Here is a 451,789-nt window from a genome sequence, read left to right on the forward strand (position 1 = left end):
ATCTCGACGGCGTCGTTCGCTGGCGTCTGTGCGATCTGGCGCAATGGCTGTGGGAGGAGTTTCGCGTTTCGGTGAGCGAGCAGACGCTCAGCCGCGAAGTCCGGGCCATGGGCTATCGCAAGCTCGCTGTTCGGCCCAAACATCACGCGCAAGACCCTCAAGCCATTGAGGGTTTTAAAAAAGCTTCCCTGCCGCAGTGGCAGAGATTGCCGCTGGAGCGGCCCGAGGAAAACGCATAGAGATTTGGTTTCAGGATGAGGCCCGTATCGGGCAAAAGAACAAGATCACCCGCCGATGGGCCAGGCGAGGAACACGGCCTTCAGCACCGCACGATCAGCGCACAAGGTCGGCCTACATCTTCGGCGCAATCTGCCCCAAGCTCGGCAAGGCGGCGGCGCTGGTCATGCCATGGTGCGACACCTACGCCATGACCCAGCATCTGGCCGAAATCGCCCGACACGTCGATGCCGACGCGCACGCTATCCTCATCATGGATCAGGCAGGCTGGCACATGTCCAACAATCTCGTCGTGCCCGAAAACATCACCATTCTGCCACTCCCGCCGAAATCGCCGGAGCTGAACCCGGTCGAAAACCTCTGGCATTTCATGCGCGACAACTGGTTATCAAACCGCGTGTTCAAATCATACGACGACATCGTCGATCATTGCTGCGATGCCTGGCGGCGGCTCGAAAGCCAGCCATGGCGCGTCATGTCGATCGGACGCAGAGAATGGGCCAATGGGTTTTGATCAGTGAGGGGCCGTATTACATCATGCTCGGCGAGAGCGACGCGCTGCTGCGCGTCGTCGTCTCGGATCTGGAAGACTATCGCCGCTTCCAGTCGACCCATCTCACCCGCAGGAACGGCATCCAAACCGTCAAGACGGACGTGCCGAGCGAGACGATCAAACAGACTTTCGCGCTTCCCTTGTAGGGTTCAGCGCTTGCCCCAGAGAACCTTGAAGCGGGCGTTGCGGCAGACTTCACCGCTCTCCTTGAAGGCTTCCTTCAGCACGGGCTCGTAGGGCAGGCCGCGGTTGGCGACCATCAGCAGGCGTCCGCCGGCCTTCAGCGATTTTGCCGCCATGCGGATCATGCCGGCGCCGAGCGAGTGATCGGCGGCATGGCCTTCGTGGAAGGGCGGGTTCATGACGATGAGGTCGTAGTGGTCGCGCGGCGTCTCGGCCGTCAGGTCGAACCAGTAGTAGCGGGCGGGAATGTTCGGGCAGTTCTCCGCCATGTTTTCCTTGGCGGCTTCCAGCGCCTCGTAGTGCGCCTCGAAGAGGTCGATGCCCTTCACTTGCGGCGCGCGACCGCCGAACATGACGGAGAGATAGCCCCAGCCCGCACCGAAATCGGCGGCGTGGCCGTGGAAGTCTTCCGGGATACGGGTCGCGAGCAGTTCCGAACCCTCGTCGATCCGGTCATGCGAGAACATGCCCGGCGCCGCAGTGAAACGGCCGACGATGCGCACCGGCTTGGCGGCGAGCTTGGAAATGGCCTCGGACGGGTCTTCCGGACGGGCGAACCAGATGGCAAGGCCATGGTACTTCGGCATGTAGTCGCCGGAAAGGCCGAGCTGGTCGAGACGCTTGCGCATCGACTGCACGCCGTCTTCCTTGCTGCCGGCAACGACGATGAGGCCGCCTGTGCGCACCCGGCGCAGCGCCTCGGCGATGCGGTTCTCGTTCTCGCCCTTGTGCTTGTTGATCAGGATGAGCGCGCCGTCGAAGTCCTCGCCCTCGATGACCGGCTTGACCGGCACGCGCACAGCCTCCAGCCCGCGGTGGAGCGCCCGTTGCGGCTGCACGGCTTCCAGTGTCGCGGCAAAACCTTCCGGCGGGCGCTGACCGGCTTCAGCGCCGAGAAAGAGATAGCGTTCGCCCTCTTCCGGCATGGCAAGCGTGCCGGCGGCAAAGGGGTGAAACAGGGTCTTGAGGGCTTCGCGGGTCATGGCGGGCTTTCGGCGGTCGAGCAATTCCAGCAAGGCTCAAGGCGGTTTGCGTTCTGAATTGCGAAACTAATGGGTCTGTCAAAGGAAAGGGGCGCGGAACATTCCGCTCCGCGCCCCTTCTAAAGGTAGAAGGTCCGATTACTCGGCGGCTTCGCCGTCGCCCTTCTTGTCGGCAGCGACTTCCTTGCCGGTCGCCTGGTCGACAACCTTCATGGAGAGGCGAACCTTGCCGCGCTCGTCGAAGCCCATCAGCTTGACCCAGACCTTGTCGCCTTCCTTGACGACGTCGGAGGTCTTGGCAACGCGCTCCTGGGCGAGCTGCGAGATGTGCACGAGGCCGTCGCGCGGGCCGAAGAAGTTGACGAAGGCGCCGAAGTCGGCGGTCTTCACGACCGTGCCTTCGTAGATCATGCCGACTTCCGGTTCCGCGACAATCGAGTGGATCCACTTGCGGGCCGCTTCGATCTCCTTGCCGGAGGACGATGCGATCTTGATCGTGCCGTCGTCTTCGATGTTGATCTTGGCGCCGGTCTTCTCGACGATTTCGCGGATGACCTTGCCGCCCGTGCCGATGACTTCACGGATCTTGTCGACCGGGATGTTCATGACTTCGATGCGCGGTGCGAATTCGCCGAGCTGCGAGCGGCCTTCGGAGATGGCATTGGCCATTTCGCCGAGGATGTGCTTGCGGCCGCCCTGCGCCTGGCTGAGCGCGACCTTCATGATCTCTTCGGTGATGCCGGCGATCTTGATGTCCATCTGCAGCGAGGTGATGCCGTCGGCGGTGCCGGCGACCTTGAAGTCCATGTCGCCGAGGTGGTCTTCGTCACCGAGGATGTCGGAGAGAACGGCGAAACGATCGCCTTCGAGGATCAGGCCCATGGCGATGCCGGCAACCGGCTTTGCCAGCGGAACGCCGGCGTCCATCAGTGCGAGCGAGGTGCCGCAGACCGTTGCCATCGAGGACGAGCCGTTCGACTCGGTGATCTCGGAGACGACGCGTAGCGTGTAGGGGAACTGTTCCGCCGTCGGCAGCATCGGGCGGATGGCGCGCCAGGCGAGCTTGCCGTGGCCGATTTCGCGGCGGCCCGGGGAGCCCATGCGGCCCGTTTCACCGACCGAGTAGGGCGGGAAGTTGTAGTGCAGCAGGAAGCGTTCCTTGTACATGCCGGTCAGGCTGTCGACATACTGCTCGTCTTCGCCGGTGCCCAGCGTCGCAACGACGACGGCCTGGGTTTCACCGCGGGTGAAGAGCGCCGAACCGTGCGTGCGCGGCAGGATGCCGACTTCCGAGACGATGGCGCGAACGGTGTCGAGGTCGCGGCCGTCGATGCGGCTCTTGGTGTCGAGGATGTTCCAACGGACGATCTTGGCCTGGAGGTGCTTGAAGACGGCACCGATGACTTCGGCCGTATACTTCGGCTCGACGCCTTCCGGGAAGAAGTGGGCCTTCACCTTCGCCTTGACGGCGTCGACGGCGGCGTAGCGGTCGGCCTTCTGGGTGATCTTGTAGGCGGCGCGCAGTTCGGTTTCGGCGAGGCCCAGCATTTCGGCTTCGAGCGCGGAATGATCTTCCGGGGTGAAGTCGCGGGGTTCCTTGGCAGCCACTTCAGCGAGCTTGATGATCGCGTCGATGACCGGCTGGAAGCCCTTGTGGCCGAACATGACGGCGCCGAGCATGACGTCTTCGTTCAGTTCCTTGGCTTCGGATTCGACCATCAGGACGGCGTCCTGCGTGCCGGCGACGACGAGGTCGAGAACGGACTCGTCCATCTCGTCGAGATGCGGGTTCAGGACGTATTCGCCGTTGATGTAGCCGACGCGCGCGCCGCCGACCGGGCCCATGAAGGGAACGCCGGAGATCGTGAGCGCTGCGGAAGCGGCAACCATCGACAGGACGTCGGGATCGTTTTCGAGGTCATGCTGGACGACCGTCACGACGACCTGCGTGTCGTTCTTGTAGCCTTCCGGGAAGAGCGGGCGGATCGGACGGTCGATCAGGCGGGAAACCAGCGTTTCCTTTTCCGACGGACGGCCTTCGCGCTTGAAGTAGCCACCCGGGATCTTGCCGGCGGCGTAGGTCTTTTCCTGGTAGTTGACGGTCAGCGGGAAGAAATCCTGGCCCGGCTTCGGCGCCTTGGCGGAAACGACGGTGGCGAGAACGACGGTTTCGCCGTAGGTCGCGAGAACCGCGCCATCAGCCTGACGGGCGATCTTGCCGGTTTCCAGCTTGAGCGGACGGCCCGCCCATTCGATTTCAACCGTATGGGTATCGAACATGTCTTGTCCTTCTTGGCAGATACGCGCACCGCCGCCCGAAAAGGCGCAGGTGGTCTATCCGCTTTCATGACGCATCATGGGCAAGACAACGGGAGGCTTCCGGGTGGTGGCTCGCGAACTCTGCGGGCGAAGGCTCTTTGAGCCCGGCCGACGACAGGCGCGCGCCTGAAGCATCCTGCAATCCTGCCCCATGACAGGTCATCGGTTGGTTCCGCAGGACCGGCCCATCCGGCCTGCTGGAGAATTCCGTTTCACGAGGCGGTCGCAACCGGCACAGGGGGAACGGTCTGGCGAAGCGTCTGCTCCGCAAAAGAAAGCGGCGGGCGCTCACGAAGAACGCCCGCCGAAATTGCTTAGCGGCGAATACCGAGGGCAGCAATCAGCTTGCTGTAACGGGCATCGTCCTTCTTCTTGAGGTAGTCAAGAAGCGAGCGGCGGCTGGAAACCATGGTCAGAAGGCCACGACGGGAGTGGTTGTCCTTCTTATGGCCCTTGAAGTGTTCCGTCAGGTTGTTGATACGCTCGGTCAGGATCGCAACCTGGACTTCCGGAGAACCGGTATCGCCTTCGACGGTAGCGTATTCCTTGATCAGCGCAGCCTTGCGCTCAGCAGTGATCGACATCGTATGTCCTTTCATGAATGGGAACAAAGGTCGCCAAAAGCCGGGATGTCGTCCAGCGATGGCCGTGAAGGCAAGCGGGGAAGGCCCCGCATTGCTGGCGGTGCCTATAAACCATTCCCTCATGAAAGGAAAGAGCCGTCATCAACGCCTCTCAGCGCTGCTCGGCCGGTTGACTGGGTGCGGCCTCGCGTGCGTCGCCGGGCTGCTTGCATTCGATATAGGCGCCGAACACCCAGCCGAGCCGTTCGCCTTGCCGCGCGACGAAAAGCCAGTGCTTAGCACCGATCTTCATCTCGTCGACGATCTCGACCTGCGTACCGTTGACAAGCGTCGTCAGGATCGCACCGTTCGGAGCCGAGCGCACATTGAGCGGCGTGCCGGTCGGGTCGTCGACCGAGCACTGACCATAGGCGGCGAAGGCCGGAGAAGCCGAAAGGGCAAGGAACGCCGCGACGGCGCCTCCGTGCAGAAATGACGTCATGAAAAACACCTGTGGTCGATGTGTCTGAAAAGGACAGGGTTCCTCATTGCGCTGCACCCTGCTGCTGGTGAACGTCCTCGTCACGCAGCCGCGCAAGCGGGATCCTCACCCGCCATTCGATACCGTCGTCATGCACGGCGAAATCGAGCTTCGCATCGAGCGCCATGCCGAGCATGCGCTCCAGCACGACGCTGCCGAAACCCTTGCGGCTTGCGGCAATGGCGTCCTTGTCGATCGCCGCCTGGCTCTCGCGCCAGACGAGGTTCAGGTCCTCGCCGCTCGCTACCCAGCTCAGCGACACGATCCCCGTTTCGTTGGCGAGCGCACCATACTTCGTGGCATTGGTCGACAGTTCGTGCAGGGCCATGCCCAGCGTCTGCGAGGCCTGAGGATCGAGGAGCACGGCGGGGCCGGTGATGCACACACGCTCCGCATCCGCAGGCGTGAAAGGCTTCAGCTGATTTTTCGCCAGTTCCATCAGGTTCACGCCCTGTGTGGCATTGGCGATCATCAGGTCTGTCGAGCGGGCAAGACCGGCCACGCGCTTGCGGAACGTTTCGGCGAAATCGCTGGCATTTTCCGCGCTCGCCGCCGACTGGTTGAGCATCGCCTGGATAACGGTGAGCTGGTTCTTGGAGCGGTGCGCCACCTCCCGCATCAGGAAGCGCACCTCGTTTTCCGATTTCACCCGTGCATCCGCAGCCTCGGCAAGCGCGCGGGAGACGGTCTCCAACTCGGAAATGGCATAGGGGCGCGGAGCGACCCGCTCTCCCTGGCCGAGCCGGCGCGCGTCATGCGCGAGCAGCCGCACGTCGCGCGACAGTACGCGGGCGATGCCGACGGCGCTGATGGCGGCGAGTGCGGCAAAGACAGCCCCGCCGATCGTCAGCCAGAGGAAGGAAGAGACGGCGGGCGCCTGCACATCCGACGACTTCGCCCAGGCGATCATGCGCCAGCCGGCAAGCGAGGAGAATTCAGTGACGACCTGATAGTCCACACCGTCCCCCTTCATGGTGCTGACGCCGAGGCGCAGCGACGGCACGACACGCAGGAAGAAGGGTTGGCCGGTTTTCTGTTTCTCATCGGTCGATGCGATGACTGTGCCGGCGGAATCCAGCACCGCCGCATTCCAGCCGGGCGAAAGCACATCCGGATTGACAGCGCGCCGCAGCGCATCGGCATTCTTTGTCAGCGTCAGCAGGACCGGCTCACCATTGGCAAGCCGCACCGGCATATAGACGTTGAACACCCATTGCTGCGCGGTGCGGCCGAAGAACAGGTCGGAAACCATACGCTCGCCCCGCGACAGCGCCAGGCGTGCCGAAACCGGCTCCGAGGCGACATTGAGCGGCATGCCGTAGGGAACGCGCGTGTTGAGGCGCTGCTTCATCGCCTGATCGATGACGAGGAAATAGATGTCCGTACCCTGCAGCGTCTTGCTTGCCTGGGCATGCAGGGTGGCATAATCGCCCTTCGGCAGACTTTCCGACGTGGACAGGAAATTGAGCGTCGAGAACATGCCCGTGATTTCACGCTCGACGGCGCGATTGACGGCGCTTGTCGAAGTGCGCAGCAGCGATTCGAAGATGCGCTCCTGCGCCTCGGTGGTGCGCTTCAGCACGACGATGGAGAACAGGAAGGCGGGAATGACGACGACGAGGATGAGGCAGACGAGATAGAATGCGACGGGATGGTGCATACGCCGGCGGCTTTCGGCAGGGCCAGCGCCCTCCACCGTATCCTCGGCGGATACCGTTCTGTCAGTCGGCGCAATCGTCAACGGCCAGCCCTTTCACCCCTCGCCCGCAGGCAGCCGGAACGGCAAAGCACCGCCCGGCCCGCCCTCGAACGAACCTCGCCGGCCCATAAAGCCCATAGCTTGTGGTGAAATCAAGTCGGCGGCGATTGGTTCCGCCGACCTTGTTCAGCCGCCGAAGACGCGCTTCGGCCGGAACTCGCCGCCACCGATCTCGCCGATCGCGACCAGCTTGCCACGGGCCGTGGCATAGGCTTCATCAGCAGAAACCGGGGCATCCCGGCCGCGCAGGATGATCGGATTGCCCATACGCAGGCGGTGCGCCTGGTCGTCGTTGATGACGATCTGCGGCAGGCTGGAAAGCGCTTCGCCCGTGTCGATCAGGAAGGCATCAAGTGCCGCCAGCCGTTCGGCCTCGTCGGCGATCTCCTCGAGTGCCGTCAGGTCGGCGAGCGGCACCATGCTGTCCTCGCCGAAAGGCGCGACGAAGGTGCGGCGCAAGGCCGAGATATGACCGAAGCAGCCGAGCTGGCGGCCAAAATCACGGGCGAGCGCACGCACGTAGGTGCCCTTGCCGCATTCCACCTCGAATTCGGCCGTGTTCTCATCCGGGCAGCCGATCAGCGTCAGGCGGTGGATCTCCACCTCGCGCGAGGGGATTTCGACAATCTCGCCTTCGCGGGCAAGATCGTAGGCGCGTTCGCCTGCGATCTTGATGGCGGAGAACTGCGGCGGGATCTGCTGGATGACGCCGGTATACTCGCCGAGGATCGCCCGGATCGCCTCGGCGGCAGGCCGCTTTTCGGAACTCTGCGTTACCTCGCCCTCAAGGTCATCCGTCGTGCGTTCTTCGCCCCAGGTCACCGTGAATTCGTAGATCTTGCGGCCGTCCATCACATAGGGCACGGTCTTGGTCGCATCGCCGAGCGCGATCGGCAGCATGCCGGAGGCCAGCGGATCGAGCGTACCGGCATGGCCGGCCTTCTGGGCCTTGAGCAGCCATTTGATCTTGGCGACGGCTTCGGTGGAGCCGAAATCGAACGGCTTATCGAGGATGAGCCAGCCGGAAACCGGCCGGCCCTTGGGTTTGCGGGGTCTGGACATATTCTACCTGGATTACTTGTCGTCGTCGCCGTCTTCGGCCGAAAGATCGCGAGCGACTTCCGGCGAACGCAGGAGATCGTCGATCTTCTTGTAGTTGTCGAAGCTCGTATCGTCACGGAAACGAACGTCCGGCATGTACTTCATCTGGCGAAGCTGCGGGCCGAGGCGGCCGCGAATGAACTTCGAATTGCGGTTCAGCGCGTCGATCACCGCCTCATGGTCCTTCACGCCGAGCGGCGTGACATAGGCCGTCGCGTGTTTGAGATCGGGCGACATGCGCACTTCCGAAATCGAGATCACGGTCTTTTCGAGAAGCGGGTCGCGCACTTCACCGCGCTGGAGGACCTGGGTGATCGCCGCGCGCACCTGCTCGCCTACGCGCAGCATGCGTTGCGACGGCGCCGAGGATGTTGCTCTGGTCATGGTCGTCACCTTCAAAAAAATGCGAGCGCCGAAACGGTCCGGCGCTCGCACGATGGTCTATTCGCCGGACGCTTACAGCGTGCGGGTGATGTGCTCCACGCGGAAGCACTCGATCGTGTCGCCGGCGCGGATGTCTTCGTAGTTCTCGAAGGCCATGCCGCACTCCTGGCCCATCGGCACTTCGGCGACTTCGTCCTTGAAGCGCTTGAGCGTCTTGAGCTTGCCTTCGTGGATGACGACGTTGTCGCGCACCAGACGGACACCGGCGCCACGCTCGACCTTGCCTTCGATGACGCGGCAACCCGCGACCTTGCCGACCTTCGTGATGTTGAACACCTCGAGGATTTCGGCATTGCCGAGGAAGGTTTCGCGACGTTCCGGCGAAAGCAGGCCCGACATCGCTGCCTTCACGTCATCCACCAGATCGTAGATGATGTTGTAGTAGCGGATTTCGAGACCGGCCCGCTCGGCAGCCGTACGGGCCTGTGCATTGGCACGGACGTTGAAGCCGATGATGGCGGCGTTCGAAGCTTCGGCAAGCGAGATATCGGATTCCGTGATGCCACCGGCACCGGAATGAACGATACGGGCGCGGACTTCGTCCGTGCCGAGCTTTTCCAGCGCGCCGGCAATGGCTTCGATCGAGCCCTGCACGTCACCCTTGATGAGCAGCGGGAACTCCTTGAGGCCGGTGTTCTGCAGCTGGCTCATCATCTGCTCGAGCGAGCCACGCGAACCGGCCTGGCGTGCCACCTGCTTTTCGCGGGCGAGGCGCTGGCGGTATTCCGAGATCTCGCGGGCGCGGGCTTCGTTCTCGACCACGGCGAACTTGTCGCCGGCAGCCGGGGTACCCGAAAGGCCGAGCACTTCGACCGGCATGGACGGGCCGGCTTCCTTGACGTGTTCGCCCTTGTCGTTGACGAGGGCGCGTACGCGGCCCCACTGGTCGCCGGCAACGACGATCTGGCCCGGGCGCAGCGTGCCGGTCTGCACGAGAACGGTGGCAACGGCGCCGCGACCACGATCGAGCTGGGCTTCGACGACGACGCCCTCTGCCGTGCGGTTCGGGTTCGCCTTAAGGTCGAGAATTTCGGCCTGCAGCAGGACGGCCTCGAGCAGCTTGTCCAGGTTCAGCCGGTTCTTGGCCGAAACTTCCACATCGAGCGTTTCACCGCCCATGGATTCGACAAAGACCTCGTGCTGGAGGAGCTGGTTGCGCACCTTCTGCGGATCGGCTTCGTGCTTGTCGATCTTGTTGATCGCCACGATGATCGGAACACCCGCCGCCTTGGCGTGATTGATGGACTCGATCGTCTGCGGCATCACGCTGTCGTCGGCCGCGACCACGAGGATCGCAATGTCCGTCGCCTGCGCACCACGGGCACGCATGGCGGTGAACGCCGCGTGACCGGGGGTGTCGATGAAGGTGATCTTGTGGCCGTTGTGCTCGACCTGGTAGGCGCCGATATGCTGCGTGATGCCGCCGGCTTCGCCAGCAACCACGTTTGCATGCCGGATGGCGTCGAGCAGCGAGGTCTTGCCGTGGTCGACGTGGCCCATGATGGTCACGATCGGTGGGCGCGATTCCAGATCGCCAGCATCGTCGGAAACGTTGAAGATGCCTTCTTCGACGTCGGATTCCGAAACGCGCTTGACGGTGTGGCCGAATTCGCCGGCGATGATTTCAGCAAGGTCGGCGTCGATCAGATCGCCGGGCTTCATCATCTGCCCTTCCTTCATCAGGTACTTGATGACGTCGACGGCACGTTCGGACATGCGCTGCGACAGTTCCTGAATGGTGATCGTCTCCGGCAGGATGACTTCGCGCATGACCTTTTCGCGCGTCTCCTGCATCATGGAGCGCTTGAACTTCTCCTGGCGGCGGCGCATGGCCGAGAGCGAGCGACCGCGCTGTGCGCCATCCTCGTCGCTCGATGCCGTCGTCAGCGTCAGCTTGCCCTGGCGACGGCCGTCATCGGCCTTCGGGCGGGCCGGAGCCTTGGCCGGTTCCGGGCGCTTGACGGCGCCGCGGTTGACAGGCGCGCCACCGCGCGGGCGCTTGTCGCCTTCATCTTCGGCTTCATGGCGGCCACGACCGGCAACCGGCGTGGAAGCCGGAGCGGGCGTGCGGCCGGGCTGCGGGCGGGCTTCGGCAGCCGCCGGAGCGGGCCTTGCGACCGGCTGCGCGACGACCTCTTCCACGACGGGTGCGGGTGCGGCGGCCTCAGCGGCACGGCGCTCGGCTTCTTCCTTCTCGCGGACGAGGCGTGCTTCTTCCTCCGCAACGCGGCGAGCTTCGTCCTCAACCTTGCGACGGGCTTCGTCCTCGGCGCGCTGGCGGGCTTCGGCGGCGTCGCGGATCTGCGCTTCTGCAAGCGCGCGGCGACGGGCCTCGACTTCGTCAGGCGAAAGCTGGTTCAGCACAACGCCGCGCGGACGGTTCTGTTCGACCGGGCGGGAGGGCTGCTGGTGTACGGGGCGCGAAGGCTGCGGCGCGGGACGCGTCTGCTGCGGCTCCGGCTGGCGCTGCACGGGCGCGACGGGCGTCGATGCCTGGCGCTCTTCACCCGGGCGGCTGAAGTGGCGCTTCGTGCGGGTCTCGACCACGACGGCCTTGGTGCGGCCACGACCCATGTCCTGGCGCACGGTTCCCTGCTGAACCCCCGAGGGCTTCAGGCTAAGGGTCTTCTTGCCAGCCACATTGATCGTCTTGTCGTCTTCGTTGTCGGTCATTCCGTTCCGTTCCTAAGATCAGAGCCGGATGCGTATCACCTGGCCCTGTCGTTCAAATGTGTTCATCCAATGCGATTTCGGCCGGCCGAATGCCGGTAACCGCGTCATTGGTTTGTCTGGCGAGCGCCACCCTGTGCCATCATTTGGCTGTCGCCCCGGTATTTCTCGAGCATGATTGCGCGCTTCACTACACCCTCACCCGCCTGCCCTGCAAGCGCTGCGGCATGGATAAAAGCATTACTTCCCAAAAGGCCCTCCAATTCGCTCTCCGAAAAGAGCTTGAAGGAGGGTATTTCCGTTTCGTCGTCCGTCAGAAAGCTCGCAGCCTTCCGCGCCTGGTCTATTTTCCGCACACCATCGGCCGCCGCGTCCGTCGCATGGAAGACGGCAAGTGCAGCCGATGCGCGCACCGCCTGGTCGACCTTCGAGGAGCCGGTGATGAACTGGCCCGCCTTGCGCGCCATGTTCATCATGCCGCCGAGCTGGGCGGCGATAAGCCGGTCCACCTCGGCGCCGAGTTCCGGCCCGGCCTTGGCTTCCGTCTTCAGCGCACGCCCGAAAAGCTTCCTGGCGACCGCCTTGTCGACAATCGCCCGTTCCGCCTTCACCCAGCATCCGCGCCCGGGAAGTTGACGCTTCAGGTCCGGCACGACGCTGCCGTCGGGACCTGCAACGAAGCGGATCAGGTCGTCCGCCTCGCCCTTTTCGCGCGTCACGATGCACATGCGGTCGTTCACGCCATCCTCGTCCTTCTTGCCCATATAGGTTTCCGTTTCCGTCAACGCAAACCGCTGTGCAAGTCAGCGGGCGACATGTCCAACTCTGGAGGACGCCGATCAGGCGTCCTGTTCGCCGCCCTCGACGACCGGCTCTTCCTTGGCGAGATCCTCTTCCGTGATCCAGCCGGCCGCGAGGCGCGCCTGGACGATCATGGCTTCGGCTTCGGCGCGCGAGAGTTCGAACTTCGAGAACAGACCCTCGAACTTCTTCGTCTCGCCATCCTTGCGTTCCGACCAGCCGACGAGGTCGTCGGCAGCGCAGCCGGCGAAGTCTTCCATGGTCTTGATACCGTCCTCGCCGAGCGCGACGAGCATCTGGCCCGTCATGCCGTCGATCTGGCGCAGGTCATCGGAAACGCCGAGTTCCTTGCGCTTGGCGTCCATCTCGGCCTCGATGCGGTCGAGATATTCGCGGGCGCGGGTCTGGATTTCCTGGGCCGTGTCCTCGTCGAAACCGTCGATCGAAGCGATTTCGTCGAGATCGACGTAGGCCAGCTCCTCGACGGCGGCAAAGCCTTCGGAAGCCAGAACCTGGCCGACCATCTCGTCGACGTCGAGCGAATCCATGAACAGGTTGGTGCGTTCGTTGAATTCCTTCTGGCGGCGCTCGGACTCCTCGGCTTCCGTCAGGATGTCGATGTCCCAGCCGGTCAGCTGCGAGGCGAGGCGGACGTTCTGACCGCGACGGCCGATGGCGAGCGAGAGCTGCTCATCCGGCACAACCACTTCGATACGCTCGGCATCCTCGTCGAGAACCACCTTGGCGACTTCCGCCGGCTGCAGGGCGTTGACGATGAAGGAGGCCGGATCCTGCGACCACGGAATGATGTCGATCTTCTCGCCCTGCAGTTCGCCGACGACGGCCTGAACGCGCGAGCCGCGCATACCGACGCAGGCGCCGACCGGGTCGATCGACGAATCGTTCGAGATGACGGCGATCTTGGCGCGCGAGCCCGGGTCACGGGCGACGGACTTGATCTGGATGACACCGTCGTAGATCTCGGGCACTTCCATGGTGAAGAGCTTCACCATGAACTGCGGATGGGTGCGCGACAGGAAGATCTGCGGGCCGCGCTGCTCGCGGCGCACGTCGTAGACGAAGGCGCGGACACGGTCGCCGTAGCGCATGTTCTCGCGCGGGATCATCTCATCGCGGCGGATGATGCCTTCGCCGCGGCCGAGGTCGACGATGACGTTGCCGTATTCGACACGCTTGACCGTGCCGTTGACGATCTCGCCGATGCGGTCCTTGTATTCGTCGTACTGGCGGTCACGCTCGGCTTCGCGCACCTTCTGCACGATGACCTGCTTGGCCGACTGCGCGGCGATGCGGCCGAAATCCATCGGCGGCAGCGGATCGGCGATGAAATCGCCGAGCTTGGCGTCCGGGTTGCGGTCGCGCGCCAGCTCCAGCGGGATCTGGGTCGAATAGTCCTCGGCGTGCTCGACGACTTCCAGCAGGCGCTGGAGGCGGATTTCGCCGGTCTTGGAGTTGATGTCGGCGCGAATGTTCGATTCCGTGCCGTAACGCGAGCGGGCCGCCTTCTGGATGGCGTCGGCCATCGCGGCAAGCACGATCTCGCGGTCGATGACCTTTTCACGGGCCACGGCATCCGCGATCTGCAGAAGCTCAAGCCGGTTCGCACTGACTGCCATTGTCTCAGGTCTCCATGGTCAGGCCGGGGCCTTGGCCTCCGGCATCGTGGAGCGGCGCACCGCTCCGGTTCCGTCCTCTCCATCCCGCCCGCAAGGAGGGCAAACACCCCCGGGACGGAACGTACTCACAAACTCAATCGTCGCCGTCTTCGTCGTTCTGGTTCGCAGCCTGCGCGGCCTTGGCCTTCTTGTCGGCTGCCAGCGCATCACGAATCAGGTCGTCGGTCAGGATCAGCCGGCCCTCGGCAAGCGCCGTGAAGGGAATGACGACCGTCGGTTCGTCGCCGGCGGCGGGCTGGTCCCGCTCCAGGGTGAAGCCGTTCTCGTCAGCCGCGACGATCTTGCCGCGAAAGCGCTTGCGGCTGTCGACGAGGATCGACGTCTCGCATTTCAGCAGATGGCCGAGCCAACGCGAAAAATCCGACTTGCGGACCATCGGCCGGTCGATGCCGGGCGACGAGACCTCCAGATGATACGCCTTGTCGATCGGATCCTCAACGTCGAGCACGGGCGAGACGGCCATCGAGACCCTCTCGCAATCCTCTACCGTCATCGTGCCGTCCGGCCGCTCGCACATGATCTGCAGCGTCGCGCCGTTCTGCGCCGAGAGGCGTACGCGCACCAGCTGGTAACCGATCTGCTCGATGGTCGGCTCGATGATGTCGGCGACGCGCCGGTCGAGACCGGTCTCGACGATCAGCCGCGGCTCGATGACCGCATTTCCTGTTTCACTCGTGTCGGACATGACATGCCCTCCCGGGATAGTCGTTATCATGCACTCGATCGGGGCAATAAAAAAGAGCGGGTCCTCGCGGGCCCACTCTTCATCTGACGATCAAGAATTTGCGGCTGATATAGACCGTGTTTGTCACAATTGCAAGGTCGGCCGGCCTGCTTGCCTGTGGGTGGCCTGATCGCACAGCTTTTGCCGCCACCGGCTTGCCCCTTTTGTCCTATGGACTAGATTGTCGACAACGCTGCATCGAGAATGAGTGCCTGCCCGTGCCAGACCGGAGATCCTCCCTCGCCCCTTTCAGGAACGAAACCTTTCGGGTGATCTGGGCGGCGAGCCTGATCTCCAATTTCGGCGGGCTCATCCAGTCCGTGGGTGCAGCCTGGATGATGGCCTCGATCACCTCCTCGGCCAACATGGTGGCGCTGGTGCAGGCCTCGACCTCGCTGCCGATCATGCTGTTCTCCGTCGCCGCCGGCGCGCTTGCCGACAATTTCGACCGGCGCAAGCTGATGCTGACGGCCCAGTGTTTCATGCTCGCCGTCGCAATCGGCCTGACGCTCTGTACGTGGTACGGCGTCATCACGCCCTGGCTGCTCTTGACCTTCACTTTCCTGCTCGGCTGCGGCACGGCGCTCAACAATCCGGCCTGGCAGGCCTCCGTCGGCGACATGGTGCCGCGCGAGGACCTTCCCGCCGCCGTCTCGCTCAACAGCATGGGCTTCAACCTCACCCGCAGCGTCGGCCCGGCCATCGGCGGCGCGATTGTCGCTGCGGCGGGAGCGGCGGCGGCCTTCGCCGCCAATGCGCTCAGCTATTTCGCCCTTCTCTATGCCCTCTTCCGCTGGAAGCCGAACATCTCGCCGAGCGGCCTGCCGCGCGAGGATTTCGGCCGCGCCATCTCGGCGGGCCTGCGCTACGTATCCATGTCGCCGAACCTCGGCAAGGTGCTGCTGCGCGGCTTCGCTTTCGGCCTTGCGACGAGTTCCATCCTCTCGCTCCTGCCCTTGATCGCCCGCGACCTCGTTTCGGGCGGACCGCTGACCTACGGCATCCTGCTCGGCTGTTTCGGGCTGGGCGCGATCGGCGGCGCCCTGATGAACGCGCGAGTGCGCGAGCGCCTGACGACGGAAACCATCGCCCGCCTTGCCTTTACCGGCTTTGCCGTCAGCGCCAGCGTTTCGGCAGTCAGTTCCTCCGCGCTTTTGACAGGGGCCGTGCTGCTGATCGCCGGCGCCTCCTGGGTCATGGCGCTCTCGCTCTTCAACACGACGGTGCAGCTTTCGACGCCGCGTTGGGTCGTCGCCCGGGCACTCTCGCTCTATCAGACGACCACCTTCGGCGGCATAGCCGCCGGGAGCTGGATCTGGGGCACAACGGCCGACACCCACGGCGCCGAAGCCGCACTCCTCGCCTCGGCTGTGGTAATGATCGCCGGCGCGGCGCTCGGCCTTCGCTTCAAGCTCCCCGAATTGCAGAGTCTCAATGTCGACCCGCTCAACCGCTTCAGCGAGCCGGACCTGCCACTCGACCTGAAACCGCGCAGCGGCCCGATTGTCGTCCTGATCGACTACGAGATCGCGGAAGATGACATACCGGAATTCCTGGAGGCGATGACCGAGCGGCGGCGCATCCGCATCCGCGACGGCGCCGGCCAGTGGGCGCTGATGCGCGATCTCGAGAACCCGACGATCTGGACGGAGACCTACCATGTGCCGACCTGGGTGGAATATGTGCGCCACAATCAGCGCCGCACCCATGCCGATGCCGCCAACGGCGAGAAGCTGCGCCTGCTGCACAGCGGCGCCGAACCGCCCCGGGTCCACCGCATGATCGAGCGGCAGACGATCGTGCCGCATGAGTATGAGCGCTTCAAACGGCAGGCGGATATCCATTGACGCCAAGCGCCATCCCGTTCGAACGGAACGGGATCGGCCTCGGCCCTCCTCACGGATTTACCGCAGCTTCGTCTTGAGCGAGGCATCCGGATAGCAGGTGGCTGTCAGGCCGCTCTTGGCCTGCCAGTCGCCGAGCGAGCGGCGGGTCTTGTAGCCCGGCAGGCCGTCGACCTTGCCGACATCGTAGCCCTTGGCGACGAGCGCCTTCTGCATGGCGAGCACATCCGAGCGCAACATCTTGCCGACATCGCCCCACGCCCCCTTGAACGACCCGCTGCCATAGGCGATGCGGTCACCAAGATTGCCGATGAAAAGGGCGTAGAGGTCGGAGTTGTTGTATTCCTTGAGCACGTAGAAATTGGGCGTGACGATGAATTCCGGACCGTGCGTTCCGGCCGGAACCAGCATCATGCCGGACGCCTTGGCCTCACCGGAAGGAAAACCCTTGCCGGAAATGCGGGTGATGCCGCTCGATGCCCAGGCGGAGATGGGCTTTGCCAGATCCGGTCCCTCCTGCGCGCAGGAAACGCCCGCCGGGATCGAGACCTCGTAGCCCCAGCCGCGCCCCGCCTGCCAGCCCTTCTTGGCGAGGTAGTTGGCGATCGATGCAAGGCTGTCGGGCACCGAACCCCAGATGTCGCGCACGCCGTCACCGTCGAAATCGACGGCATATTGCAGGAAGCTGGTCGGCATGAACTGTGGCTGGCCGAGCGCGCCGGCCCAGGAGCCCTTGAGCTGATCGACGGTCCGGTCGCCGCCATCGACGATATGCAGCGCCGCGATCAGCTCCTTGCGGAACATGTCCTTGCGCGTCGACATGAAGGCCTTTGTGGCGAGCACCTCCACGGCAGAATAAGGGATCTTCGCGCTGCCGAAGCCGGATTCCCGGCCCCAGACGGCAACGACGATCTCGCCCGGCACGCCGAAGCGCTGCTCGATCCTGCGCAGGGTCGCCGCATGGGTCTTGGCAAGTCGGCTGCCCGTTCCCGCCAGCCCCTGCAGGCGCTTTTCGGAGAAATAGGCGCCGGGTGAAGAGAACTCCGCCTGGCTCTGCGCCTGATCCTTCTTCGGCTTGGAGCCGGGCGGCACGAGGTCGGGCAGATCCCAGTTGAGCGCCACGCCCTGCATCGCCGCGCGAAACGTCCTTTCGCTGACGCCGGTCTTTTGCGCCGCCGGCCAGAGGTCGTTGTCGATCCAGGCGCGGAACGTCTTCTCGACCTCCGCCTTGGAGGCGGCCTCGGCGGGTGCCAGAAGGCCAAGCGAGATCAGCGCAGCGCCGAGGACGCCCTTGATGGTTTTGCGGATGATCGGCATGAAGCCTCCTCAGATCGCCGTGCGGGCGCGCAAGGCGGCCGTCAAGGTTCCTTCGTCGAGATAATCGAGCTCGCCGCCGACCGGCACGCCATGGGCGAGCCGGGTGATCTTCACCTCAAGGCCGGAGAGCTGGTCGGTGATGTAATGCGCCGTCGTCTGCCCCTCGACGGTGGCGTTCACGGCGATGATCAGCTCGCGCACGCCGCCCTTCGCCACGCGATCGACGAGGCCGCGGATGTTGAGATCGTCAGGCCCCACGCCGTCGAGCGGCGAGAGCGTGCCGCCGAGCACATGGTACGCCGCGTTCATCGCGCCGGCACGCTCCAGCGCCCAGAGGTCGGACACGTCCTCGACGACGATGATGACCGCATGGTCGCGCCGTACATCCGTGCAGACGGTGCAGGGATCGCTCGTATCGACATTGCCGCAGCACGAGCAGATGCGCACCTTACGGTGCGCCTCGCCCATCGCGTCGGCAAGCGGGCCGAGCAGCTGGTCCTTCTTCTTGACGAGATGCAGCGCGGCGCGGCGCGCCGAGCGCGGCCCGAGGCCCGGCACCTTCGCCAGAAGCTGGATGAGTTTTTCGATTTCGGGGCCAGTGACTCGTTTTGCCATTGCCGGTATCTAGCTCATATCCGGGGGAAACGGAATCCACCTTGCTGGAGGCAGCGTTTGATCAGAATTCTCGCCGTTTGCACGGGTCTTGCCCGTCCGCTTCCGGGCAAAAGCTATAAGACGGGCATTTTCAAGACACCGACCGATGCGGCTGTCGTCGTCGACCGCGAGGGGTTGCTGGGCGACACGATCTGCGACCGGAAACACCATGGCGGGCCCGAACAGGCGGTCTACGGCCTCGGCGGGATCGACCTTGCCTGGTGGTCGAAGGAACTCGGCCGCACGCTGGAACCGGGAAGCTTCGGCGAGAACCTCGTCATCGAAGGCCTCGACAGCCGCAACGTCTCGGTCGGCGACCGGATCGAGACGGAGAGCGTGCTCCTCGAAGTGACATCCACCCGCATTCCCTGCAACACGCTGACTGCCCGCATGGGCGATCCGGCCTTCGCGAAACGCTTCATGCAGGCCGGTCGGCCGGGTTTTTACTGCCGCGTGCTGCAGGACGGCGTGATCCAGGCCGGCGACGCCACAACCTACACGCCCTTCGACGGCGAGCCTGTGACCATGCCGGAGCTGCTGCGCACCTACGGCAAGAACGTCTCCGAAGAAGACCGGCTGCGCTATCTCGCCGCGCCGATCAACGACAAGCTGCGCGCGGCCCTCACCGGGTGATCAGCGGGTGGCGATGGCCGCCGCGGCACCGGCCATGGTGCCAGCGCTGAGACGGTTGGCGATGCGCACGGCGCGCGGGCTCTTCAGGAACAGACGGGCGCGCGAGGCGAGGAAGACCCACGCAAGGTCGATCGCGACGAGCACGACGAACATGGTGACGACCAGCTCGGCCCAGCCGACGAGGGTGACGGCGCCGAGATCGATGATCGCCGGCAGGAGCGCGACGTAGAACATCATGATCTTCGGATTGCCGAGCGTCACGGTCAGGCCGGCGAAGAACAGTTTTACGCCGGAGCGCGCCTCCGGCAGGGCACTGTCGCCGGTTTCCGTCGGCGCGAACCACATCTTCCAGGCGAGATAGAGCAGGTAGGCGACGCCCAGCCACTTGATGGCGACGAAGGCGGCATGAAAGGTCTCGGCGATCGCGGCGAGCCCCAGCACGGCGCAGGTGAGCCAGATGCCCTCGCCGATCCACATGGCGGCGAGGAACGGCAGCACATCCCTTGCCCCGCGCGACAGCACGCGGGCGACCAGCGCCGCAATGCTCGGGCCGGGCGAACCGGCCGCCATCATCAGCGCGCCGGCAAAGACAAGCAGGGTCATCAGGCTCATCGGGTTCCTCCTCGAAAAACCCGAGCCTACAGGATCAGAACGGCAGTTTGAAGCCGGGCGGGATCGGCAGGCCGGCGGTCAGCGCCTTGGTCTTTTCGGCAGCCTGCGCCTCGGCCTTGTCCTTGGCGTCCTTGTGGGCCGCAACGATCAGGTCCTCGAGGATCTCCACGTCGTCTTCCTTGAAGAGCGAAGGATCGATTTTCAGACCCTTGAGATTGCCCTTGCCGTCGAGCGTGACAGAGACGAGGCCGCCGCCGGAGGTGCCGTTCACCTCGAGGGCGGCGATCTCCTCCTGCATCTTCTCCATCTTGGCCTGCATTTCCTTGACCTTGCCCATCATGCCCATGATGTCGCGCATCGGTCTCTCCTCTTTCTGAATGGATGTTGGAACGTTTGTTTTCGCGCAATTCCGCTCCGCATCTCGGCCGGAACTGCTAGTGTTCGATATCGTCGCCGGGCAGGATGTCGCCCTCGGCGGATTCCGCGACTGCCGCAGCCTCCACGGTCTCCGGCTCGTCTTCCGTTTCCTGAACCTTGATGCGCACGTCCATGATCTTGGCGCCCGGAAAGCGCTGCAGGATGGCGGCCACATCGGGGTCCTGGCGCGCATCGGCGACGCGGGCCTCCTGCGCCATCGTCTCGGCCTCGGCCAGGGTCGGCCCGCCCGGCTCGCGCGACAGGATCACCATCCAGCGGATGCCGGTCCATTCCTGCAGCCGGCTCGACAGGTCGTTGACGAGCGATTTCGGCGCATCGTTGGCAAGACCGATCTCCAGACGCCCGGCCTCGACGCTGACCGGCCGTACGAAGGCGCGCACGAGGGCACGCAGGCGGATGTCACGGTTCTTCGTGCAGAGCTCGGCAATATCGGCGACCGACTTCACCGGCACCTTCGGTTCGGCTGTCGGCTGCGCGGCCGGGGCAGTCTCGATACGGCCAACCGGCAGGGATGCGGACTCGGCCTGCGGCACGGGTCGCAGCATCGTCACCGTCCCGCCACCCGACTGGACGCGCTGGACCGGGGCTTCGGGTGTGCGCGCGACGGCGGAAAGCGCGGCTTGCGCCGTCGGCTGGCCGCCATTGCCGCCATATTGCGGCGCGCGGCTACCATTGCCACCACCCTCGCCGCCCGACAGCTCCGCGAGGCGGCGGGCCGCCTCTTCCGGCGAAGGCAGGTTGGCGGCGTGGGCGAGGCGGATGATGACCATCTCGGCGGCGCCCGCCGGACGACTGGAGGCTTCCGTCTCCGGAATGCCCTTCAGGAGCATCTGCCACATGCGCGACAGCGCGGTGACCGCGATGGAATTGGCGAACTCGACGCCGCGCACGCGCTCGACCTCGCTCAGCGACTGGTCGCCGGCAGCATCGGGCACATATTTCATGCGGGTGACGAGATGGGTGAAATCGGCCAGGTCCGTCAGCACCACGGGCGGGCTGGCACCGGCCTCGTATTGCGCGGAAAATTCGGCGAGCGCGGCTGCGGCATCGCCCTTCACGACATGTTCGAAGAGGTCGACGATGCGCGCGCGGTCGGCAAGACCGAGCATGCCGCGCACGGCATTCACCTCGACGCGACCGCCGCCATGGGCGATCGCCTGGTCGAGCAGCGACAGGCCGTCACGGGCCGAGCCTTCGGCGGCGCGGGCGATCATGGCGAGCGCATCCGGCTCGAATTCCACGCCTTCCTTGCCCAGGATGGTGGTGAAGAGGCCGACGAGATCGGAGGCGCCGATCCGGCGCAGGTCGAAACGCTGGCAGCGCGACAGGACGGTGATTGGGACCTTGCGGATCTCCGTCGTGGCGAAGATGAACTTGACGTGCTCCGGCGGCTCCTCGAGCGTCTTCAACAGGCCGTTGAAGGCCTGCGTCGAGAGCATGTGCACTTCGTCGATGATGTAGACTTTATAACGCGCCGAAACCGGGCGATAGCGCACCTGCTCGATGATCTCTCTGATATCGTCGATGCCGGTATGGGAGGCAGCGTCCATCTCGATGACGTCGACATGCCGGCCCTCCATGATGGCCTGGCAATGCTCGCCGGGCACGCGAAGGTCGATCGTCGGGCGGTCGATTTCGGCTGTCTTGTAATTCAGCGCGCGGGCGAGAATGCGGGCGGTCGTCGTCTTGCCGACGCCGCGAACGCCGGTCAGCATGTAGGCCTGCGCGATACGACCGGTCTCGAACGCGTTGGTCAGCGTGCGGACCATCGGTTCCTGGCCGACCATCAGGTCGGAGAAATCCTTCGGGCGGTATTTTCGCGCGAGAACCCGGTAGGCTGCGGGTTTTTCGCTGGACGGATTGGGGGTTACGTCGCTCATAGACCCTGCCGCTAATCGAACTCTCAGTCCCGACAGGACGGCCAGGATCAGGACGGTAAGGTGGGAGGCTGGCACGATGACCCGTGCCGGGGCTCGTTAGGGCTGCTTCCTTCCGGACCTGACCCGGTTGGCGAGTGGCTCGTCCACCACCAACCTCCCGACCCCCATATCGGCAATATTCCATCCGAATGCAAGCGCGGCTGATAAAAAACTGTTGGAGGGAATTTGGATGCCGTGGCATGACTCTAGGAAACAGGCATGCCGGGAGAATCCCTTGAGCGACTTTCAACTCGACGAACGGATCGTACGCGACAGCGATCTTCTCACCAAGATCGGCCTTTGCGAGCTGCGCCTGATGAAAGACAGCCGCTGGCCCTGGCTGATGCTGGTGCCGCAGCGGCCCGGCGCCTGCGAGATTTTCGACCTGACGCCCCTCGACCAGACCATGCTGACCTTCGAGACGACGCTTGTCGCCGAAGCGCTGAAGACGGTGACGGGAGCGACGAAGATCAATGTCGCCGCGCTCGGCAACATCGTCCGCCAGCTGCATGTTCATGTCATCGCACGCAGTGAGGGGGATGCGAACTGGCCCGGCCCCGTCTGGGGCTTCGGCACCGCCGAGCCACGCACGGCCGACGAAACCAAGGCCTTCTCGGCCAAAATCCTGGACGCGCTGACACCATGAAGCCATCGCTCTTCGATCTCTACCGCCCGCACCCCGAACCCAGCACCATGGTGGCGTTCGCAGAGAACAGCCTCGACCGCCAGTCGGAGCACCGCGCGCCGGACTGCCTGGAACAGGCCTTCAAGGCGGAGACTGTGCATGCCTTCGCGATCGCCGGGGGAAAACTCGTCGTCAAACACGACGAGAAGATCATCGACCCGCTGTTTGCGCCCTACGAGCTCGCCGAGCTCGGCCCCGTGCCGGAGGAAGCCATCCTGCTCGGCTACCTGAAGAACGGCGAGCCACGGCTGGCGATCCCCGTCGGAGCCGATCCCGAGACCCTGCAGGAGCCGCTGAAGGCGGCGGACGGGCGCACGCTCTACCGCCAGCAGATGCTCGACGACGACCTGCTCGGACAGTTCGCCCAGGCCTCCAGCCTGATGACCTGGAACGGCAACAACCGTTTCTGCGGCAAGTGCGGCGCGCCGACCCGCTCGGAGATCGGCGGCTACCGCCGCGTCTGCGAGGCCTGCAGCCACACGATCTTTCCGCGCACCGATCCGGTCGCCATCATGCTGGTCATCGACATCGAGCGGGATCTCTGCCTGCTCGGCCGCTCGCCGCATTTCCCCGAGGGCATGTATTCCTGCCTCGCGGGTTTCCTCGAGCCCGGCGAAACGATCGAGCATACGGTGCGCCGCGAGACGCTGGAGGAATCCGGTATCAAGGTGGGGCGCGTGCGCTACCATGCCTCGCAGCCCTGGCCTATGCCGCATTCACTGATGATCGGCTGCTACGGCGAGGCGATTTCCTTCGACATCCGCCGCGATGAGCAGGAGCTGGAGGATTGCCGCTGGTTCACCCGCGAGGAGACGGCGGCGATGATCGCGCGCAGTGCCACGTCCGGGGTTGCGCCCGGCACCACCACTCCGCCGCCCAAGGGTGCCATCGCGCACCGCCTGATGCGCGACTGGCTGGACTGGACGGTCTGAACCGTCAGCGCCAACCGGGATTCGGCCGGTCGCCGGGGTGTTCGCGCAGCCGGACGCGCGGTGCCAGAAGACGGGCGATGACAAGACCTACGCCAAAGGTGACGGCAATCCAGACCGGCAGCGGGTATTTGGCTTGCGCATCGAGTGACGGTATCGCCAGAATGGCAACGGCGCCAACGCCGAAGACGACGACATTCACCATCAACGAGACGAGGATCGTTATGTGGTGATCGTGCGCATGAGCATCTTCTTTCTCGGAAAGGGCCGCCGCCTGCGGCCCGTTCCCTTTGGAAATGCCCCTGCAACGGGCCGGTTCCGGCCCGCCTGACGATCGTCAAGTTTCAGAACGCACTGCGCATCGGATGGGCGCGATAGGTGCCGAGGATGCGGACCTTTTCAGAAAAGAAGCGAAGCTCCTCCAGCGCCCGGCGCACCGGCAGATCGTCCGGGTGGCCTTCGATATCGGCATAGAACTGCGTGGCGTAGAACTTGCCGCCGATCTGGTAGCTTTCCAGCTTCGTCATGTTGATGCCGTTCGTCGCGAAACCGCCGAGCGCCTTGTAGAGCGCAGCCGGAATGTTGCGCACATTGAAGACGAAAGTGGTGACGATGATCTCGTCTCCATCCCGCTCCACCGGCGCCGTCTCGCGCGACAGCACGACGAAGCGGGTGACGTTGCTTTCCGTATCCTCGACATTCTCCGCGACGATGGAGAGGCCGTAGAGATCGGCCGCAAGGCGCGGGGCGAGTGCAGCCATGGTGCGGTCGCCGGTTTCCGAGACTAGCTTGGCCGCGCCCGCCGTGTCACCCGCGATCACCGGCTTCCAGCCGTTGAGGCGGACGATCTTGCGGCACTGGCCGAGTGCGTGGATATGGCTGTGAACCGTGCGGATCTCGTCCTTCGCCACACCCGGCAACACCATGAGCTGGAAGCGGATCGGCATGAAATATTCGCCGATGATATGCAGCCGCGATTCCGGCAGCAGGTGATGGATGTCGGCGACGCGGCCGGCGATCGTGTTCTCGATCGGAATCATCCCGAGGTCGGCGTCACCGTTCTCGATGGCCAGGAACGCGTCCTCGAAGGTCTGGCAGGGCAGCGGCTCCATGTTCGGGAACATATCGCGGCTGGCCATGTCGGAATTGGCGCCAAACTCGCCCTGGAAGGCGATCCTGTTGGTCTTCATGATCATGGCGGGGTCCGGTCAGAGAGGGGTGGCCGCGAGCATGGCGCGGGCCTTTTCGAGGTCGGCCGGAGTATCGACACCCAGCGGAACGGTGTCAACGATCTCGGCATCGATGCGCATACCCGCTTCGAGGGCGCGCAACTGCTCCAGCGATTCCCGCTTTTCGAGCGTCGAGGGCTTCAGCGCGACGAAGGCTTCCAGCGCCTTGCGACGGTAGGCGTAGAGGCCGATATGGTGGTAGAGCGGACCCTTGCCGTGCGGCGCCGTCGCGCGCGTGAAGTAAAGAGCGCGCAGGCGACTGTCGCTGAGCGGCGAGCCGACGACCTTCACGACATTCGGATTGGTCTTTTCTTCTTCGTCGCGAATCTCGGTGGTCAGGGTGGCGATGTCGGTCGCGGCATTTTCCAGCGGGCGAAGGGCGGCGCGGATCGTCTCCGGATCGATCGTCGGCAGGTCGCCCTGCACGTTGATGATGATTTCGGCCCGCCCCTCGGGATCGCTCTTGGTCAGCGCCTCATGGATGCGGTCGGAACCGGACTGGTGGTCGACACGGGTCATCACCGCCTCGAAGCCGGCGGCCACCACCGCGTCAAAGATATCCTGGTGATCGACGGCAACGACGATCCGTCCGACATTGGCCTCGGCCGCGCGGCGCGCAACCTGCACGATCATTGGCAGGCCCGCAATGTCGGCGAGCGGCTTGCCCGGAAGCCGGGTCGAGGCCATGCGCGCGGGAATGAGAACGAGGGTCTTGTCAAAATTGGCGGAATTCATCTGCAGCCCTTCAAAACCCCCGGGAAAAGTGTCAAAAAGTCTCAGTGCGGGGGCTACAATCACTGTTGCAACGAAGCAGCAAAAGACATAGGTTCCGCGCGATTTCAAGACTGGCCGGCGTGTGTCCGCCGGTTCCTAGGGGAGCGTTTGGATGAACTCTTATGTGAACATGGGCGTAGGTGCCCTGCTCGGCACCGTTTTCGTACTGATGTCCGTGTCGATCGCTTCTGAAGGCATTTTCCATTCGGGCGCTCCCGAGAAGGAAGGCTTCGCGATCGTGGCAGAGGAAACCGGCGGCGAGGCAGCCGGCGGCGGCGAAGCCGCTGCAGTCGTCCCGATCGCCACGCTGCTCGCGACCGCCGACGCGGCAGCCGGCGAAACCGTCTTCAAGAAATGTGCGAGCTGTCACACCACGGAGAAGGGCGGACCGAACAAGGTCGGACCCGGTCTCTGGGACATCGTGAACCGCCCAGTCGCCTCGCATGAGGGCTTCAGCTACTCTGCCGGCATGACCACCTTCTCCGAAGGCCACAAGATCGTCTGGGACTACGACCACCTCAGCTTCTTCCTGGAAGCGCCGAAGAAGCACGTTCCGGGCACCGCCATGGGCTTTGCCGGCCTGAAGAAGAACGACGAACGCGCCAACCTGATCGCCTATCTGCGCACGCTCTCCGACAACCCGGCTCCGCTGCCGACCGCTTCCAGCGAAGGTGCGGATGCAGGCGCGGCGGCTCCGGCAGACGGTGCGACGGCAACCGAAGGCGCAGCTCCTGCTGATGGCGCTGCCACCACGACGGAAGGCGCAGCACCCGCAGAAGGCGGCGCAACGACGACCGAGGGCGCAGCCCCGGCCGAAGGCGGCACCGCAACGCAGGGCACCACCACGGAACAGCCGGCTCAGTAAGACGCCAGCGCATAAGACGAAAAACCCGGCCATCGCGCCGGGTTTTTTTATTGCCGCCACAAGGAAACAGCCTCACCCCAGGAGCCAGGCCCAGAAGGAAACCGTGAAGACGCCGAGCGCCGTCGTCATTGTTATCGTCGATGAGGCAAGCGCGTGGCCGACGCCGAAATGGTTGGCGAGCAGCCACGCATTGATGCCCGTCGGCACCGAGGAGCAAAGCACCATTGCCGCCGTCCATTCCGGGCTGAGGCCGAGCAGCCGGCAGGCGACATAGACCGAGCCCGGCAGCAGCACGAGCTTGAGGCTGGTCATCGCAAGCGCGATGCCGGCATTGCCGCCGACCTTGTACTTGTTGAGCGCCATGCCGATCGAGATCAGCGCTGCCGGCGCCGCCGCCCCAGCCAGCTGGTCGACCACCACCTTGACGGGCCCGGCCAGTGGCACGCCCCCGGTATGGAACAGCGCTCCGGCGACGAGGCCGATCACCAGCGGATTGCGCACCAAGCTCTTGCCGATACCGAGAAGGAGCGTGCCGATACTCTGCGGCTCGCGCGTGCCGTCCTTGCGCTCTGCCCGCTCCATCAGGATCGTGCCGGCGATCATCATGACCGGCAGGTGTACGGAAAGCAGAACCGAGATCGCCACCAGCCCCTCCTCGCCGACGATGCGCGAGACCAGCGGCAAGCCGATGAAGACCGTGTTGGCGAAGGCGGAGGAAACGCCGGCAAGCACGCCGATCCGGCGGTCGCGCCTGAAGCCGAGCGTGGCGACGAGATGCGCGACTGTCCAGGTGAAGGCAACACCGGCGAAATAGCCGATCCAGATGCGCAGGGGCGATTCGCCGGCGAAATCGGCCTCCGCGATGGTGCGGAACAAGAGGACAGGCACAGCGACCCGGAAGACGAACTCTCCCAGCCCCTCCCCCAGCGCCTCGCGCAGGTAACCGGTGCGCACGAGCAGCCAGCCGATGAAAATCAGCGCGAAGATGGGCAGAACATTGAGGGCGACGTCGGACATGAAACCGTCCCGGGAAGCAGGGAAAATTGGCAGGACGAGTACCCTGCAGGCCTCATGGGTATGGCAAAGCCCGGGGAGGGTCCAGCGCGAAAGGGCCGTGCGCAAATGAAAAAAGCGAGGGTTATCCCCCCGCTTCCTCATCCCGGCCTGGCCGGGGAAGTGTTTCACACGGGGTGCCAGTACATCCGTGGTCACCGCGCTTGCGAAACACGACTTTCGTGTCTGACGATGCTTCTATCGGCCCGCTGTTACAGCGATATGACAGAAACGGTTCGTCCGTGATTTGAAGTCTGCGCCGATATGGTTAACAAAAGGTTAACGCGGCGCCTTGCCAAAAAATTTCGCATTTCCGGCGATTGAACAGCGACGCTGAAACGTCTTCCCCCTGGTTCCATGCGCCACCCCCTTTTCCGGCCCCCCCGACGCGCTCCGTCTTTCGATTGACAAGCCGTATCCGGGTCTGGACAGTGGCGGCGGCAACGAGACGGGCAGCGTTAGGAGGACTTCATGTCTATGCGCGCATTCTTCGGTTTCTCGGCACTTCTTCTGGCTGCCGTCGCCTCCCCTCCCCTCCCTGCAGGCGCGCAGGAAACGCGCACCGTGGTCACGAGTGAGAACAGCGATTATTTCGGCTTCGACCTGCGCACCGTGCAGGATGTGACGCTCGACCAGTGCAAGACCGATTGCGTCGACGACCTGTCCTGCCGCGCCTTCACCTATAATCCCAAGGTGAAATGGTGCTTCCTGAAGAGCGACTTCAACCAGCTCAACCATTTCCAGGGCGCTGTCGCCGGCAAGATCGTGCGTGCGGACGCCGCCGCCGATATCGGCGCACCGCCGGCCATGGCCTTCATCAGCGACTACATGATGAGCGACGCCCGCTCCTTGCGCAATTCGCTGTCGCTCGCCGCCGAGCATACCGGCCAGGGTGCGGAAAGCCTTGCCTCGCTCGGCCGCATCGAGACCGCCTCTGGCCGCTTCGACCAGGCGCTGATCGCCTTCAAGGGTGCGCTTTCGCTGACCCCGGACGACTACTATCTCTGGACCGAGACCGCCGAATCCATGTCTCGCGCCTACAACAACAGCTATCTCGCCGGCCAGGGTGCGCTTGCGGCGATCAATGCCTATGACCTCTCCCGCACGACGGAAACCCGCGCCCGGGCGCTGGCCGTGCTTGCCGACACGCTCGACAAGTCGGGCAACTATCGCGCCGGTATCAATGCCTACAAGGCAAGTCTGGAGCTGAAGGAGGACGTCGCCGTGCGTTCGGCCTATCTCGGCCTTCGCGCCCGCCAGGGCTTCCGCGTCGTCAACCACACCATCGATTCCGACAGCGCGACACCACGAGCCTGCGTCGAGTTCTCCGAACCGCTCGTCAAGTCCGGCGCGGACTATGCATCGTTCGTGACGCTGGACGGCGCGGCACCGAAAGCCGTGGAGGCCAAGGACCGGCAGATCTGCGTCGAGGGACTGAACCACGGCCAGCGTTACAAGATCGCCTTCCGCCCCGGCCTGCCGTCCGCGGTCGACGAACCGCTGGAATCGGTCGTCGACCTCGACATCTATGTGCAGGACCGCGCCGCCATGGTGCGCTTCACCGGCGACGGCTTCGTGCTGCCGGGAAGCGTGCGCCGCGGCATCCCGATCGTTTCCGTCAACACCGACAGCGCCGACCTGAAGCTCTACCGCGTCGGTGACCGTGCCATCACCTCGCTGCTTTCCGAAAGCCGCTTCCTCACCCAGCTCGACGGTTACTCCGCCAGCCGCATCGAAAACGACAACGGCGAACTCGTCTGGCAGGGCAAGATCGATATCTCGCCCGAGCTCAACAAGGACGTCGTCACCAGCTTCCCGGTCGACGAGGCGCTGCCGGAGCGCAAGCCCGGCGTCTATGTCCTGACCGCCGCCGCCTCGAACGGCCGCTCCAACGAATGGGATGCCAAGGCGACACAGTGGTTCGTCGTCTCGGATGTCGGCCTCACCACCTATGCCGGCACGGATGGCCTCAACGTCTTCGCCCGCTCGCTCGACAGCGCTGGCCCGCTCGACGGCGTCGAGCTTCAGCTGATCGCCAAGAACAACGAGGTGCTCGGCACCGCGACGACCGATGCGGACGGCCGCGCGACCTTCACCGCCGGCCTGATGCGCGGCACCGCCGCCAACACGCCAGCCGTGATCCTCGCAAAGAAGGGCACGTCCGACTTCGTTTTCCTCGACATGACACGCGCCGGCTTCGACCTCTCGGACCGCGGCGTCACCGGCCGGCCGGCACCAGGTGCCATCGACGTGCTCGCCTGGACCGAGCGCGGCATCTACCGTGCCGGCGAGACCGTGCACGCGACGGCGCTCGCCCGCGACATCGAAGCCAATGCCGTCGAAAAACTGCCGCTCACCTTCGTCTTCAATCGCCCTGATGGCGTTGAGGATCGCCGCATCGTCAGCGACGGTGCCGCGCTCGGCGGCCATGCCGTCGACCTGCCGCTGCAGGAAAACAGCATGCGCGGCACCTGGACCATGCAGATCTTCACCGATCCCAAGGGGAGCGCGATCGGCGAAAAGCAGTTTCTCGTCGACGATTTCGTGCCCGACCGCATCGAATTCGACATGGCGAGCGAAACGAAGGCCATCGAGACCGGCGTTCCCGCGGAGGTCTCCGTCGAAGGCCGCTACCTCTACGGCGCGCCGGGCGCGGGCCTTGAGATCGAGGGCGATGTCGCCCTGAAACCGACCCGCCAGGACGCCGCCTTCCCCGGCTACGTCTTCGGTCTTGCCGACGAGGAGGCCCTTGAGGAAAGCACCACGCCGCTCGAAGGCCTCGACGTTCTCGACGACGACGGCAAGACGACCTTCGAGGTGAACATCGCCGACCTTCCCTCGACCACCCAGCGCCTCGAAGCGCTGGTCACGCTGCGCATGATGGAAGAGGGCGGCCGCGCCGTCGAGCGCAACCTGACCCTCCCGGTCAAGGCGGCCGGTGCGATGATCGGCGTAAAGCCGGAATTTTCCGATGGACTTGCGGAAAACAGCGTTGCCAACTTCACCGTCGTCGCTGTGGCGCCGGATGGCTCTCGGCAGGCGATGCAGGGCATGCCCTGGAAGCTGCTCGCCGTCGAGCGGAACTACCAATGGTATCGCGACGGCAGCTCGTGGCGTTACGAGCCGGTGCTTTCGACCAAGCAGATCGCCGACGGCACGGTCGATGCCGGTAAGGATGGCGGGCGCATATCGGTGCCTGTCACCTGGGGCCGCTATCGCCTGGAAGTGGAAAGCGCGGAGCCCGAAGGCCCGGCGACCAGCATCGAGTTCGACGCCGGCTGGTATGTCGCCGCAACCTCGACGGAAACGCCCGACGCGCTCGAAATCTCGCTCGACAAGGAAAACTATGCGGTCGGCGACACGGCCAAACTGAAGATCTCGTCGCGCCATGCCGGCCAGGTGCTGATCACCATCGGCGCCGAAAGCCTGATCGCCACCCAGACCGCCGCCATCGGCGCCGAGGGCGGCGAGGTGGAAATACCGATTACCAAGGAATGGGGTCCCGGTTCCTACGTCACTGCGACGCTCTTCCGTCCGGGGACGGACCAGGAAAGCCGCATGCCGATGCGCGCCATCGGCATCACCTGGCTGAAGGTCGATCCGGCCGACCGCAAGCTGAATGTCGCACTCGACGTTCCGGAAAAGACGCTGCCGCGCCAGCCGCTCGATATCGCGCTTACCCTTGCCGGCGCAGGCGCCAATGAGGAAGCCTATATCACGGTCGCCGCCGTCGATGTCGGCATCCTCAACCTCACCCGCTACGAAGCGCCCGATCCGGCCGGCTGGTATTTCGGCCAGCGCCGGCTCGGCATGGAGATCCGCGACCTCTACGGCCGGCTGATCGACGGCTCGCTCGGCGCCACCGGGCGGCTGCGCACCGGCGGCGACGGCGGCGAAGGGGCGCTTTCCGGCAATCCACCGACCGAAAAGCTCGTTGCCTTCTTCGCCGGCCCTGTGAAGCTCGATGCGGAAGGCAAGGCCAAGGTCAGCTTCGACATTCCGCAATTCAACGGAACGGCCCGCATCATGGCCGTCGGCTGGACGAAGACCGGCGTCGGCAGCGCGTCGAAGGACGTCGTCATCCGCGATCCGGTCGTGGTAACCGCGAGCCTGCCGAAATTCCTCGCTCCCGGGGATCGCGCCGACCTGAGGCTCGACATCACCAACACCGATGCCCCGGCCGGTGACTACATGGTCGAAGTCACCCACAACGCCTCCGTGATGGTCGAGCAGACCGGTGCGGGCCAGACGCTGCGGCTCGAGCCGGGCGGCAAGACGGCGCTCACCCTGCCGTTGATCGGCGGCGAGGCCGGCGACGGCGTCGTGACGGTCAAGCTCTCGAACGGTTCCGGCATGTCGCTGGAGCAGGCGCTCAACGTGCCGGTGCGCCCGGCCGCCATGCCGATCACCACGCGCCGGCCGATCGAGATCGCCGCCAATGGCAGCCTGACGATCGACGACCAGCTCCTGGCCGACAGCCAGCTTGCCGGCGCCTCCGTCAGCCTCAGCGTTTCGCGCGCCGCCGCCTTCGACATCCCAGCACTCTTGATGGCACTCGACCGCTATCCCTATGGTTGCACGGAGCAGACGACCAGCCGTGCATTGCCGCTGCTCTATCTCAGCGAGCTTTCCAAACAGTCCGGCCTTGCCGAGGACACGGAAACGCAGAAGCGCGTGCAGGACGCGATCTATCGCGTGCTGGCCAACCAGTCCTCCTCCGGCAGCTTCGGCCTCTGGGGGCCGAGCTACGGCGACCTGTGGCTCGACGCCTTCGTCACGGACTTCCTGACGCGGGCCCGCGAGCAGAAGTTCGACGTGCCGGAACAGGCCATGCTGCAGGCGCTTTCCAACCTGCAGAACGCCATCTCCTACGACGTCAACGTCTCCAGCCAGGGCAACGAGATCGCCTATGCGCTCTATGTGCTCGCCCGCAACCGCAAGGCCGCGATCAGCGACCTGCGCTACTATGCCGACACGAAGCTCTCGGAGTTCTCCTCGCCGCTCTCCCGCGCGCACCTTGCCGCCGCGCTCGGGCTCTACGGCGATGCGCAACGCTCGATGACGATCTTCTCCAATGCACTCGGCCTGTCGCGCGACAGCGTGCTGAATGCCAGCCTCTCGCGCACCGACTACGGTTCGTCGCTGCGTGACGGGGCTGCCATTCTGGCGCTTGCCGCCGAAGCCCGCCCGGTTCCCACCATCATTCCGGACCTGACGAAGCTCGTCGCCAAGCAGTGGGAAGACAAGCGCTGGACCAGCACGCAGGAACAGACCTGGATGCTGCTGGCCGCCCGTTCCGTGAAGGATGCCGACAAGGGCCTGGAGCTCGAGATCAACGGCGCCGCGCATTCCGGCGGCTACGCCGCGCAGATGACGGGCAAGGCGCTGATGGAGAACCCGCTGACGGTTGCCAACCGTACCGGCGAGCCGGTCTCGGCCATGCTGACGACAGTGGCAGCCCCGGCCGACCCGCTGCCGGCCGGCGGCGACGGCTTTGCCATCGAGCGCAGCTACTACACGCTGGACGGCGAGGAGGCGAACGTCTCCGAGGCGACGCAGAACGAGCGCTACGTCGTGGTGCTGAAAGTGACGGAGCACAATGACTGGCCGTCGCGCATCATCATAACCGACCTCCTGCCCGCCGGCTTCGAGATCGACAATCCGAGCCTCGTCGACAGCGCGAAGCTGGCGAATTTCGACTGGATCGGCGAGATCGAGCCTGCCCATACGGAGTTCCGCTACGACCGCTTCGTCGCGGCCTTCAACCGCAGTGCGGGCGACAATCGCGAGGTGACGCTTGCCTATGTCGTGCGCGCCGTGACACCGGGCACCTACGACCACCCGGCCGCACAGGTGGAGGACATGTACCGTCCGCAATACTCCGCCCGCACGGCGACCGGCCGCATGCAGGTCGTCAAGGCCGAGTAAGGGGCTGAGCGAGAGGACAGGCCAATGGCGCTCTGGCGCAAGCTCCTGATAGGCTCCCTCGGCGGGGCGGCGTTCATCGCCGCCCTCGCCGCCGGGCTCGACTATGCCGATCGCGCCTATCCGCCGCCGGTCACCATGGCGGACACCGTTTCAAAGGAAGTGCTCGACCGCGACGGCCGCCTGCTGCGGGCCTTCGCGACGCCGGACGGGCTCTGGCGGCTGAAGACCACGGCTGCCGATGTCGATCCGCAGTTTCTGCGCATGCTTGTGGCCTATGAGGACCGGCGTTTTCACGAGCATGCGGGTATCGACCCGCTGGCGCTGCTGCGTGCGGCCGGGCAGTTCGTCACGAATGGCCGCATCGTCTCCGGCGCCTCCACGCTTTCCATGCAGGTCGCCCGGCTGATCGAGCCGCGCGAGAACCGCTCGATGCTGGCCAAGCTGCGCCAGATGGCCCGCGCGGTCCAGCTCGAACGGCGCCTCTCCAAGGCCGAGATCCTCGATCTCTACCTGACGCTCGCTCCGTATGGAGGCAATCTGGAGGGTGTACGCGCGGCAAGCCTCGCCTGGTTCGGCAAGGAGCCGAAGCGTCTTTCCGTCGCCGAAGCCGCCCTTCTCGTCGCCCTGCCGCAGCTTCCCGAAAAGCGCCGGCCGGACCGGCACCGCGCCGTGGCGGAGAAGGCGCGCGAGCGCGTGCTCGCCCGCATGGCCGTTTCCGAGATCATCGGCGAGGGCGAGGCAGAGCGCGCCAGCGCGGAAGCGGTGCCCGACCGCCGCCGCCAGCTTCCCGCCTATGCCGCGCACCTTTCGGAGCTTGCGCTGCGCAAGGATGCCAAGGCCACCGAACACAGGACGACGCTCGACCGCACCGTGCAGGACGGGCTGGAGACGGTGGCGCGCGAGGCGGCCGAGCGGCTCGGCCCAAAGGTCTCGATCGCCATGGTGCTGGCCGATGCCCGCACCGGCGAGATCCTCGGCGAGGTCGGCTCGGCGGACTACTTCGACGGCAGCCGTGCCGGCTGGATCGACATGACGCGCATCCGCCGCTCGCCCGGCTCGGCGTTGAAACCCTTCATCTACGGCCTTGCCTTCGAGGAAGGCCTCGTCGCGCAGGAAACCATCGTCGAGGATCGGCCTGCCGACTTCTCCGGCTATCGTCCGCGCAATTTCGACATGACCTACCAGGGGGACGTCAGCGTGCGCAAGGCACTGCAGCTGTCGCTGAACGTGCCCGCCGTGCGCCTGCTGGAGGCGGTCGGCCCGACGCGGCTGATGGTGCGCTTCCGCCGCGCGGAGGTGCATCCCGAGCTGCCGCCGGGCGAAACGCCCGGCCTTGCCATCGGCCTTGGCGGCGTCGGCATCACGCTGCGCGACCTCACCCAGCTCTACGCGGCGCTTGCCAATCGCGGCCTGCCGGTGCGCCTTGGCGATGGCATCGTGCGCGACGCGGCGGTGATAACGGGCGATCCGCTGCTCGACCCCGTCGCCGTCTGGCATGTCTCGGATGCGCTTTCCGGCGTCACGCCGCCCACCGGCAGCCGCCGCCTCGGCATCGCCTACAAGACCGGCACGAGCTACGGCTATCGCGATGCCTGGTCCGTCGGGTATGACGGCCGCCATGTGCTGGGCGTCTGGGTTGGCCGGGCCGACAACGGCGCGGTGCCGGGCCTCACCGGCTACGGCGCCGCCGCGCCCATCCTGTTCGAAGCCTTCGCCCGGTCCGGCCTCGCCATCACCGCGCTGCCGCGCGCGCCAGCCGGTGCGGTGCGCATTGCGCAATCCGAGCTTCCGGCAAGCCTTCGCCGCTTCTCGACCACGGCAAGCGGCCTTGTGGCCACGACGGCACGCGAACCGGCACCGGAAATCGTCTATCCGCCGGAAGGCGCCCATGTGGAACTCGGCGCGACAACCGGCAAAGACATCTCACCGCTCGTGCTGAAACTCCAGGGCGGACGGGCGCCCTTCCGCTGGCTCGCCAACGGCAAGGTCCTGCCCGATGCCGCGCGCCGGCGCACGACGCAGTGGATGCCGGAGGGGGCTGGTTTCTCGACGCTGACCGTCATCGACGCCGCCGGGCGGGCAGCCAGCGTCAGGGTGTTCATCGAGTAGCGGGGGTTGCCCCTCATCCGCCTGCCGGCACCTTCTCCCCACAAGCGGGGCGAAGGAGATATACCGCACCGATTTCCCCAACCATTACCCATTGGCAGGGCGCGTCCCCCGCATGCGGGGAGAGGGCTAGCGTCAGGGGTAACGCCAGAGCCGCGACGTCACCGGGACGCTACCTTGCCGTATCCGTCAGCACCCATCCCGGCTTGCGCTTTTCCAGAAACGCCGTGACCCCCTCCGCCGCTTCCGGCGTCTCCCAGGTATCGGCCAGGCGCGTCAGGGTCATGTCGACGACCTTGTCGTCGATCGGCGGGGCAAGCGCGTGGGCAAGCGCCTTCGCCGCCGCGACCGCCTCCGGCGAGGTCGCGAAATAGGGGGCGATCTCGGCCTCGACCGCCGCGTCCAGTGCCTCGGCCGGAACGACGGCGCTGAGGAGGCCGATATCGCGTGCGGTCGGCGCATCGAACAGGCGAGCGGAGGTGGCGAAGCGCAGGAAGGCGGCGGGGCCGATACGGGCGGCGACATAGGGGCTGATCGTCGCCGGGATGAGGCCGAGGCGGGTTTCCGTCAGGCCGAAGCGCGCACCTTCCACGGCGATCGCCGCATCGCAGACGCTGACGAGCCCGACACCTCCGCCATAGGCCTGGCCGTTGACCCGGGCAACGAGCGGCTTGGGCAGGTCGCGCAGCGCCTTCAGCATCACCGCGAGCCGGCGTGCCTCCACGATGCGCACCTCGCGCGTGGCCGCGATCTGCTCCTTCATCCAGTTGAGATCGCCGCCGGCACAGAAGCTTTCGCCCTCGCCGGTGAGCACGACGAGGCGCACGGCCCTGTCCTCGCCGAGAAGGCCGGCGACCGCCGTCAGTTCGCGGATCATCGGGCCGGACAGCGCATTGTGCTGCGCATGGCGGCGCAGCGTGAGCATAGCCACGCCGCGCCGGTCGACGGATACGGAAATCGTCTCGAAATTCATGGCTTCACCTCCTCGCCCCTCAAGGGCGCAAAATGCTAGGCGCCCTTGCCGGAGATCCGGCGCGCGAAAGCGGCGGCCAGGGCCAGCTTCTCTCGGTCGAGGCCCGTTTCGAACCCCGCCGCCGCCAGCATGTCGGCGACGGCAAGCGTATCCACATTGCCGCGCGCACCCGGCGCATAGGGGCAGCCACCGAGCCCACCGACCGAAGCATCGAAGACGGCAAGTCCATGATCCAGCGCGACGCGGATATTGTTGAGCGCCATCCCGCCCGTATCGTGGAAATGGCCGGCGAGCCTTTCCGGCGCGGCAATCGTCAGCACGACATCCAGCATGGCCGCGACCTCTTCCGGCTGGGCGCGGCCGATCGTGTCGCCAAGGCTCACCTCGTGGCAACCGAGAGCCAGCAACTGCCCGACCACCCATGCCACGGCGGCGGGAGCCACCGGGCCGTCATAGGGGCATTGCACGACGCAGCTGACATAGCCGCGCAACGGAATGCCATCCGCTTTCGCCGCTTGCGCGACCGGCCGGGCCCGCTCGATGCTCTCGGCGATCGAGCAGTTGAGGTTGGCCTGCGAAAAGCCTTCGGAGGCGGAGAGGAAGACGGCGACCTCATCGACACCGGCGGCTTTCGCCGCCTCGTAACCCTTCATGTTGGGCACCAGCGCCGCATAGGAAACACCTGGCCGGCGCGCGATACCGGCCATCACCTCGGCTCCGTCGGCAAGCTGCGGCACCCATTTCGGGCTGACGAAGCTCGTCGCCTCGATGCGGCGGAATCCGCAATCCGAGAGGCGATCGATCAGTGCAATCTTGTCCGCGGCGGGGATGATCGCCTTCTCGTTCTGCAGGCCGTCGCGGGCGGCCATCTCGACGATTTCGATGCGACGACTCATGTTGCCTCCTCCGGCTCCAGCGCCAAAAGCAAGGCGCCTTCGGCCACCTGATCGCCAACGGCGACGGGCACCACGGCCACCACCCCGTCACGCGGGGCTGCCAGCACCAGCTCCATCTTCATCGCCTCCATGGTCACCAGCGCATCGCCGCGGGTGACGCGCGCGCCCGGCGCGACGGAAACGATGCGCACGAGCCCCGGCATGGGGGCAGAGAGCCGGTCACCACCCGCCGCTGCCTCGCCTTCGTGGCCGGCCTCCTCGGTAAGCGAAAAGGCATGGGCATGACCGCCGAGGAAGACGATGGTATCGGCACCGTCGCGATGAACGGTCGCAGAGAGGATGCAGCCATCGACATCCGCGCGCACGGACCGGCCGTCGCTCGCCAGCAGGCCGATCTCGGTAGCGAAGCCAGCGTGCTCGACGCGGAAACGGTTGACGCCGCGGAAGGTGATCCGCAGCGCATGCTCCGCACCGCCATGGTCGAGAAAGACGCTCCGGGTCGCCTCGCTCCACAGCCGGAAACCGCGGACCTGGCTCCATGGATCAGGGTCGACCGGTGCGTCAAGAAGGCCGAGCGCCGAGAGGGCGGCAAGTGCAAAAACCTCCTCGGCTGCTTTGGGATCGGCCAGCAACCCCTCGCCTGCCCGACCGATCAGGCCCGTATCGACATCGCCCGCAGCAAAGGCCGGCAGGCGGCAGAGACGGGCGAGAAAACCGGCATTGGTCGTCAGCCCGCCGACGCGGCAGGCTTCGAGCGCCGCTTCCAGCCGCGCCAGCGCCTCCCTGCGGTTGCGACCATGGGTGATCACCTTGGCGATCATCGGATCGTAGTATGGGGTGATGATATCCCCGACGCGCACGCCGGAATCGATGCGCGCTTCGCCCGGCAGGTCGAAGACCGTAAGGCGGCCGGTCGCCGGCAGAAAGTCGCGCGCCGGGTTTTCCGCGTAGAGCCGGGCCTCGAAGGCCCAGCCGTCGATGACAAGCTCGTCCTGCCGCCTCGGCAGGGGTTCGCCTGCGGCGACGCGAAGCTGCCATTCGACGAGATCGAGACCGGTGATCGCCTCCGTCACCGGGTGCTCGACCTGCAGGCGCGTGTTCATTTCCATGAAGTAGAAGCGATCCTGCCGCAGGCCTTCCGAAACGTCCGCGATGAACTCGACGGTGCCGGCGCCGCTATAGCCGATGGCCGCGGCCGCACGCACCGCCGCCTCCCCCATCACGGCCCGCATCTCCGCCGTCATACCGGGTGCCGGCGCTTCCTCGATGACCTTCTGGTGGCGGCGCTGGAGCGAGCAATCGCGCTCGAAGAGATGCACGACATTGCCGTGCCCGTCGCCGAAGACCTGCACCTCGATATGACGGGGTTTGGCCATGTATTTTTCGACCAGCACGCGTCCGTCGCCGAAGGCGCTTTCCGCCTCGCGCCGGGCGCTTTCGAGCGCGGCGGCAAAATCGGCGGGCCGCTCCACCCGCCGCATGCCCTTGCCTCCGCCGCCGGCGCGGGCCTTGATCAGCACCGGATAACCGATCGCCTCCGCCTCGCCGGCAAGGAAATCGGCCTCCTGCCGTTCACCATGATAGCCCGGCACAACCGGCACGCCGGCCTTTTCCATCAGCGCCTTTGCGGCGTCCTTCAACCCCATGGCGCGGATCGCGCTCGCCGAAGGGCCGATGAAGACGAGGCCCGCCGCCTCCACCGCCTCGACGAAATCGGGGTTCTCCGAGAGGAAGCCGTAGCCGGGATGCACCGCTTCGGCACCGCTCGCCTTGGCGGCCGCAATAATGGCCGCACTGTTCAGGTAGCTGCCGGCCGCCTCTGCCGGGCCGATGCGGATGGCCTCGTCGGCCATCGCAGCATGCAGGGTCTGGCGGTCCGCGTCGGAGTAGACAGCGACCGTCGCAACGCCCATGCGGCGGGCGGTGCGGATGACGCGGCAGGCGATTTCGCCGCGGTTGGCGATGAGGATCTTTCTGAACATCCTGCCTCCGGCAAACGGATAGGGAGACGCGGGACCGGGGTCCCGCGCGTTATCGTGCGGCAATGGCCTCGACCTCGAGCATCCACTTCTCGTCGAAGATGGCACAGACCACGACGCTCATCGCCGGGGCGATGGCGCCGAGATAGTCGCTGCGGATCTCGCGGTTGGCGGTCGCGTGGTGCCGGTCGGAGAGGAACGTCGTCACCTTGACGAGGTCGGCCTTGGACATGCCCGCCGCCTTCAGCTGCGCATCGATGTTGCGCCAGACGAGGCGGGCCTGTTCCTCGAAGGTTTCCGGCACCTTGTCGTCGTCCGACACGGGGATCTGGCCACTGATGAACAGCAGCGTCTTGAAATCCTCGATCTTCACGGCCTGCGAATAGCCGCCGCGCGGGGCGGGTGCGTTCTTGGCATTGATGGTTTCGCGGTTCATGGCATTGCCTCCTCTACATCCTGAAGACGCCGAAACGAGTGGGCTCGACCGGCGCATTGAGCGCCGCCGAGAGCGAGAGCGCCAGCACGTCGCGCGTCTTGCGCGGATCGACGATGCCGTCGTCCCAAAGCCGTGCTGAAGCATAGAGCGGATGGCTCTGCCGGGCGAACATGTCGATGGTCGGCTGCTTGAAGGCGGCCTCCTCCTCGGTGCTCCAGCTGCCGCCCATGCGCTCGATGCCCTCGCGCCGGACGGTTGCAAGCACTCCCGCCGCCTGCTCGCCGCCCATGACGGCGATGCGGCTGTTCGGCCAGGTCCAGAGGAACCGCGGCGAATAGGCCCGGCCGCACATGCCGTAATTGCCCGCGCCGTAAGAACCGCCGATCAGGACGGTGATCTTCGGCACCTTCGCCGTCGCCACGGCGGTGACAAGCTTGGCGCCATGTTTGGCGATGCCCTCGGCCTCGTATTTGCGGCCGACCATGAAACCGGTGATGTTCTGCAGGAAGAGCAGCGGAATGCCGCGCTGGGCGCAGAGTTCGATGAAATGCGCGCCCTTGAGGGCGGCCTCGGAGAAGAGCACGCCATTGTTGGCGATGATGCCGACCGGAAGACCATGCAGCGCGGCAAAGCCGCAGACGAGCGTGGTGCCGAAGCGTGCCTTGAACTCGTCGAAGCGGGAAGCGTCCACCACGCGGGCGATCACCTCGCGCACATCGTAAGGCGTGCGCGTGTCGGCCGGCACAATGCCGAGCAACTCTTCCGGGTCGTAAAGCGGTGCGTCGCCTTCGCCGGATTTCGCGAGCGGCGGCTTGTGCGTGTTGAGATTGGCAGCGATCTGGCGGGCGATGGCAAGCGCATGGCGGTCGTCACGCGCGAGGTGATCGGCGACGCCGGAAAGACGGGTGTGCACGTCGCCGCCGCCGAGATCCTCGGCCGTCACCACCTCCCCCGTCGCAGCCTTCACCAGGGGTGGGCCCGCAAGGAAGATCGTGCCCTGGTTCTCGACGATGACGGTCTCGTCACTCATGGCCGGCACATAGGCGCCGCCGGCCGTGCAGCTGCCCATGACGACGGCGACCTGCGGGATACCGGCGGCCGACATCTGCGCCTGATTGTAGAAGATACGGCCGAAATGATCGCGATCAGGGAAGACCTCGTCCTGGTTCGGCAGGTTGGCGCCCCCGCTGTCGACGAGATAGATGCAGGGCAGCCGGTTCTCCGCGGCGATCTCCTGCGCGCGCAGATGTTTTTTCACCGTGATGGGATAATAGGTGCCGCCCTTCACCGTCGCATCGTTGCAGACGATCATGCATTCACGGCCGGAGACGCGGCCGATGCCCGATATCATACCGCCGGATGGCGAGGCGCCGTCATAGAGGCCGTGACCGGCCGTGAGGCCGATTTCGAGGAAGGGAGAGCCGGGGTCGAGCAATTGCGCGACACGGTCCCGCGGCAGGAGCTTGCCGCGGGAAACATGGCGCTCGCGCGCCTTCGCCCCGCCGCCATCCATGGCAAGGCCGGCTGCCTCCTCCACCAGGGCGAGCGCCTCGAGCATGGCCTTGCGGTTCGCCGCAAAGGTTTCGCTGCGGGTGTTCACGGCCGAAGGGATGACCGGCATCACAGCGTCTCCTGGAAAATTTCGCGGCCAATGAGCATGCGGCGGATTTCCGAGGTGCCGGCGCCGATCTCGTAGAGTTTCGCATCGCGCAGCAGGCGGCCCGTCGGATAATCGTTGATGTAACCGTTGCCGCCAAGGGCCTGGATGGCTTCGAGGGCCAGCTTCGTGGCGTTCTCGGCGGAAAGCAGGATGCAGCCGGCGGCGTCCTTGCGCGTCGTCTCGCCCCGGTCGCAGGCGGCGGCGACGGCATAGACATAGGCGCGCGCGGCATTGAAGGCGACATACATGTCCGCCACCTTGCCCTGCATCAGCTGGAATTCGCCGATCGGCCGGTCGAACTGCTTGCGCTCGTGTAGATAGGGGATGACGACGTCGAGGCAGGCGGCCATGATGCCGAGCGGGCCGCCCGAGAGCACCACGCGCTCGTAGTCGAGACCGGACATCAGCACGTTGACGCCGCGCCCGACGGTGCCCATCACGTTCTCCTCCGGCACCTCGCAATCGGCAAAGACGAGTTCGCAGGTGTTGGAACCGCGCATGCCGAGCTTGTCGAGCTTCTGCGCCGTCGAGAAGCCCTTGAACCCCTTTTCCACGAGGAAGGCGGTGATACCGCGCGGGCCGGCTTCCGGGTCCGTCTTGGCATAGACGACAAGCACATCCGCATCCGGCCCGTTGGTGATCCACATCTTGTTGCCGTTCAGCACGTAGCGGTCACCGCGCTTCTCGGCACGCAGCTTCATCGAGACGACATCGGAGCCCGCACCCGGCTCCGACATGGCGAGCGCGCCGATATGTTCGCCGGAAATCAGCTTCGGCAGGTATTTTTCCCGCTGCGCGGCGCTGGCATTGCGCACGATCTGGTTGACGCAGAGGTTGGAGTGGGCGCCATAGCTGAGGCCCACCGAGGCCGAGGCGCGGCTGATCTCCTCCATCGCCACACAATGGGCAAGATAGCCCATGCCGGATCCGCCAAAACTTTCCGGCGCGGTGATGCCGAGCAGGCCAAGGTCACCCAGCTCACGCCAGAGCGGCATGGGAAAGGTGTTGCTGCGGTCGATTTCCGCCGCCTGCGGGGCGATACGGTCGCCCGCAAAACGCCGCACGCTCTCTCTCAGCGCGTCGATTTCCTCACCAAGCCCGAAGCTCATTGCAGCATCGTACATGTCCGTCCTCCCCGGCCGGATGCCCCGGCATCCGCCTGCTTCCTAAAATCGCGGAACCGAACGACCGGCTCCATCGCGGCCTCAGGCGGCCGCTCTGTCTTGTCCTGCCATGTCGAAGACCAGGCGCATCTCCGCCTCGCGCGCCCGCACCCGCTTCACCGCCGCCTCCTTCACCGGGCCGTAACCACGAATTTCGCCGTAAAGCGACATGAGCGCAACGGCGGCATCGAGATTCTCGCGGCGAAGATTGTGCAACACGTGCTCGACCAGTGCCACATAGTCGGCGATGAGCTGGCGCTCCATGCGCCGCTCCGCCGTGCGGCCGAACGGGTCGAAGGCGGTGCCGCGCAGGCCCTTCAGGCCGGCGAGCAGGCCGAAGGCCGGCAGCATCCAGCGGCCAAAGCGGCGTTTCCGCGGACGGCCGTTCGCATCCTCGCCTTTCAGGAAGGGCGGCGCGAGGTTGAAGGCGATGCTGTATTTGCCCTCGAACTGCTCCGCCAACCCGGCCTTGAAGGCGGGATCGGTGAAGAGTCGTGCCACCTCGTATTCGTCCTTGTAGGCGAGCAGCTGGGCATAGACATGCGCGACGGCGCGGACAAGACGGTCGTCCGGCCCGAGGGCCCCTTCCGCCTCGCGCACACGCTCGACCAGCGCCTTGTAACGATCGGCAAGAGCGGCGTTCTGGTAGGCCGTCAGGTGTTTCACGCGATGAGCGACCAGTTCGTCCGGCGCCATGGTCTCCAGCGTCGCGACCGGCTTGCCGGCATGCAGCAGGCGTTCGGCGCGGGCCGGGTCGGCGGCGATCAACCGGCCCCAGCCGAAGGCGGCGAGCGTGGCGTCGACGGCAACGCCGTTCAGCACGATCGCGTGCTCGATCGACTGGCGCGTCAGCGGGATGAGGCCTTTCTGCCAGGCGAAGCCGGTCATCAGGATGTTCGTCGCCATGGCATTCCCGGCCACCTTCTCGGCGATCGTCGTGAAATCGAGAAGATGGGAGGGATCGCGCAGTGCGGTGCGCACCGTGCCCTCGACATCGCGGCGGCGGAAATCGAAGTCGCGCTGGCGCACGAAATCGGCGACCGGCGTCAGCTTGGTGTTGACGACGCCGGTCGTGCGGTGCTGGTCGCACAGCGTCACGGCATCCTTCGAGGCGGCCACAACGTCGTCGGCAGCAAGGAGGAGATCCGCACCGCCCGTGACGATGCGCGGCGAGGAGACGTCCTCGTCGGCCAGACCGATGCGCAGGTGGCTCATCACGGCGCCGCCCTTCTGGGCAAGTCCGGCCATGTCGAGGATCATCGGCGACTTGCCGTCGAGATGGGCGGCCATGCCGAGGATGGCGCTGATCGTCAGGATGCCGGTACCGCCGATGCCGGCAATGGCGATGTTGTAGGAACGGTCGCCGATCGCAACGATGTCGGGCTCGACAACGCCCGACATGTCGGGATTGGCGCGCGCGGCCTTGCGCAGCCGGCCGCCTTCCACCGTCACGAAGGACGGGCAGAAGCCCTTGAGGCAGGAGTAATCCTTGTTGCAGGTCGACTGATTGATCCTGCGCTTACGGCCGAACGCTGTGTCGAGCGGTTCGACGGAGACGCAGTTCGACTGCGTGGAACAGTCACCGCAGCCTTCGCAGACGGCGGGATTGATCAGCAGGCGAACAGGCGGGTCTTCCATCAGGCCGCGGGAGCGGCGGCGACGCTTCTCCGCCGCGCAGGTCTGCACATAGACGATGGCGGAGCAGCCGGGCGCCTCGCGGATATCGCGCATCACCCGGTCCATCTCGTCGCGATGCCGCACGATGACGCCGGGCGCAAGCATCGCCGGCGAATAGGCGTCCGGATGATCGGAAACAAGGTAGATTGGCGCCACACCCTCGTCATGCAGCTGCCGTGTCATCACTTCGGGGCTGAGGGGTCCATCGACGGGCTGGCCACCGGTCATGGCCACCGCATCGTTGTAGAGCAGCTTGTAGGTGATGTTGACGCCGGCGGCGACGGACTGGCGGATCGCCAGGATGCCGGAATGATAATAGGTGCCGTCGCCGAGATTGACGAAAATGTGCTTCTCGTCGCTGAAGGGCGCAATGCCCGACCACGGCACGCCCTCGGCACCCATATGGGTGAAGGTCGTGGTGTCGCGGTCCATCCACTGCACCATGTAGTGGCAACCGATTCCGGCGGTCGCCCGGCTTCCCTCCGGCACCTTCGTCGAGGTGTTGTGCGGACAGCCGGAGCAGAAATAGGGCACGCGTTCGACCGGCGCCATGTGCGCCTTGCGGATCTTCTCGCGCTCCAGGAGATAGGCGAGTTCATTGGAAATGACCGTCTTCAGACCGGCGTCGAAGTCGAACTGCAGGAGGCGGGCGGCGATCGCCCGCGCCACCATGCCGACGGACAGTGCCTCCGAAAGCGGCAGGAACGGCTTGTCCTGATGATCGAACTTGCCGACGATGCGCGGCCGCTCGCCGTGGTGCCAGTTGAAGAGCTGCTGCTTGATCTGGTTCTCGATGATCTCGCGGCGCTCCTCGACGACCAGCACCTCCTCGAGGCCGTGCGAGAACTCGCGCACGCCCGCCGGCTCCAGCGGCCAGGGCATGCGGACCTTGTAGATGCGCATGCCGATCTCGGCCATCTCGGCCGGACCGAGCGAAAGCTCCTTCAGCGCCTGGAGCACATCCTCATAGGCCTTGCCCGACGCGATGATACCGAAGCGGGCGCGCGGCACGTCGTGCGTCACCTCGTCCACCCGGTTGGCGCGGGCAAAGGCAATGGCGGCATACCCCTTGTAGGTCTGGAGGCGCTCGTCCTGCGGCAGCGGCGGATCGGGCCAGCGCAGGCTGAGGCCATCCCGCGGCAACTCGAAATTGTCCGGGATGACGAACTGGCGGCGTTCGCCCGCAAGATCGACGGAAGCCGTCGTTTCGACCGTGTCGGCGATGAACTTCATGCCGACCCAACAGCCGGAATAGCGCGACATGGCGGTGCCGAGCAGGCCGTATTCGATGAATTCATGAATCGAAGACGGATAGAGCACCGGGATCAGCGCCGACATGAAGGCATGGTCCGACTGGTGCGGAATGGAGGACGACTTTGCCGAATGGTCGTCGCCGGCAAAACAGAGCACGCCGCCATGTTTCGCGGTGCCGGCGGCATTGGCGTGCTTCAGCACATCGCCACAGCGATCGACGCCCGGCCCCTTGCCATACCAGTAACCGGCGACGCCATCATAGCGTGCGCCCGGGGAAAGGTGGAGCTGCTGCGTGCCCCAGACGGCGGTGGCCGCCAGATCTTCGTTGACGCCCGGCCGGAACACGATGTCGTGCGCCGCCAGGTGCTTCTTCGCTTTTGCAAGCTGCTGGTCGTAGCCGCCGAGCGGCGATCCACGATAACCCGAGATGAATGCGGCGGTGTTCAGCCCCGCAGCACGGTCGCGCCGCATCTGAACGATGGGCAGGCGCACGAGGGCCTGCGTGCCGGAAAGGAAGATTCTTCCCTCCTCCGCCATATACTTGTCCTCGAGAGAAAAGCTCTGCTTGAGCATGACTTCCTCCTCGATGGCTCTCCTCCATGAAAGCCATCCTCCATATGTAGGAGCCTACCTATGGATTGGGAGGAGCGGGTCCTTATTTTCGCGGCGGAGAATCACGGTTTGAGGATGGCATCCGCAAAGAATGCCCTCCGGCGCAAAGCCATCCTCATTTTCCGTCAGATCGGAACGCGATGCGTGTTCTTCAGCTCATCGAGCGCGAAGCTGGAATTGACGAAGCCGACGCCGGGCAGCCGCAGAAGCGCCTTCTTCAGGATCTCTTCGTACTGGCGCACGCTGCTCGTCAGGACACGCAGCACATAGTCGTGGTCGCCGGTCATGGAGTAACACTGCACGACCTCGGGCATGTGCTTCACCGCCTTCTCGAATTCCAGCAGCGTCGCCTCGTCGTGCTGCTTCAGCCGCACGAAGCAGAACACCGACACCTCGAATCCGACACGCTTCGGATCGACGGCGACGATGCGGCCGCGGATGATGCCCTGCCGTTCCATCTCCTTGATGCGCCGCCAGCAGGGCGTGTGGCTGAGGCCGACGCGCTCGCCGATCTCGGCGACCGTGAGCTCCGGCTCGCTCTGCAGCAGCCGCAGGATCTTGCGGCTCGTCTCGTCCATGCCGCTTTCGCCCATCTCATAGGAGCCCACGGGTAGAGAGGTTGCGCATCAGCGCCGTGATGCCGAAGGTCCAAGGCGGGCATTCGGTGGAAAGGCGCACCGTGTTGGTGAGGGCGCCGAGCTCGACATTGGAGATCGTCACCCGGTCGCCGGTCTTATGGGTAAACCCCTGGCCAGGCGTGTCGCGGTCCTCGACGGGCGCGAAAAGCGTGCCCATGAACAGCAGGAAACCGTCGGGGTATTGATGGTGCTTGCCGATCGTCTGGGCGACGAGATCGAGCGGATCGCGGCTGATCTCGCGCATCGTGCTGCGCCCCTTCAGGACAAACCCGTCCTCGCCCTCGATCAGAAGGTCGAGATCGGCCTTGCGCACGTCGTCGATCGAATAGGTCGCGTCGAAGAGGCGGATGAACGGGCCGATGGCGGCGGAGGCATTGTTGTCCTTCGCCTTGCCGAGCAGCAGCGCCGAGCGCCCTTCGACGTCACGCAGGTTCACGTCGTTGCCGAGCGTCGCGCCCTTGACGCGACCCCGGCTGTCGACAGCAAGCACGATTTCCGGCTCCGGATTGTTCCACTTGGAGATCGGGTGCAGCCCGACCGAGGCGCCCCAGCCGACGGCGGCCAGAACCGGCGCCTTGGTGAAGACCTCGGCATCCGGCCCGATCCCGACTTCGAGATATTGCGACCAGACGCCTTCCTCGATCAGCGCCGCCTTGACCTTTGCCGCTGCCTCCGAGCCCGCCTTCAGGTCGCGCAGGCTGTCGCCGATGATGGCGATGACACGGCCGCGCACCTTCTCCGCCAGCGCCGGATTGCCCGCCGCCTTCTCCTCGATCACACGCTCGATCATCGAGCGGGCGAAGGTGACCCCGCAAGCCTTGACCGCCTGGAGGTCGCAGGGTGCGAGCAGATGGGGCCGGGAGAAATTGCCGGCACCCTCGATGGAGTTCTCCAGCACCGCGTCGAGCGCACCGAGGTTCTCACCGGGCGCGGCATGGGCAACAGCGGCCGGATCGTCTTTCTCCAGCAGGGCCTGCATGGTGGGAATCTCGGAAGACGTGATGTCGCGCAGCCTGCCGTCCTGCAGCACCACGATCGCCGGACCCTGCACATCCGGCCGCCAGATGCGCCCGACAAAAGTCCCTTGCGAAAAATCTCCTGCCGTCACCGTCACGCGCCGCTCCTCCTGAAAACCTCGACAGGAGTTCTAGACCGAAAAGCATGGCGGGGAACAGGGTAGAGACAGGCGTGCGCAAACGAAAATAAGGGGATGGCGGGCGAGACCGCCGCCATCCCGTCCTGTCAGGCCGGCCGGGTGCGCACAGCCGAGACGATAGTGAGTGCTGCCAGCAACAGAACAGCGCCGCTGGCCACGAAGACGCTCGTCACGCCGCTTGCATCGAACAAGGCTCCGCCTGCGGCGGCGCCGGTGGCGATGGCGAAGTTGATGGCGGCAACGAAGAGGCCGCCTGCGCTCTCGGCCTCATCCGGCACCGCGCGGGTGATCCACGTCGACCAGGCGACCGGCACGGCACCGAAGGCAAGGCCCCAGAGGGCGACCATGGCCGCATCGCCGGCAAGGCTGCCGCCGAAGGTGGAGAGCGAGAGAGCGAGCACCCCCATCACGACGGGCATGATCGTCAACGTGAAGCGCATGGAGCGCTCCAGCAGCACAGCGCCAAGATAGTTGCCGAAGAAGGTGGCAATGCCGAAGCCGAGGAGAACAGCCGAGAAACCCTCGACACCGAGACCGGTCACCGTTTCAAGGAACGGCCTGATATAGGTAAAGAAGGCAAAATGACCGGTGAAGACGAGCAGGATCGCGAACATTGCGAAGCCGACGCCCGGCCGTGCCAAGACCTCGACGAGCGTGCCGAAGCGCGAATGGCCGCGCGGCGGAAGCGAAGGCAGCGTCGCAAGCTGCACGACGAGCGCCAATGCGCCGAGTACGGCAGCGCCCAGAAAGACATTCCGCCAGCCGACGATATCACCGACATAGCTGCCAACGGGCGCCGCGAAGACCGTGGCCGCCGAAACGCCGAGGAACATGACCGACAAGGCCTTCGGTACGACGGCCTCCGGCACCAGCCGCATCATGGTGGCCGCCGAAAGCGTCCAGAAACCGCCGAGCGCCATGCCGAGCAGCACCCGCCCAGCCAGCAGCATGGCGAGGTTGGACGCCATCGCCACCAGGAGGTTCGAGAAGATCAGGAGGACAGAAAGGCCAAGCAGCACGAGCCGCCGGTCGATCCTGCGCGTCACCACCGTGATCAGCAGGCTCGTCACCAGCGCGACCGCCGCCGTCGCCGTCACCGCCTGGCCGGCCATGCCCTCAGAAATCCGGAGATCTGCCGCCATCGGCGTCAGCAGGCTTGCGGGGAGGAACTCCGCCCCCACCAGCCCGAACACGCCGAACGTCATTGATATCACGGCCCCCCAGGCCGGCCGCGCGTCCGCGTCGCTTTGCGGCGCTGCGATTGTTGCATCCGTCATCTGACATCCCTTTCCTGTTGCAGTGCGTGCTGCAAAAGGTGGGTTGAAACGCAAGACGCACAATGTCATTTTATCCGCAATGTTTGATCAATCGTCCGGCCTTCAAAAAAACAAGCATGATCCCGTCAGCGAACTCCTGATGGGCATGCGCCTGCGCGGTGCCAGCTACGGCCGGCTCCAGCTCAGCCCACCCTTCGGCATCCGCTTTCCGGCGGGGCCGGAAGCCCGCTTCCATTTCGTCGCCCGCGGCAAGGTCCTGCTGCGCGCGCCGGGCGAGGTCGGGCGCGAACTCGCCTGCGGTGATGCCGTGCTTCTGCCGCGCGGCGAAGTGCACGAGATCGTCACCGGATCGCACATCCAGATCCGTGACTACGAAAGTTACACGCGAAAGCCGCTCTGCGCCGATGTGGCAGCGGTGGAGGCCTGTATCAAGACCGCCGACCGGGAAAACGATACGCTGATCTTCACCGGCCGCATGGAGTTCGAACTCGACACGTTGCACCCGCTGGTCGGCCTCATGCCGCCGATCATGTCGGTCGGCGCGCTGATCGGCCGGCAGCCCGAACTGATGCCGCTGCTCGATGCCATGGAACGGGAAATGGGGGAGGAGCGTGTGGGCTCGGCCGGCATCCTCGCGCGCCTTGCCGACGTGATCGCCGCGTCCATCGTGCGTGGCTGGGTGGAGTGCGGCTGCGGCGATGCGACGGGCTGGATCGAGGCGCTGCGCGACCCGCGCCTCGGCCGCGTCATTGCGGCGTTGCACCGCGAGCCCGGCAGGAACTGGACGCTTGCCGACATGGCCGGGGAAATGGGCAGCTCCCGCTCGGTCTTCGCAAAACGCTTCGTCGAGGTGACGGGCGTCACGCCGCAGCGCTACGTCCTCGCCCTGCGCATGCGCCTTGCCGAGCAATGGTTCCGCCGCGACAAGCTCTCGATCGACACCGCCGCCCGCCGCCTCGGCTTCGGCTCGCAGGCCGCCTTCGCCCGCGCCTTCAAACGCGTCGTCGGCGAACCACCGGGACACACGCGCAAGAAGACGGCGGCGGCGAGCGCTTTGGAAAATGGGACGACGGGGAGGAGAAAGAATGGTGCTGCTAGAGAGATTTGAACTCTCGGCCTCTCCCTTACCAAGGGAGTGCTCTACCCCTGAGCTATAGCAGCATCCGGCGAAACGAAGGTCTGTTCCGCGTGAGCGAGGGCCTATTGCCATAGGTCATCCGGCAGTGCAAGCGGCGATTTCGCGATTGTTGCAACAAATCTGGTGATGGCGGTGCTTTTTTGCCGGGATGGATTTCGATAAGAGGACGGAGATGAACGGCAAAGACGAGACAAAAAGCGGGAAGATCAGGACCGAAGCGGAGATTCGCGCGGAGCGGCTGGCCAAGACGTTGCGCGACAATCTCCAGCGGCGAAAACAGCAGGCGCGCGCCCGCCGGGCCGGCGCGGCGGACGAAACGACCGGACTTCCCGGAGGCAATCCTGCCGCAAAAAAAGACGAATCGGACGGTTAGTCGGGCATGTCTTCAGCCGAAGACGACGGGGGTGGTTTTCCAACCGGCGCGCGCAAAAGGGCGGGCGGCCGGCATGGTCTTCATTTTTCGATCGCGATGCTCTAAAGAGGCCGCCATCTCCGAAAGCCGAAATTCTTTGAGAAAGGCGGGCCCGGCCCGTAATCGCACATGGATCGTATCCGAATTGTAGGCGGCAACGAACTTCGGGGCACCATCCCGATTTCCGGCGCCAAGAATGCCGCGCTGCCGCTGATGATCGCCTCGCTTCTCACCGACGACACGCTGACGCTGGAAAACGTGCCGCACCTTGCCGACGTCGAGCAGCTCATCCGCATCCTCGGCAACCACGGCGCCGACATTTCCGTCAATGGCCGCCGCGAGCGCCAGGGCGAAGGCTATTCCCGCACGATCCACTTCACCTCGCGCAACATCGTCGACACCACGGCGCCCTACGAGCTCGTCTCGAAGATGCGCGCCTCCTTCTGGGTCATCGGCCCGCTGCTTGCCCGCGAAGGCAAGGCCCGCGTCTCGCTGCCAGGCGGCTGCGCCATCGGCACGCGCCCGGTCGACCTCTTCATCGAGGCGCTTGCCGCGCTTGGCGCGAAGATCGAGATCGACGGCGGCTACATCGAGGCGACGGCGCCGGACGGCGGTCTTATCGGTGCGCGCTACACCTTCCCGAAGGTCTCCGTCGGTGCGACGCACGTCCTGATGATGGCGGCGACGCTCGCCAAGGGCACGACGGTCATCGGCAATGCCGCCCGCGAGCCGGAAGTGCAGGACCTCGCCAAGTGCCTCAACGCCATGGGCGCCAAGATATCCGGTGCAGGCACCGCGACGATCACCATCGAGGGCGTCACCCAGCTGTCCGGCGCGCGCCACCGCGTGCTGCCCGACCGCATCGAAACCGGCACCTATGCCATGGCGGTCGCCATGACGGGCGGTGACGTGACGCTCGAAGGCACCGATGCTGCGCTGCTCGATACCGCACTCGAAGCGATCCGCCGGTCCGGCGCCGAGATCACCTCGACGGAAAGCGGCATCCGCATCGTGCGCAATGGCGGTGGCATCAAGCCGGTCGACGTGGTCACCGATCCCTTCCCGGGCTTCCCGACCGATCTGCAGGCCCAGTTCATGGGCCTGATGACCAAGTCGAGCGGCATTTCGCACATCACCGAGACGATCTTCGAGAACCGCTTCATGCATGTGCAGGAGCTGGCCCGCCTCGGCGCGAAGATCTCGCTCTCCGGCCAGACGGCCAAGATCGAAGGCGTCGAGCGGCTGCGCGGCGCCCCGGTCATGGCAACGGACCTGCGCGCCTCGGTCTCGCTGGTCATCGCCGGCCTTGCCGCCGAAGGCGAGACCATGGTCTCGCGCGTCTACCACCTCGACCGCGGTTTCGAGCGGCTCGAGGAAAAGCTCACCCGTTGCGGCGCCGTCGTCGAACGCGTCAGCGACTGATCTTCCTTGCGCGGCAGGCGTTGCAGTCTGCCGCGCGCCGTCCTATCTCGTGGGAAAGACCGGGATGCTGCAAACCGCGGCGTTCCCAAGCATTTTCCGCAATGCCGCTTGCGAAGGCGCTTTCCCGCCCCTTCGCCGGATTGCCCCTGAAGGACGCACCATGGACAGCCTGAAACTGCTCGCTCTCGATACGGAAGACCTTTCCGTCGTTTCCACCCATCTGCAGGACGCCGTCTTCAAGACCGACGGCCTCTCCTATGACGCCCGCCACGGCATCTTTTCCGTCGTCGTCAACCGCTTCGTCTGGGAAAAGGCGGCCGGCCGCGGCAAGGCCTTCGAGCGCCGCCGTGCCGTCGTCGCCTTCAAGCGTGTCAACGCCGTGCGCTCGCTCGGTATAGACCGCAAGGACCAGGACGCCGTCTTCTCCCTGCTCGCCGTGAATTTCACCCAGAAGGGCGAAGGCCCGGACGGCACGCTGGAACTCGTACTCTCCGGCAGCGCCTCCATCGCGCTCGATGTGGAATGCGTCGAAGTTCAGCTTGCAGATACCGGCGGGGCATGGGAAACCAGCTTGAAGCCCCGCCATCCGGCGGTTTGAAGGATTTTTGCCGGCGCTTTGGCCGGAAGACGACAGGACGGACGACTTGGCGATCAGACTTGACTACCAGAGCAGTGATTTCGAAAGCCGGTTCGCTGCCTTCCTGACCACCAAGCGCGAGGTCTCCGAAGACGTCAATGCCGTCGTGCGCACGATCATCGAGGACGTGCGCGCCCGCGGCGACGCGGCGCTGGCCGACTATTCGAAGAAATTCGACGGCCTCGATTTTTCCGTCACCTCCATGCGCGTCTCGCTGGAGGAGATCGAGACGGCCTATGACGCGGTCGATCCGAAGATCATCGCCGCGCTCGAGCTTGCCGCCCAGCGTATCGAAAAACACCATGCCCGCCAGCGGCCGAAGGACGACATCTACGAGGATGACATCGGCGTCGGCCTCGGCTCGCGCTGGACGGCAATCGACGCCGTCGGCCTCTACGTGCCGGGCGGCACCGCGAGCTATCCGAGTTCCGTGCTGATGAATGCCGTACCGGCCAAGGTCGCCGGCGTGCCGCGCCTCGTCATGGTCGTGCCGGCGAAGGACGGCGAGATCAACCCGGCGGTGCTCGCCGCCGCGCGCATCGCCGGCATCGACGAGATCTATCGCATCGGCGGCGCGCAGGCTGTCGCGGCCCTTGCCTACGGCACGCAGACGATCGCCCCTGTCGCCAAGATCACCGGACCGGGCAACGCCTTCGTCGCCGCCGCCAAGCGCCAGGTCTTCGGCACGGTCGGCATCGACATGATCGCCGGTCCCTCCGAAGTGCTCGTCATTGCCGATGGCGACAACGATCCGGACTGGCTCGCCGCCGACCTTCTCGCCCAGGCCGAACACGATGTCGGCGCGCAATCGATCCTCGTCACCGACAGCGTGGTGCTTGCCGACGCGGTCGAGGCCGCCGTCGAGCGGCAGTTGAAGACGCTGAAGCGTGCCGAGACCGCCGCCGCGAGCTGGCGGGATTTCGGCGCCATCATCCTCGTGCCGGACCTTGCCAGGGCCGTGCCGCTCGCCAACCGCATCGCGGCCGAGCACCTGGAGATCGCCACCGCCGATCCCGACGCGCTAATGTCCAAAATCCGCAATGCCGGCGCCATCTTCGTCGGCCGCCACACGCCCGAGGTCATCGGCGACTATGTCGGCGGCTCGAACCATGTGCTGCCGACAGCCCGGTCCGCGCGCTTCTCCTCCGGCCTCTCGGTGCTCGACTACATGAAGCGGACCTCGATCCTCCGGCTTGGCGCCGACCAGCTGCGGGCCCTCGGCCCTGCCGCCGTCACGCTTGCCGAGGCCGAAGGGCTCGGCGCGCATGCCCGTTCCGTCGCCATCCGGCTCAACCTGGAGACATAGGGCATGGGCCAAAAGGGCAGCTTCCGCCTCTGCGACGTGGTGCTGGACGACACGATCGGCCGCGCCACGCCGGATGTGGAGCACGAGCGTGCCGTTGCCATCTTCGACCTTATCGAGGAGAATTCGTTCGAGCCGATCGGCCATGCGGGCGGCCCCTACCGCCTCAACATCTCGCTGCTCGATTCCAAGCTGGTCTTCGCCATCCGCACCGAAGCGGGCGAGGCCGTGGCCACCCATATCCTCTCGCTGACGCCCTTCCGGCGCATCGTGAAGGACTATTTCCTGATCTGCGAGAGCTACTACCAGGCGATCCGCTCGGCAACGCCCAGCCAGATCGAGGCGATCGACATGGGCCGGCGCGGTATCCACAACGAGGGCTCGCAGACGCTGATGGACCGGCTTTCGGGAAAGATCCGCTTCGACTTCGATACCGCGCGCCGGCTTTTCACGCTCGTCTGCGTTCTCTACTGGCGCGGGTGAGTGGATGGAGGGCGTCTTCCCGGCACCACAGGAAGCCCGGTCGCGAACGCCCCGTTCGATACTCTTCATGTGCCGCATGAATGCGGTGCGCTCGCCGATGGCCGAGACGATCGCCCGCAGCGTGCTGCCTGGCACCTATGTCGCCTCGGCCGGCGTGCGTCCCGGCGAACGCGATCCGTTCGTCGATGCCGTGCTCGGCGAAGTGGGCCTCTCGCTCGGCCGCCATGCGCCGCACTCGCTCGACGAACTTGAGGACGATTATTTCGACCTCATCGTGACGCTCGCCCCGGAAGCGCACCACGCCGCGCTCGAGCTCACCCGCTCCATGGCCGTCGACGTCATGTACTGGCCGACGCCCGATCCGACAGTGGCGACCGGCACCCGCGAGCAGATTCTCAGCTCCTACCGCGAGGTTCGCGAGTTCCTGAAGATGCTGATAGAGAAGCGTTTGAAGGCCCCTGGCTAGGCGCATAGCTGCCCTGTTTCCGGCAAATGCAGAAAGCCGGCGCTTCGGTGTTCACAAAGCACTGGGGATTGTGTAGTTTCCGGCAACTTTTTCGAGGCGGGCATCCGGCCTCCCCGAATCCACCCTACAGGAATATCGCTCAAAGATGGCAAAAGAAGAAGTCCTCGAATTTCCCGGCGTCGTGACGGAACTGCTCCCGAACGCCACCTTCCGCGTCAAGCTCGAAAACGAGCATGAGATCATCGCGCACACCGCAGGCCGCATGCGCAAGAACCGCATCCGCGTTCTCGCCGGCGACAAGGTACTGGTCGAGATGACGCCCTATGACCTCACCAAGGGCCGCATCACCTATCGTTTCAAGTAAGCTCCTCCCAACGGGATGTGCGGCCGCGCCTCTGCCCGGCCTGCAGCCCGAGAGCTGAAACCGGCGCACCCCGGAGATCCCATGGCGCAGACCGACACGCTCATCCTGGCATCCGGCTCGCCGCGCCGCGTCGAACTTCTCGCGCAGGCGGGCATTGAACCCGCACGCCTGATGCCCATGGACATCGACGAGACGCCGAAGCGCTCCGAGCATCCCCGCTCGCTGGCGCGCCGGCTCTCCACGGGCAAGGCACAGGCGGCGCTCGCTGCCATCAAGGGTGATCCCGCCTTTGTCGGCAGCTATATCCTGGCGGCCGATACGGTCGTCTCCGTCGGCCGGCGCATCCTGCCGAAGACGGAGATGATCGACGAGGCCTCCAGCGCCCTGCACCTGCTCTCCGGCCGCAGCCACCGTGTCTTCACCGGCGTGTGCCTCGTCACACCGGACCGGACCGTGCGCCAGAAGGTCATCGACACGAAGGTCCGCTTCAAGCGGCTCTCGACCACCGACATCGAGGCCTATCTCGCCTCCGGCCAATGGCGCGGCAAGGCAGGCGGCTACGCCATCCAAGGCATTGCCGGCAGCTTCGTCGTCAAGCTGGCTGGCTCCTACACCAACGTGGTCGGCCTGCCGCTGTACGAAACCCTCGCCCTGCTATCCGGCGAAGGCTTCGACGTGCATGCCGGCTGGACGGACGCCTGACGTGGTGAACGAGAGCGAAAAACCGACGGCCACCGTCGCCCCCTTGCGCAAGGCCGTACCCTGCCCGATCTGCAAGCGCCCTTCGGCGCGCGAGCACTATCCCTTCTGCTCGAACCGCTGCCGCGACGTCGATCTCAACCGCTGGCTCTCCGGCTCCTACGCCATTCCCGTCGCCGACGACGAAACGAAAGCCGACGAGGACGATATGTGACGCTCCTGTCACACGCTGAAAACACAATCTTTTCCACAGCTTGCAAAGCCAGCCATTTTTCCCGCAAAAAACACCCGAGAGGGCTGGACACATTTTTGCAAGATGCTATAACCCCGCTCGCTTCCGGGGCGAAACCAAGCGCCCCACGGATTTCCAAGTGAAATCCAACCAGATGCCCGGATAGCTCAGTTGGTAGAGCAGCGGATTGAAAATCCGCGTGTCGGTGGTTCAAATCCGCCTCCGGGCACCATTAAGCCCTTAAAATCATTGAATTTTTGAAAAGCTCTTTGAGCCAGCATGTGCTGGAAATACGCTAGCACACGTCTAGCACACCCCGCAAAATTGCTCTTTTCCTTCAAGGCCCGGCATGCCTGCCACGGTCATGCGTTCGCACAGTTTTAGCGCAGGCGTGCTAGCAGCGTATCCGTTCCACTTTTCGGACTGTGCCGGTTACTCGCATGTAAAGACGAAAGACGACGGCGTTGGAGCCGTCGACGAGAGCGACGAATTTGTGACCTACGTGTTTCGGTTAAAGGAGAGGATTAGCCGCAAATGGATCACGCCTTAGATGCGGCGACCCTGCCTCCGGGTGCCACATACATTCCCGAATTCCTTTCCCGAGAGGAGGAGGCAATCAAAGATCCGCTCGACGCCGGAGAATGGAGCAATGCGCTTAAGCGCCGCGTGCTGCATTTTGGCTATCTCTATGACTATAGAGCGCGTGCCGTTTTGGCAGACGCTTATCTAGGTAAGCTACCTCCATGGCTTGAAACGTTTGCAAAACGATTGGTCACGCGGGGCTATTTCGTTGATTTGCCAGATCAAGTGATCGCGAATGAGTATTTGCCGGGTCAAGGCATAAGCGCCCACGTCGATTGTGCGCCGTGTTTCGATGACACGATCATTTCGATAAGCCTTTTGTCCCAATGCGAGATGAATTTTCGGGAACGATCCAGTTCCAGATCACTTGCAGTTTTGCTCCATCCACACTCAGGCATATTGCTGAAGGGGGTGAGCCAATATGACTGGACGCATGAAATTCCAGCCCGAAAGTCAGATGTCGTGGACGATACGAAAGTGAATCGCGGCAGAAGGATATCTCTGACGTTTCGAAAGGTTATTCAGGCTACTGGAAAACCTCTTTAAAGCAGCCCTCAGCTCCTTGCGGGTCGAGGGATGCTGTCAGTTTAGCCAACCAGCCGCTTAGCCATACGGGGAAAGCATTTTGCTGGGGGCCGTAAAATGCTTAGTGAGAATTCGCGTTGCTCATCCCCGCGAATTTCGAGGCGTCCCCTGGGCGCCTTTACGCCTCGATTGATAGCTCCAAAATTCGGATATTTGCTGCGGTAGCCGCGGGTTTGAAAACATCTTTTCGTTCCGGCTTCCCCGTCGAAGTCGCGCATGGCCTAACCTATATCATAACAACGGCTTCGACTTTGATCGAGCGAGATAATGCCGGTGATCTTGTAAGGCTTTTTCTTTCGACGATAACCGTAATAGCGGGCAGCTGACTGGATTTTCCGCCAGTCCACCCCGGGGAAGACCTCGCAGATTTCCTCTTTTCTAGCCTCCGGATAGAGTTTCCGTAGTTGCTGTCTCGCTGACCAGTGCCAGGGAGGCACCAAACCTAATTTTTGGCAACGTGTTTGGAATGCCTTTTTTGATCGCGTACCCGACCTGCGTGAATCGCTTCAATCGCTGGTGGCGAGCGGGTCATTGGACACACATTCTGCAAGCTGTCTCAAAGGCTTACGACGGCGACATCCAGGTGATCGGCAGTTCTTCGATCCGGGCTCACCGGCATGGGCGAACGGCTCGAAAAGGGAGCGATCCCATTGCATGGGTCATTCACGCGGTGGGCTGACCACCAAGATGCATGTGCTCTTCAATGTCCCCGGTCGGTCCGATCCGGGTGAAGCTGACCGAAGGCCAGGCGCATGACGGGCGCTCGGCGGCTGACATGTAGGGGTCGATCGGTGCGGGCCAGACGCTGCTCGCTAATCGCGCCTACGACAGCGACGCATTGCGTGATACTTTCACCGCCTGCGGTGCGGTGGCCAACAGCCGCCCCATGCCGACGCAAAGGCGTTTTCCGGCCTTTGACGCTGTGCTCTATAGCAGACGCAACCGCGCCGGACGCTTCTTCAGCAAGATCAAACACTTCCGAGCCGTTGCAACCCGACACGACAAACGCGACGACACCTTCCTGGCATCCATCCAACTCGACGCACTACGAATATGGCTGCGGACTTATGAGCCAGTGGCCTAGCCGGCCGAGCGCGCCGCTTCTTCCATTTCCTCCCAGCTTTCGTCCATCGCGTAGGTCGGCGAGAGGAAGGGGATGCCGATGTGGCCGTAGCGGATGGAGAGCTGGCGTTCGGCGGTTTCCTCGTCGATCCGGGCGATGCGGGCGAGGTAGATGACGGAGGCAAGGCCCGTGCGGTCGGAGCCCGAACGGCAATGGATGAGGATCGGGCGGGGCGCGTCCTTTAGGAGCGTGGCGAGTTCGTCCGCCGCCTTGGGGTCGAGACGCCGGTCGGCCTGCATGGGGAAATCAATGAGGGTGAGGCCGAGACGCTTGGCTGCGGCGACCTCGTCCCTGTACCAGGCCGCCCGCTCGTTCCGCCCCCTCAAATTGACGATGGTTCGGATCTTGTAGCGCGCGGCATAGGCTGCGATCTCGGCCGGCGTGGGCTGGTTCGAGCGGTAGACCTCTCCGGGCACCACGGTGGCGAAATTGCCGGTGAGCTGGATCGCCACGAGATAGATGCCGAGCACGACGCCTGCCGCGCCATAGGTAAGCGCAACCCACTTCAAGAACCGCTTCATGCCTGCCTTCCCTGCCAATTGTGGCAGCAGGATCGGCCGTGCGCCTGACAGGAGCCTGAACGTCAGCCAGCGGCACAAAATCCGCACTCTTCCATCACCGATTTCGATGGGTATGTCAGCGAAACTGGCGTGAATGACGGGCAGAAACCGGCTAGGTCTTGGGCCCGTCATCGTCGTGAAACGTGTTCCAATCCTGCCGGAGTGATCTTCCATGTCCCTCATCGAAAGCCTCAGCCCGCGCTCGCTCCGCGCCCCGGAAAGCGGGATCGTCGAAGTGGTCAACTATGCGCGCGGGCGCGACGGGCTGATCCCGCTCTGGGTTGGCGAAGGGGACCTGCCGACGCCGGACTTCATTGCCCGGCCCGCGGCCGAGGCGCTGCTGCGCGGCGAGACCTTCTACACCTGGCAGCGCGGGATTCCGGAGCTGCGCGCCGCCCTTTCGCGCTACTATGCCCGGCGCTTCGGTGCGGCGTTGCCGGCCGAGCATTTCTATGTCGTCGGCTCGGGCATGCAGGCGATCAAGCTGGCGATCGAGGCGCTCGTCTCGCCGGGCGACGACATGGTCTACCTGACACCAGCCTGGCCGAATTTCGCCGCGGCAGCCGAGCTTTCGGGCGCCAATCCCATCGCCGTTCCGCTCGCCTTTGCCGGCGGGCGCTGGCAGATCGACCTTGAACGCGTGGAGGCGGCGATCACCCCGAAGACCCGCGTTCTGTTCGTCAACACACCCTCCAATCCGACCGGCTGGACGGCGACGCGCGATGACCTTGCCAGCCTGCTGGCCATCGCACGGCGCCATGGCCTCTGGATCATGGCCGACGAGATCTATGCGCTGTACCACTATGCCGGCGGTCGGGCGCCCTCCTTCCTCGACGTGATGGAGGACGGCGACAAGGTCGTCTTCGTCAATTCTTTCTCCAAGAACTGGTCGATGACCGGCTGGCGCGTCGGCTGGATCGTCGCCCCACCCGAAATCGGCCAGGTGCTGGAAAACCTCATCCAGTATTCCACCTCGGGTGTGCCGCAGTTCCTGCAGCAGGGCGCCATCGTGGCGCTCGACGAGGGCGATGCCTTCGTGCAGGCGAATATCGACAAGGCCACGAAGAACCGCGACGTCTTCTGTGACGCGCTGATCGCCACCAACCGCGTCGAGACGCTGAAGCCGGACGGGGCGCTCTATGCCTTCCTGAAGATCGATGGCGTGACGGATTCGCGCCATGCCGCGCTCGACATCGTCGACCGCACCAATGTCGGGCTTGCACCGGGCACGGCTTTCGGGCCGGGCGGCGAACTCTTCATGCGCGCCTGTTTCCTGCGCGATCCCGGGCAGGTCGCGGAGGCGGCCGACCGGCTTGCCCGCTACATCGCCGCGCGCTGACGGCGATCAAAGATGGCCGAGCACGAAATCAGCGCGCTCGGCCACCAGCATTTTCGGCACGACCGCAACCTCGTAGCCGAGCGCGGGATAGGCCTTTTCCAACCGCGCGTATTCGGCAAGCGCGGCCGCAAGATCATGCCGGCGCTCCGGATCGGCGGCGTAGATTTCCGGCCAGGGCGGCGTGAGGAAGACCTGCCTGTTGTAGCGATGCGCCGCGGCCAGCGCAGGCAGAGCCGGCTGCCCGCCCTCCGCATCGAGAGCGACGGCCGCGTCGATCAGACCACGATCGAAGAAGACAAAGCCGGAATGGTGCTGCATTGCCGCCCGATCGGCGAGCGCCATCGCAATGGCCTGCCTGGCAAAGGCGGCGAGATCCAGCCAGGGCAAGGCAGTACCACCAACTGCCAGCTCCGCCTGCACGATACGGCGGCCGGGCTCCTCGACAACGGCGTGGCCGCGCCGGCGAAGCTCTTCCAGAAGCGTGGACTTCCCTCCGCCGGAACAGCCGGAAAGTACGATGAAGCGATCGGACATGATGGTCTTCCTTGTGTTGGGCAGGAGCGACCCGCAAATGCGCCGCAATTGCGGTTGCGTCTTGCCGGCCGGCAGGGTGATATGCCGGCAATTCAGTCGATTCGGGGAATGACATGGCGGTTCTGGTTACGGGCGGTGCGGGTTACATCGGCAGCCACATGGTCTGGGCGCTCATCGATGCCGGCGAGGAGGTCGTTGTGCTCGACCGGCTCTCGACCGGCTTCCGCTGGGCCGTGGCGCCCGAGGCGCGCTTCTACGAGGGCGACCTCGCCGATGCCGCGCTGCTGGCGCAGATCTTCTCCGAAAACAGCATCGACGCGATCATCCATTTTGCCGGGTCGATCATCGTTCCGGAATCGGTTGCCGATCCCCTCTCCTACTACGACAACAACACGGCCAAGTCACGGGCGCTGATCGCCGCGGCCGTCACGGCGAAGATCCCGCATTTCGTCTTCTCCTCCACCGCCGCCGTCTACGGCACGCCCGACGGCACGGAACCGGTGCTGGAAAGCGCGGCGCTGCGACCGGAATCGCCCTATGGTTCGTCCAAGCTGATGACCGAGATCATGCTGCGCGACACGGCCGCCGCGCACGACTTCACCTATACGGCGCTGCGCTACTTCAACGTCGCCGGCGCAGATCCGCGTGGACGCTCCGGCCAGTCGACGGCAGGAGCCACACATCTCATCAAGGTGGCGAGCGAGGCGGCCCTCGGCAAGCGCGCCGGCATGGATGTCTTCGGCACCGACTATCCGACGCCTGACGGCACCTGCGTGCGCGACTATATCCACGTCAGCGACCTCGCCAATGCACATCTGAAGGCGCTGCAGCGCATGCGGGCAGGCGGTGGTTCGATCGTCGCCAATTGCGGCTATGGCCGCGGCTTCTCCGTGCTGGAAGTGCTGGAACAGGTGAAAACCGTTTCCGGCAGGGACTTTCCGGTGCGCTTCGCCCCCCGCCGGCCGGGCGATGCGGTGCTGATCGTCGCCAACCCCTCCGTCGCGATGCGGGAATTGGGCTGGACGCCGGAGCATGACAATCTCGGCTTCATCGTGCGCACAGCGCTCGACTGGGAAGAGCACCTCGGCAAGCGCAACCAGATCTGACGGCTATTTTTCGCCGAGCAGCGCCTTTTCGTGGGCGATGGCGCGGTCGATAAGCCGCGCCCAGATCTCTTCGTAGAAGGCACCGTCGAGGCCAAGGACCTCGGCATTACGGTGCGCGTTGTCGCGCACTTCCCGGACGCGCTCCGGCACGTCGGCAGGGATGTCGAGCCCGGCCTTGATCTCGGCCGCCCGGCCGATGAAGCTCCAGCGCTCGGCAAAGAGCGCCATCAGCGCCCGGTCGACCCGATCGATGTTTTCCCGGATGTCCGCCATCGTCGTGCAGTCTGCGGCCGTCTTCGCCATTGCGGTCTCCCTTGTCGGGACCCCGATAGCAGAGGAATGTTTGGGGGGGAAGCCGGCAGCGTCTCCTGAGACGCAAGGCCACATGCAGGCCCGGGGGTTAAGCGGAAGGAGGGTGCGGTCCTGTCTTCCACTTGCGGGCCTGCATGCTGGCCGAGGCGGAACCTAGGCAAGCAAGCTGGCGCGAGGCTGGACGCTTTTACGTAACGTGAGCCGTTGTTTTTCCTCGGCCATGCGGGGCGTTTTCGAGAGCCGGCTACGTGCCGATGGCAAGTTTGATGGCAAAGCCAAGGATCGTCACCGCCAGCACGCCGCCCGCCCAGAGGCCGACGAACCAGAGCAGTTTACGGCCGGTCGAACCCTCCGTCATCAGTGGTAACCCTCCTCGGGATCGACCTTGCCGCGGAAGACCCAATAGGCATAGGCGGTGTAGCCAAGGATCATGGGAATGAGCACCAGCGCGCCGACCAGCAGGAAGGCAAGGCTCTCCTCCGGTGCGGCGGCCTGCCAGATCGTCAGTGAGGTCGGCACGATGTAGGGATAAAAGCTGATGCCGATACCGGCGAAGCCGAGAACAAAAAGGCCGAGCGCGGCAATGAAGGGCCGCGAATCGTGCTCCGTCCTGAGGCCCTGGACCAGCAAAGCAAAGCAACCGAGCACGAGCAGCGGCACCAGCAGGCTGAAGAGAAGCGTCGGCCAGTGGAACCAGCGGTCGAAGTAGAGCGGCTCCAGGAAAGGCGTCCACAGGCTGAAGACCCCCATGGCCAAGAGCGTGCCGATACCGGCCTTCAGGGCGTAGCCGCGGGCACGCTCGGCAAGCGGACCACTCGTCTTCATCACCAGCCAAGTGGCGCCGAGCAACGCGTAGCCGACGAGGAGCGCAAACCCCGTGGCAACGGAGAAAGGCGTCAGCCAGTCCCACCAGCCGCCGACATAGGCACGGTTTTCCACCGGAATGCCCTGTACCAGGGCGCCGAGCGCCACCCCTTGCGTGAAGGCGGCAACCATGGAGCCGCCGGAAAAGGCGATATCCCAGAGGAATTCGCCGCGCTGGGTGCGCCAGCGATATTCGAAAGCGACGCCGCGGAAGATGAGGCCGAGCACCATGAGGAGCAGCGGCATGTAGAGCGCCGGCAGGATGGTGGCATAGGCAAGCGGGAAGACGGCCATCAGTCCGCCACCGCCCAGCACCAGCCAGGTCTCGTTGCCGTCCCAGACGGGCGCGACGGAATTCATCATCACGTCGCGATCGTGTTTCTCCTTGAAGAAGGGAAAGAGGATGCCGACGCCGAGATCGAAGCCGTCGAGGATGACATAGGCGAGCACCGCGAAGGCGATGATGGCTGCCCAGATGAAGGGAAGATCAATGGCCATGGTGATGGCTCCCGGACTTGGTGGCGACGGCGGCGGCGGGCGTGATACCGGCCGAACGGAGAGGACCTTCCGCAAGATCCGGCATGGGGTCGCGCGGCAGGCGGCCCATCAGGCGCAGGATGTAGAAGGTGCCGGCGCCGAAGACGAGGAAATAGACCACAATGAACGCGATCAACGAAGTGGCGACGGCCGGCGCATCGATGGGCGCGACGGAATTGGCGGTGAGGAGATGGCCGTAGACGGTATAGGGCTGGCGGCCGACCTCCGTCGTTACCCAGCCGGCCAGAACGGCGAGGAAGCCGGCGGGGCCCATCAGGACGGCGGCGCGGTGCAGCCAGCGGTTCTCGCCGAGCGTCCCGCGCCACCGACACCACAACGACCACAGCCCTATACCCAGCATGGCAAAGCCGATGGCGACCATGATGCGGAAGGACCAGAAGACGATAGCGACCGGCGGCTGCAGCTCCTTCGGTATCGTATCGAGCCCGGCAAGCGGTGCATTGAGGTCATGCTTCAGGATGAGGCTCGACAGTTTCGGGATCTCGATGGCGTAATCGACGCGCTGTTCGGCCGAATTCGGAATGCCGAACAGAATGAGCGGCGCACCGTCGGGATGGCTCTGGTAGTGCCCCTCCATCGCCATGACCTTGGCCGGCTGATGCTCCAGCGTGTTGAGGCCATGCATGTCGCCCGCGAAGATCTGGATCGGTGCGACGATGGCCGCCATCCACATCGCCATGGAGAACATCTTCCTCGCACGCTTCGGCGCATCGCCGCGCAGGAGATGGTACGCGCCGACACCACCGACCACGAAGGCCGTGGTGAGATAGGCAGCCAGCACCATGTGCACGAGGCGATAGGGGAAGGACGGGTTGAAGATCACGGCCCACCAGTCAATCGGCACGAACTGGCCGACATCGTTGATGGAAAAGCCAGCCGGCGTCTGCATCCAGGAATTGGCGGCAAGGATCCAGGTGGCCGAGATCAGCGTGCCGACGGCGACCATGAGCGTGGCGAAGAAGTGCAGTTTCGGGCCGACGCGGTTGAGGCCGAACAGCATGACGCCGAGGAAGCCAGCCTCCAGGAAGAAGGCGGTCAGCACCTCATAGCCCATCAGCGGGCCGATGACCGGCCCCGCCTTGTCGGAAAAGACACTCCAGTTCGTGCCGAACTGGTAGGACATGACGATGCCGGAGACGACGCCCATGCCGAAGGCGAGCGCGAAGATCGTCTTCCAGAAATTGAAGAGCGCGAAATAGACCTCGTCCCTCGTCCAGAGCCACAGCCCTTCCAGCACGGCGAGATAGCTCGCCAGACCGATCGAAAAGGCGGGGAAGATGATGTGGAACGACACCGTAAAGGCAAACTGGAATCGGGCGAGCAGTGTTGCGTCCAACGATTCGAACATTGGCCACGTCCTTTCGTAAGGCTGGCGCGGGCCTCGACAGGCCGCGGTCGCAGAAAAGAATGTGGTCCAAAACAGGCAAAGGTCAATTCTGCCCCTCCGCCCACGTTGCCGCACCGCGACAATCGCCCGCGTGCGGCATTTCGGCCGGCGCTGCCTTGGCCAAAAACGAACAAAGCTCCCGGGGGCGGAACCGGGAGCCTTGGCGGCGGTTGGGAGAACTCTCTTCGCTAGTTGGCGACCGCTGTACGGTCGAGGCCAGGATAGTAGTCGCCGTTGGCGGGACCGACCCGGCGGGTTGTGGTTTCCGTCCGGGGATAGACGTAGCCGTTTGCCATGCGGGCCTGGCGCTTGGCTTCGATCATCCGGTCTTGCTTGGCGCTGGGCCAGGTGCCTTCGTAGTAGCTGCCGCCGGCAAGGGCGGCCGAGCCGCCGAACAGCGAGGCTGCGAGCAACGAGACGGCGAAGGTTGTGGTGAGAGACTTGCTCATCGTTTCATTCCTTGATCAGTCTTGGGAGGTGGTCTGGTTGTCACACGATCGGCGTTCAGCGGTCGTCCCGGTCAAGGCCCTTGTAGTAGTCGCCCTTGGCCGGGCCGACGGCTACCTCGATCGACGCGGACGCTGCATCGCCGTTGCCGACGCTCTGCGTGGTGACGGGGTCGATGGTCTGGCTCTGCGCCTGGTCGCGGTCGACGCTACGATAGTAATCGCCGTCACCGCCTGCGAGCGCTGCGGTGCTGCCGTAAACGGATGCGGCGAGGAGGGCGGTTACAAAGGTCGTGCTCAAGGTTTTGGTCATTGTCTTGTTCCTTTCCATATAGGCATCGTGAAACTGCGGGTCAGTTTCACCGTGGCTGCGCAGATCGCCTGCCATCGGTGGCGACGGGGACGATCCGGCGGATTGCCGCAGGGCGCGCCCGGGTGGCGCTCGCCGGGTTCTTTCCTTCAATAGGGTTCGGCATCGTCATGTCCTTCCGTCTTCCAGAAGCAGCTCCGCCGCCTCCGTGAAATAAAGATGGTCCCTCAATTTGCGGGATGGAAGGGTCTTAAATTGGAAACAGCCGTCAACGTTTTTTGAACAATCAAAACGGCAGCGGCGACGCACAACCAAATAGGTAAAAAACGACAAAACCGTCCAATCGGACGGTTTTGTATCGAAAAATTCTTACGGCCTAAACATTTGATTGATATGGAAAATAATCGCGCACCTCCTCCTGGAAGGGCGTAGGCACACGCGAAGGCTGCGGCAGAAAAAGACTGCATTCACAATTGCGGCATGGAAAACCGCTGCGCTGATTTCAAGAGTTTCACGAATGTGTGAGGAGTAAAAAACCGCGCCGAAATCGCTTCCAGCGCGGTTTGAACTGTGTCGAGATTGTGTCGGACAGCCGGACCTTGCGGCCTCGTCACAAGCCGAAGCCGTCGATCGGACCTAGCCGGCGCGCAGATAATGTTCGACCAGTTCCGTCCAGAAGGCCGCGCCGACCGGCAGGAGGTCGTCGTTGAAATTGTAGCCGGGGTGATGCAGCGACTTGTCGTTTTCGCCCCCCTTGCCGCCAAGGAAGAAATAGGTACCCGGTCGTTCCTTCAACATATAGGCAAAGTCTTCGCTGCCCATGAAGGGGCGGGCGAGATCGATGACCTTGTCGGCACCGGCAAAGCGAATAGCGAGGTCGCGCACGAGATCTGTCTCGGCCTTGTGGTTGACCGTCGCATCGTAGAAGCGCTGGTAGTTCACCATGGCGCTCATGCCATAGCTCTCGGCCTGACGTCCGGCGATCAGGTGGATGCGGCGTTCCAGCTCGTCGCGCACATCAGGATCGAAGGAGCGGATGCCCACGACGATCTCGGCCCGGCTCGGGATGATGTTGCTCGCAGAGCCCGCATGGAACGAGCCGACCGTCACGACCGTCGGGTCGAGCGGATGGATGTTGCGCGAGACGATGGTCTGCAACGCCATGACGATCGACGCGCCGCAGACGATCGGGTCGAGCGTCTCCTGCGGCTCCGCGCCGTGGCCGCCGACACCGTTCACCGTGATGCGCGCCTCATCGACCGCCGCCATGATCGGGCCTTCGCGCAGCGCGAACTGGCCGAAAGGCAGACCCGGCTCGTTGTGCAGGGCAAAGACGGCATCGCAGGGAAACCTGTCGAACAGCCCCTCCTCCACCATGATCTTCGCACCGCCGAAATTCTCCTCCGCCGGCTGGAAGATCAGATGCACGGTGCCATCGAAATTGCGCCGCTCGGCAACCGCCTTGGCCGCCCCGAGCAGCATGGCCGTGTGCCCGTCATGGCCGCAGGCGTGCATTTTCCCCGGCGTCTTGCTGGCATAGGGAAGACCGGTTTCCTCGAAGATCGGCAGTGCATCGATATCGGCGCGGATGCCGATCGACTTTCGGCCGGTGCCGTTCACCAGCGTTGCGACCAGGCCGGTTTTCGCAAGACCGCGCGTAACCTTGTAGCCGTAGCCTTCGAGGCGGCGTGCGATGACATCGGAGGTGCGGACCTCTTCCAGGCCCAGTTCCGGATGTTCGTGCAGGTCGCGGCGGATCGCCACCATTTCCGGCATGGAATTCTTGAGGGTCGTATGGATCGTCATGTCAGGCACCACGCGAAGGGATTTTGCTTTCGAAGTAGCGGAAGGCCATCACCAGGATGGCGGTGAGGCAGAGATAGATGAGCGCCAGCAGCAAGAGCGGCTCATAGGTGAGATAGGTCGCCTGCCGCACCTTGGAGATGACGGCATAGGCGTCGATCACGGTGATCGTCGCGACGAGCGGCGTCGATTTCAGCTGCAAAACGGTTTCACCGTTCAGCGTCGGCAGCGCCCGGTAGACGGCGCGGGGCAGCCAGATGCGGCGGAACAGGGTGAAGCGGCTCATGCCAAAGGCGCGCGCAGCCTCGAGTTCGCCCGGCGGTACGCCAGCGAAGGCACCGCGCATCACCTCGCCCTCATAGGCAGCGAAGGAGAGGGTCAGCGCAGCGACGCCATAGGGCCAGGACTCGCGCAGATAGGGCCAGAGGAAGGAGTTGCGGATTTCCGGAAACTGCGGAAACAACGAGCCGAGGCCGTAATAGAGCAGCCAGAGCTGCAGCAGCAGCGGCGTGCCGCGGATGATGGTGCAAAAGCCCTTTGCCAGCATTTTCAGCGGCCATGGTCCCGTCACCTGCACAAGGCCGATCGGCACGGCGAGGAGGAAGCCGAGGATCGAGGTCGAGAACAGCATCAGCAACGTGACGCCGACGCCATAGGCGAGCGCCCTGGAATAGTTCGGCACCCATTCCCAGCGCATGAACCAGACGATGCAGAAAACGAAGATTGCGGCGATCGCCATCAACACGATGCGATGGGGCTTGAAGAAGCTCTGCTTGCTCGGCAGCGCAGTGAGAGCCATGGCGGAGACGGTCTCGTCGGCCATCACGCAGCCCTCACCATGCCGCGCCGATAGTGGCGCTCGATAAGGCCGATCAGCACGTTCGAGACCAGCGTGATGATGAGGTACAGCACACCGGCAGCGCAGAAGAAGAGCAGGTAGGACTTGGTGCTTCCCGCCGCCTGGCGCGTCACCAGCGTCAGCTCGGAGAAGCCGACGACGGCGAGCAAGGCGGTGTCCTTGGTGGCGATGAGCCAGAGGTTGGAGAGACCCGGAATGGCATGCGGCAGCATCGCCGGCAGCGTGATGCGGCGCATGATCTGCACCGGCGGCATGCCATAGGCACGCGCCGCCTCGATCTGTCCTGCCGGCACCGCCTTGATCGCGCCGCGGATGACCTCGGTGGAATAGGCACCCTGCACGACACCAATGACGAAAATGCCCGCCGCAAGGCCGCTGATATCCACCTGCCCCCAACCCAGAGCGGCGGAGATCTGGCTCAGCACGTCCGTACCGGCATAATAGAGGATAAGGATCAGCACGAGCTCGGGCACGGCGCGCACGAGCGTCGTGTAGACCTCGAGCAGATCCTTGGTAACCGGCCCGCCATAGAGTTTACCCATGGCGCCGCCCGTGCCGAGGACGAGGCCGAGCCCGTAGCCGCCGATAGCGATCTGGATGGAATTCCAGAGCCCCGCCAACATCACGCCGCCCCAGCCGGGCGGTTCGAGAGCGAGCAGGCTCCAGTTGATCAGCGATCCGGCATCGGCCATGAGACTACGTCCCTTCGAGAAAAACGCCGGCGGCTCGCGCCGCCGGCTCAGCAAGAGGACGATCAGCCGCCGTAGATGTCGAAGTCGAAATACTTCTTGGAGAAGGTGTCGTAGGTGCCGTTCTCGCGGATCGCCTTGATGGCGGCGTTGATCTTGTCCTTCAGCTCCGTCTCGCCCTTGCGCAGGCCGACGCCGACGCCGAGACCGAGAACTTCGGGATCATCCTTGACCATGCCCTTCATATCGCAGCAGGCAGCACCCTGCTCGGACTTGAGGAATTCCAGCATCGCGACGGAATCGGCCTGCACCGCATCGATACGGCCGGCGGCGAGGTCGTTGTTGGCCTCATCCTGCGTCTGGTACTCCTTGATCGTCGCGCCGGCGGGCGCGAAATACTTGTTGGCATAGACCTGGTGGATGGTTGCCACCTGCACGCCGAGCGTTTTGCCGGCAAGGCCCTCCGGCGTCGGCTCGAACTTGGCATCCTTCGGGCCGATGACGCCCGGCAACGAGTTGTAGTACTTGTCGGAGAAGTCGATGGTCTGCTGGCGCTCCGCGGTGACCGACATCGAGCCGATGATCATGTCGATCTTGTTGGTGGTCAGCGCCGGGATGATGCCGTCCCAGGCGACCGGCGTGACGACGCAGTCGAGCTTGGCCTCGGCACAGATCGCCTTCATGAAGTCCACTTCCCAGCCTTCCCAGTTGCCCGAGGCGTCGGGCGAGGTGAAGGGCGGATAAGGCTCGGCGGCAAAACCGACGCGGACCTGCTGGGCTGCAGCGCCCGAGATGGCGGCAAGCCCGATCGCGGCGGCAAGGGCGATTGTCTTTACGGCACTCTTCATGATCTTCCCTCTGTTGGTTTTTTGCTTCTCAGTGGATGGAGCTGATGAACTTCTTCAGCCGCTCCGATTTCGGCGATCCGAACAACTCGTCCGGCGGGCCCTGTTCCTCGATGACCCCGTTCGCCAGGAAGACGACGTGGCTCGCCACGTTCCGGGCGAACTTCATCTCGTGCGTGACGAGGATCATCGTACGCTTTTCCTTGGCGAGGTCGCCGATGACGGACAGCACCTCACCGACGAGTTCGGGATCGAGCGCGGAGGTGGGCTCGTCGAAGAGCATGACATGGGGCTGGATGGCGAGAGCGCGGGCGATGGCCGCACGCTGCTGCTGGCCGCCGGAAAGGAAGGCGGGATAGGCATCGCGCTTCTCATAGAGCCCGACGCGGCGCAGCAGCGTCTCGGCGCGGTCGATCGCCTCGTCCTTCCTCACGCCCAGCACATGGACCGGCGCCTCGATGACGTTTTCCAGGATGGTCATGTGCTGCCAGAGATTGAAGCTCTGGAACACCATGCCGAGACGCGAGCGCAGGCGCTGTACCTGCTTGCGATCAGCCGGCATCATGCCGCCGTGGCCGTCGTTCTTCATCGCGATCGTCTCGCCATGGATGGTGACCGAACCGGCGCTCGGCAGCTCCAGCATGTTGATGCAGCGAAGGAAGGTGGACTTGCCCGAACCCGAGCCGCCGATGATGGCGATGACGTCGCCCTCATGCGCGGCCAGTGAAACACCCTTGAGAACTTCAAGCGGCCCGAAGCGCTTGTGCAGGTCCCTGACCGCGATTGCCTCGGCGCGTTCCGTCATCGCGGAGCGGTCTCCGGCGCACGGAAAATCGATGCATGACCCATGCCAAATTCCCCTGTTTTTCAGCGTTCCCGCGGGCATCTTCGGCCCGTCGTGTCCTCTTGTGGAAAGCATCGTGGCACTTGTTAAGAAATTATTCAAGCGTATAATAGGCCGATCGCTGACTTTTCTGGCAGCGCCTGTCCACGATGATTTTCTCCCGGGAGTATTGAATGACCGCCTACGGTTCGCAGGAAATGTCGGCCCCCCTGATGCGTGTTCTGATGCGCCGCCCAGGCGCCAGCCTGAAGGGCGCCGATGCCGCCAAGTGGCATTACGGCCCGACCTTCGACGGCGCCCGTGCGGTCCACCAGTACAAGGCCTTCGCAGCGCTTGTGGAGAAATCCGGCACCGAGATCATCTGGCTGGAGGATGAAGGCGACGGGCTCGCCGACGCCATGTTCACCCATGATCCCTCGCTGATGTCGGACCACGGCGCGATCCTCCTGCGCATGGGCAAGCCGCTGCGCGTCGCCGAAACCGCACTGCACGAAAAGGCCTATGCCGAGCGCCAGATCCCGATCCTCGGCCGTATCGAAGGCGAAGGCACCGTGGAAGGCGGCGACTGCATCTGGCTCGATGCGAAGACCCTCGTCATCGGCCGCGGCGTGCGCACCAATCAGGAAGGCATCGACCAGATCACGAAGATCCTCGCCCCCCACGGCGTCACGGTTCTCGCCTACGACCTGCCGCTCTGGCAGGGCGAGGAAGCCTGCCTCCACCTGATGAGCGTGATGAGCCCGCTGGCGGACGACCTTGCCCTCGTCTTCGCCCCGCTGCTACCGGCCGCCTTCTACCAGCTCCTCAAGAAGCGCGGCATCCGCCTCATCGAGGCACCGGCCGACGAATTCCATGCCAGCAACGGCCTGTCGCTCAACGTGCTGCCGACCCGGCCCTACGAGGTCATCATGGTCGAAGGCTTTCCGGCCACCAAGGCGGCGATGGAAGCGGCAGGCTGCACGGTGGAGACCTTCGAGGCCGACGCGCTTTGCATTGCCTGCGAGGGCGGCCCGACCTGCCTGACGCGGCCGGTGCTGCGCCGCGCCGCATAACGAGGAAACCATGGCCCGCCGGACCTTCCATCGCGCCCCCGAGGCCGAACGCCGCCACGACCTGATCGAGGCGACGCTCGACTGCATCGCGGAGTATGGCCTTGAAGGCGCGACGGTCCGGCAGATCGCCATCAAGGCGGGCGTGACGGCGGGCCTCATCCGGCATTATTTCCAGTCGAAGGAGCATATCCTTCAGGAGGCCTACCGGATCGTCATAGGCCGGCTCACCGAAAAGGCCGAGCGGGTGACGGGTGATCCGGAAACGCGGCTGCGCGACTTCATCGTCATCAACCTGACAGAGCCGGTCGCCAACAGCCGCAGCCTCTCGCTCTGGGCTTCCTTCATCAGCCGCGTCAGCGTCGATCCGGAACTCGCCGCCATCCACCGCGAGGGCTACCTGAGTTTCCGCAACGCGCTGGAGGGCTTGCTCGGCGATTTCCTTGCGGCGCGCGGTGAGGATGCCTCGCCGGAGCGTTGCCGCAGGCTCGCCATCGCGATCAACGGCCTGCTCGACGGCCTGTGGCTCGAGGGCTGCCTGGCCGGCGAACTCTTCGGGGAAAGCGAACTCGTCGAGATCGCGCTGACCTCGATCGAAACCCTGCTCGGGCTGCGCCTGAGACCGGTCGACGCCAACCGCGCCGATCGATAAACGACACTCAATGGAAATGCGGAGGACGGCCATGCGCTATGCATCCATCACAGATCGGCTTGCCAATCTCGGTTCTGAAAAATGGGCCATCCATGCCGAAGCGCGGCGCATGAAGGCCGAAGGCCAGACGATCATCGAACTGACCATCGGCGAGCCGGACGTGCCGCCGGACCCGACGCTGCTGGCCGAAGCCGTGCGCACCATGCATGCGGGTCGCTACCGCTACTCCAACGGCCGCGGCGAGCCCTCCGTGGTCGACGCGCTGGTGCGCAAGTACCAGAAGCGCCGCAACGACGTGACCGCCGCCAACGTGCTCTGCTTCCCCGGCACGCAGACCGCCCTCTTCGCCGTCATGCTCGGCCTCGTGGAGACCGGCGACGCGGTGCTCGTCGGCGACCCGCTCTATGCGACCTACGAGGGCGTCATCCGCTCGACCGGTGCCGAGCGCATCGCCGTGCCGCTGCGCCCGGAAAACGGCTTCCACATGAAGGCGGCCGACCTCGAGGCCGCCATCACGCCAGCCTGCCGGGTGCTGCTGCTCAACACGCCGCACAACCCGACCGGCGCGGTGCTGAGCGCCGCGGAGATTGCCGAGATCGGCGCCGTCTGCCGCAAGCACGATCTCTGGATCGTCTGCGACGAGGTCTATGAACAGCTCGTCTTCGGCGCGACCTTCGCCTCGCCCTTCGACAATCCGGACCTTGCCGAGCGCACCATCGTCGTCTCCTCCATATCGAAATCCCATGCCGCGCCAGGCTTCCGCAGCGGCTGGGCGATCGGTCCGGCGGACTTCTGCACCCGGCTGCTCTCGGTCTCCGAAACGATGCTGTTCGGCGGCCAGCCCTTCATCGCCGACATGACGGCCTATGCTCTCGACAACCCGATCGCGACCGCCGCGACGATGCGCCAGAGCTACAAGGCACGTGCCGCCCGCTTCGCCGAAGCCCTGTCTCTGGCGCCCGGCCTCGTGCCGCTGCCGCCGGAAGCCGGTATGTTCATCGTCGTCGATGTCTCCGAAACCGGCATGAGCGGCGAGGATTTTGCCTGGGCGCTCCTGCGCGAGGAACTGGTCGCGGTCATGCCGGGCTCCTCCTTCGGCGACGAGGCGGAAGGCTTCATCCGCCTCAGTCTCACCGTGCCCGATGCCCATATCGACGAGGCCTGCCGGCGCATCACCGCACTCGCCACCCGTTCCACCATGCCGAAGGAGCGCCGCGCATGAGCACGAAAACCGTTGGGGAAGTTCTCGTCGACCTACTGGAGGCAAACGGCGTCGAGGTCGTATTCGGCATTCCGGGCGTGCACACGGTCGAGCTCTACCGGGGCCTTGCCGCCTCGAAGATTCGCCACATCACACCGCGCCACGAGCAGGGCGCCGGCTTCATGGCGGATGGGTATGCGCGCGTTTCCGGCAAGCCGGGCGTCGCGCTGGTCATCACCGGTCCGGGCCTCACCAACACCATCACGGCGATGGCGCAGGCGCGGCAGGATTCCGTACCCATGCTGGTCATCTCGGGCGTCAACCGGCGCGATTCGCTCGGCCACGGCCGCGGCCTGCTGCACGAGCTGCCGGATCAGCAGGGCATGATGAAGACGCTCGCCCTTTATTCGCACACGCTGCTCAATCCCGCCGACCTGCCGCTCGTCATGGAGCGCGCCTTTGCCGTCTTGCTTTCCGGCCGCCCCGGCCCGGTGCATATCGAAATTCCGACCGACGTGATGGCAAAACCCATCGAAACCGGCCGTTTTCCCGCCGCCGTTGCCACGCGTCCGCGCGCCGATGCGGAAACCCTGCAGCGCGCCGCCATCCTGTGCACCAATGCCTCCCGTCCCGTCATCCTCGCGGGCGGCGGTGCGATAACGGCGGAAGAGGAAATCCGTTCGCTCGCCGAGCGGATCGGCGCACCCGTCGTCACCACCATCAATGCCCGCGGCATGCTTGCCGGCCATCCCTTGCGCGTGCCGGCAAGCCCCAGCCTCAAGGCCGTGCGGCGTCTGCTTTCCGACGCCGACCTCGTCGTCGCCTTCGGTACCGAATTCGGCCCGACGGACTATGACATCAATGTCGACAACGGCTTCCCACGGCTGAAATCGCTGATCCGCATCGATATCGATGCCGCCCAGCTTGCCCGCACGCCGCAATCGGGGCTGTCGATCTTCTCCAGCGCCAAGACGGCGGCAGCCGGCATGCTCGGTTTCCTCGAAGGCCATAAGGCAATCGGCAACGGTGCGGCACGCGCCGAAACCGCCCGCAAGGGCGCGTGGAACGAGCTGACGGCGAAGATGCAGGCGGAAATCGGCGTCATCGACGCCATCTGGCGGACGCTGCCGAAAGCCATCGTCGTCGGGGATTCCACCCAGGCCGTCTATGCCGGCAACTACTATTGCGACGCACCGCGCCCGCGCAGCTGGTTCAACGCCGCAACCGGTTACGGCGCGCTCGGCTTCGCCCCGCCCGCCGCCATCGGTGCGGCCCTTGCCGAGCCGGCTGCGCCGATCATCTGCCTCGTCGGTGATGGCGGGCTGCAATTCTCGCTCTCGGAGATCGGCTCGGCGGCGGATGCCGACGCCCGCGTCGTCTTCCTCGTCTGGAACAATGACGGCTATCAGGAGATCGAGAACTACATGGTCGATGCCGGAATCACACCGGAAGGCGTGAAGCCGTCCGCACCCGACTTCGTCGCCATCGGCACCGCCTATGGCGTGCCCTCCGAGCGCCTCGCCGATGTGCGCGACCTGCCGGCCGCGCTGGAAAAGGCCGGCGGGCGCAAGGGCCCGAGCCTCATCGAAATCCACCAGACGAAGACGGCCGGCGCCACGGCCTGATTCGCAGCGGCACAAGAGCAGCACCGCCGCTGCGCGGACGCCTGCAACGGTTCGGCGGCATGAAAACCCGGAAATATCCGGGTTTTCATGCCGGTGGTGGCACTCCCGGGTCTCCCGGCTTTGCAAACCGTCGTTTATTTGTCATGGATGACGCCGCCGCCGGTCCCCTTTGTGCCGACGGTCATCGGGAACGGACTCGAGTACAGGTTGGCGGACCAGCAGACATTTCCACGACCGGTCTATGAACGGGGCCCACCCCGCGCGCGACCCCCAGCACCCTCGCTCCTCCAGAGGGCGCTCGACCTGGTGCCGATGCGCGACTTCGCGGCTGCGCATATCGGCTTCACCAGCCGGTTCAACCGCGCCGTCAAGCGTCTCGATCGCGAAGGAGGCCCCGCCATCCTCGCCGCCCAGGGGCACTTTCATTTCGGCGAACGGCTGGTCATCCCCATTGCGACCAGCCACCTGACCACGCGGCTGCGCGACAACATTTCCGATCGCGGGCGGCTACGCTGGATCGGCACGCACTTCCTCGACGGCAGCGACTGGAGCCGCATCGTCGAGCCGCTCGAAAAGTCCTCCTCCCATGTCGAGATCACCGAACTCTTCGAGACGCGGCAGGATTTTCGCGCAGGCGCGCGCTATCAGGCCTATGCCAAGCGCATCAAGGATGGCGCAACGGTCAAACGCAACCGCATTGCCATCGACACGATCGAAAAGCTCGACAATTTCTTCGAATATTACCTGGCACTCATCGCAGACATCGAGAAGAACGGCATCGTGCCGCATTCCGATCTCGGCCTGCTCGGCCAGACCGGCCGGCGCCATCGCTGGACACGCACGCTCTGGCAGGATCTCGCCGAGCGCGATATCGGCGTGGCGATCGACGCCGAGGGCCGCCTTGTCCGCCACACCAACGGCAAGCACCGCACGGCAGCAGCCGTTGCGCTCGGCATCGAGCGCATTCCCGTCGAAATCCGGCTGGTGCATGCCGGCTGGCTTTTGCGCCAGGGCAAACGGCTCGGCCTTTCACCGGCCGATGCGCTCCTCGCCACGCTCGAACAGGCCCGCGCTACGGGCTGGCCTCCAACGTAAAAGGCCCGGCGAACCGGGCCCTTCGTATCAATCGGCTCAGGATGCTTCAGGCGGCCGGACGGCTCTTCAGGAGATCGCGGATCTCGGTGAGAAGCAGCACGTCTTCCGGCGGCGGTGCGGGCTCGGCGGCACCGGCGGCCTTTTCCTTATCCAGCGACTCGCGCATGCGGTTCACGCCCTTGATCATCAGGAAGATGATCCAGGCGAGGATGAGGAAATTGATGAGCACGGTGATGAAATTGCCATAGGCAAAGACCGCGCCCTGCTCGCGGGCGGCGGCAAGCGACGTTGCCGTCACGTTGCTGGACAACGCGATGAAGTAGTTGGAAAAATCGAAACCACCCCCGGTCAATGCACCGACGATCGGCATGACCAGGTCGTTGACGACGGATTCGACGATCTTGTTGAAGGCCGCACCGATGATGACACCCACGGCGAGGTCCATGACATTGCCGCGGGCGATAAACGCCTTGAACTCATTGAGCATGAGGGTCTCCTGTTGCTGCGAAGCAAAGGCAACCTAGTTTAGTTTTTGCTGAGATGGAACTGCGTTCCATCAATATCTAGGGGTTTACACACCGGTCCTTTCCACACTCGACCTTCGACGCAATTTCCTTCCTCTCCGCTTTGGCCTATTCTCGCGTGAAAGGCCGAAGGACTGCGGGAGGAAGCATGCCGGGCTCGCTGATATTCGCCCTGGCGCTCGCCTATCTGCTGCTGCTCTTTGCGGTTGCAAGTTACGGCGACCGGAAGGCAAAGCGCACCGGCCGCACATCGAAGGGCCGGCCGCTGGTCTATGCGCTGAGCCTTGCGATCTACTGCACCTCCTGGACCTATTTCGGCGGCGTGGGCCTTGCCACGACCCATGGCCTCGAATTTGCGGGCATCTATATCGGCCCGATCCTGATGTTCACGCTCGGCATGCCGCTCATCCGCCGCATCGTGACGCTGGCCAAATCCGAACGCCTCACCTCGATCGCCGATTTCGTCGCCGCGCGCTACGGCAAGAATCCGGGCGTCGCCGCCGTCGTCGCCCTCATTTCGCTGATCGGCTACATCCCCTACATCGCGCTGCAATTGAAAGCCGTGTCCAGCTCGGTCTCGGCCATGGTCGATACGACCGGCTTCGGCATCGCCGCCTCCGGCGGCCTCATCGACCTGCCGCTGGTCGTCACGCTCTTTCTCGCGTGTTTTGCCATCGTCTTCGGCACGCGCCACACGGACGCAACCGAGCACCAGGACGGCCTCATCCTCGCCATCTCGATGGAATCGCTGGTCAAGCTCGTCGCCATCGCCTCGGTCGGCATCTACGTCATCTTCTTCATGTTCGACGGGCTCGGCGATCTCTGGCAGCGCGCGGCGGAGAACGAGCGCGTCATGCAGGCGCTGACCTACGAGACGCCGGTGGCACGGTGGATCCTGCTCATCGTGCTGTCCGCCTTCGCCATTGTGATGCTGCCACGCCAGTTCCATGTCACCGTGGTGGAGAACCGCACGGCAGGCGAGCTGCGCATGGCGGGCATCCTCTTCCCGCTCTATCTCGTCGCCATCAACCTCTTCGTGCTGCCGGTCGCCATCGGCGGCGTGCTCACCTTCAACGGCCAGGGCGATGCCGACCTCTATGTGCTGACCCTGCCCTTCGCACTCGACCAGCCGCTCCTGACGCTGGTTGCCTTCATCGGCGGCTTCTCCGCCGCCACCGCCATGGTCATCGTCGCCTCGGTGGCGCTCTCCATCATGGTGTCGAACGACATCGTCATCCCGGTCGTGCTCAGGCGCAGCCTCATCGGCGGTGTCGAGCAGCAGGACGACCTCTCGCGCATGCTGCTGCGCATCCGGCGCCTCGCGATCTTCTTCGTCTTGCTGCTGGGTTATGCCTATTACCGCGCCGCGACCGCCAATGCGGGCCTTGCCTCGATGGGCCTGCTCGCCTTCGCCGCAGCGGCGCAGGTCGCCCCGACGATGCTCGGCGGCCTCTTCTGGCGCAATGCCAATGCACGCGGTGCCATGGCCGGCATGATCTCCGGCCTCGTCGTCTGGGCCTACCTGCTGTTCCTGCCGAGCATCGGCGTCGCCGACAATGCCTATATCGCCGAAACGGTGCTCGGCTTCCTGTTTCCCGGCGCGACCATCTTCACCGGCGAAAACGCGGACCCGCTGGTCAACGCCACGCTGCTGGCCATGATGGTGAATATCGGCGCCTATGTCGTCGGCTCCCTCACCCGCAATCCGACCTCGCTTGAGCGGCTGCAGGCCGGCACCTTCATCCGCTCCAAGCCGCGCCTCGAGCGGGCCTTCCGCGGCCGACGCACCAAGGTGACGGTCAAGGACCTCAAGACGACCATCGCCAAGTATCTCGGCGAGGAGCGCATGCAGCGCTCCTTCCATACCTATGAGCGGCAGGTCGGCCGCTGGCTGGAAGACAACTCCCCCGCCGACGCCGCCATCGTGCATTTTTCCGAGCAGCTGCTCGGCAGCGCCATCGGCTCCTCCTCGGCCCGCCTCGTGCTGTCGCTCGTGCTCCAGCGCATCGACGATACGCCGACGGATACGGACTGGCTGCTCGACCAGGCCAGCGAGGCCCTGCAATACAACCAGGACATGCTGCAGACGGCACTCGGCCAGATGGACCAGGGCATCGCCGTCTTCGACAGCGCCGGGAACCTCACCGTCTGGAACCGCCGTTTCCGCCAGCTGCTCGACCTGCCGGAATATGTCGGCCAGGTCGGCTTCCCGCTTTCCGATATCGTGGAAATCCTCGTCGAGCGCGGCGACATCGCCGCGGAGGAGCAGGAGGCCGTGGTGACGCGCACCATGACCTTCGACGAACCCTTCGCGCTGGTGCTGTCCGGCGGCGAGCGCATCATCGAAGTGCGCACCAACGCCATGCCGGAAAAAGGCTTCGTTTCCACCTATACGGACATCACCGACCGGGTGGCGGCCGACCGGGCGCTGAAGCAGGTCAACGAGACGCTGGAACAGCGCGTCGCCCAGCGCACCATCGAGCTCACCCGCGTCAACACGGAACTCGCCGAAGCGCGCGCTGCCGCCGAGGAGGCGAACATCAGCAAGACGCGTTTCTTCGCCGCCGCCGGCCACGATATCCTGCAGCCGCTGAACGCCGCCCGGCTCTATTCGTCGTCCCTCGTCGAACGGCTCGGCGAGACGGAGAACCGCGAGATGATCCACAACATCGATTCCTCGCTGGAATCGGTGGAAGCGATCCTCGGCGCCGTGCTCGACATTTCCCGGCTCGACACCGGTGCGATGAAGGCGCGCGTGCAGACGGTACCGCTGAAGGACCTGCTGAAACGCATCGAGACCGATTTTGCGCCGATGGCGCGGGCGAAGAATCTGAAATTCACCGTGCTCCCCTCCTCGCTCGCCATCCGCACCGACCCGAACCTCCTGCGCCGCGTCGTGCAGAACCTCGTCTCGAACGCCATCAAGTACACCAATTCGGGCAAGGTCCTCGTCGGTGTCCGGCGCAAGGGTGGGCACGCCTATATCCAGGTGCTAGATTCCGGCATCGGCATTCCCGCCTCGAAATTCCGAACGGTCTTCAAGGAATTCGCCCGTCTAGACGAGGGCGCGCGTACGGCACCGGGCCTCGGGCTCGGCCTTTCCATCGTCGACCGCATCTCGCGCGTGCTGTCGCATCCGGTCGAACTGCAATCGACGCAGGGGCGCGGCACCAGCTTCAAGGTGCGCGTTCCGATCGATGCCGCCGCAAGCCGCCACGTCGCCGATAAACCCGCCGCTGTGCCCGTCAGTGACGAGCCGCTCAAGGGCCTTCGTGTCCTCTGCGTCGACAACGAGCCGAAGATCCTCGACGGCATGCGGCTGCTTCTCTCGGGCTGGGGCTGTACCGTCACGCTTGCCGAATCGGTGGCCGCGGTTGAAGCCTTGGCCGCAACCACCGTCGATGCCGTCATCGCCGACTACCACCTCGACGACGGCACAGGCATCGCCGCGATCGGAAAGCTTCGGGCAGCGCTTGGCCGCGAGGTTCCGGCCCTTCTCGTCACGGCCGACCGCACGCCGGACGTGCGCGCGGAAGCCGAACGCGACAATATCCTCGTGCAGAACAAGCCCGTGCGTCCCGCCTCCATGCGGGCCTGGCTGACGCAGCTTTCGACGACGCAGCGGGAGGCGGCGGAATAGGCCTCAGGCGGCGGCCTGAGCACTGCCGATCTTGCCGAGCTGGATGACCGCCTGGGTGCGGCTGTCGACATTCAACTTCAGGAGGATCGCCGAGACATGCGCCTTGATGGTCGCCTCGGAGACACTCAATTCATAGGCGATCTGCTTGTTGAGCAGGCCTTCGGCGAGCATGGCGAGCACGCGTGACTGCTGTGGCGTCAGCGTACGCAGCCGCGCGATGAGATCAGCAACCTCGCTGTCCTGCTCCGGCCCGCGCACATAGCCGCCGGGCGTATAGATGTTGCCTTCCAGCACCGAGCCAATGCCCTCGCGGATATCCTCGATGGAGGCGGATTTGGAGATGAAGCCGGAGGCGCCGAGATCGAGCGCTCGGCGGATGGTGGCCGGGTCGTCGCTCGCCGAGACGATGACGACCGGAAGGCTCTGGAATTCGGCCCGCAGCGAGATCAGGCCGGAAAGGCCGCTGACGCCGGGCATGGCAAGGTCGAGCAGCATGAGGTCGGCGTTCGGATTGCCGGCGGCGGCCTTGCGCGCCGCCTCGAAATCGCCGGCCTCGACGATGTCGGGATTGCCCGCCATTCCGGTCAGCGCCTGTTTCAGCGCACCGCGGAACAGCGGATGGTCGTCCGCGATGATGATCGTGAGTGCCGATGCCATGCGCTCCCTCCCAAGAGTAGACGGACCCGCGACGGACGCAACACGACCTCGGCCGGCGAAGGATGTCCGTTAGGTCTTTTGCGGGACCGCGTCTTTCCCGGGGGTGGTTTCCTCCTCACCCTCCTCCAGGTTTTTCACGATGCCCATGAACCTTTGCATCATCTTTTCCATGATGGTCATGGTCCGGTCAATCTCTTCATCCGTGGGTAGAGACGGTTTTGCGGTCGTCTCGCCCGTCACACCACCTTTTTCCAGCGCTTCGACACGCTTGGTGAGCAGGTCGAGCTCCTTTTCGAAGGCGGCGCGCTCATCTGCCGCCATGCGGCAGACGATCTGGCCCTCCTGCTCCCGGCACAGCGAAACCTCGCCCGTCGCCGTGTCGAGGCGGACAAAACCGCCGTCCGTCTTCTCCATGCGATAACGTCCCTCGCCCTCGGCCTGGGCCGAGCCCGCCACGAGGGCGACAACGAAGATGAAAGGCAGAGCGTGAATTCGCATGCAAAATCCTCCAAGAGCCGGTTTGCGGACCTGTCGCCGGTAGACATTCGCCGTTCTTTGCGGCAAGCGCTACCGTTGAAAAACAGCAGCCAGTGGAGGAACGGACGAGATGGCCAAAACAATCTACAAGATCGTTCCGGCAAGTCTGTGGCAGAAGGCGAAGGCGAACGGGATTTTCGAGGGCGCCGCCATCGACCTGTCCGACGGCTTCATCCACTTCTCCACCGCCACACAGGCAAAGGAGACGGCCGCCCGCCATTTCGCCGGCCAGGATGATCTCATTCTTGTCGCCGTCGATGGTGATACGCTCGGCGACACGCTCGTCTACGAACCCTCGCGTGGCGGCGATCTCTTCCCCCATCTTTATGCCGTCCTTCCGCTGTCCGCCGTGCTCTGGGAAAAGCCCCTGCCGCTCGGTTCGGACGGCGCCCACCAGTTTCCGGAGATGCCGCTCTGATGTCGCTCCTGTCCACGCTCGGCCGCAAGGGCCTCTTCCTCTTCGATCCGGAAACCGCCCATGGCCTCTCGATCGCCGCGCTGAAGGCCGGCGTCGTGCCAGCCTGCCCGGCCAAGGCCGATCCCCGCCTCGCGCAAACCGTCGCCGGCCTTGCCTTCCCCAATCCCGTCGGCATGGCCGCAGGTTATGACAAGAACGCCGAGGTGCCCGAAGCCCTCCTGCGCCTCGGCTTCGGTTTCACCGAGATCGGCACCGTGACCCCACGCGCCCAGGAGGGCAATCCGAAGCCCCGCATCTTCCGCCTGGTGCAGGACGATGCCGTGATCAACCGTCTCGGCTTCAACAATGCCGGCCATGCAGCGGCGCTCGAGCGCCTGAAGACCTGCCGTCGCGATGCGCTGATCGGCGTCAATATCGGCGCGAACAAGGACAGCGCCGACCGCATCGCCGACTATGTCGCCGGCATCCACACCTTTTACGACGTGGCGCGCTATTTCACCGCCAACATCTCCTCGCCCAACACGCCCGGCCTGCGCGACCTGCAGGCCAAGGAAAGCCTGCATGCCCTGCTGTCGGCCGTGCTCGCCGCACGCGCCGAGGAAGCGACGAGAAGTGGCCGCCAGGTGCCGGTCTTCCTGAAGATTGCGCCCGACCTTACCGAGGAGGGTCTCGACGACATCGCCGAGGTCGCCCTCGCCCATCCGCTCGACGGCCTCATCGTCTCCAACACGACGCTGTCGCGAGTTGGCCTCAGCGACACGCGCCAGGCCGGTGAAGCAGGCGGCCTTTCCGGCAAGCCGCTCTTCGAGAAATCTACCGTGGTGCTCGCCAAGATGCGTCGGCGCGTCGGCGAAAACCTGCCGATCATCGGCGTCGGCGGCGTCTCCAGCGCCGAGACGGCGGCGGAGAAGATCCGCGCCGGCGCGAACCTCGTGCAGCTCTATTCCTGCATGGTCTATGCCGGCCCGACCCTGCCCGGCGAAATCGTGACCGGTCTCTCGCGCATTTGTGATCGCGAGCAGATCGCCTCGATTTCCGCGCTTCGTGGCACGCGCACCGCCCACTGGGCCGAGCGCGCCCTCTGAGCGCCACACGGGAACCATAGTCGTCCTTGAGGGTTTCGTTCCTGCGGGTGGAGTGTTCGGCAAAAGCTGATTCGCATCGACGGTAGCCTGCACCGATCCCGCCTATAACGGCCAAAAAGGCCAGGAAGGGACGATACCATGGACGACCACGACGAACGGATCCGGCAAAGGGCCCACGAAATCTGGGAAGAAGAAGGCCGCCCGGAAGGCCGTGAATATTCCCACTGGCTGCGCGCCAGGGCCGAAATCCACGAAGAGGATGGCGGCGGCCCGGCCCGGCCCGAAAGGCCCTGGACGATAGCAGGTCTCGGCATCGGCCTCATACAGCCGGTCTGACGATCAACATCCGGGTCGGGGATCAGCTCCGGCCCGGCCTGGAAAACTGCCGTTCTGCAAGCCCCGGCAGGCGCAGAGCCAGGAAAATGCCCCGAAAGGCAAGAAACAGGTTGAGCGACAGCCAGAGCCCGTGATTGCCTAAAAGCGGCACGAAGACGGCAAGCGACAGCAGATACCCGACAAAGGCCAGCAGCATCATGTTGCGCATGGCCGTCGACCAGGTCGCACCGATATAGACCCCGTCCATCTGGAAGGCGAGAGCACCGACAACCGCCGTCAATGCGGCCCAGGGCAAATACTTCGCCGCCTCCACCTGCACGCTTTCTGTGGTCGTCAGCAGGCCGATCACATCCGTTCCAAAGGCGAGGAAGAGCAGCGTGGTGACGAAGCCGAGGCCGAAGGACCAGAACACGGTGAGCTTGACGGCCCGGTCGAAGGCCGGACGGAAATTCGCACCGAAGGCCCGGCCGACGAGCTGTTCGGCGGCGTTGGATAGACCGTCGAGATAATAGCCGGCGACGAGGAAGATGTTCATCAGCACCGCATTGGCCGCCAGCATCAGCGGACCGAACGAGGAACCGATGCGCGTCATGATGGCGAAGGAACCGATCAGCACGAAGGTCCGGATCATGATGTCGCGGTTGAGCGAGAACAGGGCCCGAAGCCTATCCCGGGCAAGGACCTCCGCACGGGAAGGCCGGTACGCCCGGTTGAAACGGGAGACGACGATGGAGAATCCGGCAAGCGCACCGATCGCCTCGCCGGCAAAGGTACCCCAGGCGATGCCGGCAATGCCCCAGCCGAACCAGAGGCCAAGCACGATCGACAACACGATATTGGTGCCGTTGATGATGGCCTGCAGCATCAGCCCCATCAGGCTCTGCCCGCGGCCGAGCACGAAGCCGAGCAGGGCATAGTTGGCGAGCGCCATGGGCGCGGCAAGCACGCGGATCATGAAATAGGTCGACGTCACCTCCGCGACGCCGGGCGACGGCGCCATCAGGAAGACACCGGCGGACAGCAGGAGCGGCGACAGCAGGGCTATGGCGAGCCCGCAACAGAGCGCGATGACGAGTGCGCGCCAATAGACCGCCTGCTCTTCCCTTGGATCGCCGCGGCCGAAGGCCTGGGCGACGAGGCCGGTGGTGGACGCGCGCAGGAAGTTGAAACTGCCGAGCAGAAGGTCGAAGAGCACGGCGCCGATGGCAAGGCCTGCCAGCGCATCCGCAGAACCGAGCCGTCCGGCGACAGCCGTATCGGTCAGCCCCATCAGCGGCGTCGTCAGGAAGCCGAGCGTCATCGGGATGGCGATCGACAGCACGAGCCGGTGCGTCACCTCGAAGGGGCCGGCTCCCTCATTGCCGTTTGCGGTCGCTGCACTCACGATCCTTCCCCCTTACGCCACCCCAACCTGCCACTCCCCCGAGCGACCGGCCGGCTCTTTCAGCTTGACAACACCATCGCCCAGTAGGGCCGGTTGCCGGACGCCGGATTGGAGACGACCGCGACGCCCAGCCCGCGGTAGTTCGCCCCCAGCATGTTTTCCAGATGTTTCGGCGAACGATACCAGGCCTCGAAGGCTTCGGCCGCGTTGTCCTGGCCGACGGCGATATTCTCCGCTGCCGGCAGCGGCACCTCCATACCCTTCATGCGCTTCAGGAAATTCGCGCCGAAGCCGATATTGTGTTCCATCTTGCCCGCACTCGCCATGCGGCTTGCCTGGTCCATGGCCGCACGCTGCGCCGCCGTGTCGAGCGATAGCGGCACAAGGCCGCGCTCGGCCCGGATCTTGTTGACGAAGGAGAGCGAAGCCGGCGTCTGGTCGCTACCGGTGCCGGCCGAAGGGCTCAGCACGCTGGTGGTGGAACAGCCCGCAGCCAACATGGCGACGGAGGCCGCGGAGGCGGCAAGAAAGGCGCGACGGGATACCATGATCAGCGACGATAGCTCAGAACACGGATGAGGATGAAGACAGGCACCACGATAACGGCGCCGAGCAACAGGTAGTCGCCCAGCCGGCCGAGCGTCTTGAAGCCGGTATTCCAGAGGTCGACGATGAAGTCGCGGACGGCAAAGAGGATATCGTCCGGATAGAGCCCGAAGATCGACATCAGGAAGCCCACGGCCACCGACAGGATCAAGAGCTTGATGATCACGCGGATCGGTGTATCGCCGAGGAACCCGTTCACGCCATTCGACATCAGTTGATTCTCCAAAAACTCGTGTCCACTCCAGATAAGCCGTCACCGGTTCCGCGGCAAGCAAGGCGTCCCCGCGAGAATTCGCTTGCCTTTTGCCGCGGCCCTGCCATGTAGCGCCGTCTGTTTTCCCGTTTCCGAGCCCCCATGACGAGCCCGCACTTCTCCTCCGGCGATCTCATCGCCGACCGCCGCGCCGATTATGCCCGCATGTTCGCGGAATCGGGCGAGTTCGCGGAGGCTGCGGAACTCATGGAACAGGCGCTCGAACAGGTGCCCGCCTGGGCTGCCGGCTGGTTCCGGCTCGCCGAATATGCGGAGAAATCGGGCCGGAAGGAGGCGGCGGCCGCCGCCCTCGCGAAGGTTGTCGCCCTCGACCCGGCCGACATCTTCGGCGCCGGCCTGAAACTTGCCGTGCTGGGCGTTGCCGAAACGCCCGCCGCGCCGTCCACCGCCTATGTCGAGCGGCTCTTCGACGACTATGCCGACCGCTTCGACACCGCTCTCGTGCAGCGGCTCGACTATACGGTGCCGCAGACACTCGCCCGGCTGGTGCGCCGGCATGCGGGCGAGGATGCGCATTTCGGCCTCGTCTCGGATATCGGCTGCGGCACCGGCCTCTTCGGCGTGGAACTGCGCGCCAGCGCCGGGCGGCTCGAAGGTTTCGACCTGTCCGCCGGGATGCTGGCCAAGGCGGCGGAGAAGGCGGTCTACGACCATCTCGCGCAGGCGGACCTGTCTTTGCCCGCCGAAAAGAGCGGGCTTTTCGCCGCTGCGCCGGAGGAGCGGGCCGACCTCGTCAGCGCGGCCGACGTGCTGATGTATCTCGGCGACCTCGCCGAGGTCTTCCCGAGCGCCGCACGCCTCTTGAAGGCCGACGGCCTCTTCGCCTTTTCCGTCGAGGATGGCGGGATGGACGACACGCCGCTGCTGCGCCCGTCGCTGCGCTATGCCCATCCGGAACGCTTCATCCGCAAAAGGGCCGAGGAGAACGGCCTTGCCATCCTCGCCATGGAGAAGAGCGTGATCCGGCAGGATGCCGGCCAGCCGGTGCATGGGTTGCTCTTCCTTGCGAAGCGCGAGGCTTAGCCGAAGGCAGCGCTTGCGCCGAACATGGCGCCCTATACAACAGAAGAAACCCTCGGAGATCTGGCATGGACGGCGACAAACGGCGTTTCGGCTTCTGGAACCCCACCCCCACCCGCCATACGCCGCTGGAAGACGCGCAGGGCCTGTTCGCCAGCAGCATGATTGCTGCGCTCGGCCTTGCCCTGATGGGCAGCGCCGGACTGGTGGCGAGCGGCACCGCCGGCGTCGCCTTCGTGCTGCATTACCTGACGGGCGTGAGCTTCGGCCTCTATTACACCGTCGTGAACATCCCCTTCTACGTCCTCGCGCTGAAGCGCCTCGGCTGGGCCTTCACGATCAAGACGGTGCTGGCGGTGACGATGACCTCGCTGATCACCGAGCTGCAACCGCATTTCGTGACCATCGAGAGCATTGACCCGATGTGGACGGCGGTGCTGGCGGGCATCCTGCTCGGCTTCGGCCTGCTCGGCCTCTATCGCCATCGCGCCAGCCTCGGCGGCATCGGCGTTCTCGCCGTCTACATGCAGGAGCGTTTCGGTATCCGTGCCGGTCTCGTGCAGCTCGCCTTCGACGTCGTCGTGCTCATCGCGGCTTTCTCGGTGGCCGCGCCCTTCATCGTGCTCTGCTCGGTGGTCGGCGCGCTGGTGCTCAACCTCTTCCTGACGGTCAATCACCGCGCCGACCGCTACATCGCCATGTGAGGCTATTTTTCCAGAGACCGCTTCACATTCGACCAGCGGTCACTAGCTTAGGCCGGTGAGCATCATCGATTCTGCCGCCGACCCCAGCCTCCTGCCCTCCACCTTCGCCGCCTGGTTCTCGGCCAAGGGATGGCAGCCGCGTGCGCATCAGATGGAGCTGCTCACGCGGGCGACGGCGGGCGAAAGCCTGCTGCTCATCGCCCCGACCGGCGCCGGCAAGACGCTCGCCGGCTTCCTGCCGGCCCTTACCGACCTCACACGCCGCGGCAGGATTCCGCCCGGCAGCGCCTTCACCGGCATCCACACGCTCTACATCTCGCCGCTGAAGGCGCTCGCGGTCGATATCGAGCGCAACCTGATGAAACCCGTCGAGGAGATGGGCCTGCCCATCACCATCGAGACGCGCACCGGCGACACACCGCAGGCCAAGCGCCAGCGCCAGCGCCTCAATCCGCCCGACATCCTGCTGACGACGCCCGAGCAGGTCGCCCTGCTCATCGCCAACGGCGAAGCGCCGCGCTTCTTCAAGGACCTGAAATACGTGATCTTCGACGAGCTGCATTCGCTCGTCACCTCCAAGCGCGGCCATCTCCTGTCACTGGGGCTCGCGCGGATGCGGCAGCTTGCGCCTGGCCTTCGCACCATCGGCCTGTCGGCCACCGTCGCCGAACCCATGGATCTCCGCCGCTGGCTGGTCGAGCAGCGGCCGGGCGAGGCGCGGCATGCCGGCCTCGTCACGGCGCCGGGCGGGGCGCGGCCGATCATCACCATCCTCAAGAGCAAGGAGCGCGTGCCGTGGTCCGGGCACTCCGCAAAATATGCGATGCCCGAGGTCTACGAGGCGATCCGCGACCACAAGACCTCGCTGCTCTTCGTCAACACGCGCAGCCAGGCGGAAATCCTCTTCCAGGAGCTCTGGAACATCAACGAGGACACGCTGCCGATCGCTCTGCACCACGGCTCGCTCGATGTCGGTCAGCGCCGCAAGGTTGAAGCCGCCATGGCGGAAAACCGCCTGCGCGCCGTTGTCGCCACATCGACGCTCGACCTCGGCATCGACTGGGGCGACGTCGATCTCGTCATCCATGTCGGCGCGCCGAAGGGCGCCTCGCGGCTTGCCCAGCGCATCGGCCGCGCCAACCACCGCATGGACGAGCCGAGCCGGGCGATCCTTGTACCCGCCAACCGCTTCGAGGTGATGGAGTGTCAGGCGGCACTCGACGCCAACTATCTCGGCGCGCAGGATACGCCGCCGGTGGGCGAAGGCGCACTCGACGTTCTCGCCCAGCACGTCCTCGGCATGGCCTGCGCCGCGCCCTTCGACGAGGATGTGCTTTTTGCCGAGATCACCGCCGCCGCACCCTATACCGATCTGCCCCGGGAAAAATTCAGCCGCATCGTCGCCTTCGTCGCCACCGGCGGCTATGCGCTGAAGACCTATGAGCGCTATGCCCGCATCCGCAAGACGCAGGACGGGCTGTGGCGCGTCTCCAATCCACAGGTCGCCCAGCAATACAGGCTTAATCTCGGCACGATCGTCGAAATGCCGATGCTGAACGTGCGCATGGTCAAGCGCGGCGCCAAGGGCGCGATCGGCCGTGGTGGCGCCTCGCTCGGCAAGGTGGAGGAATACTTCCTCGAAATGCTAGCGCCCGGCGATACTTTCCTCTTTTCCGGCAAGGTGCTGCGCTTCGAGGGCATCCGGGAGAACGAGTGTCTCGTTTCCCAAGCGTTTTCGCTCGACCCGAAAGTGCCGGCCTATGCCGGCGGCAAGTTCCCGCTCTCCACCTATCTCGCCGATCAGGTGCGCGGCATGCTGGACGATCCCGACCGCTGGGGCGGCCTGCCCGAGCAGGTGCGCGACTGGCTGGCCTTGCAGCGGGACGTCTCCGCCCTGCCGAAACGCGACGAGCTGCTCATCGAGACCTTTCCACGCGGCAGCCGGCACTACATGGTCGCCTATCCGTTCGAAGGGCGGCTGGCGCACCAGACACTCGGCATGCTGCTGACGCGCCGGCTGGAGCGGACCGGCCGCCGGCCGCTCGGCTTCGTCGCCACGGACTATTCGCTTGCCGTCTGGGCGCTCGACGACCTCGGCTACAGCTTTGCCGTGGAACGCCCATCGCTGGCAGAGCTCTTCGACGAGGACATGCTGGGCGACGACCTCGAAGCCTGGCTCGACGAAAGCTTCATGCTGAAGCGCACCTTCCGCAATTGCGCCGTGATCGCCGGACTTATCGAGCAGCGCCACCCGGGCAAGGAAAAGACCGGACGGCAGGTCACCGTTTCCGCCGACCTGATCTACGACGTGCTGAGAAGCCACGAGCCAGACCACATCCTGCTCGAAGCCACGCGCAACGATGCGGCGGCAGGGCTTTTGGATATTCAGCGATTGGGCGATATGCTGGCACGAATCAAGGGTCACATCACCCATCGTCGGCTCGACCGCATCTCACCGCTCGCCGTGCCGATCATGCTGGAAATCGGCAAGGAACCGGTGGCGGGCGAGGCACAGGATTCCCTGCTGGCGGAAGCGGCGGAGGACCTGATCGCCGAGGCGATGGGCGAGGCCGTTATCTGAAGGTCCATCTAGAGGGATTGAACGACAGGCATGCAGAGGCTCGCGCTGGCATCGGCGAAGATCGAGGATTTCGGCGCCGTTTCGGCCCGCACCGTTGTGGCGGGCGTCGAAGCGGTGTGTGATCCGCTGGGCGCGCTCTACCTGCCGGAAACCCGCCTTCTCGTCGTCTCGGACCTGCATCTGGAAAAGGGCGCCGCCTTCGCACGGCGCGGCATGATGCTGCCGCCCTACGACACGCTCGCCACGCTCAAGGTACTCGAAGCCGTCATCCTCAGACACGATCCGGCGATCGTCGTCAGCCTCGGCGACAATTTCCACGACCGCGTCGGTTCGGCCCACCTGCCGGACATGTTCCGCACGAAGATCGCCGATCTGGCACGCGGGCGTGACTGGATCTGGATCAACGGAAACCACGATCCCGACGGGACGGTGGACCTGCCCGGCCAGTCGGCCGACGAGCTGCACTATGCGGGTCTTGTCTTCCGGCACGAGCCATCACTGATTTCACCTGCCGGCGAGATTGCAGGGCACCTCCATCCGGCCGCCACCGTCATCCGCCGGGAGAAGGCCGTGCGCCGACCCTGTTTTGCGACCGACGGGCGACGCCTGCTGATGCCCGCCTTCGGCCTGATGACGGGCGGGCTCGACCTGCGCCACAAAGCGATGACCGGCCTTTTCGAGCGGCCAAACCTCGTCGCCCACATGCTCGGTCGCGATCGCATCTATTCCGTACGCTTCGCCAACCTTGTCGGCTGAGCGCCCCGGCGTGCCAACACCGCGCGCGTTTCGCACTGCGGCTTCACACCGGACATGATCTCAGCGGCTTGATGGGTGCCCGGACCGCTTGTAACATGCAAGCAGTTCCTGGAGAGCCCGATGAAAGACCCCCGCCGCTCCGGCTGCCCGATCAACCTGACGCTTGAAATCCTCGGCGACCGCTGGAGCCTGATCGTGCTGCGCGACATGATGTTCGGCAACCGTCGCCACTTCCGCGAGCTCCTGACGAAATCGGAGGAAGGCATCGCCTCCAACATCCTGGCGGACCGGCTGCGCCGCCTCGTCGAGGAAGGCATCGTCAGCAAGGCGGACGATCCGAGCCACAAGCAGAAGGCGCTCTACAGCCTCACCGAGATGGGCATCGCTCTTGTGCCGGTCTTCGCCATGATGGGTGCCTGGGGCCGGCGCTTCCTGCCGGTGACGGAGGACCTGTCGATCCGTGCGGAACTGCTGGAAGAGGGAGGCCCACCTCTGTGGGAGGCCTTCATGGAGGAGCTGCGCGCAATCCACCTCGGCGCGCCGCGCCCTGCCCGCTCGGTCTTCAACGAGCTGCAGACCGCCTATACGGCGACAGTTGCCCGCAACATGGCTGCAACCAGCGCTTGACGAAAGCGTTGCGGTTGATTTCCATCAAGGCAGCGCCGGACGCCGGTTCTAGTCTGGGCAAAAAAGGAGGCTGCACCATGTACAAGCATATCCTCGTTCCCACGGATGGGTCCGACATGTCTTCCGCCGCCATCGACCAGGCGCTCCAGCTCGCCAAGACGCTCGGCGCCAGGGTGACGGTTTTGACGGTAGCCGAACCGCTGCACTTCCTTCCCGTGACGCCCGGCGCGACCGTCAATCTCAGGACGGATTACGAAGCGCATGTGAAGGAGGATGGCATCCGCATCCTCGGTGCAGTCGAGGCAAAGGCGAACACCGCCGGCGTGGCAGTGGAGACACTGCAGGTGACGGCGGGCGATGCCTGGCAGGCGATCGTCGACACTGCCAAGGCAAAGGGCTGCGACCTCATCGCCATGGCCTCGCACGGCCGGCGCGGCGTCAGCGCCTTCCTGATGGGCAGCGTCACGACGAAGGTACTCAGCCACGCCAAGGTGCCTGTCCTCGTCTACCGCTCCTGACGCTCAGTCCTTGCGGAAGACGACGCTGGCGAGCCAGCCGGTCAGCAGCGCAAGGATGACGGAGAAGGCACCATAGGCCAGCGAGTTGTTGTAGGCGGCATTGGAGATCATCTGCTCGATGCCCGTCTTCATCACACGCAGCGGCAGCGCCTTCTCGGCGATGAAGACGCCGTCACGGAAGAGGTGCGCCCGCACGACATGGGTGCCGTTCGGCACGCTGGCCGGCAGCTTGACCGTTGCCTTGAACAGGCTCGCGCTGATGAACTGTACGCCGCCCGGGTCGCGCTGGTAGAAGCCGCCGCTTTCCTTGAGGCGCCGGAAGGCCTCGCGGAATTCCGTGATTTTGCTGCCGTCGCCGACATAGCCGATCGGCGACAGGCGGATATGCTGGATGCCGACGCCGACGCCGTTGAGCATGGCCGGTTCGGCAATCGTCTCCACGTCCCGGGTACTCGACAGCGAATAGGATTCCGGCACAAGCTCGAAGGTCATCGAGCGGCGGTTGACCCAGATGCCGAAGACCCGCTCCTTGACGCGCACCGTATTGTTGTCCTTCGGCCCTTCCAGCGCCACGACGATATCATATTTGCGCTGGGCGAGCAGAGACGGATCATAGCCTTCGATGGCGCCGAAGATCGTCAGATCCGCGCCGCGGAAATCCGAGGAGATCGCAATCTCGTCCGTGGAGATGCCGATCTCAAGCTTTTCCGGGAAATCGACCGGCTTGTCTTCCAGCACCTGGGCGGCGGCGGGAAGGACGAGGAACAGGCCGAGGAGCAGGGCAGCGACGGCTCTCATCGATAGACCCCCTCGCTCACCACGGAATAGATATCGGCCGGCGCAACGACGAGATCGACGGCAAGGCGGGCCCCGACGGCGAGGACGAGCAGCGCCAGCAGGGCGCGCAGCTGTTCGCCGCGCAGCTTCTGGCCGACGCGCACGCCGTACTGCGCGCCGATGACGCCCGCCACCATCAGGATGAAGGCGAGCACGATATCGACCGAGTAGTTCGTGGTCGCCTGCACGATCGTCGTATAGGCCGTGACGAAGATGATCTGGAACAGCGAGGTGCCGACGACGACATTGGTCGGGATGCGCAGGAGATAGATCATGGCCGGCACCATGATGAAGCCGCCGCCGACACCCATGATGGACGTGAGGATGCCGATGCCGAAGCCGAGGCCGACGACCGGGATGATGGACAGGTAGATCTTCGACTTCTTGAAGCGCATCTTCAAAGGCAGGCGATGCACCCAGCTGTGCTGGCCGGGCCGGCGCAGCGAGACCGGCTGGTTTTTCGCCGCGCGGCGCAGCGCCCGGATGCTTTCAAGCAGCATCAGGGTGCCGACGGTGCCGAGCAGCACGACATAGAGCAGCGAGATGACGAGATCGAGCTGGCCGATACTGCGCAAGAGCGAGAAGATCCAGATACCGACCGTGGCGCCTGCCAGGCCGCCGAAGAGCAGCACCGTGCCAAGCTTCACATCCAGCGTGCCGCGCCGGAAATGCGAGAGCGCGCCCGATATTGAGGAGGCGACGACCTGGTTGGCGCCCGTCGCAACGGCGACAATCGGCGGGATGTTGTAGAAGATGAGGAGTGGTGTGATGAGGAAGCCGCCGCCGACCCCGAACATGCCGGAGAGGAAGCCGACGGCCGCGCCCATGCCCAGAATGATGAAAATGTTCACCGAGAGCTCTGCAATGGGCAGATAGACAGTCACAACAATACCCCGATCGGCAAATTTCCGCTTGCGCGGGCTCATAACATCCGGCGGCCGCTGTCCGTTTCGCCTGCCGTCGCGGCTCCCCTCCGGCAGGCTGCGCATATACGGAAGCGCCCCGCCGCATGAAGGAGAGCCCCTCCGGCGGCCGGTTGCGCCTTGCATCACGCAAGGATCGGTCACGGGGCGCTGCCTTCGGGCGCACCCTGTTCATTTGTACAGTTCCGGACGCAAAACCGCGTTTTGCATGCCAGCTGGAACTGCGCTTGCCACCTTCTTCAATGATAACGTTTCTCGAGCGCGTATCATCTTGGGGCGGCATGAAAATTTCTACCGCATCATTCCTGAAATCGGGGCCGATTTAAGGATGAAATCCTGCGGCAAATACAAAATGCCACAGCGTCCGTAGCACATCGTGAACGGTGTGCCGCGCTGTGGTGAGCGTCATGCCCGCAGGGTAGGGACAAGTCAACCGGAGAAGCCGTTTTCGAGGCCCCTCCGGCAATCCGTCGATCAGCTCGGCTGCTTGTTGCGCTTCAGGAGTTCCGTCACCAGCGCATCGTCGATCTCGCCGGTTTCCTTCTGGCCGACGGACTTCTGGAAGGCCTTGATGGCGGCGACCGTCTTCTTGCCCATCGCGCCATCAGGCGTACCGGCGTTGAAGCCGTTGTTGTTGAGGATCGCCTGGATGTTGCGGATCGCCTTCTTCATGTCGACGCTGGCGGTCTTGGTCGGCTTGCCGACCCATTCGTCGGGCAGGTCCGCCGAGTTGGTCTTCTCGTCGAGAGGCTGCGCCTTCCACAGCTCCACCTTGGCCTTGGCGCTGGAAAGCTGCTCGGGAGCCATGGCATTGGCCACCTCGTCGCGCTTCAACCCCGCATCGCTGTCGCCGTCGCGGGCAGCGATGGCAAACCACTTGTAGGATTCTTCCAGGTCCTGCTTCACGCCGTTGCCGCGCGCATAGAGGATGGCGAGGTTGAATTGGCTGTCACGCACACCAAACTCGGAGGCTTTCTGGAACCACTTGGCGGCAGCGTCGAAGTCCGGCTGCTGGGTGCCGACACCCGTCGCCAGCAGGACGGCGAGATTGTGCATGGCGCTCGCATTGCCCTTGTTCGCCGCGATCTCATAGAGTTCCCGGGCACGCGGCAGGTCACGCTCGACGCCCTGGCCCTTCTCGTAGAGATTGGCAAGGCGGTACTCGGCGGGCGCAAAGCCACGGGCAGCGGACAGCTCGTACCAGCGGGCGGCTTCCGCAAGATCCGTCGCAACGCCACGGCCTTCCGTGTAACGCGCGCCAATCTCGAACAGCGCCAGCGCATCGCCCTCCGTCGCCGCCTTGGAGAGCGAGGCCGGGGTGATTGCTTCCGGAACCACGATTGCGGCTGTCTGCGTCTGGTCGACCGGCTGGGTCTCCTCGGCGACGGCGGTTTCCGGCGCCGTCACCGGCTCGAAGCCGGCAGTGGCCGCACCATCGGTCGTTTCAGCCGGAGCCGTCAGAGCTTGGCTGCCGGTGGCGGATGTCTGGGTCGGTGTCGGCTCGGCGCCGGCATTCGTCTGCGTATCACCAAGATTGCGCGCATCCCCGCTCTCAACATTGCCGCTTTCGACGGGAGCCGGATCCGTCACGACCTCCTCGCTGACGACGGGCGCTGCAGCGGTATTGGCGGTCACAGCCTCGCCGGTGCCCGTCGTGGTCTCAACCGGGGCCGTCTCGTTCGTGACGTTGGCGGTCTGCTCGACAATGACCGGAGCCTCGTCGCCGGCCAACAGCGTGTTGATCAGCGGATAGGACATGATCGCCAGCAGCACGGCGCCGACGGCGAGCAGGATCGGCCGGCGGTGGCGCGACAGCGCCGAAGCAGGCTTCTCGCCCTTTGCCAGCTTTTCCGTCTTCTTGGCGGGCGCGACGCGGGAGATTGTATCCGTCTCTTCGGCAGCAAGCCGGGCAGCACGGCGGGCAGCAGCGATCTGAATGGCCACACGATCGCCTTCGCCACCTGCCGTCGTTTGCGTGGCCGAAGCCTGGCCGGCACGAACGCGTTCAAGGATACGGCGGACGTCAGGCACGCCGGAGCCCGGCTCCAGCAGCTGGTTCGCCTCTTCCGGCGCGAGTTCGTCCGTGGGATCGATCGAGGGTGTCGGATCGATCTGCTGGCGTTCGACCGGCAGAGCGGTTTCCTTGCGGCCGGGCGCAAAGCGGCGCTTCAGGCCGGCGAGCAGGCCGGTCTTGGGCTGAGCTCCAGCCGGCTGGTCGGCGGAGAGAGCAACGGGCTCGTCCGTTAGTGCCTCTTCCGGGGCCGGACGCTCCGGAACGGGAATGTTCTCGACCTCGATCTCGGCGAAGCGGCTTTCCTCCTGCGTCGCCTCGGCTTCGGCCTTGCGGGTCTCGCGGGTGCCGAAGCCGTCGTCGTCAAAAGGGTAGTCGTTGCCGTAGATGCTGGAGGCGGGGGCGGCGTGGCGCTCCACATCCATCGCCGGCATTTCGGCGCGCGGCATGGTTGCCTCGCGGCGACCGAAGGTTTCGCGCGGGGCGTCGAGCTGCTCGAGGCGGCCGGCGATCTGCACCAGCGTGTCGTGCAGCGCATCGAAGGTGCGCGCAGTGCGCTCCTCGCTCGAGCGGGTCAGTTCCTCCAGTGCGCGCAGGTCATCGGCAAGGCCGGCGATCGCTTCCATGTCAGTGCTGGCCGCCGCCGTCGGGCCGGCGTGGCGGTAGGCCTCCATCACGGCTTCCGCCGCCTGGCGGGCGGCCTCGACGATGTATTCGTCGTTGGTCGCCATGTAGTCCTCGATCGTCGCGAGACGGCCCTCGAATTCGGAGGGGACTTGCGCGACGGCGGCGGACGGCGTGCTGATCAGCGTGGAAAGATGCGCGATCTGCGCCTCCAGGCCACGCAATGCCTCGTGATCGCCCACCGGCGCGACGCTGGTCGCATCGAGGCGGTCGGCAATCGCCGAGAGGCGATCCTCGATATGGGCGAACCGGTCTTCCTGGAACGGGCTGCCGGTCGGTGCGTCGAGATTGTCGATGCGCCGGGCAAGCGCGTCCAGCCGCTCGGCGAGCTGGTCGTTGACGCTGCCCTGGTCGAGCGCGTCGATCTTGCGGGAAATGTCGGAAAGGTAATAGGCAAGCTCATCGTTGCCCTGGGCGGGAGCGACCTGCTGGCTTTGCTCCAGCATCTGCGAGAGCTGCTCGATACGCTCTTCGAGACGAAGCGCCGTGCGTTCGTTCGACAGGTCCTCGATGCGGCTCGCGAGTGCTTCGATGCGCAAGGAGAGGCCCTGGTCCGGTGCGGGCGCCGGGCGCTGGGCAATGAAATCGAGCTGGTCGGCGAGATCGGCGATGCGGCCTTCGAGGCGCTGCATCATGCCGTTGTCGGCCATGGCCGACTGCTGCATGCGGCCGGCCGCGGCAATCGCCCGGCTGATCTCGTCGAGGCGGGCGTCCAGCCCTTCGAACTGCGAGGTGACGGCCGAGACGAAGCGGCCATCATCCGGCTGCGCCTGGCGTGCCAGCATGTCGATGGCGCGGGCGATGGTCTCGATCTTGCCTTCCAGCGCATGGATGGCCGGCGTGGCGCTGACCGCGCCGATCTGGCCCTTCAGCTCGTCCAGCCGATAGGCAAGAGCCACCAGTTCGTCGTCGCGCGTCTGGTCGAAGACGGAGAGCCTCTTCTCGACGCCGTTCCAGCGATCCTCCATGCGCCGTACGGAATCCTCGCGGGCAAGCCCGTCGAGCACGGAGCGCAGTTCGTCGAATTCGACGCGCAGGCCTTCTGCCTGACCGGCCGTCTGGCCGGACTGGTGGCCAAGCTGGTTGATGCCAGTGGAAAGCCGCAGCAGCTCCTCGCGCAGGTCGTCATTGTTGTTGCGGCCCTCGGCCATCTGGCGGATGCCTCGGATTTCCGAGCGCAGCGACTGCATCTCGCGTTCCAGCCCGTCGGCGATATCCTTCTTCAGGTCCTGACGCAGCGAGACGAGTGCCTTGGCGATGTCCTCGACGGAATTGTCCGCGCGGGCGGGTGCGGTCTGCTGATGACCATAGGCCGGATGCGCCTGCTGGCCGCCATAAGCGGCCGCCGTTTGCTGGCTGCCATAGGCGGCACCAGTCTGCGGGCCGCCATAGGCGGTATGGGCCTGCTGGGCAGCGGCATAGTGGTCGGCCGAGAGCGGGCGGCGCTCCAGGCGATGGGCAACGCGTTCGCGGCCGCCTTCGATGGCACGCTGGCGCTGCACGATTTCGGAAACCGGATCGTCGCGCAGCGGGATCGCGCGCGCCGGCTCCTGGCGGGGTTGCTCACCGCGCGGCGCGAAACGCTCCTCGCCGCGTCCGCGCGCCTCGCGCCCGCCCGCCATCAGGCCTTCGATACGGGCTTCCAGCCCCTCGATGGTGCGATTGAGCGCATCGAGCGAGGATCTTTCGCCGTGACGCTGCGGGTTTCGCGATCCGTTCATCTTCGCCTCGCTTTGGCAGCCGAGCGGCCTGCCGGGAGATACTTCTGAAGGCGCTGCCGCCCGGCTGCGCCCTTTCTTCCACTCCGGCGGATCTCCGCCGTCAAACACTGCATGTGCCATGGGAAACAGTATCGCCCCTGTCTGTACCGGACCATCCGTCCGGCCGTTACAAAGGGAAGTCCAAATGATTCCCGATCCCACGCCCTCAGGCGTCACAATTCATGAAACATGGTAAACAAGGGGTTAACTGCCCCGGAAATTTTTTAACGATTTGCTCATAGAATGATCTTCGGGAGGAAAGGCGGCCGTTTGCGGCACAACCACAGGCTCCGAAGGAACCGTCCGTCGCCGCACCGCCCGCCCGCAGCCCTCCCGACCGACGAAATTTCTTTGCGGCCCTGTTTTGACGTTTACGCAAACGTCAAAATTTTATAGTATCCGATCTCAAAGAGCGGACTCGCGTCCGCGGGACAGGTGAGGACTTCGAGCATGCCGATCTACAAAGCCCCCGTGAATGACACGCTTTTCATCCTGAACGACGTGCTGGCGCTCGAGCGCTACAACAACCTGCCCGGCTTTGCCGATGCAACGGGGGACATGCTGGAGGCGATCGCCGGCGAAGCGGCGAAGGTGGCTGAAGAGGTGCTCTTTCCGGTCAATCTTTCCGGCGACCAGGAAGGCTGCAAGCGTCACGACGATGCCACGGTAAAGACCCCGAAGGGCTTCAAGGAAGCCTTCGACCTCTACCGCCAGGGCGGTTGGATCGGCCTTGCGGTTCCCGAGGAATTCGGTGGCCAGGGCCTTCCCTACGTACTGCACACTGCCGTCGGTGAATATATGTCCTCGGCCAACATGGCGCTTACCATGTATCCCGGCCTGACGCAGGGCGCGATCGCCGCGATCCTCGTGCACGGCTCCGACGAGCAGAAGGCCGCCTATCTGCCGAAGATGGTGGAGGGCGCCTGGACCGGGACCATGAACCTGACGGAGCCCCATTGCGGCACCGACCTCGGCCTGCTGCGCACCAAGGCCGTGCCGCAGGCTGATGGTTCCTACAAGATTTCCGGCCAGAAGATCTTCATCTCGGCCGGCGAGCACGACATGTCCGACAATATCGTCCACCTCGTTCTCGCCCGCATCGAGGGCGCGCCGGAGGGCACCAAGGGCATCTCGCTTTTCATCGTGCCGAAATACATCCTGAAAGACGACGGCACACCGGGCGACCGCAACACGGTTTCCTGCGGTGCCATCGAGCACAAGATGGGCATTCACGGTAACGCCACCTGCGTCATGAACTACGACGAGGCGAAGGGTTTCCTCATTGGCGCGGAGAACAAGGGCCTCAACGCCATGTTCGTCATGATGAACGAGGCCCGTCTTGGTGTCGGCCTGCAGGGCCTGTCAATTGCCGAGATCGCCTATCAGAACGCCGCCAACTATGCCCGCGAGCGCCTGCAGGGCCGCTCGCTCTCCGGCGTCAAAAACCCGAATGGCAAGGCCGATCCCCTCATCGTGCACCCCGACATCCGCCGCACGCTGATGACCATCAAGGCCTGGACCGAGGGCGGCCGCGCCTTCACGCTCTGGACCGCGCTGAAATCCGATATCGCCCACCGCTCCGCCGACGAGAAGGAACGCCAGGCGGCCGACGACATCCTCGGACTGATGACCCCGATCCTCAAGGGCGTCCTGACCGACAAGGGTTTCGATCATGCCGTCATGGCCCAGCAGGTTTTCGGCGGCCACGGTTACATCGAAGAGCACGGCATGAGCCAGTATGTGCGCGACGCGCGCATCGCCATGATCTACGAGGGGGCCAACGGCATCCAGGCGCTCGACCTCGTCGGCCGCAAGCTCGGCATGAACGGCGGGCGCGCCGTCATGACACTCTTCAAGGAGATCGGCGATTTCTGCGAGGAGAACCGCAATGACGAGAGGCTTGCCTTCTTCACCAAGCACCTGAAGAAGGGCTTGAACGACCTTCAGGCCGGAACCATGTGGTTCATGCAGAACGCCATGGCCAAGCCCGACAATGCCGGCGCCGGCTCGACCGACTACATGCACCTCTTCGGCCTCGTCACCGTCGGCTACATGTGGGCGAAGATCGCGAAGGCCGCCGAGGAGAGCCTCGCGGCGGGCGCTGGCGAGCGCGAGAACTTTTTGAAGAACAAGCTGGTCACGGCCAAATTCTTCATGGAGCGCCTGATGCCGGAAACTGGCCTGCGCAAGACCCGCATCGAGGCCGGCGCCGACACAACGATGGAACTGGCAGCCGAAGCGTTCTAGCCTCAAGAATCAGACGACCCGTTGCGAGTTTGACGGCGTTTCAGCGCCGCTAGGGAGAAGAGACCAATGACCGACGTCTTCATCTACGATCATGTGCGCACCCCGCGCGGGCGCGGCAAGAAGGACGGCTCGCTGCACGAAGTGCCGTCCGTGCGCCTCGCCGCCAAGGTGCTGGAAGCGGTGCGCGATCGCAACGGGCTCGATACATCAAAGGTCGACGACATCGTCATGGGCTGCGTCGATCCGGTCATGGATGCCGGCTCCGTCATTCCGAAGGCCGCCGCCTTCGAGGCCGGCTACTCGACCCGCGCGCCGGGTATGCAGATCTCCCGCTTCTGCGCCTCCGGCCTCGATGCGGTGAATTTCGGCGCGGCGAAGATCGCGCAGGGCGCCGACGACATCGTCATTGCCGGCGGCGTGGAGTCGATGTCGCGCGTCGGTCTCGGCATGTCCGGCGGCTCCTGGTTCATGGACCCCTCGGTCAACTTCCCGGCCTATTTCATGCCGCAGGGCGTCTCCGCCGACCTCATCGCCACGAAATACGGCTTTTCCCGCGACGACGTCGACGCCTATGCCGTCGAAAGCCAGAAGCGCGCGGCGCACGCCTGGCAGAACGGCTATTTCAAGAATTCCGTCGTGCCGGTGAAGGACATCAACGGCCTCACTATCCTCGCCCATGACGAGCACATGCGCCCCGGCACGGACATGCAGGCGCTCGCCCAGCTCCAGCCGTCCTTCCAGATGCCCGGCGAGATGGGCGGCTTCGAGGCCGTCGCCATCCAGGCCCATCCGGAAATCGAGGGCATCACCTACGTGCACCATGCCGGCAATTCCTCCGGCATCGTCGATGGCGCTGCAGCCGTGCTGCTCGGTTCGAAGGAAGGCGGCAACATTCTCGGGAAGCAGGCGCGCGGCCGCATCAAGGCCTTCGCCAATATCGGCTCCGATCCGGCACTGATGCTGACCGGCCCGGTCGACGTGACGGAAAAGCTGCTCGCCCGCACCGGCATGCAGCTTTCCGACATCGATCTCTTCGAACTCAACGAAGCCTTCGCCGCCGTCGTGCTGCGCTATATGCAGGCCTTCGACATCCCGCACGACAGGATCAACGTCAACGGCGGCGCCATCGCCATGGGCCACCCGCTCGGCGCGACCGGCGCGATGATCCTCGGCACCGTGCTCGACGAACTGGAGCGCCGCGACCTCAACACCGCCCTCGTGACGCTCTGCATCGGCGCGGGCATGGGCACGGCAACGATCATCGAGCGGGCCTGAGGGCGCGCCGATGAAAGCCCCTCACCCCGCCTCCGCTTCGCTCGGCGCGCCCTCTCCCCGCAAGCGGGGCGAGGGGGAACGGCGACGTCGCGGCATGTCCCTTCTCCCCGTTCACGGGGAGAAGGTGCCGGCAGGCGGATGAGGGGCAAACGGCCGCTCCGTACAAGATTTCAGGGAAGAGGAATCCCACCATGAGCTACAAGAACTTCACCATCGAGACCGATGCCGACGGCATTGCGCTGGTCACCTGGGACATGCCGGAAAAATCGATGAACGTCTTCACCGTCGAGGTGATGGACGAACTCGACGGGATCATCGACCAGATAGTGGCGGACAGCGCGGTCAAGGGCGTCGTCATCACCTCCGGAAAATCCTCCTTCTCCGGCGGCGCCGATCTTTCGATGATCCAGGCGAGCTTCGATCTCCTCAAGGATGCACAGGCGAGGAATCCGGCGAGCGCCGTCGAAAAGCTCTTCGAGGCCACCGGGCGCATGACCTGGCTGTTCCGCAAGCTGGAAACTTGCGGCAAACCCTGGGTCGCCGCCATCAACGGCACCTGCATGGGCGGCGCCTTCGAAATGTCGCTCGCCTGCCACGGCCGCGTCGCCTCGAGTGCCAAGTCGGTCAAGATCGCGCTTCCCGAGGTCAAGGTCGGTATCTTCCCGGGCGCCGGCGGCACCCAGCGCGTGCCACGCCTTGCCAATGCGCAGGACGCCCTGCAGATGATGACGACCGGCTCATCGCTGACCGGCGCGCGCGCCAAGGCGATGAACCTCGTGCATCAGGTGGTGGAGCCCGACCAGCTCATCCCCGCCGCCAAGCAGATGATCAAGGACGGCTTGAAGCCCGTCCAGCCCTGGGACGAGAAGGGCTTCAAGGCGCCGGGCGGCGGCATCTGGACACCGGCCGCAGCCCAGCTCTGGCCTGCCGCGCCCGCCATCCTGCGCCGCGAGACGGCCGGCAACTATCCGGGCGCGCTCGCCATCCTCAAATGCGTCTATGAAGGCCTGCAGGTGCCCTTCGATACGGGGCTCAGGATCGAGCAGCGTTACTTCACCCATATCCTCCAGACGACCGAAGCCTTCTCGATGATCCGGTCGCTGTTCGTCTCCATGCAGGAGCTTGGCAAGGGTGCCCGCCGGCCGGCCGGCCAGCCGAAGGCAGAATTCAGGAAGGTCGCCGTCGTCGGCGCCGGCTTCATGGGCGCCTCCATCGCTTATGTGACGGCTGCCGCCGGCATCCCGGTCGTCCTTATCGACCGCGACCAGGAAGCGGCCGACAAGGGCAAGAGCGTTTCGCAGGGGCTCGTCACCGGCGCGATAAGCAAGGGCCGCATGACGAAGGAAGACGGCGAGAAGCTGCTTTCCCTCATCACCCCGACGCTCGACTACGCGAGCCTTGCCGATGCCGATCTCGTCATCGAGGCGGTCTTCGAGGACCGTAACGTCAAGAAGGAGGTCACGGAGAAGATCGAGGCCGTGCTGCGCGAAGACGCCATTTTCGCCTCCAACACCTCGACGCTGCCGATATCAGGGCTTGCTGGGAATTCGAAGCGCCCGGAGCAATTCATCGGCATCCACTTCTTCTCGCCGGTCGACAAGATGATGCTCGTGGAGGTGATCCTCGGCAAGGAGACGGGCGACCGGGCGATCGCCACCGCACTCGACTATGTCGCCGCCATCAAGAAGACGCCGATCGTCGTCAACGACACACGCGGCTTCTATGTCAACCGCTGCGTCTTCCGCTACATGGCCGAAGCCTATGACATGCTGATCGAAGGCGTGCCGGCGGCGATGATCGAGAATGCCGCCAAGATGGCCGGCATGCCGGTCGGCCCGCTGTCGCTCAACGACGAGGTCGCCGTCGACCTTTCCTACAAGATCTTCAAGGCCTCCATTGCCGACCTTGGCCCGCAATCGGTCGATCCACGGCATATGGAACTCGTCACCAAGCTGGTGGAGGGCGAAGGCCGCCTCGGCCGAAAGGCCGGCAAGGGCTTTTACGACTATCCGCCGAAGCCCGCCAAGAAGAAGCTGTGGCCGGGCCTGAAGGACCTCTACCCGCAGCAGAAGCCCGACGACGTCGACGTCAAGGTGCTGAAGGAGCGCCTGCTCGTTACCATCGCGCTGGAAGCCGCGCGCACCATGGAAGAGGGCATCGTCACCGATCCGCGCGAGGCCGATGTCGGCTCCATCCTCGGCTTCGGTTTTGCTCCCTATACCGGCGGCACGCTATCCTACATCGACGGCATGGGTGTGAAGGCTTTCATCGCCCTCTGCGAGACGCTCACTGCCAACTATGGCAGCCACTTCCAGCCGACACCGCTGCTGAAAGACATGGCTGCCAAGGACGAGACCTTCTACAGCCGCTTTGCGCCGGAGGCAAAGAAGGTAGCCTGACGAAGGCTGATCGAAATGAAAAGGATGGCGCACTGCCATCCTTTTTCGTTTCAGCCCCTCGATCACATGCGTAGCGGTGAAAATAAAACAATCGAAACCGTAAATTTAATTCTAAACGAAGTCAGCGATTCTTCTGCTTTTTCGATGCTTTCCGGGATCATTTTTCAAAAAATCCCGCCCAGCCATTGCATATTCGTGAATAGACCTTATATGAGTTCCGTCGAAAACTGCTTGCGACCTTTGTCTTCGAGCTTCCAAGCTCTGTCAGATTTCCTTTCAAGATCGATCAAAATGGACGAAACATCGTTCAATTACACTGGAGATGGAAAGGTTATCATCATGAATTCGGGCACCGTAAAGTGGTTCAACAGCACCAAGGGTTTCGGCTTCATTCAGCCTGATGACGGCACGACGGATGTGTTCGTTCACATTTCTGCCGTCGAGCGCTCGGGCCTTGGCTCGCTCGCCGAAGGCCAGAAGATCAGCTACGAGATCGTCCGTGACCGCAAGTCCGGCAAGAACTCGGCCGACAACCTTCGCGCCGCATAAGATTGTCATTCCGCCTGCCGACCACGGATGTACTGGCGGCGGAGCGTTGAATGACGGGAAGAGGTCGGGGTAACGCCCGGCCTTTTTGTTTCCATAGCTTCGGAGGAGAGTGCTATGGGTCAGAAAACCTATGCCATTGGCGACCGAGTGGTTCTGAAGGCCAGCCGGTCCCGCTCGGTGACGGGAGAGCAACGATGCCGGACCATCGGCATCCTGCCCGCCGACCATGGAGAAGCCCAGTATCGGGTGCAGATCGACAACGAGAATTTCGAGCGACGCATCGTAAACAGCGATATTGATAGCGATGAAAGTGGTAGCCCCGCGTCAAGCGGAATAACGACAACCGTCGCTGGCAAGAGCGGTCCGTGGCCAAATCCGTCGAGCATGCGCGTCGGTAAGTGACGCTATCGCTTGCGAAGCAAGCGGTGACGGCAGTTGAAGGAGAGTGGCGGTCGCCTAGGTGGCTTGAATCACTCCTTGCAGAGTGATGGTGCCACGGCGGCATATCTACACCCAGTGCGGCGCAAGCCGCGAGAGAAAGGACATATCGTGCAGGTTCTCGTCAGAGACAACAATGTCGACCAAGCGCTTCGTGTGCTGAAGAAGAAGATGCAGCGTGAAGGTCTGTTTCGCGAAGTGAAGGCGCGCAGCGCCTTTGAGAAACCATCCGAGAAACGGGCGCGCGAGAAGGCGGAAGCCATTCGCCGCCAACGCAAGCTCGCCCGCAAGAAAATGCAGCGCGAGGGGCTGCTGCCCGCACCCAAGCGTGCGGTGCGCCCTGCCCGCTAACCATTCCCCGTTATAGCGCCGGGTGGCGCATTCCGCCGCCCGGCTCGCCCTGTCGGACATCACTCCAGAAAGGAGAGATCATGACCGCGACCAAGGATAAATTCTTCAATCCCGCCAAGCTTTCCGCCCAGGAGAAGGCAGCCGCGACCGACCATACGGCGCGCACCATCATCGCTGCCGAAGCAACCGAGCGGGAAAAGAAGACCGCCCGGCTACGCGCCCTGCGCATGCAACAGGAACCGGTCGAGGCGCCGCCGAAGCCAACCCGCAAATCCAGCAAGCGCTCAGCCTCACCAACCATCTGAGCCGGCCGTCAACAAGGATGGCCCGTCGCGCAGGCACCGGCCGGGCGGCGCAGCGTTTCTCCTGTTTCCTGCGGAACAGCGGGCGGCCGGGCGATGTGCGACCTTCTGATCACCGGATGAGAGAGGCTCATCCATACCAGAGATCAGGAGAGACCCCATGCGCAAGATCATCGTTTCCGCCACCGTTGCCCTCGTCGCCGCCGTCTCCTTCGCGGCGCCCTCGCAGGCCGGCTACTACAGCTACGGCTACGAGCCCTATTGCTTCATCAAGAAGGTGAAGTCCTACGACTACTACGGCAACGTCATCATCAAGAAGATCAAGGTCTGCAAGTAAACATCGCCCAGACTGACCTCCCCAAAGACCCGGATGTCCCCTGCATCCGGGTCTTTTGCCGTCCGGTATCCCGCTCTACGCGGGACGTGCGGCGTCGGCCATGCGCACCAGCAGCTCGGCACGCGTGCCGACAGTGCGGCTGGCATAGGCGAGCTTGGCGCCGAGGCTTGACGCCATGGCACCGATGATCTTGGAGCCGAGACCGGTGCCGCGTACCGGCCCCTCCCCGCGCCAGCCGATGCCGTCGTCCTCGACGAAAAGCAACGCGGTTTCCGGGTCGAGGCGGGTGAAGCCGACGCGCACCTCGCCGCCGGTCTCGCCATAGGCATATTTGAAGGCATTCGTGACGAGTTCGGTTACGATGACGCCGAGCGATACGGCGCGGTCGGTCGGCACGTGCAGCGGCTCCAGCATCCGGTTGAGCCGCACGTTGCGGCCATGGCCCTTCATCGACGTGTCGAGCTCGGAGAGCAGCGTCGAGAGATAGGCCCCCATATCGACATGGCGCACGTCTTCCGACGTGTAGAGCCGCCGGTGAATGCCGGCAATCGCGGTGATGCGGGCCTGCGTTTCCGACAGCGCCTCCTTTACCGCCTCGTCGGATGCGCTCGACATCTGGAGGCGGATAAGCGCGGCGGCAAGCGCCAGCGAATTGCCGACGCGGTGGTTCACCTCCGCCAGCAACACCTCGGCCCGCTCCTTGGCAGCGCGGATCTCCTGTTCGGCACGAAGCTTCGCGCGCTTCAACTCGGCATTTTCCAATGCCTGGCCAAGTGCATTGGTCAGCAGCGGCATGAAATCGTCGCCGACCGACTTGATCACATAGTCGGCAGCGCCAGCCTTCAGCGCCTCGATGGCAACCTGGGCATCGTTCGACCCCGTCACATAGACGACAGGCACCGCCCCCGGCGCATCGGAAAGCTCCTTCAGGAAGGAAAGGCCCGTGCCCGATTTCAGGAAGTGGTCGAGCACGACAGCGGCGAAACCGCCGTCGGTGAAAAGCGCGCGGCCATGCTCCACATCCTCGGCATGCAGCACCTCATAACCAAGACGGCCGAGCGCACGCTGGGCGAGCCGCGCGAGGATCGGGTCGTCGTCGATATAGAGGATGCGGACCGAGGCTTCCTTCATTTACTGCGTCTCGGGGATCTGGATCACGGAGAAGAACAGGCCGAGCTGGCGGATCGCATGAGCGAAGCTTTCATATTCCACCGGCTTGGTGATGTAGACGTTCGCGCCGAGATCGTAGCAGCGCTGGATCTCCCGCTCATCGTCCGTCGTCGTCAGGATGACGACCGGCAGGCGCTTCGTGTGGGTATTGGTCTTGATGCGCTGCAGGATATCGATGCCGGACATGTCGGGCAGGTTGAGGTCGAGCAGGATCAACAGGAACCTGCCGGCGCTCGCAAGGCCAGAGCGGTCCTTGCCGAGCACGAAATCGAGCGCTTCCGTGCCGTTGGTGAAGGGCACGACCTCGTTGTGCACGCCGGCGCGGCGGATGTTCTTCTCGATGAGGCGCGCATGGCCCTCGTCGTCCTCGATCATGACGATGGTGACTTCCTTGCCCAGTCCGTTCATGCCTGCATACTCCTGACTACTTTGCTGAGGTCGGGCGGAAGACGGAGCACGAAGGTCGTCCCCTGCCCGAGTTCGGATCGGACGATGATATCACCACCAAGATTGCGCATCAGTGAACGCACATGCGCCAGGCCTATGCCTTCGCCGGGCTTGTCCTGGGCGCCCGAGCGGCGGAACAGTTCGAAGACCCGCTCGTGGTCCTCCGGCGAGATGCCACGGCCGTTGTCGGTGAACTCGATGACGGCACCAGCCCGGCCGCCGTTCTTCGCGGTCACGGAGATACGCAGCGGCCGGCCCGGCGACTGGTACTTGATCGCATTGTCGAACAGATTGCCGAAAACCTGCTCCAGTGACAGCCGATCGGAAATGACGGTCGGCAGCTTTTCGTCGATGGTGACCTTGCCATCGGATTCGCCGACCTGATGGCCCACCGCCGCCGCACCCGTTTCCACAAGCGCCTTGATGTCGACGCGCTCGATGCGCAGCTCCCGCCGCCCGTCGCGCGAAATCTTCAGGATGGCATTGATGAGGCCGTCCATCTTCTTGGTGGAGGAGCGGATGAAACCGATCGCCTCCGGCAACTCCTCCGAAGCCGCGCGGCGCGCTTCAAGAATGTCCCCTTCGCTCGGCGCCTTGCCGTCGGCCAGCACATAGCCCTGGATGGCTGCAAGCGAGGCCTGCAGCTCACTGGTGAAGCCCATGATGTTGACGAGCGGCGCGCGCAGGTCGTGCGTCACGATATAGGCGAAGCGCTGCACTTCCTGATTGGCGCGGATCAGCTCCTCCGTGCGCTCGTCGACCCGCTTTTCCAGTGTGGCGTTCAGCGTCTCAACCTCGCGGCGGGCGACGACGAGGTCGCGTGTATATTGCATGACGACGGTGGCTGCGCCGCCCAGTACGCCGATAATCGCGATCGCGCCGATGATCGTCGTCCATTGCAGCGCGCTGGCGGACGAGAGCGTATCGACGACGCTCTCCTCCAGATGCCGGTCCGCATCATCGAGGATGAAGCCGACCTCAGTGCGAAGCTCATCCATCAGGACGCGGCCCCGATCGGTCTTAACCTCTTCGACAGCCTCCGCCTGCCGGCCCTGCTCCATGAGGGCGACGGTTCCGGCCAGCTCCGCCAGCTTCTGCTCCACAAGTTTACTGACCCGTGCTGCCCGCTCGACATATTCAGGCAAGCGCTCCGTCTTTTCTAGGAAGACCTTTTCCCGCTCGGCGACGGCGCGCAGAGCGTCATCGTAAGGACCTCGGAAGGCGGTGTCGGCCGTTATGATGAAACCGCGCTGGCCCGTTTCCGCGTCCTTGACGATGGAGAGCAGGTCGGCAGCGGCGCTGCGCGCCTCGCGCACTTCGATAAAATCCGCGAAATAGTCCTGCACCTTGCTGACGAGCCAGAGCGACGTGCCGACAATGCCGAGCAACGCGAACATGCCAGCAATCAACAGAATAACCGTCGAGCGCACGAAGGCGGCGTTCGAAATCGGCATCTAACCCCCCGGTTCAAGCCGTCTACAGGACGGCGACAATATCGTTGTAATGTTCGCTTGCAACCAACCAACGTGACGAAAACGGAATTCTTTTGGTTGTTTCGTCACTTAAGGGGCTAGATCCTGACACGGAAGCGCCCGGCGAACCGTTCGCTGGCAATGATGACCATGCCCGCGGAAAAGATCAGCGTGGCACCGATGAAAACATTCGAGCCCGGCACGTCGCTCCAGATGAGATAACCAAGCGCGAAGGCCCAGACCAGCGAGGAATATTCGAAGGGAGCAAGCACGGAGACCGGCGCTCGGCGCATCCCCTCGAACATCGCGAACTGCCCGATGCCGGCAATGACCCCCGTTCCGGCCATCAGCGCCAGGTCGAGCAGCGCGACCGGCTGCCAGACGAAAGGCAGCGCGAAGGCCGTGAAGAGGAGGAAAAAGAAACTCGATATGGTCACCTGCACTTGCGTTCGTTCATGCAGCGCCGTCTTGCGCAGCAGCACCGTTGCAACCGCCCAGAAGATAGCCGCCTGCAGGGCGAGATAGACGGGCAGCGAAAGCTGCACTCCCTTGGCCGCAACCCCGCAGGCGATGACCACGCCGACGAAGCCGATCACCACCGCGAACCACCGGTATCCCGGCACCTTCTCGCCGAGGATCGGCACCGAGAGGATCGTCATGACGACCGGCGAGGCGTAGTACAGCGTGGTGAGTTCCGCCAGACCGAGATCACGCGCGGCGGTATAGTAGGACAGCCAGGCGGCAAGCAGCAGCAGATTGCGCAGGAAGAGCGGCTTCAGCACAGGCGAGCGGCGCGCGCTTTGCACGAGCGGGCGCCCGCCGAAGGCAAGACAGAGCGCGAAGATCGTCAGGCTGCGCACGAACAGGATCTGCCAGACCGGCAAGGCCGCGACGAGCCATTTGACCGTCGCATCCTGCAGGGAAAACATGAAATAGGCGAAGGACGTCAGCAGAATGCCGGAAGAGACGGTCTTTTGCACGGAATGGACCTCGAAGGCGCGGAAGCGCTGCGCTGTGCCTTGATAGCGCGGCGCCCGATGCAGCGAAAGAGGCTGAAAATCAGGGGGCAAGGAAATTTTTCCCACCACTTTGAACCGCGCCACGAAAAGTCCGTTTTGCCTGCAAGTTTCGACGTGCAAGCGGGGCCACACAGGTATATGCGCGAGCCATGGACTCCAAACGCACCGGCTATCTCTTCACCCTGCTTGCCATCCTGATCTTCAGCCTGCAGGACGCGATCTCGAAACATCTCGGCAGCCTCTACCCGCCGGTCTTCATCGCCATGCTGCGCTTCTGGGCCTTCGGCGCCTTTGCGATGGCGCTGGGCGCCCGCAGCCCGGGTGGCCTGAAGGTCGTGGCAGCGACGAAACGGCCGGCCCTGCAAATCCTGCGCGGCGTCCTCCTTGCCTTCCAGATCGTCGTTACCATCACCGCCTTCACCAAGGTCGGCCTAGCCCATTCCCAGGCGATCCTGGCATCGGGGCCGATCTTCGTTGCACTCCTGTCGATGCCGCTGCTCGGCGAGCGGGTCGGCTGGCGGCGCTGGACGGCGATCGGTATCGGGCTTTGCGGCGTGCTGATCATCCTCAATCCCGCCGGCAGCGCTTTCGACATGGGCGTGCTGCTGCCGCTCATCTCCGCGCTGATGTTCGCGGTCTATGTCATTGCCACCCGCCTCGTCAGCCGCGAGGACACGGCCTCGACGAGCTTCTTCTACACCGGCGTGGTCGGCGCCGTGGCGATCTCGCTTGTCGGTCCCTTCTTCTGGACGAACCTCACACCGGGCGACTGGCTGTGGATGGGCCTGCTCTGCATCACCGGCATGTCGAGCCATTATTTCCTGATCCGCGCCTATGACCTGCTCGATGCCGCCGCCGTGCAGCCGCTCACCTATCTGCAGGTCGTGCTGGCGGCGATCATCGGCGTCAGCGTCTTCGGTGAAACGTTGAACCTCAACATGGTGCTCGGCTCGGCCATCGTCGTCGGCGCCGGCATCTTCACCATCTGGCGCGAGAGCGTCGTGGCCCGGCGCCGGGCGGCCGAAAACCGGATCGGAAAGAACACAGGAAAATAATCCTTTTTCCTTTACTCATTCACCCTCCTTGGATATGCTTCCGATCAGTCGGACCGGCCCTTGCCGGTCCGTTGCCTTGGCAGGGTTTTTCAGCATGTTCTCCCACGACCGGATCTGGGCAGCGATAGACGCCCTTGCCGAGCGCAATCGGCTCTCTCCGTCCGGCCTTGCCCGCCGCGCCGGGCTCGACCCGACATCCTTCAACAAGTCGAAGCGGCAGGGTGCCGACGGCCGCCAGCGCTGGCCATCGACGGAATCGATCGCCAAGGTGCTCGACGCAACCGGCGCCTCGATCGACGAGTTCTTCACGCTGGCCGACCCGGCGCGCGACGCGGCTCTGCCGCATGGCGCTTTTCCGCCGCAGACCGGCACCATTCCCCTGCTCGGCTTCGCCCAGGCCGGCGCGGGCGGCTTCTTCGACGATGGCGGCTTTCCCGCCGGCCAGGGCTGGGACGTGGTGGAGTTTCCGGCTTCGCCAGATCGAAAGCCCGGCGTCTACGCGTTGGAGGTGCAGGGCGACAGCATGCTGCCGCTCTACCGCGACGGCGACGTCCTGATCGTCGAACCGGGCGCGCAGGTGCGCCGCGGCGACCGCGTCGTCGTCAAGACGCGCGAGGGTGAGGTCATGGCCAAGGTGCTGCACCGCCAGACGCCACGCACGATCGAGCTCGTCTCGCTCAATCCCGAACACCCGAACCGCAATTTCGACATCGACGACGTGGACTGGATCGCCCGCATCATCTGGGCCAGCCAGTAGGCCGCATCAGCCGCCGTAGAGATTGACCGGGAAGTAGCGCAGATAGATTTCCTGCAGGCGGCCGCTGCGCGAGAGCGCCAGCAGCGCATGGTCGATGGCGCCGGTTATCGTCGCGTCCTCCTTGCGAAACATGATGGTGAGGCCTTCGCCAAGGAAACGCTCCGACAGGTAAGGCCCATCGAACAGACGGCAGCAGCCGGCCGATTCCGAGCCGCTCGTCCAGAAGGCGAGCTGCATCCCGTCCCCGAAGACCGCCTCCACCTTGCCGCCCTTGAGGCTTGCCAGCAGGGCGGCCCGATCGGCAAAGGCTTCCGCCTGCACGCGCGGGAAAAAGGCCTTCAGCATCGCCTCGTGCGCACTCGCCGCGACGACACCGACACGCTTGCCATCAAGCGCAGCCGCGGTCGCGCCGGCGGGCGGGGTCTTCTTTGCCACGGCGAAACGGGCCGGCGGGCGCATGAAGGGGCGAGAGAAGACAAAACGCTTGCGCAGCTCCGCGGTGACGGCGACACCCGCGGCCACCGCCTCGCCATTGCCGTCGATGAGCGCTTTTTCCAACTCCGGGAACGTCACAGCCTGGATCTGACATTTTTCGGTGAGCGCCAGCTCCCGGCAGATCTCCCGCACCAGATCGACATGGAAACCGGCGAGCTTGCCGGTCTGGTCGATGAAGTTGAACGGCGGGAAATCCACGGTTGTCAGGAAGCGCAGCCGCACGATGCCGGACAGATCCGGCCGCGCGATGCGCTCACGCGTGTCGAATAGGATCGGCAGGTCGACCGAGGCAGGCTCCTGCGCCACGACATCCTGCGGCTGCACCGCCGCCAGCAGCAGGCCGAAGGCAAGGAGCCCGTAGATTTTCAGGGGTGCAATTTTGATATGCCGCATTACAATCAACCTGGGGTTTAAAGGGGGCGTAGCTGCCTGCGCGGCTGCGGGGCTGCATGCGACTGGCAGAATATCCCGACGACATCGGTTTCGCTACCGCAATCGGCATCCGGCCGGCACCGCTGGCGCCACCCCGCGACGATACCGTACCCTCCCGCCTGATGACGGAGGCCCACCTCTTCCGGCGCCTGGGTCTATCGAAGCCCCTCATCTCCACCATGCTGGTGCGTGCCAACCAGCACGGCACATCGCTGGAAACGGAGCTTTTGGCAAGCGGCTCGGTCTCGGAACATGTCTACTACGAGGCGCTGGCCGAGATCCTGGACATCCCGTTCCTCGACCGGCTGGATCCGGCAGAGGTCGAGGATCTTCCCGGGGCCGATAGCCAACTCATCGACCCGACCGTAGTACGGTTGCGCCATCCGTCGCGTCCGCCGACCACGGCAATCGTGCCGAGTGCCGAGCGGCTCGACTATCTCGGCGAACGGCTGGCACACGCCCCCGCGCTGCGCAGCATGATGGCGGCGACCACACCCTCGGCTCTCCGGGCCGCACTCTGGCAGGCCGGCCAGCAGAGGCGGCTGCGCGACACGGTGGAGGAGCTGCACGCCACCATGCCCGAGGCGAGCGCCCGTATTACGTTGCGCGGCCGGCAAGGTTTCTACACCGGCGCCACCGTCACTCTGCTCCTTACGCTGGCTGCGCTTGCCCCCAGGCTGGCCACGCTGGCGTTGCACATCGTGGTGACCCTGCTCTTTTTCTGCACCTTCCTGATCCGCCTTGTCGCGCTCGTTGCCAAGTGGCGGCAGGAGCGCCGGCCGATGCTGCCGCCTCCATCGGTCCGGCCGCGACCGACCTACTCCATCTTCGTGGCGCTCTATCGGGAAGCGGCCGTGGTGCCGCAGCTCATCGATACCCTGAACCGGATCGAATGGCCGGCTGCGCGTCTCGACATCAAGCTCATCTGCGAGGCGGACGACCAGGAAACGCTCGATGCGCTCGCTCTCACCCGCCTCGGCCGGCAGTACGAAATCGTCGAGGTGCCACCTGGCCGGCCGCGCACCAAGCCGAAGGCGCTCACCTATGCGCTCGGCGCGGCACGCGGCGAATATCTCGTCATCTACGACGCCGAGGACAGGGTCGATCCCCTACAGCTGGAGGAAGCCTGGCGGACCTTCGAGGCGGGTCCGCCGGACATTGTCTGCCTCCAGGCGCCGCTCGTCGTCACCAATGCGCGGGAAAGCTGGCTGAGCGCACTTTTCGCGCTCGAATATGCCGGACTCTTCCGCGTGCTGCTGCCGCACCTTGCCGCCGCGCGCCTGCCCGTGCCGCTCGGCGGCACGTCCAACCATTTCCGCACGCGCGTTCTCCAGCAGGTCGGCGGATGGGACCCCTACAATGTTACCGAGGATGCCGATCTCGGACTCCGCCTCTACAGGCTCGGCTACCGCTGCGGCACGCTCACCCGGCCGACCTACGAGGAGGCCCCCATCGGGCGAGACGCCTGGCTCGGCCAGCGCACGCGCTGGTTCAAGGGCTGGTTGCAGACCTGGCTGGTGCTGATGCGCCATCCCTCACGCCTCGTTTCGGAGATGGGCCTCTGGCCCAGCCTCGTCTTCCAGGTGCTGATCGGCGGGCTCATCCTCTCGTCGCTCGCCCATCCGCTGATCATCGCCTATCTCGGCCTCATCACCTGGTCGCTGTTCTTCCAGCCCGCGTTTACGGTCGGGCCGCTCGAGTTCACCCTCTTTACGCTCGATATGATCAACATCTTCGGCAGCTACGCCGTCTTCATCGCGCTCGGACGGGGTGGCATGGCGGAGAGCGAACAGGCCGCCGTGGGCAGGCACTGGATGATGACGCCGGTCTACTGGCTGCTGCTATCGGTCGCCGCCTGGCGCGCCGTCGGGGAGCTGCGCCACAATCCCTTCTTCTGGAACAAGACGGCTCATCGGCCGGTGCGGCCGCAGACAGGAAAGGAAGCCGGATAATCCTCTCGAGTGCGGCCGGCAGCCTGCAAAAGCCTACCCCTCACCCGATCCGTCTGCCCAGGGAGGAACGGAGGGACCGGATGAGGAGCCCCGGCTCGGCGGCCAGGAACGCTTTGACATTGTTCCGAACGAAAAATCGCTTCACGCGTTTTCTGGACCTGCTTTAGTTGCCGCCTTCCGTCCAGATTGCCACATCGACAGGCGCAAGCTGCCGGCCACCAACGAGGAAGGTCGCATCCGCACCAGCCGGCACGAAAGCGGAGCTGCTGCCGTAATTGAAGGCGAAGTGCAGCCGGCCGCGGCGGGCGAGCCTGAGATCACCGAGATCGGGCAGGCTTCCGACGCCAGCCCAGCCGAGTGTGTCGCCCATCAGCTTCGCGAGAAATTCGCCGCGCGGCAGCGTGCCGACATAGCGCGCGCGGTCATTGCCGATGACAGCAGGGGAGCCCGGGCGGTGCTCGCCTTCGAAGGTCGCCAGCACCGTCTCGTTCGTGCGGATGAGTTCCCGCCAGCCAGTCACCGGATGGCTCGCATTGCCGTAGAGCACGGGCTCGCTGTGATAGTCCGGCAAGGATTCGACGCGCGTCACCCGGAAATCGAGGAGATCTGCGAGCGGGCCGGGCGGCAGGTCGGCGGGAATGTGCATGTCCCGCGTCTTGCTGCCGCTGCGCGGACCAAACAAAGTCTTGGCCTTTGACGCCTTCAGCCGGGCAAGGAAGGCAGCATCCGGGATGACGAGGTCAGGCGCCAGCACCAGGCTGTAGCCAGAGAGATCGGAATGCTGGCCGATGAAATCGACATCCACACCGAGGCGCGCGACGGCGGAATACCAGTCGAGCGCGATGGCCGAAGCGGCATACCCGCGGCCCTGCGGAAGGGCGCGGGTTGCGAAACGCGATTCGTAGTCGAGCACGATCGCGACAGCGGCCTTTTCCCGAACCTCGCCCCTCGGCAACCGCGCCATCTCCTCGGCGACCTGCGCTACCTCGATATACCCCTGGTCCACCTCGCTGTTCGGCAGCAGCAGGCCGGCATGGAACTGCTCCTGCGCGAACGGCGCCTGGCGCCAGCGGAAATAGGAGACCATGTCGACGCCATGCGCATAGGCGAGCCAGGTCCACAGCCTTACCATGCCGTCGGCTGGCGACTGGTTGTGCGCCGCCCAGTTGACGGGACCCGGCTGCTGCTCCATCACCCACACCCGGCCGCGGCCGACGGCGCGGTAGAGGTCGTGGTTGAAGGCCGGCTGGTCCGGATCGCCGACGCGCAGGTAGCGCGCCTTCTCCTCGGCGCTGAGGCGACCGTTGATCAGCCCCCCCATCGGATAGACATCCCAGGAGGCAATATCGATATCCTCGCCCACCTTGTAATGGTCGAAGTCGGTGTTCTGCGACATGAAATTGTGCGTCACCGGGCGGCCCGGCGAATGCTGTCGGATGATATCCGCCTGCGCCTTGTTGAAGGTCTGCACCTGGTCGGAGGAGAAGCGGAAATAGTCGACGAGATGGCTCGGCGTCGGCTCTTCCACGAGGTTGTTCGGCAGATCCACCTCATCGAACGTGTTGTAGTGCATGCTCCAGAAGGTCGTGCCCCACGCCTGGTTCATCGCCTCGGCCGTGCCGTAGCGCGCGGCGAGCCATTGCCGGAAGGCCAGTTTCGCCTCATCGGAATAGCTGTGGATCGTATCGTGGTCACCGTATTCGTTGTCCGTCTGCCAGGCATGCACGAAGGAATTCTCACCGTAACGGCGCACCATGGCCTCGGTGATGCGGGCGGCCTCCAACCGGTAGCGGCGGCTGGAGAAACAATAGTGCCGGCGCGCGCCGAACTTGCGCACCACCCCACGCTCGTCGACGGGCAGAATATCCGGATACCGATCGACCAGCCATTTCGGCGGGGCGGCCGTCGGCGTGCCCAAGATGACCTTGAGGCCGGCGCAGCCGAGCACCTCGATCGCCTCGTCCAGCCACTCCCAATGGAAGACGCCGGCCTGCGGCTCGATGTGCGACCAGGAGAACTCGCCGATGCGCACCCAGGCCAGGCCCAGCGCCACCATCCGGCGGGCGTCCTCGTCCCATTTCTCCCGCGGCCATTGCTCCGGATAGTAGCAGACACCAAGCTCCAGCATGCCGGCCGGCGGCCGGGCAGCGTCGAAGCGGTTCTGTTGCGTGAGCGGCTTGTGCACCGGTATCGTCCTTCATTCTCCGCGGTGCCGGCTGGGCCGGGCCGCTTTCATCACGATCGCAATATAAACGTTTATATCGCCATTCAAAATCTTGCAGTGGGTGCTACCAGAGTACCGTCCTGCCGTCGTAGGCCCTGAAGCTTCCGGTCTCGGCCATCGTCGCGCCGTCGATCAGACCCTTCAGGCCAAGAGCGCTTTCCGCAACCTCGACCGCCGCTTCCGCGCCCCCCATGTTCGTCTTCACCCAGCCGGGATGCAGCGAAAGGACCGCGATGCCGTCGGACCGGAAATCCTGTGCCAGCTTGACCGTCGCCATGTTCAGCGCCGCCTTGGAGCAGCGATAGGCATAGTCGCCGTCCTCGTCGTCGATCGTGCCTTCCGCAAGCGAACCGGCGCGGCTGCCGATATTGACGAGCACCCGGCGCCGGCCGGCGAGAAGATTGGACCTGAGCGCCCGGGCGACCAGCAGCGGAGCGAGCGCATTGATGCGCACGACCTCCAGAAAGCCGTCCGTCTCCAGCGAGGCAAGGCCGCCCGTGTCACCGCGGATCGCGGCATTGTTGATGACGATATCGATCGGCACGCTTGCCAGATGGTCGCCGAGCGCGGCAATCGAGGTGGCATCCGCCACGTCCAGCGGCGGGGCATCATCAGTTCCCTGTCGCGTGCAGGCGATGACGCGGAAGCCGGTAGCCGTATAGAGGTCGGCCAGCGCGCGGCCGAGCCCCCGCCCGGCACCGGTGATCAGCACCGTTCCTGTGTCAGCGGTGTTTTGTGTCATACTTCTTCTCGATGAGGCTGATGAGGCTGGCAGCGGCCAACGTCAGCAGGATGTAGAGGATCGCCGCCGAGTTGTAGGGCGCAAACGGCAGGAAGCTCGCCGACTGGAACTCCCGCATGCGCTGGGTGATGTCGCGGATCGACAGGATCGAGAGAAGCGAAGTGTCCTTCAGAATGGCGATCAGCTCGTTGCCGAGCGGCGGAATGACGATGCGGAAGGCCTGCGGCAGGATGACGAGCCGCGCCGTCTGCCAGCGGTTGAGGCCAAGACTACCTGCCGCCTCGATCTGACCGGCCGGGATGGCGTTGATGCCCGAACGGAAGATTTCCGCAAGATAGGCGGAATAGGCAATCGCCATAGCAACGATACCGCGAACCAGATTCGGCGGATCGAAGACACCGGCCGTCGCATCCTTCAAGGCGCCGGAAAGCGGCAGGCCGACATAGAGCACAATGACGAGCATCGGAATGCCGCGGATCGTATCGACGATGAATTCCGAGCCGATGGACAGCGGATGGCGGCGATGCAGGAAGCCGCCGAAGGTCAAGAGGCCCGCCACGATGGCGATGACGGCAAAGGTGATGCCCGCGGCGCGGTCGCGATCGTTCAGCGCTTCGACCTGCCAGAGGCGCGGCCAATCGGCAGGCGCGGTGGCGGCGGGCAGCAGCGCGCCGCTGACGTCCTCCTTTTTACCGACGGCCTCGATCGCCTGCGCGGGCGTGACAAAGGTGCGCACCGGCGTCTCGGTAACCGGGCCACCCTCGTACTGCCCGAAGCGCACCGCGCCGATAAGGCCGGACGGGGTGCCGGTGATGATGCCGACCTTGCCCTCCAGCGTGCCGACCAGCACGTAGTTGTCGCGCGGCTGCATCAGGAACCAGGTGGAGAGCACGGCGAAAGCGAGAGTCATCGCCGCGAAGAAATAGAGGCTTTGGCGCGTATATCGCAGCTTCAGAAGCCCCACCCAGACGAGGCCGAGCATGGCCGCGAGGATATAGGCGGCGATGGCCGCGCGGATGGTCGTGGCGAGACCGGAAGCGAAAGCGAGATGCGCGAAGAGGAAGACAAAGACGAGGCCCGTGCCATTGACGAGGCCGAGCAGCCAGGCCCCTGCCCGGCGCAGGCGGCTTTCCGCTGGCACCCGCGCGCGACTGCCGGCAAAGGTAAGGCCGAGACCCGCGACGAGCAGCACGGCATAGGCCGGCCACAGCCAGGCCTCCACATCGCGCACCATCAAGTCGGCCGCCTCTGTCAGCTGGCGGGGCGTCGCGCCCTTGACGACGAGAGTGGACTTGAAGGGATCGACGCCGTTCGCGACGACCGAGGCGATGAAGGGATGGGCGAGATCGCCGGCAAGAATGGCCGCCGTCGCGAGAAGCCCGACAAGGCCGACAACCATCGTGAGACGCGGCCGCGCCATCGCACTGCGGGACAGGACGAGCACCGCAAAGCCGGCGGAAAAGGCAACGGTGAGCAGCAAGAAACCCGGCACGAACACGCCCGAGCCCAGCTCCACGCCCAGGATGGCACGCAGCGAACGCTGGTAGTCCGCGGAAGAGGCGAACAAATAGACGATGAAGGGCAGTGCAGCGAGGATGACCAGATTGCTGGGCCTCACGCTTCTGACGAACGACATTTTGGCCTCCGGCATCATGATCAAGAAGGATTGCCGAAAGCGCCCGCACCGCGCTTCCGGCAAAAGCCTCTTACTTGAGGCCCCAGTACTTGGCGATGAGCTGGTCGAGCGTGCCGTCGTCCTTGATCGCCTTCAAGCCCTCGTTGAAGGCGGCGACATTCTCGTCACCCTTGCGGAAGACCAGGCCGAGCGGGTCGGATTCGAGGTCCTTGATGGAGGCGACAAGGTCACCGGCAAATTCGCGCTCATAGGCGGCGGCATTGGCCCCGTTGATCACCACGCCGTCGACGTCCTTGTTCTTGAGCGCGATAATCGCCGCGCTAAAGCTGTCATAGGCGACGACATTCTCCTTGCCGACCACGCCTTCGGCAACCTGCGCATCCGTCGTGTTGGCCTGGGCGGAAAGCTTCTTGCCGTCAGCCTTGAATTTTTCCAGCGTGATGCCCTGATCCTCGGCCCGCGTCAGCACGGCCTGACTGTTGACGATATAGGGGTCGGAGAAATCCATCGCCTTCTTGCGCTCGTCGGTGATGGAGACACCCGAGGCCACGAGGTCGAAGCTGCCCTGGTCAAGCGCAGCGAAGATACCGTCCCAGCCGGTCGTCACGAATTCGGCCTGGCAGTTGATCTTGGCGCAGATGGCGTTGACCACATCCACATCGAAGCCGACGATCTGGCCGGAGGCCGGATCGACGCTTTCCATCGGCGGCGACGTGGTGTCGGAACCAACCTTCAGAAGCTTGCCGCCAAGATCGGCTGCATGCGCAGCACCCGCCGCGAAGACGGCAAGCGCGAGTGTTGCAACGAATTTTTTCATCTCTTCCTCCTCAACCGTCGGCGCCCGCCATGCGCGGAAGGTGCTCGACAAATCCCCTGAACGGACCACGCGCCCATCCGCAGCACCTCCTGCCACACATGGACCTCATCCTCGCTCCGTAAAATTGGTAACAAGGAATATAAACGTTTTCAAGATAAAATATAAACGTTTTTATTTCCGACCATGCATCGCGTGCGCCAAGATCGAAACAACGCTGGGCCTTGTCGCCATCATGGCTTCCGGCCAAGCGGATCATCCCAAAACCGGCAGGCCGAGACCACAACGGAAGCTGTAAAACCACACGAAAAAGAATCTGCTTGAATGTCGCGCAATGCCCTGAGAAACCGGGCTGGAGCGGGTAGCGGGAATCGAACCCGCGCGTTCAGCTTGGGAAGCTGACAGGCTACCATTACATCATACCCGCAAGGCAGCGCGACGGCGCAGTCATTCAACAGTTCGCCGGACGTGTCAAGCGAGGGGGCGGAGAAGCGTTGGCCGGCCGGCCGATTTCATGCTGCGCCGCGATGCCGGGCCGCTATCGCTCCGACCAGCCTGTGTTAGGGTGCCGCGGCGACACGCCCACCGCGACAAGACAGGACACGATGATCAAGTTCAAGACCTCCACCGGAACCGTCTCGGTCAACAACTGGGGCTACGAATTGCAGGGGCTGAACGGCAATGCCCTCGACCCCACCCTGCTCGCTTCGGCAACGCACGACCTCCTGGTAATCGATGCCTCGCGCGACGGAACCGATGCCGGACGGTTTTCCGCCGACGACCTCACCCGGATGAAGGACGGCATGGGCGGGCGCTCCGTCGTCGTCTCCTATACCTCGATCGGCGAAGCCTCCGATTTCCGCGACTACTGGCGTGACGGCTGGACGACCACGGGCATCGCAACGGGCAAACTGACCGACAAGGCACCCGACTGGCTGGGACCGGTCAATCCGGACTGGCCGGAAAGCCGCAAGGTCCGCTACTGGGATAGCGACTGGCAGAAGATCATCTTCAACGACAAGAAGACCGGCGAGGTGGACGCCATCGTCAAGGCCGGCTTCGACGCGGCCTATCTCGATATCGTCGACGGCTATTATTTCTGGGGTGCGGAAGTCTCGGCCAAGGACCGCGAAGCGGGCGATCCGAAGACCGTCAAGCAGGCGGCGCAAAGCATGGTGGATTTCATCGTCGCGCTGACAGACCACGCGCGCGAGACGAATCCCGATTTCTTCGTGATCCCGCAGAACGGCGCCTGGATCCTCAACGATCTCGGGTCCGACACTGCGCGCAAAAAAGCCTATCTCGACGCCATCGGCGGCATTGCGGTGGAGGACCTCTACTTTCGCGGCGACAAGGACGAGAACAATACGCTCCGTCCGGACGAGGAGACCATCGCGATCCTCAAACGCGATTTTCTCGACAAGGGCAAGCCGGTCTTCGTCGTCGATTACATCAACGGCGAAAAGCGGGTCGCCGACTTCAATAAACTGGCGCTGGAGGATGGCTTCATTCCCTTCGCCTCGCCCGATCGCGATCTCGACCGGCTGGTCGGCACCCATGACGGCGACCCGGCCTACATCAAGCCCTCGGCGAAGGCCGATGTGCTGCGCGGCTCCAAGCTCGCAGACACGATCCATGCGCTGGCGGGCGACGACAGGATCGACGGCCGGACCGGAAACGACTCGCTCTATGGCGGTGCAGGCAGGGACACGCTGACGGGTGGGGCTGGCGCGGACCGGCTCAAGGGTGGTGCCGGGGCCGATATTTTCGTCTTCAAGTCCATCAAGGAGACGACGGTCGCCGCCTCCGGGCGCGATACCGTCCTCGATTTTTCCCGGAAGGACGGCGACAGGATCGACCTGAAGGCTATCGATGCCAACACGAAATCCGGCAGCGACCAGGCGTTTGCCTTCATCGGCGCGCAGGCGCTCCACAAGAAGGCGGGCGAGTTGCGCTATGAGGCGAAGGGCGGCGACACCTTTCTCTCCGGTGATGTTGATGGAGACGGCAAGGCGGACTTTTCCATCCGGTTCAATGCCACCCTCGCCTTCGCGAAGGGCGATTTCATCCTCTAACCCTTTGCCAGCCGGTCGTCCGAACGCTCGATCAGTTTCGGCATGATGAGGGTCTGCAGCGCCTCGGGCGCTTCGCCCTCCATGCGGCGCAGGATGTAGTTGCCGAGCATTTCGCTCGGCTCGTGGATCGGCAGGAAATAGGTGGTGATCGGCGGCGCGAAGTACTGGCTGACATTGAGGTCGTCGGTCGCGTTGATGACGGCATCGCGGCCGTGCACGAGGCCGCGCGCGTGGAAACCGGAGAAGGCGCCGAGCGCCGAGGCCTCGTTGGCGCAGATGTAGGCGGTCGGCGGGTCTGCCAGCTCGGACATGTGCAGCACGTTTTCGCGGCCAAAGGCAGGGGTCAGGTGGCCGTGCGCGATGAGCGCGGGATCGAAGGCGAGGCCGGCGGTTTCCAGCGCCTGACGATAGGCTTGCAGGCGCGTCATCGCGTAGCTGAGCTCGGCCATCGGGTTGATCAGCGCGATGCGGCGATGGCCGCGTTCGGCAAGCCGCGCGACGGAGTGGCGGATCATCTGCTCGTTGTCGGCATCGACATAGGCATGCGGCGCGTTGCGGATCGTCGTGCCGTAGGTGACGAAGGGGAAATCCGCCTTCTGCATGATGCGCACGCGCGGATCGTCGGCCCTTGTGCCCGACACGATGATGCCGTCGGCCTTCTTCAGCGAGACGATTTGCTGGATGGTCGCAAGGCTTTCTTCGAAATTGCGCACGGCATAGAGCGAAACGCGGTAGGGGCTTTCCTCCAGCGCCCAGGAGATACCGCTGAGAAGCTGGGCGTATTCGACGCCTTCCCATTCGTTCTGCTTGGGGCCGGGCGCGGTCATGATCGCGGCGACCTGGTAGGTCTTTCCGGTGCGAAGCTGCACACCATGCATGTTGAGCTGGTAGCCGACGCGCTCGGCGGCGGCGACGACGATGGCGCGGGTTTCCGGCCGCACCTGCGGGCTGTCGTTCAGCGCCTTCGATACGGTGGCGATCGAAAGGCCCGTTTCCTGCGCGATGGTCTTGATCGTCGGTCTTTGCATCGCGTCTCGGCTCGCTACGGCTGGTCCTGGCTGAGGGAGGCGGCGAGGAGAATATAGGCGGCGGATGTCCAGGCGAACGCCCGGTCCCGCAAGCCCCTCCCCGACCGGGCATCGAAGTTCTCGGCCATACCGTTTTTGGAGGCAAGAGAACAGAACTTTTCCGCGATCGTCGTCGCAAGTTCCATTTCCCCTTGCCGGCGAAGGCCGTCCCAGAGCAGCAGCGTCGTCGGCGCCCAGATGGGGCCGCGCCAATAGCCGTCGTCCTCGTAGAGCGGGCTTTTAGGACTTTCCGTCGCCGGCCCCCATTCGGTGATGAAACCACCGTCCGTTAGCCGGGCAAGGAGTTTTTGCACGATCGCGCGCGGCAGGCGGTCGCCGAGGAGAAGCGGCATGAACTGAATGAGGTTCTGGTCGGGCAGCACGCACTGCGGATCGTCGGCGAGCCGGGCGCAAAACGTTTCGCCGGTCCAGAGGGTTTTGATCAGCAGGCTTTTCAAACCTTCCGCCTTCGCCCGCCAGGCGGCGGCGCGGACAGGCTCGTCTTCCAGAAGGGTGGAGAGCGTGTCGCAGGCGAGGATCAGAAAGGTCGGCAGATCGGGAGAGACGACGGGGCCGCCCTCGGCGAAGAAGGTGGCGTTGTCCCAGCCGCTATCGTTGCCGTGGAAATAGCCCGGCAGGTTTCCTTCGCCGGCGCGGGCGTGGGTGAGCCAGTAGTCGACCTGTTTTCCGATTTTGTCCCTGAGATAGGTTTTGCGTTCGGGCGTCAGGAAGCCGGGATGTTCGGCCTCGATCAGCGAGACGGCCCAGCCGTGCACCGGCGGCTTGGTGAAGGCGAAGAGCACGTCGCGGTCGTTGATGTAATCGGGCAGCAAGCCGGAGGCATCCTGATGGTCGAAGATGACGGCGAGCTGGTCAAAGGCGAGGCTTGCATCGGCTCCCGCGACGCCGAGCGCGGAAAAGGCGTTGTCCCAGCTCCAGATGTTGATCATGTGGTTCTTGGACATGTAGATCGCCGGCCGCGTCAGCACGCCGCCGGCCGGCACGCCATTCGCCCAGAGCAGGTAACTGGCGAGACGGTGCGCCTCCCCCTGCCCGGCGAGGGCTATTGGCATGCGCGTGCGCCAGCCGGCAAAATCCGCCGATGCGCCCGCCAGCGCATCCCCATAGCGTCCCGGATGCTCCGTGCACGGCACCGTGCGGAAGAAATCGACGCTGGCCTCGAAGGTTTTGCCGGAGAAGGAAAAGCTCACCTTTTCCGAATGGTCGCGCTGCCAGGCGCCGGTGACGTCGAGCGTACCCGTGACGGTGCGCGGGATGAATTTGACGTTTTCGACGGCCGCGACGAGGCACTGTTCGCCCTGCGGCGTGCGGTAGACGTAATCGTAACGCGAGCCTTCGAGGTGGAAGCGCACACCGGCCGCGACGCCGGCGACGTGTAGCCGCTCGCCCTCACCGATGACGAAGGCGACTTCGCCTTTGCCGATCCGCGCGACAAGCTTTTCAGGCGCGAGTTCGAAGATCGGCGTCGCCGGGTTGCCGGCCGCATCGAAAAACGCCACCCGGCAGAGGCGGCCGAGCGAGGGACGCTCGTCGCCGCCAGCGACAAAGCGGAGGTAGAGGGCACGTTCACCCTCGCCACCCGGTACCGCCATCATCGACAGGGTGAGGAAACGGCCCTTCCGGCTGAACGGGATATGGTCGATGTCGAAGAGCATCGTCACCCCTTGACCGAGGAGCCGACGGCGCCGTCCATGATGTAGCGCTGCGCCAGGAAGAACAGGGCGAGCGGCGGCAGGCAGAGCACGACGGTGATCGCCGCGATCGATGTCACGTCCACCTCATGCAGGCCCTTGAACATGGAGAGGCCGAGGGTGAGCGTGTACATGGACTGGTCGTTTAGGAAGATCAGCGGGCCGAGATAGTCGTTCCAGGCATTCATGAAGTGGAACGTGCCGACCAACACCAGCGCCGGCATCATCAGCGGCAGGTGAATGCGCCAATAGATATCGAAGGCATTGGCCCCGTCCATGCGCGCGGCCTCGTCGATCTCGACCGGCACCGTCATGATGTACTGGCGCAGCAGGAAGACGAAGAAGGCATCGGCGAAATAGGCGGGCACGATGAGCGGCTTCAACGTGTTGATCCAGCCGAGCAGGTTGAACTCCATGTAGAGCGGGATCATCTTCACATCCCACGGGATCATCATGGTGGCGAGCAGCAGGATGAACAGCGGATCACGGCCGGGGAACCGGAAGCGCGCGAAACCGTAGGCGACGAGCGACGACGAGATGAGCTGGCCGATGGTGGAGAAGGTGACGACGATCAGCGAGTTCGTGAGGTACGTGCCAAAGGGCTGCTTGTTCCAGGCGATGAAGAAGTTTTCAAAGTGCCATTCGGAGGGCCAGAAGACCGGAGGGAACTGGTAAAGGTCCGCCTGACTTTTGACGGCCGTCATGAAGGTCCAGTAGAAGGGCGCGATGAACAGCGCCGACAGCAGGATCAGCGCGGAGTAGAGCAGCGTCTTACGCATCGCGGTCGCCTCCCTTCACTTCGCCCTCGTAATAGACCCAGGCCGAGGACCAGCGCATGACGAGCAGGCTCAGCACCAGCACGATGAGGAACATCACCCAGGAGCCGGCGGCGGCATAGCCCATGTCGAAATACTTGAAGGCATTGTCGTAGATATACATGGCGAAGAAATAGGTGGAGCCGAGCGGGCCGCCCTTGGTCATCAAAAGCGCGATCGTCAGTTGCTGGAAGGCGGCGATGATCGAGGTGATGAAGGTGAAGAGCAGCATGGGACCGAGCATCGGCAAAGTGATGAACAGCATCTGTGCCCAGCCCGGCACGCCGGAGACGGTCGCCGCCTCGTAAAGCTCCTTGGGAATGGCCTTCAGGCCCGTCAGCAGGATCAGCATGGTGCCGCCGAACCCCCAGAGGCTGGCGATGATGATGGCGACGATGGCAAGGCCGGGTTCGCCGAGCCAGTTCGGCCCGTCCACGCCGACGAGCGACAGCATGAAGTTGAGGAGACCATATTCGCGACTGTAGATCCAGCTCCAGATCGTCACCAGCGCGACGCCGGAAATGACGCTCGGGAGATAAAAGGCCGTGCGGAAGAAGCCGCTGGCAAAGGTCGCGTGATGCAGCATCAGCGCGATGAGGAAGGACATGACGATGTTGAAGGGCACGTAGATCGCGGCAAACTTCACCGTGATCCAGAGGCTTTCCCAGAACTGCGGGTCGTCGAACAGCATCGTCCGGTAGTTGTCGAAGCCGATGAAGGTGCGCTCGCCGACGACCGGCCAGTCATGAAAACTCATGGTGAGCGAGAAGAGCAGCGGACCGAGGGTGAAAAACAAAAAACCCAGGATCCACGGGGAAATGAACAAATAGGCCGTCAGATGGCGCGAGAAGGCGGATCGCCGTTTCTGCACGACCTCGGGTACGGTTGTAGCAATGGTCACGTTTCACTCCCCCGGGACTTCGCTTTGGAACGAAAAGGGCGCCTTCTGCCCCTTCTCCCGGTAGAGAGAAGGGGACAGCAAGGAGGCGGGATTACTTCAGGAAACGTTGCGAGCGCTTCACGGCGTCGTCGAGATGCGCCTTGGCGTTGCCCTGGTCGATCATCGTCGCCTCGATGGCGCGGGCGAGGTTGTCCTGCACCTTGCCCCAGTTCCGGTTCTTCAGGAAGGCGTGTGTCTCGGTGTTGGAAGTCGCGAGGATATCGAAGAACGGCTTGTAGACCGGGTCCTTGGTCATGCCCTTCCCTTCCGCCACGCTGGTGCGGACCGGAAGGTCATTGGTGCGCATGGCGACCGCCTCCGGCGAGGAGAAGAACTTGACGAACTCCCAGGCAAGATCCGGCTGCTTGGCATCCTTCGCGATCGACATGGCCGAAACACCGAGCGCCGAATGGGCCGGCTTGTCGCCGAATTTTGGCAACGGCGCGACACCGTAGCTGAAGCCGGCGGAATCGATACCCGACTTCGACCACATGGCACTCTGGAACATGGCGATCTTGCCACCCTTGAAGAGCGTATCGCCGGACGTGTCGTCACCGACATGCAGCGTGGCAGCTTCTTCCTTCTTCGCCATGTCGCCGAACATGTCGAGCACCTGAACCGCCGCTTCGCTGTTCATGTTGCCATCGATCGTCTTGCCGTCGTCAGAGATGTACTTCGTGCCGTTCGACCAGAGGAATTGTTCGAAATCATAGGGATCCGGCTTCGCGTCGACCGCAAAGCCGTAGACCTTGTTCTCCTTGTTGCGGAACTTCGCCGCCTTGGCGCGCAGATCGTCCCAGGTCCAGCCGTCCTTCGGCTCTTCGACACCCGCCGCCTTGAACATGTCCTTGTTGTAGAACACGACCTGGGTCGTGAAACCCGCCGGCATGCCATAGGTCTTGCCCTCGACGCGGGTCGTGTTCATCAGACCTTGCGGAATGTCGTCCGGCTTGATCTCGGCGGCGTCCCTGGCGATCAGATCGTCGAGCGGCATCAGCGACGTGTAGTATTGCGGGAAGTTCCACATATACATGACGTCGGGCGGGCTGCCCGCACCGAAAGCGGCGACGAGCTTCTGGTCGTAGCCATCGGCATAGGGCTCAACTTGCACCTTTACGCCCGGATGCTTCTCCTCGAACTTCTTCGCGATGGCCTGCTGGATGGCAAGGCTCTCATCGGAATCCCAGGTCGCGAAGCGCAGCACGTCTTCAGCATGCACCGACACGCTGCCCGCCAGCAGGAAGGCAGCCAGCGAACCGGCGATGACTATCGTGTTCTTCCTCATTCCATTTCCTCCTTTACCGGGTCAGGCGACCCGCTTCCCCTTTTCGTTGACGATGAGCGCCTCGGTCTCCGCATCGAGGCGGCGGTGCACTGCCCGGCCTTCCGCGTCGAACAGGTAGCAATGCTGCGGCGGCAGGCAGAGATGGACCGTTTCGCCGTTGGCGACCGGATGCGTGCCGCGCACCACCGCCGTCATGTCGCGGCCGTCCTCGAGGCTCAGATGGACGTGGCTTTCCGTACCGAGCCGCTCGACGAGGCGCACAGTGCCGGCAAGCTCCCCTTCACTGGCCGGGACGATCTCGATCCTGTCCGGCCGGATGCCGAGCGTGACCTTGCCGGCAATCGCCGGGGTGGCGTCGGCTTCGAAGACGACCGGCTGCTTCAGGCCGCCGCCCGACAGCGTGATGTGCGTGCCTTCCTGCCCCGCGACCTCCGCCTCCACGAAATTCATGCGCGGCGAGCCGATGAAGCCGGCGACAAAGAGGTTGGCGGGCTGATAAAACAGCTCCAGAGGCGTGCCGAACTGGCTGACCTTGCCCTTGTCGAGCACGACGACACGATCGGAGAGCGTCATCGCCTCGACCTGGTCATGCGTCACATAGATCATCGTTGCGCCGAGACGGGCATGCAGCGCGGCAAGCTCGACGCGCATGGTGACGCGCAGGCCCGCATCGAGGTTCGACAGCGGCTCGTCGAGCAGGAAGAGTTTCGGCTCGCGCACGATGGCGCGACCGATGGCGACACGCTGGCGCTGACCGCCGGAGAGCTGGCGCGGCTTGCGGGCCAGCAGCTCCTTGATGCGAAGGATATCCGCGGCGCCTTCGACGCGGCGGTCGATCTCGTCACGCTTCATGCCGTTCAGCGCGAGACCGAAGGAGAGGTTTTTCCGCACGTTCATATGCGGGTAGAGCGCATAATTCTGGAAAACCATGGCGATGTCGCGCTTGGCGGAAGGCACATGGGTGATATCGCGCTCGCCGAGGCGGATGGCGCCGCCATCCAGCTCCTCGAGACCGGCAATGGAGCGCAGCAACGTGCTCTTGCCGCAGCCCGAGGGGCCGAGGAAACAGACGAATTCACCATCGGCGATTTCAAGGTCGATACCCTTCAGCACCTCCAGAGCGCCAAAACCTTTTCGGAGATTTTCGATGCGGATCGATGCCAACGGCGTCCTCCCTGTCGGCGAAACGTCCGGGCTCCCCAGCCCTTGTTAAACGTTTATATCATAATAAAAACGTTTAACTTAATTTGTAAAGCAGAAAATGAAATGCGAGAAACACCCTGCCGGACTGATGGTCACGGCAGGGGGCCGGCCACGATACGACCGGCGCAAGCTCTTGTGAAATTGGCGTTATCCGACGCGGAAATGCTTCGACAGCTTCAGGCCCTGCGCCTGATAGTTTGAGCCGAGGCCGGAACCGTAGAGGCCTTCGGGCGCACCCAGCATGTGCTCGTAGACGAGGCGGCCGACGATCTGACCGTGCTCCAGGATGAAGGGCACTTCATGGCTGCGCACTTCCAAGACGGCGCGGCTGCCGGAGCCGCCCGCCGGGGCATGACCGAAGCCGGGATCGAAGAAACCGGCATAATGGACGCGGAATTCGCCGACGAGCGGATCGAAGGGTGTCATTTCGGCGGCATAGAGCGGCGGGACGTGAACGGCCTCGCGGGAGACGAGGATATAGAACTCATCAGGATCGAGGATCAGTTCGTTGCGGCCGCGGCTGAACAGCGGCTCCCAGAAATCGAAGATGTCATGCTGGTTCTTGCGGTCGACATCGACGACGGACGTGTGGTGCTTGCCGCGATAGCCGATGAGCCCATCCGGGCCGGTGCCCTTGAGGTCGATGGAAAGCGCGATGCCGCCGCCGGAGACGTTCGGCGTCTCGCTGGCGACAAGCGTGTCCGTGCCGTGGAGGGCGAGCAGCTCGCTTTCACCGAGCAGGGCATTGCCCTTGCGAAAGCGAACCTGCGACAGACGCGAACCGCGACGCACGACGATGGGGAAGGTGCGTGGCGAGATCTCGAGATAGAGCGGGCCGGAATAGCCGGCTGGAATCTTGTCGAATTCCTGCGCGCGATCGGTGATGACGCGGGTGAAGATGTCGAGGCGGCCGGTGGAGCTCTTCGGATTGGCGGATGCCGCCAGTTCCGCCGGCAGGTCGAGGCTTTCCATCAGCGGCACGATATAGACGCAACCCGTCTCCAGAACCGCGCCGTCGGTGAGGTCGATGACGTGCAGCTTCAGCCGGTCGAGCTTGTCGGCAACGAGGTGGGACGGGCCCGGCAGGAAACTCGCCCGGACGCGAAAAGCCTTTGCGCCGAGCCGCAGGTCGAGACTTGCAGGCTGGATCTGGTCGTCATCCAGCGCAGCCTCGCTCTTCAGCCGGCCACTTTCGAACAAGCCGCGAATGGCGCTGTCCGCCAGAATGCCCGTGCTGCGCGTTGCAGAACCACTCATCGTCATACCGTCCCGTCACAGCAGCGGGCCAGATGCTCCGGCCGCCTGCTTTTCGTATCGTTTCTTCCGAAAGCCGATGCCCACGTTTCGGAACAATACCCGGAAGGCCCGCACAAAACCAAATGCCGCCAATTGACGCAAGCGCGGGGGCGCAGTATTAGCAGATTATCCCGTGGTGATTTGGCCGGCCGGCTTGCAGCCACGTAAAACAAGTAGCTAAAAAGGCCGGGTTCGAAACCGGCCTGCTTTTGCGGCCGGTTTTTTTGTTTGAAGGCGACGATCACATGAGCAAGTCCTGGCGCCCGGCCACCCAACTCGTTCACGGCGGAACCACCCGTTCCCAGCACGGTGAAACCGCAGAAGCAATCTTCCTCACGCAAGGCTTCGTCTACGACACCTCGGCGGCGGCCGAAGCCCGCTTTAAGGGCGAAACCGACGGTTTCATCTACGCCCGCTACGGCAGCCCGACCAACGACATGTTCGAAAAGCGCATGTGCATGCTGGAAGGCGCCGAAGATGCGCGCGCCACCGCGTCAGGCATGGCCGCCGTTACCGCCGCAATCCTCTGCCAGCTCAAGGCCGGTGACCATATCGTGGCCGCCCGTGCGCTCTTCGGTTCCTGCCGCTGGGTGGTCGAGACGCTCGCGCCGAAATACGGCATCGAATGCACGCTGGTCGACGGCCGCGACCTTTCCAACTGGGAAAAGGCCATCCAGAAGAACACCAAGGTGTTCTTCCTCGAAAGCCCGACCAACCCGACGCTTGAAGTGATCGACATTGCGGGCGTCGCCAAACTCGCCAACCAGATCGGCGCCAAGGTCGTGGTCGACAACGTCTTTGCGACACCGCTCTTCCAGAAGCCGCTGGAGCTCGGCGCACATGTCGTCGTCTATTCGGCCACCAAGCATATCGACGGCCAGGGCCGCTGCCTTGGCGGCGTGGTGCTTTCGGACAAGCAGTGGATCGACGAGAACCTGCACGACTACTTCCGCCACACCGGCCCGGCCATGTCGCCGTTCAATGCCTGGACGCTTCTGAAGGGCATCGAAACGCTGCCGCTTCGCGTCAAGCAGCAGACCGAGAATGCGAGCCGCATCGCGGACTTCCTCGCCGACCAGAGCCAGGTCGCCCGCGTGATCTATCCGGGCCGTAAGGACCATCCGCAGGCCGACATCATTGCCAAGCAGATGACGGGCGGCTCGACGCTCGTCTGCTTCGAGTTGAAGGGCGGCAAGGACGCGGCCTTCGCACTGCAGGACGCGCTGGAGGTCGTAAAGATCTCCAACAATCTTGGCGACGCCAAGAGCCTCATCACCCATCCGGCGACGACGACACACAAGAACCTCACCGACGAGGCGCGCGCCGAGCTCGGCATTTCGGCCGGCACGGTGCGCCTTTCGGCGGGTATCGAGGACAGCGAAGACCTGCTCGAGGATTTCGCGCGGGCACTTTCCAGGGTCAAGGCCTGAGCCCTTCGCCAGAGCGATGGACAAATACGGAAGCACCGGCCGAGGAGGCCGGTGCTTTCTCTGCTTATCCTTGACGAAACCACATTCGTGTAGAATAGCAGAAGCTAATCAGTTCAAGGCTTGCCTATGTATCGTGCGCTGACCCGCGACATCGAAGTGACCGTAGAGCCGTATTACCTGGCCGACCAGTCCGACCCCGACGACAGCCGCTATGTGTGGGGATACCGGGTGGTCATCGCAAACCATTCCGACGTCGCCGTCAGGCTGATGACACGCTACTGGCACATTACCGACCAGAACGGCCAGGTCGATGAAGTGAACGGCCCCGGCGTCATCGGCGAGCAGCCAGTGCTGCGCCCCGGCGATACTTACGAGTACTCTTCTGGCTGCCCGCTCGAAACACCCTCGGGCATCATGTTCGGCCGCTACCGTATGGAAGCGGAGAACGGCGAAGCCTTCGACGTCGCCATTCCCGCCTTTTCGCTGGATACGCCCGGGCAGGCGCGCACCCTCAACTGAGGGCGGAGAAAATCCCCCTACTGCGGCAGGACTTCCGCCGCCTCGAAGCGGTAGGTCGTCGAGCAGAACTCACAGGTAACCGCGATCTCGCCCTTGTCGTCGGCGGTATGCGCGATTTCCTCGGCACTGAGACCGGCCAGAACACCCTTCAGCTTCTCGCGCGAGCAAGAGCAGCGATCGAAGACCTGCTGCGGCTGGTAGACGCGCACGCCCCGCTCGTGGAAAAGGCGGAACAGCAGCCGTTCGGTGCCGACATTGGGATCTGTCAGCTCGTCTGCGTCGATCGTTTCGACCATGGCCTTGGCTTCGGCCCAGTTGTCGTCATCGGCGATCTTGTGCCCGGCCTCCTCGCCGTCGCCGCCCGGAAGATCGGCCTGGCGCATGCGCTCCGGCGCCTGAGGCAGGAACTGCGCGACCATGCCGCCCGCTCGCCAGCGATGGCGCGCCTTGCCAGCGGCATCGCGGTCGTAGAGTTCGGCAACGCCGAGGCGCACCTTGGTCGGAATCTGCTCCGACTGGCGGAAATAGACGCCGGCGATCTCCTCCAGCGTATGTCCGTCGAGCGGCACGATGCCCTGGTAGCGCTGGGTATGCGCGCCCTGGTCGATGGTGAAGGCGAGAATACCCTTGCCGAGAAGCTCGTGCGGCTCCGTTGCACCGGCGGCAATCGCAGCGTCAAGCGCCGCCTGGTCGAAGCGGGCGTAGGCGCGGACATTTTCCGGAGCAGAGAAATCGGCCACCAGCAGATCGACAGGGCCGTCGCCCTTCGTCTGGACGATCAGCTTGCCCTCGAATTTCAGCGAGGTGCCGAGCAGCACGGTGAGCGTGATCGCCTCGGCAAGCAGCCGGGCGACGGGCGCGGGATAGTCGTGCCGACCGAGAATGCCGTCGAGCATCGGGCCAAGCTGCACGGCGCGGCCGCGCACATCAAGGCCATCCACCTGGAACGGCAGGACATGGTCATCGCCGGTAAAACCGGGTTCACCGAGTTTCAGGGCATTTTCAGCCATCATCATTCTGCTCCTTGCACGCTTCGGCCCCGCCGAGGCCATGGGCCCGGCCTGCTGCCGACAGGCGTTCTACCGTGATATCGCACTCGCTCTTGCCCGATCATTCCACACCGGGCAGGCATGCGCCAGAGAAAGCGCCTCGCGACGCTCCGTGATGGCCCCTAGATCGTGCCGCTGGCGGCATTTTTCAAGATGAGCGTCAGACGACGCCGAAGCACCAGGCGAGGATCGACTTCTGCGCATGGAGGCGGTTTTCCGCCTCGTCGAAGACCACGGACTGCGGGCCGTCGATCACCTCGTCGGTCACCTCTTCGCCGCGGTGGGCGGGCAGGCAGTGCATGAAGAGCGCATCCTTGCCGGCGCGCTCCATCAGCTGCTTGTTGACCTGGTAGGGCTGGAAGATGTTGTGGCCACGGGCGCGATGCTCCTGGTTCATCGACACCCAGCAGTCGGTGACGACGAGGTCGACGCCGTCGACGATCGCCTCGGGATCATGGCCGAGCAGGATGTCGCCGCCATTGTCGCGCGCCCAGTTCAGGATCTTGTCGTCCGGCTCGGAGCCCATCGGCACGGCCATCTTCATCTTGTAGCCGAAGCGGGCGGAACCCTCGACAAAGGAATGCAGCACATTGTTGCCGTCGCCCGTCCAGGCGAAGGTCTTGCCCTTGGTGGAGCCGCGATGCTCCTCGAAGGTCATGATGTCGGCCATGATCTGGCAGGGATGCGTCATGTCCGTCAGCGCGTTGATGACGGGCACGGTGGCGTGTTCGGCAAGCTCCAGCATGCGTGCATGGTCCGTCGTGCGGATCATGATGGCATCGACATAGCGCGACAGGACCTTCGCCGTGTCGCCGATCGTCTCGGCGCGGCCAAGCTGCATTTCCGTACCCGACAAGAACAGCGTCTCGCCGCCGAGCTGACGCATGCCGACGTCGAAGGAGACGCGGGTTCGCGTGGAGGGCTTCTCGAAGATCATCGCAAGCATCTTGCCGGCAAGCGGCTTGGCTTCCGTGCCAGCCTTGCTGGCAGCCTTGCGCGTGTGCGCATCGTCCATGATGACGCGAAGATCGCTTTCCGAAACGGCGGAAAGATCGAGAAAATGCTTGGCCATGATATGTCCTGTCTGTCCCGGGATCCTTTTGTGGCTGCAGCGCCTCTGGCGCGCCATCACGACGCACGGCGCTGCAGGCCTATGCGGCCTTGGCAGCCGTGAGTTTTTCCGCAGCGCGCTCGATGCGGGCAAGCCCCTCGCGCGCTTCCTCCGCGGTCACGGTCAACGGCGGCAGCAGTCGCAGCACATTGTCGCCGGCCGGCACGGCAAGCAGGTTTTCCGCCCGCACGCCCTTCAGGAGATCGGCGACCGGGATTTTTGCCTTGATGCCGAGCATCAGGCCCTCGCCGCGGACATCCTCGATGACATCGGGGAAGCGATCCTTCAGCGCGGCCAGCCCCTGGCGGAAGACAAGCGCGACATCACGCACATGCTCGAGGAATCCGTCTTCCAGCACCACGTCCAACACGGCGTTGCCGACGGCCATGGCAAGCGGGTTGCCGCCATAGGTAGAGCCGTGCGTACCGGCAACCATGCCGGCCGCCGCCTCGTTCGTGGCAAGGCAGGCACCGAGCGGGAAACCGCCGCCGATACCCTTGGCAATCGCCATGATGTCAGGCGCGACCCCTGCCCATTCGTGAGCGAAGAGCCGCCCCGTGCGACCGACGCCGGTCTGCACCTCATCGAGGATGAGCAGCAGGCCGTATTCGTCACAGAGCTGGCGCAGCTCCTGCATGAACTCCTTCGACACCGGGCGCAGCCCGCCCTCGCCCTGCACCGGCTCGATCAGGATACCGGCCGTTTCCTCGGTGATCGCGTCCTTGACGGCCGTGATGTCGCCGAAGGGGACCTTGAGAAAGCCCGGCGCCTTGGGGCCGAAGCCCTCGATGTATTTTTCCTGACCGCCGGCGGCGATCGTCGCGATCGTGCGCCCGTGGAAGGCACCCTCGAAGGTGATGATGTGGTACTTGCCGGGATGGCCCTTGGCAAAATGGTAGCGCCGGGCGGTCTTGATCGCACATTCCAGCGCCTCTGCACCTGAATTGGTGAAGAACACCTTGTCGGCGAACGTGGCCTGCGTCAGCCGGCTGCCAAGGCTTTCCTGGCCCGGAACCTCATAGAGGTTCGACAGGTGCCAGACCTTGTCGGCCTGTTCCTTCAGCGCGGCGACGAGATGAGGATGCGCATGGCCGAGCGAGTTAACGGCAACACCGGCGGCAAAATCGAGATATCGCTCGCCATCTTCGGTGGTCAGCCACACGCCCTCCCCGCGCGTGAACCGGAGCGGCGCACGCATGTAGGTTTCATAGAGCGGCGCGACATCGGCCATGCGCGGATCCTCCGAAAAGAGATGCGGAAAAACAGAAATGCAACTTGACTTTTCCAAGCCTCAGAAAAACCAAAAGCCGCCTTTCGGCGGCATGCCGCACTATCAGCATTTCATGTTGGGATGTCAACAAAATCGCACCCGAAATGGCGCTGAACATCCCGCAAGGTGAGGATTCGCGACACGCATGGAAGGTGTCTCTATCGAGTCACACCCGACCAGCAAGTTGGGGAAAACTCCGAAATCGATTCGCCCGGATTCCGGCGACTCTTGTCACAGAGTCCACCGGTCTCTAGGTTAAAGACCAATTACTAGACTGCATGCGGCGGAACTAGTCAGCAAGAGAGTTAGGGCGTTCAGGTTCCGGACCCGTCCGGAGCACGACGAGGGATTCCCGCATCCTGAACGCCGAGCGGAGACAAAAACATGAACTGGACAGACGAGCGCGTCGAGAAACTCAAGAAGCTCTGGAGCGAGGGCCTGAGCGCGAGCCAGATCGCGGCGCAGCTCGGCGGCGTCAGCCGCAATGCCGTCATCGGCAAGGTGCACCGGCTGAATCTGCCCGGTCGCGCCAAGGCCGGCGGCACCCAGACCGCGACACGCGCCAAGCGTCCGGCTCCGGCGACGCCGCGTCCGTCGAACTTCGCTGCCCGTCCCGTCGCCGCCCGCCCGGTCGCCCGTCCGGCCGGCAACGCCATTGTCAAGGAAGAGATCGACGCCGATTTCGAAATGCAGGCAGAGACCCTTCCGGTTCCGGCCAACCGCAACAACGTGGTCGTACCGATGTCGCGTCGTCTCGAGCTGACCCAGCTCACCGAGCGCACCTGCAAGTGGCCGATCGGAGACCCGCTCAACGACGACTTCCACTTCTGCGGCAACGAGTCCCCCGACAATTCGCCCTACTGCACCTACCACCAGCGCCTCGCCTACCAGCCCTCGGCCGAGCGCCGCCGGATGCGATAACATCTACCACGGCAGAAAATGCGATGCGGGCCCGAAAGGGTCCGTTTTCGTTTGAGATGGCGCTGCCTCTACTATTCCCCCAAAACGCAAACAGGCCCCTGAGGGCCCATTTCCGTCCTTGGGAGGAATTCCGTTCGCTCAGGTTTCCAGCGAATAGCCGGCGCCGCGGACCGTACGGATGACGTCCTGCATGTTGGCGAAGTTGAGCGCCTTCCGCAGACGCCCGACATGCACGTCGACGGTGCGCTCGTCGACATAAATGTCATGGCCCCAGACCCCGTCGAGAAGTTGCGAGCGCGAGAAGACGCGGCCGGGCGAGGTCATCAGGAACTCCAGAAGGCGGAACTCCGTCGGGCCAAGGCGAACCTCGCGGGTGCGACGATGGACGCGGTGCGTCTCGCGGTCGAGCTCGATGTCGCCGCAGCGCAGCACCGTCGAGACAACCTCGGGCTTGGCACGGCGCAGCATCGCCCGCACGCGGGCAACCAGTTCCGGCGTCGAGAAGGGCTTGACGACATAGTCGTCCGCACCGGTGGCAAGCCCGCGCACGCGCTCGCTCTCCTCGCCGCGCGCCGTCAGCATGATGATCGGCAGGCGTTCGGTTTCCGGGCGCTGGCGCAGGCGTCGGCACAACTCGATGCCGGAAACGCCCGGAAGCATCCAATCGAGGATGAGGAGATCCGGCATGCGCTCCTGCAAGCGCATCTCGGCCTCGTCACCGTTCAGGATCGTATCGACCTCGAAACCTTCCGCTTCCAGATTGTAACGGAGGAGAACGCTCAGGGCCTCCTCGTCTTCCACGACGGCAATTCTGGGCACCATGGAGTTGAACCTTGCTCTTTACTCGGACGCGTCGGCGACATCGGCCGCGACGACGGAGGTCGAGGTATCGTCCTTCGGACGCTCACCCTCCGGCTGCGAGCCTGTTGCCATGTAGTAGATGGTTTCGGCGATGTTGGTCGCGTGGTCGCCGATGCGCTCGATATTCTTGGCGCAGAACAGGAGATGCGTGCAGGGCGTGATGTTGCGCGGGTCTTCCATCATGTAGGTCAGGAGTTCGCGGAACAGCGAGGTATAGATCGCATCGATCTCGTCGTCGCGCTCGCGGATCGCCTTGGCCTTCTCGATCGAGCGGGTGGCATAGACGTCGAGCACTTCCTTGAGCTGCATCAGCGCGAGCTCGGCGAGATGCTCCAGGCCGCGGGCGAGCTTGCGGGGCATGCCCGAACTTTGGACGGCGATGACGCGCTTGGCGGTGTTCTTTCCGAGATCGCCGACGCGCTCCAGTTCGGCCGCGATACGGATCGCGCCCATGATTTCGCGCAGGTCCGCCGCCATCGGCTGGCGCTTGGCGATGGTGACGATCGCCTTGTCGTTGATCTGGCGCTCTGCCGTATCGAGGATGACGTCCTCGGAGATCACCTTCTGGGCCAGCGCCGCGTCGGTCGTGACGAGGGCGCGGACGGAATCGGCGACCATCTGCTCGGCGGTGCCGCCCATTTCGGAGATGCGGCGGGAGAGGTATTTCAGTTCTTCGTCGTAGATGGAGACGATGTGGCTCGATGACATGGCTCAGTCCTTAATGCGCTCGGGTTCCAGGGATGCTCGGCGACGAAGGCGTCAGCCGAAGCGGCCCATGATGTAGTCCTGCGTGCGCTGGTCATCCGGGTTGGTGAACATCTTGTCGGTGTCGTTCTCCTCGACGAGGTTGCCGAGGTGGAACATGGCGGTGCGCTGCGAGACGCGGGCCGCCTGCTGCATCGAGTGCGTCACGATGACGATGGTGAAGTTCGCGCGCAGTTCATGGATCAGTTCCTCGACCTTGGCGGTCGCGATCGGGTCGAGCGCCGAGCAGGGCTCGTCCATGAGGATGACTTCCGGGCTGACGGCGACGGCGCGGGCGATGCACAGGCGCTGCTGCTGGCCGCCGGAAAGGCCCGTGCCGCCTTCATGCAGACGATCCTTCACCTCGTTCCACAGGCCGGCCTTCTGAAGGCTCTGCTCGACGATGGCGTCCATATCGGCCTTCCCCTTGGCAAGACCGTGGATACGCGGGCCATAAGCGACATTCTCGTAGATCGACTTCGGGAACGGGTTCGGCTTCTGGAAGACCATGCCGACGCGGGCACGCAGCTCCACGACGTCGATGTTCGGATCGTAGATATCGTCCGTATCGAGCGTGATGCGGCCGGTGACGCGGCAACCGTCGATCGTGTCGTTCATGCGGTTCAGCGTGCGCAGGAAGGTCGACTTGCCGCAGCCCGACGGGCCGATAAGGGCGGTCACCGTGTTTTCGCGAACATTGAGGTTCACATCGTAGAGGGCGCGCTTCTCGCCGTAATAGACCGAGACGTCCTTGCCGATCATCTTGTAGGAAATGTCGTTCATTTTCTTGTCCAGCGCTTTCTCGACTGCTGCTTCTGACATCATGTTCATATGACCGGTCCTTCTACCAGCGCCGTTCGAAACGGCGGCGCAACAGGATGGCGCCAACATTCATGAGGATGAGGAAGATGAGGAGCACGATGATGGCTCCGGAGGTGCGCTCGACGAAGGCGCGTTCCGCCTCGTTGGCCCACATGTAGATCTGCACCGGAAGCGCCGTCGCAGGGTCCATCGGCGTTGCCGGAACATCGGCGACGAAGGCGACCATGCCGATGAGAAGCAGAGGGGCAGTTTCACCGAGTGCGTGAGCAAGACCGATGATCGTGCCTGTCAGGATGCCGGGCATCGCGAGCGGCAGGACATGGTGGAACACGGTCTGCATCTTCGAGGCACCGAGGCCAAGCGCAGCCGAGCGGATCGATGGCGGCACGGCTTTCAGCGCGGCACGGGTCGCGATGATGATCGTCGGCAGCGTCATGAGGGTCAGCACCAGGCCGCCGACGAGGGCCGCCGAGCGCGGGAAGCCCGCGAAGTTGACGAAGACAGCAAGGCCGAGAAGACCGTAGACGATGGACGGCACGGCGGCGAGATTGTTGATGTTCACCTCGATAAGGTCCGTGAACCGGTTCTTCGGAGCGAACTCCTCCAGATAGATCGAGGCAGCGACACCGATCGGCAGGGAGAGCACGAGCACGATCAGCATCATGTAGAGCGAGCCGATCGCTGCGACACCAACGCCGGCAGCCTCCGGACGGCTCGATGCGCCATTGGTGAAGAGGCCGGTGTTGAAATGTTTGGCGAGCGCGCCGCTTTCGGCGAGCGTGTTCATCCAGCCGACCTGCTTGTCGGAGACCTTGCGGTTCGTTTCCGGCACGGCGAGGTCGATCTGGCCCTTGAAGGCGGAGTCGAGGTCACCATGGGCAAGGAACGTCACGGTCTTCGTCGTGCCGATGATCGCGGGATCGGCGGTGACGAGATCGCGCAACTGCACGCGGACGCTGTCCGAAATCATGCCGTTGACCGCCTTCAGGCCGGCCCGGTCCTTTTCGTCGACGCCCAGCACCTTGGCGAGCGCATTGCGGGCAACGATCGGGTAGTTCGCCGTAACCAGCTTCTGCGGGTTGGTGGCACGCTCGTTGTTCTTGTCGATGACCTGTTCGGAGAACTCGACCGGAATGGTGATCATCGTCTGCTGAAACGCGGTGTAGCCCTTGGAGACGACCGAAAACAGCAGGAGGAACAGGAAGAGCAGACCGAAGGCAATCGCAGCCATGCCGTAGAGGCGGAAGCGGCGTTCGGCGGCATAGCGGCGACCAAGGCCGATATCGCGGCGTTCGGGTTTGGCGGCAACGCCGAGGGCGGCCATCGAAGGGCTCGTGGAGACCTGGCTCATTCGTACTGCTCCCGGTATTTGCGCACGATGTAGAGGGCGTAGATGTTAAGGCAGAGCGTGATGACGAAGAGCGTAATGCCGAGCGCGAAGGCCACCAGCGTCTGAGGCGAGGTGAATTCGAGGTCGCCCGTCAGCTGGTTGACGATCTTGACCGTCACCGTCGTCATCGGTTCGAAGGGGTTGAGCTGCATGCGGGCGGCAACACCGGCGGCAAGCACCACGATCATGGTTTCGCCGACGGCACGCGAGGCGGTCATCAGCAGCGCGCCGACGATGCCCGGCAGGGCGGCCGGCAGGATGACGCGCTTGATGGTCTCCGACCGCGTCGCGCCGAGGCCGAGCGAACCATCACGCAGGGCGCGCGGAACGGCGGTGATGATATCGTCCGACAGCGAGGAGACATAGGGGATCAGCATGATGCCCATGACGATGCCGGCGGTCAGCACGCTCTGCGCCTGGATGAAGTTGGCATAGTTGCCGGTGACGAGGCCGTTCAGCTGGGCGGAGATGTCGCGCAGGAACGGGCCGACCGTGATGAGGGCAAAGAAGCCGTACACGATGGTCGGGATGCCGGCGAGCACTTCGAGCAGCGGCTTGGCGATCGAGCGGACCGTGCGCGAGGCGTATTCCGACATGTAGATGGCGGCGAAGAGACCGACCGGCACGGCGACGAGCATGGCGACGAAGCCGATGTAAAGCGTGCCGGCAAGCAGCGGGATCAGGCCAAACTGACCGGAGGAATCCGTGGCACCGGCAGCAGCGAAACGCGGATCCCAGGTCGTACCGAAGAAGAATTCCCAGGCCGGAACCATGTTGAAGAAGCTGATCGCCTCCGTCGCCATCGAGGCAACGATGCCGACTGTCGTCAGGATCGCGATCGACGAAGCAACGATGAGGCCGACCAGCATGACGCCTTCGACGCGGTTGCGGGCGCGGAACTTCGGCGCGATCGCGCGGTAGGCGAAAGCGCCGCCGGCAAGTGCGGCAACCACGACCAGGATCGACAGGAAGGTGCTGCTTGCCGTCGTCATGCGGTTGAGATCGTCGGCAGCCGTCAGCATGTAGGGCGCAGGATCCGCGGCGAGCGGCACGCCCTTGCTGCCGAGCACCTGGCGGGCGGCGGCACCGTCCTTGAACAGCGCATCGCGCTCCTCGGCGGAGAGCAACTTGAAGCCGCGGGCGATGGCGCCGATCATGTTGTAGTTGAGGTTCTGCGTCGCCTGCGGCTCGGCCTTCACCTCATCGGGAAAGCCGGCGCGAACCGTCGAGCCGATATAGATCGGGCTCGCGATGATCCAGACCAGCAGGAGGGCGATGGCCGGAAGCATGGACCAGATGGCGACGAAGGAGCCGTAGTAACCCGGCCGGGAATGAAGATTGGAAAGTTTGCCGCCGGCAAGCGCGTTGGCGCGCCAGCTGCCAATAAGATAGCCCACCACGCCGATCACGGCGACGACGAGCAGAAGAAGGGAAATACTCATTGAGGAAATTCTCCCGGCGAGACCACCCGCCCCGACCTTTCGACAGACGCGGGCAAAACCGCCCGAAAGAGAGCGGCCGGCGCGGCCTCTCCTGAGAGAAACCGCGCCGGCCGAAGCCAGTTACATGATCTTGCCGTCGACGAAGGCCTTGCGGATCTCTTCGCGCTCGGCATCCGGAGCGGCGACGAGGCCGTATTCAGCCAGCGGGGAGTCCGGGCCGATCATGTCGTCGCTCGTGAAGAACTCGACATATTCCTTCAGGCCCGGGATGACGCCGAGATGCGCCTTCTTGACGTAGAAGAACAGCGGACGGGAAACCGGGTATTCGCCGGAAGCGATCGTCTCGGTCGACGGAACGATGCCGCTGACGGTGGCAACCTTCAGCTTGTCGGCGTTGTTTTCGTAGAAGGACAGACCGAACACGCCGATACCGGACTTGTTGGCGGCGATACGGGCGAGCGTTTCCGTGTAGTCGCCGTCGATGTCGACAGCCAGACCGTCCTTGCGAACGGCGACGCACTTGGAATGCTGTTCCTTTTCATCGGCAACGGCAGCCTTGATGACGTCCTGGGCGCCCGAGTCCTTGCAGCCCTTGGCGAGGATCTTCTCTTCGAAGACTTCGCGGGTGCCGTGCTTTTCGCCCGGGATGTAGGCGGCGATTTCGGCGTCCGGCAGGTCCTTGTTGACTTCCGACCACTTCTTGTAGGGGTTGGCAACAAGCTTGCCGTCGACGACGACTTCGGCGGCGAGCGCCTGGTAGAGATCCTTCGGCTCGAGCTTCAGGTCGGCATTGCCGCTGTCGGTGGCGAAGACGATGCCGTCATAGCCGATCTTGACTTCCTGGATCTCGGTCACGCCGGCCGCCTTGCAGGCCTCAACTTCGCTGTCCTTGATCGGGCGCGAGGAGTTGGCGATGTCGATGGTGTTCGGGCCGACGCCCTTGCAGAATTCCTTCAGACCGCCCGAGGAGCCGCCGGATTCGACGATCGGGGTCTTGAAGTCGGGGAAGGTCTCGCCGAACGTCTCGGCGACAATCTTGGCATAGGGAAGAACGGTGGAGGAGCCGGCGATCTGGACCTGGTCGCGCGCAACGGCAACGCCTGCGAATGCGGCGGAGGCAACGAGCGCCGCAACAGTGAGCTTAAGAGATTTCATCTGGGTTCTCCCGAAGAGGACATGTGTGGTGCGCTGTTCTGCGCTCTCTGCCGTTGACCGGCGGCTCTTCTCTAGCCCCCGTTCGCCCTCTCTTTTATGTCAGTTTGACGAAACATTTGTGACACATCAAGCAATTGAAATTGCTTGTCTATTTTTATCGACACGACGAAAGCGTCGCCCTTTGTGTCAGAACTTGACGGTAAAGACCGTGCCCTTGCCCACCTCGGACTTCACCACGAGACGTGCCCGGTGGCGGGTGAGGATGTGCTTGACGATGGCCAGACCGAGGCCTGTGCCCTTCTTGGACCGGCTCGCTTCCACGTTAACCCGGTAGAAACGTTCGGTGATGCGCGGCACGTGTTCCGGGGGTATGCCGGGGCCGTAGTCGGTGACGGAGAGCTCGACCGGGACAACGCCGCCACCGGACAGAACCACGTCGACCCGCTTGCCTTCCTGGCCGTACTTGCAGGCATTCTCGATGAGGTTTTCAAAAACCTCGACCAGCTCGTCGCGCTCACCCGGCACAGTGACGGGATGTTTGGGCAGGTCCAGCACGACCTCCACGCCGAGGTCGGAGGCGAGCGGCTGCAGGCTGTCGCGCACATGGCCGAGCAGCGGCACGAGATCGACGGTCTGGTCCGGCGTCAGGTTCGAGCGCAGCTCAAGGCGGGAGAGCGACAGCAGATCGTCGACAAGGCGGCTCATGCGCGTCGCCTGTTCGTGCATGATGCCGAGGAAGCGTTCATGCGCCTTCACGTCGTTCTTGGCCGGCCCCTGCAGGGTCTCGATGAAGCCGCGCAGCGAGGCGAGCGGCGTGCGCAACTCGTGGCTGGCATTGGCGACGAAATCGGAACGCATGCGATCGATGCGACGCGCCTGCGAGACATCCCGAAAGGTCAGCAGCCAGAGGGGTTCGCTCATCCGTTCGGCAAGCGGCGCAATGCGCACGACATAGACGGTCTCCGACGGCAGGCGCTCGGCGTGCTCGGTCTCGCGTGGCTGGCCGCTGGCGATCGCGTCACGCACCATGTCGAGAATACCGGGGGCGCGGATGCGGCCGGCGAGGTCGCTACCCAGCGGAATGGCGCCGAAGATCGCCTCAGCCGCGCGGTTCTGCAGCTTGACTGTCTCCCGACCCGAAAGCAGCAGGGCGGGCGCATCGAGCGCGCCAAGGACCGCTGCGATGGCGGAAAGATCGTCCGCGGGCGGTACGACGACCTGAACCTCCGGCACCGGTACCGTGGAGGCCGCCATGGTCCGGCCACCGGTCTCCACCATGCGCCGCTCCGTGCGCAGCAGGCCAGCGATGACGAGCAGGAGGACGGCGAAGGACACCCAGCCGAGATGCAGGCCCGCAAGCCACATCATGAAGCCGACGAAGACGGCCGAGGCGATCAGCACCCGTTCGCCCCACAGTTGCGCCGCCAGCCAGCCGAGACCCGTCCGCTGATCCGTCACCGCCACCCATTCCCTCGCAAGCATCCTATCCTCCGCGGCCTCCATCGATTCTCCATGGATAGCGCGGCTTCATGACATGTTTTTCACGGTGCGCTTGAATTCGCAATCCGGTTGTGACCACCTTCTGCGACGCGGCATGCGCCGCACCTCGATTTGAAGGAGTGGACGATGGCGGAAAATGCCGAAAGCCGGGCCGTGGAACTGGATATCGACGGCAAGAAGCGGATCTTCGATATCGACGACCCGAACCTTCCCGACTGGATCGACAATAAGGCCTTCGGCTCCGACGACTACCCTTACGAAAAGAAGCTCGACGACGACGAATACGAGGAAACACTCGAACAGCTCCAGATCGAGCTGGTCAAGGTACAGTTCTGGCAGCAGAAGACCGGCAAACGCATCATGGCGGTCTTCGAGGGACGCGACGCGGCGGGCAAGGGCGGCGCGATCCATGCCACCATGTCCAACATGAACCCGCGTTCGGCCCGCATCGTCGCGCTGACCAAGCCGACCGAAACCGAGCGTGGCCAATGGTATTTCCAGCGCTATGTCGCGACCTTCCCGACGGCGGGCGAGTTCGTGCTGTTCGACCGCTCCTGGTACAACCGCGCCGGCGTCGAGCCGGTCATGGGCTTCTGCACGCCAGAGCAGTACGAAAAATTCCTCAAGGCGACACCGCGCTTCGAGAAGATGATCGTCTCCGACGATATCCAGCTCTTCAAGTTCTGGCTCAATATCGGCCGAGAAATGCAGCTGAAGCGCTTCCACGACCGCCGGCATGATCCGCTCAAGGTCTGGAAGCTCTCGCCGATGGACATCGCCGCGCTCAACAAGTGGGATGACTACACCGAAAAGCGCGACCGCATGCTGAAGGAAACCCATACGGACCAGGCACCCTGGACGGTGGTGCGCGGCAACGACAAGCGCCGGGCTCGCCTCAACCTCATCCGCCACATCCTCACAACGCTCGATTACGAGGGCAAGGACGAGAAGGCGATCGGCGAGATCGACAAGAAGATCGTCGGCGCGGGGCCAGGCTTCGTCAAATAGACAGCAGCCGGCTCATTCGCCCGGCAGGATGCGGACGGCATAGAGGTTCACGCTCGCATCCCCGCCGGTAATGTCGCTGTTGAGCAGCAGCTGGCCTGGCTCGCTCGGCGAGAGCGAGCCTTCGAACTCCACCTGAAACAGGACGTCGGTACGCTCCGACACCGTGAAACGGTGACGTCCGCAGCCCCCCATCGTGCCGAAGTCGCATTCGACGGTCACCTGGACCGGCTTGTCACCGACCGCCTGCAGCGTCATGGCGATCGTCGATGTCTTGCCGCCCATTTCACCGAGAACATCCGGTGATACCGCGATCTCGACCGCGCCGTCACGCTCGGGATTGGTGGACGTGACGCGCACCGCCGGACCTTCGCTCGTGCTCACCGCCTCGAAACGGCCGGCCGGCCCCGCCGAAAGCTTTTCCGTCTCGGCCGGCGCGAAGACCGCGCGCCAGTCGGCGGTAAAGCGGCTCTGCGTGTCGAGCGCCTTCTTGATCGGGTCCTCCCCCGCAAAATCCTCGCCCGAGACCGTCGCCGGCGGCGTGGAATTGTCCGCGCCGTTCTGCAACTCCTCGAGCAGACCGCTCGTCTGCACCCACCAGGCCAGGGCACCGAAGGCGGCAATCAGTGTAGCGACCACCAGCAGGAAGGAGAACAGCCGACCGCGGCGCTTGCGCGGCTTGGCGGCGCGTTCAGGCTTGAAATCCGTGGCTTCCGCCGCAGCCGCAACGTCGCCGGCGCTCGCCGCCTTGCCGCCCTTGCCAAAGCCATCCGCACGTTCCGGCCGGATGGCACCGATATCGCTGGTCGCGGGCCGTTCGGCCTCCACGCGCCGTTCCGTCTCGACACGCGGCCCGGTATCGAGCACCGGCTCAGGCCTTATCTCACGTTCGACGCGCATCACCGGCTCCGGCCGCGTCTCGACGACCGGATCCACGCGAACGTCATGATTGGGAATGGCGGCAAGCCCTGCGCGTTCTTCCGCCTCGATCTGGTGAATGGTCGCTTCCAGCCGGTGGCGCTGGGCGGTGATCGTCTCGGGATCACTGATCTCCTGCTTGCGCAGGCCCGCCTCAAGCGCATTGCGCGCCGACTGGTAGATGCGCGCCCGAACCTCGGCATTGGCGCGCTCGGAGCGCGCCAGCGCGTTTCTGATTGCCGTTTCCAGTCCGCTCACATCCGACCCTTCTGCGGGAACCGCCCAACACGCGGCGAAGATACACCTGTGGAAAGAGCCCTACTTTCCGGCTTTCGTTAGCTTTTGCGTAACGTTTGCCGGGAATTTGCGCAAGCCTTCCCGCGGAAACTGCCCGCCCTTCACCGGGGAAAAGCGATGGCGGGACGCCGCGCACTCCGCCGAGCCGGACCTTTACGCCGTCCCGGCCGCAGACCCCGCCCCCTTTTTCTTTCCGGGGGATTCCGGCATCCGTCCGCACATGTGTGTCGCCGCCGGCAGGGAGGCAGCCATCGCCCCTTTTCAGAACACCATCCCGCTGCTATGGTTTTGACGTTTCCGTAAACGTCAAAAATACAGGACATCCCTCATGGCCCTGCCCGCGATTCTCAAGGACAAGCTGCGCCTGCCCGTCGTCGGCGCACCGCTCTTCATCGTCTCACATCCCGCGCTGACCCTCGCACAATGCAAGGCCGGTGTCATCGGCGCCTTTCCGGCCTTGAATGCCCGCCCGGAATCCCAGCTCGACGAGTGGCTTGCACAGATCACGGAAGGCCTTGCCGCGCACGACGCGAAGAACCCCGATCGCCCCGCCGCCCCCTTTGCCGTCAACCAGATCGTCCATCGCTCCAACACGCGGCTCGAGCATGACCTTGCCATGTGCGTCAAATACAAGGTGCCTGTCGTCATTTCCTCGCTCGGCGCCGTGCCGGAGGTGAATGCAGCGATCCATTCCTATGGCGGCATCGTGCTGCACGACGTCATCAACAACCGCCATGCCCAATCGGCGATCCGAAAAGGTGCGGACGGGCTCATCGCGGTTGCCGCCGGCGCCGGCGGCCATGCCGGCACGCTCTCGCCCTTCGCCCTGATCCAGGAAATCCGCGAATGGTTCGACGGCCCTCTCCTGCTGTCCGGCGCGATCGCGACGGGTGGCGCGATCCTCGCGGCCGAAGCGATGGGCGCCGACATGGCCTATATCGGTTCGCCCTTCATCGCGACGAGCGAGGCCCGCGCCAGTGAAGCCTACAAGCAGATGATCGTCGACAGCGCCGCAGCCGACATCGTCTATTCCAACTATTTCACCGGCATCCACGGCAACTACCTGAAACCTTCGATCACCGCGGCAGGTCTCGACCCAGACAATCTGCCCGAAGCCGACCCCTCCAAGATGGATTTCGACAAGGCAACGACGGGCGCAAAGGCCTGGAAGGACATCTGGGGCTGCGGCCAGGGAATCAGCGCCGTCAAGGCGGTCGCCCCCGTCGAGGATCTCGTCACGCGGCTGGAACACGAGTACCGCACCGCCAAAAACCGCATCCTTGCGGCCTCAGCCCCCTGATTTTGCTATATTGCACGGGAAAAATGCGGAAGTTGAAACTCCCCGCTTGAAATCTCTTCCCATTGCGGTTATCAGCGCACCCATTCCGGTCCCGACACGCTTCGGGACCCGGCAAGGCCGCTTTAGCTCAGTTGGTAGAGCACGTCATTCGTAATGACGGGGTCACGTGTTCGAGTCACGTAAGCGGCACCACTTCCTTCTCCCCCCGATCTTTCCGTCATAACACGGGCACGCATTAATCGACGCTCTGCGGTCAGAAGACCGTTCATCTGCTTTGCACCGCAAACGGCCTCCACTTGGGGCATCACCCGGCATCTGCGTGCCATAGCCCGCTGCAAGTGAAGGGCCGATCCGCCCGCGCCAGACCAAAATGGACGGAGACGCCTTCAGCGTGCCCTCGTAACCTCTGCCGCCAGAACAGACGCATCAGGTCCGGGCGAGCCAAGAGGGACACGCTATGATCATTTCAAGCAGCGCGGAAACACAGGTCAACACCTACACTTTTAGAACGCAGGATTGCCAGCAGGCGGTCGCGCTGTCAGATGGCGGCTGGGTTGTCACCTGGAGGTCCGATAGGCAGGACGGTTCCCTTTCAGGCATCTACCAGCAGGCTTACAATGCCGATGGCACGACACGCGGCGCTGAAAGCCGCGTCAACACGGAAACCGTCGGCGACCAGAGCCACCCCGACATCACCGCGCTCGCAGACGGTGGATGGGGCGTCACATGGGTGGTCTCTCAGCAGAACACCAGCAGCGCCGAGATCCACCAGCGGGCGTTCTGGATCAATGAAGCGCCCATAGTGCAGACCATAGCCGCCCAAACGGCGACGGAAGCCCGGCCGTTCAAATTCACCTATGCGGCGAACACGTTTGTCGATCCCAATGCCATGGACAAGATCACCATCACCGCGACGCTCGCAAACGGCGACCCGCTGCCGTCCTGGCTGGTCTTCAATGCGGCGACCCGCACGTTTTCCGGCACGCCTGGCTACACCAATATCGGCGCGATCGGCATTCGCGTGACGGCAACGGATATGGAGGGCGAGACCGCTGTTTCCAGCTTCACCCTCACTGTCGAGAAGGAGACCCCGCCGGCCAAGACGATCAAGGGAACCTCCGACGATGACACGCTTGTCGGCGGCAGCCAGAAAGACGCGCTCTACGGTTACGGCGGCGACGATATTCTCGATGGGAAGGCCGGCGCCGACGATATGCGTGGCGGCATCGGCGACGATATCTACATCGCCGACAATGCCGATGACTATGTGGAGGAAAAGAGCGGGGAAGGCATGGATCTCGTCAAGGCCTCCGTCGATTCCACGCTCGGCGCCCATGTCGAGAACCTGAAGCTCACCGGCACGGCATCGATCGACGGAACCGGCAACGAGCTTGCCAACACGATCACCGGCAATGCCGCAAGCAATACGCTCTCCGGCGGCGCGGGCGACGACAAGCTCCTTGGCAACGATGGCGACGATGCGCTTTTCGGCGGCAGCGGCAACGACGTGCTGGCCGGTGGCAATGGGGGCGATGCGCTCTATGGCGGCACGGGCAAGGACGCGGTCTATGCCGGCGACGGCGGTGACAAGGCCCATGGCGGCAGCGGGGACGACCGCCTCTATGGCGGGGCCGGCAACGATGCGCTTTCCGGCGGAAGCGGCAGGGACGCACTGTACGGCGGCGCGGGCAGGGACAAGCTGAGCGGCGGGGCTGGGGCCGACAAGCTCCACGGCGGCGGTGGGGCCGACATGTTCATCTTCACGCCCCTCAAGGACAGCACCGTCGCCGCAGCCGGCCGTGACACGATCTTCGATTTCAGCCGCAAGGAAGGCGACAGGATCGACCTGAAGGGCATCGACGCCAGCACGACAGCCGGCGGCAACCAGGCCTTCAGCTTCATCGGCGCGGATACGTTCAGCAAGACGGCTGGAGAACTGCGCTACGAGAGGAAGGACGGCGGCACCTATGTCTATGGCGACGTGAACGGCGATGGAAAGGCGGATTTCTCGATCCGTATCGACAGCGCCATCGACTTCACCAAGGCCGATTTCCTCCTTTGATCGCGGCGGGGGCCGGCTGGCTCCAGGAAGGGGTTGCTGGCCTTTCCGGGGCCGGCCGGCGTTGCAGACGAAGTCGGCGGCGCTGCGCCGGCATCGTGCGCTCACATCTCGGCCTGCGTCAGCGTCGTGCCGCTTCCCTGCTTCTTCAGGCGGCTGGCGGCCATGGCATAACCGCCGGCCGCGCCGTCGATGAAATGCATATGGTCGCGCCGCATCGCCGTCGGCACGAAACAGGTCATCAGCGCGGAATCCTGGCGATGCAGGCCGAACCGGCAGATGCCGGCATCTGCGGCTTGCTCCAGCCGCGTTTCGATCTGGCGAAGCCGGTCCAGATCAACGTCAATGGTCATCTTGAGGCCGTCGTCGAACTTGCGGAAATCAGCGTTGCGGGCAATGTCCTGCTTGTAGATTTTCGGGTCGAAGCGGCCGAGCGTCAGGCCGAGGCGAAACAGACCGACCGTGAGAAAATATTGCCCGAGGATGAAAAGCCGGTGCCGGATGCGCCGATCCTTCGGCGCGGTTTTCGTCTCCACCGACAGGCCCACCGCCGACAGGCCGATCTCCGGGCCCTCCGGCGGCACGGGATGGCCCTCCCTTTCCTCACCGGATGCGAGCGCGACGATGTCGAGCACCATCGCCTGAAAGGCCGGCACGCTGGCCGAGCCGACGGGAACGGCGATGATCGAGACGATGGAACCGTGCCGGGAGCGGATCGGATTCCAGCGGCAGGAGAGCCCCGCGAGGTCCGGACGGGCGCCAGGCGAGGCCGGGGGAACGGCATAAAGGCCCTCCCTCATGCGGGCCTCGGCCCAGCTCGATCCGCCACCGGCAAACATCGCATAGGAGAGGTCGGGCGTGACCTGGAAACGGGCGACGCGGGCTTCGACACCCGCCGCCGCGATATCGGCAACGGGAACGAGCGCAGCACGCAGCGTCAGCTGCAGTTCTTCGCCGACCCAGCTCTGCACCGCCGAGAGGGCGCTGCGGGCCCTCTCCACGCCCGAAGGCGGAACGGCGACGACCGCGCCGTCTCCGCCGAAGACGAAGGGGAGGTCATTGCTGCCCACCGCATTGAGAATGGCCGAGATGACGCTGGCGCCGGCCATGTTGACCGCCTTGTAGCGCCCCGCCTCGATGGCACCGGTGGAATCGACGATATCGGCCGTCGCAAGCGCCCAGTCGGATGGCAACGCCCGATAGTTCCTGCCATCCGCCACGCCGGCGAAATCGACAAAGACGGGAAGCGTATTGAAGAACGTTTCGCTGGAAGGTTTGTTCATGTGGCGAGGCTAGCATATTCCCGCACGGCAGACGACGGCCCGGGCTTTGACCGCATCCGCAAACCCATCGGCACGATGGGTTTGCGGGCGGAAGAAAGGCGGAACTGCAGAACTGCACCCCGATGCAGACCTTCAGTCGCTCTCGTTGCATTCGGTGATTTCGCAGACGGATTCCTCCGTCGTGCGGTTCGCGCATTCGTTCAAGGCTCGTTCGCGCGCAGGACCCTCGTTGTCGTAGTCGTAGCTGTAGCCGTAGGTCCCCTCTTCGGATACGGCAATGCAGCCCCAGGCCAGTGCCGAGCTGTGGGATACGGCAAGAGCCGTCGCAAGGACCAGGGCCGCAAGCCCTGTCCGCTTCATGGATGTCATGTGGAAGTCCCCCAAGTTGCGCGATATGCGCGGAGGAAGACTATGGCTGCGGCGGGGAAACTTGCAAGCGAATACGCGGCAAGCTTCCCGTCATTTCAGGCCAGCTTTTTTAATCCCAAAACGAATCTGGCGGCGTTGGCGTGCAGGGCTGCTTGCCCGCATCAGCCGACATTTCGCTCCTGGTCGGACCGTGGCGGCACCTCCGCATGGGGGTCGAGGATGATCGCGGAGGGCGGCTCCGTCGCGTCGACCTCGCGAATCCACTCGCGCCAGATGGCGACGAGGAGAGCCATGAGGACCGGGCCGATGAAAAGGCCGAGGAAGCCCATGGTCTTCACCCCGCCGATGAGGCCGAAGAAGGTGGGCAGGAACGGCAGCTTGATCGGGCCGCCGACAAGGCGGGGGCGCAAGGTCTTGTCGACGATGAAGAGTTCGACCGACCCCCAGACGAAGAGCGCAAGGCCTGCGACGGGCGAGCCGCTGGAGACGAGATAGACCGAGACCAGCGTGAAGGAGAGCGGTGCGCCGCCGGGAAAGAGCGCCATGATGCCGGTGAGGACGCCGAGCGTGACGGCCGAAGGGACGCCGGCAACCCAATAGGCGATGCCGAGCACGATGCCCTCGCCGATGGCGATCAGCGTCATTCCTGTCACGGTAGAGCTGATCGTCGCCGGCACGATGCGGGAAATGCGCTCCCAGCGCATCGGCAGGATACGCTCGCCGAGGCGATCCACCTGGCCGGCGAAGGACTGGCCATCGCGATATATGAAGAAGAGTGCGATCAGCATGAAGAGCATGGCGAGCAGCAGGCCGAAGGCCTTGCCGCCGGCGGCAAGTGCCACCCGGTAGATATTGCCGATATTGGCGCCGCTGACGATCTGCGTCAGTTCGCCGATCGCGCCGGGATGATCGAGGAAACGCGTCCACTGCATGTCGAGCCAGCCGCCGACGACCGGCAGCGCGCGAATCCAGTCCGGCGTCGGCGCGCCGGTGCTGTTCGTCTCGACGGCCCAGCCGATCCACTCGCGAACCTCGTGGAAAGCGTAAGTCGCAGCGAACATGATCGGCCCGACGATAAAGGCGAGGATCAGGAGGATGGCGATGGAAGCGGCGAGCGTGCGGTTGCCGTTCACCTGGGCGAGCAGGCGTGAATAGAGCGGCCAGCTTGCAAAGGCGATGACGAGGGCTGCGAGCACCGGCACCACAAAGCCGTGGAAGAAATAGATGCCGGCGAAGACGATGAGCACGAGGAGCCAGCGCGCCGCCGAGATGGGCGATATGAGCGCGACGCTGCTCGGGCGCGCCGCGCCGAGAAACCGAGGCTCACTTCTGCGATGTTCCTGATGCAGCAAACGCGTCTACTCCCATGAGGCCCACGCTTGGGGCCGGGCAACCTAGATAATGTGTAGCCCAAGAATGTTAAACATATACGCGGTTTTTTCGGCGAAGGCGCGCTGAGACGCCGCAGGCACAGCAGAATCGTGGCGAGCACAGCGGGAAGCGCCCGCATTTATTGACGTTTACGTCAATGTAATATAGCTATGTCTCTTGATGGCGCCTTTCAAAAGCATCATCTTGTCCCTACGAATGGTTGGAGGACCGTTCGCGCCGACGGGACGGATGACGCCCCGCGCGCAACGAGGAGGAGCATGCATGACCGCCACGATCGAAGCCCCTTCCACTGAGCCCTCCGGCCGGTTCTGGCTGGCCTCCTATCCGGAGGGCATGGCAGGGCAGATCGCGCCGCTCGGCCACACCTCCATCGGCGCGCTTGTCGAAAGCTGCTGCGCGCAATACGCCGACCGCCCGGCCTTCACCAGCATGGGCAAGACACTGACCTTCCGGGACTTCGAACTGGCCTCGGCGAAGATCGCCGTCTGGCTGCAGGCACGAGGGCTGGAAAAAGGCGACCGGGTCGCGGTGATGATGCCCAACATCCTGCAAAATCCCGTCATCATCTTCGGCATTCTGCGCGCCGGCCTCGTGGTGGTGAACGTCAATCCGCTCTATACGCCACGCGAGCTCGAGCACCAGCTCAAGGATGCCGGCGCCAAAGCGCTGTTCGTGCTGGAGAATTTCGCAAGCACCGTCGCACAGGTCGTCGCGCGGACGGCCGTCAAACACGTCGTCGTCACCACGATGGGCGACATGCTCGGGCTGAAGGGACTGATCGTCAACCTCGTCGTGCGCCGGGTGAAGAAGCTGGTGCCGGCATGGTCGCTGCCGGGACATATCCCCTTTGCCCAGGTGATGGCGGAAGGCGCGCGTGGCCGCATCAAACCGGTCAGCATCGCGCCTGACGATACCGCCTTCCTGCAATATACCGGCGGCACGACTGGCGTCTCCAAGGGGGCGACGCTGACCCACTCCAACCTGCTCTCCAACATGGAGCAGATCAAAGTGTGGATCGAGCCGACCTTCCGCACCAAGAAGCGGCCGGACCAGCTCGTCTTCATCTGCGCGCTGCCGCTCTACCACATCTTCGCGCTGACGGTGAACGGGCTGATGGGCATCGCGCTCGGCGGCCACAACGTGCTGATCGCCAATCCACGCGACATCCCGGCCTTCATCAAGGAGCTGGCCAAGATCCGGGTGCACATTTTCCCGGGCCTCAATACGCTGTTCAACGCGCTGATGAACAATCCGGATTTTTCGAAGGCCGACTTTTCCGAACTGGTGCTGACGCTCGGCGGCGGCATGGCGGTGCAACGGCCGGTCGCCGAACGCTGGCAGGCGATGACGGGCTGCGCGATCACCGAGGGTTACGGCCTTTCGGAAACCTCGCCTGTCGCGACCGCCAACCGCTTCGACAAGCCGGAATTCACGGGAACGATCGGCCTGCCCCTCCCCTCCACCGACATCGAGATCCGCGACGACGATGGCAGGACACTCGGCCTCGGAGAGGTCGGTGAAATCTGCATTCGCGGCCCGCAGGTCATGGCCGGCTACTGGCAGCGGCCGGACGAGACGGCCAAGGTGATGACGCCGGATGGTTTCTTCCGTTCCGGCGATATCGGCTTCATGACGCCGGAAGGCTTCACCAAGATCGTCGACCGCAAGAAGGACATGATCCTCGTCTCCGGCTTCAACGTCTTCCCCAACGAGGTGGAGGAAGTCGCAATGTCGCTTCCGGGCATCCTCGAATGCGCAGCGATCGGTGTGCCGGACGAGCACTCTGGCGAAGCGGTGAAACTCTTCGTCGTGAAGAGGGACCCAGCACTGACGGTGGCAGACGTGAAAGCCCATTGCACGGCGAACCTCACCAATTACAAGCGACCAAAGTTCATCGAGTTCCGCACCGAACTGCCGAAATCCAATGTTGGCAAGATATTGCGCAAGGATTTGCGGGGCTGAACGAGCGAGAGTTAAACCGATTTAATTTTTTCGGGAGAGTGACCTTTGCGGTCTTGATTTGGATAGGACAAAGCGACTAGCTAGCGGCATCGTCAAAAGCCAAGGACCACGCCGATGAACGCGCTTGTCGAAAAGCTGAAATCCATCGTCCGCGACACCAACGCCACAGACATCCGCGCCGCCTTTGCGGCCGACCCGCAGCGCTTCTCGCGCTACAGCACCACACTCGGCGACTTCCTCTTCGACTATTCCAAATGCGCGGTGAACGACGCCGTGCTAGACGCGCTGGAGGCGCTGGCGAAGGATGCCGGCGTCGAAAAGAAGCGCGACGCCATGTTCTCCGGTGAGATCATTAACATCACGGAAGAGCGCGCCGTGCTGCACACCGCGCTGCGCAACCGTTCGAACACACCCGTCCTCGTCGACGGCACGGACGTCATGCCGGACATCAACGCCGTGCTCGACGCCATGGGCGCTTTCGCCGACGGCATCCGTTCCGGCACGCTGAAGGGTGCGACGGGCAAGACGATCACCGACGTCGTCAATATCGGCATCGGCGGCTCGGACCTCGGCCCCGTCATGGCGACGCTGGCGCTGGCGCCCTACCACGACGGCCCGCGGCTGCACTTCGTTTCCAACATCGACGGCGCGCATATCGCCGATACGCTGAAGCTTCTGGACGCGGAAACGACGCTGTTCATCGTCGCCTCCAAGACGTTCACGACGATCGAGACGATGACCAATGCCGCGACGGCCCGCAAATTCATCGCCGATGCGCTCGGCGACGCCGCTGTCGGCCACCATTTCTGCGCGGTCTCCACGGCGCTCGACAAGGTCTCGGCCTTCGGCATCGGCGCCGACCGCGTCTTTGGCTTCTGGGACTGGGTCGGCGGGCGCTATTCGATCTGGTCGGCCATCGGCCTGCCGCTGATGATCGCCATCGGCAAGGAGAACTTTGCCGAATTCCTCGCCGGTGCCCATGTCATCGACACGCATTTCCGCGAGGCGCCGATCCGCGAGAACATTCCGATGCTGCTCGGGCTCATCGGCTTCTACAACCGCAATGTTCTGAACTATCCCTCGCGCGCCATTCTGCCCTACGACCAGCGCCTGTCGCGCTTCCCGGCCTATCTCCAGCAGCTCGACATGGAATCGAACGGCAAGTCCGTGACCCTCGACAGCGAACCGGTCAAGTACAAGACCGGTCCGGTCGTCTGGGGCGAACCCGGCACCAATGGCCAGCACGCCTTCTACCAGCTCATCCATCAGGGCACCTCGATCATCCCGGCCGAATTCATGATCGCCGCCAACGGCCATGAAGAGAACCTGCGCCACCAGCACCAGCTCCTCATCGCCAATTGCCTGGCGCAGTCCGAAGCGCTGATGAAAGGCCGCACGCTCGAGGAAGCCAAGGCGCAGCTCACCTCCAAGGGCATGGAGGAGGCCAAGGCGGACAGGATCGCGCCGCACCGTGTCTTCGATGGCAACCGGCCGTCGATCACGATGGTCCATGACAGCCTGACGCCGTTCGCGCTCGGCCGCCTGATCGCGCTCTACGAGCACCGCGTCTTCGTCGAAGGCGCGCTCTTCAACATCAATTCCTTCGACCAGTGGGGCGTGGAGCTCGGCAAGGAACTGGCGACCGGGCTGCTGCCAGTCGTGGAGGGCAAGGAAAGTGCTGCCGGCCACGATTCGTCGACGGCTGGCCTCGTCGCCGCGCTCCTGAAAGCGGCGAACTAACGAAGGCTGAGACGGCGTGCCGCGAATGCATCGCGCGGCACGCGGATGAGATTGCTGAAAAATTCGCGGCCGCAGGCGCGCCAGCTGTAGGTCATGGCGCGGCCGCGCGCGGCGTCCTTCGGGACATCGAGGGCGGCGAGTGCGGCTTCGCGAAGATTTTCCGACAGGGCGCCGCCCTCGCCCAGAACGTCGCGCGGCGCCGTCACCGGGAAGGCGGCGACGGGAACGCCGCTTGCCAGCGCCTCCAGCATGACGTTGCCGAACGTATCGGTGCGGCTCGGGAAGACGAAGACGTCGGCCGAGGCATAGACCGACGCCAGGTCCTCGCCGGTCTTGCGGCCGAGGAAATGCACATCCGGATAGCGCTGGCGCAGCGTTGCGAGATCCGGCCCGTCGCCGACGACGACCTTGCTGCCCGGCAGGTCGAGACCGAGGAAGGCCGGCAGGTTCTTCTCCACCGCAACCCGCCCGACATTCAGGAAGATCGGCCGCGGCAGACCGAGGTCGCGGCGCTTGGCCGGATCGAACAGTTTCGTATCCACACCGCGCGACCAGCGCTTGATGCGCACGAAGCCGCGCGCGGCCATTTCCGCGGCGAGCGATTTGGTCGCCACCATCATGCCGTCACCGGCATTGTGGAAGCGGCGCAGCCACCAGTAGCTGACGCTTTCGGGAATGGGCAGGCGTGCACTGATGAACTCGGGAAAACGCGTGTGATAGGCCGTGGTGAAGGGTAGCTGGCGTTCGAGGCAGGCGGCACGCGCCGCCATGCCGAGCGGCCCCTCGGTGGCGATGTGGATATAGTCGGGCGCAACCTTCTCCATCTCGGCGAGCACGCGGCGCCTGGAGGTGATCGCCAGCCGGATCTCCGGATAGGACGGCAACGGCACCGTCGTGAATTCCTGCGGGGTCAGGAAGACGACATCGACGCCCTCTTCCGCCATCGAGCGGGCCAGCTCTTCGAGCGTGTGCACGACACCGTTCAATTGCGGGCGCCAGGCATCCGTAACGACGAGGATGGTCGGAGCCCGTCCATCGGAGCGGGCAAAAGGGAGAGAATCTGGAGCGGTATGGTCGAGCATGGCCCCTTTGACCATGCTGCGGTGACAGATGAATGAAGGCTCAGGCGAGCCCGATTTCCTTCGCCCAGGGCGGGTTCGCGCCGGCGCGAGAGACGGTGACGGCCGCCGCCTTGGCGCCGAGCGCCAGCACCTTGGCGATCTGCTCCTCGGAAAGCTTCGCCACCTGATCCTTGGTGAGGAGGTTCTGCATCTTCAGCGAGGCCAGCACGCCGGCATCGAACGTATCGCCCGCACCGACCGTATCGACCACCGTGACGCGCTCGCTCGGCACGGCGACCTTGTGGTCGGCGGTGTAGCCGACCGCGCCTTCCGCGCCACGCGTCACAACGACCAGCTTTGCACCGTGGTGCAGCCAATGGCGGGCCAGCGCATCCTCGTCCCCCTCAAGCCCGAACCAGGCAAGATCTTCGTCGGAGAACTTTACGATGTCGGCCATACCAGCCATGCGGCGGATACGCCCCATATGGGCGTCCTTGTCCTTGATGAAGCCGGGGCGGATGTTCGGATCGAGCGAGATAACGCGCTTTTCGTGCTCACGGGCAAGCAGTGCCTCGTAGGTCGAGCCGCAAGGTTCCGGGATCAGGCTGATCGCGCCGAAATGCAGGGCCTCGCAATCGTCGCCAAGCGCCGGTAGCTCGGCCTCGGTGATCATGCGACCGGCAGTGCCCTCGTCGTAGAAGGCATAGGAAGCGTGGCCATGCACGAGCTTGACGAAGGCGACCGTGGTCGGGCGCGACAGCGTTGCGCAATAGCTGTAGTCCACGCCGCTTTCCGCCAGCGTCTTGCGCAGGATGTCGCCCATCATGTCGTCGGAAAGGCCGGTGAAGAAGCCCGTCGGCACGCCGAGACGGCCGAGCGCGATCGCCGTGTTGAAGATCGCCCCGCCGGCATAGGGCGCATAGGCGTCCTCGCCCAGCGTCGTCGTCCGCGGCAGCATGTCGATCAGCGCTTCACCACAACACAGGATCATACCGGTCCTCCCAGGAGATTTTCAATCGATTTAAACGATCCCGGCGAAAAGCGCCAGAGGCTTTTACGACGTCGGCAGTTCCGCGACACCGCCATGGGCGGCGGACCAGGCGAGCGGCGCATCGAAAAATGCGGCGACGGAGGCGAGCGTTGCGTCGTCGAAGAGTTTTTCCGCGCGCGCCACGGCGAGTACATCCTGCCAGGTGGCGATGCGGTGCAGCTTGACGCCGCCATTGGCGTAGCGCGCTTCGGCTTCCTTGAAGATGCCGTAGTAGAACAGCGACATGCCGTGATCGACCACGCCGCCGGCGGCACGGATCGCATCGATGAAGGTGAACATGGAGCCGCCGACAGTCACCAGGTCCTCGATGACGAGCACGCGCGCGCCCTCCGGCATCACGCCTTCGATCTGTGCATTGCGGCCATGGCCCTTCGGCTTCTTGCGCACATAGACCATCGGCAGAGCGAGGCGATCGGCGAGCAGCGCGGCGAAGGGAATACCTGCCGTCTCACCGCCGGCAATCACGTCGATCCGCTCGAAGCCGACCTCGCGCGTGAGGGTGGCGGCGGCGAAATCCATGATCGCGGAGCGGATGCGCGGATAGGAGAGCAGTTTGCGGCAATCCATATAGACCGGCGAGGCCATGCCGGAAGCGAGCTTGTAGGGCTCCTCCGGGCGAAAATGCACCGCCTTGATCTCCCACAGCATGCGGGCCATCAGCTCCGCCATCACGCTCTTGTCCGGATAGGAATTGGAAAACATCGGCATCTCCCCACATGGCTGTTCGCCCGTGCGCATAGCAGCAAGAGCCTCCGCTTTCCAGCGGTTCGGGATTTTTCCCCGTAGCCCGGCAACAAAAAACCCTCCCCGGAAACCGGAGAGGGCTTTTGGAGGATCGGTGTATTCCGCTTAAGCAGCGACGGTCCTGGCAGCGCCGGAGCGGGCGTCGATCGAGTAGGCGCCCGGGCCGAAGGCGGCGAGCACGAGGAAGCCGCCGGCGATCGTGATGTTCTTCCACATCATCAGGCCGTTGAAGAGGGTCAGAAGACCGTTTGCGCCTTCCGGAAAGTCCGGAACGTTGATCGCGCCGCTGTGGAACACGAGTGCCGTGAACACGCTGAAGGCGGCGAGAAGATAGGCAGAGATCCGCGTCTGGAAGCCGACGAGAATGAAGAGGCCGGCGACAAGCTCGAAGAGGCCGGCGAGATAGGCGAGCGCGGTCGCGGCCGGCAGGCCGGCGCCGGCGATCATGCCCGCGGTGCCCGAGGGATCGATCAGCTTGGGATAGCCCGCCGTGATGAACATGAGGGCGAGAAGGATACGTCCGACGAGGACGACGACGTTCTGTTGCATGGTAAGCTCCTGAGGCTTGGCGTTTGCGTTGGCAAAGAGATATCAGCTTTCGGTCGTCAAACTAGTCAGGCGATCAGACTACAGATCGTTCTCTTTTTGTGAACGATGTGCCTGTTCCCGGCGAAACAGAGAGGCGGCGCCCGCCATGCGACAAGGGGGCGTCACATCCTGCCTCTCTCCTTCCGGAGCCTTCATGCGCCCCTATCTTGCCGCCCTCGCCATCGCCGCCGCCTCTTTCGTTTTCACCGCCCCCGGCCATGCCGGCACGTCCTATGGTGAGGGCTACTACGGGCACTATCAGCAGACCTGCATCACCAAGCGCATCCGCATGGAAAACCCATATGGCAAGACCATCACCAAACGCGTCCGTATCTGCCAGTAGGCGCTCTCCCAGCAATCCCAAGGACCTGCCCGGAACTCTCCGTTCTTTTCTGTTGCAAGCGTCCGGCGGCTGGGCGAAGATTTCGGCAAGGCGGCGCGTTTCGTTTTGCATCAGCGCGGTCGGGGGCATCAGGATATGAACGAGATCAACAAAAGCGCCGCGTTCTGGCGTTCCTTTGCGATTTTCGAAGGGTTCAGCAAGGAAACGCTCGGCGAGATCGCCGGCATCGCCACCTATCGCAAATGGTCGGCCGGCACGGTGATCTTCCAGCGGGGCGATGAAGGCACCTATCTCATCGTGCTCGTCACCGGCCGCATCAAGCTTTCGCTGATCACCCCGCAGGGCAAGGAACTGTCGCTGCGCCAGCTTGAACCGGGCTCGGTGCTCGGCGAAATGGCGATCCTCGACGGCCAGCCACGCTCGGCCGATGCCACCGCCGTCGTCGCGACGGAAGGCTACGTCATTTCCAAGCGGGATTTCCTGGAAATCCTGATGCGCAACCCGACGGCAGCGCAGGCGATCATCCACTATCTCTGCACCAAGCTGCGCGAGACGACGGAGCAGCTCGAGACCATTGCGCTCTACGATCTCGACGCCCGCGTCGCACGCTTCTTCCTGGCGACGCTGCGCAACATCCATGGCGAGGAGCTGCCGGAAAGCGCAAATCTCCAGATTTCGCTGAGCCAGACGGAGATCGCCAGCATCGTCGGCGCCAGCCGGCCGAAGATCAACCGTTCGATCCTCGCGCTCCAGGAGGCCGGCGCCATCCGCCGCAACGACGGCATCATCCATTGCCATATCGGCCGGCTGCAAAACATCGCCGAGCCGGATGACGATTAAGCAGCCGGGAACGGCCGATCATGATCGCCAAGCGATACCGCCCCCTTCTCGCCGGCCTCATCGCGAGCCTTGCCGGAGCGCTGGCGCTGTTTTCGCTCGGCGAGACGGCGCTGGAGCGGCAACGTGAATTCTATTTCGACGCGCTGACGCAAGGCGTACCCCCTGAGGGGAGCGACCGGATCGTCGTCGTCGACATCGACCGAAAGGCGTTTCAGTCCGCGCCGAACCGCGACTGGACGCGCACCGAGACGGCCGATCTCATCGACCGCCTCGCCGCCGCCAAACCCGCCGCCATCGCTTTCGACTTCATCTTCAGCACCGATTGCGCCCCGGAAGAACCGGCAAATGCCGCGCTCGCCAGCGCAATCGCCAAGGCGCCAACCATCCTCGGCTTCCTCATCGGCGAGACGCCCGACGGGGCGCCGCATCCCGTGCCGGCGCTTGCGCTGCAACGGCCTGTCGCGGTGCCCGACCTCTGGTTCATCGACGGCACGGAAAGCTCCTGCGCCTTCCTGCAGGACAAGTCGTCAGCGGCGGCAGCGGCCTTCCTCGTCGGCGACGAGGACGCCGTGGTGCGTCGCGTGCAGGCCTACGCGATCGTCGGCAATGCCGCCTATCCGGCACTCGGCGTGGAGGCAGCGCGGCTTGCGGCCGGTGCGCGCACGCCGGTTCTCGGCGGCAATCCCGTCTGGCTGCGGCACGATGCCCGTATCCTGCGGCTCGACGAGGACGGCAGCCTGCGTTTTGTGGCGAGCGATGCGGAGACGATCCGCGCGCGCACCTTTTCCGCCGGTGATGTCGTGGCCGGTGCGGTGCCGGCAGACAAGATCGCCGGCAGGGTCGTCCTGATTGGCAGCAGCCTGCCCAATCTCGGGGGGCTGAGGACCAGCGCCTCCATGCCGCTCGAGCCGTCCGTGCAGATCCATGCGGATGTGGCGAACGCCATCCTCACCGACCACATTCCGACGCGCGATCTCGGGCTCCTGCCGTTCGAGGCGGGCGTCGCCTTCCTCGCCGGTGCGGCGGCAGCCTTCGCGGCGGCACGGCTCCGCCCGCTCTTCGCCGCTCTTGCCGGTGTCGCGCTGGTCGGCCTCGTCTTCACGGCCTCGGTTCTGCTTTATGCCCGCACGGCGCTGCTCTCCGATGCGATCGGGGTTGCGCTTGTCGTCGCTACTGCGGCGCTGGTCACCGGCCTTCTGCAATTTGCCCATGTGCGCCGCGCCGAAGCAACGGCACGGCAGCGCTTTGCGCAATACCTGCCGCAATCCGTCGTGGCGCGCTACATCGACAATCCCGACCTCGGCCGCGTTGCCGGCGAGGAACGGCAGGTGACGGCACTCTTCACCGATATCGAAGGGTTTTCGACGCTGGCGCAAAAAATCGGCCCGCACGACCTCGTCAAACTGCTCGACATCTATTTTTCCGAGGTGAACGCGCTCGTCGCGCAGCATGGCGGCATGGTGGACAAGGTGGTGGGCGACGCGGTGCACGCGCTCTTCAACGCACCCGACGATCTTGACCGCCACGTCGACAAGGCGCTCGCCTGCGCCGACGAGATCCGCGCCCTGACCGAAGAGATGCGCCGCCGCCCCCTCTTTATCGAACGGGAGTTCGGGCGTACGCGCATCGGCGTCGAGACGGGCATGGCTGTGCTGGGCGAGGTCGGCGCCGGCGGCAAGCTCGACTATACCGCCCATGGCGATGCGGTGAACCTTGCCGCGCGACTTCAGGACGCCAACAAGTTCCTGGGAACGCAGATCTGCGTCGGCCCGCGCGCGGCCGGGGAAACCAGCCGCACGCTACGCGCCATCGGCGAACACGAGATCCGCGGCTTCGGCACGATGGCGCTGTTTACATTGGATTAGCGCAGAAGGGATGGCACGCCGTTGCCGCTTATCACCTTCTCCCCTCGGGGAGAAGGGAAGAACGGCAGCCCTCTCATTCCCCGATACCCGATCAACGGACGCCGGCGCTCGCATAGGCCTCGCGGATGCGGGCCTCGCCCCATTGCGTGACCTCGCCGGGAGCTGCGCCCGGCGCAGCGATCTCGACGCCTTGGCCGGGGCCGACCTCCTTGGAGACGCCGCCGCCGGAGACCTCGACGAGCCCGTGTTCGACGAACACGGCGAAGGGACCGCGGCTGGGACCGGCGAAAAACTTCGTGCCGCGCACGCCGATCATGCCGAAGGCGGTGCGCACGGTAAGGTCGATCTTGGCGAGGCCCTCCGGCCGGTCGAAAATCATCTGCCCCGTGCCGAGCTCGATCGTGCCGCCCTGCCCGGCGATAAAGGTGTCGATCAGGAGCTCCGTCTCGCTGCCGAGCAGAAGATTGGTATCCTCGCCGAGCTCCAGCGCGGCAAAGCTCTTCTTGCCGGTCGTCACGAAATCATGATCCATCAGGCTCGCGCCAGCCTTCAGACCCTCCAGCAGGTTTGCCTGCTTGCGGTTGACCTCGCCGGAGATCTCCACCGCCTTGCCGATCACGGCGTTCGCCTGGGTAGCGCGGATACCGATGCCCGTCAGCGCGAGCGCGCCCCCGGCCATGAAGAGCCGGCGGCTGAGACGGACCGGACGAAAAACCTTGAGCGCTTCCATTGACGTGCCTTTCACGCGCAGCCGAACCCGGCGGCATGGAATTGAACCTGAGCATCCGCTGCGCCTTCCGGCTGCGAAAATGCTCTCCCTCTTCTCTATACGCAGTTTCCAAGGCAAATCCGCAAGGTGTCCTACCGGAATTTTGCGGGCGCGGTGGATGTACCTCGCCTGCAATTCTTATGCTCCGCTCTCTTCCAGCTTTCTGTTCCCGCGGAAACAGCCTTGGTTTGCCAGACCTCTATGGTGCGGTCATCAACGAAGGGAGACGGATCATGTTCATGCGATCCAATGGAATGAAGACGGCTGGCCGCGCCCTTTTCTTCGCGGTCCTTCTGTCCGGCGTCGCCGGCGGCGCGTCGGCCAGCACGATCGAAGCCCAGTGCGACGCGGCGGCCGGCAGCCAGTACGATATGACGCGCAACACGGCCTTCGCGCCGGTTGCCCGTGAGGACATCCGGATCGGCACGGCGCTGTCGGCCTGCCGCGAAGCCTATAATGCCGGCGGCGGCGCTCGCATGGCCTTCCAGCTCGGCCGCGCGCTGGAGCGCGCCGGCCAGGATCTCGACGCCATGAAGCTCTATGCGGAGGCCGCCGCGCTCGGCCATACCGTGGCGATGGTCAATTACGGCGCGATGCTCGGCAAGCGCGGCGATCCCGTTGCCGAGTTCAATCATTACAAGAAGGCCGCCGAAATGGGCGACATGCTCGGCGCCTACAATCTCGGCGTCGCCTATCGCGACGGCATCGGCACCGACATCAACGGCGAGGAAGCCGCGCGCTGGTTCGACAAGGCGGCGGCAAATGGCGACGAGACCGCCGCCTTCAATCTCGGCGTGCTCTTCGACGACGGCAGCCTGATTGCCGAAGACAACGCACGCGCTGCAGCCTTCTATCGCCTCGCCGCCGAAAAAGGCGTCGTCGACGCCATGATCAATCTCGGCCTGATGCTGGAATCCGGCGAAGGCGTTTCGCAGGATCTTGCATCCGCCGCCGGCTATTTCAAGCAGGCCGCCGACCTTGGCGACAGCTACGGCAACTTGAAATTCGGCCTGATGCAGCAAAGCGGCAAGGGCATCGTCAAGAATGTCGAGCAGGCGGTGAACAGCCTCGTCGCGGCCTTCGAGATGCGCGACGTCGATCTGGAAATCATCCTGCGCGATACACCAGAACAGCTCAGCGCCGACGCCCGCCTCGCCATCAAGCAGGTGCTCGCCGAGCGCAAGCTGATCGCCGGCGCCGAGAATGCCGAGATCGACCCGATCACCCTCGGCGCCATCGAAAAACACTACGCCGCGAAGTAAACGGCGAGGTCAGACGATCTCGCCGGCCTGCGGACCCCAGGTGTCCGTCATGGCAAAACCGTTGGCGAGCGGATCGGTCGGATCGAGCGCGATCTGGTGCAGGCCGAAGGTCCAGCCGCGGCCGGTGATGGTGGGGATGATCGCCGTGCGGCCGGCAACGACGGTTTCTGCCGCCAGCCCCACCTCGAATTCGGAGCCGATGATCGAGCGCGAGCGGAACGTATCGCCGACCTTGGCGAGACCGCGGGCATGCAGGACCGCAAGATTGGCGGAATTGCCCGTGCCGCAGGGCGAGCGATCGACGCGGCCGGGCCACATGGTTGTCGCGGTGCGCACCAGTCCATCCGGATCACGATCGCGGAACATGACATAGGCGACGCCGTTGATCTCGGGGATCTCGGGATGCACGACCGTCATCGATTTGTTGATCAGATCCTTCAGCGCCATGCCGGCATCGACCAGTGCGCGGGCATTGCCCTTCTCGATCTTCGTGCCGATCTGGTCGACATCGACCAGCGCATAGAAAATTCCGCCATAGGAGATGTCGAAGCGCACGCGGCCCCAGTGCGGCGTGTCGATCTCCACGTCCAGCGCCTCCACGAAGGACGGCACCATGGTGAGCTTGACCTTCTCGCAGCGCCCGTCGCGGCAGGTCGCCGTGGCCTTGACGAGACCGGCGGCCGTATCGAGCACCACCACCGTCTCCGGCTCCTTCATCTCGACAATGCCGGATTCCAGAAGCGCCGTGGTGACACAGATCGAGTTGGAGCCCGAGGAGGCATGCGCCTGGTCGGCCTGGAGGATGATGAAGCCTGCATCTGCCTCCGGACGCTTGGCGGGAACCAGAAGGTTTACCGAGCCGGTCGCCGCCGCGCGCGGTTCCAGGCAGAGGAAACGACGCAGGCTGTCGTCAACCGTGTTGATGTGGTTCAGCTGCTCGGCGATCGTGTTGCCGGGGATTTTCGGCACGCCGCCGATCGCCACCTTGCCGATTTCGCCTTCGCAATGAACATCCAGCAACTGGATCGTGCGCTTCCATCTCATGTCGGTCTGCTCCGTCTCGGCCAGGCTCGGCCCTTTTTTACTCTCTGATATATCAGATTGCCGTGCATTCCAACAGCTTTTCACGCGACAGGTTCACACGCTACGAAAGGGCATCCGGCAATCGCCGGATATCATCCCTGCTGCGAGACCTCTTCATGACCAAGCTCATCGTCTTTACCGACCTGCATATGGTGCCCGAGGGGTCGACCATTATCGGCCTCGATCCCTACAAGCGCCTGCTCACCGGCATCGAACACGTCAACCGCTACCATGCCGATGCCGACCGGGTTATCTTTACCGGCGATTTGACGCACCGCGCGGACACGCAATCCTACGAGCGCCTGCGCGATCTCCTGTCACTGCTCGTGCCGCCGGCCGCCATCACCATCGGCAACCACGATTATCGCGAGCGCTTTCTCGAAAGCTTCTCCTATGTGAAGCCGGACGAGAATGGCTTTGTGCAGCAGGTGATCGATTTCGACGACTGCCGCGTGGTGCTGCTCGATACGCTTTTCGCCCCACCCTACGATTATCCGCGCAGCCATGCCGGCTATCTCTGCGAAACGCGCCTGACCTGGCTCGACAATACGCTTTCCGGTGCCGGCGGACGTCCCGTCCTCCTCTTCATGCACCACCCGCCGCACAAGACCGGCTTTACCGGGATGGACGCAATCCGGCTTTCCAACGAGGGCGCCTTCTACGAAATCGTGCTGAAACACGGCAATGTGCGCCACATCTTCGCCGGCCACGTGCACCGTACGATCGGTGGCTCGCACCGCGGCATTCCTTTTTCGATCCTCAAGAGCCCCGTGCACCAGCAGCCGATGCCCTTTGACGCGCCGAACGCGTCGCTCTCGGTCGACGAGCCCGCGGCCTATGGCATCGTCGTCGTCACGGAAGACGGCCTGCAGGTACACAACGAGGACTACGAAATCGCACGGCGCGATTCGGAAATTGCCTGAGGGAGAGGTTAACGCGCGTTACACATCGTGATGCGCCGCCGCGTCCTGCACGGAACCGAAGACAGAAAGTGACGTTGTCTCTGCCGAAGGGGTGGGAAAACCACATTCGAAGGAGAATGACATGCGTAAATTTCTGATGGCCGGCGCCGCACTGGCGCTCATCGGCGCCACCGCGGCCCATGCAGATGACGGCGACAAGGAAGTCCTCGGCGGTGCGGCCGGCGGCGCAGCGGGCGCGGCCGCCGGCGCCGTCGTCGGCGGCCCGGTTGGCGCCATTGTCGGTGGTGCCGTGGGCGTTGCCATCGGCGCGGAAGCCGCCGTACCGGACGATGCCCGTGTCTACGTGCTGGAAAACCCGACACCGCCCGTCATTCTGGAAGGTCAGGTGACGTCGGACACGCGTTTTGACGACACCGTCACGCTGACGCCGATCCCCGAGCACCCGGACCTTGCCTATGTCTATATCGACAATCGCCCGGTGATCGTGCGAACCGATAGCCGCCAGGTGATCTATGCACCGGAGGTCGAAACGACAGCCAGCATCTCCGCCGACATTCCGGAAGCGGCGATCACCTATGTCGAGCGCCATCCGCTGGAGCCCGTCGTGCTGGAAGGCCCGGTGGAGGCCGGTGCGCTCATCCCGGATACGGTTGAGATCGTCGAGGTGCCTGAGAGCCCGAGCTACGGTTACATCTATATCGATCAACGTCCGGTTCTGGTCGACCGCAATACCCGTGAGGTCATCTGGGTCCGCTGACCCCACGGGATTTGCGAAGCGAGGGCGGCTCCTGCGAGAGCCGCCTTTTCATTGCCCGGTCGCCGTCACCGCAGTGTCTTCCACGGATTGGCCGAAGCGCAGCCACTGGTCGTTGTAGTTCTTGCGCGTCACCGGATCGAAGACCGCGATGGGCGTGGAGACGGCGATGCTGGCGACGCTGCCCACCGTCTGGGCGGTGCCGAGCGCCACCGCACCGAGCCGGTCGCCGAGACCGACCTCGGAATCCGTGACGGTCTGGCCGGCGATCAAGCGGTTGCCGATCAGCCGCACCACTTCCGGGCTTTCGGCAAATTTTCCATGGTTGAGGCTGTCACCCGATTTCAGCGCCGTCAGGTCGAGCACGATGATGCCCTGCTTTTCCAGCATGCTGCGATAGGGTTCCTGCGAGGGGTCGATCTGGCCGAGCCGGTCGACATTGCCGGAAATGCGCCGCGAGAGCGTCAGTGCCCGATCATCTTGCGAGACGAACAGCGTGAATTGCGGACGCTCCTTGCCGATGGCGCGCAACTGCTGGCCGAAGACGTCCACATCAAGATCGGGCGAGGCAAGGATCACCTGCTGGATCTTTTTCGGAACGCGGCCGTCGCGGATCGCCATCTGGCGCAGCGTCTCCACCGCAAGCCAGGTGCCCATGGAATGCGCCATGATGGTGATCTCGCCGACCTCGGGCGAGTTGACCGCAGCGCGCAGCAGTTCCTCCAGCGCGTCACGTGAGTAGTTGGTGCTTTCCTTGTCGTAGGAATAATCGAAAATGCTGGCGCGCGAGGGCCAGGTGAAGATCACGGGCGCGGCATCGGTCTTCGAATCGTGCACGATCTGCGCGAAGCGATAAACGGCATCCTCATAGCGATTGTTGAAGCCGTGTACGAAGACGAGCACGCGCCGGCTCTTCGGCAGGTGCCCGTCAAGCCAGGCACGGCTCTTCTGGGCACTGTCGACCGGCGTCACGCTGACAGTCGAAAAATCCTTTTGCGGATTGGCCGGCAGCTTTTCCGGCCATTGCACCTGGCCGACCTTGCGCTTGTCATCCGGCGGAATGGAAACCCTGATGTCGCGCATCACGAGTTCGGAGCCGCGCTCGCCGGAGAACAGCACGCCCGGCTGGTGCGAGGGCGCGCGCGTGGTGGCGACGAGGAGATCGACCGTCGAGACACCCGCCGGCGCTTCGCCGCTCGGCACGAGCACACCTTCCGGCCGGCCGGCGCAGCCCGCAAGGGCAAGCAGTCCGGCGAAGATCACGCGACGCAATACGCGCGGCATTTCGCGGTTCATCATGCCCCGCTTCCTTCCGCTTTCTGGTTTCGCCGGTGCAGGCAGCACCGCTTTCACCTGCTTAGCCGAGCGGCGCGCGGTTTTGAAGAGCGGCAAGCACCCTGCAGGGCGTACGGCGGCAAGGCGTGGCATATCGGTCACGTCGCCTGCCGGTGACCGAGCATGGACTTGCTGGCGACAATCAATCGTACCCAGATCAAAAATGGACGGAGACCACGGGAGGTCCGTGCTCCAGCCTACCCGGGATGAGCGGCCATTCGGCCGCCGGACGACGGGACCCGAGACCGCGATACGGGCAGGGACCTTGTTCAAAAATTGACAGGCAAGGAGCGCTTTCATGGCAATGGTCGGAGGCACGATCACGCGTGTAAACACGCAGTTGGATTTTCTGGAGAGGGCCTCATCTGTTACCGGCCTCAGCGACGGCGGCTGGGTCGCTACCTGGTCGTCCGAGAACACGTCCACTGGGCGGACTGAAGTTTACCAGCAGGCCTTCAATGCAACCGGAACGCGCAAGGGCGGTGAAACCTGGATCGACGGATCGATGAACGGCAATGATACGATGTGTGGCGGCGAGGGCAATGACAGCCTGAGTGGCGGCGATGGAAACGACCAGGCCTATGACGGCAAGGGTTCCGACAGCCTCTCCGGCGGCAGGGGCCGTGACACGATGGGCGGTGGAGAGGGGACGGACAGGCTGTTCGGCGGCCAGGGCGCCGATATCCTTGCCGGCGCGGGCCGCGATGTGCTGGCCGGCGGCAAGGGGCGGATGTGTTCCTGTTCACCGCCAAGAGCGATTCCGGCACCAATGCCAGGATACGGGACACGATCACCGACTTCAGCCAGAAGGGAGGCGACAAGATCGACCTCGGCAGGATCGGTCTCGACAACGGCAACGGGGAAGACCCGTTCTTCACCTTCCTCGGAAAGGGGGCTTCACCGGCAAGGCCGGGGAACTGCGCTACGAGATCAAGGGCGGCAAGACGAGGGTCCTCAGCGATCTCGACGGCGATGGGATGGGGATGGGGATGCTGATTTCTCGATCCTGCTCGACGGAACAATCAACCTCAAGGCAACCGACTTCATTCTGTTACGGCGGGAGGCGGCCGCCATGCGAGAGCGGGTCGAAACGCTAGCGATCTCCTGCCGGCTGGTATGGGCACGCGAAAGACCGAAGGCTTCCGCGAGGGAAGAGATGGTGCTCACGTCCGTCAGCATGTTTCCCGCCTCCGGAACCGCCCCCTCTTCGAGACCGGCGATGAACCGGTCCATCAGCAACCCTCCCGCATCGGCCCAGGTGAAGATGGTGTAGAACGGGCCGGGCCTGTAGAGATCAGTGTCCGAAACCAGGGTCATGCCGACGCGTGGCGCAAGATGCGTCAACAGCCGCTCGGGTTCGGCCAGGAAGCGCGCGCTCCGGCATCGGCCATCGATAAGATCGAAGACATGAAGATGCAGGCCATACCACTGCGTCAGGATCGACAGGGTCAGGGCGGACGGGACGACCTCTTCTCCCATGCCCACCGGGAGAACAACTTCGTATTTCAGCGCCTCGTCGAAAAAAGGCGTAGGCGGTGTTGCGGCTGGCAATGCCGTGCTGGCGCGCCAGGAGGCCGAGGCCACGCCGCGTGAGCCCCGCACCGCCGCACCGGGCCGCCAGGAAATACTGCGCCAGGCCCGCATGGCAGAGCAGCCACCGTTGCTGGGTGGCGAAGAGCGCGGCCGTACGCGGCGCAGCCTCGTGCGCGGTAAGGAACCCCCGCGCCATGAAGCGGAGAGCCAGCGGGAACGCCCGCTCCGCGATCAGCCTATCTGCGGAACCCGCTTGCTGCACTGCTGGCTGCAGGCAAATATCTGATACCTCCAGGGGGACCGGCATGGTGGACCGCCTTCCCGCCCGAGCAGACCGAAGTGGGCCTGCCGCCGGGACAGCCGGCCGCTCATCGTTTTCTCTCATCAAACGGCTTGGCATCACGTCTCCCCGGGCCCCCGCATGGCGCTTCGGCTTCCGGCCTTCACGGTGTGATAGGTCTCAAGCCGTGCGAATGTCCTGACGGCGCGGGGGCGCAGTTCTGAAATTTTCTGATTTTTTCTGAAACGGGGCCGATGGCGCCACGCATGCAAATCCCAGGCAAGCAGACAGGCGGAAGCATCCACCGGTTGACGGCGGCACCGGCGCTTCTCTATTTTGCGCCGGACCGCGACTGGGGATCGTGAGGAGCCGGTGTTGTTTTTTTCGGGATTCGCTCTGGATCCGGACCGCGCCGAGTTGCGTGGTCCAGACGGCGCTGTCATCCGGCTGCGCCCGAAGGCCTTCGAGCTCCTGCGGCTGCTCGTAGCCAACAGCCACCAGCTTCTTCCCAAGCGGGTCCTGCTGGACACGGTCTGGCCCGGCGTTCATGTCGGGGAAGACAGCCTCTTCCAATGCATTCGCGAAATTCGCGCTGCGCTTGGCGATCACGAGCGGCAAATGGTCAAGCTCGTATCGGGCCGCGGGTATCTGTTCGCGGTCGATGTCTCCACCGCGACCGACGCCAAGCCGGCCATCCAGGCCTTGCCGATCGAGGCCTCCGGCGTATCCTCCCGGTTTCTCCGGACACGCAGGACCACGGCACGCATGATTGCAGGGGGCGCCACCGCCGCCCTGCTGCTCGGGGCTTTTGCCATCGTGAAATCCGGCCTTTTTTCCGATCGATCAGCCCCGGTGGTCGAGGTCATGTCGTTCGTCGATACGACGGCCGAGCCGCGCGAGGCAGCCCTCGCGCGCGGTGTGTCGGCGCAGCTGATCGCCGGCCTCTCCCGCATCGACGGCCTCCAGCTCATTGCCTCGGCGGGACAGGCAACAGCAGCCAGGACCGCCCCGACCCATCTGGTCCAGGGCGAGCTGCGCAAGAGCGCCCAATCCTGGATTCTTCAGACCCGCTTGATCGATACGGCGAGCCGCGAGGTCCTGTCGGTTGTCGAGGCCAAGGTCGATGCACAGCAACCCGATGCGCAACGGGTGCAATCCCGGCTTGCCGCCAGCGTGGGATATACGCTGGCCCTGAAGCTGGGAAGGCTGCGTGAGGACAGCCCTACACCCGGGAGCAGCACGGCCGATATCGCGATCCAGCAGGCGGCCGCATCGATCAACCAGACGACGAAGGAGCGCTTTGCAACGGCGCGCACGATACTCGAGACGTATCTCGCCGGCGATCCGGACAATATCGACCTGCAGGTTGCACTGGCGACGCTGCATCTGCGCGGCATCCAGATGACCTGGTACAGCCCTGTGCAGATCAACGCAGCGGAGAATGACGCACGCAAGCTGCTTAAACAGGCCGTGGCGGCGCAGCCGCTTTCCGGATCGGCCATGGGCGCCTATTGCCGGTTCCTGACGGCGACGAACCAGTTCGCCGAACGCCTTGTCACCTGCACCAAGACCCTCTCGCTCAATCCCTGGGATGGCGCCGCCCTTTTTCAGCTCGGCCTGACGCAACTTCAGCTCGGCCGTTTCGAGGATGCGTTCGCGACCTTCCTGGAGGCAGACGGCTTCGACACGCCGGATGTTTCCCGCTGGACGTGGCTTCTGGGCGCGGGCCTCGTCTGCATCGTCCAGGACCGCAATGAGGAGGCGCTCGGCTGGCTGCGGCGTTCGATCGCGATCACACCCGCCTCGGGGCGGGCTCACATGCTTCTCGCCGTCGCCTACCACCGTCTTGGCCGGGATTCCGAGGCCAAGGAAGCGCTCGCGAAGGGACTGGCGCTACGACCGGGAACGACGGCCACCAACATCGCCCTGCGCAAGGACAATGCAAGCGACGCTTATCTCCGCGCTGCCGGGAAAATCAGCAGCAACCTGGTCGAAATCGGCCTGCCGCCGTAACGCGACCATAGTGCCATGGGTGATGTCGGGCGTTCGGCTGCGGCGCGACAAAACCTCGTTCGCCGTGCCAGTTTACAGCATCAAGCCACATGGCCCTGCAAACCGCGGAGACTTCATCTTAATCTAGATTTTTGGAAAAGAATGGCGCACCCGAAGAGATTCGAACTCCTGACCCCCAGATTCGTAGTCTGGTGCTCTATCCAGCTGAGCTACGGGTGCGCTGGCAGTTGCGGGTGTATTGCCCGGCTGCGAGGCGGTCTCTAAAGGGTCCTCCGGCCTATTGCAAGCGTCTTTCGCAGAAAAAATGTACTTTTTTCATCGGCCCGTCACACAGCACCGGCAAAACCCCGGATTATGAGGCGCGGTGGCGGAACGCATCGAGGGGGACGGGACGATCCGGCAGTTCGATGCGGAACAGCGTGCCGGGCGTCTGCTTTTCGACCAGCGCGATCGTCCCCCCATGGGCGAGCACCAGCTCGCGGGCGATCGCAAGGCCAAGACCCGTGCCCCCTGAACGCACGGAGCCGCGGAAGGCGGCAAAGAGGTTGTCTCGGGCCTTTGCGGGCATGCCGGGGCCGTTGTCGTCGATGGCGATGGACACGACGCTTCCGGTGCGCAGACCTGTGACAAGCACGGTGCGCCGCTCTGCGCCGCTGTCCTGCGACAGCGCCTCGACGGCGTTGCGGCACAGATTGTGGATGACGCGGAAGAGCTGCTCGCTGTCGGCGTCGACCTGGAGGCCCGGCTCGACCTGCGCCACGAAATCGATGTCACTGCGCGAATCGAGCGCCAGCACTTCGGAAACCTCCTGCACCAGCGGGCGCAGCGCGACGAAGCGGCGGCGCGGTTCCGGCTCGCGCATGCGGCCATAGGAGAGCACCTCGTTGGTATAGCCCACCGCCCGGTCGATGCTGCGCAGAAGCTTCGGCGCCACGCGCTTGACCACGGGGTCGTCGACATCGGACAGACGGTCGGACATCAGCTGGGCCGAGGAGAGGATGTTGCGCATGTCGTGGTTGATCTTCGACACGGCGAGACCGAGATCGGCGAGGTTCTTCTGCTCCTTCAGCGTGCGTTGCAGCGTCTGCTGCATGGCCGCGAGATGGATGCCCGCAACGGCGATCTCGTCGCGACCGCCGGAGGGTTCCAGCACACGCGCCGGGTTCGAGGGATCGGCGGCGAACTCCTGGATGTTCGCGGTCATGCGGCGGATCGGGCGGATCAGCAGCCGATTGAGCGCGAAGAAGATGGGGCTTGCGGTAACCAGCGAGATGATCATCGACAGGGTCAGGACATTGCGGGCATGCCCGAGCATGGCGCGGCGCAATGCCCGCTCATCAAGCAGGAGTTCGATACGCGTGCTGGTTTCCCCAACCGGACCGAAAACGCGGATGACGCGCTCGCCGCCGAAAAGCAGCGTCTCAAAGGCATCATAGACGGATGCGAGCGTCGAGACGTCGGAGAGGTCGTATTGCGCGTCGATGCTCGGCGGCATGTCGACGGCGGCAACCATGCGTGAGGCATCCTGGCGCCTCAGGATGATCGCCTTGGTGCCGGTCGCCATCAACGCCTCTTCCTGCACGGGGCGCGGCAGCTCGTGATCCGGCAGGCCCTCGATGACGACGCTCGCGGCGGCGGCCGTATTCAGGCGGTCGCGCAGCCATTGAAGACGCATGTTGGCGACCGACGGCACGAAGATCAGCACTTCCGCGATCAGGACGAAGATGGCCGTGACCAGGAGGAGCCGCCCCGACAGACCGGACAGAAAGCCGACTGCCGGCACCGGCTTCTCGGTCAAGGACGGTGTCCCGTCTCTGTCCACCATGTTTCAACTCCCAGGCAGGCCGCGGCGCGGCAAACGCATCGTGACCGAAGGTCGACGACGTATTTCAGCCAATCATAGGAGATTGCGGCAAATTTTCCAACGTTGCCGCGGAAACGACAAAAACGCGGCGATCCTGCGATCGCCGCGTTGAAAGGCTGAATCCGGCTACGAAATGCCGCAGCGCTCCCGAACGCGCCGGGAATGACCGATCAGAACTCCTCCCAGTTCTCCTGTGCGACCGCTGCCGCTGCGCCGCCGCGATTGCCACCGAAGGCGCGGGCGACATTGCCCATCATGCGGCGGGCGGGCGATTCGACCGGTCGGGTCTCGGCGCGCACGGCCGCCACACGCTGCACGGCATCCCCCGTGCGGAAGCGGGCAACGAGGTCGGCCAGGCTGTCGGCTTCGCCCTTCAGCTTGTGCGTCGCAGCCGAGGTTTCCTCGACCATTGCGGCATTGTGCTGAGTGACCTGATCCATCTGGTTGATGGCGGTGCTGATTTCCTGGAGGCCCGTCGCCTGCTCGCGGGCGGCGGTGGCGATCGCGTGGATGCGGTCGTTGATGGTGACGACGCGGCTTTCGATATCTGAGAGGGCCGCCCCCGTCTCCTGCACATACTTGACGCCAACGGACACTTCGTCGCCCGACTTGGTGATGAGGCCCTTGATGTCCTTGGCGGCGCTGGCGGCACGTTGGGCAAGCTCGCGCACTTCCTGCGCGACGACGGCGAAGCCCTTGCCCGCCTCGCCGGCACGCGCAGCTTCGACGCCGGCATTCAGCGCGAGAAGGTTGGTCTGGAAGGCGATCTCGTCGATGACGGAAATGATCTGGCTGATCTCGTTCGAGGCCTGCTCGATGCGGCTCATCGCGCCGATGGCATTGCGCACGATATCGCCCGACTGCTTGGCGCTCTGCGTCGCCTCGCCAACCATCGATGTCGCCTCGTTCGCCCGTTCCGTCGAATTCTTGACGGCAGCAGTGATCTCTTCGAGGGCAGCGGAGGTTTCCTCGAGCGCGGCGGCCTGCTGCTCGGTGCGCTTGGAAAGATCGTCGGAAGCCGTGCGCAGCTCGCCGGAATTGGCGTTGATCGCATCCGTCGAGGCACGCACCTCGCGCATGGTGCGCTGCAGGGTGGCCAGCGTGGCGTTGACGTTCTGCTGCAACTCGGCAAAGGCGCCGCGGAAGGAACCGTCCATGGTCTGCGTCAGGTCACCCTCGGCAAGCGCGCCGATGACGCGGCGGGTTTCGGCAATCCCCTCCTCCACGCCGGCGACCAGCTCGTTGACGCTGCGGGCAAAGCGGTTGAGGTCGTCGTTCTGGTAGTCCTTGCTGATGCGCGAGGAGAAATCGCCCGCCGCTGCGGCATGCACGACGGTGGCGATCGAGGACTGCAGGTCGGCGCTCTTCTCGCGCAGGATCTCTTCCTGGGCGTTGAGATCGCGCACGGTGATGGCGTTCTGGCGGAAGATGGCGACGGCTGCGGCCATTTCGCCGATCTCGTCCTTGCGGCCGGCATAGGGCACTTCCGTGTCGAGATCGCCGCCGGCAAGGCGGTTCATCGTCTCCGTCACCTTCTGGATCGGACGGCTGAGTTCGTTGGTCGCGATATAGAAGGCAACACCGCCACCGAGAGCAAGGCCGACGCCGACAGTGCCGAGCACCAGAGTCAGCATGAGAGTTTCAAAGGCAGCGATCTCAGCCTTGATGGCGGTGAGGTTCTCGTTGTCCGTCTGGACGACGGCGTCGATCTCCTTCTGGAAGGCCTTGCGGTTCGCACGGTTGAGCTCGTTGTTGCCCTGTTCGTTGGCCGCGACGATCGAGACCGTTGTGCCGAGGCTCGCCGTTTCCATGCGGAAGGTGCGGAATTCGGCTGCACGCGCCACGACGGCGTCAAAGGCGGCCTTCTGCGTCTCCGGCACGATCGGGCGCCATTCGTTCAGCGTCTTGTCGATGCCGTCGAGTTCCTTGGCGATGCCTTCGGCAAATTTCTTGGCGCCGTCGGTGTCCTTGGAGGCATAGATGCCGCGAGCTTCCATGACGACGGCAGTGACCTGCCGGTTCAGGTGCTCGCCGAGGAAGGCGCGGTCTGCGGCATTCTCGTATTCATGGAGCTTGTTGCTGTATTCCGAGACCACATGGACGGCAATGCCGCCGATGAGGACGGAGATGAGGCCCATCAAGCCCACAATGAGATAGATCTTGCCGCGTATCTTCACGTTCGCACTCCAAAGAACGGTGGGTGGCAAGAGGGCACGACCCACCTCACCTTCGCGAAGGACGGTAAACGCTAAAGGTTAATTAGACTTTGATACAACCGCCCAAATATTGAGCGTATTCACAACCGCTAATGCATTGATGCAAGAGAGGAAACCGGGAAATCCGGGGGGAATTACCTCACGTAACGTGACAAAAACATGACAAAGCACAATTTACATGCAACTTTTGAGTGCTATTCCGTTAACGATTGTGACAGCCGCGCGCACCAGCGACTGCGCAATTGACTTTCGACCGTTTTTGCCCCTATAAGCCGCGCACGTCCGGAAAGCATGGCTTCCCGCGAGGGCAATCCTATGCCGGACTTCAACGCTCCTTGCGTAACGCAAACCCAAGAAGGGCCGCACACCGCGGTATTAAATAAATGTCGAAGCGTACCTACCAACCCTCCAAGCTTGTTCGCAAGCGTCGTCACGGTTTCCGCGCCCGCATGGCAACGAAGGGCGGCCGCAAGGTCCTGTCCGCACGTCGCGCCCGCGGCCGCGCACGTCTCTCGGCCTAAGGCCGTGCCTGCCCGAACAGAGGCGACGGGCATATGACGAAAACTGTTGAGAAATCTGCTGTCGGGCGGCTGAAAAGCCGTCCGCAGTTTCTTTTTGTGCGCGAGGGCGAGAAACGCAAGGGACCACTGTTCCTTCTCGAAGTGCGCGACCGGCAGATGCCGGACGAAGCGCCCCGCGTCGGCTTCACCGTCACCAAGAAGCACGGCAACGCCGTGGAACGCAATCGCATGCGCCGGCGCCTGAAAGAGGCGGTGCGGCTATCGGCCGGGTTTGCAATGGAGCCCGGACACGACTATGTGGTTGTCGCCAGACGGGACGTGTTGAGCGCACCCTTCAAAACCCTTGAAGCCCGTCTGAACGACAGGATCGCGACGGTCAAGAAACAGAAGCAGCAGCAGCGCCCTGCTGCTCCCGGGAAAGAGTGATGGAAAAAAACCGCAATTACTTCGTGGCGATCGCGCTGTCCGTGCTGATCCTCGTTGCCTGGCAGTTCCTTTATGTGAACCCCAAGCTGGAGAAGGACCGCGCCGCGCTCGAGGCGCAGCAGGCCGCCCAGAGCCAGCAGACCACCACCTCCGGCGGCACGACGACCGCGACCGGCACAAGCGGCACGCTGCCCGGCGGCACGGCAGCCACCACCGCGACCGAGACGCGCGAGACGGCACTGGCCCGATCCGCCCGCGTCGTGATCGACACGCCCTCGCTTTCCGGCTCCATCAGCCTGACGGGCGCCCGCTTCGACGACCTGAAGCTGAAGGATTTCCACGAGACCGTCGACAAGACGAGCCCGATCATCACGCTGCTCAGCCCCGCCGAGACCGAACACGGCTACTTTGCCGAGATCGGCTATGTCGGCAGCGAGGCGACCGGCCAGGTCCCCGGCCCGCAGACCGTCTGGACGCAGGACGGCACCGGCAAGCTGACGCAGACCACCCCGGTCAAGCTCACCTATACCAACGACAAGAACGTCACCTTCACCCGCACCATCTCGGTCGATGAACACTACATGTTCACGATCTCGGACAGCATCGAGAACCGGACGGATGCGGCAATCGCGCTTTCGCCCTACGGCCGCTCGACGCGCTTCTTCAAGCCGACGGACCCGTCCGTTTACGTGCTGCACGAAGGCTTTATCGGCGTGCTTGGCGAACTCGGCCTGCATGAGGTGAAGTACACCGAGACCGAGGACGACACGACCGTTTCGCCCGGCAAGGCGACCGGCGGCTGGCTCGGCATCACGGACAAGTACTGGGCGACCGCGCTCGTGCCGCCGCAGACGACGCCCTACGAGACGCGCTTCTCCTATTTCAAGGACGGCCGTCCGCGCTACCAGGCGGATTATCGCCAGGACGACATCTCGATTGCGCCGGGCCAGTCCGTCGAAGTCAAGAACCTGTTCTTCGGCGGCGCCAAGGAAGTGCCGATCATCGACCAGTACGAGACGTCCTACTCCATTCCGCAATTCGACCTGATGATCGACTGGGGCTGGTTCTGGTTCTTCACCAAGCCGATGTTCCAGCTGATGGACTTCTTCTTCCGCTACTTCGGCAATTTCGGCATCGCGATCCTCATCACGACGATCGTCGTCAAGGGCCTGTTCTTCCCACTCGCCAACAAGCAGTACGCCTCCATGGCGAACATGAAGAAGATGCAGCCGAAGATGGAGGAACTGAAGGCCAAGCACGGCGATGACCGCATGGCGCTGCAGCAGGCGATGATGCAGCTCTACAAGGAGGAGAAGATCAATCCGCTCGCGGGTTGCTGGCCGATCCTCCTGCAGATCCCGGTGTTCTTTGCGCTTTACAAGGTGATCTACGTCACCATCGAAATGCGCCATGCACCGTTCTTCGGCTGGATCCAGGATCTTTCCGCGCCGGATCCGACGTCGCTGTTCAACCTGTTCGGCCTTCTGCCCTACGACGTGCCGCACTTCCTGATGATCGGCGTCTGGCCCATCATCATGGGCATCACGATGTTCCTGCAGATGCGCATGAACCCGACGCCGCCCGACCCGACCCAGGCGATGATCTTCACCTGGATGCCGCTGATCTTCACTTTCATGCTGGCAACCTTCCCGGCCGGCCTCGTCATCTACTGGGCCTGGAACAACACGCTTTCGATCATCCAGCAGGCGATCATCATGAAGCGCCAGGGCGTGAAGATCGAGCTCTTCGACAATCTCAAGGGATTGTTCGGAAAGAAGGCCGGATCGTCCTGACGGCCGAACAACGGAACTCCAGGAAACCCCGGCCCTCGCGCCGGGGTTTTCTTTTGCCGTTTTTTCTGCAAGGCCCGCTTGCGACATCGCCCCGTCGCTGGCATGGAAGCGGTGCGGGCGGATCCCTGTCATGCTCGCGACGATCCCTTTGTCCCGACACCGTTCCGAACGCAGAACCGCTTTCCGCCCTTTTGCCGGACTTGTCCTTGCGAGCGCATCATCATGTCTGCCTCCACGCTTCCGGTCACTCCCACGCTTCCGGACAGAAGGGGGCAAGGCTATGGCGCCGCCCTCGTGCTCGGCTCGGCCGTCGTCTGGAGCTTCGGCGGCACACTGGCGCGCTTTCTCACCATTGAGGACGGCTGGACTGTCGTCTTCTGGCGCTCACTCTTTGCCGCCCTCTTCCTGCTCAGTTTCATGCTGCTGCGGGACGGCCCACGCGGCACCGTGCAACTGTTCCGGGGCATGGGCCTTGCCGGCATCGCGGTCGGCCTCTGCTTTGCCACCGCCTCCACGTCCTTCATCCTCGCGCTGGCCTATACAACCGTCGCCAATGTCGTGCTGATCCAGGCCGGCGTGCCGCTGATCGCGGCGCTGATGGCCTGGCTGCTATTTCGCGAGAGGATCGCGGTCCACACCTGGGTCGCCATCGCGGCGGTGATCGGCGGCGTTGCCATCATGGTCTCAGAATCGCTCGGCGGCAGCGTTTCCATGATGGGCGATGCGCTCGCCTTGCTGATCGCCTTCGCCTTCGCCACCGCAACGATCATCACCCGGCGCTTTGCCCATGTGCGCATGACGCCCGCCGTCTTCTTCGGCACGCTCGTCGCCTGCGCGGTGGCGGCAAGCCAGGCTTCCGGCTTTGCCGTGAGCGGCCAGGAACTCGCCGTTCTCATCGTTTTTGGCGCGCTCAATTTCGGCCTCGGCCTTGCGCTCTTCGTCACCGGCGCCCGCCTGGTTCCCTCGGCGCTCGCCGCCCTGCTCGGCACGGCCGAGACGGTGCTGGCGCCGCTCTGGGTGGCGATCATCCACGGAGAAGTGCCCGGTGCGCGCACGATCGTCGGCGGCATCATCGTGCTGGCGGCACTCCTGTGTTATCTCGGCGTCGAACTCTGGCGGCAGCGGCGCGCTTGACTTTCATAGCCAAAACCCGGAAGCCGGGGGCCGGACAACAAGGGCACGATTTATGACCGAGACGACGTCGCAGGACGACAAGCCGCTGTTCGGCAGGCCGTGGATCTTCATCCGCGGCGTGCCGGCGATGAAATTCCTGCCGCCCGAGGGGCCGCCGGAGATCGCTTTCGCCGGTCGCTCGAATGTCGGCAAGTCCTCGCTGATCAACGCACTGGTCGGCCACAAGGGCTTGGCACGCACATCCAACACGCCCGGCCGAACGCAGGAACTCAACTACTTCGTCCCGGATGGCTTTTCCGGCGCGGAGGACGACCTGCCGCCGATGGCGCTCGTCGATATGCCCGGCTACGGCTATGCCCAGGCGCCGAAGGAACAGGTCGACGCCTGGACCAAGCTCGTTTTCGACTACCTGCGCGGTCGCTCGACGCTGAAGCGCGTCTATGTGCTGATCGACAGCCGCCACGGTATCAAGAAGAACGACGAGGAGGTGTTCGCCCTGCTCGACAAGGCGGCCGTCTCCTACCAGATCGTGCTGACCAAGACCGACAAGATCAAGGATGCCGGCGTGCCGCGCCTCGTTGAAGAAACGCTGCAGAAGATCGCCAAGCGTCCGGCCGCCTATCCGGAGGTGCTGGCCACCTCCTCGGAAAAGGGTCGAGGGCTGGACGAATTGCGCAGCGCCATCATCACGGCCATCACGCGATAAAAGAGCCGCCGGCAGAACCGGCGGCCCAGGGCTGACGAAGGCTGATCCGAGCCGAAAGAACGCGGGCCCGGATTTTCGAGGTCAGGCCTTCGGCAGCAGAACCTTGTCGATGACGTGGATGACGCCGTTCGACTGCTTGACGTCGGCGATGGTCACGGACGCCGTGCCGCCTGTCTCATCCGTCAACGTGATCTTGTCGCCGTCCATCTTGGCGGAAAGCATGCAACCGCCGACGGTCTTCACGGGGTGATTGCCGCCATCATCGGCGATCATCTTGCCGATTGCTTCCGACAGCGCATTTGCCGCCACCACATGGCAGGTCAACACCTTGACCAGCTGATCCTTGTTTTCCGGCTTCAGCAGCGTGTCGACCGTACCGGCCGGCAACGCCGCGAAGGCCTCGTTGGTCGGCGCGAAGACGGTGAAGGGGCCGGCACCCGACAGTGTCTCGACGAGCCCGGCGGCTTTCACGGCAGCCACCAGCGTCGTATGGTCCTTCGAATTGACCGCGTTTTCGACGATGGTCTTGTTGTCGTACATCGGCGCGCCGCCAACCATCGGGTTTTCCGCGCGAGCCGCAAAGGCACCAAGCGCGAAAACCGTGACGAGGGCAGCGGTGCGAAGCGTGAAACGGGTCATGGATAGGGTCCTTTTTTCCGGCCCCGCGGCATGCGGGTCCTCCCGGTTGTGATGCCCGAGGGGCGATCACTGGGAGCAACGGGCGCCTTGAAAAAAGAGTTTCAGGACAGGCGAACTTTCTTACAAACCATTGTCCGGAAAACGAAAAAGCCGCGAAACGCGCGGCCCTCTTCGTTTTCTTCGTTCCATCAATCGAAGCGGGCTGCACCTGATGCGATGACCGGACCAGTCACGCTACCGCTCATCGATCCGCCAAAGGGCTCGACGCTGACGGCAAGGACCGAACCCTGTACGATGCGGCTACGCATGACCGCCGGCACAGCCAGCTCACCTTCGCCGGTTTGCGGCAGGACGCCAAGCGAGACCGGCGATTTTCCGTCCTCAACGAGCCAAAGCTCCAGCGATTTTTCCTTTTCCTTTCCGGCTGCGACGGGCGTGACGCGCAACGCACCGTTCGCCTCGTCGTAGCGCGCAACGAGATTGATCGCAGCTCCCTCGCCGGCAAGATCAGCGACCAGCCGGCCGCCGCTCTGCGGGCGGGGCGCCAGAAGCGTGCTCATCGAGAAGGCAAGCCCGGCAGCAACGGCAAGCGAGGCGAGTGCAAGCGAACGCCAGAGGGCCAGCGAATTCCAGAAGCCGCCGGAGACCTTGCCGGAAAAGGCGGCGTCCGGCGGTGAGGTGCCAAGGATGCGCTGCTCGATGGCGGAGAAGGTGCGGGGCGGTGGTTGCAGCACCTCGTAATCGTCATTGAAGGTGGAGAGGTTTTCTTCCCAACGGTTCACCATGGCGGCGAACTGGCGATCCTCGGCAAGCCGCTCCTCCACCTTGCGGCGGTCTTCGGCGGAAAGCACCCCGAGCACGTATTCGCCCGCGATCACCTCGTCGCGGCGGGGGTCTCTCATGTCTTTGTCGGGCGCCGTCATCGGCTCATGCACTCTCTCAGTTTCAGAAGGCTTCGGCGAAGCCAGGTTCTCATCGTGTTCAGTGGCACATTGTGGATTTCGGCAAGCTCTTCATAGCTCAGACCCTCTATATAGGCACGCCGGACGGCCGATGCCCGTCCGGGCTCCAGCTCCGCCATGCATGTATCGATCCGACGGCCCTCCGACTGCAACACGACGGCCTCCTCCGGCGTCATGAGCGGGTCGGCAATATCATAGGCCTCATCGATGTCCGTTGCCACCGGTCTTCGCGCACGAATGACGTCAATGGCGTGGTTGCGTGCGATCGCGGCGAGCCAGGCCATCGGGTGCACATTGCCGGCCACGTAGCGATCGGCACGCTGCCAGATCTTGACATAGACCTCCTGCAACGCCTCCTCCGCTTCGCTCCTGTCGCGCAGGATACGGAGGCAGATGGCAAAAAGTTTCGGGGCACTCGCCTCGTAGAGCACGGCGAAGGCCTTGCGGTCCTTCAGTGAAACGCGGCCGATGAGGTAGGAGATGTCATTGCCGGTCACGCGCCGCTCCCTGCCTGTCGCGCCGCAACCCTAGTCTTTTTCCCCGACCATACGCAATCTCGTATCCAAATCATTCCATCGTCACGAAACATGCGTTAAACAGGCGCCCACCCGTTCCCAAGAGGCCGCCATGTCCCTATCCGAAAGCGAAACCCAAGCCCGCCTTCTCGCGCAAGCCCTGCCCTTCATGCAGCGCTACGAGAACAAGACCATCGTGGTGAAATATGGCGGCCACGCCATGGGCAATGCGGAACTGGGCAAGGCTTTCGCCAGCGACATCGCACTGCTCAAGCAGTCGGGCGTCAACCCGATCGTCGTGCATGGCGGCGGCCCGCAGATCGGCGCGATGCTGAGCAAGATGGGCATCGAATCGAAATTCGAAGGGGGCCTGCGCGTCACCGACCAGAAGACGGTCGAGATCGTCGAGATGGTGCTCGCCGGCTCGATCAACAAGGAGATCGTCGCGCTGATCAACCAGACCGGCGAATGGGCGATCGGCCTTTGCGGCAAGGATGGCAACATGGTCTTCGCCGAAAAGGCCAAGAAGACCGTCATCGATCCGGACAGCAATATCGAGCGTATTCTCGATCTCGGCTTCGTCGGCGAGGTGGTGGAGGTCGACCGGACCCTGATCGACCTGCTTGCGAAATCCGAGATGATCCCGGTCATCGCTCCCGTCGCGCCAGGCCGCGACGGCCATACCTACAACATCAATGCCGACACCTTCGCCGGCGCCATCGCCGGCGCACTGAACGCGACGCGCCTGCTCTTCCTGACGGACGTACCCGGCGTGCTCGACAAGAACGGCCAGCTCATCAAGGAACTTTCCGTGGCCGAAGCCCGCGCCCTCATCAAGGACGGCACGATTTCCGGCGGCATGATCCCGAAGGTAGAAACCTGTATCGACGCCATCAAGGCCGGCGTGCAGGGCGTCGTCATTCTGAACGGCAAGACCGCCCATTCCGTGCTGCTCGAAATCTTCACCGAGCACGGCGCCGGCACGCTCCTCGTGCCCTGATCCGGCTTCGGCGCTGCTTCAGCCGTAGGCGAGCAGCGCCAGCACCCCAACGACGATGAGCGCGCAACCGGCGATTTCCAGACGGTTGATGCGCTCCTTGAAGATGAAGACGGTGGAGGCGAAGGTGAACAGCATCTCCACCTGCGCGAGCGCCTTCACGACGGCAGCCTGCTGCAATGTCATCGCCATGAACCAGCCGAACGAGGCGGTGGCGCCGACGAACCCGACGAGAAGCGCCGGGCGCCACGCGGCCGCGATGCGCGGCAATTCGTTCCTTTCACGCAGCAGGATCCAGCCGAGCATCAGCACGGTCTGCAACACGATCACAAAGACCAGCGTATAGCTTGCCTGCATCATGTAGTCCGGCACCGGCAGTGTCGGTGCAAGCGCCAGCGAGGCGGAGCGGTAGGCGACGGCGGAGATGCCGAAGAACGTGCCCGACAACAGACCGATCGCAGCCGTCCGCGAAAAGACCGACGTCACGAGCGTGCGCAGCGACACCACGCTGCGGGCCACCGAGATGATCATCACGCCGGCAACGGAGATGGCGATGGCGACGAGTGTTCCGGCCGAAGCCCGTTCGCCGAGGAAGACCAGCGCGAAGACGGCCGCTTGCGCCGGCTCCGTGCGCGAATAGGCCGTTCCGACCGCGAAATTGCGGAACGAGAAGAGGTGGACGAGGAGGAAGGTCGCTGCGATCTGGCCGATCCCGCCGAGAACGGCCCAGAGGAAGAAGGCCGCACCCGGCACCGGCAGCGGCCTTGCCAGCACGACGGCGAGGATGCCCATGTAGAGGAGCGCAAAGGGCACGCCGAAGCCGAAGCGCACAAAAGTCGCACCCGTCGTCCCCATTCTGCCTTTGAGATGTTTCTGCATGGCGGAACGGACGTTCTGGAGGAAGGCCGCCGCGACTGTGATGAGAACCCAGATTTCCATATCCTGCCGCTAACACGCGGGCCTTGCCGAATCCATCACCGGATCCGAAAGGCATGGAAAATTCCATTTCCCTCGGCGCGGGCCCATGCCATAAGACGCCCATGAGCGATCTTCCGAACAAAGCCGATTTCAGCCATGTGCGTGACTGGGTCTTCGACCTCGACAACACGCTGTACCCGCATCATGTCGATCTCTTCGCCCAGATCGACAAGAACATGACAGCTTACGTCTCGGCCCTCCTCGGCCTGTCGCGCGAGGACGCGCGCACCCTGCAGAAGCAGTATTATTTCGATCATGGCACGACGCTGAAGGGCCTGATGATCCATCACGCCATCGATCCGGCGGACTTCCTCGAAAAGGCGCATGCGATCAATTACGACGTGCTGTCACCCGACCTGCCGCTCGGCGAGGCGATCCAGGCGCTGCCGGGCCGCAAGTTCATCTTCACGAACGGCAGCGTCAAGCATGCCGAGATGGCGGCAAGGGCCCTCGGCATCTTCCACCATTTCGACGACGTCTTCGATATCGTGGCTGCGGAGTACGTCCCGAAGCCGGCGGGCGCGACCTACGACAAGTTCATGGCGCTGCACCGGGTCGACACGAAACAGGCCGTGATGTTCGAGGATCTGCCGCGCAATCTCATCGTGCCGAAGACGCTCGGCATGAAGACCGTTCTGCTGACCCCGCGCGACGAGAATCATGAATTCGTCGATGCCTGGGAGAAGCGGACGGACGGCGACAAGCATATCGACTATGCGACTTCAAACCTGACGGCCTTCCTCAACGCGCTGCTCTAGGCAAGAGCCCGACATATTACCGACACGGAAAAAACCCTTTTCCGTCAAAAGCTTGAATTACCAATTTGTAACTGGTGCCGGCCGGCATTCCCCCTATCCTGCCTTCCCAAGGGACGCTGATGGATGGAAAGGAATGACCATGACCAAAAAGGAACTTCTTCTCGGCGCCGTCGCCGCCGGCCTTCTTCTTTCGGGCGCCGCCGCCCCCGCATTTGCCGCCAAGGGCGAGGGCCGGCACGGACCGCGCCATGCCGCGATGGTCGAGCGTCTCGACACCAACAAGGACGGCAAGGTCTCGCTCGACGAGTTCAAGGCCAACATCTCCGCCACTTTCAAGACCTTCGATACCGACGGCAACGGCCAAGTGACGAAGGACGAGATCAAGACCCGCCACGACGCGTTCCGCGAGGCCCGCAAGGTCGTGCGCGATGCGGCCGATGCCGACAAGGACAAGGCCCGCGAGGCGCTGCGGGCTGCCGGTCCCTTCATGCTGCCCGGTGCCGGCCGCATGTTCGACCGCGCCGACACCGACAAGAACGGCACGCTCTCCGAAGCCGAAGTGCTCGCCTCTGCCGAGACGATCTTCGAACGCCGCGACAGCAACAAGGACGGTGCGATCGACACGGCGGATGCTCGCCCCCACAAGGGTAAAAGCTGGGGCAAGGGCAACCACGGCAAGGGCGGCGAAGAGCGTGCCGAGCGCATGCTGAAGCGCCTCGATGCCAACAGCGACGGCAAGGTCTCGCAGGACGAATTGCTGCAGCGCGCCGCAGAAACCTTCCAGCGTTTCGACGCCGACAAGAACGGCGAGGTGACGAAGGCCGAGGTCGATGCCAAGCGCGAAGCCTTTCGTGATGCCCGCAAGGCCTACCGCGCGGTGAAGGCGACCGATGGGGAGGCCAAGGAAGCCGCGCTCAAGGCGCTGAGCGAAGCCCGGTTCGACCGCATGGGTGGCCGCATGTTCGAACGTGCCGATGCCGACAAGAACGGCGCGCTGACCAAGACGGAGATGGAAACCGCCGCAGCGGCGATGTTCAAGCAGCGCGACCGCAACGGCGACGGCTTCATCACCGCCGACGAGATGGGCAAGCGCCACAAGTAATCAGCCCGTCGGATACAAAACGCCCCGGTCGATGCCGGGGCGTTTCTGTCGGTGAAGCCACTCCCTCGCCTCGATACGGGGCGGGAAAGACAGAGGAGCAGCCTCGCGGCGTGTCAGCCTTGAGCGGCAACCGCCTGCTCGGCTTCCAGATTCTCGTAAAACTTCACGATGATGTCCCAGGCCTCGTCGGCCGTCTCGACGAACTGCATCAGCTCCACATCACCCGGCGCGATCGTGCCAAAGGCCGCGAGCGCTTCAAAATCGATGATCTTGTGCCAGAACGCCTTGCCGAACAGGATGAGCGGCACCAGCGCCATGCGGCCCGTCTGCATCAGCGTCACCGTCTCGAACAGTTCGTCCAGCGTGCCGAAGCCGCCCGGAAACACCGTCACGGCCTTGGCGCGCAGCAGGAAGTGCATCTTGCGGATCGCGAAATAGTGGAAGTTGAAGCTGAGCTCCGGCGTGACATAGGGGTTCGGCGCCTGCTCGTGCGGCAGCACGATGTTGAGGCCGATCGACGGCGCGCCGATATCGGCCGCCCCGCGATTGCCCGCCTCCATGACGCCGGGCCCACCACCGGTGACGACGACATACTCCTTGAAGTCGAGCTCGGCCGATTTTTCCGAGCACATGCGCGCGAACTTGCGCGCCTCCTCGTAATAGACCGAAGCGGCTTCGAGGTTGATACGCTGGGTCTCGTTGCGCGCTGCCCAGGCCTCCTGGCCGGGCGCGGGAATGCGCGCGCCGCCGAACATCACGACCGTCGACTTGATGCCGCGTTCGGCAAGCATCATCTCGACCTTCAGAAGTTCCAGCTGGAGGCGGACCGGGCGTAGCTCCTCGCGGCAGAGGAAATCGTCATCCACATAGGCAAGCCGATAGGCCGGATGGGCCGACTGCGGCGTCTGCGGCACCACCGCGGCGCGGTGCTTGTCCTGCGCGCTGTCGGCCAACGGATCCCACACGCCATCCTTGCGACGCAGATTCTTCTTCTTCAGTCTCGCCATGTCACTTTCCTGCTTGCTGGCCTGCTTTCCGGCCCCACGGGATTACCATTGCGCCCGTGCGACAGTATCTGCCGGAAAGGGGCTTCATCTTTTCCGGCACTTGCTCTAGAGCATTTTGCAGATCGATGAAATCAACCTTCCGGCATCCCGACAATCGAAAATAAGCCTCGAAGTTTAAGGAATTCCGATGAGCCTGTCCGACCTCGCCACCCTTTCCGCCACCATCGAGCGCGCCTTCGAGGAACGCGACGGCATAAACACCGGCACGCGCGGTGAAGTGCGCGATGCCGTGGAGACGTCCCTCAACCTTCTCGACGCCGGCAAGGTGCGCGTTGCCCAGCGCGGCGAGGATGGCACCTGGACCGTCAACCAGTGGCTCAAGAAGGCCGTTCTGCTCTCCTTCCGCCTCAACCCGATGGAGATCGTCAAGGGTGGCCCGGGCGATTCGTCCTGGTGGGACAAGGTGCCCTCCAAGTTCGACGGCTGGAGCGTCAACGAATTCGAGAAGGCCGGCTTCCGTGCCGTGCCGAACTGCGTGGTGCGCCGCTCGGCCTATATCGCGCCGAACGCCATCCTGATGCCTTCCTTCGTCAATCTCGGCGCCTATGTCGGCGAGGGCACGATGGTCGATACCTGGGCGACGGTGGGCTCCTGCGCACAGATCGGCAAGCACGTGCACCTCTCGGGCGGCGTCGGCATCGGCGGCGTTCTGGAGCCGATGCAGGCCGGCCCGACGATCATCGAGGACAATTGCTTCATCGGCGCCCGTTCGGAAGTCGTCGAGGGCTGCATCGTGCGCGAGGGCTCCGTGCTCGGCATGGGCGTCTTCATCGGCAAGTCGACCAAGATCGTCGACCGCGCGACGGGCGAAGTGACCTATGGCGAGGTGCCGCCCTATTCCGTCGTCGTCGCCGGTTCCATGCCGTCAGACAAGACCATGCCGAACGGCCTGCCCGCGCCAAGCCTCTACTGCGCCGTCATCGTCAAGAGTGTCGATGCGCAGACCCGCTCGAAGACCGGCATCAACGAACTGCTCCGGGACTAAGTCATGGCGGTCGTGGAAGAGCAGAGGCCGAGCCTCGCCTGGCTCTTCTTCGGCTGGTCCGGCCGGGTCAGCCGGGTGCCCTTCGCGCTCGGCTGGGCGTTCTGGCTCATGCTGCTTTCGGCGGCGCTCGCCCGCATCATCATCGTGCCGAAGGAGGATCCCTCCTTCCTCCTCTGGTCCTTCGTCTTCGTCGGCATGGCGCTCGTCTCCACGGTCTCCTCCGTTCTCCTGACGGTCAAGCGGCTGCACGACATGAACCTGCCGCTGCCGCTGATCATCTGCCTGTTCATCCCGGCCATCTCCTTCTTCGCGCTCTTCGCCTTCATGGTCTGGCCGGGAACGAACGGGCCGAACGACTATGGCAGCCTGCCCAATCGGCCGAAAGACTGACAGGCCCTCTTCTGGCGCGCGTGACAGCGCACGGGCGATCGGCTAAATCTCGATTCTCACTCCTCCCTTTCGTGCCGTGACCGCATGTCCATGACCCCCGCCGATCCGATCGCCAATCTCGCAACACTCATCCGCTGCCCCTCCGTCACCCCTGCCGAAGGCGGAGCGCTGTCGGCGCTCGCCGCCATGCTGGAGCCGCTCGGCTTCACGGTGGAGCGCATGACGGCGCGCGAGCCCGGCATGCCCGACATCGAGAACCTCTATGCCCGCATCGGCACCGAGGAACCGCACCTGATGTTCGCCGGCCACACGGATGTCGTACCCGTCGGCAACGCGGCGGCCTGGACGCATGCGCCCTTCGGCGCCGAGATCGCCGACGGCGAGATGTTCGGCCGCGGTGCGGTAGACATGAAGGGCGGCATCGCCTGCTTCGTCGCCGCCGTCGCGCGCCAGATCGCAAAGAACGGCCCGCCGAAGGGTTCGCTCTCCTTCCTCATCACCGGTGACGAGGAAGGCCCGGCCGTCAACGGCACGATCAAGCTGCTGCAATGGGCCGCGGAGCGTGGCGAACGCTGGGATGCCTGCCTCGTCGGCGAGCCGACGAATCCGGACCAGCTCGGCGACATGATCAAGATCGGCCGGCGTGGCTCCGTCTCCGGCACGATCACGGTGCATGGCGTGCAGGGCCATGCCGCCTATCCGCATCTTGCCGACAACGCCGTGCGCGGCGTGATCGCGCTCACCGACGCCCTGATGCACCCGCCCTTCGACGCCGGCACGGAGAACTTCCAGCCGTCGAACCTCGAGGTGACGACGATCGACGTCGGCAACCCCGCGACCAATGTCGTACCGGCACAGGCGATCGCCCGCTTCAACATCCGCTTCAACGACAGCTGGACGGCCGAGACCGTGATGGCCGAGATCGTGCGCCGGCTTGATGCCGCAGCGCGCGACGAAAGGCTGCGGCCGGGCCGCCCGCCACTCCGCTACGACATCGCCTGGGCCGAACGCCCGAGCCACGTCTTCCTTACCCGCAACGACCGGCTGATCGCCTCGCTGTCGGGTGCCGTGGAGACCGTGGTCGGCCGTGCGCCGAAACTGTCGACGACGGGGGGCACCTCCGATGCCCGCTTCATCAAGGACTATTGCCCGGTCGTGGAGTTCGGCCTCGTCGGACAGACCATGCACATGGTCGACGAGCGCGTGGCCGTCGCCGATCTCGAGACACTGACCGTGATCTACGAGACCTTCATCCAGCGCTGGTTCGGCGATGCCCAGGCTTGACGAGGTCCTGTATTATCTCACCGGCGTCTTCCTGCTCGTGCGGCAGAAGCAGGAAGGCTTCGGCTGGCTGGACCTGACGGTGCGCGGGCTTGCCCGTTCCTTCTGGGCCTTCGCCTGGTGCCTTCCCGCCTTTGCCGTCATCTGGGCGTCCTGGCGGCTCTATTTTCTCGGCAGCATGCCGGCGGGAACACCTGCCGGCCTCCCCTTCTTCGTCAAGCTCCTGGTGATCGACGTGGCGGGCTGGCTGCTGCCACTGGTGCTGCTTCTGGCGCTTGCGCGCCCGCTCGGCTACGGCAGGCATCTGGCAACCGTCGTGACGGCGAGCAACTGGATCGCCGTGCCCTTCGCCTATGCGGCGGCGATCCCCTTCGCGCTGACGCTGGTTCTGCCCGGGAGCGCGCCCTTTGCCGGCCTGCTGCTCTATGCGGTCTTCGGCGCCAGCGTCGTGCTGCAATTCCGCCTCGTCTGGATGTGTGTCGGCAAGCAGACGCTGCTCGCCTCCGCCATCACGGCGATCTACGTGCTGCCGCCGATGATTGCCGGGCAGCAATTGCAACAGGCTCTCGGCACGCTGCCGGGCTGACCGGCATTCCTGCGTCCAGAAACGGTTAGTAGTCGACAGCCATGAAGTAGAGCCCGTCCGGCGGCGCAACGGGGCCGCAGGCCTTGCGGTCGCGTGCCTCAAGCGCGCTGCGCACATCCTCCGGCGTCCACTTGCCCTCCCCCGCCAGCTTCAGCGTGCCGGCGAAGGAGCGGATCTGGTTGTGCAGGAAGCTCTGCGCCGAAACGCGCATCTCGATCAGGTCGCCGCTGCGCGTCACGTCCAGCCGGTCGATGGTGCGCACCGGGCTGTTCGCCTGGCATTGGGCAGCCCGGAAGGTCGTGAAATCATGCCTGCCGACCAGCATCTGCCCGGCGGCATGCATCATCTCGTGGTCGAGCGTCCTGGTCACAAACCAGGCCCGGTTCGCCTCCAGCGCCAGCGGCGCCGGGCGTGAGATGATGCGATAGAGATAGTGCCGCTTCACCGCCGAGAAGCGGGCGTCGAAATCATCGGGCACCTCAGCGGCATCGAGGATCACGACCCGCTCGCGGGCCATGCCGAGATGGGCGTTGAGCGCGTTGCGCAGCGTGTGGTCCCTCCACACCCGTGAAAGATCCGCATGGGCCACCTGCCCCATGGCATGCACGCCGGAATCCGTGCGCCCCGCGCCGCGGATCGAGACGGTCTCGCCCGTCAGCGACAGAATGGCCGCCTCGATGGCCCCCTGCACGGAGTGCCCGTTGTCCTGCCTCTGCCAGCCGACATAGGGCGTGCCGTCATACTCGATGCGGAGGCGGTAGCGCGGCATCAGCCGATGACCTGGCCGGCCGCGACGGGCGTGCCGCGAAGGAAATCCGCTGCGTCGAGCGGCTTGCCACCCGCCTTCTGCAGGCGCACGAGCCGCACGGCTTCGCCATCACCGCAGGCGACCGTGAGCCGGTCGTCGAGAACCGTGCCGGCAGCCTTCGCCGTGGTTTCACTCGCCCGCGCACTCGCCAGCACCTTCACCCGCTCCGGCTTGCCACCGACCGGCAGCTCGAACCAGGCGCCGGGGAAGGGCGAGAGACCGCGGATATGGTTGTGCACATCGCCAGCCGGACGGGAAAAATCGATGCGGGTCTCGGCCTTGTCGATCTTGGCGGCGTAGAGCACGCCCGTCTCGGCTTGCGGGGTCAACGGCAGGTCGCCGGCCTCCAGCTTTGCCATGGCCTCCGTCATCAGGGCGCCACCTGTCTGCATCAGGGCGTCATGCAGCTCGCCGGCCGTCATGCCGTCGCCGATCGCCACCCGGCGGGTGAGCGCGACCGGGCCGGTATCAAGCCCCTTTTCCATCTGCATGACCATCATGCCGGTTTCCGCATCACCCGCCATGATCGCCCGCTGGATGGGCGCCGCGCCGCGCCAGCGGGGCAGCAGCGAGGCATGGCCGTTGTAACAGCCGAGCCGGGTACCGGTCAGGATCGCCTCCGGCAGCAGGAGACCATAGGCGACGACGACGGCGACGTCCGCCTTCAGCGCGTGAAAGGCCGCGCGATCGGCCTCCTCGCGGAAATTAAGCGGCGTGAAGACCGGAAGCCCAAGCTTTTCCGCCGCCTGGTGCACCGGCGACTTCACCAGTTCGAGGCCACGGCGGCCGGCCGGGCGGGGCGGCTGCGAATAGACGGCGACGATCTCGTGGCCGGCTTTCACCAACGCCTCCAGCGTCGGCACGGAGAAATCCGGCGTGCCCATGAAGATGATGCGAAGGGCCATCGGTCAGCCTCCATGAAAGCAATACCGGCAAAGGCGCGAAGCGTTTTGCCTCCGGCATTGCGGGAAAACGGAAACCTGGGCGGTTGTCGCCTCAGAGCGCCTTGCTGCCACGCAGCTTCGCCGCCTTGGTGAATTTGCGGATCACCATCTCGCGCTTCAGCTTTGAAATATGGTCGATGAACAGCACGCCGTTGAGGTGATCGATCTCGTGCTGAAGACAGGTCGCCAGCAGCCCGTCGGCCTCCGTCAGCTGCTCCTTGCCGTCCCGGTCGAGGTGCTTGACGGTGATGACGGCAGGACGCTCGACCTCTGCATAATAGTCCGGGATCGACAGGCAACCCTCCTCGTAGACCGAGCGGGTATCCGAAGCGGAGACGACTTCCGGATTGATGAAGACGAGCGGCTTCTTGTCCTCGCCCTCCTTGGAAACGTCGAGCACCAGCATGCGGCGCGCCACACCGATCTGGATGGCGGCAAGGCCGATGCCCGGCGCATCGTACATGGTTTCCAGCATGTCGTCGGCGAGCTTCTTCACCTCGCTGTCGATGGTCTCGATGGGCTTCGAAACCTGGCGGAGGATCGGATCGGGAAGGATAATCAGCGGCTTGATGGTCATGCGCCTCCTTAGCGCGGTTTTTTGACGCTTTCAATCGGCTTCGACTGCCGCCGGCGCTGCAGTGCGCGCATCTCTGTTCACGTTATGATCTGGTTTCCGCCGCAATCCGTGTTATGGTCGCGGCATGATCGATCCGACCTTTGACATGTTGCTTGCCTCCTTCCTCACTCGACTTGGCGGCCCCGGCCCGGCACTCATGCTGCTCGCAGCCGCGCTGATCGCCGTTTTCGGCCTCCTTTCGGCCCGCCGCAGCCAGGCGCGCCAGCGCGAGGCTGCGGGCATGGCGGAGTTGCGCTTTGCCGAACTCCTGAAAGCGCAGACGGAAATGCAGGGACGCGTCGCCGCCATGGCCGAGGTCTTCGGCTCCAAGCAGTCGGAAACAAACCAGGCGATCAATGCCCGGCTCGACGGTCTGACGCAGCGGCTCGGCCAGTCGATCTCAGAACAGACCCGCTCGACGCACGAAAACCTGCGCCGCCTGCAGGAACGGCTTGCCGTCATCGACAATGCGCAGAGCAACATCCAGTCCCTGGCGAAAGACGTGGTCGGCCTCCAGGCGATCCTGTCGAACAAGCAGACGCGCGGCGCCTTCGGCCAGTCGCGCATGGAGACGATCATCGCCGATGCCATGCCATCGGGCGCCTACCAGTTCCAGGCGCAGCTTTCCAACGGCGTCAGACCGGATTGCACGATCCGCATGCCGAACGGCCAGCCACCCCTGGTCGTCGATGCGAAATTTCCGCTCGAGGCATGGAATGCCCTGTCGGACGGACGTTCTCCCGAGGCCGCCAAGCTCGCCGCGCAACAATTCCGCCGCGACATGGAGACCCATATCCGCGATATCGCCGAAAAGTACCTGCTGGCCGGCGAGACGCAGGACACCGCCTTCCTCTTCGTGCCCTCGGAATCGATCTTCGCCAGCATCCACGAGAATTTCGAGGCTATCGTGCAGCGGGCACACCGGGCACGCATCGTCATCGTCTCGCCATCGCTGCTGATGCTCTCCGTGCAGGTATTGCAGGCGCTTCTGAAGGATCAGCGCATGCGCGAGCAGGCCCATGTCATCCAGGGCGAGGTCGCCAGGCTGATGGACGATTTGACGCGGCTCGACGACCGGGTGCGCAAGCTTTCCGGTCATTTCACCGCAGCCCAGAAGGATGTCGACCTCATCCTGACCTCCACAGAGAAGCTCACGCGGCGCGGCGCGCGCATCGGGGACATGGATTTCGAGGCAACCGCACCGCTTTCTCCACCGGCGGAGGCGGCTGTCGAGACCCGAACGGGACAGCTTCGCCTGAGGGTGGTTGACGAAGACTGACCGCCTCGGGCAGTGTCCGGCGGAAACCATAAGGGGCACCTCTCATGATCACCGTCTTCGGCTCCATCAACATGGACCTCATCGCCACGCCAGAACGCCTGCCGAAGCCGGGTGAGACGGTGATGGGCAGCAGCTTCACCACCGCCGCTGGCGGCAAGGGCGCCAACCAGGCGCTCGCCGCCCGTCGCGCCGGCGCGATCGTACGCATGGCCGGCGCCGTGGGCGACGACCGGCTCGGCAGCCAGGCGCTGGCCCTGCTCGCCGACGCCGCCGTGGACCTCAACGGCGTACGCTCCGCCGCCGAGGCGACCGGGACGGCCCATATCCTTGTGGACGACGAGGGTGAGAACGTCATCGTCGTCGTACCGGGCGCCAATGGCACCGTCAGCGAGGAGGACGCCAAGCGCACCGTCGGCGGCATGACGCGTGGCGACTATCTGATGCTGCAGTTCGAAATTCCCAATGCCGCCATCGAGGCCGCGCTCGTCAGCGCCAAGCAGAAGGGCGCCATCTCGGTCGTCAACATCGCGCCGTTCAGCGCCGATGCCCGCCGCCTCGGCGCGATGGCCGATATCCTCGTCGCCAATGAAACGGAATTCGACCTCTTCGTCGGCAAGGGCGAGCTCTCCGACGAGGCGCGCGAGACGACGATGCGCGCACTGCATGCCGACAGCGGCCAGACGATCATCGTCACGCTTGGCGCCGATGGCGTCGTCGCGATCCGCAAGAACGAGATCTTCCGCGCCGCCGGCCTCAAGATCGAGCCTGTCGATACGGTGGGGGCGGGCGATACGTTCTGCGGCTATCTTGCCGCCTCGCTCGATGCCGGCCTCGGCTTCAAGGAGGCGCTGCGCCGTGCAGCCGTCGCCGGATCGCTCGCCTGCCTGAAGCCCGGCGCCCAGCCCTCCATCCCCTTCGCTCCCGCCGTCGATGCCGAAATCTGACGTCGACGCGGCGGCTCCGCCTGTCGGATTTCGCAATTGGCACATCGGGCGTCGCATTGGCTGCGGCGCCTGAAAAATCAGCTGGTTGCGCCGAGAAGTGGTGGCGATATTTGGCTATTTATTAATATTTTATAGGTTACTGAAGTCCTCAGGCGCGGCCCTTCCGGTCGGCTGCCGTCGGCGCTGGTCGCGCGCCCCGACCTCCATGATGGAGACCCCCTGCAAACGAATGTGCTCCTCCGCGGTGCCGCCGCGGACGTCTCTCATCGTGAGGATTTTATGTTCAAGTTCCAGGCCAAGTCGCTCGCGACGAAGCTCATCGCGGTTACCGGCGGCACGATCGCCCTGGTGATGCTCGCCTCCAATACCGTACTCATCAGCCAGACGCAGAGCCGCGTCGCCGATCTCGTCTATTCCGAAGCCGACACCGAGGCGAAGGCGATCGCCGCCGACATCGCGACCGATATCGGCCAGCTGGCCAGCGCCGCGCGCTCCATGGCGGGCGTGATCGAGCAGGGCCAGGCCGGCGGGCATTTCGACCGCAAGGAAGTGGTCGACCTCATCAAGGCGAATGCGGAAAAGAACAGTTTCGCGCTCGGCAGCTGGTTTGCGGAAGAGCCGAACGCCTTCGACGGCAAGTCGCGCGAGACGGCCGAGCAGCTGGAAACCGGCACGTTCAAGGACGGCTCGTTCAACCCTTACTGGACGAAGCGCAAGGACGGCTCCATCGCGCTTTCCACCTTCGAATCCGACTACAAGGCCGAGTGGTATTCGCTGGCTGCCGGCAGCGGCAAGGGTGCGATGAGCCAGCCCTACAAGGAAAGCTCGACCGGCGAAGGCTTCACCATGGCCTCCATCGCCTTTCCGGTCGCTCCGGGCGGCAAGCTGATCGGCGTCACCGGCGTCGATGTCTCGCTGAAGACGCTCAACGAAAAACTCAGCCAGCTGAAGCCCTTCGGTGAGGGCCGCGTCATGCTGCTGTCGCAGACCGGCAAGTGGATCGTTGCGCCGAACGCCGACCTCCTGATGACGGATTATGACGGCCAGGGTGCCGAGATTGTCAAGGAAGCCCTTGCCACAGGCAAGACTGGCCGTATCGAGAACCTCTCCTTCGACGAGCTGGCCGCCTTCGACCGTGTCGTCTACCCCTTTGCCCTGCCGGACATCAACACGACCTGGATCGTGCTGGTCGACGTGCCGCGCGCGGCAATCGCCGCACCGATCAACGACCAGACCCGCATGATGATCCTTGGTGGCCTGATTGTTCTCGGCGCCGTGCTTGCCGGCCTTTACACCGCCATTCGCGTCTTCGTACAGAAGCCGCTTGCCGGCCTCGTTTCCGGCGTGGCAACGCTCAGCAGCGGCGTCTATACTCAGCCGATCGCCGGCCAGGAGCGCTCGGACGAAACCGGCTCGGTCGCCAAGGCTCTGGAAGGGTTCCGCCACCAGCTTGCAGACACCAAGCGCCTGGAAGCCGAAGCCGACAACCAGCGCCAGCTGACCGAGACCGAGCGCAACCGATCGGAAGCCGAGCGCGCCGAATCGAGCGCCCTCCAGCGCGACATCGTCGCCCGCCTCGGCGACGGCCTTGCCCAGCTTTCCTCCGGCAACCTGACCTTCCGCCTCTCCGGTGATTTCCCGGGCGAATACGGCAAGCTCAAGAACGATTTCAACTCGGCGATCGCCAGCCTCGAGGAAACGATCCAGACGGTCAATGCCTCGGTCGGGAACATCGGCGGTGGCACGGGCGAGATTTCCAAGGGCGCGGCCGATCTCTCGCACCGCACCGAACAGCAGGCGGCAAGCCTGGAAGAGACGGCGGCCGCCCTCGACCAGATCACCTCGCAGGTCAACTCCAGCGCGGACAATGCCCGCGTCGCTGCCAAATCGGTGGAAACGGCCAGCAACGACGCCAGCAAGTCCGGCGAAGTGGTGCAGAAGGCGATCGACGCCATGCGCGGTATCGAGCACTCCTCGCACGAGATCTCCAACATCATCGGGGTCATCGACGACATCGCCTTCCAGACAAACCTTCTGGCGCTCAATGCCGGCGTGGAAGCGGCGCGCGCGGGCGAAGCCGGCAAGGGCTTTGCGGTCGTCGCCCAGGAAGTACGCGAGCTCGCCCAGCGCTCGGCCAACGCCGCCAAGGAGATCAAGACGCTGATCAACACCTCCGAGGTGCAGGTCCGCGAGGGCGTCGATCTCGTCGGCAAGGCCGGCAGCGCGTTGGAAAACATTGCCGACCAGGTCATCCAGATCAACAGCCTCATCCGCCAGATCTCCTCGTCCGCCTCCGAACAGGCCGTCGGCCTCAAGGAGATCAACGCGGCCGTCAACCAGATGGACCAGGTGACCCAGCAGAACGCCGCGATGGTCGAGGAGACCACCGCCGCCTCCATGGCGCTCAACGACGAGGCCCAGACGCTGAAGTCGCTCGTCGCCCGCTTCCGCGCCGGCGCGGCCACCATGGCCGCCCAGCCGGTACAGCAGGCAACCCGCCGCGACGTCCAGCCGCAGCGCACCGCCTATCAGGCGCCGCGCACGACGGCCCGCGCCATGCCGCAGGTCGCGGGCAACACGGCGCTTGCTCAGGATGATTGGGAAGAGTTCTGAGGCGGACCGAATAACGAAAAAAGGGCCGGCGGAGACGCCGGCCTTTTTGTTTATGGGACTTACTTCCGCTCCGTCGGCTGCGCCTGGAGCCGGCCGCGGGAGCGCGATCGGCTGGCGCTCGCAAGGCGTTGCGTGGCCTCCTTCAGCTCCAGTTCGGAAAAGAGGTCCCGATATTCAGGCCGCAGCATCATCGCCTCCATGGAGAGCTCCCGCTTGCCCGCGTCGAGCAGCCGCTCCAGCCCGGTCGTGCCGGGTTTGAACACGAGTTCCTTCGCGGCCCCCACGCCGCCATTGAGCAGCACGAAGCGGCGCAGCAGGACCGGGCGGAAGCCAAGCGTCGCGAAGCGATCGTAGAGCGCCATCATCTCCTTGTGGAAACGGCCTTCGGCACCCGGTTCGGCGCTGCGGGGGCCACGCATCAGAGACGGCCGACGCGCTCGGCGAGGAGAGCGAAGAAACCGTCGGCATCGACATCCTTCATCACCCGCGCATTGTGCTTTCGGTCGGTAACCTGCCACCAGTCGACGACGGTCATGCCAACGGTGAGCGGCGAAGCGGTCTCGATCTCCACGTTGCAGTTACGGCCGGAGAACAATTCCGGCTTCAGGAGATAGGCGATGACGGTCGGATCATGCAGCGGGCCGCCGTCGGAGCCGTATTTTTCGACGTCGAAACGCTCGAAGAAATCCAGCATCTCGACCAGGGCCTTGGCGGGGCGGCTGCCGATCGCACGAAGCCCGGCGACGCGGCTCTTCAGGGTCAGAACCTTGTGCGTGACGTCGAGCGGCATCATGACGATCGGAATGCCGGACTTGAAGACGGCAGCGGCTGCTTCCGGATCGACATAGATGTTGAATTCGGCGGCCGGCGTGATGTTGCCGCCCTCGAAGAAGCCGCCGCCCATCATGACCAGTTCGCGCACACGGCCGGCAATGTCCGGCGCCTTTTCCAGCGCCATCGCGATGTTCGTCAGCGGACCGAGCGTGCAGAGCGTCACCGTGCCCGCCGGTTCGTGCCGGAGTGTCTCGATGATGAAGTCCACGGCGTGCTGGGCCTCCAGCGGCATCCGAGGCTCGTGCAGCTCCGGGCCATCGAGGCCGGTCTTGCCATGGACATGCTCGGCGGTGATCAGCGGACGGGCGATCGGCTTGTCTGCGCCGGCATAGACCTTCACATCGGTGCGGGAGCAGAATTCCAGGATGATGCGGGCGTTGCAGGACGTGCGCGCCAGCGGCACGTTGCCGGCGACGGTGGTGATACCGAGGATATCGAGTTCTGGGCTGCCGAGCGCCAGCATGATTGCGGCGGCATCGTCCTGGCCGGGATCCGTGTCGATGATGATTTTCCGTGGCTCAGACATGCCGTCTCCGTTTCCTCACTGGTTCTGTTCTTGGCCCGCGCTGCGCAGGCGAAGCGGCGACTATATTTGCGAAATCGCCGTTCGCAAGCGTCTTGCGCCCTGCATCGGCAATCCCCATATTGCAACCATCGGGATGCCGAGGCCGGGTCCCGCCACAAAGTCGCTTGAAAGCCAAGGACTAGACGCATGTCACGCATGACCCCTTTCACGAGCCCGCTGCTCCTGGGCTTCGACGCCATGGAAAAGACCCTTGAGCGCATCGCCAAGGGCAATGATGGCTACCCCCCGTACAATATCGAGCGGCTTCAGCCGAACGGCGAGACGGGCGCACCGGAACGGCTGCGCATCACCCTTGCCGTCGCAGGTTTTTCCGACGAGGAGCTCGATGTGACGACGGAGGAAAACCAGCTCGTCATTCGCGGCCGCCAGGTCGACAGCAGCGAGCGGGATTATCTCTACCGCGGCATTGCGGCCCGTCAGTTCCAACGCACCTTCGTGCTTGCCGACGGCATGCGCGTTTCGGGAGCGGAGCTGAAGAACGGCCTGCTCTCGGTTGACCTCATCCGGCCCGAGCCTGTGCGAATGGTAAAGAAAATTAACATTTCCGTATCAGACTAGATCATGAGCCGTTCCTGCGGGAACACCCGCCGGAACGTTTCAAGCGTAACCTGATCGCCTGACGTACCGATGGGCCATGGTGGCCATGGACGTCCGGTGGCCGGCCCTGCCGGCATTGCCATGGAGGCAAAGATGGGACTGAAGAGCGTAACCCCCACCGTTTCAAAGGCAGACCTCGCGCATCTTGGCGCCGGTGAAGTCGGCTACATCAGGAAGATGAAGGCCGATGAAGTCTCGCGCGTCTTCCCGGAAGCGCCGGAAATCGACCCGAGCCTGGATCTCTGGGCCCTGTTCGGCGCCGATGGCACGCCGATCCTCCTGACGGACAACCGCTCGAGCACCTTCTACAAGGCGGCCGAGGACGACCTGCGCACCGTCAGCCTGCACTGATGTCCCGAAAACCTTCCGTCAGAGACGGCGGAAGGTGAGATAGGCCGACTTTCGGCCCTCGCGCTTGGCCTTGGCCTCGTAGCGCGTGCCCGGCCAGCCGGCAAACGGCGTCAGCCAGTCGACCGCGTTTTCGGCGGTCCACACGAAAGCGGGATGAGAACCGCAGTGCATAAGCGTCCAGTTGACATAGGTGTCGATGTCGGACGCGAAGCAGAAGAGCCCGCCGGGCTTCAGCACCCGGGCAAAGCGGTCGAGATTGACCTTCGAGACAAAGCGTCTCTTCCAGTGCTTCTTTTTCGGCCACGGATCCGGATAGAGCAGATCGATCTGATCGATCGAAGCTGCCGGAAGCCAGTCCAGCAACTCCGTCGCATCGTCATCATAAAGCCGGATGTTCTTCGCGCCCGTCTCCTCGATGCTGCCGATCAGCTTCGCCATCGAATTGACGAAGGGCTCGACGCCGATGAAGGCGGTATCGGGCGTTTCCTGCGCGCGGTGGATGAGATGTTCCCCGCCGCCGAATCCGATTTCGAGGCGCATCCGGTTCGGAGAGAAATCGTAAAGCGTGGTGATATCCGCCGGTGCCGGGGTCGAAAGGTCGACCTTCAGCACCGGCAGCACGGTTTCAAGATGCTGCGCCTGCCGCTCCCGCAGCGGTTTTCCCTTGCGACGACCGAAGAAGGCTTCGCTCGCGCGGCTGCGGCGCTCTGCATCCGTCATGTCGGCCTCAGTTCTTCAGGGCTTCCTTGAGAGCCTTGACGAGGTCGAGGCGCTCCCAGGCGAACGAACCGTCACGGCCGGCCTTGCGGCCGAAATGGCCATAGGCGGCCGTCTTGGCGTAGATCGGCTTGTTGAGGTCGAGGTGGCGGCGAATGCCCGACGGGGAAAGGTCCATGACCTTGCGGATCGCCTCCTCGACAGCATCTTCGCTGACCTTGCCGGTGCCGTGCAGGTCGACATAAACCGAGAGCGGCTGTGCGACGCCGATGGCGTAGGAGAGCTGGATCGTGCAGCGGTCGGCAAGGCCGGCCGCAACAACGTTCTTGGCGAGGTAGCGCGCGGCATAGGCGGCAGAGCGGTCGACCTTGGTGGTGTCCTTGCCGGAGAAGGCGCCGCCGCCATGCGGGGCTGCACCGCCATAGGTGTCGACGATGATCTTGCGGCCGGTGAGGCCGGCGTCGCCGTCCGGTCCGCCGATGACGAACTTGCCGGTCGGGTTGATGTACCAGGAGCAATCGTCGGCGATCTCGATATCGTGCAGCGCCTCGCGGATATAGGGCTCAACGACCTCACGGACCTTCTTGGAATCCCAGCTGTCATCCAGATGCTGCGTGGAAAGCACGATCGAGGCGACATCGGCGGGCTTGCCGTCGACATAGCGCACGGTCACCTGGCTCTTGGCGTCCGGGCCGAGCTTGCCCGCATCGCCCTCGCCCTTCTTGCGCGCGTCGGCGAGAAGCTGGAGGATGCGGTGCGAGTAATAGAGCGGCGCCGGCATCAACTCCGAGGTTTCGCGGCAGGCGTAGCCGAACATGATGCCCTGGTCGCCGGCACCCTCGTCGCCCTGCTTGTCGGCGGCATTGTCGACGCCCTGGGCGATATCTGCGGACTGTGAGTGCAGGAGCACGTCGATCTTCGCTGTCTTCCAGTGGAAGCCATCCTGCTCGTAGCCGATATCGCGGATCGCCTTGCGGGCGGCGGACTTGAACTTGGAGGGGTTGATGACGTCGTTGCCGTCCTTGTCCTTCTTCAGAAGGCTTGGCGGCAGGCGCACTTCACCAGCAATGACGACGCGGTTGGTCGTCGCAAGCGTTTCGCAGGCAATACGGACCGACCAAGGATCGACCTTCGACTTCACGGCTTCGCGGTAGACCAGATCGACGATTTCGTCGGAGATGCGGTCGCACACCTTGTCCGGGTGGCCCTCGGCGACGGACTCGCTGGTGAAGAGATAACTGCTGCGCATGCGGGAATTCCCCTCAAAGAAAATGGACTTCGACGTTGTTATTCAGTTCGCAGGGGAAAGACAAGCACAGAAGGACATAAGAATATGTTTATGTCCCGGCATTCCAGGTGTTGCCGCACGCCTGTCACGCCCACGTGGCAGGCTCCCGTACAAACGAAAAGCGGCCCCGAAGGACCGCCTTTTCTTTGCCAATCTCACCGGGAGGTCACTCGAGTTCGGCCTCGGCAGCGAGCGCCTTCACGAGGTCCACGAGCTTGCGGCGCACCTTGGGGTCGCCGATCTTGACGAAGGCCCGGTTGAGCTGGAGACCCTCGGAGGACGACAGGAAGTCGACCACATAGTTTGAACTCGATGCTTCGGCAAAGCCCGTCTGGGCATCCGCCTGCTCGCCCGGCGCATCCTCGAAGAAGAAGGAGACGGGCACGTTGAGAATGCTCGAAATGTTCTGCAGACGGCTGGCGCCGACGCGGTTCGTGCCCTTCTCGTATTTCTGGATCTGCTGGAAGGTGATGCCGAGGCTTTCGCCGAGCTTCTCCTGACTCATGCCGAGCATGGTCCTGCGAAGCCGGATCCGGCTGCCGACGTGAATATCAATCGGATTCGGCTTCTTTTTGTTTTCCATCATCAATGTGTCCTAACGCGCGGAAATGGCCCCACCCTGCCGACGGCCCTCAGGAGACTTAACGTCACGTTGTATGCGCAAACCCTGAAGGTCGCCACAATACAAGAAAACCGCCGACGGCGTGCACTATGCTATTTTAGGGGTTTTCGGTCAATTCGTCCTGTTTCCAAAACCAATGCGAGAAATGCCTGCTGCCACGAATAGAACGGCAAGCACAATCAGAAACGACCAATTCCGCCACTTTGCCAACTCACCGGGCGCAAACCTTCCCGGAACGGTTGCATCAACAAAGCCCGGAACGTCATGAGCAAGGCCCGTAACCACCCTGCCCTTGGCATCCACCACGGCAGAAATGCCGTTGTTGGCGGCGCGAATCAGTGGAAGACCGCGCTCGACAGCGCGCAGCTGCGCCTGCTGGAAATGCTGGTAGGGGCCGGGCGTCCTTCCGAACCAGGCATCGTTGGTGACGTTCAGAAGAGCAGTGGCCGTATCGACCGACCCGGTAATCTCCGAGGGGAAAATCGCCTCGTAGCAGATCAGCGGATAAAACCCCTTGCCGAGCGCGCTCAGCAGCTGCGGCTCCCGGGCGGCGGAAAAGCCGCCCGGCATTGCGACGGCGTCGACGCCGAGACCTTCGAACATCTCCGCAAAGGGCATGTATTCGCCGAAGGGTACGAGATGCACCTTGTCGGCTGCGCCGGTTATCTGTCCCTTGCCGTCAATGGAATAGATGGAGTTGTAGTAGCGCGGAGCCTTGCCGGAGCCGGCGCTTTCGGTGCGCACGGCACCGGCGATCAGCATCTGGTCATCCTCCAACACGGCTGCGATACGCACCAGCGCGTCGGGATTGTCCGTCAGGATGAAGGGAATGGACGTCTCCGGCCAGACGATGATGTCAGGTCGCTTGCCACCCTCCGCCGGCTTGGCGACACTCAGGGCGAGATGCCGCTCGAAGATTTCCGCGCGCGCGCTGTCGTCGAGCTTCATCGCCTGGTCGATGACCGGCTGGACGAGGCGGATGACGGCCGTCTCGTCTTCGGGCGCCGGCAAGAGGTAAAGGGCATAATAGCCATAACCGAGCTGAGCAGCGAACAGCAGACCGGCGAGCGACAGGCCGATCCCGCGGCCGCGCCGCGTACCGATCAGTGCCGGCGCAGCGAAGACGAAGACGGCAAGCGCGTTCATGCCGGCTATGCCGACGACGCCCGCCGACTGCATGAGCAACGGCACGGGCATCGCTCCATAGCCGACGGCATTCCAGGGGAACCCGGTGAACAGCGTGCCGCGCAGCCATTCCGCAATGCCGAAAGCGAAGCCGAGCGCCGCGATGCGCCCCATGCCGTCCGACCAGAGGAGGCGGGCGAGCGCCGCCGCAAAGCCGTAATAGAGAGCAAGGAAGGCCGGCAGACCAAATACGGCGAGCGGCAACGCCCACGCGAAGGCGTCCGCCTCGACGAGCAGCGCGTTGCCGAGCCACCAGAGCCCACCAACGAAATAACCGAAACCGAAGAGCCAGCCGATACGGAAGGCGGGCGCGAGGCGCCGCAGCAAGCCTGCCTCCGGCGCGGCGCTCGCACCGTCGAGCAACCAGACGAGCAAGGTGAAGGAGACGAACAGCGCCGCAAAGAAGCCGAAGGGTGGCAGTGCCAGCACCCCGATCAAGCCCGCAAGAAATGCCAAAAGCGCCCGTCTTGTCCCAGACAGGAGCATGACCCTGCCCGCAAGCCGCTCCATGCTGTCCCCTTTTTATGTCCCCGAATCAGCCGCGCCAGTTTCCCAAAAAACCAGCGCCTTGTCCCGCGTCACGGCGGCACAAGGCGCAGATCGTTTTTCGAAGGTGCCGCCCGACTATTCGGCGTTCGCCCCATCGTTCTGCTGTTCCGGCAATTTTTTCCGCTCGCCGGCAAGGGACAGTCCCTCACCCTCGGGCTTGCGCTCGCGGCGGCGAACGGAGCCGGCGCGCTTGCGGGTGACACGCACCCGTTTGACGCGACGCGGGTCGGCGTCGAGGATATGGAATTCGAAACCGGGCACCGCCTGCACCACCTCGCCGCGCACCGGAATGCGACCAAGCGAAGCGAAGATCAGGCCGCCGAGCGTATCGGCGTCTTCCAGTTGTTCGCGGATGTCGAAGTCCGGGCCGATCGCCTCGGCCAGTTCCTCGAGTTCGACACGGGCATCGGCGATGAAGACGTCGTCGCTCACGCGCTGGATCATGGCTTCGTCGTCGTCGTGCTCATCCTCGATATCGCCGACGACCATCTCGACGATGTCTTCCAGCGAGGCAAGGCCGTCCGTGCCGCCGTACTCGTCGATGACGAGGGCCATCTGCGTGCGGTCGGCCTGCATGCGTGCCATGAGGTCGGCGGCAAGCATGGAAGGCGGCACGAAAAGAACCTGACGGATGATACCGGCTTCGGCGACGGTCTTCGACAGATCGACGCGGCCAAGGTCGAACTCGGCCTTTGGCGTGCGGGCCGGCTTCTCGCCACTGGCGGGTGCGGCCTTTGCACCGGTACGCCGCTTGTTGCGAGCCTGCTTGGTGACATAGGCGAGCAGGTCGCGGATATGGACCATGCCTCGCGGATCATCGAGGCTTTCGTTGTAGACCGGCATGCGCGAACGGCCGGAATCCTCGAAGATCACCATCAGTTCGGCAATCGTGATGTCCTGATCGACGGCCTCGATATCGGCCCGCGGCACCATGACATCCTCGACCCGCACCTCGCGGAAACGAAGAATGTTGTGCAGCATCGCCCGCTCTTCGGGCAGGAAGGTCGGCTCGCCGCCGCTCTCTTCCGTCATCAGGGCCTCGGCAAGGTCCTTGCGCAGACTGGAGGCACCTGTCATGCGCCAAAGCCGTGCTGCACGGGACCAGAAGGATGTCCGGCCCCCGCTTTCCGGCTTCGGCGCGCTGCTACTACTGCCCGCCTCGTCCTGACTTGAGGCGTCCGCCTCGCTCTTTTCCGTCGCTACGGACTGGTTTCTAAAGTCGCTCATTGGTCCAAACTATTCATCGGGGTCATCCCCGTAGGGGTCAGATAGGCCAAGCTCGGCAAGAATGCGAGTCTCCAGCCCCTCCATTTTTTCCGCTTCTTCATCGTCCATATGATCATAGCCGAAGAGATGCAGAAATCCATGCACCATCAGATGCGTGAGATGATCGTCGAAGGACTTGCCGAGATCGGCCGCCTCGCGGGTCAGGGTTTCCTCGGCGAAGATGATGTCGCCGAGCATCGGGCCCGGCACTTTTCCAGGCGTCAGCGGAAAGGCCGGGAAGGACAGGACATTGGTCGGCTTGTCCTGGCTGCGCCATTCCGCATTGATGCCGCGGATGGCTTCGTCGTTGGTGAAAACGAGCGAGACTTCCGGTGCGCCGGTCTTCGGGAAGGGTTGTTTTTCCTCCCGCCGAAGGAATTTTGCGGCCGCACCAAGGACCCGCCCGCTGATGTCGAGCAAGCGTTCTTCGGAGGGCCATGCGCCCTCTTCGATGGAAATCTGGATGTCGAGTTCGCTCATGAGGATCGAGGACCTCCTCAGCGGTCCAGCTGCTCGCTTTCGTCCTGCACTGCCGTCTGGGCTTCATAGGCCCGCACGATGCGGGCGACCATCGGGTGGCGGACCACGTCGACATCCTTGAAGCGCACGACCGACACGCCCTCGACGCCCTTGAGGATCTGCAGGGCTTCGACGAGGCCGGATTTGACGCCGCGCGGCAGGTCGACCTGGCTCGGATCACCCGTGACGATCATGCGGCCGTTTTCGCCGAGACGCGTCAGGAACATCTTCATCTGCATCGAAGTCGTGTTCTGCGCCTCGTCGAGGATGACGGCGGCATTGGCGAGCGTACGGCCGCGCATGAAGGCGAGCGGCGCGATTTCGATGACGCCGGCCGTGATGGCGCGTTCGACCTTGTCGCCCGGCATCATGTCATAGAGCGCGTCATAGAGCGGGCGCAGATAGGGATCGACCTTCTCCTTCATGTCGCCCGGCAGGAAGCCTAGGCGCTCGCCGGCCTCGACGGCCGGACGCGACAGGATGATGCGGTCGACCGCGCCGCGCTCCAGAAGCTGGGCGGCATAGGCGACGGCGAGATAGGTCTTGCCCGTGCCGGCCGGGCCGACACCGAAGACGAGCTCGGAGCGCTCCAGCGCGCGGATATAGGTATCCTGCGTCGGCGTGCGGGCGGCGATGGTCTTCTTGCGGGTGGAGATCTGCGACATGGTGAGTTTGGCCTTGCGCTCCATTGTCGGCAGCGAAAGCTGGTCGTCCGCGGCGATCGCCATGCGGATCGCGCCTTCCACGTCGGAAAGCTCGATCGAGCCGCCCTTCTGGAGACGATCATAGAGATAATCCAGCGCCCGGCGGGCCTGGTTTGTGGCCACCACATCGCCGGAGATGGAAACGGAATTGCCCCGCGCCCGCGCATCGATGTTGAGGCGCTGCTCCAGGAGCTTCAGGTTCTGGTCGAACTGACCGAAGAGCTCGCTCGCGTATCGATTGTTCTCGAAGGTCAGCACGAACTGGTTGGCGTCGGTCTGGCTTTTCGACTGGCGCGGCGATGACGTCGTCAATTCGTGTCCGTTCAAGCGGTCAGGCTCCTTGCGATCCGCCCGTCAACCGATCGCTTCCGCGAAAAGGCTGTTGGGCCCGGTATCGGTGATTCGTACCCGGATAATGTCACCGATTTCCGACAGTTTTGCATCAACATTCACAGGCTGCAGCCAGGGCGAGCGGCCGACGAGCTGGCCGGGCATGCGGCCGGGCTTCTCCAGGAGCAGGTCGATCTCCTTGCCGACACAGCCGCGGGCGAATTCGCGCTGCTGTTGAAACAGCAAAGCCTGCAATCTTTCAAGGCGTTCCGACTTCACGTCTTCTGCGACATGGCCATCCATGTCAGCGCCGGGCGTGCCGGGGCGGATGGAATACTTGAACGAAAATGCCTGTGCATAACCGACCGCCTCGATGAGGCGCATCGTGTCCTCGAAGTCCTGATCGGCCTCGCCGGGGAAGCCGACGATGAAGTCGCCGGAAATCGCCAGCTCCGGCTGGACGGCGCGAATGCGCTCGATAAGGGCGATATACTCGGCCGCAGTGTGGCGCCGGTTCATCGCCTTCAGGATGCGGTCGGAGCCGGACTGGACGGGCAGATGCAGGTAAGGCATCAGCGCCGGCAGGTCGCGGTGGGCCTCGATCAGACGATCGTCCATGTCACGCGGATGGCTGGTCGTATACCGCAGGCGCGCAAGGCCCTTGATCTCGGCCAGCCGGTAAAGCAGGTCGCCAAGGCCCCATTCGCCACCATCCGGGCCGAGGCCGTGCCAGGCATTGACGTTCTGGCCGAGCAGCGTGATCTCCCGCACGCCCCCTTCGACGAGACGCTCGGCCTCCGAGACGATCTGCGAAACCGGACGGGAGACTTCCGAACCACGCGTATAGGGCACCACGCAGAAGGTACAGAACTTGTCGCAGCCTTCCTGCACCGTCAGAAAGGCTGTGACGCCACGGGCGCGGGTCCTTGCCTTTTCCGGCGCAGGAAGGTGCTCGAACTTGTCCTCGATGGCATAGTCCGTCTCGACGACGCGTTCGCCACCCTTGGCGCGGCGCAGCGCCTCCGGCAGGCGATGGTAGGTCTGCGGTCCGATCACCAGGTCCACCGCCGGCGCGCGGCGCAGGATTTCCTTGCCTTCGGCCTGGGCGACACAGCCGGTGACGCCAATCACCATTTCGCGGCCGTCCTTGGCGCGCGCCTTCTTCATCTCGCGCAGGCGCCCGAGTTCGGAATAGACCTTTTCCGCCGCCTTCTCGCGGATGTGACAGGTGTTGAGAAGGACGAGATCGGCCTCTTCCAGCACGTCCGTCGCCTGGTAGCCGTCCTTTGACAGCGCATCCGTCATGCGGTCGCTGTCATAGACGTTCATCTGACAGCCATAGGTCTTCACGAAGACCTTGCGGGTGTTCGGGCGCACGCTCGGCGTGGCGCTGGCTTCGGGCGGGAGGACGGATTGTTCGCTCATGGCCGCTTCCATAGTGGAAAAGCCCCGGAAAATGAAGCCCCGTTGCGCCCGCCGGTCTACCGCCCGCGCAGGCGCGCGCCCAGCATGGCGCGAATACGCGCCTCGACCGTGCGACTCACCTCTTTGCGATTGCTGCTGCGGGAATAGTCAACCCGCTCGCCGAAATCGACATCCACATCCACCGCCCCTTCCCGCGCAATGCCGAGGAGATGCGGCAGAAGCTCGATATCGCCCGGCCAGGCGGCAAGCGGGCGGTGGAAGCGGCCCATGGCCATGCCGTGCACGCCGGTATAGGCGATCGAGACCGGCTGGATGAACACGACACCCTCAGGCGCATGAGGCACGGCGGACGCGGCAGCGCCGAAGAGCGACGTCTTGATCTCCAGCAGGCGGTTGCCGTCCGACGTGGTTCCTTCCGGGAAAAGCACGACGATCTCGCCATCCGCCATGCGCCGCGCGATCTCGTCCACCTGGTCGCCGGTCTTCTGGCGCTGCTCGCGCTCGACGAAGATCGTTGCCTGGAGACGGGCGAGAATGCCGAAGACCGGCCAGCCGCGCACCTCGGATTTGGCGATGTAGACCACGTCGGCCACCGAGCCGAGCACCATGATGTCCTTCCAGGAGACATGGTTGGAGGCAAGCAGCAAGGGCCGCTTCGTTTCCAGCGTGCCATGCACCCGCACCCTGAGGCCGAGCCCCCAGCAAGCGACGCGATGCCAGAGGCGCGGCACGCGACGGCGGATCTTCAGATTGAAGCGCAGGCCGACAAGCTGGATGGGCAGCAGGATGACTGTCGCCGCGACGAGAACAAGAAAAGCGAAGGCAAGACGCAGCCAGACGATCAAGAGATCACCGGCCGAGGGTCAAGGGAAACGGGATCCGCCTCACTCGCCCTCCTTGAGCGGAATGCCATAGAGCTCGAGGCGGTGATCGACCAGCTTGAAGCCGTGTTCGCGGGCGATACGCTCCTGCAAGGCTTCGATCTCCGGCGAGTGGAACTCGATGACTTCGCCGCTCTTCAGGTCGATGAGATGGTCGTGATGCTCGTCCGGCACGGTCTCATAGCGCGAACGCCCGTCGCGGAAATCGTGGCGCTCGATAATGCCGGCGTCCTCGAAGAGCTTGACCGTGCGATAGACGGTGGAGATGGAAATGCGCGCATCGACCGCCGACGAACGGCGATAAAGCTCTTCCACATCCGGGTGATCGGCCGAAGCCTCGAGCACGCGCGCGATCACGCGGCGCTGCTCGGTCATGCGCATGCCGCGCTCGACACAAAGCTCTTCCAGCGATTTCTCGACATCCGACATGCGATCCTGCCCTCTTTCGTTCGGCCCCCCGATAGGGGACTAGCGAAGATCGCGCCGCAAGACAAGCGCCGTGGATCTGTGACCATCGGCAGCGACATAATAGGCCTTGCGCTCGCCAACCTTGGCAAAGCCGAGCTTGGCATAGAGCCCGCGGGCCGCGACATTGCCTTCGTCGACCTCCAGAAAAATGTCTTCGGCACCGCGCATCTTCGCCTCGCGCAGGGCCGCCTGCATCAGCCGCCAGCCAAGGCCCGCACGGGAAAACCGCCCGTCGACGCCGATCGTCAGGATCTCCGCCTCCCCCGCCGCGGCACGGGCCAGCACGAAGCCGCCGGCCATGCGGCCGAGCGCACCTTCCTTCAGCGCCAGGAAACCATAGACCGGCTCCTGTAGCAGCAGCGAGTGGAATTCGCCGTCGTTCCAAGGCTGGGGAAAACGTGCGCGATGCAGCGCTGCAGCAATGCTGGCATCAGCGGTTTCCAAGGGGAAGATGTCAAAGGCCGGCTTGCGGGTGAAGTAATCGCTCAAGGACATGCCGTCATGCCCTCTTGATCGCGAAACCCGCCTGCGGCTTGGCATCGGGACCGCGCAGATAGAGCGGCTTCGGAGGGTGATCCGCAGGGTCAAGGCCGGCACCGAGACGGGCGACAGTGGCGATGGCGACACTGTCGCTGCCCGGCTGCGCACCGTCACGCAGCAGCGATGACGCCGAGCCGGCGATCAGACCGTCATGGCCTGCCGCAAGCGTGCGCGCCTCTTCGAGAGCGGCGATTGTCGGTGATGACAGCGCGGTACCATCGGCGGCAAAACGCTGCCAGTAGACCTCGCTCCGTTTGGCATCCATCGCAATAAGCAGTGGAGAGGCGGCCCGATGGTCGGCCGCAAGCGCCGACAGGGTGGAAACACCGACGGCGGGGACGCCGAGCGCCAGCGCAAGGCCGCGCGCCGCCGCCACGCCGACACGGATGCCGGTAAAGGAGCCGGGGCCGATGGCGACCGCGATCCGACCAATATCCTTGAAGGTGAGGCCGGCGGCATCAAACGCCGCGTCGACGAATTCCATCAGCCGCTCGGCGTGGCCGCGGCCGATATCGGCGCCAGCGGCGCCGAGGATCCGGTCTTCATCAGGGTCATAGAGCGCCGCATGGCAACCCGTACCCGCCGTGTCGATCGCAAGGACGATCATGACGGGCACCGGCGCGTTGCGGGGCAGGCCTTACATGACGGCTTCAACTTCCTGCACTTCCGGTACGAAATGACGAAGAAGGTTCTGCACGCCGTGCTTCAGCGTCGCCGTCGAGGACGGGCAACCCGAGCAGGCCCCCTTCATGTTGAGATAGACGACGCCGTCACGGAACCCCTTGAAGGTGATGTCGCCGCCGTCCTGGGCCACGGCCGGGCGCACGCGGCTGTCGAGCAGCTCCTTGATGGTGGCGACGATCGTTTCGTCGCCGTCGTCGAAGAATTCGTCCTCGTCGCCTTCATTGCCGCCGAGCGCGCCGCTTGCCATGACCGGCTGGCCGGACATGAAGTGTTCCATGATATTACCGAGGATCGCCGGCTTCATGTGCTGCCAGTCGGCGTTGTCCTTGGTGACGGTGATGAAGTCATAGCCGAGGAACACGCTCTTGACGCCGGGAACGGCAAACAGGCGGGCGGCCAGCGGCGAGGCGGCGCGTGCTTCCGTCTCGTCGCGGAATTCGGCGGTGCCGGTTTCCAGCACCACCTTGCCCGGCAGGAATTTCAGGGTCGCCGGGTTCGGTGTCGCTTCGGTCTGGATGAACATCTTTCTCTCCGTGCGGCCGGGCGCTCGCCGATCGGCCAGAATATTTAGAATTATTCAAAAGAAGATAGGCGTTTCCGTACCGCTCTTCAAGGCTGGAGATCAGCTCAGCGCGTCCAGCTCCTCGTCCGAAAGCGAATCCGGAATGACCGTCACCGGAATCGGGAAAGCCTGGCCGCGGCTGGCGAGCGAGGAGACCAGCGGCCCCGGCCCTTCCTTGGCGGAGCCGGCGGCGAGCACGAGGATGGCAACATCCCTGTCTTCCTCGATCAGCCCGTTGATCTGCTCGCTGGCAACACCTTCCCGGATCACTGTTTCCGACTCGATGCCGACCGATTCGCGCAGGGCCTGTGCCGCCTTGGCCAGCACGGATTCGGCCTCTTCGCGCGCTTCGGCCCGCATGATCTCCTCGACGCCCAGCCATTGCTGGAAATCACCGTTGGCGATGACATAGAGCAGAACGACGCCGCCGTTGGAGTTCTTCGCCCGCATTCCCGCATAGTGGACGGCGCGCTGGCATTCCGGCGTGTCGTCGATGACCGCCAGGAATTTCCGGCGGTGGCCTTCAAGGCGGGAAAGTCGTCGAGAAACCATACGGCCCCCTTCTCTCAAGGACGTTTCGAGGCGACCTTACTGCACAAAACCGATGATGTCGCGAACTTCCTTCATGGTTTTTTCGGCCCGCGCCCGCGCTCTTTCGCCACCGTCACGCAGGATGCCGTCGATATGGCTGGTATCGTCCATCAGGCGGCGCATTTCGTCCGTGATGGGCGAGAGAACATTGACCGCGAGGTCGATAAGCGCCGGCTTGAAGACAGAAAACTGCTGGCCGCCGAACTCGGTGAGAATCTCCGCCTTGGACTTGTCGGAGAGCGCGGCATAGATGCCGACGAGGTTCTCCGCTTCCGGGCGGCCCTTCAGGCCCTCGGCTTCACTCGGCAAGGCATCCGGATCGGTCTTGGCCTTGCGGATCTTCTTGGAGATCGTGTCGGCATCATCCGTGAGGTTGATGCGCGAGAGATCGGATGCATCCGACTTCGACATCTTCTTGGTGCCGTCGCGCAGGCTCATGACGCGCGGTGCCGGGCCGCCGATCAGCGGCTCGACCATCGGGAAATAGGCATGCACGGGCTCCTCGCCGACGACGATATCGACACCGGTACCGGCCTTGCGGATATGGCTGCCGAAATCGATGTTGAACTTCTGCGCGATATCGCGGGTCAGCTCCAGGTGCTGCTTCTGATCGTCGCCGACCGGCACATGGGTGGCACGGTAGACGAGAATGTCGGCGGCCATCAGACTCGGATAGGCGAGCAGCCCGAGCGAGACCTGTTCGGCATTCTTGCCACCCGTCTTGTCCTTGAACTGGGTCATGCGCTCCATCCAGCCGATGCGCGCCACGCAATTGAAGATCCAGGCCAGCTCGGCGTGCTGCGGCACGGCCGACTGGTTGAAGACGATGTGCTTCTTCGGGTCGATGCCGGAGGCGATGAAGGCCGCGGCAATCGAGCGGATCTGGCCGCGCATATCCTCATGCACGAGCTGCGCGGTGATCGCGTGCAGGTCGACCACGCAATAGATGCAGTCGTTGTCTTCCTGCAGGGCGACGAACTTGCGGATCGCGCCGAGATAGTTGCCGAGATGGAGGTTTCCTGTCGGCTGCACGCCGGAGAAGACGAGGGGCTTGAATGCGCTCATGGCGATATCCTTCAGGCGGGTGGAAGGCCTGGTTCCGTTGGTGAAGCAATTCCGGGAAACGGCGAAGCGGCTTTCCGGCCGGAACTGCATAAAAAAATACGCGCCGCTTATGCACGGCAGAGCGACCGCGATCAAGACCGCCCCTGCGCGGCCGGGGAAACGGCCCATCAGAGGCTCCTCATAAATGACACTTTCCGGGCCTTCTCTCCCCGCGGGGATCAGGGACACAGGTTTTGACAAGCCGCGTTTCGACGCAAAGGCGCAAACCGGAGTGTGCCATGCTAAAAAGCTGTTCGACCCTGCTTGCCTGCATGATGGCGCTGACTTCGCTCTTCGCGAGCGAAGCCACGGCAAGTGGCAAGCACAAACATGCCGCAAGAACCGAGAGGGGCGCGGCGAAGATCTACACCGTCCAGACGCCGCGTGTGCGGCACCGATGTTTCCCCGGCAAGCTGCGGGGCATCCTGTCCCACATCGCCCGGCAGGTCGGTCGAAGACCGCTCGTCACGTCCGGCCATCGCTCTGCCGGCCGCAGGGGATCACTGCATCGCAAATGCCTCGCCGCCGATATCCGCGTGCCGGGCGTAGCGGTGAAGCGGATCGTCGCGGCCGCAAGATCCGCGCCGGCCATCGGCGGCATCGGCACCTACTGCAACGGGATCGTGCATGTCGATGTCGGGCCGAGACGCAGCTGGCACTATTGTCGCGGGTTGGCACGCCTTGCCAGGCGTGCCCGGTTCGCGACACGCTGAGGCGTCTATTCCGCGCTTTCCTCGCTCTGCGTCGCCTTGGCCTTGCGCTTGAGATTGCGCCGGATCATGCCGAGATCCGCGCCGCCGATGAGGAAGGCAACGGAGAAATAGACCACCATGGCAAGGGCGATCAGCAGTCCGAGCGCCATCAGCTGCTCGTAGAGCGGTGCGGCGGATGAAAGGCGATCAGCGAAATAGAGAGAAGCGTAGTCGAGCACCACGGCCATGACGATGGTCGCGGCAAGCAGGCGCGCGACGCGCCAGAGCAGCGCCTTTTCCAGCGGCCAGTGGCCGCGCCGCACCAGCGTGACGAAGAGAAGCACCGCCGTCAGCCAGCCGGAGACCGCCTCGGCGGTAGCGATGCCGCGCTCGTAGAACAGCGGAAAGAGCGACACAGCCAGGATGCAGTTGACGACCACCGACAGCAGCGTGATGCGCATCGGCGTCTTGGTATCCTCGCGGGCGAAGAAGCCGGGATTGAGCGCCTTGATCATCACGAAACCCGGCAGGCCGAGCCCGTAGATGGCGAGCGTTCCCGCCACGATGGAGGTGGTTTCCGGGCTGAAGGCACCGCGCTCGTAGAGCACGCGCACGATCTCGTCGGAGATGACCCAGATGGCGCCGGCGGCCGGCAGCGTCAGGAAGAGCACGAATTCCAGCGAACGGTTCTGCAGGTTGCCCGCCTCCCGCTCCTGCCCGCCCTTCAGCGCGCGGGCCAGTTCCGGCAGCAGCACGACGCCGACGGCGATGCCGACGACGCCGAGCGGAAGCTGGTAGACGCGGTCGGCATATTGCAAGGCGGCGATGGCACCGTCCTTGGTGGAGGCGATCATCTGGCCGATCAGCTGGTTGATCTGGGTGATGCCGCCCGTCACGGCCGCCGGGAAGGCAAGCCAGAGCAGGCGCTTGACGTTCGGCGTCATGCGCGGCCGGCGAAAGCCGATCTTCATGCCGGCATGGCGCACGCCCGCATAGAGCACGGCCATCTGCAGGAGACCGGCGGCCAGCACGCCCCAGGAGAGATACCAGGCCGTTTCCAGCGGCGAGGCGCCCTGCCAGAGCCCATAGCCAAGCGCGCCAATCAGCACCACGTTGAGGAAGACCGGCGCAACGGCGGCGGCGAAATAGTGATGCAGCGAATTCAGCATGCCCGACAGCATCGCCGTCAGCGACATGCACATGAGATAGGGGAACATGACGACGGCGAGCTTCACCGTCACGTCAAACTTTTCCGCGTCCCCCACGAAGCCCGGCGCGATGATCCAGGCAACGATGAGCGGCATCAGCAGCTCCATCGCAATGGTCAGCATCAGGAGAACGGTAAAGAGGACGCCGAAGACTTCTTCGGAAAAGCGCTTCGCGCCGTCGATGCCGCCGGCCTCGATCTCCTTGGCGAAGAGCGGCACGAAGGCGGCGTTGAAGGCGCCTTCGGCGAAGAGGCGCCGGAAGAGGTTCGGGAAGCGGAAGGCGGCATAGAAGGCGTCGGCCATCGGCCCGGTGCCGAGCGCGGCCGCCATCAGGGTTTCGCGCGCAAAGCCGAGCACGCGGCTGCCCAGCGTCGCGCCGCCCACGGTCGCGAATTTCTTCACCAGACTCATTGTTCCGTCCTGATCCTCTTCGGCGTCGCGGCAACGGGTGCGATCATGCCGGGCGGCATGCGGTCGCGCAGCTCGTCCGCCTCGTCCGCCATGACGGCCTTCAGCCGCGCGGCGATGTTGGCCTGCCGGTTGTCGTTGGTGACCTTCTGGCCGACGAGGTCGGTGACGTAGAAGGTGTCGATGACCTTCTCGCCGAAGGTGGTGATATGGGCCGAGGCGATGTCGAGCGAGAGGTCCGACAGCACCGCCGTCACCTCGGACAGGAGGCCGGGACGGTCAAGGCACTCGATCTCGATAACCGTGAACTTGTTCGACAGCGTGTTGGAGATTGTCACCGCCGGAGAGACGGTGAAAGTCCGGTTGCGCTTGCGGCTCTTCGTGCGGGTGGCGATCACCTCGGGCAGGCGCTTGCGGCCGGAGAGCACATCCTCGATCATCCGGCCGATCGTGCCGGCCCGGCGCATCTCGTCGGCATCGTTCGGGAACTCGCGGTTGACGAGGATCGTGTCGAGCGCCCGGCCATCGGAGGTGGTGAAGATCTGCGCATCGACGATGTTGGCCCCCGCCGCCGCGCAGGCTCCGGCGATCACCGTCAGGAGGCGCGGATGGTCGGGCGAGAGCACGGTAATTTCCGTGATGGCGTGGAAGGAGTGGGTGCGCACCGTCGTCGCCAGTGGCTGCTCCGCCTTGTCCGCCTCGCGGATGAAGGCGGCATGGCGCACCTGATCTTCAAGCGAGACCGTCAGCAGGTAGGGATCGTAGTGCAGGCGCGTATAGGTCTTGCGGTCCTTCTGGCTCCAGTCGGCCGGAAGCGCGCCGGAGAGGATTTCGCGCGCGGCATGGGCGCGTTCCTTGCGCGACAACTCGGAAAAGCCGCCGGAGATCAGGAGTTCGGTCTCGTAATAGAGCGTGCGCAGCAGCTGGCCCTTCCAGCCGTTCCACACGCCCGGGCCGACGGCGCGGATGTCGCAGACCGTCAGCACGAGCAGCATCTTCAGCCGTTCCAGCGATTGCACCTTCTCGGCGAAGTCGACGATGGTCTTGCGGTCGTTGAGGTCGCGGGTCTGCGCGACCATCGACATGGTCAGGTGCTCCTCGATCAGCCAGACGACGAGTTCCGTCTGCTTCGGCGAGAGCCCGAAGCGCGGGCAGAGCTTGCGCGCGACCTTGGCGCCCGCCTCGGAATGGTCCTCCGGCCGGCCCTTGGCGATGTCGTGCAGCAGCACGGCGACATAGAGCGAGATGCGGTCCTCGATGCTGGGCATCAGCTGGTAGCTCAGCGGATGGGCATCCTTCTCGCGCCCCTGGTCGATATCCGCCAGTACGCCGACGGCACGGATCAGGTGCTCGTCGACCGTGTAGTGATGATACATGTTGAACTGCATCATCGCGACGATCTTGCCGAAATCCGGAATGAACCGGCCGAGCACGCCCGCCTCGTTCATGCGGCGCAGGATGAGCGCAGGATCGCGCGGCGAGGTGAGGATAGACAGGAAGAGGCGGTTAGCCTCCTCGTTCTCCCGCAGCGCCGCATTGACGAGCTTCAGCGAGCGCGTGACCTGCTTCAGCGCATCGGGGTGGAACTCCAGCCCGTTGATGTCGGCGATGTGGAAGAGCCGGATCAGGTTGACGGGGTCGCGCTTGAAAACGTCAGGGTCGGCAATGGTGATGCGCCCGCGATCCTCAAGGAAATCCAGCGTGCCGGCGATCTTGCGCGTGCGGCGGGTGAAACGGCTGATGACGGCGGTGATGCCGGGCGCTTCCTTCGCCTGCTGGTCCTCCAGCGTGGCACAGAAGATGCGCGTCAGGTCGCCGACGTCCTTCGCAACCAGGAAATAGTGTTTCATGAAGCGCTCGACCGCCGAAAGGCCGGGATGCGGCTGGTAGCCGAGGCATTCGGCAATTTCGCGCTGGATATCGAAGGAAAGCCGCTCCTCCGCCTTTCCCGTCAGGAAATGCATGTGGCAGCGAACCGCCCAGAGAAAGTCGTCGGCCTTCTGGAAGAGCTTGTATTCCTGGCGCGAGAGGACACCGAGCTTCACCAGCTCGGCGGGGTCGCGGATATGATAGAAATACTTCGCGATCCAGAACAGCGTGTGCAGGTCGCGCAGCCCGCCCTTGCCTTCCTTGACGTTCGGTTCGACGAGGTAGCGCGTATCGCCGGCCTTGCGATGGCGCTCGTCGCGCTCTGCAAGCTTGGCGGCGATGAATTCCGGGCCGGTGCCCCGCACGATCTCGCGGTCGAAACGAACGGCGAGATCTTCGAACAGGGCCACCGAGCCGCAGATGTAGCGCGCCTCGAGGATCGCTGTTCGGATCGTCATGTCACCCTTGGAAAGCTGGATGCATTCCTCCAGGTTGCGCGTCGCATGACCGACCTTGAAACCGAGATCCCAAAGGATGTAGAGCATGAACTCGATGGCGGGCTCGCTCCAGGCGGCCGGTTTTGCGGGCAGCAAAAAGAGCAGGTCGATATCCGAGCCCGGCGCCAGTGTGCCACGGCCGTAGCCGCCGACGGCCGTCACCGTGATACGCGCGGCGGGCGATGCTTGGCCGGCGCTGAAGACGTGGTTCAGCGCAAAATCGTGCAGGACGGCGATCAGCTGGTCCTGCAGCCAGGAAATGCGCGCTGCGCATTGCAGGCCGCTGCCATCGGCAAAGAGCAGTTCGCGCGCCCGTTCGCGGCCGGCAGTGTTCACCTTCTTGAACTCGGCGAGCAACTCGCGGCGCATGCGGTCGCGGTAGTCGGCATTGGTGCTGGCGATGAATTCGCATCTGGCGCGCAGCGCGGGCACATCGATCAGTCCGGAATCGGCCGGCGCCAGGAGCTTCTTTTCCATCGGATGCCGGCCTGCGTCCCGCTTCTCGTCGATCGCCCGTTCGGTTCGCATGCGCTATAGACCCTTTCCGCAGGCGAGGACAATGACCTCAGGCGCTAGCGATTGCCAAGTTCTTTCTTCAGCGCATAGAGGGCATCGAGCGCCTCGCGCGGCGTCATGTCGTCCGGGTTGAGGTCCTTCACCAGCGTCTCCACCTTCGACGGGCCGGAGCTGCGCTGGATCTCCTCGCGGCGCACCGCGACCTGGAACAGCGGCAGATCGTCGATGAGCTGGCTTGCCGGATTCTTGCGGTCCGCGTCCTCCAGCTTGGCCAGCACATCCTTGGCGCGTGAGACCACCGATGGCGGCAGGCCTGCAAGGCGTGCCACCTGGATGCCGTAGGAGCGGTCCGCCGCACCCGGGCCGACCTCGTGCAGGAAGATCACGTCGCCGTCCCATTCCTTGACGCGCATTGTGGCGTTGGAAAGACGGCCGAGCTTTTCCGACAGCACAGTCAGCTCGTGGAAATGCGTGGCGAAGAGACCACGGCAGCGATTGGCTTCATGCAGGTGCTCGACGGCGGCCCAGGCGATCGAAAGACCGTCGAAGGTCGCCGTGCCGCGGCCGATCTCATCAAGGATGACAAGCGAGCGGTCGGTCGCCTGGTTGAGGATTGCCGCCGTCTCAACCATTTCCACCATGAAGGTAGAGCGGCCGCGGGCAAGGTCGTCCGACGCGCCGACGCGCGAGAAGAGCCGGTCGACGACGCCGATATGGGCGCTTTCGGCCGGCACATAGGCCCCCATCTGGGCAAGGATGGCGATAAGCGCGTTCTGGCGCAGGAAGGTCGACTTACCGCCCATGTTCGGGCCGGTGAGCAGCCAGATCGCGCCGTGGCCCTTGCCATCAGAGGGCGAGAGATCACAGGAATTGGCGACGAAGGCGGCGGCCTGCTGGCGGCGCAGCGCCTGCTCGACCACCGGATGCCGCCCGCCGACAATGGCGAACATCGTGGAGCGATCCACGATGGGCCGGCAATAGGTCTGCTCCTCGGCGAGTGCCGCAAGCGCGGCAGAGACATCGACGACGGCGAGCGCCCGCGCGGCTGCCTTGATGGCCTCGGCTTCCGCCACCACCGCATCGACGAGGTCGTTGAACGCAGCAAGCTCGATGGCAAGCGCCCGGTCGGCGGCGTTGGCGATCTTCGTTTCCAGTTCGGACAGCACCGTCGTGGTGAAACGCATGGCGCCCGCCATGGTCTGGCGGTGGATGAAGCGTGCCTTCGCCTCGTCGCCGTCCGTCAGCGCCGAGGCATTGCCGGCGGAGACCTCGATGAAGTAGCCGAGCACGTTGTTGTGCTTGATCTTCAGCGACTTGACGCCCGTTTCCTCGGCATATTGCAGCTGCAGCCCGGCAATGACGCGGCGCGACTGGTCGCGCAGTGCCCGCATCTCGTCGAGTTCGCCATCCGCCCCCTCGCGAATGAACCCGCCGTCGCGCTTGAGGAGCGGCAGCTCGTCCGCGAGCATCACCGCCAGCCTGTGTGAGAGGTCGAGCGGCAGGGCACCCACAGCGTGCGCTGCCTCGGCGAGCTCGCCGCCCAGCTGCTCGCCCCCCATCAACCGGGCGACGTCGCCGGAGATCGAAAGGCCCTGCAGGATCGCGCCGAGATCGCGCGGCCCGCCCCGGCCGAGCGCAATGCGCGACAGGGCGCGCGGCATGTCGGGCAGCCGCTTCAGCACCGCGCGCAGATCCTCCGAGAAGGAGGGTCTGTCGCCAAGTACCCCAATCGAATCGAGCCGCGCGTTGATCGTGTCCGGATCGGTCAGCGGCGACATCAACCGCTCGGCGAGAAGGCGCGCACCGCCACTTGTCGCCGTGCGGTCGATCGCTTTCAGGAGCGTGCCGGAACGCTCGCCGGACAGGGTGCGCACCAGTTCGAGATTGGCGCGCGTCGCCGGATCGATGAAGAGCGTGGAGGCGGAGCTTTCCCGCTCCGGCCGGCCGAGCGGCGGGCGCTCGGCGATCTGCGTCTTTTCCACATAGGCGACGGCCGCCGACGCCGCGGCGAGTTCCGCGCGGGAGAAGGTCCCGAAACCGTCGAGCGTAGAGACGCCGAAATAGCGGGCGATGCGGCCTTCCGCCGTCGCGCTGTCGAAGAGCACGGCCGGCTGCGGCACGGCCACGCGGCCGAGCACGTCGAGTGCCGGGCGGAATTCCGGATCGTAGAACACGGTGTCCGGCACGATCAGTTCGCGCGGCTCGATGCGCAGGATATCGGCAAGAAGCTGGCTCTGGCTGGTTTCCGAAAGCCGGAAAATGCCGGTCGAAATATCGATCCAGGCAAGAGCCATCGAGGGCTCAGCCCCACCGCGAATGCGGGCGACGGCCATCAGGTAATTGGCGTCGGAAGGCGAGAGCAGCTTCTCCTCGGTCAGCGTGCCCGGCGTGACGAGGCGCACGACATCGCGCCGCACGACGGATTTCGAACCGCGCTTCTTCGCCTCCGCCGGGTCTTCGACCTGCTCGCAGACGGCGACACGGAAGCCGAGCGAAATCAGTCTCTGCAGATAGTCGTCGGCGGCGTGGACGGGCACGCCGCACATGGGGATATCGAGCCCCATATGCTGGCCACGCTTCGTCAGTGTGATACCGAGCGCGCGGGCGGCGTCCACGGCGTCCTGGAAGAACAGCTCGTAGAAATCACCCATGCGGTAGAACAGCATGCTGTCCGGGTTGGCCGCCTTGATTTCGATATACTGCTCCATCATCGGCGTTGCCGATGCGCGGCTTTCGTCAGTGGCAAGGTCTGCCGTCGACAGGATATCGTTCGGACGCACGATCTGATCGTTCACGGAGAGTCAGTTCTTCCTAAAAAAGAGGTGTCACCCTAGCCACGGGGCGCTATAGAAAACAACACCTGCGAGGAGTTATGGGCCTATCGCCCACAGGAGTGTGAAGGGGGAAGCATGCCGGGAACCGACAAATCCGACCGCCAGAGGGCAACAGTCACCGACACGGAGGCACTGGATTTCCACTCGTCCGGGCGCCCCGGAAAGCTTGAGATCACGCCGACCAAGCCGATGGCGACACAGCGCGACCTTTCGCTGGCCTATTCGCCGGGCGTCGCGGTACCGGTGAAGGCCATCGCTGCGGATCCGGCGACCGCCTACGACTATACGACACGCGGCAACATGGTCGCTGTCATCTCCAACGGCACCGCCATCCTCGGCCTCGGCAATCTCGGCGCTCTCGCCTCCAAGCCGGTCATGGAAGGCAAGTCGGTGCTCTTCAAGCGCTTTGCCGATGTCGATTCGATCGACCTCGAGGTCGATACCGAAAATGTCGACGAGTTCATCAACTGCGTGCGCTACCTCGGCCCCTCCTTCGGCGGTATCAACCTCGAGGACATCAAGGCACCCGACTGCTTCATCATCGAGCAGCGCCTGCGCGAACTGATGGACATCCCGGTCTTCCACGACGACCAGCACGGCACCGCCATCATCGCCGCCGCCGGCCTTATCAACGCGCTGGCGCTGACCGGCCGCGACTTCAAGACGACGAAGCTGGTCTGCAACGGCGCGGGCGCAGCCGCCATCGCCTGTATCGAACTCATCAAGGCAATGGGCTTTTCGCCCGAAAACGTCATTCTCTGCGACACCAAGGGCGTCATCTACCAGGGCCGCGAAGACGGCATGAACCAGTGGAAGTCCGCCCACGCGGTCAAGACCGACCGCCGTACGCTCACCGAAGCCATGGAAGGCGCCGACGTTGTCTTCGGCCTTTCGGCCAAGGGCGCGCTTTCGGAGGAGATGATCCGCTCCATGGCGCCGCGGCCGGTCATCTTTGCCATGGCCAATCCCGACCCGGAAATCACCCCGGAAGAGGTCGCCCGCATCCGTGACGACGCGATCGTGGCGACCGGCCGCTCGGACTACCCGAACCAGGTCAACAACGTCCTCGGCTTCCCCTATATCTTCCGCGGCGCGCTCGACGTGCGCGCCTCCACGATCAACGACGCGATGAAGATCGCTGCGGCCGAGGCGCTTGCCCATCTCGCCAAGGAAGACGTGCCAGATGACGTCGCCGCCGCCTATCAGGGCGTGCGCCCGCGTTTCGGCGCGCAGTACATCATTCCCGTGCCCTTCGACCCGCGCCTCATCTCGGCGATCCCCGTCGCCGTCGCCAAGGCCGCGATGGAAACCGGCGTCGCGCGCAAGAACATCCCCGACCTCGACGCCTACGCTCGTGACCTCAGGGCACGCCGCGACCCGATCGCCTCGACGCTCCAGCAGATCTATGCCCGCGTGCGCCGCCAGCCGAAGCGTGTCGTCTTTGCGGAGGGTGAGGAAGAGCAGATGATGCGCGCCGCCGTGTCCTATGCCAACCAGCAGCTCGGCACCGCCATCCTGCTCGGCCGCGAGGAACACATCCGCGAGACGGCGGAACGTGCCGGCATCGATCTCGACCGGCCGGGCATCGAGCTGGTCAATGCCCGCATCTCCAAGCGCAACAACGTCTATATCGACTATCTCTATGCCCGCCTGCAGCGCAAGGGCTTCCTCTATCGCGACGCCCAGCGCCTGATCCACAACGACCGCAACCATTTCGCGGCCTGCATGGTGGCGCTCGGCGATGCGGACGGCATGGTGACGGGCCTCACCCGCAACTATTCCACCGCGCTGGAAGACGTGCGCCGCTGCATCGACGCCAAGCCCGGCCACCGGGTCATCGGCGCGTCTCTCGCGCTCTGCCGCGGCCGTGCCGTGCTGGTCGCCGACACCGCGGTGCACGACATGCCCTCCTCGGAGGAGCTGGCCGACATCGCGGAGGAAGCGGCCGGTCTCGCCCGCCGCCTCGGTTACGAGCCGCGCGTCGCCATGCTTGCCTACTCCACCTTCGGCCACCCCTCTGGCGAGCGCTCGGAACGGGTGCGTGAAGCGGTGAAGATCCTCGACCGCCGCCGCGTCGATTTCGAGTATGACGGCGAGATGGCGGCCGATGTGGCGCTCAACCCGCGCATCATGGAGCAGTATCCGTTCTGCCGCCTCTCCGCCCCGGGCAACGTGCTCGTCATGCCGGCGTTCCACTCGGCATCGATCTCGACGAAGATGCTGCAGGAACTCGGCGGCTCGACGGTGATCGGCCCGCTGCTCGTCGGTCTCGACAAGTCGGTGCAGATCGTCTCGATGGGCGCAAAGGACAGCGACATCGTCAACATGGCGGCGCTGGCGGCCTATAATTCCGGTGTCTGACACGCCGGAGCGTTCCCGCACGCCGCTGCGGGAACGCCTTGCCTTCGCCCCTGCCGCGAACGCAAAAAAAGCCGCCCGTCCCGGAGGTCGGGAACGGGCGACAAATCAGACTATGCTGACCTTCAATGAAACTGTTTAGCTGGCGAAACGCCCGGCATCCGCGCCGTAGTAGTTGAGGTAGCGACCCGAGATCTTGCCGATCGGCAGCACGATCAGAACATCCGTCGTGTTGAAGCCGTGATCGACGACGGCACCGCTGCCGACAGTCGCGCCAAGGCGCAGATAGCCCTTGATGAGCGGCGGCAATGCCGACAGCGCCTTGCGCGTGTCGATACCTTCCGACGGCATCAGGTCCATGGTGCGGAAGAGTTCCGGCCGGGCCGAAACGGTCCATTCGTCCTTCGCCAGCACGTTGTGGTGCAGGAAGGATAGCGCCAGCGCGTGCTCCTCCGGCACGATGCCGTGGAAGGAGGCGCAGCCGAACATCACATCGATGCCGTGCTTCAGCGAATAGGCCCAGTTGCCCTGCCAGAGCAGTTCCACCGTGCGCTTGGTGCGGTAGGCCGGCAGCACGCAGGACCGGCCGAGCTCCATGAAGCGCTTTTCCGGATGACGCGCGATCAGCGCGTCGACGTCGAATTCCGACTGGGAATAGAAACCGCCGGAGACCGCGGCGACGTCCTGGCGCAGCAGGCGGTAGGTGCCGACGATCTGCTCTTCCGCATCGCCCTCGATCGAGGTGTCGAGCACGAGGAGATGGTCGCAGACCATGTCCCAGGCGTCGATATCGCGCTTGCGGCGAACGGCGTCCGGCGAAAGCTTCGCCTGCATCTCCTCGGCGAAAACGCGGTAGCGCACGGCCTGGGCTGCGTCGATTTCCGTGACCGAACGGGCGATGCGTGTTTCGAGATTGCCGATGCGGCCGAGCACATCCGTACCCGAGCGGCCCGCGGCCGGGGCCGTCTTCTGGAGAATCTCTGCCGGTGCGATGGTCTGGGCGAGGTCGAGCGTCATGGCAGTGTACCCGTCAAACGAAACTTCGCGGTTTTAACCACGATTCTGCAACAAGATAATGACGCAAGGCCTGCTTGGATAGCGAAAAGCCGTAAGCCGGCGAAGATCAGGCGGATGCGCGCCGGGCGAGGCGGGCGATTTCCGCAATCAACTGAACGGGATCGGCGGGCTTGGCCAGCACGGCATCGGCGCCTGTCGCCAGAAGCTCCTCGTGCAGCCCCGTCCGGCTGTCCGCCGTCAGCACGACAACCGGCAGGCGGGCATTGCCGTAATCGCACCGCACGATGCGGGTGATCATCTCCTTGCCCTCGCCGCCGGGCATGCCGAGATCGGTGAGGATGAGATCGGCGGCAAAGGGTCCTGCATCCGTCGCCCCCGCAAGCGCGGAGACAAGGGCCGGATAGTCCGGCACATGGCGTACGATATGGCCGGCCCGCTCCAGCACCGAGCGCACCAGCATGGCATTGACCGGATCGTCTTCGGCGAGAAGGATGCGCGCACCCGTCGGGACTGCCTCTACCGGCTCGGCGGCGGCGGGCGGCAGATCCTTCAGGATCGGGCGATTGTCGTTGATCGCATCGCGCACCTCGATGCCCTTCATGCGGCCGCGCAGCACCTCGACCAGCGAGCGTTCGCGCAGAGGTCGGATGAGCCAGGAATCGTAGCCTTCGCCATTGCCGATCGCGCGGCCGCTGCGCTCCTCCGGATTGACGAGATAGATCCGGCGCGCACGGCTGTCGCGGAACATCGCAATGTCGGCAAGCTCCCGGCGAAACACGCCGGCAAGGCGGTTGTCGACGATGATGTCGGTCAGCTCGACCCGCTTGCCGGCAAGGCCTTGGGCAAGGTCGAGCGCCTCGTCGAGACCTGTCGCCAGATGGCAAGTGCCGCCGAGCGCAGCGATGGTACGCACCAGCGCCCTGGAGGCCGGGCCGGCGGGCGCCAGAAGGAAGACCACGCTGCCCTTCAGAACGCCCTTGCGCGCACCGCCCGCGCCCGCGACCTTGTGCGGGCGATCGACCGGCATGCGGATGGTGAAGGTACTGCCCTTGCCGGGCGTGCTTTCAAGCGTCAGCGCACCACCGGCCTCACTGAGGATGCGGGCGGAAATGGCAAGGCCAAGGCCGGTGCCGCCACTGCGCTGGGCGGTGCTTCCGGTCTGCTCGAACTCATGGAAGATGCGCGCCTGTTCTTCGGCATTCATGCCGGGCCCGCTGTCGGTGACGCGGATGATAACGGCGCCGCGATCGAGCGTGGTTTCCAGAAGGACGCCACCCGTGTGGGTGAATTTCACCGCATTGCCGACGACGTTGTAGAGCACCTGGCGCAGGCGCGGCGCATCATAGAGGAGAAGGCCCGGCACGTCGGGCGAGACGTAGGAGCCGATCTCGATGCCCTTTTCATGGGCACGATGGGAGAGCATTTCCACGACGCTTTCCAGCATCGGCCGGACCGGCTCTTCCGAGGGGCGCAGCTGGAAGCGGCCAGCCTCGATGGTGGAAAAGTCGAGAAGATCATCGACGAGCTGGACGAGCGCGTGGCCGGACTGGCGCATGCCGGCAAGGTAGTTCTTCTGCTCGGCCGTCAGCCGTGTCTGGCCGATGAGATGCGACATGCCGAGGATGCCCGACAACGGCGTGCGGATCTCATGGCTGACGGTGGCGAGCAGACGGGACTTTGCCGCGCTCGCCTCCTCGGCGCGCTGGCGGGCGCGCTCGCGCTCCCCCTCGGCACGGCGCTCTTCGGTGACATCACGGGCGATGGAATGCACGACGAGATCGCCGGATACGGGATCGCGCACCGTGACATCGTGCCAGGAATAGATGCGTTTGCCCGCCGGGCCCTCGACATCGACGTCGTAGCGATGAGCGATGGCCTGTGAGCGGAAGGTGAGGCCGAGCCCCTCGCAGGTTCGCCCGACGACCTCGCTTGCACCCGTCAGGTCGCTGAGAACGGCATTGGCGCTGAGAATGCGGCCATCGAGCGCGCGCATGACGACGATGTCGCCGAGCACGTCATGGATGGCGGAGAGGATTTCAGAGGTCTCGCTACGCTCCCAGGAGCGGTCATGTGTCGTCTCGATGCCGGATGCCGGTCGATGCGCGCGCAAGAGAAAGACTCCACCGGCAATACCGGCCAGGCCGAGCACGACAGCGGCGATGTAGAACCCGGCGGCAATGCCGGTGGCCAGCACGAACGCACCGAACAGCAGGCCGACGCCGGCGACCATGCTGCGGACCATCGCATGGCTTTCCGGCTCGGACTTGGGGGCGGGCACCGTCGCCGCAACGGCTTGCGGATCGGCCGCCGCATCCGTCTGTGTGCGTGTACGGCCTGAAGGGCGCGGCGCTTCGACAAATTCGGCCTTGAGCCGGTCTTGTAGCTTCACAGGTTCGCTCATGACCGTCCGCATAACACGCGGACCGTTCAAATCGGCTTCAGCAAGTCGTTCGAATTTTAACGATCGCGCCGGCGCAGCAGGAGGAGTTCATCGAGGATGACCAGTGCGGCGCCGATAGTGATGAACGTGTCGGCGAGATTGAATACCGCGAAGGACCAGGTTTCCGTATAGAAAAGCACGTAGTCGATGACGTAGCCGAAGATGACCTTGTCGATGATGTTGCCGAAGGCGCCTGCGATGATGAAGGCATAACCGGCATGGGCGACGCCCCGCGCCTTCGGCGTCTGGCGCCAGAGCCACACGACGAAGCCGACAACGAAGAGCCGCAGCGCGATGATGAACCAGGTCTCCATGCCCGAGAGCATCGAGAAGGCGACGCCGTAGTTGTAGGTGCGGTAGAGCGCCAGCATCGGCATCACATGCACCGCTTCCTGGAAGGGAAGCCACATCTCGACGGCGAATTTCACCACCTGGTCGACGGCGAGCGCCAGGAGGATGACGACGACGACAGGTATCGGCCGGGACATCAGCGGAATGCGTTCGCTCATGCGCGGGCTTCCAGCGTCAGCAGGTGACGGCGGGCTTCGAAGAGCATGATGCCGGTGGCGATGGCAAGATTGAGCGAATCGGCGCGGCCAGCCTGCGGGATGCGGGCAAGCGCATCCGCTGCCCGGGCCAGCTCGTCCGGCAGGCCGGATTGCTCGTTGCCCATCAGGAGAACGACGGGTTTCTTCCTGTAATCGATGGTGCGGTAATCGACGGCGCCGGCAAGGTGCGTCGCGACGACCTCGACACCCGCCGCCTTCTTCCAGGCGAGGAAATCGGCAACGTTCGTCTTGACCAGCGGCACGGCGAAGACCGAGCCCATCGTAGCGCGCACGGTCTCCATCGAGAACGGATCGGTCGCCTCGCCGACGAGGATGACGCCGCTCGCGCCCGCCGCATCTGCCGTGCGGATGATCGTTCCAAGATTGCCGGGATCGCGCACCCGGTCGAGCGCGACATAGGTCTCGCCGGTCTGCGGCTTCAGGTCCCGGAGCGGCGTCCAGCGCTGGGTGAAGATGCCGACGACCATCTGCGGATTGTCTCGTCTGGTGATCGAGGCCAACACCTTCTCGCTGACTTCCAGCACCAGTCCGCCGCGCGCCACCGTCTTCGTCGCGCACTGCACGACCTGGGGCTTTTCCTTCACGTTCTTGGCATAGACCAGCGTCCGGATCTCGAAGCCGAGCTCCAGCGCGTCGATGACCAGCTTCAGGCCTTCCGCCATGAAGCTCTTCGTTTCGTCGCGGTCCTTCTTGTTGGCGAGCGCCTTGATGTCCTTGACGATCGGGTTCGAAAGGCTCGTCACCTCCTTCACCTGGCCGACACGGCGCGTGGGAGAATGATCGTGGCTCATGCGCTGACCCATCGGCTGAAGAGGGAGGTGGAGAGCGCACGTCCGGCATCCCTGCCGTCAGGGCCGCTCTCGCGGATGACGAGTTCGCCCGATTCCACCGTGCCGCCGGCACCGCGCATGGTCTCGCGCATCAGTTCGTGGATGGAGTAGAAGCTCGCGCGGATCGAATAGGCCGTCAGCACGAGGCCGATCGCCTTGGGCGACAGGATTTCCCGGCAGACGTCCAGCATCAGCGGCAGATGGTCGAAGAGGTGCCAGACCTCGCCGTTCGGGCCGCGGCCGAATTTCGGCGGATCGGTCAGGATGATGTCGTATTTGCTGCCGCGGCGCTCCTCGCGCTGGATGAACTTCATCGCATCCTCGCAGATCCAGCGGATCGGCAGCTTTTCCATGCGGCCGAGCGTCTGATTCTCGCGCGCCCAGCCGATCGCCTTCTTGGAGGCATCGACATGGGTGACTTCCGCACCGGCGCTGGCGGCGACCAGCGAGGCGACGCCGGTATAGCCGAAGAGGTTGAGCACCTTGACAGGCCGGCCGGCCGTTTCGACCTTCTCCTTCATCCAGCTCCAGTGGGCGAGCTGTTCCGGGAAGACGCCGACATGGCGGAAGGCGGTGAAGCGGCCGTGGAAATCGACGCCGAGCAAGTGCATCGGCCAGGTCTCGCCGAGCGCAGCCTTGGGGAATTTCCAGCGCCCCATGCCGTCCTCATCCGTATCGCCGGTGAAAAGCGCGTCCGCCTTGTCCCAGATGCCCGGGAGGCTGCGTTGCCAGAGCGCCTGCGCTTCCGGCCGCACGATGCGGTAAGGGCCGTATTGTTCGAGCTTTTCTCCGGCGCCGCTGTCGATCAGGCGATACTGGTCGGACCCTGCGGTTTCCAGGATGACCGGCACGCGTTCGGCCGGCTTTTCGCCTTCGCGGCGCATCAACGGGCGTGCCGGCGCCTCGGGAGCCGGGCGCGGCTCCCTCTTCGGCGGGGCGGAGGCCTTTGCGGCCGGGACCTTCTCGACGCGCGCCCTGGCGGGCGCGGCGGGGCCGCTCTTCGGCCGGCGGTGTCTGTCCTTCACGATCGATCGTCCGTCGTCGGTTGAATTTCTCGCCGGCAATGCCGGAAAACAAGCGGTCCCCATACCATCCCTCCCCCACTTGGCAAAGCGCTTTCCGATTGCGATAGTTTTGCTTCAATGAAGGAGGATCGATCATGGACATGTCCGGCGAAGAACGCATTGCTGCCCCGCGCGAGGCCGTCTGGGCGGCACTCAACGATCCGGATGTACTGAAGGCCTGTATCCCGGGCTGTCAGTCGCTCACCATGAAATCACCGAACGAGCTGGAAGCCACCGTGAAGATCAAGATCGGCCCCGTCTCTGCCAGCTTCAGCGGCGAAGTGACGCTGTCGAACCTTAACCCGCCCGAGAGCTACACGATCTCCGGCGAAGGCAAGGGCGGCATTGCGGGTTTTGCCAAGGGCGGCGCGGATGTGCGGCTCACCGAGGACGGCGACGGCACGATTCTCGCCTATGACGTCAAGGCACAGATCGGCGGCAAGCTCGCGCAGCTCGGCTCACGTCTCATCGATTCGACGTCAAAGAAGCTCGCGACGCAATTCTTTGCCGATCTCGGCACAAAGCTGAACGGGGGCGCGGCCTGACGCGGGAAGCGCCTACTTCCCGGAAACCGGCAGCATTGCCTGCGAGGCGATGGCCTCCGCGCGCGTCTTGTGCTTTTCCGCCTCACCGTGCCACTTGACGGCTTCGCTCGCCTCGATGCGGGCACGCTTGCGGTATTTGCCCTGGGTGAACCAGGTGGCGAGCGAGCCGATCACCAGGCCGAAGATCACCGCGAGGAAGAGATAGACGAAGAACGGCGCGGTGACGGAGAGCACGCTGTCTTCCGGCCGGAACGGATTGAGCGCCAGCGTCACCGATTGCCGGTTCGCCACCGACAGCACGATCAGCACGATGCCGATCGGGATGAGCACGAGGATGTTGACTACTCTCTTGATCATGGCGTCACCTTTCTGGCGCAAGGCGCCGGTCGGGCGCCCGCGCTTTAGTCGTCCTGGTCGGCCTGGCCGGGGTTCAGCCGCTCGCGCAGCTCCTTGCCGGTCTTGAAGAAGGGAACCCACTTCTCCTCGACGAAGACCGCATCGCCCGTGCGCGGGTTGCGCCCCGAGCGAGAAGGGCGGTTCTTGACGGAGAAGGCGCCGAAGCCGCGCAGCTCCACCCGGTTTCCGCCGGCGAGCGCATCGGTGATCTCATCGAGCACCGCGTTGACGATGTTCTCGACGTCGCGGTGGTAAAGGTGGGGATTGCGCGCGGCGACAATCTGAACCAGTTCCGACTTGATCACAGTATCCCCCTCAAAAATTCTTGTTTTTCAATCGCGATCAACCTGCCAAACCGAGACCAGACCGTCAAGAAACAACTTTTCGCCGGTCAGCTTTTCGATCGTCGGTTGAAAGTCGAGCGGCAGGCCGAGAATGGAGCGAGCAAAGTCGCGCAGACTGGCGCCCATGAAGGAGAAGCCCGAGCGGTTCGTCGATCGATAATCCACGAAGGGAAGATCGGCCGATACCTTGCGCTCTTCGAGATAGGCGCGAATCTCTTCAGGACCGCCGAGCTGGTCGACGAGCTTGGCGGCAAGCGCCTGGCGACCCGTGAATATGCTGCCGTCGGCAAGGCGCAGCACCTCGGCGCGCGGCAAATTGCGGCGCTCGACGACGAGGTCGACGAACCAGTCGTAGCTGTCCATCACCATGGCGCGGATCATCGTCTTGGCCTCCTCGCTGGCCGGATGGAACGGCGAGGGTTCGGCCTTCAGAGGTGCGGATTTGATCTCCTCGAGCGAGACCCCGATCTTGTCCATCAGTTCCTTCATCTGCGGATACTGGAAGAGCACGCCGATCGAGCCGGTGATCGAGCTTTCGCCCGCGATGATCGTGTCGCCGGCCGTCGCGATCATGTAACCGGCGGAAGCAGCGAGCGTGCGCACGTCGGAGACGACGGGCTTCTTTTCCGCCACCTTGCGCAGCGCCTTGAAGATCACCTCGCCGCCATAGGTGGTGCCGCCGGGCGAGGAGATCGTCACGACCAGCGCCTTCGCCCGGTCGTTGCGGGCGATACGGTCGAGGCGTTCCAGGAGTTCGGCATCGTCCTGGATGATGCCGGTGATGCTGACACGGGCGATATGGTCGCGTGCGCCGCTATCCGGCCAGCGCCACGCAGCCGCGGCGAAAACGGCGAGAAGCGCAATCCCAATGGCGGCGATGCGCCAGAAGGTCAGCTTGCGGCGGAGCTGCCGGCGGTCGGCGATGGCGGAGTGATCCATTCCCTGTCCCTAATTCTGGTGGCCGCCCGGTTGCGGGGTGGCTTGCCGAAGGCCCTATCGATATGGCATTCCAGACGCAAATGGCAATTCGTCGCTGAACTTTCCTGGGCAGACATTGTTTGTTGAGGAATAATCGCCATATGGGGGCCGTTATCGACAGGACCCCTCGTTTCGCAGCGAAGGCCATATCGGCACTCTATCTTGCAGGCACAATGCTGGACACCGTGACAGAAGCACCGTCGGGTGCACAGGGCATAGGCGCTTCTGCCGAGGCTTACCGCCTCGCGACGCGGCATTCTGCCCGCGTGCGCTTCCTGAAGGTCGCCCTGCCGGTCGCCGCCATCGTCATCGGCGTCATCTTCGTCATCGTCTCCATCGTGCGCACCTATGTTCCGTCCAACCTGCAGGTGGAAAGCGCCACCATCGAGGACGGCAAGATCGTGATGCGCAATCCGGCGATTTCCGGCCGCAACAAGGATGGCGTCAGCTACTCCATGAAAGCCGAGCGCGCACTTCAGGACATGAAGCAGCCGGACGTGCTGACGCTGGAAAACATCAAGGCGAAGGTGCCGGTCAACGAAAGCACGATTGCCGAAGTCGTCGCCGCCACCGGGGTCTACGACCGTGGCAAGAACCTGCTCGACATGATCGCCCCCTTCACTATCAGCCTCAGCACCGGCCTCGAAGCCGCCTTCCGCTCCGCCCATCTCGATATCGACGGCGGCAACATGTCGACGCAGGAGCCGGTTTCCATCCGCTCGCGCGAAGCATCCATTGTTGCGCAGTCGCTGAGAATGACGGATAAAGGCCGGATCGTCGTCTTCGAGGGCAAGGTCGTCGTCGACGTCGACCCCGCCGCCATCCGCAACCGAGAAAAGTAAGAGCGCCATGTTCGCCACTCTCTCCGCCCCGCTCCGGGCCGCCAGCATCTCCGTTCTTGCCGCAAGCCTCGCGCTGATCTCGGTTCCCGCGGGCGCCCAGCAGACGTCGAGCCGCATGAAGGGCATGCAGCTGTCGAACGACAAGCCGATCCAGATCCAGAGCGACAAGCTCGAGATCCGCGACCAGGAGAACAAGGCCGAGTTTTCCGGCAATGTGAAGGTCGTGCAGGGTACGACCACGCTGCAGGCGGGCAAGATGGTCGTCTACTACGCTGCCGGCGGTGGCGGTTCGGTGGCCAGCGGCGATGCGGACATCGAGAAGATCGACGTTTCGGAAAAGGTCTACCTGAAATCCGGCACGCAGGAAGCGACAGCCGACACCGGCACGTTCAACCTCGTCAACGAGACCCTGCTTCTCAAGGGCGAGAAGGTCGTTCTGTCGGAGGGCAAGAACGTCTTCGTCGGCTGCCAGCTGACCGTGACCATGCGCACGGGCGAGGCCAAGCTCGACGCCTGCGGCGGCCGTGTCATGATCCAGCTCGACCCCAAGTCCCGCAAGACCACGAACTGATATAGCGCCCGAACCGTGTCCTCCTCTTTGCTCTCCCGTCTGACGCGCCGCCCAAGGAAGGTTGCGCCGGAGCCCCAGCGCAGCGCCGATCTTTCGCGCTACGACGGGACCCTCATTGCCCGCGGGCTGACCAAGAGCTATCGCGACCGCTGTGTCGTCAACGGCGTGTCGCTCGTCGTGCGCCGCGGCGAGGCCGTCGGCCTGCTCGGCCCGAACGGTGCAGGCAAGACGACCTGTTTCTACATGATCACCGGTCTCGTGCCTGTCGATGTGGGCTCGATCGAGATCAACGGCAACGACGTCACGACCATGCCGATGTATCGGCGCGCGCGTCTCGGCGTCGGCTATTTGCCGCAGGAAGCCTCGATCTTTCGCGGGCTGACGGTGGAGGAGAACATCCGGGCGGTTCTGGAAGTGCACGACAAGGACAAGGCCAGGCGCGAGCAGAAGCTCGACAGCCTGCTTGCCGAATTCTCGATCTCGCACCTGCGCAAGTCGCCGGCCATCGCGCTGTCGGGCGGCGAGCGGCGACGTCTCGAAATTGCCCGGGCTCTTGCGACCGACCCGACCTTCATGTTGCTCGACGAACCCTTTGCCGGTGTCGATCCGATTTCCGTCGCCGACATCCAGGCGCTGGTGCGCCATCTCACCTCGCGCGGCATCGGCGTCCTCATCACCGACCACAATGTGCGCGAGACGCTGGGCCTCATCGACCGCGCCTATATCATCCATGCCGGCGAAGTGCTGACCCATGGCCGGGCGAACGATATCGTCGCCAATCCGGATGTGCGCCGCCTCTATCTTGGCGATAATTTCAGCCTCTGACGCAAACCCCATGCGTGATTGCTGCGATTTTCACCAAGTTGGCGGCTGGCGCTTGACCAAACCCATCAAAAAAGCAATTTTTGGGCCAGTTGGATTTCGCCTCCTGGATCCTGTCGGTCGGAGGCTGCTTTTCCGGGGAGTAGAGCGTCCGCATGGCACTCGCAGCCAGCCTTTTCCTGCGCCAGAACCAGTCGCTGGTGATGACCCCCCAGCTCATGCAGTCCATCCAGCTTCTGCAGATGACTCATGTCGAGCTCAACCAGTTTATCGCGCAGGAAGTCGAAAAGAATCCGCTCCTGGAGATCGCCTCCGGTGAGGAGGGCGCGCGGGAAAACGAACGCGGCAGCGAGGATTATGCCCTGCCGAGCGAAGATCGCGGCCATGCAGAAGGCAGCAGCAGCGAAGAAGGCTTCCAGCCGGATCTTTATGACAACGCGACCAGCGGCAGCGCCGGTAGCGCGCCCGAAACGCTTGACGGCGGCCTCGAAAACGTCTTTCCCGACGATACCGGCCCCCACGCCGCCGACGCGCCGGAGCTCATCGGCCAGTGGAAATCCATGCCTGGCGGCGGCGAGGACAGCGAAGGTTACGACCTCGATGACTTCGTGGCGACCCGCAAGACGCTGCGCGATGTGCTGAACGAGCAGATTCCCTTCATCCTTCCCGATGCAGTCGATCGACTGGTCGCCCAGCATCTCGTCGACCAGCTCGACGAGGCCGGCTATCTCCAGGGCAGCACGGCCGAGACGGCGTTGCGCCTCGGCAAGCCGGTGGCTGACATCGACCGCGTGCTCTACCGCCTGCAGGAACTCGATCCGCCCGGCGTCTTTGCCCGCTCGCTCAGCGAATGCCTCGCCATCCAGCTGAAGGCGAAGGACCGGCTCGACCCGGCCATGGCCGCGCTCGTCGATAACCTCGAACTGCTCGCCCGACGCGATTTCGCAACACTGAAGAAACTTTGCGGCGTCGGCGAGGAGGACCTCATCGACATGCTGGCGGAAATCCGCAAGCTCGATCCCAAACCCGGCACGCGCTATGAGAACAGCGCCTCGGAGGCCGTGGTGCCTGATATCGTCGTGCGCGCTGCACCGGACGGAACCTGGCATGTCGAGCTCAATGCCGACACACTGCCGCGCGTGCTCGTCAACCGCGACTATTACGCCTCCGTCTCCAGCCGTACGCGCCGCGACAGCGCGGATTCCGGCTTCCTCAACGAATGCCTGCAGACAGCCAACTGGCTGACGCGCAGCCTCGACCAGCGCGCCCGCACCATCATGAAGGTGGCGACCGAGATCGTGCGCCAGCAGGATGCCTTCCTGATGTACGGGGTCGACCACCTGCGCCCGCTGAACCTGAAGACGGTCGCCGAGGCGATCAAGATGCACGAATCGACGGTGAGCCGCGTCACCTCGAACAAGTACATGCTGACGCCGCGCGGGCTCTTCGAGCTGAAATATTTCTTCACGGTCTCGATCGGCTCGGCGGAAGGCGGTGATTCCCATTCGGCCGAAAGCGTGCGCCACCGCATCCGCACCATGATCGCCCAGGAGCAGCCCGACGCGGTGCTCTCGGACGACGATATCGTCGATGTCCTGCGTCAGGGCGGCGTCGACCTTGCCCGCCGCACCGTGGCAAAATACCGCGAGGCGATGAACATCCCCTCCTCCGTGCAGCGGCGGCGGGAAAAGCGGGCGCTGGCCAAAGCCGCCGCGTCGTGAAGCAAAGCCGGGATATCAGGCCTTTGCGTATGACAGACGTTAAGATTGCGTGAACTCGGGAATTGACTTCGTTAACGGGACGGGCTAATGCGCGCCCCACTTCCGAAGGGAAGGCAGACCGGAATTCCAGATATATCCCCACTTTTCTGGAGTGTGCGATGCAAAAAACAGCGCATGCGTGAAACGCTTGGAACGTGGATAAGGTTGGAATAGACTGTTGCACGCAAATCACGAAAGAGAGGAAACCTCCATGAGTGTGCGTGTATCCGGTAAACATATGGAAATCGGCGAAACTTTCCGTCAGCGCATTGAAGAGCAGGTCGGAGAGGCCGTAACCAAATATTTCGACGGAGGATATTCGAGCCAGGTTACCGTGGAAAAAGCGGGGTCGCGGTACAGTGCCGATTGCAAGGTACACCTCGATACCGGCATGGCCTTGCAGGCAAACGGCGAAGCGAACGATCCCCTGGCGGCCTTCCAATCGGCCTCGGAACGGATCGAGAAGCGCCTGCGTCGGTACAAGCGCAAGCTCAAGGATCACCACAACGGCAATGGTCACGATGCCTTTGCAGAAGTGGCATACACGGTGATGGATTCGGTCCCCGAGGAAGACGACGAGCTTCCCGAGGACTACGCGCCGACCATCGTTGCGGAAAGCACGAAGAAACTGCGGACCATGTCCGTCGCCAGCGCCGTCATGGCGCTCGACTTGACGGACGATCCGGTTCTTCTTTTCCGCAGTGCAGGCTCGGAGCAGCTCAATATCGTCTACCGACGCAACGACGGCAATATTGGCTGGATCGACCCAGCCAATATCAAAGGCTGAGTGACGGGAGCGTGGCGCCGGGACGGGCGCCACGCCTCTTCAAACCTTCACCCAGCGCACGAGGACAAAAGCATGGCATTGGCAGGTTTGCTGCAGCAGAGTGCGATTATTCCGGCGATGAAGGCCAACTCCAAGAAGCAGCTGCTTCAGGAACTGGCGACAAAAGCGGCAAAGATCACCGGGCTTCCGGAACGCGAGATTTTTGACGTCATCCTTCAGCGCGAGCGGCTCGGTTCGACCGGCGTGGGCAATGGCATCGCCATCCCGCACGGCAAGCTGAAGGAGCTTTCGCAGATCACCGGCCTCTTCGCGAGGCTCGAAACCCCCGTCGACTTCGAGGCATTGGACGACCAGCCGGTCGACCTCGTCTTCCTGCTTCTGGCCCCGGAAGGTGCCGGCGCGGATCACCTCAAGGCCCTCTCGCGCATCGCCCGCGTGCTGCGCGATCCGGCCATGGTTGCCAAATTGCGCGCCTCCGACAGCGAGAGCGCCATCTATGCCTGCCTCAGCGAGGAGCAGGCATCGAACGCGGCCTGACATTTTCTAGAATGGGCACGAAAAAACCGGCGGTTTTGCGACCGCCGGTTTTTCTTTGTCCTGTCGGTCCTGATCAGGCCTGTGCGGTGCTTGCATCACCGGCGGGCGCCTTCGGGCCGCCCTTGGAAACGCCGACCATGGCCGGGCGCAGCACGCGTTCGCCGATGACGTAACCGTCCTGCACGACCTGCACGACCGTGTTGTTGGCGACATCAGTGTTCGGCACTTCGAACATGGCCTGATGGAAGTTCGGGTCGAACTTCTCGCCAATCGGGTCGAGCTTGCGCACACCGTGGCGTTCGAGGGCGGCGAGCATGGAACGCTCGGTCATCTCCACGCCCTCGGCCAGTGCCTTCAGACCGGCATCTTCCGTGGTCTGGGCATCGGCCGGAATGGCGTCCAGCGCGCGGCGCAGATTGTCCGACACGGCCAGCATGTCGCGGGCAAAGCCGGCGACGGAGTAGGACTTGGCATCCTTCACGTCGCGTTCGGTGCGGCGACGCAGGTTGTCCATCTCGGCGGCGAGACGCAGGTACTTGTCCCTGAGATCGGCATTTTCCGCGCGCAGCGCATCGACCGGATCCGGCTCTGCCGGATCGCCCGCCTCTTCCGGCGCAAACGTGTCGGCGGCAAGAATGTTCTCTACCGCTTCGTCAGGTCCATGGTTCTTGTTCTCGTCGGTCATGACGTACTCCGAATTCCATCTTGTAAGGGTTTGGGCCCGATATCGAGCTTTGATCCCGAAAAATCAAGGGCTGATGCCCGGTTTGCAGGCCGTCAGCGTGAAAGCCGCGAGATCAGCTGGGCGGTGTAGTCCACCATGGGCACGATCCGGGAATAGTTGAGCCGCGTCGGCCCGATAACGCCGACGGCGCCGACGATCTTGTCGTCACCGTCGCGATAGGGGGCGACGATCAGCGAGGAACCGGACAACGAGAAGAGCTTGTTTTCCGAGCCGATGAAGATACGCACGCCCGGCCCCGTCTCGGCCAGGTTCAGGAGCTCGATCAGGCTGTCCTTGCGCTCGAGGTCGTCGAAGAGCATGCGCAGGCGATCGATATCCTCGGCGCCGGCGAGCCCCTCCAGGAGATTCGCCCGGCCGCGCACGATGAGCCGCGTCGGCTTGCCCTCATCGAAACCACCGGACCAGACCATCAGCCCGCGCTCGACGAGGTCCTGCGACAGCTTGTCCAGCTCGCCGCTGATTTCTCCGCGCAACCGCTCCAGCTGGGCGCGCGCCTCCAGCAGCGTGTTGCCGGCAAGGTGGGCGTTGAGAAAATTGGCGGCCTCGGTGAGCTGCGAACTCGTGACGCCCGCCGGAAGCTCGATGATACGGTTCTCCACCAGGTCGTGATCGCCCACCAGCACGACGAGCGCCTTGGTCGGCTCCAGCCGGATGAACTCGACATGTTTCAGGATGGCGTCGTTCTTCGTCGTGATGACGAGGCCGGCCCCGCGCGACATGCCCGACAGCGCCTGGCTCGCCTCGTTCATCATGGTCTCGACGGCGGTGTGCTTCTGGCCGTGCGGGCGCACATGACGCTCGATCGAGGCGCGGTCCTCCGACGAAATGTTGCCCACCTGCATGAAGGCATCGACGAAGAAGCGCAGGCCAAGCTGCGTCGGAAGACGTCCGGCGCTGATATGGGGCGAATAGATAAGGCCGAGTTCCTCAAGATCGCTCATCACATTGCGCACGGAGGCCGGCGAGAGCGACATGGGCAGAATGCGCGACAGGTTGCGCGAGCCGAGAGGCTCGCCGCTTTCCAGATAGCTTTCGACGATACGGCGGAAGATTTCGCCCGAACGCTCGTCGAGCGCTGCCTGACTGTCAGGACCCGGAGATTTCTTCAAAACCATCTTTCCGCTGCAAACCCTGTTATCCGACAGGAATATAGTGATTTCGCAAGAGAGCGCAAAACGGATTTTCCCGCCGCGATTTTCCGCCGCAAGGCGCCAAAACACAAGCCTTGCGCCGCGCTGCCATTCCCTCGCCCGGCGATCTGGTCTAAAGCAGCTTCCCAGATAATTCAGACAGGAGTTCGCAATGCGGCCGTCCGGCAGAAAAACCGACCAGATGCGCAAGGTTTCCTTCGAGCGCAACATTTCCAAACATGCCGAAGGCTCCTGTCTCGTCAAGTTCGGCGACACGCATGTGCTCGTCACGGCCAGCCTTGAAGACAAGACGCCGCCATGGCTGCGCAACAGCGGCAAGGGCTGGGTCACCGCCGAATACGGCATGCTGCCCCGCGCCACCGGCGACCGCATGAGGCGTGAAGCCGCTGCCGGCAAACAGGGCGGCCGCACGCAGGAAATCCAGCGCCTCATCGGCCGCTCGCTGCGCGCCGTCGTCGATCTCGAAGCGCTCGGCGAGCGCCAGATCACCGTCGACTGCGACGTCATCCAGGCTGACGGCGGCACGCGTACGGCGTCCATTACCGGCGCCTGGATCGCCCTTCACGACTGCCTGAAGTGGATGGAAGCCCGCAACATGATCAAGGTGGAGAAGGTCCTAAAGGACCATGTCGCCGCGATCTCCTGTGGCATCTTCGCCGCCCAGTCTGTCATCGACCTCGACTATCTCGAGGATTCCGCCGCGGAGACCGACGCCAATTTCGTCATGACCGGTTCGGGCGGTATCGTCGAAATCCAGGGCACCGCCGAGGGCAAGCCGTTCACGGAGGAGGAGTTCTCCAGCCTGATGGCGCTTGCCCGCGCCGGCATCGCCGATCTCGTCACCCTGCAGAAGCAGGCTGTCGCCTGAGACAGGTTTCGTCATGACCGCCGCGATCGAAGGCATTCTCGAAACCGCGCTCTACGCGGACGACCTCGACGCGGCGGAAGCCTTCTATGGCGGCATCCTGGGATTGGAAACAATCACGCGGCAGGCGAACCGCCACGTCTTCTTCCGCTGCGGCGCCGGTGTGCTCCTGATCTTCAATCCTGCCGAAACCGTGCATCCGCCGCCGCCCCACGCCTTTCCGGTGCCCGTGCATGGCGCGAAGGGCCCGGGCCATGCCTGTTTCCGCGTGCCCGGCCCGGCGCTTGATTTCTGGGTAAAAAAGCTCGAAGAAGCCGGCATCGCCATCGAAGCGGACTTCTGCTGGCCGAACGGCGCCCGCTCCATCTATTTCCGCGACCCTGCCGGCAACAGCCTCGAATGTGCCGAACCGGGCCTCTGGAACATCGCTTGAGGATTTTCATGCGCAAGCTCGACACCAAGACGATCGTCGTCGCCAGCCACAATGCCGGAAAGATCCGCGAGATCGAAGACCTGATCGGCCCGTTCGGCTTTTCTGCCAAATCCGCCGCCGAACTGAAATTCGAGGAGCCGGACGAGACCGGCACGACCTTCGAGGAGAACGCGACGATCAAGGCGCTTGCCTCGGCAAAGGCCTCGGGCCTTCCCGCCCTGTCGGACGATTCCGGCCTCGTCATCGACGCACTCGACGGCGCGCCGGGCGTCTACACGGCAAACTGGGCGGAAAAGGAAGACGGCACGCGCGACTTCTCCATGGCCATGGAGAAGGTGGAGAAGGCGCTTGCCGACAAGGGCATCACCGAAACCAGGGACCGCACGGCACGCTTCGTTTCCGTGCTGTGCCTTGCCTGGCCCGATGGCCATACCGAACTCTTTCGCGGCGAAGTGGAAGGCCACGTCGTCTGGCCGCCACGCGGAACGCAAGGCTTCGGCTACGATCCGGTCTTCCGGCCGGACGGCTATGAGACGACCTTCGGCGAGATGAGCGCAGAAGAAAAGCACGGCTGGAAGCCGGGGGATGCGGCCGCACTGTCGCACCGCGCCCGTGCCTTCAAGCGTTTCGTCGAAACCTGCCTGAAGGCTTGAGGCGCGATGACGGCGGTGCCCTTCGATATCCGGCCGAGCATGGGAGCGGACCTTTCCGACCCCGGTTTCGGCATTTATGTGCACTGGCCGTTCTGTGCCGCCAAATGCCCCTATTGCGACTTCAACAGCCATGTACGCCACCAGCCGGTCGATCAGCCGCGCTTCGTGCAGGCCTTCCTGAAGGAGATGGCGACGATGCGCCGCCTCACCGGCTCGCGCAGCGTCACCAGCATCTTCATGGGCGGCGGCACGCCCTCGCTGATGGCACCGGAGACGGTGGATGCGATCCTCAACGGCATCGCCCGCCACTGGCATGTGCCTGATGGCATTGAGATCACCATGGAGGCAAACCCCTCCAGCGTCGAAGCCGATCGGTTCCGCGGCTACCGCGCGGCCGGCGTCAACCGCGTCTCGCTCGGCGTTCAGGCACTGAACGACCGGGACCTGAAGTTTCTCGGCCGGCTGCATGACGTTGCCGATGCGCTGAAGGCGATCCGGCTGGCACGCGACATCTTTCCGCGCATGTCCTTCGACCTCATCTACGCCCGCCCCAACCAGACCGTCGAGGACTGGGACCGGGAGCTGAAGGAGGCCGTCTCCTACGCCGTCGATCATCTCTCGCTCTACCAGCTCACCATCGAGGAAGGCACACCCTTCTATGGCCTGCACAAGGCCGGCAAGCTGGTCGTCCCCGACGGCGAGCAGTCCGCCGTGCTCTACGAGGCGACGCAGGAGATCACCGAGCGCGAGGGCATGCCGGCCTACGAGGTCTCCAACCATGCCCGTCCCGGTTCGGAGAGCCGCCACAACCTCACCTACTGGCGCTATGGAGACTATGTGGGCATCGGCCCCGGGGCACATGGTCGCCTTACGACGGGCGGCGCAAAAATCGCCACCGCGACGGAGCGGCGGCCGGAGGGCTGGCTGGAGCTTGTCGAGGCGGAGGGCCACGGCATGGTCGACCAGGAGCTTTTGGAGCGCGAGGCACAGGCGGACGAACTTTTGCTGATGGGGCTTCGCCTGAAGGAAGGCATCGACCTCGTCCGCTGGCAGGCGCTGTCCGGTCGCGATCCGGATCCGGATCGCGAACAGTTCCTCATCGAACACGGTTTCATCGAGCGGCTTGGCAATTCGCGGCTACGCTGCACGCCGGCCGGCATGCTGATTCTCGACGCCGTCGTGGCGGATCTCGCCTGCTGACCCTTCGGCCGTTCCAATGAAACTCCCTCACTGGAACGGCCTTCCTGGAGTGTCTTTCCAACATTGTTCCAGAGGCCCGGTTCGGCACATGTCCGCCGAACTCGTACTCCCCGCAAAACCATGCGCTAAGCGTCAGAGCCGATCGGCCGGCGCTTTTCCGTGATCATGCGCAGGAGACGCCCGTCGATGGCCGCAAGGCCGACGGCGATCAGCGCCATGCCGGCAAAATGCTTCGGCGCCAGCACCTCGCCGAGAACCAGCGCGCCGAGCAGGATGGCGCTGACGGGGATGAGGAAGGTCACGAGCATCAGGTTCGTCGCACCTGCCGTGGCGAGAATGCGGAAGAAGATGACGTAGGCGAGCGCGGTGGCAAGGAAGGCAAGGCCGAACAAGGCCATCCAGGTCTCCGCCGAGGGCATGGCGAGCGTCCATGGCTTGTCGACGATCAGCGCAACCGGCAGCATCAGCACGGCGGAAGCCGTCACCTGCCCTGCGGCCGGCAGCAGCGGCGGCAGGCCCATGCGGCGGAAGCGGCGACCGAAGATACCGGCAATCGAATAGGAGACAGCGCCGCCGAGCACGGCCAGCTGCGCCAGGAGATTGGCCCCGAGGTCGGAGAGCACCGAGGGGCCGATCATCAGCGCCACGCCGAGAAAGCCGACAATGACACCGACGAGGCGCCCGCCCGTCATCTTCTCGTCCGTCGTCAGGAGATGGGCGGCGATAACGGCAAAGAGCGGTGTGGTGGCGTTGAGGATGGAGGCAAGGCCACTCGCAATATGCGTCTGGCCCCAGACGATCAGCGAAAACGGAATGATATTGTTGAGCACGCCCATGCCGAGGAAGGCGAGCCACACCTCCCTGCTGCGCGGAATGGCATAGCCGGCGAGGCGCACGACCATCCAGAGCGCGAGGGCGGCAAGGCCGACGCGGGCAGTGACGATGGTGAGCGTCGGCAGCTCGCGCACGAGAATGCCGTTGAAGAGGAACGAGCCGCCCCAGAGAAGCGAGAGCGCGACGAGCAGGCCCCATTCGCCTGCGGTCATATTACGATTGGCCATCGGAACATCCTTGCGAAATTTTCTAAATCGAACGTGATGCCCGGATGTCAAAATCCGGTTTTCACGTTATAATTCCGCGGATTTCCGTGCCGTACAAACGATCATATTTCGGCTTTTTAGCGAGGAAAACTAAATCATGAGCGGCCGCCTTCCCTCCCTCTCCGGCCTGCGCGCCTTCGAAGCGGCGGCACGGCATCTCAGCGTCACGCTCGCCGCCGGCGAGCTCAATGTCACGCCCGGTGCCGTGAGCCTGCAGATCCGCGAGCTGGAGCAATCGCTTGGCGTGCAACTCTTCGAGCGGCGGCCGCGGCAAATCCGGCTGACGGAGGAGGGCGAAGGATATTTCAAGGCGATGCGCTCGGCCTTCCGCATGATGCGCGAGGCGACCGACGAATTGCTGGTCCGGGCACGATCCCCGGCAACGCTGTCGATCAGCTGCACGCCGACCTTCGCCGCCCAGTGGCTCGTGCCGCGCCTGCCGAAATTCGAGGAACGCGTGCCTGGTGCGGACATCCGCATCAGCGCCTCGAACCGTCTCGTCGATTTTGCCCGCGACGGCGTCGATATCGCGATCCGCCACGGCTTCGGCCGCTACGAAGGCCTTGTCAGCGAAAGGTTGCTCGATGACGACCTGATGCCGGTCATCGCACCAGCTCTGAAGGACAAGACCCCGCTGGATACGCCGGCGGACCTCTCCGGCCACGTACTGATACATGACGTGCACCGGCAGGACTGGCGGCTCTGGCTGGAGGCAATGGGCGTTGCCGGCATAGACGTGCAGCGCGGCCCGGTCTTCACCGACAGCAATGGCGCAATCGAAGCCGCCAAGGCCGGCGACGGCGTGGCACTGGCTCGGCTGTCGCTGGTGGCACGCGAAGTCCAGGAGCGCCGGCTCATCGCCCCCTTTTCACGCGGCGTGACGACGGGCCTTGCCTACTACATCGTCTATCCGCCCGGCGCGCTGGACCGGCCGGCTGTCGCAGCGCTGCGGCAATGGCTGACGGAGGAGGCCCGGGCGGTGCAGGGAAACTGAGACAAGGCCGTTCAGTCGTCGAAATCTTCCATTTGCTGCCTGTAGGCCTCAAAACCCGCCCGGGCGTAGGTCGCCTGCGCCTTCGGGTGATCATTCGTGTCCGTATGGAGCCAAACCCGCCGCGTCGTGCGCGCCCACACGGCACGCAGGGCAGTGTCCAGCAGGAAGGGGCCGAGGCGCCGGCCATAGGCCGCCGGAACAAGACCGAAATGGGTGAGCTCGATATCGGGCGCGGCCACGGCATCGAATTCACAAAGACCGATCGGCCGCCCCTCCTCCCGCAGGACAAAGGTTTCCGTCGAGGCGGCAGACAGGAAGAGCGCCAGGTCCTCCCGGGTCATGTTCAGGCGGGAGTCCCAACCGAGCGGCGTGCCGATTGTCCGGTACAGGGCGAGGTAATCCGGCACGGACATGCGTTCCCGCCGAAGCTCCAGGCCCGCGACGGGCGCCAGCAGGGGCTGGTCCGCCGGCGCAACGCGCTGTTCCATGTAGGTGACAAGCAATCTCATGCCGGGCCCCTCAAAGGCAGAATGCCGTGCCAACCCAGCGGCAAGCACGGCATTGGCACGGCGAAGCGGAGCAGGTCTACTCGTTGATCAGCCGCTTGAGGAGTTCGATCTCGTGGCTGAGCTTCGTGTCCCCCGAAATCAGCTCCTCGATCTTGCGCACGGCGTGCAGCACGGTCGTGTGGTCGCGTCCGCCGAAGCGACGGCCGATCTCCGGGAAGGAGCGCGGCGTCAGCGTCTTCGACAGATACATGGCGATCTGCCGCGGCTTGACGATGACGCGCGTGCGGCGGTTCGAGACCAGTTCCTGGCGCGAGACGTTGTAGTGTTTCGCCACGACGCGCTGGATGTCCTCGATACGCACCCGGCGCGGCTCGCCGGCAGCGACGAGATGGCCGAGCAGCTCGTCGACGCGCTCGATCGTCAGGTTCGGCTCGAAGGAACGGCGGAAGAGCAGCTGGTTGAAGGCGCCTTCCAGTTCCCGGCCGCTTGCCGTGATGTTGCGCGCGACGTGGCTCAGGATCTCGACCGGAATGTCGAGCGAGCCATCTTCCTGCTGCGCGGCGGCGAGGCGGCGCTTGAGGATTTCGAGGCGCATTTCGTAGTCCGGCGCTTCCATTTCGATGGCGACGCCGCCCTGGAGACGGGAACGAACCCGCGGATCGAGCGATTCCAGCTCCCACGGCGCGCGGTCGGCAGCGACCACGACTTGCTTGGCGGAATCCAGCAGCATGTTGAGCAGGTGGCAGAACTCGTTCTGGATCGAATTGCCTTGCAGGAACTGCATGTCGTCGATGATCAGGAGATCGATATTGCGCAGCGTCTCCTTCAGGGAGAGCGCATCATTGTCGCGGATCGCGGTTGCGAAGCGCCACATGAAGTATTCGGCCGTCAGATAGACGACGCGCGGATTGCGGGCGCTCGACAGGGCGCCGAGCGCGATCGCCTGCAGGAGATGCGTCTTGCCGAGGCCGACGCTGGAATGGACGAAGAGCGGGTTGAAGCGCACGGCACCGGCACCGGCTTCCGCAATCGTGCGGGCAGCGGCAAGGGCAACGCGGTTCGAAGTGCCCTCGACGAAGACATCAAACGTATAACGCTGGTCGAGCGGCGAGCCGAAGAGCGGGCTGGACTGCTGCGCGCGCGGCTGGGCGGCTGCGGCAACAGAGACCGCAGCGCTGGCGACGGGCTGCGGGCCGCTTGCCGGGCGGCGCGGCTGCGCCTGCGGCGCGACGGGTTCGGTGACGGCCGTATCCTCGGCAAGTCCGGTGCGGGCGCCGCGGGTTGCAGTGCGCACCAGGATTTCGACCTTGAGGATCTCGGCATCTTCCTGCTGGAACAGGCTAGTGATGAGATCGAGATAACGATTGTTGATCCAGGATTTGAGGAACGTCGTCGGCACCGACAGGCGCACGACGCTCTTGGAAACGGAATGGACCTTCAACCGCCCGAACCAGCTCGCAAAGACGTCCGGACCAACCTGCGCCTTCAATCGCGCGCTGACCCGTTCGAAAATCGCGTCCTGCTTCATATCGGATGGAACCCCCGCCGCCTGCACCCCTTCTTGCGGGAGCGCCTTCAGTGCATTTTCCCCATTCGCGAATGCACCAGCCGTTCTGGCCGTATTCATCTGCATCTTGCCGCCTTTCATGCGTCCTTCGCCACGTCGGCATTCCTGCCGGCGCCTTTCATGTTTGCCATCCCCCGGCCGTGCCGAGCCATCGCCCGGTCCGGGAGCTGGTGCCCCGATCATGCCGACCCCCTACATTCGGCACGAACCTGTTTCCCAAACACAATTCGGGTCCATCGGATCCGTTGTCATGCCGGATCATCAAGCCCCGTCTGTGGCCGCGCCGCTCACTCCCTCGTCGAGCGTACGGCGGGCATGCCCTCACCATCCGGATCGTCCTCACGACCCTTGCAACCGGCGCAACCAATAGTCACAAAAACCCTCGCCAGTGTGCGGTGAGGCACCTGGGGCAAGTGTTGCCGATTGGATGATTTTACGAAGCGGAGCCGCTCCGTCACAGGGGACAAACAATCACCGCTGTCTTCATGAGACAGTCTTGTCAGCGATCATTTTAAGGCTGTGTCCGCGCCCCCTGTGGAAAGCATTTAGGCAGGATCAGGCACCAAGATCAATCACGAATTTTACGCAAAATTAAGGGGCGGCCGTTGACTCGCAAGCGCGTTCCTGACTCGGAATCGGGGGGCCAAAGGAGAATCTGTTAGGAATCAATGGCTTTGTTTTCGGGTCCTTTTCGGAACCCCCAAAAAACGAAAAAAATAAAAATTCGCTTGACTCAAATTGCTGTCAAACTCCCGCAACGAAAGGCGGAAGAACGCCACCCAACCTCCTGCAAGTAACTGAATTTAAAGGATTTTCTTCGTCACTCTTTTGACACGATCAAGCCTTGCACATTCACCATGGCCGGGTCAAAAAACCAAAGAAAAAGCCCGGCGCAAGCGCCGGGCTTTTTCTAATATTGCATAGCTCGATGGAACTATCAGGCCGACATCGTCTTCACGCGGTTCGCCAGACGCGACACCTTGCGGGATGCTGTATTGGAATGGAGCACACCCTTCGTGGCGGCGCGCATCAGTTCCGGCTGGGCAGCCTTCAGAGCGGCAGCGGCGGAAGCCTGATCGCCGGAGGCGATGGCCTCTTCGACCTTGCGGATGAAGTTGCGGACGCGCGAGCGGCGCGACTTGTTGACTGCGGTGCGCGCGGCGATCTTGCGGGTCGCCTTCTTTGCCGAGGTTGTATTGGCCATTTATGCCTCTCTTCAGAAATCTGACACAAACTCCACCCTCGCCGTGCCGGGTCATTGCGACCTGTCATCAAAGCAATTCGGGAGCAATATCGGAAAACCTTGGAATTCGGCTTTCCAAACTGTGGGCGGCGTATAGCGGGAAACCACGGCGACGTCAACGCGGATTCTGCAAGAAACGCCAACCGCGGTCTCAGCGATGCCGGAAGGCCGGCTTGCGCTTCTCGATGAAGGCCGCCATGCCCTCCTTCTGGTCTTCCGTGGCGAACAGCGCGTGGAACAGGCGGCGCTCCGCGCGCATGCCCTCGGCGAGCACGGTCTCGTAGGCGCGGCCCACCGCCTCTTTCGCCAGCATGGTGGCCGGCAGGGAGTAGCCGGCGATCTTCTCCGCCGCGGCCAGCGCCTCTTCCAGCAGCTTTTCCGGCGCCACCACACGAGCGACAAGGCCGGCGCGTTCGGCTTCGGCCGCATCCATGAGACGGCCGGTAAGGATGAGGTCCATCGCCTTGGCCTTGCCGATGGCGCGTGTCAGGCGCTGCGTGCCGCCCATGCCGGGGATGACGCCGAGCGTGATTTCCGGCTGGCCGAACTTCGCCGTCTCCGAAGCGATGATGAAATCGCACATCATGGCGACCTCGCAGCCGCCGCCGAGCGCAAAGCCGCTGACGGCGGCGATCATCGGCTTGCGGCAGGCCGCCACATCGTCCCAGCCGGCGGCAAGATCCTCCATCATGGCGTCGGCGAAGCCATAGGGCTGCATCTCCTTGATGTCGGCGCCGGCGGCAAAGGCCTTTTCCGAGCCGGTGATGACGATGGCGCCGATGCCGGCATCCGCCTCGAAGGCGGCAAGCACGCCCTTCAGCTCGTCGAGCAGCTTGCGGTTCAGCGCGTTCAGCGCCTGCGGCCGGTTGAGCGTGACGAGACCGACGCGCCCGCGCGCCTCCACCAGCAGGGTTTCATAGGTCATGGTTCTCTCCTCTGTTCTATTTCTGGCAGGCGGCGCAATGGAATGTCGATCGGCCGCTCTGCACGATGCGGCCAATCGTGCCTGCGCAGCCCGGCGTGCGGCAAGGCTCCTTCTCGCGGTCATAGACGGAAAAGGAATGCTGGAAATAGCCGAGCGAGCCGTCGGCGCGGATATGGTCGCGCAAGGTCGAACCACCCGCCTCGATGGCATCGGCGATCACCTGACGGATCGCCTCGGTCAGGTAGACGAGTTCCTTCTTCGGCTTGCCCGCAGCCGTTACCAGCGTGCCCGCCAGCCTTTCCGGCGAAAGATGCGCGCGCCAGAGGGCTTCGCAGACATAGATGTTGCCGAGGCCGGCAATATTCTTCTGATCGAGCAGAGCAGCCTTCAGCGGCGTCTGGCGGCCGCGGAACTTGGCGGCGATGTAGTCGGCATCCAATGTATTGCCGGTCGGCTCGGCGCCGAGATCGCGGAAGAAGGCGTGGGCGGCGATATCTTCCCGCCGGGCAAGGTCCATAAAGCCGAAACGGCGGGGATCGTTATAGATGACGCGGCGCTCGCCTTCCGGCGTCTCCAGATGAAACACGACATGATCATGGCGCGTGTCCTTGCTGCGGGGAATGTGGAAATCGCCGGGTGGCTCGGCACCCTCCACCCGGAAGGAGCCGGACATACCAAGATGGGCGATCACCACGTCTCCGCCGTCGATATCGATGAGCAGATACTTGGCGCGGCGGCCGAGCGAGACGACACGGCGGCCGGACACCGCCTCGGAAAAGGCCGGCGGGAAGGGGAAGCGCAGGTCTGGGCGGCGCAGCTCCGCCCGGCGGATCGTCGCTCCCTCCATGACCGGGGCAAGGCCGCGGCGCACCGTTTCCACTTCCGGCAATTCCGGCATTACGTTCTCCTTCGATTTAACCTTGAGCGCATTTGCCGCGGCGCGGCATTTCCCTCTCGGCAATCTATGTCCTATATACCCGGCGAAGCGACGGGTGCTGTGCGTGAGATAGCGCGGCCCCGGCCAATTCGCTATGGTCTTTGCGGCAATCCGGCTGCGACAGACCGGCCCATGGAGACGACGATGACGGAACAGCGCACATCCGCGGACGGCGGCATGGAAACCTCCTACGGGTTTCGCGAGGTGCCGCAGGGCGAGAAGCAGGCGCTCGTCAACGACGTGTTCCACAAGGTGGCCAAGCGCTACGACATCATGAACGACGTCATGTCCGCCGGCCTGCACCGGGCCTGGAAGGACGCGATGATCGCGAGCCTCAATCCGCGCAAGGATCCGTCCTACAGAGTTCTGGACGTCGCCGGCGGCACGGGCGACATCGCCTTCCGCATCGTGGAGGCTTCCGACAAGCTGGCCCATGCCACCGTGCTCGACATCAACGGCTCGATGCTGTCGGTCGGCGCCGACCGGGCGGCGAAGAAGGGCCTTTCCGCCAATCTCGATTTCGTCGAGGCCAATGCGGAGGAGCTTCCATTCGAGACCGGCAGTTTCGATGCCTATACGATCGCCTTCGGTATCCGCAACGTGCCGCGCATCGATGTGGCGCTGTCGGAGGCCTACCGCGTCCTGAAACGGGGCGGGCGCCTGCTCGTGCTCGAATTCTCCGAAGTGGAGATGCCGCTGCTCGACACGTTCTACGAGACCTGGTCGTTCAAGGCGATCCCGCAGTTCGGCAAGATGATCACCGGGGATGCCGAGCCTTATCAGTATCTCGTGGAATCGATCCGCAAGTTCCCGAACCAGCAGGATTTTGCCGCGATGATCCGCACCGCCGGCTTCTCCCGTGTCACCTTCACCAACTATACCGGCGGCATTGCGGCGCTGCATTCGGGCTGGAAGCTCTGAGCATGGCCCCGTCCTCCTGCAAGCGGCACCGTTCCGCATGAGTATTTTCGGTGCCTATCTTCGGCTCGCCCGCGTGGGCTGGGTTCTCGTGCGCGAGGGCGTCGTCTCGGCGCTGCCGACCGAGGGCATGCCGCCGCTCGCCCGCACCGCGCATACGCTTGCCGGCCTCTTCGAACGCCGTCGGGCTTCGAAGGAGGACCGCAGCGACCGCCTCGCCCGCGCCATCGAGCGTCTCGGCCCCTCCTATGTGAAGATGGGCCAGTTCCTGGCGACCCGGCCCGACGTTGTCGGCGCCGAGATCGCGGTCGATCTCTCCGCCCTGCAGGACCGCATGGCGACTTTTCCGCGCGAAGCGGCCGTTGCCACTGTCGAAGGCTCGCTCGGCCGGCCGCTCGACGATCTCTATGTGAATTTCGGCGACCCGATCGCCGCTGCCTCCATCGCGCAGGTCCATCCCGCGACGGTGCGCGACGCGACCGGCGAACGCAAGGTCGCCGTCAAGGTCATCCGCCCCGGCGTGCGCCAGCGTTTCGCCCGCGATCTCGAGGCGATGTATGCGGCCGCGCACCTCCAGGAACGCATCCTGCCCAACACGCGCCGGCTGAAGCCGGTCGAGGTGACGCGCACATTGGAGCAGACGACGAAGGTCGAAATGGATCTTCGCCTCGAAGCGGCGGCGCTTTCGGAACTCGGCGAGAACACCACGGACGACCCCGGTTTCCGGGTGCCCAAGGTCGATTGGGAGCGCACCGGGCGCGACGTCGTCACCATGGAGTGGATCGACGGTATCAAGATGTCCGATGTCGAGGGGCTGCGTAACGCCGGCCATGACCTCGACAAGCTGGCCGACACGCTGATCCAGTCCTTCCTGCGCCACACGCTGCGCGACGGCTTTTTCCATGCCGACATGCACCAGGGCAATCTCTTCGTCGATCCCGAAGGCGTGATCGTCGCCGTCGACATGGGCATCGTCGGCCGGCTCGGCAAGAAGGAGCGCCGCTTCCTTGCCGAAATCCTCTACGGCTTCATCACGCGCGACTACCAGCGCGTCGCCGACGTGCATTTCGAGGCGGGCTACGTGCCCTCGCATCATGATACTGCCAGCTTTGCCCAGGCGATCCGTGCCATCGGCGAGCCGATCCACGGCCAACCGGCCGAGACCATCTCCATGGCAAAACTCCTGACCCTGCTTTTCGAGGTGACGGAACTCTTCGACATGGAGACCCGCACCGAACTCGTCATGCTGCAGAAGACCATGGTGGTGGTGGAAGGCGTCTCGCGCACGCTGAACCCCCGCTTCAACATGTGGAAGGCCTCCGAGGGCGTTGTCGGGGACTGGATCCGGGACAATCTGGGGCCGAAGCGGCTTTTGACGGACCTGCGCGACGGCGCCCATGCCGCCCTGCGGCTGGCCGAGGCGGCCCCGGAAATCGCGGCCAAGGCGGAAAAGCTTTCGCAGGATATCACGAGCATGGCCGAAAAAGGCCTGCGTTTCGATGCAGAGACCGCCGAAGCGATCGGCCGCTCCGAGGCGAGCCACAGTCGCTCCGGCCGGCTGGCACTCTGGATAATTGCTGCAACACTCATCTATATCGCCTGGACGCTTACCTGACGGGTTGCTCTCCGCGCGTTGACAACACCGAAAAATTGCATCCATATCGTCGCCTTCGAGGGTGGACGAATAAGAAACATGCGTGTGTTGAAGCTGGGCGTTTCGGCCCTCGCGATCGTTGCGGGCTTTTTTCCGGCGTCGGCCGAAATTCTGCCGCGCGGCGCAACCGTCGATGGCGCCGTCGTGGATCGCAAATCCGGTGAGGAGGTGCGTTTCGTTGCGGTGGACAACTGGCGCGGCGTCGAGGTCAACCAGGACCTCCTTGCCGGCGATACGCTTCGCACCAATGCCATCGGCAGCCTTGCCATCCGCTTTGCCGACAACACGCTGGTGCGCATGGCGCGCGAGACGGTTTTGCGCGTGCGCAAGATCGACGGCGCCTCGGACAGTTTGCTCAATCTCGAAGGCGGCACGATCTGGGGCCGGGCGGACCGCGGCGGCAGCGGGCTCACCGTCGACACGCCCGCGGCGGCGGCGGCCATTCGCGGCACGGACTGGACGCTGCGCGCCGAGGGCGACCGCACGACGCTGACCGTGCTCGAGGGCACGGCGGAGCTATCCAATGCGCAGGGCACGGTGACGGTCGGCCAGGGCGAAGGCGCCGTGGCGCGGATCGGCGAGGCACCGCGCAAGTACATCCTCGTCAATCTCAAGGAGCGCGAGCAGGTCTTGCTCTACAGCGAGGTGCGCGGCACCTTCTCGAGCCTGCCGATCAGCGGTGCGCAAAGCACCGAAGCCCGCGCCGAGCGGCGACGCATCCTCGATACGCCGGAAGCCGGCCGCAGCCGCGAGGACTGGCTGAAGCTTGCCGAGACGGCGCTCGCCTATGACGGCAGGGCCGCAGCCGAAGCCGCCCTTGCCCGCCTGCCGCGCCCGCTTCCCGCCGCGCTGGAAGCCCGCGCCAACCTGGTCGAGGCGATGATCGCGGGCCAGGCCACGCGATATGACGCGGCGATCCGGCTGTTCCGCAAGGCGATGCCGCATCTTGCCGGCGAACGGCGCGCCATGGCGCAGTACGGCGCGTGGATCGCCCTCTCGCTGGAGGATCCCGACACCAGCGCACGTCCCCCCGTGCTGAACCGCACGCCGAAATCGGCCGGCGAGGCCCTTGCCCAGGCCACCGTCATCGCCAACCTGCAGGGCGAGGTCGAGGCGATCGCGTTCCTGCGCAAGTCCGAGCAGCGTTTCCCCAAGGATGCGACCCTGCCCGCCATGCGCGCCAGCCTTGCCTATGAACTCGACGATCGCGACGAGGTGCGCGCAGCGCTCGACCGCGCCGGATCGATCGATCCGGACGATCCTGCCCACCTGCTTGTCAGCGCTCGGTTCCGTGCCACCGTGTCGAGCGACGTCGACGGTGCCCTTGCCGATCTCGACCGGGCGGTGAAGGCCGCCCCCGGCGACGATGCGGTGTGGAACGAGATCGGCATCCTCAAGAGCGACCGCAACGCCATCGTCGAAGCCAATGCCGCCCATCGGCGCGCCATCGCCCTCAACCCGGAAAACGCTGCGCTGCATGCCAACCACGCCCGTTTCCTGATGGACAACGACCAGATGGCAGCGGCAAAGGCGGCGATCGACGCCGCCGAAGCACTCGACCCCACCTCCTACGCCGTGCTTGCCGCCAAGGGTCGCTATCTGCTGCGCATGGGCGAGACCGCGGAAGGCGAGAAGGTCTTGCAGGAAGCCGCGGCCGTCAATCCGACGGCCGGCGACGCGCTGATCGGCCTTGCCATCGCCAACTACCAGAGCGGCGCCGATGCCGAGACCGCCCAGGCGCTCGACAATGCCGATCGTTTCGACAAGGACAATCCGAGCATCGCGCTGATCCGCGCCGGCATCGCGATCGATGAGTTCCGCGCCGACGACGCCATCCTCGACGCCCGCGAGGCGTTGCGCCGCCGCCAGGCACGCGGCGGCTACTATTCCGGCTACGACACCAACCGGCAGGTCTCCTCCTATCTCGGCGTGGCGCTCGACAATATCGGCCTCACCGAATGGGGCCAGTTCTATGCCGACCGGTCCTACGACCCCTTCGTCTCCACGACCTATATTGACGAGGCGACAGCGGGTGGCGGCAGCCCCTTCGTCAATACGCCGCTTTCCGGCCTCGACCGTTCCGCCTCCGGCGGGTCCTCCATCGCATCAGAACTTCAGGCCCGGCTCTTCGCCCCCCTGTCCATCGCTTCGGAGGAAAAGCGCAACAGCCTCGAGACCCGCAACTTCTTCGAGGCCTCGCTGGGCGGAACACTCACAGGCTACGGCGCCGATACCGGCTGGGCGAGCGACATCCTCCTCCAGGGCACGAGCTATACGCCCATGCCGGTCAGCTACTATCTGCAGGGTAGCCTCTTCCGACCGGAGAGCGCCCGGGAGAACGACGAGAACGACCTTCTGGGCGGGCTTTTCCGCATCGGCATCAAGCCGACGCTGACCGACAGCGTCTACCTCTTCGGCAACAGGATCCGGCAGGAGGTCGGTTATCCCGGCCAGACCTCCAATCCTGCCCCTTTCAACGACAGCGTGACGGATGCTACCGAGCTTGGCGTCGCGTGGAGCCATGTCATCGGCGAGCGCAACGTGGTGCAAGCCTTCGCAGTCAACCGCCGGGTGGACGACCTGACCCGATCCCGCTCCACCGACAACAGCGTTGTCCCACCCGTCGTCTATCGCATCAATGAAAGGTCGCGGGAGGACATCTTCACCTATGGCGTCGGTCATCTTCTGGGCATCGGGCCGCTGACACTGCGCTACGGGATAGAAGCGGCAGAAAGCGATTTCCGGATTTCCGCGACCTCGACCAACCTGACGACCGGCGAGATCGAGGACCTCGGCGTCGCCAACGGCGGCAGTTCGACGACACAGGCCTATATCGACGGCTATCTGGAACTTTCTGATAGCCTGCAGATCCAGGCAGGCGCGTTCCAATCCCGCTTCGACGGCGACAGCCCGCGCTGGGGACCGGTCGACTACCGGCTCGGCATCGCCTTCGCGCCGAACGACAACCATTGGCTGCGCGCCTACTATCGGCAGGATACGCAATTCGCCAGCAACTATACGCTTTCGCCCGTCACGACGGTCGGGCTTGCCCCGATGGAGCTGCCGCTTTTCCGGGGCGGGCAGACGCGGACGACGGCGGTGCGCTGGGATGCCGAGTGGAACGAGCGCTTCTTCACCGCGGTCGAGTACCAGCACCTGCGCTTCAACGGCCTGACGCTGACACCGGAAGACTTCATGGCGAGCTTCCTGACGGACACGGGCAAGATCGACCGCCTGCAGATCAGCGCCAACTACTGGGTCGCCGACGGTCTCGGCGCCTTCGGCTCCTTCACCTGGAACACCAGCAAGGACACCACGACCGGCTGGGACCCCTCCTTCGACGTGCCGCTGGTGCCCGACTATGTGGCGCAGGCAGGCCTGACCTATGTGCACCCCGCGCGCTGGACGGCAACGCTCGCCCAGAGCTTCGTCGGTCCGCGGCTCGGCTCGCAATATTACGAGGAGGACGGCGCACCAGGTGGCCGCACGCTCGACAGCTACTGGACGACGGATGTCGCACTGACCTGGAAATCGGAGAGCGGGCACCTGGAGGCCGGCCTCAGCGTGCTGAACATCTTCGACAACGACATCGAGATGGCAGATCGCCTGCCCGGACCCGGCCGCACCTTCCTCGCGACGATGAAGGCGCGGTTCTGACGGGACGCTTGACCGGCCTTTGGCGGGCGCTAGTCTTTCGGCATGGCTGACGAACCTCTGACCGCAACCGAACCGCCGCCCTTTCTCGAACGGGTGCGGCGGCAGTTGCGCGGGCTCTATTTCGGCCGCGACCGGGAGGCGATCCGTTTCCAGGTCACCATGCTCTTCGTCGATATCGTGATCCTCGGTTTCTTCATCGCCGGCCCGTATCTGCGCACCGGGCCGGCCTACATCATCGTCGATTACGTCATCGCCGCCATCATCGCCTTCGAGCTTGCCGCACGGGCGCTGATCGCGCCGAACCTGCGCTACTGGGCAACGCGGCCGATGACCTGGGTGGATATCGTCGTGCTCGGCACACTGCTCTTTCCCAATCAGCTGCACAATTTCGCCTTCCTGCGTGTCCTGCGCATCTGGGCGATCAGCCAGAGCAAGCTGGTGACATTGCTGCTTCACCGCATCGGGCAAGGCGAGAAGGAGGAGGTCATCCAGGCCTGCGTGAATTTCCTCGTCTTCCTCTTCCTCGTCACCGGCTTCGTCTACAGCAACTTCTTCTACAGCGCCGAGGGTTTCGAAGGCTTCGTCGACGCGCTCTATTTCTCCGTCGCGACCGTCACGACCACCGGCTTCGGCGACATCACCCTGCCCGGCACGCTGGGAAAGCTCACGTCCATCGTCACGATGATCATCGGCATTTCGCTCTTCGTCCGCCTCGCGCAGGCGATCGTGCGGCCCTACAAGGTGAACTTCCCTTGCCCGCAATGCGGCCTCTCGCGCCACGAGACCGATGCCGTGCACTGCAAGGCCTGCGGCCATGTGCTGAACATTCCGAACGACGACACCTGAATCACCCTGTCTTGGCCCGCCGCGCCTGTTCCCGCAGGACGGGAAAGATGCTACTTTAGAAAAGTCGGAATAACCGACATATTGCATTGCAAGACCGTATTCTCCAAAGGGCCAGAGGGGAGCCGTCCATGCGCAAGATCCTTGTTTCCATCGCCATTACTGCCATGTCCCTTGGTGCTTCCGCCGCACCGTCGCTCGCCGGCATGACGCCGGACCCCGCGACGATCCGGTCGGCAAGCGCCGTCGAGCTTGCCACGCACTACTACGGCCATAAGCCGAAGTGCTTCTGGAAGAAGATCAAGAAATACGACTACTACGGCAACCTCGTCATCAAGAAGGTGAAGGTCTGCCACTAGGCGCCTTGCCGGCCACGGTTGGGGAACCGCCGCCGGACAAGACCTGAAAACACTGCCGCAACGGGCAGGACGGAGCAGTCGTCCTTCCGAGCGTGGGGCATGCGCTACAGGCGGCTGGAGGTTTCCGCGCTTCTTCGAAGCACGAAAACACTCCAGCGTCTTGTTTTCACACGATTGCGGGCGCAAAACCGCTTCAGCGCTTTTGCTGGAATTGTTTGGGACCCACCATGTCGCTTGCTGGAAAACGCATCCTCCTCGTCATGTCCGGCGGCATCGCCGCCTACAAGAGCCTCGACCTGATCCGCCGGCTGCGCGAGCGCGGCGCCGAGGTTCGTCCGGTCATGACGGCGGGCGCGCAGCAATTCGTCACGCCGCTTGCCGTCGGCGCGCTTTCGGCCGGCCATGTCTATACCGACCTCTTTTCCCGCGAAGACGAACAGGATGTCGGGCATATCCGGCTGGCGCGCGATTGCGACCTCATCGTCGTCGCCCCCGCCACGGCCGATCTCATGGCGAAGATGGCGAACGGCCTCGCCGACGACCTTGCCTCCACGGTGCTGCTCGCCACCGACCGGCCGGTGCTGCTGGCTCCTGCCATGAACCCGAAAATGTGGTCGCATCCGGCGACCCGGCGCAATGTCGAGACGCTGCGGGGGGACGGGCTTGCCTTTGTCGGCCCCAATGCCGGCGAGATGGCGGAGGGCGGCGAAGCCGGCCTTGGGCGCATGGCCGAACCGCTCGAGATCGTCGCAGCGGTGGAAGGCCTGCTCGATGGCGGCGCAAGGCCGCTGGCCGGCCGCAAGGCCGTCGTTACGTCCGGGCCGACCCATGAGCCTATCGACCCCGTGCGCTACATCGCGAACCGCTCCTCCGGCCGGCAGGGCCACGCCATCGCCGCAGCGCTCGCCCGGCTCGGAGCCGAGGTGACGCTGGTGTCCGGCCCCGTCACGCTCAGCGATCCGCCGGGCGTCAAGGTGGTGAAGGTCGAGCGGGCGGACGAGATGCTGCAGGCGGTCCTCGGCGTACTGCCCGCGGATATCGCCGTCATGGTCGCGGCCGTCGCCGACTGGCGCGTGGCAACACCGAACAGCGAGAAGATCAAGAAGCAGCCGGGCGAAGGGCCGCCCCCGCTGATGCTCGCCGAGAACCCGGATATCCTGAAGACCGTCGGCCATCATGCCAAACGCCCGAAGGTCGTCGTCGGCTTTGCCGCCGAGACGCAGGATGTCGAGAGCAACGGCCGCGTGAAGTTGCAAAAGAAGGGCGCCGACCTCATCGTCGCCAACGACGTCTCGCCGGAAACGGGCATCATGGGCGGCACGCGCAACAGCGTGAAGTTGATCACCGCCGGCGGCGTCGAGCAATGGCCGGATCTTTCGAAGGACGACGTCGCCGGTCGCCTTGCCGGCTGGATTGCCGAACGGCTTACTTGACGAGGGCGAGACGCCCTTCCATCGCCTGTGCCGGCCGGCCGGCGGGAGAGAAGATGCGCACGTCGACGCCGTTTTCGCCGAGCACGACGGCGCTGCCATCGGGGATTTCCACCCAGGCTTCCGTATCGTCGTTCAGCGGCTCGGAGACCAGGCAATAGCCGCCCGTCGCACCCATTGGCGCGGCGTAGAGCGTCGGCGCGGCGTAGTCCGTCGCATACCGCACCGCATAGAGCTGGTCGCCATCGGTGAAGGCGGCGGTGAAGCGCACGAGCACGCGGCGCTCCAGATGGGCGGCGAGCCGTTCGACGAAGGCGATCGTCTCGGCCATCGCGCCGAGCGGGTCGCGGGCAAGGCCGAACTGCAGGGCGAGCAGGAAGAGCAGCTCGGAATCCGTCGAGCCGGTGCGGGCCATGTAGAGGTCGTTGTCGAGCATGGTTTCGAGCGGCCGGCGCAGATGCTCGAAGTCGGCGATCTGGCCATTGTGCATGAAGGACCAGATGCCGTTGACAAAGGGATGGCAATTGTCGCGCCGCGTTCCGCCGCCGGTTGCGGCCCGCACATGGGCAAGGAACAGCGGCGAGCGCACCTGGCTGGCAATACTGCGCAGGTTGCAATCCGACCAGGCGGGCAGGATGTCGCGGTAGCGGCCGGGCTCCGCGCGCTCGCCATACCAGGCGATGCCGAAACCGTCGCCATTGGTCGCCGTCTTGGCACGGGTGGCGCAGTGGGATTGCTCGATCAGCGAATGGGCAGGCGAGGACACCAGTTCCTCAAGGAAAAGCGGCTCTCCACGATAGGCTGCCCAACGGCACATGACGCTACTCTCGCTTTCGAAGACCGGCACGAACCGGTGATGGACCCGACGCATTAACCATGGCACTGCCCGGATTTTCAACGCAAATGGGTAAAATTGCGTTAACGAATGTAAACGGGCCGAAACCATGCGTGTCATTATGATGACAGCAGCAAAGGGCGCAGTTTCCGGCGGAACATGCGTTTTGTGAACGGTCCGTTTCCCGGGTGCCGGATTTCGTGAACAATGACCGGGGCGTATAAGGGCTGCAAGCAACCCGACCGAAAGGACCTCCCGATGTCCATACGCCCCGTCAAGCACGAAAGCATCGCCCAGCCGACCATGGAAGGCGCCGGCGTCAAGCTGCACCGCGTCTTCGGGTTCGGTGATCCCTCGATGACCGATCCCTTCCTGATGATGGACGATTTCCGCAACGACAACCCTGCGGACTACATCCGCGGCTTCCCTTGGCACCCCCATCGCGGCATCGAGACCATAACCTATGTGCTGGCCGGTACCGTGGAACACGGCGACAGTCTCGGCAACAACGGCGTCATGGGTGCCGGCGACGTGCAGTGGATGACTGCCGGCAGCGGCATCCTGCACCAGGAAATGCCGCGCGGCGACTTTGCCGGCAAGATGCACGGTTTCCAGCTGTGGGCCAACCTGCCCTCCTCGCTGAAAATGACCGCGCCGCGCTACCAGGATATCAAGTCCACCGACATCCCCGTCGTCGTCGATGACGACGGCACGGCGGTGCGCATCATCAGCGGCAGCTTCTGGGGCCGGAGCGGGCCGGTTGACGGCATCGCCGCCGAACCGGTCTATCTTGACGTTTCCGTACCGCCGGGCAAGCGCAAGGTGCTGCCCGTCGACACCTACCGCTCCGCCTTCGCCTATATCTTCGCCGGTTCGGGCACCTTCCGCGATGCCTCCAAGCCGTTCGGCGTGAAGGTGGAGAAGGAGTACCAGGGCGAGGAGCTGAACATTCGCGATCTCTCCGGCAACCGCACGCTCGTGGTCTTCGACACGGGCGACGAGGTGACGGTTCAGGCTGGCGAGAAGGGCATCCGCTTCCTGCTCGTTACCGGCAAGCCGATCCAGGAGCCCGTCGCCTGGCATGGTCCGATCGTGATGAACACGCGCGAGGAGCTGCAGCAGGCGATGCGCGAACTGCAGAACGGCACCTTCGTCAAGCCGGCGCATTGACGCGCGGCCGCGAAACCCTATCCTTCCGCCCTGTCCCGCGGCGGAAGGATAGACCATGCGGATCGACGGCCAATGCCATTGCGGCTTCGTCACCTACGAAGCGGAGATCGACCCCGAGGCGGTCTCCATCTGTCATTGCACGGATTGCCAGCGGCTGACCGGCTCGCCCTACCGCGTCACCGCGAGCCTTCCGAAGGACGCCCTGCGCCTCACCGGCAATCCGCCGAAACTCTACACGAAGACGGCCGAGAACGGCCGCAAGCGCCTGCAGTATTTCTGCCCCGAATGCGGTTCGCCGCTGTTCACGACAGGCACGGGCACCGATGCTGCAACGTGGGGCATCCGCTGGGGCAGCATCAACCAGCGCGCCGCGCTTTCCCCGAAAAGCCAGATCTGGTGCCGCTCGGCCCTCGACTGGTTCGGAGAAGCGACGGCGCTTCCCGGCGTCGCGACGGATTGAACCATGGCGACGGAGCGTTTCCAGATCGTGCGAACGGGCCTCGACGGTATCGAGGCGGTCTTTGCCGACAGCCGACATACCTTCGCGCGCCATACGCACGAGACCTACGGCATCGGTCTCATCGAACGCGGTGCGCAGAAATCGGCGAGCGGGCGCGGGCTGGTGGAGGCAGCGGCCGGCAACACGATTACCGTCAATCCGGGCGAGGTGCATGACGGCGCGCCAATCGGCGGCGCCGCGCGTGCCTGGCACATGCTCTACCTGCAGCCCGCGCTCGTCCAAGCGGCCGCCGAGGATATTTTCGAAGGGCGACCGCGCGAGGAATTCTACGCGCCGGTGCTGGAGGACGGGCGCATTGCGGGCCTGGTTTCGAGGCTGCTCACCCTGCTTCTCGACGCAAGCGCCGGCGCGCTCGGCCGCGAAGAACAGCTTCTCCTGCTGCTTGCCGCCGTGCTGCGCGAACAGGCGCCGCGGCAGGACGGTCCCGCGGCGATCGGCCGTGCCCGTGACCGGCTCGACGGCGATCCGGCCTCGGCCGTGACGCTGGAAAACCTTGCCAGCGAGTGTGGGCTCGGCCGCTTCCGGCTGGTGCGCGATTTTGCCCGCCTCACCGGCCTGACACCGCATGCCTACCTGCTCCAGCGCCGCACCGAGCTTGCCCGGCGGCTGATTGCTTCCGGCACGCCGCTCGCCGAGGCAGCGATTGCGTCCGGCTTTGCCGACCAGAGCCACATGACGCGCAATTTCCCCCGCCGCTACGGCTACACACCCGGCACCTATCTCGCCGCCCGCGCCTGAACGGCCTGCATCCCGCAATTTCGTTCAAGACCCGCGCCGCCCGTCCGGTATTCCCTGCCGTCTTTCAAGCCGCATGGAACCAGACATGACTTCCGAATTCCTCATTACTTCGCTCGTCGTCATCCTTTTGCCCGGCACCGGCGTGATCTATACGCTGGCGCTCGGCATCAGCGGCGGGTTCCGCGCTGCTGTTCTGGCCGCCTTCGGCTGCACGCTCGGCATCATCCCGCATATCCTCGCCAGCGTCGTTGGCCTCGCCGCCGTGCTGCATGCCAGTGCGCTCGCCTTCGAGGTGCTGCGCTATATCGGCGTCGCCTATCTCCTGTTCATCGCCTGGAGCCTGCTGAAGGACAGCAATGCGCTGGATGTCGGGCCGGAGCAGGCACCGGTCGGCGGCGCGGCAAGGATCGTGCGCAAGGGCATCTTCACCAACATCTTCAATCCGAAGCTCTCGCTGTTCTTTCTCGCCTTCCTGCCGCAGTTCATCCCGGCGGGCACTTCCGGCGATGCCACCGGACAGATGCTCTTCCTCGGCGGCATCTTCATGGCGCTCACCTTCCTTGTCTTCGTCGGCTATGGAGCGCTTGCCGCCGGCCTGCGCCGGCAGGTGCTGAGCCGGCCGGCGGTCATCGTCTGGATGCAGCGCAGCTTCGCCGCCGCCCTCGGCCTCATGGGCCTCAGGCTTGCACTCGCCGACCGGTAACGGCCTGAGCGGGCTGCCGACCGGTCCTAAAGAGCGTGAAAATGATGCAGCGGGCCGTGGCCGGAGCCGACGGTCAGCGCATCCGACATGCGCACGGCACCGGCGATGAAGCGCTTGGCCGCCGCCACGGCATCGGGGAGCGCCAGTCCCTTGCCGAGTTCGGCTGCGATTGCGCTCGACAGGGAACAACCGGTGCCATGCGTGTTGCGTGTCAGCACCCGCACACCCTCGAACCAGTGCAGCCGGTCTGGCGTCGCGAGCACGTCGGGGCTCTCGCTGCCCGGCAGATGACCGCCCTTCAGCAGCACCGCCTTCGGCCCGAAGCCAAGCAGCCGCCTTGCCTGGTCCTCCATACCAGCCCGGTCCACGGCCTCCGCCTCGCCCAGGAGGGCGGCCGCCTCCGGCAGGTTCGGCGTCAGCACGCTTGCGCGCGGCAGCAGCTGGCGCGTCAGTGCGGCGACGGCCTCCTGCGCCAGGAGCGAAGCCCCGCCCTTGGCAACCATGACCGGATCGAGCACGATGGGCACATCACGATGCGGCGAGAGGGCAGCGGCCACGGCTTCGGCGATCTCTGCCGAGGCGATCATGCCGATCTTCACCGCATCCACCCGGATATCGACGAAAACCGCGGCGATCTGCGCCGCCACGAAGCCGGGCGGCACCAGATGCACGCCGGAAACGCCTTGCGTATTCTGCGCCGTCAGGGCCGTCAGGGCCGCCATACCGTAAGCACCGCGCGCGGCAAACGTCTTGAGATCCGCCTGTATGCCCGCGCCGCCCGAGGGGTCGGAGCCCGCGATCGAGAGAATGTTTGCGATTGTGTCGGCCATCTCGCCTCCTTTCGGCAGGGGTGGCCTCGGGGTGGCTGCGATGCGGCACCCGTTCGACTCCCTCCGCCGGCATGATCCGGTTCAGGTTCAAAGGGTGCTTCTCAGCCCGCCTTCCGGCGGACGCCCCTGTCTTAAACAAGTTTTCGCAAATGACGCGGCGCCTGTCACGCCGAAAGTGGCGTCCAGGAGCGTTTGCCCCCGGCGCCATGCATCCTTCTCCCTATCCGCGGGGAGAAGGCGACCGATGGATTCGCAGGCAGGTAACCCGCCCAATCAGGCCTTTGTGACGTGGTATTCCTTGATGGCAACCATCTTGATTGCCGGATACCGCTCTGCCTCATAGCGCAGCGAGAAGGCATCCTGCGCCAGGAAGACCGGGTCGCCGTCAAGATCGCGGGCGATATCGCCGCGGCGCTGGGTGACGAACTTGTCCAGCTCCGCTGCGCTGTCCGAGGAAATCCAGCGGCAGACGGAAAAGCGTGACATTTCGAAGGAGACCGGCAGGCCATATTCCGCCGAAAGCCGCTCCTTCAACACGTCGAGCTGCAGCGCACCGACGACGCCGACGATGGCGGGCGAGCCGTCTTCCGGCGAGAAGAGCTGCACGACGCCCTCCTCCGCCATCTGCTGGAGCGCCTCCTTCAGCTTCTTGGCCTTCATCGCGTCTTCCAGCCGCACGCGGCGCAGGATTTCCGGCGCGAAGTTCGGCACGCCTTCGAAGACCAGCGCCTCGCCTTCCGTCAGCGTGTCGCCGATGCGCAGCGTGCCATGGTTGGGAATCCCCACCACGTCGCCGGCATAGGCCGTATCGGCCAGCTGGCGCTGCGAGGCGAAGAAGAACTGCGGGGCGGAAAGGCCGATCGTCTTGCCCGTGCGGGCAAGGCGCACCTTCATGCCACGCTCCAGCATGCCGGAGCAGACGCGGGCAAAGGCGATGCGGTCGCGATGGTTCGGGTCCATATTCGCCTGGATCTTGAAGACGAAGGCCGTCATCTTGTCTTCCGAGGCGTGGACCTTGCGCACATCCGCCACCTGATCGCGCGGCGGCGGCGCGAAGGCGCCGAGTGCGTTGATGAGGTCGCGCACACCGAAATTCCGCAGCGCCGAGCCGAAGAAGACCGGCGTCATGTGGCCTTCGAGGAAGGCCTCCTGGTCGTAGGGCCGGCAGGCCTCGCGGGCGAGCTCAAGCTCTTCGGTGAAGGCGGCCCGCTCGTTTTCCGGCAGGTTCTTCGCCACGACGGCCGGGTCGTCGATCTTCGTCGGCTGCACCTGCGTGTCCGAGCCGCGGAAGGTGCGCTCGGCCAGGTGATAGGAGCCGCAGAAGGTCTTCGAGCGGCCGACCGGCCAGGTGATGGGCGCGGTGTCGAGCGCCAGCTTCTCTTCCACCTCATCGAGGATTTCGAAGGGGTCGCGGCTCTCGCGGTCCATCTTGTTGACGAAGGTGATGATCGGGATGTCGCGCAGGCGGCAGACCTCGAACAGCTTCAGCGTGCGCGGCTCGATGCCCTTGGCGGCGTCGATGACCATGACCGCCGCATCCACCGCCGTCAGCGTGCGGTAGGTGTCGTCGGCGAAGTCCTCGTGACCGGGCGTATCGAGAATGTTGAAGACGTTGCCGTCATATTCGAAGGTCATCACCGAGGTGACGACGGAGATGCCGCGTTCACGCTCGATCTTCATCCAGTCCGAACGGGTCTGGATGCGGTCCTTCTTCGCCTTCACTTCGCCGGCGAGCTGGATGGCACCGCCGAAAAGCAGGAGCTTTTCCGTGAGGGTGGTCTTACCGGCATCCGGGTGCGCGATGATCGCAAAGGTGCGGCGGCGGGAGACCGCCTCTGCAAGGGTTTCGGCCATTTTCTGCAATATCCTGTGAGTTGCCGCGGTCTTTACAGGCTCCGCCGGGAAGATGCAATTGACGGGGTGGGACTGCGGCCGGCTTATGGGCGGATGAACGCACACGCCTCCACCCAGCCCATGCTCAGCCTTCTCCGCCTGCCGCATGGCGCGGGCATAGAACTTCCCGCCTACGAGACCGGCGGCGCCGCCGGCATGGACCTGCGTGCCGCCGTGGCAGAAGATCAATCGCTGACACTGCTGCCCGGCAAGCGCACCCTGGTGCCGACCGGCTTCGTCTTCGAAATCCCGTCCGGTTACGAGGGGCAAGTCCGCCCCCGCTCCGGCCTTGCCTTCAAGAACGGCGTCACCTGCCTCAACACGCCCGGCACCATCGACAGCGACTATCGCGGCGAGGTGAAGGTGCTGCTCGTCAATCTCGGCGAAGAACCATTCGTCATCGAACGCGGCATGCGCATCGCGCAGATGGTGATCGCCCCGGTCACGCAGGTCGCCGTGCGCGAGGCGGAGACGGCGAGCGAGACGACACGCGGAGCCGGCGGTTTCGGCTCCACTGGCGTACGCTAGGTCGATGCCCCACCGCGAAGACCTTTCCTTCCGTTCGGACTATTTCGGCGACAGCGCCGCCTGGCGGGCGCTCGCCGGTCTGCTTGAGGATGTCTTCGACATCGACGTGACGGTCATAGACCGGCTCGGCGGACCGGACCCGACCAGTATCCCCTTTGCCTGGTTCGACGGCGAAGGCCGCTGCATCGCAAATATCAGCGCCTTTTCCCTGCCGCTTGTCGTCAACGGCACCTTCGTGCGCGCCGCGGGCCTGCAATCGGGCGCCGTGCGGCCGGAATACCGTGGAAAGGGACTCTACCGCGACGTCATGGAAGCGGCGCTACGGCACTGCGATGCGGAAGGGTTCGAGGCCGTCGTGCTTCTGACCGATACGCCGGATCTCTACCGCCGCCATGGCTTTCGCGCGCTGGCGCAGCATCGTTTCGAAGGACCGGCGCCGACAGGCGGCCGGGCCGGGCCGCTTCGACGGCTCGATATCGGCAGCGAGGCCGATGTCACGCTGCTCGGCCGCCTGCTTGAGGGACGCCGACCGGTATCCGATCACTTTGCGCCGCTGCGGCAGAAGGAGATGTTCCTCTTCAATGCCGCGCTGATGCCGGACCTCAGGCTCGACCTGATGGAAGAGACCAATACCGCGATCGCCTGGCAGATGAGCGAGGATGGCGGCGTCGATCTCCTCGATGTCGTCGGCGCGCGCATTCCGAGCCTTGCGGACATCCTGGCGAGCCTGCACACCGCACCTGCCCGTGTCACCGTGCACTTTGCACCCGATCATCTGGGCTGGGCGGGCGCGGGTCTACCGGACGAAAACGACATGGTGCTCATGCTGCGCGGGTCGGGTGGGCTTTCGCCGGAGCAACCTTTCGCGCTGCCGCCGATGGCCGAGTTCTGATCAGCGGCGCGCATCCATCGCCATGCGCAGCGCAAACCCCGCGAGCACGGTGCCCATGAGCCAGCGCTGCACCAGCATCCAGCGCGGACGAGCCGTGAAAAGGGCAGCAACGGAGCCGGCGGAAACAGCGATCAGTGCATTGACGCTGATGCTGATGGCGACCTGCGTGCCGCCGAGGACCAGTGCCTGCAGGAAGACATCGCCCTTCGCCGGGTCGATGAACTGCGGCAGCAGCGAGAGATAGAGCACCGCGACCTTCGGGTTCAGCAGGTTTGTCAAAAGGCCCATGAGAAAAAGCTTGCGGTTGCTGTCTCGCGGCAGCGCCTTCACCTCGAAGGCGGAGCGCCCGCCGGGACGTAGCACTTGCCAGGCAAGCCAGGCCAGATAGAGCGCGCCGGCAAACCGCAGCGCATCATAGGCATAGGGCACCGCCATCAGAAGCGCGGTGATGCCAAGGGCTGCGGAGATGAGGTAGAACACGAAACCGAGCGCCACGCCGCCAAGCGAGACAAGACCGGCTGCCGGCCCCTGACAGATCGAGCGGGAGATGAGATAGATCATGTTCGGGCCCGGTGTCAGCACCATGCCGAGCGCGATGAGGGCAAAGGCGACAAGGCTGGTGACGTCGGGCATCCACGATCCTCCATGGCGGGAACAAGACATATCGCGCGTTTCCAGCCCGCCGCAAGTGCCCATCTCCCCAGACGCCATGGAGGCGTGAAAGGTGTGCAGCGCAGTTTTCCAAAGCCCGGTTTTCCGTTCCGTCTAGAGCGCTACAAAACCGCTTCGCTCCTGGGCTGGAAGTGCGCTAGAAGAACAGGATCCTTCGGAGTTCCGTCATGACCGTCGCCGTCCTGCTTGCTTATTGTGGCGCCTTGTTCATCGCTGCCATCATTCCCGGTCCCGGCATCACGGCGATCGTCGCGCGGGCGCTCGGCTCGGGGTTCCGGCCCACTTTCTTCATGGGGCTCGGCCTCATCCTCGGCGACATGATCTATCTGACGGCGGTCATCCTGGGCCTTGCCTTCATCGCCCAGACCTTCACCACGACCTTCATGCTGATCAAGATCGCAGGCGCGCTCTATCTCGGCTATATCGCCTGGAAGCTCTGGACGAGCGGCCTCATCCCGCAGGATATCGAGGCGCGGACCTCGAGCAGCATGACGATGTCGTTCCTCTCGGGTCTCTTCGTGACGCTCGGCAACCCGAAGACCATGCTCTTCTATGTCGCGCTGGTGCCGACGCTGATCGATCTCGAGGCGATCGGCCTCGAAGACTACGGCATGCTGCTTGCCGCGACCTTCGTGGTGCTGCTCGTCGTGCTGGTGCCCTATATCGCCCTTGCCTCGCGCGCGAGGCTTCTCCTGAAGCAGCCGAAGGCGCTGCAGCGGATGAACCGGGTCGCCGCCGGCATTCTCGCCGGGACCGCCGCTTACATCGCGACCCGCGCGGCGTGAAGGTTCATCCGATTTTGCGCCGGCAGGAAACGGATTATTCCGCTTTCGGCACTTTTGTCGCGAAATCCGGACTCGTCTCCGGCACCATTCGCTCCTATCTTCTGCGGAACGAGAACCGAGGGAGCACCCGATGACCGACACCCGCAAACCCGGCCGCGGCCGTATCTACGCCTCCATCACCGAGACGATCGGCGATACGCCGATCGTGCGGCTCGACAAGTTTGCGAAGGAAAAGGGCATTTCGGCCACCCTTCTTGCAAAACTCGAATTCTTCAACCCGATCGCCTCGGTAAAGGACCGTATCGGCGTGGCGATGATCGAGGCGCTCGAAGCCGATGGCAGGATCACGCCCGGCAGCTCGACGCTGGTGGAGCCGACCTCGGGCAATACGGGGATCGCGCTCGCCTTCGCTGCCGCCGCCAAGGGCTACCGCCTCATCCTCACCATGCCGGAGACCATGTCGGTCGAGCGGCGCAAGATGCTGGCGCTGCTCGGTGCCGAACTTGTGCTGACCGAAGGCCCGAAGGGCATGAAGGGCGCGATTGCCAAGGCAGAGGAGCTGGCCGCCACCATTCCCGGCGCGATCATCCCCCAGCAGTTCGAGAACCCGGCCAATCCCGAAATCCATCGCCGGACGACCGCCGAAGAGATCTGGAACGACACGGACGGCGCGGTCGATATCCTCGTTTCCGGCATCGGCACGGGCGGCACGATCACCGGCACCGGCCAGGTGCTGAAGGCAAGGAAGCCCGGTTTCAAGGTCGTCGCCGTCGAGCCGGCAGACAGCCCGGTCCTGTCCGGCGGCACTCCCGGCCCGCACAAGATCCAGGGCATCGGCGCCGGCTTCGCGCCGGCGGTCCTGGATACGTCCATCTATGACGAGGTCGTGACCGTCACGAACGACGAGGCCTTCGAAAATGCCCGCCTCGTGGCACGGCTGGAAGGCGTACCGGTCGGCATCTCCTCCGGCGCAGCGCTCACCGCCGCCGTCAAGGTCGGCAGCCGCCCGGAAAACGCCGGCAAGACCATCGTCGTCATCATCCCCTCCTTTGCCGAGCGCTACCTTTCCACCGCGCTCTTCGAAGGTCTCGGCGGCTGAGGCTCCCGGCCCGTCGCGCCATGCGCAAGGCGGGCCGCCACCATTTCCCGGCGGGCACTTCATGCTCCACCATCTCTCCCTCGGCGTTCGCGACATTCTCCGCGCAGCCGCGTTCTACGACGCGGCCCTGGCGCCGCTCGGCTACGGGCGGGTGTGGTCGGATATCCGCCCCGGCGAACCGGATCAGGCCGTCGGCTACGGGCCGCCGGGCAGTGGCGACAAGCTCTGCCTGAAGGACCGCGGCATGGTCACCGCCCCGCCGGGACCGGGCTTTCACGTCGCTTTCGCCGCACCGAGCCGCAGCGCGGTGGACGCCTTCCATCAGGCCGCCCTTGCCGCCGGCGGACGCGACAACGGCCCGCCCGGCCTTCGGCTCCACTACGGTCCGGCCTACTATGCGGCCTTCGTGATCGATCCCGACGGGCACGCTATCGAAGCCGTCTTCAAAGACCCGGTTTGAGCCTCTATCGGCAGGCGCACCGTTCGCCCGCCACCGATCAACCTGGCACGATCCTCTCCACATCAAGGACCGCTCGGGTCGCGACACAATCCTCGGCCCCCAAGGCGGGAGGCACTTGATCAGCAACGGCGCGACGAATGGCACCGACGACCGGGAGGTCTACGCGTCCGTCAGAACAATCCCGATGAAATCAGGCTCACCGGAGTGGCTGCATAACTTGTTCTCAACACCAGCCGGCACCGAAGCGATTTCGCTTCGGCTGGAGGGGTTTTGGTTTTACGGTGCACCCACATCGCTGGAGCATTTCCGGTAAATCCGTGTTCACCGGAAATGCTCTATCTCCTTGTTTCTTCCGCATTGCCCGGCGCCGAAACGATCCCGCTTCGGTTGGAAATGCTCCAGGATCACGCCGCCGCGGAAAGCCGTTCGCTCGCAATGCGGTAGGAGATTGCCTCCGCAAGGTGAATACGCCCGACGATGGGCGTTTCGTCGAGATCGGCGAGCGTGCGGGCGACTTTGAGGATGCGGTGATAGCCGCGGGCGGAAAAATGCATCTTTTCCGCGGCATCGCGCAAAAGCTGGAGGCCACCGGGATCGGGCTCCGCCACCTTTTCGACGAGCGCGGTCGAAGCACGCGCATTGCTGGTGACGGAGGCCATACCGAGCCGGGCAAAACGATCGACCTGCAGGGCGCGGGCACGGGCAACGCGGCGGGCGACGGTCTCGCTGGCCTCGGCAGCCATGGGGCGGATGAGGTCCGTCGCCGAAACGGCCGGCACGTCGATGCGGATGTCGATACGGTCCATCAGCGGACCGGAAATGCGGGCCTGATAGTCGCTCATGCAGCGCGGACCGCGGGCGCAGCTGCGGCCGGGTTCACCCGCCATGCCACAGCGGCAGGGGTTCATCGCCGCGACGAGCTGCATGGCGGCAGGGTAGCTCACCCGATGGTTTGCCCGGGCAATGATGCACTCCCCCGTTTCAAGCGGCTGGCGCAGGGCATCGAGCGCCTGCGGCGAAAATTCCGGCAGTTCGTCGAGGAAGAGCACACCATTATGGGCGAGCGACACCTCGCCGGGCCTTGCCCGCGATCCGCCGCCGACCAGCGCGGCCATGGTGGCGGAATGGTGCGGTGCACGAAAGGGCCGACGATCCGACAGCCGACCGCCGGAAAGCTGGCCGGCGATGGAATGGATCATCGAGACCTCCAGCAGCTCGCGCGGCGAGAGCGGCGGCAGGATGGCGGCAAGGCGCGCGGCGAGCATGGATTTTCCCGAGCCCGGCGGGCCGACCATCAAGAGGTTATGGTTTCCCGCCGCCGCGACCTCCAGCGCCCGCTTGGCACTCTCCTGCCCACGGATATCGGCAAGATCCGGCAGGCCCGCCGCTGCCGTACGGATGGCGGGCGCCGGCCGGGACAGGACCTGCGTGCCCTTGAAATGGTTGGCGAGTGCAATGAGGCTGCGCGGCGCCAGGATGTCGAGATCGCCGCCGGCCCAGGCGGCTTCCGCGCCGTTTTCCGCGGGGCAGATCAATCCCTTGCCGAGCGCATTCGCCCCCATGGCCGCCGGCAGCGCCCCGGCGACCGCGGCGATCGTGCCATCGAGGTTCAGCTCGCCGATGACGACGTAGTCCTCCAGCGCATCCCCCGGCACGGCACCGAGCGCCATCATGAGGCCGAGCGCGATGGAAAGGTCGTAGTGGCTGCCTTCCTTCGGCAGATCCGCCGGAGCGAGATTGACCGTCACGCGCTTCGGCGGCAACGAGAGGCCCGACGCGTGCAGGGCGGCCTGCACCCGCTCGCGGCTTTCGGCAACCGCCTTGTCCGGCAGGCCGACGATCTGCATGCCCACCTTGCCGGGTGCGACCATGACCTGCACATCGACGGGCACACCCTCGATGCCCTGAAATGCAATCGTACCGACCCGCGCCACCATGATTGCCCCCGCCCGCTCCCGCCGCGCCGCGCTTCATTTCGCGCAAGGCACCGCGACACGTTTTCGCCGAAAACGATTGCCGCAACCCCTTCTGGTTGCAGGCGCAAATCTGGCATGGAATCCGGAATGAAACAAGAACAATTATAGAACTTGTGAGGGAATTTTCCGCGCACCGGTTGTACTCGGTTGCAAGGACGGAACGAAGGCGGGACGTTCGCGAACGGAACGCCCCGCAACGGTCCTTGCCGCGGGTGGCAAGCGGCTCAGCGCTTGCTCTCGATGGCGTCCCAAAGCAGGGAGGAGATGTCTGCGCCGCCGAACTTCCGCACCTCCCGGATGCCTGTCGGAGAGGTCACGTTGATCTCTGTCATATAGTCGCCGATGACGTCGATGCCGACGAAGAGGAAGCCGCGCTCGCGCAGCGCCGGGCCGATCCGGGCGCAGATCTCCTTTTCGCGCGCCGTCAGCTCCGTCGGCTCCGGCCGGCCGCCGGCATGCATGTTGGAGCGGGCGTCGTGTTCGGCAGGCACGCGGTTGATGGCTCCGACCGGCTCGCCATCGACGAGCAGGATGCGCTTGTCGCCCTTGCGTACGTCCGGCAGGTACTGCTGGGCGATGAAGGGTTCGCGGAACATCTGGCCGAACATCTCGAGCAGCGAGGAGAGATTGCGGTCGTCCTTGGTAGAATGGAAGACGCCGGCGCCGCCATTGCCATAGAGCGGCTTCAGGATCATGTCGCCCATCTCTTCACGGAAACGGCGGATTTCGGCGGGATCGCGGGTGATGAGCGTTGCCGGCATGAGGTCGGCGAATTCGGTAACGAAGATCTTTTCCGGCGAGTTGCGCACCCAGGCCGGGTCGTTGACGACCAGCGTCTTCGGGTGGATGCGCTCCAGGAGATGCGTCGAGGTGATGTAGGACATGTCGAAGGGCGGGTCCTGGCGCAGCAGCACCACATCCATCGTCGAGAGGTCGATGCGCTCGGGGTCACCGAGCGTATAGTGGTCGCCCTTGACGTCGCGCAATTCCATCGGCTCGGCGGTGGCGTAGACCTTGCCGTCGCGCAGGCTCAGCCGGTCTGGCGTATAGTGAAAAAGCCTGTAGCCGCGGTTCTGCGCCTCGAGGCTCATGGCGAACGTGGAATCGCCGGCGATGTTGATGGTCGACACATGGTCCATCTGGACCGCGACGTTCTTGATCTTTGCCATGGAAAGTCCCCTCAGGAATGCCCGACACATTTAGGGTGCGGGCGGCGCGATGGCAACGGGCCTCGCACGGGGTCAGGCGAAGCCATCGATTTGGCAGGTGATGAGGTCGTGGTCGGAAAGCGGGCGTCCGGAGGGGCAGAGCGAGGAGACGATCTGCGTCTGCGAGACGGCGAGGCCGCGTGCAAGAAACCAGTCGAGCTTCATCGCCCGCTCGGGCCAGCGCGTGATGAGGCTCGGGCGTGTCGTCACCCCGTCCAGCGGGCCGCCATGGCGAATGAAGCCCCGTTCGGCCGCACGGGCAAAAAGCCCCTCGGCCTCGAAATCGCCGTCGGCGTGGTTGCCCGTGTTGAGGTCGCCGCCGATGAGGACGGGATGGCCCGGGAAAGCGGCGTCGAGCGCGTCGATCAGGCCGATCATCTGGCGCTCGCGATAGGCGGCCGTCGTAGCGCTTTCGAAATGCGTGGAGGCAAGGACGAGTGGGCCGGCCTCCGTGTTGACGACAGCGCCGATCGCCATGCGCTCACCAAGACGCGGCTGGTCGACCTCGCCCATGAACCACAGGCGTTCTCCTTCCAGCCGCAGCAGGAAAGGCTGGTGCAGCGGCACGGTGGCCATGAGGCCGTTGCCGTGCAGACCGCGGCGATTGAACGGATCCTTGCAGAATTCCAGCTCCGTGTCGGAGCCGAGGCCGAGTTCGATGAATTCGACGCCGTAGAGATAGGCCATGCCGAGATCGCCGGCGACCTCGGCCGTGGTGTGACGCTGGCGCGTGCGGGCCATGCCATCGTCCATTTCGGAGAGCAGCACGATCTCGGCACCGGTCGCGCCGAGATGCTCGGCGCTTTCGAGCGGAAAGAGGCAACGCTCGAGGTTCCACGCGGCGACGGTGAAGGGAAAGGGCAACGGTTCGGCGCGCTCGGCACGGCCGCCTTTCTCCACGGCGTTCATGCAGGCAAGCTCCGCCATCCGGGCATCGTGCGCCGGAATGGACTTTTCGAGATCGGCTATCGCCGCACGCTCCGCCGGAGTGGGAGCGGTCAACCTGTCGACGACCGTGCGGATCATGACGCGGGCTCCAGCGCCGGGATGCCGGCGGCATGGGTTTCCGACCGCTCCTCGCCCGACCAGTCGATCCGCCGACCGCTGGCACTGTCGAAGAAATGCAGCCGGCAGGGTGCGATGGAGAGCGACGCGGTTTCCGGCAGCGGATTTTCCGAGGAGACCGCGGCGACGAGCGGCTGGTCGCCGACGAAACCATGTACAAGACGCTGGGCGCCCAGTTCCTCGACATAATCGATCCGGAAAGGCAGGCTGCCCTCCCCGCCCGGATGGAGACGCAGGTCCTCGGCACGCAGGCCGACGGTCACAGTGCCCTGTGCCGGGACCGTGGCGCCGAGGTCGATGAGGGCCGGGCCGAGGGCGAGTTTATTGCCATGGATTTCGCCGGAAACGAGATTCATGGCCGGCGAACCGATGAAGCTGGCGACGAAGGTCGTCGCCGGGCGGTGGTAGACGTCGAGCGGCCGGCCGATCTGCTCGATCCTGCCGCCGGAGAGCACGACGAGGCGGTCCGCCAGCGTCATGGCTTCGAGCTGGTCGTGGGTGACGTAGATCGAGGTCGTGCCGACGCGGCGTTGCAGGCGCTTGATTTCGCCGCGCATGGAGACGCGCAGTTTCGCATCGAGGTTGGAGAGCGGCTCGTCGAAGAGGAAGGCCGAAGGTTTGCGCACGATGGCGCGGCCCATGGCGACACGCTGGCGCTGGCCGCCGGAGAGCGCGCGGGGCTTTCGCTCCAGGTAGGGCTGCAGTTCGAGCATGCGGGCGGCTTCCGCCACGCGCGCGTCGATCTCGGCCTTCGGCGTGCGGCGGTTCTTGAGGCCGTAGGCAAGGTTTTCGTAGACCGTCATATGCGGATAGAGCGCATAGTTCTGAAAGACCATGGCAATGTCGCGGTCGGCCGGATCGACATCGTTGACGACGCGTGAGCCGATCGTCACTTCACCCTCGCTGATCGTCTCCAGCCCCGCGACCATGCGCAAGAGCGTCGACTTTCCGCAGCCGGAGGGACCGACGAGCACGATGAACTCGCCGTCGGCGATGTCGATCGAGACGGAGCTGACGGCGGTCACGCCGCCATTGTAGATCTTGGACACGCCCTTGATACCGATCGATGCCATGGGACGACCCTCCTATTTGTCGCTTTCGGTAAGGCCCTTGATGAACCACCGCTGGAAGATCAGCACGATCATGACCGGCGGCAGCATGGCGAGGATCGCCAGCGCAAAGGCCTCGTTGTAATCGGGAATGTTGGAGCCGACCCAGACGAGCAGGATCTGCTTGATGCCACGCACCAGCGTGAAGAAGCGCTCGTCCGTGGTCATCAGCGTCGGCCAGAGATACTGGTTCCAGCCATAGACGAACATGATGATGAAGATGGCGGCGATCATGGTGCGCGAGAGCGGCACGAGCACGTCGATGAAGAATTTTATCGGCCCCGCTCCGTCGATGCGCGCGGCCTCCAGCAGTTCCTCCGGCACGGACTTGAAGAACTGGCGGAAGAAGAAGGTGCCGGTGGCCGATGCCAGGAGCGGCACGATGAGACCGGTATAGGTGTTGGTGAGCGAGAGCTTGTTCATCACCTCGTAGGAGGGGACGATGCGCACTTCGAGCGGCAGCAGCAGCGTCGTGAAGATCATCCAGAAGAACAGCGTGCCGAGCCTGAAGCGGAAATAGACGATGGCATAGGCGGCGAGCATGGACAGAATGATCTTGCCCGCGGCGAAACCGACACCAAGGATCAGCGAATTCCAGATCATGCGCGCACCGGTGATCTCGCCGGTAAAGCCGCCTTCGCGCGTCAAAACGGTGTTGTAGGTCTCGGTGAAATTGCCGCCCCAGGTGATGGAGAGGCCGTTCCTGTGGATGTCGGCGGCATCGTGCGTCGAGGTCATGAAGGCGACCACCACGGGCGCGACCATGACGAAGACGCCGAGCATGAGGATGAGATGATCGAACAGACGGGTACGGTTCATGGCGGGCGGCCTCTCAATTGTAGTGCACGCGCCGCTCGATGAAGCGGAACTGGAAGATGGTGAGCACGAAGACGACGATCATCAGGATGACGGACTGGGCGGAGGAACCGCCGAGGTCGTTGCCGCGGAAGCCGTCCATGTAAACCTTGTAGACCAGCGTGATCGGGTTGTTGGCGGCCTTGTCCTTCACCATCACGTCGATGACGCCGAAGGTGTCGAAGAGGGCGTAGGTCATGTTGATGATGAGCAGGAAGAAGGCAGTGGGCGCGAGCAGCGGCAGCGTCATCGTCCAGAAGCGCCGGACGCCGGAGCGGCAGTCGATGGCGGCCGCCTCGCGCACGGAGGCCGGAATGCTCTGGAGCCCCGAGAGGATGAAGATGAAATTGTAGGGGATCTGCTTCCACACCGACACGATGATCATGGCAATGGCGGTATCGTTGTAATTGAGGCCGACCTTCATGTCCCAGCCGAAAAGGGCGGCGAATTTCACCAGAGGGCCGATATGCTGGTCGAAGAACATCATGCCCATCAGGCCCGCGACCGGCGGGGCGATGGCGTAGACCCAGATCAGCAGCGTCTTGTAGGTCGCGCTTCCCTTCAGCACCGCATCCGCCTTGACGGCGAGCAGCATGCCGATCCCGAGCGACAGGAAGGTGACGAGCGCGGTGAAGACCACGGTGAAGCGGGCGATCGACTGGTACTGCGGGGAACCGAGCGCATCCGAATAGTTCGCCAGGCCGACGAAGGTGGAGCCGAAGCCGAAGGGATCCTCGAGATAGAAGGACGACTGGATCGCCTGGACGGACGGCCAGTAGAAGAAAACGAAGATGATCGCCATCTGCGGCGCGATAAAGAGATAGGGCAGGTAGGGCGACGAGAACTGGACGCGCTTCATGTCGTGGCCTTTGAAAGAGCGGAGGCGGCGGGCGACTGCCCCTCACCCCAACCCTCTCCCTAGCCAAGCGGGGAGAGGGGGAGGAAACGCCGCGGCTTGGTCCCTTCTCCCCGCCTGCGGGGAGAAGGTGGCCGGCAGGCCGGATGAGGGGCCGGCCGGAGCTGAACCCTATCAGCCGGCGGTCTTGGCAAAGCGGGCGAGCAGGTCGTTCGCCTCGGTCTCGATCGTCTTCAGGGCGTCTTCGACCGACGTTTCGCCGGCGAAGATACGACCGTATTCACGCTCCATGATCTCGCGGATCTGCGGGTAGAAGCCGAGGCGGTAGCCCTTCGACCAGTCGCCCGAGGGCAGCATGAGCTGCTTGATGCCGACTTCGGCGACCGGGGTCTTTTCATAGTAGCCTTCGGACTTCGCCAGCTCGTAGGCGGCCTTGGTGATGGCGACGTAGCCGGTGGCCTGGTGGTAGAACTTCTGCACTTCCGGCGAGGTCAGGAACTGGAAGAAATCGGCCGTGCACTTGTTCTCTTCGTCCGACTTGCCAGACATGGCAAACAGCGCAGCACCGCCGATGAAGGAGTTGGTGCCGGCGCCCTCGACGCTCTGCCAATAGGGCAGGAAGGTCGCGGTGAACGGCTTCTGCGCGGTCTTCGTCAGGCCACCGAAGGAACCCGAAGAGCCGATCCAGAAGGCGGCCTTGCCCTCTTCGAAAAGCTTCTGGTTGTCGTTCCAGCCGGCGCCGTAGTAGCCGAAGTAACCCTCGTCGGCCCAGGACTTCAGCTTGGTGAACATCATGACGAGGTTCGGGTCCGTCATGTTGATCTTGGTGTCAACGACCGAGTCGTAGCCGTTGTTGTTCGTTGCGAACTGGATGTTGTGGCGCGAGAAGAAGTTTTCGGTGAACTGCCAGGTCAGCTGCGACTGGACGAGCGGCAGGTAGCCGGCCTCCTTCAGCTTCGGCGCGATCGCCTCGAACTCTTCCCAGGTCTTCGGCGCTTCCACACCGACCTTTTCCAGGGCTTCGGTGTTCACGTACATGATCGGCGCTGAAGAGTTGAACGGCATGCCGACGAACTTGCCATCCGGCGCAGCGTAGAAATAGCGCACGCCCTCGATGAAGGCTTCGCGGTCGAACTTGTGGCCGGCGCCGGTGATCAGGTCTTCGGCCGGGATGACGGCGTTCGGAGCGTTGATGATCGTCGCCGCGCCGGCGTCGAAGACCTGCAGGATGTTCGGCTGCTCGCCCGAGCGGAAGGCGGCGATGCCGGAAGCGAGCGCTTCCTCATAGGTGCCCTTCGAAACCGGCGTCAGCGCGCAGGCCGACTGGGCCTCGTTGAACTTCTTGGCAACTTCATTGATGACTTCGCCGTTGCGACCGGCCATGCCGTGCCACCAGGTGATGTTGGTGGCGGCCATCGACGCCGAGGCGGAAAACGCGAGTGCGAAACCTGCGAGGGAAAGCGGCTTGAACATGGGTTGCTCCTCTTCACCGGATTTGGTGTGAGGGGTGCACTAAGGGGCCACCGTGACGGGCGCGTTACAGTTTCGTGTCAGTTTCGTTACATTTTCCTTTTGATCAAAACGCATCCGGCAGATGCCGGGGAAGCCGCCAGGGGCGTACGGCGACGATGTCATATCTGAGGGAAAGGCGGTGGCCGTCGGGTTGCTGCGACAACCAGATTTCACTTGCCGCACGGATGCGCCGCTGCGCGGTTCCTGTGACGGCAAAGACAGCGCTGTCGACATCACGGCGGGCCTTCACCTCGACACAGACGACCAGATCGCCCCGTCGCGCGATGATGTCGATTTCGCCGAGCTTCGTGCGGTAGCGGATCGCACGGATGCGAAAACCCCTGGCGACAAGGTAGAGCGCGGCAATGTATTCGGAGACGTGCCCGCGGCGAAAGGCCTTCAGCCGGCCCGGATCCGCCGGCCTATTGCCCATCGCCGCCCTTCAGGTCGATGAGGCGCTGGTAGAGATCGCGCCGCGGCACGCCGGTCTGCCGCGCGGCCTCGGTCGCCGCCTTGCCGGCCGGCATGTCCCTGACGAGCGCGGCAAGCAACCGGTCGACATCCTCCGCCTCCGGTGCGGCGGCCTCACCGGGCGGGCCGATGACGAAGACGATCTCGCCCTTGACGGTGTGGCCGTCGCCGTAAAATACCGAAAGCTCGCCGAGCGTTCCGCGGCGAAACTCCTCGAAGGTCTTGGTCAGTTCACGACAGACGCAGGCCGCCCGCCCCTCCCCGAGCACCTCGGCCGCCGCCGCCACCGTCGCGGCGATGCGATGCGGGGATTCGAAGAACAGCAACGTCGCCGGCACGCCGGCAAGCTCGGCCAGACGATCCCGCCGCGCCTTGTCCTTGGACGGCAGGAAGCCGGCAAAGAAGAAGGCCTCGTTGGAGAGGCCCGAGCCGACGAGCGCAGCAAGCGGGGCGGAGGCGCCGGGAATGGGCACGACGCGGTGGCCCGCAGCAATGGCGAGCAATGCCAGCCGGTATCCGGGATCGGAAACAAGCGGCGTGCCGGCATCGGAGACGAGAGCAACGGATTTGCCTTGCTCCAGCGCGGCGATGAGGCGTGGACCCGCCTCGTCTGCATTGTGCTCGTGATAGGCGTAAGGCCGGTTTACAATGCCGTAGCGGTCGAGCAGGACGCGGGTGACGCGGGTGTCCTCACAGGCTAGCACATCAGCGCCCGCCAGGGTCTCGAGCGCCCGCAGCGTGATATCGGAGAGGTTGCCGATCGGCGTCGCGACGAGATAAAGCGCCGGCTCCAGCGGCCGGGTGGGTATCACGGCATTGTGCAGGCGAAAGGTCTTCGCGCCTCCGCTACCGCCGTTTGCCGCATCGTCATCCCGCATCGCCCGTCGCCTTTCCAGCCGCTGGGCGGCCGCCTGTCCTCATCCTTATGGGCGAGCGGACAGGCCCTCGCAAGGTCCGGGCGTTGACTATCCTGTGTCCTCTGCCGTTAGCACTTGCAAAGTTCCGCATGTTTCTGCCATTTTGCCCGTCCACATCGTCCGGCGCCCGCCGGGATTTCAAGGCAATGCCGCGCCGGCCTCCGGCGTGCTAGCGGTCGAAAGCGGTACAGTTCCATGCGCATTACTCTCGAGCGGTCCAATCTTCTGAAGTCGCTGAACCACGTCCATCGCGTGGTCGAACGGCGCAACACGATCCCGATCCTCTCGAACGTGCTGCTGCGTGCGGACGGCGCGAGCCTCGACATGAAAGCGACCGACCTCGACCTCGAAATCACCGAAGCGACGCCTGCCCAGATCGAGCAGGCCGGCGCGACGACCGTTCCCGCACACCTGCTGTACGACATCGTGCGCAAGCTCTCGGACGGTTCGGAAGTGCTGCTCGCCACCAGCACCGACGGTTCCTCGATGACGGTCACCTCGGGCCGTTCGAAATTCTCGCTGCAGTGCCTGCCACAGTCCGATTTCCCGGATCTCACCGCCGGCAGCTTCTCGCACACGTTCCGCCTGAAGGCGACGGACCTCAAGATGTTGATCGATCGCACCCAGTTCGCGATCTCGACGGAGGAGACCCGCTACTACCTCAACGGCATCTTCATCCACACGATCGAAAGCAACGGCCAGCTCAAGCTGCGCGCCGTCGCCACCGACGGCCACCGCCTTGCCCGCGCCGACGTGGAAGCGCCCTCGGGTTCCGAGGGCATGCCCGGCATCATCATCCCGCGCAAGACGGTCGGGGAACTGCAGAAGCTGGTCGACAACCCGGAGCTGACCGTGACCGTCGAGGTCTCGGACGCGAAGATCCGCTTCACCATCGGCTCGATCGTTTTGACCTCCAAGCTGATCGACGGCACCTTCCCGGATTACCAGCGCGTGATCCCGACCAACAACGACAAGGAGCTGAAGATCGACTGCCAGTCCTTCGCCCAGGCCGTCGACCGCGTCTCCACCATCTCTTCCGAGCGCGGCCGCGCCGTCAAGCTGGCGCTTGGCGAGGGCCAGCTGACGCTGACCGTCAACAACCCGGATTCGGGCAGCGCGACGGAAGAACTGCCGGTCGGGTATGACAGCGATCCGCTCGAAATCGGCTTCAACGCAAAATACCTTCTCGATATCACGTCGCAGCTTTCCGGCACGGAAGCCGTGTTCATGCTGGCCGATCCCGGTTCGCCGACGCTGGTGCGCGATCTCGCCGGTGACGACGCGCTCTACGTGCTCATGCCGATGCGCGTATAGGCCTCCCGTATCGGGGAAACTGTTCTGGAACCCGCCGGCCCGCCGGCGGGTTCTTTTTTAGGAAGTGCTTTCGCCGGCAGGGGAAACTTGCGGGCGGCGGCGCAATCAGACTTGTTTTTGACGCAAACCGCGTCACATATTTGGCATGGCCGAATGAAGCGGACGGGAATGAAGCCTGCCGCCGGCCGGAAGCGTACCATGAAGGGGGATGGCATGACGTTGCGTGTGAAGGTCAAGGAACGGCTCGGCAAGAAATTCGACGACGAGATCCGCTTCTTCAAGGGCTGGATGAGCAATACGCGGGCCGTCGGCTCGATCATCCCCACCTCCTCGATCACCGCGCGCCGCATGGCGAGCGTCGTCAATCCTGCTTCCGGCCTTCCCGTGCTGGAGCTCGGTCCGGGCACCGGCGTCATCACCAAGGCGATCCTCGAGACCGGCCTTGCGCCGGAAAAGCTGACCTCGGTCGAATTCTCCACGGATTTCTACAACCACCTTGTCGCCCGTTTCGACGGCGTCAATTTCATCAACGGCGATGCCTTCGACCTCGACAAGACGCTTGGCGACCTCCGCGATGCCACCTTCGACAGCGTCGTCTCCGCCGTGCCGCTGCTCAATTTCCCGATGCACAAGCGCGTGTCGCTGATCGAGGACCTGCTCTCCCGCATTCCGGCCGGACGCCCCGTCGTGCAGATCTCCTACGGCCCGCTCTCCCCCGTCGTCGCCATGCCGGATCGCTACCAGATCACCCATCTCGATTTCGTCGTGCGCAACATTCCGCCGGCGCAGCTCTGGACCTACCGCCGCACCCATTGAGGGGCGGCAATGTTCGCGCTCTACATCACCCATCCGCAGGTCGCCATCGACCCGGCCGTGCCGGTGCCCGACTGGGGCTTGTCCGAGCGCGGCCGCGAGCGAGCGCTGCTCGCAGCCTCCGCCGGCTGGGCGCGACAGATCGGCCGCTTCGTGGCAAGCGGCGAGCGCAAGGCGATCGAGACGGCGGAGATTCTTGCCGGCGGCCACCTTGCCATCGAGACCGACCACGCCATGGGCGAGAACGACCGTTCCGCCACAGGCTACCTCACGCCCGATGCCTTCGAAGCGGCGGCAGACGCGTTCTTCGCCCATCCAGAGACGAGTTTTCGCGGCTGGGAGCGCGCGGTGGATGCGCAGGCGCGCATCGTTGGCGCCATCGAGCGCGCGCTGGCTGGGCATGATCAGAACGTTCCCATCGCCTTTGTCGGCCATGGCGGCGTCGGCACGCTGCTGAAATGCCACCTCAAAGGCACACCCATCCGCCGGGATGGCGACCAGCCGGCAGGCGGCGGCAATCTTTTCGCATTCCGGCTTGCGGACCGGGCCGTCGCATGCGAGTGGACGCCAATGGAATCTTGGAAAGGGTTTTGACCATGTCCGCGCGCGACCGCCTGATCGTTGGCCTCGATGTTCCGACCATCGCGGAGGCGGAAAAGGTGGTCCGGACACTCGGCAGCACCACCCTGTTCTACAAGATCGGATACCAGCTCGTCTTCGCCGGCGGCCTGGAATTCGCCCGCGACCTCGCCAAGGACGGCAAGAAGGTCTTCCTCGACATGAAGCTGCTCGACATCGACAACACGGTGGCCAAGGGCGTCGAGAACATCGTGAAGATGGGCATGTCCATGCTGACGCTGCACGCCTATCCGAAGGCTATGGCCGCCGCCGTTTCCGCGGCGAAGGGTTCCGACCTCTGCCTCCTCGGCGTCACGGTGTTGACCTCGATGGACGCCAAGGACGTCATCGATGCCGGCTACGAATACGATCCGCATACGCTGGTGCTGCGCCGCGCCGAACAGGCCCGCATCGCCGGCATGGGCGGCATTGTCTGTTCTGCGGAAGAGTCCAAAGCCGTGCGCAAGATCGTCGGCCCGGACATGGCGATCGTCACCCCCGGCATCCGCCCGGCGGGGGCCGATCTGGGCGACCAGAAGCGCGTCATGACGCCTTCCGATGCGCTGAAGGCCGGCTCCAGCCATCTCGTCGTCGCCCGTCCGATCGTCAACGCGGTCGATCCGCTCGCCGCAGCCAAGGCGATCCTTGCCGAAATGGACGGCGCGCTCACAGCATAAACACCAAAGAGGGAGAGAGACATGCCCAAGGGCTACTGGATCGCACAGGTCGACGTGCGCGACACCGAGCGCTACAAGGACTACGTTGCCGCCGCCAAGCCGGCCTTCGAAAAATACGGCGCGAATTTCATTGCCCGCGGCGGCGCCTTCGAACGGCTGGAAGGTCGCGTGCGTGCGCGCAACGTGATCATCGAGTTCCCCTCGCTGCAGGCGGCCGTCGACTGCTACAATTCGCCGGAATACCAGATCGCCGCGGCCATCCGCCAGGAAGTGGCGGATGCGGAAATGGTGGTTGTCGAAGGCTTTTGAGCCGACCGATCCAGACCGCGGAAAAACCCGGCGCTAGAGACGCTTCGCCGCGCTTCACCTTGCGAACGGTTTGGGCTATGTAGGCGCTACCTACCTACAATGTTCTTCAGGAGCAGCCTCATGACCTTGTCCAACCTTCCGCCGCTCGTCACCGTTTTCGGCGGCTCGGGCTTCGTCGGACGTCATGTGGTGCGCGCGCTGGCGCGTCGCGGCTACCGCATCCGCGTCGCCGTGCGCCGGCCGGATCTCGCCGGCTTCCTCCAGCCTATCGGCGGCGTCGGCCAGATCTCCTTCGTGCAGGCGAACCTGCGCTATCGCCAGTCGGTCGATCGCGCCGTCGAAGGCTCCGACCACGTCATCAACTGCGTCGGCATCCTCTTCGAGAGCGGCCGCAACAACTTTGACGCCGTGCAGGATTTTGGCGCCCGCGGCGTCGCCGAGGCGACCCGCGCCATCGGCGCCAAGCTGACGCACATTTCCGCGATCGGCGCCGACGAGGCTTCCGGCTCGTCCTATGCCCGCACCAAGGCCCGCGGCGAAGCGGCGGTTCTGCGCACCGTTCCCGACGCCGTCATCCTGCGCCCCTCCATCGTCTTTGGCCCGGAAGACGGCTTCTTCAACAAGTTCGCCACCATGGCGCGCTATGCACCCGTCCTGCCGCTGATCGGCGGCGGCCATACGAAGTTCCAGCCGGTCTATGTCGCCGACGTCGCGGAAGCCGTCGCCCGCTCGGTGGACGGCACGATCGAGCGCGGCCGCGTCTACGAACTCGGTGGCCCGGAAGTGCTGACCTTCCGCCAGTGTCTCGAGCTGATGCTGCGCATCGTCGACCGCAAGAACCCGCTCGTCTCGCTGCCCTTCGGCATCGCCTCGCTGATGGGCTCCGTCGCGTCGCTGGTGCCCTTCATCAAGCCGCCGCTGACGGCCGACCAGGTGACGCTGCTGCGGTCCGACAACATCGTCTCGGATGCGGCCCGCAATGAAGGCCGCACGCTGGAAGCGATCGGCATCGAGCCCATTCTTGCCGAAGCGATCCTGCCGAGCTACCTCGTGCGCTACCGCCCGCAGGGCCAGTTCACGCGGATCGACCGTACGGCCTGAGCCATTTTTCGTGAACGAAGCCGGCCGCCGCAGGGGCTTTCCCGCGGCGGCCGGTCGCGTTTTGTGAAAGCGCTTTGGGCTGGCTGTTGCACTTATGCAGCGGTTAAAAAAATCGCTGCGGCATTTACGCGCGATTCAGCATGTCGCGATATTGATTGTCTTCGGGCCAGCGAATAAACACCGCCCCCGTCGCGTCGTACTGATGACAGTTCTGCGGCGTATTTTCAGGACTTTGAGAGGCTTTCGGCGCAATGGGCAAGGCAATTGCAATCTTCTTCGGATTTTCGGCTCTGATCATCGTGGCCGGATCCTTTGCCGCGCCGTCGACGGTCTCCGCCGGCAAGCATGGCTGTTCGCCGGCCTACGGCGTCGATCCCTGCACGACCGCCTCGGTCAAGTAAGGCCGGCCGGCTCGAGAGCCGGCCAAGAACATTCATCCAAAGATCAGAAGGCCGATCAGGCCCAGTGTTCCCACGACGATGCGCCAGATGGCGAACAGCGTGAAGCCGCGGCGCGACACGAAGTCGAGCAGCGAGCGCACGACGAAGAGACCCGCCACGAAAGCTGCGGCAAAGCCGACACCGATGACGAGAAGATCATCGGACGAGAGCGCATCGCGGTTCTTGTAGAGGTCCAGCGTGAAGGCGCCGACCATGGTCGGCATGGCGAGGAAGAACGAGAATTCTGCCGCCGAACGCTTGTCCGTGCCCATCAGCAAGGCGCCGGCGATCGTCGCGCCCGAGCGCGAGGTGCCGGGGATCATGGCAAGGCACTGGCAGAGGCCGATCTTGAAGGCCAGCGACGGCGGATACTGCATGGCATCCGTATAACGCGGCTGCAGCGGCAGGCGGTCGATTACATAGAGGATGACGCCGCCGACGATCAGCACGATGCAGATCAGCATGGGCGTTTCGAACAGCACCGTCTTGATGAAGTCATGCGCCAGCACGCCGATGACGGCCGCCGGCAGGAAGGCAATGAGCACGCTGATGACGAAACGGCGCGCCTCCGGGCTCGACGGCAGCGCAAAGGCGATCTTCAGCAGCTTGGCCGCATAAACCGAGAGGATGGCGAGGATCGCACCCAGCTGAATGAGCACGGCGAAGGTGTTGCCCGGCGACTTGAAGCCAAGAAAGTGCCCGGCAAGCAGGATATGACCGGTGGAGGATACCGGGATGAATTCGGTCAGGCCCTCGATCAATCCGAGAATGAGGGCGCTGACAATGGACTGGTCTGCCATGTAGGTTCCTTGGGGAAAAGGGGAAGAAAGCCACGAAATGAAGCGGACATACGGCAAAAAGCCCGATTCGCTTGTGTTTGTACCACCAAATTTCTATAGGTTCGTCAAATCAGCCATGGTCAAATCAGCCCGCATGCGCGCTCGACCCGGCCACAGCCCCTTCCGCAAGACCAGCAAAGCAGCCTGATGCCCACACTCTACCATCACCCGATGTCCGCCGCCTCCCGCTTCGTCCGCCTCATCCTGGCGGAATACGGGTTTCAGACGGAGCTTGCCGAGGAGCAGCCCTGGGAGAACCGGCGTGATTTCCTCGCCCTCAACCCGGCCGGTACGCTGCCCGTCTATGTCGATGACAGCATGCGGGCGCTTTGTGGCGCGAGCATCATCTCCGAATATCTCGACGAGACGCATGGCGTTCTGAAGCGCGACCGCCGGCTGCTCGCCGAAGACCCGTTCCAGCGCGCGGAAATCCGCCGCCTGACGGAGTGGTTCCTGCAGAAGATGGAGCAGGACGTGACGCGCCCGCTGGTGCGCGAGCGCATCTTCAAGCTGCAGATGACACCGGACCAGGGCGGCGGCCCGCCGGACAGCAAGATCCTGCGCAATTCGCGCGCCAATATCCGTCAGCACATGAAGTATCTCTCCTGGCTCGCGGGCTCGCGCACCTATCTTGCCGGCGACCGCCTCTCCTATGCAGACCTTGCCGCGGCGGCCTGTCTTTCCGTGCTCGACTATATGGGCGAGATCAACTGGACGGATGCACCGCAGGCCAAGGAGTGGTACCAGCGGCTGAAATCCCGCCCCTCCTTCCGCCCGCTGCTCGCTGAGCGCGTGCGCGGCGTCACCCCGGTTTCGCACTACGCGGACCTCGATTTCTGAGGACGAGACCATGTCGGGCGACGACAGGATCCGGCGTCGCCTAACCGACTTCCTCAAGACGGAAGCGGCGGACAAGGGGTTCGACCTCTGCCGCATCACCGGCCCCGGTTCCATTCCGGAGGCGCCGCCCCGGCTCGCTGATTTCCTTGCCGCCGGCTATCACGGCACCATGGATTGGATGGCGGAGACCGAGGCGCGACGGGCCGATCCACGCGTCCTGTGGAGTGAAGTGCGCTCCGTCGTTCTCTTCGGCATGAACTACGGCCCGGCACACGACCCGCGCGCCGTGCTCGCCATGCCGGATCGGGCGGCGATCTCCGTCTATGCGCAGAACCGCGACTATCACGACCTCATCAAGGGCAAGCTGAAGGAAGTGGCGACACGCTTTGCCGCCCGCGGCGGGGTGGATGTGAAGGTTTTCGTCGATACGGCTCCCGTGATGGAAAAGCCGCTCGCGGCCGCCGCCGGGCTCGGCTGGCAGGGAAAACACACCAATCTCGTCAGCCGCACGCACGGCTCCTGGCTCTTCCTCGGCAGCCTCTTCACCACGGCCGAGCTTGTCCGCGACGAACCGGAGCGCGACCATTGCGGCTCCTGCCGCGCCTGTCTCGACGCCTGTCCGACCGACGCCTTCCCGGCACCGTACAAGCTCGATGCGCGGCGCTGCATCTCCTACCTCACCATCGAGCACAAGGGGCCGATCGACCCGGACATCCGCGAAAGGATCGGCAACCGCATCTATGGCTGTGACGATTGTCTCGCCGCCTGCCCCTGGAACAAGTTCGCCGCTGCCGCTTCGCAGATGAAGCTCATCGCCCGCGAGGATTTGAAGGCCCCGGCGATTGCCGATCTTCTGACCTTCGACGATGCCGGCTTTCGTGCGCATTTCTCCGGCTCGCCGGTCAAGCGCATCGGCCGCGACCGCTTCATCCGCAACGTGCTGATTGCCGCCGGCAATTCCGGCGACCGCAGCCTGATTACCGAATGCATCCGCCTTGCCGACGATGCGTCAGCCGTGGTGCGTGGCATGGCCGCATGGGCGCTTTCCCGGCTGATGACGGCTTCCGAATTCGGGAAATTTGCGGCAGGAAGGACGGACGACGCGGACGCGGATGTGCGCGCGGAATATGAAAGAGCGAAGGCAGACTGTCGATGACGCACCTCCTGATCCTCGGTGCCGGTTTTTCCGGCAAGGCCATCGGCCAGACCTTCAAGGCGGCCGGCTTTTCCGTTTCCGGCACGACGCGCTCGGCGGAGAAGGCGGACGACCTTCGCGCGCTCGGCATCGCACCGATCCTCTATGACGGTGGCCCGGTTCCCGAAGCCCTCGCCGCCGACATGGCACGCGCCACCCATGTCGTGCAGTCCATCGCGCCCGGCAAGGATGGCGATCCGCTGTTCCGCGCGGGCATGCCCTCCCTCTCTGCCCTGATGCCGAAGCTTGTCTGGGCCGGCTATCTTTCCACCGTCGGCGTCTACGGCGACCACAAGGGCGGCTGGGTGGACGAGGACACCGCGCTGAACCCGGTTTCCGCCCGTTCCATCGAGCGGGTGGAGGCGGAGAACCACTGGCTCGACTTCGGCAGGATCTCGGACCTGCCCGTCGCCGTATTGCGCCTTGCCGGCATCTACGGCCCGGGCCGAAACGCGCTGCGCAACATGGACGAGGGCACCGCACGGCGCCTCGTCAAGAAGGACCAGGTGTTCAACCGCATCCGCGTCGAGGATATCGGCCGCTCGGCTCTCTTCCTTGCGGAGAAATCCCTTGGCGGCGTCTGGAACATCACCGACAACGAGCCCGGCCCGCCACAGGACGTGGTGGCGGAAGCTGCCCGGCTGATGGGCCTGCCGGTGCCGCCGGATATTCCTTTCGAGACGGCGGAACTTTCCTCCATGGCACGGTCTTTCTATGGGGAGAACAAGCGCGTCTCGAATGCCAGGCTGCGCGCTGCCGGCTTCGAATTCCGCTTCCCGGACTATCGCCAGTCGCTCGCCGAACTCCACTCGACTGGCCGCTGGCGAGGCTGAGAGGCCGGGCCTTGCAGGCCGGCTTTTGCGATTTTGCACAACCCTGAATTTATCTGCCTCATTTTTGCCGCCGAATTCCTGCGCATAAATTGCTAATATTGAAAGTTTTTTCCGAAAATTTGCGCGATTACCGGATGACTATTCCGGTCCGCAAGTCGATCCAGTTTAGTGACTGATTCGCAAGACTCTTTTCTGTCACGTTAACGAAGATTAAAACTCCATCGCTGGCGATGGACTGTATATCCTGCCGGCCCCCGACAGCAATTGCGGCGGGTTGAGGCACGTTTTTGCCATTTTTGCTTCCTCATACGGCGATCAACACAGTGGAAATTCACAACTTTCCCGGAAGGTCATCCGATACATGATGCTCAAGCTCTCCAGCCTCGCGCTTGCTTCGCTCGTTGCCGCCTCTTCATCCTTCGTTACGTTCTCGGAGGCTCAGGCCGCCGGTTGCGGTCGCGCCTCCTGGTATGCGCTGCACTCGCGCACCGCCTCCGGTGAGCGCATGAACCCGAACCTCATGACGGCCGCCCATCGCAGCCTGCGCTTCGGCACCAAGGTGAAGGTCACCAACGCCAACAACGGCAAGAGTGTCGTGGTACGCATCAATGATCGCGGTCCGTTCATCCGCGGCCGGGTGCTCGACCTCTCCAAGGCTGCCGCCTCCAACATCGGCATGATCCGCTCCGGCCACGCCAAGATCTGTTACGAAGTCATCGGCTGACGACCGCTATTCTGCGGCTCCCGGCTTGCCCTTCGCGCATTCCGCCGCTACCACGACGCAAAACGGAGTATGCGGATGCGATTGGGTGGGCGGCTCTCGGGAGCCATCGAGGTTCTGACGGATATCGAGACGCGGCGGCGCCCCGTCGCCGATGCGCTCAAGGACTGGGGCCTTTCCCACCGGTTCGCCGGTTCCGGCGACCGCGCCGCGATCGGCAATATCGTCTATGACGCGCTGCGCATGAAACTGTCGCACGCCTATCTCATGGACGATGACAGCCCCGCCGCACTCGGCTATGCCGTACTGCTGCGCCAGTGGGGCCTCGCCCCCGAGGCGCTTGCCGCCGAGTTCGACGGCGACCGCTTTGCGCCCGAAGCCTTTTCAGACGAGAAGCTCGCCGCTTTGCGCACCCGCAATCTCGACGACGCCGCGCCGCATGTGCAGGGCGACATTCCCGAATGGATCCAGCCCGCCTTCGAGGCCAATTTCGGCGAAGCATGGCTGGCGGAAGCGAAAGCGCTTGCCGGACGGCCGACGCTGGACCTGCGCGCCAACACGCTGAAGGCCGGCCGCGACAAGGTGCTGAAGGCACTGGAACGCAACGCCGCCGTCGCCTCTACTATCGCCCGCGAGGGCATCCGCATTCCCGCGGGCGAAGGCCCCTCGCGCCTGCCGAACGTCACCGCGGACCTCGCCTTCCAGAAGGGCTGGTTCGAGGTGCAGGACGAAGGTTCGCAGATCGTCGCCGATCTCGTCGTCCCGCAGGAGGGCGAGCAGGTACTGGACTTTTGCGCCGGCGGCGGCGGAAAGACGCTCGCCATGGCGGCCGCCATGCATAACAAGGGCCAGGTCCACGCCTACGACACCGACCGCAAGCGCCTCGCCCCGATCATCGAGCGGCTGAAGCGCGCCGGCACCCGAAACGTGCAGGTCCACGAGAGCATTTCCAGCCTCTCGCCGCTGAACGGCCGCTTCGACCGCGTGCTGGTCGATGCCCCCTGCACGGGCACCGGCACCTGGCGCCGCCGGCCGGACACCAAATGGCGCCTTACCGAAAAGAACCTCGAGGAACGCCTCACCCAGCAGCAGGAAGCGCTCGCCAATGCCAGCGCCTTCGTGCGCCCGGGTGGCTTCCTGCTCTATGTGACCTGTTCGATCCTGCCGCAGGAGAACGAGGAGCAGGTTCACGGCTTCTGCGCAGCCAATCCGGATTTCGAGATCCTGTCCGCGACCGACACCTGGAAGGCGCTGTTCGGTGCTGAGAGGCCCCAGCCCTGGTCGCGCGACGGCAAGACCGTCACCCTGACGCCGGCCTCGACCGATACGGACGGTTTCTTCTTCTGCGCGATGGGCCGTAGGGCCTGAGGCGATTGCGCTCTGTCAAATGTACCGGAACAGCTTGAAACCGTTCTAAACTATACACTTTGACACCAGTTTTTATTTGGTCCATGACAGCAATGCCTGAATAATCCCGGGCCCGGCGGTACGCCGGACCATCCGGGCGGCGGCGGCCAAGGGAGGCAAGCCGTGACGTCCGGTGTCGGGGGACACATCGAACAGGACACCAGGAGACGTCATGACCACTTTCTTCCTCCGCACGGCCGCCTTTGCGCTCGCTGCCGCGACTTCGGGGCTTGCCATTGGCTCCGCCCATGCGGCGGCCGACCCGGCGGCGATCGTCAAGCACTATGCCGAAATCGCGCATGCCAAATTCTCCGACTCGCTCGACGCCGCAAAGGCACTCGACGCAGCGGTCGACGCCCTCATCGCCAAGCCGAGCGACGAAACGCTGAAGGCCGCGCGCGAGGCGTGGCTGAAATCCCGTGTGCCCTACCAGCAGACGGAAGCCTACCGCTTCGGCAACCCACTGGTCGACGACTGGGAAGGCAAGGTCAACGCCTGGCCGCTCGACGAAGGTCTGATCGACTATGTCGATGCCAGCTACGGCACGGAAAGCGACGAGAACGCACTCTTCGTCGGCAATGTCATCGCCAACCCGAAGCTGGAGATCGGCGGCAAGACGATCGACGCCACCACCATCACGCCGGCGGTCCTGCAGGAACTGCACGAGGCGGGCGAAGTGGAAGCCAACGTCGCGACCGGTTACCACGCCATCGAATTCCTGCTGTGGGGCCAGGACCTCAACGGGACCGGCAAGGGGGCCGGCAACCGCCCGGCGACGGACTATGACAAGGCCGCCTGCACCAACGGCAACTGCGACCGCCGCGCCGCTTACCTGAAGGCCGCCTCCTCGCTGCTGGTCACCGACCTCGAAGAAATGGTGAAGGCCTGGGCCGCCGACGGCGACGCCACCAAGAACGTGACGTCAGATCCGAAGGCCGGCATCACCGCCATGCTGACCGGCATGGGCTCGCTTTCCTATGGCGAACTGGCCGGCGAACGCATGAAGCTCGGCCTCCTGCTGCACGATCCGGAAGAAGAGCACGATTGCTTCTCCGACAACACGCACAACTCGCACTACTACGACGTCGTCGGCATCCAGACGGTCTATACGGGCGAATATACCCGCCCGGACGGGTCGAAGCTGACCGGCCCGTCGCTCTCCGAACTCGTCGCCGAGAAGGACGCCGCGCTCGACACCGAGATGAAGGCCAAGCTCGACGCCAGCCATACCGCCTTCAAGGCGCTGGTGGACCGTGCGGAAGGTGGCGAAGCCTATGACCAGATGATCGGCGAAGGCAACGCGGAGGGCAACAAGGTCGTCCAGACCGCCGTCGACAGCCTGATCGACCAGACCAAGACGATCGAGCGCGTCATCGGGTCGCTGGACCTCGGCAAGATCGAGCTTGAAGGCTCAGACAGCCTGGATAATCCTAACGCTGTCTTCCAATGATAGAAGGCGGGCCGCCTCCCCACGAGACGGCGGCCCGATCCCAGCAATGACAGAACGCCCCGCCCGTCGCCTGCTCGCGGTCTCTGCCGCGATTTCCATCGCGGCGGGCGTTTTCGTTCTGGGAAATGCGCATTCCACCGACCGCGGGCGCGACGATCTCTCCGAAAAGGATCGCAAGCGCGTCGCCGCGGTGACGGCGCTCGCGACGGATTTTTCCAAGGCCGAGCAATATGAGGCGATGTCCGGCGGGGCGGCGACCTCGCTCGCATCGGTCAACATCAACAGCTTCTCCCACTTTTCCGAGAACATCACCTTCGAGGAAGAAGAGACGTTCAAACTCGGCAACGCGCTCTTCCAGAAACTCTGGGTCTCCTCCCCCTCCTCCACCCAGGCCTCCGACGGGCTCGGGCCGCTCTACAATGCGCGCTCCTGCCAGACCTGCCACATCAAGGACGGCCGTGGCCATCCGCCGGAAGGCGCCGCCGAGGCGACATCGATGTTCCTGCGGCTCGCCCGTGCGGCCAGGACGCCGGAGGACGAGACGGCGCTGAAAGATTTGCGCGAGATGAGCCTGCCGGACCCGATCTATGGCCGGCAACTCCAGGATCTCGCCATACCCGGCCTCAAGGCCGAGGGCCGCATGGTGATCGACTATACCGAGGAGCCGGTAACGCTTGCCGGAGGTGAGGTCGTCACGCTGCGCCGCCCAAGATATTCCGTCGCTGGTCTCGCATATGGCGATCTCGACGCGACGACGACGCTTTCTCCGCGCGTCACCCAGCCGATGCTCGGCCTTGGCCTTATCCAGGCAATCCACGAAGCAGACATCCTCGCCCTTGCCGACCCCGACGACGCGGATGGCGACGGCATCAGCGGCAAGGCCGCCGTCGCCATCGATCCGGCGACGGGCAAGAAGGCGCTCGGCCGCTTCGGCTGGAAGGCGCAATCGGCCACCGTGCGCCAGCAGAGCGCCGACGCCTTCGCCTTCGACATCGGCCTTTCGACGCCGGAAGTGCCGCTGCACCAAGGCGACTGTACGCCTGCCCAGACCGCCTGCCTGGAACGTCCGAATGGCGTGCAGACACGGCTTGGCGATGCCGAGGCACCGCCACCGGTGATGGACCTCGTCACCTTCTACGCGGAGAACCTTGCCGTGCCGGCCCGGCGCAAGGCAAGTTTCGCCGAAACGCTGAACGGCAAGCGCGTCTTCTATGAGACGGGCTGCACACGCTGCCACCAGCCGAAGTTCGTCACCCGGCGCGATGCCGACAACAAGGCCCATGCCTTCCAGCTCATCTGGCCCTATTCCGATTTCCTGCTGCACGACATGGGCGAAGGCCTTGCGGACGGACAGGCGGTCGGCGTGGCGACCGGGCGGGAATGGCGCACGCCACCGCTGTGGGGTATCGGCCTTACAAAAACCGTCAACGGTCATACGTTCTTCCTGCATGACGGGCGCGCCCGCAACCTCACCGAGGCCATTCTGTGGCACGGCGGGGAGGCTCAGGCGGCCCGAGACCGCTTCGCCGCGCTGGAAAAACAGGACCGCGACGCCCTTCTGACCTTCCTGGAGAGCCTCTGATGCCAAGCCGGCCCCGTCCCTTCTTTCGCTTTCCCGTCGTTCTCACGGCCTTCACGATGCTTTCCGCCACCCTACCGGCTCTGGCACAGGAAGGCGAGGCACCCGTGCCGCCCGCGCTGACGGACGAGAGCGTGGTCGGCGTCATGACGCGCGCGGTCGACGAGGTCATCCGTCCCGGCTACCGTCGTTTCCAGGCATCCGCCGGCACGCTCGCCGAAACAACCGCCGCCTTCTGCAAGACACCCTCCGAAGGCAGCCGGACAGCCGTCGACGATGCCTTCCGGCAGGCGGTCGCCGACTGGGGCCGCATCGAGATCGTCCGCATCGGCCCCGTCATCGACGACAACCGCTTCGAGCGCATCCTCTTCTATCCCGACCGCAAGAGCACCGGCCTGAAACAGGTGCAGGCCCTGCTGCAAAAAGCCGACGAAGCCGATACGAACGCAGCGGCCATGGCCGGCAAGAGCGTTGCGATCCAGGGTTTTGGCGCGCTCGAATTCGCGCTCTACGGCACCGGCGCGGAAACCCTGATGCGAGCACCGAACGGTTTCCGCTGCCGCTATGCCGCCGCCGTCGCCCGCCACATCGAGACGACGGCCGGCCAGCTCGTTGCCGCGTGGGACGCCCCCGGCGGTGTGCAGCAGGACTGGAAACATCCCGGCCCGCAGAACCCGGTGTTCCGCACCGGCAAGGAGGCGGTCACCGCCCTCCTCGGCATTCTCGTGCACGGGGCGGAGGCGGTGCGCGACCAGCGCATCGAGACCTTCTACCGCAATGGCGGCACGGCGCGGCCGAAATCGGCGGTCTTCTGGCGCTCGGGCAACACCTGGACCTCGATCAACGCCAATATCGAAGGCCTGCAGGCGCTGTTCGACACATCCGGCATGGCCGACCTCATCGATCCCAATTTCATGTCCATCGCCGGCAATATCGATTTCGTGCTGAAATCACTGCACCGCGTTGCACCGACCATCGATCCCGACATCGAAAAGGCCGTCTCGACGCCGGAGGAACAAGAGAAGATCGCTTTCCTCCTCGTCAACACGCGTGACCTCATCCTGCGCCTCAACACCGAATATGGCGGGGCAATCGGGCTCGGCGCCGGCTTCTCCTTCGCGGACGGCGACTGATGCGGGCCGCGGGCGCCGCAAGCACGCTTGTCGACCGTCGCGCCTTCCTGCGCATGGCGGGTGCCGCCTGGGTTGCGGCGCTTGGACCTCGGCCGTCCTTCGCACTGTCGCAGACCGACGCCGTTTTCGCCTCCGGCTATATGGAACGCGATGGAAGCTTCGGCATCGCAGTCCTGGCGGAAGACGGCACGCTCATCGACAGGACGCCGCTGCCGGCCCGCAGCCACGGCATGGCCTTTTCACCCGCAACCGGCCATCTCGTCGCCTTTGCGCGGCGCCCCGGAACCTTCGCCCTGATCGCCGACCGCAACGGCCGGGCTGCACCCGTGACCATCGCCGCCGCCGAGGACCGGCACTTCTTCGGCCACGGCTGCTTTTCCCCGGACGGCAGGATCCTTTATGCCAGCGAGAACGACTTCGACGCCAATCGCGGCGTGATCGGCCTCTATGATGCCGGCGACGGCTACCGCCGCATCGGAGAATATTCGACCTACGGTATCGGCACGCACGATCTCTCCGTCAGCGATGACGGCCGCCTGCTGATCGCCGCGAACGGCGGTATCGAAACCCATCCGGATTTCGGCCGCACCAAGCTGAACCTCGACCACATGGAGCCCTCGCTCGCCCTGATCGACGCCACGTCGGGCGCGCTTGTCGAGCGTCATGCGCTGCCGGAAAAGCTGCGCCAGCTTTCCACCCGCCATATCGACCTCGACGTCACGGGACGTATCTGGTTCGCCTGCCAGTATGAGGGGCCGCGCGACGACCTGCCGCCGCTCGTCGGCCATTTCGGCCGAGGGGAAGACCTGACCTTCCTCTCGCTGCCGGAGGAAACCACGATCGGCCTTGCCAATTATGTCGGCGCCATCGCCGTCAACCGACGCGAAGGCCTTGTCGGCCTCACCTCGCCGAATGGCGGACGTTTTGTCGTTCTGGAGACCAAAAGCGGCCAGGTGCTGCGGGAGGAAACGGTTGCCGACGCCGCGGGCATCGCCGCAGCGCCGCAGGGCTTTGCTGTCTCCTCCTATGACGGCCGCTTCGCAGGCAGCCGGGAGGCTGTCGCCTGGGACCAGCATATTGCCAGCCTGATGCCGCGCCGCTGAACGTGCCCCAGGGCGGTCATGGGCGCCGCAATCTTCCCTGGGAACGGAAAGGCGCTTGCAGTGCAGCATGCCCCGTGCAAACGTTCGGCCATCTTCGCCAATCCCGCCGGCATGCCGGCAGACCTGTGTGCACCATGACCGATTTTCCACCGGCCGATTTCGCCGATCGCATCACCCGAAGCTTCGCCCGGCAGCCGGCAATGCGGCTCATCGGCGCCGAACTCACCCGTATCGAGCATGGCACGGTGGAAATCGAGCTGCCCTTCGACGAGAAGCTGACGCAGCAGCACGGCTTCCTCCATGCCGGCGTCATCTCCGCCGCGCTCGACACCGCCTGCGGCTATGCTGCCTATTCGGTGATCGACGCGGATGCCGCGATCCTCACCATCGAGTTCAAGGTCAACCTCATGTCGCCGGGGCGCGGCGAGCGCTTCCTCTTCCGCGGCGAGGTCACCAAGCCGGGCTCCAACATCATCGTCGCCGACGGGCGCGGCTATGCCATCTCGGACGGCCCGGCAAAACTCATCGCCTCGATGACGGGCACGATGATGGTGGTGCGCGGGCGCGAGGACATTGCCGGATGAGCGTTTCCCTCAAGACCGTCGGCCCGCACCGCATCCTCTATGTGATGGCCGTCGATGCCGAATACGGCCCCCACCTGAAAACCCGCATCACGCCCTTCATGACGGGTGTCGGCCCCGTGGAGGCGGCCGTGCAGCTGACGCTCGCGCTCTGCCACCTGAAAGCGGAGGGCGATCTCCCTGATCTCGTCGTCTCGCTGGGCTCGGCCGGATCGGCGGTGCTGGAGCAGACCGGGGTCTACCAGGCGACCTCCGTCTCCTATCGTGACATGGATGCCTCGCCGCTGGGCTTCACCCGCGGCGCGACGCCCTTCCTCGACCTGCCGGTGGAAGTGCAGCTTCCCGTACGCATTCCGGGCATATCCGAGGCACGGCTTTCGACCGGCGCCAACATCGTCTCCGGCACCGCCTATGCCGATATCGACGCGGACATGGTGGAGATGGAGACCTTTGCGGAACTGCGCGCCTGCCAGGCCTTCGGCGTCAAGCTGGTCGGCCTGCGCGGCATATCCGACGGCAAGGCCGAACTCAGCCATATCGGCGACTGGACGGAGTATCTCCACGTCATCGACGAGAAGCTCGCCGAGGCCGTCGACCGGCTGGAAGCGGCCATCGCCGACGGGACCGTCGTGCTGAAGGGCTGAAAATCCGGCATTTCCCCGTTGCGCGGCGACAGGATTTTCATTAAAGGCTCGCCATGACCCAGACAGCTCATCCCGACAGCGTTCTCATCATCGATTTCGGCAGCCAGGTGACCCAGCTCATCGGGCGGCGCGTGCGCGAAGCAGGCGTCTATTGCGAGATCATTCCCTTCCAGTCGGCGGAAGAAGCCTTCCACCGCATGCAGCCGAAGGCGATCATCTTCTCCGGCGGCCCGGCATCGGTCCTCGACCAGGGCAGCCCGCGCGCACCGCAGGTCGTCTTCGATTCGGGCCTGCCGATCCTCGGCATCTGCTATGGCCAGCAGACGCTCGCCACCCAGCTCGGCGGCACCGTCGAGGGCGGGCACGCCCGCGAATTCGGCCGCGCCGATGTCGAGATCCTGAAGTCGAGCCCGCTTTTCGAGGGTTTCTGGGAAGTTGGCCAAAAATATCCGGTCTGGATGAGCCACGGCGACCGCGTCACCGTCGCGCCCGAGGGTTTCGAGATCATCGGCACCTCCGAAAACGCCCCCTTCGCCATCTGCGTCGACGAGGCGAAGCGCTATTACACGACGATGTTCCATCCGGAAGTTGTGCACACGCCCGACGGCGCGAAGCTGCTCTCCAACTTCGTGCACAAGATCGCCGGCATCAAGGGCGACTGGTCGATGTCCGCCTATCGCGCACGAGCCGTCGAGGCAATCCGCGAGCAGGTCGGCGACAAGCGCGTCATCTGCGCGCTTTCGGGCGGCGTCGACAGTTCCGTCGCGGCGCTCCTCATCCATGAGGCCGTCGGCGCGCAGCTCACCTGCATCCTTGTCGACCACGGCCTGATGCGCAAGAACGAGGCGGCCGACGTTGTCGCCATGTTCCGCGAGCACTACAACCTGCACCTCATCCATGTCGATGCGGTTGATCGGTTCGTCGGAGAGCTGGAAGGCGTCTCCGACCCGGAGACCAAGCGCAAGATCATCGGCCGCCTGTTCATCGAAGTGTTCGAGGACGAAGCCAAGAAGCTCGGCGGCGCGGAATTCCTCGCCCAGGGCACGCTTTACCCCGACGTCATCGAAAGCGTCTCCTTCACCGGCGGTCCTTCGGTCACCATCAAGTCGCACCACAATGTCGGCGGCCTGCCCGACCGTATGAACATGAAGCTCGTCGAGCCGCTGCGCGAACTCTTCAAGGACGAGGTGCGCGTGCTCGGCCGCGAACTGGGCCTGCCCGATAGCTTCATCGGCCGCCACCCCTTCCCGGGGCCGGGCCTTGCCATCCGTTGCCCGGGCGGCATCACCCGCGACAAGCTGGAGATCCTGCGCGAAGCCGACGCCATCTATCTCGACGAGATCCGCAAGGCAGGCCTCTACGACAAGATCTGGCAGGCCTTCGCCGTTCTGCTTCCGGTCCAGACCGTCGGTGTGATGGGCGACGGGCGCACCTACGAGTTCGTCTGCGCGCTGCGCGCCGTCACGTCGGTCGACGGCATGACCGCCGATTTCTACCACTACGACATGAACTTCCTCGGCCGCGCCGCCACCCGTATCATCAACGAGGTGCGTGGCATCAACCGTGTCGTCTACGACGTGACGTCGAAGCCGCCGGGCACGATCGAGTGGGAATAGGAGACCGCATGCGGGGATCCAAGACAGCAGTGAAGTAGGCCGCAACGACACCCTGGTTGTTGCGGCGTTCTGCTGACGCATCTTTTTCGACAGCGCAGACGCCGCCGAATGTTTTCATTTAGCGGATGAACAGTCATGCGTATTCAAGATCCACGCCCGTGGACCAAAAGCCTTCCGGCGGCACTCCTGCTGCTGGCCCCCTTCAACATTCTTGCCTCGCTCGGCATGGACATCTACCTGCCGGTGGTGCCCGCCATGCCCGCGATCCTGCACACGACGCCGGAAATGGTGCAGCTGACGTTGACGGTCTACATGATCGTGCTCGGCGTCGGGCAGGTGCTCTTCGGCCCGCTTTCCGACCGGATCGGCCGGCGGCCGGTGCTGATTGCAGGGGCGGCAATCTTCGCTGCGGCCTCCTTCGGCCTTGCGGCAACCACCTCCGCGCCTCTCTTCCTGTCGCTCAGGCTGCTGCAGGCGGTGGGCGCTTCGGCGACGCTGGTGGCGCTCTTCGCCACGATTCGCGACGTCTATGCCGAGCGGCCGGAAAACGCCTTCATCTACGGCCTGATGAACGCCATGCTGGCCTTCGTTCCCGCCCTCGGGCCGATTGCCGGCGCCCTCATCGCGGGTGCCTTCGGCTGGCGGGCACTCTTCGTCACGCTCGGCATTCCCGCCGTGATCATGCTGCTCTGGGCGTTGCCGCAATGGCATGAAACCCGGCCAGCCGCGGCGATGGCACAGGCACGCACCTTCCGCCCCGTGCTGGCAAGCGGCGCCTTCTGGACTTACACGCTCGCCTTCAGCGCCGCCATGGGAACGTTCTTCGTCTTCTTTTCGACGGCGCCGCGTATCCTGATGGATGAGGCCGGGTTTTCCGAGTTCGGCTTCAGCCTGGCCTTTGCCAGCGCGGCGCTGGTGATGATCGCGACGGCCCGGTTTGCGGAGGGTATTGTCGGCCGCTGGGGTATCCCCGGCTGCATGGTGCGCGGCATGACCTTGCTGCTGGCCGGTGCCGGCCTGCTGGCGCTCGGGCAGATGCTGGCGGCACCGTCCTTCTGGACCGTCCTGCCGCCCGTGTGGGTGATGGCCGTCGGTATCGTGCTGACGGCCTCGGTCGCCGCCAATGGTGCGCTCCGAGCCTTTGGCAAGACGGCGGGCACGGCGGTTGCCCTGCATTTCTGCGTCCAGAGCCTGATCACCGGCCTCGCAGGCACCGCCTTCGTCATCCTGCTCGATGGCACGACGGCCTGGCCCCTGGTCGGCTATGCCACCTCAATGGCCACGATCACGCTTGTCGTCCATGCCCGCTTGAAAAACCGGACGGTCTGACGCCTGAAATGAGCACGGGCGAGCGTTGCTGGCCCGTGCTCAGAACCCGAAGGATTGCTGCGCCGGCTCCGGTGGGGCAAAGGAAACCCCTTCGAGCGCCAGCATCTTCAGCTTGGACACCGAACCGCCCGGTGCAGAAAAGCCACCGACCTTGCCGCCCGCGGCAAGAACGCGGTGGCAGGGGATGATGAGCGCGACCGGGTTCTTCGCCATGGCCTGACCGACCTCACGCGCGGCTTCCGGCCCGGCGCCGAGTTCGCGGGCAAGCGCGCCGTAGGTCGTCGTCTCGCCCCAATGCACCCGGCGGGCGGCATCGTAGACCGCCAGGAAGAAATCGCTCTGGCCGGCAAGATCGAGCGGCACGTCGGAAAAATCCGCTTCCTCGCCGGCAAAATAGTGCCGCGCGGCGGCAATCGCCCTGGCGACGGCCGGTGGCGGCTCGGCCGCTTCCGCCTCAGGCAGATGGCGCAGAAGCAAGCGGCGCGTCGTATCCGCATCCTCGCCCGGAAGCTGGAAGCGCACGACGCCGGACGCGGTCCAGGCAATACCACAGGGGCCACCCGCGGTGTCGAAGATCAGATAGTGGGTTTTGCCGGTCATATGCGGCTCCTGTTCCCGTTTGTCACAAGATCGGGCTTTGCCCGACTGCTTTCAACCAGTTTCCTGCGCGACGGCGGGTTTGTCACCGGGGACTTGCGCCCATCTGCGCCAATTCGCATAACCCGTTCCCAAAAGCGAAGCAGCGAGGAGACGACGTGGAACATTCGCAGATCATCATCGGCGGCGATACGGCAGGTATCGAATGGCGCATTCCCGTTTACCGCTTCAAGGGCAACGATGCCGCGGCGCCCTCCGTCTATATCCAGGCCGCCCTGCATGCCAACGAACTGCCGGGCACCGCGCTCCTGCACTTTCTCTTGGAGCGGCTGCGCAAGGCAGAGGAAGACGGGGCGATCCGCGGCGACATCACCGTCATCCCGCAGGCCAATCCGATCGGTCTTGCGCAATCGCATTTCGGCGAGATGGAAGGCCGGTTCGATCTCGGCACGCGCACCAACTTCAACCGTGACTTTCCGCTGGTGGCGCTTGGCGAGCGGGAGACGCTGCTCGAGGATATCGACCGCCGCAGCGCCGTCGACCGCCTGAAGCGTACGCTGCTGCACACCGCGCTCGGCGCGGACCTCGTGCTGGACCTGCACTGCGACGACGAATCCCTGCAATACGCCTATATCGACGAGGCCTTCTGGCCGGAGGCAGCCGATCTCGCGGCGGCGCTCGACATGGCAGCCGTGTTCCTTTCCGATGGCGAGAGCACCGCCTTCGAGGAGGCGGTCGGCTACGCCTTCAAACGCCAGGGCGGAGAAAAGCTGAGCAGCGTGCCCGGCCGCCTCTCGGTGACCGTGGAGCTGCGCGGCAAGCGCGACGTCTATCCCGACATGGCGAAGGCGGATGCGGCTGGCCTGTGGCGCTTCCTTGCCGGCCGCGGCGTCGTCGCCGACCCCACCCATGCAGCGGAAGCCTATGCCGGCTCCGCCGTGCCGCTCGACAATATCGAGATGGTACGGGCACCGGAGCCCGGCACCGTGCTCTTCCACCGCGATATCGGCGAGACGGTAAAAGCCGGCGATCTGCTTGCGACGCTGATCACCCGGCCCGGCGCGCCGGATGGCACGCTGCGGTGACCGCCGGCCACGACGGGCTGATCGCCACCCGCAGCTCCGCCCGCTATGCGCGGCGCGGCGACGACCTGATGAAGATCGCCTGCCACGAGGCGACCCGCAGGAACCGCAAGCCCGGCACGCTGGAGGACTGAACCGCAGGCCCGGAAAGAAACCTGCGAAGGGCGGGTCCCGCCCCTCGCAATCACCTCACCCGAAGCAATATATAGGTGCGAAACCAGCGTGACGCGCAACCGCCGCAAGCGGGTGTGACATCTGCACACGCGAAGATGAAGCCGCCTTGGGATGATCCGCACGCATCATGTTTGAGACGCTCTCCGCCTATTGGCCGCACATCCTCGTCGCCCTGTCGATCGTTCTCGGCGTGCCCGCCGCCATCCACGCCACGATGACGAAGGAAGAGGTACGTGCGGCGATCGGCTGGGTCGGCGTCATCATGCTGTCGCCGGTCGTCGGCCCGCTCATCTACGCCATCGGCGGAGTGAACCGCATCCGGCGCAAGACGCTGAATCTCAGCCGCGAGGGACTGCTTGCCGCCGGCTGGCACCATATGGCGGAATATGACGTTTCCAATGCCTATATGCAGGTGGCTTACGGTCGGGCCCTCGCCGCCATGCAGCACCTTGGCGATACGGTCGGCCGCTGCAAGCTGACATCCGGCAACCGCATCCACCTGCTGTCGACCGGCGACGAGGCCTATGCGGCCATGCTGGCCGCCATCGCCACCGCCGAACGCTCCATCCTGCTCGAAACCTACATCTTCGACCGCGATCCCGCCGGCGAGCGTTTCGTTGCCGCGCTGTCGGGCGCGGTGGCGCGCGGCGTACAGGTGCGCGTGCTGATCGATGCGGTCGGCGCGCGCTATTCGATCCCGTCGATCGTCTCCGATCTGCAGCGGGCGAACGTGCCTGTGGACGTGTTCAACGGCAATATCGTCATGGGCCTGCGGCTGCCCTATGCGAACCTGCGCACCCACCGCAAGATCCTCATCGTCGATGGCAGCGTCGCCTTTACCGGCGGGCTCAACATCCGCGCCGGCTTCTGCGCCGAATTCTCCGGCGAGGCGGCAGCGCTCGACACGCATTTCCGCCTGACCGGCCCCGCCGTCAGCGATCTCTTCCGCATCGCCTACGAGGACTGGCGCTTTTCCGGCGGCGACGAGCTGGCGGGCGAGGCCTGGCAGATCGCCCCGCCGCCGGACGCACCGGAAAGCGGCATGCTCGCCCGCGTCGTGCCGTCAGGCCCGGACAAGAGCCTTGAAACCAACCACCGCATGCTGATGGGCGCGCTCTCCATCGCCAAGCGGCACATCCGCATCATGTCGCCCTATTTCCTGCCGGACCGCGAGCTGATCAGCGCGATCGTCACGGCGGCGCGGCGCGGTGTGGAAATCGACATCGTCGTGCCATCGGCCAACAACCTGAAGCTCGTCGATCTCGCCATGACGGCGCAATTCGACCAGATGCTGAAACACGGCTGCCGAATCTGGCGGGCCTCCGGCGCGTTCAACCATTCCAAGCTCACGGTCATCGACGGCGCCTGGTCCTATATCGGCTCGTCGAACATCGACCCGCGCTCGCTGCGGCTGAATTTCGAGGTGGATATCGAGGTGATCGATGCGGACTTCGCCGATCTCATCGGCCAGCGTATCGCCGCCGCTCTGTCAGAAGCCGAGGAGGTCAAGCTCGATGAGCTCCGGGCGCGTCCCTTCGCCCAGCGCCTCGTCGAGCGCATCACATGGCTTGGCTCACCCTATCTGTAGGGTCGAACGAGCGCTCCCAGACGACCTTGAGGTCGATATGCGCCTTGATCGGGAGGTGATCGGACGCAACGCGCGCAAGCGGTGTGTCGTGCACCTCGACGGACGTGACGAGATCGTGCGGATGGCCGAGCGCGCGGTCGAGCGCGAGGACCGGAAAACGGGAAGGAAAGCTCGGCACCGCGCCGGACGCGGGGTCGAAGGTCGGCTGCAGGCGCGAGAGCGAGGACCTACGGCCGATGCGCCATTCATTCAGGTCGCCGACGAGCAGGGTTGGCATCTCCTCCTCCTCTGCGACGGACGCGAGGATCGCCATGGCCTGCTGCTCGCGCGAGCGTTTCAGGAGACCGAAATGGGCGGCGACCAACCGCAGCTTGCCCACCGGCAGGTCGAGCGTCACGACCAGCGCACCGCGTGGCTCGACGCCCGGCAGCTTCAGTTGACGCACCCCGCCAACGGCGCCCTTGCGGATCAGGATCATGTTGCCGTGCCAGCCATGGCCGGTCGACGACAGCGCCGTGATCGGCACCGGAAGGAGACCACAGTCCCGTTCGAGGACATCGAGATTGAGCAGGCCGGAGCGCTCACCAAAACGCTTGTCCGCCTCCTGGATGGCAATGATGTCGGCGTCGATCTCGGCGATCACGCTTGCCGTGCGCTCCGGATCGAAGCGCCGATCGACGCCCACGCACTTGTGCACGTTGTAGGACGCGATCACGGTATCGCCGGGGCGATTGTTTTCCGGCGGCCGATGGCCGCGGCGGTTGCGGATGGCCGACAGCAATGCGGTCGACATCATCTTGTCGTTCAGTTTCTTGTCCACGTGTCCTTCCTTGTGGCGCCTCCATCATATGGGCGCTTTGCCCCGATCGGCAACCTTTCACGACCAAGAAGGTTCCGTGAAAATGGCTAGGGAAGCGCACTCACCTGCATTTTCGGGCTGTCGAGCAGGATGGTCGAACGCAGCGTCTTGATCTCGCCGATCCGCTCGAACTCGCTCCAAAGCAGCCGACGATAGTCGGCGACGTCCTTCACGGCGATCTTCAGGAGGAAATCGAAATCGCCGGCGACCGTGTGGCACTCCACCACTTCAGGCATGCGCCGCACGAGATCGATGAAGCGCTCGCCGACGCGCGGGGCCGTGCGCTCCAGCGTCACCTCCAGAAAGGCCTGAAAACCGATGCCGGCGGCGCGCGGATCGACGATCACCGTGTGGCGGATGACGCCGCTCGCCTCCAGCCGCGCCAGCCGTCGCGACAGCGGGGCCGGCGAGAGGCCGACCCTCTCGGCGAGCTGGTTGTTGGAGAGCCCCGCATCCTCGACGAGCAGGCGGATGATGCGCCGATCCGTCTGGTCCAGCGTCAGCTCATCGTCCGGCTTCCTGCCCATGTCGCGCTCCACGCAAAAACCTGCACCAATCTAGCAGCGGAAAGCAAGAAGACAAAAGCTTCTTGCGCTTTCACCGCAATATCATGGTCGATTTTGCGGTAGCTTTGGCCTACACCGCTTGCAGACCCACCGCACAAGGAACCCGGCCATGTTCGACGCCCTCACCCGCCAGCCCGACGACCCGTTGCTTGCCCTGATCGGCCTTTTCCGGGCGGACGAGCGCGCCGGCAAGGTGGACCTCGGCGTCGGCGTTTATCGCGACGAAACGGGTGCGACGCCGATCTTCCGTGCGGTGAAGGCGGCGGAGCGGCGCCTCGTCGAGACGCAGCCGACCAAGGCCTATGTCGGCCCGGAGGGCGATCCGGTCTTCCTGGAGCGCCTGTGGGCACTGACGACGGGCGAAGCCGGCCGCGGCCGCGCCACCGCCGCGCTCCAGACGCCGGGCGGGTCCGGCGCGCTGCGCCTTGCCGCCGACCTGATGGCCCGCATGGGCGTCAAGGGCATCTGGCTCGGCCTGCCGAGCTGGCCGAACCATGCCAGCATCTTCAAGGCGGCGGGCCTCGAGGTCGTCACCTATCCCTTCTTCGACATCCCCTCGCAGACGGTGCTCTTCGACCGTATGATGGAGGCGCTTTCGGGCGCCGCGCCGGGCGATGCGGTGCTGCTGCATGCCAGCTGCCACAACCCGACGGGCGCCAATCTTTCCGCGGAACAGTGGCGCGCCGTCTCCGAGCTCATCGCCGCACGCGGCCTGCTGCCGCTCGTCGACATCGCCTATCAGGGCTATGGCCGCGGCCTTGACGAGGATGCCGCCGGGCTGCGCACGCTGCTTGCCGCCGTGCCGGAAGCGCTGGTCGCAGTCTCCTGCTCGAAGTCCTTCGGCCTCTACCGCGAGCGCACCGGGGCGATCTATGCCGCCTGCGGCAGCGCGGAGACGGCGCTGTCCGTGCGCACCAACCTCGCGGCCCTCGCCCGCACCAGCTATTCCATGCCGCCGGACCACGGCGCGGCCATCGTCGCGACAATCCTCGGCGACGACGCGCTGAAGGCCGACTGGATGGCGGAAATCGAGACCATGCGGCTGCGCATCACCGCGATCCGCGAACGCCTCGCTGCCGGCCTCTCCGGCCGCTGGCAGGTGCTGACGGCCGTCCGCGAGCAGGAGGGCATGTTCTCCCTGCTGCCGCTGGAGGAGGCGGACGTCCTGAAGCTGCGCGCCGAACACGCGATCTACATGCCAACCTCCGGCCGCATCAACATTGCCGGCCTCAAATCGGCCGAAGTCGATGCGGTGATCGAGAAGTTCCTGAGCCTCTGAGGAAACGATGTCTGTCGAAACAGCAGCCCGGCCCGAGCGCCATTCCGCCTACGAGGATGCCATCGCCATCGTCGTCGGCACGATGTTCATGGCGCTCGGCGTGGTGATTTATACCAAGGCCGTGCTGCTCGCCGGCAGCACGGCGGGCCTCGCCCTGCTCCTGCAATATGCCAGCGGGGTCGGCTTCTGGTGGCTGTTCTTCGCCATCAACCTGCCCTTCTATGTCCTTGCGGTCAAAAAGCTCGGCTGGGCCTTCACGCTGCGCACCTTCGCGGCCGTCACGCTCGTCTCGATCTTTACCCGGCTAACTTCCGACCTCATTTCCTTCTCCCACCTCGACCCGCTCTATGCGGCCGTCATGGGCGGAGCGCTGTCCGGAACAGGCCTGCTCATCCTCTTCCGCCACCGCACCGGCCTCGGCGGCATCAATGTGCTGGCGATCTATCTGCAGGACCGTTTCGGCATCCGGGCCGGCTACTTCCAGCTCGCCGTGGATCTCGCCATCCTTGCCGCGGCGGTCTTCGTGATTCCGCTTGATCGCCTTGCGCTTTCCGTGCTCGGCGCCGTCGTCGTCAACATGACGCTCGCCATCAACCATCGTCCGGGCCGCTATCTCGGAGTGACGTGACGTCCGGACGCAAAACCGCTGCGCGGTTTTGCCGGAATCGCCCTATGAAGGCGGCGACCATCAAACGAAGGAGACCGGCGTGACCGTCACGATCTACGGCATCAAGAACTGCGACACGATGAAGAAGGCCCGGACCTGGCTCGACACCAAGGGCGTCGCCTATCGCTTCCACGACTACAAGGCGGAAGGCATCGATGCCGCGAGCCTGACGCGCTTCGTCGATGCGCTCGGCTGGGAGACGGTGCTGAACCGTGCCGGCACCACCTTCCGCGCCCTGCCAGATGCCGACAAGCAGGCCCTTGACGCCGGGAAGGCGATCGCACTCATGCTCGCCCAGCCCTCGATGATCAAGCGCCCCATGCTCGACCGCGACGGCGCCGTGACAGCGGGCTTCAAGCCGAAAATCTACGAAACCTTGTTCTGAGATCTACGGCCAGGCGGCATAGGAGGTTTCCGCGCGCACCTGCCGGCTGGCAAGCCCCGCCCGCCGGGCGCGCGGCGAGACCCCGGCCAGTCGCTTGAAGAACCGGCTGAAATAGGCCGCATCGCGAAAGCCGAGCGCTTCGGCGACCTCGGCGATCTGCAGGCTCGACCCATCGAGCAGCATCTCCGCCTCCATCATCAGCCGGGCATGGATCAGCTCCATCGGCGAACGCCCCGTGGCGCGCCGCACCGCCGTGTTCAGCCGGTCCGGCGTCACGCCCAGGACGGCGGCATAGTCGGCCAGCGACCATTGCTCGCGCATATGCAGCTCCACGAGGTGCAGGAAGCTGCGCACGGTGGCGCGCGGCGAGGGTTTCGGTTTTTCCGTCGCCGGATTGGCGCGGCGCCAGATGGCGATCAGCAAGAGGGCAAGGTGATGACGCACCACCTCCTGCATGCCCGCCGCGTTCTCGCGCAGCTCCGCCTCGATCGTCTCCACCGTCTGGAGCATCTTTCTCGCATCCGCCAGCGCCAGCTTGGCGCCGAGGATCGGCCGGGCGATGGCGTCGCGCACCTCGGCGAAGATCGCCCCCGTCGGCATGGCGGGGCCGAGCGCCAGCTCCGGGATCGCCAGCGCCGCCCCCTCCGCGCCGGCATCGAAGAGCACCGTGCCGCGCTCGCCGGCCGGCGCCCAGACGATGGAAGGGCCGGAAAGCCCGAGATCCGCCGGACCGAGCGACACCCGCCCGCTGCCGGAGAGGAGCAGGAAGACGCGGTTGCGCCCGCCGCGGAAGGTCCAGCCGGACTGCGACAGCGCACCACGGAAGAGCCGCGCCTCCGTCGGCAGCGGCGGCGTGTTGCCGGCGGCGCGATGCTGCGGCGCAAGAGCATCCTGGAAGGGCATGGCGACGGTCTCCTTGCCGTGAAAAGTACAAGTATCTCTTGTAAAAGTCTATTCCGCCCCGCCCCGCGTCCGGCTAACCTTTCATCCGTCAAGAGGCGACAGAAGGCCCGGAGGAGAATGCGGCCGCTGCCCGCCTTGGCGCGACGCCTGCCGGAAGAGCAGGCCTTTTGGGAGGAATCGACGATGAAATCTCTGCAACGCAGGCACGTCCTGCGCGTGATGGCGGCTGCCTCCGCCCTCCTGGCGACGGGCATCGCGCCGAGCGCGCTGGCACAGGACCGCAGCTCGGTGAAGATCGGCTACGCCATTTCCAAGACCGGCCCCAATGCCGGCGGCGCCGGCATCACGACGCTGCCGAACTACCAGCTCTGGGTGAAGGACGTGAGCGACGCCGGCGGACTCGAACTGCCCGACGGCAAGAAACTGCCGATCGAGGTGATCGAATATGACGACCGGTCCACCTCGGAAGAGCTGGTACGCGCCGTCGAACGCCTGGCGACGCAGGACGAGGCGGACTTCATCCTCGCGCCCTGGGGCACCGGCTTCAACCTTGCCGCCGCGCCGCTCTTCGACCGCTACGGCTACCCGCAACTCGCCGTCTCCTCCGTTACCGACAAGGCGCCGGATTTCGTCAAGCGCTGGAAGAAGAGCTTCTGGATGCTCGGCGGCGGCCACGACTATGCCGGCGCGCTCGCCGGCCTCATCAAGAGGGCCGTCACCGACGGCACGCTCAACAACAAGGTCGCCATGGTCTCGGTCGCCGACGGCTTCGGCATCGATCTCGTGAACGCCGCACGGCCGGCCTTCGCGGAAGCCGGCATCGAACTCGTCTACGACAAGACCTATCCGGTCGGCACGTCGGACTTTTCGCCGATGATCAACGAGGCGAAGGCGAGCGGCGCCGACAGCTTCGTCGCCTTCTCCTATCCGCCGGATACGTTCGCGCTGACCCAGCAGTCGCAGGTCGCCGATTTCAATCCGAAGCTGCTCTATCTCGGCGTCGGCACGGGCTTTCCGGTCTATGGCAAGAACAACGGCGACAATGCCACCGGCATCATGAGCCTGGGCGGCATCGATCCGGCGAACGAGGCGAATGCCGCCTATCGCAAGCGCCACGAGGAGGTGACCGGCCAAGGTCCCGACTATTGGGGCAGCGTCATCACCTATGCCTCGCTGCAGATGCTGCAGGAGGCGATCAAGCGCAAGGGCCTCGACCGCGAGGCCGTGTCCGCGGAGCTGTCGACCGGTACATTCCAGACCGTGCTCGGCGAGACGAAGATGGAAGACAACCAGCTTCGCACGCTCTGGTGGACCGGCCAGTGGCAGAACGGCCAGTTCGTCGGCATCGCCCCCGCAGACCGTACCGGCGCCAGCCAGCCGATCCTGCCGCGGCAGGCGTGGAAGAAGTAGCGGCCTTCGTCACGCGGGATCGAAGGGCGCTTTGGCGGACCGGCGCTTTCCCTCGCTCATGACCGGAACGGGCGCGACTGCCCCTCACCCCGGCCCTCTCCCCGCAAGCGGGGAGAGGGGGATGGCAACGGTATAGCCAGGTTTCCTTCCCCCCGTTCACGGGGAGAAGGTGGCCGGCAGGCCGGATGAGGGGCATTCTGCCATCGACTGAAAACGGCGCGGTGCATGCCATCGGCCGGCAAATGTAAGGAGCGGCCATGCTCGTCACGGCCTTGTTGTCCGGGCTCGTGCTCGGCGGAACCTATGCGCTGGTCGCGATGAGGCTGACGCTCCAGTACGGCATCGCGCGCATCATGAACCTTGCCTATGGCGAGACGATCATCGCGGCAGCCTTCCTTGCCTATGTGCTGTTCAACGGTCTCGGCATCAATCCGGTGCTCGGTCTTCTAGCCGCCGTGCCGCTCGGCTTTGTCTTCGGCTACCTCATCTACGGCCTGATGATGCGCCCGCTGGTGCGCCGCGCGAAGAACCGGGAGACGCTGGAGATCGACTCCATCCTCGCCACCTTCGGCCTGCTCTTCGTCATCCAGGGCGTCATGCTCGTGCTCTTCGGCAGCAATTATACGAGCTACAGCTATCTCAACATCGGCGTCAGCGTGTTCGGGGCCACCATCGCGGCCAACCGCCTCATCGCCTTCGCGCTCGCCATCGTCCTCGGCAGCGGGCTGTACCTGCTCCTCACCCGCACCCTCTGGGGCACGGCGCTACGCGCCGTCGCCGTCTCGCCGACCTCCGCGCCGCTCGTCGGCATCGATGTCGAGCGTGCCGCCCGCACGGCCTTCGCCATCGGCGGAGCGCTGGCGGCCGCCGGCGGTGTGGTCATCTCCATGTACCAGACCTTCACCGCCACAGCCGGTGTCGTCTTCACCATGAAGGCGCTGATCGTCATCATCATGGGCGGGGTCGGCAATATTCTCGGCGCGCTGTTCTCCGGCCTGCTGCTCGGCCTCGTCGAGACCTTCGTTGCGACCTATGTCGATCCGGGCCTGACGCTCGCCGCCACCTACCTCATCTTCCTCGCCATCCTGCTCTGGCGCCCCGCCGGCCTCTTCGGGAGGAGCGCACGATGACGGCACGCACGATTTTCGGCCTCCTCGTCGCCGGCCTCGTTCTCGCCGCGCTCGCCGCCCTGCCCTTCTTCGCCGGACCCTATGCGGTGACATTGATGATCGGCATGACCGGCTATGTGGTGCTGGCCACCGCCTGGGGCCTGTTCTCCGGCCCGACGCGCTATGTCTCGCTCGCCACCGTCGCTTTCTTGGGTATCGGCGCCTATACGGTCGGCGTCTTCAGCGAGACCCTGCCCTATCCGCTCGTCCTTTTCGTCGCGGCGATGATCGGCCTTGCCGTGGCGCTGGTCGTCGGTCTCTCGACGCTCCGCCTTGCCGGCGTCTATTTCGTGATCTTCACCTTCGGTCTTGCGGAGCTCATCCGCCAGCTCGTCACCTGGTACGAGGTCAACGTAACGGGCACGCTTGGCCGCTACATCTTCCTGCCCGTGACGCCGGAGGGGATCTACTGGCAACTGCTGGCGCTCGCCGCCGCCACCTTCCTCTTCTCCTGGGGCATCGGCCGCACGCGCTGGGGCCTCGCCTTGAAGGTCATCGGTGACGACGAGGTGGTGGCGAGCCATTGCGGCATCGACATCACCAAGCTCAAGCTCGCGCTCTTTGCCGTCAGTGCCGTGATCATCACGCTCGTCGGGGCCATCCAGGCGCCGCGCTGGACCTATATCGAGCCGAGCATCGTCTTCAACCCGACCATCTCCTTCCTGACGCTGATCATGGCGCTGCTCGGCGGGGCGGACCGACTGTGGGGCCCGCTGCTCGGCGCCGTTCCGCTCTTCCTGCTCTTCGAGTGGCTTTCCGCCAACTTTCCGAACCATTATCCGATCATCCTTGGCCTTGTCTTCATCGCCATCGTGTTCCTCCTGCCGAAGGGCGTGCTGGCAGCCGTTGAAAGCCGGCTAAGGAAAGGCGGTGCGCGATGAGCGAACTTCTCGCCCTCACCGGCCTTACCAAGCGCTTCGGCGGGCTTACCGCCGTCAACGCCGTCTCCTTCTCGCTGGAGCGCGGCGAGGTCGTCGGCCTGCTTGGCCCGAACGGCTCCGGCAAGACGACGGTGCTCAACATGATCTCCGGCTTCCTGCCGCCGACCGGCGGGCGGATCGCCCTCAACGGCGAGGCGATTTCCGGCCTTGGCCCGAACCGCATCGCGAGGAAAGGTGTCGCCCGCACCTTCCAGCTGGTGCGCGCGCTTCCCTCGCTGACGGTGGCCGAAAACGTCGTGACCGCACTAGCGTTCGGCCGCCGGAAGCTCTGGGGCAAGGCAGCCCACGAGGCAGCCCAGGCCCATCTTGCCGCCGTCGGCCTTGCCGGACGCGCCGACCAGCCGGCCGGCTCCCTCACCTATATCGACCAGAAGCGCATGGAGCTTGCCCGGGCGCTCGCCGCCGAGCCGGAACTGCTTTTACTCGACGAATGGCTCGCCGGCCTCAATCCGACGGAGCTTCGCACCGGTATCGACCTCATCCTGTCTCTGAGGGAGCGCGGCATCACGGTGCTCCTTGTCGAGCATGTCATGGATGCCATCCGGGCGCTCTGCGGGCGGGCCATCGTGATGAATGCCGGCCGCAAGATCGCCGACGGCCCGACCGCCGAGACGCTGCGGGATCCGGAGGTCGTGCGCGCCTATCTCGGAGACGGCCATGCTTGAGATCCGCGACCTCTCCCTCCACTACGGCCCGCACCTTGCCCTCGACCGGATATCCGTCACCGTCGGCAAGGGCGAGACCGTCGTCATGCTCGGCGCCAACGGTGCGGGCAAGTCATCGCTGCTCAAGGCCGCCGCCGGCCTCGTCCGGCCCGATCCCGGCGCCGATATCCGCTTTGTCGGCGCGGACATTGCCGGCCGGCCCGCGCATCTGGTGCTCGAAGCCGGCATCGCGCTGGTGCCGGAGGGCCGCGGCGTCTTCGGCGACCTGACGGTCGAGGAGAACCTTGCCCTCGGCGCCTATGCCAGGCGCGCCCGCGCCCATGGGAAGGCGAGCCGCGAGCTGGTCTACGGCCTCTTCCCGAAACTCGCGGACCGGCGCCGGCAGTTCGTCAACACCATGTCGGGCGGCGAGCAGCAGATGGTGGCGATCGGCCGCGCGCTGATGTCGAAGCCCGACCTCCTGATGCTCGACGAGCCGAGCCTCGGCCTTGCCCCCGTCGTCGTCGGCGAGCTCTTCGCCGCGCTCGGCCGGGTGCGCGAGAGCGGGCTGGCGCTCTTGATCGTCGAACAGAACGTCAAGATGAGCCTTTCGATCGCCGACCGCGGCTACCTTCTGGAGGCAGGCCGCATCGTCGGCGAGGATACCGCAACGGGACTGATGAACGACGACGCGGTAAAACGCGCGTTCCTCGGCGCAACCGTCTGAATGTCAAGCAGGGAGTAAACCATGTCCGTCCTTGGACTGAAGATCAACAATCTCGACCAGGCCGCCTCCGACGGGCGCACCTTCACCCGCATCAACCCGATTTCCGGCGAAATCGCTTCGGAGGTCGCCGCCGCCTCGCTGGAGGATGCACGCCAGGCCGTCAATACCGCGGCGAAGGCCTTCCCTGCCTGGGCGGCGACCGGGCCCGGCCAGCGCCGAAAGCTGCTTCTTGCCGCCGCCGACAAGCTGCAGGCGAGAACCGCCGATTTCGTCGCCGCCATGGCCGCCGAAACGGGCGCGACGGCCGGCTGGGCAATGTTCAATGTCGGCCTTGCCGCCGACATGCTGCGCGAGGCCGCATCGCTGACGACGCAGATCACCGGCGAGATCATCCCCTCCAACCGCCCCGGCTCGCTCGCCATGGGCGTGCGCCAGCCGGCCGGCGTCGTCCTCTCCATGGCGCCGTGGAACGCGCCGGTCATCCTCGGCGTGCGCTCGCTCGCCACCCCGCTTGCCTGCGGCAACACGGTGGTCATGAAGACTTCCGAAATCTGCCCGCGCACCCACCGGCTGATCGTCGACGCGCTGCACGAGGCCGGTCTGCCGGAAGGCGTGCTCAACGCCGTCTCCAATGCGCCTGACGATGCCGCCGCCATCGTCGAGGCGATGATCGCCCATCCCGCCGTGCGCCGCGTCAACTTCACCGGCTCCACCCGCGTCGGCCGCATCATCGCCGAGACCGCCGGGCGCTACCTGAAGCCGGCGCTGCTGGAACTCGGCGGCAAGGCCCCCTTCGTGGTGCTCGACGATGCCGATATCGACGCAGCCGTCGCCGCGGCAGCCTTCGGCGCCTATATGAACCAGGGGCAGATCTGCATGTCGACCGAGCGCATCGTCGTCGATGAGACGATCGCCGACCGCTTCGTCGCAGCCCTTGCGGAAAAAGCCGCCACACTGGTTGCCGGCGATCCGCGCGAGGGCAACACACCGCTTGGCTCGGTCGTCGATGCCCATGCGGCCCAGAGGCTGGAACAGCTCATCCGCGACGCCGTCGGCAAGGGCGCGGCGCTCTCGGCCGGCGGCAGCGTGCGGGGCACGATCGTCGACGCCACCCTGCTTGACCGGGTGACGCCCGCCATGCGCATCTACGGCGAGGAGAGCTTCGGCCCGGTCGTCAGCGTCATCCGCGTCGGCTCGATCGACGAGGCGGTGCGCGTCGCCAACGACACGGAATACGGCCTTTCCGCCGCCGTCTTCGGCAGGGACGTCAACCGCGCCATGCAGGTCGCCCGCCGTATCGAATCCGGCATCTGCCACATCAACGGCCCGACCGTGCATGACGAGGCGCAGATGCCCTTCGGCGGCGTCAAGGAATCCGGCTACGGACGTTTCGGCGGCAAGGCCGGCATTGCCGAATTCACCGAGTTGCGCTGGATCACCGTGCAGGACGGCGCCATCCATTATCCGATCTGACCCATGGCGCTCCTCCACAACAAGACCGCCATCGTGACGGGCGGGGCCGGCAGCATCGGCCTTGCCGTCGCCCGGCTTTTCCTTGCCGAGGGTGCCAATATCGTGCTCGTCGACAACGACCGCGCGGCGCTTGAACGGGCCGTTGCGGGCCTGCCGAAGGAGCGTGTGGCCTGCGCGGCAGCCGATGTCACCGACAGTATTTCGACGCAGGCCTATATCGGCCTTGCCGTCGAGCGCTTCGGCGGCATCGACGTGCTGTTTTCCAATGCCGGCACTTTCGGCACGGTCGCACCCATCGCCGACTATCCGCTCGACATCTTCGACGCCGTGCAGGCGGTGCATGTGCGCGGCGCCTTCCTTGCCGCCAAACACGCCGTGCCGCATATGCGCGATGGCGGCAGCATCATCATCACGTCGAGCGTGGCGGCGACGCGCGGCGATCCCGGCGTCTATGCCTATATCACCGCCAAGCACGCCCAGACCGGCCTGATGCGCTGCCTTGCCAAGGAGCTTGCCCCACGTGGCATCCGCGTCAACACGGTCAATCCCGGGCCTGTCGACAACGGCTTCCAGCTTGCCGTGGAACAGGGCCTCGGCGCCGCGACCGGCATGGACGGCACGGATTTCTTCAACAGGCTCATCCCGATGGGCCGCCATGCCAGCGCCGAGGAAATCGCCCGCTCGGTGCTCTATCTCGCCTCTGACCAGGCAAGCTTCGTCACCGGCACGATGCTGATGGTCGATGGCGGCATGAGCATCTGACCGCAGCACGGCAAAAGACCCGGATGCAGGGAACATCCGGGCCTTCGGGGAGGTCAATGGGGAGGTGCTTACTTGCAGACCTTGATCTTCTTGATGATGACGTTGCCGTAGTAGTCGTAGGACTTTACCTTCTTGATGAAGCAATGCGGCTTGTAGCCGTAGCTGTAGTAGCCGGCCTGCGAGGGGGCGGCGAAGGATACGGCAGCGACGGCGGCGATGGCAGCGGAAACGATGATCTTGCGCATGGGGTCTCTCCTGATTTCTTTGGGATGAGCCTCTCTCATCCGGTGATCAGAAGGTCGCACATCGCCTCGCCCGCCGCTGTTCCGCAAGAAACAGGCCCTTTTACCTGACGCCGAAGCGATTTCGCTTCGGCTGGAACGGCTCTAGCGAAAAAGCCGCTCCACATAATCCCGCCCGAGCCCGACCTTCTCATAGTGGTCACGACAGAGGGCAATGTAGTTGTGCACGTCGAAGAAGCCGTCCGGCTCACCCTTGTCGTCGAGCCAGATCAGCGGCCCCTTGACCTGGAAGAACACTTTCATCGGTTGCTCGTGCTCATAGGCGACGAGCGTGTGGCCCTCGCCGGGCGTCTCGTAGACGAAATCGCCGGCCGTCGCCGTCCAGTCGTGCTCCAGATAGCCCCACTTGCCCGATATCGTGTAGGCGAAGACCTCATGCGGGTGGTAGTGGCGGTTCACCAACCCCGCCTTCTTCGCCATCAGGATATCGCACCACTTGTTCTGCGTCGGCGAGATCCACAGCGGACGGGAGGAGACGGTCTCGGTGAAGGGCACGTAATAGCGCTCGTCGTCGGTCGGCGCATTCTGGAGATAGACCTCCGGCTGGGCGTCCGGCTGGAACACCGTGTCGATCGGCTTCAGATCCTTCCAGAATTCGTTCTTTGCAAGCTCGGGCATGGATTTCCTCCTCGTATGATGGTTCAGGCGCGGACGGCGATGTCGAGCAGCGCGAGCGTCCGCTTCGTCTCGATATGGTCGATCGCCTCGGCAAGTGCACCGGAAAGGGCGGCGCCGTCGGTGACACGTCTTGCATAGGCCCGGCTCGCCTCGGCGACCTTCACGAAATCCGGCACCGGCGAAAGCGCGGTCAGCGGCATGCGGTTGGTCTTCGCCGCATACCCGTCCGGATAGAGGCCGAGCACCGACTGGCGCACCGCACCCCATTCGGCATTGTTGACGATAAGGACAAGGATCGGCAGTTCCAGCGCCTCGGCGATCTGATGGCAGGCGACGGGATTGGCGAACATGTACGAGCCGTCGCCCATGGTGGCGACGATGAGCCGCTCTCGCCGCGCCAGCTGCATGCCGAGCGCGGCGGGAAAGGACCAGCCGAGGCCGCCGGAATGCGGCTCCTGATACCAGGCCTGATGATGAGAAAGCGTCATCGGTGCCAGCGGGCAGCCGAGTTCGGAAAGCACGGTGGCATTCCGGCCCGCCAGCGCCTCGGAGAGCGTCAGGCTGACGAAATCCTTCGTCATCGGCGAGCCGCCGCCGCGCCGGGCCGCATCAAGAACGCCGGCGCGGGCCATGCGGTTGCGTTCCGCAACCGCCGTGGCACGACGTTCCGCCGTGGCGCGATGGGCGGGCAGCAGCAGGTCCATCGCCGCCTTCAGGGCCAGCAGGCCGGTATCGACATCGCCGGCGAGCGTCACGTCGGAGCGGAAGTAGCGTACCGGCTGGCGCTGGCAGAGCGGATCCTGGGCGAGCTGGATGACCTTGCAGCCGGGCCGGAGCAGATGGACATCCGGCGACCAGGGCGCCAGCGCATCGAGGACGAGCACCACGTCGGCTGCCTCCAGCAGAGGCCCCGGATCGGCCTGTGCGGCCATCGGATGGTCCGTCGCCATGGCAAGCTGCACCGCCCAGTACTGGCAGACGGGAATGCCCCAGTCACCCGCCAGCGCCGCGAGGGCGGCAAACCCCTCGGCCGACCCGGCGCCGTGCTGCGCGAAGATAACCGGGCTCTCCGCCGCCGCCAGAAGACGCGCGGCCTCCGCAACCGCTTCGGCCGATGGCGTGGAGACGGCAGGCATCATGGTTGCCGGCGCCGCAAGGTCCTCCGTCGGGCAAGGCTGGCAGAGCACCTCGCGCGGCAGGCTCATATAGACCGGCCCGCGCGGCGTGGAATTGGCGATGGCATGCGCCCGGTCGACCATCTGCGGGATGTGCTCGGGGAAGCGCAGCTCGTCGTCCCACTTGCAGGCCTCGCGCACCAGCGCCGCCTGGTCGCGCATCTCCTGCCCCCAGCCGATCGGCACGGTGCGTGACCCCTTTCTTCCGCGCTCGGTGACCGGCGTGCGGCCGGAGAACAGGAGAACCGGGATATGCTCCATCGCGGCGTTGATGGCGCCGATGGCGCAATTGGCGAGGCCGACATTGGTATGCGCCATCACCGCCTGGGCACGGCCGGTGGCGAGATAATAGCCGTGCGCCATGCCCATCGCCGCCGATTCATGCGGCATGACGAGCGCTTGCGGCAGGGCGATGCCCTTCGCCTCCGCCTCGGCCAGGCCCTCGATGATTGGCGGAAAATCCGTGCCGGAATTGGCGAAGATAAAGTCGATGCCGACCGCCTTCAGTCGGGCGAGCAGCGCACCGCCCGCCGTCATTGCCGGCGCCCCGGCAAGATCGTCTTCGCCCATCGGAACCTCCCCGTCGTGCGGCAGCCTGCCCGCGGCCGCCGGTCTCCTCGAACCGGACGGCACAGGTCTCAGGCAGCACTCTGACAGGCAGGACAGTGATGTAAAATGAAATGCCGGCCACGATACATAACGAAAGCCGTATGAATTGCTCTCAGTGCAGCCCGCCGACGCCGAGCAGCGCCTCAACCGTGTGCCGGTCGGCAGCGAGCGCCGCCGGAGTGCCGGTCCAGGCGATGCGGCCGCGCTCGAGGATGATCACGTCGTCGGCGAAATCGAGCGCGCTCTGGATGCGCTGTTCGACAAGCAGGATGGTCATCTCGCCGGAGGCCGCAAGCGTACCGAACGCCGCCATCAGTTCCTCGCAGATAACAGGGGCAAGGCCCTCCAGCGGCTCGTCGAGCAGGAGCACGGAGGGTTGGCCGAGAATGGTGCGCGCCGTCGTGAGCATCTGCTGCTCGCCGCCGGAAAGCTGCGAGCCGAGGTTCCTGCGCCGCTCCTTGAGCCGAGGGAACATGGCATAGGCCTCATCGATAGCCGTGCGCGGGCGGCCCTTCAGCCCGACGAAGAGGTTTTCCTCCACCGTCAGCGTCGGGAAGACGTCGCGAGACTGCGGCACGTAGCCGAGCCCCTTCAGCGCGCGGGCGGAGCTGCCCATACCCTCGATCGCCTCTCCGCCGAGGCGGATAGCGCCACCATAACGCTTCGTCTGGCCGGCGAGCGTGGCGAAGAGCGTGGATTTTCCCATGCCGTTGCGGCCGAGCACGGCGAGCCTGCGGCCGGCATCCGCGGCAAAGGAGATATCCTCCAGAACCCGCGTCGGGCCGTAGCCGGCGGAAAGACCGGTGATTTCAAGCGACGCTGCGGGCATCGGCATAACTCCCGAGATAGGCCTGTCGAACACGGGCGTCCTTCGTCACCGCGTCTGGCGATCCGTCGAAGATGATCTCGCCCGCCGCCAGCACGATGACGCGCTTTGCGAAGCGGAAGACAAGGTCCATGTCGTGCTCGATCATCAGAACGGCAAGATCCGCCGGCAGATCGGCAATCGCCTGCTCGATGCGCGCTGTATCGCTCTGCGGCACGCCGGCGGCGGGCTCGTCGAGCAGCAGGACCCTGGGTTTGAGCGCAAGCGCAAGCGCGAGTTCCAGCAATCGTTGCTGGCCGTAGGCGATCTCGCTGACGCGGCGGCCGGCAAGCTGGGCGATGCCGAGCCGGGCAAGCAGCGCATGCACCTCATCCATCACGTCAGGCATGGCGCGGTGGCTGGCGAACATGCGGCCGGACCGGCCTTGGCGCTGCAGGATGGCGAGCGCGACATGTTCCTCCGGCGTCATCTCGGAGAAGAGCCGCGTCACCTGGAAGGACCGCACGAGGCCGCGGCGCACGCGCTCCGTCGGCCCGAGGCGGGTGACATCCTCGCCGCCGAGCGTGACCGTGCCGGAATTCGGCAGGAGATTGCCGGTGACGAGGTTGACGAAAGTCGTCTTGCCGGCGCCGTTCGGGCCGATCAGCGCAACCCGGTCGCCCGGTGCCATCGATAGGGACACATCGTTGGTGACGGCGAGGCCGCCGAAGCTCCGCTTCAGGTTGCGGATATCGAAAATCGCGTTCATCGGTCCTTCCTTCCGCGGCGTTCGAGCAGGGCGGCGAGCGAGCCGTAGAGCCCCTTCGGCGCGAAGAGCACCACGGCGATCAGCAGCGCGCCGACGATGGTGAGCCAGTGGAACGGATTGGCCGCCGAGACGACGTCCTCGAACCACAGAAAGGAGAGCGTGCCGATCAGCGCGCCGTAGAGCGAGCCGGTGCCGCCGAGCACGAGCATGACGAGGGCTTCGGCCGAAAGCGTGAAGGACAGGCTGTCGAGGCCGACGACCTGGGTCGAGATGGCGTTGAGTGCCCCGCCCGCCCCGGCGACGGCGCCCGAGATGGCGTACATCCGGATCAGCGTGCCGTGCACCGAGGCGCCCATGGCGCGCACGCGCAGCGGGTCCTGCTTGATGCCGCGGCAGAGCATACCGAAGGGCGAGCGCACGATCTGGCGCAGAACGACGAAGACGGCGACCAGCAGCACGATGCCGAAGACATAGGCCGTGCGGCCCCACAGGTCGAATTGCCAGAGGCCGAAGACGGCATCCGGCATGATGCCGGCAAGACCGTCGCTGCCGCCGGTCCAGCCGGACGCCTTGTTGGCCGCCTCGTGGGCCAGATGGACGATGGCGATGGACAGCACAAGCTGCGGCAGGCCATGCGCCCGCAGAACGACGGCACCGGAGACAAGGCCGGCGAGTGCACCCGCGACCACGCCGACGGCGAGCATGGCGATCGGATCGGTAATGCCGAAATGGGCCGCCGCGATGCCCGCCCCATAGGCCCCTGCACCAAACAGCGCGGCATGGCCGAGCGTTGCCACGCCGCAGTAGCCGGTGACGAGATCGAGCGAGAGGACCAAGAGCGCGATCGCCGTGATGCGTGTCAGCAGCGCGAGGTTGTTGGGAAAGAGGAGATAGCCGAGGACGGCGACCACAAGGATAACGAGGACCCCGATCGCATCGCGCGTCAGGCGGGCGCGGCGGTCGTGGGTGGTGGAGAGGTTGTCGGTGTTCATGGTGAGCGCCATCACTTCATCCTTCCGGCAAGGCCGCGCGGGAAAATCCAGACGATGGCGATGACCGCGAGATAGAAGAAGAATTCGCCGAATTCCGGCATCAGGTAGCGCCCCGTCGTATCGATGGCGCCAAGCAGCAGGCAGGCGGCGAGCGCACCCGGAATGGAGCCCGCCCCGCCAACCGAGACGACGACGAGGAAGGTCACCATGTAGCGCAGCGCATAGTAGGGCTCGATCGGCAACAGCTCGGCGCCGACGACGCCCCCGAAGGCGGCAAGGCCGACCGCGACGGCGAAGCTGACGGCATAGACGACCTCGGTCTTCACTCCGAGGGCGGCGGCCATGGCCGCGTTGTCGACGCTCGCGCGCAACTTCACGCCGAAGGCCGTGCGCTCGATGAAATACCAGAGGCCGAGCGCGACCGCGGCACCGCAGGCAATGACGAAGAGGCGATGCGCCGAAACCGTACGGAAGCCGAGGCTGACCGGCGCGCGCAGGCTTTCCGGCGTCGGAATGGTCTTCAGCGTCGGCCCGAAGACATAGTTGGCGATGCCGATGACGCAGAAGGTGATGCCGATGGTCATCAGCACCTGCGTCAGCTCCGGCTGGCCATAGATGCGGCGATAGAGCAGGCGCTCGACGGGAATGGCGATGAGGATGGTGCCGAAGACGGCAAGCATGACGGCAACGGCATAGGCAAGGCCGAGGTCGCGCGCGGCATAGGAGGCGATGTAGCCGCCGATCATCGCGAAGGCGCCATGCGCGAGGTTGACGACCCGCATCAGCCCCATCGTCACCGACAGGCCGATCGAGATGACGAAGAGCACCATGCCGTAGGCGAGGGCGTCGACGCCGATGCTGAAGACCGTTTGCATCCAACTATCCTGCTGTGGTGGAGGAACAGCCCCTCATCCGGCCTGCCGGCCACCTTCTCCCCGCGAGCGGGGCGAAGGGACATGCTGCACCGTTCTCCTCAAATCTACACCGTGGTGCGGGGCACGTCCCCTCTCCCCGTCTGCGGGGAGAGGGGTAGGAACAAGCCATTTGCCAGGCAGCAACGATTGTTATTTCGCCGCCGCAAGGCCGGGGTCGCCCTGCTTTTCGAAGGTCTGCACCTCCTTGTTGTAGTAGGTCCCGTCATCGGCCTTGGCCACTTCGCGCAGGTAGATGTTCTGCGTGATATGACGGCTTGCCGGATCGATCGAAACCGGTCCGCGCGGGCTTTCCCAGGAAAGACCCTTCACGGCCTCGACCGCCTTGGCCGCATCCTGCGCGCCGCCCGTCGCCTCGATCATCTTGTAGATGACATGCATGCCGTCATACGCGCCAACCGCGGGGAAGGAGAGCTCCGCCGGATTGCCGATCGCCTTGCCGGCGGCCTCGACGAATGTCTTGTTCTCCGCTGAATCGTGTGAGACGGCATAGTGGAAGGTGGTCGTGAGACCCAGCGCCGCCTCGCCGAGCGCCGGCAGGTCGGATTCCTGCGTCAGGTCGCCGGGCGCGAAGAACTTGATGCCGCCGGCTTTCAGACCGTTCTCGTTGAAGGCCTTGACGAAGCCAAGCGTCGTCGGGCCGGAGGGCAGGAAGGCGAAGACGCCCTCGGCGCCCGAATCCTTGATGCGCTGCATGATCGGCGAGAAGTCGTTGGTCTGGAGCGGCATGCGGATCGCCTCGACAATCTCGCCGCCCGCCGCCTCGAAGCCCGCCTTGAAAGCAGCTTCCGCATCGACGCCCGGACCATAGTCGCTGACGACGGAAATGACCTTTTTGGTGCCACCGTCGAAGGCGACCTTGGCGATCGGCGTCGAAGTCTGCCAGGTGGTGAAAGAGGTGCGCACCACATAGGGGCTCTTGGCGACGATGGCTGACGTCGCCGCGTTCATCACCACCATCGGCACATTGGCCTGTTCGAGCAGCGGGGTCGCGGCCATCGCATCCGGCGTGAAGTAGAATCCGGCTAGGTACTGCACGCCTTCCTTGACGACGAGCTCCTGCGACAGCGCCTTCGACTGGGCCGGATCGGCGGTCGGGATGTCGCGGTAGATCACCTCGATCGTGTCGTCGCCAACCGTGTTACCGTTCAGCGCCATATAGGCGTCGATGCCTGCCTTGAAGTTCTTGCCCTGGAGCGCGAAGGGGCCGGAGAACGGCCCGACGACGCCGACCTTGATTACATCGGCATGGGCAGCACTTCCCATCAGCACAGCCGCCAGCGCGGCGATCGCGACATGTTTCATGTTTTCCTCCCTGAAAGGCCGGTCTCCCACCGGTGCTCGATCCTGTCCAAAACTGGATTTTTGTCAGATTGACAGATGAAACGGTAATGTAAAATGAAAAAATATGGCTATTTCATAACTTAGAAATTATGAAAACACATCAGGCCGCACCCAGATGCCGAACGGACGACAGCATCGTATCGGCCAGGTGAAGGGCAGCGCCGGTGGCGACCACCATCTGTGGCAGGATCATCCATTCCAGCGTCCAGGCCGCCCCGGAACGCTCCTGTTCATGCACCATCGCCTGCGCCAGACCGCCGAGCTGTGCCGCATTGAACCGGGCAAGCGCGACCAGCCCTTCGGCGGCGACCGGGTTCTGCTTGTGCGGCATGGCGGAGGAAGAACCGCCGCCGGCAAGCGCAATCTCGTCGCCACGGTCGGCCATCAGGACGACATCCTGCCCGATCTTTCCAAGGCTGCCGGTGATGCCGGAAAGGAGGGCGGCAAGGTCCATGATGCGGTCACGCTGGCTATGCCACTGCGGGACATCTGCAAGACCGAGATTGCGGGCAAGCACGGCACGCACGGCCGGTGCTTTCTCGCCCAGTTTCTCCAGCGTGCCCGCCGCGCCGCCGAACTGCACGACAAGCCCCTCCTCCATCAGACCCTTCAGGCGCGTATGATGGCGCTCAAGTGGCGCACGCCAAGCGCCGACGCGGTCCGCCACGGTAATGGGGATGGCAGCCTGCATGCGGGTGCGCCCCATCAACACCCGGTCGCCGAAGGTGACGGCGAGACCATCGAGCACGCCGGTCAGCGCTTCCAGCCGGTTTTCAAGAACAGGCAAGACGCGTGAGAGGCGCAGCATCAGCCCGGTGTCGACGACATCCTGGCTGGTCGCGCCGACATGTACATGCCGGCCATGCGGCTCGCCAACGGCGGCGCGGAGTTGGCGAACGAAATCGGGCACCACCACACCGTCGCGGGCGGTGGCGGCCCTGAGACTCGCGACATCCGGCGAGAAGCGGTGCGCGGCAGCCTCGATCGCCCCGGCGGCTTCTGCCGGGATCACACCCGCCTCTACTTCGGCCCTTGCCAGCGCCACCTCGAACGCGAGCATGGCCTCAAGCTCAGCAGCGACGGAAAACAGCGCTGCCACCGCCTCGTCGCCGAGCAGGCCGGAGAGATAGGGATGGTCGAAGGGAGAAACGGTCATGTGTCGCTCTTTTCCGATGGGAAGCGCGTGGATCGTCGGGTCAAGCCCGAGAATGACGGAGAGGAGGAGAGGTCACGGACCTCATGAACGATGCGGCATGCGGCGCCGTCAATCTGACTGCAAACCTCGCTTCTTTCGTCATCCTCGGGCTTGATCCGAGGATCCACGTGGCCGGTGCCGAGCTTAGCACACAGCCTAGATATCGAAGAACACCGTTTCCTTCTCGCCCTGCAGATGAATGTCGAAGTGGTAGCTGTCCCCGTCCACCGCTGCGATCAACGTCGACACGCGCACCCGGTGTTCGATGCGGACGAGCACCGGGTCCTCGGCATTGGCCGCCTCCTCATCGCCGAAGTAGAGACGCGTGTTGAGGCCGAGATTGATGCCGCGGGCGACGATCCAGAACGAAATGTGCGGCGCCATCGGGCGGCCGTCCTTGAAGGGCGCGCGGCCAGGCTTGATGGTCTCGAAGCGGTACTCGCCGGTCTCTCCGTCGGTGGCGGCACGACCCCAGCCGGTAAAATTGGGATCGGCGCTGCCGCGCAGCTCCGAGGGGCTGTTGTAGAGACCTGCCGCATCCGCCTGCCAGATCTCGATCAGCGCATCCTTCAGTGGCGTGCCGGTGCCGTCAAGCACCCGCCCGGTGATGGTGATGCGCCGCCCGAGCGTCCTGTCGTTCACCATGGTGGCACCGAGATCGCTCTCATAGACGCCGGCAATGCCGGAAAAATTCGGCGTGAGACCGATATGGACATAGGGGCCTGCCGTCTGCGAGGCGCTTTCCTTGAGATAACCGAGCGGCTGCACCATCAGTTGCCCTCCATCCGGTTTTCGAAAAGCGTCGAGCGACGGCCACGCAGCACGATGTCGAACTTGTAGGCGCGCGCATCCATGGGGATCGTGTTGCCCCAATCGAGCGCGGCGACCAGCTGCTCGATGGCCGCCTTGTCCGGAATCGTCTGCACGATGGGACATTTCCAGATCATCGGGTCACCCTCGAAATACATCTGCGTGATCAGCCGCTGGGCGAAACCGTGGCCAAAGACGGAGAAATGAATATGCGCCGGGCGCCAGTCGTTGACGCCGTTTGGCCAGGGATAGGGCCCGGGCTTGACGGTGCGGAAGGCATAATAGCCATCCTCGTCGGTGATGGTGCGCCCGCAGCCGCCGAAATTCGGATCAAGCGGCGCGAGATAGCTTTCCTTCTTGTGGCGGTAGCGCCCGCCGGCATTGGCCTGCCAGAACTCAAGCAGCGCGCCCGCCACCGGCCGCGCCCGCTCGTCGAGCACCCGGCCGTGCACGATGATGCGCTCGCCGATCGCGCTTTCGCCCGGTTTTGCGAAATTGTGAATCAGGTCGTTGTCGAGCTCGCCCAGCATCGCGTGACCGAAGACCGGGCCGGTGATTTCCGAAACCGTGCCGTCGAGCGACAGAAGGGCCTTCTGCGGCGAGCGCAGCACGGAGGTCTTGTAGCCCGGCGTCAGGCCCGGCGGATGCCACAGGCGATCACGGGAGAAGAAGGCGCCTGTTTCGGGCTTGCGATTGGAAAGGTCCGTCATGGTTTCCTCAGGCCGCCTTTTCGGCGTCCATGTCCTCGAAGACGTGCTTGGCGATCTTGATCGCCCGGTTGGCCGCCGGCACGCCGGCATAGATCGCGACATGCAGAAGCGCCTCGGCGATATCCTCGCGGCTGGCGCCGGTGTTGACGGTGGCGCGCACATGCATCGCCACCTCCTCATCGTGACCGAGCGCGGCGAGCAGCGCGATCGTCACCATCGAGCGCTCGCGCATCGTCCAGCCGGGCCGCGACCAGACCGTGCCCCACGCCGCTTCGGTGATCAGCTCCTGGAAGGGCTGGTCGAAGGCGGTGGCGCCGGAGGAGGCGCGGTCGACATGACTGTCGCCGAGCACCGCGCGCCGGGTCACCATGCCCTGGCGGTAGCGGTCGGAAAAGGTATGCGCATCAGCCATGGGGCTCGTCTCCGGCAGGTAGGGTGGCGATGAAGGCGCGGATCATCTCCGTCAGCATTTCCGGCTGCTCGACGCAGGGAATGTGCCCGGCATCCTTGATGACCTCGTAGCGGGCGCCGGCAATGAGCTTTGCCATGGACAGCACCACATCCGGCGGGGTCGAGCCGTCCTGGTCTCCGACGACGCAGAGCGTCGGTACGGCAAGGCGTTCCGTCGAACGGGTGAGGTCAGCGTCGCGCAGCGCGGCGCAGGTGGCGGTATAACCGACCGCGGACTGGCGGGTGAGCATGTTGCGGTAGCCGTGATAGGCGGCGTTCTCCGGACGACGGAAGGCCGGCGTGAACCAGCGCTCCATGACGGCGTCGACGAGACCTTCGATACCCTTCGTCTCGACGCTTTCGATACGCGCATTCCACATCTCGGCCGTGCCGATCTTGTGCGCCGTGTCGCAGAGCACCAGCGCCCGGACGAGGTCCGGCCGCTTCGCCGCAAGGCCCTGCGCGATCATGCCCCCGACGGAAAGGCCGCAGATGACGGCACCCTTCACATCCAGCCGGTCGAGCAGTGCGGCGAGATCGAGGACGTGGTCGTCGATCGAATAGGGTACCTGGCCGAGATCGGACAGGCCATGGCCGCGCTTGTCATAGGTAACGATGGGGAAGTCGCCGGCAAGGCGCACGACGACGTCACGCCAGATGCGGAAGTCGGTGCCGAGCGAATTGGCAAAGACGATCACCGGCCGGCCCGCCGGCCCGCCGATCAGCTGGTGGTGCAAGATGACGTCGTTGACGGTTGCGAACTGCACTTCTGTCTCCTCCGGACCCTCAGACTGGCCCCTTGATCTGGTTAGGTAAAATGATATTTCATGCCGTTTCGTTAACTTGAGGGTTATGGAAACCATGGTCGACAGCCGTATCAAGTTCCGCCATCTGCAGACCTTTGTCGAGGTGGCCCGCCAGAGAAGCGTGATGAAGGCAGCGGAAATCCTGCATGTCAGCCAGCCTGCCGTGACGAAGACGATCCGTGAACTGGAGGAGGTTCTCGGCGTCGCCGTCTTCGAGCGCGAGGGGCGCGGCATCAAGATCACCCGGCATGGCGAGGTCTTCCTCAAGCATGCCGGCGCAGTGCTGGCGGCGCTCCGGCAAGGCTTCGATTCGGTCTCACAGGCGCTTTCCGGCGATGCCCCGCCGATCCGAATCGGCGCATTGCCCACCGTCTCGACGCGCATCATGCCGAAGGCGATGGCGCTGTTTCTCGCGGAAGAGACGGGCGCACGCTTAAAGATCGTCACGGGCGAAAACGCGGTTCTGCTGGAGCAGCTGCGCGTCGGCGACCTCGATCTCGTCGTCGGGCGCCTTGCTGCACCGGAGAAGATGACGGGCTTCTCCTTCGAGCACCTCTATTCGGAGAAGGTGGTCTTCTGCGTGCGCGCCGGCCATCCGCTGCTTGCCGGCGGATCGGCCTTTGCCGGGCTCGACGCCTATCCCGTGCTGATGCCGACGCGCGCCTCGATCATCCGCCCCTTCGTCGAAAGCTTCCTGATCACCAACGGTATTGCCGGCCTTCCGAACCAGATCGAGACCGTGTCCGACGCCTTCGGCCGCGCCTTCGTGCGCGAAAGCGATGCGATCTGGATCATCTCCGAAGGGGTGGTGGCAGCGGATATCGCGGATGGTGCGCTCGCAGCGCTGCCGATCGATACGAGCGGCACGAAGGGGCCCGTCGGCCTCACCATGCGCACCGACGCCGTGCCGTCCATGCCACTGTCGATCCTCATCCAGACGATCCGCGAAGTGGCAGGCAAGGTATCGCCCGCGGCTTGAGCCCTTCGCCCCTCGGCCAGAGGGTTCGCCACAATTGCGGGCGCAAAGCCGCTTCGCGCTTTTGCTGGAATTGCTCTAGGAAGGGTGCATGACAAGCGAACTTATCTCTTTCCGCACCGCGATCGTCGCGCTTCATCCCGATCTGGCAGATGCCGCCTTCCGGCTACTGCCGGGCGGTTGGCATTCGCATGCGGTGGCGGTGGACGAACGTCGCGTCTTCAAGTTCCCGCAGGGCGAGGAGGCGGAACAGGCGCTGCGCCGCGAAGCCTCCATCCTCGCGACCATCCGCCCGCATCTTGCGATGCCCGTTCCGGACCTTCACCTCCACGAGGGCGCACCGCTCTTTTCCGAACACACAATCATCCCCGGCGACCACTTGGAAACCGCACACTACGAGACACTGCTGGAGCCGGCGCGAAGGGCGTTAGGTGAGACGCTCGCCCGATTCTATACGCAGCTGCATGCCCTCCCCCGCCCGTTGATGGAGGCCGCCGGCGCGCGGCCCATCGAGCGCTGGCTGGATGCCGATGGCATCGCGGCAAGGGCCCTGCCGCTGCTGCCGGAAGACCTGCATGGCTTTGCGAGCGAAATCCTTTCCGGCTGGCGCACGCTGGCGCCGGATCCACATGGCGAAACCTACGGGTTCTTCGATGGCCACGGCTGGAACATGGCCTTCGACCATGCCGCCGGGCGGCTCAATGGCATCTACGATTTCGCCGATTCCGGTTTCGGCCCGCTGCACCAGGATTTCATCTACACGAACTTCATCAGCCCCGACCTCACCGCGCGGGTTGCGGACAGCTATGAACAGCTGACGGACCGGGCGCTCGATCGTGCCCGCATCCATCTCCTGACCGGCGTGCACCGGCTCTGGGAACTTGCAGCCCTCGCCGAAGCGTCGGAGCACCACGCGACGATGATCGCCTCCATCGCCGCCTGGGCGGCGCGTCAGTAAGGCAGGCCGACGTAGTTTTCCGCCAGCACCATTTCGGCCGCGCGGGAATGGGTGAGATAGTCGAGTTCGGCTTCCTGGATCTTCTGGTCGAAATCGCCGGCCCCGGGAAAACGGTGCAGCATGCTCGTCATCCACCAGGAAAAACGCACGGCCTTCCAGACCCGGGCGAGCGCCCTTGCCGAATAGGCGTCGAGGCCGGCCTCGGAGCGCTCCCGATAGTGTTCCACGAGACCGGAGAAAAGGTAGTGTACGTCGCTTGCGGCAAGGTTCAGCCCCTTGGCGCCCGTCGGCGGCACGATATGGGCGGCGTCGCCGACGAGGAACAGCCGGCCGAAGCGCATCGGCTCGGCGACAAAGGAACGCAGCGGCGCGATCGACTTCTCGAAGCTCGGTCCGGTGACCAGTGCCTCGCCATGATGGGCGGGAAGGCGGCGGCGCAGCTCGTCCCAGAAGCGCGCATCGGACCAGGCTTCGATCTTCTCGTCGAGCGCGCACTGGAGATAATACCGGCTGCGGGCGCGTGAGCGCATGGAACAGAGGGCAAAGCCGTGCGGATGGTTGGCATAGACCAGCTCGTCGCTGACCGGCGGCACTTCTGCGAGAATGCCCAGCCAGCCGAAGGGATAGACCTTTTCGAAGGTGCGGATCGCCTTCTCCGGCACGGCCTTGCGGCTGGCGCCGTGGAAACCGTCGCAGCCGGCGATGAAATCGCAGTCGATCCGGTGCGTGATACCGTCCTTCTCGTAGGTCACGTAGGGCGTGGCGCCGTCGAAGCCATGCGGCGTGACATTTATTGCCTCGTGGATCATCAGCCGGCCGTCGGCTTCCCGCTGTTCGATGAGATCACGGGTCAGCTCCGTCTGGCCATAGACCATGACACGCTTGCCGCCGGTGAGATCGAAGAGGTCGATGCGGTGATCGCGACCGTCGAAGGCGAGCGAAAAACCGTCATGCGGCAAGCCTTCGGCATGCATGCGCGCGCCGACGCCGGCCTGGTCGAGCAGTGCAGTCGTGCCCTCCTCCAGCACCCCGGCCCGCACGCGGCCAAGGATATGCGCGCGGCTCGACCGGTCGAGGATCACCGTCTCGATGCCGGCATTGCCGAGCAGCTGGCCGAGCAGCAGGCCCGAAGGCCCCGAACCGATGATGACGACCTGAACGCGCATAGTGTCCTCCCGAACTGGCATTTCGCAAATTGTCGGCGGGAAGGGTGGTGCCGAGCAATGGACGGATCGGCCACAAAATTGTACAAATCGAACATCGCGAGACAGTGGCAGAACGATGAAGCGACCGGCCCCGACCTACGATCTCTACGGCGAAAGAGCCGGAAACGGTCCGGATTTCTGGCTGCACTGCGAAACGATCCCTTCGCGCAGCAGCCTGCACCGCTACGAGATCGGCCTGCATCGGCACGAGAGCTTCTTCCAGATCCTGTATATTTCCGCTGGTTCGGGCGATGCGCTGTTCGAAGACCGGCGGTTGACGCTGACCCCGCCCGCCATCGCCACGGTGCCGCCGGCGCTTGAGCACGGCTTCCGGTTTTCCCGCGATGTCGACGGCTATGTTTTCACCCTGCTCGCCTCACATCTGCGCCTTGCCGGCGAGGCAGGACGCTTCGTTTCCGAGCCGCGCGTGACACCGCTCGATCCCGGCGATGCGGACGGCGCCTTCGTGCTTTCGACGCTCAGGCGGCTTGCCGCCGAATGGACGACGCGGCGAAGCGGGCGCACCGACCTGATGCAGGCCTATCTGGTCTCGGTCCTGACGCTTTCCGCGCGGCTCTGGAGCCGGGACGAAACAGCAGGCGACGCCGGTGAGACGGCACGGCGCATGGAACATCTCAACGGTCTGATCCAGCAGCATTTCCGCGGCCAGAAGCCGGCCGGCTTCTACGCCGGCGAGCTCGGCATCTCGCCGACGCACCTCAACCGCATCGTCAAGGCCGCGACGGGCCTGACGGCCCATGCCTATATCGGTCGAAAGCTGATTGACGAGGCGAAACGCGAACTCGTCTTCACCGAGGCGCCAGCGCAGGAGATTTCGCTTGGCCTCGGTTTTGCCGACCCCGCCTATTTTTCCCGCTACTTCCTGCGCCAGACGGGCGAGACACCGCGCGCCTGGCGGCTGCGGGAACGGGAGCGGCTTTCCGCTCAGTCGTCGGAATAGCGCTCCTCGGCCCAGGGGTCCCCGCGCATATGATAGCCGTTGCGCTCCCAGAACCCCGCCTGATCGCCGGGCAGGAAATCGATGCGCGTCAACCATTTGGCGCTTTTCCAGAAATAGAGATGCGGTACGACGAGGCGCATCGGCCCGCCATGCTCCGCCGAGAGCGGCTGGCCCTCCCAATGGGTGGCGAGGATAGCGTCCTCGACAGCGAAATCGGCGAGCGGCAGGTTTGTCGTATAGCCGTCATAGCTCGTCAACATGACGAAACTCGCCTCCGACCGCGGCATGACACGGTCGAGCAGATCACGGGTAGCGACACCCTCCCAGTGGTTGTCGTAGCGCGACCAGGTGGTCACGCAATGGATATCCGAAAGTCTTTGGCTCTGCGGCAGCGCCAGGAACTCCGTCCAGCTGAAGGATTGCGGGTTTTCCGCGCCACCCTTCACGTCAAGCCGCCAGCTTTCCCGGCGGATGGCCGGCTGCTGGCCGAGATCGAGCACCGGCCAGTTCTTTACGAGATGCTGGCCGGGCGGCAGGCGGTCGGTCTCGGGCCGGGAAATGCGCCCCGTGAGGAACCTGCCCTCGTCCGCCCAGCGGCGTTTCGTGCGGGTGAGCTTGCTGTCGTCGTCGCTCATGGCGGCCTCCTGCTGCGGTGCAAAAGGTGGGGCCGCGACCTTGCTTCTGTCAAGATCGGCACCCGGCAGGGCCGGAATTGCCTTTAGGCGAGCACCGGCCGCAGTGCCGCCTGCACCTCGTGCATCGCCGGCAGGTAGCGGGTCACCATCTCCTCCGCCGAGGCGAGGGCGGCCGGCGCACCGATATTGAGCGCGGCGACAACGCGGCCGCGGGCGTTTTCGAGCGGCACGGCGATGGAGCGAAGCCCGATCTCCAGCTCCTGGTCGATCAGGGCAAAACCGTTCCGCCGCACGCCGGCCAACTCCTCCATCAGCGCCTCCGGCGCCGTCTTGGTATAGGGGGTGTTCGCCTTGCGATCGGAAGCTTCCACAATCGCCCGCGCCTCCGCTTCCGGGAGAGCGGCCAGGAGAACGCGGCCCATCGAGGCGCAGTAGGCCGGCAGGCGCGAACCCGGCGTGAGGTTGATCGACATCACCCGCTTCTGTGCAGCCCGCGCCACATAAACGATTTCGACCCCGTCCAGTACCGAAGCGGACGCGCTCTGGCCGACCCTCTCCGAGAGCTGGTCGAGATAGGGCTGCACCAGCCGCGGCAGGGGTGTCGCCGAGAGATAGGCGTGACCGAGGCGCAAAATCTTCGGCGTCAGTTCGAAGAACTTGCCGTCATAGGCGGCATAACCAAGTTCGGCCAGCGTCAGCAGGCAGCGCCGCGCCGTCGCCCGGTCGAGGCCCGTTTCCTTTGAAACATCCGTGATGGTGAGGCGGGGTTTTGCCTCACCGAAGGCCTCGATGACCATCAGCCCCTTGGCAAATCCGCCGATGAAATCCGTTTCCCGCACCTTTGTCTCCTCGTCGGCTGGCCGGACGGCATTGTAGCATGCAGGGGTGCCGCCGCCTGCCCCTCCTGTCTCCGCCCTCTCCTTTGTCACTTCGGGTCTGGCCCGAGGATGACGTCGAGAGCGGGGTCGGCGCCGCGGCTGATCCCACCACGGCGTTCAATCCATTTTGTGCGATTATTGAACAAATGTCAAATATCGCACAAAATGGATTGCCGGTTTACCGGTTTGGATTTACCTCTGTTGGCGACAACGGGAGATTTTGCATGGACAAGACAATTCCCAGCCTTGCGGAGGCCGTATCGGGCATCGGAGACGGCGCGGTCGTGATGATCGGCGGCTTCGGTGGCTCCGGCGCCCCGATCGAACTGATCCACGCACTCATCGACAAAGGCCCGAAGGGCCTGACAGTCATCAACAACAATGCCGGCAACGGACGCATCGGCATCGCCGCGATGATCGATGCCAGCATGGTGAAGAAGATGATCTGCTCCTTCCCCCGCTCCACCGATCCGCGCGCCTTCACCGACCGCTATCTCGCCGGCGAGATCGAGCTGGAGCTGGTGCCGCAGGGTACGCTCGCCGAGCGCATCCGGGCCGGCGGCGCCGGCATTCCCGCCTTCTACACACCGACGAGCTACGGCACGGAGCTCGCCAAGGGCAAGCCGGTCGCCGAATTCGACGGCCGCATGTATGTGCAGGAGCGCTGGCTGAAAGCGGACTTCGCGCTGATCAAGGCGCATGTCGGCGATACCAACGGCAACCTCACCTACAACAAAGCCGCCCGCAATTTCAGCCCGCTGATGTGCATGGCGGCGACAAAAACCGTCGTGCAGGTCAGCAAGCTGGTCAAGCCCGGCGGCATCGATCCGGAACAGGTCATCACACCCGGCATCTTCGTCGACCAGCTCGTCGAGGTTTCCGATCCGAAGCAGGAAGAAGATCTCATCCGTGCAGGAGTGGCCTACGCATGACCGTCGATACACGTGAAGACATCAAGCTTTCCAACGCCCAGATCGCCTGGCGCGCCGCGCAGGACATCTTTGACGGCGCTTATGTGAACCTCGGCATCGGCTTTCCTGAAATGGTCGCCCGCTACCAGCCGGAAGGCCGCGCGGCGATCTTCCATACGGAGAACGGCATCCTCGATTTCGGCGAGGCCCCACCCGCCGGAGAAGAGGACTGGGACCTGATCAACGCCGGCAAAAAGGCCGTGACGCTGAAGCCGGGTTCGGCCTTCTTCCATCATGCCGACAGCTTCGCCATGGTGCGCGGCGGCCATCTCGACGTGGCGATCCTCGGCGCCTACCAGGTGGCGGAGAACGGCGACCTCGCCAACTGGCGTGTCGGCTCCAAGGGTGTGCCGGCGGTCGGCGGGGCAATGGACCTCGTGCATGGGGCCAAATCAGTCGTCGTCATCACCGAGCACGTCACCAAGAACGGCGAGCCGAAGCTCGTCGAGCACTGCACCTTTCCGCTGACGGGCGTCGGCTGCATAACCCGCATCTATACCAGCCATGCCGTCATCGACGTTTCGGGCGGCCGCTTCGTGCTGCGCGAAAAGCTTGCCGGCATGACGATCGACGAACTGCAGGCGATGACCGGCGCGAAGCTGCATGTCGATGGCCCCGTCGCCGATCTCGTCGTGCCGGAACTCTAGGGAAAACCCGAAGCCGGTTTCGCCCCGGGATACTGTTTTTGACGCATTCCCCAACACCGAAGGGCGACCCGTTTCGGCCGGGAATGCTTGAGAGGAACATCATGTCTCACGCCTATATCTGCGACTATATCCGCACGCCCATCGGCCGTTTCGGCGGTTCGCTCTCCTCCGTCCGCGCCGACGATCTCGGCGCCATCCCGCTGAGGGCGCTGATGGCGAGAAATGCGGACATCGACTGGGAAGCCGTCGACGACGTGATCTTCGGCTGCGCCAACCAGGCGGGCGAGGACAACCGCAATGTCGCGCGCATGTCCTCGCTTCTCGCCGGGCTGCCGGTCGCCGTGTCCGGCACAACGATCAACCGGCTCTGCGGCTCGGGCATGGATGCCGTCATCGCCGCCGCCCGCGCCATCAAGTCCGGCGAAGCGGACCTTGTCGTCGCCGGCGGCGTCGAGAGCATGAGCCGCGCGCCCTTCGTGATGCCCAAGGCGGAGACGGCCTTTTCCCGCCATGCGGAGATCCACGACACGACGATCGGCTGGCGCTTCGTCAATCCGCTGATGAAGAAACAGTACGGTGTCGATTCCATGCCGGAGACCGGCGAAAACGTCGCCGAGGATTTCAAAGTCTCCCGCGAGGATCAGGATGCCTTCGCCGTGCACTCTCAGGCCAAGGCCGCCGCGGCGCAGGCGAACGGCCGGCTGGCGAAGGAGATCACGACCGTCACCATCCCGCAGCGGAAGGGCGATCCGGTCGTGGTGGAAAAGGACGAGCACCCGCGCGCCACGACGCTTGAAGCCCTCGCCAAGCTGGGCACGCCCTTCAGGAAGGAAGGCGGCACGGTGACGGCGGGCAATGCCTCCGGCGTCAACGACGGTGCCGCAGCGCTCGTCATCGCCTCGGAGGCGGCGGTCAAGAAATACGGCCTGACGCCCATCGCTCGCATTCTCGGCGGCGCCATGGCTGGCGTTCCACCGCGCATCATGGGTATCGGCCCGGTCTATGCCACGCAGCGCCTGTGCGCCCGGCTCGGCCTGAAGCCTGCCGATTTCGACGTGATCGAACTCAACGAGGCCTTCGCCTCGCAGGGCCTTGCGACGCTGCGCGCGCTCGGCATCGCCGACGATGCGGATCACGTCAATCCGAACGGCGGCGCCATCGCACTCGGCCATCCCCTCGGCATGTCCGGCGCCCGCATCACCGGCACGGCGGCGCTCGAATTGCAGCTCACCGGCAAGAAGCGTTCGCTCTCCACCATGTGCATCGGCGTCGGGCAAGGTATCGCGGTGGCACTCGAGCGCGTCTGAGGCTTCGACCTGCTCCTCTCCCTGCAAGCGGAGAGAGGGGATGTGCCCCACGCCGCAAACTGGCAGGAAAGCCGTTGCGGCATCCCCTTCTTCCCGCCCGCGGGGAGAAGGTAGCGGAAACCGGATAAGGGCTGCGCGCAAAAACGGCGCCTCGGAAGTATCGCCGCATCCCGGCGGCGCGGCGCTTTGGCGCCGGCAAAATCCGCCGCCGCATCTCCCTCGGCAATCGAACGTTGACAGCGCCCCCGCGCTCCTGCACCCATGCGGGTCATCCTTCTCGCATCGATGACGGGTCCGCCATGTCCAAGACCACCCGCGCCACCCAGGCCCTTGCCAAAGCCGGCGTTTCCTTCACCGTCCATACCTACGAGTACGATCCGAATGCCGACCGCGTCGGCATCCAGGCAGCCGAGGCGCTGGGAGAGGATCCGGGCCGGGTGCTGAAGACGCTCATGGCAGAGGTGGACGGCAAACCGGTCTGCGTCATCGTGCCCTCCGACCAGGAGGTCAGCATGAAGAAGCTGGCAAGCGCCTTCAGCGGCAAGTCGGCCAACATGATGAAGCCGGCGGATGCCGAACGGCTGACGGGCTTCGTCGTCGGCGGCATCAGCCCCTTCGGCCAGAAGAAGCAGGTACCGACCGCAATCGAGGAGGCGGCGCTGGTCCATGACCAGGTCTATATGAACGGCGGGCAGCGCGGCCTTCAGGTACGTCTTGCCCCGCGCGACGTTCTGGCGGCGGTGAAGGCGATCGCCGCGCCCGTGATTGCCTGATTGCGCCTTCTCTTTCGGCGCCGGGCACACTAAGTTTCCTTCATCCGAGTAGAACAGACAGGCATGCCATGACCTATCCCGCCAATTCCACCTCCGCCGTCGATCCGCAAAAGCTCGACAAGCTCGCCGAAGTCGCCGTGCGTGTCGGCCTTCAGCTTCAGAAGGGGCAGGATCTCGTGATGACGGCACCCATCGCCGCCCTGCCGCTTGCCCGGCTCATCACCAAGCACGCCTATATGGCCGGCGCCGGTCTCGTCAGCACCTTCTATGCCGACGAGGAGGCAACGCTCGCCCGCTACCACCACGCGCCGGACGAAAGCTTCGACCGGGCGAGTGACTGGCTCTACGAGGGCATGGCCAAGGCCTATGCCAACGGCGCCGCACGCCTTGCCATTGCCGGCGACAATCCGATGCTGCTCTCGGGTGAAGATCCGGGCAAGGTCGCCCGCGCCAACAAGGCGAATTCCATGGCCTACAAGCCGGCGCTGGAAAAGATCGCCAATTTCGACATCAACTGGAACATCGTCTCCTATCCGAACCCGTCCTGGGCCAAGCAGGTGTTCCCGAACGACCCGGAAGAGGTGGCGGTCGAAAAGCTCGCCAATGCCATCTTCGCCGCCTCGCGCGTCGATGTCGCCGACCCCGTCGCCGCCTGGGCCGCGCACAATGCGGGCCTTGCCAGGCGCTCGGCCTGGCTGAACGGCGAGCGCTTCGCCGCGCTGCACTTCAAGGGGCCGGGCACGGACCTGACCGTGGGACTGGCGGACGGCCACGAATGGCACGGCGGCGCATCGATGGCCAAGAACGGCATCACCTGCAATCCGAACATCCCGACGGAAGAGGTCTTCACCACGCCGCATGCGCTGCGCGTCGAGGGCCATGTCTCCTCCACCAAGCCGCTCTCCCACCAGGGCACGCTGATCGACGATATCCAGGTACGCTTCGAGGGCGGCCGGATCGTCGAGGCGAAGGCGTCGAAGGGCGAGGCAGTGCTGAACAAGGTGCTGGACACCGACGAGGGCGCGCGCCGGCTCGGCGAAGTGGCCCTCGTGCCGCATTCCTCGCCGATCTCGGCGAGCGGCATCCTGTTCTACAACACGCTGTTCGACGAGAACGCCTCCTGCCACATCGCGCTCGGCCAGTGCTATTCGAAGTGCTTCCTCGACGGCGCGAGCCTGACGCCGGATCAGATCCGCGCACAGGGCGGCAATGAAAGCCTCATCCATATCGACTGGATGATCGGCTCGGACAAAGTGGACATCGACGGTATCCGCGCCGATGGCAGCCGCGCGCCCGTCATGCGCGGCGGCGAGTGGGCATGAACCATCTCGGCGTGATCGGCGGCGGCGGATGGCTGGCCGGGGCCTTGCTCCGGCCGGTGCTGACCGACCGCCTCATCAAGCCGGCCGACCTCGTGCTTTCTTCCCGCTCGGGCAACATTTCAGGCTACGAAGCCTGGCCGGGCGTGCACATGACGACGGACAACGCGATCCTCGTCGATGCCTGCGACACCATCGTCCTGTCCGTCCGAGCCGGCGATCTCGACGAGATCGATATCGACCTGCGCGGGCGGTTCGTCATCTCCGTCATGGCGGGGGTGACGGTGGAGGAGATCAGCGACCGCTTCGGCGCGCGGCGTATCGTGCGGGCGATGCCGAATGCCTGCGCCGAGCAGCGGCTGTCCTTCACGCCCTGGTGCATGACCGACGACGTGCGCAACCCGGAAGCGGATTTCGCGCGGCGCTTCTTTGCAGCCTCGGGCCGTCAGCACTTCATCACCGACGAGCACGAGCTCGACTATTTCACCGCACTGACAGGATCGGGCGCGGCCTTTCCGGCGCTGATGGCCGATGCGATGATCCGCCATGCGATCGAAGCGGGCATCGGCCCGGAGACGGCGGTCCTTGCGGTCCGCCAGCTCTTCCTCGGCGCCGCCACGCAGATGGCCAGTGTCAGCGATACGCCGGCCGATATCGTGGAACTGTTCATGGAATACCATGGCACCACGGCGGCCGGCCTTTCCGCGATGATCGACGCCGATCTCGCCCATGCGGTCTTCACCGGGTTGACGGCTGCACGCCGGCGGGCACAGGACGGCGCGGACTGATCCCGTCGGATACCGGACGCGCAGCCTGCGCCCGCTGGCTAAGCCAGACGCTCCCGAGCACCACGAGCATTCCTGCGGTCTGCAACAGGCCGAGATCCTGCCCGAGCAGCGCCCATCCGAGCACGACGGCAACGAGCGGGCTGAGGAAACCGAGCGGCGAGATCGTCGCCGGGTCGAGCCGCGCAAGGCCGCGGAACCAGACGATGTAGGTGAGCGCAGCGCCGATCACGCCGAGATAGAGGAACCCGAGCAGGTTTTCCGTCGTCGGCACCGGCAGGGCCGGCTCGAACCAGAGCGCGACAGGCACGAGCAGCAGGCCGCCCGCGGTGAGCTGCCAGGCAGTGAAGGTGAGCGGTGGCACCGGCGGCTTCCAGTGGTGCGACAGCACCGTCCCGAAGGCCATGGCAACCGCGCCGGCAAGACCAGCGGCGACACCGACCGGGTCGAGGGCCGCCGAGGGCGTCAGCACCAGCAACGCTACCCCGCCTATACCGGCAAGACCGGCGAAGACGGCGAGTGGCCGCACCGTCGTGCCGATGACGGCGCGCGAAAGCCCGAGCACGATCAGCGGCTGGATGGCGCCGACCGTTGCCGCAACGCCGCCCGGCAGACGATAGGCCGAGACGAACAGCATCGCCCAGAAGAACGAGAAGTTCAGCGCGCCGAGCAGGAAGGTCCGCGGCCACCAGACACCCTGCGGCAGGCGCCGGACGAGGAGCAGAAGAAGGAGCCCCGCCGGCAGCGCGCGCAACATGGCGACGGTGAGCGGATAGCCGGCCGGCAGAAGCTCTGTCGTCACGACATAGGTACTGCCCCAAATGGCTGGAGCGGTTGCAGTGAGGAGGACATCGGTGGTGCGAGACATGATTATCTCCAATCAAAGAATCTTGAAATCAAGATATATCATTTTATCTTGACGTCAAGACGATGGGGCCGCTAAATCCGGCCATGGATCACGTCGACAGAATTCTTATGCAATGGAGGCAGGAGCGGCCCGACCTCGATATCGCGCCGATGGGCCTGCTCGGCCGCCTCGCGCGGCTGCGCACCCATCTTGCGCGGGAAATCGAGAAGGCGATGGCTGCGCACGGGCTGAACTCGGCAAGCTTCGACGTGCTGGCGACCCTGCGCCGCACCGGCCCGCCCTACCGGCTTTCGCCGGGCGATCTGCTCGCCACCACCATGGTCAGCTCGGGCACGATGACCAACCGGCTCGACCAGCTTGAAAAGGCAGGCCTCATCGAACGCTCGCACAACCCGGAAGACCGGCGCAGCGTCATCATTGCGCTGACGCCGACGGGATTTGCACTGGTCGATATGGCGGTCACGGCCCATGTGGAAAACCAGCACCGCCTGCTGGAGACGCTGAGCGCGGACGAGCGCGTGGCACTGGACGACCTTTTGCGAAAGTTCCTCGCCGCGTTCGAGTAGAGCATCTCCGCTTTTCCTCGACGCGGAACCGTTTCGCGGTTTTTCCGGATTTCTCCCGGTCAGAGACTGCCGGCGAGCCGCTCGACGCGTGCTAAATGCGCCTTGCGTTTCTCCTCGCTCGCACGGTCCATGTCGTGCAGGCTCACCATCCTGAAATCGAGGCCCTTGGCGCAGAAGGCGGCGATGCCGCGCTTCAGGAGCCGCTTCACCGGGTTGCCCATATAGAGATGCACCACCCACCAGGGTGAGCCGGTCGTGGTGAAGGCCCAGAAGAGGCGGATATTGCCGAGCCGCGGCTGGATGCGCCCCCCGGCCGGATCGTTCTCGAAGGCGACGCCAGGGGCGAACACCCGGTCGAAGAACCCCTTCAGGATGGCCGGGAAATTGAACCACCATTGCGGAAAGACGAGCACGAGCCCTTCCGCCGCTTTCAGGCGGGAGACGAAGGGTTCGGCATCGGACGGATCATAGCCCGGTTCGAAATAGCGCGACCGCTCGGAGGGCGTCAGGCGCGGATCGAAGCCCTCGCGGTAGAGGTCGAGCAGATCGACCACATGGTCGTTTGCCTCCAGCCTCCGCCGCACCGTTTCGGCGATGCCGGCGGCAAAACTCTCTTCCAGCGGATGGGCGAGCACGAGCAGGATGCGCATGCCGGCCTCAGAACAGCGAGCCCTGGCGGGGCGCGGGCTTTTCCTCCACCTCGCCCTTCATGCCCTTCTTGCGTGGCGGCACGCCGCTGCCGGCTCCGGTGACGGCATCCACCGTGCCGTCGGCGAACTCGATGGCAATGGCGCGGCCGGGGCCAAGGCTGGCGGCGCCCTTCACCGGCGCCCCCTCCTCGTCGCGCACCAGCGCATAGCCACGCTTCAGGACATTCCGGTAGGAAAGCGACTGCAGCATGCGGTCCTGCGCCTGCAGAAGGGCGCGGCGGCGGGCAAGGTCGCCGGCAAGCGCGCTTTCGGCACGCAGCGCAAGACCCGACAGGCGGTCACGCGCGCGACCGGTTTGCGCGGCGATACGGGCGGGTGTTGCGCGCAGCGAAACATCGAAAGCGGAAAGGCGCGCACGGACCTGGTCGAGCCGGCGCTCGACGATGCGGTCGGCGCGCTGCAGGCGGTCGGCGACGCGCTGGCGCCGCTCGGCGATGCGCGTCAGCAGCATGTCGGGCCGCAAATGCGCTGCCGTACGCTCGAAGGCGCGGCGCTTGCCCACGGTGTTCATCTGCAGGCCGCGGCCAAGGCCCGCCGCCGCCTCGTCGAACCGGCGGCGCGGCAAGGCGAGAAGCTGGTCGAGCGAGGGCAGCGCCCGGGCGAGTGCGCGAACGCCTTGCCGACGGCTGTCCATCTGGCGCGCCGTGGCGCCGCGCAGGCGCGCGGTGAGCGAAGCGATTTCCGCATCGAGATCGGCCTTGACCGGCACTGCCATTTCGGCCGCCCCCGTCGGCGTCGGGGCACGGCGATCGGCGGCGTGGTCGATCAGCGTCCAGTCCGTCTCGTGGCCAACGGCGGAGATCAGCGGGATTTTCGAGGCCGCGGCAGCGCGCACGACGATCTCGTCGTTGAAGCTCCAGAGGTCTTCGAGACTGCCGCCGCCCCGGGCAACGATCAACACGTCCGGTCGCGGGATCGGGCCGGCCGGCTCGAAGGCGTTGAAGCCCTCGATAGCCGCGGCAACCTCCTGCCCCGACCCTTCGCCCTGGACCTTGACCGGCCAGACGACGACATGGACCGGGAAGCGGTCGGCGATGCGGTGCAGGATATCGCGGATGACGGCGCCAGTCGGCGAGGTGACGACACCGATCACCTTGGGCAGGAACGGCAGCGGCTTCTTGCGTTCGGCATCGAAAAGGCCTTCAGCGGCGAGCTTGCGGCGACGCTCCTCAAGCAATGCCATCAGCGCACCGGCACCGGCCGGCTCCAGTGCCTCGATGACGATCTGGTATTTCGAGGAGCCCGGGAAGGTGGTGATCTTGCCGGTCGCGATCACCTCCATGCCCTCTTCCGGCTTGAAGCGCAGGCGCGAAAAGCTGCCCTTCCAGATCACCGCATCGATGCGCGCGCGATCGTCCTTCAGCGAGAAATAGGCATGGCCCGAAGAATGCGGGCCGCGATAACCCGATATCTCGCCGCGCACGCGCACCTGGTCGAAGGCCTGTTCGACCGTGCGCTTGATGGAGCCGGAAAGCTCCGACACCGAATATTCGGCAAGATTGCTGGGCGAATCAGTCTCGGGGAAAAAGCTCATGCGGCAAAGTGTAGTGCGTTTGCCGGCGGATGACAGGGTGCTGCCGCCAGCATCCCCAGCCCACTTTGCGCTTTCCCACCCTATTCCGGCTTCACCCGGTAGAGGCGCAGCACAGCCCCTCCGGCCCCTTCGACCGGTTCGAGATACGCCGGGACCTCCCCTTTCAGAAGGTCGGCATAGAGCCCTTCCGGCTCCGCATCCGCAAGAAGCAGCGTTTCGGTGTTGCCGGGGCAGAAAGCAAGCAGCGTCACGCCGGCACCGCGCAGGAAAGCCTCGGCCTGGCGGGGATTGGACAGGCCGATATGCAGCTGCGTCAGCATGCCGCCCTGATTGCGGTGGTAGGGCGCCGAGAGCACGCGATGACCGCTGAAACGCAAGATCGACGTGCCGATATCCGAAACGGCAGCCACCACACCGGCCGGCTCGCGGGCGAGCGGCGCCAGAACGGCCTCGTCGGTGCAGGCCGGCGGCTTCGCTCCGCCGGCAAGCTCGGCGCGCAACACATTGCCGGAATAGCCCGGCACCAGGGCGCCGGCGAGCGCCCAGGTTGCGGGCGTCGAGGCAAGCGTCAGACCGGCGAAGGCAAGGCCCAGCCTCAGGTTCTTCGGCTGCGCATTGGCGGCCGTGCGCAGCTCGGCGATCATTCGGCCAAGTGGAATGGCGGCGAGCACATGGACGAAGATCGAGCCACGGACCTGGAGGAGGGAAACGGCAAAGGCGACGGCCAGCAGCGCTAGCAGGATAAGATGCGCCTCGGTGGCCTCGCGGCGATAGACGCTTCTGACGCAGACGGCGATGGCGAGAAGACCCGTCGCGTAGAAACTGCCGATCGATGTGGGATCGAGACGGAATTGCGCCAGCGCCGACTGGGCCTCGATGACCATGTCGAGCCAGAAGGTCTTCAGCAACGGATCAAGCGCGGCGAGCGGATTGGCGAGGCACCCGGGCGCGACCAGCAGCACCGCGACGGCAACGATGCCCCCTGCAGTCGCAAGGGCAGCCAATCGGCCGCGGAAAGACCAGGTGCTCGCCAGCGAAGCCGTGAGAAACAGCGTGCCACCGCCGAACGTCGCCAAGGCATAAAAGCCATAGGAGAGGCTGTCGCAGGTCACCTGCGTGTAGTGCGACGGCGCGACGGTGGCAAAGAAGGCGGCGGTCACCGTCAGGGCGAGCGAAAGGCCGAAGGCGGTGGCCACATCACGGAAGGCACGGCCATGCCAGACCCAGCGCAAGGCGACGACGAGGCAGACCGCGCCGATGAGCGGCGTCGTCTCCACGCCAATGGCAATGGCAAAACCGGCAAGCACGCCGGCAATGGCGTGATCGCGCGCCCGCATGGCGGGGGCGAGCAGCATCGCGGCAATACCGACGATGAGCGCGACCTGGACGTTGTGGTGGTCGATCGAACCGGGCTGGAAGCGGTTGAGCGAGACGATAAGAATGACCGTCAGGACCAGCGTCGTGTGCATCGCCATGGTGCCGCCGAGCCGGTAACCGGCAAGCCCCGCACTGAAAAGCACGGGCAGGACGAGGAACGACGGCCAGACGGCAAGCGCCAGCGCCTCGGCCTGTCGCTGCCCGGCGAAGAGCGAGAAGAAGCTGATCAGGTTGGCGATCGGCAGATCGACGAAGCGCGACCAGTGCATGAGCGTACCGCCGGCAAGACCAAGGCGATACTGGGTCGTATCGAACCAGCTCTGCCCGGCCAGGAGATCCCGCACCACGACGAGGCGCATCCTGTCGTCGTTGTCGACCCCGACGTAATCGGTCGCGAAGGGCAGCGACAGTGCGAGCAGAAGCGCAATCGTCAGGAGACTGTAGAGAGCAAGCACACGCCATGTCATCCCGAAGCGCCCCGTGGACGCATCCCGGGTTGCAAACGACAGGGCAGCAGGCATGGATTTCGACACGTTTCGCCCCTTCGTCCACCATTGGAAGCCTGCCGAAACCTAGCCTTAACCTTCTCAAGAAATAGTAAAATCGTGGGTCGCATGAAGAGGCCCGCGCCGGGAGAACGCGCCACCATGACGGAAAACCTGATGGAAGACCTGGAGATCGCCGTGCTGCTGCCCTGCTACAACGAGGCGCAGACGATCGGCGACGTCGTTCACGGCTTTCGCGCCGCCCTGCCGTCCGCCCGCATCTATGTCTACGACAACAACTCCACCGATTCGACCGCATTGCGCGCGGCGCTGGCCGGTGCGACGGTCGTGCGCGAGCGCCGCCAGGGCAAGGGCAACGTGGTGCGCCGCATGTTCTCCGACATCGAGGCCGACATCTACATCATGGCCGACGGCGACGGCACCTACGCCGCGTCCGATGCGGCCGAACTCATCCGCACGCTGATCACCGAAGGCGCCGACATGGTCGTCGGCACGCGCCGCGGTGTGCATGCGGATGCCGGCCGACAGGGCCACGCCTTCGGCAACCGCATCTTCAACACCCTGTTCCGCTCGCTCTTCGGCAACGATTTCTCCGATATCTTCTCCGGCTACCGCGCCTTCTCGCGTCGCTTCGCGAAGAGCTTTCCCGCCGTTTCCGGCGGCTTCGAGATCGAGACCGAAATGTCCGTGCACGCCTCTCGGCTGCGCATGCCGATCGCCGAGCTGGAACTCGACTACGGCCGCCGGCCGGAAGGCTCGCATTCCAAGCTCTCCACCTTCAAGGACGGCGCGAAGATCCTCTGGATGTTCGCCATGCTGATGAAAGAGACACGACCCTTCGTGTTCTTCAGCGCCATCAGCGGCGTCTTCATGGCGGCGAGCCTCACCTTCATGGCGCCGGTTCTGGCCGCCTATTTCCACACCGGCCTCGTCGAGCGCATGCCGACCTGGGTTTTCTCGCTCGCCCTGATGATGATCTCGTTCCTCGTCTTCTCCGCCGGCCTCATCCTCGATTCCCTCGCCCGCGCCCGCGCCGAGCAGTTGCGCATCCACTACATGAACCAGTCCGCAGGCCGGCATATCCGCAGCGTCCGCAAGGCGGACAAGGCCACGCGGCATCTTGCGGCCTGATCGAACGGAAGACGAGCATGAACAGGGAAACCACCAACCGCATTCGTTTCGTGATCGAGGACGTGCTGCCGCCGATCCTGCGCGATTCGGTACTCTTCCGGCAGGCGGCAAGCCTCGTATGGGGCAAGCACATCGGCAAGCTCGCAAAATTCCGTGAGCGAGCGCCGTTTCTGACTGCCGCGGAATATGAAGACCTCTATCGCGAGCATCCACGCGTCCATGCCGGCACGGACAATTCGCAGGCCTGCATCGACCGCATCGTCGGCTCCATCGCCGGGGAAAGCATCTGCGACGTCGGTTGCGGCACCGGCGCGCTGCTCAGCTACATCAAGGCCGGCAACCCTGATCTCAAACGGCTGACCGGCGTCGATTTCGTCGTTGACGACGCAGCCCATATCACAGGCGTCGAATATGTTGCGGCGATGATCGAATCCCTGCCCTTCGCCGATGGCGAGTTCGATACGGTCGTCTGCACCCATGTCATCGAACATGTGCTGGAATACCGCCAGGCGATCGCGGAACTTCGCCGCATCGCGCGCCGGCGTCTGATCATCGTCGTGCCGCGCGAGCGAGAGTACCGCTATAGCTTCAACCCGCATTTCAACTTCTTCCCCTACACGCATTCCTTCCTGCGCGCCGTGCATCCTGTGCCGCCCCGCCACGTCTGCCTCGATATCGGCCGCGACATCTTCTACATGGAAGACCGTGCGGAGGCCGAAGCGTGACGGCGAGCGCCTATAGCCCTGCGGTCTGGGCCGGCCTGCTCGGCACGCCGCTCCTGATCGCCACGGGACAGGTGCTGTTCAAGCTGACGAGCGGCACGACCGGCGATTTCGGCCTCAAGGGGCTGGCAGCGCTGGCGTTCAATCCGCTTCTTCTTCTCGCCCTCGCGATCTACGGGGCAGGCACCATCATCTGGATCTTCGTGCTGAAAGCGGTGCCTCTGACGATCGGCTATTCGTTCATGGCACTGACCTTCTGCTTCGTGCCGCTCTTCGCCAGCCTTTTCCTCGGCGAAGCGCTGACGCTGCGCTACGCGGTTGGGGCCTTCCTCATCATCGGCGGCATGCTCGTCATCAACACCTGACTGTCCTCATTCCTCGAAATGTGCCCGCGTCCCGGCATCCGCCGGGAAGAAGCTTTCGATCAGCACGCCCTGCACCAGCGCATCCTGCACGGAGCCGAAGGAGGTAAGCGTGGTGATCCAGTTGAAATGTTTTGTCCCGATCTTCATCTCGATCGGCAGGATCGGCAGCCGGCCCGTCTCCGGAAAGGCTTGCAGCGCGGCCTGGATGTCAGCCGCGGCGGCCAGCCGCTCGATGCGCTTCAGGAGCGGGCTGCGCGGCCCCTGCAGCCAGGCCTCGGCACGGATGCGGTGCACGAGATCGGCGGCCGATTGCGCCCAGTTGACGACGATCGAGCGCAGCGGCGTCGGCCCGAGATAGGCATCGAGGAAGTTGTCGCCCGGCGAGACGGCGATGCCCGCCATGCCGGCAAGGCCCAGAAAGGCCTGGTTGGCGGTCAGCACGTTGTATTCGTGGTCGAAGACAACGCCCGGATAGGGATCGTGGCGGGCGAGGATGAGGCCGATCGCCTCCGCCACGGCAGGCGGGAAGGCGGCAAGGCTCGTGGCCGGCGCCGTTGCGAAGCGTGGGCGAAAGCCGGCGGCGGAAAACAGCAGGCCCTGATCGCGCGCCGGAATATCCAGCACCGCGGAGAGGCGCAGGATCATGCCTTCCGAGGGGCGCGAGCGACCAGTCTCGAGAAAAGACAGATGACGGGCGGAAATGCCGGCCTCGCTTGCCAGCTCCAGCTGGCTCATACGGCGATGGCCGCGCCACTCCTTGAGATGCTCACCGAATTCCATGCAGTCCTCCCTTTTCATCTCCCGCACTAAACAGGAGGCCCGGCATGATTTCCATTACCTCCAAGGTAATTGGTTTACACCACGGGCCCCGGCAGGATCAGCACATCGAAACCGAAAGGAGCCCACAATGTTCGCTGCCATCAACCGCAACCTGCTGAAGTCCATCATGCTTGCCGACGGTGTCTTCTCGCTTGCCACTGCCGTCCTTCTCTTTGCCCTGTCGGGCCCGATCGGCGCCCTCGTCGGTCCGCTCGCAACACCGGCTGTCCTCAATGGTTTTGCCGCTTTCTTCGCCCTCTGGGGCGCCTTCCACCTCGCTGTCGGGCGGCAGGAGCAGCCCTCGGTCTCGGCCGTCCGCTTCGCCATTGCGGGTGATGCAGCCTGGATCGTCGGCAGCATCGCCGTCCTCGCCCTCGCCGGCAGCGGGCTGACGCTTGCCGGCATGGGGCTGATTGCGCTTGCCGCCGTGGTCGTCGCCGATGTGCTGCTCCTCAAGAAGATCGGCCTTGGCCGCCGACAGCGCGCCGCGCTTGCCTGACCGCGCCGATGCCCCCATCACGTGCCCCCGCCATTAGCGGGGGCACGTGCCGTTTCAGGGCCGACACAATGCAGCCGCCTACCGCGCAAGGGAGATTCCCCTTCTCTGGAAAATGCACTACCGTCGCGCCCGAATGAAAACGGGGAACCCTTCATGCGTGTTATTTTTTCCGAGGACCACAAGCTCAGGAACGCTCGTAGCGAGCTTTACGGCGGCGAGCTCGTGCCGCCCTTCGAGGCGCCGTTCCGGGCGGAGTGGATCCTCGCCGCGGTCAAGGATGCCGGTTTCACCGACGTTTCCGCGCCGGTACGCCACGGGCTGGAAACCGCACTGAAGGTGCATGATGCCGGCTACCTTTCCTTCCTGGAAGGCGCCTGGGAGAAATGGAAGGCCGCCGGCTACAAGGGGGAGGCCATTGCGACCTCCTTCCCGGTGCGCCGCACCTCGTCGCGCATCCCGAGCCAGATCGACGGCCTGCTTGGCTACTATTGCAATGCGACAGAAACGGCGATCACCTCCGGCACCTGGCAGGCCGCCGTCTCCTCCATGCAGAGCGCGGTGACAGCGGCCGATATCGTGGCTGACGGCGCGAAGGCGGCCTTCGCGCTTTGCCGCCCGCCGGGCCATCATGCGTGCATCGACAGTTTCGGCGGCTACTGCTTCATCAACAACGCCGCCGTCGCCGCCCAGCGCTTCCTCGACAAGGGCGCCAGGAAGGTTGCCGTGCTCGATGTCGACTTCCATCACGGCAACGGCACGCAGGATATTTTCTACGAGCGCGGCGACGTCTATTTCGCCTCGCTGCATGGCGACCCGACCGAAGCCTTCCCGCATTTCCTCGGCTATGCGGAAGAGACCGGCAAGGGCGCAGGGGAAGGCACGACACAGAACTATCCGATGCCGCCCGGCACCCCCTTCTCCGTCTGGGAGGCGGCACTAGCCGATGCCCTGAAGCGCATTTCAGCCTTCGGCGCTGAGGTGATCGTGCTCTCGCTCGGCGTCGACACCTTCGAGAAGGACCCGATCTCCTTCTTCAAACTGACTTCGCCGGACTACATCACGATGGGGCGGGCGGTCGCGGCCAGCGGCGTGCCTGTCCTCGTCGTCATGGAAGGCGGCTACGGCGTGCCGGAAATCGGCCCCAATGTCGCCAACACGCTGAAGGGCGTTGCCGGCTGAGGCCAGCATCAATTTTCCTGAAGCAAGGCGTCACGATTATCCATTTGCCGCGTGACGCCCCCTCCACTAATGCATGTCCCGCTAAAGTGCGCTGAGGTTCTTCAAACCCGGTGCTTTCAGCGGGCAGCCGGGAGGGCATTTCATGGCCGATCAACAGACAGCGACAGGCGGCGGGCTTTCGGGCTCCGGCAATGCAAGTCTTCTCACCGGGGTCCTTCTCTGCCTTGCGTCCATGTCGAGCGTGCAGTTCGGCGCAGCCTTTTCGGCCACCGCGATTGCCGACTACGGGCCCTTTGCCACGACCTTCCTGCGCCTCGTGATGGCAGCGTCCGTGCTGGCGCTGATCGTGCGGCCCCCCATGCGCTCCTACAGCCGCGAACAGTGGAAAAGCGCGCTGGCGCTGGGCACCACCATGGCGGCGATGACGCTCTGCTTCTTCGCCGCCATCGGGCGCATCCCGCTCGGCCTTGCCGTGGCGATCGAGTTCCTCGGACCGCTCGCCGTGGCGACATGGGGACTCGGCGGCGGCTGGCGGCTGATCTGGCCCCTCGCGGCCTTCCTCGGCGTGGTGCTGCTCTCTCATGACGGCGACGGCTGGGTCGGCGATCCCGTCGGCCTGCTCTTTGCCTGCGGTTCCGGCATCGGCTGGGGCACCTACATCGTGCTGATGAAGAAGGCCGGCCGGGTCTTTCCGGGCCTCGAAGGCCTTGCCATGTCGCTGATCATAGCCGCGGTCGTCGCCGCGCCCTTCGGCCTGGTGCGGGCGCATGAGGCGATGAGCCTGGAAGGCCTCGGCATGATGCTCGGCCTTGCGCTTCTGGTGCCACTCATCCCCTATGCCTTGGAAATGATTGCGCTGCGCCGCATGCCGGTGGCCGCCTTCGGCATTCTGATGAGCCTCGAGCCCGCCCTTGGCGCGCTTGCCGGCTTCCTCGTGCTCAGCCAGCCGATGACGCCTTTGCAGATGCTCGGCACGGGCCTCGTGGTCGCCGCAAGCGCCGGCGTCACCTCCAGCGGGGGCGGCGAAACCTAGGCAAATGCGCGCCTCTTTCATGTTCCTGCCGCAATCGGTAGGTTGAAGCAGAATCATCGAAGTCTCGGGGATGCCTGCATGTACAAGAAATGCGCTGTTGTCGCGGTTGCCGCGGTCTATCTTTCTGCCTGCACGACCACCGACCCCTATACGGGCGAACAGAAGGTTTCCAACACGGCCGGCGGTGCGGCGATCGGCGCGGGCGTCGGCGCGGTTGCCGGTCTCCTGATCGGCAACAACCCGGTGCAACGTCGCAATGCCGCGCTGATCGGTGCCGGCGTCGGGGCACTGGCCGGTGGCGCCATCGGCAACTACATGGACAACCAGGAAGCCGAGCTGCGCGCCCAGCTTCAGGGCACCGGTGTTTCCGTCACGCGCATGGGGGATCGCATCATCCTCAACATGCCGTCGAACGTCACCTTCGCTACGGATCAAGACCAGGTGATCCCGCCGTTCTATCCGACGCTCGATTCGGTCGCGCTCGTCTTGCGCAAGTTCAACAAGACGCTGATCGACGTCGACGGCCACACCGATTCGGTCGGCAATGCCGGCTACAACATGGACCTCTCCAACCGCCGCGCCAATTCGGTCGCCAACTACCTGGCCGGCCGCGGTGTCGACCCGCGCCGCATGTCGGCGATGGGTTACGGCCTGGAACGTCCGATCGCCTCCAACGCCTCGGAAATGGGCCGCGCGCAGAACCGGCGCGTCGAAATCGCGATCTCGCCGCTCAAGCAATAAGATACCGCAGATTTTCGCGGGGGGCCATCAGGGCCCTTCGCGACCCGGCGCCCATTCCAGCCGCTTGTAATCGAAACCGTATTTCAAGGTCGGCTTGACGATCTCGAAATAGGGCGAGAGATCGAAGTCGCGCGGCGTATAGAGCGAATGATGGCGGATGTGCAGGATTTCTTCGCGCGAATAGGTCGACGTCGCCGCGGCATGGCCGGGCGCTCGCGTGATGTCGGGCAGGATCGGATAGCGGATCGCCTCGAAGGCTTCCGCAATCAGCGTCGAGCAGATCGCCCGCGTCGGATCGCCTGAACCGAAGGCGATCATGCGGCGGCGCCAGCGGACGGGCACCGGCGGCGTGGGCATGAAATAGCGCAACATGTCCGTGATGTTCTTCAGATCGTATTTCAGCCCGAGGCGCGAGATCATGAAGGCGACGAGCGTGTCGCGATCCTCCGGCGTCAGCCCCACCGGGCGGCAGATGCGCGTATTGTAGGTACGGTACTTGGTGAGCGGCACGGCAACGCAGCCCTCGCCGAGATTGACCTCGATAAGCTGCGGGCGCTGCGCCGCCGGCAGCGTTGCCTGATCCAGCGTCAACGGCACCTCATCACCGACGAAGAGCGCCGCATGCGACCAGGTGGACTGCGTCAGGTACTTGATCGCGGCCGAGACCTTCTGGTTGCCCTCCACCAGCAATACGTCGCCGGGCCGCAACGTGCGCGCCAGCGTTTCAGGATCGGAAGGCGTGTAGGGCTCATAGCCGGAGGTCTGGCCTTGCAGCTTGTCGGCAAAACGGCGGCCGAGGCGATCGAGCAGCGTGTCGCGGCTTGCGGTAAGCGGCTTCAGTCCGGCGGTCACATCACGTCCTTCGCAGTCTCCACTACGGCCACACTAAAGCATGTCGCGCAAAAGTGTGCAGCGGTTTTACGAGAACGGCACGCGGAAAATCAGCCCCCCATCGGAACGAGCGAGCAGGGATATCGGATGCGCCTTGGCCCGCAGGCGCGACATCCTGTCGAGGTTGACCAAGGCATGTTCGATCGTATATTTAGAATCATTCTAAACTGGATTGTTACCGATGTTCTCCCGCCTTTTCCGCCCCGGCAAACGCAGCCTCGAATCCCTAAGCGAACAGGAGATCCTCGCCCTTGCCATCTCCTCGGAAGAGGACGACGGGCGCATCTACCTTGCCTATGCCGATGCGCTGCGCGACGCCTATCCGCATTCCGCCCGCATCTTCGAGGAGATGGCCGAGGAGGAGAGCCATCACCGCCAGATGCTCATCGATCGCCATGTGGCGCGCTTCAGCGACCGCATCCCGCTGGTGCGGCGCGAACATGTGCGCGACTTCCCGGAACGCAAGCCGGACTGGCTGATCCAGAACATGCCTCTCGAGGCGATCCGCGCGCAGGCCGAGGCGATGGAGGACGCTGCGCACCGCTTCTACCTTGCCGCCGCCTCCCGCACCGAGGACGCCGCAACGCGAAAACTGCTCGGCGACCTGGCGCTTGCGGAGAAATCCCATGAATCGCTCGCCCGCCGGCTTGGCAAACAGCACACACCTGAAGATGTGAAGGCGGAGGAAGACCAGACGGCACAGCGGCAATTCGTGCTGACCTATGTGCAGCCGGGCCTTGCCGGCCTGATGGACGGCTCCGTCTCGACGCTCGCGCCGATCTTCGCCGCCGCCTTCGCCACGCAGGACACCTGGCAGACCTTCCTCGTCGGTCTCTCGGCCTCGGTCGGCGCCGGCATCTCGATGGGTTTCACGGAAGCGGCCCATGACGACGGGAAACTCTCCGGCCGCGGTTCGCCGGTCAAGCGCGGCCTTGCCTCGGGCATCATGACCGCCGTCGGCGGTCTCGGCCATGCCCTGCCCTATCTGATCCCGAACTTCATGCTGGCGACGACCATCGCCGTCTTCGTCGTCTTCGTGGAACTCTGGGCGATCGCCTTCATCCAGAACCGCTACATGGAAACGCCGTTCTTCCGCGCGGTTCTCCAGGTCGTGTTCGGCGGCAGTCTCGTGCTGGCTGCTGGCGTGCTGATCGGCAATGCATAGGGAGACGGAGAGGCCTAGCGGCCTGTCGGGCGGTTCATGTCGCGCACCACCCAGCGGAAGAAGAGATAGACGCCGACACCCATGATGGCGAGCGGCAGGAGATTGGCAGCAGAATCCATTTCGACCTCGATAACCTCCCTGGGAGGGGATTAAGGCCTTGCTAACCAATGTTCAATCCGCAAGCCGGCAACGGTCCGTTCACAAAATGCGACCGGTGCTCACGAATTGGAAAGCGGGGCGTGACCGCCCCGCTCCGGTCCCGGTCAGGCGCGCAGCGTGCCGCCCGTGGTCTTGACGACATTGCCGACGATCTTGGCGGTGAGTGCCTCGAAGTCCTCGTCCGTCAGGGTCTTGTCGGTCGGCTGGAAGACGACTTCGATGGCGATCGACTTCTTGCCTTCGCCGAGCGATGCGCCCTCGAAGACGTCGAAGACGTTGACGGCGGCGATCAGCTTGCGGTCCGCCCCCGTCGCAGCGCGCACGATGGCGCCGGCTTCCACCGTCTTGTCGACGACGAAGGCGAAGTCGCGCTTGACGGCCTGGAAGGGCGAGAGATCGAGTGCCGGCTTGGTGCGGGTCGCCTTCTTCTTCGGGTCCGGCATGGCATCGACAAAGATCTCGAAACCGCAGAGGGCGCCGGATACGTCGAGCGCGCCGAGCGCCTTCGGGTGGAACTCGCCGAAATATCCAAGCACGATCTTCGGGCCCATCTTGATCGTGCCGGACCGGCCCGGATGATACCAGCCGGGCGCACCGGGCTCGATCTGCACATTGCCCATCGGCAAGCCGCAGGCCTCGATCACGGCCAGCGCATCGGCCTTGGCGTCATAGACGTCAACCGGCTTGCCGCCACCCTTGGCGGCATTCGACCAGAGGCGGCCGGAACCGGCAAGCGAGGCCGTGCCGCGGCGCACACCGCCGGCAACGCGGCGCTGGCCCTCGGGCCTGTCGTTCTCATAGGTGCCGGAGACCTCGAAGAGCGCGACATCGCCATAGCCCTTGTCGGCATTGCGCTGTGCGGCGGCAAGCAGGCCCGGCAGCAGCGACGGGCGCATGTCCGACATATCCGATGCAATCGGATTGGAGAGCGCCAGCGAGGCAGCACCGCCGCCGAAGAGTTCGGCATGGGCCTTCGGGATGAAGGACCAGGTGACGGCCTCCAGCATGCCGCGTGAAGCAAGCGCCCGCTTGGCAAGGCGCGAGCGGATCTGCAGCGTGGTCAGGATGCGGCCATTGACGGCACCATGGCTTTCGAGCGGCGCCGGCTTGATGTTGTCGACGCCGTGGATGCGCATGACCTCTTCCACGAGATCCGCCTTGCCATCGACGTCGGGACGCCAGGAGGGGACCGCGACGGAGACCCGCTCGCCCGAGCCGGTGACGGTGAAGCCGAGACGGGTCAGGATATCAACGCTCTCTTGCGACGACACTTCAAGGCCGGTCAGGCGCTTGACCTCGGAGAAGGGGAAATCGACGACCTTGGCGTCAAAACCCTTGTAGCCGACGACATCCGTCTTCGCGGCCACGCCGCCGCAGAGTTCCAGCACCAGCGCTGTGGCGCGCTCGATGCCGGGAACCATGTATTGCGGATCGACGCCGCGCTCGAAGCGGTAGCGCGCATCGGTGATGATACCGTGCGCACGGCCGGACTTGGCGATGTTCATCGGGTCCCAAAGCGCCGATTCGATCAGCACGTCGATCGTGTTCTCGTCGCAGCCTGAATGTTCGCCGCCCATGATGCCGCCGATCGATTCGATGCCGTTGTCATCGGCGATGACGATGTTGGCCGGGTTCAGCGTGTATTCGCGCGTGTCAAGCGCCAGCACCTTTTCCCCCTCGGCCGCGCGGCGCACGACAAGGTTGCCCTTCACCTTGGCCGCGTCGAAGACGTGCAGCGGGCGGCCCTGGTCGAAGGTCATGTAGTTGGTGATGTCGACGAGCGCGTTGATCGGGCGAAGACCGATGGCGAGAAGCCGCTGCTGCATCCAGCGCGGGCTCGGGCCATTCTTCACGCCGCGCACAAGCCGGAGCGCGAAACCGGGGCAGAGATGATCCTCGCCGCCAAGCTCCAGCTTCACCTTGACCGGTGTCTCGCCCTCGACCGGGAAGGACGGGGCCTTTGGGGCCTTCAGCGTACCGAGGCCGGAGGCGGCAAGATCGCGGGCAATACCGAAAATGCTCGTGCAGTCCGGGCGGTTCGGCGTCAGGTTGATCTCAATGACCGGATCGTCGAGGCCGGCATAGGCCGCATAGCTCGTGCCGACAGGCGCATCGGCCGGCAGGTCGATGATGCCGTCATGGTTGTCGGAAATTTCCAGTTCCTTTTCCGAGCACATCATGCCGCGGCTCTCGACGCCGCGGATGGTGCCGACGGCAAGCGTCACGTCGATGCCGGGCACATAGGTGCCGGGCGCGGCGAAGGCGCCGACAAGCCCCGTACGCGCATTCGGCGCGCCGCAGACGACCTGGATCGGGTCGCCCTTGCCGGTATCGACCATCAGCACGCGCAACTTGTCGGCGTTCGGGTGCTGCTCGGCGGAAACGACCTTGGCGATGACGAAGGGCTTGAAGGCCGCCTTGTCGTCGACGTCTTCCACTTCAAGGCCGATCGCCGTCAGCTTCGCGCAGATCTCTTCGAGCGTGGCGTCGGTCTCAAGGTGATCCTTCAGCCAGGAGAGGGTGAATTTCATGAAAATGTCTCCTTGGATGCCGGTTACGCGCTGAGGCCGCCGAACAATGTCGGCATGTCGAGCGGGCGGAAGCCGTAGTGGCTGAGCCAGCGGACATCGGCGTTGAAGAAGTCGCGCAGGTCAGGCATGCCGTATTTCAGCATGGCGATGCGGTCGAGGCCCATGCCCCAGGCAAAGCCCTGATATTCATCGGGGTCGAGCCCACCGGCGCGCAGGACGTTCGGATGGACCATGCCGCAGCCGAGGATTTCCATCCAGTCGGTGCCTTCGCCGAACTTGACGATCGGGCCCGAGCGATCGCACTGGATATCGACCTCGAAGGACGGCTCGGTGAACGGGAAGAAGGACGGGCGGAAGCGCATCGTGACGCTGTCGACCTCGAAGAAGGCCTTGCAGAACTCTTCCAGCACCCAGCGCATGTTGGCGACATTGGCGGTCTTGTCGACCACGAGGCCTTCGACCTGATGGAACATGGGTGAATGGGTCGCGTCACTGTCCTGACGGTAGGTCTTGCCGGGAATGATGATGCGGATCGGCGGCTTCTGCGCTTCCATGGTGCGGATCTGCACCGGCGAGGTGTGCGTGCGCAGCACCTTGCGCTCGCCGTTCTCGTCCGCGGGGAAGAAGAACGTGTCGTGCATCTCGCGGGCCGGATGGCCTTCCGGGAAGTTCAGCGCCGTGAAGTTGTAGTAGTCCGTCTCGACGTCGGGACCTTCAGCGATGGAAAAGCCCATGTCGCCGAAGATCGCGGTGATCTCGTCGACGATCTGGCTGATCGGATGGATGCGGCCGCGCTCGGCGGGCGAGGAGCGCACCGGCAGGCTGACATCCACCGTCTCGGCGGCAAGGCGCGCCTCGATGGCAGCGTCGCGCAGCGCCGTCTTGCGCTCGGTGATCGCATCGGTGACGCGGGTCTTCAACGCGTTGATCGCCGCGCCGCGCGTCTGGCGCTCTTCCGGCGACATCGTGCCGAGCGTCTTGAGGAGTTCGGAGACGGAACCCTTCTTGCCGAGGGCGCCGACGCGCACGGCTTCGATCGCCGCCTCGTCAGAGGCTTCGGCGACGGCGGAAAGGAGGCCATGTTCCAGTGTATCGAGTTCAGTCATCTTTACCTGCTTTGCTTGCGTCGGCCGGGCGGGGCGGCAGGAGAACCTGCGACAGATAGCGGGTTGCGGCGAGGAAACGCCGCAGATCACTACCCATGTGCACGCGCCCGATCAATCGGGTGAGCCATAAAAACTTGGCGAGAAACGCCACGAGAAGACAGAGTTCGGAAAGCGCATCACCGGGCGCGCTCTCCATCCAGGCGGAAAGCGCCCGGCCCGCGGTCGTTTCGCCATCGAGCGCGCTCGGCACAAGCTGGAGAAACAGGAGCCAGAGGTCGCGCGCCTGGGCGGCGGGCAGCGGCATGGCGGCTTCCGGTTCCTCCTCGAAATCCATGTAGCCGACACGGCCGTTTTCGAGAAAAAGGTCGCGCGGATGCGGGCGTCCGTGACAGAGGTTCAGCGCATGCACGGACCCGAGATCGGCAGCACAGGCAACGAGCAGCGCATCATGGCGCTCCGGATCGGCTGATTTCAGCGTTCCCAGCTGCATGCCGATCGTCGGACCGGCATCGGACAGGACAAGTGCACCGTCCGAGCGATAGAGCACCTTCGGCACCGGCAAGCCCTCGGCAGCGAAGGCCTCGAGCCGCCGCACCTCGCGATCCACCATGGCCTTGCGGTCCAGACGCGGAGAGGCGCGCAGGAAGGGTTTGCGGAACAGCCGGGCGAGCGCATTTTGCGCATGCGTCCAGACGATCGGCTTTTCCGTGCCGTAGCGCTTCACCCAGACGGTGCCGAACGACATTTCCACGCGCTCGATACGGCGCGCACCACGGGCAAGAACAGCGAGAAGCGTCTCGATGTCCCTGGGGGTCGCATCCGGGATCGCGGATAGATCGTTCAGCCTGCCATCCATCTCCAGTCCTCCGATGAGGCCGGTCCACAAAGCAAAAACCCGCACCGGTTCCCCGGCGCGGGTTTCACAACGAAACGATGTTTTGGTTGTGGAAGCGCCGGTTAGTTTACGGCGGCTTCAAACTCGTTCTTCGTGCCGGTGTCCTTGAGGTATTCCAGCGCCTTCTTGGCGGCTGCGACGAGCGCGCCGAAAGCTGCGGTCTCATGGATCGCCATGTCGGACAGAACCTTGCGGTCGACTTCGATGCCAGCCTTGTTCAGGCCATCGATGAAGCGGCCATAGGTCAGGCCGTGCTCGCGGACGGCAGCGTTGATGCGCTGGATCCAGAGCGCGCGGAAATTGCGCTTGTTGACCTTGCGGTCGCGGTAGGCGAACTGCTTGGAACGATCAACCGCGGCCTTGGCGGCGCGGATGGTGTTCTTGCGGCGGCCGTAGAAGCCCTTGGCTGCCTTCAGCGTCTTCTTGTGCTTGGCGTGGGAAGTTACGCCGCGTTTTACACGTGCCATGTCATGATCTCCTTAACGTATCAAATCGCGCGATTAGTCTCAGAGACCGTTCGGCAGGTAGTTCTTGATGACCTTCTTGCCATCGGGCTCGGCCAGCACCATGGTGCCGCGCGCGTCGCGAATGAACTTGTTGGTACGCTTGATCATGCCGTGGCGCTTGCCGGCGGCAGCTGCAACGACCTTGCCGGTCGCGGTGATCTTGAACCGCTTCTTGGCAGAGGACTTCGTCTTCATCTTGGGCATTTTGCTACTCCATTCTTCTTGAATTCGAGACACACTGACGAGGTGCATCTCCAGCGTAAAGAACGGCCACGGCATGCCCTGCCGGACCGTTCGGACGGCGGCTTGTAACCGATGTCCCTCAAAAGCGCAACCGGAATCCTCGAACCCCGACATCCGGCAGGCAGAAACGGAAAAGCCGCCCCGAAAGGCGGCTTCGATCCGGTGGTCATGGGGTCGCGTTACCGCGGCGCGAGCACCATCATCATCTGGCGGCCTTCGAGCTTCGGCTCAGCTTCCACCTTGGCGATGGTTTGCGTGTCTTCCTTGACCTGCATCAGGAGCTTCATGCCAAGCTCCTGGTGGGCCATTTCGCGGCCGCGGAACTTCAGGGTCACCTTGACCTTGTCGCCTTCGTCGAAGAAGCGGTTCATCGCCTTCATCTTCACGTCATAATCATGCGTGTCGATGTTCGGGCGCATCTTGATTTCCTTGATCTCGACGATCTTCTGCTTCTTGCGCGCTTCGGCCGCCTTCTTCTGGTTGGCGTATTTCAGCTTGCCCAGGTCAAGGATCTTGCAGACGGGCGGCTCGGAGTTCGGCGAAATCTCCACGAGATCGAGGCCGGCTTCTTCGGCCATGCGGAGTGCCTGATCAGTCGGGACGGTGCCGTGGTTGTTACCGTCGGCATCGATAAGCTGAACCCGGGGAATCCGGATTTCCTTGTTGGAGCGCGGGCCGTCCTTGACGGGGGCTTCCGCTTTAAAGGGTCTGCGAATGGTCGTGTTCTCCTCGAACTGTTTCGATAGGTATGGGCCTGCGTCGACCGGGCCGTTTGCCCGCCTGACGGCGTTTTCCGGCAATGTGTTGATCGCGCTTGCGAAGTCAATAGCATGCCGCGTGGAAAAAATCACCACCTGTCCTTGCACGCGCGAATCTGGTCTAGCTCTCGGCAAAAGACCGGCCGGCGAGCGCTTTGCCGCGGTCGGGGCACAGGACAAGGAGATAGGCATGACGGCGTCGAACGGCAACGGGGTCCCTGCGGAATTCATCACCGTGGGCGCGGGTGACGACGCCCGCAAGATCGCGATGGCGCTTCAGCCGGCCGCAGCCGGCAACGATCTGGCGCACATCATTTGGCTCGGCGGCTACCGGTCCGACATGACCGGCACCAAGGCGGTGGAGCTTGCCGGGCTTGCCGCCCGCCTCGGCACCGGCTGCGTACGCTTCGACTATTCGGGCCACGGCGCCTCCGGCGGCGCCTTCGTCGACGGCACGATCTCACGCTGGCTGGAGGAGACGCTCGCGGTGATCGACCACGCGGCAAAGACGCTCGGCTCGCGCCGCGCGGTGCTCGTCGGCTCCTCGATGGGCGGGTGGATCGCACTGCGTGCCGTGGCCGAACTTGCCGGGCGCGGCGGCATCGACATCGCTGGCCTCGTGCTCATCGCGCCGGCGCCGGATTTCACCTCGGACCTGATCGAGCCCAACTTGACGGAGGCCGAGCGCACGGCGCTGGCCGAGCGCGGCCAGTTCGAGGAGCCGACGCCCTACGGCCCCGACCCGAACATCTATACGCGCAAACTCATCGAGGACGGCCGCGACAACCGCGTTCTGACCGGCGCCATCGAGACCGGCTGCCCCGTGCACATCCTGCAGGGCATGGCCGACCCCGATGTACCCTATGGCCATGCGGTGCGCCTGATGGAGCACCTTTCCGGCGACGACGTCGTGCTGACCATGATCCGTGACGGGGACCATCGTCTGTCGCGCCCGCAGGATATCGCCAAGATCCTCGAGGCAACAGAAGCCCTCGTCCGCGGGCGATGAGGCCCCGGCCCGATCACATTTTAACCATATTCCCGCATCGCCAAATCTCATGATTGACGAAGTGCCCGCCTGACCGTTAACTCTTTGTTAACGATTAGGGGACGTTTCATGGCACGAATGATTGGTGCGAAGGCTGGGGTTGCGGCGGTTCTCGCTCTCCTCGTTTCTTCTTCCTCGGCTTTCACGGCGCCGGCTTCGGCGCTGACCATGCAGACCGGCGGCATCACGTCCCAGCCGATCGGCCATTATGAATTCTGTCAGACCAACGCTTCCGAGTGCCGCACGGGTGTGCGCGGCCAGGCGCCTGCCAAGGTGACGACCTTCGGCTGGACGGTGGTGCGCGAGATCAACGCCAGCACCAACCGTGCCGTCACGCCGATGACCGACAAGGACCTCTACGGCAAGGACGAGGTCTGGGCCTATCCGGACGGCGCAGGCGACTGCGAGGATTATGTTCTGCTCAAGCGCAAAAAGCTGATCGAAAAGGGCTTTGCTGCCGGCGATCTGCTGATCACCGTCGTGCGCAAGCCGGATGGCGAAGGCCATGCCGTGCTGACGCTGCGCACCACGGAGGGCGACTTCATCCTCGACAACCTCAACAACGAGGTCAAGCTCTGGACGGAAACGCCCTATCGCTACCTGAAGCGCCAAGCTTCCTTCCACGCCGGCCGCTGGGTCTCGATCGAAAACGGCGATGCCGTCATGGTGTCGTCGGTTGGCCAGTAAGACACATTTCGCAGGGGGACTGCGAAGGCCGCGGAGCAATCCGCGGCTTTTGTCTTTTCAGGAACCGGCCCCAACGTTACACCGCCAGGGCCGCCTCGCCGATCCGCTTGTAGAAGAAGGTCGTCGCGCAGAAACGGCCATCCGGGTAGAGCGCATAGTCAGGAATAACCCCGGCGCGTTGCCAGCCGAGGCGTTCGTAGACGGTTTCCGCGGGGCTGCCGGTGGCGGTATCGAGCACCAGCACGGTCTTGCCGCGCTGCGCGGCCTCCGCCTCGGTAGCGGCCATCAGCCTACGGGCGACGCCGCGGCCGCGCTCGCTCTCCTTGACGAGCAGCTTCTTCACATCCGCCCGGTGCGGCTGGTTCGGCATCTGGCGGATGCCGACCTGCACCGTACCGACGATCCGCCCTTCCCGTTCGGCGGCAAAAAGCAACGTCGCGCCCTCACCCACCGCCGCCGCCACATCCTGCCAGTAGGGCAGCGCATCGGCCGGCCCATAGGGCGCCATGAAGCCGACGGAGGCCCCGCCGGTCACGCAATCGGTCAGCACATCCGCCAGCTCGCCCAGCCGGGCCCGGGTTTCATCGGCATCGAGCAGCCTGATCTCGCTCATCTCGTCCTCCTGGCTCAGGATCGGCCGCGGTCCAGCACCACGGCATAATGCGCCGGCTCCACGCCGGAATTCTCGAAGACATGCCCTTCGGTGATGCTCATATAGAGGCAGTCCCCGGGGTAAAGCTCATGCACGGCCGTGCCGACCGTCATGCGCAGACTGCCGGCAAACAGCCAGACGTGCTGCGTCATGCCGGCCTTGGCCGTTTCCGGCGGATAGGCGATGCGCGCGCCCGGCGGAAACGCCACGTCGATCACCTCGACGCGCGAGGCCGTGTTCGGCGCCGAGACGGCACGGCGCTGGTAACCCGTTTCGGGATCCCGCCAGACCACCTGGTCCTCAAGCCGCGACAAGGGATCGCCCGCCGCCTCGGAGAAGGCGAAGAAGGCGGAGAGCGTGAGATCGAGCGCCGCACAGAGCCGCGAGAGCAATTGTGCCGTCGGGCTCGCCTCGCCGCGCTCGATGCGCGAGATCATCGCCCGGCTGACGCCGGAGGCGCCTGCAAGGTCTTCCAGCGTCTGGCCGCGCGCCATGCGCAACAGCCGCACGCGCTCGCCGATGGCACTTTCCAGAGGGTCGATTGCTTCTTCCATTATCATGGAATAATTATCTCTTATAATAGAGTCAATGGACTGAGCCTTTCCAAAATAATATTTTCCGGCGATGCCGCTCCCGCGACAATGCGACATCCGCCTGCCGGATAAGGTGCCGCAGCAAGAATCGGAGGGCGGGCGGATGACAGGTGAAGCACAGCGGGCGTCCTCGCTCTTTTCCATCACCGCCATCGTCGTTTCGATGACCTTCGTCGCCATCGGCAACGGGGTGATGCTGGCCTATGTGCCCTACGTGCTGTCGCGCGCCGATGCGCCCTCCTGGACACCGGGGGCAGCCGTCACGGCGATCGCCTTCGGCGGGCTTGTCGGCTGCGTCATCGCCGGCCCCGTCATCCGCCGCGTCGGCCATGCCCGCGCCTTTTCCTGCTCGCTGGCGCTGGTCATCATCGCGGCCTTCCTCGTCGCGCTCGGCGTCAACCCGGTCGTCTGGATCCTCGCGCGCGGCATCTACGGCGTGGCCGGCAATGCAAATTTCATCATCGCCCAGAGCTGGCTCAACCATGCCAGCGACAATCGCTGGCGCGGCAAGGCCATGTCCTTCTTCTACATGGCCTATGTGCTGGGGCTCGGCGTCGGCGCCTGGCTGTTCGGCCGCATGCCGGCGGATGGCAACCTCGCACCACTCGTCACCATCTTCGTCACCACGATCGCGCTGCTGCCCATCGGCCTCACCCGACTGCCCACGCCACCGGCACCCGCCCGGGTCAGCGTCGATTTCGCCATGGCCTGGCGCAACTCGCCTGTCGCGCTGATCGGCGTCCTGGCCGCCGGCGGCCTCTCCATGGTCGTACAGGGCTTTACGCCGATCTATGCCGCCACGAACAAGGTCGGCCAGACGGATGTGGCGCTCCTGATGTTCGTCATGCAGTTCGGCCTCATCTTCGTACAGTACCCGCTCGGCACGCTCTCCGACCGTATCGACCGGCGCATCGTGCTGATCGCCACCTGCATGCTGATCGCAAGCACTGCGGTCGCGGCCCTTTTCGTCTCCTTCCAGGCCTTCGTCATCCTCATGATCGTCTTCGCGCTCTGGGCGGGCGCCGTCGAAAGTGTCTATTCGATCGCCAACGCGCACGCCAACGACCGGACCGACCCCGAGGATTTCGTGCCGCTCGCCTCGACCCTCCTCGTCGCCTGGTCGACGTCTGCGACACTGGTTCCACTGGCCGTGACGGCGCTGACCCCGGTCTTCGGCCCGAAGACTTTCATCTATGCCGCCATGGCCGTGGCGCTGTTCTATGCCGGCTTCGTTGCCCAGCGGCTACGGCTGCGCGAGACCGTGCCGCCGGAGGCGCGGGAGAACTTCGAGATCAGGAGCGCCCAGCTGCCGAATGCCGGCGCGCTCGTCGAAGGCGAAAAAGCCCCGGAATAGCGGCGTTCGCACGCACGAAACCCTTCATTTACCGCTTTGCGGGAATCTCCCCCGCTGCTATATGGCGCGCATGAGCACCAACAATTCGACGCCCCTCGACCATATCCGCAACTTCTCGATCGTGGCCCATATCGACCACGGCAAGTCGACGCTTGCCGACCGGCTGATCCAGTCGACCGGCGGCCTTGCCGACCGCGAGATGTCGGAGCAGGTCCTCGACAACATGGATATCGAGCGCGAGCGCGGCATCACCATCAAGGCCCAGACCGTGCGCCTGCACTACAAGGCGAACGACGGCGAGACCTATGTGCTGAACCTCATCGACACGCCCGGCCACGTCGACTTCGCCTACGAAGTCTCGCGCTCGCTGTCGGCCTGCGAGGGCTCGCTGCTCGTCGTCGATGCCTCCCAGGGGGTCGAGGCCCAGACGCTCGCCAACGTCTACCAGGCGATCGACAACAATCACGAGCTCGTCACCGTGCTCAACAAGATCGACCTGCCGGCCGCCGAGCCCGACCGCATCAAGGAACAGATCGAGGAGGTCATCGGCATCGACGCGTCGGAAGCCGTGCTGATCTCCGCCAAGACCGGCCTCGGCATCCCGGATGTGCTCGAAGCCATCGTCCAGCGATTGCCCGCGCCGAAGAGCGAGGGCGGCGAGAAGGCCCCCCTGAAGGCGCTGCTGGTCGACAGCTGGTACGATACCTATCTTGGCGTCATGGTTCTCGTGCGCGTCATCGAAGGTCGCATCAGCAAGGGCCAGACCATCCGCATGATGGGCACGGATGCGAAGTACACGATCGAGCGCGTCGGCGTGCTGACACCGAAGATGGTGGCGATGGATTCGCTCGGCCCGGGCGAGATCGGCTTCATCACCGCCTCGATCAAGGAAGTGGCCGACACGCGCGTCGGCGACACGATCACCGAAGACAAGCGCCCGACGGCAAAGGCCCTGCCCGGCTTCAAGCCGGCCCAGCCTGTCGTCTTCTGCGGCCTCTTCCCGGTCGATGCCGCCGATTTCGAGGACCTGCGCTCGGCAATGGGCAAGCTGCGTCTCAACGACGCCTCGTTCTCGTTCGAAATGGAAAGCTCGGCCGCGCTCGGCTTCGGCTTCCGCTGCGGCTTCCTCGGCCTTCTGCACCTCGAAATCATCCAGGAACGCCTGGAGCGCGAGTTCGATCTGGACCTGATCGCGACGGCCCCCTCGGTCGTCTACAAGCTGTTCATGACCGACGGGTCCGAACGCGAGCTGCACAACCCGGCAGACATGCCCGACGTCGTGAAGATCTCGGAAATCCATGAGCCGTGGATCCGCGCGACGATCCTCACGCCCGACGATTATCTCGGCGGCATCCTGAAGCTCTGCCAGGACCGCCGCGGCATCCAGATCGAGCTGACCTATGTCGGCACCCGCGCCATGCTGACCTACGACCTGCCGCTCAACGAAGTCGTCTTCGACTTCTACGACCGCCTGAAGTCGATCTCCAAGGGCTACGCCTCGTTCGACTACCAGATCACCGACCACAAGGAAGGCCATCTGGTGAAGATGTCGATCCTCGTCAACGGCGAGCCGGTCGATGCGCTGTCCATGATGGTGCACCGCATGGCGGCGGAAAAGCGCGGTCGCGACATGTGCGAGAAGCTCAAGGAGCTGATCCCGAAGCACATGTTCAAGATCCCGATCCAGGCCGCCATCGGCGGCAACGTGATCGCCCGCGAGACGATCTCGGCGCTGCGCAAGGACGTCACCGCCAAGTGCTACGGGGGCGACGCCACCCGCAAGCGCAAGCTGCTCGACAAGCAGAAGGCCGGCAAGAAGCGTATGCGCCAGTTCGGCAAGGTGGAGATTCCGCAGGAAGCCTTCATCGCCGCGCTCAAAATGGGCGACGAATAAGACAAAAAGGGAGGCTCCGGCCTCCCTTTTCTTTTCTCAATCCCGCTTGATCGTCGCCAGGACCTCCCAGAGGTCGGCTCCCGTTTCGAAGACCGCCGCATTGGCACGAAAACCGGTTTCGGCAAAGACAAGGTCCAGCACATCCTGCGCCGGATCGCCTGCGGCCGGAGAAGCGGCGCCTGCGATGGTGCGTGCGGCTCTCTCGATGCGCGCAGTTTCCGTCGCCATGCCCTCGCGGGCCGTGTTCATGATGCCGGCAATCTGCATGAGAGGCGCCCCTTTAAAACTGGTGCCCTTCTACACGACCGCCCTTTCCATACCGTGAATGCCGGAATCGCGGCCCTGTGCCGAAACAGCACGGAGCCGCCGACCTCAGTGACCGGGATGCAGCGCGTCGTTCAGGTACATGCAGGTCAGCATGGTGAAGACATAGGCCTGGATGACCGCCATCAGCAGTTCCAGTGCGGTCAGGGCGACGGTCATACCGAAGGGCAGGATGGCGCCGATGACGCCGAGCGCGCCGAGGCTGCCCATCGAAACGACGAAGCCGGCGAAGACTTTCAGCGTGATATGGCCGGCGAGCATGACGGCGAACAGACGGACCGAATGGCTGACGGGACGCGAGAGGTAGGAGATCACCTCGATCGGCACGATGATCGGCGTCAGGATCAACGGCACGCCATCAGGCACGAACAGCCGGAAGAAGCGGGTGCCGTGCTTGAAGAGGCCGTAAAGCGTGACCGTGGAGAAGACCAGCATGGCCAGCGCGAAAGTGACGATCAGGTGGCTCGTCACCGTGAAGGCATAGGGGAACATGCCGACGAGGTTGGCGACGAGGATAAACATGAAGAGCGAAAAGACCAGCGGGAAGAAACGCATGCCCTGCTCACCCGCATTGGCCCTGAGCGTCGTCGCGACGAACTCGTAGACCATTTCGGCGCTCGACTGCCAGCGGCCGGGCACCAGGCCGCGCCGGCGCGTGGCGAAAAGCAGGAAGCCGCTCGCGGCGGCAATGGTCAGCACCATATAGGCAGAGGAATTGGTGAAGCTGAGGTCAAGTCCGCCGACCTCGAACGGGACAAGCGGCTTGATCTCGAATTGCTCAATGGGTCCGGCCATCGGATATCCTCGGGAAGGCTTCAGGGCGCACGACAGGCGTGCGCGCCGCGACTGCGGCACGCGAAAACCGCGCGGCTGATTTCGAAAAGGGAGGGTGTGAAGGGTTCACGCGGGGCTTTCTCTCTCGATTGCGAGATGAGGGGCCGTCCCCGGAACGAACAAGGCGCAGGTCGTCCAGCGCGAGAGCTGTTTAGCCGCTCGGCCGCATCATGGCAAGGGCCGCGATCGCACCCCACTCCATTCAAAAACCATCCAGGTCCAGTCCACGCCGAGCGCACGGTTGCCCGCCTGGTGTGATTCGGCCTTGCGGCTTCGAAGCAGCGTCAGGTCGCAGCGCGCCGCGGCGTCGATCGTCTCCTCGTCCGAGAGCCGGAAGGCCGGCCTTCCCGGTGCGCCGGGCCCGTGGCGCAAGGCAAAGACCAGCCGGCCGCCAGGTCGCAGCATATTGGCCAGAACCGGCAGGGCAACGGCGCGCGCAGGCGCATCGAGATGGTGCCAGACGCCGTTGAGGGTGACGAGATCGAAGAGACCGTGATCCCGCACCCTTGCAAGATGCGGCAAGTCATCGTCGAGAAAGACGATGCCGACATCGCCGTGCCGCGCCAAGCCGGCCTCGCGGAGCGGCTGTACGGGCTCGACCGCCAGAACCGTATGCCCCTGCCGGACGAACCACGCCGCATCCCGCCCCGTTCCCGCACCGATATCGGCGACACGGCCCGGCGCCCGCGGCAGCAGGTCGAGCACGGGCGCATAGAGCGCCGCCGGATCGAAGGCCTCGTAGCGCTCGATCAGCGCCGGCGTCGCCGCGGCAGCGTAGCCTTTCAGAATATCGTTCATCTGCCCTCCGGTGTTCCGCTTCACCGGAGAGCTGTTCGGTGCGGCTGTCAACCACGTTGACACGCGGTGTGAAAACCTCACACGCCCTCGTAGATCCGCTGGCCGGTGAGGAGTGCCGCATCCAGTGGCCCGCCCTCCGGGAAGATCGACAGCGTGTCGGGCATGTCGACGCCCTCGACCAGCCGGTGGCAGGTCTGCACAGGGCCGAGCACCGTCGTGACTGGAATGACACCGGCCCAGATCGGCAGGGCGAAATCCTCCTCGTCGTCACCAACGCCCTTGGCACGCACCTTGGCCGCCGCCTCGTCGATCGGCATGGCGATGATCGTCGTCGCCTTGGCTTCCTGTGGCGTGATGGGGCGCAACAGCGTGCTGCGGTCCGGATAGAAGCGGTCGACGACATCGCGCATCGCCTCGATCTTCTCCTCCGGGTCCTCGACGAGACGCGCCGTGCCGAAGCACATGGCAGAGCGATAATTGGCCGAATGGTTGAAGCCGGACCGGGCGAGTACCAGCCCATCGAGATGGGCGACGGTGAGACAGGCGGGCGTCCCGGTCTTCAGGTGGCGCAGCATGCGGCTGGCGGAGGAACCGTGCCAGTAGAGCGTATCGCCCTTGCGCCAGAAAAGCGTCGGCGTCGCATAGGGCTGGCCTTCGATGACATAGGCGACGTGACAGAGCATGGCCGCATCGAGAATGGCATAGACGCTTTCACGGTCGTAGCTGCCGCGCTCGTGCATGCGCTTGACGCGGTTGCGCGGGGTGACGGGATAGGCGACGGTCTCGGTGCTCATGTGCAGGGCTTGCCTTTCAAAGGATAGGCCGCCATGGTGCGCCATGGCATTGGATCGAAAAAGCACCAATTCTGATCAAAAAATCAGGACCACTTTACCAGACTGGTCCTCGCTCGTTCCTGTTCTTCCCGCAGCAGGCAGGCGGACGCCGTCGCTTTACCGTGAGCTGCGCCGGCTGATCGAGGCCGGGGACATTCCGCCCGGCAGCAAGCTGCCGCCGACACGGGATCTCGCGCACCGCCTGAAAACCTCGCGCGGCAGCGTGGTCGCCGCCTTCGAAACGTTGATCGCCGAGGGCTTTGCCGTCGCCCGTACCGGGGCCGGCACCTTCGTTGCCGACCGGGTGCCAACCCTGAAACCCTCAGCCCCCATCGAGCGGGAAAGCAGCGCCCCGAAAATGCCGTTGCCAGGCACACTCGGCGTCGCCATGGCCGATGCACGCACGCTGAAACAGTTCCGCACGCTGCTCGGGCGCCATCTCGCCCGGCCGGGGCCGGAGCATTTCTATTATGGCGATCCACGTGGCGGCGACGCGCTGCGCCAGGCGGTCGCCGCCTATCTCCGGCAAGCGCGCGGTGTGCGCTGCGAGGCACGTTCGATCATCATCACGACCGGCACGCAGCAGGGTATAGATCTCGTCATCCGCAGCGCGCTGTCGTCGGGCGACCGGGTGATGATCGAGGATCCCTGTTATCCGAGCGCCCGGGCGGCCTTTTCCGGCAACGGTCTGGTCCTCTCCGGCCTTGCCGTGGATGGCGAGGGGGCGGATATCGCGCTGGCAGCACCGGGCGCCCGCGCGATCTACGTCACGCCGTCTCACCAGTTCCCGCTCGGCGTTACAATGAGCATGCGCCGGCGGCTCGCCCTCATCGACTGGGCGCGGGAGACCGGCGGCTGGATCATCGAGGACGACTATGACAGCGAGTTCCGCTTTGCCGGGCCGCCGCTCGCCGCCATGCAGGGCATGGACGACAGCGGACGCGTGATCTATCTCGGCACCTTCTCCAAGGTGCTCTTCCCGGGCCTCCGGCTCGGCTATGCCGTCATTCCCGATCCGCTGCTGGAGACGGTCGTGGCCTTGCGCAGCCGCAGCGACCGCAGCCCGCCGACGCTGGCGGAAGCCGCCCTCACCGACCTTCTTCGCGAAGGCCATTTTGCCGCGCATCTGCGCCGCGCCCGGCGACAGGCGCAGGCGGCGCGCGATGCGCTGGTGGCAGGGCTTTCAGCGACCGGCGCGCTTTCGGTCGGCGTGCCCGACCAGGGCCTGCACCTCGTCGCCGGCTTGCCAACTGGACTTGCCGATACGGAGGCTGTGGAGATTGCCGCGCGCGCAGGGCTGGGTGCCCGGGCGCTCTCGACCATGGCCGTCACCAATCCGCCACGGCAGGGCCTTGTCATCGGCTTTTCCGGCTTTGCCCCCGAAACCCTTGATGCCGCTGCCGCGCGTTTTGCAGCAGCGATATCCGCGATCTGACGCCCTATCCGAAGCCGCGTCAGGCGACCCGGCGCGTTGCGACGGGGGCAATCGTCGCCACCCAGGCCCGTGCGATGGCAAGGCCCGTCGCGTCGGCGCTCGGGCCGTTCTCATCGGCCAGCGCGGCGCGTTTTTCGAGCCAGCCGGGCTGGAGCGTTTCGATGAGCTGCGGGAAGGTGTCGACCCACCCGTCCACCACGGCGCGGCTCGCCTCGAAATGGAACTGCGTGCCGTAGGTGGCGCGGCCGATGCGGAAAGCCTGGTTCTCGGCAGCGCCATTGGTGGCGAGGCGCACGGCATTGTCCGGCAGGGTGAACGTATCGCTGTGCCACTGGAAGATCGGAAACGCACCAGCCGCCGCCGATAGAACCGGATCACCGGCACCGTCCTTCGTCAGCGCGACCGTACACCAGCCGAATTCCGGCGTCGCACCGATCAGGTTTTCCGCACCATAGGCCCGGGCGAGAAGCTGGCTGCCGAGGCAGACGCCGAGCACGGACTTGTCCGCATCGCCGAAGCGCCGCATCAGCGCGGCGAGTGCAGGGAGATAAGCGTGGCGATCGTCGTCGCGGGCGTTCTGCGGACCGCCCATCACGACGATGGCATCGTGGGCCGCATCATCCGCCGGAATGGCATCGCCCGCATGGGGGCGGCAGAGGTCTAGTTCGGCACCCGCCTCTTCCAGCGCGACGCCGATCTGCCCGAGCAGCGTTACCTTGTCGTTCTCAACCACCAGAACCCGCATGCCAAACTCCTGCTTCCCGATTCTCGCGCGAGACAAACACGAGCCTCCGCTTCATTCAAGGGCATTGAAGAGCCGAAACAGAAAGAACCCGGCTCCTACGAGCCGGGCAAGTCGGGGAGGATCGGCAGAAGGAAGGGATCAGTGGCAGACGCGGATCTTCTTGATGATGACGTTGCCGTAGTAGTCGTAGGACTTCACCTTCTTGATGAAGCAGGACGGCTCGTAGCCGTAGCTGTAGTAACCGGCCTGGGAAGGCGCCGCAAAAGAGATGGCGGCAACGAGGGCGACGGTGGCGGAAACGATGATCTTGCGCATGGGGTCTCTCCTGATCTCTGGTAAGGATGAGCCTCTCTCATCCGGTGATCAGAAGGTCGCACATCGCCCCGCCGCCCGCTGTTCCGCGGGAAACAGGCGTCACGGATAGATGACGCCCTTGCGCAGGATGACGTTGGCGTAGAGCCGCGGCTCGCTGGTCTGCACCAATGTATGGGCAGCGCGCACACGGCCGTAGAAGTCGGCACCGACCAGCGGCACCACCGCGCGATCCGGCTCGTGGCCGGCGCAGCAGTCGATGATTTCGCGGTGCACGGGCTCCAGCGTGTCGCGGTCCTGGCGGTAGGTGGAGCGGAAGATGGCCTCCTCGACGAAATCATCGATCGGCATCACCGAGAGCACGGCATTCAGCACGGGAATGAGCGGCACGCCGTCGAGGCGGATGAGACGACGGGCGTGCTCGACGCCCGGATAGTTGCCGTCGACGATCGCAATCTCGTCGCCGTGGCCCATGGCACGCAGCGTGGCGAGCAGCTCCGGGCTCAGGATGGGGTCAAGACCTTTCAGCATTCAGGCAAGCTCCTTGAAGAGGACGTTGTGGTCCGGCAGATAGCGGGAGAAGAGCGGCAGGCTCGCCCCGCCGATCGAGCGCGCGGCACTGCCGACCGCACCCTCGACGATCTCCGGCAGGGTGACGCCCTGGAGATCGAGGCGGGCGACGGCGGCCTGCGTCGCCGCGACCACGCGTTCGCGCACCCAGGCGGGAAAACCGCCGTCGATGATGACGGCAGAGAAGTCGATGACGGAGGCGGAGGCGACGACGGCCTGCGCGAGCGCGGCCGCCATGTCCTCGATCCAGATTGCAAGCGGCGCGCCGAAATCGATCCAGCCATCCGTCGAATACCACAGCGGCTTCGGATCGATGCCGTGCTCGCGCAACAGGTTTTCCAGACGATAGACCGAAGCGATCTTCAGGAGCTGCACCGTCTCGCCGTTGCGACCCTGCACGGGAAGGGGGCCGATGGCGCCCGCCGTGCCGGTGCGGCCGGTGAACAGCGCCGAGTTCAGCACCACACCGCCGCCGATGAAGGAGCCGATGAAGAGATAGAGGAAATCCGGATATTGCGGGCCGAGGCCGAAGACGAGCTCGGCGGCGCAGGCGCTCGTCGCATCGTTCTGGAGCACCACAGGATGGGACACGCGGCTGGCGATCTCCGCCTCGAGGTCGACACCGCGCCACTGGTCCATGTCGGCCTGCGGCGCCCCGACTTCACTCGCCCAGCTCCAGAGTTCGAACGGCGCGGCGACACCGAAACCGGCAATGCGGGCGCGTTCTTCCGGCGTGATGGCGGCTTCGAGTTCCGCAAGGCCCTCCTCGACGAAGGCGAGCAGCGGACCGGGCATGGGATAGGGATAAGTCCGGCGCACCTGCCGGCGGATGCCGCCGACAAAATCCATCATGACGAGATCGGCGCTGCGGCGACCGATCTTCAGGCCGAAGGAATAGACAGCATCGGGATTGAGCCGCATCGGCACGGAAGGCTGGCCGACCTTGCCGCGCATCGGCTCGCCGCGCATCAGAAGCCCCTCGGCCTCCAGCGCGCGCATGATGACGGTGACGGTCTGGGCGGAAAGGCCGCTGCGCCGGGCGATCTCGGCCTTGGACAGGCTGCCGTGCCGCCGCACCAGCGACATGACCAGGCGTTCGTTATAGGCCCGGACGCGCACCTGGTTTGCACCGCCGCTCGGATCGAGGATTTCGGCCGGCACGGCATGTGCCGTCACGTCCTTTCTGATCATCGTCTCCTCCCGTTCCGGACCGGGCGTCGCGCACCCTTTCCGGTCCTCTTATCGGCTGGCGTTCCGCTCTTCCACCGGAAACGCACAGCGGGGCTTTTCGCCCGATCTTTCCTGCAGCATGCCACAACGAATTAATAATTCAATTCGATTTATTTATTGACAGCCATTTCTTTTGGTGTTCTCTTGAGGACGGAAGCGAGGATCGGCCGGCAGAAGACCTGCCCGCCCACCCTGCGACCGGATCGCCCCAGGAGAGGGGCGCATCCCGTTTCGTCCTTGGGAGGATACCATGAAGAAAACCATCATTTCCGCCGCTCTCGGCGCGCTTGCACTCGGCGTCGCCTTCTCCTCGCCGGCAGCCGCCGAAACCACGGCCTGCCTGATCACCAAGACCGACACCAATCCCTTCTTCGTCAAGATGAAGGAAGGCGCGGAAGCCAAGGCCAAGGAACTCGGCGTGACGCTGAAGGCCTATGCCGGCAAGATCGACGGCGACTCGGAAAGCCAGGTTGCGGCCATCGAGACCTGCATTGCCGACGGCGCAAAGGGCATCCTGATCGCGGCCTCGGACACGAAGGGCATCGTTCCCTCCGTGCAGAAGGCGCGTGAGGCAGGCCTGCTCGTCATCGCGCTCGACACGCCGCTCGAGCCGCTCGACAGCGCCGACATGACGTTTGCCACCGACAACCTGCTCGCCGGCGAACTGATCGGAAAATGGGCTGCCGCCACGCTCGGCGACGCCGCAAAGGACGCAAAGATCGCCTTCCTGAATCTCACGCCGTCGCAGCCTTCGGTCGATGTGCTGCGTAACCAGGGCTTCATGAAGGGCTTCGGCATCGACGTGAAGGACATTTCCAAGATCGGCGACGAGGACGATGCCCGCATCGTCGGCCATGACGTGACCAACGGCAACGAGGAAGGCGGCCGCACCGCCATGGAAAACCTTCTCCAGAAGGATCCGTCCATCAATGTCGTGCACACGATCAACGAACCGGCCGCTGCCGGCGCCTATGAAGCGCTGAAGGCCGTTGGCAAGGAAAAGGACGTGCTGATCGTTTCCGTCGACGGCGGTTGCCCGGGCGTGCAGAACGTCGCAGACGGCGTCATCGGCGCGACCTCGCAGCAGTACCCGCTGATGATGGCCGCCCTCGGCATCGAGGCCATCAAAAAGTTTGCCGACACCGGCGAAAAGCCGAAGGCGACCGAAGGCAAGGACTTCTTCGACACGGGCGTGACGCTCGTCACCGACAAGCCGGCAGCAGGCGTCGAATCCATCGACACCAAGGCCGGCAAGGACAAGTGCTGGGGCTAAGGCCCCCGCCGGCCCGGCTTGACCGGGCCGGCTTTCCGCTACGGACGCGGTCTGGGTCGCGGGAAATACCGACCCTGCTTTGACAACAGCAACAAGACATGGGCACCTTTCTTCCCGGGCGACGGCACGAGCCGGTTCACCTTGGGGAGGAGACCGCCCGCAGATGGCGGCAGGTGCGCGAAGCGCCCTACCGATGCGTCCACGCACCATTTCATCCGGCACGCCGCGACGGTCGGCACCGGAAGGGGAGGAAAATCATGAGTGAGACATCGACGGCCTCACAGCCTTCGCAGGAATTCGAGAAGGTGCTATCCGGCAGCGCGACGCAGGTCGCCTCCTTCGATACGCACGACAAGACACCCATCCAGAAATTCCAGCATTTCCTGCACGGCAGCCCCTCCGCGGTGCCGCTGATCGTGCTCGTGATCTCGGTCGCGGTGTTCGGCGCGGTGCTCGGCGGCAAGTTCTTCTCCGCCTTCACGATGACGCTGATCCTTCAACAGGTGGCGATCGTCGGCATCGTCGGCGCGGCGCAGACGCTGGTGATCCTCACCGCCGGCATCGATCTTTCGGTCGGCGCGATCATGGTGCTCTCCTCCGTCGTGATGGGCCAGTTCACCTTCCGCTACGGCCTGCCGCCCTCGCTTGCCGTGCTTTGCGGCCTCGCCTGCGGTGCCCTCTGCGGTTACATCAATGGCCTGCTGGTCGCCCGCATGAAGCTGCCGCCCTTCATTGTCACGCTCGGCATGTGGCAGATCATCCTCGCCTCGAATTTCCTCTATTCGGCCAACGAAACGATCCGCTCGCAGGATATTTCCTCGCAGGCGCCGCTCCTCCAATTCTTCGGCAACAACATCAAGCTCGGCAGTGCCGTCTTCACCTACGGCGTCATCGCCATGGTGCTACTGGTGGCGCTGCTCTGGTACGTCTTGAACCACACCGCCTGGGGCCGCCATGTCTACGCGGTCGGCGACGACCCCGACGCGGCGGAGCTCGCCGGCGTCAATGTCAAGCGCATGCTGGTCTCGGTCTATACGCTGTCCGGCCTCATCTGCGCGCTGGCTGGCTGGGCCCTCATCGGCCGCATCGGCTCGGTCTCTCCGACCGCCGGCCAATTCGCCAACATCGAATCGATCACGGCCGTTGTTATCGGCGGCCTCTCGCTCTTCGGCGGACGCGGCTCGATCCTCGGCATGATCTTCGGGGCGCTGATCGTCGGCGTCTTCTCGCTCGGCCTTCGCCTCATCGGCACGGACCCGCAATGGACCTATCTCCTGATCGGCGTCCTCATCATCTCGGCTGTCGCAATCGACCAGTGGATCAGAAAGGTAGCAGGCTGATGGCACTCGAACCCATTCTCACCGCCCGCGGTCTCGTCAAGCGCTACGGCCGCGTCACCGCCCTCGACCATGCCGATTTCGATCTCTATCCCGGCGAGATCCTTGCGGTGATCGGCGACAACGGCGCCGGCAAGTCCTCGATGATCAAGGCGATCTCCGGCGCCGTCACGCCGGACGAGGGCGAAATCCGCCTCGAAGGCAAACCGGTGCATTTCCGCTCGCCGATCGAGGCCCGCGGCGCCGGCATCGAAACGGTCTACCAGAACCTCGCGCTTTCCCCGGCCCTCTCGATCGCCGACAACATGTTCCTCGGCCGCGAGATCCGCAAACCGGGCGTCATGGGCCAGTGGTTCCGCAAGCTTGACCGCACGGCGATGGAGAAGTTCGCTCGCGACAAGCTCTCGGAGCTCGGGCTGATGACCATCCAGAACATCAACCAGGCGGTGGAGACGCTTTCGGGCGGCCAGCGCCAGGGCGTCGCGGTGGCGCGCGCTGCCGCCTTCGGCTCGAAGGTCATCATCCTCGACGAGCCGACGGCGGCGCTCGGCGTCAAGGAAAGCCGGCGCGTGCTGGAACTCATCCTGGACGTCCGCCGTCGTGGCATTCCGATCGTGCTGATCTCGCACAACATGCCGCATGTCTTCGAGGTAGCGGACCGCATCCACATCCACCGGCTCGGCCGGCGGCTCACGGTCATCAACCCGAAGGACTACACCATGTCCGACGCCGTCGCCTTCATGACCGGCGCCAAGCTGCCTGCGGAGGCCATCGCGGCATGACTACGGTCGAAACGATCGTGGACGACCTTCTGCGGCGCGCTGAAAACGCGCGCCGCTTCCTGCTCGGCATTGCCGGTCCGCCGGGTGCCGGAAAGTCGACGCTGGTCGAAGCCGTCAAGGAGCGGCTTCTCGCCCGCGGCGAGACGGCAGAGATCCTGCCGATGGATGGCTTTCATATGGACAATGGCATTCTTTCCGAACGCGGCCTCCTGCCGCGCAAGGGGGCGCCCGAAACCTTCGACGCCCGCGGCTTCATCGATATCGTCACAGCCCTGAAAAGAGCCGAGGACGAGGTGCTCGTGCCGGTCTTCGACCGCACGCGCGAGATCGCCATCAACGCCGCCCGGGCCATTCCGGCCGAAACGCGCTTCGTGCTCGCCGAGGGCAACTATCTGCTGCTGACCGAAACGCCCTGGGATCGGCTGGAAGAAAAATTCGACTTCACCATCTTCGTCGGGCCGCCCTATGCGGTGCTGGAGGAGCGGCTGCGCCGGCGCTGGCTCGGCTACGACCTGCCGGAAGACGAAATCCAGCGCAAGCTCTACGGCAACGACCTGCCGAACGGAAAGCGCATCCTTGAAAATTCCCGCCCGGCGGACCTCACCATCGACATCTTCTGAAACGATTGTCGTTCCGCTCCACGGATGCTATCGCAGCCGCCAGAGAAATCCCGGCAGGAATGCGAGAGCGTTTCACATCCGGGATCGCTGCAAAGCCAAGGGCGGGAGCTACGCCGATGACCACAGAACTCACCATCCGCCGGCCGGACGACTGGCATCTGCACCTGCGCGACGGCGCCATGCTCGAAGGCGTGATCGGCGACACCAGCCGCCATTTCGCCCGCGCGATCATCATGCCGAACCTCGTGCCGCCGGTCGTCACCACCGCGGATGCGAGCGCCTATCGCGACCGCATCCTCGCCGCCCTTCCGAAGGGCGACCGGTTCGAACCGCTGATGACGCTCTACCTCACCGAGCACACCGACCCCGACGACGTCGAAGCCGGCTACAGGAGCGGCCTGATCCGCGCCGTCAAACTCTACCCCGCCGGCGCGACGACCAATTCGCATGGCGGCGTGCGCAACATGGACAAGGCCATGCCCGTCCTGGAGCGCATGGCGAAGATCGGTCTGACGCTCTGCGTGCACGGCGAGGTGACGACGCCCGAAGTCGACATCTTCGACCGCGAGGCCGTGTTCATCGAGACCGTGCTTGATCCGCTGCGCACGCGCCTGCCGGAACTGCGTGTCACCATGGAGCATGTGACGACGAAGAACGGCATCGACTACATCACGTCCTCCAAGGCAAACCTTGCCGGCTCGATCACCACGCACCACCTGATCATCAACCGCAACGCCATCCTCGTTGGCGGCATCAAGCCGCACTACTACTGCCTGCCCGTCGCAAAACGCGAGGAGCACCGGCTGGCGCTGCGCAAGGCCGCGACGTCGGGCGACAAGCGCTTCTTCCTCGGCACCGATTCGGCGCCGCATGTCGATCCGCTGAAGGAGTGCGCCTGCGGCTGTGCCGGCATCTACACCTCGATCAACACGATGAGCTGCCTTGCCCACGTCTTCGAGGAGGACGGCGCTCTCCCCATGCTCGAAGCCTTCGCCTCGCTGAACGGTCCCGCCTGGTATGGCCTGCCGGTCAACGAGGAGACGATCCGCCTCGTCAAGCGTGCGGAGCCGGTGGCTTTCCCGGCAAAGATCGAAACGGGCGCCGGGCCTGTAACGGTGTTCGACCCGATGTTCCCGCTGCACTGGGACGTCGCCTGAACGGTTCAAAAGGTCGAAGCGGTTCTGCCAGCCGGAACCGCACCGGTCAAAAAGATCAGATGAAGGGGCGGGCCTGCTTGTTCAGTCCCTCCCAGCCGGCCAGCGCCAGAAGACCGTCGCCGTCAAGGATTTCGCAGCCCTTGTCCTGCCAGCGCATCAGTTTACGGTCGGCGAGCTTGCGCAACGTCTTGTTGGTGTGAACGAGCGAGAGCCCGAGCGTATCGGCGACATGCTGCTGGGTGATCGGAATGACCCGCCGCCCGCCGTTGACGCCGGCAGAATGGGCGCGCTGGTGGATGAAGGAGAGCAGATAGGCCGTGCGCTCAAGCGCCGAGCGACGGCCGATGCTGAGCAAATGCTCGTCGAGGATGCGCTCCTCATGCGCCGCGATCCAGGTGAGATCATAGGCGAGTGACGCGTGACGCTCGAACAATCGCTCCAGCTTGGAGCGCTCGAAGACGCAGAGCGTCACCGGCGTCAGCGCCTCGACGGAATGATCCATCTCGCCCATCAGGCTTCCCTGCAGGCCGATGAGATCGCCGGGCAGGAGATAGTTCATGATCTGCCGGCGTCCGTCCGGCAAAAGCTTGTAGCGGAAGGCCCAGCCTGAAAGCACGGTGAAGAGATGGGCGCTGTGCATGCCCTCGACGAGGATAGTGGCGCCGCGCTCGCTGGAAAGCTCGCCGCTCTTGAATTGCGAGACAAAGTCCAGCTCCTTTGCCGAAAAGTCCCGGAAAGTCGAAAGAGCGCGCAGGGGACATTGCTGACAGGGCGTGCGCCATCTGGATTGCTGATTGACCGCCGTACCACCCGACATTACGCCTCCGCCGCGTTTGATCCTGCCCAAACCCGCGGGCTGGCCCGGAAAACGCGGCGCGCGCGCCGTTGTTCCATCGCACGGGTGCTATGTCTTTTTTAAATGACACTCCCGGGGGGCAAGCCCAAAGTCCGCCTCCCGAACCGCCCCTCCGGCGGTTTCACATGGACGAGGAGTGCGGCGCCATGAACCATTCACTTCCGCACATCTTGATCGCCGAACGCGAATTCCTGATTGCGCTCGACGCGGAATATCTGATCAAGGCGGCATTGAACTGCCGGACCACCCTTCTGCGGCCGGAACAGCTCGACCAGTGGGATACGACGGCGCTGGCCGATGTCGACCTCTGCCTGCTCGACATACCGCTGGATGCCACGCTGATCACGGAGCGTATCGAACGGCTCGTTGCCAAGGGCGTTCCGCTGCTCTTCACGACCGTCGGTGACATCCATCGCGATGGCGTCGAGGGTTTTGAGGTCATTCCCGTCGTCATGAAGCCGCATGACGCCGAAACGCTGGTCGTCAATGTCAGGAAACGGCTGCGGCCGAGGCCGCAACCATCACAGGAGACGGATCAGAACTGACGGCCAAGCTTGGCATCGACCGAATGGGCGTTGGCCCCGCGGATCACGAAATAGAACATGATCAGCGTCCAGAGGATCGATTTTTCCGCACCCATCAGGCCCTCGGCCTGCACGATGCCGTGGAAGTAGACGGTGACAGCGAGCACGATCATTGCCGCGAAGGCGGCAGGACGTGTGAACAGGCCGATCGCGATCAGGATTCCACCGAAGAATTCAGTCGCGGCGAGCAGCGGCGACCAGAAGGCGCCGGGATAAAAGCCGAGGCTTTCCACCATGCCGCTGGCACCGAAGGGATTGAGGATCTTTCCATAGCCGTGCGTCACGAGAAGCACGCCGGCGGCAACGCGCAGGATCGTTTCCGCGCTTTCGCCGAGCGCGGCATAGATGCTGCCGAGCGAGGGAATGATAAGGCGGGAGCGGGTGGTGGCAAGCTCTGTCATAGGGTCTCCGGTTGATCTGTTGCGGTGCACCACGTCTCCTCCAGGAATCCGGCTGCGACAAGATGTCCGCCAACAAAACATGATAAATTGAGTTGACAATTCTGTGAGGGGACCGCGAGTGGGCGCGTGCCAAGAGGACGCCGCTGCTATATGCTTTTCGCATCGATCAGGAGGTGACCATGACCGGGGAAAAGCCGCGCGTTTCCATTCTCTACTGTACCCAGTGCAACTGGCTGCTGCGCGCCGGCTGGATGGCGCAGGAGCTGCTTTCGACCTTTTCCGATGGACTCGGCGAGGTGGCGCTCATTCCCGGCACCGGCGGCAATTTCGAGATCCGCGTCGGCGAGGCCCTGGTCTGGGAGCGCAAGCGCGATGGCGGCTTTCCCGGGCCGAAGGAGCTGAAACAGCGCGTGCGCGACATTATCGAGCCGGGCCGTGACCTTGGCCACACGGACCGTGCCACGAACAGCGGTCAGGGCTGAAACGAAAACGGCGGGCCGAAGCCCGCCGTCCTTGTGACGATCCCCGCCGTGCTCAGCGATAAGGCGAGTAGCACAGACGGTAGACACCGCCGCCGGCATGGTAACGGTTGGTATAGGGGTCGTAGGTGCGATAGCGGTTGGCGCACCAGTTCACATGCGCCCGGCGCCCGCCATAGTAGCGCGGCCGCTCGTAGCGTGGTCGTTCATAGCGCGGCCGATAGTAACGGCGCTCGTAACCGCCGTAATCGGGCTCATAGTGGCGGCGATAGTAACGGCGGTCGCAGCCGTCGCCATAGCAGAACTCCACCTGTGCCTTGGTGACGTCGCTTTTCGTCTCCACCTTCATGTCCGGCACGGCAAGCGGAACGGCCTGCGCCGCCCCAATGGGCGCGATCGCGGAGGCAATCCCCATCGCGCAACCGAAAACAAGATTTCGAATCTTCGACATGTGATCCTCACTGTTCTGGCGGGATTTTTCCCTGACACGTCCCTGCTTTGCATTACGTTCACGCATTTTGTTTTATTCATGTCGCGTCCTCCGCAGGATCGGACCGCAAGAAGACATGAGGTGACTGCATGAGCCTGAAATTCGGAACCAGCGGCCTGCGCGGCCTTTCCGCGGATCTCGAAGGGCCGGCCACAGCACTTTATGCCACCGCCTTTGCCCGCCACCTTCTGGCCGCCGGAATCGCCCGGCAGGGCGACGAGATCCTGATCGGCCGTGATTTCCGCGCCTCCAGCCCCGCAATCTCGGCCATCGCCATCGCCGCCCTCCGCAAGGCCGGCTTCTCCCCGCGCGACTGCGGCACGCTACCGACACCGGCGCTCGCCCTGCTCGGCCTTGCCCGCAAGGCGGCCTGCCTGATGGTGACGGGCTCCCACATTCCCGCCGACCGCAACGGCATCAAGTTCTACCGGCCGGACGGCGAGATCGACAAGGCGGACGAGGCCGCCATCACCGCGGCCGCCGAAACGATTCGCGCCGAGGGGCTCACCTTCGACGCCGCAAGGGAGACCGCCGACGATCTTCATGAGGCCGCGATGGCCCTCTACACCGCACGCAACCGCACGCTGCTGCCCGAGCAGGCGCTTGCCGGCCTTCGCATCGGGGTCTACCAGCATTCGACGGTCGCACGCGATCTCTTCGTTTCGGTGCTTGCCCATTATGGCGCGGACGTCGTCGCGCTCGGCCGGTCGGAGAACTTCATTCCCGTCGACACGGAGGCGGTCTCCGCCGAGACGATCGGACTCCTGCAAGGCTGGGCGGGGGAGCACGGGCTCTCCGCCATCATTTCCGCAGATGGCGATGGCGACCGGCCGCTTGTCACCGACGAGACCGGAACGCCGCTGCGCGGCGACCTCGTCGGCCTCATCGCCTGTCGCTTCCTCGGCGCGACTGCCGTCGCGACACCGGTCACCTCCAATTCTGGAATCGAGGCCGCAGTTTCCGGCACGGTGCTGCGCACCCGGGTCGGCTCGCCCTTCGTGATCGCCGCCATGAACGAGGCGGTCCTGGCCGGGAAAGCCGCTGTCGCCGGCTTCGAGGCCAATGGCGGCACGCTGACGGCAACGCCCTTTGCCGTGAACGGCCACATGCTCAGCGCTCTGCCCACCCGCGACAGCCTGATGCCGGTTCTCGCCGTGCTCGCCCTCGCGGCAGGGCAAAGCCGGCCGCTCTCCGAAATCGCCGCCGGCTTTGCCCTGCCGGCCGCGGCCAGCGACCGGCTGGAAAACATGCCGGTGGAGGCCAGCGCCGCCCTGATGGCGGAACTGCGCGCGGGTGCCGGCCCACTTGCTGCCTTCCTCGCGCCGATCGGCGTGCCGGCAGCGGTAAGCGACATCGACGGGCTGCGCGTCACTTTGGAGGACGGCAGCGTCATCCACTTCCGCCCCTCCGGCAACGCGCCGGAAATGCGCTGCTATGTCGAAGCGGAGAGCGAAGCCGCCGCCGCGCGGCTGCTTGCAGCCGGGCTGGAACGGATCTCCGCCTGGGGCACGAACCACTGAGCATTTCGCCTGTCCGGATGTTCTCCACGAAACCGTCGAGGCCATTTGTGGAAAAGACAGTTTTTGCCAAGCTGTTGCGAAAACTTCAAAAAGCCTGTTGACACCAGCGAGCGGTCCTTCTACATGCCTCTCCGTCGCCCAGATGGCGGAATTGGTAGACGCGCCAGCTTCAGGTGCTGGTACTCGAAAGGGTGTGGAGGTTCGAGTCCTCTTCTGGGCACCAAATTCCCATTCCGGATTTTCCGGAACATGCAAAAAGCCCGGCTCTGCCGGGCTTTTTTGTTGCTCGCACCCGGCGCCGTTTCGCTTCCTTTCCGGCAAAACAGAATCTTCCGGTTGCGCCCTTGCGTCATGCGCGCGATAGGCACATAAGCCTGCAAAATAATCATCTGCCTTTTTAAGATCAGGATCATCGTGGCCCCGCCTCAACACGATGCCCAAAAACCGGGCAACCTGTCCAAATTTCGGCTGTTCGCACCGATTCTTGCCGGCGCCACCCTCAAGGAGCGCCTGATCGGTTGCGTTGGAGCCCTGGTCGGCATCTGCCTCACCGGCCTCGTCTGCGGCTTCGTGATGGGCCAGGACCCACATCTGCCCCTGATCGTCGCGCCCATCGGCGCCTCCGCGGTTCTGCTCTTCGCCGTGCCTGCCAGCCCCCTCGCCCAACCCTGGTCGATCGTCGGCGGCAACACGATTTCCGCCTTTGTCGGCGTCACCGTGACCACACTGGTCAGGGATCCGGCCATCGCCATCGGCCTTGCCGTGGCATTGGCGATCCTCGCCATGTCGCTGACCCGCTCGCTGCACCCGCCGGGCGGAGCGGCCGCGCTGACCGCCGTTATCGGCGGGGCGGCGGTCAGCCGGTCGGGCTTCTGGTTTCCGCTCGTGCCGATCGCGATCAACTCTTTGATCCTCGTAGCCCTCGGCATGATCTTCCACCGGCTGGCCGGGCGGCAATATCCACACCGCCAGACGATTGCGCCCGTCAACACGCACAAGACCGCCGATCCGCCCGCCGCCTTCCGCGTCGGCTTCAACAGCGAGGATATCGATACGGCGATCGCCAACCTCAACGAGACGCTGGATGTCAGCCGTGCCGACATCGACACGCTGCTGCGTCAGGTCGAGCTGCAGGCCTTGTTGCGCCAGCGCGGCGAGTTGAGCGCCGCCGACATCATGTCGCGCGATGTGGTGACGGTGACCCGTGATGCCACGGCCGACGAGGCCCGCGGCCTCCTGCTCGACCACGACATCCGCACGCTGCCCGTGCTCGACGCCGACCGGCGGCTTCTCGGCACCGTGGGGCTGCGGGAACTGGCCGCCACGGCGCCGGACGCCCATCTGCCCATTTCCGAGGCGGCGACCGCCCGCCCGTCCGATCCGGCCATCGGCCTGCTGCCGCGGCTGACGGACGGCTCCATCCATGCCGTCGTCGTCGTGGACGACGAGCGCCATGTGGTGGGTATCATTTCCCAGACAGATCTTCTGGCCACACTCGCGAAAAGCCTCTCCCAGACCGGTCCCACGGGCCTGATGGGCGGCCACGGGCAGGGCATCTGACCATGCCCGGACGATGTCAATCGGGCCTGCCGGCGCCAGACCGGCGGCCCTTCCAAGAAATGTGAGACCGAGACGAAAGGAGTGTCGCCATGGCGACCGTCGACGAAAAGCTTGAACCGATCCTTGCCCAGGTACTGCAGCGCAATCCTGCCGAACCGGAATTCCACCAGGCTGTGCGCGAGGTCCTGGAAAGCCTCGGGCTCGTCGTCTCCAAACATCCCGGCTACCTGACGGACGCGCTGATCGAGCGCATCTGCGAGCCGGAGCGCCAGATCATCTTCCGCGTACCGTGGGTCGACGACAAGGGTCAGGTACAGATCAACCGCGGCTTCCGCGTGCAGTTCAATTCGGCGCTGGGACCCTACAAGGGAGGCCTGCGCTTCCATCCCTCCGTCAATCTCGGCATCATCAAGTTCCTCGGCTTCGAGCAGATCTTCAAGAACGCGCTGACGGGCCTGCCCATCGGTGGCGGCAAGGGCGGCTCGGACTTCGACCCGAAGGGCCGCTCGGACGGCGAGATCATGCGCTTCTGCCAGTCCTTCATGACGGAACTCTACCGCCATCTCGGCGAGCACACCGACGTGCCGGCAGGCGATATCGGCGTCAGCGGCCGCGAGATCGGCTGGATGTTCGGTCAGTACAAGCGCCTGACCAACCGCTTCGAGGCCGGCGTCTTCACCGGCAAGGGCCTGAGCTACGGCGGCTCGCTGGTGCGCAAGGAGGCGACCGGTTACGGCGCGGTCTATTTCACCCGCGCCATGCTCTCCACCAAGGGTACCGATTTCGAAGGCAAGCGGGTCACCGTCTCGGGCTCGGGCAATGTGGCGATCTACGCCATGGAGCAGGCCATCAAATATGGCGCCAAGGTCGTCGCCTGCTCGGACAGCAGCGGCTACATTCTCGACGAGGAAGGCATCGACCTCGCACTGGTCAAGGAAATCAAGGAAGTGCGCCGCGAACGCCTGTCGGAATATGCCCGCGCCAAGACGACCGGCGTGCATTTCATCCCGGCCGGCAAGGGCTCGATCTGGGACGTGCCCTGCGACGTGGCGTTGCCCTGCGCCACGCAGAACGAACTGTCCGGCAAGGACGCAAAGACGCTGATCAAGAACGGCGTCATCGCCGTCGCCGAGGGCGCCAACATGCCCTCGACGCCGGAAGCCGTGCGGGCGTTCCAGGAATCGGGCGTGCTCTTCGGCCCCGGCAAGGCGGCGAATGCCGGCGGCGTTGCCACCTCGGCACTGGAAATGCAGCAGAATGCCAGCCGTGACAGCTGGAGCTTCGAGACGGCCCGCGAGCGCCTCGGCCAGATCATGCAGGGCATCCACGACCGCTGCGCCGAAACGGCGGAAGAATATGGCGCCAAGGGCAACTATGTGCTCGGCGCCAACATTGCCGGCTTCACGCGCGTCGCCGAAGCCATGCGCGCGCAGGGCGTGATCTGATCACCTCTCGCTGAATCTCAGGCAGCCGACGGCCCCGGACCCTGTCCGGGGCCGTTTTCGTTGGCGGGCGTGAAGGCGCGGTCGGCAAGGCCGCCGGCGATAACCCGGAAGGGCGATCGGACCGCCTCTGCCGGCGCCTCTGGCGCGAGGCCACCGGCTGCCGGCTGGAACAGCACCTTTTCCAGGACGATCCAGTCGCGCCGGCCTTCCGGCCGGTCGAAGGTCATCGCCTGGCCTTCGCGCAGGCCAAGCAGGGCAAGGCCATAGAAGGTCGTGATCGGCAGGAAGGCGCTGCCCGGCGCGTAGGTGCCCGGCAGACACAGCGTTCGGGTATCGGTGAGCCCGCTTTCGCAGCGGAACGTCACCCGCGCATCGATCATCGCGAGATCGGGGGGGATGCACCCGCCGGCAGGCAGGCACCCGCTTGCCAGCTTGCGGTTCAACAGCACCAGCCATTCCTCCGTCAGCGGCGGCCAGTCGCGCAGCATCTTTTCCAGCACATATCCATCTCTTGCCGTGAGCATAGCGGGATTCCGTCCCATAACCATTCTCCATCCTGCCTGCGCGAGCGCGCGGCTTGAAAACCCGTGGTGGAGAAGCCCCCTGGCCGCAGCCGCGGCACAGGGGGTCACGATCCTGCGACGAGGCAGCCTCCGATGCGCCCGGACTGGAGGAAGGACAGGAATTTCAAGGCAGAATATCCTCAGGAGGCCTCGGCCGCATCCGGCACCGCGACATGCACGGCGATGATGCTGAGGCGCCGCACCTTTCCGTCGCGTGCCGCCCATTCGATCGACTGGCCGGCCGAAAGGCCGAGCAAAGCAGCACCGACCGGCGTCAGCACGGAAATGCGATGGCGGGAAATATCGGCGTCCTTCGGAAAGACCAGCTCGGCGGTCTGCGGCGGTTCATCGTCGATACGGAACTCGGCAACCGAGCCCATGCGAATGATGCCGGGCGCCATGCGGGCGTCATCGACGACTTTAGCGCGGTCGAGCTCGGCGGCAAGCTGTTCGGCCGCATGCGGGTCGCGCTCGGCCAGCATGTCGGCAAGGTTCGACAGGCGCGCATGTTCGGAGCGGGCAATGGTGATGGCAGGCGGGCGGATGGCCTTGGTCTTGGCGGTCATGGAAACCTCGCGGCACGGGTCTTCGCGGCCCGGCGGGCACGCGGAAAGTCGAAGATCTAGGGGGGAATGTCGCGCTTTCCGGTGCGGTTTTCGTGCAGAAACGAAATCGCTATTGCCCCACGGCCGGGGCGCGACGCGACCGAGCCGAGGGGCTAGTGTCCTGCGAGAGGAAACAACCGTTTCAAGAACCGGGCGATGGATTGCGTCGTGGTCATGCCACCATGATGGCTTGAGGGCGCGGAGAAAGTCAAGCCGGGCCACGACGGCGCGGCCGAACGCCGCCCCTGCGACGGTCTGCCGGTTTGACAGAAGTCAGGTCCGGGCGGAGAACGCACCATCCCCACAAGCCGGAGCCACGTCATGATCGAGGACCTTTTCGCCAGGAACAAAGTCTGGTCCGCCGAGCGCAAGGCTGAGAAGGCCGATTATTTCGACCGCCTCGCCAACCTTCAGCAGCCGGACTATCTGTGGATCGGCTGTTCCGACAGCCGCGTGCCGGCCAATGTGATCGCCGGGCTGGAACCGGGCGAGGTCTTCGTGCACCGCAACGTCGCCAACCTCATCCATCCGGCCGACCTCAACATGCTCTCCGTGGTCGAATATGCCGTGCACCAGCTTGGGGTGAAGCACATCATCATCTGCGGGCACTATGGCTGTGGCGGCATCCGCGCTGCCGTCAGCGGCGAGCGTTTCGGCCTGATCGACCATTGGCTTCAACCGATCCGCGATGTGGCGGACCGGCGTTTCGAATGCCGGGAATGTGCGCCCTGGAGCGATGCCGACCTCGACCGGCTCTGCGAGGCCTCGGTCGCTGCGCAGGTGGAGCGGCTGGCCCGCACGCCCACCCTCCAGACGGCCTGGCAGGCCGGCCACGCGGTTTCCATCCACGGCTGGGTCTACGGCTTGAAGGACGGGCTGCTTTCTGATCTCAAATGTACGATTGGCAGTGGCCAGGGAGGCAAAACCCATGCCGGTGGAGACCAAACGCATCTATGACGACCCCGAACCCACGGACGGGACACGCATCCTCGTCGACCGGCTCTGGCCGCGCGGCCTTTCCAAGGAAAAGGCCGGTTTCGACCTCTGGATGAAGGATGTGGCGCCCTCCACGGCGCTGCGCAAATGGTTCGATCACAAGCCGGAGCGCTGGCCGGAATTCCAGGCGCGCTACCGGGAGGAACTGCAGGGCAACCCGGCGCTGGAGGATCTGCGCGAGCGCGTTGCGGCTGGCACGGTCACGCTGCTTTACGGCTCGCGCAACCGTGAATTCAACCATGCGGCCGTGCTTGCCGACATTTTGCAGAGCGGGATCTAAGGTTCCGCACCGCCCGGCAATGACTGCAAAATTGTTGCTGGCTGACTGCAAGAGAATTCATTTGTCAGAGACCGGTGGGCCGGCCATTTTCTTCTCGTAACACGAGGAGCAGGCATCGATGCCCGAGCGAACGGCGATCGAAGTTCAACCGGAAACCATTGCCGCGGCGCATGGGGTGGCAAGCGATACCGCCTTCGGCGCGGTGGCACCGCCGCTCTACCTTTCCACCACCTACGAGTTTGCGGATTTCGACACCCCGCGCGCCTATGACTACGGCCGCGTCGGCAATCCGACGCGCGATCTGCTGGCGGATGCGATCAGCAAGCTGGAGGGCGGAGCCGGCGCGGTGATGGCGCCGAGCGGCATGGCCGCCGTCGATCTTCTCGTCGGGCGACTTCCCGCCGGCAGCCTGGTCCTTGCGCCGCACGACTGCTACGGCGGCACGATGCGCCTGCTCAAGGCGCGCGCCGCGCTCGGCCACCTCTCGCTGCGGCTGGTCGACCAGTCGGATCTCAACGCCTTCAAGGTGATGCTCTGGGACCATCCGGCGCTGGTGCTGATCGAGAGCCCGAGCAACCCGCTGATGCGGGTGGTGGATATCGCCGCCCTCTCCGCGCTGGCGAAGGCCGCCGGTGCGCACGTCGCCGTCGATAACACCTTCCTCTCGCCCGCCCTGCAAAAACCGCTGTCGCTCGGCGCCGACTATGTGCTGCATTCGACGACGAAGTTCCTCAACGGTCATTCGGACGTCATTGCCGGGGCGGTGATCGCCGCCGATGCGGGGGATGCCCGCGCCCTGAAGCACTGGGCCAACGTAACCGGCGCGACGGCCGCGCCCTTCGATTCCTGGCTGACGCTGCGCGGACTGCGGACCCTCTTTGCCCGCATGGCCGGGCAGGAGCGCAACGCCATGGCGATCGCCGAGCGGCTTTGCGCGCATCCTGCCGTTTCCCGGGTGCACTATCCGGGCCTTGCCGACCATCCCGACCATGCGCTCGCCGCCCGCCAGCAGCAGGGGTTCGGCGCGATGATGAGCTTCGAGCTTGCCGGCGGCGTCCCGGCGGTACGGGCCTTCGTGAAGAGGGTGCGCTGCTTCACCTTTGCCGAATCGCTCGGCGGCGTCGAAAGCCTCGTCGCCCACCCCGCCACCATGACCCATGTCGACATGGGCGTGGAGGCGCGCGGCAAGGCGGGCATCGGCGACGGGCTGCTCAGGCTTTCCGTCGGGCTCGAACATGTCGATGACCTGCTCACAGGGCTCGAGGCCGGCTTTTCAGGTTGCTGACGCGTTTTCATTCGCAATCGCCCGCGCACACTCTACACTGTCGAAAGGGAGGGCACGATGGAGGCCGATGACGACATTCCCGCGACTTTCGCCTCGCCGGCCTGCTTCATGCACGAAGTCGACCCGACCTATATGGGCCTGCCCGGCCCGCTCGACCGGCAGGCCTGGACGGACGTCAATCGCTGGCGCCGAAACGAACGCGAACGCCTGATCGCCGAGCGCCTCGCCGTGCCGGCCGAGCGGCGCGCGCAACAGGGCGAAGCCATCGCTGAAGGCATTCTCGCCGAGATCGGCGATGTCGGGGGACGCATCGTCAGCGCCTACTGGCCCTTCCGCGGCGAGCCGGACCTGCGGCCGCTGCTTGCCGAGGTCGCAAGACGCGGCGGGCGCACGGCGCTACCCGTCGTCGTCGAGAAGGCGAGGCCGCTGGAATTCCATCTCTGGCAGGCGGGCGATCCGCTTTCCCGTGGCGTCTGGAACATCCCGATACCGGCCGAGCAGAACCGCGTCCTGCCCGATATCGTGCTTTCGCCCGTCGTCGGCTACGATGCCGCCTGCTACCGGCTCGGCTATGGTGGCGGCTTCTTCGACCGGACACTGGCGGCCATGCCGGCACGGCCGCGCGTCATCGGTCTCGGCTACAGCGCGGCACGACTTCCAACGATCTATCCGCAGCTGCACGACATTCCGATGGACCTGATCGTGACGGAAACCGGCATCGTGCGCCCCGCGCCTCAGGCGGGCGTTTCCACCGTGCGTGCATTGACATAGAGCGCCCGGCCGGCAAACCAGCCGTTGACCGCCGCGCCGAGGCCGAGCAGCACGAAGAGCACGGCACTCCAGGCAAAGCTGCCGGTCCAGCTGCGGATGAGGCCGACGACCAGTGGGCCGATGGCGGCAAGCAGATAGCCGACGCATTGCGCCATGCCGGACAGATGCGCCGCCACATGCGGATCGCGCGTGCGCAACACGATGACGGTGAGCGCCACCGCGATCAGCCCGCCCTGCCCGATGCCCTGCAGCACCGCCCAGACCCAGACCGTGGACAGCGGCGCGAAAAGCAGGCCGAGAAGGGCGACGACGGCGAAGCCGCAAAGCACGACGTTGATCAGCCGCTGATCCTTGCCGCGCACGGCGATATGTGGCGCGACGAGGCAGGACGCGGCCTGCACCATGACGGAGACGGACACGATGGCCCCGGCGGTGACGCCATCGAGCCCGCGCTCGCGCAGGATCGGCACCAGCCAGCCGAACACACAATAGGCGAGCGCCGATTGCAGCCCCATGAAGAGGGTGACCTGCCAGGCGAGCCTGTCGCGCCACAGCCCCTCGACCCGGAAGCCCGAGCGTTTGACTTGCGAGCGCGTCGCCAGCACCTGCGGCAGCCACAGGAAGCCGACGATGAGCGCCGGCAGCGCCCAGACCGCAAGTGCCCCGTCGAGCGAACCGCCCAGCGCGTGCTCGATCGGCAAGGTCAGGCCGGCAGCGCTCGCCGCGCCGGCGCAGAGCGCCATCGTGTACCAGCCGGTCATCAGCGCCGCCTTGTCGGGAAAATCGCGCTTGACGAGGCCCGGCAGCAGCACGTTGCCGACTGCGATGCAGGCACCGGCAAGCGCCGTGCCGAGGAAGAGCAGCGGAATCGAGGAGAGGCCGCGCAGCGCCGTGCCGAGCGCCAGCAGGAAGACGACGAGGAGCAGCGTGCGCTCCGTGCCGATGCGCTGGGCAAGGCGCGGCGCCAGCGGCGAGAACAGGCCGAGGCAGACGACCGGCAGCGTCGTCAGGAGGCTGGCACCCGTAGCCGAAAGGCCGAGCGTGTCACGGATTTCCGGCAACAGCGCCGAAGCGCTGGAAAAGACCGGCCGCAGGTTGAAGGCGATGAGCACGAGGCTGGCGCCGAGCAGGAAGCGCGTGACGGCGGCCTTCGGACGCTGCGGCTCGGGCGTCGGCACGCTGTCGGCTTCGGCATCGATCAGGTCGATCGAGCCGGGATCGTTCTTGGCAAGATAGGTCATGACATCAGCAACCGGTCGAGGGCGGAAAGGACGGGTGCCATGAAGCGGCGGACGGCGGCATCGGCAGCGTCCGGACTGCCGCTCTCGATGGCATCGACGATGGCGACATGCGCGGCCATGTCGGGTTCCGGCAACTCCTGGCCAAGGGTCGCATCGATGGTTTCAGCAATCAGCGTCGAGAAGAAATCGTACATGCCGATCAGCACCACGTTCTGCGAGGCGGCGACCACGGCCTGATGGAAGGCGAAATCGCGCGCAATGAAACCGGCCTTGTCACCACTGCCGTAGTCGCCACGGGCGGCCAGCAGGGCCCGAAGTCCCGCAATGACGGCCGGCGTGTGGCGCAGCGCCGCAAGCCGCGCGGCCTCCGCATCCAGCGCCAGCCGCGCCTCGAACTGGTCGCGTAGCCCCGCGCGCCGGGCCATACCGAGCGGGCGCACGGTATCGGCCGTCGAGAGCACGTAGGTGCCGGAGCCCTGCCGGGTTTCGAGATAACCCTGCGAGACGAGCACGCGCACGGCCTCGCGCACCGTGCCGCGGCTGACGGAGAGCATGGCCGAGAGCGCCGCTTCGTTCGGCAGCTTCTCGCCCACCGTCCAGCGATGCTCCAGGATTTCGGTACGGATCGCCTCGACGGCGGTGTCGGCGAGATTGGTCTTGCTGAGGGCGCGCATGGATTCAATCACAAAGTCATCAGATGACTTTGTGATTATCTCTCTTTCCTCGGACCGTCAAAGGGAATCGGCCAGCCCATCTACGAGCCGGCCGATGATGCGTGGCAGATAAAATCCTTAGCCGGCCATAATGGGCGTTGTACGGGCCGCCAGCCAGTCGGCGACCTCCGGCTCCAGCAAGCCATCCATCGCCGCGGCGACCTCGGCGTGGTAGACATCGAGCCAATGGCGCTCGGCCTCCGTCAGGCTGCCGAGATCGGCAAGGCGCAGATCGATCGGCACCAGCGTCAGCGTCCGGAAACGAAGGAAACCGTCCGTATCGGCGACGACTTCCACCTGGTTTTCGATGCGGATGCCGTATTCGCCGGCCTTGTAGTAGCCGGGCTCGATCGTCGTCACCATGCCGGGGGCGAGCACGATCTCGTTGATGCGGCGGTCGAAGCGCTGTGGCTGCTCGTGAACCGAAAGGAAATGGCCGACACCGTGGCCGGTCCCATGGTCGTAGTCGAGACCGAGATCCCAGAGCGGGCGCCGGGCAAAAGCATCGACCTGATGACCGCAGGTGCCGACGGGGAATTTCAATGACATCATCGAGATGAAACCCTTCAGCACGGCGGTGTAGCTGCGCCGGACATCCTCGCCGACAGGCGCGAATGCGGTGGTGCGCGTGGCGTCTGTCGTGCCGGAAAGATACTGGCCGCCGGAATCGAGCAGATAGACACTCTTGGCGGAGATCGGCGCGTTGCTCGCGGCGCTCGCCGCATAGTGGCACATGGCGGCATGGCCGGCGGCCGCCGAGATGGAGCGGAAGCTCGGCTCGACGAAGATCTCGGACATCTGCCGGAAGGCGAGGATGCGCTCTTCCGCCTCCAGCTCGGTTATCGGCCGGCCGCCCGCTTCACGTTCGGCTGCGTGCCGTTCCAGCCAGGCGAAGAAGCGGATCCAGGCCGCGCCGTCGAGGCGGTGGCAGTCGCGGAAGCCGGCAAGCTCGACCGGGTTCTTGACCATCTTGGCAAGCGTGACGGGGCTGCGGGCAAGCCGCACCGTGCCGCCTGCCGACCGCACCGCATGGGCGACGGCCGATGGCGCGAAGGCCGGATCGAGCAGCAGGGTGCGGCCGGGCGCAGCGGCGCGAGCGCGCTCGATCAACGTTTCCGGCGCAGCCATGGTCACGCCATCGAGCTCGAAATCGGCAAGATCGTTCGGCAGCTTGCGGTGATCGACCAGCCATTCGGCCGTGCCCGCCCGGTCGAAGATCAGGAAGGACTGCGGCATGGGATTGAAGGCGACATCGCTGCCGCGCACGTTGAGGAACCAGGCAATGTTGTCCGGCTGGGTTTCGACGAGGAAGTCCGCGCCCTCCTTCGCCAGCATGGCGGCGATGCGCCCCTTCTTCTCAGCCACCGCCTCACCGGCATGGGAAAGCGGAAAGGCCATGATCTTGCCGAGCGGACGTTCCGGCTGGTCGGCCCAGATCGCATCGACGAGATCGCCCGAGACCGGCACCCAGTGGCCGCCCGCGGCCTCGACGGAGATACGGCAATCCGCATCCCAGGTGGAGGGCAACAGCATGGCGTTGAAACCGACGCGCTCGCCGGAGCGCAGGTTCTTCGCCAGCCAGTCCTTCAACGGCGCATCGTAAAAATGCTCGATGGAGAACAGGTCCTGGTCGATCTCCTCGCGCACCTGCACCTGATAGCGACCATCCACGAAGATCGCCGCGCGGTCGCGCATGACGATGGCAACGCCCGCCGAGCCGGAAAAGCCGGTGACATGGGCAAGGCGATTGTCATGGGCGGCGCAATATTCGCCCTGGTGCTCGTCGAAGCGCGGAACGACATAGCCGTCGAGCCCTTCCTCCGCGAGTCTTGCGCGAAGGGCGGCGACGGGGCCGGCGGTCTGCGGCCGGGTTTTCGGGGTCATGGCAGTGTCCTTGGATTGCAACGGAGAGGGATTTCAGGTGCCCGGCAGCGCGTCCGCGAAGTGGCAGGCCGCAAGGCCCGCACCGGCCGGCCGGAGCGCCGGCTTCTCACGCCGGCAGATCTCGCCGGCGTGCGGACAGCGCAGATGGAAGGGGCAGCCCGGCGGCACATTGAGCGGCGATGGCAATTCGCCGGCGATGGCAGGCTTGCGCCGGCGTTTTCCGGGATCGAGCGAGGGGGCGGCGGCAAGCAGCGCGCGGGAATAGGGATGCACGGGATTGGCGAAGAGCGGACCGGACGGGCCGATCTCGACGATGGCGCCGAGATAGATGACGGCGACGCGGTGCGAGACGTGGCGGACGAGCCGGAGGTCGTGCGCGACGAAGAGCACCGTCAGGCCGAGCGTATCCTGCAGCTCCATCAGAAGGTTGACGACCTGCGCCTGGACGGAGACGTCGAGCGCGGAGACCAGCTCGTCGGCAACGAGGCAGGTGGGCTCCAGCGAAAGCGCGCGGGCAATGCCGATGCGCTGGCGCTGGCCGCCGGAAAACTCGTGCGGGTACTTGTCCGCCGCCCCCTCGGGCAGGCGCACGAGATCCAGCAGCTCCTCGACACGCCGGCCGACCGCCGCGCCGCTGCGCATGCCGTGTACGGTGATCGCCTCCTCCAGCGTGTCGCGCACCGTCATACGGGGATTGAGCGAGGTATAGGGGTCCTGGAACATCATCTGGACACGGCGGTTGTAGGCGCGCCGCTTTGCGCCCCGGAGGCCGACGACGCTTTCGCCCTCGAAGAGGATGTCGCCCGAGGTCGGCCGGTTGAGACCGGCGATGCAGCGGGCGAGCGTGGACTTGCCGCACCCCGATTCGCCGACGATGCCGAGCGTCTCGCCGGGCATGACATCGAGCTCGACGCCGTTCAGCGCCGAGACGACCTTTCGCGGCCGGCGCGCGACGGTATCGGCGAGCGAGCGGGGTTTTGCGAATGTCATCGACAGATCGCGGATGGAGAGAAGTGGGGCAAGGCTCATTGGGCTGCCTCCCGTGCGGAGAAAAAGGCCGCGGCTTCGGGGAGCCGGTGGCAGGCGACGAGCCTCCCACCCGAAAGCGCGGCAAGCGGGGGCCGGACGTTCCGGCAATCAGGCCCGGCGACCGGGCAACGCGCCGTGAAGGCACAGCCCGCCGGCATGGCGGAGAGCGCAGGCGGCGCGCCGGGAATGGAATAGAGCGGCGTGCGCGGCGGCACGTCGCGCGGGATGGAGCGCAGGAGGCCGAGCGTATAGGGGTGTCGGGCGTCCCCGATCACCGCCGCCGTCTCGCCGGTCTCGCAAAGCCGTCCGCCATACATGACCGCGACGCGGTCGCAGGTCTCCGCCACCACCGCCATGTCATGGGTAACGAGGATCATCGCCATGCCGAGTTCCTCGGCGAGCGACTGGATAAGGCGAAGGATCTGGTCCTGGATCGTCACGTCGAGCGCCGTCGTCGGCTCGTCGGCAAGAAGCAGGCGCGGATTGGAGGCGAGCGCGATGGCGATCATCACCCGCTGGCGCATGCCGCCGGAAAATTCGTGCGGATAGTCGCCGAGCCGGCTGCGCGCGGCAGGAATACCGACCATGTCGAGCAATTCGACGGCGTGGGCCTTACGGGCGCGGGCGTCGAGATCCGTATGGGCGACGAGGTTTTCCTCGATCTGCAGGCCGACCGTCAAAAGCGGGTTGAGCGAGGACATCGGCTCCTGGAAGATCATGGCGATCTCTCGCCCGCGCACGGCCCGCAGGCGCGTCTCGTCCAGTGCGGCAAGATCGCGGCCCTTCCAGAGGATTTCCCCGAAGACCCGGCCGCGGGGCTGCACGATGCCGAGGATCGAGCGCAGCGTGATGCTCTTGCCCGAGCCGGATTCGCCGACGAGGCCGAGGATCTCGCCTTCGCGGACCTCGAAGGAAACACCGTCGACGGCGACGAGGGGATGCGCGGCGGGACCGAATTCGGTGCGCAGGTTCCGCACCGCAAGAACGACCGGTTTTTCCATGTCAGCGTCCCTTCGGGCGAAGCAGGTCCGCCAGTGCATCGCCGAGCAGGCTGAAGCCGAGGCCGGTGACGACGATGGCGATGCCGGGCATGAGGCTCATCCACCAGGCGGTCATCAGGAAGTTGCGGCCCTCCGCAATCAGCACGCCCCATTCGGCGGCGGGCGGCTGGGCGCCGAGGCCGAGATAGCCGAGCGAAGAGCCGAGCAGGATGGCGAGCGCCATGTCGGTCATCCAGTAGACGATGACGGGGGAGATGGCGTTGGGCAAAAGATGGCGGAAGATGATGCGGGTATCGGAATAGCCGAGAACGCGGCCGGCGGCGGCATAGTCGTTCGCCTTCTGCGCCATGATCTCCGCCCGCGTCAGCCGGGCATAATAGACCCAGTTCACGGCGGTGATTGCCACATACATGTTGACGAGGCCGGGGCCGAGCACGGCGACGATGGCGATGACCAGAACGAGAAAGGGAAAGGTGATGATGGCATCGACACAGCGGCCGAAGATCATGTCCGCGACACCGCCGTAATAGCCGACGAAGGCGCCGACGGTGACCCCGATGAGAAGTGCGAAAATGGTGGCGAAGAAAGCCATCTGCATATCGACCGAATAGGCCCAGATGACGCGCGAGAGCATGTCGCGGCCGAAATTATCGGTGCCGAAGGGATGGGCAAGGCTCGGCCCCTGCTGGATCGCGTTGAGATCGAAGGCCAGCGGGTCGTAGGGCGCAAGCACCCCGGGGAAGAGGGCGAGCGCCAGCGACAGGACGAGGATGGCAAAGCCGGTAACGAAGGCGGGCTTGGCGAAGGCGCGGGCAAGGAAGGCCTTGAGCCGCGAGGGTCTTGCCGCGGAAAGGGTGACGGTGCTCATGACTGGCGAAGCCTCGGATCGAGCCAGGACTGCACGACATCCGTCAGGAGGAAGACGACGGAGACGAGCACGGCGAAGGTGAGCGTCAGCCCCTGGATCAGCGGATAATCGCGCGCGAAGATCGCCTCCAGCATCAGCCGGCCGACGCCCGGTACGGCAAAGACCGTCTCGGTCACCAGCGTGCCGCTCATCAGGTTGCCGATGGAAAGGCCGAGCAGGGTCACGGTGGAAACCATGGCGTTGCGCAGCACATGGCGCGTCATGATGATGCGCGGGGAAAGACCCTTTGCGCGGGCGAACTGGACGTAGTCGGCATCCAGCACCTCGATCAGCGAGGCGCGCAGGTTTCGAAGGATGACCGCCGACGTGTAGAGCGCGACGGAAAGCGCCGGCAGGATGAGGTGGTAGAGATTGTCGAGGAAGCTCGTGCCGTAGCCGCCGACCGGAAAGAGGCGGAGCTTTGCGGCGAGCACCGTCAGCAGGAGGAGGCCGATATAGAAGACCGGCATCGACAGGCCCACCTGGAAGATGCTGCGGATCGCGATATCGGTCGCACCGTTGGCACGGGCGGCGGCAAGGAAGGCGAGCGGCCCGGCAAGACAGATGGCGAGCACGATGGAATAGAGCGCCAGGAAGATCGTCGTCGGCAGGCGGGCGAGGATGACCTCGGTGACCGGCGCCTTCAGCATGATCGAGCGGCCGAGATCGCCCGTCAGCGTATTCTTGACGAACACGCCGAACTGCACCGGCAACGGCTGGTCGAGGCCGAGATTGCGGCGGATCTGCTCGATCTGCGCGTCGGTCGCCTTGGCCTCGGCCATGGCGATGGCCGGATCGCCCGGCAGGAGGCGCACGAGAAGGAAGATGAAGATCATCACCAGGAGGAAGGTGGGGATGATCTGCACCAGCCGCGCCAGAAGATAGGAAAGCGAAGGCATGGATGAAACCTCAATGCCACCTGCCGCAGGCAACAAGGCATACGGCAGGCAACGTTCGAGCTGGTGTCGTCGGGTCTGGCACTACTTGGCGCGCCAGGCCTCGGAGAAGTCGTTCGCGCCGAGCGGGGTCTGCACATACCCCTCGATGGAGCGCGAGACGGCAACGGCGAAGGGCGTCTCGAAGAGGAAGAGCAGCGGCGCCTCCTGCGCATAAATCTCCTGCATGCGCTTGTATTCGCCCTTGCGCTTTTCCGGATCGACCTCGGAGTTCGACGCCTCGAAGAGCGTGTTGAATTCCGCATTGTTCCAGCCGGTGCCGACGGCCTGGCGCTGCTTGTAGTAGCCGAGCCAGCCGGTGACCTGCGCCGGGTCGTTCACGTCGTTGGCCCAGCCGTAGGTGTGGATATCGAAGGCGCCGGAGCGGTTCTTCTCGCCGCGCGTCGGGTTGTCGACCTGCTCGACGGTGAGATTGACGCCGAGCGGCGCCCACATCTGCTGGAGCGCGGTGAAGAGCGTGGCGTCGTCGGCGCTGCCGGCAAGCGTCGTCAGCTTCACCTCGAAGCCGCCGGAAAGGCCGGCTTCGCCGAGCAGGGCCTTTGCCTTCTCCGGATCATAGGGGTAGAGCGGCGCGGGGCCGTGATGCAGCTGGGTCGCGGCCGACATCAGCGAGGTCATCGGCTTGCCCGTGTCGAAGGTGACGAGCTTGATCAGCACATCCTTGTTCGTCGCGTAGTTCAGCGCCTGGCGCACTTTCACGTCGGCCAGCGGGTTCTTCGCCCCGTCGGCGCGCGTCTCGCGCGTGTTGATCGGCGCATAAACGATGCGCGTCGAGGGGAACAGCTCCATCTTGAGGTTCGGATCGGCACCGAGCTCCCCGACGCGGGCGAAGGGGATGAACTCGGCCGCGTCGACCTCCCCGGCCTGCAGCTTCAGGATACGCGTCGCGTCGTCGGGAATGACGGCGAAGGTGACTTCGTCGAGATAGGGCAGCGGCTTGCCGTCCTCGCCGGGGCGCCAGTAGTTCGGGTTGCGGGCAAAGCTCATGCTGGCGCCCTGCACGCGGCTCTTCAGCATGAAGGGGCCTGACGTGACGGGGCCGCCCGCGAAGAAGGTCTGCGCCTTCTCCTGGTCCGTCGCGCCCGCCGCCTTCTCGAAGGCCGCTTTCGGCATGATGCCGGTGTTGAAGGTCGCAAGGATCGAAAGAATGGTCGGATCGGGCTGCTTCAGCGCGAGCGTGACGGTGTCGCCCTCGGCCGTCACGTTTTCAACCGAACCGAGCAAGCCGGCCCAAGGGCCGAGATCGGGATTGCGCGCCCGGTCGAGCGAGAAGATGACATCCTCTCCGGTGATCGGCGAGCCATCGGAGAACTTGAGGCCGGACCGCAGGGTCAGCGTGATCGCCTTTCCATCGGCGGAAACCGCGTGGCTTTCGGCAAGACCGGGCACGATGGAGCCGTCAGGACCGTTGCGCAGCAGCGTTTCGTAGAAGGCGTTGATCATCCACAGATCAGGATTCCGGTCGGCATAGACGGGGTCGATGATCGCCGAATCGTCATAACGGGCAAAGGCCATCGACCCGCCGCGCTCGATGGCGAGCGCCGAAGTCGCGGCGGTAAGGCCAAGGGCCGCGCCCAGGAAAAGTGGCAACAAAGGCTTCATGTCATTCCTCCTCGATGGTCCGGCAAGGCCGGCATCTGCCTTTTTGGATATTGGATCCAATTTTTCCGGACAGGGCTTGCCCTTTCCGGCATGAAAACGCAGACGTTCGTGTTGATCCCCCTTAAAAACCGGCGGCAGGCACGATAGGCTCGCGAGCTTGCGCAACCGACTTTAGTCAAACTAAAGTCCATCACGCGATGCAAGTCAAGCGGAAAGCCACGATGACCCTCGACGACGACAAGATGCCCGCCAGCGACGCCGGAGGAACCGGCAGCGACATGCCCGCGCCCGCCGCCCTCGGCCGGATGCTGCGCCAGCGCCGCAAGGCGATCGGCAAGACGATGAAGCAGGTGGCGCTTGAGGCGGGCCTCACGGAGGGCTTCATCAGCCAGATCGAACGCGGGCTTTCCACGCCCTCGCTGATCTCGCTCTACAACGTCGCCAACGCGCTCGGCACCAGCGTCGATACCTTCCTGTCGCAGCCGCCGCGGCATGAGCACTCGATGGTCTCCCATGCCGGCGAGCGGCCCGGCTACAATGTGGCGACGAAGGACCGGGTCTATGAACTGCTCGAACGCGGCTTTCCCGGCGCCATGCTGAACGGCTGCATCACCCAGATTCCGGAAGGCTATGTCTCCGAGCTGACGAACCATGAGGGCGAGGACTTCATCTACCTGATCGAGGGTGAAATCCTCTACGAGGTGGACGGCAAGGACTATCACCTGAAGGCCGGCGACACGCTGCACTTCCCCTCGAAACTGCCGCACCGGGCCCGCAACATCGGCAAGGGCCCGGCGCGTGAGCTCTGGGTCGGCACGACCCGGATCATCACCGAAGACTGACCGCGTTACTGCTTGCGCGGCCAGGTGTCGGCAAGGCGGTAACCCGCTGGCCACGGGTCATCCGGATCGAGCATGACCTGGCTGGTGCCGGTGACCCAGGCGCGGCCGGAGATTTCCGGCACGATGGCCGGACGGCCACCGACCGTGGTTTCGCCGACGATACGGCAATCGAAGCGCGAATCGAGGATCGAATAGCCGGAAAAGCTCTGGCCGACCTTGATCTGGCCGCGGGCATGCAGCACGGCCATGCGGGCCGAGCAGCCGGTGCCGGTCGGCGAGCGGTCGAGCTTGGCCGGCTGGATGACGACCGTGTTACGGCCATGCAGCGCCCCGTCGCGCTCGTCCACCGGCAGCGTCAGCTGGCAGAAGGAGATGTGGCTCCATTCCGGGTTTTCGGGATGGGTGAAGCCGAGCTGCTCGTTGGCCGCCTTGGTGATGCGGATACCGGTCTCCGCCAGCTCGCGCGCCTCGTCCGGTGTCACGGCGAAACCAAGCGCGCGCGCATCGGTGAGGACGAAGCTGTCGCCGCCATAGGCAGTGTCGACAGTGAGCGTGCCGAGGCCCTCCACTTCAAGCTTCGCATCCAGCTTGTCGGCGAAGGAGGGGACGTTGGTGACGGTGATGCGCTCGGCCTTGCCGTTGCGGCACGCGGCGACGACATTCACCAGCCCGCCCGGCGCTTCCAGCACCATGTGGGTTTCTGGTTCAACCATCGGCACGATGCCGCTGTCGAGCAGCACGGTGGAGACGCAGATCGAATTGGAGCCGGACATCGGCGGTGTGTCCTCCGGCTCCATGATGATGAAGCCCATCGTGGCGCGCGGATCCTTCGGCGGCACGAGCAGGTTGATGTGGCGGAACACGCCGCCGCGCGGCTCGTTCAGCACGAAATTGCGCAGGGCCTTGTCCTCGGCGATGAACTTGCGCTGCTCCCACAGCGTCTTGCCAGGCGGCGGGGCGACGCCCCCGACGATGACGTCGCCCACCTCGCCCTCGGCGTGGCAGGAAACGATGTGGATGACCTTGCTGCTGCGCATGGCTCTTTCTCCGATTTCAGGCTGTTTCGGCGCGGTCGGCCTTGCCTTGCCGACGCGGTTCCGCTTTCATAGAAAAATTGGATCCAATATACAATCGTGTTTTTCATGGGGCTGCTCCAGCAGGGCTCTGTTGCCCCGCCTCTGGTTTCGACCTATGACCGATCGCTTCATTCCACCGGGGTTCGACGTGATGAAATTTGCTGCCGTCGATGTCAGGCAGGCCGCTTCGGCGGCGGACATCGTCTACGAGGCCCTGCGCAAGGCGATCATCGAGGGCGACCTTGCCGAGGGCGAGAACCTTCGGCAGGACCAGATCGCGCAGATGTTCAACATCAGCCGCATCCCGGTGCGCGAGGCCCTGTCACGGCTGGAGCAGCACGGCCTCATCACGACCCAGCGCTACAAGGGCGCCGTCGTGGCCGGCCTTTCGGTCGAGGAGATCGAGGAGATCTTCGAGTTCCGCGCACTGATCGAGGCGGAGGTCATCCGCCTCGCCGTGCCCAACCTCGACCGGGAGACGCTGGAAAAGGCACGGGGTTACTGCAACGAATTCGACCGGGAGACCGATCCGCACCGCTGGGGCGAGGTCAACCGCAACTTCCACTACAGTCTCTATGAGGCTTCGCGCCGGCCGTATTATCTGCAGAACGTGCGCTCCTCGCTCGACCGCATCGACCGGTATCTGCGTGCCCAGCTGACCTTCACCAACGGGGTGCCGCGTGCCGGACGCGAACATGAGGCGATCCTTGCCGCCTGCGAACAGGGTGATGCGGATCTCGCCTCGCGGCTCACCCGCGCCCACATCCTCGATGCCGGCCGATCTCTGATGACGTTCTTGCGGGAGCAGCGAGGCTGAGCATGGCGCCTCAAGGCCCGAACACAGGTTCGGCCGCCGCGCCGGCTCTGCTGAAGGGATGATCTATCTCGCGAAAGAGCCTGCCGGGTCGAAGCGCCCCGCCGACCACCCGGTTTTCGTCAAAACTCTTCCCAGTCCCCGTCATTCCCCTTGTCCTGCCGCACGCCAAGGGCGCCTGCCAGCTTTTCGCTGAGCGCGAGGGCCGGAGAGGTGACGGGGCGCGATACGCTGTTGGCGGGCTTGACGTTCCATTGGCCTGGCGACTTGCGGGCGAGTTTCGGAGCCATGATGGACGCCACCGTCGGTGAAACCGGGGGCGATGCAGGCGTCGACGACGGCACGACATGCAGATGCGGGGCATGCACGGTGCGGCCGGCGGCGGCGCTGCCGCCGACATTGAAACGGCCGATCAGCGCGTTGAGCGCCTGCACCTCGGAGGCGAGGCCATGGCTTGCGGCGGTCGTCTCCTCCACCATGGCGGCGTTCTTCTGCGTGCCCTGGTCCATCGCATTGACGGCGGTATTGATCTCCTGAAGGCCGGACGACTGTTCACGCGCCGCCTCGACGATCGCCTGGACGTGGCCGTTGATCTCCTGCACCTCGGTGACGATCGCCTGCAGTGCGCGGCCCGTATCGCCGACGAGGGAGACGCCGGAGCGCACCTGCTCGCCCGAAGTCGTGATCAGTGCCTTGATCTCCTTGGCGGCCTTGGCCGAGCGCTGGGCGAGTTCACGCACTTCCTGCGCGACGACGGCAAAGCCCTTGCCCGCCTCGCCTGCCCGGGCCGCTTCCACACCCGCATTGAGGGCAAGGAGATTGGTCTGGAAGGCGATCTCGTCGATGACACCGATGATGCTGGTGATCTCGCTGGAGGACTTTTCGATCTCCTGCATGGCCGAAACGGCGCGGCGCACAATGTCGCCGGATTTTTCAGCGCCCGTGCGGGTGCGTGCGACGAGCTGGCCCGCCTCCTCCGCCCGCCGGGTGGAATCCTTCACGGTGGTGGTGATCTCTTCGAGCGCGGCGGCGGTTTCCTCGACGGAGGCAGCCTGCTGCTCGGTGCGGCGCGACAGATCGTCAGCGGCGACGCGGATCTGGCTGGCGCCGGCGTCGATCGCGCGGGCATTCTCGCCGACCTCGCGCAGCGCATCGCTGAGGCGTGAGACGGAGGCGTTAAAATCCTCGCGCAGCCGGTCGAGATCGCCGTCGAAGGGTTTTTCGATACGGCAGGTCATGTCGCCGCCCGCAAGCCTGCCGAGCGCTTCGGCAAGGCTGGCGACGGCCTCCTGCACACGGCCGCTGTCGCGGGTGCGCTCTGCTTCGCGCGCCTGGCGCTCGCCCTCGGCGCGGCGACGATCGTCGTCGCCCTGACGTTCGAGGCGCTGGCGCTCGGCCGCATTGTCGCGGAAGACGGCGACGGTGCCGGCCATCTCGCCGATCTCGTCCCTGCGGTCGGCATGCGGGATGGTGACGGCGGCGTCACCGGCCGCCAGCTTCTTCATTGCGCCGGCAAGACCGTTGAGCGGTCTGACGACGCGGCGGTTGACGAGGACGACCGCGGCAAGCGCCAGGCCCATGGAGATGACTAGCGAAGCCCAGGTGAGCGCGAAGGCCGAGCCTTCCTCGCCGCGCGCCGAAAGGATCGTCTCGTCCGTCACCTTCTGGGTGCTGGCGACGAGGTCGTTCAACGAAGCGCTGATCGCATCGGCGCTCGCCTGCATCGGCCCCTTGTAGACTTCCAGCGCCGGACCCTTGGCGGCAATGGCCGAGAACTGGATGAGCTTTGCCGCATCGTCGAGATAGGTTTTCAAGGTCGCCTTGATGCCGTCGATTTCCGCGACGGCGGCCGCATCGCCGCTGTTGGCCGCGCCATAACTATCCACCATGCCGGCAAAGGCATCGGCGCGCTCCTTGATGCGCGCCTCGATACGGCCGATCTCGTCGGGATCCATCGAGAGCAAGTGTTCGGAATAGGTCGCGTTGAGCTCGGAGAAGGCGTGGCTGAGCTGGAGGATGCGGCTCATCTCGGGCATGCGCTCGGCGCCGATACGCTCGATATGGCCGGTCATCGCCGAAAGGGAGCGGAAGGCGACGACGCCTTGCAGGGCGCCCAGCACGACCATGAGGACGAAGAGCGCGGGCAGGAGCCTGCTGATCCGGACATTACGCATGACAGTTCCCTGATAGTCTTCGGCGGCACGGCTTCGTGCGGGTGCGCAAAAGTTTAGGAGCGGTCGTTTAACGCAGGCTTAATGGACGGACCCGACCTCCTGCCTTGCCGGCTGCTTTTCCATACCCTACATGCGGGGCGAACAGGAGTTTTCGATGATCCTCGACGCCGCCCGCCTTTCGCTTGCCAATCTCTTCGCTCCCGAGACGCGGGGCGTCTTCTGGAAAGTCATCGGGCTCACCCTGCTCGCGCTCATCGTCCTGTGGTTCGGCCTCAGGGAAACCTTCATCGCCTTCGCCTGGCCCTTTCTGCAGGGCATGATGATGCCCGACCTGCCGGAATGGGCGGGCTGGCTCACCTTCGTCTTCGGCATCCTCGCCAGCATCGGCCTGGCGCTCGGCCTTGCTCTTCTGCTTGCGCCGGTGACGGCGATCATCGCCGGCTTCTTCCTCGACGACGTCGCCGAGGTGATCGAGAAACGCGACTATCCCGGACAGCCGCCCGGGCAGGCACTGCCGCTCGGCCAGGCGATTGCCGGCTCGATCAAGTTCCTCGGCATCGTCATCCTCGGCAACCTTTTCGCGCTTTTCCTGCTGTTCATCCCGGGCATCAACCTCGTCGCCTTCTTCCTGGTCAACGGCTACCTGCTCGGCCGGGAGTTCTTCGAATTCGCGGCCATGCGCCACCGGACACCGGCAGAGGCGCGCCTGTTCCGGGCCAAGCACGCCTCGACGGTGTTGATCGCCGGCCTCCTGATCGCCGCGTTCCTGGCGATCCCGATCGTCAATCTCCTGACGCCCCTCTTTGCCGCCGGCCTCATGGTGCATCTCCACAAGGCGCTGAGCGGCAAGGATCCGGGCTTCTCACTGCGGCAGGGCTGACGTCTCGTACAGCGCGACATAATCGCCCTTCGGCGGGATCGGCTTGATCACGTCGATGAGCATGCCGTTGGGATCGGCAGTGATGAAGTGGCGCTGGCCGAAATCCTCATCGCGAATATCGAGCAGGATGGGCAGCCCGGCGGCGCGCAGGTCCGCATAGACCGCATCGACATCCTCCACTTCGAAGTTCAGCAGCATGCCGGAAACCCTGCCGCGGCCGATGGCCGGGATCGTCTCATGGCTGCCGTCGAGTACCGCAAGCGTAACCTTCTCATCCTCGCGCGACTGGAGGTGGACATACCAGCCACTGTCGAAGAGGGCTTCGAAGCGGAAGTGCTTTTCATAGAAGGCGGCCGTGCCGGCGACGTCGTTGGTCATGATCACCGGATAGTAACTGATCGTTTTCATCGGGCTTCTCCTGGTTCCGTTTTTCGTGTCGCGACGGCCAACCGCCTTATGGATTTCACTGGATTCGCCGTCTAATTAAACATACAATCTGTATGTTTCCGTCAATTAACATACATTCTGTTTGCATGTAAAGGAGAAAAAATGGCGCGCAGCAACAAAGAACGCACCGAGGCGACGCGCCTGGCGCTGATCGAAGCAGCCCGGCGGCTTTTCGTGGAGAAGGGTTATGCGGAGACGGCGACGCCCGACATCGTGGCGGAGGCCGGAGTGACGCGCGGCGCGCTCTACCACCATTTCGAGGACAAGAAGGCCCTGCTCCGCGCGACGCTGGAGCGGGAAGCGGAGGCAGTTGCCGCTCATATCGAAAGGGTCTCGCTACCCTCCGGCTCGCCGCGCGACGCGCTGCTATCAGGCGCGACCGCCTATTTCGACGCCATGGCGGAGCCCGGCCGCACGCGCCTTCTGCTGCTCGAGGCGCCCGCCGTACTCGGCTTCGAAAGCACCGGCGCGATCGACAGGGACAATGCGGAGAGCACATTGAGGGTCGGGCTTTCCGACCTGCTCGGCAAGGATGTGGACGCAGCAAGGCTTCAGGCCCTGACCGACCTCATCTCCGCCGCCTTCGACCGGGCGGCGATCGCCATCGAGACGGGTGCCGACCGAAAAACCTATGAGGCGGCGATCGCCAGCCTGCTGGACGGGCTCAGGGCGTAGGGCCGAAGAGCTGCGGCGGCAACTCCACGAGGGGCGCCGGCACGTCGCAGGTCTTTTCCGGCGAGCGACAGAGATCTGCAATCACGCAGTGCTCGCATTCCGGCTTGCGCGCCTTGCAACAGTATCGCCCGTGCAGGATCAGCCAGTGATGCGCGTGGTAGAGATACTCGTCCGGAATGAGGCGGATCAGCTTGTCCTCCACCTCGTCGGGTGTTTTTCCCGGTGCCAGTCGAAGGCGATTGGCGATGCGGAAGATATGCGTATCGACCGCCATTGTCGCCTGGCCGAACGCCATGGACAGCACCACGTTCGCCGTCTTGCGCCCGACGCCGGGCAACATGATCAGCTCCTCGCGGGTGCGCGGAACCTCGCTGCCAAACCGGTCGACAAGCATCTGGCTGAGGGCGATGACGTTCTTCGCCTTGTTGCGATAGAGCCCGATCGTCTTGATGTAGTCGCGGACCTTTTCCTCGCCGAGCGCCAGCATCTTTTCCGGCGTGTCGGCGACCTTGAAGAGCGCGCGCGTCGCCTTGTTCACGCCTGCATCCGTCGCCTGGGCGGACAGCGCCACGGCAACGACCAGCGTGAAGGGATTGACGTGCTCCAGCTCACCCTTCGGCTCCGGCCGCTGGATGGAGAAGCGTCGAAAGATCTCCTTCAGCTCATCCTGCGAATAGAGGCTCTTCGGCCGGGCCGGCGTCTTGCGCCGCGGCGCTGCTTTCTTCTTGATCGTTCCGTTTTCCATGGTGCTCCCGCAGGACGCATGCCGTCCGGCAAAACCGCTACACAGTTCCGCGCGACTTGCTTATAGTCATGCCCCATGACGCAAGGCAACGCCGACCTCACGATGAACGACCTGCCGGTCTTTTCCGCCGAACTGCACCCCTACCGGTCGCTCGGGCGCAACGGCCACCGCATCTTCTTCATCATCGCCGGCGCACTCAGCTTCGCCCACATGGCCGTTTTCATGATCTCCGGCGCCTGGCCGGTTGTCCTGTTCTTCGGCCTCGACTTTCTCGTGCTCTTCGGCGCCTTCTGGCTGAACAACCGGGCGGCGAAGGCCCGCGAAGTGGTCTCGCTCTCGCGCACCAACATCTCGATCCGCAAGATAAGCCCGTCAGGCCGCGAGACCGAACATGCCTTCAATCCGCTCTGGGCGCGCTTCCTCGTCTCGCGCAAGGCGAAGATCGGCATCACCGCGATGCATGTGCGCGGCAACGGCCGCGAGACAGACGTCGGCACCTTCCTGCCGCTCGACGACCGCGAGCGTTTTGCCTCGGCCTTTTCCGGCGCGCTCGCCCGCGTCAAGCGCGGCTACTGACCATAACGTTCCAACCGGTTGCAGGCGCAAACCGCCCGCATGTCTTCACTCCAGTCGTCTGGTCGCAGGAATCGGGTGGCGGGCACGCCAAGGGCGTGCTTTTCTGGCGATACAGGAGAAGAACGATGAACATTGCCGCAAGCCTGCAGACCGACATCACGCCCGAGGGCGACGACTATTCGACCGTGCGCCGGGTCATCGAGCTCATTACCGAGGATTACCGCGAACAGCCGGGCCTCGAGGAGATCGCCGGCCGGCTCGACCAGTCGCCGACGCAGCTGCAGAAGACCTTTACCCGCTGGGCCGGCCTTTCGCCAAAGGCCTTCCTGCAAGCGGTGACGCTCGACCATGCCAAGCGACTGCTCCGCCAGGAGGAGCTTCCGCTGCTGGAGACGAGTTTCGAGGTCGGTCTTTCCGGCCCCGGCCGCCTGCACGACCTCTTCGTCACGCATGAGGCGATGTCGCCGGGCGAATGGAAGGCGCGCGGCGCTGGTCTGACAATCCGCTACGGCCTGCACGCCTCGCCCTTCGGCGGAGCGCTCGTCATGATCACCGATCGCGGTCTTGCCGGCCTTGCCTTCACCGACGAGGCCGACGGCATGGACGCCTTCGAGGACATGTCCTCGCGCTGGCCGAATGCGCACTATGTGGAAGATTGCGAAGCGACCGCCGCCTATGCGGAACGCATCTTCGATCCGAAGCGCTGGGATCCGAAGGCGCCGCTCCGCGTCGTGCTGATCGGCTCGGATTTCCAGGTGCGCGTCTGGGAAGCCTTGCTGCGCATCCCGATGGGCTGCGCCGTCACCTATTCGTCGATCGCCGAAAAGCTCGGCCAGCCGACCGCCTCACGCGCCGTCGGCGCCGCCGTCGGCCGCAACCCCATCTCCTTCGTCGTGCCCTGCCACCGGGCACTCGGCAAGAGCGGGGCGCTGACGGGCTACCACTGGGGCCTGACGCGCAAGCGCGCAATGCTCGGCTGGGAATCGGGCAAGGCCTGAATGGCGGAGCGACTGCCCCTCATCCCGCTGCCGCGACCTTCTCCCGCAAGCGGGGAGAAGGGGTATGACGCACCCTCTTCTTTAATGTTCCAAGGCTTGGCCACGTGTCCCTTCTCCCCGCTTGCGGGGAGAAGGTGCCGGTAGGCGGATGAGGGGCTTGGGCCACACCCGCTTGGGTTAGCGCTCAATGCGCGCCGGACATGTCTCCGAGCACGTCCTTCGACTTCACCGTCGAATCCGCGTTCAGCACGTAGACCATCGGCACACCGGTGGCGAGGTTGAGCTTCAGGATCTCTTCCTTGGAAAGCTTGTCGAGCACCATCACCAGCGAACGCAGCGAGTTGCCGTGCGCGGCGACGAGCACCTTTTCACCGCGCAGCACGCGGGGCAGGATTTCCGTGAGGTAGTAAGGCCAGACGCGGGCGCCGGTGTCGCGCAGGCTCTCGCCGCCCGGCGGCGGCACGTCATAGGAACGGCGCCAGATATGCACCTGCTCCTCACCCCATTTTTCGCGCGCATCGTCCTTGTTGAGGCCAGACAGGTCGCCATAGTCGCGCTCGTTCAGCGCCTGGTCGCGAATCGTTTCCAGACCCTGCTGGCCGATCTCGTCGAGGATGAGCGACAGCGTCTTCTGGGCGCGGGTAAGATCGGACGTGAACGCGATATCGAACTTGATGCCCGTCTCGGCAATCGCCTTGCCGCCGGCCTTGGCTTCCTCGATGCCAAGTGCCGTCAGGTCCGGATCGCGCCAGCCGGTGAAGAGGTTCTTCAGGTTCCATTCGCTCTGGCCGTGGCGAACGAGGACGAGGGTTCCGCTCATATGTCTGTCTCCTGGGGGTTAGCAACGCTTCGAAACGTGGATACCGGCGTCCGGAACGATGCGAAAACGAAAGAAAGGATCAGTTGAGCCCGAGCACGTCGAGCATGGAATAGAGGCCGGGCTTCCTGTCACGCGCCCAGAGCGCCGCCTGCACGGCGCCGCGTGCGAAGATCGCGCGATCCGTCGCGCTGTGCGACAGGGTCACGATCTCGCCCTCGCCGGCCAGCATCACCGAATGCTCGCCGATGACCGAGCCGCCGCGGAGCGTGGCAAAGCCGATCGAGCCGGCGGGGCGCGGGCCGGTGTGGCCATCGCGCACACGCACCGAATGGTCGGCAAGCGCGATGCCGCGTCCCTTGGCGGCGGCATCGCCGAGCAGCAGCGCGGTGCCCGAGGGCGCATCGACCTTGTGCTTGTGGTGCATTTCCAGCACCTCGATGTCCCAGTCGGCAGGGCCGAGCGCTCGTGCAGCCGTTTCGGTGAGCACGCCGAGCAGGTTGACGCCGAGGCTCATATTGCCCGACTTGACAATGCGGGCGTGGCGAGCGGCGGCCTTGATCTTCTCGTCGTCGGCCGGCGAGCAACCGGTCGTGCCGACGACATGCACGATGCGCGCCTGCGCGGCGAGGCCGGCAAATTCGATCGTTGCGGCGGGCGCCGTGAAATCCAGAACGCCCTCTGCCGCGACGAAGGCTTCAAGCGGCTTGTCGGTGACGGGAACGCCGATCGGCCCCAGGCCGGCCAGTTCCCCCGCATCACGGCCGACGAAGGGCGAGCCTTCGCGCTCGACCGCCGCAAAGACCTCGGCCCCCTCGATCGCATGGATCGTGCGGATCAGCGTCTGGCCCATGCGGCCCGCAGCCCCCACGACGACCAGCTTCATTGCGTTGCCGCTCATGTCCCGTTCCGTCCCTTCTGCGAAGTGCCGGCGCACTCCGGTTTCCTGTCTTTCCGCACGGTCGCCCGCCGTAGAGCCACCTATTTGCCCGTGCTGCCGGCGGCGGGCGCCTGGAGGCTGTTGAGACGAGCGTAGAGACCGTTCTCCCGGCTCGCAAGCGCCTCATGCGTGCCCTCTTCGGCAACCGTGCCGGCCTGCATCACGATGATCTTGTCCGCCCGCACGACGGTGGAGAGCCGGTGCGCGATGACGACGACGGTACGCCCGCTCATCGCCTCGTCGAGCGCCTTCTGCACGGCCTGCTCGGATTCCGTATCGAGCGCCGAGGTCGCCTCGTCGAGCAGGAGAATCGGCGCACCCCGCACCAGCGCGCGGGCGATCGACAGCCGCTGGCGCTGGCCGCCGGACAACGTCACGCCGTTCTCGCCGACGGGCGTGTCATAGCCGAGCGGCTGGGCGAGGATGAAGTCATGCGCATAGGCATGGCGCGCCGCCTCCTCGATCTCCGCATCCGTCGCATCGGGGCGGCCATAGCGGATATTGTCGCGGATCGTGCCCTCGAAGAGATAAGGCTGCTGCGAGACGTAGGCGATGGCGTTGCGCAGCGACTGTTTCGTCACATGGGCGATGTCCTGCCCGTCGATGAGGATCTCCCCCACTTCCGGATCGTAGAAGCGCGGAATGAGGTTGATGACCGTCGACTTGCCGGCGCCGGACGGCCCGACAAGCGCCGTCGTGCGGCCGCCCTCGGCGGTGAAGCTGACATCCTTGAGGATCGCCTCGTTTTCCGAATAGCCGAAACGCACGCCCCGGAAGGTGATCGTGGCATTGGAAACGGCGAGCGGCTTTGCATCCGGCCGGTCGGCCTGCCGAGGCTTCAGGTCGAGCACCTCGTAGATCATGCGCGCATTGACGACCGCGCGCTCCAGCGAGACCTGCAGGCGGGCGAGGCGCTTTGCCGGGTCGTAGGCCATCAGCAGCGCCGTGACGAAGGAGAAGAAGGCGCCCGGCAGCACGCCGCCGTAGATCGAGCGGTAGGCCGCATAGGCGAGCACGCCGGCAATCGCTGCACCCGCAAAGGTTTCGGTCATCGGCGCGGTGCGCTCGGTCAACCGCGCGATGCGGTTGGAGCGGCTTTCGGCCCTCTCGATGATGCCCTCGACCTTGGTCTTCAGCTGCGCCTCCATGGTGAAGGCCTTGACGATGGCGATGCCCTGGATCGTCTCCTGCATGGCGCCGAGCACATGGCTGTTGAGCTCGACGGATTCGCGCGTGGCGCTGCGCAGGCGCCTAGAAACGTAGCGCAGGCCGATCAGGAGCGGCGGGGCGACGACGAAGACGATCAGCGTCAGCAGCCAGTCCTTGGAGATCATCACGCCGATGAGGGCGACGAGCGTCAGGAAATCACGCGCGACCGAGGTCACCGTCATGTTCAGGACGTCGCGGATGCCGGTAACGTTCTGGCTGATCTGGGCGGCGAGATAGGCCGAGCGCGATTCGTTGAAGTAGCCGACGCTCAGCGCCATCAGGTGCGAGTAGAGCCGCCGCTGGTAGCGGGCGACGATATTGTTGCCGATCTTCGACAGGATGACAGCCTGGTAGTAGGTGGCAAAGCCGCGCAGCACGAAGGCGATGAAGATCGAGCCGCAGATGAGGGCGACGAGGTCGGCGCGCTTGTTCGCGAAGGCCTCGTTGACCACCGATTCCATGATCCAGGCGGTAAAGCCCGTCGTACCGGCAACGATGGCGAGGCAGAGGATGGCCAGGACATAGCCGCGGACGTGCTCGCGGCCGTTTTCGGCGATGATGCGCTTGAGCACGGTGGCGACGGTGTCGGAGCTGACGTGTGGGCGCTCGGTTCGACTCTTATCGGCCAATAAACTGACTTTCCTGCACGATCCTGCACGATCCTGCGGCACCGGGAGGATGTGCCGCGCTGGACCCGCTCTATAGGGGCTCGGTCCCTCTTTGGCGAGTCCGCGGCGCAGCGAAGCGCCGGCGGAGGCTTCACCTTTTCCAGTGGCGTCCCTCGGTTGCAACACCAAAGCGGTCGGGCATGCGCGCAAAGGCGGCAAGACCGGCAAGGGCTGCGACCGGATGGGTGACCACATAGGTCGGGATCGTCTTCAGAAGCGCGCTGTGCGGCGCCTTGTCCTCGAAAGCGGCGCGGAACTCCGGTCCACGCAGCGCCGGCAGGATCTTCTGCGAGATGCCGCCGGCGAGGAACACGCCGCCCTTGGCCATGAAGATCATCGCCATGTCACCGGCGACGCGGCCGAGATAGGTGGAAAACAGCGAGACGGTCTCGATCGCCGCGCGATCCTCCTGCGCCAGCGCCCTGGACGTGACGTCTGCCGGGGTTTCGAGCGGAGCATCGACGCCGTCGGCCGCCGAGACGGCGCGGTAGATGTTCATGATGCCGCGGCCGCACAGGAGCTGCTCGGCGGAAATGCGGCCTTCGATGGGCTCGAGAAAGGGCCAGATCTGGTGGTCGCGCTCGCTGCGCGGGCCGACATCGACATGGCCGCCCTCTCCCGGCACCGGGATCCAGCTGTGGCGCGCATAGACGAGCCCGGCAACGCCGAGCCCCGTGCCGGGACCGAGTACGACACGTGAGGCGGCCTGCCGCTCGACGCCGGGGCCGATCTTCTCGCGGTCCCCCTCACCGAGCGAGGCGATGGCAAGCGCCTGCGCCTCGAAATCGTTGACGAGCAGCACGTCGTCGAAGCCGAGATTGGCGATCATGTCGCGCGGGCGCACCACCCAGGGGCAATTGGTCAGCGGCACTTCGTCGCCCTCGATGGGGCCTGCAAGCGCCAGAATGGCCGAACGCGGCTGCACCGAACTCGTGTCGAGGATGCATTGCTGGAGCGCGTCGTCGATATTCTTGAAATTGGCCGTCTGGACGATCGGAAACTGCTTCGGCTCGGCGAAGGCATCGACCAGCAACGCAAAACGCGCATTGGTGCCGCCGATATCCCCGATCAGGATGGGAAAGGGGAAGTTCGTTTCGGTATCGTTCGGCCGCACCATCAGGCTGTCCCGTTCATTTCGCGTGGAGGTCGTTTCCGGTGAACGTGCCGTCAAACGGCGGCAAAGTCGAGCAGATGTTCCGCCGTCGCACGGTTCAGCGCCGTCGGAATGTCGTAGACGATGGCGAGCCGCATCAGCGCCTTGACATCGACGTCGTGCGGCATGGGGGTCAATGGATCGACGAAGAAGATGAGCAGATCGACCTCGCCCGTCGCGATCAGCGCACCGATCTGCTGATCGCCGCCGAGCGGGCCGCTCTTGAGACGGGTGACGTCGAGACCCGGGCAAGCCTCCAGCACCCTGCCGCCCGTCGTACCGGTTGCGACGATTTTCGCCTGCGCCAGCACCCTCTCGTTCTGCAGCGCAAAGGCTGCCATGTCGTCCTTCTTTTCGTCATGCGCGATGAGCGCGATGCATTTCTGGCGCGACATGGGCGTTCCCTGCGATTTTAAATCGATTTGAACGCCTTATACAAAAGCGGCGGCGGGTTGAAAAGCCCGACCCGACACGCCCCTTATCCGCCTGCCGGCACCTTACTGAAGCGGCCGCGGGATCGGGATCGGCACGATGGCCGGAAGCATCGTGTCGGCGGCGATCACCGATTCGATCGTGCGGCCGGCGCTCTCGCCACCGCCGGAGAAGGCGAGTGCGGTGGAGGAAACGCCGCCATTGCCTCGATAGGTCACCTCCTGCTCGGAGGTCGGTGAAGCGCTGGCCAGCACCGTGCTGCAGGCATTCGGCAGGTCGGAGAGCTTGACATAGCGTGGCTTGACGGGCTTGGCGTCCTTCTTCGGCGTCGGCTTTGCCCACGGCTCCTTGGTGAACCACCAGGCGAGCGACTGGTCGCAGCCATCGCCGGCCGGAACGCGCGCCTGCGGCTTGCAGCCGGCAGCCCCTTCCGGGCATTTGATGCGGATATGGAAGTGCTCGTCATGGCCGTAGATCGGCCGCACCTTGCCGAGCAGGGAACGATCGCCCTGCCAGGTCTCGCACAGCTTCTTCTTGATGGCCGGATTGACGAAGACGCGATCGACCTGCGGGTAGCTTGCCGCCTTCATGACGAGGCGGGCATGGGTCGAGGTCCAGCGACGCGAATCGACCGTCAGGAACTTGCTCTTGTCGAGCATGGAGGTGAAGGGCAGCTTTTCACGCTCTTCGGCCGAAAGCCGTTGGTCCGGCATGGGCGTGAACCAGATGTCGGCATCCAGCCCGACCTGGTGGGAGGCATGGCCCGACAGCATCGGCCCGCCGCGCGGCTGGGAGATATCGCCAAGCAGCAGTCCCGGCCAGCCGAGCTTCTGCGCATCCTGCGAAAACTGCTCGATGAGCGCAATCATGTCGGGATGACCCCAGCGCCGGTTGCGCGACAGGCGCATGGCCTGCCAGGACGGGCCGTCCGTCGGGATCGCCACTGCACCGGCGATGCAGCCCTTGGCATAGGAACCATAGGGGCTCGCCGCCATCTTGGCCGGCAGGCGCTTTGCGCCGAACAGTTCCTTGGCCGGCCGCTCCTCGGCGGCAAGCGGCCCGGCAAGCGCGGTCAGCGCAAGGCCGGCGGCGAGGAGGCAGGTGGTCAATCGGGAAAGCATGGAATGCACAGGCGTCGTCCGGTCTGAAAATCGCAATCGCTGACGAAAGGTTAAAGGATCATCCTTTCGCGGAAGTGAATCGTTGCCCGGAATAGGCACGCCAAAAACCGCCGCTTTCATGGCAGGCCTGTCATTTGCCCGGATTTTGCCTATTCTCTGGTTCACGCTTCGGCAAACGAAACGAAAGGGATTTTGGCATGCAGGCAGCCTCCGGGAAAATCGTGTTCACCATCGCCCTCGCCCTGTCGCTGGCGGCCGCGACCGGTGCAAGGGCCCAGGAGGCAAAGGAGCCCGTCTGGCGCACGGGTATCTCGACGATCGGCGAATTGAAGCGTCCGAACGGCTTTGAACGCTTCGACTATGTCAATCCGGATGCGCCGAAGGGCGGCGAGCTGAAAATGTCCGAAACCGGCACATTCGACACCTTCAATCCCGTTCTCTCGAAGGGCGAGGCTGCGACAGGCGTCACCTCCCTCGTCTTCGACACGTTGCTGAAATCCGCCGACGACGAGATCACCGCCTCCTACGGCCTGCTCGCCGAGGCGGTCTCCTATCCTGACGACATCGCCTACACCACCTTCCGCCTGCGCCCGGAGGCGAAGTGGGCCGATGGCCAGCCGGTAACGCCCGAGGACGTGATCTTCTCCTTCGACAAGTCGAAGGAACACAATCCGCTTCTTTCCAACTACTACCGCCATGTGGTTTCCGCGGAAAAGACCGGCGAGCGCGATGTCACCTTCCGCTTCGACGAGAAGAACAACAAGGAGCTTCCCAACATTCTCGGCCAGTTCCCGATCGTGCCGAAGCACTGGTGGGAAGGAACCGACGCCAAGGGCAACAAGCGCGATATCAGCCGCACGACCCTGGAGCCGGTCATGGGCTCGGGCCCCTACAGGATCGCATCCTTCCAGGCAGGTGGCTCGATCCGCTTCGAACTGCGCGACGACTATTGGGCCAAGGACCTCAACGTGAATGTCGGCCAGAACAATTTCGGCGTGATCAGCTATACGTTCTTCGGCGACCGGAATGTCGAGTTCGAGGCCTTTCGCGCCGGCAATGTCGACTTCTATCGCGACAACAGCTCCAGCCACTGGATGACGGCCTATGATTTTCCAGCCGTGAAGGATGGCCGCATCGTGCGCGAGGAGATCGAAAATCCGCTGCGCGCCGTCGGCATCATGCAGGCCTACGTGCCGAACCTGCGCCGGGAACGGTTCAAGGACCAGCGTGTGCGCGAGGCACTGAACTACGCCTATGATTTCGAGACGCTCAACCGCAATCTCTCCTTCGGCAGGCTCAACCGCATCGACAGCTACTTTTGGGGCACCGAGCTTGCCTCCTCCGGCCTGCCGGAAGGGCGCGAAAAGGAGATCCTCGAAGAGCTGAAGGACAAGGTCCCCGCTTCCGTCTTCACCACGCCCTACACCAATCCCGTCGCCGGCGACCCGAAGAAAACGCGCGAGAACCTGCGCAAGGCCATGACGCTCTTCAAGGAGGCGGGTTACGAGCTCAAGAACCGGAAGATGACGAACATCAAGACGGGCGAGCCGTTCGGCATCGAGATCCTGCTCTCCAACCCCTCGCAGGAACGCACGGTCCTGCCCTACGTCAAGAGCCTCAACGACATCGGCATCGACGCCCGCATCCGCACGGTGGACGCCTCGCAATACACCAACCGCGTGCGTGCCTTCGACTATGACATGATCTATGGCATCTGGGCGCAGACGCTGGTGCCGGGCAACGAGCAGAGCGACTACTGGGGCTCTGCCTCCGTCGACCGGCAGGGCTCGAAAAACTATGCCGGCATCGCCGATCCCGCGATCGACGAGCTGATCCGCCGCATCATCTTCGCACCGAACCGTGCGGAGCTCGTGGCGACGACCCATGCGCTCGACCGCGTCCTGCTCGCCCATCACTATCTGGTGCCGATGTTCTATTCGAAATCCCAACAGGTCGCCTATTGGAACCACCTCGCCCGCCCGGCGGAGCTGCCCTATTACAGCCTTGGTTTCCCGGATGTCTGGTGGTCGAAGAATGCCGTGAAATGAGCCGGGGCTTGCGCCATGCGGCGTCCTCGGCTCCATATAGCGATGACGAATCACCGCCGCGGACAGCGGCGGCAGAACGGAAGGGTTGGGCTTGACCGACTGGACTGCGCCAAAACAAGAAGACGGACGACAGGCTGCGATGGGTAGCTGCTGATGGGCGCGTATATCCTTCGCCGCCTCCTGCTGATGATCCCGACGATCTTCGGCATCATGGCGATTTCCTTCGCGATCGTGCAGTTCGCCCCGGGCGGCCCTGTCGAGCAGGTGATTTCCGACCTCACCAGCCAGAGTTCCGGCGACCGCCTCTCCGGCAGCGGCGGCGACCTGCAGAATATCGGTCAGGACAGCGCCTATCGCGGTGCACGCGGCCTCGATCCGGAATTCATCGCCAAGCTGGAGAAGCAGTTCGGTTTCGACAAGCCGCCGCTCGAACGCTTCTTCACCATGATGTGGGACTATCTGCGCTTCGATTTCGGCGAGAGCTTCTTCCGCAACACCTCGGTGATCGATCTGATCGCCCAGAAGATGCCGGTCTCCATCTCGCTCGGCGTGTGGATTCTCGTCTTCTCCTATGCCATCTCCATTCCGCTCGGCATCCACAAGGCCGTGAAGGACGGTTCGGCCTTCGACGTCTGGACCTCGGGCATTATCATCGTCGGTTACGCCGTGCCGAGCTTCCTCTTCGGCATCCTCCTGATCGTGGTCTTTGCCGGCGGCTCGTTCCTCGACTGGTTCCCGTTGCGCGGCATCGTCTCGGACAATTTCGACAGCCTCGCCTGGTGGCAGAAGCCGCTCGATTACATGTGGCACATGACGCTGCCGCTGATCACGCTGTTGCTCTCCGCCTTCGCCACGACGACGCTTCTGACGAAGAATTCGTTCATCGACGAGATCAAGAAGCAATACGTCACCACCGCGCGCGCCAAGGGCCTGACCGAGCGGCAAGTGCTCTACGGCCACGTCTTCCGCAATGCCATGCTGATCATCATCGCCGGCTTTCCGGGAGCCTTCATCTCGGCCTTCTTCACCGGCTCGCTGCTCATCGAATACATCTTCTCGCTCGATGGCCTCGGTCGCCTCGGCTATGATTCCATCGTCCGGCGCGACTATCCGATCGTCTTCGCGACGCTCTTCATCTTCTCGCTGATGGGTCTCCTCGTCAGCCTCGTCTCCGACCTCATCTATACCTGGGTCGATCCGCGCATCGATTTCGAGCGGAGGGACGTGTGATGAGCGCCGTCACGGAAACAGCACCGGTCGCCCCGCCGAAGAAGGGCCTGTTGAACCCGACGAACCTGCGTCGCTGGGAGAATTTCAAGGCGAACCGCCGCGGCTACTGGTCGCTGTGGATCTTCCTCGTCATCTTCGTGCTCAGCCTGTTCGCCGAGTTCATCGCCAACGACCGGCCGGTCCTCGCCTCCTATAAGGGCGAGATCCTCGTTCCCGTCCTTGTCGACTATCCGGAGGAGAAGTTCGGCGGGTTCCTCGCCGAGACGGACTATCGCTCGGATTTCATCACGGAAGAGATCAACGCCAACGGCTGGATGATCTGGCCGCCGATCCGCTATTCCTACAACACGACGAACTCCAACATCCCCCATTCCGCGCCGACGAAACCCTTCTGGCTGATGTCCGGCGAGGAGCGCTGCGCCGGTTATCCAGGTGGCGCCGGCGACCCGAACTGTACGCTCGCCAACCTCAACTGGCTCGGCACCGACGATCAGGCGCGCGACGTGCTCGCCCGCGTCATCTACGGTTTCCGCATCTCCGTGCTGTTCGGCCTGGCTCTCACCATCGCCTCAGCCATCGTCGGCGTGACGGCCGGTGCGGTGCAGGGCTATTTCGGCGGCTGGACGGACCTTCTGATGCAGCGCTTCATCGAGATCTGGTCCTCGATGCCGGTGCTCTATATCCTGCTCATCATCGCCGCGATCCTGCCGCCCGGCTTCTGGATCCTGCTCGGCATCATGCTGCTCTTCTCCTGGGTCGGCTTCGTCGGCGTGGTGCGCGCGGAGTTCCTGCGCGCCCGCAACTTCGAATATGTGCGGGCCGCCCGCGCGCTCGGCGTCGGCAATGCGACGATCATGTACCGGCACCTCCTGCCGAACGCGATGGTGGCGACGCTGACCTTCCTGCCCTTCATTCTGTCGGGGTCGATCACAACGCTCACCTCGCTCGACTTCCTGGGCTTCGGCATGCCGCCGGGTTCACCCTCGCTCGGTGAACTGGTCGCGCAGGGCAAAAACAATCTCCAGGCGCCGTGGCTCGGCCTGACCGCCTTCGTCGTCATGTCCCTCATGCTGTCGCTGCTGATCTTCGTCGGCGAAGCGACGCGTGACGCCTTTGATCCGAGGAAGACCTTCCGGTGAGCGCTCCCGAACCCCTCCTGTCCGTCCGAGACCTCTCCGTCGCCTTCCACCAGGGTGGCAACACTTCGCTTGCCGTCGACCGCGTTTCCTTCGACATCCGTCGCGGCGAGGTCGTGGCGCTTGTCGGCGAGTCCGGCTCCGGCAAGTCCGTGACCGCCAATTCGATCCTGAAGCTGCTGCCCTACCCGGCCGCCAGCCACCCCTCGGGCGAGATCCATTTCAACGGCGAGAACCTGCTGAAGGCCGACGATGCCGCGCTGCGCGCGGTGCGCGGCAACGACATCACGATGATCTTCCAGGAGCCGATGACCTCGCTCAATCCGCTGCACTCCATCGAGCGGCAGATCGGCGAGATCCTGAAGCTGCACCAGGAGATCGAAGGCCCGGCCGCCCGCGCAAAAACGCTCGAGCTGCTCAACCAGGTCGGCATCCGCGAGCCGGAAAAGCGCCTCGCCGCCTATCCACATGAGCTTTCCGGCGGCCAGCGCCAGCGCGTGATGATCGCCATGGCGCTCGCCAATCGCCCGGAGCTGCTGATCGCCGACGAGCCGACCACCGCGCTCGACGTCACCGTCCAGGCGCAGATCCTGGAACTCCTGAAATCGCTGAAGGTCGAGCACGGCATGTCCATGCTCTTCATCACCCACGACCTCGGCATCGTCCGAAAATTCGCCGATCGGGTCTGCGTGATGACCAAGGGCAGGATCGTCGAGACCGGCCCCGTCGAGGAGATCTTCTCCAACCCGCAGCACGCCTATACCCGCCACCTGCTCGCCGCCGAGCCGAAGGGCGAGCCCCGCCCGGGCGACGATAGCCAGCCCGTCGTCATCGAGGCGGAGGACGTCAAGGTCTGGTTCCCGATCAAGGCGGGCTTCCTGCGCCGAGTCGTCGATCACGTAAAGGCGGTCGACGGCATCGACGTCACGCTGCGTGCCGGCCACACGCTCGGCGTGGTGGGCGAGTCCGGTTCCGGCAAGACGACGCTTGGCCTCGCGCTGACGCGGCTCATCGCCTCGAAGGGCCGCATCGCCTTTGCCGGACAGGATATTGCCGGACACTCCTTCAGCGAGATGCGCCCCCTGCGCCGCCGCATGCAGATCGTCTTCCAGGATCCTTTCGGCTCGCTCTCGCCGCGCATGTCGGTCGCCGATATCGTTGCAGAGGGCCTGAAGGTTCACGAACCCTCGCTTTCCGAGGCCGAGCGCGACCACCGCGTCGCCTTCGCGCTGGAGGAGACCGGCCTCGACCCGGCCACCCGCTGGCGTTACCCGCACGAATTCTCCGGCGGCCAGCGCCAGCGCATCGCGATCGCCCGCGCCATGGTGCTGAAGCCGGAATTCGTCATGCTCGACGAGCCGACCTCGGCGCTCGACATGAGCGTGCAGGCGCAGGTGGTGGAGCTCCTGCGTGACCTGCAGGCAAAACACAATCTCGCCTATCTCTTCATCAGCCATGACCTCAAGGTCGTGCGCGCGCTCGCCAACGACATCATTGTCATGCGCGGCGGGCAGGTGGTGGAAAAGGGACCGGCGAAGGATATCATCGAACGGCCAAGCGAGGCCTATACCAGGGCGCTGATGGCCGCCGCCTTCAATCTCGAAGCGGTCCGCAACGAAAGCATCCGTCAGTAGAACCTTTGTTTTTACGCATTGTCCGACGCCGAAGCGATTTTGCTTCGGCTGAAATGCTTCAGCAGGAACCAGCATGCAGACGACAAGCCCCGTCATCATCGATCTGAAATTCGACCAGGAACAGGTCGCCACTGCGCTGAAAGGCGCCTTTGCGGACCGCGAGGTGATCAACCTCCAGCATCCGGCAAACCGCAACCGCGACCTCTCCGGCATCGACTATGCCGTGGTCTGGAAGCCCGGCGCCGATCTCTTTTCGCGGGCGAAGGACCTGAAGGTGGTGTTTTCCGGCGGCGCGGGCGTCGATCATGTGCTGACGCTGCCAGGCCTGCCCGCGGTGCCGCTCGTGCGCTTCGTCGACGAGACGCTGACGACGCGCATGAGCGAGTGGGTGGTCATGCAATGCCTCCTGCATCTGCGCCAGCACCAGGCCTATGAGGCACAGCGGGAAAAGCGCGTCTGGCGCGAACTCGCTCAGCCGGAAGCGAAGGACATGACGATCGGCATCATGGGCTTCGGCGTTCTCGGGCAGGATTCCGCCGCCAAGCTGAAGACGCTCGGCTTCAACGTCATCGGCTGGTCGAAGAGCGGCCGCAAGATCGACGGCTTCGAGATCTTCGACGAGGCCGGGCTCGACACCTTCCTCGGCAGGACCGACATCCTCGTCGGCCTGCTGCCGCTGACACCGGAGACGAAGGGCATCTACAATACCGGGCTCTTCACCCGCCTCAGCCGCAAGGGACCGTTCGGCGCGCCGGTCTTCATCAATGCTGGCCGCGGCGGCAGCCAGGTGGAGGCCGATATCGTCGCTTCCCTCAACGACGGCACGCTGCACGGCGCCTCGTTGGATGTCTTCCAGCAGGAGCCGCTGCCGCTCGAAAGCCCGTTCTGGGCGATGGACAAGGTGTTCATGACGCCGCACGCCTCGGCGGCATCGGATGTCGCAGCACTCTTCCGCCATGTCGCAACACAGATCGAACGGCTTGAAAGCGGGAAACCGCTGGAGCATCTGGTTGATCGCAGCGCAGGGTATTGAGGCCCGCCGAAGCCGGCCCGATATGCGTCAGGGCCGGCGGTAGCCGGTCGGCTGCTCGTAGAGCCAGCCGATGCGCTCGATGGCTGCATCCAGCCCCTCACGCGCCACGCTCATCGTGTGGCCGTTGGCGTGGATGATGGTCGCGTCGTCTTCCATGATCGCGACATGGCCCTTCCAGAAGACGAGGTCGCCGCGACGAAGCGCGGCACGCTCGATCGGCGCGCCGAGGCCGGCGGCCTGCATGTCGCTGTCGCGCGGCGCGGTGCGGCCCGTCATCATCATCGAAAGCTGCACCAGGGCGGAGCAGTCGAGGCCGAAGCCCGAGCGGCCGCCCCACAGATAGGGCGTCTCAAGGAAACGTCCGGCGATGGCGACATAGTCGTCCCCCGCCCTCTCCCCGACGGCAAGGCAGTGGCTGGCAACGACAGACTGACCGCTTGCGAGCGTGAGATAGCGGGTACCGCGCGTTTCGCTTTCCCCGACTGCCGTTATCCGGCTACCGATCGACAGGGCAAAGGCAGCGGGTGTGCGCAGGTCCGGCCCGGAATAGGCAAAGGTGCGTGGCACGGCGACGACATGGGTCGCCGCAGGCGCGTCCGCATCGAGCGCCATCTCCGGTAAATACCCGACATATCCGTCGAAATCGGATTTCACCCAGGCCCAGCCTTCCGCCCGGTCGAGCACGCGCACGCCTTCACCGAAGAGGAGTTCCGTATCAATGCCGGCGGCGGCATCCGGCCGGGGACGCAGCGCGACGACGGGCTGCACCACGAGGGCCGGCGTACCCGTGACATAGTGTTCGGCCGGAACGGTGCCGCGCAGCGCTTCCTCGGCAAGATCCGGGCGGAAGGCGTTGAGGCGGCGGTCGGGAAGGGCGTTCATGGATCTGGTCTCGCGGTGCCGGTTCAGGGGGTCTGTGCTCGGCCCCGGGCGATGATGAGGTCGCCGAGGCGTTCGAGATAGAGCGCACCATCCACGGTGCGCTTGATGATGACATTGCGGCGATCGCGGTCGTCGCGCATGCGGGTAACGAGGCCCTGCTCGCCCATCGTGTCGAGCGCGCGGGTAATCACCGGCTTGGTGACGCCAAGCTTCGCCGCCAGCCCCCGCACCGTATGCGGCGGGGGCACCAGATAGATTTCCAGCAGGATCGCCAGCTGGCGCAATGTCAGGTCGCGCCCGTCCTCATGGACCTGTTGCAGCGTCACCTCGTGCCAGAGGCCGAGCGCCTGCGATGGGGTCAGATCTAGCGGCACGGCGTCTCCGGGCACGACGGCATTTTCGTTACGATACCGTATCGTTTCCCGGAAGAAAAGCCGTGGCTCAGGCCGCCGCCTTGCGCAGGTGATGATAGAGCGCGCGGATGGCCTGCGCCTCGCCGCCGACAGGCGAATGCGGCCGCTCGGCCTGTGCCCAGCCATAGATGTCGAAATGCGCCCAATGCTTGTTGCGGGTGACGAAGCGCTTGAGGAACAGCGCCGCGGTGATCGACCCCGCCATCCCGCCGGCGGGAGCGTTGGTGAGATCGGCGATGCGGGCGGAGACGTCCTTGTCGTAGCCCATATAGAGCGGCATGCGCCACATCGGATCATCCACCGTCAGGCTCGCCTCGGTGAGGTCGTGAGCAAGGTCCTCGTCGTCGGTGAAGAAGGGCGGCAGGTCGGGGCCGAGCGCGACACGGGCGGCGCCCGTCAGCGTCGCCATGTCGACGATGAGGTCGGCCTCGGCCTCGTCGGCATAGGCAAGCGCGTCGGCAAGGATCAGCCGGCCCTCGGCGTCGGTGTTGTCGATCTGCACGGTGAGGCCCTTGCGGCTCTTGTAGATATCGCCAGGGCGGAAGGCGTTGGCCGAGATCGAATTCTCGACGACCGGCAGGAGCACGCGCAGGTCCACCTTCAGCTTGGCGTCCATGATCATCAGGGCAAGGCCCATGACATTGGCCGCGCCGCCCATGTCCTTCTTCATCAGCAGCATGGACGCGGCCGGCTTGATGTCGAGGCCGCCGGTATCGAAGCACACGCCCTTGCCGACCAGCGTCACGCGCTTGTGGCCCTTCTTGCCCCAGGTGAGCTCGAGCAGACGCGGGGCCTGTGCGGAGGCGCGGCCGACCGTGTGGATGAGCGGGAAATTCTCCTTGAGGAGATCATCCCCCGTGATGACAGAGACCTTGGCCTTGTAATGCTCGCCGAGCGCGCGAAAAACGTCTTCCAGCGCTTCCGGGCCCATGTCGTTGGTCGGCGTGTTGATGAGGTCGCGGGCAAGGAAGACACCGGCGAGCTGACGCTTGATGTCTGTCGCGTCAGCATCGCTCGGGATGAGCAAGGTCGGGGCTTCCGAGGCGGAGGCCTTGTAGCGCTCGAAACGGTAACTGCCGAGGCCGTAGCCGAGCGCCAGGCGATTGGCCGTCAGCGGAGCGGTCTCGATATGCCAGTCGCCGGCCGGCAGCGCACGGGCGAGCTTGCCCGTCAGGAAGGGTGCGTCGGACGGATTCTTGCCGAGGCCGAACAGGGCGCCGCCGAGATGGCCGTCCGCCGTCGGCACCATCAGCAACGCCCCGGACTCCGCCTTGAAACCGGCCTTCTTCGCCCAGTCCAGCGCGATGGGATCGATCGTGCCCGTCTCGATATGGGCCGGGGTGATCGCGAAGATCGGCAGCGTCTTGCCGTTCTTGGTGTTGAAGGGAGAGGGCCGGTCGATGTACTGGAAGGGGGCCATGGCGGAACCTTTGGGCAGGGCTTGAGAATCAGGCGATTAACACTCTGTTAGGGTTAACAGATTATTGCTGGAGCGGAGATTGCGGCGTGATTCCTTGACCGCCGCGACCTGCGGAAATCGCTTCGGGGACTTGTCATGGCCGCTTCGCTCACACGTTTGTCATTCCGTTCCGGGCTTCTGAGAGGCGCAGCCCTCGTCGTCATCGCCACTGCAATGGCGGGTTGTGCGGGCAAGAGCAACCTCACGACCGGCTCCATTCCGAAAATGTCGAAGCCGGTTTCCGAGATGAATGCGACGGAACTGCGGGGGGCCGCCGAGACGATCGGCCGGGCCTACGAGAAGAACCCGAAGGACCGCACGGTCGGCATAAACTATGCCAATGTACTGCGCATGAACGGACGCAACGATCAGGCGCTCGCCGTCATGCAGCAAGTCGCCATCAACAATCCGAGCGACCGCGACGTGCTCGCCGCCTACGGCAAGGCACAGGCCGCCGCCGGCCAACTCGAACAGGCGCTGAACACGATCCTGCGCGCGCAGACACCGGACCGGCCGGACTGGCGGCTGAAATCGGCCGAAGGCGCGATCCTCGACCAGCTCGGCCGTGCCGGCGAGGCACGCGGGCGTTATCGCGAGGCGCTCGACATCAATCCGAACGAACCTTCGGTCCTGTCCAATCTCGGCATGTCCTACCTCCTGGCAAAAGACCTGAAGACCGCGGAAACCTACCTGCGCTCCGCCGCCTCGCAGCCCGGTGCCGACAGCGGCGTGCGCCAGAACCTGGCGCTGGCTGTCGGCCTCCAGGGCCGCTTCCAGGAGGCCGAGACCATCGCCCGCCGCGAGCTGACTACCGAACAAGCCGAGGCGAATGTCGCCTATCTGCGCTCGATGATGACCCAGCAGAACGCCTGGAAGAAGCTCGCTGCCGACGACAGCGGCAACACCAACTGATCTCCTCGAACGGGATGCGCCCACGGACGCAAAACCGCCGCACAGTTTTGTTGCAATAGCCTTGATACTTGCTCCCAAGCACGACCTCGCCCCGGCCGACATCTCGACCGGGGCTTTTTTTGATCTGGGCTCCGTCCGTCTTTCTAGAAGCGATCGGCGACCTGGATGCCGGCGGGGCCGAGGATGACGGCGACGAGCACGGGCAGGAAGAACAGGATCATCGGCACAGTGAGCTTCGGCGGCAGGGCAGCGGCCTTCTTTTCCGCCTCGTTCATGCGCTGGTCGCGGCATTCCTGGGCGAGGACACGCAACGCCTGGGCAAGCGGCGTGCCGTAGCGCTCGGCCTGGATGAGGGCCTGCGTCACGGATTTCACCGTATCGAGGCCAGTGCGTACGCCGAGGTTTTCATAAGCCGCGCGGCGTTCCTGGAGGAAAGAGAGCTCGGCCGTGGTCAGCACCAGTTCCTCGGCCAGTTCCGGCGAGGCCATGGCGATTTCATCGGCCACGCGCCTGAAGGCGACCTCGATGGAAATACCGGACTCGACGCAGATCAGCATGAGGTCGAGCGCATCCGGCCAGGCCCGCTTGATGGACAGCTGGCGCTTCGACACGCGGTTGGAGATGTAGAGATTGGGCAGGTAGAAGCCGATATAGGCCGCGACGACTGTCGCCAGGATACGCATCGGCAACGGCTTTTCGCCAAGGAAGCCGAGGAAGAAAATGTAGAAGATGGCGACAGCGGCGACGACGAAGGGCAGCACGAAGCGCGCAAAGAGGAAGACATTGAGCGCGTTCTGCGAGCGGTAGCCGGCCTGACGCAGGCGGTTCATCGTGTTGGCGTCGACCAGCGCCTCACGCAGGTTGAGCCGCTCGACGACCTGGCGGACGGGAGCGTTGTGCTGGGCGCGCAGCGAGGCCTTGCTCTGGCTGGCTTCAGCGCTCATGCGGGCACGTTCGCGCGCGCGCATCTGCTCGCGCTCCAGTGCCACGGACTTCATGCGCTTGTCGAGGTCGCCGCGGTCGAGATAGGGCGCAGCAAGCGTGTAGACGGTCGCGAGCACCGCAATCATCACGAAGGCCGGCAGCAGCACGGCCGGATCGGTAAGGGTGGTGACTAATCCCGACATGCCCCTGCCCCTCAGATATCGAAGTTGATCATGTTGCGCATCACGAAAATGCCGATGGACATCCAGACGGCCGAAATGCCGAGAATGAGATGGCCGCGCGAATCCTGGAACAGGATCATGATGTAGTCGGGTGAGGTCAGGTAGACGAGGAAGGCGACGATGAACGGCAGGGCGCCGATGATGGCGGCCGAGGCCTTCGCCTCCATCGACAGCGCGCTCACCTTGGCTTTCATCTTGCGCCGTTCGCGCAGGACGCGGGAGAGGTTGCCGAGCGCTTCGGACAGGTTGCCGCCGGCCTGGCTCTGGATCGCGATGACGATGGCGAAGAAGTTGACTTCCTGCAGCGGAATATTGGTGAACATGCGCGCGCAGGCTTCCGACACGCTGAGGCCCACCTGCTGCGCTTCGACCAGCCGGCGGAATTCGGTGCGCACCGGCTCCTGGCCTTCGGCCGCGATCAGGCGCAGCGCGTCGGTCAGCGGCAGGCCGGACTTGATCGAACGCGTCATCACGTCGAGCGAATTGGGAAACTCCTCAAGGAATTTGTTGAGGCGCCGCTTGACGAGATAGCCGACGACCCAGCGCGGCAGGCCGGCACCGGCGATGAAGGCCGCACCCAGGCTGAGGAGCAGGCCGGAGCCCGCAATGAAGGCGAGCAGGAAGATGAAGATGCCGGCGGCGACGCTGAGAAGGTAGAACTGCGTCATGCTGATCGAAAGCCCAGCCTGGACCAGCTTGGCCTTGAGGGTGGTGGCAATGCGCTTGGTCTGCTCCTGCTGCTTCTTTTCCAGGTCCTTCAGCGAATCCTGCACCGACTTGCGGCGCTTGGACAGTTCCTGCATGCGGTCGCGCGCCGCCTTGGCCTTGCCCTGGTCGGTTTCGGCAGCCTGGACGCGGCGCACGCGGCTTTCCGTCTTCTTCGCCGCCTCGATGCGCGAGAAGAGCAGGCCATAGGCAAGCCCCGCGGTGGAAAGGGCCGCAAGGGCGAAGATCGCAACGATGGTGATATCCAGTCCGAACATCCCTGCCCCTTACGGCTTTTCCATCGCGTCGAGCGTTGCCGCCAGGCGCTTGTCCTCGTTGAAATAGCGGGCGCGATCCCAGAAATGCGGCTTGCCGATGCCCGTTCCGGTGTGCTTGCCGATCAGGCGGCCATTGGCATCCTCGCCCTGGATATCGAAGCGCATCAGGTCCTGCGTGACGATGACGTCGCCTTCCATGCCCACCACCTCGGTGATGTGGGTGATGCGGCGCGAACCGTCGCGCAGGCGCGAGGCCTGGATGATGATATCGATCGAACCGGCGATGATCTCGCGCACGGTCTTGGCTGGCAGCGTGTAACCGCCCATGGCGATCATCGATTCCATACGGGAGAGGCATTCGCGCGGCGTGTTGGCGTGGATCGTGCCCATCGAACCATCGTGGCCGGTGTTCATGGCCTGGAGGAGGTCGAAGACCTCCGGGCCACGCACTTCGCCGACGATGATGCGTTCAGGCCGCATGCGCAGGCAGTTCTTGATGAGGTCGCGCATGGTGATCTCGCCCTCGCCCTCGATGTTCGGCGGGCGGGTTTCGAGACGCACCACATGCGGCTGCTGGAGCTGGAGTTCGGCCGAGTCCTCGCAGGTGATGACGCGTTCATCGCGATCGATGTAGTTCGTCAGGCAGTTGAGCAGCGTCGTCTTGCCCGAGCCGGTACCACCGGAGATGACGAGGTTGCAGCGCACGCGACCGATGATCTGCAGCAACGTCGCGCCTTCGAGCGTGATCGAGCCGAACTTGACGAGCTGGTCGAGCGTCAGCTTGTCCTTCTTGAACTTACGGATGGTGAGCGCGGTGCCGTCGATGGCAAGGGGCGGGGCGATGACGTTGACGCGCGAACCGTCCGGCAGGCGCGCGTCGCAAATCGGGCTCGATTCGTCGACACGACGGCCGACCTGGCTGACGATGCGCTGGCAGATCGACAGGAGCTGGGCATTGTCGCGGAAGCGGATCTCCGATTCCTGCACCTTGCCGGCGACTTCGATATAGGTCTTGCCCGCGCCGTTCACCATGATGTCGGCAATGTCGTCACGCGCGAGCAGCGGCTCCAGCGGACCATAGCCCAGAACATCGTTGCAGATGTCGTCGAGCAGTTCCTCCTGCTCGGAGATCGACATCGCGAAATTCTTGATGGTGATGATGTCGTTGACGATGTCGCGAATTTCCTCGCGCGCGCTCTCGGTATCGAGCTTGGCGAGCTGCGACAGGTCGATCGTGTCGATGAGCGCGGAGAAAACCTGGCTCTTCGTGTCGTAGTAATCTTCCGTGCGCGGCGCGCGGCGGCGGGCGGCAGCAGCCGGTGCAGGTACCGGGGCGGGGGCCGGCTCGAAGACGGGTTGCGGCGGCGCGGCCATGGCCGGGCGCTCTGCCGTCACCGTCGTGACGGCAGCCGGCGTGGCCTGGACCGCCTGGCCCGCCGCCCCGCTCTTGCCGAAACCTTCATTGCCGCGTTTGCCGAACATGCCACTTCATCCAGTCTGTTGCGCCGCCCGTCGGGCCTATTTCTTGCCGAGCAGGCCGAGCAGATTGCCAAGGCCTGCCTTCTTGGGTTTCTTGATCGTCGCGCGGCCCGTCACGAGATGGGCGATCTGCGAGAATGTCTCCGCCGTCGGTGACTTGCGGTCCATCTCCGCGATCATGCGGCCGCTGTTGGCGGCGGTGCCGAAGAGCTGCGCATCGAAGGGGATGACCGCGACCGGTTGGATGCCGAGCGGCTCGCAGAAATCGGCTGTGGCGATCTCCGGCCGCTTCGGCAGACCGACCTGGTTGAGGATCAGGTGCGGCGGCTTGTCGTTCGGTCGAAGCTTCTTCAGGGCATCGAGCATGTTCTTGGTGTTGCGCAGATTGGCGAGATCCGGCACCGCCGTGATCACCAGCTCGTCGACCTCCGAGAGCAGCGTGCGTGTCCATTCCGACCAGGCATGCGGCACGTCGAGCACGGTTACCGGGGCACTGCGCTGCAACACCTCGATGATCGGCTGGAAAGAGCCGCGCTCCAGGTCATAGGCACGGTCGAGCATGGAGGGAGCGGCGAGCAGCGACAGGCGCTCCGAGCATTTCGTCAACAGGCGATCGAGGAACACTTCGTCCAGCCGGTCCGGTGCGTAGATCGCTTCGGAAATGCCCTGCGGCGGATCCTGATCGAAATCGATATTGGCCGTCCCATAGGGCAGGTCGAGATCGGCGAGGATCACTTCCGTCTGGAAGAGGCTCGAAATGTCGAAGGCGCAATTGTGCGCGATCGTCGACGCCCCCACCCCGCCCTTGGCGCCGATGAAGGCGATGGTGCGACCGAGCGGCTCGGCGTCCGGATCGACGAAGATTGCCGACATGGCGTTGAGGATGTCGGCCATGCCGACCGGGCCGACCATATACTCGGAAATACCGTTGCGGATGAGGTCGCGATAAAGCGGAATATCGTTGTAGCTGCCGACGATGATGACCTTGGTGCTGGGATCGCAGACCTCGGCAAGCGGGGCGAGCTCGTCCATGATGCCGCGCGGTTCCGTCGAGGTCTCGAGGATAAGCAGGTTCGGCGTCGGGGCCGAGCCGAACATATTGGCCGCCGCCGCAATGCTGGCGCTGGAAACCTTGAGGCTCACCTTGGCCATACGCCGGTCCTGGCCGCACCGCTCCATGGTGCGCAGCATGGCCTCGCTTTCGCAGAAGGCATGAACCGAGATGCGCGGCAGCGGGCGAACGCCCTCCAGTTCGGTGGAGCGGACCGTCTCTTCCGCCTCAAATGCGTCCGCGCGCTCGATGGTGTAGTCTACTGTGCTCATCGTCATGCCCGTTCCTGGTGTCCGGCGGACCGGATGGATATGTGCCTGGCCCTAGCCGGCGATTACAGCAGCGGCTGGCCGAACTCGCGATAGTCCTGAATCACCACGTTGCGCTGCTCGGCGTCGATCGGGGTCATGCCACGCGGCTGCACGAGATCCATCGGATTGGCGATCTGGGCGGCCAGATTGGCCTGCGATGCACAGCCGAAGTTCTGGTAGTTCTTGTTTTCCATCGTGTTGACGACAAGGTCTTCCGGCCATTGACCGCAGGGGCCCGTCTGCGCGGTGATGGCGAAGAAGGCAAGCCGGATCGGCGCGTTGGCGCCGTAGCCGCTCGCATCGTAGCTCGTCTCGATCAGCTGGTCGCGCTTCAGGCCCGCTCCCGTCAGCGTGGTGCGGATATCCTTGCGCAGATAGTTGGCCGTTGCCGCATTGGCCGAGCCGCGCGGCAGCATGATCTGCACGGCACTGCGTGACTTCGCGGCATGGTCGGCGGCAAAACCGCGAATGTTGTCGCGCATGGCCATCGTCAGCGAACGGTCGCCGGTGGCGATCGGGATGTCCATCGTCTGTGCGGATTCGGCCAGCACGATCGGGTGGCGCGTGCGGTAGTCGTCCGGGATCGACGCCGTCGTGGAGCGATCCGGTCGCGCACCGCAGCTGGCGAGCACGGTGGCGGACAGGATGAGGGTCGCCGCGAACACGGCGCGCATCGGCAGGGGCTGGTGCATGGTGCGGTTCCTCGCGGAAAGCCAAGTCTTGCTGGTCGTGTCGCGCATGTCCCGTCCCGTCACTTGTAGATGAAGCCGATGGAGCCGTGGTAGTTGCCCGCCGGCATGGCGTCTTCCTTGCGGCCGTAAACCTTGTTCACCTTGCCGAGGAAGAAGCTCGCCGCATCGTTGGTCGCGTTGAAATTGTCATCAGGACGCTGGAGCGCGCTGCGCGCGACAGGCCGCACGAGATAAGGCGTGGCGATGATGACCATTTCCGTCTCGTTGCGCACGAAGTCCTTGGAGCGGAACAGCGTGCCGAAAATCGGGATCTTCGAAAGACCCGGCAGGCCGGAAACCGCCTGGCGAATATCGTCCTTGACGAGGCCGGCAATGACGATCGAGCCGCCAGACGGCAGTTCAACGCTCGTCGTGGCCTCGCGGCGCCGGATGCCGAGCACCGTCATGCCGGGAATGCTGTGGACGCCGCCATAGGTTGCCGAGCCCTCGAAGGTCGGTTCGGATACCTCCGTCTCGACACGCAGGCTGATACGGCCGGGCGAGAGCACGACCGGGCGGAAGTTCAAGCGGATGCCGTATTCGACCTCGGTGAGGCTGCGGGTGACCGTAGGGGGTTTGCTTTCGTCGCCACCGTCGATCGTCTGTTCCGTCGGGAGACGGAAATCACCGCCGACATAGAAGCGCGCCTCTTCGCCCGAGATCGCCGTCAGGCTCGGTTCGGCAAGGGTTCTCATCACGCCGGCCTGTTCCATGGCGCTCATGCTGCTGGCAAGAGCAAGGCCGCCGATCGTGCCGGAGGCTGCGCCGTTGGAAACCCAGTCCGCCGCACCACCGAGATTGGTCGGATTGCGGAAGGAGATGCCGCCGTTCGATCCCTTGACAGAACCGTTGAAACCAAGCTGCTTGAGCACCTGGCGGCTGACTTCCGCCACGGTGATCTTCAGCGTCACCTGGTCCTCGCCGTCGATCTTGAGCATGTTGACGACCTGCGAACGCTGGCGCACTTCGCCGAAGATCGCTGCATCGCCGTTGTTGCCCTGAGCCGTGATGTTGCGGGTCGTTGCTTCACCGCCCCTCAGGAAGATCTCGGCAAGACGCGTCGCCTGGGCGGCGTCCTGCGGGGTCCGCACCGTGCCGTTGAGCACGATGTTGTCCGAGATGATCTCGACCTGGATGTCGGAGTCCGGGATGAAGCGGCGCAGGTTCGCCTGCAGGCCATCGATGTCACGCTCGACGGTAAGATCGATGCTGACAATCTCCTCGCCGCCCGGTCCGAAGATGAAGATGTTGGTCTGGCCCACTTCCTTGCCGAACAGATAGATGCGGCGTGACGTACGCGTGACGGCATCCGCCTTGCCCGGGTCGGCGACGAGGATGTCGTGCGCGTCTGTCGGAAGGTCGACCACGATCGCCTTGTTGAGGCCCAGCTTGACAGCCTTGCGGGCACCGGGCCCGGCATCGTTGATGCGGATGACGGAGGCCGTCGCCGCCTCGGCGACACGTGCCGGCGTGCCGGTCAACACGATCTCCGGCAGGCCGGAAAGCGCCAGGCAGAGGCTCATTCCACCGGCGACAGAAGCCCGAAAAGTCCTTGTGATTCCAAACACGGGTCAGCTCCTGGTCACTTCTGGGCTGCGGGCTCGCCGCCGTTTACGATTTCACCGGTCTTGATCACCTGTATGATCGGCATGCCATCGCCACCGCTGAGAAGGTAGTCGGCCGCGCCGGTATCGGATTCCTGGGCATCGGCGATGCTGCGCAGCGCCAGCGACAGACGCTCGGCCATCTGCTGGGCGACGGCGATCACCTTGGTCTGGTCGGGTGTAAGCTCCAATGTCGCAGTGGTGCCGACGGCGGATTTCGAACCGTCCTCGTTTTCCTGGATCTGCTGGTCGATGGCGAGCACGCGCACATTCGACAGGACAGTCTCGGTTATGTAGGAGCCTTCCGGGCTCTTGCGCACCATGATGACGTCAACGCGGTCGTTCGGAAGGATGAAACCACCGGCGCCCGTCGCGACCGAGATTTCGGTCGCGACCGCCCGTTTGCCCGACGGCAGCAGCGACGACATGATGCGGTTGCTCGAATCGGCGATCTTCTCCTGGCGGATCGGCTCGCCGTTGAAGATCGGCATGCGGGCAATGGCACCGTTGAGGTTTTCCATCGCGTCCGGCTGGTTCTGGTCGGTGATGAAACCCTCGGCGACCGAGCCTTCCGGCCAGGCCGTCCAGGCGATCGTTTCCGGATTGAGCCGCGCACCAACCGGCAGGCTTTCCCTTGCAACCAGCACGTTGACGGTCGGCTCCCGTTCGACGACAGCCTCCGGCTGGACAGGCGTGCCCCCACCGGCGACCTTCAGGGCCAGAAGCCCTGCGACGCCGGCCGAAACGACGGCCACTGCCAGAATGATGATTCGCGCCGGTCTCATGTGGTTTCCCTGGGCTGCGGACTTTTCTATCCGCCCACATTGACCGGCAATGGTGTAATTATGGTTAATGACTGACTTACGGGTATGGTTAACCGTAGCCTAACGACCCGTCACTGGCCGAGCGCCGCCAGCATCAGCGGCGAGGAGGGATAGGCCGCGAAGGCGCCGATACCGATGGCGATACCATAGGGCACCTTCTTGGCTTTCAGCAGATGATCGGGCACCGGCAGACCGGTGGCGAGGATCAGGTCGGAGCTGGCGCGCAAAGACAGGATCGCTATGGTGAGCAGACCGCCGAAGAAAGAGACGTAGACGAGGTATTCAACGAGAGAATGGGTGAGCCCGAACCAGACTGCGCTGGCCGTCAGGAGTTTCGCATCGCCGCCGCCCATCACGTTAAGAGCAAAGAGCGTGAAGCAGACAGCAAAGACCACGAGGCCGGCAGCAAAGTGCGTGGCGATCTCCGCCGGGCTGAGGCCGGCCAAAGGCGCCACGACGACGAATGAGGCGAGCAGGATCGCCGAGACCCGGTTGGGTATCAGCATCGTCAGGAAATCCGAGAAGGCCGCGACCGCAAGGCAGAGCGGGAAAACCACGAAGATGATGGCCTGGGTCATGTGCTTCGTCTCTTTGGTAACGCAAAACCGCTTCATGCTTTTGCTAGAATTACCCCGGGGCAGGATGCGCCCGATCCCTTTAGGAAAGGATAATGCCGCAAAAACAGAAAGCCGCCTCTGCAGGCGGCTTTCCGTATAAGGGCGATGCCCATCTACCAATCAGGGGCCGACGGCGGTCGTCAGCTTGCCGCCCAGCTTGCTGAACGTCGTGTCCAACGAGTTGCCGAGGGCGGTTGCGCCGGTGATGAGGGCAACGGAAATCAGGGCAGCGATCAGGCCGTATTCGATGGCGGTGGCGCCCGATTCGTCCTTCATAAGGCGAGCGAAAATCTTGGTCATGGTATTCTCCTAGCTCCACGATGTTGGTTCAGCACGTCCGCCAACTGTTTCCGTTGTTCGGATGACTGCAACCTACAGGCAAGCCATTTCCATCGACTTAAGGAAACCGGTTAACAAGACCTTGCCAATCGATTGCCGAATTTATGGTAAGCAATGGGTAAAACTCCCTACGCGCGCGAATCTCCTCTATTATTGAACCCGCTTGCGGTGCAAAGCGGGCAGAATGTGCGACAGATAATTCTGCAAGGCTAGCGAGTGGCTTAAAGCTTCATTCACCATTCACGGCGATGCTGTCGGTGTTTTATCGCCGGGATGACTGTTTATGGGACGCGATTGGATTTTCACGGCGTCAGCCGCAAGGCTTGCAACAGCCGCTTTTATCATGGCGGCGGCGGTTTTCCCCGCTCTTGCCGAGGAGCCGTTGATGCGCGTCTACATGGACCACGCCCGCGTGCTTAAACTCGACCGCCCCGTCAGCAAGGTGATCATCGGCAATGCCGACGTTGCCGATGCGACCGTGGCCGATGCCCAGACGATCGTGCTGACTGGTCGTAATTTCGGAACTACCAACCTGGTCCTGCTCGATGCGGACGGCAACGCCATTGTCGATGAGCGCATTCTGGTCTCGATCGACGAAGGCAACACGGTGCGCGTCTTCCGGCAGACGGACCGCTCTGTTCTCTCCTGCACGCCCAATTGCGAAGAGCACGTCGCCCGAAACAAGAGCGGAGGCTGACGCCACGTCTCGCTTCGGGCGTCCGAATGCGGGAAACCCTTCAACTCTTTCGCATCACGCATACGAAATATAAACGTTCCCCGGCCTATTGTCGCCCGTGTCCAGCATTTGGGAACGGATCGCGATGTCGCTCGATCATGATGCACCTGTACGCCGGAGGCCAATGAAGGGTCTTTTCGGTCGCCTTCTTGCCCGGCGCGACGGCGCGACGGCTATTGAGGTTGCGCTTCTCAGCCTGCCCTTCTTCCTGATCGTCTTCGCTTCGATCGAGACCTTCGTCGCTTTTTCCGCAGAGCAGCTTCTCGCCAACGCCACGGAAACCATCGCACGCAAGATCAGGACAGGGGAAATCCGTTCCAACATCAAGGAAGAGGATTTCCGGAAGGCCTTCTGCGACGAGATTGCCATTCTGATGCCATGCTCCCCCGAAGAAATCAAAAAGGCCAACAAACTGTTTCTCGACGTTCGAAGCTTCGCAAAGTTCTCGGATATCCCCAAAACCATTCCGCTCGTCGGCACAGATCTCGATACCGCGTCCTTCACGATCGCCCCGGGCGGCAAGCGAACCATCAATATCGTACGCGCGTACTATCGTTGGGACATCGTGACGGACCTCGTCCGCCCCTACATCTCCAACATCCGCGCAGCCGACGGTTCCCGGCAGAACTATCTGATGATGGCGACGACCGTGGTCCAGAATGAGGACTATCCGTGATGCGAATGGTTCTTTCCCCTTCGGATGCCGTGAAAACCTTGCAGGCCACCGGGCACGGCGTACTGCTGCGCCTGCGCCATTTTATCCAGGATCGCCGCGGCGTCGGCGCCATCGAGTTCGCGATTGTCGCACCGCTGCTGATAATGGCCTATGTAAGCGCCTTCGAGGTGACCGTCGCCATCACGGCCTCGCGCAAGGTGAGCCGCGCGTCGGCAACCGTTTCCGACCTCCTGACGCAGAGCAATACGACCAACAAGGCGACGCTCGACACGATGAAGGATCTTGTCGCCAAGATCGTGGCGCCGTTCCCCGTCAACAGCGCCTATACGCTGAAGATCACCGGTGTCGCGGTTGCAGCTGACGGCAAGGCAACCGTGGCCTGGTCCCGCGACCAGGCCGGAAACGTCCCCTATGCCAAGGGTAGTGCGGTTCCGCTGCCAAGCGACATCGGCGCCATGGAGACCTTCATCGTGCGCACGGAACTGTCCGTGCCCTATTCGATCCTGCTGCTCGCACCGAATCTCGATTCGAATCTCAACAAGATCAATCTCGGCCGGACAAGCTACTTCCGCCTGCGTGTCGGCAAGAAGATCGATTGCTCCGACTGCTGAGCCAACGTCTCGTTCATCCGGCGATTTCGCTTGAACCGCGTACAAGCGCCATGCCATGTCTGGCGGTTCATCCACCCATCCGACCGGCAGGCCGGATACGGGCAGACGGCAGGTGATCCATGGCGCGAGCCTTTCTCTTCGTTCTCGATTCCTTCGGCATCGGCGGCGGCCCGGATGCGGCCGCCTTCGGGGATCTCGGTGCCGATACGCTCGGCCATATCGCGGAATTCTGCGCGGCTGGCGTCGCCGACCGGCCGGGTCTCCGCCAGGGACCACTGAAACTTCCGAACATGTCGGCACTCGGTCTCCTGCACGCCGCCCGTGCCGCGACCGGCCGTTTCCCGCAGGGCATGGACGTGCCGCAACGCGTCTTCGGCTACCACGGCGCCGCCAGCGAGGTTTCCAACGGCAAGGACACACCTTCCGGCCACTGGGAGATCGCCGGCACGCCCGTCACCTTCGACTGGGGGTATTTTCCGACCGAAGGGGACGCCTTCGAGCCTGAACTCGTCGAGGCCATCTGCAGTGCCGGCAACGTCTCCGGCATTCTCGGCAATTGCCACGCCTCGGGCACCGACATCATCGCCCGCCACGGGCTGGAACATATCCGCAGCGGCAAGCCGATCTGCTACACCTCCTCAGACTCCGTCTTCCAGATCGCCGCACACGAGCGCATCTTCGGCCTCGACCGGCTGCTCGCCTTCTGCGAAACGGTGCGGCAGATTCTCGATGAGCGGCCGGGCGGGCGCATCGGCCGGGTCATTGCACGGCCTTTCGTCGGCGAAACGCCGGAAACCTTCGAGCGCACCGGCAACCGCCGCGACTATTCCGTGCTGCCGCCCGAACCGACCCTGCTCGATCGGCTGACCGAGGCCGGCCGCACCGTACATGCCGTCGGCAAGATCGGCGACATCTTCGCCCATCAGGGCATCGGCAGGCTGACCAAGGCAAACGGCAACATGGCGCTGTTCGACGCGACGCTCCACGTCATGGACGAAGCCGCGGACGGCGATCTCGTTTTCACCAATTTCGTCGATTTCGACATGCTTTACGGCCATCGCCGCGACGTGGCGGGATACGCCGCCGCGCTCGAAGCCTTCGACCGGCGCCTCCCGGAGGTGGACCGCAAGCTGAAGCCCGGCGATATCGTCATCCTCACTGCCGATCATGGCTGCGACCCGACATGGCGCGGCACGGACCACACGCGCGAACGCGTGCCGATCATGAGCTTCGGCCCGGGCCTGCGCTCGCGCCTGCTTCAAACCCGCACCACCTTCGCCGATATCGGCGAAAGCATCGCCCGCCATCTCGGCATTCCGCCGGGCCCGCATGGAAGGAGCTTTCTGTGACCAGACGCATGCCCAAGGCGGAACTGCACTGCCATATCGAGGGCGCGACCCCGCCGTCCCTCGCCCTTTCCCAGGCGAAACGCTACGGCATCGACACCTCGGCCTTCATCCGCGACGGCGAATATGCCTGGCAGGATTTCACCAGCTTCGTTGCAAGCTACGATGCGACGGCAAACCTCTTCCGCACGGAGGAGGATTACGCGCTGCTCGCCGAGACCTATCTCATCGAGATCGCCGAAGCCGGCGCCATCTACAGCGAGCTGATCGTCTCGCCGGACCAGGGTGACACCATCGGTATCGGCGCCGATGCCTATATACGCGGCCTCGCCGAAGGGGCCGAGCGGGCCAGGGCGAAGACCGGCATCGAAACGCGCCTCCTCATCGTCGGCATCCGCCATTTCGGCCCGGAACGGGTGGTGAAGGCGGCGGAATATGCCGCCCGCCGGCCGCACCCGCTGATTTCCGGCTTCAACCTTGCCGGCGAGGAGCGCATGCATCGCGTCGCCGATTTCACCCGCGCCTTCGACATCGCCCGCGATGCCGACCTCGGCATCACCATCCATGCCGGCGAGCTTTCGGGTGCCTTCAGCGTGCGCGATGCGCTCGACCGTGTTCGCCCCACCCGCATCAGCCACGGCGTGCGCGCCATCGAGGACGGCGACCTTGTAAAGCGGCTGGCAGACGAGGGCGTGGTGCTGGAAGTCTGCCCCGGCTCGAACGTGGCGCTGAAAGTCTTCCCGGACTTTGAGCGCCACCCGCTGCGCGCCCTCCACGAGGCTGGCGTGCGCGTCACGCTCAATTCCGACGACCCGCCTTTCTTCCACACCTCGCTTGCCCGGGAATACGAGATCGCGTCCTCCGTCATGGGTTTCAGTGATGGTGAACTTCTCGGCATGACGCGAACCGCAATCGAGGCTGCCTTCGTCGATGAACCGACGCGCCAGCTGCTGCTTTCCCGGCTTTGAGGGGTAAGCCGGCTGGGGATGTTTCCGGCCGGGTGCTCTCCACTCTTGCGGCCTTGCGCCGTTCCGTGGAAAAAGAAGCGTTTACTCATTCTCGGAAGGTTGGCCATGGACGGCGTCACAGTCATCGATCACCCGCTCGTGCAGCACAAGCTGACCATCATGCGCAAGAAGGAGACCTCGACCGGGAGCTTCCGCCGCTTGCTGCGCGAAATCTCCACCCTGCTCTGCTACGAGGTCACGCGCGACCTGGAGCTGACCACGCAGCGCATCGAGACGCCGCTCGAAGAGATCGACGCACCGGTGCTCGAAGGCAAGAAGCTGGTCTTCGCCTCGATCCTTCGCGCCGGCAACGGACTGCTCGAAGGCATGCTGGAACTGGTGCCGTCCGCCCGCGTCTCCCATATCGGCGTTTACCGCGACCACGAGACGCTTGAAGCGGTCGAATATTTCTTCAAGGCGCCCGACAGCATCGACGAGCGCCTCGTGATCGTCGTTGACCCAATGCTGGCGACGGGAAATTCGGCAATTGCCGCCATCGACACGCTGAAGAGCCGTGGCGCGACGAACATCCGCTTCCTCTGCCTGCTCGCCGCACCAGAGGGCATCAAGAGCTTCCGCGCGCACCATCCGGATGTACCGGTCTACACCGCCTCCATCGACCGCCAACTCAACGAGAAGGGCTACATCGTGCCCGGCCTCGGCGATGCCGGCGACCGCATGTACGGCACGAAGTGAGCGGTTAACCCATCCTTTACCAAGTCCATCGAAGTTCGTGGAGAGGGGCGCCGACGGGTGCCCCTTTTGCCGTCCGTTAGCCGGATGCGTGCTATTTCGGGACAGATCCTCCCGGAGACTGTCCCATGTTCGTTCGCAGCCTTGTCTTTCTCGTCGGTTCCGTCGTCGCAGCCGCGGCCTTCGTGCCCGGCGTCGCGACCCGTTATCTCGACGCGACCGCCAAGGCGCCCGAAGCGAAGGTGGAACAGGCGGCCCTGGAGACCGGAAAGAATGCAGCGCGCTACACCGGCAACCGCAGTGCCGTCATCAGCGCCGATCCGAGCGGTCATTTCACCGGCCTCTTCGCCATCAACGGTCGCAAGGAAGAGGGCATGGTCGATACCGGCGCCAGCATGGTCGCCATCAACATCTCGACGGCGCAACGCCTCGGCATCGCCAAGGCGGATCTTGATTTCCGCTATGCCGTCGATACGGCGAACGGCAAGGCGCGCGCCGCCTATGTCCGCCTCGACCGCGTCGAGATCGGCCCCGTGCGCATGGAGAATGTCGGTGCCATGGTGCTCGACGACAAGGCGCTGTCGGGCACGCTGATCGGCATGAGCTTCCTGAAGGGGCTGTCGTCCTACCGTGTCGAGGACGGCCGGATGCACCTCACCCGCTGATGCGGGTCAGGATATCCGGCGACGGCAGGGGTGCATCCGGTGCGATCCGGTAGAGCCCGGCAAGGCGCGCCACGCCATGCGCAGCGCTCTCCGCATCCGACGCATGCACGCGGCCGATCTCCTCGCCCTTCTCCACCTTCGTGCCGAGCGGCAGCAGCCGGTCGAAACCGACGCGATGGTCGATCCCTTCGTCCGGGCGGCTGCGCCCGCCGCCGAGCTCGATGACGGCAAGGCCGACGCCGCGTGTGTCGCAGGCCGCAAGATAGCCGGATTGCCGGGCGAGGACCGGCCGTGTGACCGGGGCCGGCACAAGATAGGCCTCCGGCCGCTCCATGAGGTCGGCCGGGCCGCCGAGCGCCTGCACCATGCGCCCGAACACCTCGGCCGCCGCGCCGCCGGCTAGAGCCGCGGCAGCCCGGCCTTCGGCCGCGGCGATATCCTGTTCCAGCCCCGACAGAACCAGCATTTCCGCCGCGAAGGCGAGCACGATGCGTTCGAGCCGCGTCCCGGCCTTCCCACCCTTCAGGAAGGCGATGCAGTTGGCGATCTCGATGGCATTGCCGGCGGCATCCGCGAGCGGCTGGTTCATGTCCGTAATGAGGGCGGCGGTCGTGACTCCGGCCCCGTTCGCGACCGCGACCAGCGAGCGCGCCAGCGCCTCCGCCTCGCCCGTATCCGCCATGAAGGCGCCGTTGCCGACCTTCACGTCGAGCACCAGCGACTGGAGGCCGGCGGCGAGTTTCTTCGACAGGATGGAGGCCGTGATCAGCGGTACCGAATCGACCGTCGCGGTGACGTCGCGGATGGCATAGAGGCGCTTGTCGGCCGGCGCGAGATCGGCTGTCTGGCCGATGATGGCGCAGCCGACCTCCCGGACCGTGCGGCGGAAGCGGTCGGCGGAGGGCATGATCGTATAGCCGGGGATCGCTTCCAGCTTGTCGAGCGTGCCGCCGGTATGGCCGAGCCCGCGACCGGAAATCATCGGCACGGCAAGCCCGCACGCGGCAGCGATCGGCGCCAGCATGAGGGAGACATTGTCGCCCACCCCGCCGGTCGAATGTTTGTCGGCGACCGGCCGGTCGATATCCGACCAGTCGAGCACATCGCCCGAATCGCGCATGGCGAGCGTCAGCGCCACGGTCTCCTCACGCGCCATGCCGTTGAACCAGACCGCCATGGCGAAGGCCGCCACCTGCCCTTCCGAGACGCTGCCATCCGTGAGGCCGGCGATGAAGCGGGCGAGCTCCTCCGCGGTGAGAACCTCGCCGTTCCGCTTGCGGCGGATCGTCTCCTGCGGGAGCATGCTAGTAGCTCGCGGGCGGCGGGGGCGGTGCGGACTGCCCGCCGAGCACGGAGAGGATGTCGCCGAGAAGGCCGGAGGCGCCGAAGCGGAAGGTTTGCGGTGTCGCCCAGTCCGCGCCGAGGATCGAGGCGGCGAGCGCGAGATATGCGTCGGCATCCGCAACGGTGCGCACGCCGCCCGCCGGCTTGAAGCCGGCCGGCTTGCCGCTGTCCTTTATCGCCGTCAGCATGATTTCGGCGGCCGGCAGTGTCGCGTTGACGGAGACCTTGCCGGTCGATGTCTTGATGAAATCGCTGCCGGCGGCAATGGCAAGGTCCGACGCCTTGCGGATGAGCGCCGCATCCTTGATCTCGCCGGTTTCCAGGATCGTCTTGAGGCGCACCGGCGGCGTGCAGACGGCCTTGATCGCCGTCACCATCTCGCTCACCGCCGCCTCGTTGCCTGAAAGGAAGGCGCGGTAGGGGATGACAAGGTCGATCTCGTCGGCGCCATCAGCGATCGCCTGTTTCGTCTCCGCCAGCACGTCGGCAACAGCAAGGTCGCCGGAGGGGAAGTTGACGACGGTCGCGATCTTCACCGCATGGCCCGCGCCGAGGATGCCCCGTGCCTGCGCCACGAACCGCGGCCAGATGCAGATTGCGGCCGTGTTTCCAAAGCGCGTCTGCGCCTGGGCGCAGAGCTTGTCTATGGCGGCGGCATCGCAGGTGTCGCTGAGGTCCGTCAGGTCGAGCAGCGAGAGCGCCTTTTGCGCAGTGGCCTTGATGCTGTCTTCATGCATGGTCTTCGTCTCCACCCGCGATCATTTCGGCAAGGATCGCGGCAAGCCGCTTCCCGCCGACCGGGGCCATGTCCTTGGTTTCGTGGTGGCTGAGCTCGCCGCCCGTCATGCCGGCACCGAAATTGGTGATGACCGAGGCGGCGGCGACGTCAAGGCCAAGATGGCGGGCGATCAATACTTCCGGCACAGTCGACATGCCAACGGCATCAGCACCGAGGACGCGCGCCATGCGGATCTCCGCCGGCGTTTCGAAATTCGGGCCGGAGAACCACATGTAGACGCCTGACGACAGCGGGATCCCCAGTTTCCCGGCCGCCCTCTCCATGCGCGCGGCAAGCGCCGTGTCATAGGCATTGGTCATGCCGACGAAGCGATCGTCGCTGTCGATGCCGATCAGCGGATTGGCGCCGGAAAAATTGATGTGGTCGGAAATCCGCATCACCGAGCCGGGCGGCATGTCCTCACGCAGCGAGCCTGCCGAATTGGTGAGAATCAGCGACGTGACGCCGAGCCCCTTCAGCACCTCGATGGGCGGGCGCATGGCGTTGGCATCGCCACGCTCGTAATAGTGCACGCGGCCGGAGAGCATGATGACCGGCACCGCGCCGAGCGTGCCGATGACCATTTCGCCGGCATGGCCGGAAACGGAACTGACGGGAAAGCTCGGCAGGTCCGAGTACGCGATGCGCAGGGGGTTCTCGACTGCTTCGACGAGCGATCCGAGGCCGGAGCCGAGCACGATGCCGTAACGCGGCAGCACGCCGCCGAGGCGGGCGCGCAGCAGTTCCGTGGTTTCGGCGCTCATCCGATTACATCCGTCGCAAAGCTGTGCGGCAGAAGCTCGTCCATGGTCATGGTCTTCTTCACACCCGCCTCGTCACAGAGATAGATCGGTGTCCTGGCGGTGGCGAACTCCGCGATCTTCTGCCGGCAGCCGCCACAGGGCGGGCAGAGCGGCAGCTTTTCGGCGATGACGGCCATTTCGACGATCTTCTTGTTGCCGGCCATGATCATGTGGCTGATCGCGGTCGGCTCGGCGCACCACCCCTGGGGGAAGGAAAGGTTCTCGATATTGGCGCCGGCGTAGATCTTTCCGTCCTCGGCGCGGATCGCCGCGCCGACGGGGAATTTCGAATAGGGCGCATGGGCGAAGGCCATCGCGGCGCGCGCCGCCTCGAAGAGGTCGTGGGACATTTTTTATCGCTCCTTGACGTAGGGCACCCCGCCGGCCTTCGGCGGAATGGCCTTGCCGATGAAGCCTGCGAGCAGGATCACGGTCAGGATATAGGGCAGCGCCTGCATGAACTGTACCGGCACCTTGCCGATCAGCGGGAAGGCATAGCCCTGGTAGCGGATGGCGAAGGCATCCAGAAAACCGAAGAGCAAGCAGGCGAAGAGGATGCTCTTCGGCCGCCACTTGGCGAAGATGAGGGCGGCAAGCGCGATATAGCCCTTGCCCGCCGTCATGCCCTTGGTGAAGCCGGCATTGGCGGAAAGCGAGAGATAGGCCCCGGCGATGCCGCACAGGATGCCGCAGCAGATGACGGCACGGTAGCGCAGCCAGATCACCGAGATGCCGGCCGTATCGACCGCACCCGGGTTTTCGCCGACAGCGCGAAGGCGAAGGCCGAAGCGCGTGCGGTAAAGGATCCACCAGCTGGCCGGCACCATCAGGAAGGCGAAATAGGTCAGCGGCGAATGGCCGGAAAGCAGGCCCGAATAGATCTGCCCGAGGACCGGCACGTCGCGCACCGCATCCGCGAAGGGCAGCGTGATCCGCCCGAAGCGCCCGTCCTCCGTCAAAGCCGGCGTACGCCCGCCCTGGCGGAACCAGGCTTCGCCGAGGATGACTGTGGAGCCGGCGACGACGAAATTGATCGCGACGCCCGAGACGATCTGGCTGCCACGCTGGGTGATCGAGGCATAGCCATGGACCAGCGAGAGCAGCACGGAGACGAGCACGGCGGCAAGAAGCCCCATCGTCACGGACTGCGTGATGTAGGCAACGGAGCCCGCCGCGAAGGCGGCGCCCAGCATCTTGCCTTCGAGGCCGATGTCGAAGATGCCCGCCCGTTCGGTGAAAAGACCGGCAAGCGCGGCAAGGATCAGTGGCGTGGAGACGCGGACGGTCGACTGGGCCAGCTCGATGAAGACCTGAAAGAAATCCATGGCTCAGGCTCCCTTGGTGGCGGCGACGTCGCGGGTCTTCGGCGAGAGCCCGAGGACGATGCGCGCGATGGCGGGACGGAACATGTGCTCGAGCGCGCCGGCGAAGAGGATGACGAGACCCTGGATGATGACGATCATGTCGCGCGAGATGGAGGGCATCTCGAAGGAGATTTCCGCCCCGCCCTGGTAGAGCATGCCGAAGAGCAGCGCGGCGGGAATGATGCCTGCCGGATGGGACCGGCCCATCAGCGCCACCGCGATGCCGACGAAGCCCGCGCCCTGCACGAAGTCGAGCTGCATGCGGAACTGCTCGCCCATGATCGGGTTCAGTGCCATCATGCCGGCAAGCCCGCCCGAGATCATCATGGTGATGACGATGATCTTCGCCTCCTTGATGCCGGCATAGCGCGCGGCGGCGGGGCTGTGGCCCATCGTGCGCATCTCGTAGCCGAGCTTCGTGCGCCAGATCAGCACCCAGACGCCGAAGGCCGCAAGAAGCGCCAGCAGGAAGGAAATGTTGAACGGCGCCGTGCCGACGGAAAGGCCGAAGATCGACATCAGCCAGTCGAGCTTGGGCAGCTGGCCGCCGGCATCGAAGGTGCGGGTTTCCAGCGACATCGAGCCGAGCGGCTTGAACACCTTGTTGAGCAGGTAGTTCATCAGGCTGGCGGCGATGAAATTGAACATGATCGTCGTGATGACGATATGGCTGCCGCGCTTGGCCAGCAGCCAGCCGGGGATCAGCGCCCAGAGCGCGCCGAAGAAGGCGGCGCCGAGGATGGCGATCGGGAAGACGAGATACCAGGGCAGCGTCTGGTCGAAGGACAGGCAGGCGAGCGCCACACCGATGCCGCCGATATAGGCCTGCCCTTCGCCGCCGATGTTGAACAGGCCGCAATGGAAGGCGACGGCCACGGCAAGGCCGGTGAAGATGAAGGTCGTGGTATAATAGAGTGTGAAGCCGATGTATTCGCCGCGGCCAAAGGCGCCATTGATCATGTGGTAGGCGGCTTCCAGCGGGCTTTCGCCGACGATGAGAACGACGAGGCCGGAAATCAGGAAGGCGACGGCGAGGTTGACGAGCGGGATCAGGCCATATTCGGCCCAGGCCGGCAGTTTCGCATGAGGAACACTCATTCCGCGGCCTCCTTCCGGCCTTCCACCCCGGCCATCAGCAGGCCAAGCTCTCCTTCGGTGGCATCCGGCGTACGCTCGCCGACGACACGACCGGCGAACATGACCAGGATACGGTCGGACAAGGCACGGATCTCGTCGAGCTCGACCGAGACGAGCAGCACTGCCTTGCCTTGGTCACGCATCTCGATGATACGCTTGTGAATGAACTCGATGGCCCCAACATCGACGCCGCGCGTCGGCTGGCCGATGACCAGCACGTCCGGTCCGCGCTCCATCTCGCGCGCCAGCACGATCTTCTGCTGGTTACCACCGGAGAAATTGGCAGTCTTCAGCCGCGGGTTCGGCGGGCGGATGTCGTAGGCGGCAATCTTCTCCTCCGCATCGGCGCGGATGGCGTCGATGTCGAGCAGCATGCCCTTCCGGTATTTCGGATCGTCGTGATAGCCGAGGATGGCGTTTTCACTTTCCTCGAACTTCAGGACCAGGCCGACATGGTGCCGGTCTTCAGGCACATGGGCGAGACCGCGCTTGCGCAGGTCTGCCGGGTCGGCATGGCCGGTGACGTCGATGGGGCTGCCCTTGAGCAGCACGGTGCCAGATTTGGCGCGGCGGATGCCGGAGATCGCCTCCAGCAGTTCCGACTGGCCGTTGCCGGCAACACCGGCGATACCGACGATCTCGCCGGCGCGGATGTCGAAGGAGACGTCATCGACCATCGTCACGCCCCGGCTGTCGCGCACGGTGAGGTTCTTCACCGAAAGCTTGACGTCGGCAGGCTTCGCCTCGCCCTTTTCGACGCGCAGCAGCACGCGGCGGCCGACCATCAGCTCGGCCAGCTCCTCCACCGAGGTATCCTTCGTCATGCGTGTCGCCACCATCTCGCCGCGGCGCATGACGGAGACCTCGTCGGTGATCGCCATGATCTCGCGCAGCTTGTGCGTGATGAGCAGCACCGTCTTGCCCTCGGCCTTCAGCTGCTCGAGGATGCGGAAGAGGTGATCGGCTTCCGCCGGCGTCAGAACGCCCGTCGGCTCGTCGAGGATGAGGATGTCGGCCCTGCGGTAGAGCGCTTTGAGGATTTCCACGCGCTGCTGGATACCGACGGGCAACTCCTCGATGACGGCATCCGGATCGACCTCCAGCGCATATTCCTTTTCCAGCCGCTTCAGCTCGGCACGGGCCTTGGTGATGCCGGCATTGAGGATCTGGCTCTCTTCCGCGCCGAGCATGATGTTTTCCAGCACGGTGAAATTCTCGACCAGCATGAAATGCTGGTGCACCATGCCGATGCCGGCGGCGATCGCCGCATTCGGGTCACGGATACTGACCTTGCGGCCACCGACCAGGATGTCGCCATGGTCGGCCTGGTAGAAGCCGTAGAGGATCGACATGAGGGTGGATTTTCCGGCACCGTTTTCACCGATAATGCCGTGAATGGTACCCTTGCGGACCTTCAGGTTGATGTTCCGGTTGGCGTGGACGAGGCCGAAGCTCTTGTCGATGCCCTGCAGTTCGATTGCCAATTCGCTCATGACGATCCACTCTTACGGGGATTTGAGGCCAACGGGCCTTTCGGCCGATCGGTCTTAGTCTTGTTGCTTCCGCCGTGCTTGTCCAGCCTGATTGCGGGTTGATGCGGCCCTCGCTATAGCTCGTGCCGCCGGCAGCGAGCGACGAGGACCGCCCCATGACACCGCCTGAGATCACGCCCGACCTTCCCGAAGATGACCGCATCGCCCGCCTGGAAGAGCATATCGCCCACCAGGCGAAAACGATCGAGGAGCTTTCCGACCAGCTCGCCGAACAATGGCGCGTGATCGAACAGCTGCGGTCGAAGCTCGACCGGCTGACGGAGCGGTTCCTCGTGCTGGAAGAGGGCTCTCTCGATGCCCCGGCCATCACCCGCCCGCCGCATTATTGAGATCCAGGACGGGGAGACGGAATCGGCCCGTCCGCCTTCCGGCAAACGGGCCGTCACTGCCGCTTAGTAGGGGCAGGTCTCGTCCGACATGTAGTCGTGCGGCTTCACCGTACCGGCGATGATATCGGCGCGCGCCTTGTCGACGGCGGCCTTCATTTCCGGGGTGATGAGCGGCGCATTGTTCTCGTCCATGGCGACGTCGACGCCATTTTCCTTGAGGCCGAGCACGTTGACGCCAGGCTTGAACGTGTCGTTCTTGGCGGTGATGAAGGCGTCATAGACGGCCACGTCCACACGCTTGACCATCGAGGTCAGAACCTTGCCCGGATGCAGGCCGTTCTGGTTAGAATCGACGCCGATGCCGAGCTTGCCGGCATCGACTGCCGCCTGGAGAACGCCCACGCCCGTGCCGCCGGCCGCATGGTAGACCACGTCGGAGCCCTGGTCGAACTGGGACTTGGCGATTTCACCGCCCTTGACCGGGTCGTTCCAGGCATCCGGCGTCGTGCCCGTATAGGCTTCAAGCACCTTCATGTCCGGGCCGAGCGACTTGGCGCCGCCGATGTAACCGCAGGCAAACTTGTGGATGAGCGGGATATCCATGCCGCCGACGAACGAGACGGTCTTCGTCTTGGACGCCATGCCGGCGAGGATGCCGGCGAGCCAGCCGCCTTCCTCTTCCTTGAAGACGACCGAGCGGACGTTCGGCTTGTCCACGACCATGTCGATGATGGCGAACTTGGTGTCCGGATATTCGGCAGCGACCTTCTCGAGCTGGGCCGCCCAGGAGAAGCCCGCCATGACGATCGGGTTGTTGCCGTCGCTGGCGAAGCGGCGGAGCGCCTGCTCACGCTGCGCGTCATTGGCGATTTCGAAGTCGCGATATTCGATGCCGGTCTCGGCCTTGAACTTTTCCGCGCCGTTATAGGCTGCCTCGTTGAACGACTTGTCGAACTTGCCGCCGAGGTCGTAGATGATCGCCGGCTTGATGTCCGCGGCAAGCGCGCTTGCCGACATGGCGGCCGTGGCAAGAAGAGTGAGAAGGGTTTTTTTCATTGTGCAGCCCTGTTCGCTATTGATCTTATAGGGACCTTCCGCGTGGGCGCCCGAAAGGCGCGCAACGGAGCCACCGACCCGTTCCCTTGGGTCAGGCTGGCGGCATCCTTGCATGGCTCAAGGAAAAATTCACCAGAAATTTTTCAACTGGTAAAAAATAGAAGCCGCCACGAAAGTCTTTTCGCAGCGGCTCGCATGTTTCTGAAAATTTTACGAAATCAGCCGATGGCGCAGGAGACGCCCGTGCCCCGCAGGCCGCAATAGCCGCCCGGGTTCTTGGCAAGATATTGCTGGTGCACATCCTCGGCAAAGTAGAACGGCCCTGCCTCGGCGATCTCCGTGGTGATCTTGTCCGTGCGCCCGGCCGCGATCAGCGCCGCCTGGTAGACGTCGCGTGCGCGGCGCGCGATCGCAAGGTCCGCCGGGTCGTCGAGATAGATCGCCGAGCGATAGGTCGTGCCGATATCGTTGCCCTGCCGCATGCCCTGCGTCGGGTCATGAGCCTCGAAGAACGCCTTCAGCAGCGTCTCGAGGCCCACCACCGCCGGATCATAGACCACCCGCACGACCTCGGTATGGCCGGTCAGGCCCGTCGTCGTCTCGTGGTAGGTCGGGTTGGGCGTGAGACCGCCGGAATAGCCTGCCGCCGTCACATGAACGCCCGGGATCTTCCAGAGCAGCCGCTCGGCACCCCAGAAGCACCCCATGCCAAGCAGCACGGTCTTGAAACCATCGGGATAAGGCCCCTTCAGCGGACGCCCGCTCACGAAGTGGGTCTCGGATGTGGGAATGGGCTCGGCGCGCCCGGGCAGAGCCGCGCCGGGGGCGGGCATGACGGTCTTCTTGTTGAACATGTCGATCAGGAACATTTTTGGCCTCCTGGCCGGTTGGGCGATTCCAGCAACGGTGCCCGGCGGCCTGCCTGGCGAGAATTGCGTGAAAAGGCATCTTTCAGGCGGTAAAGCGACCCGCGACGGGCGGACGCCGGTAGGCGATCAGCCAGAAGAACAGCGAGACGGCGAGCAGGACGGCAAAGGCCGGCTGCGAGAGCACCCACATGGCCGCCGGATCCCAGACATAAGGATGGAGGTTGCGCATGATGCCGTCGGCAACAAGTGCAATCGTGTCCGGGCTTGCCGTGCTCCAGGCCACGGCGAGTGGCGTCAACACCGGCTCGGAGGCCGAAACCGACTGGATCGCATCGATCGTGCCCGCCATGACGGCGACGACCAGCGCGAGAAGGCTGATGGCCTTCAGGATGAACCGTATCATCGCACACCCTCCATGTACCGCCTGCGCAAGCCTAAATCCGCTCCGCTTCCTTCGTGCCTATAGATAGGAAGACGGCCGGCATTTC

At 64.6% G+C, this 451,789-nt stretch carries 433 protein-coding genes, 6 tRNA genes, 1 other RNA gene, 4 pseudogenes and 2 riboswitches; of the genes and pseudogenes, 203 read left to right on the top strand and 241 right to left on the bottom strand.

Translation table 11 applies throughout. The features are described from left to right. Both AKG11_RS00010 and AKG11_RS34305 read left to right on the top strand, forming a co-directional pair. Window positions 1-751, top strand: a pseudogene (locus AKG11_RS00010) (IS630 family transposase); the annotation flags it as partial. Window positions 752-768: 17 nt separating this feature from the next. Then, a pseudogene (locus tag AKG11_RS34305) lies at window positions 769-936 on the top strand (Lrp/AsnC ligand binding domain-containing protein); the annotation flags it as partial. 3 nt (window positions 937-939) lie between these two features. On the opposite strand, the gene AKG11_RS00020 reads toward AKG11_RS34305, so the two are convergent. The 11 genes from AKG11_RS00020 to rimP all read right to left on the bottom strand — a co-directional run bounded on the left by AKG11_RS00020 (window position 940) and on the right by rimP (window position 14,536). Then, a complete protein-coding gene (locus AKG11_RS00020; RefSeq protein WP_037405168.1) occupies window positions 940-1,956 on the bottom strand; it encodes a class I SAM-dependent methyltransferase in 1,017 nt (338 codons plus the stop codon). A gap of 138 nt (window positions 1,957-2,094) precedes the next feature. Further along, window positions 2,095-4,236, bottom strand: a complete 2,142-nt coding sequence (pnp, locus tag AKG11_RS00025) for a polyribonucleotide nucleotidyltransferase (RefSeq protein ID WP_050742545.1) — start codon at window positions 4,234-4,236, stop codon at window positions 2,095-2,097. Between the two features lie 353 nt (window positions 4,237-4,589). After that, window positions 4,590-4,859 carry a 30S ribosomal protein S15 gene (gene rpsO, locus AKG11_RS00030; protein ID WP_024270002.1) on the bottom strand — a complete coding sequence of 90 codons (270 nt, stop codon included), beginning with the start codon at window positions 4,857-4,859 and terminating at the stop codon, window positions 4,590-4,592. 151 nt (window positions 4,860-5,010) lie between these two features. Continuing rightward, the gene (locus tag AKG11_RS00035) at window positions 5,011-5,340 is read right to left on the bottom strand and encodes an SH3 domain-containing protein (protein ID WP_082342311.1); all 330 of its coding nucleotides are present in this window, start codon (window positions 5,338-5,340) and stop codon (window positions 5,011-5,013) included. A 43-nt stretch (window positions 5,341-5,383) separates the two neighbouring features. Continuing rightward, window positions 5,384-7,120 carry a sensor histidine kinase gene (locus tag AKG11_RS00040; protein ID WP_245290108.1) on the bottom strand — a complete coding sequence of 579 codons (1,737 nt, stop codon included), beginning with the start codon at window positions 7,118-7,120 and terminating at the stop codon, window positions 5,384-5,386. Window positions 7,121-7,264: 144 nt separating this feature from the next. Continuing rightward, window positions 7,265-8,200, bottom strand: a complete 936-nt coding sequence (truB, locus tag AKG11_RS00045; protein ID WP_050742547.1) for a tRNA pseudouridine(55) synthase TruB — start codon at window positions 8,198-8,200, stop codon at window positions 7,265-7,267. A gap of 12 nt (window positions 8,201-8,212) precedes the next feature. Continuing rightward, entirely contained in the window at window positions 8,213-8,623 is a 411-nt protein-coding gene (gene rbfA / locus AKG11_RS00050; protein WP_023513549.1) for a 30S ribosome-binding factor RbfA, read from the bottom strand. Between the two features lie 72 nt (window positions 8,624-8,695). Beyond that, the gene (infB, locus tag AKG11_RS00055; RefSeq protein WP_024270003.1) at window positions 8,696-11,356 is read right to left on the bottom strand and encodes a translation initiation factor IF-2; all 2,661 of its coding nucleotides are present in this window, start codon (window positions 11,354-11,356) and stop codon (window positions 8,696-8,698) included. A gap of 104 nt (window positions 11,357-11,460) precedes the next feature. Next, window positions 11,461-12,117, bottom strand: a complete 657-nt coding sequence (locus AKG11_RS00060; RefSeq protein ID WP_050742548.1) for an RNA-binding protein — start codon at window positions 12,115-12,117, stop codon at window positions 11,461-11,463. 75 nt (window positions 12,118-12,192) lie between these two features. Continuing rightward, window positions 12,193-13,791: a transcription termination factor NusA gene (gene nusA, locus AKG11_RS00065; protein ID WP_023512371.1), complete on the bottom strand. Its 1,599-nt coding sequence runs from the start codon at window positions 13,789-13,791 to the stop codon at window positions 12,193-12,195. A gap of 133 nt (window positions 13,792-13,924) precedes the next feature. Then, entirely contained in the window at window positions 13,925-14,536 is a 612-nt protein-coding gene (rimP, locus tag AKG11_RS00070; protein ID WP_050742549.1) for a ribosome maturation factor RimP, read from the bottom strand. Window positions 14,537-14,793: 257 nt separating this feature from the next. Between rimP and AKG11_RS00075 the strand changes: the two genes are divergently transcribed. Then, window positions 14,794-16,422, top strand: coding sequence for an MFS transporter (locus tag AKG11_RS00075; protein WP_023512373.1), 1,629 nt, complete (start codon window positions 14,794-14,796; stop codon window positions 16,420-16,422). Window positions 16,423-16,479: 57 nt separating this feature from the next. Here AKG11_RS00075 and AKG11_RS00080 read toward each other — a convergent pair whose 3' ends face one another. Next, window positions 16,480-17,736: a lytic murein transglycosylase gene (locus AKG11_RS00080; protein WP_050742550.1), complete on the bottom strand. Its 1,257-nt coding sequence runs from the start codon at window positions 17,734-17,736 to the stop codon at window positions 16,480-16,482. Between the two features lie 9 nt (window positions 17,737-17,745). Then, window positions 17,746-18,351: a recombination mediator RecR gene (gene recR / locus AKG11_RS00085; protein ID WP_023512375.1), complete on the bottom strand. Its 606-nt coding sequence runs from the start codon at window positions 18,349-18,351 to the stop codon at window positions 17,746-17,748. A gap of 60 nt (window positions 18,352-18,411) precedes the next feature. Here recR and AKG11_RS00090 point away from each other — a divergent pair, with 60 nt between their 5' ends. Further along, window positions 18,412-19,023 (top strand): MOSC domain-containing protein, encoded by a 612-nt coding sequence (locus tag AKG11_RS00090; protein ID WP_050742808.1) that lies wholly within the window; start codon window positions 18,412-18,414, stop codon window positions 19,021-19,023. Here the strand turns inward: AKG11_RS00090 and AKG11_RS00095 are convergent, their stop codons facing one another. From AKG11_RS00095 to ffs, 4 genes are all read right to left on the bottom strand, one after another. Further along, complete coding sequence (locus tag AKG11_RS00095; protein ID WP_023512377.1) at window positions 19,024-19,635, bottom strand: LysE family translocator; 612 nt, start codon at window positions 19,633-19,635, stop codon at window positions 19,024-19,026. A 34-nt stretch (window positions 19,636-19,669) separates the two neighbouring features. Next, on the bottom strand, window positions 19,670-19,993 hold the full coding sequence (locus AKG11_RS00100) for a YbaB/EbfC family nucleoid-associated protein (protein WP_023512378.1): 324 nt from the start codon (window positions 19,991-19,993) through the stop codon (window positions 19,670-19,672). A 76-nt stretch (window positions 19,994-20,069) separates the two neighbouring features. Next, window positions 20,070-21,953: a DNA polymerase III subunit gamma/tau gene (locus AKG11_RS00105; RefSeq protein ID WP_050742551.1), complete on the bottom strand. Its 1,884-nt coding sequence runs from the start codon at window positions 21,951-21,953 to the stop codon at window positions 20,070-20,072. Between the two features lie 60 nt (window positions 21,954-22,013). Further along, window positions 22,014-22,111, bottom strand: an RNA gene (ffs, locus tag AKG11_RS33555) — signal recognition particle sRNA small type. A 71-nt stretch (window positions 22,112-22,182) separates the two neighbouring features. Between ffs and AKG11_RS00110 the strand changes: the two genes are divergently transcribed. Both AKG11_RS00110 and nudC read left to right on the top strand, forming a co-directional pair. Continuing rightward, window positions 22,183-22,638, top strand: a complete 456-nt coding sequence (locus AKG11_RS00110; protein ID WP_050742552.1) for an HIT domain-containing protein — start codon at window positions 22,183-22,185, stop codon at window positions 22,636-22,638. After that, entirely contained in the window at window positions 22,635-23,609 is a 975-nt protein-coding gene (gene nudC, locus AKG11_RS00115; RefSeq protein WP_050742553.1) for an NAD(+) diphosphatase, read from the top strand. Before AKG11_RS00110 ends, nudC begins: the two co-directional genes overlap by 4 nt. Window positions 23,610-23,613: 4 nt before the next feature. On the opposite strand, the gene AKG11_RS00120 is transcribed toward nudC, so the two are convergent. The 3 genes from AKG11_RS00120 to AKG11_RS00130 all read right to left on the bottom strand — a co-directional run bounded on the left by AKG11_RS00120 (window position 23,614) and on the right by AKG11_RS00130 (window position 25,570). Continuing rightward, window positions 23,614-23,811 (bottom strand): LapA family protein, encoded by a 198-nt coding sequence (locus AKG11_RS00120; protein WP_050742554.1) that lies wholly within the window; start codon window positions 23,809-23,811, stop codon window positions 23,614-23,616. Window positions 23,812-23,950: 139 nt separating this feature from the next. After that, entirely contained in the window at window positions 23,951-24,802 is an 852-nt protein-coding gene (locus AKG11_RS00125) for a prephenate dehydratase (RefSeq protein WP_023517208.1), read from the bottom strand. A gap of 12 nt (window positions 24,803-24,814) precedes the next feature. Beyond that, a complete protein-coding gene (locus tag AKG11_RS00130; RefSeq protein WP_050742555.1) occupies window positions 24,815-25,570 on the bottom strand; it encodes a 3-deoxy-manno-octulosonate cytidylyltransferase in 756 nt (251 codons plus the stop codon). 151 nt (window positions 25,571-25,721) lie between these two features. On the opposite strand from AKG11_RS00130, the gene AKG11_RS00135 reads away from it, so the two are divergent. Continuing rightward, window positions 25,722-26,474, top strand: coding sequence for a c-type cytochrome (locus AKG11_RS00135; protein ID WP_023515735.1), 753 nt, complete (start codon window positions 25,722-25,724; stop codon window positions 26,472-26,474). Window positions 26,475-26,546: 72 nt separating this feature from the next. Here the strand turns inward: AKG11_RS00135 and AKG11_RS00140 are convergent, their stop codons facing one another. Then, entirely contained in the window at window positions 26,547-27,491 is a 945-nt protein-coding gene (locus tag AKG11_RS00140; RefSeq protein ID WP_050742556.1) for an AEC family transporter, read from the bottom strand. A 513-nt stretch (window positions 27,492-28,004) separates the two neighbouring features. Here AKG11_RS00140 and AKG11_RS00145 point away from each other — a divergent pair. Then, window positions 28,005-33,455 (top strand): alpha-2-macroglobulin family protein, encoded by a 5,451-nt coding sequence (locus AKG11_RS00145; RefSeq protein ID WP_050742557.1) that lies wholly within the window; start codon window positions 28,005-28,007, stop codon window positions 33,453-33,455. 24 nt (window positions 33,456-33,479) lie between these two features. Then, the gene (pbpC, locus tag AKG11_RS00150; protein ID WP_050742558.1) at window positions 33,480-35,564 is read left to right on the top strand and encodes a penicillin-binding protein 1C; all 2,085 of its coding nucleotides are present in this window, start codon (window positions 33,480-33,482) and stop codon (window positions 35,562-35,564) included. Between the two features lie 169 nt (window positions 35,565-35,733). Here the strand turns inward: pbpC and AKG11_RS00155 are convergent, their stop codons facing one another. The 10 genes from AKG11_RS00155 to AKG11_RS00200 form a co-directional block, all read right to left on the bottom strand. Then, window positions 35,734-36,534, bottom strand: coding sequence for a crotonase/enoyl-CoA hydratase family protein (locus AKG11_RS00155; protein ID WP_050742559.1), 801 nt, complete (start codon window positions 36,532-36,534; stop codon window positions 35,734-35,736). A 35-nt stretch (window positions 36,535-36,569) separates the two neighbouring features. Continuing rightward, complete coding sequence (locus tag AKG11_RS00160; protein WP_050742560.1) at window positions 36,570-37,430, bottom strand: hydroxymethylglutaryl-CoA lyase; 861 nt, start codon at window positions 37,428-37,430, stop codon at window positions 36,570-36,572. Further along, entirely contained in the window at window positions 37,427-39,412 is a 1,986-nt protein-coding gene (locus AKG11_RS00165) for an acetyl/propionyl/methylcrotonyl-CoA carboxylase subunit alpha (protein WP_050742561.1), read from the bottom strand. Before AKG11_RS00165 ends, AKG11_RS00160 begins: the two co-directional genes overlap by 4 nt. Window positions 39,413-39,461: 49 nt before the next feature. Continuing rightward, the gene (locus AKG11_RS00170) at window positions 39,462-39,845 is read right to left on the bottom strand and encodes a RidA family protein (protein ID WP_050742562.1); all 384 of its coding nucleotides are present in this window, start codon (window positions 39,843-39,845) and stop codon (window positions 39,462-39,464) included. Between the two features lie 13 nt (window positions 39,846-39,858). Next, entirely contained in the window at window positions 39,859-41,466 is a 1,608-nt protein-coding gene (locus AKG11_RS00175) for a carboxyl transferase domain-containing protein (RefSeq protein ID WP_050742563.1), read from the bottom strand. Continuing rightward, window positions 41,466-42,614: an isovaleryl-CoA dehydrogenase gene (locus AKG11_RS00180; protein ID WP_305809618.1), complete on the bottom strand. Its 1,149-nt coding sequence runs from the start codon at window positions 42,612-42,614 to the stop codon at window positions 41,466-41,468. Before AKG11_RS00180 ends, AKG11_RS00175 begins: the two co-directional genes overlap by 1 nt. A 96-nt stretch (window positions 42,615-42,710) precedes the next feature. Continuing rightward, window positions 42,711-46,172, bottom strand: a complete 3,462-nt coding sequence (locus tag AKG11_RS00185) for an indolepyruvate ferredoxin oxidoreductase family protein (RefSeq protein WP_050742565.1) — start codon at window positions 46,170-46,172, stop codon at window positions 42,711-42,713. A gap of 164 nt (window positions 46,173-46,336) precedes the next feature. Then, on the bottom strand, window positions 46,337-46,789 hold the full coding sequence (locus AKG11_RS00190; protein WP_024270192.1) for an Lrp/AsnC family transcriptional regulator: 453 nt from the start codon (window positions 46,787-46,789) through the stop codon (window positions 46,337-46,339). A gap of 16 nt (window positions 46,790-46,805) precedes the next feature. Next, window positions 46,806-47,963 carry a fumarylacetoacetate hydrolase family protein gene (locus AKG11_RS00195; protein ID WP_050742566.1) on the bottom strand — a complete coding sequence of 386 codons (1,158 nt, stop codon included), beginning with the start codon at window positions 47,961-47,963 and terminating at the stop codon, window positions 46,806-46,808. 128 nt (window positions 47,964-48,091) lie between these two features. Continuing rightward, window positions 48,092-49,282, bottom strand: coding sequence for an MFS transporter (locus AKG11_RS00200; RefSeq protein WP_023514845.1), 1,191 nt, complete (start codon window positions 49,280-49,282; stop codon window positions 48,092-48,094). Window positions 49,283-49,361: 79 nt separating this feature from the next. Between AKG11_RS00200 and AKG11_RS00205 the strand changes: the two genes are divergently transcribed. Next, window positions 49,362-50,390, top strand: a complete 1,029-nt coding sequence (locus AKG11_RS00205; protein WP_050742809.1) for an AraC family transcriptional regulator — start codon at window positions 49,362-49,364, stop codon at window positions 50,388-50,390. Here AKG11_RS00205 and AKG11_RS00210 read toward each other — a convergent pair. Continuing rightward, window positions 50,369-50,443: transfer RNA gene (locus AKG11_RS00210), tRNA-Thr, on the bottom strand. The genes AKG11_RS00205 and AKG11_RS00210 overlap by 22 nt on opposite strands. 149 nt (window positions 50,444-50,592) lie before the next feature. Here AKG11_RS00210 and AKG11_RS00215 point away from each other — a divergent pair. The 11 genes from AKG11_RS00215 (at window position 50,593) to AKG11_RS33560 (ending at window position 57,566) form a co-directional block, all read left to right on the top strand. Then, on the top strand, window positions 50,593-50,793 hold the full coding sequence (locus tag AKG11_RS00215) for a hypothetical protein (RefSeq protein ID WP_023514846.1): 201 nt from the start codon (window positions 50,593-50,595) through the stop codon (window positions 50,791-50,793). Window positions 50,794-50,961: 168 nt separating this feature from the next. Then, window positions 50,962-52,254, top strand: coding sequence for a UDP-N-acetylglucosamine 1-carboxyvinyltransferase (gene murA, locus AKG11_RS00220; RefSeq protein ID WP_023514847.1), 1,293 nt, complete (start codon window positions 50,962-50,964; stop codon window positions 52,252-52,254). A 160-nt stretch (window positions 52,255-52,414) separates the two neighbouring features. Beyond that, window positions 52,415-52,852 carry a DUF2948 family protein gene (locus AKG11_RS00225; protein ID WP_050742810.1) on the top strand — a complete coding sequence of 146 codons (438 nt, stop codon included), beginning with the start codon at window positions 52,415-52,417 and terminating at the stop codon, window positions 52,850-52,852. A gap of 46 nt (window positions 52,853-52,898) precedes the next feature. Further along, window positions 52,899-54,197, top strand: coding sequence for a histidinol dehydrogenase (gene hisD, locus AKG11_RS00230; protein WP_023514849.1), 1,299 nt, complete (start codon window positions 52,899-52,901; stop codon window positions 54,195-54,197). A 3-nt stretch (window positions 54,198-54,200) separates the two neighbouring features. Then, window positions 54,201-54,677, top strand: coding sequence for a UPF0262 family protein (locus tag AKG11_RS00235; RefSeq protein ID WP_023514850.1), 477 nt, complete (start codon window positions 54,201-54,203; stop codon window positions 54,675-54,677). 4 nt (window positions 54,678-54,681) lie between these two features. Then, window positions 54,682-55,143, top strand: coding sequence for an arsenate-mycothiol transferase ArsC (locus AKG11_RS00240; RefSeq protein ID WP_037405840.1), 462 nt, complete (start codon window positions 54,682-54,684; stop codon window positions 55,141-55,143). Window positions 55,144-55,288: 145 nt separating this feature from the next. Continuing rightward, complete coding sequence (gene infA / locus AKG11_RS00245) at window positions 55,289-55,507, top strand: translation initiation factor IF-1 (protein ID WP_004435948.1); 219 nt, start codon at window positions 55,289-55,291, stop codon at window positions 55,505-55,507. An 81-nt stretch (window positions 55,508-55,588) separates the two neighbouring features. Then, window positions 55,589-56,209, top strand: coding sequence for a Maf-like protein (locus AKG11_RS00250; RefSeq protein ID WP_023514852.1), 621 nt, complete (start codon window positions 55,589-55,591; stop codon window positions 56,207-56,209). Window positions 56,210-56,213: 4 nt separating this feature from the next. After that, entirely contained in the window at window positions 56,214-56,420 is a 207-nt protein-coding gene (yacG, locus tag AKG11_RS00255; protein ID WP_037405847.1) for a DNA gyrase inhibitor YacG, read from the top strand. A 174-nt stretch (window positions 56,421-56,594) separates the two neighbouring features. Beyond that, window positions 56,595-56,670 (top strand) — tRNA-Phe (locus tag AKG11_RS00260). A gap of 302 nt (window positions 56,671-56,972) precedes the next feature. Further along, complete coding sequence (locus AKG11_RS33560) at window positions 56,973-57,566, top strand: alpha-ketoglutarate-dependent dioxygenase AlkB (RefSeq protein WP_082342298.1); 594 nt, start codon at window positions 56,973-56,975, stop codon at window positions 57,564-57,566. A gap of 1,119 nt (window positions 57,567-58,685) precedes the next feature. On the opposite strand, the gene AKG11_RS00270 is transcribed toward AKG11_RS33560, so the two are convergent. Beyond that, window positions 58,686-59,249 carry a dual specificity protein phosphatase family protein gene (locus tag AKG11_RS00270; RefSeq protein WP_023515457.1) on the bottom strand — a complete coding sequence of 188 codons (564 nt, stop codon included), beginning with the start codon at window positions 59,247-59,249 and terminating at the stop codon, window positions 58,686-58,688. Between the two features lie 211 nt (window positions 59,250-59,460). On the opposite strand from AKG11_RS00270, the gene AKG11_RS00275 reads away from it, so the two are divergent. Then, window positions 59,461-60,627: a pyridoxal phosphate-dependent aminotransferase gene (locus AKG11_RS00275; protein ID WP_050742568.1), complete on the top strand. Its 1,167-nt coding sequence runs from the start codon at window positions 59,461-59,463 to the stop codon at window positions 60,625-60,627. Between the two features lie 6 nt (window positions 60,628-60,633). On the opposite strand, the gene AKG11_RS00280 is transcribed toward AKG11_RS00275, so the two are convergent. Further along, window positions 60,634-61,161, bottom strand: coding sequence for an AAA family ATPase (locus tag AKG11_RS00280; protein ID WP_050742569.1), 528 nt, complete (start codon window positions 61,159-61,161; stop codon window positions 60,634-60,636). Window positions 61,162-61,274: 113 nt separating this feature from the next. On the opposite strand from AKG11_RS00280, the gene galE reads away from it, so the two are divergent. Continuing rightward, complete coding sequence (galE, locus tag AKG11_RS00285) at window positions 61,275-62,267, top strand: UDP-glucose 4-epimerase GalE (RefSeq protein WP_050742570.1); 993 nt, start codon at window positions 61,275-61,277, stop codon at window positions 62,265-62,267. 3 nt (window positions 62,268-62,270) lie between these two features. On the opposite strand, the gene AKG11_RS00290 is transcribed toward galE, so the two are convergent. From AKG11_RS00290 to AKG11_RS00335, 10 genes are all read right to left on the bottom strand, one after another. After that, a complete protein-coding gene (locus AKG11_RS00290) occupies window positions 62,271-62,570 on the bottom strand; it encodes a chorismate mutase family protein (protein ID WP_050742571.1) in 300 nt (99 codons plus the stop codon). 366 nt (window positions 62,571-62,936) lie between these two features. Beyond that, entirely contained in the window at window positions 62,937-63,941 is a 1,005-nt protein-coding gene (gene cydB / locus AKG11_RS00295; protein WP_050742572.1) for a cytochrome d ubiquinol oxidase subunit II, read from the bottom strand. Next, entirely contained in the window at window positions 63,931-65,349 is a 1,419-nt protein-coding gene (locus AKG11_RS00300) for a cytochrome ubiquinol oxidase subunit I (RefSeq protein ID WP_050742573.1), read from the bottom strand. The genes cydB and AKG11_RS00300 overlap by 11 nt, the downstream gene beginning before the upstream one ends. 227 nt (window positions 65,350-65,576) lie before the next feature. After that, the gene (locus AKG11_RS00305; protein WP_023514984.1) at window positions 65,577-65,837 is read right to left on the bottom strand and encodes a hypothetical protein; all 261 of its coding nucleotides are present in this window, start codon (window positions 65,835-65,837) and stop codon (window positions 65,577-65,579) included. 55 nt (window positions 65,838-65,892) lie between these two features. Further along, the gene (locus AKG11_RS00310; RefSeq protein WP_156334040.1) at window positions 65,893-66,147 is read right to left on the bottom strand and encodes a hypothetical protein; all 255 of its coding nucleotides are present in this window, start codon (window positions 66,145-66,147) and stop codon (window positions 65,893-65,895) included. 633 nt (window positions 66,148-66,780) lie between these two features. Further along, window positions 66,781-67,950: a M20 aminoacylase family protein gene (locus AKG11_RS00315; protein ID WP_050742575.1), complete on the bottom strand. Its 1,170-nt coding sequence runs from the start codon at window positions 67,948-67,950 to the stop codon at window positions 66,781-66,783. Window position 67,951: 1 nt separating this feature from the next. Continuing rightward, complete coding sequence (locus AKG11_RS00320) at window positions 67,952-68,770, bottom strand: ABC transporter permease subunit (protein ID WP_023513578.1); 819 nt, start codon at window positions 68,768-68,770, stop codon at window positions 67,952-67,954. Then, on the bottom strand, window positions 68,770-69,498 hold the full coding sequence (locus AKG11_RS00325) for an ABC transporter permease (RefSeq protein WP_023513577.1): 729 nt from the start codon (window positions 69,496-69,498) through the stop codon (window positions 68,770-68,772). Before AKG11_RS00325 ends, AKG11_RS00320 begins: the two co-directional genes overlap by 1 nt. Window positions 69,499-69,560: 62 nt before the next feature. Next, complete coding sequence (locus AKG11_RS00330; RefSeq protein ID WP_023513576.1) at window positions 69,561-70,343, bottom strand: transporter substrate-binding domain-containing protein; 783 nt, start codon at window positions 70,341-70,343, stop codon at window positions 69,561-69,563. A 28-nt stretch (window positions 70,344-70,371) separates the two neighbouring features. Then, window positions 70,372-71,145 (bottom strand): ABC transporter ATP-binding protein, encoded by a 774-nt coding sequence (locus tag AKG11_RS00335; protein WP_050742576.1) that lies wholly within the window; start codon window positions 71,143-71,145, stop codon window positions 70,372-70,374. A 212-nt stretch (window positions 71,146-71,357) separates the two neighbouring features. Between AKG11_RS00335 and AKG11_RS00340 the strand changes: the two genes are divergently transcribed. From AKG11_RS00340 to AKG11_RS00360, 5 genes are all read left to right on the top strand, one after another. Next, window positions 71,358-72,236 (top strand): dimethylarginine dimethylaminohydrolase family protein, encoded by an 879-nt coding sequence (locus AKG11_RS00340; protein WP_023513574.1) that lies wholly within the window; start codon window positions 71,358-71,360, stop codon window positions 72,234-72,236. A gap of 10 nt (window positions 72,237-72,246) precedes the next feature. Continuing rightward, a complete protein-coding gene (locus AKG11_RS00345; RefSeq protein WP_023513573.1) occupies window positions 72,247-72,885 on the top strand; it encodes a TetR family transcriptional regulator C-terminal domain-containing protein in 639 nt (212 codons plus the stop codon). Window positions 72,886-72,916: 31 nt separating this feature from the next. Beyond that, window positions 72,917-74,107 (top strand): pyridoxal phosphate-dependent aminotransferase, encoded by a 1,191-nt coding sequence (locus tag AKG11_RS00350; protein ID WP_023513572.1) that lies wholly within the window; start codon window positions 72,917-72,919, stop codon window positions 74,105-74,107. Further along, a complete protein-coding gene (locus AKG11_RS00355; protein WP_050742577.1) occupies window positions 74,104-75,711 on the top strand; it encodes a 5-guanidino-2-oxopentanoate decarboxylase in 1,608 nt (535 codons plus the stop codon). The genes AKG11_RS00350 and AKG11_RS00355 overlap by 4 nt, the downstream gene beginning before the upstream one ends. A 312-nt stretch (window positions 75,712-76,023) precedes the next feature. After that, window positions 76,024-76,806, top strand: coding sequence for a hypothetical protein (locus AKG11_RS00360; RefSeq protein ID WP_050742578.1), 783 nt, complete (start codon window positions 76,024-76,026; stop codon window positions 76,804-76,806). 46 nt (window positions 76,807-76,852) lie between these two features. Here the strand turns inward: AKG11_RS00360 and mscL are convergent, their stop codons facing one another. Beyond that, entirely contained in the window at window positions 76,853-77,293 is a 441-nt protein-coding gene (gene mscL / locus AKG11_RS00365) for a large conductance mechanosensitive channel protein MscL (protein WP_050742579.1), read from the bottom strand. Between the two features lie 185 nt (window positions 77,294-77,478). On the opposite strand from mscL, the gene AKG11_RS00370 reads away from it, so the two are divergent. Further along, complete coding sequence (locus AKG11_RS00370; protein WP_023516638.1) at window positions 77,479-80,970, top strand: PAS domain-containing hybrid sensor histidine kinase/response regulator; 3,492 nt, start codon at window positions 77,479-77,481, stop codon at window positions 80,968-80,970. Between the two features lie 3 nt (window positions 80,971-80,973). On the opposite strand, the gene AKG11_RS00375 is transcribed toward AKG11_RS00370, so the two are convergent. Both AKG11_RS00375 and AKG11_RS00380 read right to left on the bottom strand, forming a co-directional pair. Further along, on the bottom strand, window positions 80,974-81,627 hold the full coding sequence (locus AKG11_RS00375) for a response regulator (protein ID WP_023516639.1): 654 nt from the start codon (window positions 81,625-81,627) through the stop codon (window positions 80,974-80,976). 69 nt (window positions 81,628-81,696) lie between these two features. After that, on the bottom strand, window positions 81,697-82,125 hold the full coding sequence (locus AKG11_RS00380) for a hypothetical protein (RefSeq protein WP_023512399.1): 429 nt from the start codon (window positions 82,123-82,125) through the stop codon (window positions 81,697-81,699). A gap of 109 nt (window positions 82,126-82,234) precedes the next feature. On the opposite strand from AKG11_RS00380, the gene AKG11_RS00385 reads away from it, so the two are divergent. The 3 genes from AKG11_RS00385 (at window position 82,235) to AKG11_RS00395 (ending at window position 84,003) form a co-directional block, all read left to right on the top strand. After that, window positions 82,235-82,582, top strand: coding sequence for a DUF952 domain-containing protein (locus AKG11_RS00385; protein ID WP_023512400.1), 348 nt, complete (start codon window positions 82,235-82,237; stop codon window positions 82,580-82,582). Further along, entirely contained in the window at window positions 82,582-83,667 is a 1,086-nt protein-coding gene (locus AKG11_RS00390) for a quinone-dependent dihydroorotate dehydrogenase (RefSeq protein WP_050742580.1), read from the top strand. The genes AKG11_RS00385 and AKG11_RS00390 overlap by 1 nt, the downstream gene beginning before the upstream one ends. A gap of 138 nt (window positions 83,668-83,805) precedes the next feature. Continuing rightward, window positions 83,806-84,003, top strand: a complete 198-nt coding sequence (locus AKG11_RS00395; protein ID WP_023512402.1) for a DUF2934 domain-containing protein — start codon at window positions 83,806-83,808, stop codon at window positions 84,001-84,003. Between the two features lie 22 nt (window positions 84,004-84,025). Here AKG11_RS00395 and AKG11_RS00400 read toward each other — a convergent pair whose 3' ends face one another. From AKG11_RS00400 to AKG11_RS00410, 3 genes are read right to left on the bottom strand one after another with little or no spacing between them, the layout of a single operon-like run. After that, a complete protein-coding gene (locus tag AKG11_RS00400) occupies window positions 84,026-85,387 on the bottom strand; it encodes an MATE family efflux transporter (RefSeq protein WP_245290110.1) in 1,362 nt (453 codons plus the stop codon). A 59-nt stretch (window positions 85,388-85,446) separates the two neighbouring features. After that, a complete protein-coding gene (locus tag AKG11_RS00405; RefSeq protein ID WP_050742582.1) occupies window positions 85,447-85,935 on the bottom strand; it encodes a CAP domain-containing protein in 489 nt (162 codons plus the stop codon). A 2-nt stretch (window positions 85,936-85,937) separates the two neighbouring features. Beyond that, window positions 85,938-86,204 (bottom strand): DUF6460 domain-containing protein, encoded by a 267-nt coding sequence (locus AKG11_RS00410; protein WP_023512405.1) that lies wholly within the window; start codon window positions 86,202-86,204, stop codon window positions 85,938-85,940. A gap of 144 nt (window positions 86,205-86,348) precedes the next feature. Here AKG11_RS00410 and AKG11_RS00415 point away from each other — a divergent pair, with 144 nt between their 5' ends. From AKG11_RS00415 to AKG11_RS00440, 6 genes are all read left to right on the top strand, one after another. Continuing rightward, window positions 86,349-87,290 carry a methyltransferase domain-containing protein gene (locus AKG11_RS00415; protein WP_050742583.1) on the top strand — a complete coding sequence of 314 codons (942 nt, stop codon included), beginning with the start codon at window positions 86,349-86,351 and terminating at the stop codon, window positions 87,288-87,290. A gap of 65 nt (window positions 87,291-87,355) precedes the next feature. Then, the gene (locus AKG11_RS00420; RefSeq protein ID WP_023512407.1) at window positions 87,356-87,991 is read left to right on the top strand and encodes a YitT family protein; all 636 of its coding nucleotides are present in this window, start codon (window positions 87,356-87,358) and stop codon (window positions 87,989-87,991) included. A 55-nt stretch (window positions 87,992-88,046) separates the two neighbouring features. Then, a complete protein-coding gene (locus tag AKG11_RS00425; protein WP_050742584.1) occupies window positions 88,047-90,572 on the top strand; it encodes a ligase-associated DNA damage response DEXH box helicase in 2,526 nt (841 codons plus the stop codon). Between the two features lie 30 nt (window positions 90,573-90,602). Further along, a complete protein-coding gene (pdeM, locus tag AKG11_RS00430) occupies window positions 90,603-91,328 on the top strand; it encodes a ligase-associated DNA damage response endonuclease PdeM (RefSeq protein ID WP_050742585.1) in 726 nt (241 codons plus the stop codon). 120 nt (window positions 91,329-91,448) lie between these two features. Then, entirely contained in the window at window positions 91,449-91,955 is a 507-nt protein-coding gene (locus tag AKG11_RS00435) for a winged helix-turn-helix transcriptional regulator (RefSeq protein WP_050742586.1), read from the top strand. 77 nt (window positions 91,956-92,032) lie between these two features. Further along, window positions 92,033-92,473, top strand: a complete 441-nt coding sequence (locus AKG11_RS00440) for a universal stress protein (protein WP_023512411.1) — start codon at window positions 92,033-92,035, stop codon at window positions 92,471-92,473. Window positions 92,474-92,476: 3 nt separating this feature from the next. On the opposite strand, the gene AKG11_RS00445 is transcribed toward AKG11_RS00440, so the two are convergent. From AKG11_RS00445 to AKG11_RS00455, 3 genes are all read right to left on the bottom strand, one after another. Continuing rightward, window positions 92,477-93,271 carry a TIGR02186 family protein gene (locus AKG11_RS00445; RefSeq protein ID WP_023512412.1) on the bottom strand — a complete coding sequence of 265 codons (795 nt, stop codon included), beginning with the start codon at window positions 93,269-93,271 and terminating at the stop codon, window positions 92,477-92,479. Then, window positions 93,268-94,194, bottom strand: coding sequence for a sulfite exporter TauE/SafE family protein (locus AKG11_RS00450; protein WP_037405922.1), 927 nt, complete (start codon window positions 94,192-94,194; stop codon window positions 93,268-93,270). Before AKG11_RS00450 ends, AKG11_RS00445 begins: the two co-directional genes overlap by 4 nt. Before the next feature lie 513 nt (window positions 94,195-94,707). Further along, window positions 94,708-98,649 carry a peptidoglycan-binding protein gene (locus AKG11_RS00455; RefSeq protein ID WP_050742587.1) on the bottom strand — a complete coding sequence of 1,314 codons (3,942 nt, stop codon included), beginning with the start codon at window positions 98,647-98,649 and terminating at the stop codon, window positions 94,708-94,710. Window positions 98,650-99,138: 489 nt separating this feature from the next. On the opposite strand from AKG11_RS00455, the gene AKG11_RS00460 reads away from it, so the two are divergent. From AKG11_RS00460 to AKG11_RS34310, 8 genes are all read left to right on the top strand, one after another. Beyond that, the gene (locus AKG11_RS00460; RefSeq protein WP_050742588.1) at window positions 99,139-100,935 is read left to right on the top strand and encodes an acyl-CoA dehydrogenase C-terminal domain-containing protein; all 1,797 of its coding nucleotides are present in this window, start codon (window positions 99,139-99,141) and stop codon (window positions 100,933-100,935) included. 66 nt (window positions 100,936-101,001) lie between these two features. Then, the gene (locus tag AKG11_RS00465; protein ID WP_050742589.1) at window positions 101,002-102,210 is read left to right on the top strand and encodes an acetyl-CoA C-acetyltransferase; all 1,209 of its coding nucleotides are present in this window, start codon (window positions 101,002-101,004) and stop codon (window positions 102,208-102,210) included. A gap of 191 nt (window positions 102,211-102,401) precedes the next feature. Next, complete coding sequence (locus tag AKG11_RS00470) at window positions 102,402-104,609, top strand: FAD-dependent oxidoreductase (protein ID WP_050742590.1); 2,208 nt, start codon at window positions 102,402-102,404, stop codon at window positions 104,607-104,609. A gap of 339 nt (window positions 104,610-104,948) precedes the next feature. Continuing rightward, entirely contained in the window at window positions 104,949-105,158 is a 210-nt protein-coding gene (locus AKG11_RS00475) for a cold-shock protein (RefSeq protein ID WP_024270199.1), read from the top strand. Window positions 105,159-105,272: 114 nt separating this feature from the next. Next, complete coding sequence (locus AKG11_RS00480; protein WP_050742591.1) at window positions 105,273-105,560, top strand: hypothetical protein; 288 nt, start codon at window positions 105,273-105,275, stop codon at window positions 105,558-105,560. A 147-nt stretch (window positions 105,561-105,707) separates the two neighbouring features. Further along, complete coding sequence (gene rpsU / locus AKG11_RS00485) at window positions 105,708-105,947, top strand: 30S ribosomal protein S21 (protein WP_050742811.1); 240 nt, start codon at window positions 105,708-105,710, stop codon at window positions 105,945-105,947. A gap of 80 nt (window positions 105,948-106,027) precedes the next feature. Then, on the top strand, window positions 106,028-106,252 hold the full coding sequence (locus AKG11_RS00490) for a hypothetical protein (RefSeq protein WP_050742592.1): 225 nt from the start codon (window positions 106,028-106,030) through the stop codon (window positions 106,250-106,252). 157 nt (window positions 106,253-106,409) lie between these two features. Continuing rightward, entirely contained in the window at window positions 106,410-106,586 is a 177-nt protein-coding gene (locus AKG11_RS34310) for a hypothetical protein (protein ID WP_156334041.1), read from the top strand. 75 nt (window positions 106,587-106,661) lie between these two features. Here AKG11_RS34310 and AKG11_RS00495 read toward each other — a convergent pair whose 3' ends face one another. From AKG11_RS00495 to AKG11_RS00510, 4 genes are all read right to left on the bottom strand, one after another. Next, complete coding sequence (locus AKG11_RS00495) at window positions 106,662-107,717, bottom strand: sensor histidine kinase (protein ID WP_023515755.1); 1,056 nt, start codon at window positions 107,715-107,717, stop codon at window positions 106,662-106,664. Further along, the gene (locus tag AKG11_RS00500) at window positions 107,718-108,164 is read right to left on the bottom strand and encodes a response regulator (RefSeq protein ID WP_023515407.1); all 447 of its coding nucleotides are present in this window, start codon (window positions 108,162-108,164) and stop codon (window positions 107,718-107,720) included. Further along, window positions 108,161-109,657, bottom strand: coding sequence for a sensor histidine kinase (locus AKG11_RS00505; protein ID WP_050742593.1), 1,497 nt, complete (start codon window positions 109,655-109,657; stop codon window positions 108,161-108,163). Before AKG11_RS00505 ends, AKG11_RS00500 begins: the two co-directional genes overlap by 4 nt. A gap of 116 nt (window positions 109,658-109,773) precedes the next feature. Further along, entirely contained in the window at window positions 109,774-110,655 is an 882-nt protein-coding gene (locus tag AKG11_RS00510; RefSeq protein WP_023515405.1) for a DMT family transporter, read from the bottom strand. A 188-nt stretch (window positions 110,656-110,843) separates the two neighbouring features. Between AKG11_RS00510 and AKG11_RS00515 the strand changes: the two genes are divergently transcribed. Both AKG11_RS00515 and AKG11_RS00520 read left to right on the top strand, forming a co-directional pair. Further along, entirely contained in the window at window positions 110,844-111,749 is a 906-nt protein-coding gene (locus AKG11_RS00515; protein WP_050742594.1) for a DMT family transporter, read from the top strand. Window positions 111,750-111,843: 94 nt separating this feature from the next. Further along, entirely contained in the window at window positions 111,844-112,506 is a 663-nt protein-coding gene (locus AKG11_RS00520; protein WP_023513059.1) for a S24 family peptidase, read from the top strand. A 6-nt stretch (window positions 112,507-112,512) separates the two neighbouring features. On the opposite strand, the gene AKG11_RS00525 is transcribed toward AKG11_RS00520, so the two are convergent. After that, window positions 112,513-113,394, bottom strand: a complete 882-nt coding sequence (locus tag AKG11_RS00525; protein WP_050742595.1) for a transporter substrate-binding domain-containing protein — start codon at window positions 113,392-113,394, stop codon at window positions 112,513-112,515. Window positions 113,395-113,450: 56 nt separating this feature from the next. On the opposite strand from AKG11_RS00525, the gene AKG11_RS00530 reads away from it, so the two are divergent. Further along, a complete protein-coding gene (locus AKG11_RS00530; protein WP_050742596.1) occupies window positions 113,451-115,385 on the top strand; it encodes a glycosyltransferase family 2 protein in 1,935 nt (644 codons plus the stop codon). A gap of 163 nt (window positions 115,386-115,548) precedes the next feature. On the opposite strand, the gene AKG11_RS00535 is transcribed toward AKG11_RS00530, so the two are convergent. The 5 genes from AKG11_RS00535 to AKG11_RS00555 form a co-directional block, all read right to left on the bottom strand. Then, window positions 115,549-117,570, bottom strand: a complete 2,022-nt coding sequence (locus tag AKG11_RS00535) for a beta-galactosidase (RefSeq protein WP_050742597.1) — start codon at window positions 117,568-117,570, stop codon at window positions 115,549-115,551. A gap of 103 nt (window positions 117,571-117,673) precedes the next feature. Continuing rightward, window positions 117,674-118,321, bottom strand: coding sequence for an SDR family oxidoreductase (locus tag AKG11_RS00540; protein ID WP_050742812.1), 648 nt, complete (start codon window positions 118,319-118,321; stop codon window positions 117,674-117,676). A gap of 10 nt (window positions 118,322-118,331) precedes the next feature. Next, window positions 118,332-119,987, bottom strand: a complete 1,656-nt coding sequence (locus tag AKG11_RS00545; RefSeq protein WP_023513064.1) for an amino acid ABC transporter permease — start codon at window positions 119,985-119,987, stop codon at window positions 118,332-118,334. A gap of 70 nt (window positions 119,988-120,057) precedes the next feature. Then, window positions 120,058-120,804 carry a transporter substrate-binding domain-containing protein gene (locus AKG11_RS00550; protein ID WP_050742598.1) on the bottom strand — a complete coding sequence of 249 codons (747 nt, stop codon included), beginning with the start codon at window positions 120,802-120,804 and terminating at the stop codon, window positions 120,058-120,060. Window positions 120,805-121,154: 350 nt separating this feature from the next. Beyond that, window positions 121,155-121,228: transfer RNA gene (locus tag AKG11_RS00555), tRNA-Gly, on the bottom strand. Between the two features lie 178 nt (window positions 121,229-121,406). On the opposite strand from AKG11_RS00555, the gene AKG11_RS35775 reads away from it, so the two are divergent. Continuing rightward, window positions 121,407-122,876, top strand: coding sequence for an MJ1477/TM1410 family putative glycoside hydrolase (locus tag AKG11_RS35775; RefSeq protein ID WP_050742599.1), 1,470 nt, complete (start codon window positions 121,407-121,409; stop codon window positions 122,874-122,876). Here the strand turns inward: AKG11_RS35775 and AKG11_RS00565 are convergent. From AKG11_RS00565 to AKG11_RS00595, 7 genes are all read right to left on the bottom strand, one after another. After that, window positions 122,873-123,904, bottom strand: a complete 1,032-nt coding sequence (locus tag AKG11_RS00565) for a LacI family DNA-binding transcriptional regulator (protein ID WP_023512721.1) — start codon at window positions 123,902-123,904, stop codon at window positions 122,873-122,875. The genes AKG11_RS35775 and AKG11_RS00565 overlap by 4 nt on opposite strands. Before the next feature lie 14 nt (window positions 123,905-123,918). Continuing rightward, a complete protein-coding gene (locus AKG11_RS00570; RefSeq protein WP_050742600.1) occupies window positions 123,919-125,619 on the bottom strand; it encodes an amylo-alpha-1,6-glucosidase in 1,701 nt (566 codons plus the stop codon). Between the two features lie 2 nt (window positions 125,620-125,621). Beyond that, window positions 125,622-126,434: a carbohydrate ABC transporter permease gene (locus AKG11_RS00575; RefSeq protein WP_024270204.1), complete on the bottom strand. Its 813-nt coding sequence runs from the start codon at window positions 126,432-126,434 to the stop codon at window positions 125,622-125,624. Next, the gene (locus tag AKG11_RS00580; RefSeq protein WP_024270205.1) at window positions 126,427-127,371 is read right to left on the bottom strand and encodes a carbohydrate ABC transporter permease; all 945 of its coding nucleotides are present in this window, start codon (window positions 127,369-127,371) and stop codon (window positions 126,427-126,429) included. The genes AKG11_RS00575 and AKG11_RS00580 overlap by 8 nt, the downstream gene beginning before the upstream one ends. A gap of 91 nt (window positions 127,372-127,462) precedes the next feature. Further along, the gene (locus tag AKG11_RS00585) at window positions 127,463-128,695 is read right to left on the bottom strand and encodes an ABC transporter substrate-binding protein (RefSeq protein WP_050742601.1); all 1,233 of its coding nucleotides are present in this window, start codon (window positions 128,693-128,695) and stop codon (window positions 127,463-127,465) included. Between the two features lie 21 nt (window positions 128,696-128,716). Continuing rightward, window positions 128,717-129,859, bottom strand: coding sequence for an ABC transporter ATP-binding protein (locus AKG11_RS00590; RefSeq protein ID WP_050742602.1), 1,143 nt, complete (start codon window positions 129,857-129,859; stop codon window positions 128,717-128,719). A gap of 186 nt (window positions 129,860-130,045) precedes the next feature. Next, window positions 130,046-131,155 carry a 2'-deoxycytidine 5'-triphosphate deaminase gene (locus tag AKG11_RS00595; protein ID WP_023513315.1) on the bottom strand — a complete coding sequence of 370 codons (1,110 nt, stop codon included), beginning with the start codon at window positions 131,153-131,155 and terminating at the stop codon, window positions 130,046-130,048. Between the two features lie 162 nt (window positions 131,156-131,317). Further along, a riboswitch (SAM riboswitch) is annotated at window positions 131,318-131,396 on the top strand. 43 nt (window positions 131,397-131,439) lie between these two features. Between AKG11_RS00595 and AKG11_RS00600 the strand changes: the two genes are divergently transcribed. Together AKG11_RS00600 and apaG are read left to right on the top strand one after the other, a co-directional pair. Beyond that, window positions 131,440-132,624: an O-succinylhomoserine sulfhydrylase gene (locus AKG11_RS00600; RefSeq protein ID WP_050742604.1), complete on the top strand. Its 1,185-nt coding sequence runs from the start codon at window positions 131,440-131,442 to the stop codon at window positions 132,622-132,624. Window positions 132,625-132,750: 126 nt separating this feature from the next. Beyond that, complete coding sequence (gene apaG / locus AKG11_RS00605; RefSeq protein WP_023516605.1) at window positions 132,751-133,143, top strand: Co2+/Mg2+ efflux protein ApaG; 393 nt, start codon at window positions 132,751-132,753, stop codon at window positions 133,141-133,143. Window positions 133,144-133,160: 17 nt separating this feature from the next. On the opposite strand, the gene AKG11_RS00610 is transcribed toward apaG, so the two are convergent. The 3 genes from AKG11_RS00610 to AKG11_RS00620 all read right to left on the bottom strand — a co-directional run bounded on the left by AKG11_RS00610 (window position 133,161) and on the right by AKG11_RS00620 (window position 136,534). Continuing rightward, on the bottom strand, window positions 133,161-134,153 hold the full coding sequence (locus AKG11_RS00610; RefSeq protein WP_037405932.1) for an Hsp33 family molecular chaperone: 993 nt from the start codon (window positions 134,151-134,153) through the stop codon (window positions 133,161-133,163). A gap of 199 nt (window positions 134,154-134,352) precedes the next feature. After that, window positions 134,353-135,264, bottom strand: coding sequence for an ornithine carbamoyltransferase (argF, locus tag AKG11_RS00615; RefSeq protein ID WP_024270207.1), 912 nt, complete (start codon window positions 135,262-135,264; stop codon window positions 134,353-134,355). 79 nt (window positions 135,265-135,343) lie between these two features. After that, on the bottom strand, window positions 135,344-136,534 hold the full coding sequence (locus tag AKG11_RS00620) for an aspartate aminotransferase family protein (protein WP_023517494.1): 1,191 nt from the start codon (window positions 136,532-136,534) through the stop codon (window positions 135,344-135,346). A gap of 423 nt (window positions 136,535-136,957) precedes the next feature. Here AKG11_RS00620 and AKG11_RS00625 point away from each other — a divergent pair, with 423 nt between their 5' ends. Beyond that, window positions 136,958-137,494: a GcrA family cell cycle regulator gene (locus tag AKG11_RS00625; protein WP_023511853.1), complete on the top strand. Its 537-nt coding sequence runs from the start codon at window positions 136,958-136,960 to the stop codon at window positions 137,492-137,494. A gap of 138 nt (window positions 137,495-137,632) precedes the next feature. On the opposite strand, the gene phoB is transcribed toward AKG11_RS00625, so the two are convergent. The 7 genes from phoB to phoR all read right to left on the bottom strand — a co-directional run bounded on the left by phoB (window position 137,633) and on the right by phoR (window position 145,390). Beyond that, a complete protein-coding gene (gene phoB, locus AKG11_RS00630; protein ID WP_023511852.1) occupies window positions 137,633-138,316 on the bottom strand; it encodes a phosphate regulon transcriptional regulator PhoB in 684 nt (227 codons plus the stop codon). Window positions 138,317-138,334: 18 nt separating this feature from the next. Beyond that, on the bottom strand, window positions 138,335-139,063 hold the full coding sequence (gene phoU, locus AKG11_RS00635; protein ID WP_024270208.1) for a phosphate signaling complex protein PhoU: 729 nt from the start codon (window positions 139,061-139,063) through the stop codon (window positions 138,335-138,337). A 51-nt stretch (window positions 139,064-139,114) separates the two neighbouring features. Further along, window positions 139,115-139,930: a phosphate ABC transporter ATP-binding protein PstB gene (gene pstB, locus AKG11_RS00640; protein WP_024270209.1), complete on the bottom strand. Its 816-nt coding sequence runs from the start codon at window positions 139,928-139,930 to the stop codon at window positions 139,115-139,117. Window positions 139,931-139,943: 13 nt separating this feature from the next. Continuing rightward, window positions 139,944-141,272: a phosphate ABC transporter permease PstA gene (gene pstA, locus AKG11_RS00645; protein ID WP_023512170.1), complete on the bottom strand. Its 1,329-nt coding sequence runs from the start codon at window positions 141,270-141,272 to the stop codon at window positions 139,944-139,946. Continuing rightward, complete coding sequence (gene pstC, locus AKG11_RS00650) at window positions 141,269-142,753, bottom strand: phosphate ABC transporter permease subunit PstC (RefSeq protein WP_023512171.1); 1,485 nt, start codon at window positions 142,751-142,753, stop codon at window positions 141,269-141,271. The genes pstA and pstC overlap by 4 nt, the downstream gene beginning before the upstream one ends. Window positions 142,754-142,873: 120 nt before the next feature. Next, window positions 142,874-143,908 carry a substrate-binding domain-containing protein gene (locus tag AKG11_RS00655; RefSeq protein WP_023512172.1) on the bottom strand — a complete coding sequence of 345 codons (1,035 nt, stop codon included), beginning with the start codon at window positions 143,906-143,908 and terminating at the stop codon, window positions 142,874-142,876. A 186-nt stretch (window positions 143,909-144,094) separates the two neighbouring features. Next, window positions 144,095-145,390 carry a phosphate regulon sensor histidine kinase PhoR gene (gene phoR, locus AKG11_RS00660; protein WP_023512173.1) on the bottom strand — a complete coding sequence of 432 codons (1,296 nt, stop codon included), beginning with the start codon at window positions 145,388-145,390 and terminating at the stop codon, window positions 144,095-144,097. Window positions 145,391-145,534: 144 nt separating this feature from the next. On the opposite strand from phoR, the gene ppk2 reads away from it, so the two are divergent. Then, the gene (gene ppk2, locus AKG11_RS00665) at window positions 145,535-146,416 is read left to right on the top strand and encodes a polyphosphate kinase 2 (protein ID WP_050742605.1); all 882 of its coding nucleotides are present in this window, start codon (window positions 145,535-145,537) and stop codon (window positions 146,414-146,416) included. 12 nt (window positions 146,417-146,428) lie between these two features. On the opposite strand, the gene AKG11_RS00670 is transcribed toward ppk2, so the two are convergent. Continuing rightward, complete coding sequence (locus tag AKG11_RS00670; protein ID WP_050742606.1) at window positions 146,429-147,589, bottom strand: hypothetical protein; 1,161 nt, start codon at window positions 147,587-147,589, stop codon at window positions 146,429-146,431. 367 nt (window positions 147,590-147,956) lie between these two features. On the opposite strand from AKG11_RS00670, the gene AKG11_RS00675 reads away from it, so the two are divergent. The 3 genes from AKG11_RS00675 to AKG11_RS00685 all read left to right on the top strand — a co-directional run bounded on the left by AKG11_RS00675 (window position 147,957) and on the right by AKG11_RS00685 (window position 150,990). Beyond that, on the top strand, window positions 147,957-148,928 hold the full coding sequence (locus tag AKG11_RS00675) for an NAD(P)H-dependent flavin oxidoreductase (RefSeq protein ID WP_050742607.1): 972 nt from the start codon (window positions 147,957-147,959) through the stop codon (window positions 148,926-148,928). A gap of 116 nt (window positions 148,929-149,044) precedes the next feature. Beyond that, window positions 149,045-149,120: transfer RNA gene (locus AKG11_RS00680), tRNA-Thr, on the top strand. A gap of 265 nt (window positions 149,121-149,385) precedes the next feature. After that, a complete protein-coding gene (locus AKG11_RS00685; RefSeq protein WP_050742608.1) occupies window positions 149,386-150,990 on the top strand; it encodes a putative Ig domain-containing protein in 1,605 nt (534 codons plus the stop codon). Window positions 150,991-151,091: 101 nt separating this feature from the next. Here the strand turns inward: AKG11_RS00685 and AKG11_RS00690 are convergent, their stop codons facing one another. The 3 genes from AKG11_RS00690 to AKG11_RS00700 all read right to left on the bottom strand — a co-directional run bounded on the left by AKG11_RS00690 (window position 151,092) and on the right by AKG11_RS00700 (window position 153,919). Beyond that, the gene (locus AKG11_RS00690; protein ID WP_050742609.1) at window positions 151,092-152,270 is read right to left on the bottom strand and encodes a DUF3095 domain-containing protein; all 1,179 of its coding nucleotides are present in this window, start codon (window positions 152,268-152,270) and stop codon (window positions 151,092-151,094) included. Between the two features lie 132 nt (window positions 152,271-152,402). Then, window positions 152,403-152,639, bottom strand: a complete 237-nt coding sequence (locus AKG11_RS00695; RefSeq protein ID WP_156334043.1) for a DUF4189 domain-containing protein — start codon at window positions 152,637-152,639, stop codon at window positions 152,403-152,405. A gap of 161 nt (window positions 152,640-152,800) precedes the next feature. Beyond that, entirely contained in the window at window positions 152,801-153,919 is a 1,119-nt protein-coding gene (locus tag AKG11_RS00700) for an AI-2E family transporter (RefSeq protein WP_245293359.1), read from the bottom strand. Window positions 153,920-154,292: 373 nt separating this feature from the next. Between AKG11_RS00700 and AKG11_RS00705 the strand changes: the two genes are divergently transcribed. After that, window positions 154,293-155,993, top strand: a complete 1,701-nt coding sequence (locus tag AKG11_RS00705) for a long-chain-fatty-acid--CoA ligase (protein WP_050742612.1) — start codon at window positions 154,293-154,295, stop codon at window positions 155,991-155,993. 114 nt (window positions 155,994-156,107) lie between these two features. Next, entirely contained in the window at window positions 156,108-157,733 is a 1,626-nt protein-coding gene (gene pgi / locus AKG11_RS00710; RefSeq protein ID WP_050742613.1) for a glucose-6-phosphate isomerase, read from the top strand. Here pgi and AKG11_RS00715 read toward each other — a convergent pair. From AKG11_RS00715 to AKG11_RS00730, 4 genes are all read right to left on the bottom strand, one after another. Next, window positions 157,730-158,815, bottom strand: coding sequence for a glycosyltransferase family 4 protein (locus AKG11_RS00715; protein ID WP_082342301.1), 1,086 nt, complete (start codon window positions 158,813-158,815; stop codon window positions 157,730-157,732). The two genes, pgi and AKG11_RS00715, sit on opposite strands and share 4 nt — an antisense overlap. A gap of 40 nt (window positions 158,816-158,855) precedes the next feature. Then, entirely contained in the window at window positions 158,856-159,785 is a 930-nt protein-coding gene (locus AKG11_RS00720; protein ID WP_050742614.1) for a carbohydrate kinase family protein, read from the bottom strand. 63 nt (window positions 159,786-159,848) lie between these two features. Further along, window positions 159,849-160,547 carry an orotate phosphoribosyltransferase gene (locus AKG11_RS00725; RefSeq protein WP_024270214.1) on the bottom strand — a complete coding sequence of 233 codons (699 nt, stop codon included), beginning with the start codon at window positions 160,545-160,547 and terminating at the stop codon, window positions 159,849-159,851. Between the two features lie 147 nt (window positions 160,548-160,694). Next, window positions 160,695-161,138, bottom strand: a complete 444-nt coding sequence (locus AKG11_RS00730; protein ID WP_024270215.1) for a DoxX family protein — start codon at window positions 161,136-161,138, stop codon at window positions 160,695-160,697. Between the two features lie 193 nt (window positions 161,139-161,331). On the opposite strand from AKG11_RS00730, the gene AKG11_RS00735 reads away from it, so the two are divergent. The 3 genes from AKG11_RS00735 to AKG11_RS00745 all read left to right on the top strand — a co-directional run bounded on the left by AKG11_RS00735 (window position 161,332) and on the right by AKG11_RS00745 (window position 164,225). Further along, window positions 161,332-161,520, top strand: a complete 189-nt coding sequence (locus tag AKG11_RS00735; protein WP_023516357.1) for a hypothetical protein — start codon at window positions 161,332-161,334, stop codon at window positions 161,518-161,520. A 135-nt stretch (window positions 161,521-161,655) separates the two neighbouring features. After that, window positions 161,656-162,360 (top strand): Crp/Fnr family transcriptional regulator, encoded by a 705-nt coding sequence (locus AKG11_RS00740; protein WP_023516358.1) that lies wholly within the window; start codon window positions 161,656-161,658, stop codon window positions 162,358-162,360. 23 nt (window positions 162,361-162,383) lie between these two features. Beyond that, window positions 162,384-164,225: a CHASE2 domain-containing protein gene (locus AKG11_RS00745; RefSeq protein ID WP_371260030.1), complete on the top strand. Its 1,842-nt coding sequence runs from the start codon at window positions 162,384-162,386 to the stop codon at window positions 164,223-164,225. Window positions 164,226-164,316: 91 nt separating this feature from the next. Here AKG11_RS00745 and AKG11_RS00750 read toward each other — a convergent pair whose 3' ends face one another. Continuing rightward, window positions 164,317-164,955 (bottom strand): FecR family protein, encoded by a 639-nt coding sequence (locus AKG11_RS00750; RefSeq protein ID WP_050742615.1) that lies wholly within the window; start codon window positions 164,953-164,955, stop codon window positions 164,317-164,319. Window positions 164,956-165,227: 272 nt separating this feature from the next. On the opposite strand from AKG11_RS00750, the gene AKG11_RS34315 reads away from it, so the two are divergent. Beyond that, entirely contained in the window at window positions 165,228-166,256 is a 1,029-nt protein-coding gene (locus AKG11_RS34315; protein WP_157255816.1) for a tetratricopeptide repeat protein, read from the top strand. Window positions 166,257-166,265: 9 nt separating this feature from the next. Here the strand turns inward: AKG11_RS34315 and AKG11_RS00760 are convergent, their stop codons facing one another. Further along, the gene (locus AKG11_RS00760) at window positions 166,266-167,300 is read right to left on the bottom strand and encodes a proline racemase family protein (RefSeq protein WP_023516362.1); all 1,035 of its coding nucleotides are present in this window, start codon (window positions 167,298-167,300) and stop codon (window positions 166,266-166,268) included. Between the two features lie 155 nt (window positions 167,301-167,455). On the opposite strand from AKG11_RS00760, the gene AKG11_RS00765 reads away from it, so the two are divergent. Next, window positions 167,456-168,262 (top strand): 2', 3'cyclic nucleotide phosphodiesterase SpdA, encoded by an 807-nt coding sequence (locus AKG11_RS00765; protein ID WP_050742616.1) that lies wholly within the window; start codon window positions 167,456-167,458, stop codon window positions 168,260-168,262. A 121-nt stretch (window positions 168,263-168,383) separates the two neighbouring features. After that, window positions 168,384-169,019, top strand: coding sequence for a DUF1236 domain-containing protein (locus AKG11_RS00770; RefSeq protein ID WP_050742617.1), 636 nt, complete (start codon window positions 168,384-168,386; stop codon window positions 169,017-169,019). A 48-nt stretch (window positions 169,020-169,067) separates the two neighbouring features. On the opposite strand, the gene AKG11_RS00775 is transcribed toward AKG11_RS00770, so the two are convergent. Continuing rightward, window positions 169,068-170,315: an alpha/beta hydrolase gene (locus AKG11_RS00775; RefSeq protein WP_023516031.1), complete on the bottom strand. Its 1,248-nt coding sequence runs from the start codon at window positions 170,313-170,315 to the stop codon at window positions 169,068-169,070. A 541-nt stretch (window positions 170,316-170,856) separates the two neighbouring features. Between AKG11_RS00775 and AKG11_RS35815 the strand changes: the two are divergent. Both AKG11_RS35815 and AKG11_RS35820 read left to right on the top strand, forming a co-directional pair. Next, a pseudogene (locus AKG11_RS35815) lies at window positions 170,857-171,066 on the top strand (calcium-binding protein); the annotation flags it as partial. 17 nt (window positions 171,067-171,083) lie between these two features. Then, window positions 171,084-171,347: a type I secretion C-terminal target domain-containing protein gene (locus AKG11_RS35820; protein WP_371260013.1), complete on the top strand. Its 264-nt coding sequence runs from the start codon at window positions 171,084-171,086 to the stop codon at window positions 171,345-171,347. Here the strand turns inward: AKG11_RS35820 and AKG11_RS35335 are convergent. Continuing rightward, window positions 171,306-171,995, bottom strand: coding sequence for a hypothetical protein (locus AKG11_RS35335; protein WP_156334045.1), 690 nt, complete (start codon window positions 171,993-171,995; stop codon window positions 171,306-171,308). The two genes, AKG11_RS35820 and AKG11_RS35335, sit on opposite strands and share 42 nt — an antisense overlap. Window positions 171,996-172,536: 541 nt before the next feature. Between AKG11_RS35335 and AKG11_RS00790 the strand changes: the two genes are divergently transcribed. Further along, a complete protein-coding gene (locus AKG11_RS00790; RefSeq protein ID WP_082342302.1) occupies window positions 172,537-174,177 on the top strand; it encodes a winged helix-turn-helix domain-containing tetratricopeptide repeat protein in 1,641 nt (546 codons plus the stop codon). 142 nt (window positions 174,178-174,319) lie between these two features. On the opposite strand, the gene AKG11_RS00795 is transcribed toward AKG11_RS00790, so the two are convergent. From AKG11_RS00795 to AKG11_RS00805, 3 genes are all read right to left on the bottom strand, one after another. Then, window positions 174,320-174,396, bottom strand: a tRNA-Arg gene (locus tag AKG11_RS00795). 133 nt (window positions 174,397-174,529) lie between these two features. Beyond that, the gene (locus AKG11_RS00800; RefSeq protein ID WP_245293358.1) at window positions 174,530-175,975 is read right to left on the bottom strand and encodes a sensor histidine kinase; all 1,446 of its coding nucleotides are present in this window, start codon (window positions 175,973-175,975) and stop codon (window positions 174,530-174,532) included. A gap of 236 nt (window positions 175,976-176,211) precedes the next feature. Beyond that, the gene (locus AKG11_RS00805; RefSeq protein ID WP_050742622.1) at window positions 176,212-178,218 is read right to left on the bottom strand and encodes a methyl-accepting chemotaxis protein; all 2,007 of its coding nucleotides are present in this window, start codon (window positions 178,216-178,218) and stop codon (window positions 176,212-176,214) included. 422 nt (window positions 178,219-178,640) lie between these two features. Here AKG11_RS00805 and rpmH point away from each other — a divergent pair, with 422 nt between their 5' ends. The 5 genes from rpmH (at window position 178,641) to yihA (ending at window position 182,837) form a co-directional block, all read left to right on the top strand. After that, a complete protein-coding gene (rpmH, locus tag AKG11_RS33570) occupies window positions 178,641-178,778 on the top strand; it encodes a 50S ribosomal protein L34 (protein ID WP_037405882.1) in 138 nt (45 codons plus the stop codon). A 33-nt stretch (window positions 178,779-178,811) separates the two neighbouring features. Next, window positions 178,812-179,204, top strand: a complete 393-nt coding sequence (gene rnpA / locus AKG11_RS00810) for a ribonuclease P protein component (protein ID WP_023515341.1) — start codon at window positions 178,812-178,814, stop codon at window positions 179,202-179,204. Further along, window positions 179,204-180,997, top strand: a complete 1,794-nt coding sequence (gene yidC, locus AKG11_RS00815) for a membrane protein insertase YidC (protein ID WP_024270218.1) — start codon at window positions 179,204-179,206, stop codon at window positions 180,995-180,997. Before rnpA ends, yidC begins: the two co-directional genes overlap by 1 nt. A gap of 222 nt (window positions 180,998-181,219) precedes the next feature. Beyond that, the gene (locus AKG11_RS00820; protein WP_050742623.1) at window positions 181,220-182,131 is read left to right on the top strand and encodes a DMT family transporter; all 912 of its coding nucleotides are present in this window, start codon (window positions 181,220-181,222) and stop codon (window positions 182,129-182,131) included. 52 nt (window positions 182,132-182,183) lie between these two features. After that, window positions 182,184-182,837 (top strand): ribosome biogenesis GTP-binding protein YihA/YsxC, encoded by a 654-nt coding sequence (yihA, locus tag AKG11_RS00825; RefSeq protein WP_023513934.1) that lies wholly within the window; start codon window positions 182,184-182,186, stop codon window positions 182,835-182,837. A gap of 81 nt (window positions 182,838-182,918) precedes the next feature. On the opposite strand, the gene AKG11_RS00830 is transcribed toward yihA, so the two are convergent. From AKG11_RS00830 to AKG11_RS00840, 3 genes are all read right to left on the bottom strand, one after another. After that, complete coding sequence (locus AKG11_RS00830) at window positions 182,919-183,476, bottom strand: fasciclin domain-containing protein (protein WP_023513933.1); 558 nt, start codon at window positions 183,474-183,476, stop codon at window positions 182,919-182,921. Between the two features lie 188 nt (window positions 183,477-183,664). Continuing rightward, window positions 183,665-184,399, bottom strand: coding sequence for an anti-sigma factor (locus AKG11_RS00835; protein ID WP_050742624.1), 735 nt, complete (start codon window positions 184,397-184,399; stop codon window positions 183,665-183,667). After that, entirely contained in the window at window positions 184,396-184,935 is a 540-nt protein-coding gene (locus AKG11_RS00840; RefSeq protein WP_050742625.1) for a sigma-70 family RNA polymerase sigma factor, read from the bottom strand. The genes AKG11_RS00835 and AKG11_RS00840 overlap by 4 nt, the downstream gene beginning before the upstream one ends. A gap of 130 nt (window positions 184,936-185,065) precedes the next feature. Between AKG11_RS00840 and argB the strand changes: the two genes are divergently transcribed. Beyond that, the gene (gene argB / locus AKG11_RS00845) at window positions 185,066-185,953 is read left to right on the top strand and encodes an acetylglutamate kinase (protein WP_023515234.1); all 888 of its coding nucleotides are present in this window, start codon (window positions 185,066-185,068) and stop codon (window positions 185,951-185,953) included. Window positions 185,954-185,971: 18 nt separating this feature from the next. Here the strand turns inward: argB and AKG11_RS00850 are convergent, their stop codons facing one another. Beyond that, window positions 185,972-186,889, bottom strand: coding sequence for a DMT family transporter (locus tag AKG11_RS00850; RefSeq protein WP_023515235.1), 918 nt, complete (start codon window positions 186,887-186,889; stop codon window positions 185,972-185,974). 101 nt (window positions 186,890-186,990) lie between these two features. On the opposite strand from AKG11_RS00850, the gene AKG11_RS00855 reads away from it, so the two are divergent. Further along, complete coding sequence (locus tag AKG11_RS00855) at window positions 186,991-187,686, top strand: pyrimidine 5'-nucleotidase (protein WP_037405961.1); 696 nt, start codon at window positions 186,991-186,993, stop codon at window positions 187,684-187,686. A gap of 133 nt (window positions 187,687-187,819) precedes the next feature. Next, window positions 187,820-188,788: an EF-hand domain-containing protein gene (locus AKG11_RS00860; protein WP_050742626.1), complete on the top strand. Its 969-nt coding sequence runs from the start codon at window positions 187,820-187,822 to the stop codon at window positions 188,786-188,788. A 113-nt stretch (window positions 188,789-188,901) separates the two neighbouring features. Here the strand turns inward: AKG11_RS00860 and AKG11_RS00865 are convergent, their stop codons facing one another. Beyond that, the gene (locus AKG11_RS00865) at window positions 188,902-189,795 is read right to left on the bottom strand and encodes an LOG family protein (protein WP_050742627.1); all 894 of its coding nucleotides are present in this window, start codon (window positions 189,793-189,795) and stop codon (window positions 188,902-188,904) included. 187 nt (window positions 189,796-189,982) lie between these two features. On the opposite strand from AKG11_RS00865, the gene dapD reads away from it, so the two are divergent. The 4 genes from dapD (at window position 189,983) to AKG11_RS00885 (ending at window position 193,097) form a co-directional block, all read left to right on the top strand. Continuing rightward, a complete protein-coding gene (gene dapD, locus AKG11_RS00870; RefSeq protein ID WP_050742628.1) occupies window positions 189,983-190,840 on the top strand; it encodes a 2,3,4,5-tetrahydropyridine-2,6-dicarboxylate N-succinyltransferase in 858 nt (285 codons plus the stop codon). 3 nt (window positions 190,841-190,843) lie between these two features. Continuing rightward, window positions 190,844-191,230: a DUF805 domain-containing protein gene (locus tag AKG11_RS00875; RefSeq protein WP_050742629.1), complete on the top strand. Its 387-nt coding sequence runs from the start codon at window positions 190,844-190,846 to the stop codon at window positions 191,228-191,230. Window positions 191,231-191,320: 90 nt separating this feature from the next. Beyond that, entirely contained in the window at window positions 191,321-192,514 is a 1,194-nt protein-coding gene (gene dapE, locus AKG11_RS00880; protein WP_037405964.1) for a succinyl-diaminopimelate desuccinylase, read from the top strand. After that, window positions 192,501-193,097 carry a hypothetical protein gene (locus AKG11_RS00885; RefSeq protein WP_023512909.1) on the top strand — a complete coding sequence of 199 codons (597 nt, stop codon included), beginning with the start codon at window positions 192,501-192,503 and terminating at the stop codon, window positions 193,095-193,097. The genes dapE and AKG11_RS00885 overlap by 14 nt, the downstream gene beginning before the upstream one ends. Window positions 193,098-193,122: 25 nt before the next feature. On the opposite strand, the gene truA is transcribed toward AKG11_RS00885, so the two are convergent. The 3 genes from truA to def form a co-directional block, all read right to left on the bottom strand. Then, the gene (gene truA, locus AKG11_RS00890; protein WP_050742630.1) at window positions 193,123-193,866 is read right to left on the bottom strand and encodes a tRNA pseudouridine(38-40) synthase TruA; all 744 of its coding nucleotides are present in this window, start codon (window positions 193,864-193,866) and stop codon (window positions 193,123-193,125) included. Next, window positions 193,866-194,810 (bottom strand): methionyl-tRNA formyltransferase, encoded by a 945-nt coding sequence (fmt, locus tag AKG11_RS00895; protein WP_050742631.1) that lies wholly within the window; start codon window positions 194,808-194,810, stop codon window positions 193,866-193,868. The genes truA and fmt overlap by 1 nt, the downstream gene beginning before the upstream one ends. Window positions 194,811-194,901: 91 nt before the next feature. After that, the gene (gene def / locus AKG11_RS00900) at window positions 194,902-195,426 is read right to left on the bottom strand and encodes a peptide deformylase (RefSeq protein WP_023512912.1); all 525 of its coding nucleotides are present in this window, start codon (window positions 195,424-195,426) and stop codon (window positions 194,902-194,904) included. A 145-nt stretch (window positions 195,427-195,571) separates the two neighbouring features. On the opposite strand from def, the gene AKG11_RS00905 reads away from it, so the two are divergent. The 3 genes from AKG11_RS00905 to AKG11_RS00915 all read left to right on the top strand — a co-directional run bounded on the left by AKG11_RS00905 (window position 195,572) and on the right by AKG11_RS00915 (window position 200,301). Then, complete coding sequence (locus AKG11_RS00905; RefSeq protein ID WP_050742814.1) at window positions 195,572-196,744, top strand: DNA recombination protein RmuC; 1,173 nt, start codon at window positions 195,572-195,574, stop codon at window positions 196,742-196,744. Window positions 196,745-196,788: 44 nt separating this feature from the next. After that, on the top strand, window positions 196,789-197,688 hold the full coding sequence (locus AKG11_RS00910) for a ribokinase (protein ID WP_050742632.1): 900 nt from the start codon (window positions 196,789-196,791) through the stop codon (window positions 197,686-197,688). Window positions 197,689-197,967: 279 nt separating this feature from the next. Further along, window positions 197,968-200,301, top strand: coding sequence for a methyl-accepting chemotaxis protein (locus tag AKG11_RS00915; protein ID WP_050742633.1), 2,334 nt, complete (start codon window positions 197,968-197,970; stop codon window positions 200,299-200,301). Window positions 200,302-200,360: 59 nt separating this feature from the next. Here AKG11_RS00915 and AKG11_RS00920 read toward each other — a convergent pair whose 3' ends face one another. Both AKG11_RS00920 and AKG11_RS00925 read right to left on the bottom strand, forming a co-directional pair. Continuing rightward, on the bottom strand, window positions 200,361-200,720 hold the full coding sequence (locus tag AKG11_RS00920; protein ID WP_050742634.1) for a hypothetical protein: 360 nt from the start codon (window positions 200,718-200,720) through the stop codon (window positions 200,361-200,363). Then, window positions 200,720-201,661 carry a nucleoside hydrolase gene (locus AKG11_RS00925; protein ID WP_050742635.1) on the bottom strand — a complete coding sequence of 314 codons (942 nt, stop codon included), beginning with the start codon at window positions 201,659-201,661 and terminating at the stop codon, window positions 200,720-200,722. The genes AKG11_RS00920 and AKG11_RS00925 overlap by 1 nt, the downstream gene beginning before the upstream one ends. Before the next feature lie 186 nt (window positions 201,662-201,847). On the opposite strand from AKG11_RS00925, the gene AKG11_RS00930 reads away from it, so the two are divergent. Both AKG11_RS00930 and AKG11_RS00935 read left to right on the top strand, forming a co-directional pair. Further along, on the top strand, window positions 201,848-202,279 hold the full coding sequence (locus tag AKG11_RS00930; protein ID WP_024270221.1) for an Hsp20 family protein: 432 nt from the start codon (window positions 201,848-201,850) through the stop codon (window positions 202,277-202,279). Window positions 202,280-202,411: 132 nt separating this feature from the next. Beyond that, the gene (locus tag AKG11_RS00935; protein ID WP_024270222.1) at window positions 202,412-202,669 is read left to right on the top strand and encodes a BQ00720 family protein; all 258 of its coding nucleotides are present in this window, start codon (window positions 202,412-202,414) and stop codon (window positions 202,667-202,669) included. An 18-nt stretch (window positions 202,670-202,687) separates the two neighbouring features. On the opposite strand, the gene trmB is transcribed toward AKG11_RS00935, so the two are convergent. The 15 genes from trmB to trpS form a co-directional block, all read right to left on the bottom strand. Beyond that, on the bottom strand, window positions 202,688-203,389 hold the full coding sequence (gene trmB, locus AKG11_RS00940) for a tRNA (guanosine(46)-N7)-methyltransferase TrmB (protein ID WP_024270223.1): 702 nt from the start codon (window positions 203,387-203,389) through the stop codon (window positions 202,688-202,690). 7 nt (window positions 203,390-203,396) lie between these two features. Continuing rightward, window positions 203,397-204,635, bottom strand: coding sequence for a methionine adenosyltransferase (gene metK, locus AKG11_RS00945; RefSeq protein WP_023516952.1), 1,239 nt, complete (start codon window positions 204,633-204,635; stop codon window positions 203,397-203,399). A gap of 205 nt (window positions 204,636-204,840) precedes the next feature. Continuing rightward, window positions 204,841-205,260, bottom strand: a complete 420-nt coding sequence (locus tag AKG11_RS00950; RefSeq protein WP_024270224.1) for a helix-turn-helix domain-containing protein — start codon at window positions 205,258-205,260, stop codon at window positions 204,841-204,843. A 147-nt stretch (window positions 205,261-205,407) separates the two neighbouring features. Continuing rightward, a complete protein-coding gene (gene lnt, locus AKG11_RS00955; RefSeq protein WP_050742636.1) occupies window positions 205,408-206,991 on the bottom strand; it encodes an apolipoprotein N-acyltransferase in 1,584 nt (527 codons plus the stop codon). Window positions 206,992-207,105: 114 nt separating this feature from the next. After that, window positions 207,106-208,257: a hemolysin family protein gene (locus AKG11_RS00960; RefSeq protein WP_050742637.1), complete on the bottom strand. Its 1,152-nt coding sequence runs from the start codon at window positions 208,255-208,257 to the stop codon at window positions 207,106-207,108. Window positions 208,258-208,266: 9 nt separating this feature from the next. Next, window positions 208,267-208,776: an rRNA maturation RNase YbeY gene (gene ybeY / locus AKG11_RS00965; protein ID WP_024270227.1), complete on the bottom strand. Its 510-nt coding sequence runs from the start codon at window positions 208,774-208,776 to the stop codon at window positions 208,267-208,269. Window positions 208,777-208,793: 17 nt separating this feature from the next. Continuing rightward, entirely contained in the window at window positions 208,794-209,846 is a 1,053-nt protein-coding gene (locus tag AKG11_RS00970) for a PhoH family protein (protein ID WP_023515888.1), read from the bottom strand. A gap of 27 nt (window positions 209,847-209,873) precedes the next feature. Continuing rightward, the gene (gene miaB / locus AKG11_RS00975) at window positions 209,874-211,274 is read right to left on the bottom strand and encodes a tRNA (N6-isopentenyl adenosine(37)-C2)-methylthiotransferase MiaB (protein ID WP_050742638.1); all 1,401 of its coding nucleotides are present in this window, start codon (window positions 211,272-211,274) and stop codon (window positions 209,874-209,876) included. Window positions 211,275-211,330: 56 nt separating this feature from the next. Next, the gene (locus AKG11_RS00980; protein WP_371260031.1) at window positions 211,331-212,062 is read right to left on the bottom strand and encodes a lyso-ornithine lipid O-acyltransferase; all 732 of its coding nucleotides are present in this window, start codon (window positions 212,060-212,062) and stop codon (window positions 211,331-211,333) included. A 96-nt stretch (window positions 212,063-212,158) separates the two neighbouring features. Beyond that, the gene (locus tag AKG11_RS00985; RefSeq protein ID WP_023515885.1) at window positions 212,159-212,584 is read right to left on the bottom strand and encodes a Fur family transcriptional regulator; all 426 of its coding nucleotides are present in this window, start codon (window positions 212,582-212,584) and stop codon (window positions 212,159-212,161) included. A gap of 39 nt (window positions 212,585-212,623) precedes the next feature. After that, a complete protein-coding gene (locus AKG11_RS00990) occupies window positions 212,624-213,118 on the bottom strand; it encodes a GNAT family N-acetyltransferase (protein ID WP_023515884.1) in 495 nt (164 codons plus the stop codon). Between the two features lie 4 nt (window positions 213,119-213,122). Next, entirely contained in the window at window positions 213,123-213,770 is a 648-nt protein-coding gene (tsaB, locus tag AKG11_RS00995; RefSeq protein ID WP_050742640.1) for a tRNA (adenosine(37)-N6)-threonylcarbamoyltransferase complex dimerization subunit type 1 TsaB, read from the bottom strand. Window positions 213,771-213,800: 30 nt separating this feature from the next. Next, a complete protein-coding gene (locus AKG11_RS01000; protein ID WP_023515882.1) occupies window positions 213,801-214,370 on the bottom strand; it encodes a NifU family protein in 570 nt (189 codons plus the stop codon). 99 nt (window positions 214,371-214,469) lie between these two features. After that, a complete protein-coding gene (locus tag AKG11_RS01005) occupies window positions 214,470-214,961 on the bottom strand; it encodes a universal stress protein (RefSeq protein ID WP_050742641.1) in 492 nt (163 codons plus the stop codon). Between the two features lie 36 nt (window positions 214,962-214,997). Beyond that, entirely contained in the window at window positions 214,998-216,065 is a 1,068-nt protein-coding gene (gene trpS / locus AKG11_RS01010) for a tryptophan--tRNA ligase (RefSeq protein ID WP_050742815.1), read from the bottom strand. Between the two features lie 278 nt (window positions 216,066-216,343). On the opposite strand from trpS, the gene AKG11_RS01015 reads away from it, so the two are divergent. After that, entirely contained in the window at window positions 216,344-216,817 is a 474-nt protein-coding gene (locus AKG11_RS01015; RefSeq protein WP_050742642.1) for a YcbK family protein, read from the top strand. A gap of 5 nt (window positions 216,818-216,822) precedes the next feature. Here AKG11_RS01015 and murJ read toward each other — a convergent pair whose 3' ends face one another. From murJ to mutS, 3 genes are all read right to left on the bottom strand, one after another. Beyond that, on the bottom strand, window positions 216,823-218,415 hold the full coding sequence (murJ, locus tag AKG11_RS01020) for a murein biosynthesis integral membrane protein MurJ (RefSeq protein ID WP_023513841.1): 1,593 nt from the start codon (window positions 218,413-218,415) through the stop codon (window positions 216,823-216,825). Next, window positions 218,412-221,255, bottom strand: a complete 2,844-nt coding sequence (locus tag AKG11_RS01025) for a [protein-PII] uridylyltransferase (RefSeq protein ID WP_023513842.1) — start codon at window positions 221,253-221,255, stop codon at window positions 218,412-218,414. The genes murJ and AKG11_RS01025 overlap by 4 nt, the downstream gene beginning before the upstream one ends. A gap of 95 nt (window positions 221,256-221,350) precedes the next feature. Beyond that, a complete protein-coding gene (mutS, locus tag AKG11_RS01030; protein WP_050742643.1) occupies window positions 221,351-224,089 on the bottom strand; it encodes a DNA mismatch repair protein MutS in 2,739 nt (912 codons plus the stop codon). 114 nt (window positions 224,090-224,203) lie between these two features. On the opposite strand from mutS, the gene AKG11_RS01035 reads away from it, so the two are divergent. Beyond that, a complete protein-coding gene (locus AKG11_RS01035) occupies window positions 224,204-226,489 on the top strand; it encodes an NADP-dependent malic enzyme (RefSeq protein ID WP_050742644.1) in 2,286 nt (761 codons plus the stop codon). 135 nt (window positions 226,490-226,624) lie between these two features. On the opposite strand, the gene AKG11_RS01040 is transcribed toward AKG11_RS01035, so the two are convergent. The 5 genes from AKG11_RS01040 to AKG11_RS01060 all read right to left on the bottom strand — a co-directional run bounded on the left by AKG11_RS01040 (window position 226,625) and on the right by AKG11_RS01060 (window position 232,367). After that, the gene (locus tag AKG11_RS01040) at window positions 226,625-227,503 is read right to left on the bottom strand and encodes a l-ornithine N(alpha)-acyltransferase (RefSeq protein ID WP_050742645.1); all 879 of its coding nucleotides are present in this window, start codon (window positions 227,501-227,503) and stop codon (window positions 226,625-226,627) included. Window positions 227,504-227,609: 106 nt separating this feature from the next. After that, window positions 227,610-229,904: a hybrid sensor histidine kinase/response regulator gene (locus AKG11_RS01045; protein WP_082342315.1), complete on the bottom strand. Its 2,295-nt coding sequence runs from the start codon at window positions 229,902-229,904 to the stop codon at window positions 227,610-227,612. Window positions 229,905-229,960: 56 nt separating this feature from the next. Further along, window positions 229,961-230,452, bottom strand: a complete 492-nt coding sequence (lspA, locus tag AKG11_RS01050; RefSeq protein WP_050742646.1) for a signal peptidase II — start codon at window positions 230,450-230,452, stop codon at window positions 229,961-229,963. Then, window positions 230,449-231,303 carry a TrmH family RNA methyltransferase gene (locus AKG11_RS01055; protein ID WP_050742817.1) on the bottom strand — a complete coding sequence of 285 codons (855 nt, stop codon included), beginning with the start codon at window positions 231,301-231,303 and terminating at the stop codon, window positions 230,449-230,451. The genes lspA and AKG11_RS01055 overlap by 4 nt, the downstream gene beginning before the upstream one ends. Further along, a complete protein-coding gene (locus AKG11_RS01060; RefSeq protein ID WP_050742647.1) occupies window positions 231,300-232,367 on the bottom strand; it encodes a class I SAM-dependent rRNA methyltransferase in 1,068 nt (355 codons plus the stop codon). Before AKG11_RS01060 ends, AKG11_RS01055 begins: the two co-directional genes overlap by 4 nt. Before the next feature lie 134 nt (window positions 232,368-232,501). Here AKG11_RS01060 and AKG11_RS01065 point away from each other — a divergent pair, with 134 nt between their 5' ends. After that, on the top strand, window positions 232,502-232,951 hold the full coding sequence (locus tag AKG11_RS01065) for an SRPBCC family protein (protein ID WP_050742648.1): 450 nt from the start codon (window positions 232,502-232,504) through the stop codon (window positions 232,949-232,951). Between the two features lie 12 nt (window positions 232,952-232,963). Here AKG11_RS01065 and AKG11_RS01070 read toward each other — a convergent pair whose 3' ends face one another. From AKG11_RS01070 to sppA, 3 genes are read right to left on the bottom strand one after another with little or no spacing between them, the layout of a single operon-like run. Beyond that, on the bottom strand, window positions 232,964-233,308 hold the full coding sequence (locus tag AKG11_RS01070) for a LapA family protein (RefSeq protein ID WP_023513226.1): 345 nt from the start codon (window positions 233,306-233,308) through the stop codon (window positions 232,964-232,966). A gap of 44 nt (window positions 233,309-233,352) precedes the next feature. After that, the gene (locus AKG11_RS01075) at window positions 233,353-233,670 is read right to left on the bottom strand and encodes an integration host factor subunit beta (RefSeq protein WP_160858077.1); all 318 of its coding nucleotides are present in this window, start codon (window positions 233,668-233,670) and stop codon (window positions 233,353-233,355) included. A 9-nt stretch (window positions 233,671-233,679) separates the two neighbouring features. After that, window positions 233,680-234,630 carry a signal peptide peptidase SppA gene (gene sppA, locus AKG11_RS01080; RefSeq protein ID WP_023513228.1) on the bottom strand — a complete coding sequence of 317 codons (951 nt, stop codon included), beginning with the start codon at window positions 234,628-234,630 and terminating at the stop codon, window positions 233,680-233,682. Between the two features lie 212 nt (window positions 234,631-234,842). Between sppA and lptC the strand changes: the two genes are divergently transcribed. The 6 genes from lptC (at window position 234,843) to ptsN (ending at window position 239,988) form a co-directional block, all read left to right on the top strand. After that, window positions 234,843-235,511, top strand: coding sequence for an LPS export ABC transporter periplasmic protein LptC (gene lptC / locus AKG11_RS01085; RefSeq protein WP_037405977.1), 669 nt, complete (start codon window positions 234,843-234,845; stop codon window positions 235,509-235,511). Window positions 235,512-235,518: 7 nt separating this feature from the next. Then, window positions 235,519-236,082 carry an LptA/OstA family protein gene (locus AKG11_RS01090; RefSeq protein WP_023515898.1) on the top strand — a complete coding sequence of 188 codons (564 nt, stop codon included), beginning with the start codon at window positions 235,519-235,521 and terminating at the stop codon, window positions 236,080-236,082. A gap of 27 nt (window positions 236,083-236,109) precedes the next feature. Further along, complete coding sequence (gene lptB, locus AKG11_RS01095) at window positions 236,110-236,907, top strand: LPS export ABC transporter ATP-binding protein (RefSeq protein WP_371260032.1); 798 nt, start codon at window positions 236,110-236,112, stop codon at window positions 236,905-236,907. Between the two features lie 200 nt (window positions 236,908-237,107). After that, window positions 237,108-238,625 (top strand): RNA polymerase factor sigma-54, encoded by a 1,518-nt coding sequence (rpoN, locus tag AKG11_RS01100; protein WP_371260033.1) that lies wholly within the window; start codon window positions 237,108-237,110, stop codon window positions 238,623-238,625. Window positions 238,626-238,875: 250 nt separating this feature from the next. After that, window positions 238,876-239,451 (top strand): ribosome hibernation-promoting factor, HPF/YfiA family, encoded by a 576-nt coding sequence (gene hpf / locus AKG11_RS01105; protein ID WP_024270231.1) that lies wholly within the window; start codon window positions 238,876-238,878, stop codon window positions 239,449-239,451. 72 nt (window positions 239,452-239,523) lie between these two features. After that, window positions 239,524-239,988, top strand: a complete 465-nt coding sequence (ptsN, locus tag AKG11_RS01110; RefSeq protein ID WP_023516844.1) for a PTS IIA-like nitrogen regulatory protein PtsN — start codon at window positions 239,524-239,526, stop codon at window positions 239,986-239,988. 73 nt (window positions 239,989-240,061) lie between these two features. On the opposite strand, the gene grpE is transcribed toward ptsN, so the two are convergent. Together grpE and hrcA are read right to left on the bottom strand one after the other, a co-directional pair. Beyond that, window positions 240,062-240,673, bottom strand: coding sequence for a nucleotide exchange factor GrpE (gene grpE / locus AKG11_RS01115; protein ID WP_023516845.1), 612 nt, complete (start codon window positions 240,671-240,673; stop codon window positions 240,062-240,064). A 92-nt stretch (window positions 240,674-240,765) separates the two neighbouring features. Then, on the bottom strand, window positions 240,766-241,842 hold the full coding sequence (hrcA, locus tag AKG11_RS01120; protein ID WP_245290111.1) for a heat-inducible transcriptional repressor HrcA: 1,077 nt from the start codon (window positions 241,840-241,842) through the stop codon (window positions 240,766-240,768). Window positions 241,843-242,035: 193 nt separating this feature from the next. Here hrcA and rph point away from each other — a divergent pair, with 193 nt between their 5' ends. The 4 genes from rph to hemW are packed head-to-tail and all read left to right on the top strand — an operon-like array spanning window position 242,036 to window position 245,035. After that, on the top strand, window positions 242,036-242,752 hold the full coding sequence (rph, locus tag AKG11_RS01125) for a ribonuclease PH (RefSeq protein WP_023512387.1): 717 nt from the start codon (window positions 242,036-242,038) through the stop codon (window positions 242,750-242,752). 13 nt (window positions 242,753-242,765) lie between these two features. Next, a complete protein-coding gene (locus AKG11_RS01130; protein WP_050742650.1) occupies window positions 242,766-243,182 on the top strand; it encodes a VOC family protein in 417 nt (138 codons plus the stop codon). An 8-nt stretch (window positions 243,183-243,190) separates the two neighbouring features. After that, on the top strand, window positions 243,191-243,835 hold the full coding sequence (gene rdgB / locus AKG11_RS01135; RefSeq protein ID WP_050742651.1) for an RdgB/HAM1 family non-canonical purine NTP pyrophosphatase: 645 nt from the start codon (window positions 243,191-243,193) through the stop codon (window positions 243,833-243,835). A 6-nt stretch (window positions 243,836-243,841) separates the two neighbouring features. Beyond that, window positions 243,842-245,035, top strand: a complete 1,194-nt coding sequence (hemW, locus tag AKG11_RS01140; RefSeq protein ID WP_050742652.1) for a radical SAM family heme chaperone HemW — start codon at window positions 243,842-243,844, stop codon at window positions 245,033-245,035. A 125-nt stretch (window positions 245,036-245,160) separates the two neighbouring features. On the opposite strand, the gene AKG11_RS01145 is transcribed toward hemW, so the two are convergent. After that, window positions 245,161-246,096: a DMT family transporter gene (locus tag AKG11_RS01145; protein ID WP_082342304.1), complete on the bottom strand. Its 936-nt coding sequence runs from the start codon at window positions 246,094-246,096 to the stop codon at window positions 245,161-245,163. A 136-nt stretch (window positions 246,097-246,232) separates the two neighbouring features. Between AKG11_RS01145 and gcvA the strand changes: the two genes are divergently transcribed. Continuing rightward, window positions 246,233-247,129: a transcriptional regulator GcvA gene (gene gcvA, locus AKG11_RS01150; protein WP_050742654.1), complete on the top strand. Its 897-nt coding sequence runs from the start codon at window positions 246,233-246,235 to the stop codon at window positions 247,127-247,129. 11 nt (window positions 247,130-247,140) lie between these two features. Here the strand turns inward: gcvA and AKG11_RS01155 are convergent, their stop codons facing one another. The 5 genes from AKG11_RS01155 to mutM form a co-directional block, all read right to left on the bottom strand. Continuing rightward, window positions 247,141-247,638 carry a GNAT family N-acetyltransferase gene (locus AKG11_RS01155; protein ID WP_050742655.1) on the bottom strand — a complete coding sequence of 166 codons (498 nt, stop codon included), beginning with the start codon at window positions 247,636-247,638 and terminating at the stop codon, window positions 247,141-247,143. Between the two features lie 76 nt (window positions 247,639-247,714). Then, window positions 247,715-249,166, bottom strand: a complete 1,452-nt coding sequence (gene dnaA, locus AKG11_RS01160) for a chromosomal replication initiator protein DnaA (RefSeq protein WP_037405983.1) — start codon at window positions 249,164-249,166, stop codon at window positions 247,715-247,717. 976 nt (window positions 249,167-250,142) lie between these two features. Continuing rightward, window positions 250,143-250,409 (bottom strand): 30S ribosomal protein S20, encoded by a 267-nt coding sequence (gene rpsT / locus AKG11_RS01165; protein WP_023514010.1) that lies wholly within the window; start codon window positions 250,407-250,409, stop codon window positions 250,143-250,145. Window positions 250,410-250,599: 190 nt separating this feature from the next. Then, on the bottom strand, window positions 250,600-251,373 hold the full coding sequence (locus tag AKG11_RS01170) for an enoyl-CoA hydratase (RefSeq protein WP_023514011.1): 774 nt from the start codon (window positions 251,371-251,373) through the stop codon (window positions 250,600-250,602). A 16-nt stretch (window positions 251,374-251,389) separates the two neighbouring features. After that, window positions 251,390-252,271 carry a bifunctional DNA-formamidopyrimidine glycosylase/DNA-(apurinic or apyrimidinic site) lyase gene (gene mutM, locus AKG11_RS01175; protein ID WP_023514012.1) on the bottom strand — a complete coding sequence of 294 codons (882 nt, stop codon included), beginning with the start codon at window positions 252,269-252,271 and terminating at the stop codon, window positions 251,390-251,392. Window positions 252,272-252,454: 183 nt separating this feature from the next. On the opposite strand from mutM, the gene ubiE reads away from it, so the two are divergent. From ubiE to coaBC, 6 genes are all read left to right on the top strand, one after another. Beyond that, window positions 252,455-253,231, top strand: coding sequence for a bifunctional demethylmenaquinone methyltransferase/2-methoxy-6-polyprenyl-1,4-benzoquinol methylase UbiE (ubiE, locus tag AKG11_RS01180; RefSeq protein WP_023514013.1), 777 nt, complete (start codon window positions 252,455-252,457; stop codon window positions 253,229-253,231). Window positions 253,232-253,268: 37 nt separating this feature from the next. Then, window positions 253,269-254,843: a 2-polyprenylphenol 6-hydroxylase gene (gene ubiB / locus AKG11_RS01185; protein ID WP_050742656.1), complete on the top strand. Its 1,575-nt coding sequence runs from the start codon at window positions 253,269-253,271 to the stop codon at window positions 254,841-254,843. A 78-nt stretch (window positions 254,844-254,921) separates the two neighbouring features. Next, window positions 254,922-258,539: a FecR domain-containing protein gene (locus tag AKG11_RS01190; protein ID WP_050742657.1), complete on the top strand. Its 3,618-nt coding sequence runs from the start codon at window positions 254,922-254,924 to the stop codon at window positions 258,537-258,539. A 42-nt stretch (window positions 258,540-258,581) separates the two neighbouring features. After that, the gene (locus AKG11_RS01195; protein ID WP_050742658.1) at window positions 258,582-259,385 is read left to right on the top strand and encodes a potassium channel family protein; all 804 of its coding nucleotides are present in this window, start codon (window positions 258,582-258,584) and stop codon (window positions 259,383-259,385) included. Between the two features lie 128 nt (window positions 259,386-259,513). Continuing rightward, window positions 259,514-259,741, top strand: a complete 228-nt coding sequence (locus AKG11_RS01200; RefSeq protein WP_050742659.1) for a hypothetical protein — start codon at window positions 259,514-259,516, stop codon at window positions 259,739-259,741. Between the two features lie 227 nt (window positions 259,742-259,968). Further along, window positions 259,969-261,174, top strand: coding sequence for a bifunctional phosphopantothenoylcysteine decarboxylase/phosphopantothenate--cysteine ligase CoaBC (coaBC, locus tag AKG11_RS01205; RefSeq protein ID WP_050742660.1), 1,206 nt, complete (start codon window positions 259,969-259,971; stop codon window positions 261,172-261,174). Here coaBC and AKG11_RS01210 read toward each other — a convergent pair. Continuing rightward, complete coding sequence (locus AKG11_RS01210) at window positions 261,167-261,988, bottom strand: class II glutamine amidotransferase (protein ID WP_023516246.1); 822 nt, start codon at window positions 261,986-261,988, stop codon at window positions 261,167-261,169. The two genes, coaBC and AKG11_RS01210, sit on opposite strands and share 8 nt — an antisense overlap. 276 nt (window positions 261,989-262,264) lie before the next feature. Between AKG11_RS01210 and AKG11_RS01215 the strand changes: the two genes are divergently transcribed. The 4 genes from AKG11_RS01215 (at window position 262,265) to AKG11_RS01230 (ending at window position 265,137) form a co-directional block, all read left to right on the top strand. Further along, window positions 262,265-263,176 carry a pirin family protein gene (locus tag AKG11_RS01215; protein WP_050742661.1) on the top strand — a complete coding sequence of 304 codons (912 nt, stop codon included), beginning with the start codon at window positions 262,265-262,267 and terminating at the stop codon, window positions 263,174-263,176. Window positions 263,177-263,231: 55 nt separating this feature from the next. Next, window positions 263,232-263,636 (top strand): GFA family protein, encoded by a 405-nt coding sequence (locus AKG11_RS01220; RefSeq protein ID WP_050742662.1) that lies wholly within the window; start codon window positions 263,232-263,234, stop codon window positions 263,634-263,636. A gap of 3 nt (window positions 263,637-263,639) precedes the next feature. Continuing rightward, window positions 263,640-264,434 (top strand): AraC family transcriptional regulator, encoded by a 795-nt coding sequence (locus AKG11_RS01225; protein ID WP_050742663.1) that lies wholly within the window; start codon window positions 263,640-263,642, stop codon window positions 264,432-264,434. An 85-nt stretch (window positions 264,435-264,519) separates the two neighbouring features. Continuing rightward, on the top strand, window positions 264,520-265,137 hold the full coding sequence (locus AKG11_RS01230) for a LysE family translocator (RefSeq protein WP_023511947.1): 618 nt from the start codon (window positions 264,520-264,522) through the stop codon (window positions 265,135-265,137). A 26-nt stretch (window positions 265,138-265,163) separates the two neighbouring features. On the opposite strand, the gene thiD is transcribed toward AKG11_RS01230, so the two are convergent. Together thiD and AKG11_RS01240 are read right to left on the bottom strand one after the other, a co-directional pair. Then, the gene (gene thiD, locus AKG11_RS01235) at window positions 265,164-265,967 is read right to left on the bottom strand and encodes a bifunctional hydroxymethylpyrimidine kinase/phosphomethylpyrimidine kinase (protein WP_050742664.1); all 804 of its coding nucleotides are present in this window, start codon (window positions 265,965-265,967) and stop codon (window positions 265,164-265,166) included. 41 nt (window positions 265,968-266,008) lie between these two features. Then, window positions 266,009-266,105: riboswitch (TPP riboswitch) on the bottom strand. 135 nt (window positions 266,106-266,240) lie between these two features. Continuing rightward, window positions 266,241-267,821 carry a peptide chain release factor 3 gene (locus AKG11_RS01240; RefSeq protein ID WP_023511945.1) on the bottom strand — a complete coding sequence of 527 codons (1,581 nt, stop codon included), beginning with the start codon at window positions 267,819-267,821 and terminating at the stop codon, window positions 266,241-266,243. A gap of 93 nt (window positions 267,822-267,914) precedes the next feature. Between AKG11_RS01240 and dut the strand changes: the two genes are divergently transcribed. Then, window positions 267,915-268,388, top strand: a complete 474-nt coding sequence (dut, locus tag AKG11_RS01245) for a dUTP diphosphatase (protein WP_050742665.1) — start codon at window positions 267,915-267,917, stop codon at window positions 268,386-268,388. Window positions 268,389-268,392: 4 nt separating this feature from the next. Beyond that, window positions 268,393-269,280: a GNAT family N-acetyltransferase gene (locus AKG11_RS01250; protein WP_050742666.1), complete on the top strand. Its 888-nt coding sequence runs from the start codon at window positions 268,393-268,395 to the stop codon at window positions 269,278-269,280. Here AKG11_RS01250 and AKG11_RS01255 read toward each other — a convergent pair whose 3' ends face one another. Further along, window positions 269,281-269,913 (bottom strand): LysE family translocator, encoded by a 633-nt coding sequence (locus AKG11_RS01255; RefSeq protein ID WP_050742667.1) that lies wholly within the window; start codon window positions 269,911-269,913, stop codon window positions 269,281-269,283. It abuts the gene before it with no gap. 206 nt (window positions 269,914-270,119) lie between these two features. On the opposite strand from AKG11_RS01255, the gene AKG11_RS01260 reads away from it, so the two are divergent. The 3 genes from AKG11_RS01260 (at window position 270,120) to AKG11_RS01270 (ending at window position 272,296) form a co-directional block, all read left to right on the top strand. Next, window positions 270,120-270,737 (top strand): LysE family translocator, encoded by a 618-nt coding sequence (locus AKG11_RS01260; protein WP_050742668.1) that lies wholly within the window; start codon window positions 270,120-270,122, stop codon window positions 270,735-270,737. 130 nt (window positions 270,738-270,867) lie between these two features. Continuing rightward, window positions 270,868-271,836: a cysteine synthase A gene (gene cysK / locus AKG11_RS01265; protein ID WP_050742669.1), complete on the top strand. Its 969-nt coding sequence runs from the start codon at window positions 270,868-270,870 to the stop codon at window positions 271,834-271,836. A 61-nt stretch (window positions 271,837-271,897) separates the two neighbouring features. Next, window positions 271,898-272,296: a VOC family protein gene (locus AKG11_RS01270; RefSeq protein WP_050742670.1), complete on the top strand. Its 399-nt coding sequence runs from the start codon at window positions 271,898-271,900 to the stop codon at window positions 272,294-272,296. A gap of 404 nt (window positions 272,297-272,700) precedes the next feature. Here the strand turns inward: AKG11_RS01270 and AKG11_RS01275 are convergent, their stop codons facing one another. From AKG11_RS01275 to rsmI, 9 genes are all read right to left on the bottom strand, one after another. Then, window positions 272,701-274,233, bottom strand: a complete 1,533-nt coding sequence (locus AKG11_RS01275) for a YifB family Mg chelatase-like AAA ATPase (protein WP_050742671.1) — start codon at window positions 274,231-274,233, stop codon at window positions 272,701-272,703. A gap of 263 nt (window positions 274,234-274,496) precedes the next feature. Next, complete coding sequence (gene gshB / locus AKG11_RS01280) at window positions 274,497-275,441, bottom strand: glutathione synthase (RefSeq protein ID WP_050742672.1); 945 nt, start codon at window positions 275,439-275,441, stop codon at window positions 274,497-274,499. 72 nt (window positions 275,442-275,513) lie between these two features. Continuing rightward, window positions 275,514-276,506 (bottom strand): endonuclease/exonuclease/phosphatase family protein, encoded by a 993-nt coding sequence (locus AKG11_RS01285; protein WP_050742673.1) that lies wholly within the window; start codon window positions 276,504-276,506, stop codon window positions 275,514-275,516. Continuing rightward, entirely contained in the window at window positions 276,503-277,618 is a 1,116-nt protein-coding gene (locus AKG11_RS01290; RefSeq protein ID WP_050742674.1) for a sn-glycerol-3-phosphate import ATP-binding protein UgpC, read from the bottom strand. The genes AKG11_RS01285 and AKG11_RS01290 overlap by 4 nt, the downstream gene beginning before the upstream one ends. Before the next feature lie 12 nt (window positions 277,619-277,630). Beyond that, a complete protein-coding gene (ugpE, locus tag AKG11_RS01295) occupies window positions 277,631-278,473 on the bottom strand; it encodes a sn-glycerol-3-phosphate ABC transporter permease UgpE (RefSeq protein WP_023514973.1) in 843 nt (280 codons plus the stop codon). A 13-nt stretch (window positions 278,474-278,486) separates the two neighbouring features. After that, a complete protein-coding gene (locus tag AKG11_RS01300; RefSeq protein WP_050742675.1) occupies window positions 278,487-279,368 on the bottom strand; it encodes an ABC transporter permease subunit in 882 nt (293 codons plus the stop codon). A gap of 171 nt (window positions 279,369-279,539) precedes the next feature. Continuing rightward, window positions 279,540-280,838, bottom strand: a complete 1,299-nt coding sequence (locus AKG11_RS01305; protein WP_050742676.1) for an extracellular solute-binding protein — start codon at window positions 280,836-280,838, stop codon at window positions 279,540-279,542. A 103-nt stretch (window positions 280,839-280,941) separates the two neighbouring features. Beyond that, window positions 280,942-281,310 carry a YraN family protein gene (locus AKG11_RS01310; protein WP_050742677.1) on the bottom strand — a complete coding sequence of 123 codons (369 nt, stop codon included), beginning with the start codon at window positions 281,308-281,310 and terminating at the stop codon, window positions 280,942-280,944. Then, the gene (gene rsmI, locus AKG11_RS01315) at window positions 281,300-282,226 is read right to left on the bottom strand and encodes a 16S rRNA (cytidine(1402)-2'-O)-methyltransferase (protein ID WP_050742678.1); all 927 of its coding nucleotides are present in this window, start codon (window positions 282,224-282,226) and stop codon (window positions 281,300-281,302) included. The genes AKG11_RS01310 and rsmI overlap by 11 nt, the downstream gene beginning before the upstream one ends. A gap of 234 nt (window positions 282,227-282,460) precedes the next feature. On the opposite strand from rsmI, the gene dnaN reads away from it, so the two are divergent. The 6 genes from dnaN to AKG11_RS01345 all read left to right on the top strand — a co-directional run bounded on the left by dnaN (window position 282,461) and on the right by AKG11_RS01345 (window position 287,097). After that, entirely contained in the window at window positions 282,461-283,579 is a 1,119-nt protein-coding gene (dnaN, locus tag AKG11_RS01320; protein ID WP_023512756.1) for a DNA polymerase III subunit beta, read from the top strand. A 213-nt stretch (window positions 283,580-283,792) separates the two neighbouring features. After that, window positions 283,793-284,395 carry a phospholipid N-methyltransferase PmtA gene (gene pmtA / locus AKG11_RS01325; protein WP_037405986.1) on the top strand — a complete coding sequence of 201 codons (603 nt, stop codon included), beginning with the start codon at window positions 283,793-283,795 and terminating at the stop codon, window positions 284,393-284,395. Window positions 284,396-284,404: 9 nt separating this feature from the next. After that, window positions 284,405-284,986: a histidine phosphatase family protein gene (locus AKG11_RS01330; RefSeq protein WP_050742679.1), complete on the top strand. Its 582-nt coding sequence runs from the start codon at window positions 284,405-284,407 to the stop codon at window positions 284,984-284,986. Window positions 284,987-284,988: 2 nt separating this feature from the next. Then, entirely contained in the window at window positions 284,989-285,687 is a 699-nt protein-coding gene (gene pyrF / locus AKG11_RS01335; RefSeq protein ID WP_023512753.1) for an orotidine-5'-phosphate decarboxylase, read from the top strand. Between the two features lie 21 nt (window positions 285,688-285,708). Next, the gene (locus AKG11_RS01340; protein ID WP_023512752.1) at window positions 285,709-285,996 is read left to right on the top strand and encodes a DUF1330 domain-containing protein; all 288 of its coding nucleotides are present in this window, start codon (window positions 285,709-285,711) and stop codon (window positions 285,994-285,996) included. A gap of 120 nt (window positions 285,997-286,116) precedes the next feature. Then, on the top strand, window positions 286,117-287,097 hold the full coding sequence (locus tag AKG11_RS01345) for a complex I NDUFA9 subunit family protein (RefSeq protein ID WP_050742680.1): 981 nt from the start codon (window positions 286,117-286,119) through the stop codon (window positions 287,095-287,097). A 124-nt stretch (window positions 287,098-287,221) separates the two neighbouring features. Here AKG11_RS01345 and AKG11_RS34325 read toward each other — a convergent pair whose 3' ends face one another. Both AKG11_RS34325 and AKG11_RS01350 read right to left on the bottom strand, forming a co-directional pair. Further along, entirely contained in the window at window positions 287,222-287,440 is a 219-nt protein-coding gene (locus AKG11_RS34325) for a hypothetical protein (protein ID WP_157255817.1), read from the bottom strand. Window positions 287,441-287,530: 90 nt separating this feature from the next. Beyond that, entirely contained in the window at window positions 287,531-288,337 is an 807-nt protein-coding gene (locus tag AKG11_RS01350; protein WP_050742681.1) for an undecaprenyl-diphosphate phosphatase, read from the bottom strand. Window positions 288,338-288,523: 186 nt separating this feature from the next. Here AKG11_RS01350 and AKG11_RS01355 point away from each other — a divergent pair, with 186 nt between their 5' ends. The 13 genes from AKG11_RS01355 (at window position 288,524) to cml (ending at window position 302,807) form a co-directional block, all read left to right on the top strand. After that, complete coding sequence (locus tag AKG11_RS01355; protein WP_023516760.1) at window positions 288,524-289,216, top strand: glutathione S-transferase family protein; 693 nt, start codon at window positions 288,524-288,526, stop codon at window positions 289,214-289,216. Window positions 289,217-289,226: 10 nt separating this feature from the next. Continuing rightward, the gene (gene queG, locus AKG11_RS01360; protein ID WP_050742682.1) at window positions 289,227-290,372 is read left to right on the top strand and encodes a tRNA epoxyqueuosine(34) reductase QueG; all 1,146 of its coding nucleotides are present in this window, start codon (window positions 289,227-289,229) and stop codon (window positions 290,370-290,372) included. Next, window positions 290,369-291,244 (top strand): SDR family NAD(P)-dependent oxidoreductase, encoded by an 876-nt coding sequence (locus AKG11_RS01365; RefSeq protein WP_050742683.1) that lies wholly within the window; start codon window positions 290,369-290,371, stop codon window positions 291,242-291,244. The genes queG and AKG11_RS01365 overlap by 4 nt, the downstream gene beginning before the upstream one ends. Window positions 291,245-291,608: 364 nt before the next feature. Continuing rightward, window positions 291,609-291,968 carry a septal ring lytic transglycosylase RlpA family protein gene (locus tag AKG11_RS01370; RefSeq protein WP_037405988.1) on the top strand — a complete coding sequence of 120 codons (360 nt, stop codon included), beginning with the start codon at window positions 291,609-291,611 and terminating at the stop codon, window positions 291,966-291,968. A gap of 75 nt (window positions 291,969-292,043) precedes the next feature. Further along, complete coding sequence (locus tag AKG11_RS01375; RefSeq protein WP_050742818.1) at window positions 292,044-293,333, top strand: RsmB/NOP family class I SAM-dependent RNA methyltransferase; 1,290 nt, start codon at window positions 292,044-292,046, stop codon at window positions 293,331-293,333. 211 nt (window positions 293,334-293,544) lie between these two features. Then, window positions 293,545-294,822 carry an imelysin family protein gene (locus AKG11_RS01380; protein ID WP_050742684.1) on the top strand — a complete coding sequence of 426 codons (1,278 nt, stop codon included), beginning with the start codon at window positions 293,545-293,547 and terminating at the stop codon, window positions 294,820-294,822. A 46-nt stretch (window positions 294,823-294,868) separates the two neighbouring features. Further along, on the top strand, window positions 294,869-296,404 hold the full coding sequence (locus AKG11_RS01385) for a di-heme oxidoreductase family protein (protein ID WP_050742685.1): 1,536 nt from the start codon (window positions 294,869-294,871) through the stop codon (window positions 296,402-296,404). Continuing rightward, on the top strand, window positions 296,404-297,534 hold the full coding sequence (locus AKG11_RS01390) for an imelysin family protein (protein WP_050742686.1): 1,131 nt from the start codon (window positions 296,404-296,406) through the stop codon (window positions 297,532-297,534). Before AKG11_RS01385 ends, AKG11_RS01390 begins: the two co-directional genes overlap by 1 nt. Next, complete coding sequence (locus tag AKG11_RS01395) at window positions 297,534-298,637, top strand: DUF1513 domain-containing protein (RefSeq protein ID WP_050742687.1); 1,104 nt, start codon at window positions 297,534-297,536, stop codon at window positions 298,635-298,637. Before AKG11_RS01390 ends, AKG11_RS01395 begins: the two co-directional genes overlap by 1 nt. Window positions 298,638-298,771: 134 nt before the next feature. After that, window positions 298,772-299,221 carry a PaaI family thioesterase gene (locus AKG11_RS01400; protein ID WP_023512217.1) on the top strand — a complete coding sequence of 150 codons (450 nt, stop codon included), beginning with the start codon at window positions 298,772-298,774 and terminating at the stop codon, window positions 299,219-299,221. Then, complete coding sequence (locus AKG11_RS01405; RefSeq protein WP_050742688.1) at window positions 299,218-299,862, top strand: 5'-methylthioadenosine/S-adenosylhomocysteine nucleosidase; 645 nt, start codon at window positions 299,218-299,220, stop codon at window positions 299,860-299,862. Before AKG11_RS01400 ends, AKG11_RS01405 begins: the two co-directional genes overlap by 4 nt. A 53-nt stretch (window positions 299,863-299,915) precedes the next feature. Continuing rightward, window positions 299,916-301,478, top strand: coding sequence for a glutamine-hydrolyzing GMP synthase (gene guaA, locus AKG11_RS01410; protein WP_050742689.1), 1,563 nt, complete (start codon window positions 299,916-299,918; stop codon window positions 301,476-301,478). A gap of 141 nt (window positions 301,479-301,619) precedes the next feature. Beyond that, window positions 301,620-302,807, top strand: coding sequence for a CmlA/FloR family chloramphenicol efflux MFS transporter (gene cml / locus AKG11_RS01415; protein ID WP_371260034.1), 1,188 nt, complete (start codon window positions 301,620-301,622; stop codon window positions 302,805-302,807). Between the two features lie 39 nt (window positions 302,808-302,846). Here the strand turns inward: cml and AKG11_RS01420 are convergent, their stop codons facing one another. Then, the gene (locus AKG11_RS01420; protein ID WP_050742691.1) at window positions 302,847-303,407 is read right to left on the bottom strand and encodes a methylated-DNA--[protein]-cysteine S-methyltransferase; all 561 of its coding nucleotides are present in this window, start codon (window positions 303,405-303,407) and stop codon (window positions 302,847-302,849) included. Window positions 303,408-303,562: 155 nt separating this feature from the next. Here AKG11_RS01420 and AKG11_RS01425 point away from each other — a divergent pair. Next, window positions 303,563-304,620, top strand: a pseudogene (locus tag AKG11_RS01425) (succinylglutamate desuccinylase/aspartoacylase family protein). Between the two features lie 167 nt (window positions 304,621-304,787). Beyond that, the gene (locus AKG11_RS01430; RefSeq protein ID WP_023513947.1) at window positions 304,788-306,248 is read left to right on the top strand and encodes a phospholipase D-like domain-containing protein; all 1,461 of its coding nucleotides are present in this window, start codon (window positions 304,788-304,790) and stop codon (window positions 306,246-306,248) included. Here the strand turns inward: AKG11_RS01430 and AKG11_RS01435 are convergent. Together AKG11_RS01435 and AKG11_RS01440 are read right to left on the bottom strand one after the other, a co-directional pair. Further along, entirely contained in the window at window positions 306,220-307,044 is an 825-nt protein-coding gene (locus AKG11_RS01435; protein WP_037405651.1) for an endonuclease/exonuclease/phosphatase family protein, read from the bottom strand. The two genes, AKG11_RS01430 and AKG11_RS01435, sit on opposite strands and share 29 nt — an antisense overlap. 110 nt (window positions 307,045-307,154) lie before the next feature. After that, window positions 307,155-307,634 carry an Lrp/AsnC family transcriptional regulator gene (locus AKG11_RS01440; protein WP_050742692.1) on the bottom strand — a complete coding sequence of 160 codons (480 nt, stop codon included), beginning with the start codon at window positions 307,632-307,634 and terminating at the stop codon, window positions 307,155-307,157. Between the two features lie 148 nt (window positions 307,635-307,782). On the opposite strand from AKG11_RS01440, the gene AKG11_RS01445 reads away from it, so the two are divergent. From AKG11_RS01445 to AKG11_RS01455, 3 genes are all read left to right on the top strand, one after another. Then, window positions 307,783-308,952, top strand: coding sequence for an amino acid aminotransferase (locus AKG11_RS01445; RefSeq protein WP_050742693.1), 1,170 nt, complete (start codon window positions 307,783-307,785; stop codon window positions 308,950-308,952). Between the two features lie 7 nt (window positions 308,953-308,959). Then, the gene (locus AKG11_RS01450) at window positions 308,960-309,580 is read left to right on the top strand and encodes a YitT family protein (protein WP_050742694.1); all 621 of its coding nucleotides are present in this window, start codon (window positions 308,960-308,962) and stop codon (window positions 309,578-309,580) included. A gap of 79 nt (window positions 309,581-309,659) precedes the next feature. After that, window positions 309,660-310,004, top strand: a complete 345-nt coding sequence (locus AKG11_RS01455; protein ID WP_050742819.1) for an ArsC family reductase — start codon at window positions 309,660-309,662, stop codon at window positions 310,002-310,004. Window positions 310,005-310,007: 3 nt separating this feature from the next. On the opposite strand, the gene AKG11_RS01460 is transcribed toward AKG11_RS01455, so the two are convergent. Then, window positions 310,008-310,907 (bottom strand): helix-turn-helix domain-containing protein, encoded by a 900-nt coding sequence (locus AKG11_RS01460; protein WP_050742695.1) that lies wholly within the window; start codon window positions 310,905-310,907, stop codon window positions 310,008-310,010. Between the two features lie 183 nt (window positions 310,908-311,090). Between AKG11_RS01460 and AKG11_RS01465 the strand changes: the two genes are divergently transcribed. From AKG11_RS01465 to AKG11_RS01495, 7 genes are all read left to right on the top strand, one after another. After that, window positions 311,091-312,317, top strand: a complete 1,227-nt coding sequence (locus AKG11_RS01465; RefSeq protein ID WP_050742820.1) for an amino acid ABC transporter substrate-binding protein — start codon at window positions 311,091-311,093, stop codon at window positions 312,315-312,317. Window positions 312,318-312,574: 257 nt separating this feature from the next. Next, the gene (locus tag AKG11_RS01470; RefSeq protein ID WP_050742696.1) at window positions 312,575-313,447 is read left to right on the top strand and encodes a branched-chain amino acid ABC transporter permease; all 873 of its coding nucleotides are present in this window, start codon (window positions 312,575-312,577) and stop codon (window positions 313,445-313,447) included. Next, window positions 313,444-314,367 (top strand): branched-chain amino acid ABC transporter permease, encoded by a 924-nt coding sequence (locus AKG11_RS01475; protein WP_050742697.1) that lies wholly within the window; start codon window positions 313,444-313,446, stop codon window positions 314,365-314,367. Before AKG11_RS01470 ends, AKG11_RS01475 begins: the two co-directional genes overlap by 4 nt. Continuing rightward, entirely contained in the window at window positions 314,364-315,092 is a 729-nt protein-coding gene (locus AKG11_RS01480; RefSeq protein ID WP_050742698.1) for an ABC transporter ATP-binding protein, read from the top strand. Before AKG11_RS01475 ends, AKG11_RS01480 begins: the two co-directional genes overlap by 4 nt. Beyond that, window positions 315,085-315,798: an ABC transporter ATP-binding protein gene (locus AKG11_RS01485; protein WP_050742699.1), complete on the top strand. Its 714-nt coding sequence runs from the start codon at window positions 315,085-315,087 to the stop codon at window positions 315,796-315,798. The genes AKG11_RS01480 and AKG11_RS01485 overlap by 8 nt, the downstream gene beginning before the upstream one ends. Before the next feature lie 21 nt (window positions 315,799-315,819). Beyond that, entirely contained in the window at window positions 315,820-317,271 is a 1,452-nt protein-coding gene (locus AKG11_RS01490) for an aldehyde dehydrogenase (RefSeq protein WP_050742700.1), read from the top strand. Window positions 317,272-317,274: 3 nt separating this feature from the next. After that, entirely contained in the window at window positions 317,275-318,033 is a 759-nt protein-coding gene (locus AKG11_RS01495) for an SDR family NAD(P)-dependent oxidoreductase (protein WP_050742701.1), read from the top strand. Window positions 318,034-318,101: 68 nt separating this feature from the next. Here the strand turns inward: AKG11_RS01495 and AKG11_RS34330 are convergent, their stop codons facing one another. From AKG11_RS34330 to pcaD, 13 genes are all read right to left on the bottom strand, one after another. Further along, window positions 318,102-318,278, bottom strand: coding sequence for a hypothetical protein (locus AKG11_RS34330; protein ID WP_156334047.1), 177 nt, complete (start codon window positions 318,276-318,278; stop codon window positions 318,102-318,104). 141 nt (window positions 318,279-318,419) lie between these two features. Beyond that, window positions 318,420-318,953: a 2,4'-dihydroxyacetophenone dioxygenase family protein gene (locus AKG11_RS01500; RefSeq protein WP_023516221.1), complete on the bottom strand. Its 534-nt coding sequence runs from the start codon at window positions 318,951-318,953 to the stop codon at window positions 318,420-318,422. Window positions 318,954-318,976: 23 nt separating this feature from the next. Beyond that, window positions 318,977-320,698 carry a thiamine pyrophosphate-requiring protein gene (locus AKG11_RS01505; RefSeq protein ID WP_050742702.1) on the bottom strand — a complete coding sequence of 574 codons (1,722 nt, stop codon included), beginning with the start codon at window positions 320,696-320,698 and terminating at the stop codon, window positions 318,977-318,979. 151 nt (window positions 320,699-320,849) lie between these two features. Beyond that, window positions 320,850-321,566: an ABC transporter ATP-binding protein gene (locus AKG11_RS01510; RefSeq protein ID WP_050742821.1), complete on the bottom strand. Its 717-nt coding sequence runs from the start codon at window positions 321,564-321,566 to the stop codon at window positions 320,850-320,852. Beyond that, the gene (locus AKG11_RS01515; RefSeq protein WP_050742703.1) at window positions 321,547-322,311 is read right to left on the bottom strand and encodes an ABC transporter ATP-binding protein; all 765 of its coding nucleotides are present in this window, start codon (window positions 322,309-322,311) and stop codon (window positions 321,547-321,549) included. Before AKG11_RS01515 ends, AKG11_RS01510 begins: the two co-directional genes overlap by 20 nt. Next, window positions 322,308-323,315 carry a branched-chain amino acid ABC transporter permease gene (locus tag AKG11_RS01520; protein ID WP_023516217.1) on the bottom strand — a complete coding sequence of 336 codons (1,008 nt, stop codon included), beginning with the start codon at window positions 323,313-323,315 and terminating at the stop codon, window positions 322,308-322,310. The genes AKG11_RS01515 and AKG11_RS01520 overlap by 4 nt, the downstream gene beginning before the upstream one ends. After that, window positions 323,315-324,178 (bottom strand): branched-chain amino acid ABC transporter permease, encoded by an 864-nt coding sequence (locus tag AKG11_RS01525; RefSeq protein WP_050742704.1) that lies wholly within the window; start codon window positions 324,176-324,178, stop codon window positions 323,315-323,317. The genes AKG11_RS01520 and AKG11_RS01525 overlap by 1 nt, the downstream gene beginning before the upstream one ends. Window positions 324,179-324,367: 189 nt before the next feature. After that, window positions 324,368-325,540, bottom strand: coding sequence for an ABC transporter substrate-binding protein (locus AKG11_RS01530; protein WP_050742705.1), 1,173 nt, complete (start codon window positions 325,538-325,540; stop codon window positions 324,368-324,370). Window positions 325,541-325,679: 139 nt separating this feature from the next. After that, window positions 325,680-326,735 carry a 3-carboxy-cis,cis-muconate cycloisomerase gene (locus AKG11_RS01535; protein ID WP_050742706.1) on the bottom strand — a complete coding sequence of 352 codons (1,056 nt, stop codon included), beginning with the start codon at window positions 326,733-326,735 and terminating at the stop codon, window positions 325,680-325,682. Between the two features lie 195 nt (window positions 326,736-326,930). After that, window positions 326,931-327,545, bottom strand: coding sequence for a protocatechuate 3,4-dioxygenase subunit alpha (gene pcaG, locus AKG11_RS01540; RefSeq protein ID WP_050742707.1), 615 nt, complete (start codon window positions 327,543-327,545; stop codon window positions 326,931-326,933). Beyond that, window positions 327,545-328,294, bottom strand: coding sequence for a protocatechuate 3,4-dioxygenase subunit beta (gene pcaH, locus AKG11_RS01545; protein ID WP_023516212.1), 750 nt, complete (start codon window positions 328,292-328,294; stop codon window positions 327,545-327,547). Before pcaH ends, pcaG begins: the two co-directional genes overlap by 1 nt. Window positions 328,295-328,301: 7 nt before the next feature. Then, window positions 328,302-328,706, bottom strand: coding sequence for a 4-carboxymuconolactone decarboxylase (pcaC, locus tag AKG11_RS01550; RefSeq protein ID WP_023516211.1), 405 nt, complete (start codon window positions 328,704-328,706; stop codon window positions 328,302-328,304). Continuing rightward, window positions 328,699-329,511, bottom strand: coding sequence for a 3-oxoadipate enol-lactonase (pcaD, locus tag AKG11_RS01555; RefSeq protein WP_050742708.1), 813 nt, complete (start codon window positions 329,509-329,511; stop codon window positions 328,699-328,701). The genes pcaC and pcaD overlap by 8 nt, the downstream gene beginning before the upstream one ends. A gap of 94 nt (window positions 329,512-329,605) precedes the next feature. On the opposite strand from pcaD, the gene pcaQ reads away from it, so the two are divergent. Beyond that, window positions 329,606-330,529, top strand: a complete 924-nt coding sequence (pcaQ, locus tag AKG11_RS01560) for a pca operon transcription factor PcaQ (protein ID WP_023512545.1) — start codon at window positions 329,606-329,608, stop codon at window positions 330,527-330,529. Between the two features lie 88 nt (window positions 330,530-330,617). Beyond that, window positions 330,618-331,484, top strand: coding sequence for a phosphotransferase family protein (locus AKG11_RS01565; RefSeq protein WP_050742709.1), 867 nt, complete (start codon window positions 330,618-330,620; stop codon window positions 331,482-331,484). Here AKG11_RS01565 and pobA read toward each other — a convergent pair. Beyond that, the gene (pobA, locus tag AKG11_RS01570; protein ID WP_050742710.1) at window positions 331,478-332,650 is read right to left on the bottom strand and encodes a 4-hydroxybenzoate 3-monooxygenase; all 1,173 of its coding nucleotides are present in this window, start codon (window positions 332,648-332,650) and stop codon (window positions 331,478-331,480) included. The two genes, AKG11_RS01565 and pobA, sit on opposite strands and share 7 nt — an antisense overlap. A 115-nt stretch (window positions 332,651-332,765) precedes the next feature. Here pobA and AKG11_RS01575 point away from each other — a divergent pair, with 115 nt between their 5' ends. Next, window positions 332,766-333,650, top strand: a complete 885-nt coding sequence (locus AKG11_RS01575; protein WP_050742711.1) for a helix-turn-helix domain-containing protein — start codon at window positions 332,766-332,768, stop codon at window positions 333,648-333,650. Here AKG11_RS01575 and AKG11_RS01580 read toward each other — a convergent pair. Together AKG11_RS01580 and AKG11_RS01585 are read right to left on the bottom strand one after the other, a co-directional pair. After that, on the bottom strand, window positions 333,635-334,285 hold the full coding sequence (locus tag AKG11_RS01580) for a sulfite oxidase-like oxidoreductase (protein ID WP_023512541.1): 651 nt from the start codon (window positions 334,283-334,285) through the stop codon (window positions 333,635-333,637). The two genes, AKG11_RS01575 and AKG11_RS01580, sit on opposite strands and share 16 nt — an antisense overlap. An 83-nt stretch (window positions 334,286-334,368) precedes the next feature. Beyond that, entirely contained in the window at window positions 334,369-335,124 is a 756-nt protein-coding gene (locus AKG11_RS01585; protein ID WP_023512540.1) for an IclR family transcriptional regulator, read from the bottom strand. A gap of 263 nt (window positions 335,125-335,387) precedes the next feature. Here AKG11_RS01585 and AKG11_RS01590 point away from each other — a divergent pair, with 263 nt between their 5' ends. From AKG11_RS01590 to AKG11_RS01615, 6 genes are all read left to right on the top strand, one after another. After that, the gene (locus AKG11_RS01590; protein WP_050742712.1) at window positions 335,388-336,095 is read left to right on the top strand and encodes a 3-oxoacid CoA-transferase subunit A; all 708 of its coding nucleotides are present in this window, start codon (window positions 335,388-335,390) and stop codon (window positions 336,093-336,095) included. Continuing rightward, window positions 336,092-336,781 carry a CoA transferase subunit B gene (locus tag AKG11_RS01595; protein ID WP_050742713.1) on the top strand — a complete coding sequence of 230 codons (690 nt, stop codon included), beginning with the start codon at window positions 336,092-336,094 and terminating at the stop codon, window positions 336,779-336,781. Before AKG11_RS01590 ends, AKG11_RS01595 begins: the two co-directional genes overlap by 4 nt. A gap of 101 nt (window positions 336,782-336,882) precedes the next feature. Next, a complete protein-coding gene (pcaF, locus tag AKG11_RS01600) occupies window positions 336,883-338,088 on the top strand; it encodes a 3-oxoadipyl-CoA thiolase (RefSeq protein WP_050742714.1) in 1,206 nt (401 codons plus the stop codon). 299 nt (window positions 338,089-338,387) lie between these two features. Further along, a complete protein-coding gene (gene ybaK / locus AKG11_RS01605; protein WP_050742715.1) occupies window positions 338,388-338,861 on the top strand; it encodes a Cys-tRNA(Pro) deacylase in 474 nt (157 codons plus the stop codon). A 68-nt stretch (window positions 338,862-338,929) separates the two neighbouring features. Then, window positions 338,930-340,183: an aminopeptidase gene (locus tag AKG11_RS01610; RefSeq protein ID WP_050742716.1), complete on the top strand. Its 1,254-nt coding sequence runs from the start codon at window positions 338,930-338,932 to the stop codon at window positions 340,181-340,183. Beyond that, window positions 340,180-340,968, top strand: a complete 789-nt coding sequence (locus AKG11_RS01615; RefSeq protein WP_023512534.1) for a pyrroline-5-carboxylate reductase family protein — start codon at window positions 340,180-340,182, stop codon at window positions 340,966-340,968. Before AKG11_RS01610 ends, AKG11_RS01615 begins: the two co-directional genes overlap by 4 nt. On the opposite strand, the gene AKG11_RS01620 is transcribed toward AKG11_RS01615, so the two are convergent. After that, window positions 340,919-341,833 (bottom strand): EamA family transporter, encoded by a 915-nt coding sequence (locus AKG11_RS01620; protein ID WP_050742717.1) that lies wholly within the window; start codon window positions 341,831-341,833, stop codon window positions 340,919-340,921. The two genes, AKG11_RS01615 and AKG11_RS01620, sit on opposite strands and share 50 nt — an antisense overlap. Before the next feature lie 83 nt (window positions 341,834-341,916). Here AKG11_RS01620 and AKG11_RS01625 point away from each other — a divergent pair, with 83 nt between their 5' ends. Further along, window positions 341,917-342,399 (top strand): MarR family winged helix-turn-helix transcriptional regulator, encoded by a 483-nt coding sequence (locus AKG11_RS01625; protein ID WP_050742822.1) that lies wholly within the window; start codon window positions 341,917-341,919, stop codon window positions 342,397-342,399. A 59-nt stretch (window positions 342,400-342,458) separates the two neighbouring features. Here AKG11_RS01625 and AKG11_RS01630 read toward each other — a convergent pair whose 3' ends face one another. From AKG11_RS01630 to AKG11_RS01640, 3 genes are all read right to left on the bottom strand, one after another. Further along, window positions 342,459-343,049, bottom strand: coding sequence for an NAD(P)H-dependent oxidoreductase (locus AKG11_RS01630; RefSeq protein ID WP_050742718.1), 591 nt, complete (start codon window positions 343,047-343,049; stop codon window positions 342,459-342,461). A 7-nt stretch (window positions 343,050-343,056) separates the two neighbouring features. Next, a complete protein-coding gene (gene xseA / locus AKG11_RS01635; RefSeq protein ID WP_050742719.1) occupies window positions 343,057-344,643 on the bottom strand; it encodes an exodeoxyribonuclease VII large subunit in 1,587 nt (528 codons plus the stop codon). An 80-nt stretch (window positions 344,644-344,723) separates the two neighbouring features. Further along, window positions 344,724-346,487 (bottom strand): hypothetical protein, encoded by a 1,764-nt coding sequence (locus tag AKG11_RS01640; protein ID WP_156334048.1) that lies wholly within the window; start codon window positions 346,485-346,487, stop codon window positions 344,724-344,726. Window positions 346,488-346,667: 180 nt separating this feature from the next. Here AKG11_RS01640 and AKG11_RS01645 point away from each other — a divergent pair, with 180 nt between their 5' ends. Genes AKG11_RS01645 through AKG11_RS01655 form a run of 3 tightly spaced genes read left to right on the top strand, consistent with a single transcriptional unit; the run spans window position 346,668 to window position 348,744 of the window. Beyond that, complete coding sequence (locus tag AKG11_RS01645; protein WP_050742721.1) at window positions 346,668-347,657, top strand: glycosyltransferase; 990 nt, start codon at window positions 346,668-346,670, stop codon at window positions 347,655-347,657. Between the two features lie 17 nt (window positions 347,658-347,674). Then, a complete protein-coding gene (locus AKG11_RS01650) occupies window positions 347,675-348,382 on the top strand; it encodes a class I SAM-dependent methyltransferase (protein WP_050742722.1) in 708 nt (235 codons plus the stop codon). Next, the gene (locus tag AKG11_RS01655) at window positions 348,379-348,744 is read left to right on the top strand and encodes a DMT family transporter (protein ID WP_050742723.1); all 366 of its coding nucleotides are present in this window, start codon (window positions 348,379-348,381) and stop codon (window positions 348,742-348,744) included. Before AKG11_RS01650 ends, AKG11_RS01655 begins: the two co-directional genes overlap by 4 nt. Before the next feature lie 6 nt (window positions 348,745-348,750). On the opposite strand, the gene AKG11_RS01660 is transcribed toward AKG11_RS01655, so the two are convergent. After that, window positions 348,751-349,524, bottom strand: a complete 774-nt coding sequence (locus tag AKG11_RS01660) for a helix-turn-helix domain-containing protein (RefSeq protein ID WP_037405661.1) — start codon at window positions 349,522-349,524, stop codon at window positions 348,751-348,753. Between the two features lie 127 nt (window positions 349,525-349,651). Here AKG11_RS01660 and AKG11_RS01665 point away from each other — a divergent pair, with 127 nt between their 5' ends. From AKG11_RS01665 to AKG11_RS01680, 4 genes are all read left to right on the top strand, one after another. Beyond that, a complete protein-coding gene (locus AKG11_RS01665; protein WP_050742724.1) occupies window positions 349,652-350,062 on the top strand; it encodes a hypothetical protein in 411 nt (136 codons plus the stop codon). 153 nt (window positions 350,063-350,215) lie between these two features. Next, window positions 350,216-351,241 (top strand): histone deacetylase family protein, encoded by a 1,026-nt coding sequence (locus AKG11_RS01670; protein ID WP_050742725.1) that lies wholly within the window; start codon window positions 350,216-350,218, stop codon window positions 351,239-351,241. 142 nt (window positions 351,242-351,383) lie between these two features. Continuing rightward, window positions 351,384-352,274, top strand: a complete 891-nt coding sequence (locus AKG11_RS01675; RefSeq protein WP_050742726.1) for an EamA family transporter — start codon at window positions 351,384-351,386, stop codon at window positions 352,272-352,274. Between the two features lie 78 nt (window positions 352,275-352,352). Continuing rightward, entirely contained in the window at window positions 352,353-353,015 is a 663-nt protein-coding gene (locus AKG11_RS01680; protein WP_023512457.1) for a YiaD family glycine zipper/OmpA-like lipoprotein, read from the top strand. A 27-nt stretch (window positions 353,016-353,042) separates the two neighbouring features. On the opposite strand, the gene AKG11_RS01685 is transcribed toward AKG11_RS01680, so the two are convergent. Further along, the gene (locus tag AKG11_RS01685; protein WP_023512458.1) at window positions 353,043-353,867 is read right to left on the bottom strand and encodes a C40 family peptidase; all 825 of its coding nucleotides are present in this window, start codon (window positions 353,865-353,867) and stop codon (window positions 353,043-353,045) included. A 220-nt stretch (window positions 353,868-354,087) separates the two neighbouring features. Between AKG11_RS01685 and mbfA the strand changes: the two genes are divergently transcribed. Beyond that, window positions 354,088-355,071 (top strand): iron exporter MbfA, encoded by a 984-nt coding sequence (mbfA, locus tag AKG11_RS01690; RefSeq protein WP_050742727.1) that lies wholly within the window; start codon window positions 354,088-354,090, stop codon window positions 355,069-355,071. A gap of 263 nt (window positions 355,072-355,334) precedes the next feature. On the opposite strand, the gene pheT is transcribed toward mbfA, so the two are convergent. The 6 genes from pheT to infC form a co-directional block, all read right to left on the bottom strand. Continuing rightward, a complete protein-coding gene (pheT, locus tag AKG11_RS01695; RefSeq protein WP_050742728.1) occupies window positions 355,335-357,761 on the bottom strand; it encodes a phenylalanine--tRNA ligase subunit beta in 2,427 nt (808 codons plus the stop codon). A gap of 23 nt (window positions 357,762-357,784) precedes the next feature. After that, entirely contained in the window at window positions 357,785-358,867 is a 1,083-nt protein-coding gene (gene pheS, locus AKG11_RS01700; RefSeq protein ID WP_023513680.1) for a phenylalanine--tRNA ligase subunit alpha, read from the bottom strand. Further along, window positions 358,860-359,723, bottom strand: a complete 864-nt coding sequence (locus tag AKG11_RS01705) for a BUD32 family EKC/KEOPS complex subunit (protein ID WP_050742729.1) — start codon at window positions 359,721-359,723, stop codon at window positions 358,860-358,862. Before AKG11_RS01705 ends, pheS begins: the two co-directional genes overlap by 8 nt. A 101-nt stretch (window positions 359,724-359,824) precedes the next feature. Next, the gene (rplT, locus tag AKG11_RS01710; RefSeq protein ID WP_023513682.1) at window positions 359,825-360,229 is read right to left on the bottom strand and encodes a 50S ribosomal protein L20; all 405 of its coding nucleotides are present in this window, start codon (window positions 360,227-360,229) and stop codon (window positions 359,825-359,827) included. 39 nt (window positions 360,230-360,268) lie between these two features. Beyond that, window positions 360,269-360,472, bottom strand: a complete 204-nt coding sequence (gene rpmI, locus AKG11_RS01715) for a 50S ribosomal protein L35 (protein ID WP_024270153.1) — start codon at window positions 360,470-360,472, stop codon at window positions 360,269-360,271. A gap of 218 nt (window positions 360,473-360,690) precedes the next feature. Beyond that, window positions 360,691-361,227 carry a translation initiation factor IF-3 gene (gene infC / locus AKG11_RS01720; RefSeq protein WP_037405667.1) on the bottom strand — a complete coding sequence of 179 codons (537 nt, stop codon included), beginning with the start codon at window positions 361,225-361,227 and terminating at the stop codon, window positions 360,691-360,693. Between the two features lie 232 nt (window positions 361,228-361,459). On the opposite strand from infC, the gene AKG11_RS01725 reads away from it, so the two are divergent. Both AKG11_RS01725 and AKG11_RS01730 read left to right on the top strand, forming a co-directional pair. After that, on the top strand, window positions 361,460-362,278 hold the full coding sequence (locus AKG11_RS01725) for an alpha/beta hydrolase (protein WP_023514373.1): 819 nt from the start codon (window positions 361,460-361,462) through the stop codon (window positions 362,276-362,278). Between the two features lie 108 nt (window positions 362,279-362,386). After that, the gene (locus AKG11_RS01730; RefSeq protein WP_023514374.1) at window positions 362,387-363,004 is read left to right on the top strand and encodes a transglutaminase-like cysteine peptidase; all 618 of its coding nucleotides are present in this window, start codon (window positions 362,387-362,389) and stop codon (window positions 363,002-363,004) included. Window positions 363,005-363,080: 76 nt separating this feature from the next. On the opposite strand, the gene AKG11_RS01735 is transcribed toward AKG11_RS01730, so the two are convergent. Then, a complete protein-coding gene (locus AKG11_RS01735; RefSeq protein ID WP_050742730.1) occupies window positions 363,081-363,617 on the bottom strand; it encodes a GNAT family N-acetyltransferase in 537 nt (178 codons plus the stop codon). Window positions 363,618-363,631: 14 nt separating this feature from the next. Further along, the gene (locus AKG11_RS01740; protein WP_371260022.1) at window positions 363,632-364,216 is read right to left on the bottom strand and encodes a helix-turn-helix domain-containing protein; all 585 of its coding nucleotides are present in this window, start codon (window positions 364,214-364,216) and stop codon (window positions 363,632-363,634) included. Window positions 364,217-364,352: 136 nt separating this feature from the next. Between AKG11_RS01740 and AKG11_RS01745 the strand changes: the two genes are divergently transcribed. Together AKG11_RS01745 and lepA are read left to right on the top strand one after the other, a co-directional pair. Then, window positions 364,353-365,603: an MFS transporter gene (locus AKG11_RS01745; RefSeq protein ID WP_050742732.1), complete on the top strand. Its 1,251-nt coding sequence runs from the start codon at window positions 364,353-364,355 to the stop codon at window positions 365,601-365,603. Between the two features lie 61 nt (window positions 365,604-365,664). After that, on the top strand, window positions 365,665-367,497 hold the full coding sequence (gene lepA, locus AKG11_RS01750) for a translation elongation factor 4 (RefSeq protein ID WP_024270155.1): 1,833 nt from the start codon (window positions 365,665-365,667) through the stop codon (window positions 367,495-367,497). Between the two features lie 36 nt (window positions 367,498-367,533). On the opposite strand, the gene AKG11_RS01755 is transcribed toward lepA, so the two are convergent. The 4 genes from AKG11_RS01755 to AKG11_RS01770 form a co-directional block, all read right to left on the bottom strand. Continuing rightward, window positions 367,534-367,764, bottom strand: coding sequence for a hypothetical protein (locus tag AKG11_RS01755; protein ID WP_023514916.1), 231 nt, complete (start codon window positions 367,762-367,764; stop codon window positions 367,534-367,536). Window positions 367,765-367,869: 105 nt separating this feature from the next. Continuing rightward, the gene (locus AKG11_RS01760; protein ID WP_050742733.1) at window positions 367,870-368,616 is read right to left on the bottom strand and encodes a F0F1 ATP synthase subunit A; all 747 of its coding nucleotides are present in this window, start codon (window positions 368,614-368,616) and stop codon (window positions 367,870-367,872) included. A 207-nt stretch (window positions 368,617-368,823) separates the two neighbouring features. Further along, window positions 368,824-369,453 (bottom strand): class I SAM-dependent methyltransferase, encoded by a 630-nt coding sequence (locus tag AKG11_RS01765; RefSeq protein ID WP_023514914.1) that lies wholly within the window; start codon window positions 369,451-369,453, stop codon window positions 368,824-368,826. 77 nt (window positions 369,454-369,530) lie between these two features. Beyond that, window positions 369,531-370,247 (bottom strand): pyridoxamine 5'-phosphate oxidase family protein, encoded by a 717-nt coding sequence (locus AKG11_RS01770; RefSeq protein ID WP_023514913.1) that lies wholly within the window; start codon window positions 370,245-370,247, stop codon window positions 369,531-369,533. A gap of 43 nt (window positions 370,248-370,290) precedes the next feature. Between AKG11_RS01770 and AKG11_RS01775 the strand changes: the two genes are divergently transcribed. Then, window positions 370,291-371,721, top strand: coding sequence for a MocR-like pyridoxine biosynthesis transcription factor PdxR (locus tag AKG11_RS01775; RefSeq protein WP_050742734.1), 1,431 nt, complete (start codon window positions 370,291-370,293; stop codon window positions 371,719-371,721). A gap of 19 nt (window positions 371,722-371,740) precedes the next feature. On the opposite strand, the gene AKG11_RS01780 is transcribed toward AKG11_RS01775, so the two are convergent. The 4 genes from AKG11_RS01780 to AKG11_RS01790 all read right to left on the bottom strand — a co-directional run bounded on the left by AKG11_RS01780 (window position 371,741) and on the right by AKG11_RS01790 (window position 374,539). After that, the gene (locus tag AKG11_RS01780; protein ID WP_050742735.1) at window positions 371,741-372,466 is read right to left on the bottom strand and encodes a type 1 glutamine amidotransferase; all 726 of its coding nucleotides are present in this window, start codon (window positions 372,464-372,466) and stop codon (window positions 371,741-371,743) included. A 138-nt stretch (window positions 372,467-372,604) separates the two neighbouring features. After that, window positions 372,605-372,781 (bottom strand): hypothetical protein, encoded by a 177-nt coding sequence (locus AKG11_RS34335; protein WP_023514910.1) that lies wholly within the window; start codon window positions 372,779-372,781, stop codon window positions 372,605-372,607. Window positions 372,782-372,880: 99 nt separating this feature from the next. Continuing rightward, the gene (locus tag AKG11_RS01785; protein WP_050742736.1) at window positions 372,881-373,309 is read right to left on the bottom strand and encodes an RbsD/FucU family protein; all 429 of its coding nucleotides are present in this window, start codon (window positions 373,307-373,309) and stop codon (window positions 372,881-372,883) included. Further along, entirely contained in the window at window positions 373,310-374,539 is a 1,230-nt protein-coding gene (locus AKG11_RS01790) for an ROK family transcriptional regulator (protein ID WP_050742737.1), read from the bottom strand. A 289-nt stretch (window positions 374,540-374,828) separates the two neighbouring features. Between AKG11_RS01790 and AKG11_RS01795 the strand changes: the two genes are divergently transcribed. The 5 genes from AKG11_RS01795 (at window position 374,829) to pyrC (ending at window position 379,747) form a co-directional block, all read left to right on the top strand. Further along, window positions 374,829-375,851: a sugar ABC transporter substrate-binding protein gene (locus AKG11_RS01795; protein ID WP_023514907.1), complete on the top strand. Its 1,023-nt coding sequence runs from the start codon at window positions 374,829-374,831 to the stop codon at window positions 375,849-375,851. A 257-nt stretch (window positions 375,852-376,108) separates the two neighbouring features. Continuing rightward, window positions 376,109-377,191: an ABC transporter permease gene (locus tag AKG11_RS01800; protein WP_023512746.1), complete on the top strand. Its 1,083-nt coding sequence runs from the start codon at window positions 376,109-376,111 to the stop codon at window positions 377,189-377,191. Continuing rightward, complete coding sequence (locus AKG11_RS01805; RefSeq protein WP_023512747.1) at window positions 377,191-377,970, top strand: ATP-binding cassette domain-containing protein; 780 nt, start codon at window positions 377,191-377,193, stop codon at window positions 377,968-377,970. The genes AKG11_RS01800 and AKG11_RS01805 overlap by 1 nt, the downstream gene beginning before the upstream one ends. Then, complete coding sequence (locus tag AKG11_RS01810; RefSeq protein WP_050742738.1) at window positions 377,967-378,590, top strand: nucleoside triphosphate hydrolase; 624 nt, start codon at window positions 377,967-377,969, stop codon at window positions 378,588-378,590. Before AKG11_RS01805 ends, AKG11_RS01810 begins: the two co-directional genes overlap by 4 nt. A gap of 116 nt (window positions 378,591-378,706) precedes the next feature. Then, entirely contained in the window at window positions 378,707-379,747 is a 1,041-nt protein-coding gene (gene pyrC, locus AKG11_RS01815; RefSeq protein WP_050742739.1) for a dihydroorotase, read from the top strand. A 55-nt stretch (window positions 379,748-379,802) separates the two neighbouring features. On the opposite strand, the gene AKG11_RS01820 is transcribed toward pyrC, so the two are convergent. Further along, on the bottom strand, window positions 379,803-380,564 hold the full coding sequence (locus AKG11_RS01820) for a Crp/Fnr family transcriptional regulator (protein ID WP_050742740.1): 762 nt from the start codon (window positions 380,562-380,564) through the stop codon (window positions 379,803-379,805). A gap of 185 nt (window positions 380,565-380,749) precedes the next feature. Between AKG11_RS01820 and AKG11_RS01825 the strand changes: the two genes are divergently transcribed. Then, entirely contained in the window at window positions 380,750-381,148 is a 399-nt protein-coding gene (locus tag AKG11_RS01825) for a response regulator (protein ID WP_024270056.1), read from the top strand. Here AKG11_RS01825 and AKG11_RS01830 read toward each other — a convergent pair. After that, window positions 381,139-381,588 carry a DoxX family protein gene (locus AKG11_RS01830; RefSeq protein WP_024270055.1) on the bottom strand — a complete coding sequence of 150 codons (450 nt, stop codon included), beginning with the start codon at window positions 381,586-381,588 and terminating at the stop codon, window positions 381,139-381,141. The genes AKG11_RS01825 and AKG11_RS01830 overlap by 10 nt on opposite strands. 179 nt (window positions 381,589-381,767) lie before the next feature. Between AKG11_RS01830 and AKG11_RS01835 the strand changes: the two genes are divergently transcribed. Continuing rightward, window positions 381,768-382,070: an Rdx family protein gene (locus tag AKG11_RS01835; protein WP_023513981.1), complete on the top strand. Its 303-nt coding sequence runs from the start codon at window positions 381,768-381,770 to the stop codon at window positions 382,068-382,070. Window positions 382,071-382,122: 52 nt separating this feature from the next. Here the strand turns inward: AKG11_RS01835 and AKG11_RS01840 are convergent, their stop codons facing one another. After that, window positions 382,123-382,518 carry a BA14K family protein gene (locus AKG11_RS01840; RefSeq protein WP_050742741.1) on the bottom strand — a complete coding sequence of 132 codons (396 nt, stop codon included), beginning with the start codon at window positions 382,516-382,518 and terminating at the stop codon, window positions 382,123-382,125. Between the two features lie 128 nt (window positions 382,519-382,646). Here AKG11_RS01840 and AKG11_RS01845 point away from each other — a divergent pair, with 128 nt between their 5' ends. The 4 genes from AKG11_RS01845 (at window position 382,647) to gdhA (ending at window position 387,082) form a co-directional block, all read left to right on the top strand. Beyond that, the gene (locus AKG11_RS01845; RefSeq protein ID WP_050742742.1) at window positions 382,647-384,077 is read left to right on the top strand and encodes a phosphohexomutase domain-containing protein; all 1,431 of its coding nucleotides are present in this window, start codon (window positions 382,647-382,649) and stop codon (window positions 384,075-384,077) included. Between the two features lie 136 nt (window positions 384,078-384,213). Then, window positions 384,214-384,300 (top strand) — tRNA-Leu (locus tag AKG11_RS01850). Window positions 384,301-384,485: 185 nt separating this feature from the next. Continuing rightward, window positions 384,486-385,637, top strand: a complete 1,152-nt coding sequence (locus AKG11_RS01855; protein WP_082342305.1) for an HPP family protein — start codon at window positions 384,486-384,488, stop codon at window positions 385,635-385,637. An 89-nt stretch (window positions 385,638-385,726) separates the two neighbouring features. Next, window positions 385,727-387,082, top strand: coding sequence for an NADP-specific glutamate dehydrogenase (gene gdhA, locus AKG11_RS01860; protein WP_023514799.1), 1,356 nt, complete (start codon window positions 385,727-385,729; stop codon window positions 387,080-387,082). A 17-nt stretch (window positions 387,083-387,099) separates the two neighbouring features. Here gdhA and AKG11_RS01865 read toward each other — a convergent pair whose 3' ends face one another. Both AKG11_RS01865 and rnk read right to left on the bottom strand, forming a co-directional pair. After that, window positions 387,100-387,606, bottom strand: coding sequence for a GreA/GreB family elongation factor (locus AKG11_RS01865; RefSeq protein ID WP_050742743.1), 507 nt, complete (start codon window positions 387,604-387,606; stop codon window positions 387,100-387,102). A gap of 179 nt (window positions 387,607-387,785) precedes the next feature. Next, window positions 387,786-388,211 (bottom strand): nucleoside diphosphate kinase regulator, encoded by a 426-nt coding sequence (gene rnk, locus AKG11_RS01870; protein ID WP_023513088.1) that lies wholly within the window; start codon window positions 388,209-388,211, stop codon window positions 387,786-387,788. Between the two features lie 360 nt (window positions 388,212-388,571). On the opposite strand from rnk, the gene AKG11_RS01875 reads away from it, so the two are divergent. From AKG11_RS01875 to AKG11_RS01890, 4 genes are all read left to right on the top strand, one after another. After that, the gene (locus tag AKG11_RS01875; protein ID WP_050742744.1) at window positions 388,572-389,207 is read left to right on the top strand and encodes a carbonic anhydrase; all 636 of its coding nucleotides are present in this window, start codon (window positions 388,572-388,574) and stop codon (window positions 389,205-389,207) included. After that, a complete protein-coding gene (locus AKG11_RS01880) occupies window positions 389,179-389,526 on the top strand; it encodes a DUF488 domain-containing protein (RefSeq protein ID WP_050742745.1) in 348 nt (115 codons plus the stop codon). The genes AKG11_RS01875 and AKG11_RS01880 overlap by 29 nt, the downstream gene beginning before the upstream one ends. A 118-nt stretch (window positions 389,527-389,644) precedes the next feature. Beyond that, entirely contained in the window at window positions 389,645-390,811 is a 1,167-nt protein-coding gene (gene metB / locus AKG11_RS01885) for a cystathionine gamma-synthase (RefSeq protein ID WP_050742746.1), read from the top strand. Window positions 390,812-390,868: 57 nt separating this feature from the next. Beyond that, a complete protein-coding gene (locus tag AKG11_RS01890) occupies window positions 390,869-391,582 on the top strand; it encodes a 5-formyltetrahydrofolate cyclo-ligase (RefSeq protein WP_050742747.1) in 714 nt (237 codons plus the stop codon). Here AKG11_RS01890 and AKG11_RS01895 read toward each other — a convergent pair. From AKG11_RS01895 to AKG11_RS01930, 8 genes are all read right to left on the bottom strand, one after another. Further along, window positions 391,546-392,823 (bottom strand): CynX/NimT family MFS transporter, encoded by a 1,278-nt coding sequence (locus AKG11_RS01895; RefSeq protein ID WP_050742748.1) that lies wholly within the window; start codon window positions 392,821-392,823, stop codon window positions 391,546-391,548. The two genes, AKG11_RS01890 and AKG11_RS01895, sit on opposite strands and share 37 nt — an antisense overlap. Next, a complete protein-coding gene (locus AKG11_RS01900) occupies window positions 392,820-393,497 on the bottom strand; it encodes a FadR/GntR family transcriptional regulator (RefSeq protein WP_050742824.1) in 678 nt (225 codons plus the stop codon). Before AKG11_RS01900 ends, AKG11_RS01895 begins: the two co-directional genes overlap by 4 nt. A gap of 117 nt (window positions 393,498-393,614) precedes the next feature. Next, a complete protein-coding gene (locus AKG11_RS01905) occupies window positions 393,615-395,420 on the bottom strand; it encodes an aminopeptidase P family protein (protein WP_050742749.1) in 1,806 nt (601 codons plus the stop codon). 33 nt (window positions 395,421-395,453) lie between these two features. Continuing rightward, on the bottom strand, window positions 395,454-396,449 hold the full coding sequence (locus AKG11_RS01910; protein WP_050742750.1) for an ABC transporter ATP-binding protein: 996 nt from the start codon (window positions 396,447-396,449) through the stop codon (window positions 395,454-395,456). Then, window positions 396,446-397,450: an ABC transporter ATP-binding protein gene (locus AKG11_RS01915; RefSeq protein ID WP_245290113.1), complete on the bottom strand. Its 1,005-nt coding sequence runs from the start codon at window positions 397,448-397,450 to the stop codon at window positions 396,446-396,448. Before AKG11_RS01915 ends, AKG11_RS01910 begins: the two co-directional genes overlap by 4 nt. A gap of 1 nt (window position 397,451) precedes the next feature. Beyond that, window positions 397,452-398,318 carry an ABC transporter permease gene (locus AKG11_RS01920; protein WP_050742752.1) on the bottom strand — a complete coding sequence of 289 codons (867 nt, stop codon included), beginning with the start codon at window positions 398,316-398,318 and terminating at the stop codon, window positions 397,452-397,454. After that, on the bottom strand, window positions 398,315-399,256 hold the full coding sequence (locus AKG11_RS01925) for an ABC transporter permease (protein ID WP_050742753.1): 942 nt from the start codon (window positions 399,254-399,256) through the stop codon (window positions 398,315-398,317). The genes AKG11_RS01920 and AKG11_RS01925 overlap by 4 nt, the downstream gene beginning before the upstream one ends. Before the next feature lie 81 nt (window positions 399,257-399,337). Then, window positions 399,338-400,915 (bottom strand): ABC transporter substrate-binding protein, encoded by a 1,578-nt coding sequence (locus tag AKG11_RS01930; RefSeq protein WP_050742754.1) that lies wholly within the window; start codon window positions 400,913-400,915, stop codon window positions 399,338-399,340. Window positions 400,916-401,136: 221 nt separating this feature from the next. Between AKG11_RS01930 and AKG11_RS01935 the strand changes: the two genes are divergently transcribed. Next, complete coding sequence (locus AKG11_RS01935) at window positions 401,137-401,757, top strand: cupin domain-containing protein (RefSeq protein ID WP_023513075.1); 621 nt, start codon at window positions 401,137-401,139, stop codon at window positions 401,755-401,757. Window positions 401,758-401,762: 5 nt separating this feature from the next. Here the strand turns inward: AKG11_RS01935 and AKG11_RS01940 are convergent, their stop codons facing one another. Further along, window positions 401,763-402,794, bottom strand: a complete 1,032-nt coding sequence (locus tag AKG11_RS01940) for a trans-3-hydroxy-L-proline dehydratase (protein ID WP_023513074.1) — start codon at window positions 402,792-402,794, stop codon at window positions 401,763-401,765. Between the two features lie 154 nt (window positions 402,795-402,948). On the opposite strand from AKG11_RS01940, the gene AKG11_RS01945 reads away from it, so the two are divergent. After that, a complete protein-coding gene (locus AKG11_RS01945; RefSeq protein WP_245290114.1) occupies window positions 402,949-403,650 on the top strand; it encodes a GntR family transcriptional regulator in 702 nt (233 codons plus the stop codon). Between the two features lie 119 nt (window positions 403,651-403,769). Here the strand turns inward: AKG11_RS01945 and AKG11_RS01950 are convergent, their stop codons facing one another. Next, on the bottom strand, window positions 403,770-405,821 hold the full coding sequence (locus tag AKG11_RS01950) for a HAMP domain-containing methyl-accepting chemotaxis protein (protein WP_082342306.1): 2,052 nt from the start codon (window positions 405,819-405,821) through the stop codon (window positions 403,770-403,772). A gap of 154 nt (window positions 405,822-405,975) precedes the next feature. On the opposite strand from AKG11_RS01950, the gene AKG11_RS01955 reads away from it, so the two are divergent. Beyond that, window positions 405,976-406,701 carry a sulfate transporter family protein gene (locus AKG11_RS01955; RefSeq protein ID WP_050742826.1) on the top strand — a complete coding sequence of 242 codons (726 nt, stop codon included), beginning with the start codon at window positions 405,976-405,978 and terminating at the stop codon, window positions 406,699-406,701. Here AKG11_RS01955 and AKG11_RS01960 read toward each other — a convergent pair. Continuing rightward, window positions 406,684-407,109, bottom strand: coding sequence for a VOC family protein (locus AKG11_RS01960; protein WP_050742755.1), 426 nt, complete (start codon window positions 407,107-407,109; stop codon window positions 406,684-406,686). The genes AKG11_RS01955 and AKG11_RS01960 overlap by 18 nt on opposite strands. Before the next feature lie 141 nt (window positions 407,110-407,250). Between AKG11_RS01960 and AKG11_RS01965 the strand changes: the two genes are divergently transcribed. Continuing rightward, window positions 407,251-407,823 carry a TetR/AcrR family transcriptional regulator gene (locus tag AKG11_RS01965; protein WP_050742756.1) on the top strand — a complete coding sequence of 191 codons (573 nt, stop codon included), beginning with the start codon at window positions 407,251-407,253 and terminating at the stop codon, window positions 407,821-407,823. Here the strand turns inward: AKG11_RS01965 and nth are convergent. Then, complete coding sequence (gene nth / locus AKG11_RS01970; RefSeq protein WP_023514168.1) at window positions 407,813-408,568, bottom strand: endonuclease III; 756 nt, start codon at window positions 408,566-408,568, stop codon at window positions 407,813-407,815. The two genes, AKG11_RS01965 and nth, sit on opposite strands and share 11 nt — an antisense overlap. A gap of 75 nt (window positions 408,569-408,643) precedes the next feature. Between nth and AKG11_RS01975 the strand changes: the two genes are divergently transcribed. Together AKG11_RS01975 and AKG11_RS01980 are read left to right on the top strand one after the other, a co-directional pair. After that, window positions 408,644-409,144: a DUF2244 domain-containing protein gene (locus AKG11_RS01975; RefSeq protein ID WP_050742757.1), complete on the top strand. Its 501-nt coding sequence runs from the start codon at window positions 408,644-408,646 to the stop codon at window positions 409,142-409,144. Window positions 409,145-409,269: 125 nt separating this feature from the next. Further along, entirely contained in the window at window positions 409,270-410,142 is an 873-nt protein-coding gene (locus AKG11_RS01980; RefSeq protein WP_050742758.1) for a methylated-DNA--[protein]-cysteine S-methyltransferase, read from the top strand. A gap of 184 nt (window positions 410,143-410,326) precedes the next feature. Here AKG11_RS01980 and AKG11_RS01985 read toward each other — a convergent pair whose 3' ends face one another. The 6 genes from AKG11_RS01985 to mepA form a co-directional block, all read right to left on the bottom strand. After that, entirely contained in the window at window positions 410,327-410,962 is a 636-nt protein-coding gene (locus tag AKG11_RS01985; RefSeq protein ID WP_023514165.1) for a 2,3-bisphosphoglycerate-dependent phosphoglycerate mutase, read from the bottom strand. A gap of 79 nt (window positions 410,963-411,041) precedes the next feature. Continuing rightward, window positions 411,042-411,860, bottom strand: coding sequence for a 4-hydroxy-tetrahydrodipicolinate reductase (gene dapB / locus AKG11_RS01990; RefSeq protein WP_050742759.1), 819 nt, complete (start codon window positions 411,858-411,860; stop codon window positions 411,042-411,044). A gap of 80 nt (window positions 411,861-411,940) precedes the next feature. Beyond that, complete coding sequence (locus AKG11_RS01995; RefSeq protein WP_023514163.1) at window positions 411,941-413,737, bottom strand: ABC transporter ATP-binding protein; 1,797 nt, start codon at window positions 413,735-413,737, stop codon at window positions 411,941-411,943. 130 nt (window positions 413,738-413,867) lie between these two features. Then, a complete protein-coding gene (locus tag AKG11_RS02000; RefSeq protein WP_050742760.1) occupies window positions 413,868-414,893 on the bottom strand; it encodes a glucokinase in 1,026 nt (341 codons plus the stop codon). A gap of 50 nt (window positions 414,894-414,943) precedes the next feature. After that, complete coding sequence (locus AKG11_RS02005; protein WP_050742761.1) at window positions 414,944-415,324, bottom strand: methylglyoxal synthase; 381 nt, start codon at window positions 415,322-415,324, stop codon at window positions 414,944-414,946. A 102-nt stretch (window positions 415,325-415,426) separates the two neighbouring features. Beyond that, window positions 415,427-416,482, bottom strand: coding sequence for a penicillin-insensitive murein endopeptidase (gene mepA, locus AKG11_RS02010; protein WP_050742762.1), 1,056 nt, complete (start codon window positions 416,480-416,482; stop codon window positions 415,427-415,429). 197 nt (window positions 416,483-416,679) lie between these two features. Between mepA and AKG11_RS02015 the strand changes: the two genes are divergently transcribed. The 5 genes from AKG11_RS02015 to AKG11_RS02035 all read left to right on the top strand — a co-directional run bounded on the left by AKG11_RS02015 (window position 416,680) and on the right by AKG11_RS02035 (window position 423,563). After that, window positions 416,680-418,530: an extracellular solute-binding protein gene (locus AKG11_RS02015; protein WP_050742763.1), complete on the top strand. Its 1,851-nt coding sequence runs from the start codon at window positions 416,680-416,682 to the stop codon at window positions 418,528-418,530. Window positions 418,531-418,683: 153 nt separating this feature from the next. Further along, the gene (locus tag AKG11_RS02020) at window positions 418,684-419,760 is read left to right on the top strand and encodes a microcin C ABC transporter permease YejB (RefSeq protein ID WP_024270981.1); all 1,077 of its coding nucleotides are present in this window, start codon (window positions 418,684-418,686) and stop codon (window positions 419,758-419,760) included. Next, complete coding sequence (locus AKG11_RS02025; protein WP_023515701.1) at window positions 419,760-420,899, top strand: ABC transporter permease; 1,140 nt, start codon at window positions 419,760-419,762, stop codon at window positions 420,897-420,899. The genes AKG11_RS02020 and AKG11_RS02025 overlap by 1 nt, the downstream gene beginning before the upstream one ends. Beyond that, complete coding sequence (locus AKG11_RS02030) at window positions 420,896-422,530, top strand: ABC transporter ATP-binding protein (RefSeq protein WP_050742764.1); 1,635 nt, start codon at window positions 420,896-420,898, stop codon at window positions 422,528-422,530. Before AKG11_RS02025 ends, AKG11_RS02030 begins: the two co-directional genes overlap by 4 nt. Before the next feature lie 73 nt (window positions 422,531-422,603). Next, window positions 422,604-423,563, top strand: a complete 960-nt coding sequence (locus AKG11_RS02035) for a 2-hydroxyacid dehydrogenase (protein WP_050742765.1) — start codon at window positions 422,604-422,606, stop codon at window positions 423,561-423,563. A 27-nt stretch (window positions 423,564-423,590) separates the two neighbouring features. Here AKG11_RS02035 and AKG11_RS02040 read toward each other — a convergent pair whose 3' ends face one another. From AKG11_RS02040 to AKG11_RS02050, 3 genes are all read right to left on the bottom strand, one after another. Then, window positions 423,591-424,445 (bottom strand): C40 family peptidase, encoded by an 855-nt coding sequence (locus AKG11_RS02040; protein WP_050742766.1) that lies wholly within the window; start codon window positions 424,443-424,445, stop codon window positions 423,591-423,593. A gap of 23 nt (window positions 424,446-424,468) precedes the next feature. Then, a complete protein-coding gene (locus tag AKG11_RS02045; protein ID WP_023515697.1) occupies window positions 424,469-424,819 on the bottom strand; it encodes a MarR family transcriptional regulator in 351 nt (116 codons plus the stop codon). A gap of 67 nt (window positions 424,820-424,886) precedes the next feature. Further along, on the bottom strand, window positions 424,887-426,278 hold the full coding sequence (locus AKG11_RS02050) for a leucyl aminopeptidase family protein (protein WP_050742767.1): 1,392 nt from the start codon (window positions 426,276-426,278) through the stop codon (window positions 424,887-424,889). Between the two features lie 135 nt (window positions 426,279-426,413). On the opposite strand from AKG11_RS02050, the gene AKG11_RS02055 reads away from it, so the two are divergent. Further along, the gene (locus AKG11_RS02055; RefSeq protein WP_023515695.1) at window positions 426,414-427,229 is read left to right on the top strand and encodes a tetratricopeptide repeat protein; all 816 of its coding nucleotides are present in this window, start codon (window positions 426,414-426,416) and stop codon (window positions 427,227-427,229) included. A 143-nt stretch (window positions 427,230-427,372) separates the two neighbouring features. On the opposite strand, the gene AKG11_RS02060 is transcribed toward AKG11_RS02055, so the two are convergent. The 9 genes from AKG11_RS02060 to AKG11_RS02100 form a co-directional block, all read right to left on the bottom strand. Then, window positions 427,373-428,356: a type II secretion system F family protein gene (locus AKG11_RS02060; RefSeq protein ID WP_023515694.1), complete on the bottom strand. Its 984-nt coding sequence runs from the start codon at window positions 428,354-428,356 to the stop codon at window positions 427,373-427,375. Window positions 428,357-428,367: 11 nt separating this feature from the next. After that, window positions 428,368-429,378 (bottom strand): type II secretion system F family protein, encoded by a 1,011-nt coding sequence (locus AKG11_RS02065; RefSeq protein ID WP_024270980.1) that lies wholly within the window; start codon window positions 429,376-429,378, stop codon window positions 428,368-428,370. A gap of 9 nt (window positions 429,379-429,387) precedes the next feature. Next, a complete protein-coding gene (locus tag AKG11_RS02070; protein ID WP_023514250.1) occupies window positions 429,388-430,860 on the bottom strand; it encodes a CpaF family protein in 1,473 nt (490 codons plus the stop codon). A gap of 36 nt (window positions 430,861-430,896) precedes the next feature. After that, entirely contained in the window at window positions 430,897-432,180 is a 1,284-nt protein-coding gene (locus tag AKG11_RS02075; RefSeq protein WP_037408222.1) for an AAA family ATPase, read from the bottom strand. Window positions 432,181-432,242: 62 nt separating this feature from the next. Next, a complete protein-coding gene (locus AKG11_RS02080) occupies window positions 432,243-432,959 on the bottom strand; it encodes a CpaD family pilus assembly protein (protein ID WP_023514252.1) in 717 nt (238 codons plus the stop codon). An 11-nt stretch (window positions 432,960-432,970) separates the two neighbouring features. After that, window positions 432,971-434,473, bottom strand: a complete 1,503-nt coding sequence (locus AKG11_RS02085; protein ID WP_081870667.1) for a type II and III secretion system protein family protein — start codon at window positions 434,471-434,473, stop codon at window positions 432,971-432,973. A 59-nt stretch (window positions 434,474-434,532) separates the two neighbouring features. Beyond that, window positions 434,533-435,339 (bottom strand): Flp pilus assembly protein CpaB, encoded by an 807-nt coding sequence (gene cpaB / locus AKG11_RS02090; protein WP_024270979.1) that lies wholly within the window; start codon window positions 435,337-435,339, stop codon window positions 434,533-434,535. Window positions 435,340-435,449: 110 nt separating this feature from the next. After that, window positions 435,450-435,956: an A24 family peptidase gene (locus AKG11_RS02095; RefSeq protein ID WP_050742827.1), complete on the bottom strand. Its 507-nt coding sequence runs from the start codon at window positions 435,954-435,956 to the stop codon at window positions 435,450-435,452. Window positions 435,957-436,115: 159 nt separating this feature from the next. After that, a complete protein-coding gene (locus tag AKG11_RS02100) occupies window positions 436,116-436,295 on the bottom strand; it encodes a Flp family type IVb pilin (protein ID WP_050742768.1) in 180 nt (59 codons plus the stop codon). 382 nt (window positions 436,296-436,677) lie between these two features. Between AKG11_RS02100 and AKG11_RS02105 the strand changes: the two genes are divergently transcribed. From AKG11_RS02105 to AKG11_RS02135, 7 genes are all read left to right on the top strand, one after another. Next, a complete protein-coding gene (locus tag AKG11_RS02105; protein ID WP_050742769.1) occupies window positions 436,678-437,031 on the top strand; it encodes a pilus assembly protein N-terminal domain-containing protein in 354 nt (117 codons plus the stop codon). Between the two features lie 124 nt (window positions 437,032-437,155). Next, complete coding sequence (locus AKG11_RS02110) at window positions 437,156-437,746, top strand: TadE/TadG family type IV pilus assembly protein (RefSeq protein ID WP_037408207.1); 591 nt, start codon at window positions 437,156-437,158, stop codon at window positions 437,744-437,746. Beyond that, a complete protein-coding gene (locus tag AKG11_RS02115) occupies window positions 437,746-438,357 on the top strand; it encodes a TadE/TadG family type IV pilus assembly protein (RefSeq protein WP_023515055.1) in 612 nt (203 codons plus the stop codon). Before AKG11_RS02110 ends, AKG11_RS02115 begins: the two co-directional genes overlap by 1 nt. Window positions 438,358-438,476: 119 nt before the next feature. After that, on the top strand, window positions 438,477-439,706 hold the full coding sequence (locus tag AKG11_RS02120) for a phosphopentomutase (RefSeq protein WP_050742770.1): 1,230 nt from the start codon (window positions 438,477-438,479) through the stop codon (window positions 439,704-439,706). Window positions 439,707-439,714: 8 nt separating this feature from the next. After that, window positions 439,715-440,671, top strand: a complete 957-nt coding sequence (locus AKG11_RS02125; RefSeq protein WP_371260035.1) for an adenosine deaminase — start codon at window positions 439,715-439,717, stop codon at window positions 440,669-440,671. 105 nt (window positions 440,672-440,776) lie between these two features. Further along, window positions 440,777-441,406 carry a uracil phosphoribosyltransferase gene (gene upp, locus AKG11_RS02130; RefSeq protein ID WP_023515052.1) on the top strand — a complete coding sequence of 210 codons (630 nt, stop codon included), beginning with the start codon at window positions 440,777-440,779 and terminating at the stop codon, window positions 441,404-441,406. A 125-nt stretch (window positions 441,407-441,531) separates the two neighbouring features. Then, on the top strand, window positions 441,532-442,068 hold the full coding sequence (locus tag AKG11_RS02135) for a retropepsin-like aspartic protease family protein (protein WP_023515051.1): 537 nt from the start codon (window positions 441,532-441,534) through the stop codon (window positions 442,066-442,068). Here the strand turns inward: AKG11_RS02135 and deoA are convergent. The 7 genes from deoA to AKG11_RS02170 are packed head-to-tail and all read right to left on the bottom strand — an operon-like array spanning window position 442,058 to window position 448,987. Continuing rightward, a complete protein-coding gene (deoA, locus tag AKG11_RS02140; protein WP_050742772.1) occupies window positions 442,058-443,371 on the bottom strand; it encodes a thymidine phosphorylase in 1,314 nt (437 codons plus the stop codon). The two genes, AKG11_RS02135 and deoA, sit on opposite strands and share 11 nt — an antisense overlap. 1 nt (window position 443,372) lies before the next feature. After that, window positions 443,373-444,149 (bottom strand): deoxyribose-phosphate aldolase, encoded by a 777-nt coding sequence (deoC, locus tag AKG11_RS02145; protein ID WP_050742773.1) that lies wholly within the window; start codon window positions 444,147-444,149, stop codon window positions 443,373-443,375. Further along, window positions 444,142-444,954 (bottom strand): purine-nucleoside phosphorylase, encoded by an 813-nt coding sequence (locus AKG11_RS02150; RefSeq protein WP_023515048.1) that lies wholly within the window; start codon window positions 444,952-444,954, stop codon window positions 444,142-444,144. The genes deoC and AKG11_RS02150 overlap by 8 nt, the downstream gene beginning before the upstream one ends. Beyond that, window positions 444,951-445,343 (bottom strand): cytidine deaminase, encoded by a 393-nt coding sequence (locus AKG11_RS02155; RefSeq protein WP_023515047.1) that lies wholly within the window; start codon window positions 445,341-445,343, stop codon window positions 444,951-444,953. Before AKG11_RS02155 ends, AKG11_RS02150 begins: the two co-directional genes overlap by 4 nt. A 3-nt stretch (window positions 445,344-445,346) precedes the next feature. After that, the gene (locus tag AKG11_RS02160; RefSeq protein ID WP_023515046.1) at window positions 445,347-446,318 is read right to left on the bottom strand and encodes an ABC transporter permease; all 972 of its coding nucleotides are present in this window, start codon (window positions 446,316-446,318) and stop codon (window positions 445,347-445,349) included. Window positions 446,319-446,321: 3 nt separating this feature from the next. Then, a complete protein-coding gene (locus AKG11_RS02165; protein ID WP_050742774.1) occupies window positions 446,322-447,455 on the bottom strand; it encodes an ABC transporter permease in 1,134 nt (377 codons plus the stop codon). Then, window positions 447,452-448,987 (bottom strand): ABC transporter ATP-binding protein, encoded by a 1,536-nt coding sequence (locus AKG11_RS02170; RefSeq protein WP_024270976.1) that lies wholly within the window; start codon window positions 448,985-448,987, stop codon window positions 447,452-447,454. Before AKG11_RS02170 ends, AKG11_RS02165 begins: the two co-directional genes overlap by 4 nt. A gap of 155 nt (window positions 448,988-449,142) precedes the next feature. On the opposite strand from AKG11_RS02170, the gene AKG11_RS02175 reads away from it, so the two are divergent. Next, complete coding sequence (locus AKG11_RS02175; RefSeq protein WP_023516381.1) at window positions 449,143-449,376, top strand: SlyX family protein; 234 nt, start codon at window positions 449,143-449,145, stop codon at window positions 449,374-449,376. A gap of 63 nt (window positions 449,377-449,439) precedes the next feature. Here the strand turns inward: AKG11_RS02175 and AKG11_RS02180 are convergent, their stop codons facing one another. The 3 genes from AKG11_RS02180 to AKG11_RS02190 form a co-directional block, all read right to left on the bottom strand. Continuing rightward, complete coding sequence (locus tag AKG11_RS02180) at window positions 449,440-450,432, bottom strand: BMP family lipoprotein (protein ID WP_023516382.1); 993 nt, start codon at window positions 450,430-450,432, stop codon at window positions 449,440-449,442. A gap of 218 nt (window positions 450,433-450,650) precedes the next feature. After that, a complete protein-coding gene (gene msrA / locus AKG11_RS02185; RefSeq protein WP_050742775.1) occupies window positions 450,651-451,301 on the bottom strand; it encodes a peptide-methionine (S)-S-oxide reductase MsrA in 651 nt (216 codons plus the stop codon). Between the two features lie 82 nt (window positions 451,302-451,383). Continuing rightward, a complete protein-coding gene (locus tag AKG11_RS02190) occupies window positions 451,384-451,704 on the bottom strand; it encodes a hypothetical protein (RefSeq protein WP_023516384.1) in 321 nt (106 codons plus the stop codon). Window positions 451,705-451,789: the final 85 nt, after the last annotated feature.

It is taken from the genome of Shinella sp. SUS2 (assembly GCF_001262505.1).
In the GTDB taxonomy this organism is placed as follows: Bacteria; Pseudomonadota; Alphaproteobacteria; order Rhizobiales; family Rhizobiaceae; genus Shinella.

Bases quoted from the DNA above. Each gene is read 5' to 3' on its own strand.
- AKG11_RS00915 (WP_050742633.1), top strand. From the start codon at position 197,968: ATGTTCAAGTTCCAGGCCAAGTCGCTCGCGACGAAGCTCATCGCGGTT.
- AKG11_RS00465 (WP_050742589.1), top strand. From the start codon at position 101,002: ATGACCGACGTCTTCATCTACGATCATGTGCGCACCCCGCGCGGGCGC.
- AKG11_RS00910 (WP_050742632.1), top strand. From the start codon at position 196,789: ATGATCACCGTCTTCGGCTCCATCAACATGGACCTCATCGCCACGCCA.
- AKG11_RS01960 (WP_050742755.1), bottom strand. From the start codon at position 407,109: ATGAAAACGATCAGTTACTATCCGGTGATCATGACCAACGACGTCGCC.
- AKG11_RS00550 (WP_050742598.1), bottom strand. From the start codon at position 120,804: ATGAAAAAATTCGTTGCAACACTCGCGCTTGCCGTCTTCGCGGCGGGT.
- ugpE (WP_023514973.1), bottom strand. From the start codon at position 278,473: ATGAACCGTACCCGTCTGTTCGATCATCTCATCCTCATGCTCGGCGTC.
- AKG11_RS00850 (WP_023515235.1), bottom strand. From the start codon at position 186,889: ATGGAAATCTGGGTTCTCATCACAGTCGCGGCGGCCTTCCTCCAGAAC.
- AKG11_RS00175 (WP_050742563.1), bottom strand. From the start codon at position 41,466: ATGCCGGTCATCCCTTCGGCCGTGAACACCCGCAGCGAAACCTTTGCG.
- AKG11_RS01675 (WP_050742726.1), top strand. From the start codon at position 351,384: ATGGCCGATCAACAGACAGCGACAGGCGGCGGGCTTTCGGGCTCCGGC.
- AKG11_RS00290 (WP_050742571.1), bottom strand. From the start codon at position 62,570: ATGGCGAAGACGGCCGCAGACTGCACGACGATGGCGGACATCCGGGAA.
- AKG11_RS02075 (WP_037408222.1), bottom strand. From the start codon at position 432,180: ATGAGCACAGTAGACTACACCATCGAGCGCGCGGACGCATTTGAGGCG.
- AKG11_RS01500 (WP_023516221.1), bottom strand. From the start codon at position 318,953: ATGCCCGAGCTTGCAAAGAACGAATTCTGGAAGGATCTGAAGCCGATC.
- AKG11_RS01380 (WP_050742684.1), top strand. From the start codon at position 293,545: ATGACCACTTTCTTCCTCCGCACGGCCGCCTTTGCGCTCGCTGCCGCG.
- AKG11_RS00565 (WP_023512721.1), bottom strand. From the start codon at position 123,904: ATGCAAAGACCGACGATCAAGACCATCGCGCAGGAAACGGGCCTTTCG.
- AKG11_RS01375 (WP_050742818.1), top strand. From the start codon at position 292,044: ATGCGATTGGGTGGGCGGCTCTCGGGAGCCATCGAGGTTCTGACGGAT.
- AKG11_RS01785 (WP_050742736.1), bottom strand. From the start codon at position 373,309: ATGCTGAAAGGTCTTGACCCCATCCTGAGCCCGGAGCTGCTCGCCACG.
- AKG11_RS01035 (WP_050742644.1), top strand. From the start codon at position 224,204: ATGCCGGGAACCGACAAATCCGACCGCCAGAGGGCAACAGTCACCGAC.
- AKG11_RS01800 (WP_023512746.1), top strand. From the start codon at position 376,109: ATGAGTGAGACATCGACGGCCTCACAGCCTTCGCAGGAATTCGAGAAG.
- grpE (WP_023516845.1), bottom strand. From the start codon at position 240,673: ATGACCGACGAGAACAAGAACCATGGACCTGACGAAGCGGTAGAGAAC.
- AKG11_RS00715 (WP_082342301.1), bottom strand. From the start codon at position 158,815: ATGCTCGACCATACCGCTCCAGATTCTCTCCCTTTTGCCCGCTCCGAT.
- AKG11_RS01520 (WP_023516217.1), bottom strand. From the start codon at position 323,315: ATGGCGCTCACCATGAACACCGACAACCTCTCCACCACCCACGACCGC.
- AKG11_RS01015 (WP_050742642.1), top strand. From the start codon at position 216,344: ATGCTAAAAAGCTGTTCGACCCTGCTTGCCTGCATGATGGCGCTGACT.
- AKG11_RS01935 (WP_023513075.1), top strand. From the start codon at position 401,137: ATGACCCTCGACGACGACAAGATGCCCGCCAGCGACGCCGGAGGAACC.
- AKG11_RS01365 (WP_050742683.1), top strand. From the start codon at position 290,369: ATGACGCACCTCCTGATCCTCGGTGCCGGTTTTTCCGGCAAGGCCATC.
- AKG11_RS00235 (WP_023514850.1), top strand. From the start codon at position 54,201: ATGGGCCAAAAGGGCAGCTTCCGCCTCTGCGACGTGGTGCTGGACGAC.
- AKG11_RS01370 (WP_037405988.1), top strand. From the start codon at position 291,609: ATGCTCAAGCTCTCCAGCCTCGCGCTTGCTTCGCTCGTTGCCGCCTCT.
- thiD (WP_050742664.1), bottom strand. From the start codon at position 265,967: ATGGCCGACACAATCGCAAACATTCTCTCGATCGCGGGCTCCGACCCC.
- AKG11_RS00570 (WP_050742600.1), bottom strand. From the start codon at position 125,619: ATGCTCTTCGACATCGACCATATCCCGTTCAGCCGGAAGGGCCGTTTC.
- phoU (WP_024270208.1), bottom strand. From the start codon at position 139,063: ATGTCATCGAGCCACATCGTCTCCATCTACGACGAAGAACTGAAATAC.
- AKG11_RS00375 (WP_023516639.1), bottom strand. From the start codon at position 81,627: ATGGCATCGGCACTCACGATCATCATCGCGGACGACCATCCGCTGTTC.
- pstC (WP_023512171.1), bottom strand. From the start codon at position 142,753: ATGAGTATTTCCCTTCTTCTGCTCGTCGTCGCCGTGATCGGCGTGGTG.
- AKG11_RS00250 (WP_023514852.1), top strand. From the start codon at position 55,589: ATGGCGCAGACCGACACGCTCATCCTGGCATCCGGCTCGCCGCGCCGC.
- AKG11_RS00925 (WP_050742635.1), bottom strand. From the start codon at position 201,661: ATGTCTGAGCCACGGAAAATCATCATCGACACGGATCCCGGCCAGGAC.
- AKG11_RS00415 (WP_050742583.1), top strand. From the start codon at position 86,349: ATGACGAGCCCGCACTTCTCCTCCGGCGATCTCATCGCCGACCGCCGC.
- AKG11_RS00380 (WP_023512399.1), bottom strand. From the start codon at position 82,125: ATGCGAATTCACGCTCTGCCTTTCATCTTCGTTGTCGCCCTCGTGGCG.
- AKG11_RS01830 (WP_024270055.1), bottom strand. From the start codon at position 381,588: ATGACAGAGCTTGCCACCACCCGCTCCCGCCTTATCATTCCCTCGCTC.
- AKG11_RS02060 (WP_023515694.1), bottom strand. From the start codon at position 428,356: ATGTCGGGATTAGTCACCACCCTTACCGATCCGGCCGTGCTGCTGCCG.
- AKG11_RS02160 (WP_023515046.1), bottom strand. From the start codon at position 446,318: ATGGATTTCTTTCAGGTCTTCATCGAGCTGGCCCAGTCGACCGTCCGC.
- mutM (WP_023514012.1), bottom strand. From the start codon at position 252,271: ATGCCGGAATTGCCGGAAGTGGAAACGGTGCGCCGCGGCCTTGCCCCG.
- AKG11_RS01670 (WP_050742725.1), top strand. From the start codon at position 350,216: ATGCGTGTTATTTTTTCCGAGGACCACAAGCTCAGGAACGCTCGTAGC.
- AKG11_RS00140 (WP_050742556.1), bottom strand. From the start codon at position 27,491: ATGTCCGACGTCGCCCTCAATGTTCTGCCCATCTTCGCGCTGATTTTC.
- AKG11_RS00080 (WP_050742550.1), bottom strand. From the start codon at position 17,736: ATGCCGATCATCCGCAAAACCATCAAGGGCGTCCTCGGCGCTGCGCTG.
- ubiB (WP_050742656.1), top strand. From the start codon at position 253,269: ATGAGTATTTTCGGTGCCTATCTTCGGCTCGCCCGCGTGGGCTGGGTT.
- lptC (WP_037405977.1), top strand. From the start codon at position 234,843: ATGCTGGACACCGTGACAGAAGCACCGTCGGGTGCACAGGGCATAGGC.
- truB (WP_050742547.1), bottom strand. From the start codon at position 8,200: ATGTCCAGACCCCGCAAACCCAAGGGCCGGCCGGTTTCCGGCTGGCTC.
- cydB (WP_050742572.1), bottom strand. From the start codon at position 63,941: ATGGCCATTGATCTTCCCTTCATCTGGGCAGCCATCATCGCCTTCGCG.
- AKG11_RS01900 (WP_050742824.1), bottom strand. From the start codon at position 393,497: ATGCGCGCCCTCAGCAAGACCAATCTCGCCGACACCGCCGTCGAGGCG.
- AKG11_RS01270 (WP_050742670.1), top strand. From the start codon at position 271,898: ATGCTCCACCATCTCTCCCTCGGCGTTCGCGACATTCTCCGCGCAGCC.
- AKG11_RS02180 (WP_023516382.1), bottom strand. From the start codon at position 450,432: ATGAAAAAAACCCTTCTCACTCTTCTTGCCACGGCCGCCATGTCGGCA.
- AKG11_RS01210 (WP_023516246.1), bottom strand. From the start codon at position 261,988: ATGTGCCGTTGGGCAGCCTATCGTGGAGAGCCGCTTTTCCTTGAGGAA.
- AKG11_RS02025 (WP_023515701.1), top strand. From the start codon at position 419,760: ATGAGCGCCGTCACGGAAACAGCACCGGTCGCCCCGCCGAAGAAGGGC.
- AKG11_RS00035 (WP_082342311.1), bottom strand. From the start codon at position 5,340: ATGACGTCATTTCTGCACGGAGGCGCCGTCGCGGCGTTCCTTGCCCTT.
- galE (WP_050742570.1), top strand. From the start codon at position 61,275: ATGGCGGTTCTGGTTACGGGCGGTGCGGGTTACATCGGCAGCCACATG.
- AKG11_RS01665 (WP_050742724.1), top strand. From the start codon at position 349,652: ATGTTCGCTGCCATCAACCGCAACCTGCTGAAGTCCATCATGCTTGCC.
- AKG11_RS01735 (WP_050742730.1), bottom strand. From the start codon at position 363,617: ATGAGCGAGATCAGGCTGCTCGATGCCGATGAAACCCGGGCCCGGCTG.
- pdeM (WP_050742585.1), top strand. From the start codon at position 90,603: ATGCAGAGGCTCGCGCTGGCATCGGCGAAGATCGAGGATTTCGGCGCC.
- AKG11_RS00350 (WP_023513572.1), top strand. From the start codon at position 72,917: ATGCGCTATGCATCCATCACAGATCGGCTTGCCAATCTCGGTTCTGAA.
- AKG11_RS00720 (WP_050742614.1), bottom strand. From the start codon at position 159,785: ATGATCCTGTGTTGTGGTGAAGCGCTGATCGACATGCTGCCGCGGACG.
- AKG11_RS00370 (WP_023516638.1), top strand. From the start codon at position 77,479: ATGCCGGGCTCGCTGATATTCGCCCTGGCGCTCGCCTATCTGCTGCTG.
- AKG11_RS01580 (WP_023512541.1), bottom strand. From the start codon at position 334,285: ATGAGCGACGACGACAGCAAGCTCACCCGCACGAAACGCCGCTGGGCG.
- AKG11_RS00525 (WP_050742595.1), bottom strand. From the start codon at position 113,394: ATGCGGCATATCAAAATTGCACCCCTGAAAATCTACGGGCTCCTTGCC.
- mscL (WP_050742579.1), bottom strand. From the start codon at position 77,293: ATGCTCAATGAGTTCAAGGCGTTTATCGCCCGCGGCAATGTCATGGAC.
- AKG11_RS01475 (WP_050742697.1), top strand. From the start codon at position 313,444: ATGACGGCACGCACGATTTTCGGCCTCCTCGTCGCCGGCCTCGTTCTC.
- AKG11_RS02175 (WP_023516381.1), top strand. From the start codon at position 449,143: ATGACACCGCCTGAGATCACGCCCGACCTTCCCGAAGATGACCGCATC.
- AKG11_RS00110 (WP_050742552.1), top strand. From the start codon at position 22,183: ATGCCGTGGCATGACTCTAGGAAACAGGCATGCCGGGAGAATCCCTTG.
- AKG11_RS01910 (WP_050742750.1), bottom strand. From the start codon at position 396,449: ATGAGCCTTGCCCCACTTCTCTCCATCCGCGATCTGTCGATGACATTC.
- AKG11_RS00695 (WP_156334043.1), bottom strand. From the start codon at position 152,639: ATGACATCCATGAAGCGGACAGGGCTTGCGGCCCTGGTCCTTGCGACG.
- AKG11_RS01285 (WP_050742673.1), bottom strand. From the start codon at position 276,506: ATGATCCGCACGGTCGTCGACAGGTTGACCGCTCCCACTCCGGCGGAG.
- lspA (WP_050742646.1), bottom strand. From the start codon at position 230,452: ATGAGCGAACGCATTCCGCTGATGTCCCGGCCGATACCTGTCGTCGTC.
- AKG11_RS34310 (WP_156334041.1), top strand. From the start codon at position 106,410: ATGCGCAAGATCATCGTTTCCGCCACCGTTGCCCTCGTCGCCGCCGTC.
- AKG11_RS00190 (WP_024270192.1), bottom strand. From the start codon at position 46,789: ATGGACGAGACGAGCCGCAAGATCCTGCGGCTGCTGCAGAGCGAGCCG.
- pobA (WP_050742710.1), bottom strand. From the start codon at position 332,650: ATGCGCGTTCAGGTCGTCATCATCGGTTCGGGGCCTTCGGGCCTGCTG.
- ybaK (WP_050742715.1), top strand. From the start codon at position 338,388: ATGTCCAAGACCACCCGCGCCACCCAGGCCCTTGCCAAAGCCGGCGTT.
- dnaA (WP_037405983.1), bottom strand. From the start codon at position 249,166: ATGAAGCAGGACGCGATTTTCGAACGGGTCAGCGCGCGATTGAAGGCG.
- AKG11_RS01890 (WP_050742747.1), top strand. From the start codon at position 390,869: ATGGAGGCCGATGACGACATTCCCGCGACTTTCGCCTCGCCGGCCTGC.
- AKG11_RS01055 (WP_050742817.1), bottom strand. From the start codon at position 231,303: ATGAGCCACGATCATTCTCCCACGCGCCGTGTCGGCCAGGTGAAGGAG.
- AKG11_RS00875 (WP_050742629.1), top strand. From the start codon at position 190,844: ATGGCGGTCGTGGAAGAGCAGAGGCCGAGCCTCGCCTGGCTCTTCTTC.
- AKG11_RS01795 (WP_023514907.1), top strand. From the start codon at position 374,829: ATGAAGAAAACCATCATTTCCGCCGCTCTCGGCGCGCTTGCACTCGGC.
- pcaH (WP_023516212.1), bottom strand. From the start codon at position 328,294: ATGACGGACCTTTCCAATCGCAAGCCCGAAACAGGCGCCTTCTTCTCC.
- rdgB (WP_050742651.1), top strand. From the start codon at position 243,191: ATGCGCAAGCTCGACACCAAGACGATCGTCGTCGCCAGCCACAATGCC.
- AKG11_RS01290 (WP_050742674.1), bottom strand. From the start codon at position 277,618: ATGGCATCGATCGGTATCAAGGGCGTGTCCAAGATCTACAATGGCGGC.
- AKG11_RS01905 (WP_050742749.1), bottom strand. From the start codon at position 395,420: ATGACCCCGAAAACCCGGCCGCAGACCGCCGGCCCCGTCGCCGCCCTT.
- murJ (WP_023513841.1), bottom strand. From the start codon at position 218,415: ATGAGTCTGGTGAAGAAATTCGCGACCGTGGGCGGCGCGACGCTGGGC.
- dapE (WP_037405964.1), top strand. From the start codon at position 191,321: ATGACCCCCGCCGATCCGATCGCCAATCTCGCAACACTCATCCGCTGC.
- AKG11_RS00470 (WP_050742590.1), top strand. From the start codon at position 102,402: ATGAGCTACAAGAACTTCACCATCGAGACCGATGCCGACGGCATTGCG.
- AKG11_RS00545 (WP_023513064.1), bottom strand. From the start codon at position 119,987: ATGTCGTTCGTCAGAAGCGTGAGGCCCAGCAATCTGGTCATCCTCGCT.
- dnaN (WP_023512756.1), top strand. From the start codon at position 282,461: ATGCGCATTACTCTCGAGCGGTCCAATCTTCTGAAGTCGCTGAACCAC.
- coaBC (WP_050742660.1), top strand. From the start codon at position 259,969: ATGTCGCTTGCTGGAAAACGCATCCTCCTCGTCATGTCCGGCGGCATC.
- mbfA (WP_050742727.1), top strand. From the start codon at position 354,088: ATGTTCTCCCGCCTTTTCCGCCCCGGCAAACGCAGCCTCGAATCCCTA.
- AKG11_RS01975 (WP_050742757.1), top strand. From the start codon at position 408,644: ATGACGCAAGGCAACGCCGACCTCACGATGAACGACCTGCCGGTCTTT.
- mepA (WP_050742762.1), bottom strand. From the start codon at position 416,482: ATGCTTTCCCGATTGACCACCTGCCTCCTCGCCGCCGGCCTTGCGCTG.
- AKG11_RS00620 (WP_023517494.1), bottom strand. From the start codon at position 136,534: ATGGCCGATGTCGCGCCGCTCTATGAAACCTACATGCGTGCGCCGCTC.
- AKG11_RS02150 (WP_023515048.1), bottom strand. From the start codon at position 444,954: ATGAGCGCCGAAACCACGGAACTGCTGCGCGCCCGCCTCGGCGGCGTG.
- ubiE (WP_023514013.1), top strand. From the start codon at position 252,455: ATGACGGAACAGCGCACATCCGCGGACGGCGGCATGGAAACCTCCTAC.
- AKG11_RS00950 (WP_024270224.1), bottom strand. From the start codon at position 205,260: ATGATGGAAAACAAAAAGAAGCCGAATCCGATTGATATTCACGTCGGC.
- AKG11_RS01760 (WP_050742733.1), bottom strand. From the start codon at position 368,616: ATGGCCGGACCCATTGAGCAATTCGAGATCAAGCCGCTTGTCCCGTTC.
- AKG11_RS34330 (WP_156334047.1), bottom strand. From the start codon at position 318,278: ATGCGCAAGATCATCGTTTCCGCTGCCATCGCCGCCGTCGCTGCCGTA.
- AKG11_RS00440 (WP_023512411.1), top strand. From the start codon at position 92,033: ATGTACAAGCATATCCTCGTTCCCACGGATGGGTCCGACATGTCTTCC.
- AKG11_RS00820 (WP_050742623.1), top strand. From the start codon at position 181,220: ATGTCTGCCTCCACGCTTCCGGTCACTCCCACGCTTCCGGACAGAAGG.
- AKG11_RS02065 (WP_024270980.1), bottom strand. From the start codon at position 429,378: ATGTTCGGACTGGATATCACCATCGTTGCGATCTTCGCCCTTGCGGCC.
- pmtA (WP_037405986.1), top strand. From the start codon at position 283,793: ATGACGTTGCGTGTGAAGGTCAAGGAACGGCTCGGCAAGAAATTCGAC.
- AKG11_RS00160 (WP_050742560.1), bottom strand. From the start codon at position 37,430: ATGAGTCGTCGCATCGAAATCGTCGAGATGGCCGCCCGCGACGGCCTG.
- AKG11_RS00960 (WP_050742637.1), bottom strand. From the start codon at position 208,257: ATGAGCGACTTTAGAAACCAGTCCGTAGCGACGGAAAAGAGCGAGGCG.
- pcaF (WP_050742714.1), top strand. From the start codon at position 336,883: ATGTCTCACGCCTATATCTGCGACTATATCCGCACGCCCATCGGCCGT.
- AKG11_RS02035 (WP_050742765.1), top strand. From the start codon at position 422,604: ATGCAGACGACAAGCCCCGTCATCATCGATCTGAAATTCGACCAGGAA.
- pyrC (WP_050742739.1), top strand. From the start codon at position 378,707: ATGACCACAGAACTCACCATCCGCCGGCCGGACGACTGGCATCTGCAC.
- ppk2 (WP_050742605.1), top strand. From the start codon at position 145,535: ATGGCGGAAAATGCCGAAAGCCGGGCCGTGGAACTGGATATCGACGGC.
- recR (WP_023512375.1), bottom strand. From the start codon at position 18,351: ATGGCAAAACGAGTCACTGGCCCCGAAATCGAAAAACTCATCCAGCTT.
- AKG11_RS01530 (WP_050742705.1), bottom strand. From the start codon at position 325,540: ATGAAACATGTCGCGATCGCCGCGCTGGCGGCTGTGCTGATGGGAAGT.
- AKG11_RS01000 (WP_023515882.1), bottom strand. From the start codon at position 214,370: ATGTTCATCCAGACCGAAGCGACACCGAACCCGGCGACCCTGAAATTC.
- rph (WP_023512387.1), top strand. From the start codon at position 242,036: ATGCGGCCGTCCGGCAGAAAAACCGACCAGATGCGCAAGGTTTCCTTC.
- AKG11_RS00765 (WP_050742616.1), top strand. From the start codon at position 167,456: ATGACCAAGCTCATCGTCTTTACCGACCTGCATATGGTGCCCGAGGGG.
- pcaC (WP_023516211.1), bottom strand. From the start codon at position 328,706: ATGGCTGATGCGCATACCTTTTCCGACCGCTACCGCCAGGGCATGGTG.
- AKG11_RS00315 (WP_050742575.1), bottom strand. From the start codon at position 67,950: ATGACGATCCATACGACCCTCAAGAATTCCATGCCGGAAATGGTGGCG.
- miaB (WP_050742638.1), bottom strand. From the start codon at position 211,274: ATGAGCGAACAATCCGTCCTCCCGCCCGAAGCCAGCGCCACGCCGAGC.
- AKG11_RS00585 (WP_050742601.1), bottom strand. From the start codon at position 128,695: ATGAGGAAGAACACGATAGTCATCGCCGGTTCGCTGGCTGCCTTCCTG.
- AKG11_RS00120 (WP_050742554.1), bottom strand. From the start codon at position 23,811: ATGGTGAATGTCGTCGTCTTCGGCGTTGGCGCCGTTGCCATTCTGGCG.
- rpoN (WP_371260033.1), top strand. From the start codon at position 237,108: ATGACCCCCCAGCTCATGCAGTCCATCCAGCTTCTGCAGATGACTCAT.
- AKG11_RS02020 (WP_024270981.1), top strand. From the start codon at position 418,684: ATGGGCGCGTATATCCTTCGCCGCCTCCTGCTGATGATCCCGACGATC.
- AKG11_RS02165 (WP_050742774.1), bottom strand. From the start codon at position 447,455: ATGAGTGTTCCTCATGCGAAACTGCCGGCCTGGGCCGAATATGGCCTG.
- pheS (WP_023513680.1), bottom strand. From the start codon at position 358,867: ATGACTGAACTCGATACACTGGAACATGGCCTCCTTTCCGCCGTCGCC.
- AKG11_RS01770 (WP_023514913.1), bottom strand. From the start codon at position 370,247: ATGAGCACCGAGACCGTCGCCTATCCCGTCACCCCGCGCAACCGCGTC.
- AKG11_RS01350 (WP_050742681.1), bottom strand. From the start codon at position 288,337: ATGGCAGACCAGTCCATTGTCAGCGCCCTCATTCTCGGATTGATCGAG.
- AKG11_RS01620 (WP_050742717.1), bottom strand. From the start codon at position 341,833: ATGTCTCGCACCACCGATGTCCTCCTCACTGCAACCGCTCCAGCCATT.
- trpS (WP_050742815.1), bottom strand. From the start codon at position 216,065: ATGAGCGCATTCAAGCCCCTCGTCTTCTCCGGCGTGCAGCCGACAGGA.
- yihA (WP_023513934.1), top strand. From the start codon at position 182,184: ATGACCGAGACGACGTCGCAGGACGACAAGCCGCTGTTCGGCAGGCCG.
- AKG11_RS00835 (WP_050742624.1), bottom strand. From the start codon at position 184,399: ATGACGGCGCCCGACAAAGACATGAGAGACCCCCGCCGCGACGAGGTG.
- AKG11_RS00340 (WP_023513574.1), top strand. From the start codon at position 71,358: ATGACCGCCTACGGTTCGCAGGAAATGTCGGCCCCCCTGATGCGTGTT.
- AKG11_RS01765 (WP_023514914.1), bottom strand. From the start codon at position 369,453: ATGAACGATATTCTGAAAGGCTACGCTGCCGCGGCGACGCCGGCGCTG.
- AKG11_RS00020 (WP_037405168.1), bottom strand. From the start codon at position 1,956: ATGACCCGCGAAGCCCTCAAGACCCTGTTTCACCCCTTTGCCGCCGGC.
- AKG11_RS01430 (WP_023513947.1), top strand. From the start codon at position 304,788: ATGTTTGAGACGCTCTCCGCCTATTGGCCGCACATCCTCGTCGCCCTG.
- deoC (WP_050742773.1), bottom strand. From the start codon at position 444,149: ATGCATGAAGACAGCATCAAGGCCACTGCGCAAAAGGCGCTCTCGCTG.
- ptsN (WP_023516844.1), top strand. From the start codon at position 239,524: ATGGCATTGGCAGGTTTGCTGCAGCAGAGTGCGATTATTCCGGCGATG.
- AKG11_RS02085 (WP_081870667.1), bottom strand. From the start codon at position 434,473: ATGAGCCTCTGCCTGGCGCTTTCCGGCCTGCCGGAGATCGTGTTGACC.
- AKG11_RS00655 (WP_023512172.1), bottom strand. From the start codon at position 143,908: ATGAAATCTCTTAAGCTCACTGTTGCGGCGCTCGTTGCCTCCGCCGCA.
- AKG11_RS00690 (WP_050742609.1), bottom strand. From the start codon at position 152,270: ATGAACAAACCTTCCAGCGAAACGTTCTTCAATACGCTTCCCGTCTTT.
- AKG11_RS00760 (WP_023516362.1), bottom strand. From the start codon at position 167,300: ATGAGATGGAAGCGCACGATCCAGTTGCTGGATGTTCATTGCGAAGGC.
- AKG11_RS00775 (WP_023516031.1), bottom strand. From the start codon at position 170,315: ATGATGAACCGCGAAATGCCGCGCGTATTGCGTCGCGTGATCTTCGCC.
- AKG11_RS00390 (WP_050742580.1), top strand. From the start codon at position 82,582: ATGTCGCTCCTGTCCACGCTCGGCCGCAAGGGCCTCTTCCTCTTCGAT.
- nth (WP_023514168.1), bottom strand. From the start codon at position 408,568: ATGGAAAACGGAACGATCAAGAAGAAAGCAGCGCCGCGGCGCAAGACG.
- AKG11_RS00305 (WP_023514984.1), bottom strand. From the start codon at position 65,837: ATGAGCAAGTCTCTCACCACAACCTTCGCCGTCTCGTTGCTCGCAGCC.
- AKG11_RS00335 (WP_050742576.1), bottom strand. From the start codon at position 71,145: ATGACGGAACGCGCCGAGGCAATCGCGGTCAGGGACCTGCACAAGCGC.
- AKG11_RS01090 (WP_023515898.1), top strand. From the start codon at position 235,519: ATGTTCGCCACTCTCTCCGCCCCGCTCCGGGCCGCCAGCATCTCCGTT.
- AKG11_RS01595 (WP_050742713.1), top strand. From the start codon at position 336,092: ATGACCGTCGATACACGTGAAGACATCAAGCTTTCCAACGCCCAGATC.
- AKG11_RS01255 (WP_050742667.1), bottom strand. From the start codon at position 269,913: ATGCCCGACGTCACCAGCCTTGTCGCCTTTGCCCTCATCGCGCTCGGC.
- AKG11_RS01780 (WP_050742735.1), bottom strand. From the start codon at position 372,466: ATGCGGGTTCTGGTGGTTGAGAACGACAAGGTAACGCTGCTCGGGCAG.
- AKG11_RS01045 (WP_082342315.1), bottom strand. From the start codon at position 229,904: ATGAGCGAACCTGTGAAGCTACAAGACCGGCTCAAGGCCGAATTTGTC.
- lepA (WP_024270155.1), top strand. From the start codon at position 365,665: ATGGCGCGCATGAGCACCAACAATTCGACGCCCCTCGACCATATCCGC.
- AKG11_RS00180 (WP_305809618.1), bottom strand. From the start codon at position 42,614: ATGAGCTTCGGGCTTGGTGAGGAAATCGACGCGCTGAGAGAGAGCGTG.
- AKG11_RS01170 (WP_023514011.1), bottom strand. From the start codon at position 251,373: ATGACCTATGAAACCCTGCTGGTGGAGGCGCGCGGGCGCGTCGGTCTC.
- AKG11_RS01640 (WP_156334048.1), bottom strand. From the start codon at position 346,487: ATGACATGGCGTGTGCTTGCTCTCTACAGTCTCCTGACGATTGCGCTT.
- AKG11_RS02055 (WP_023515695.1), top strand. From the start codon at position 426,414: ATGGCCGCTTCGCTCACACGTTTGTCATTCCGTTCCGGGCTTCTGAGA.
- AKG11_RS01420 (WP_050742691.1), bottom strand. From the start codon at position 303,407: ATGACCGGCAAAACCCACTATCTGATCTTCGACACCGCGGGTGGCCCC.
- AKG11_RS00865 (WP_050742627.1), bottom strand. From the start codon at position 189,795: ATGGCGAGACTGAAGAAGAAGAATCTGCGTCGCAAGGATGGCGTGTGG.
- AKG11_RS01275 (WP_050742671.1), bottom strand. From the start codon at position 274,233: ATGGTGGCGCGGGTCGGTACGATTGCATTTCAGGGCATCGAGGGTGTG.
- AKG11_RS01755 (WP_023514916.1), bottom strand. From the start codon at position 367,764: ATGCAGATTGCCGGCATCATGAACACGGCCCGCGAGGGCATGGCGACG.
- AKG11_RS02110 (WP_037408207.1), top strand. From the start codon at position 437,156: ATGTCGCTCGATCATGATGCACCTGTACGCCGGAGGCCAATGAAGGGT.
- AKG11_RS00360 (WP_050742578.1), top strand. From the start codon at position 76,024: ATGCGCGACTTCGCGGCTGCGCATATCGGCTTCACCAGCCGGTTCAAC.
- metK (WP_023516952.1), bottom strand. From the start codon at position 204,635: ATGCGCAGCAGTTATCTCTTCACCAGCGAGTCCGTCGCCGAGGGCCAC.
- apaG (WP_023516605.1), top strand. From the start codon at position 132,751: ATGTATCGTGCGCTGACCCGCGACATCGAAGTGACCGTAGAGCCGTAT.
- AKG11_RS01950 (WP_082342306.1), bottom strand. From the start codon at position 405,821: ATGCGTAATGTCCGGATCAGCAGGCTCCTGCCCGCGCTCTTCGTCCTC.
- AKG11_RS01005 (WP_050742641.1), bottom strand. From the start codon at position 214,961: ATGGTTTCTCGACGACTTTCCCGCCTTGAAGGCCACCGCCGGAAATTC.
- pcaG (WP_050742707.1), bottom strand. From the start codon at position 327,545: ATGGTGCAGCCGCTCGGTTATCTCAAGGAAAGCGCCTCGCAGACGGCA.
- AKG11_RS02100 (WP_050742768.1), bottom strand. From the start codon at position 436,295: ATGACCAAGATTTTCGCTCGCCTTATGAAGGACGAATCGGGCGCCACC.
- AKG11_RS01440 (WP_050742692.1), bottom strand. From the start codon at position 307,634: ATGGGCAGGAAGCCGGACGATGAGCTGACGCTGGACCAGACGGATCGG.
- AKG11_RS01495 (WP_050742701.1), top strand. From the start codon at position 317,275: ATGGCGCTCCTCCACAACAAGACCGCCATCGTGACGGGCGGGGCCGGC.
- AKG11_RS01630 (WP_050742718.1), bottom strand. From the start codon at position 343,049: ATGCGCATCCTGCTCGTGCTCGCCCATCCGCTGGAAGAGAGTTTTGCC.
- AKG11_RS01920 (WP_050742752.1), bottom strand. From the start codon at position 398,318: ATGAGCACCGTCACCCTTTCCGCGGCAAGACCCTCGCGGCTCAAGGCC.
- rimP (WP_050742549.1), bottom strand. From the start codon at position 14,536: ATGTCCGACACGAGTGAAACAGGAAATGCGGTCATCGAGCCGCGGCTG.
- queG (WP_050742682.1), top strand. From the start codon at position 289,227: ATGTCGGGCGACGACAGGATCCGGCGTCGCCTAACCGACTTCCTCAAG.
- AKG11_RS00725 (WP_024270214.1), bottom strand. From the start codon at position 160,547: ATGTTTTCCAATTCCTATCCGGACAAGAGCGTGATGGCGGAGCTGATG.
- AKG11_RS02000 (WP_050742760.1), bottom strand. From the start codon at position 414,893: ATGGTGCGGCCGAACGATACCGAAACGAACTTCCCCTTTCCCATCCTG.
- AKG11_RS00060 (WP_050742548.1), bottom strand. From the start codon at position 12,117: ATGGGCAAGAAGGACGAGGATGGCGTGAACGACCGCATGTGCATCGTG.
- metB (WP_050742746.1), top strand. From the start codon at position 389,645: ATGCCCGAGCGAACGGCGATCGAAGTTCAACCGGAAACCATTGCCGCG.
- AKG11_RS01230 (WP_023511947.1), top strand. From the start codon at position 264,520: ATGACTTCCGAATTCCTCATTACTTCGCTCGTCGTCATCCTTTTGCCC.
- AKG11_RS01190 (WP_050742657.1), top strand. From the start codon at position 254,922: ATGCGTGTGTTGAAGCTGGGCGTTTCGGCCCTCGCGATCGTTGCGGGC.
- pstB (WP_024270209.1), bottom strand. From the start codon at position 139,930: ATGAACATGATGTCAGAAGCAGCAGTCGAGAAAGCGCTGGACAAGAAA.
- AKG11_RS00735 (WP_023516357.1), top strand. From the start codon at position 161,332: ATGCGCCCCTATCTTGCCGCCCTCGCCATCGCCGCCGCCTCTTTCGTT.
- AKG11_RS01625 (WP_050742822.1), top strand. From the start codon at position 341,917: ATGGATCACGTCGACAGAATTCTTATGCAATGGAGGCAGGAGCGGCCC.
- AKG11_RS00385 (WP_023512400.1), top strand. From the start codon at position 82,235: ATGGCCAAAACAATCTACAAGATCGTTCCGGCAAGTCTGTGGCAGAAG.
- argF (WP_024270207.1), bottom strand. From the start codon at position 135,264: ATGGCCAAGCATTTTCTCGATCTTTCCGCCGTTTCGGAAAGCGATCTT.
- AKG11_RS01895 (WP_050742748.1), bottom strand. From the start codon at position 392,823: ATGACCTATCTTGCCAAGAACGATCCCGGCTCGATCGACCTGATCGAT.
- AKG11_RS00325 (WP_023513577.1), bottom strand. From the start codon at position 69,498: ATGGCCGATGCCGGATCGCTGATCAACTGGAGCCTGCTCGCTCTCGAA.
- AKG11_RS01215 (WP_050742661.1), top strand. From the start codon at position 262,265: ATGTCCATACGCCCCGTCAAGCACGAAAGCATCGCCCAGCCGACCATG.
- pcaQ (WP_023512545.1), top strand. From the start codon at position 329,606: ATGGTCGACAGCCGTATCAAGTTCCGCCATCTGCAGACCTTTGTCGAG.
- AKG11_RS02190 (WP_023516384.1), bottom strand. From the start codon at position 451,704: ATGATACGGTTCATCCTGAAGGCCATCAGCCTTCTCGCGCTGGTCGTC.
- AKG11_RS00985 (WP_023515885.1), bottom strand. From the start codon at position 212,584: ATGTCGGATGTCGAGAAATCGCTGGAAGAGCTTTGTGTCGAGCGCGGC.
- AKG11_RS01195 (WP_050742658.1), top strand. From the start codon at position 258,582: ATGGCTGACGAACCTCTGACCGCAACCGAACCGCCGCCCTTTCTCGAA.
- cysK (WP_050742669.1), top strand. From the start codon at position 270,868: ATGACCGACACCCGCAAACCCGGCCGCGGCCGTATCTACGCCTCCATC.
- rplT (WP_023513682.1), bottom strand. From the start codon at position 360,229: ATGGCACGTGTAAAACGCGGCGTAACTTCCCACGCCAAGCACAAGAAG.
- hemW (WP_050742652.1), top strand. From the start codon at position 243,842: ATGACGGCGGTGCCCTTCGATATCCGGCCGAGCATGGGAGCGGACCTT.
- AKG11_RS34335 (WP_023514910.1), bottom strand. From the start codon at position 372,781: ATGCGCAAGATCATCGTTTCCGCCACCGTCGCCCTCGTTGCCGCCATC.
- AKG11_RS01250 (WP_050742666.1), top strand. From the start codon at position 268,393: ATGCCCCACCGCGAAGACCTTTCCTTCCGTTCGGACTATTTCGGCGAC.
- AKG11_RS01200 (WP_050742659.1), top strand. From the start codon at position 259,514: ATGCGCAAGATCCTTGTTTCCATCGCCATTACTGCCATGTCCCTTGGT.
- ybeY (WP_024270227.1), bottom strand. From the start codon at position 208,776: ATGAGCGAACTCGACATCCAGATTTCCATCGAAGAGGGCGCATGGCCC.
- argB (WP_023515234.1), top strand. From the start codon at position 185,066: ATGTCCCTATCCGAAAGCGAAACCCAAGCCCGCCTTCTCGCGCAAGCC.
- AKG11_RS00770 (WP_050742617.1), top strand. From the start codon at position 168,384: ATGCGTAAATTTCTGATGGCCGGCGCCGCACTGGCGCTCATCGGCGCC.
- AKG11_RS01485 (WP_050742699.1), top strand. From the start codon at position 315,085: ATGCTTGAGATCCGCGACCTCTCCCTCCACTACGGCCCGCACCTTGCC.
- tsaB (WP_050742640.1), bottom strand. From the start codon at position 213,770: ATGATCGTCCTTGCGATCGACACGGCGGGTACGGGTTGCCATGCGGCG.
- AKG11_RS01330 (WP_050742679.1), top strand. From the start codon at position 284,405: ATGTTCGCGCTCTACATCACCCATCCGCAGGTCGCCATCGACCCGGCC.
- AKG11_RS01465 (WP_050742820.1), top strand. From the start codon at position 311,091: ATGAAATCTCTGCAACGCAGGCACGTCCTGCGCGTGATGGCGGCTGCC.
- AKG11_RS01865 (WP_050742743.1), bottom strand. From the start codon at position 387,606: ATGCTCACGGCAAGAGATGGATATGTGCTGGAAAAGATGCTGCGCGAC.
- AKG11_RS00505 (WP_050742593.1), bottom strand. From the start codon at position 109,657: ATGCCGATTTCGAACGCCGCCTTCGTGCGCTCGACGGTTATTCTGTTG.
- AKG11_RS01385 (WP_050742685.1), top strand. From the start codon at position 294,869: ATGACAGAACGCCCCGCCCGTCGCCTGCTCGCGGTCTCTGCCGCGATT.
- AKG11_RS01615 (WP_023512534.1), top strand. From the start codon at position 340,180: ATGAACCATCTCGGCGTGATCGGCGGCGGCGGATGGCTGGCCGGGGCC.
- AKG11_RS01775 (WP_050742734.1), top strand. From the start codon at position 370,291: ATGGCATTGGATCGAAAAAGCACCAATTCTGATCAAAAAATCAGGACC.
- rpsT (WP_023514010.1), bottom strand. From the start codon at position 250,409: ATGGCCAATACAACCTCGGCAAAGAAGGCGACCCGCAAGATCGCCGCG.
- AKG11_RS01445 (WP_050742693.1), top strand. From the start codon at position 307,783: ATGTTCGACGCCCTCACCCGCCAGCCCGACGACCCGTTGCTTGCCCTG.
- phoB (WP_023511852.1), bottom strand. From the start codon at position 138,316: ATGGTGCCCAGAATTGCCGTCGTGGAAGACGAGGAGGCCCTGAGCGTT.
- AKG11_RS02115 (WP_023515055.1), top strand. From the start codon at position 437,746: ATGCGAATGGTTCTTTCCCCTTCGGATGCCGTGAAAACCTTGCAGGCC.
- AKG11_RS00750 (WP_050742615.1), bottom strand. From the start codon at position 164,955: ATGGAAGCGCTCAAGGTTTTTCGTCCGGTCCGTCTCAGCCGCCGGCTC.
- msrA (WP_050742775.1), bottom strand. From the start codon at position 451,301: ATGTTCCTGATCGACATGTTCAACAAGAAGACCGTCATGCCCGCCCCC.
- AKG11_RS01925 (WP_050742753.1), bottom strand. From the start codon at position 399,256: ATGCCTTCGCTTTCCTATCTTCTGGCGCGGCTGGTGCAGATCATCCCC.
- AKG11_RS00500 (WP_023515407.1), bottom strand. From the start codon at position 108,164: ATGAACGGACTGGGCAAGGAAGTCACCATCGTCATGATCGAGGACGAC.
- gcvA (WP_050742654.1), top strand. From the start codon at position 246,233: ATGAGCGGCCGCCTTCCCTCCCTCTCCGGCCTGCGCGCCTTCGAAGCG.
- AKG11_RS00885 (WP_023512909.1), top strand. From the start codon at position 192,501: ATGCCCAGGCTTGACGAGGTCCTGTATTATCTCACCGGCGTCTTCCTG.
- AKG11_RS01740 (WP_371260022.1), bottom strand. From the start codon at position 364,216: ATGATAATGGAAGAAGCAATCGACCCTCTGGAAAGTGCCATCGGCGAG.
- gdhA (WP_023514799.1), top strand. From the start codon at position 385,727: ATGGCGACCGTCGACGAAAAGCTTGAACCGATCCTTGCCCAGGTACTG.
- AKG11_RS01790 (WP_050742737.1), bottom strand. From the start codon at position 374,539: ATGATCAGAAAGGACGTGACGGCACATGCCGTGCCGGCCGAAATCCTC.
- AKG11_RS00300 (WP_050742573.1), bottom strand. From the start codon at position 65,349: ATGTTCGAATCGTTGGACGCAACACTGCTCGCCCGATTCCAGTTTGCC.
- pgi (WP_050742613.1), top strand. From the start codon at position 156,108: ATGAACGCGCTTGTCGAAAAGCTGAAATCCATCGTCCGCGACACCAAC.
- AKG11_RS01490 (WP_050742700.1), top strand. From the start codon at position 315,820: ATGTCCGTCCTTGGACTGAAGATCAACAATCTCGACCAGGCCGCCTCC.
- AKG11_RS00905 (WP_050742814.1), top strand. From the start codon at position 195,572: ATGTTGCTTGCCTCCTTCCTCACTCGACTTGGCGGCCCCGGCCCGGCA.
- def (WP_023512912.1), bottom strand. From the start codon at position 195,426: ATGACCATCAAGCCGCTGATTATCCTTCCCGATCCGATCCTCCGCCAG.
- AKG11_RS01845 (WP_050742742.1), top strand. From the start codon at position 382,647: ATGAGCCTGAAATTCGGAACCAGCGGCCTGCGCGGCCTTTCCGCGGAT.
- AKG11_RS01835 (WP_023513981.1), top strand. From the start codon at position 381,768: ATGACCGGGGAAAAGCCGCGCGTTTCCATTCTCTACTGTACCCAGTGC.
- AKG11_RS00145 (WP_050742557.1), top strand. From the start codon at position 28,005: ATGCGCGCATTCTTCGGTTTCTCGGCACTTCTTCTGGCTGCCGTCGCC.
- AKG11_RS00610 (WP_037405932.1), bottom strand. From the start codon at position 134,153: ATGGCTGAAAATGCCCTGAAACTCGGTGAACCCGGTTTTACCGGCGAT.
- AKG11_RS00345 (WP_023513573.1), top strand. From the start codon at position 72,247: ATGGCCCGCCGGACCTTCCATCGCGCCCCCGAGGCCGAACGCCGCCAC.
- AKG11_RS01480 (WP_050742698.1), top strand. From the start codon at position 314,364: ATGAGCGAACTTCTCGCCCTCACCGGCCTTACCAAGCGCTTCGGCGGG.
- AKG11_RS02125 (WP_371260035.1), top strand. From the start codon at position 439,715: ATGCCCAAGGCGGAACTGCACTGCCATATCGAGGGCGCGACCCCGCCG.
- nudC (WP_050742553.1), top strand. From the start codon at position 22,635: ATGAAGCCATCGCTCTTCGATCTCTACCGCCCGCACCCCGAACCCAGC.
- AKG11_RS01390 (WP_050742686.1), top strand. From the start codon at position 296,404: ATGCCAAGCCGGCCCCGTCCCTTCTTTCGCTTTCCCGTCGTTCTCACG.
- AKG11_RS00495 (WP_023515755.1), bottom strand. From the start codon at position 107,717: ATGAAGGAAGCCTCGGTCCGCATCCTCTATATCGACGACGACCCGATC.
- AKG11_RS00215 (WP_023514846.1), top strand. From the start codon at position 50,593: ATGAACGGCAAAGACGAGACAAAAAGCGGGAAGATCAGGACCGAAGCG.
- AKG11_RS01645 (WP_050742721.1), top strand. From the start codon at position 346,668: ATGACGGAAAACCTGATGGAAGACCTGGAGATCGCCGTGCTGCTGCCC.
- deoA (WP_050742772.1), bottom strand. From the start codon at position 443,371: ATGCTCCCGCAGGAGACGATCCGCCGCAAGCGGAACGGCGAGGTTCTC.
- AKG11_RS00225 (WP_050742810.1), top strand. From the start codon at position 52,415: ATGGACAGCCTGAAACTGCTCGCTCTCGATACGGAAGACCTTTCCGTC.
- AKG11_RS00130 (WP_050742555.1), bottom strand. From the start codon at position 25,570: ATGAATTCCGCCAATTTTGACAAGACCCTCGTTCTCATTCCCGCGCGC.
- AKG11_RS01535 (WP_050742706.1), bottom strand. From the start codon at position 326,735: ATGACCGTTTCTCCCTTCGACCATCCCTATCTCTCCGGCCTGCTCGGC.
- gshB (WP_050742672.1), bottom strand. From the start codon at position 275,441: ATGGCAAAGATCAAGAACGTCGCGGTCCAGATGGACCATGTGTCGACC.
- AKG11_RS01510 (WP_050742821.1), bottom strand. From the start codon at position 321,566: ATGCCCGCAGCGTCGCTTGAAATCACCGGTCTTTCCGCCGGCTACGGC.
- AKG11_RS01065 (WP_050742648.1), top strand. From the start codon at position 232,502: ATGGACATGTCCGGCGAAGAACGCATTGCTGCCCCGCGCGAGGCCGTC.
- AKG11_RS01040 (WP_050742645.1), bottom strand. From the start codon at position 227,503: ATGACGCTCGACCTCGCCCAGACCATCGCACCGGCAGAGATTCTCCAG.
- AKG11_RS00490 (WP_050742592.1), top strand. From the start codon at position 106,028: ATGACCGCGACCAAGGATAAATTCTTCAATCCCGCCAAGCTTTCCGCC.
- truA (WP_050742630.1), bottom strand. From the start codon at position 193,866: ATGCCGCGCTACCGCCTCCGCATCGAGTATGACGGCACGCCCTATGTC.
- AKG11_RS02105 (WP_050742769.1), top strand. From the start codon at position 436,678: ATGGCGGCGGCGGTTTTCCCCGCTCTTGCCGAGGAGCCGTTGATGCGC.
- AKG11_RS01145 (WP_082342304.1), bottom strand. From the start codon at position 246,096: ATGGCCAATCGTAATATGACCGCAGGCGAATGGGGCCTGCTCGTCGCG.
- AKG11_RS34315 (WP_157255816.1), top strand. From the start codon at position 165,228: ATGTTCATGCGATCCAATGGAATGAAGACGGCTGGCCGCGCCCTTTTC.
- AKG11_RS01395 (WP_050742687.1), top strand. From the start codon at position 297,534: ATGCGGGCCGCGGGCGCCGCAAGCACGCTTGTCGACCGTCGCGCCTTC.
- AKG11_RS00920 (WP_050742634.1), bottom strand. From the start codon at position 200,720: ATGCGTGGCCCCCGCAGCGCCGAACCGGGTGCCGAAGGCCGTTTCCAC.
- AKG11_RS00730 (WP_024270215.1), bottom strand. From the start codon at position 161,138: ATGCAACAGAACGTCGTCGTCCTCGTCGGACGTATCCTTCTCGCCCTC.
- sppA (WP_023513228.1), bottom strand. From the start codon at position 234,630: ATGGATCACTCCGCCATCGCCGACCGCCGGCAGCTCCGCCGCAAGCTG.
- rbfA (WP_023513549.1), bottom strand. From the start codon at position 8,623: ATGACCAGAGCAACATCCTCGGCGCCGTCGCAACGCATGCTGCGCGTA.
- AKG11_RS01840 (WP_050742741.1), bottom strand. From the start codon at position 382,518: ATGTCGAAGATTCGAAATCTTGTTTTCGGTTGCGCGATGGGGATTGCC.
- rnpA (WP_023515341.1), top strand. From the start codon at position 178,812: ATGACGAAAACTGTTGAGAAATCTGCTGTCGGGCGGCTGAAAAGCCGT.
- AKG11_RS01880 (WP_050742745.1), top strand. From the start codon at position 389,179: ATGCCGGTGGAGACCAAACGCATCTATGACGACCCCGAACCCACGGAC.
- AKG11_RS00185 (WP_050742565.1), bottom strand. From the start codon at position 46,172: ATGCTCAAGCAGAGCTTTTCTCTCGAGGACAAGTATATGGCGGAGGAG.
- AKG11_RS02120 (WP_050742770.1), top strand. From the start codon at position 438,477: ATGGCGCGAGCCTTTCTCTTCGTTCTCGATTCCTTCGGCATCGGCGGC.
- AKG11_RS00170 (WP_050742562.1), bottom strand. From the start codon at position 39,845: ATGAACCGCGAAACCATCAATGCCAAGAACGCACCCGCCCCGCGCGGC.
- AKG11_RS00515 (WP_050742594.1), top strand. From the start codon at position 110,844: ATGGACTCCAAACGCACCGGCTATCTCTTCACCCTGCTTGCCATCCTG.
- AKG11_RS01610 (WP_050742716.1), top strand. From the start codon at position 338,930: ATGACCTATCCCGCCAATTCCACCTCCGCCGTCGATCCGCAAAAGCTC.
- AKG11_RS00355 (WP_050742577.1), top strand. From the start codon at position 74,104: ATGAGCACGAAAACCGTTGGGGAAGTTCTCGTCGACCTACTGGAGGCA.
- AKG11_RS01355 (WP_023516760.1), top strand. From the start codon at position 288,524: ATGCCCACACTCTACCATCACCCGATGTCCGCCGCCTCCCGCTTCGTC.
- trmB (WP_024270223.1), bottom strand. From the start codon at position 203,389: ATGACGGATGCAGAGCGCCGCAGCCGCGCGAGCGAAGCCTTCTTCGGT.
- pnp (WP_050742545.1), bottom strand. From the start codon at position 4,236: ATGTTCGATACCCATACGGTTGAAATCGAATGGGCGGGCCGTCCGCTC.
- AKG11_RS00330 (WP_023513576.1), bottom strand. From the start codon at position 70,343: ATGAAGAGTGCCGTAAAGACAATCGCCCTTGCCGCCGCGATCGGGCTT.
- AKG11_RS01460 (WP_050742695.1), bottom strand. From the start codon at position 310,907: ATGCCCTTCCAGGATGCTCTTGCGCCGCAGCATCGCGCCGCCGGCAAC.
- AKG11_RS00685 (WP_050742608.1), top strand. From the start codon at position 149,386: ATGATCATTTCAAGCAGCGCGGAAACACAGGTCAACACCTACACTTTT.
- AKG11_RS01985 (WP_023514165.1), bottom strand. From the start codon at position 410,962: ATGAGCGGAACCCTCGTCCTCGTTCGCCACGGCCAGAGCGAATGGAAC.
- AKG11_RS00575 (WP_024270204.1), bottom strand. From the start codon at position 126,434: ATGCGTAAGACGCTGCTCTACTCCGCGCTGATCCTGCTGTCGGCGCTG.
- AKG11_RS01875 (WP_050742744.1), top strand. From the start codon at position 388,572: ATGATCGAGGACCTTTTCGCCAGGAACAAAGTCTGGTCCGCCGAGCGC.
- AKG11_RS02015 (WP_050742763.1), top strand. From the start codon at position 416,680: ATGCAGGCAGCCTCCGGGAAAATCGTGTTCACCATCGCCCTCGCCCTG.
- AKG11_RS01945 (WP_245290114.1), top strand. From the start codon at position 402,949: ATGACCGATCGCTTCATTCCACCGGGGTTCGACGTGATGAAATTTGCT.
- AKG11_RS00600 (WP_050742604.1), top strand. From the start codon at position 131,440: ATGAGCAAGTCCTGGCGCCCGGCCACCCAACTCGTTCACGGCGGAACC.
- AKG11_RS01405 (WP_050742688.1), top strand. From the start codon at position 299,218: ATGAGCGTTTCCCTCAAGACCGTCGGCCCGCACCGCATCCTCTATGTG.
- AKG11_RS00705 (WP_050742612.1), top strand. From the start codon at position 154,293: ATGACCGCCACGATCGAAGCCCCTTCCACTGAGCCCTCCGGCCGGTTC.
- AKG11_RS00435 (WP_050742586.1), top strand. From the start codon at position 91,449: ATGAAAGACCCCCGCCGCTCCGGCTGCCCGATCAACCTGACGCTTGAA.
- AKG11_RS00740 (WP_023516358.1), top strand. From the start codon at position 161,656: ATGAACGAGATCAACAAAAGCGCCGCGTTCTGGCGTTCCTTTGCGATT.
- AKG11_RS01240 (WP_023511945.1), bottom strand. From the start codon at position 267,821: ATGGCCGAAACCCTTGCAGAGGCGGTCTCCCGCCGCCGCACCTTTGCG.
- dapD (WP_050742628.1), top strand. From the start codon at position 189,983: ATGAGCCTGTCCGACCTCGCCACCCTTTCCGCCACCATCGAGCGCGCC.
- AKG11_RS01575 (WP_050742711.1), top strand. From the start codon at position 332,766: ATGAAGCGACCGGCCCCGACCTACGATCTCTACGGCGAAAGAGCCGGA.
- AKG11_RS01730 (WP_023514374.1), top strand. From the start codon at position 362,387: ATGGCACGAATGATTGGTGCGAAGGCTGGGGTTGCGGCGGTTCTCGCT.
- AKG11_RS01155 (WP_050742655.1), bottom strand. From the start codon at position 247,638: ATGAGATTGCTTGTCACCTACATGGAACAGCGCGTTGCGCCGGCGGAC.
- AKG11_RS02070 (WP_023514250.1), bottom strand. From the start codon at position 430,860: ATGTTCGGCAAACGCGGCAATGAAGGTTTCGGCAAGAGCGGGGCGGCG.
- AKG11_RS00520 (WP_023513059.1), top strand. From the start codon at position 111,844: ATGTTCTCCCACGACCGGATCTGGGCAGCGATAGACGCCCTTGCCGAG.
- AKG11_RS00935 (WP_024270222.1), top strand. From the start codon at position 202,412: ATGGGACTGAAGAGCGTAACCCCCACCGTTTCAAAGGCAGACCTCGCG.
- murA (WP_023514847.1), top strand. From the start codon at position 50,962: ATGGATCGTATCCGAATTGTAGGCGGCAACGAACTTCGGGGCACCATC.
- AKG11_RS02005 (WP_050742761.1), bottom strand. From the start codon at position 415,324: ATGTCGCGCCAGAAATGCATCGCGCTCATCGCGCATGACGAAAAGAAG.
- pstA (WP_023512170.1), bottom strand. From the start codon at position 141,272: ATGAGCCAGGTCTCCACGAGCCCTTCGATGGCCGCCCTCGGCGTTGCC.
- nusA (WP_023512371.1), bottom strand. From the start codon at position 13,791: ATGGCAGTCAGTGCGAACCGGCTTGAGCTTCTGCAGATCGCGGATGCC.
- AKG11_RS33560 (WP_082342298.1), top strand. From the start codon at position 56,973: ATGGATCACGCCTTAGATGCGGCGACCCTGCCTCCGGGTGCCACATAC.
- AKG11_RS02040 (WP_050742766.1), bottom strand. From the start codon at position 424,445: ATGAACGCCCTTCCCGACCGCCGCCTCAACGCCTTCCGCCCGGATCTT.
- phoR (WP_023512173.1), bottom strand. From the start codon at position 145,390: ATGCTTGCGAGGGAATGGGTGGCGGTGACGGATCAGCGGACGGGTCTC.
- fmt (WP_050742631.1), bottom strand. From the start codon at position 194,810: ATGGCCCTTCGCATCATCTTCATGGGCACGCCGGATTTCTCCGTGCCG.
- AKG11_RS00125 (WP_023517208.1), bottom strand. From the start codon at position 24,802: ATGATCATGAAGACCAACAGGATCGCCTTCCAGGGCGAGTTTGGCGCC.
- AKG11_RS02135 (WP_023515051.1), top strand. From the start codon at position 441,532: ATGTTCGTTCGCAGCCTTGTCTTTCTCGTCGGTTCCGTCGTCGCAGCC.
- AKG11_RS00595 (WP_023513315.1), bottom strand. From the start codon at position 131,155: ATGAGTGGTTCTGCAACGCGCAGCACGGGCATTCTGGCGGACAGCGCC.
- cpaB (WP_024270979.1), bottom strand. From the start codon at position 435,339: ATGAGACCGGCGCGAATCATCATTCTGGCAGTGGCCGTCGTTTCGGCC.
- upp (WP_023515052.1), top strand. From the start codon at position 440,777: ATGGACGGCGTCACAGTCATCGATCACCCGCTCGTGCAGCACAAGCTG.
- AKG11_RS00420 (WP_023512407.1), top strand. From the start codon at position 87,356: ATGGACGGCGACAAACGGCGTTTCGGCTTCTGGAACCCCACCCCCACC.
- AKG11_RS01130 (WP_050742650.1), top strand. From the start codon at position 242,766: ATGACCGCCGCGATCGAAGGCATTCTCGAAACCGCGCTCTACGCGGAC.
- AKG11_RS00445 (WP_023512412.1), bottom strand. From the start codon at position 93,271: ATGAGAGCCGTCGCTGCCCTGCTCCTCGGCCTGTTCCTCGTCCTTCCC.
- AKG11_RS01940 (WP_023513074.1), bottom strand. From the start codon at position 402,794: ATGCGCAGCAGCAAGGTCATCCACATCGTTTCCTGCCACGCCGAGGGC.
- AKG11_RS01825 (WP_024270056.1), top strand. From the start codon at position 380,750: ATGAACCATTCACTTCCGCACATCTTGATCGCCGAACGCGAATTCCTG.
- AKG11_RS01660 (WP_037405661.1), bottom strand. From the start codon at position 349,524: ATGGAATTCGGTGAGCATCTCAAGGAGTGGCGCGGCCATCGCCGTATG.
- AKG11_RS01930 (WP_050742754.1), bottom strand. From the start codon at position 400,915: ATGAAGCCTTTGTTGCCACTTTTCCTGGGCGCGGCCCTTGGCCTTACC.
- rsmI (WP_050742678.1), bottom strand. From the start codon at position 282,226: ATGCGGGATGACGATGCGGCAAACGGCGGTAGCGGAGGCGCGAAGACC.
- AKG11_RS02155 (WP_023515047.1), bottom strand. From the start codon at position 445,343: ATGTCCCACGACCTCTTCGAGGCGGCGCGCGCCGCGATGGCCTTCGCC.
- yidC (WP_024270218.1), top strand. From the start codon at position 179,204: ATGGAAAAAAACCGCAATTACTTCGTGGCGATCGCGCTGTCCGTGCTG.
- AKG11_RS00200 (WP_023514845.1), bottom strand. From the start codon at position 49,282: ATGACGGATGCAACAATCGCAGCGCCGCAAAGCGACGCGGACGCGCGG.
- AKG11_RS00405 (WP_050742582.1), bottom strand. From the start codon at position 85,935: ATGGTATCCCGTCGCGCCTTTCTTGCCGCCTCCGCGGCCTCCGTCGCC.
- lnt (WP_050742636.1), bottom strand. From the start codon at position 206,991: ATGGAGCGGCTTGCGGGCAGGGTCATGCTCCTGTCTGGGACAAGACGG.
- AKG11_RS35335 (WP_156334045.1), bottom strand. From the start codon at position 171,995: ATGCGGGCCTGGCGCAGTATTTCCTGGCGGCCCGGTGCGGCGGTGCGG.
- AKG11_RS01345 (WP_050742680.1), top strand. From the start codon at position 286,117: ATGACCTTGTCCAACCTTCCGCCGCTCGTCACCGTTTTCGGCGGCTCG.
- AKG11_RS02080 (WP_023514252.1), bottom strand. From the start codon at position 432,959: ATGCGCGACACGACCAGCAAGACTTGGCTTTCCGCGAGGAACCGCACC.
- AKG11_RS01725 (WP_023514373.1), top strand. From the start codon at position 361,460: ATGACGGCGTCGAACGGCAACGGGGTCCCTGCGGAATTCATCACCGTG.
- infB (WP_024270003.1), bottom strand. From the start codon at position 11,356: ATGACCGACAACGAAGACGACAAGACGATCAATGTGGCTGGCAAGAAG.
- AKG11_RS00625 (WP_023511853.1), top strand. From the start codon at position 136,958: ATGAACTGGACAGACGAGCGCGTCGAGAAACTCAAGAAGCTCTGGAGC.
- dut (WP_050742665.1), top strand. From the start codon at position 267,915: ATGAACGCACACGCCTCCACCCAGCCCATGCTCAGCCTTCTCCGCCTG.
- AKG11_RS00135 (WP_023515735.1), top strand. From the start codon at position 25,722: ATGAACTCTTATGTGAACATGGGCGTAGGTGCCCTGCTCGGCACCGTT.
- AKG11_RS01505 (WP_050742702.1), bottom strand. From the start codon at position 320,698: ATGGGCGAAGACGATCTTGCCGGGGCGCCGGCAATGACGGCGGGCGGT.
- AKG11_RS00990 (WP_023515884.1), bottom strand. From the start codon at position 213,118: ATGTCCTTGAGCGATTACTTCACCCGCAAGCCGGCCTTTGACATCTTC.
- AKG11_RS00455 (WP_050742587.1), bottom strand. From the start codon at position 98,649: ATGAACGGATCGCGAAACCCGCAGCGTCACGGCGAAAGATCCTCGCTC.
- AKG11_RS02170 (WP_024270976.1), bottom strand. From the start codon at position 448,987: ATGAGCGAATTGGCAATCGAACTGCAGGGCATCGACAAGAGCTTCGGC.
- AKG11_RS01340 (WP_023512752.1), top strand. From the start codon at position 285,709: ATGCCCAAGGGCTACTGGATCGCACAGGTCGACGTGCGCGACACCGAG.
- AKG11_RS01450 (WP_050742694.1), top strand. From the start codon at position 308,960: ATGTCTGTCGAAACAGCAGCCCGGCCCGAGCGCCATTCCGCCTACGAG.
- AKG11_RS00675 (WP_050742607.1), top strand. From the start codon at position 147,957: ATGGCCCTGCCCGCGATTCTCAAGGACAAGCTGCGCCTGCCCGTCGTC.
- AKG11_RS00100 (WP_023512378.1), bottom strand. From the start codon at position 19,993: ATGCGCGACATCATGGGCATGATGGGCAAGGTCAAGGAAATGCAGGCC.
- AKG11_RS01820 (WP_050742740.1), bottom strand. From the start codon at position 380,564: ATGTCGGGTGGTACGGCGGTCAATCAGCAATCCAGATGGCGCACGCCC.
- AKG11_RS01515 (WP_050742703.1), bottom strand. From the start codon at position 322,311: ATGAACGCGATTTTCGATATCCGCAACCTGAAGCGGAGCTTCGGCGGC.
- AKG11_RS35775 (WP_050742599.1), top strand. From the start codon at position 121,407: ATGATCAAGTTCAAGACCTCCACCGGAACCGTCTCGGTCAACAACTGG.
- dapB (WP_050742759.1), bottom strand. From the start codon at position 411,860: ATGAGCGGCAACGCAATGAAGCTGGTCGTCGTGGGGGCTGCGGGCCGC.
- AKG11_RS01980 (WP_050742758.1), top strand. From the start codon at position 409,270: ATGAACATTGCCGCAAGCCTGCAGACCGACATCACGCCCGAGGGCGAC.
- AKG11_RS01070 (WP_023513226.1), bottom strand. From the start codon at position 233,308: ATGATCAAGAGAGTAGTCAACATCCTCGTGCTCATCCCGATCGGCATC.
- rpsO (WP_024270002.1), bottom strand. From the start codon at position 4,859: ATGTCGATCACTGCTGAGCGCAAGGCTGCGCTGATCAAGGAATACGCT.
- AKG11_RS01650 (WP_050742722.1), top strand. From the start codon at position 347,675: ATGAACAGGGAAACCACCAACCGCATTCGTTTCGTGATCGAGGACGTG.
- rpmI (WP_024270153.1), bottom strand. From the start codon at position 360,472: ATGCCCAAGATGAAGACGAAGTCCTCTGCCAAGAAGCGGTTCAAGATC.
- AKG11_RS01805 (WP_023512747.1), top strand. From the start codon at position 377,191: ATGGCACTCGAACCCATTCTCACCGCCCGCGGTCTCGTCAAGCGCTAC.
- AKG11_RS02050 (WP_050742767.1), bottom strand. From the start codon at position 426,278: ATGGCCCCCTTCCAGTACATCGACCGGCCCTCTCCCTTCAACACCAAG.
- AKG11_RS01745 (WP_050742732.1), top strand. From the start codon at position 364,353: ATGACAGGTGAAGCACAGCGGGCGTCCTCGCTCTTTTCCATCACCGCC.
- AKG11_RS00105 (WP_050742551.1), bottom strand. From the start codon at position 21,953: ATGAGCGACGTAACCCCCAATCCGTCCAGCGAAAAACCCGCAGCCTAC.
- AKG11_RS01470 (WP_050742696.1), top strand. From the start codon at position 312,575: ATGCTCGTCACGGCCTTGTTGTCCGGGCTCGTGCTCGGCGGAACCTAT.
- AKG11_RS00530 (WP_050742596.1), top strand. From the start codon at position 113,451: ATGCGACTGGCAGAATATCCCGACGACATCGGTTTCGCTACCGCAATC.
- AKG11_RS01310 (WP_050742677.1), bottom strand. From the start codon at position 281,310: ATGGGCAATAGGCCGGCGGATCCGGGCCGGCTGAAGGCCTTTCGCCGC.
- AKG11_RS01810 (WP_050742738.1), top strand. From the start codon at position 377,967: ATGACTACGGTCGAAACGATCGTGGACGACCTTCTGCGGCGCGCTGAA.
- rpmH (WP_037405882.1), top strand. From the start codon at position 178,641: ATGTCGAAGCGTACCTACCAACCCTCCAAGCTTGTTCGCAAGCGTCGT.
- AKG11_RS00410 (WP_023512405.1), bottom strand. From the start codon at position 86,204: ATGTCGAATGGCGTGAACGGGTTCCTCGGCGATACACCGATCCGCGTG.
- AKG11_RS00280 (WP_050742569.1), bottom strand. From the start codon at position 61,161: ATGTCCGATCGCTTCATCGTACTTTCCGGCTGTTCCGGCGGAGGGAAG.
- AKG11_RS00930 (WP_024270221.1), top strand. From the start codon at position 201,848: ATGTCACGCATGACCCCTTTCACGAGCCCGCTGCTCCTGGGCTTCGAC.
- infA (WP_004435948.1), top strand. From the start codon at position 55,289: ATGGCAAAAGAAGAAGTCCTCGAATTTCCCGGCGTCGTGACGGAACTG.
- AKG11_RS00275 (WP_050742568.1), top strand. From the start codon at position 59,461: ATGTCCCTCATCGAAAGCCTCAGCCCGCGCTCGCTCCGCGCCCCGGAA.
- AKG11_RS00460 (WP_050742588.1), top strand. From the start codon at position 99,139: ATGCCGATCTACAAAGCCCCCGTGAATGACACGCTTTTCATCCTGAAC.
- AKG11_RS00855 (WP_037405961.1), top strand. From the start codon at position 186,991: ATGAGCGATCTTCCGAACAAAGCCGATTTCAGCCATGTGCGTGACTGG.
- AKG11_RS01705 (WP_050742729.1), bottom strand. From the start codon at position 359,723: ATGGATGGCAGGCTGAACGATCTATCCGCGATCCCGGATGCGACCCCC.
- AKG11_RS00475 (WP_024270199.1), top strand. From the start codon at position 104,949: ATGAATTCGGGCACCGTAAAGTGGTTCAACAGCACCAAGGGTTTCGGC.
- rnk (WP_023513088.1), bottom strand. From the start codon at position 388,211: ATGACCGCCAAGACCAAGGCCATCCGCCCGCCTGCCATCACCATTGCC.
- AKG11_RS00320 (WP_023513578.1), bottom strand. From the start codon at position 68,770: ATGGCCGACGAGACCGTCTCCGCCATGGCTCTCACTGCGCTGCCGAGC.
- AKG11_RS00860 (WP_050742626.1), top strand. From the start codon at position 187,820: ATGACCATGACCAAAAAGGAACTTCTTCTCGGCGCCGTCGCCGCCGGC.
- guaA (WP_050742689.1), top strand. From the start codon at position 299,916: ATGACCCAGACAGCTCATCCCGACAGCGTTCTCATCATCGATTTCGGC.
- AKG11_RS01305 (WP_050742676.1), bottom strand. From the start codon at position 280,838: ATGTTCAAGCCGCTTTCCCTCGCAGGTTTCGCACTCGCGTTTTCCGCC.
- AKG11_RS01915 (WP_245290113.1), bottom strand. From the start codon at position 397,450: ATGGAAAAACCGGTCGTTCTTGCGGTGCGGAACCTGCGCACCGAATTC.
- AKG11_RS01225 (WP_050742663.1), top strand. From the start codon at position 263,640: ATGGCGACGGAGCGTTTCCAGATCGTGCGAACGGGCCTCGACGGTATC.
- AKG11_RS00205 (WP_050742809.1), top strand. From the start codon at position 49,362: ATGTTTGATCAATCGTCCGGCCTTCAAAAAAACAAGCATGATCCCGTC.
- AKG11_RS00310 (WP_156334040.1), bottom strand. From the start codon at position 66,147: ATGACCAAAACCTTGAGCACGACCTTTGTAACCGCCCTCCTCGCCGCA.
- AKG11_RS01965 (WP_050742756.1), top strand. From the start codon at position 407,251: ATGGCGCGCAGCAACAAAGAACGCACCGAGGCGACGCGCCTGGCGCTG.
- AKG11_RS01220 (WP_050742662.1), top strand. From the start codon at position 263,232: ATGCGGATCGACGGCCAATGCCATTGCGGCTTCGTCACCTACGAAGCG.
- AKG11_RS01590 (WP_050742712.1), top strand. From the start codon at position 335,388: ATGGACAAGACAATTCCCAGCCTTGCGGAGGCCGTATCGGGCATCGGA.
- AKG11_RS01680 (WP_023512457.1), top strand. From the start codon at position 352,353: ATGTACAAGAAATGCGCTGTTGTCGCGGTTGCCGCGGTCTATCTTTCT.
- AKG11_RS00395 (WP_023512402.1), top strand. From the start codon at position 83,806: ATGGACGACCACGACGAACGGATCCGGCAAAGGGCCCACGAAATCTGG.
- pheT (WP_050742728.1), bottom strand. From the start codon at position 357,761: ATGAAATTCACCCTCTCCTGGCTGAAGGATCACCTTGAGACCGACGCC.
- xseA (WP_050742719.1), bottom strand. From the start codon at position 344,643: ATGAGCTTTTTCCCCGAGACTGATTCGCCCAGCAATCTTGCCGAATAT.
- AKG11_RS01400 (WP_023512217.1), top strand. From the start codon at position 298,772: ATGACCGATTTTCCACCGGCCGATTTCGCCGATCGCATCACCCGAAGC.
- AKG11_RS00480 (WP_050742591.1), top strand. From the start codon at position 105,273: ATGGGTCAGAAAACCTATGCCATTGGCGACCGAGTGGTTCTGAAGGCC.
- AKG11_RS00240 (WP_037405840.1), top strand. From the start codon at position 54,682: ATGGAGGGCGTCTTCCCGGCACCACAGGAAGCCCGGTCGCGAACGCCC.
- AKG11_RS01260 (WP_050742668.1), top strand. From the start codon at position 270,120: ATGACCGTCGCCGTCCTGCTTGCTTATTGTGGCGCCTTGTTCATCGCT.
- AKG11_RS01955 (WP_050742826.1), top strand. From the start codon at position 405,976: ATGATCCTCGACGCCGCCCGCCTTTCGCTTGCCAATCTCTTCGCTCCC.
- AKG11_RS00830 (WP_023513933.1), bottom strand. From the start codon at position 183,476: ATGACCCGTTTCACGCTTCGCACCGCTGCCCTCGTCACGGTTTTCGCG.
- hpf (WP_024270231.1), top strand. From the start codon at position 238,876: ATGAGTGTGCGTGTATCCGGTAAACATATGGAAATCGGCGAAACTTTC.
- AKG11_RS01435 (WP_037405651.1), bottom strand. From the start codon at position 307,044: ATGATGTCGACCGCATTGCTGTCGGCCATCCGCAACCGCCGCGGCCAT.
- AKG11_RS01025 (WP_023513842.1), bottom strand. From the start codon at position 221,255: ATGGAAAAGAAGCTCCTGGCGCCGGCCGATTCCGGACTGATCGATGTG.
- AKG11_RS02095 (WP_050742827.1), bottom strand. From the start codon at position 435,956: ATGACCCAGGCCATCATCTTCGTGGTTTTCCCGCTCTGCCTTGCGGTC.
- AKG11_RS00165 (WP_050742561.1), bottom strand. From the start codon at position 39,412: ATGTTCAGAAAGATCCTCATCGCCAACCGCGGCGAAATCGCCTGCCGC.
- pbpC (WP_050742558.1), top strand. From the start codon at position 33,480: ATGGCGCTCTGGCGCAAGCTCCTGATAGGCTCCCTCGGCGGGGCGGCG.
- AKG11_RS01525 (WP_050742704.1), bottom strand. From the start codon at position 324,178: ATGCAAACGGTCTTCAGCATCGGCGTCGACGCCCTCGCCTACGGCATG.
- AKG11_RS01565 (WP_050742709.1), top strand. From the start codon at position 330,618: ATGACAAGCGAACTTATCTCTTTCCGCACCGCGATCGTCGCGCTTCAT.
- AKG11_RS00270 (WP_023515457.1), bottom strand. From the start codon at position 59,249: ATGAAGCGGTTCTTGAAGTGGGTTGCGCTTACCTATGGCGCGGCAGGC.
- AKG11_RS00095 (WP_023512377.1), bottom strand. From the start codon at position 19,635: ATGAGCCTGATGACCCTGCTTGTCTTTGCCGGCGCGCTGATGATGGCG.
- AKG11_RS01300 (WP_050742675.1), bottom strand. From the start codon at position 279,368: ATGAAGCGCGTCCAGTTCTCGTCGCCCTACCTGCCCTATCTCTTTATC.
- pyrF (WP_023512753.1), top strand. From the start codon at position 284,989: ATGTCCGCGCGCGACCGCCTGATCGTTGGCCTCGATGTTCCGACCATC.
- AKG11_RS00155 (WP_050742559.1), bottom strand. From the start codon at position 36,534: ATGAATTTCGAGACGATTTCCGTATCCGTCGACCGGCGCGGCGTGGCT.